The sequence below is a fragment of the Pedococcus badiiscoriae genome, from assembly GCF_013408925.1.
GTDB classification, from domain to species: Bacteria; Actinomycetota; Actinomycetes; order Actinomycetales; family Dermatophilaceae; genus Pedococcus; species Pedococcus badiiscoriae.
The window spans coordinates 3,015,274-3,386,878 of record NZ_JACCAB010000001.1 but is presented as its reverse complement, the minus strand read 5'-3'; the positions used below and the strand labels follow the sequence as shown (position 1 = coordinate 3,386,878).

Below are 371,605 nucleotides of genomic sequence, written 5' to 3'. Positions count from 1 at the left end.
CCCCTCGCCGCAGGGGAGCACGGACGGCACCAACGGCGGTGACAAGCCGGCCCCCGAGGGCAACGGTTCGGACCGTCCGTCGACGAAGGTCACGGTGAAGACCGCCGAGGGCGCGTCGTTCGAGATCGACCACGGCATCGTGTCGATCGCCTCGATCACGAGCTGTACCAACACGTCCAACCCCTCGGTCATGATGGCCGCCGCGATGCTGGCCAAGAACGCCGTGGACCGCGGCCTGACCGTGGCGCCGTGGGTCAAGACCTCGATGGCGCCGGGCTCCAAGGTCGTCTCGGACTACTACGAGAAGGCCGGCATGTGGCCCTACCTCGAGAAGCTCGGGTTCCACCTCGTCGGCTACGGCTGCACGACCTGCATCGGCAACTCGGGCCCGCTCTCCGACGAGATCTCCGCCGCCATCAACGAGAACGACCTGGCCGTCGTCTCGGTGCTCTCGGGCAACCGGAACTTCGAGGGCCGGATCAACCCCGACGTCAAGATGAACTACCTCGCGTCGCCGCCACTCGTCATCGCCTACGCGTTGGCCGGCACGATGGACTTCGACTTCGACTCCGAGCCGCTCGGCCAGGACACCGCCGGCAAGGACGTCTTCCTCAAGGACCTGTGGCCGACCCCCGACGACGTGGAGCGGACCATCGCCGAGAGCATCAACAAGGAGATGTTCACCAGCGACTACGCCGACGTGTTCGCGGGCGACGACCGCTGGCGGTCGCTCCCGACGCCGGAGGGCAAGACCTTCGACTGGGCCGAGGACTCGACCTACGTGCGCAAGCCCCCGTACTTCGACGGGATGTCGATGGAGACCACGCCCGTCGAGGACATCTCCGGCGCACGGGTGCTGGCGAAGCTGGGCGACTCGGTCACCACCGACCACATCAGCCCGGCCGGCTCGATCAAGGCCGACAGCCCCGCCGGCAAGTACCTCGCCGAGCACGGTGTGGACCGCAAGGACTTCAACTCCTACGGCTCACGCCGCGGCAACCACGAGGTCATGATCCGCGGCACGTTCGCCAACATCCGGCTCAAGAACCTCCTGCTCGACGGGGTCGAGGGTGGCTTCACCCGCCTGTTCTTGAAGAGTGATGGCCTCGCCGGTGGCGAGCAGACGACGATCTACGAGGCGTCCGCCGCCTACCAGGAGGCCGGCATTCCGCTGGTCATCCTGTCCGGCAAGGAGTACGGCTCGGGCTCGTCGCGAGACTGGGCAGCCAAGGGCACCCGCCTGCTGGGGGTCCGCGCGGTGATCGCCGAGTCCTACGAGCGGATCCACCGCTCGAATCTCATTGGTATGGGCGTGATTCCGCTGCAGTACCCGGCCGGGCAGTCGGCCGACTCGCTGGGCCTCGACGGCACGGAGACGATCTCGATCTCGGGCATCACCGCGCTCAACGAGGGCTCGACCCCCAAGACCGTCAAGGTCTCGGCGGTCCGTGACGGTGCCGACCCGGTCGAGTTCGACGCCGTGGTCCGCATCGACACCCCCGGAGAGGCGGACTACTACCGCAACGGCGGCATCCTGCAGTACGTCCTGCGGTCGCTCGTCAACAGCTGAACCCACCTGGCCCACGGGACGTCGCCCGGCCCGCTCGCATCGCGGGCCGCGCGACCTCCCGTGGGCCTCGTCGTGCCCGGGCCATGGCGCCGGGCACGCCTCTGGCCTGCGACTTTGCCGATTCTTGGGTTGCGGTCCACCAGCATCCGTGTTCAACTCGAAGCATCTGAAGGCACTGAACCTGAGCCGGGGAGTTCGGGGATCATCCAGTGACAGGGGTTGGCTGGCGACTGAGCATGCTGCGCATCGCGCTGTGTGCCGGTTTCCTGTGCGCCGCCTGGATCCTCCTGGGCGCCGGTCAGGCAAAGGCCGACGAGAGCCCCCGGCCGGCTCATCCGGGTGTGACTGTTCGCCTCGGCGAGGCGGCCCCGCTGGTCCGGGCAGCCGAACGGCGTCCTGCCGCAGCGGTGAGTGCCGGTGTGCGCCACATCGTCCGGCCCGTCCGGCCGGCGAAGGCGGCGGTCCGCGAAGCCAGCGAGGGAGCCCTGCCCACCGTGCGCACGGTGTTTCGCAGTGCCGCGGTCGCGAGGCCGGTCCGCCTGGTGAGTCGCGCGGTGGGCGAGGTGGCCCGTGTCCCTGCGGCGATCGCCCCCACTCTCCCCACGGTCCCGCGCCTCGGGCCGCTGCCCAGCGTTCGCGCGCTCGACCTGGCTCCCCGCCTGCAGCCTTCGGCCGGCCCCGGGCCTTCGTCCGCATCCCAGCCGCAGGCTGACGCCACGCTGACGTCGGCCACGTCGCGTCCCGTGGCGCCGCGCTCCAACGCGGGCGATCTCGCCGGCTTCACCCGCGCCCCGCGTGTGCGGCCGTTGGCGGTCGCGAGTCCTCGGTCGACCGTGCCCGGGCTGCCCACGGCACTGTTGCTCCTGGGATCCTCGACGGACCAAGCGGCTTCTGGAATCGCTTCTGGCACCACGGATTTCGCGGCGCTTGGAGGGTCTGGCCCCGTGCCGCAGCAGACCTCCGTCTCGTGCGTGCTCTCGGCAACCACCGCCGAGAGTGCGCCGACCGAACGACCCAACCACCGACCTGGTTGATGCCTGTCCCGGGCGCCGATCTGGCGTCATGAGCGACAGCCGCCGTGCAGGCGGAAATCCATGCATCACAGGAAGGAACAACCATGCACGCATACATGCGTAGGGGCCTCCAAGTGGCCCTCTTGGTCGGTGGCGGGGTCCTGTTCTATGCCGGACACGCCTCCGCGGCAGAAAACACGACGGGGACGCAGAGCGCCCTCGGCGGCAACCAGGCTGCGACGGTCGCCTCGGCGCCGGTCGCAGCGTCGGGAAACTCCGTCGCAGTCGGCGGCAGCTCCCAGAGCACGGGCTCGACCACGGGTTCGCCCAGTGCGGCACCTGCCGCGGCTCCGGCCGGCTCGTCGGGCTCCACGACGGGCGGCTCGTCCACCGGCGGTGGGAACCAGGTGTCAGCACCGGCAAACACTCCGGTGACGGCGGGTGGCAACTCCGTTGCGGTGCTGGGTAACTCGTCGAGCAGCGGTTCGTCCACCGGTTCGACTGGTTCGGCGGCACCTGCCGCGGCTCCGGCTGGCTCGTCTGGCTCCACGACGGGTGGCTCGTCGACCGGCGGTGGGAACCAGGTGTCAGCACCGGCAAACACTCCGGTGACGGCGGGTGGCAACTCCGTTGCGGTGCTGGGTAACTCGTCGAGCAGCGGTTCGTCCACCGGTTCGGCTGGCTCGGCGGCACCTGCCGCGGCTCCGGCCGGCTCGTCGGGCTCCACGACGGGTGGCTCGTCGACCGGCGGTGGGAACCAGGTGTCAGCACCGGCAGGCACGCCGGTGACGGCGGGTGGCAACTCCGTTGCGGTGCTGGGCAACTCCTCGACCAGTGGTTCGTCCACCGGATCGCCGGGTCCGGCTGGTTCGGCTGGTTCGGCTGGCTCGGCTGGCTCGACGACGGGCGGCTCGTCGACCGGCGGTGGGAACCAGGTGTCGGCCCCGGCAGGCACTCCGGTGTCCGCCAGCGGCAACAGCATTGCCGTCGTGGGTGACTCGAGCAGCTCGGGCTCACGGTCGACTGCTCCCGCATCTGGTGGCAGCGGCGCCGGTGGCACGACGTCCGGCCAGGGGTCGTCCGGTGGTGGCAACCAGGTGTCGGCCCCGGCAGGCACTCCGGTGTCCGCCAGCGGCAACAGCGTTGCTGTCCTGGGCAACTCGGGAAGCTCCGGTAGCTCGGGGTCGAGCACGACTGCTCCGGCACCGACCGGCGGCCCGAACCCGGGTACGGCGGGAGGCGGCGGCACCACGAGTGCTGGGGCCACCAGCGGGTCCGCCTCGGCTGATCCGCCTGCGGCCTCGGCGCTGCCCGCGGTGTTCGCAGGGGCCCAGGCTGCCTCCGCGCGGGCTGCCAGCGCCCTGGCTGCCTCGGCACTCGCTGCCTCCGCGCTGGCCATGACCGGTGCCAGCCCATGGCCGTTGCTGGGGCTTGCCATGCTGCTGCTCCTCGTCGGGGCTGCATCGGGGATCGCTGGTCGGCGGCTCATCGCCGTGACGTGATGCCAGGCGGAGAGGCGGACCGCGTGCCCTCGCGGTCCGCCCTTCCGCCTGCCCTGCGGCGGGGAGGCCGACAGCAGATGTTCCCTGCCACCCGTCCCCGTCCATGACCTATACTCGAACACATGTTCGAACAATGCGTGGCTGTGGATGCCTCCGTCGGCCCGCCGCGCTCCTGACCCGGGCAGCCGCCTGAGCCAGGGTCCGCCTGCCCCGAGGGCGCCCAGCGCGGCGGTGCCGCCGGGGTGGCCGCCACTCGTCCCACCGCCGGAGTCGCCGGGCTGGCAGGTGCCTGCCGTGTCATGGCTGCTGGACTTCTGCCCCTCGGAGTACCGCCTGTATGCCGGGTGGCGTCGTCAGCCTGTCGCCCTGGCCTGGGTGACGACCCGGCACATCGACGCCCAGCTCGTGGCGATGCGTCAGGCCTACCGGGAGGTGCGGGTCGAGCTCGGCGAGCACCTCACGACCGACGGGCTGGGGCAGGTGCTTGCCGACCTCGAGGCAGAAGGCGTCCGCCTGCTCGCGGCCCGGCGCAGCGCGGGGCTGGTCTACGACGCGCTGCAGGGCAAGCGCTACGTGCCACGGCTGTGAGGACGGGCTTCAGCCCTTCTCGCCGCCCTCGTTGGCGCCACGGACGAAGTAGCGCTGCAGGGAGAAGAACAGGATCGCCACGGGAATGGTGGTCAGCAGTGCGGCCGCCAGCTTCAGCGGGTACTGCGTCCCCGCCCCGAGCTGACCGCTCGTGAGGCTGGCCAGGCCCGTGACCAGGGTCTGGTGTTCCGGCGTCCCCTTGGTCACCACGAGGAAGTGCGAGAACTCGTTCCACGAGCCCTGGAAGGACAGGATCGTCAGGGTGATCAGGGCCGGACGCGCCATCGGGAGCACCACCGACCAGAACGTCCGGAAGATGCCCGCACCGTCCATCCGGGCTGCCTCCTCGATCGAGATGGACACCGAGTCGAAGAACTGCTTCATGATGAAGACCCCGGCCGCGTCCACGATGAGGGGCAGGATCATCGCGGTGTACGTGTCGTAGATGCCCAGGTAGTTCACCATGAGGAACTTGGGGATCAGCAGGGCCACTCCCGGCACCGCCATCACGGCCAACAGGGCGGCGAAGAGGAATCCGCGGCCACGGAACCGCAGCCGCGACAGGGCGTAGCCGGCGAGGCTGTCGAGGAACACCCGGGCGCAGGTCACCACGACCGTGACGAGGACCGAGTTCTTGATCCACGTGGGTGCCGGGACGTGCGCCGCGCCCTGGCCGAAGATGTCCTTCCAGGCGTGCACGTCGAACGGGTTGGGGATGAGCGACAACGGGTTCGCCGCGGCGTCGGGGTCCGTCTTGAACGAGGTCGCGATCTGGATGAAGAACGGGTAGATGAAGAACACCGCGAACAGCACGAGGGCGCCATAGAGGAGCACCTGCTTGACCGGGCTGGTGCGGGCGTTCATCGAGCGACCTGCTTCCTACGGCCGAACAGAGGTCGGCGTTCGTCCTTGTCGGTCAGCGCCCAGCGCTGCGCCCTGGTCAGGGCCAGGATGATGACGAAGACCACGAACGCCATCGCGGCCCCCGAGCCGTACTTGAAGTTCTTGAAGCTCTGCTGGTAGCTGAGGAAGGCCGGCGTCAGGGTCGTGCCGTTCGGTGCGCCCGCGCCCATGACGTAGATCTGGTCGAACACCTGCCAGGTGCCGATCAGGCCCAGGGTGAGCACGAGGAACAGGGCCGGCCTGATCATCGGGATCGTGACGTGCCGCAGCTTCTTCCAGCCGGTGGCCCCGTCGAGGGCCGCGGCCTCGTCGACCTCGACCGGCAGGTCCTGCAGGGCCGCGATGAACATCAGCATGAACGTCCCCGAGGTGGTCCACACGACCAGGATGATGATGACGGTGAGCGCCACCGACGGCCCCGACAGCCAGTCCCAGAGCGACCGGCCGAGGATGTCGTGCTGTGCCCAGCCGGGGTTGTCCACCCCGACCGCGTTGAACAGCAGGCGGATCAGCCCCCGGTCGTCGATGAACCAGTTCGGCTGACCGAGACCGAGTGCCTTGAGCAGGGCGTTGACGGCGCCCGTGCTGGAGAAGAGGAAGAGGAAGACCGTCGAGATCGCGATCGAGCTGGTGACCGACGGGAAGTAGAACGCGGTCCGGAAGAAGCCCTTCGCCTTGAGCAGCCGGTTGTTCACGAGCAGGGCCAGACCCAGCGCCAGCACCGTCTGCAGGGGAACCACGAACAGGACGTACCAGAAGGTGTTGCTGATCGACTGCATGAAGTTCGAGCGGGTCAGGCCGTCCTTGGCGAACAGGTCCGTGTAGTTCTTGCCGCCGACGAACTCAGCGCCCGGGCCCGTGTGGAACGGGTTCACCGAGCCGTTCCAGTTGGTGAGGCTGACCCACAGCGCCATCAGGATGGGGATGACGAGGAACAGCCCGAGGATGACGATCATCGGGCTGACGAACAGCCACCCGGCCATTCCCTCGCGTCCCCGCAGCCCTCCCCGGTCGCGGCGCGGGGGCTTGGCCGTCGCCGCAAGAGCCTCGCGGGTGATCCCCAGGTTGGCGGCTTCTCCGCCCGCGGCTGGGTTGAGTGACATCGGTCCTCCTCGTTGAGGGACAGGGCGCTACGGGGTCAGGAAGCGGACGGGTGGCGCGCGGCGCCTCGTGGAGCCGCGCGCCACCCGGGCTGGTGGGGCTCAGCCTCCGAGGGCTGCGGTGCCGTTCTTCTGGAGGTCGGCCAACCAGGCCTTCGGGTCACCGGTGGTGCCCGTCATGGTCCCGAGCTGGCTGTTGAACTTCGAGATGACGTCGTCCAGACCAGCCAGGTTGACCGGGCCCTGACCGTAGGCCGCGCCGTCGACGAAGGCCTTGCTGTCCGGGTACTTCGCGGCGAACTGCTGCAGGCCCTGCGTCGTGGACGGCATGACGCCGAACGCGTCCGCGAACTTCATCTGCTGCTCGGGGGTGATGAGGCTCTTGACCAGGTCGACCGCCGCGGTCTGGTTGGGCGACTTGGCGGCGATGCCCCAGCAGTTGGTGAACATCAGCGTGCCCTTGCCAGCGGGGCCGGCAGGCAGCTCGACGGTCTTGTACTTGATCTTCGGGAAGTCCTTCATGCCACCGGCGATCCAGTTGCCCTCCATCGTCATGGCGGCCAGGCCCTTGCCGAAGGCCTCACCACCCCAGCCGGCGGCGGGCTTGGTCTGGGTGTTGAACTTGAGGACGCCCTCCTTCATCAGCTTCTGGACCTCCTGGAGGCCCTGGAGGTTGCCGGGGGCGTCGGCGGTCATCTTGCCGTCCTTGACGACCCAGCCGCCGGCCTGCCTCATGAAGGCGCCGGAGCGGTTGATGTCGTTGCCGATGACCAGACCGGTGACGTTGCCCTTGGTGAGCTTCTTGGCCACCGACTCCAGGCCCGCCCAGTCCTTCGGGTAGTCGGCCTCGGTGAGTCCGGCCGCCTTCCACAGGTCCGTATTGATCTGCAGCCCGAGGGTCGAGGAGTCCTTCGGCGCGCAGTAGAACTTGCCGTCGTAGGTGAAGGACTGCACCAGGGAGTCGACGAAGCCGGCGTTCTTGACCTGGTCCCCGTAGGCGAAGAGGTTGCCGGCCTTGGCGTAGGTGCCGATCTTGGAGGCGTCGGTGTAGAAGAGGTCGGGCGGGCTCGAGCTGGCGAACGCCTGGCCGAGCTGCTGTCCGAGGTCGGACGCGGCGATGACCTCGACGGTGTTCCCCGTCTTGGATGCCCACGCCGCCGTGGCCGCCTTGACCGCGGAGGTCTCGGCGTCGCCGGAGCTGCCGATCATCACGGTCAGGTGCACCGGGCCCTTCTTGGTGTTCTGCGTGGCCGAGCCGCTGCTGAAGCCGCCGCCTCCGCTGCAGGCGCTCATCGCCAGCACGGTGGTGGCCGTCGCCGCGACGGCAAGGATGGGGATACGCCTCATTACTGCTCCTCAGGGATGGGTATGCCGTCCGGCCGGGTGGCGGACGGGGTAGGGGTGGGTGTGGTGGTGGGGTTCGGGGTGCCTCGGCCGGTGCTCGAGCGGACGGTGCTCGAACGGACGGTGAGCGTGGGGGCCAGCAGGGCCGTGAGGGACAGGTCGGTCCCCGGGGCCTGGACGATGCGCCACGCCTCGGCTGCCGCCTCCTGGAGCGGCTGGCGCAGGCTGGTGAGCTGGAGGGCCTCGGCCACGTCGCTGTCGTCGAAGCCGACGACCCCGATGTCCTCACCGGGTTCGAGACCGTGGTTGCGCACGGCTCGCAGGGCGCCGAGCGCCAGCAGGTCGGAGGCGCACAGGATCGCGCCGCCCGGAGCGAGGTGCTCGAGGAGTCGCTCGGCCGCGGCGGTCGCAGCGGTGAGGTCCTGCGCCGCCTCCTCGGCGAGGGGGGCTCGCGTGAGCCCCGCCCCGGCCAGCCCGGCCAGCCACCCGCGGCGGCGGTCGTCGCCGACCGGGGAGCCGTCCGGCCAGCCCAGGTAGGCGACGGAGGTGTAGCCCTGGGCGAGGAGGTGCTCGACGGCGAGCTCCATGCCGCTGCGGCCGTCGACGTCGACCCATCGACCCATCTGTGGGTCGTCCCAGATCCGGCCGAAGGTCACGAACGGCACGTTGTTGGCGAGCAGCCAGGCGGGTCGCGGGTCGCCGTGCCGGGTGTCACCCAGGACGAAGCCGTCGACGAGGCCGGTGGCCAGGATCTGGTCGTAGCCGTCGAGGAGGTTCGCCAGGTCCGGGGCGAAGGTGACCAGGTGGCAGCTGTGACCTGGCGCGGCGACGGTGAGCTCGACGAGGAAGCCGTCGAGGATGTGCCCCATCCTGCCGACGCCCGAGGGGTTGACCTCGAAGCCGTACGCGGACGCCTTGCGCCGCCGCAGCTGCTGAGCCGCGGCGTTGGGCGAGAACCCGAGGCGGTCGATCTCGCGGTGCACCCTCGTCAGCGTGTCCGCGGCGACCCGGTCGGGGTTGTTGAGGACGTTGCTGACGGTCTGGCGGGAGACGCCGGCGGCCGCGGCGACGTCGATGATCGTCGCGCGCTCGCGGGACTGCCGAGAACCGCCTGCCACCACGCCCCCTTGCGCCCGTGCTCGATCTGCGCCACATTGCCGTGATGTGGCCGCATTTGAACGTTCCAACTACCCTGAGAATGGCTCACGACGGGACCGCCGTCAAGAGGACCCGCGCGACAGGACCAAGGAGCATGGCGGCATGATCATGGCGACCCACGCACGGCTCGTCCGGATAGTGAGGACCGCTTGAACACCGAGCAGACACCACGCCAACCGTGGTTGCACGACCTGTCGATCATCGTCCACGGCAACGCGACAGCCCTGTCCGCGGCGGGCGGCGACATGAGCCCCCGCTCCGGCCACGGGCTGTTCGTCGACGACGTCCGGGTGCTCTCGCGCCTCGAGCTCACCGTGTCCGGGGAGGCCCCCAGCGGGGTCGCTTCCGAGGCCGGCGGAGCCCTTGCCGAGTTCTTCGGCGCCGCCCGTGGACTGGGCGACGTCGGCGCCGACCCGACGGTCGAGGTCCGTCGCTTGCGCAGTCTCGTCGACGACGTGATGCACGAGGACATCAGCGTCACCTCGCGAGCCGCTCAGACAGTCCGAGCAGCCCTGCGGCTGGAGCTCGGGGCCGACGGGATCCCCATCGCCCAGGTGAAGTACGGGGCGGTCGACGCCCCGGGCGTGAGCCCCGCCCCGGTCGCGGACGCGGGCAACGCAGCCCTCACCTTCGGCACCTCGCGTCACCTCACCAGGGTCGACTTCGACCCCGTGCCGGTGTCCCTCGAGCTCGCCACCGACCGCGCGGTCGTCGGCCACGAGCTCGTGGTGGAACCGGGGGAGACCCAGCGGTTCCGGGTGACGATCACCCCCACTCGCACGGCCGCGTCGGAGTTCGACGCCGACCCCGGCAGCGATGGTGTCCACTGGGACGCCATCCGGGTCGTCGCCGACGAGCCGCGGCTCGCCCCGCTGGTCGCCCAGTCGGTCGACGACCTGAGGCACCTGCTGCTGCGCGACCCGCTGGACCGGGCGGATGTCTTTCCCGCGGCTGGATCCCCTTGGTACCTCACGCTTTTCGGCCGCGACTCGATCTGGACCGCCCGGATGATGCTGCCGTTCGGCACCGAGCTCGCCGGCGGCACCCTGCGCGCCCTGGCCCGACGACAGGGGACCCGGCACGACGCGGACTCCGCGGAGCAGCCCGGCAAGATCCCGCACGAGGTGCGCCGCACGGCATACGTGGGATCCCCACGCAAGGGTGACCTGGCGCTCCCGCCGCTCTACTACGGCACCGTCGACGCCACCGCCCTGTGGGTCACCCTCCTCGTCGAGGCGTGGCGCTGGGGGCTGCCCGAGCCCGAGGTGAAGGCCCTGCTGCCACACCTGCGCGCCGCGCTCACCTGGCTGACCGGCGACGGCCAGCCCGATGACGACGGCTTCCTCAAGTACCTCGACACCACAGGTCACGGGCTCGCCAACCAGGGCTGGAAGGACTCCGGCGACTCGATGCGGATGCGGGACGGCCGTGTCGCCGACGCGCCGATCGCCCTCGTCGAGGCCCAGGCCTATGCCGTGGAGGCGCTGCTCGCCGCGGCCGACCTCCTCGACGCGCTTGGTGAGCCCGGCGCCGACCGGGCGCGGGCCGAGGCGGGCGCCCTGAGCGACCGGATCCGGGCGGCGTTCTGGGTGGACGGCGACGCGGGGCACTACCTCGCCATGGCACTGGACGGCTCGGGCAGGCCCGTCGACGGGCTCGGCTCCAACATGGGTCACGCCCTGGGCACGGGCGCCCTGGACCGGGGCGAGGCCGCCTCCGTCGGGTCCACCGTCACCGGTCCCGAGCTGCTGGACGCGTTCGGGGTGCGCACCCTGGGCAGCGGCAACGGCGGCTTCAACCCGATCGGATACCACACGGGTTCGGTGTGGACCCACGACTCGGCGATCGTCGCGCTCGGGCTGGCCCGCGAGGGGCTCACCGCGCAGGCCGCTGCGGTCGTGCACGCACTCGTGGCGTCGGGCGAGGCGTTCGACTACCGCTGGCCGGAGCTCTACTCCGGGTTGCCCATGCTCGGGCGTCCGTCGCCCTACCCGGCCTCCTGCCGTCCGCAGGCCTGGTCGGCGGCCTCGGCCGGCGCCCTGCTGACCGTGGCCCTGGGGCTGCGCGCCGACCTGCCTGCCGGTGTCCTGCACGTCGACCCGATCCGGCCGACGCCGTTCGGCGCGCTGCACGTGGAGGGTCTGCGGCTCGGCGACGCCACGTTCGCGGTCACGGTGACCCGCGACGGCGACGTCGAGGTCACGGGAGTGCCGCAGGGAGTCGAGATCAGGCGGGGCGCATAGACTCGGGCGGTTCCCCTGCAGTCAAAGGACCGGAAAGGACGGCGTGCGTGCGACTGCTCCAGACCATCAACGGCCCGGCCGACCTCAAGGCGCTGACGCCTGCCCAGCTCCCGGCCCTGGCCCAGGAGATCCGGGACTTCCTCGTCGAGTCCGTCTCCAAGACTGGCGGCCACCTCGGTCCCAACCTCGGCGTCGTCGAGCTGACGATCGCGCTGCACCGCGTGTTCGACAGCCCCCGGGACGTCATCGTCTTCGACACGGGGCACCAGTCCTACGTCCACAAGCTGCTCACCGGTCGGCACGACTTCAGCAAGCTCAAGAAGCAGGGCGGCCTGTCCGGCTACCCCAGCCGCGCCGAGTCCGAGCACGACGTGGTCGAGAACTCGCACGCCTCCACCGCCCTGTCGTGGGCTGACGGCATCGCCAAGGCCCGGCGTCTGCGTGGTGAGAAGGGCCGGCACACGGTCGCGGTGATCGGCGACGGGGCGCTCACCGGCGGCATGGCCTGGGAGGCGATCAACAACATCGCCGCCGACAAGGACCTGCCACTGACCATCGTGGTCAACGACAACCTGCGTTCCTACGCGCCGACCATCGGCGGTCTGGCCGACCACCTGGCCACGCTCCGCACGACCCGCGGCTACGAGCGGTTCCTGGACTGGGGCAAGAACACCCTCAGCCGCACCCCGGTCGTCGGGGGAGCGATGTACGAGACGCTGCACGGGGTGAAGAAGGGGATCAAGGACATCGTCGCCCCCCAGGGGATGTTCGAGGATCTCGGCCTCAAGTACCTCGGCCCCGTCGACGGGCACGACGAGCAGGCCGTCGAGTCGGCGCTGCGCCGGGCGCGGGCCTTCGGCGGCCCCGTGCTGGTCCACGTCATCACCGAGAAGGGGCGCGGTTACGACCCGGCCCGGCGGCACGAGGGCGACCAGTGGCACGCCATCGGCAAGTTCAACCCCGAGACGGGTCTGCCGTTCGAGGTGAGCGGCCGGATCTGGACCGACGAGTTCAACGACGAGATGGTGGCCATCGGTGCAGAGCGCGAGGATGTCGTCGCCCTCACCGCCGCGATGCTCATCCCCGTCGGCCTCGACGGCTTCGCCGCCGCCTATCCCGACCGGGTCTTCGACGTCGGCATCGCCGAGCAGCACGCCGTCACCATGGCCAGCGGCCTCGCGTATGCCGGCCTGCACCCGGTCGTGGCCGTCTACGCCACCTTCCTCAACCGGGCCTTCGACCAGCTGCTGATGGACTGCGCGCTGCACCGGGCCGGCGTCACCTTCGTCCTCGACCGCGCCGGGATCACCGGCAGTGACGGCGCCTCCCACAACGGCATGTGGGACATGACCCTCGCCTCGGTGGTCCCGGGCCTGCGGTTGGCGGCGCCGCGTGACGGTGACCAGGTCAAGCGGCAGCTCCGGGAGGCGATCGACGTCACCGACGGTCCGACGGTCATCCGGTTCCCCAAGGGCGACGTCGGTCCGGCGGTCGCGGCCGTGCGTCAGGAGGGGGTCGTGGACGTGCTCCACGAGACCTCTGCCCAGACCTGCGACCTGCTGCTCGTCGGGGTCGGCGCATTCGCCGCGATGGCCGTCGAGATCGCGGGAAAGCTTGAGGCGCAAGGACATTCGGTCACCGCCGTGGACCCTCGCTGGGTGCTGCCGGTCAGCGACGACCTCGTGGCGATGGCTCGCCGGGCCGGGGCCGTCGCAGTCGTCGAGGACAACCTCGTCAGCGGCGGAGTCGGAGCGGCCGTGACCCTGGCGCTGCGCGACGCCGACGTCGACGTGCCGGTGCACGTGCACGGCATACCCAAGCGCTTTCTCGAGCATGCCTCGCGGGGTCAGGTCCTCGACGAGATCGGGCTCACCGCAGACGCGGTGGCCACGTCCTTGGCGTCACGACTGCACTGACTGCCCGCCGACCCGGGTCTCCGGCAGCCACGGGTATGCCGCGTGGCCCGGCGCCGGGTCTGCCCGCATGTCCGCGGTGTCCATCACCAGGGCAGCCCGCGCCAGCCGTGCTCGAGTCGGGCTCACTGGCCGGGCGAGGAACGCCATGGCCCGCAGCGCGGCGCGCGGTACGTGGGCGGGCGGCTGGATTGCCTGCCCCAGGCGCCGGGACAGCTCGAGCAGGCTGAGGTTCTCCGGACCGGCCACCTCGACGACGTGACCACGAAGCGTCGGGTCGACCGCGGCGCGGACGACGGCGGACGCGACATCGGCCACGCACACGAAGTTGACCGGGTTCTGACCTCGGCCGAGGACGCGGTCGCGGCCGCTGTGGCCACCCACCTCGGCGAGGACGTCCCGCCAGGTCTCGGCGAAGGCGGTGGCGCGCACGATCGTCCACGGCACGCCGCTGGCCAGGAGGTTCTGTTCGGCCGCCCACTTGGCCCGGAAGAGCTCCATCGGATGGTCGGCACGGACCCCCACGATCGAGACGAGGACGACCGTCGCGCCGCTGTTCCGCGCCGCCTCGACGAGGTTGGCGTTGCCGTCGCGGTCGACCGAGCCGGGGGAGGACCCGTCGGTGCCAGCCATCCCCGTGACGGCCGAGACGACGGTGCGGACACCGTCGAAGGCGCGCTGGAGACTCTGGGGGTCGCGCACGTCGCCGATCACGGTGTCGGTGCCGGTGCCGGTGCCGGAGCCGGTGCCGTGGCGGGACAGGACGCGGACGGGGTGGCCCGATCCGGACAGCTGGGAGCGCACCAGCGAACCGAGCCGGCCAGTACCGCCGGCGACGAGGATCATGACCGGCTCGGGGGAGCCTGGAGGGTCGCAGTCGCAGTCGCGCCGACTGCGGCAGCGACCGCGCCGTCCGCATCGGGCCCACCGGCCTCGACCGGCTGGAGGAAGAGCCGCCCGGTGGTGATGACGTCGGCATCGACCTCGAAGATCATGACGCCGTGCATGGCGTGGGCGACGCCATCGCGCCGGGTCCCGGACATGGCCAGCTCCGACCAGATGGTGGCGCCGGACACCGCGTGGGCGACGAGGTCCAGCCGAAGGTCCGGAACCGCCTGGAGGATCGCAGCCCAGTTGCGACGGACCTGCTCGTTGCCGGTGAAGCTGCGCGCGGGATGGACCGGGTCGGTGAGGCGGTAGGCGGGGGCGAAGCACGCCACGATCCCCTCGAGGTCGTGCTGGTTGGTCGCGTCGACCAGTCGGGCGAGGGTGCTCTGAGGGGTCATCGTCCAGCTCCCGGTGAAATTAGATACAGTGATGTGTATCTGATAAGGAGCGTGCGCCCTGAAGGATCATCCTGTCAAGAGACGGCCGTACGACGCGTCGGCCCGGCGGCTGGCCGCGCGGCTCCGTCGCGAGGCGGTCCTCACGGCTGCCGGCGAGCAGTTCGCCGCGCGAGGCTATGCGGGGGCGACGATCGCCGCGATCGCGCAGCAGGCTGGCGTCTCGGTCGAGACGGTCTACAAGGCGTTCGGGGGCAAGCCGGGCATCGTGCGGGCGCTCTGGGACCGAGCGCTGGCCGGCGAGGGGGACGAGCCTGCCGAGCAGCGCTCCGATGCGGTCGCAGTGGCGCTGGCGGCCACGGAGCCGCGCGAGGTGGTGGCCCACTGGGCCCGGCTCACCGCCGAAGTCGGCCCGCGCGCGGCCCCGTTGCTCGCACTGGTGCGCACGGCGGCACAGCTGGACCCCGAAGCGGCGGCACTGTGGGCGGAGATCAACCGCGGCCGCGCCCAGCGCATGACTCACAACGCCGCCATCCTCGAAGCCGGCGGCCACCTGCGGCCGGGGGTCAGCGTCGCGCAGGCGCGCGATGTCCTGCTGCTCTACTCCACCCTCTACGAGCCCCTGGTCATGGAGGCGGGCTGGTCACTGGAGCAGCTCGTCGACTTCACCGAGCGAGGGCTGGTGGCGCACCTGCTGGTCGCGACCGACCCCCGGACATAGACGTGGCCGGCATACCGTCCGTCGGTATGCCGGCCACGCCCCTGGCAGGTGCTGTCAGGGGTTGTCCGGTGGTCAGGCTGGGACGCTGGCCGCGCCCGGGGGCAGGAACCGCTGGCCGGTGACCTTCTCGCTGACACCTTCGCGGTCGAGCAGGGGAGTGAGGCCACCGTTCCAGAACTGGAAGCCGGCACCGGTGATCATCGCCAGGTCGAGGTCCATCGGGGCCGCGACGACCCCCTCGTCGAGCATCCGGCGCGCCTCGTCGGCCAGCACGCCGAGAACCCGCTCGCGGACCTCCTCGGTGGACAGCACGACCGGGTCGGCCGGCTTGTCGAACAGCGCCTCGACCTCGGGGTCGACGATCGGCTTGCCCTCGGGCCAGACGTAGACGGCCGGCTTCTTGGCCTCGACGACCTTGCGCAGGTTCTCGGAGACGTAGAAACGGTCCGGGAAGGCCTTGGCGAGGGTCTCGTTGTTGTGCAGCGCGATCGCCGGCCCGACCAGGCCGAGCAGGATGAACGGCGGCATGGGGGCGAGCCCGGCGAAGGCGCGGTCGGCGACCTCGATCGGGGTGCCCTCGTCGACGACCCTGGCGACCTCGCCCATGAACCGGCCGAGGAGGCGGTTCACGATGAAGGACGGGCTGTCCTTGACGAGGATGGTCGTCTTCTTCAGGGTCTTGCCGGTGGCGAACGCCGTCGCCAGGGCGGCGTCGTCGGTCCGCTCGCCCTTGATGATCTCGAGCAGCGGCATGACGGCGACCGGGTTGAAGAAGTGGAACCCGACGACCCGCTCGGGGTGCTGGAGCTCGGCGGCCATCTCGGTGATGGACAGCGAGGACGTGTTGGTCGCGAGGACGCACTCGGGGCTGACGATCGCCTCGACCTCGGCCCAGACCGTCTTCTTGACCGACATCTCCTCGAAGACCGCCTCGATGACGAAGTCGGCGTCGGCGAACCCGTCCTTCGAGGTCGCCCCGGTGACCAGGGCCTTGAGCCGGTTGGCCTGGTCGGGGCCGACCCGGCGCTTGCCGAGCAGCTTGTCGACCTCGGCGTGGACGTAGCCCACACCCTTGGCCACCCGCTCCTCGTCGAGGTCGGTCATGACGACAGGGACCTGCAGGCGCTGGGCGAACAGCAGCGCGAGCTGGCTGGCCATGAGACCTGCCCCGACGATGCCGACCTTGGTCACCTTGCGGGCCAGCGCCTTGTCGGGTGCGCCGGCGGGGCGCTTGGCCCGGCGCTGGACCAGGTCGAAGGAGTAGAGACCCGCGCGCAGCTCGTCGCCCATGACCAGATCGGCCAGCGCCTCGTCCTCGGCGGCGAAGGCCTCGTCGCGAGTGGAGGTGCGCGCCGCCTCGACGAGCGCAAGCGCCCGGTAGGGAGCCGGTGACTTGCCACCGGTCTTGAGGTCGACCAGGCCCTTGGCGGCCTTGAGGGCAGCTGCCCACTCGGCCTCGTCGCGGGAGACCTCCGGTCGCTCGACCGTCGTCTCACCGGTGAGCACGCGTGCCGCCCACAGCAGCGACTCCTCGAGGAAGTCCGCCGGCTCGAACATCGCGTCGGCGATGCCGAGCTCGAACGCCTGGGGACCCTTGAGCATGCGGTTCATGTTCATCGGGTTCTCGATGATGACCTTGAGCGCGTTCGCCGGGCCGATGAGGTTCGGCAGCAGGTAGCAGCCACCCCACCCGGGCACCAGCCCGAGGAAGGTCTCCGGGAGCGCCAGCGCGGGGACACCGGCCGAGATCGTCCGGTAGTCGGCGGACAGCGCGATCTCGACGCCACCACCCATGGCGGCACCGTTGACGAACGCGAAGGTCGGGACGGGCAGGTCCATGATCGCGCCGAAGGCGTCGTGGCCTGCGCGGGCGACCTCGAGGGCCTGCTCGCGGTCGCCGGCCTGCGACACGGCCTTGAGGTCGGCGCCGACGGCGAAGATGAACGGCTTGCCGGTGATGCCGACCGCCTGGATCTCACCGGCGTCGGCCCGAGTGCGCAGGGCGTCGATGGTGGCCTTCAGCCCGGCGATGGTCTGCGGGCCGAAGGTGTTGGGCTTGGTGTGGTCGAAGCCGTTGTCCAGGGTGACCAGCGCCAGGGTGCCCCCGTTGCCCGGGAGGGCGACGTCGCGCACCGGGGTGTGGGTCACGACCTCTTCGAAAGTCTGCTCGCTCATGCCGCGGCCTCCGTGCCGTAGTCAGCGTGGTGGGGGTTCTCCCAGATCACCGAGGCGCCCATGCCGATGCCGATGCACATGGCGGTCAGGCCGTAGCGCACCTCCGGGTGCTCCTCGAACTGCCGGGCCAGCTGGGTCATGAGCCGCACGCCGGACGAGGCGAGCGGGTGACCGACGGCGATGGCGCCGCCGTACTGGTTGACCCGCGGGTCGTCGTCCGCGATGCCGAAGTGCTCGAGGAACGCCAGCACCTGCACGGCGAAGGCCTCGTTGAGCTCGAACAGGCCGATGTCCTCGATGGACAGGCCGGCCTTGGCCAGCGCCTTCTCGGTGGCGGGAACCGGTCCGATCCCCATCACCTCGGGTTCGACGCCCACGAACGCGAAGTCCACGAGGCGCATCCGCACGGGCAGGCCGAGCTCTGCCGCGGCCTCGGCAGAGGCGAGGATGCACGCGGTGGCCCCGTCGTTGAGGCCGGCCGAGTTGCCGGCGCTGACGCTGCCGTGCGGGCGGAACGGGGTCTTGAGGGACGCGAGGTCCTCGACCGTCGTGCCCGGACGCGGCGGCTCGTCCTGGGTGGCGAGGCCGTATCCGAGCTCCTGGTGGCGCGTGGCGACCGGGACGAGGTCGGGCTGGATCTTGTCGTTCGCATACGCCTTGGCCAGCTTCTCCTGCGAGCCCACGGCATACGCGTCGCTGCGCTCCTTGGTCAGGGACGGGAACCGGTCGTGCAGGTTCTCCGCGGTCGAGCCCATGACCAGGGCCGAGGGGTCGACGAGCTTCTCGGCGACGATCCGCGGGTTGGGGTCGACGCCCTCACCCATGGGGTGGTGGCCCATGTGCTCGACGCCGCCGGCGATCGCGATGTCGATGGAGCCGAACGCGATCGAGCTCGCGGTCGTGGTCACCGCCGTCATCGCGCCCGCGCACATGCGGTCGATGGAGTACCCGGGAGTGGTCTTGGGCAGGCCGGAGAGCAGGGCAGCCATGCGCCCGAGGGTCAGGCCCTGGTCGCCGATCTGCGTGGTGGCGGCGATGGCGACCTCCTCCACTCGCTCCGGGGGGAGCTCGGGGTGGCGACGCATCAGCTCGCGGATGCAGCGGATGACGAGGTCGTCGGCGCGCGTCTGGGCATACATGCCCTTGTCGCCGGCCTTGCCGAACGGCGTGCGAACACCGTCGACGAACACGACCTCATGAAGGGTGCGGGGCACGGGTGGCCTCCCTTGATCGGGACTGGGGGTGTGGGTTCACCGGTATGCCGGTGGGTACGGCACCGATGCTACTTCTCGGTAACAACGAGGTCACCAGGACGGCCGCGTGAGAGCCGTCACCCGGTCAGGCGTCGGGGTTGGCCTCGAACGCAGCCTCGATCATCGGGGCGACCACCTCGGCCTGCCAGGGCCTCGCGCCGAGGGCGCGCAGGGCCTCGGCGAAACCCGCTGCCGTCTGGTCTGCCGGCGGCGTCCAGATGACCCGGCGCAGGGGCTCGGGAGACAGGACGTTCTCGATCGGGATCACGTGCTCGGCGGCGAAGGCGGTGAGCGCCTCGCGCGTGGCCGTCAGCCTGGCCGCCGCGACCGGGTTGCGCTCGGCCCAGGAGCGCTGCGGCGGCGGACCGTCCGAGCGCAGGGTCATCGGGGGCAGGTCTGCCTCGGGGATCGCGTTGGCCCGCGCGATCGCGTCGAGCCACTGGCGCTGGTAGCGCCGGATCGAGCGGTGTCCGCCGGTCAGCGTGCCGGGGTTTGTCGGCGACTCCATCGCCATCTCGACCAGCACGGCGTCGGGCAGGACCCGCCCGGGGGCGACGTCGCGGTCCTGGGCGATCTGGTCGCGCGTCTCCCACAGCTCCCGCACCACGGCCGCGATCCTGCGGTGGCGGACCCGGTGCATGCCGCTGGTGCGCCGCCAGGGGTCGACCCGCTGCGCCGGCCCGACGAAGTCGAGCAGCGCCTCGAACTCCTCGCGCGCCCAGCTGGCCTTGCCCTGCTTGGCGAGGTCCACCCCCATCAGGTTGCGGACATCGACCAGCACCTCGACGTCGAGGGCGGCGTAGCGCAGCCACGGTTCGGGCAGGGGCCGGGTGGACCAGTCGACGGCGGAGTGCTCCTTGGCCAGCGACAGGCCCAGGTAGTGCTCGACGACGGCAGCGAGGCCGACCCGGGGGAGGCCGAGCAACCGGCCGGCGAGCTCGGTGTCGAACAGCTGCTGCGGTCGCAGTCCCACCTCCGCGAGGCAGGCGAGGTCCTGGGTGGCCGCGTGCAGGATCCACTCGGCGCTGCCGATGGCGTCGTTCACGGGCGACAGGTCCGGGCACGCGATGGGGTCGATCAGCCAGGTGCCGGAACCCTCGCGTCGGATCTGCACCAGATAGGCGCGCTGGCCGTAGCGGTAGCCGCTGGCCCGCTCGGCGTCGAGCGCGACAGGTCCCTCGCCGGCGGCGATCGCGCGGGCGGCCTCCATCAGGGCCCGTTCGGACTCGACGACCGGAGGCACCCCGTCGACGGGCATTTCGAGCGGGGTCAGCTCGACGGCTGGCGCCGGCTCCGCCACCTGCTCGGCCGGCTGCGCCACCGCCTGCTCGGCCTGCGTCTGCGCAGCCTCGGTGTCGGTCACCGGATCAACCTACCCGGCCCGTGCCCCTGACCACGCGCGAAGACGTCAGCGACGCGGACCCGGAAGCGCGATGACGCCCTCGGGCAGCGGCGGGAGTCCCGCGATGGTGCACAGCAGGTCGGACCAGGCGATCAGGTGGGCGCCGACGTTGCCGGCCACCGGGGTCCATGAGGCACGGACCTCCATCTCGACGCTGGCGGGGCGGTCGGACAGACCCGCGAAGCTCTCCGAGACCACCCTCGTGACGGTGCCTGCCTCGGCGGTGAAGCCCAGGTTGTGGTTGGCGAGGGCGTCGGTCAGCCACGACCAGCCGACCGCGCCGAGCATCGGGTCGTTGGCCAGCTCGGGCTCGAGCTCGGCCCGCGCGAACGTCACCGCACGCCAGGCCCCGTCCCAGGGGTCGGGGATCGAGGGATCGTGCAGCAGCACGAAACGGCCTGAGGCCAGCTCGTCCTGATCGGGTGCGGCGCCCACCACCTCGGCGGTGAGGGCCACGGCATACGGCGCGATGCGCTGGGGAGCGGGCACCTCGGTGAGGCGCACCTCGGGGCGCAGACGCGCACCGCGCAGGTCGCTGAGCGCCTGCGTGAACTCGGGGGATTGGTCGCCAGGGACCGTTCGGCTGCCCACTCTCAGAGGGTATGCCGAGCCGTCGGATATCACAGGGAGGCTGCCGTCCGCGTCGTGTCGCGGTGACCGGTAGCGTGCGCGCATGCTCTCCCTGCTCGCGCTCGCGTCCAGTGCCAGCTGGGGGACCGCGGACTTCTTCGCCGGGCTGTTCTCCCGGCGACGTCCGGCCGTCGCCGTCGTGGGCTGGACGCAGTCCCTGGCGTTCCTCGTGCTGTGCGTCGCCGTCGCCACCCAGTGGGACCACCTCACCTGGACGGGATGGCCGCTGTGGTCGGTCGGGGCCGCCGTCTCCGGGGTCACCGGCCTGCTCTGCTTCTACACCGCCCTCGCCGGCGGCACGATCGGCGTCGTCGCGCCGATCGCGGCGCTGGGGGTGGCCGTCCCGGTGCTGCTCGGGGTGGTCACCGGTGACGAGCCCTCCTCGCTGACCTGGGTGGGGATCGTGGTCGCCGTCGTCGGGGTGACCCTGGCGTCGGGACCGGAGCTGAGCGGCGGAGTGTCCCCGCGGCCCGTGGTGCTGGCGGGTGTGGCGGCCGTGGGGTTCGGCATGGCGCTGTTCTGCATCGACCGTGGCGCCCGCTCGTCCACGCTGATGACGCTGTGGGGGATGCGGGGGGTCTCGTTCGTCGTGTTCCTCACGCTGGCGGCGGTGGCGCGGTCCTGGGGAGGGGTTCAGGCGCGCGAGGTGCCGGCGCTGTTCGCCATCGGCTGTGGTGACATGGGTGCCAACCTCCTGTTCGCCATCGCCTCCTCCCGCGGCCAGGTCAGTGTCGCGAGCGTGCTCGGCTCGCTCTACCCGGTGGTCACCATCGTGCTGGCGCGGGTCCTCCTGCGCGAGCGGCTGCGCAGGATCCAGCAGGTGGGCGCCGTGCTGTCGCTGGCAGGGGCGGCGATCATCGCTCTCTGAGCAACCTAGGATTGTGCGGTGACCTCCCCCCACGACTCCGCCCTGGTCCGTGCTGCCCGCCGCCAGCCGGTGAGCCACACCCCGGTCTGGTTCATGCGCCAGGCGGGCCGGTCCCTGCCGGAGTACCGCGCGGCCCGTGAGGGCGTCGGCATGCTCGAGTCGTGCAGGCGTCCCGAGCTGGTCACCGAGATCACCCTCCAGCCGGTGCGCCGCCACGGGGTCGACGCGGCGATCTTCTTCTCCGACATCGTCGTGCCCCTGGCCGCCGTCGGCGTGGACCTCGACATCGTCCCGGGCGTCGGCCCGGTGGTGGCCAAGCCGATCCGCACGCGCGGCGACCTCGACCGGCTGCCCGAGCTCACGCCGGAGCACGTCGGCTACATCACCGAAGCCGTCCAGCTCCTGACCGCCGAGCTCGGCGCGACCCCGCTGATCGGCTTCGCCGGTGCACCCTTCACCCTCGCGAGCTACCTCGTCGAGGGCGGCCCGAGCAAGAACCACGAGCACACCAAGGCCCTGATGTACGGGGACCCGGAGCTGTGGCACGACCTGTGTGCCCGGCTGGCCCAGATCTCCGGCACCTTCCTCGACGTGCAGGCCGCGGCCGGTGCCTCGGCGGTGCAGCTGTTCGACTCGTGGGTGGGCGCCCTGCCTCGCGCCGACTACGAACGGTTCGTGGCCCCGCACTCGACCGCAGCGCTGGCCGCGGTGGCGGCCCGCGGCATACCCACGATCCACTTCGGGGTCGGCACCGGCGAGCTGCTGCCCGCCATGGGCGCGGTGGGAGCCGACGTGGTCGGCGTCGACTACCGGGTGTCGCTCACCGACGCCCTCGCCCGGCTCGACGGCTCGTATGCCGTGCAGGGCAACCTCGACCCCGCCCTCCTCTTCGCGCCGTGGGAGGCGCTGGAGGCCAAGGTCCGCTCGATCGTCGAGGAGGGAAAGGCCGCGCCCGGCCACATCTTCAACCTGGGCCACGGCGTGCTGCCCGACACCGACCCCGATGTCCTGACCCGCGTCGTGGAGCTCGTGCACGAGGTCGGCCAGCGCTGAGTCGCTGACCGACCTCGCCCCGCCGGGCGTGGGGCTACTGCGGCAGGACCGCAGGCGGCGGAGTCGCCACCCGACGGCGGCGCAGGTACCACCACACCGGCAGCCCGATGAGGGCGACCACCACGAGGAACGGGACCACGGCGCCGACGATCGTCAGCAGCACGGTGGCCGAACCGGTGAAGGCGTCCCAGCCGCTCTTGAGTCCCGCGAGGAAGCCCGCCTCGTGCGGCTTCACGACGATCACGTTCGGCTCGGTGGTGAGGCTGATCTGGACGGGGGAGCGGGCGACGCTGCCCTTGAGCGAGGCGAGCTGGGCCTCCAGCGCCTCCAGGTCGGACTGGCGCCTGGTCAGCTCGGCCTCGAGGGTGACGATCTGGGTGAGGTCCTTGGCGGACTGCAGGAAGGCGCGGACGCGTTCGACGCTGGCCCGCATCGTGTCGAGCCGCGAGGCCGTGTCGACGATCTGGGCGCCGACGTCCTCGCTCGAGCTCGTCGATCGGATCACCGTGCCCACGGACCCGAGGTCGGACAGCACCCCGTCGAGCTCGGACGACGGCACCGAGATGGTGATCTCGGCATAGGTCGTGGCGGTCACCGTCGACGACTCGACGAGCGGGACGTCGCTGTTGGTCGTCCCGACGTTCTCGGACAGGACGATGCCCTGGGCGGCCGCCGTGGTGGCGCGCACCTTGGCCACGGCCTGGCCGATGTTTGTGACCTGGAGGGCGATGGTGGCGCGCCGGGCGAGGGAGTCCTGGGTCGCCGCGAGGTTCGCCGCGAGGTTGGCCCGCGTGACCCCGGTGCCGGCGCCCGCAGCGGGTTTGGCCGAGTCACCCCCGGCGGGAGCGCCCACCGCAGACGGGACGGAGGCGCCCCGGCCGACGGACTCGTTGGCGCCGTTCATGACCGAGGCCGCACTGTGGGCGCTGGACGTGCTGGAGCCCCCGCCGCCGCAGGCAGCCAGGGCGAGGGTTGCGAGGAGTGCCGCGCCGATGGCGGCGGTGCTGCGATGCGGGCTAACAGGGAACATGGCGACCCCCTGGTCGTGTCGAGCTGTCGGATCGGGATGGGCGAGCTACCGGTGCGACTCTCGTGGTGGCCCCGGCGTTCCCACCCGGTGGTGTCGAAACCGTCACGATGTTGAAAGGGTGTGGGCATGGCCGGGTCACGGATCGTCATCGTCGGGGGAGGCATCGCCGGACTGGCCTGCGCCTGGGACCTGTCGCACGCGGTTCCCGACGCGACGATCACCGTCCTCGACGCGTCCGACCGCCCCGGCGGCAAGCTCAGGCGTGAGCCGGTGGCGGGGGTCGCCCTGGACGTGGGGGCCGAGTCGATGCTGGCCAGGCGGCCCGAGGCGCTCGACCTGCTCTCCGAGCTCGGCGCGGACGACGAGGTCGTCCACCCCGACACGACGTCGGCGTCCATCTGGTCACGCGGCGACCTGCACCCGCTGCCCAAGGGCACGCTCATGGGGATCCCGTCGCCGCCAGCCTCGGCCCTCGGCATCCTGTCGGCCGACGAGGTGGCGCGAGCGGAACACGAGACGCCCTGGGGCAGTGACGACTTCGAGGACGTGTCGGTCGGGGAGTACGTCGCCGCCCGCCTGGGCGACGCTGTGGTCGACCGCCTCGTCGAGCCCCTCCTCGGTGGGGTGTATGCCGGGCAGGCCCGGGCGTTGTCGTTGCGCGCCTGCCTGCCGTCGGTGTTCGCGGCGGCGAAGCGCGGCCAGTCCCTGGCTGAGACCGCGGCCGCCTCCGCCGCCTCAGCCGCGGCCGCCTCGGCCGCCACGAGTGAAACCGCAGGCGTCCCGGTGGCTGGTGCGCCCGCACCCGTCTTCGCCGGCCTCGTCGGCGGCGTGGGCCGTCTCGCCGAGCTGCTGACCGAGTCCCTCCGGGCCCGCGGCGTGACGATCCGCAGCGGCGCCATCGTCCGCGAGCTCCACCGTCACCCCGACGGTGAGCACGGCCACCTCGAGCCCACCGCGCCCGGCGGCGGCTGGTCGGTCGTGGTCGGACCCCGTCCTCGGCCCGAGCGGTTTGTCGCCGATGCCGTCGTCATCGCGGTTCCGGCCGCCCCCGCCAGCCGCCTGCTCGCCGCGCACCTTCCCGACGCGGCACGGGCACTGCGCGAGATCGAGTACGCGTCGATGGCAATCATCACCCTCGCCGTCGGGGCGCCGGGGCCGACCACGGTGCCGCTGCCGGGCTCGGGGTTCCTCGTGCCGGCCGTCGAGGGCCGGACCATCAAGGCCAGCACGTTCTCCTCGACGAAGTGGCGCTGGACCGCGGAGGCAGCCGACGACCTGTCCTTCCTGCGCGCCTCGGTGGGCCGGTACGGCGAGACCAGCGACCTGCAGCGGCCCGACGACGAGCTCGTCGCGATCGCCGTCGCAGAGGTGAGCGAGGCGCTCGGCCACCAGCTGCCTCGCGTCGTGGACACCCATGTCCAGCGCTGGGGAGGTGCCCTCCCGCAGTACACCGTCGGGCACCTCGACCGCGTCGCCCGCATCCGGACCGCCGCCGCGGGGGCGCCCGGGCTGGAGCTGGCAGGCGCGGCATACGAGGGCGTGGGCATCCCGGCGTGCATCGCCAGTGGGCGTGCGGCGGCGGTGGCCGTGGCCACCCACCTGCGGACGCGTGCGACCGGCGCGGGAAGATAGGCCCATGAGCGAGCCACACCCGTCCAACCCCAACGCAGCCCGGATCCGGGAGATCAACGACTCGATCCGGTATGCCATGTGGTCGGTCTTCTCCGTCACCGCGCCGCTGGGCGACAGCCGGGACGTGATGGCCAAGGAGGTCGAGGACCTCTTCGCCCGGCTCGAGTCAGAAGGCGTCGTGACCCGCGGCATCTATGACATCGGCGGCCTGCGCGCGGACGCCGACTTCATGGTCTGGTGGCACGCCGAGCGCATCGAGGACGTCCAGCGCGCCTACCGCTCGCTGCTGCGCACCGAGCTCGGCCACCTGCTCGAACCCACGTGGTCGGCCGCCGCGCTGCACCGGCCGGCCGAGTTCAACAAGAGCCACATCCCGGCGTTCCTCGGCGACGAGCCGCCCAAGGACTTCATCTGCGTCTATCCGTTCGTGCGGTCCTACGAGTGGTACCTGCTGCCCGACGCCGAGCGTCGCGACATGCTGCGAGAGCACGGCCAGCAGGCTCGCGACTTCCCCGACGTGCGGGCCAACACGATCGCCTCGTTCGCGCTGAACGACTACGAGTGGGTGCTGGCCTTCGAGGCCGACGAGCTGCACCGCATCGTCGACCTGATGCGTGAGCTGCGCGCCTCGCGGGCGCGGATGCACGTCCGCGAGGAGCTGCCGTTCCACACGGGCCGGCGGGTGCCGGTCGACGAGCTGCTCGCGTCCTTGCGCTGAGGTCGCAGTCATGACCGTCTTCACCCTCAGCGACATCGTCACCCGCTGGGTGGTGTCCCCGTTCGGGACCTTGGTGGCCCTGCTGCTGAGCGTGGCGTACGCAGCAGGACTGGTCGCGCTGCGCCGATCGGGGGAGCACGTGCCCGTGCTCCGACCGCTCGTCTTCTACGTCGTCGGGATCGGTTCGCTGGTGCTGGCGACCGACGGGGGTCTCGCGGCCGCGCGGAGCACGTCGTTCGTGGCCGCCGCAGCCCAGTCGGCGGTCCTCGCGGCGATCACGCCCATCGGTATCGCCCTGGGGGATCCGCTGGGACTGGCGCGGCGTGCACTGGGCCCGGGGGCGACGCGTGGCCTGGACCGGGTGGTGGGCAGCCGCGTGGCCCGAGTCGTGTTCTTCCCCCTGGTCGGCTCGGTGGTCGCCACGGCGTTGCACCTGCTGGTGTTCACCACGGGATGGCTCGCGGCGTCGGTCGCTTCGGCCTGGGTCCGCGAGCTGACGTATGCAGTGCTGTTGGTCAGCGGGTTGGTGTTCGTCCTGCCACTCCTGGGCGAGGCGCTGGTGCCGACCTGGTGCACCGCGGGAGTGCGGGTGTTGATCGCCTTCGGCGACGGCCTGCTCGACGCGGTGCCCGGGGTCGTGGTGATGGCCTCCCCGTCGCTGCTCGGAGCGCCGGTGGCGGCCTACCTGGCCGCACCGGATCCGCTGTGGCAGCAGCGGCTCGGGGGCGGGGCGATGTTCGGGATCGCCGAGGTCGTGGGCCTTCCCCTGCTGGCGGCCACGGTTGCGGTCTGGGTCCGGTCGGACGCGCGCGAGGCAGCGCTCGTCGACGCCCGCCTCGACCTCGAGGAGGAGTCTGATCGTCCGTGGTGGGAGACGGACCCACGGTTCACCCGTCGGGCTCCGTAGATCCGCCGCCTGCCACGGCCTCGCTCGCGATCAGCCTGCGTCGGCCTGGGGGCGCAGGGTCATCGAGATCGAGTTGATGCAGAACCGCTGGTCTGTGGGGGTGCCATAGCCCTCACCCTCGAAGACGTGCCCGAGGTGGCTGCCGCAGGTGGCGCAGCGCACCTCGACCCGCTTCATCCCCATCGAGACGTCCTCGATGTACTCGACCGAGTCGCCCGCCAGCGGCGAGTAGAACGACGGCCACCCGCAGTGGCTGTCGAACTTCGTCTCGGAGGTGAACAGCTCGGCGCCGCACGCCCGGCAGGCATAGACACCTTCGGTCTTGGTGTCGGTGTACTCGCCGACGTAGGGGCGCTCGGTGCCGGCCTGGCGCAGCACCTGGTACTCGGCCGGGCTGAGCTCGGCGCGCCATTCCTCGTCGGTCTTCGACACGGCATACGTGCGGTCGGTCTGGTCCATGCTCACGCTGCGACTCCTTCGGGGGACGGTGACTGGGCTTCGTCGAAACAGCTTCACGACCATCTCAACGCAATCGAGGTCGATTCTGGTCCCCGGGGTGGTCGCGGCCATCCTTACGGCCCGGTGACGAGGGCCCGACTAGGCTCGCGCCATGGTGGCAAAGGCAACCGAGCTGGAGGTCCCGGGGGGACCTGACGGATCGCGACTGGTGCGGATCTCGAGCCCCGACCGGCTGATCTGGCCCGATGACGGCATCTCCAAGCTCGACCTGGCGCGCTACGCCGTCGACGTCTCGGACGGCTTCATGGGGGCCCTGCGCAACCGTCCCGTCACGCTCCAGCGGTTCCCCGAGGGCATCACGGGCGAGGAGTTCTGGACCAAGAACCCGCCCAAGGGCATGCCTGACTTCATCCACCCGGTGATGTGCACGTATCCCTCCGGGCGCAGGCACCTGCAGGTCGTGGTGGAGGAGCCCGCCGCCGTGGTGTGGGCGATCCAGATGAACACGGTGACGTTCCACCCGTGGCCGGTCCGCACCTCCGACGTCGACAAGCCCGACGAGCTGCGCATCGACCTCGACCCGCAGCCGGGACGCGACTTCAAGGACGCGGTCGAGGCGGCCCTCGTGCTGCGCGAGCTACTCACCGAGGTCGGCCTGACCGGCTGGGCCAAGACGTCCGGCAACCGCGGCGTGCACGTGTTCGTCCGGATCGCGCCCACCCACGAGTTCCTCGACGTGCGGCACGGGGTCATCGGCATCGCCCGTGAGCTCGAACGTCGCCTGCCCGACCTCGTGACCACCTCGTGGTGGAAGGAGCAACGCGGTGAGCGGGTCTTCGTCGACTTCAACCAGGCGTGCCGCGACCGCACCATCGCGTCGGCCTACAGCCCCCGCCCACTGCCCGGGGCGCCGGTGAGTATGCCGGTCACCTGGGACGCGCTTTCGAGTGTCAGCCCCAGCGACTTCACCGTGCTCACCGTGCCGGGGATCGTCGCTGCCCAGGGGGATGCGTGGGCGGACATGGACAAGGCGGTCGGTGACGTGACTGCGGCAATCGCCTTGTGGGACAAGGACATCGAGGAGAGGGGCCTGGGCGAGCTGAACTTCCCGCCGGACTACCCGAAGATGCCGGGGGAGCCGCCGCGGGTGCAGCCGAGCAAGCGCCGTCAGGACAAGTCCGACGAGGACTACATGCCGCCGAAGGCCGAGCGGGATGCCGACCTGCGCTCCGTGTGGGGTCCGGTGGTGCCCCCGGTGGCGCCGATGCTCGCCAAGCCCGTGAAGGGCATCCCTACCGGTGACTACCTGTTCGAGCCGAAGTGGGACGGGTTCCGCTCGATCATCTTCCGCTCGGGCGACCAGGTCGAGATCGGCAGCCGCAACGAGAAGCCGATGACGCGCTACTTCCCCGAGGTCGTCGAGGCGGTGCTGGCGAACTTCCCCGACAAGTGCGTCGTGGACGGCGAGATCGTGCTCATCGGGGCGACCGGCGACCGCCTCGACTTCGACGCGTTGCAGCAGCGGATCCACCCCGCTGCCAGCCGGGTGAAGAGGCTGGCGTCGGAGACGCCCGCGAGCTTCGTGGCCTTCGACCTGCTGGCTCTCGGCGAGGACGACCTGACGCAGCGCCCCTTCGGCGAACGGCGCGCCCTGCTCGAGCAGGCGCTGGCGCAGGCCAAGGCACCGATCCACCTGACGAGGGCCACCGACGACCCGGCCGTCGCGAAGGACTGGTTCGAGCAGTTCGAAGGGGCCGGCCTCGACGGCGTCATCGCGAAGCCGCTGGACATCGCCTACGTCCCTGACAAGCGGCTGATGCTCAAGATCAAGCACGAGCGCACCGCCGACTGCGTCGTGGCGGGCTACCGCACCCACAAGGCCGGCGACGACCTCATCGGCTCGCTGCTCCTCGGCCTGTACACCGACGAAGGTTCCCTGATGAGCGTCGGCGTGATCGGGGCGTTCCCGATGGCTCGGCGCAAGGAGCTGTTCGACGAGCTGCAGCCCCTGGTCACCGACTTCGACGACCACCCGTGGGCCTGGGCGAAGGAGGAGATGGGCAGTCGCACCCCGACCAGCGGGGCGACGTCGCGCTGGAACGCGGGCAAGGACCTGTCCTTCACCCCGCTGCGGCCCGAGCGGGTCGTCGAGGTGAGGTACGACCACATGGAGGGTGCGCGGTTCCGTCACACCGCCCAGTTCGTCCGCTGGCGCCCCGACCGTGAGCCGCGGTCGTGCACCTACGACCAGCTCGAGGAGCCGGTCAGCTTCGACCTCGCCGACGTGCTGGGGGAGCGCTAGTGGCCGGCGGGTCGAACCCTCCGTCACCGGGCCGCAAGGCGGCCATCGCCGGCGCGGTGACGACCGGGGCCGCCCTGGCGGCCGGCGCCCTGACGTCAGTGGGGGCCGCGACGTACTTCGCCCGCCGCGTCCTCACCCCCGACCGCCAGCGTCCCGACGACACCCAGATCCTGGCCGTCGCCGACGACTCGGTGACCCTGGGGGTGAACCCTGAGACGGTCTCGCCGGGGCGGTACGGGCTGTGGCTCGACGGGGAGCGCGGTCACGCCAGGCTGGGCGAGGTCCTGGAGCTCGACCAGGGATCGGGCCGTGTCCGGCGAGAGCTGCTCGGGGTCGACTTCGGACACCTCGCCGGAGGGTTCGGCCGCTGGAACCAGTACTACTTCTGCAGCCCTCCGGACCGGTCGCTGGGGCTGCGCACCGAGTACGTCGACGTCCTCACCGAGCTCGGGACCATGCCGGCCTGGGTGGTCCCCGCGGCAACCCCGTCGCACCGCTGGGCGATCCTCGTGCACGGCCGCGGCGCGAGACGCCACGAGGGACTGCGCGCCGTGAAGCCGTTGCACGACAGCGGGATCAACGTGATCATCCCCAGCTACCGCAACGACCTCGGGGCGCGAAGCGGACCGGACGGGCGCTACAACCTCGGTCTGTCCGAGTGGCGCGACATCGAGGACGCCGGCCTGCACGCCGTCCAGCGCGGGGCGCGCGAGCTGCTCCTGGTGGGCTGGTCGATGGGTGGGGCGATCGTCCTGCAGACCCTCAGCCGCTCCTGGCTGGCCGACCACGTCACCCACGTGGTGCTCGATGCGCCGGTCATCGACTGGGGTGACGTGCTGGCGCACCACGCGCGGGCCAACGGCATCCCGGCTCCCATCGGCGGCCTCGGCCGTGCGCTGATGGGCCGCCGATCGGCCCGACGCCTCGTGGGCGTGCACGACCCCGTGGACGTCGCCAAGACGAACTGGGTGGCGCGGGCCGGCGAGCTGTCGCACCCGATCCTGCTGATCCACTCGGTCGACGACGAGTTCGTGCCCGTGGGTCCCTCGCTGGCCCTGGCGGCCGCCCGGTCCGACCTGGTGACGATGGAGCGGTGGGACAGGGCTCGGCACACCAAGGAGTGGAACGTCGACCCTGGTCGCTGGGAGAGGTCGGTCGCGGAGTTCGTGGCGACCTGAGTCGTTGCCGCCGGATGCGGTGTCAGCGGACGAAGTCAGTGGTGGACGACGTCAGCGGTTGACGAACCAGCGTCCGAGGATGCTGCCGCCCTCCTCCAGGAGCACGGCAGGCGAGGCGGGCAGGTTGACCTCCGGTCCGTTCACGATGGCCGGGTGCTCGCCGCCCACGATGAGCGGCGACCAGGTGAGGTCGAGCTCGTCGACGACCCCCGCGCGCAGGAGGCTCCCGAGCAGGGTCGGACCGCCCTCGCACAGGATCTGTCGAAAGCCCTTGTCCTCCAGCATGTTTCGCATCCGCACCAGGTCGACCTCGTCCGCGCCCGACGTCAGCACGAACTCCTCGCCGATCAGGTCGCGGGAGGCGTCCAGCGCGCGCGCGTCGGCGCCGCTGCGGGTCACGAGCAGGACCGATCCGGGGGGTCCCTCGGCGACGCTCACCGGCAGCTGTCCGGAGTGGCTGACCACCACGAGGGGCGGTGCCTGGGGGTCCTCGGCCTGGAGGGACGGGTAGCCCTCGGCCCGGACGGTGCCCGCCCCGACGACCACCACGTCGGTCATCCGGCGCAGCAGGTCGAAGACGACGTGGTCCGCCTCGGTGTTGATGCTCCCCGAACGCTGGTCAGTGCCGTTCGCGGCGCCGTCCAGGGTGGCCACGAAGTTGGCCCGCAGCCAGCGACGGGCCGGCGCGGCGTAGAGGTCCGGCAGGGCAGCGGCGTCGATCTGTGCACCGGGGGCGTGGGTGCCGGACGAGTCGAGCAGCAGGCGCATGGGCACAGTGTTGCATTTCTCCCGATCTGTCTTCACTAGGCTCCACGTCGTGCCCGGCTCCCTTCTCGACCGATCCCCGCAGCTGGACCGCGGGCGGCTGGTGCGCGACTTGGTGCCTCCTCCCAGGTTCGATGCCGAGCGCTTCACGACCTATTGGCCGGATCCGTCCGAGCCCTCCCAGGCGGCGGCGATCGAGCGTCTCGAGGCGTATGCCGCGTCGCTGGGGCAGCCCTCCCGTGGCCAGTGGTTCCGCCGCCGGAAGGCGTCGGAAGGGTCCGGTCGCGGGATCTACCTCGACGGGGGCTTCGGGGTCGGCAAGACCCACCTGCTGGCGTCCTTGTGGCACGAAGCCCAGGGCCCCAAGGCCTTCGGGACCTTCGTGGAGTACACCAACCTCGTCGGCGCCCTCGGCTTCCAGCCCACCGTCGAGGCGCTCAGCGGCCACCAGCTGGTGTGCATCGACGAGTTCGAGCTCGACGATCCCGGCGACACGGTGCTGATGGCGACCCTGCTCGGACGGCTGGCCGGCGCGGGGGTGTCGCTGGCCGCGACGTCCAACACGCTGCCCGACGCGCTGGGGGCGGGACGCTTTGCCGCCGAGGACTTCCTCCGCGAGATCCAGGCCCTGTCCGCGCGTTTCGAGGTCCTGACCGTCGACGGCCCCGACTACCGGCACCGCGACAGCGTGGACAGCCCGCCGCCGTCGTCCGAGGACGAGGTGCGCGCGGGCGTGGACATCGAGGGTGGGCTGCTCGACCACTTCGTCGACGTGACGCGTCACCTCGCGACGGTCCACCCCAGTCGGTACCGCTCGATGCTCGACGGGGTCACCGCTGTCGGGTGGACCCACGTCCGTCCGGTGGTGGACCAGGCCGTCGCACTGCGGCTGGTCGTGCTCGCGGACCGGCTCTACGACGCCGACATCCCCGTGTTCGCCAGTGGCGTGCCGCTCGGCGAGGTGTTCTCCGCGGAGATGCTCGCGGGCGGCTACCGCAAGAAGTACTTCCGGGCGATCTCGAGGCTGACCTCGCTCGCGCGCCACGACGTGCGGCCCTGACCGCGGCGCTGACCACGTCGCATCCCTCGCGCGCCGCGACCTGCGATGACAGGATGCGTCAATGGGCAAGGGGAAGCAGGACACGAAGGCCAGCGCCGGCAAGCAGTCCAAGGGCGGCAAGAAGGCGATGGGCGAGCCGAAGTCGAAGGTCGCGGGCTTGGACGCCACGGCGGCGTCCGACAAGGGCGTCCCGGCGCCCACCGTGTTCGCTGACGCGTTGAGGGTCGGTGACGGGTTCATCCTGGCGGACTGCGACCCGCACTCGACTCCGGGTTTCGACGGGGACAAGAAGCACGGGGAGGAGGCCCTCGCCGCCCGCGCGGGCGAGATCAGCCAGTTCCAGGAGCGGCTGTATGCCGAGTCCAGGGGCGCCGTGAAGCGCTCCCTGTTGTTGGTGGTGCAGGGAATGGACACCTCCGGCAAGGGCGGCATCATGCGCCACGTGGTCGGCCAGATGGACCCGCAGGGCGTCAAGTACACCGCCTTCAAGGCCCCCACGGCCGAGGAGCGCAAGCACCCCTTCCTGTGGCGCATCCGCAACGCCATGCCCAGCCCGGGTCAGGTCGGCGTCTTCGACCGCTCCCACTACGAGGACGTCCTCATCGTCCGGGTCCACGAGCTCGTGCCGCGCGCGACCTGGTCGCGGCGCTACGCCCAGATCAACGACTTCGAGGCCAAGGCCGTCGCTGACGGGACGACGGTGGTCAAGGTGATGCTCCACATTTCGTCGGACGAGCAGAAGGCACGGCTCACCGAACGGCTCGAGCGCGAGGACAAGCACTGGAAGTACAACCCCGGCGACGTCGACGAGCGCCTGCGCTGGCCCCAGTACCAGGAGGCCTACCAGGCCGTTCTCGAGAAGACCTCGACGGAGGCGGCCCCGTGGTACGTCGTTCCGGCCGACCGCAGGTGGTACGCCCGGCTCGCCGTCCAGAACCTGGTCCTGGAGCACCTCGAGACCATGAACCCGCAGTGGCCGCCGGCCGCGTTCGACGTCGAGGCCGAGAAGCAGAGGCTGGCGAAGTCCTGATGGTCGGCCACGCACACTCACCGATAAGGGACTCCAAGGCGTTCAGCGGATTCTCCGTGCCCGACATCGAGGCCGCCCACGCGTTCTACGCCGACACTCTCGGGCTGGAGGTGACGCAGGACCACGGCATCCTCAGCATCCAGCTCGGAGGTGGCCACCGCGCCATCGCGTACCCGAAGCCGGACCACCAGCCCGCCGGCTTCACGATCCTCAACTTCCCGGTGGCGGACATCGAGGCGACCGTCGACGAGCTGACGTCCAGAGGGGTGGTCTTCGAGAGGTACGAAGGCACGCAGATGGAGACCGACGCCAAGGGGATCTTCCGCAAGGGTGGTCCACTCATCGCCTGGTTCACCGACCCCGCGGGCAACGTGATGTCGGTGATCGAGCAGTAGCAGCCCCGCTGGGGTCAGGCGCTGAACGCCCGGTCGACGATCGTGCGGGCGTGCCTGGCCGAGAGTCCCGCGTCGAGGGTGCCGAAGGTCGCTCCGTGCTGTCCCGCGAGGCGGGTGGCGATGAACGCGTCGGCCACCTCGGTGGGCGCGTAGCGGGCCAGCAGCGACGCCTGCAGGGTCACCGCGAGCTGTTCCACGACGCGGCGTGCCCCGGCTTGGGCGTCCGGCTGCGCGGCATACGCGATCACGTCGTCGACGCGGGTGATGGCCTCGTCGAGGACGGTGCTGTGGCCGTGGGCGAGGGCGAGCTCCTTGCGGAAGGCCTCGACGGACAGGGGCTCTCGCGTGATGGCCCGCAGGACGTCGAGGGCGTTGACGTTGCCCGAGCCTTCCCAGATCGAGTTGAGCGGGGCCTCGCGGTAGAGCCGGGCCAGGCCGTTCTCCTCGACGTAGCCGTTGCCGCCCAGGCACTCGAGGGCCTCGGCGACCATGGGGGAGGTGCGCTTGCACACCCAGTACTTGCCGACGGCGACCCCGAGCCGGGAGAGAGCGGTGTCGCCCTCGTCGACGGCATGGGCGAGGCGCAGTGCCAAGGTGGTGGCGGCCTCGACCTCCAGAGCGAGGTCGGCCAGGACGTTCTGCATGAGCGGCTGGTCGACGAGCAGGGCCCCGAAGGCCGAGCGGTGCCGAGCGTGGTGGATCGCCCGCACGAGGGCCGCCCGCATCGTCGACGCGGAGCCCAGGATGCAGTCGAGCCTGGTTGCCGCCACCATGTCGAGGATGGTGCGGATCCCGCGACCGTCGTCCCCGACGCGCACGCCCCAGGTGCCGTCGAGCTCGACCTCCGAGGAGGCATTGGAGCGGTTGCCCAGCTTGTCCTTGAGGCGTTGCAGCGCAAAGGGATTGCGGGTGCCGTCGTCGAGGGCGCGAGGCACGAGGAAGCAGCCCACGCCGGCCTCGGTCTGCGCCAGCACGAGGAACCCGTCGCTCATCGGTGCCGAGCAGAACCACTTGTGTCCGGTGAGCCGGTAGGTCTCCCCGCCCTCGATCGGGCCGCCCGGCGTCGCGACGGCCAGGGTGGTGTTGGCGCGGACGTCCGAGCCGCCCTGCTTCTCGGTCATGCCCATCCCGACCAGCACGCCACGCTTCTCGGCGAGGGGCCGCAGCCCGAAGTCGTAGCTGCGCGAGGCGAGCTGGGGCAGCCAGCGCGCCGCGAGCGGCGGGTTCGCAGCGAGGGCCGGTGCCGCGGCATACGTCATGGAGATCGGGCACAGGTGGCCCTGCTCGTTCTCCGACCAGGCGACGAACCCCGCGGCCCGTCGCACGTGCGCGCCGCTACCGGCCGGCGTGGTCCATGGTTCGGCGGTGAGTCCGGCACCGACCGCGACGTCCATCAGCGAGTGCCACGCCGGGTGGAACGCGACCTCGTCGAGGCGTTCACCGGTGGGGGAGTGGGTGCGCAGGACCGGCTCGTTCTCGTTGGCCTGCACGGCCCACTCGCGCGCCCGCCCACTGCCCGCCCGGGCTCCCAGCGCAATGACCTCGTCGTATGCCGCGGGATCGGCCCAGCGCCGCAGGCCCTCGTCCAGGGCGGGCTGGGTCGCGACCGTGTTGTAGTCGGGCAGTGGGGGCACCTGGTTGGTGACGGCGTGGGTAGGCACGAGGGCACAGTATGCCGGGATACCGTGGCGGGGTGACTCCTAAGGCCCGGGTACGTCGTGCGCTGCTGCGCGTGCCCGGCGCCCTGCCCGCGGCGAAGCTGACCGTCGAGACGATCCGGGTGTGCCTGCGGTACCGGGTGACGGGTCTCGCGTCGGAGGCGGGGTTCTTCATGCTGCTGTCGCTGCCGCCTCTCGTGCTGGGGCTGTTCGGCGGTGTGGGCTACATCAGCGGGTGGTTCGGCAACGACATCGTCACGGACCTGATCCAGGGCATCCGGAGCTTCTCGTCGGAGTTCCTCGTCGCGAACGTCGTCGACCAGATCATCCTGCCGACGGCGAAGGACGTGCTGAAGAACGGCCGCGGCGACCTGATCTCGCTCGGCTTCCTGCTATCGGTCTGGTCGGGGTCGCGGGCGCTCAACGTGTTCGTGGACACCATCTCGATCATGTACGGGCAGTCCGGCGTCCGCGGGATCGTGCGCACCCGGGCGCTGTCGCTGACGCTGTACTTCCTGTCTCTGATCGTCGGGATCGTCGTCATTCCCCTCGTGGTGATCGGCCCGTCATGGCTCGGAGACCTCCTGCCTCGAGAGATGCACTTCCTCACCTACCTGTACTGGCCCGTGGTCAGCATCGTGGCCGTGGCGAGCGTCGCCACGTTGTTCCACATCTCCACCCCGCGCCGCTCCCCGTGGCTGCGGGACGTGCCCGGCGCGGTGCTGACCATCGTGATCTGGGTGCTCGCGTCGTTCGTGCTGCGTGGCACCCTGACGGCTTCGGTGAGTGGCGGGACGTCGATCTACGGGCCGCTGTCGACGCCGATCGTGCTCCTGATCTTCCTGTACGCCCTGGCCATCGCCGTCCTCATCGGGGCCGCCCTCAACGCCGCCATCCGCGTCATGTGGCCGCTGGCGGACCGCCTCTCCATGCGGGCGCAGCTGGTGCAGTGGTTCAAGGCCCGGCGGTCGGCGCGCAGGACCACCGTGCCGGCCCTCGACGCCCCCTCGGCCACCGGTCCGCAGCGGTCGGACGACCCCGAGGAGGACCTGGTGTCCTCGGTCCAGGGGCTGCGGGCGGAGGCGCGAAAGCCGCTGACCCCGATGCCCCGTGGGTCGCAAAACGCCCCGGACGACAGCCAATTTGGAGACGACGCCGATGATCGGATAATGTCTGCACGCACGCGCAGCGGGTGAAAACGCCCGTTCAACACCAATAGCGCGTGTATGCGGATGTAGCTCAGTTGGTAGAGCGCAACCTTGCCAAGGTTGAGGTCGCCGGTTCGAGCCCGGTCATCCGCTCGGAGGGTTTGACCGCCTTCACGGTGGAGTGGCCGAGAGGCGAGGCAGCGGCCTGCAAAGCCGCGTACACGGGTTCAAATCCCGTCTCCACCTCAGAGACTCGAACCCTGAGTCGAACCCCAGCAGCACCCAGCACGACCCCGGGCGATTGGCGCAGTGGTAGCGCGCTTCCTTGACACGGAAGAGGTCACTGGTTCAAACCCAGTATCGCCCACCAGCACGAAAACGGCCCCTGACCTGCGGAAATGCAGACCAGGGGCTGTTTCGTTGCTCTTGGAAGGGGTCAGATCTGACCTCGTCCGGGGGGTGAGTGACTAACGGAGTGACTAAGTCCCTGACGCTCACTCGTCGCGACGGTCCATCGGAGTATTTGGGGGCGTGGCGTGCCCGACCCAGCCGAGATCGATGACCGGATCGACCGCGCAACCGCGCGACCGTTCGGGCGGCGGTTCCACCTGCGCGGGCGCGAGCGGGCCACGGCTGAGCTCCGCGGTCAGCAGACGATGCGGGCTCACGCCGCGGAGATCATCGCGGAGCGGCTGGCACCGGCCGAGCCGCGCAACGACGGCCGGCAGACCCCCTACCGCAACCACCCGGTTTTCGTGGCCCAGCACGCCACCGCGACCTGCTGCCGCAACTGCCTGGAGACGTGGCACGGCATCGCGAAGGGGCACCGGCTCGACCGCGGCGAGCGGGCCTACGTCGTCGAGGTGATCGGGCGCTGGATCGACCGCGGGCTGGAGACCTCCACGGCAGGTCGCACTAGGGGAGCTCCACCTCGCGCCGGTCGTGAGGGGGGACCAGAAGGGGGCGGGTGATCGCCCGATCCGCGGCAGATGAGGGCGTTAAACTCATGCCGTTGCGTCCCGTTTGGGTCAGGTGCCTGCGAAGTGGTCGATCACGGTCCGCAGCGCGCCTCTCATCGACGGACTGCCCGTGTGGCCGGAGTCCTCAACCACGACCAGTTCCGCGCCCGGCCAGGCGCGGGACAGCTCCCAGGCCGTCAGTAGCGGGCCTCCGAGGTCGAAGCGCCCATGGATGAGAACCGCCGGGATCCCCGCCAGCTTCCCCGCGTTGCGAAGCAGTTGCCCCTCCTCGAGGAACGCGCCGTTGGAGAAGTAGTGCGCGCAGATGCGGACGAAGGCGAGCTTGGCATCGTCCGGCCGGTCACTGTAGGCGTTGTGTTTCCCCTGAGGATCCATTGAGATGACGGTGTCCTCCCACCTCAGCCACTCGTTCGCCGCGAGCTCGCGCACTGTCGGGTCGGGGTGGCCCAGGAGACGCCCGTAGGCGGCGAGCAGGTCGAACACGTCGTCCCCGCGTTCCTCGGCCGCCACGAAGTCGTGGAAGCGTTGCCACTGCTCGGGGAAGAACCGGCCGACCCCCTGGTAGAGCCAGGCGATCTCCGATCGCCGGGTGGTCGTGACCGCCGCGATCACGGCCTCGGTCACGCGCTCTGGATGGCGTTGGGCGTAGGCGAGGATGAGCGTGGAGCCCCACGAGCCCCCGTAGAGCATCCATCTGTCGATGCCGAGGTGCTCGCGCAGTTGTTCCATGTCGGCGATCAAGTTGTCGGTGGTGTTGGTAGCTAGGTCCACCGTGGGGTCGCTCGCGTGCGGGGTACTACGGCCGCAGTTTCGCTGGTCGAACAAGATCGAGCGGTACGTTTCCGGGTTGAACCTCCGGCGGCCGTCGACGCTGCAGCCGGAACCTGGACCGCCATGCACCGTCAGGACGGGTTTGCCTTCGGGGTTGCCACACTGTTCCCAGTACATGTGGTTGCCCGCACCGATGTCGAGCAGACCCCTGTCGTAGGGTTCGATAACGGGGTCGAGGGGGGCCATCGTCGCAGCCTAGGGCCGTTTCACGCTCGCGCCCTCAGTACGGCCGACATGCAGCCCGGATCGCGGCAAATCCGGACGTTCAATGCCCTTCGCTTAGGCGCTGGCGCTGGCCGCCCAGATCTGTTCGCGCAGGATGTCCGCGTGGCCGCAGTGCTGCGCGATTTCGCGCAGCACTGCGAAGTTTGACCCATTGCATGGAAGGGCGCCGCGCCGATTGCCATGGGCGACGTCGTCGATACCCAGCGTGGCCGCCGCCACCCGAGATCTCGCCCAGGTGTCATTTCAGATGCCATGCACCGATTCGGTGGTGTCGTGGCGTTCCAGGTTGAAAGACGCGTCAGGGTCAACGCGACAGCCGATTTCGTCTCGTTTGTACCCATTCGTTGTCTTGCCGTTCATCTCCTGCCACCAGTCTCGGCGTATACCAGTGGCCTCGCACGGGGCCGACGTAGCAGAAAAGGATGACCACGTGAGGAACAAGCAGGGCACGGCCGCGTTGATGGGCGTCATCGCAGTAAGCGTGCTGGCTGGGGGTGGGGTTGCCTTCGGCGTCGCGGGGACCTTCGACCATCCCGGCCCGCGCCCGGACGGGACCGCTTTGACGCCTGTGGGATGGCAGGTGACGCCCGCGGGCAGCACGCACCCGGCCGGGTCCTTTCCCGCGAACGCGGTGCTCTCACCCGACGACAAGGCGGTGCTGGTGCCGGGTGTCATCCGCAACGCGCACTCCCGGCAGACCGTGGACGTCCTGGACAGCCGGACGGGCGCGCTGCTGCAGGAGGTCGAGCTCAACCCCGACGACGCCGCCAAGCGTGAGGGTGTCGCGCCGGGGCTGGTCTTCAGCCACGACGGCCGACGCGTGTACTTGGCCACCGCGAACAAGAACTCGGTGCTGGGCTTCAACTGGGACTCCGCCGCGCACCGGCTGACCCTGGCCAAGACCCTCGCGCTGCCCGACGGTTCCTACCCCCAGACCGTGACGGTCTCCCCGGACGACAAAAAGGTGTACGCCGTCGGCCAGTACGCGCGCAAGCTCTTCGCAGTCGATGTCGCGACCGGCGCCACGACGTCCGCCCCGACCGGGGCCTACCCCTTCGGGGTGGCGCTCAGCGGAGACGGACGCACGGCGTATGTGTCCAACCAGGCGGACAAGACCGTTTCAGTCTTCGGTGTCGCGGCGGGCTCGCTGGTGCCCAAGACGCCCATCGCGGTGGGAACCCACCCCAACCACCTGCTCAGCGACCCGGCGCGCCACCGGGTGTTCGTCAGCAACGGGGACAGCGACCAGATCTCGGTGATCGACACTCGCACGAACACGGTCCGTCACACGATCGCCTTGAGCCCATACCGCGGCGCCGGCGCCGGCACCTCCCCGCTCGGCATGGCGCTGACCCGGGACGGGAACACCCTGTACGTGGCCAACGCCGGCAACAATGACGTCGCGGTGGTGAACACCAGCTCGCGCGGGCAGTTCGGACAGGTCAGGGGCCTCATCCCCACCGCGTGGTACCCCACCGGGGTGCAGGTGACCAAGGACGGGTCCCGGCTGCTGATCGCCGACGGCAAGGGCCTGGGCACCGGCTCCAACAAGGGCTCCGCATCCATGACGGACCCGACGAACCACCCGTGGATCGAGGACCTGGTCAAGGGCATGCTCCAGGTGGTGGCCACACCCAACCAGGGCCAGCTGCGCAGGTACACCCACCAGGTTCAGCTCAACAACGACACGGCCAGCTCGGGCACCGTCCGCGGCTACGGCCGCGGAGCGCCTGCGACGATCATTCCCCGACACCCGGGCCAGGGTTCCCCGATCAAGCACGTGATCTACGTGGTCAAGGAGAACCGGACCTACGACCAGATCCTCGGTGACCTGGGCAAGGGCAACGGCGACCCTTCGCTGGCCATCTTCGGCAAGAGCGTGACGCCGAACCAGCACGCGCTGGCCAGCAAGTTCGCCACCCTGGACAACTTCTACGTCAACGGTGAGGTCAGCCAAGACGGCTGGGACTGGGCCACTCAGGGCAACTCCAACCCCTACAACCAACTCGCCACCCACCAGGGCTACGACGGCAACGGGTCGGAGTACGACTCCTCCGGTTACCTCGACTCCCATGTGACGGCCGGCAACGCCGACTCGAGCAAGGCGTTCCTGTGGGACCGCGCGGCTGCGGCCGGCCAGAGTTTCCGGCACTACGGGATGCACTCGCTGCCCTCTGACTGGTTCGGGCCGAAGAACCGGGTCAAGTGCGCGGCCGGCACGTACTGCGCGTACGAGCCGCTGCTGAACCGGAACACTGACCACGCCTACCCGTGGTTCGACATGAACATCACGGACCAGAGCAGGTTCACGGAGTGGAAGAAGGAGTTCGACCAGTACGTCGCCAAGGACAACCTGCCTTCCTGGCAGTTCGTCGACCTGCCGCGTGACCACACCAACGGCTGGTATGCCGGCGGCTCCACCGCCAAGGCGATGGTCGCCGACAACGACTACGCCCTGGGGCAGCTCGTGTCCACGGTCTCGCACTCGAAGTACTGGAAGGACACGGCCATCTTCGTCGTCGAGGATGACGGCCAGGACGGACCGGACCACGTGGACGCGCACCGCTCGCCGGCCCTGGTGATCAGCCCGTACACCCAGCGCGGGATCGTCGACTCGCACTTCTACAACCAGACGTCGGCCCTTCGCACCATGGAGCTGCTGATGGGCCTTGGCCCGCTGACGCAGTACGACGCGGCCGCGGTCCCGATGATCTGGACCTTCGGAGACCGCGCGAACCTGACCCCCTACGAGGCTCTCGCGCCCCAGCAGTCCCTGGCGGCGAAGAACCCGGCAAACGCCACCTCGGCCATGACCCCGCAGGCCATGATGGGACGACCCGACCAGGTCGACGCCCACGTACTGAACGAGGAGATCTGGCGCTCGGTACGCGGCCCGCACGCGAACATGCCACCCGCGCAGCACCACGTGTTCCCGGCCCAGCCGTAGAAGACGAAACCCTAGGCAACCCACGCCTCGCAGAAGCCCCGGACCGCACCACGGTCCGGGGCTTCTGCCCACCTCGCTGGCGGCCGCACCCGGTCCACCGGCTCACGTAGCCACGTAGCCCCCGCGGGTTGGCTGCGTATGCCAGGTCTGGCTGGCGCTGCGGGGACCTCAGGGGTACTCGGTGGTGCTGGACCACAGGAGGCCGCCGGATCGTTTGTGTCTCGGTGGTCTGGCCGCCGAATGCGCCCAGGCGCGGTGGGCAGGGGACGCGCGCCGAGAGTGTTGGGGGAGACTTCACGTTCGGTTCGCCCACCGGCCACGGCGTGAACGGCCGCGACACCCATGGTGTCCACCGTCATTGCTTTACGGCCAACTTCAGGAGCAGGAATGGTTAAAACCCCTCGGTCCCGCCGGTGGATGCGCACGGGCGGCATCGCGCTGGCCGCCGCATCACTGAGTGTCGCGGTAGTCAGCGCGCAGGCAACCGCGTCGCCCCCCACAAGCGCCCACCAGGGAAGGGACGCGGAGAGCGCGAAGGACGCCGCGCCGCAGCACGTGTTCGTGATCATGATGGAGAACCACGGCACCTCGCAGATCATCGGCAACACCGCAGACGCGCCGTACATCACCTCACTCGCCCGGCGAAACAACGTGGCCACGAACTACCACGGCGTGACCCACCCGAGCCTGCCGAACTACCTGTCGACGATCTCGGGCAGCTTCCAGGGAATATGGGACGACTGCAAGGCCGGCGCGACCGTCAAGTGTGCGCCCGAGGAGTTCGTTCCGGGCTCCGGTGACGCCACCGCTGGCGCTTCGCTGACTCCGGAGCAGCAGGCCAGTGCCTCCTCGACCCCACATCTGTTCACGGGCAGGAACATCGTGGACCAGCTCGAGGCCAAGCACCGCAGCTGGAAGGCATACATGCAGTCCATGCCAACTGCAGGCTTCCAGGGCGAGTACGCGCCCGTCGTCAACGGGACCACAGTCAAGCTGTATGCGCAGAAGCACAACCCGTTCATGTACTTCTCCGACATCAACTCCCCAGGCAACCCGCGACTGTCCAAGATCGTCCCGTTCGAGCACAACTTCAACGCAGACCTGGCTTCAGGTCACGTCCCCAACTTCGTCTGGGTCAGCCCAGACCAGTGCCACGACATGCACGGCATCTCCCCCTCGTCGGCAGCCCTGGTCGGCATGCCGAAGTGTGGTTACCCCAAGAACGGTCTGGACCATGGGGCCATCCAGCTCGGTGACCAGTTCGTCAAGCGCACCGTCACCCAAATCATGAGCTCGAAGACCTGGAAGACCACGCGGTCGAGCATCGTGTTGGTATGGGACGAGAACGACTACTCCGGCTACTCGGGTGGTCCCGGGAGCCCGGTGGGCGCTAAAGGCGTTGTCCTGGGTGGCGGCGACGCTCCGATGATGGTCCTCAACTCCACCGGTGGTCACCGCAAGACCACGAACAAGCTCGCGGATCACTACACCTTGCTGTCGACCATCGAGCATCTGTGGCACCTGGGCTGCGTCGCCAACACCTGCTCCCAGGCCACGTCGGGCAGCTTCGAGGAGCTCTTCGCCTCCTGACCACCCACGCCCAGCCAGCGCGGTCGTCGCCCCGTCCCAACTGCGGGGCCGGGGCGACGACCGCGTCACGGTGCAGTCTTCGGGGGCGCTGCGCGGACCCTATCCTCCTGGCGTGCAGCCGACATCTATCGGTGCGCGAACACTGGGATGTCGTCGGTACAGCGGAACCCTGGTCTCGGTCATCGAGGACTCAGGCGCCACCAACAACCGGCCAGTGACTATGTCGACCGCACTCAACCTCGACGCAAGAACGGCCGCCCGGACAGCTGCCGGGTGTCTGCTCAACATCGACGATGGTCGGGGAACATCGGGACCAAGCCGGAACTCAAAGGGCAACTGCTGCTCCCGAGCACGATCAGCCGCGCGATACGCGGCAGATCCCGACGTTGCGACCTCGCGCCCATCCGGCCAGAGCGGAAGCGACTGTGTCGATCACACGATGGGGATACGGTGGCTGGTGACAGCGGCTTTCGAGGAGCGATGAGGGGGCGTGGAGCGCAATCAGTCGGCTGAGGCCAGCAGTGCTCGACCACTCGCGGCGCGTGTGGGCGCTGCCATCTGTGCCGGTTTGGCCCTGTTGCTCACCGTGGCGACGGGGGTCGTCACCTTCGGGCTCTCCGAGAGTTATGGCTTCGGGCCGGTCTGGGACTGGTCGGCCTTGATGATGACGGGCGCTGCCGCGGCATTGGTTGGTACGGCGCTGTTGGTCGCTATCCGTCTTGCGCGACTGCGGTGGCCAGCGGTGTCCTTGACGGCGGGAGTGGTCGCGTTCGTGTTCGCGGTGGGTTACATAGCCGGAGTAGCCGGCGACAGTCTCAAGCACTAGGGCCCGGCTCGGTTTCGGCGGCAATCGCGGGTTCGTGGCTCGTGTCCGAATCGCGCCTACCCGGGTCGACCAGCACAAGCCGGCAGGAACCACACCGCCGAGCCAGCATCTGCAGGTCTGCACTCAAGCCTGATTGGGTTTACCGGAATTCGGCATGGGCGGACGTTCGTGCGTCCGGTTCGCGGCGGTAAGACACAGCCCTCGTCAAGAACCCCGCGATCGGCGTGCGTGCGCCTGTCAGGGGAGCTGAACCTCCTCAACGCGCTGCCGGAGACGTTCGAGGCCAGAACGGATGTGAGCTCCGTATCCGTCGATCGACAGCGTGCTCTGGGCCTGCATGCCGGCATCGAGTTGCGCCCTCGCATCGTCGAGACGGCCTTGGCGCAGGTAGCCGTCACCAAGGTTCAGATGCAGGCTAGGCGCCAAAGCGGCGGCCGAGGTGACACCGATCGGCACGAGATCCTCGTCGACCACATAGGCATGCTCGGACATGGCCACTTCGTCCCAGGCCACCTCCTCGTCGAGCGCCGATCGCTGGTCGGCCAGGTAGTGCGCCAAGACGCACCGTTGGGCATGGTCGCCCTGTGCAGTGGCCTCCCAACACGCCAACAGAGCCTCGCGCCCCCGCTGCCGTTCACCACTCAATGCGAGCGCGATCGCGTTCGTGATGGAAGTCCAGTCCCTCATGGTGTTTGACGCTAGGACCAAGGTCCGACATTGGAGCGGTCTGCCACGAGCGATTCCGCCCTTGGGTGGCCCCAGCCCCGCTGCCTCGGTTTGGACGAGGTCCAGGTGCGTCGTTGATTGCGTCAGGGAGCAGCGTGGCTGGCAAGGGTGACGGGGTGTGAGGCGTGAGGTGAGGTGTAGTCGACGAGGGCAGCAAGCCGCTCGCGCGCCGCGTGCTCGACGAGGATTGGCACGAAGTCGCGGATCGGCCCGGTCAGCTGCGAGTGTGCGAGTCTGACGGCGGCTTCGACAACCTCGTCACCCAGGGAGGGGAACCGGGCATTCAGCCGGCCTTGAACTTCCCGTAACGCCCTGTTCTCCGAAGCGCCATCCATCTGCGAATGGTGAACGTTGAACGGTCAACGCGCAAGAGTCGCACTCGCTGGTTTCAGCGGGCACTCAGGTCGCGCTCGCGGCCTGGTTCATGACTACCGTGTGTGAATGCGCTACCAGGTGACAGAGCGCGACACCGCGAGGGCGGTGGGCAGCGGCGACGTGAGCGTGCTGGCGACCCCCCGGTTGATCGCGTGGATGGAAGCCGAGACGGTGCTGGCTGCGGCGTCCTTGATCGGTCCGGAACAGACAACGGTGGGTACCGCGGTGAGAATCGACCACGTCAAGGCGACTGCCGTGGGGGATGCCGTGAATGTCACCGCTCGCCTGACGGGTGATGCCCAGAGCCGGCGACTGACCTTTGCGGTCACTGCCTTGGATGAGGGCGGGCAGCGGGTTGGCGGCGGCGAGATCGACCGCGTCGTGGTGGACCGAGCACGATTCCTGGGATCGCTGCAGTCGGGATCGACTGCCCAGTAGGAGCCGTCAGATAACGCCTGGGTCGGCGGCGTTGACGCAGATCGGTCACCAGTTGGCGAAGGCCAAAGGGCGCCCGGGGCTGGCCATTGAGACCAAGTTCGCAGGTGCCGGACGGCAGTTGGCGACGGATCGTTCTCGGTAAGTGGCGTTGGATGCTGCCCGTTCGAGCGCGAGGTCCGTCGCGCCCCACCGTTCTTCTCGAGGCGTCAGGACCCTGCGGGGGGAAGCGAAGCCTGATGCAAAGGCGGCGCTAAGACGCACGTCAGACAGAAGCATCTGACCAGGGTTGGGGTGGCAGCTGGCCGACCCCGCCCAATGTGGATCGAAGGGGCACGGTTGGCGGCGATCGTTCATTGATAGGCAAGCAGCGCCGAGCCCGACGCTCGGTGTGCTTGGCCTAGGCACGATGACGAACGGGCAGCGTCGCGACCGCGCCGCGAGGGTGGTCCGTTTGCCGTGGAGCGCCTCAGCAGCTGGCGCAGTGACAGCCGCCCCTGATCGCGTCCTGAGGAGCTGCTGAATGACTCTGTCCCCCAAGGCAATCACGAGGCCGACCCACGCATGCAGGTGGCGACAGGGCTGCACACCTCAGGGGCGGGGCTGGTCGGTCGCGGGCTGCCGGGGCTATCAAGGAGCACCCTTCGGGAGCAGTTGAGCGCGCGGACACGACGTCGTGGGTGTACACAGTGGAAGCCGTCGCTCGACTCCGGGCGACGCGTCCATGGGCCGTGACCCGGCCCGTCCTGTGGGAGGAAGCCTTGAAAGCTCGGCGCTCGCTAGCGAAAGTCGTTCCCGTCCTGGTCTGTGGACCGCTGCTGCTGACGTCAGTAGCAGCCACCGCAGTGGCCAGTACCGCGAACGGCCATGGGAACAAGCACGGTCACAAGCTCGGGTTCGACGGAGGCCCGGCCAGGGCGTCGGGTGACGATGACGGCGCGATCGCCGACCGGGCCGAGCAGTACGCCTCGATGCGGAGCGCCCCAGGCACCTCCGTCTCGGCGGCAGCGCTCGTGGCAGCCCGCACCCAAGCTGCCGCGATGCGCACGAGGGGCGCCCAGTGGGCCGAGCAGACCACAGGCCCGGACAACAGTGAACCCGCGGGCTACACCGACCCGGTCTGGTCCAACGCCGGCGCTGGCTTCAGCATCACCGGTGGGCGGGTCACCGCGTTGGCGGTCGATGGGACGGAGACCTACGCAGCGACCGCCGGTGGTGGCGTGTGGAGCCGGCATGGCAACGGCGGCGATTGGGCGCCCCTGTCCGACGACCAGCCCTCCTTGTCGACCGGCGCACTCGCGACCAACCCCGCTGACCACTCGGTCTGGATCGGCACCGGCGAGGCCAACACCAACGCCGACTCCTACCTCGGCACCGGGGTGTACCGGCTGGCAACCAACGGCCACGGCGGCCCCAAGGGCAAGCTGGTCCAGGTCGGTGGGTCGGCACTGGTGGACCACCAGGTCTACCGCCTCCTCGTCGACGGTCCGGTGGTCTTTGCGGCGACGAGCCAAGGCCTCTATCGAACCTCCTCCGACGGCCACGGCGCGTGGACGCGAGTGCTGGCCCCGACCGAGGTCCAGTCGCCCTACGTCAACCACATCAGCGACGTCGCCGTGAAGCCGGGGACCAACGGTCAGTCGCTCGTGGCCGTCAACGGCTACCGCGGAGGCAGCGCCGACAACGGCATCTTCTCCAGCACCGACGGCGGGACGAGCTGGACCAAGGCGGCGCCCACCGGAGACGTCGACCCCAGCGACATCGGCCGCACCACCCTCGCGTATGCCGCCGATGGTCGGCTCTATGCGCTGATCGAGTCACCGGCATACCTGGTCTCAGGGCAGGACCCGACCGGTTCGGCGACCAACCTCAAGGGCTTCTACGTCTCGAGGAGCGGCTCGGCGGCCGGACCGTGGACGCTGCTGGCCGACTCGACCAAGCTGCAGAACTCTGGTTCGGCGATCACCAAGACCACCTCGCCGGGCTACAACGTCGGCGTGCAGTCCTGGTACAACCAAGCCCTCGCCGTGGACCCGGCAGACCCCAACACCGTCTTCGTCTCCCTCGAGGAAGTCTTCAAGACCACGGACGGGGGCGCCACCTTCACGACGCCGAGCCCTTACTGGGACTACGGACTGGCCTGCGGCACCACCTGCCCGAAGACGACCCACCCCGACCAGCACGCCGTGGTGGTCTCGAACGGCAGGGTCGTCATCGGTAACGACGGAGGCGTCTACTCCCGCCCCGCGGCGGACAACGGCTACGGCAACTGGACCAGCCTCAACGCCACGCTGCACAACCTGCAGTTCTACGACGCGAGCGCTGGGCTGGCGGGCCACAAGCTTGCCTTCTGGGGCGGCTTGCAGGACAACGGAACTGTCGTCGTGCCGGCCAATGGCCACTCCTACGCCCCCGCTGGCGGCGACGGCTTCAACGTGATCGTCGACCCGGCCAACGCCCAGCGCGCCGTCGGCGAGTACACCAACGGGACGGCCTACAAGACGACCGATGGTGGACACAGCTTCGAGACGATCAGCCCGACCTGCGTCGGTCAGGACGTCGGGTACGGGAAGAGGCGGCCCGACTGCGACCCGAACGCCCGCTTCCAGACGCCGCTCGCAGCCGACACCCAGGACACCAACCACTGGGTGGAGGCAGGTCAGTTCGTCTGGGACACCACCAAGGGCTGGCTCACCGTATGCAACCCGTCGGCCTGCGACTGGTCACCCGTCTTCGACCTCGGCGCGGGCCACGCGGCGACCGCCGTCAACAGTGCGAAGGGCGTGACCTACGCCGCGTGGGTCGGAGGCAGCGGCAACCCCAGCGCCGCCTTCACCCGGGGCATCGCGACCAACTACGGCGGGACGTGGCACCAGCTCGACGTCTCCACCCTGCCGAACCGCTTCATCGCCGGCGTCAGCGTCGACCCCCGCAACGGGGCACACGCCTATGCGGCGATCAACGGCTACTCTCGCCGATGGATCGACGGAGCAGGCGACGGCGTGATCTTCGAGACGACCGATGGCGGCGCCACGTGGCATGACCTCAGCGGCAACCTGCCGGACGCTCCCGGCGACGCTGTCGTCGTCGCGGCCGGCAAGATCATCCTGGCGACGGATGTCGGCGTCTTCGCTGCCGACCTCTCGGCCCCGACGATCTGGTCGAGGCTCGGCACGAGCCTGCCCAACGCCCCGGTCAACAACCTCACCATCGCCTCCAATGGCGACGTGGTTGCTGCTACCCACGGCCGCGGGATCTGGACCCTCAGCTCTCGCTGACCATGCTGAGGTTGTGCTGGTTCGGAACCGGGTGAGCTGACGGGGCCAGCCAACGAATGCCAAGGCGGGGTATGGCGTGTGGTCACCACACGGCATACCCCGCCTTGGCGAGTGACCGAATCGGGATGCATGTGAGTACGTAGGGCCGCCTGACTCGCGGCTACTAGAGGATTTCCCTAGGGCCGGTGGCTGGCCAGACTCGGTCCAGGTGATCGGCGGGCGGCTCTCTTTGCGGCTGCCCACCGGCTGAGCTGGTGTGGCTCACTATCGGTCTGCGGCCCGCCGGTCACCGTGACGAGGCGTGGCTCAAGAAGGGACTGCCCTGCTCGTAGTAGCACTGCCCACCTCGCCGTCCACATAGGAACGAGCACAGGCGGGAGCAGCACATGGAGCGCGTCGTCATCGGGGTCGATCCCCACAAGCTGTCGGCGACCATCGAGGTCGTCGATGACCGCGAGCGGAAGCTCGGCTCGGGCCGGTTCACCACGGACCGGGCCGGGTCCGGTCACCGAGCCCCTCGTGACCAGACCGGCCGTCAGAGAACTAGCTGTCCGGGGCGCGCCGAGCGGGCTGGTACACGTCAACGGTTTTCGGAGGTTGCGATGGTGACAGCTCGCGTGACAGTGAGTGGGGTTCGGCAGCCGTGGCCAACGTGGCTCCTGCCCGGATCAGGCCTGCTGCTGGTGCTGTCTGGGGGCATCTTCTGGGCATGGGACGCTGATCCCGGATGGGGTCAGGCGCTGATCCTGCTGGGTCTGGTCGTTGTCGTCGGCGGCGTGCTGATCCGCAAGCGGCGGTCAAGCCGGCCGGGCTGGCTGGCCCTCGGCCTCGGAGTCCTCGTCACGGCGTTTGGTTGCTATGAAATCTGGCACGCGATCGTGACGATCCTGTCTCAGACCGCTGCGCACACGGCTTGATGGCGCCCGAACGAAGCGAGGCCGTCTCCCTGCAACCGGGATTCCGCATCACCGCTGGCTGGGAGGGGCGGCACAGTCACGCGCTGAGTTCCGAGTTAGCCCCTGATTCGTCGGCGCTGCCGCGGTCAAGGGGTCTGCACACGACGCCCCCTGGCGGCGGATGAACGCACCCTGCGACTAAAGATCCCAGGGTGCCTGCCCCCTTGGCTCGACAGGGGCCGGTCCGGTCACCGAGCCCCCTCGTGACCAGACCGGCCGTCAGAGAACTAGCGACCCCCGCCGCCCTCCTTGCCCTGCCGCGAACTGAACATTATTGGGATAGTCAGCGCAAAGTCATGAAACAGTAAAAATGTGGTACCAGAGGGATCAGACGCGATCAATGCCCCGATTCGGCGAGGACCCCTTCTCGCACTCTGAGACGGCTGACCGCCTCCGCCAACCCTGACACGACTGCCCCGCGATCGACGCGAGTTCGCGACGCCCGAGGCCCGTCCGAATTGCTCATCGAAAGCCAGACAGACAAATCCGGTCGCCGGGAGGAGCATGAGACTTCCCGAGGCCTCCCCGGTGCGCCTCGCGAGTCAGGAGGCCGTCATGTCGAGACTGCGGAAGATGACGATGCTCGGCTGGGTCGAAGTGACCATGGCCGCGTTTGCGCTGACCTTCACCGTCCTGGCGATCTGGGACCGTCAATGGGTTGAGGGCGTCCTTGGGGCCGAGCCCGATGGTGGCGACGGATCGCTGGAGTGGCTCCTGGTGGTGGTCCCGGCGGTCATCGCGTGCGTCTGCGCCTACGCAGCTCGTCGCACCTGGGTCGCTCTCGCTCCTGCCGCCGAAGGCTGAGTGCCGTGAGTGGCCTGCTGGCGCTGCTCAAGGCCCTGCTCGGGATCCCCGGAGCGATCATCGCGCTTCTGCGTGTCCTGGGGCGCCTTCTCGAGTCGCTGTTCCACCGGGTCCCGGAGCGAGGGGGACGGCTCGACAAGGCCGCCAAGACCCGTTGCGTTCCCATCGAGGATCCGGCAATGGTCACCCCCGACCCCCTCATCTACTCCCAGTACGACCTGATGGCTCACGGCTTGGCCGTCACCTGGGACAACCCTGACTTCGGCATCTTCAAGGACGGACTGAAGGTCGACTCCCACGACCTGGTCAAGGACACGATCTACGACGTCGTCGTCAGGGTGTGGAACGCCTCGACTGACTGCCCCGTGGTCCTGATGCCCGTGCACTTGTCATACCTCGAGTTCGGCATCGGGACGACGTCCCATCCCGTCGCCACGAAGCATGTGGACGTCGGCGTCAAGGGCGGGGTGAACAACCCGGCATACGTCGAGTTCTCCTGGCAGACACCGCCGGTCGACGGTCACTACTGCCTGCAGGCGCTGCTGGCACCGGTCAGCGATCTCAACTACGGCAACAACCTGGGCCAACACAACACCGACGTCGTCGAGGCCCACTCGCCGGCGACGTTCTCCTTCCCCCTTCGCAACGCGACGGACAGGGAGCACCGATACCAGTTCGAGGTGGACGGCTTCGAGGTGCAGGCGCGACCTTGCCGGGACGGCGAAACCGGTCAGGGCAAGCCCGTCCCCGTGAGTCGAAACCCGGGGCTGCCAGCGGGCTGGACGGTCGACCTGGCTCCGCCCGTCGTGGGGCTGGCACCGGGGATGAGCGCCGCGATCACGGCGACGATCACGCCCCCGCCCAGCTTCGTCGGCGAGCAGGTCGTCAACATCCACGCCTTCTATGCCGAGAACCACACCGACGCCCTTGCCGGCGGCGTCTCAGTCACCGTGACGAAGAAGCCATAGGGGGCTGACATGGCTGACAACTACAAGCAGTTCACCTCCTGCTGCCAGGCCAAGAACTGGGTCTCGCTGTCCACCTACCTCGGCTTCGCCGCGGCGGGGCTGGCCGTGATCTGGATCCCGATCATTGCGCTCGCCGGTTGGTGCGCGCTCTTCTACCTCGTCGTCGCCGCGGCGGCCGCTGGAGTTGCAGCGTGCACCTGGTGGCTCGAGGTTCGCCTGGTCTGTCTGGGCGGGGACCACTCGGCGATCGGGATGCTCGTCTCGAGCGAACCCCCTGCGGACAAGAGCTGGCCAGGCTCTGTGGACAGCGACTTCAGCATGAACCTCCTTCCGTATCCGGCGTTGCCGGGCATCACGCAAGCCGATCTCGAGCTCACCAGCCCGTATGGGTTCCTGGTCGCCGAGCAGGCGGCCACCAAACAGCATGTCGGGTTCTTCACCGGGGAGAAGGCAACGGAGAAGAACGGCGTGGAGAGTGCGATCTTGCATGCCGAGTTCGAGGGTGCCGGCGTGCGTGACGTCCTCATTGCCTCCACAGTGGCGCTCGGCCTGGCGATCGCCGCGCTCATCGCCTGTGTCGCGATTCCCCCTCCGTGGGGGCTCATCGTCGCGGGGATCCTGGCCCTCCTGGCGTTGCTTGCAGCGCTGTTCGGCACGCTCTTCGGATCCGGCGACCACGGGAGCCCCGGCGACGTGACCGGCGCTCCGACCGAGGTCCACGACAACGACCCCGTGACCGGGCTCGGCGCCGACCTGCTCTACGTCTATGGCACCTGGGTGTTCGACTCGCTGCACAGCGGCTGGAACGAGATCCATCCCATCAAGAAGTGCACCCTTGTGGGGAAGTGGGACGGGGCCTGGCCTACCGACGTCGTCGATGTCCAACACCGCCTCGACGCCGGATTCGCCGACGCCCGAGACCCCGCTACCGTCGGCCGACAGTCGGAGGACAAGTTCACCTGGACCATCCACCCGCTGGTGGATGGCTGCGGTGAGCCTCGTGACGTCCCGGCGCCAGCAGGTCCCGGCCTTCACTGAGTGCCTTCACCGAGTACCTTCACTGAGTGAGGGCTCGCGGTCGCCACGTCGCGGGTCTAGACGGGCGTCTCCAGTGCCTGGCGGATTGCGGCGACCATGTCGTCAGCCTCCAGCAGGTCACGACCCACCCCGACGGCGGTCGCGCCGGCAGCCAACCACTGGGACACGTCCGCGAGCGGGATTCCCCCCGTGGGGACTATCCGGCTGTGGGGCGCGATGGCAAGCAGGGAGCGTAGATACGTGACCCCGCCGACGTGAGCCGGGAACAGCTTCGCCACGCCGTGCTTCGCGGCGGCCAGGATCTCGCCGACGGTCAGCCCTCCCTCGATCAGCGGGATCTGTCCCTCGAGCGCGCCCCTCACAGCGGGCACGGGGCAGGGGGAGACCACGAAGTCCGCCCCCGCATCGACAGCCCGAAGAGCATCCGCCGGGTCCAGCACGGTGCCGATGCCCACCAGGCGATCCGGGTGGTCCTTGCGCACCTGCTGGAGCGCCAGTGGCCAGTCGGTCGTCGTGGCTGTCAGCTCCACCAGGGTGAGTCCCGCGTCGAAGGAACGGCCGGCCGCCTTGACCGCTTCGTGGGCGCTCTGGGTCCGCAGCACCGGGATGATCCGCGCCCGCGAGACCTGATCGACGAAGGCCGGGAGGTCAGGCGCCATGGTTCACCGCCACGTCACGGGCCTGTCCCTCCAGCGTGGTTCGGTCCATGGCCACCCCGTGGTCCCCGAGCACCTGCAGGACCGCAGCAGCGAGCGTATGTCCCCACCGCAGAGCGACTTCCGGGTCGTGCCCGTAGTGGCGAGCGGCCAGGTACGCCGCGGCAAAGGCGTCGCCGGCGCCCACCGGCTCCACGACCTCGATGGCTGGTGCTGGCGCCCTCACCACCCGTGAGCCCACGAATGCGACTGCCTCACGAGGGCCGTCCTTCACGATGAGCTCGGATGGCTGGGGGAGGAGTCGACGGACATCGTCGAACGTGCGACAGCCCCAGACATCGCCGGCCTCGTCGAGCCCCACGAACACGGTGTCCGCCTGCTCGGCCAGAGACCGGAGTATGCCGGCCGCCTCAGTCACGCCCCACAGGGCGCTGCGGTAGTTGACGTCGAACGAGGTCGTCACGTCAGGAAGCGCGAGCAGGTCCTCGACGAGGCGCCGACAGTCCTGCGACAGGGCCGGTGTGATGCCCGTGACGTGAATATGGTCCACGTCGTCGAGGGCCTCGTCCGGCACATGGCGGTAGGTCGTGGCAGCGGATGCGTTGCGGTAGTAGCGCATCGTCGTCCCCGAACCGTTGGCGTCCTTCACGTACAGCCCTGTCGGGCGCTCTACGTCGAACTCCAGGAAGTGGGTGTCGACGCCCAGCTCGGTCAGCGTCTGCCGCAGGCGAGCACCGAAAGGGTCATCGCCGACCCTGCCGGCGAAGCGCGTCGGCACGTCGAGTCGGGCGAGGTGGGCGGCGACGTTGACCTCTGCGCCACCGGTGCTGATGAGCAGGTCGGTGGCCTCCTGCAGAGGGGTCCCGACGGGAGGAGTGAGCGAGATGAGCGCCTCACCGACGCAGAGGATCGTGCTCATCGCCGGGCCTCGGAACTGTGACGGGGGGTGAGCGTGGCTGGGGTGTCCTGACGCGCTGCGAGGGCAGCCGCGACCGCGTGCAGTGCCAGACCCTGACCCCAGAGCTGGGGCCGGTCGTCGCGGATCACGCTGTACCCGAACGGAACCAGCTGGAGCACGGTGCCGGCGCTGACCCGGGTGAGCGTCCCGTCTTCGACATACGCCAGTGCGCCCGCGACCGCTCGCCAGCCAGCCGCGACCACGGCATCCGGGAGCCCGGGGATCACCCGGCTTGCTCGTAGCATTGCCGCCCCGAGACCGGCCGCCGCCGACGTCTCCAGGATTCCCGCGTTCTCGGGCTGGTCATCGACCAGGACGCTCCACACGCCGTGGTCCGGCTGGCACGCCGCCAGCGCCTCGAGCTGACGCGCCAGACGGGTGCGCACGTCCTCGACCGCATGCTGGTCGACGAGGTCGGGGCGGCGTTCGGCGAGCTCGAGGAACTCCACTGCCCCCAACGCCATCCACGCGTTGGCGCGGCCCCAGAAGCACCGGATGGGCCTTCCCGCATGGGATCCATGCACGAACAGTCGTGTGCCTTCGTCTTGCAGGATCTCGGCATGCGCGAGCCACTGGCGTCCCAGCTCCCTGACGAGGCTCGCGTCACCTCGGGCCTCGCCGAGGTGGCCGACGAACAGCCCTCCCATGAAGACGCTGTCGGCCCAGACTCCATCCGGCCAGTGCTCGATGGCGCCGTTCGCGGCATACGTCACCTCGGACGAGGTCTGCAGCCACGCCAGCAACCGTTCCGCGAGGGCCGAGGACGACGGCGTGCCGTCGAGCACCGCGGCGGTCCCGGCAGCGAGGTGGTTCACGTGATCGATCACGAGGTCGCCGCGTGCGCGCTCGTCGAGCCACTCGCGGACTCGAGGGGGAAAGGGATCGTGCGTGGCCTCGGCGAACCGGATCATCCCGAGCAGGCAGACGCCCTCGCCCCAGAAGAAGTCCGGCAGACCGTCACGCCAGGTCTTGTCCTCGATCTGCCTCCCCAGTGTCCGCAGGGCGTCATCGTTCAGAGCCTCTCCCGTCAGGGGCGGCAACGGAGGGGCAGCGAAGCGGCTCGAGGTGAGGTCCCTACCGGCCATCGCGCTGACCTCCGGCTTCGCGCAGAGAGGCGGCCACGCCGCTGGCAGGCTCGAGCCGGCGCCCCTGCTGGTAGTCGATCAGCAGCTTCTCGCCTTCCCACTCGACCTCGAGACTGGCTGCCCCGAACTCCTGCCGGCACGCCGGGTTCGCGAGGTGTGGGGGAGTCTCGAGGCGGCCGTCCGGGCCGAGTGCCGACGGCCGGCCATCGACCGTGAACGGTTGGGACCAGGCCACGTGCAGGACGCGCCCGTCCCTGGCGGTCCAGCCCACCGCGGGCTCGTCCCGCGAGCCGTCGAAAGTCGGCTCGGACAAGGCGGCGACGAAGTCGGCGAACGGGCCGTCCACCGCGCGGCGCCCGACAGTCGCCACATAGCTGCGGCCGTCCCCGTTCGGCCACCAGGACTGCCAGGACTCGTCATCGGTCAGCTGTGGCCTGAGGCCGCCAGCGGTCGCGATGGCCACGTAGCCGTCGCCGACGCGTCCCGCGAGCCAGGAGCCGACCTGCTGCCATTCGTCGAACAGCTCTGCGGGGAACCAGACGTGCGTGGTGCCGATCCAGTCGTGGTCCGGTATGCGGTGCAGGACGAGCACCGTGTCGCGGTCCTGGTGCGCCCGGGGGAGCACCAGCTGACCGGCCCAGCTGTTGGGTCGGGCCGAGGCGCTGATCGTGTCGGCAGCGGGATGCGTGGCGAAGACCTGGATCTCGGAGTCGAGGGTGGCGCCCCAGATGTGCTCCTGGAGTCCGGGCAACCCGGAGCGGTAGTCCTGGACGCTGGACAGCATGGCGTCCGGGGTGCGCCACACGCGCAGATCGGAGCCGTAGGGACGCTCCAGGAGGTCGTGGTGGAGCCGGTACTCGCCGCGGTACACCTGCCTGCCGTCCCACTCCTCGGGTGGCTGCTGGGCAAGGGAGCGAATCACCGGGGGCAGCGAGTAGTGCTCCGCGGTCGCGAGCGACGTCGCAGGCAGGGTCGCGTCGTTCAGGGCGCCGACTCCCCACAGGAGCCACATGATCGGCGCCGTCTCCTCGAACCGACCCGACCGGAGGGTATGCGTGTACGACCGGCCGTGGGCCGCTCCGTGCACCCCCTTCCACGAGTTCGTGGCGAGCGTCAGCAGGCACTTGTCGAGCAGCGCCTCGGCCAGGTGCCGCAGCTCCTGGGACTCGGCGAACTCAACCAGCGACACGAGCGCGAAGCAGTCGATGGCGAGGTATGCGTTGGAGTCGAACTCGCTGAAGCCGCCCGCGAGCTTGCGCCGGATCCATTCCTGCGCAAGGGGATACGCGTGCTCGGCGTGCTGACGACCGGTCCAGCCGGTGCCGCTGAAGGTCTCGTCCGCGAACATCTCACCGACGAGGAGCTCAGCGGTGTGCCAGACGAACTGGTGGTTCTCGGTGAAGTAGCACATCGCGTCCAGGCCCGGCTGGTCGATCCAGTACTTGAAGGTGGTGAGCGCGTCCCGGACCCGAGCTCGGGAGTCGTCGGTCCAGCACTCATCGGGGAGACGTCGCCACAGGTGCACGAGCCCGACAGCTTCGAAGTCCGCGCAGTCGTACCGGGAGCCGATCATCCTCAACGGCGTCTCGAGGTCTGCCGGGTCGAGAGGCTGGCCGGGTTTGAGGGCCTCCCGGGCCAGTGCCCGGGCCGTCCCCGGGACCCCGCCTGCACTGTGTTCGAGGAACTCTCGACGCCACACCTGTGGGTCGTCGCTCTCGGGCCGGTCGCGCCGCCTCGGCGGCAGCGTCGCGATCCGCGCGGTGCGGAAGATCGGCACGTCGTCACGGTCGACGCGAAGGGTCAGCTCGCTCTCGCCGGTGCTGAGCATCGACGCGGCCCCTTCGGAGTCCGGGTCGTGGTGCACCCGGGTCAGGTCCAGGATCGCGCGGCCGCCCTCGAGGACGAGCGACTGTGTCGGGCCGTCGCCGAGGGAGACGAGGAGCCTGGCGCCACGAGGACCGGTGACCGTCGTGGTGCCCTCCGCGGCGGCCCACGGACCGACGCCCACGGAGTCGAGCAGCTGCTCGGCGTACCGCGAGTGGTGCTCGTCCGAGCCGGGGGAGGGGATGACCACGCGTACCGGCAACCCCTCCACCCGCACGGCCAGGACCTGCCGGACCTCCCGGAAGGCGACCTGCCAGGACGCCACGACCACCGAGGTGGTCCCGGACTCCAACCGCACCCGGAGGCGGTGCGTGATCGGGTCCATGTAGCCGAAGTCGTCGGTCGCCAGGAGCAGCTCTCCGGCGACGAACACGGCCACCGGACCGGTGCTGGACACCTCCAGGACGCGGTACTCCGCCTGGTCCACCTCGAGAGTGGTGGCCGCGACGGCGTGGCGGTACTCGGGGGTGAAGCAGAACTGGCTCCAGTCGACGAGCCCGTCCCTGCCTGTGTGCACCCGCTGCCACCCCCCGGTCGAAGGGGTGTCCCCGGCGGAACGGGTCCAGCTGAGCTCGCCGTGCTCGACCACCTCGGGCAACGGCTGGTCGGTCAGCAGCGCGTGCCGCTGGTACAGAACCCGTTTCAGGGGCGCGACGTCCGGCCCGTTGGTGAGGACCCAGCGCCCCTGGGGTCCCCAGGGGCTCCCGTCGGAGGCCAGCACCTCGTCGAGGTCGTCGCACGGCGAGCTCCACGCGGGGCTGACCAGCCAGTCCCGGATGAACCCACGCGCGTCGAGGGTGTGCGCGGTCCGGCCGCTGGTGCTGGCCGGGGGTGTTGCATCGATCACTTGATGGCCCCCTGGGCGAGTCCGGCGATGATCTGGCGTTGCAGGATGAGGAAGATGATCACGACCGGGATGATGGTCACGACGGACACCGCCAGGATCTGGTTGAAGGGAATGGCCTGCTGGCTGGCGAACCGCGCGATGGCGACCGGCAGGGTCTGCTTCGACTCGTCCTGGGCGACGATGAGCGGCCAGAGGAAGTCGTTCCAGCGCCAGATGACCGAGAAGATGGCCACGACCGCCAGCGCGGGGCGGCTCAGCGGCAGGATGATCCGCCAGAAGATGCCCCATTCGCCGGCGCCGTCGATGCGCGCCGCCTCGATCATCTCGTCGGGCAGCGTGAGCATGTACTGCCGCAGGAGGAACACGCCCGTCGGTGTTGCCGCGGGCGGGATGATGAGCCCCAGCAGGGAGTTCGTCATGCCCAGGCTGGAGACGATCTGGTAGACGGGCAGGAGGATCACCTGCAGCGGGATCATGATGGTGGACAACGTGATGAGGAACAGCACGGTCCGTCCACGGAAGTTGTACTTGGACAAGCCGTACGCAGCCATCGAGTTGATCACCAGGGTGAGGGCGGTCGCGGAGACGGTCACGATGAGGCTGTTGGTCAGGTAGTGCGTGAAGTCGAAGGCCTTGAGCCCGGTCGTGTAGTTGTCGAGGGTGGGCTGGTGCGGCCAGAGGGTGGGTGGCGTCTGCGCCAGCTCCGACTGGGTCTTGAACGACGCCAGGGCGGCCCACACCACGGGGGCGACGACCGCGAGCGCGCCAGCGATGAGCACGGTGGTGCGTACGACCGCGCCGGTGGACGGCGGGCGACCTGTGGTGGAGGACCAGGTGCGACTCGCGGGGCTCGCGGGGCCCGACGAGGGGGACACCGAGCGACTCTGGGTGGACGGCTGGGCGCTCATATTGCCTCACTCCTTCGACCGATCACGTAGTTGACGAAGGTCACGACGAACACGACCACGAAGAGAATCACTGCGGCCGCACTGGCCAGGCCGTACGCGATCGGGTAGCTGAACCCGTTCTCGTAGATGTACTGCACCATGAGCGTCGTCGCCCGGACCGGGCCACCGCCGGTCAGGGTGTAGATGAAGTCGAACGCCTGGAACCCGGCAATGGTGGCCAGGATGATGACGACCATCATGGTGGGTCGCAGGAGCGGGAGGGTGATCAGGCGGATGGACTGCCACGGCGTGGAGCCGTCGATCTTGGCCGCCTCGTACAGCGAGGTGTCGATGGACTGGAGTCCGGACAGCAGGATCATCGCGTAGAAGCCGAGGTGGATCCAGGTGCCCACCAGGATGATGGCCACGATGGCCAGGCTGGGCTCGACGAGCCAGCCCGGCTGGCCCAGGCCGACGGCGGAGAGGACCTGGTTCACCAGACCCGTCTGACGGTCGAGGGCCGCGCGCCAGACGATGCCGACGACCACGGGGGAGATCAGCACAGGCAGGAAGTAGGCCGCGCTGAGCGCACCCCGCCCGCGACGCTGCGCATGGAGCATCAGGGCGAGGGCGGTCGCCACGGCGGTCGAGAGGGCGACGAAGCCGATGGTGAAGGCCGCCGTGTGGCGCACCACCGCCCAGAACTCCGCGTCGCTGAGGATCGAGGTGTAGTTCTCGGTCCCGACCGGGCGGAAGGTGCGCCCGTTGCTGCTGTCGTAGAAGCTCAGGTTCAAGCCGTTGATGGCCGGCCAGATCGTGAACACGGCGAAGATCAGCATGTTCGGGAAGACGAACAGGTATGGCGCAAGGGTCCGGCTGGTCGGGCGCCGGCGCGAACGCTGGCGCCCGACCTGCGGGGCGAGGGTGGTCACGACGCGCCCTTGATCGCCTTGTCGACCGCGTTCGACAGGTTGTCCACGGCGGTCTTGACGTCCTGCTGTCCGGCCACGACCTTGTCGGTCTCGGCGATCAGGGCCTTGGCCGCGTTGGTGAAGGCAGGACTGGCCTCCCCGGCCCAGGTGTCGGTAGGCGTCTCGGAGATCTGGGAGACGAAGACCGACATGTCGCTGTTGCGGCTCGGGTACTGGATGCCCGACTTGGTCAGGTCTGCACGGGTCGGCAGCCAGAAGGCGGTCTTGTCGATCTCGGCCTGGTTCTGGGAGCGGTTCATCCACTCCACGAAGGCCGCTCCGAGCTCGGGCTGCTTGCTGTTCTTGAAGGCGGTCATGTACTTGCCGCCGGGGAAGCCGCCGCACCGCTCGGCGCAGGGGTTGGGGACCGCTGCCCAGGTGAACTTGGCGTTCTTGGCGAAGGCGCCCACCTGCCAGGGGCCCGAGAGGTACACCGGGACCTGCTTGGCGAGGAAGATCTCGTTGGCGCCGGTGTACTTGCTGCCCGACCCCAGCCAGAAGTCCTTGGGGGCGACGTCGCTCTTGACCAGGTCGGTGAAGAAGGTGAGGGCCTTGGTGGCCTTGGCCTTGTCCAGGACGTTCTTGTTGCCCGGCCCGATCATGGAGGTGCCGTACTGGCTGAGGACGGTGCTCAGCCGGTTGCCGGACTTGTCGATGGCGACGGCGTACTTCATGTTGTTCGCCGCGGCCACCTTCTTGGCGTCGGCCACCAGCTCGTCCCACGTCCACTTGGTGGGGACCGCGACGCCGGCCTTCTTGAACGCGTCGACGTTGATCATCGGGCCATTGATGGTGATGTCACTCGGCACCGCGTACATGTGGCCGCTGCCGTCCTGCACGGTGCTGGCGGCGCCCGGCGTGAACTGGGACGCGTAGTCCTTGCCGAAGTACTGCTTGAAGTCGACCGCCTCGTCCTTGAAGAGGTGCCAGTCGGCGACGCGGGCGGCCTCGGGTGCGTTGCCGGCCGACAGGCGCGCCTGCAGAGAGGTGTTGATGTCTGCGAACGGCAGGATCTGGAGGTTGACCTTGGCGCCGGTCTCGGACTCGAACTTGGAGATCGCGGTCCTGGTGGCCTGCTCGTCGGGGCCGTCCGTGAAGTAGACGTAGGTGAGCGTCTTGCCCTTGAAGCTCTTGACGTCGATCGTCTTCGGGCTGGACGAGTCCGAGGTCGACGAGGACGAGCCGGGCGCGCACGCCGCGGTGAAGGTCAACGCCGCCAGTGCAGCGCCAGCGGCGCTGATCGTGGTTCGGGTTCGCATGGTGGTCCACCTCTCTGTGGATGTCATCGGATGCCGTGGGGCCGGGCCGGCTGCTCTGGCGTAATCCGTTGCTCACGTGCATACTGGTGCTCATTCCGCCAGAAGGGAAGGCTTTCCCGTCAGACGGGAAGCAATCGATCGCCACCCAACACGAAGGCACCCGCGATGACCGACGTCAGACTGGCCACCCATCCGACCGAGTTCGACGCGCTGCCGTCAGCGGCACTGCGCGAGCGATTCCTCGTGGAGGACCTCTTCGCCCCCGGTGAGCTGCGCTTCTGCCTGAGCCAGGGGGACCGTGTCCTGATCGGCGGCGCCATGCCCGGCGACCAGCCGCTCGAGCTCGTCGCTCCGGACGAGGTGCGCGCTGAGGCGCTGTGCGACCGCCGCGAGCTGGGCATCGTGTGCCTGTCCGGCCAGGGGACCGTCACCGCCGATGGGACGGGCTACGCGATGGAGGCCGAAGACATCCTCTACGTCGGCGCGGGGACGGGCACGGTCACCGTGGCCGGAGACGCCGCCTACTACCTGGTCTCCGTGCCGGCCCACCGCCAGCTGCCCACGACGCTCATCCCGCGCGACGAGGCCGACGTCGTCGAGGTCGGCGACGACGCTGCCGCCAGCAAGCGGACCATCCGCAAGTACGTCCACGGCGACCGTGTCGCCTCGTGCGAGCTGGCCATCGGCATCACGACGCTGGCTCCCGGGAGTGTCTGGAACACCATGCCCTGCCACACCCACGACCGCCGGACCGAGACCTACCTCTACTTCGACCTGCCCGAGAACGAGCGCGTCGTCCACCTGTGCGGACAGCCGTCGAGCACCCGCAGCATCATCGTGGCCGACCGCCAGGCCGTGATCAGCCCCCCGTGGTCCGTCCACTTCGGGGCCGGCACCGCGTCCTACAAGTTCGTCTGGGCCACCGGTGGAGAGAACCTGGCCTACAACGACATGGACCCGGTCGACACCGCGAGCCTGGCATGACGGACCGCTTCGGACTCGGCGGCCAGACCGCGCTGGTCACCGGCGCGGCCCGGGGGATCGGGGCAGCCATGGCCACGGCGCTCGCCGAGGCCGGTGCCGACATCATCCTCTGGGGGCGCAGCGAGCAGAGCCTGAGCGAGACGGCAGCGGCGTGCGCGGCGCTGGGTCGCCAGGTCAGCACGGTGGTCGGTGACCTGTCCGAACCCGAGGCGGCCGGGCGCACGGCACGCGAGCTGGTGGCGGAGCGCCAGGTCGACATCCTGGTCAACAACGCCGGGATGATCTCCCGCGCCCCGGCTCTCGAGGTCGACTTCTCCGACTGGCGTCGCGTCCTGTCGACCAACCTCGACTCCGCGTTCGTGCTGTCCCAAGCGGTCGGTGCCCCGATGGTCCGGCGACGCGAAGGCTCGATCATCAACACCGCCTCGCTGCTCTCCTTCCAGGGCGGCATCAACGTCGCCTCCTACACCGCGAGCAAACACGCCCTGGCCGGGATGACCAAGGCGCTCGCCAACGAGTGGGCGCCGCACCAGGTCACGGTGAACGCCATCGCCCCGGGCTACATCGCGACCGAGAACACCAGCGCCCTGCGTGCCGACGAGGAGCGCGAGGCCGCCATCCGGGCCCGGATCCCGGCGGGCCGCTGGGGCACCCCCGAGGACCTGACCGGCGCCGTGGTCTTCCTCGCCGGGCCGTCCGCCCGGTACGTGACCGGCCACACCCTCGTCGTCGACGGCGGGTGGATGGCGCGATGAGCGTGAACCTGGAAGGGCCGGCCAACGGCGGGTCAGCGGACCGCGCCACCGCGGTGGCCAAGGTGGTCCGCGTCGTCGAGGCGCTCACCGAGCACTCGGGGGTGAGTGAGATCAGCCGGACCACCGGGCTGCCCACCTCCACGGTGCACCGCATCATCCAGGAGCTCGTGAGCCTGGGCTGGGTCCGCGGTGACGGTGACCACGGCTACCTACCCGGGGCCGGCCTGCTGACCCTCTCGGTCCAGGCCTCCTCCGATGCCGCCCTCGGCATCGTCACCCCGATCCTGGAGCAGCTGCGGGACGCGACGACCCACACCGTCCACTTCGCGCTCCGGCAGGGCGACCAGGCCGTGTACGTGGCGAAGATCGAGGGCCGGCGCGCCTACGAGATGCGGTCGCGGGTCGGACTGGGCATCCAGATGCACTGCACGGGTATCGGCAAGGCGGTCATGGCCGCACTGCCGGAGGAGGAGGTGCGGGGGATCCTGCAGCGCTCCGGAATGCCGCCGATGACCTCGCGGACCATCACCGATCCCGAGGCCATGCTGGAGCACCTGCGCCTCATCGCGCGCCGCGGCTACGCGACGGACGACGAGGAGAACGAGCTGCACACCCGGTGCGTGGCGGCCGTCGTCCGCGACCACCGGGGCGTCGCCACGGGCGGGATCAGCATGTCTGCCATGGCTTTCGAGATCGACGAGGACCGGGTCCGTCAGGTGGCGCCGCTCGTGGTGTCGGCAGCCCGCGAGGTGTCGCAGGCGCTGGGATACCGGCCGACGCCACCCCCGGCCGGGTCCCATGGCTGAGTTCGTCGGGGCCATCGACCAGGGGACCACCAGCACCCGCTTCATGATCTTCGACCACGGCGGAGCGGTGGTCGCCACGCACCAGCTCGAACACGAGCAGATCCTCCCGCGGGCCGGCTGGATCGAGCACGACCCCCTGGAGATCTGGCGACGCACCGAGAACGTCATCGAGGTGGCCCTGGACAAGGCGCGCCTGACAGCCGACGACCTTGTCGCGGTGGGGATCACCAACCAGAGGGAGACCACCGTCGTGTGGGACCCCGTGACCGGACGGCCCTTCCACAACGCCATCGTCTGGCAGGACACCCGTACCGACCGGATCGCGGCCGCCCTCGAGCGCGACGGACGCGGGGACGTCATCCGCGAGCGTGCCGGGCTGCCCCCCGCCGCCTACTTCTCCGGCGGCAAGCTGCAGTGGCTCCTCGAGCACGTGGACGGCCTTCGGGAGGCTGCCGAGGCCGGGCGCGCTCTGTTCGGCACCACGGACACGTGGCTGCTGTGGAACCTCACCGGCGGCCGTTCCGGCGGCGTCCACGTCACGGACCCGACCAACGCGAGTCGCACGATGCTGATGGATCTGCGCACCCTGGACTGGGATGACGAGCTGCTGGGCTTCTTCGGCGTACCGCGTCGCATGCTGCCCCGGATACGGCCCTCCTCGGACCCTGAGCACTACGGCGCCACGCTGGCCGCCGGGCCGTTCCGTGGCGCGGTCCCGCTCGCCGGTGACCTCGGGGACCAGCAGGCGGCAAGCGTCGGCCAGCTCTGCTTCGAAGCCGGGCAGGCCAAGAACACCTACGGCACCGGCAACTTCCTCCTGCTGAACACCGGGCACGAGATCGTCCACTCGACCCGCGGGCTCATCACCACGGTCGCCTACCAGTTCGGCGGCTCGGCACCCACGTACGCGCTGGAGGGCTCCATCGCCGTCACGGGATCGGCCATCCAGTGGCTGCGGGACCAGCTCGGCATCATCGGCGACGCCGCAGAGAGCGAGGCGCTGGCGCGCAGCGTCCCGGACACCGGTGGCATGTACTTCGTCCCGGCATTCTCCGGCCTCTTCGCGCCGCACTGGCGGCAGGACGCACGCGGAGCCATCGTCGGCCTGTCCAGGTTCCACACCCGGGCGCATCTCGCACGGGCTGCCCTGGAGTCGATCTGCTACCAGTCCAAGGACGTCGTGGCCGCGATGCAGCAGGACAGCGGTGTCAGCTTGCAGGTGCTGCGAGTCGACGGGGGAGTGACCGCCAACGACTTCGCGATGCAGGTGCAGGCAGACATCCTCGGCATACCCGTCAGCCGTCCCGTGGTCTCCGAGACCACCGCTCTGGGGGCAGCGTATGCCGCCGGGTTGGCCACCGGGTTCTGGTCCGGAGTCGACGAGCTGTCGTCCAACTGGGCCGAGTCGAAGCAGTGGACGCCGTCCTGGACTGCGGATCAACGCGCGGACGGCCACCGGCAGTGGCTCAAGGCCGTCGAGCGAACGCTCGACTGGGTCGAGATCTCATGAACGCCCACCCCCGACGACACAGGAGGAACTGATGAGCAACCTGCACGGTGCACTGGGTCCACAACAGCGCGCGGACGCCCTCGCCCAGCTTGCTGCCCGGGAGTTCGACGTCGTCGTCCTGGGGGCCGGCGTGGTGGGTGCCGGCGCCGCCCTCGACGCGGCGACGCGGGGCCTGTCGGTGGCCCTCGTCGAAGCCCGCGACTACGCCTCGGGGACGTCGAGCCGCTCCAGCAAGCTGGTCCACGGCGGACTGCGCTACCTCGAGCAGCTGGAGTTCGGGCTGGTCAGGGAGGCGCTGCGCGAACGCTCTCTGATCCTCAACACGCTGGCCCCGCACCTGGCCCGCCCCGTCCCGTTCCTCTATCCCCTCCAGCACCGAGGCTGGGAGCGGCTGTACGTGGGGGCTGGTGTCGCCCTGTATGACGTCCTCGGCGGCCGACACGGCGTCCCCACGCACAAACACCTCAGCCGCGGTGCGGCGCGGCGGCTCTTCCCGGCGCTGCGCAAGGACTCCCTGGTCGGCGCGATCCGTTACTACGACGGGCAGCTCGACGACGCACGCCACACCATGATGCTCGCCCGCACGGCACGTCACTACGGCGCCGTCTGCGCGCCCAGCACCCGCGTGACGGGCTTCCGGCGCGAGGGAGACCGCGTGACGGGGGTCGTGGTCACCGACCTCGAGGGCGGCGCCGAGAGCCAGGTCCGCGCCAAGCAGACGATCAACGCGACAGGCGTCTGGACCGACGAGCTCCAGCAGCTGGTCGGTGGGCGCGGACAGCTCAGCGTGCGCGCGTCGAAGGGCATCCACCTCGTGGTCCCACGGGACAGGATCAACGCCACGGTCGGGCTGATCAGCCGGACCGAGAAGAGCGTGCTGTTCGTCATTCCCTGGGTGGATCACTGGATCATCGGCACGACCGACTCCGACTGGAACCTCGACCTGGCGCATCCCGCGGCCAGCCGCTCCGACATCGACTACCTGCTGGACCAGGCGAACCGGCTCTTGACCACTCCGCTCACCCACCAGGACATCCAGGGCGTCTACGCAGGATTGCGGCCACTGCTCCAGGGCGAGTCCGACACCACCAGCAAGCTCTCCCGCGAGCACGCCGTGGTCACCCCGGTCGCGGGGCTGACCATGATCGCGGGAGGGAAGTACACGACGTACCGCGTCATGGCGAAGGACGCGGTCGACGCTGCACTCCACTCCGTCGGGCCTGCGGCGCCATCCTCTGTGTCACACCGCATTCCGCTCGTGGGGGCCGAGGGTTACCCGGCTCTGTGGAACGCCCGTCAGCGACTCGCGGACGAGTCCGGCATCCACGTCGCCCGCGTCGAGCACCTGCTGCACCGGTACGGATCGCTGGTCCACGAGCTGCTCCGACTCGTGGTCGAGGACCCGGAGCTGGGAAAGCCACTGGCCGGGGCCCCTGACTACCTGCGCGTCGAGCTGCGCTACGGCGCGAGCCACGAGGGTGCCCTGCACCTGGACGACCTGCTCGCGCGCAGGACCCGGATCAGCATCGAGACCTTCGACCGGGGGCTCAGCGCCGCCCCCGAGGTGGCCCGCATCGTCGCTCCGGTCCTCGGCTGGACGGAGGCCGACATCGCCAGGGAGGTCGAGCACTACGCCGCCCGCGTCGAGGCCGAGCGGGAGTCACAGCAGCAGCCCGATGACCACACCGCCGACGCGGCGCGCCTCGGCGCACCAGACGTGAGGACAGGGAGCCTCCTCCGTCACGGCTAGCTCGCTCCGACGTGCCGACGCTCCGACTGGGCGGCCGTCCTCCTCGAGCCGATGCGAGGGGGACTTGTGGTGTTCATCTGAGGTTTCCCGGAGGACGCCCTCGTCTCGCTATACCAGTGGTGACCGCGGCCATGGTGGGCGCGTCGAGGAAGGAATCATGAATCGTCGTTCCGTCGCCCTGGCCGTCGCAGCGGGCATCGGCCTGGTCGGGGCAGGCGCCGCGCTGCCCAGCTCCGCCACGGCAGGGGCAAAGCCCAAGGCCCAGCACGTCCTGCTCCTCTCGGTGGACGGACTGCACCAGTCCGACCTCGCGTACTACGTTGCGCAACACCCACATTCGGCACTCGCGGCCCTGGTCTCGCACGGCATCGAGTACACGCACGCGAAGACCACCTTCCCCTCGGACTCCTTCCCCGGCATGGTCGCGCAGCTGACCGGGGGAGGCCCCGGCACGACGAACGTGTACTACGACGACACGTACAACCACGCCCTGCTGCCGCCGGCCACCCTGGACTGCTCCACCGCCGCGCCGGGCACCGAGGTGCCGTGGACGGAGGGCATCGACAAGTCCCAGAACCCGATCACGCTCGACGCGGGCCAGAAGATCAATGATCCCTCGCTCGTGAAGCTGCCGTCCAACACCAAGGCGCAGACGCTCGCCGACTCGGCCGCCATCACCAAGGCCATCCTGAAGATGACGCCCACCCCACAGGCGCTCCTCGACCCCGCGGCGCTGCCCATCGCCCGCAAGACGTGCACGCCGGTCTACCCGCACAACGACCTGAGGGTGAACACGGTCTTCGAGGTCGCCCGGGCGCACGGCCTCCGCACGGCGTGGTCCGACAAGCACCCGGCCTACGAGATCCTCAACGGACCGTCGGGGACGGGCGTGCAGGACCTGTTCACGCCCGAGATCAACGGCGCCGCTGACTCGGCGGGCGACGACTGGACCACGGACAACGCCCTGACGCAGGAGTACGACAGCACCAAGGTGGCGGCCGTCCTCAACGAGATCGACGGCAAGGACCACTCGGGCGTGCGCAGCGTCGGCACGCCTGCCGCCTTCGGCATGAACTTCCAGACGGTGTCCACCGCGGAGAAGCTGCCCACCTCCGACGGCCTTGCCGGCGGCTACAACCCGGACGGGACCCCCGGGCCCCTGCTCGCACGCGCGATGGACTACGTCAACACCGAGGTCGGCAGGCTGCGCGACGAGATCCACCACCGCGGTCTCGACTCCAGCACGACGATCATCCTGTCGGCCAAGCACGGCCAGTCGCCGACCGACCGCGCCGCCCTGCGCCGCGTCGACGACGGCGCCATCATCGACGGCATCAACGCCGGCTGGGCCTCGACCCACGCCGGTGCCGCGCCGCTCGTGGCCTTCGCCGTCAATGACGACGCCATGCTCATGTGGCTCGCCGACCGTTCGCCGGCCGCGCTCTCCTTCGTCAAGGGCTACCTGCTCTCCCACTCCGCCCCGGCGAACAAGGACGGCGACCCGAAGGGCACGTACTCCACCACGGTCCCCGCCTCCGGCCTGACCAAGGTCTACACGGGGACGGCTGTCGACACGCTCTTCGGCGCGCCCCAGGGCGACGCGCACGCCCCGGACCTCGTGGGGATCGTCCGCTACGGCGTCGTCTACACCGGCAACGTGAAGAAGATCGCCGAGCACGGCGGTGACGTCCCCGCGGACCGCGACGTCCCGCTCGTCGTCTCCGGCGCCGGCGCGCCCCACGGCGTCGTGAACGGTGCAGCGGTGCTGACGACCCAGATCGCCCCCAGCATCCTGCACCTGATCGGCCTCGACCCGCACTCCCTCGAGGCTGTGCGCAAGGAGCACACGGCGGTGCTGCCCAAGCTCTGACAGCCTCTGGACACAGGGTGAGGTTGCCCAGGACCGGAAACGGGCGTCTGATGGGTGGACATCAGGGCGACCACACCCTGTGTCGTCGCGGGCGAGGAGAGGTGGTCCGATGACCGGGCCCGTCGCAGGACACCAGGTGATCGTGTTCCTGCAGGAGAACAAGACGACCGATTTCTACTTCCCGACGATGGCGGCGTGGGGCGCGGCAGTGGCCAACCACGGTGGGCTGCTGAGCGCGCCGCCCAACTTCGACCAACCCCACGACCGCAACGCCTGGGTGCACTACGCCATGGGCGACTACCCGGCACTGAGTGTGCAGATCGACAACGAGACGGTCATCCCGTACTACAGCTGGCTGGCCAAGCAGTTCACCTTCTGTGACCACCACTTCGCGCTGGGCTCCAACTCCACGTCGGGCCACATGCTCGCTGTCGGCGGTCAGACCCCCACCCTCAAGAACCCGCCGTTCGTCGGCCCCGCCCCGACCTGGGACCTGCCCTCCATCTTCAGCGTGGCGCAGGGGGCCGGAGTCTCCTGGGGCGCCTTCCCGGACGGGTCGGGATACCCCACCAAGTTCTACGCCTCCCTGGGCACGCCCGCGGCGGCCGCGAACATCCACCCACCATCGCAGTTCGTGCCGATGGCCAAGGCAGGGACGCTGCCCCGGATCTGCTACGTCTGGAGCCCCTCCGGCTACGACGAGCACCCGCCCGCGGTCAACAACCCCGGCTATGTCACGCACGGCCACGACCTGGTCTGGCAGCGCGTGCAAGCCGTCATCGACGGGGGCGGCTGGGCCAACACCACGTTCATCCTGACCTGGGACGACTGGGGCGGCTACGCCGACTCGGTCCCGACCCCGGACATCGAGACCGCGCCGGATGCACTGCACCCCGCGGGGTTCGCCGCCATCGGCGGATCCCGGATCCCGCTGGTCATGTTCGGCGGGATGGTGACCCAGGGCATCGACGCGACCTGGCACTCGCACGCCTCGATCCCCAAGACGATCATCGACCTGCTGGGCCTGCCGGCCATGGGGGTCCCGCGGGTCGACGGCGCACCCACCCTCGCGGGCCGGGTCGACACCGCCCTGCACCGCCCGGTCCCGCCGGCCTACGGCACGACCATCACCCAGCCCACACCCCCGACTCCGACCCCGGCCCCCGTCCCGCCGCCGCCGTGGGGTGGCCCTCTGGGCCAGCCGCTGCCCGCGCTGGTGACCCTGAGCGGGCCGCCGGTCCCGGCACCCAGCGACGGTGTGGTGCACGCCAACCCACCCAAACCCCCGAAGGCGCCGCCTCCCGGTCCGCCGCCACCCCCGCCGCCACCCCCGCCGCCACCCCCGCCGCTACCTCCGCCGGGCCGCCTCGCCGCACTGGTCAAGAAGGCGTATGCCGGCAAGACTGCCGCCGAGCTCGCTGGCAGTCCGGTGTCGGCGCTCAAGGGAGTCAGCCCGGCCGACGCCACGGCTCTGGCCACGGCGCTCGGCATCCACACCGTTCGCGACCTCGCCACCAACGCCCAGGTCCAGGCTGCTCTGACCATCAACCAGGCCGCCACGACCTGAATGACGTAACTTCCTGACAGTTGATGTCGAAGAACTCGTCCGCTGATCGACGTACGGGCGAGAGAGCAGTTCCCCACCAACTGGAAGGACCGAGTGAGATGCCGCGTTTCATGGGATTCGTGAAGATGGAGGAAGGCATCGGCGCACCGCCGCAGGCACTGATGGACGCGATGGACGGCTACATCGGTGAGCAGGCCGCCAACGGGGCCTTCCTCGACGGGGGCGGCCTGTACGGCACCGAGGACGCCGTGAACTTCGTGGTCCGCAAGGGCGAGACCTCACGCGTCGACGGCCCCTACGCCGAGGCCAAGGAGGTCGTCGGAGGCTGGGCGCTCCTGCAGTACGACACCCTCGAGGAGGCCATCGCCGGCCAGGCGGAGTTCGCCGAGCTGCACGCGAAGTACTGGCCCGAGTGCTCCATGGTCGCCACCCTGCGCCAGATCTCCGAGGCGCCGCCGGAGGCGGCCGACGCCTGATCGGGCCCGACCACGGGTATGACGCGGCCCGGACACCGTTCGGGCCGCGTCCCATCCCCTACGCTTCGAGCGTGTCAGCCCAGACCCCGACAGCTGAGGCCATCACCAGCGCGTGGCGGGCGGAGTCGGCCCGGCTCGTCGGGGCCCTCACCCGGATGACCCGCGAGGTCGAGCTCGCGGAGGACCTCGCGCAGGACGCCCTCGTGGCCGCGCTCGAGCAGTGGCCGACGACCGGCGTGCCGGCCAACCCCGCGGCCTGGCTGATGACCACGGCCAAGCGCCGGGGGATCGACCACTTCCGGCGCGCCGACAACCTTCGACGCAAGACCGAGGAGCTCGGCCATGCCCGGACCGGGGGAGAGGAGCAGCAGGTGCCCGATCTCGACGCCCAGGTCGACCACATCGAAGACGACGTGCTGCGCCTCATCTTCCTGTCCTGCCACCCGTCCCTGACGCCCGAGTCCAGGGCGGCACTCACCCTCCGCCTGGTCGGCGGCCTGACCACCGGTGAGATCGCGCGCGGCTTCCTGGCCACCGAATCCGCTATGGGACAACGGATCTCACGAGCCAAGAAGACCCTGTCCGAAGCCCGCGCGGAGTTCGAGCTGCCGACCGGACCCGACCGGGACAAGCGCCTCGACGACGTCATGGCCGTGATCTACCTGATCTTCAACGAGGGGTACTCAGCCGCTGCCGGCGAGGACTGGATGCGGCCCGACCTGGCGAACGAGGGGATCCGGCTGGCCCGGATGCTGGCGGACCTCACCCCCCACGAGCCGGAGGTCCACGGACTCCAGGCCCTGCTGGAGATCCAGGGCTCGCGCATGGCCGCGCGACTGGACGAGAACGGAGCGCCGGTCCTGCTCGAGGCCCAGGACCGGACCCGGTGGGACCAGCTGCTGGTCCGGCGCGGGCTGGCCGCACTGCAGCGGGCCCAGGCCCTCGCAGCACGTGGGAAGCCCGTCGGGAAGTACTTCCTCCAGGCCTCGATCGCGGCCCAGCACGCCCGCGCCCGGCGGGCCGATGAGACCGACTGGCGGCAGATCGCGAGGCTCTACGACATCCTCGCCGAGGCAGCGCCGGGACCCGTCGTCGAGGTCAACCGCGCAGTGGCTCACGGCCGCGCGTTCGACCCCGGCGCCGGGCTCGCCGTGCTCGAGGAGGTGGACGCGGAGCAGCTCGGTGACTCACCGCTCGTGCCCAGCGTCCGCGGCGACCTGCTCGAGCGGGCCGGCCTGCACCCCGACGCAGCAGCCGCCTTCGCGCAGGCGGCTGCCCGCACCCGGAACGAGGCCGAGCGGGCCGTCCTGCGGCGGCGCGCCGAGGAGAACCTGGCGCACGTGTCGAAATCGGGCTGAGCTGTTCGACGTCTGGTCAGAGCCCCTGACAGAGAGTCCCTGACCCAGGAGAGATCATGACCGTGACCACCACGTCCCCCACTCGTTTCGCCACCTCCGCCGACGGCACCGTCATCGCCTACGACGTCACCGGGACCGGCCCGGCCGTCGTCGTGGTCGAGGGTGCCCTCTGCCAACGCACGATGGGCACCGCCAAGGAGCTGGTTCCGCTGCTGTCGGAGCACCACACCGTCTTCGCCTACGACCGACGTGGCAGGGGCGAGAGTGGTCCCGGCTCGTCGTCCTACGCCGTCGAGCGCGAGGTCGAGGACCTGCTGGCCGTGCTCGAGGTGGCCGGCCCGGATGCCTTCGTCGTCGGGGCGTCCTCGGGAGCGGTGTTGGTGCTCGAGGCGCTGCGGGCAGGAGCCCGGGTGCGGCGGGCGGCGCTCTACGAGGCTCCCTTGATCGTCGACGACACGCACGTCCCCAACGACCCCGACCTGGGCCGGCGGACTCAACAGCTGGTCAGCGCCGGTCGCCGCGGTGAGGCGGTGAAGCTGTTCCTGCGCACGGTCGGTGTGCCGGCGGCCGGGCTGGTGGTCATGCGGATGATGCCGGTGTGGAAGAAGCTGTGCGGACTCGCACACACCCTGCCCCACGACTACGCCATCGTGCTCCCGCACCAACAGGGCCAGCCCCTGCCTGCGGGCCATCTGTCCGGCATCACGGTGCCTGTGCTGGTGATCGTGGGCGGCAAGAGCCCGACCTACCTGAAGAACGCGCAGGCTGCGGTCGCCGCGGCTCTCCCGAACGGAACCCTTCGGGAGCTGCCCGGACAGACGCACATGGTGCGTGGCAGGGCCACAGTCCCAGCGCTGCGCGACTTCTGGGCCGGCTGAGGACCTATTCGGCGGACAGCGCAGGGGCGGGTTCGCGTTCCTGCGTGCGGACAGCCGCAGCCTGGCGCACAGCGCTACCCACCAGGGCCACGATCAGGATGATGGCCACCAGCGTGACGGGGCCGTCGCCGAGACCGAGACCGTCGCCGCGGCTCGGCGGCTTGCCCAACCAGTCGGCGACGGAGGCACCGAGCGGCCGGGTGAGGACGTACGCCGTCCAGAAGGCGGCAATGGCATTGAGGCCGAAGCGCCAGGCCACCAACGGCACGGCGATCATCGCGGCGAACACCAGCGCGGAGTCGAGGTACCCGAGGTGCATCGTGTAGGCGGTGAGGTCGCCGGCAGCGGTGCCCAGGGCGAAGGTGGCCAGCACGGTGAGCCAGTAGAAGATCTCCCGACGGCGGGTGGCGATGGTGTGGATGGAGAGGGTTCCTTCCACGCGGTGCCAGGCGAAGAACAGCGCGGCAACGGCGACGAGGAAGAACGGCGTCGACACGGCATACGACACTCCGAGACCGACATGCAGGCCATCGGCCGCCATCGTGCCGAACACGGCGACCATCGCCACCGCGAACCAGTACGTGGCCGCGTGGTAGGCCTCACGCCGCAGCTGGAGCCACAGTCCGACCGCGATCCCGGTCAGACCCACCAAGCCGGCCAGCACGAGGTTGATGCCGGCCAGGTAGTCCGAGGCCGACTCACCCATGCCCGTCGTGAGGACCTTGATGAGCCAGAAGGTGACACCCACTTCGGGGACCTTGACGGCGGCGTACCGGTGGGACTGGCCCCAGCGGGCGCCGAGCGACGTCATGCGTACACCCTCACCCGTGGCAACTGAGAACTTCCTGAACACCCGCGAGATCGTGCGCGGCAACCGCTGGAGGGAGGGTGGGCACGACCGGCACCCACCAACCCCGGCGCGGTCTCCAGCGTCTCAGAGGGTGGCGGGGCACCGCCCGCCGGAACCGACAAAGGGGGTCACTCCCATGACCAAGAAATCGATCCTCAGCGTGACGTGCGCCGGTGCACTGGCGGTCGCCGCGCTCGGCGCGGTACCGGCGTCGGCACAGGCCGCCGTGCCGCATTGCGGCAGCTCCGCCCTGGCCGCAAGCCTCGTCAACCTCCAGGGCGCCGCAGGCAGCCGGATCGGCGACGTGCGGCTGACGAACGTCAGCCGCGGCTCCTGCTGGACGCGGGGCTATCCGGGCGTCTCCTACGTCGGCTTCGGCAACGGCACCCAGATCGGGCGTGCCGCCACGTGGGACGCCGGCACGGTCACGACGATCACCCTCGCGCCCAGGCAGCACGCCGATGCGCCGATCCGCATGGTCAACGTGCAGAACTACCCTGCCTCCGTGTGCCATCCCACCGCGGTGGACGGGCTGCGCGTCTACGTGCCGGGCTCCACCCTCGCGAAGTTCATCCCGTTCCGCACGACGGGTTGCCGGAACACGAGCGTCACGACGATCTCGGTCAAGCCGCTGGCCCGCTGAGGGCCATCGACCCGCTCACGGTATGCCGCGGGGTGACCTAGGCACCCCTGCGGGCTGAGGAAGGTTCCTCGGCGAGGGCGGTCAGCGCCTGTCGCATGCCCAGCCGGGCGCGGCGAGCCAGCTGGCGCGTGCCAGCCACGCTGAGCCCCAGCTGGGCAGCGACCTCGGCGTAGGGCTGGTTCTCGACGTAGACGAGGACCAGCACCGACTGCCATCGCTGGGGAAGCGTGGCCAGGGCTCGCTTCATGTGCTCGTTGAACAGCCTCTCGAGGACCAGGTGCTCTGGCGTCTGCTCGATGATCCGGGCGGTCAGGTCAGGGTCGGCCAGTGCTGCGCCCTCGACATCGGGCACCCAGATGAGTGACCGCTGGAGGCGCAGGTGGTCCAGGTGCAGCCGGAGCACCACCGCGCGCAGGTAGCCCATGAACGCCAGGTCCGGACCTCGGCCTGCGCAGAGCTGCTCCCAGGTGCGCGCGAAGGCCTCTGCGACCAGGTCCTCGGCCGCGTACTCGTGGCTGGCCAGCCGGCGGGCGTAGCGCCGCAGCGGCATCACGTGGCGTTCGTAGAGGACCGAGAAGGCCTGCCGGTCGCCTGATCGGCACTGTGCGATGAGCTGGACCGTCGAGGGTTCGTCCTCGACCCAGCGCGAAGTGGCTCCTTCAGGCATCTCAGCTCCCCCCACGCCCCACCCTCCCGGAGGCGAAGCAGGCAAGTATGCCTCAGGAAGTCCGAGACCCGTCGGGGACGCGGTTGGACCGGGTCCAGACGCCGCGGCGGTCGCGCGCCGAGGCTGCGGCGGTGATGCTGCGGGCAAACCGTGCAGCCTGGGTCTCCTGGGCCGAGCCGTAGCCGTGCACAGCCAGATACCTCGTGCGCCCGCTGCTGGTCGGGGTGGCGGTCGTGGCGCCGATCGGGGGGCGGCTGACCGGGTCGATCCCGTGACCCATCAACAGGTGCGCGAGCTGATGGCAGATGGCCAGGTCGCGCTCGTGGGGGTCGGCCCCCGCGGCATACAGGATGTAGTCCTGTCCGTGACCCTGGACCAAGAAGGCCGCGCTGGACCGCGGTCCGAGGTGGGCGGGAAGGAGGTCGATCGGTCGGCCCCGGTGCGTCGCCACTGCCTCCACCAGGCCGGTGATGGACCCGTCGGCGGGCAGGAGGTGGCGGGCGGTGGCGAGAGCGGCTCGTGACGCGCGGTGTCGGGCGCTGCTGATCATGGGGGAGGTGTCGAACCTTTGCGGAGAGTGCGCGAGTCGCGCTGAGACGGGGCAGACCGGGGCTCCCTCTGAGACGCCTCGAGCACGAAATGGTGACGCTGGCCACTGAGTCAGCTCTTCTCCGTCACGTTTCGAGGAGTCAGCCGTCCATAGGGGTGTGACCGGAGACTGCGGAGCCGACGAGCGGGCCGATCAAGGGAGGGTGGGAGAGCTCCGTCGCGACCCTGCCGCGCTGGCCCGCGTGGCGAACGAGCTGCCACACGTCGTCTTCTCACGCGATGCGGGGGGCGCCGTGGGGTCGTGCTCGGGACCGTATGCCACCGCGATCGACGCGTGCGTTGCTGCCCTGGTCGAGCGGCAGATCGACCTGGCGACGACCGGGCCGTCGACCCTGACCTTCCATGTGGCGCCGTTGTACCCGAGCGTGCGCACCTCGTTCGCCCAGGACACCTGACGTGCACCTGGCTGATCCGGGAGTGGTCGCCCTCGGGCGGGACAGCGGCGTGCCCTCGACCGCGGCCCTGGGACGGGTCGACAATGGGGGATGTCGCCTCATCGACCAGGGCGCGTCCGGACTCTGCGTGCGAGACACCGTGTGCCGCACGGGCGCGGCGCGGCCATCGTTGTGACGGCGCCCATCGACCTGTCCCAAGCCGACGACATCCAGCTCACCGAGTGGGCTCGCGAGGGTGAGGATCGCGCCGTCGTCGAGCTGTGGACGAGACACTTTCCCGCGGCGCTGGCCACTGCCCGCGGCCTGGCCAGACAGCCCCGCGACGCCGAGGAGCTGGCCTCAGATGCCTTCTCGGGGATGCTCGCGGCGCTGCGCTCCGGGGGCGGTCCGACCGGGTCTGTTCGCTCCTACCTGCTGACCTCCGTCCGCAACCGTGCGGTCAGCCGCTCCAGACTGGGATCCGCGGGCGAGGTCCTCACCGGCGAGACCGTCTACCTCGAGAACGCTGCCGACGTCGCGAGGGACCCGGTCGCGGCCGCCGGCGAGCTCAGCCTGATGCGCGAGGCGTTTGCGACCCTGTCGCCGCGGTGGCAGCACGTGCTCTGGCGCACGGCCGTCGAGCACGAGACCAACATCGTCGTGGCCAAGGAGATGGGGCTGACCCCTAACGGTGTCGCCGCGCTGTCACGCCGTGCCCGTCTGGCCCTGCGGGCGGCCTTTGTGCAGGTGCATGTCTCGCGTGGGGACGTGGATGCTGCCTGCCTGCCATTCATCGACGGTCTCGCCGCGCTGGTCGCGAACCCCGAGGCGGACACCGAGACGGCGGAGCACGTGAGGGGTTGCGCACGCTGCACCGAACGTCTGGCTGAGCTGCGCCGGGTCGACAAGAACCTGTCGGGCATCCTCGGGCCCGCACTGTTCGCGCTGATCCCCGGGGGCGCCGGAGGGGCTGTTGCTCTTGGTGGCTCAGCCGTGGGTGCCTCAGCCGCCGGCGGCTCGGCAGCGAGCTCTGCGACAGCGGAGTCGGCGGGCGCCTCCTGGGGGTCGAGCTGGGCTGCTGCCGCCGCCGGCGCGGCTGCCGTCGGGATCGGCATCCTGGCCTGGGTCCTCTGGCCCAGCACTGAGGTGACGCCCCGGCCCGTGGCGGCCACAGCGTCGACCACGACCTCGGCCGCGCCGGCACCCACGTCCACGTCGGTTGCTGCCACCACCACCCAGGCCCCGACTCCCACGCCCACCTCGTCCACGGCGCCCCGGCCGAGCCCGACTCGGGCCACATCGTCGACGTCGCGTCCTGTCCCGGTCCCTGCGCCACCACGTCCCACCACCTCGGCCCCGTCCACGACGCCGGCCCCCGTCGGGCACCTGTCCATGGGGATCGCGATGGGCGGCCCCGCTGCCACTCCGTTCATCCAGCTCTCAGCCTCGGGGCAACAGCTGGCCGGCGGGTTGGGTCTCACCCTGACCGTGCCCTCTGGTGTGACCCTGACCGGATCGACCGGTGCCTGGCAACAGTGCACGCAGAGTGGCGTCACGATCCGGTGCGTCGGCGCGGCCACGTCGACCCAGTCGTGGTCGGGCACGATCTCGACCAGCTGGGCCCCCAAGGCACGCGGGGCCGTCACGGCGACGGTCAAGGGCACCTACCGATCTGGCGTCCCCGCCGCCGCCACCGCCGCGACGACCTGGCCACCTGAGGGAACGCCACCTGCGTGACGCGGCTCCGGCCGGGCAGTCGGCGTCATGATCCTGCCTGTGGTGCGTCTCTAGAGGTGACCGGGCACTGCAGGGGGGTCCGGCAGGCTGGGCGGTGCTCCCCGACGCCCCCGGGGAGCGCGGGGCACCGCCCGGCATCCCCCACCTAGCGCAGCCGCGCGTGGAGTGCCTGCTCGGTCAGGGTCAGGGCGGTCTGGGTTCGTTCGATACCGGGGCTCCAGTCCGCGGAGGGTGGCTCCGCGGCCACGCCCTCCAGCAGCACCCTGGCCGCGGCGACCGAGTCCTCGAGCTGAGCCTGTGAGAGGGCCGTAGGTGGAAACCTCAGGTGCGTCAGGCCCAGCCCCGCGACGGCTCGTTGCGCGTCGAGGAGGGCTCTGAGGGCCTCTTCGATCAGGGCAGGGTCGCAGGCCCGGCGTCCACGGATGGTCGTGGGCATCCGGCGCCAGAGGCCCTCGTCGAGCTGCACCAGGAGGCTCCACAGCTGGTCGAGCTGAGGTGCGGTCTCGTCACTTGGCATGTCCTTGGTGCTCCTTCGGTGGCGGCCTTCTTCTCCATGACCGCATCCGCGACGAGGGAGCGGCGAGGGAGCGGCGAGGGGAGCCCTGTGCAGGGCCTCCCCAAGAGACGTCTCCGGCGCAGATCCGTGACGGCAGGGGAAGGCGTTTCTGCGGCGGCGTCACATTCCTCGCGTCCAGGCGTCTTGACAGATGCAGGGCGGGTGTTTGGCCGGGCTGCGCGCGGCGGCCCGGGCACGAACGCCCGCCCTGCTTCCAGGATCGAGGAGACGAGGAGCCACGAGTGGACCCGCTGGACAACCTGGGCAAGACCGCCGAGGACGTGACCGAGTTCCTGGTCGCCCTGACCATCAGCGAGGCGGACCTGCCGCACATCGTGATCTGCCGCTCTGCCGACACCGACGTGCTGACCTTCTCCGGGCCCTATTCCAACGGCCTCCTGGCGGTGCTGGCAGCCGACCGCGAGCAGCGCCTCGAAGGCGCCCCAGCCGGCGACCCGAGCATGACCTTCACCGTCGCGCCGCTCTACCCAGCGCTCGACATCCGCGCATGAGCTGACGCTGGGACACAGGACGACGTACGTGAGGAACCCCGTGACTGACCTGCAGCCGTTGGTGCTCGTGGCAGACGACGACCCGGATGTCGTCGAGCTCGTCGACTACAAGCTCACGAGGGCCGGCTACCGCACCATCACCGTCTCCCACGGGCTGGGCGCCTGGGAAGCCTTCATCAGCGAACAGCCCGACCTGCTGATCCTCGACATCCAGATGCCCGGCTTGTCCGGGACCCAGATCCTGCGCAGGGCCCGCATGGAGCGCCCGGACGTTCCGGTCATCCTTCTCAGTGCGCTGAGCCGAGACGACGACATCGCCACGGGTTTCGCCATGGGAGCCGATGACTACATCGTCAAGCCGTTCAGCCCGCGCGAGCTGATCAGCCGCGTCAAGCGCCTCATGAGGCAAACCCATCGATCGTGGGAAGGTGCCGACGGGTCATCCGCGCGAGCGTGACCGATGTGAAACTCTGGGGCATGACCGGGCGACGCCGCGACAGGACCAGCCGATGACCCTTGCCTTCGTGGCTGCGCTGGTCGGGACCTTCGGCTATGGGATCGCCTCAGTCCTGCAGGCCGTGGGCACCGCCCGAGCGAACGGACTCGCGGTGCTGCGCCAGCCAACCTATGTCCTGGGGCTCGGGTGTGACGCGGTCGCTTGGGTGGCGTCGCTGCTCGCGCTGCGCCAGCTCCCACTCTTCGCGGTGCAGGCGCTCCTGGCGGGTTCTCTGGCGGTGACCGTGGTCCTGGCCCGGGTGGTCCTGGGTACGAGGATGCGGCCCCGGGACGCAGTGGCGGCGGGGGTCGTCACCGGGACGCTGGTCGTCCTCGCTGCCAGTGCCGGGCCGCCGTCAACGCTGCGGACGCCGGGGTCCTTCGTCCCCATCATGCTGGTGGTGCTCGCCCTCATCGCGGTGGCGACGGCAGCAGCCTGGGCGCGACCCCGCTCCGGCGCGCTCGCCGTGATCGCGGGGGTGGCCTTCTCGGGTGCCGCCTTGAGCGCCCGGGCCGTCCAAGGGGCCCCGGCGACGGAGGGGGTCGGGTCCACGCATGGCGCTGTGGACTGGGTTGCCCTCCTCCACGAACCACTGGCCTGGGCCGTGATCGGGTACGGCGCCCTCGGCATGCTCTGCTACACGCTGGCTCTCGAGCACGGCCCCGTCGGCCCGGCGACGGCGATCCTGTGGGTCGTCGAGGTGGCCCTGCCCGCGGTGGTCGGGGTGGTGGTCCTCGGGGACGGTGTCCGTGCCGGCTGGGCGTTGCCGGCCGTGGTGTCCCTGGTGCTTGCCCTTGCTGCCTGCGTGGTGCTGGCGACCGGTCCCGGCCAGGAGCCCGGTCAGACGCCCGCAAAGGGCGCTGAGGACACGATTCGGGCGTAATCTCGGGGGAGACGTCGTGCACGCGTGTTCACCGCGTTCAGCGGTGGGCCTTCCGAAAGGAGCGGCTACGTCACCGCAGGCACCGAACCGGGTCCAAGACCCAGTCGACAGCCCAGTCGACGGCCCAGTCGACACGCCCGTCGGCACCCCCGCCGACAGAGTGCGTCTCACCCATGACGGATACCGGCACGAGGCCTTCTTCTGGTCGGGTGACGACCAGTTCCTTGCGGGCACGGTCCCCTTCGTCACCCAGGCCCTGGACGCGGGCCAGCCGGTGATGGTCGCGGTCGTCCCCAGTCACCTCGAGCTGCTGCGTGTCGCCCTCGGCGACCAGGCGGACGAGGTGGAGTTCGTCGACATGGTTCGCCTCGGCGCCAACCCGGCCCGCATCATCCCGGCCTGGCAGCGCTTCACCGACGCCCATGCGGGCCAGCCGGTGCGGGGCATCGGTGAGCCGATCTGGCACGGCCGACGACTCGCCGAGCTGGCCGAGTGCCAGATGCACGAGGCGCTTCTCAACATGGCTGTCGCGACGGACGTGCCCCTGTGGCTGATGTGCCCGTACGACCTGGGAACGCTTCCAGCGGACGTGGTCGCCGAAGCCCATCGCTCGCACCCCGTGGTCGTCGACATCGAGCGGCATCGCGGGAGCACGACCTACGGCGGAGCCGACTACGTCACGACGATGTTCGAGACCGAGCTGCCGGACGTCGAAGTCGTCGTCTCCCACCGGGAGTTCGGGGACGGCGACCTCGCGGTGGTGCGCGCAGACATCAGGGCCTGCGCATCGTCCGTGGGCCTGACGCAGGAGCGCACCGACGACCTGACTCTGGCCGTCCACGAGGTCGCACTCAACAGCGCGGTCTACGGCCGGGGGAGCAGCGAGCTGCGCGTCTGGGAGGAGGACGGGGCACTGGTCTGCGAGGTCCGGGGCCATGGCCAGATCACCGATCCGATGATCGGACGCCGTCAGCCGCCGTGGGCCGAGCAGCACGGGCGCGGGCTGTGGATGGCCAACCAGCTGTGCGACCTGGTCCAGGTCCGGTCCGGCGAGGGCGGCACGACGGTCCGCATCCACACCTGGCTGTAGGGACTGCCGGCGCGGGGTTGGCCGTCCGCCGCCGAGCTGTCGCCCCGGTCAGCGCATGTTGCCGGTGTGGCCCAGGCTGAACTGGCCGGGCTGGGGCCACACGCACAGGCCGTGCGGTCCTGCGTCGACCGGGATCCGGTGCAGCAGCTTGCCTGTGGTGGTGTCGAAGACGTACACCTCCCGGTCGTAGCGACCGGCGAGCCACAGCTCTGAGCCGTCGGCCGTCACGCCTCCCATGTCCGGCGAGCCGCCGTGCGGGATCTTCCACACGGCCGCTGCCCTGAGAGTGGCGGCGTCGAGCACCGTGATCGTCCCCGCGTCGCGGTTGGACACGTAGACCTTGGAGGCGTCGCGCGAGGGGTACAACCCGTGCGCCCCGAGTCCGGTGGGAATGAAACGGGCGACCTTCAGGGTGCGCGCGTCGATGACCCACACGCCGTTTCGGAGCATGTCGGCCACGAGGAACTTCCGGCCATCAGGGGAGAGCCGGACGTCCTGGGGCATCGAGCTGGCACCGGGACGCAAGCCGTTCTTGGGGCTTCCCGGCATCGCCATCGCCTCACCTGGCGAGGTGGCGCCGGGCGTGGTGATGGCGTTGAGGTCGATGACCCGTCGGACCTTGGTCGCTTCGCTGTCGATCACCATGAGCTTGCCGCTGAACTCGCAGCTCGCCACGAAGTAGGACAGGTCGGCCGAGAAGTCGGCGTGGTTGATGCCGGCGCAGGGCACCGACAGCGACCGCTGGAGCTTCATCGTCTGGGCGTCGCGGACGTCGATGCGGCGCATCCGCTCCGCCATGACGAGGGCGTGCTTCCCGTCCGGGGTGAAGTAGAGGTTGTAGGGGTCCTCGACCGGCACTGAGCGTCCCGGCTTCCCGGTCACTGGGTCGACCGGGGTCAGGCTGTTGCCCTGGTCGGCATTGACCCACAACGTCTTCAGGTCCCAGGAGGGCACGACGTGCTGGGGCTCTCGCGGGGTGTGGAACCGTCCGACGACCTTGTAGGTGCGGGGGTCGATGAGCTGCACCGTGTTGCTCAGGGTGTTGGGCACGTAGACCATGTGCCGCGCGGTGCGGGCGACCGGGCTGAGCGCGTTGGCGCCGGCCGCGGCGTACACCGTGAGCGGGGAGTCCGCGGCACCACCGGAGCTCGCGCCCCCCTTGGTGCCGCTCGCGCCGCCCTGCGACGTGGGCGTGGCGTCCACCGCCGCGGTATGCCGCGGCGCCTGCTGGGCCAGGCAGCCCGCCACGCCGGTGCTCACGACCACGGCCAGAGTCAGCAGGCTGGTCGCGAGCGTCACGCGCTGCGCCACCGTCCGGGAGCTCCGATGCCGCGTCGGTTGCACTTGCACTGGGCGCATCAGACGTCCCGCAGCAAGGTCGACAGGGTGACGGCGCGCAGACCCTTGCTGTGCAGGCCGGCAAGGATGGCCGGCAAGGCCTCCACGGTGCCGCGATGGCCGAAGTGCAGGCTCACGATGGAGCCCGGCTGGACCGCTGCGAGGGTGCGGTCGCGGACCGCCGTCGCACCGGGGTCGCGGAAGTCCTCGGGGTCGACGTCGTAGGAGACGCACCGGTGGTAGCCGGCCGCGGCAGCCGCCTGACGGATGGTGCTGGTGCTGTGCTGGGTGCCCGACGGACGGAACCACCAGCCGGCGGTGCCCACAGCCGTCTCCAGTGCGCGGGCGCCGCGGACCGCCTCGTTGATGGCCTGGGCGCGCGTCAGCTGCTTCATCTGCTGGTGGCTCCAGGTGTGGTTGCCCAGCTCGTGCCCGGCGGCGACGATCTGGCGGCCGATGTGCGGGTTCTGCTCCAACCAGGTGCCGACCGCGAACACCGTGATGGCGGCTTGGGCGCTGGCGCACGCGCCCAGGATCTCGTGGGCCATCGCCAGGGGACCCTGGCCGTGGAAGGTGAGGGCGACCTGCTGGGCCGTGGTGGGTCCGTGGGTGATGTCCGGGCCGGACGTGAGGGCCACCCGCGGTGCCACCCCGGGGTCAGCCGCACCGCTGGCGCTGGCGGAGGGCGTGCTGGAGGCGCCGGCCGCCGACTGGCTCGACGTGGGGTTCGGGGTCGCGCTGTGGGTGGCCTTACCCGCCCCCGCCGCGTCCTCGCCCGGGCTGCTGCAGCCCACCAGCGCGGCGCCGGGGATGCCGGTCAGGCCGGCGGCCAGGACGGCCCGTCGGGTGACGCCAGACGGGCCCTCACGCGTCGGTTCGGGCTCTGTGCGTCGTTCCACAGGCCACCACCTTACGTCTTCGCCCTTAGAGGTTCCTGAAGAAGGCACAGCACTCTCTCAGCAGTTGTGTCCGACACTCGCCGGGTGATCGACCCGCGACTGAACTCGACCGGAAGCCTACGCCTCGCGCGCCTCCGGTCATGGATGAACACTCCGTGGGTCGGGCCCATCACCCTGGTGCTGTGGTCGGTCGGGTGGTACGTCGTCCACGCGACGCACGGTGGGGGATCGTGGCACTTCTTCGCCTTCGGGGCCAGGGTCTTCTCCGACCTCGACGACGGGACGCAGGCCGGCCTGCACGTCTATGCGGAGCACCCGGTGCTGCAGATCGGACCCTTCGCCCTGGGCGTGGCGTGGGCTCTGGGGGAGGTGTCCGGAGGCCACGGCCTGGTGGCGGCGCAGCTGGTGGGCGCCGCCCTCGGCGCCGGGGTGGTGCTCCTGGTGCGTCGGATCGCCCATCAGCTGAGGGCGGCCCGCGGCGACGCGCCGGATCCCCGGTTCGACACCCCACTGCTGGTGGGCAGCGCCTGCTTCGTGCCGGTCTGGCTTTATGCCGCCGTCGACTCGACCCACCTCGACGACGTGCTCGCGCTGGCGTTCGGCGTGGCGGCCCTGACGCTGGCGCTGTCACGACGACCGGTGTGGGCGGGGCTCGCCCTGGCTGTGGCGGTCGACTCCAAGCCGTGGGCCCTGCCCTTCGTGGTGGTTCTCCTGGTCCTTCCGAGCGTGCGCACCCGCGCGCTGGCAGTGAGCGTCGCGGCGCTGGGGGTGGCGGCTGCCTGGCTGCCGTTCTTCATTGCCGACCCGCACACGTCCCGGGCGCTGCACTACACCATCGCCAACGGCCCGCTGTCCGGGCTGCGCCTGCTCGACGTGGTGTCGGCCCGCACCCCGCCGTGGGACCGACCGCTCCAGACCTTGGTCGGGATCGCGCTGGGTGGTGCGGCGATCTGGCGGGGTCGCGCCAGCGGGGTGCTCCTGGTCGTGATGGCCAGCCGGCTGGCCCTCGACCCCAGCGCCAACCGCTACTACACCGCGGGGCTGGCAGCCGGGGCCCTCCTGTGGGACGTCACCGGCTCCCGCCGACGCTGGCCCTGGTGGAGCCTCACCGTGCTCCTCGCCCTGCACGCCGCCCGGTGGGTGCCTGCGCTCGACCCGTTCCACGCGTTCGCGCTTGTCGCGTTCGCCGTCGCGGCGGCGATCTCCGTGTTGCGGGGGAGCTGGGGCGGATGGGACAGGTGGGGCGGATGGGACAGGTGGGTTGGATCCCGCCAACTGCGACCAAAGTCACGTTCAGGGTTCGCTCAGGGGACCTCTGCCACGCTTTCCACCATGACGACGCTTGCAACTAACCAACGCCGCCTGATGCTCAACAAGGTCCCAGAAGTCACGGTGTACTTCTGGGTGATCAAGATCCTGTGCACCACGGTCGGGGAGAGCTTCGCCGACTACATCAACTCGACACTGGGCTTCGGCCTGGGCAAGACGACGATCGTGTTCTCGGCCGCCTTGGTCGCCGTGCTCGTGGTCCAGTTCCGGCTGCGACAGTACGTCCCGTCGGTCTACTGGCTGGCTGTCGTGCTGATCAGCGTCGTAGGCACGCTGATCACCGACATCCTCACCGACGGGGTCGGGGTGCCGCTCTGGGTGAGCACCGCCGTCTTCGCTGCCGCGCTCGCCGGGGTCTTCGCCATCTGGTACGCCAAGGAGCGCACCCTGTCGATCCACTCCATCGTGACGACCCCGCGTGAGGCCTTCTACTGGCTCACCGTCTTGGTGACCTTCGCCCTCGGCACCGCCGCTGGCGACTGGACCCTGGACCTGACCGGCTGGTCGGCGGGTGCCTCGGTGCTGCTGCCGCTGGGTCTGATCGCGGCCGTCTTTGCCGCCTGGAAGCTCGGAGCCGGGCCGGTCCTCTGCTTCTGGCTGGCCTACATCCTCACCCGTCCGCTGGGCGCCAACATCGGTGACTTCCTGGCTTCTCCGGGAGACGAGGGTGGCGCCGGCCTGGGCACCCTGGGCACCAGTGTCCTGTTCCTCGGCACCATCCTCGCCGTGGTGGTCTACCTCAGCGTCACCCACAAGGACCGCATCGAGCGGAACGCGGTCCGGGACGAGCGGGTGGCCGAGCCGGTGGGCGACCGCCAGGCATGAGCCGACGAGCATGAGCCGACGAGCATGACCGTGGAGCAGCGGCGAGTGAGGGTGTTGGTGGTCACCGACAGTGCCAACCCCTCGCCGTCGCTGCTTCACGCTGTCGCGTCCCGGGCGGCCGACGGGGATGTCCAGTTCCGTCTCGTGGTGCTCAACCCCGCGCGGGCCGAGGTCCATCTCCTGCACCCTGAGCGTCACGACAAGGCATTCGAGGCCGAGTGCATCCTCCTCGAGACCCTGCCCGTGCTCGAGGCCGCGGCGGGCAGTCGGGTCATCGGCTCGGTGTCGGTCCGGCACGACCCGGTCGACGCCATCGAGGAGACCATCCTCAGCGAACCCGTCGACGAGATCGTGCTCGCCCTGCCCCCGACGGTGTCCCCGTCGTGGCGGCACCACGACCTGCCCCACCGCCTACGCCGCTTCGGGCTGCCGGTGACGGAACTGCCCTGACCTGCCGCGGCCGTTAGGCACCCGGATCTCTCACCGAAGGCCAACCGGCAGCCACGTTCGTGCGTCAATGGGGTATGCGACGCGCGCTACCGACCGGGGCCGTCTCAGTGCTGGGCGGCGCGCTGGCGATCGCGCTGGTGGCCGGCGTGACGACCACTGTGACGACGACGGCTGCCGCCGGCGCTGCCGCGACACCCGACAGCCTCGCCCGAGCGGCGTTCACCCGGATGACCGAGGTGCAGCGGATCGGGCAGCTCTTCATGGTGGGCACGCCGGCGACCGGGCTGACCGCGGGCGCGGCCTCGGCGATCACCTCGCGGCACGTGGGCAACCTCATCCTCACCGGGCGCACGTATGCCGGTGCGGCGCCGGTGCGGTACCTCGCGGCCAGCGCCGACCGTCTCACGACCGCCGGGGCGACGGCAGGGGTCCCGCTGTACGTCGCCGCGGACCAGGAGGGCGGCCAGGTCCAGGTGCTCCAGGGGCCGGGCTTCAGTCGCATGCCGACTGCCCTGACCCAGGGCAGCTGGACCGACACCACGCTGACGGCGGACGCCCGGATCTGGGGACGGCAGCTCACTCGAGCGGGAGTCGACCTCAACCTGGCCCCGGTGGTGGACACCGTCCCCGCGAGCCTGGGCACCCGGAACATCCCGATCGGCCACTACTTCCGCGAATACGGGTACACCCCCGCGGTGGTCGCCGCCAAGGGCAGTGATGTCGTCCGGGGGGAGCGGAGCGTCGGACTGGCGGTCACGGCCAAGCACTTCCCGGGCCTGGGCCACGTCACCGCGAACACCGACACGACGGGCGGCGTGACCGACAGCGTGACGACCCGGACCTCCGGCGACCTTGCTCCGTTCCGATCCGCGATCGCCGCCGGCGCGCGGGTCGTCATGGTGTCGCTCGCCGCGTACTCCAAGATCGACCCGGCCAGGCCGGCCGCCTTCTCGCCCACCGTCGTCACCGGGATGCTCCGCACCGACCTCGGCTTCACGGGTGTGGTCATGAGTGACGACCTCGGCAACGCCAGGCAGGTCGCGGCATGGTCGCCCGGCGCCCGTGCCACCAGCTTCATCGCGGTCGGCGGCGACATCGTGCTCACCGTCAACTCGTCGGTCCTGCCGGCCATGGTCGACGCCGTGAGCGCCAGGGCGGCCAGCGATCCGGCGTTCCGGGCCAAGGTCGACGCGGCGGCATACCGGGTCCTGCTCGCCAAGGCTGCCGACGGGATGCTTGCGCCGCGGGTGGTCACTGACGGCGTGTTGCGGACGGCGACGGTCTCGGCGCTGCAGCGATGGCTCGGGGTCACGGTCACCGGGACCTTCGGCGCCACGACCGTCCGGGCCCTCCAGGCCCGCGTCGGCACCCCGGCGGACGGCCAGTGGGGTCCGCAGTCGTTGGCGGCGATGCAGGCCTACCTCGGGATCGGACGCGACGTCGCCCGGACCTGGAACACGCGGACCGTGAGCGCCCTGCAGGCCTACCTCACCACGCAGCTCTGAGCGCTCCGGCCCGTGGCCGGATGCCCACCGCCGCTACCCTCGGCACATGCGCAGTCGCCTCGCCAGCCTGGTGCTCCGTGCCTCCGGTTGGACGGCGGTCGGACAGGTCCCGCGGACCGGGGTGCTGGTCGGCGCTCCGCACACGTCCAACTGGGACTTCGTCATGATGCTGCTCGTCATGTGGCGCGGCGGGGTGACCCCGAGGGTGCTCATCAAGAAGGAGCTGTTCCGCGGACCTCTGGGATGGCTGCTGCACCGACTCGGTGGCCTACCGCTCGACCGCAAGAACCCTGGGTCGGTGGTGCGGGAGCTGGTGCGCGAGGCCCGCGGCGGGGAGCCGTTCCTGCTGATCATCGCGGCCGAGGGGACCCGTCAGAAGGGGGAGTACTGGAAGTCCGGGTTCTGGCGCCTCGCCCGGATGGCCAAGCTGCCCATCGCCCTCGCCTTCATCGACGGCCCTACTCGCACAGCGGGATTCGGCCCGACCATCTCGGCGACTGCGGATGTGGTCGCAGACATGGACAAGGTCCGGGAGTTCTACCGCGACAAGCACGGCATCCATCCCGAGCTGCGCACCGAGCCGCGCCTCCCCGAGGAGGACCGGGCGGCCGCCCGCGAGTCGGGCTGAGCACGACGGCGCACGACGAGCTGGTCAGCGCTGCTTGAGCTTCCGCCAGCCACCGGCACGGTTGTTGGCGATGATCTGGCGCAGGAACTCCAGCAGGGCGGGCTCGTCGACAGGGTCGCCCTCCCAGAAGCCGATGGTGCGGGCCGTGGCGTTGTCGTGCCCGGCCGTCACCAGCCCGTGGGGGTCGTCCACGATGGCGCCGTCGTAGACGAACAGGTTGACGTGGTCCTTCGTGGCGAGCAGCGCGCAGACATTGCCCTCGAGCACGAAGTACGGCTGCACCCGACGCTTGACCGTCTCCTGCACCTCGGGGTCGGCGGCGTGCACGAGCTCGCGCAGTCGCTGGCACAGGGCACGTTGCCAGGCGGGCAGCGCTTCGATGTAGGCGTCCACCCGGGGGTCGACCTCATATGGCGTGGGGCGCACAGTCCGGCTCAGCTCTTGTCTGCCCCGACGGGAGCCAACGGCAGGAGGACGGTGAACGCCGTGCCCTCGCCCACGGTGGACGTGACTGCCACGCTGCCGTCGTGGCCATCCACGATGGCGCGCACGATGGACAGCCCGAGGCCCGTGCCCTGGACCGCCCGCTCGGTGGCCTGGGAGGAGCGGAAGAAACGGCGGAAGACCTGGTGCTGGTCGTGCTCGGCGATGCCGTAGCCGGTGTCGCTCACCACCAGGCGGGCGCTGCCGGCGCCGTCCTCGTCGTGCGTGGTGTCGAGGCGCAGCCGCACGCTGCCACCGTCCGGGGTGAACTTCACCGCGTTCGACAGCAGGTTCGTGACGACGCGCTCCAGGGCGGCGGGGTCGCCGTCCAGCGACACAGGGCCGTCGACGACGTCGCGGCGTACCTGGAGGTCGCGTCGCTGGGTGAGGGCCCCGAGGGACTCCCAGGCGTGGTCGACGACGTCCACGAGGTCACACGGACGCCGGGCGAGGTGGAGCTGCCCCGACTCGATGCGTGAGTTCAGCAACAGGTCCTCGATCAGGGCGAGGAGTCGGCGTCCGTTGCGGTCGATGCGTGCCACGAGGTCGAGCTGTTTCGGAGCGAGCGGGCCCACGGCGCCGTCCTCGAGCATCTCGGTGTAGCCCAGCACGCTGGCCAGCGGCGTCCGCAGCTCGTGGCTGACCGAGGACAGGAAGTCGGTCTTCGTGCGGTCCAGGGCGGTGAGCTGCTCGACCGCCCGGCGTTCGCGCAGGAGCGCTGCCTGCACCGCGTCGGCAGCAGCCCGGCGCTCGGTGACGTCCTCGGCGACGCCGAGGTAGCCGGTGGCGTTCCCCGCCTGGTCGACGATCGCACTGGTGGTCAGGTCGACGACGATGCGGCGACCGTCGCGGGTGAGCCAGGTCCAGTCGCGGGTCTCTGTGCGGTCCGTGCCCCGGAGCAGGTGCACAAGGACGTCGGGACCGGGGGACAGGCCGAGCTCGGCAGCCCGGGAGGCCACCTCCGTCGGGTCGTGCAGCTCGACCCAGTTGAGCGAGCCCACGACCTCGTCAGGCGGGTAGCCGAGGAGGTTGGTGGCACCGCGGTTGAACAAGGTGATGACGCCCGCGGAGTCGGTGCCGATGATGGCCGTCGCGGCGGCAGAGTTGAGCACGGTCTGGGTGAACGTCGCCTCGCTGTGCAGGTCCGCCAGGGCGTCACGGCGCGCGGTCGACGCCACGGCCAGCACGAGGCCGGTGATGGCGGCGGTGATCAGGAACGCCTGGGTCAGGGCCCCGACAGTCTCCGGATCGGCCGCCCCCGACCGTGCTGCGGAAGCGAACGGTCCGCCGCCCACACTGGTGAGGTAGACGACCAGCACCCCCAGGGCGACCAGCTGGGCGGCGAGGCTGCGCAGGTGCAGCCTCGTGGCACCCCAGACGAGCACCGGGAGGGGCAGGAAGGCCAGGGGGAGCCCGTTCTCGGGGCCGAACACCCACCAGGCGACGCCCAGCAGGGTCACCGCCTGGAGCAGGTCCTCGAGGCGGCGCGGCTGGGACCTGGTGCTCGACACGGCCACGCCCAGGGGGGCGATGATGAGGACCGCCGCGGCATGCGACGCCGCCACGGTGTATGCCGTGTTGAGGAAGGGGCCGCCCAGGGTGACTGCCACGGTGAGACCAGCCATGACGCCGAAGACGATGGCCCCCACGAGCGTGGCCACCAGGAGTCGTCCCAGGTCCTCGAGCGAGGCAAGGCGAGGGCGACGACCGCCCCTGGTCATCACCCACCAGACCACCGCTGCCTCGGTCGCGTTGGACACGCCGAAGCAGGCCGCCGTGAGCGGTGGCCGGCCGCCGTACAGGTTGGCCAGGCCGCTCGTCACCACCGTGCCGACGACCACGATGGCTGCGCGCCGGGGGTCCGGGCCGCTGGCGAGCATGAACGCCACGCCGAGTCCTGCGGCGGGCCACCACACGGCCACCGAGGACCCCGGTGGGGCGAAGTGGACGGCGGTCGCCGCGAGGAAGAAGACGCCGAGCAGCACCAGGGCCGCCGCGAGCGGCCACCGGCGCAGGAACGAGGACGGAGGAATCACCTGGTCCCGCCGAGTCCTGCTGCAGCGCACGACAGCACCCTGACGTGCGTGGGGCGCCGGTCGTCCGGCCGAGAGGACATGGCACATTCTTACCCAAACGGCATCCGGCGCGTGCGGAACTGCACGCAGCCCGCGCAAGTCGGGCACCGGAAATCGGACAGAGGCCCGAGACTGACATCCTCCGGTCAGTGGACCTCGGCCCTGCGCAGGACCGACTGGAACTGCTTGCCGAGGGCGCGTGGCCCGGCGATCGGGATCAGCGCCGCGATGAGCCTGCCCGTGAACGACTTCGGCAGCCGGGTGAGCGAGACCCGCAGGTCGGCGCCCCCTGGAGCGGGCATGATCTCGTAGCGCCAACCGCTGCCGGGTCCCCACAGGTTCGAGTCGAGCGTCTCGATCGTGACGATCCCCGAGGCTGTGTCCCACGAGTACCGCTCGCGCTCCCAGCCCATCCCGGTGCCTTCGGTCACCTCCGCCCAGTCCGGACCCTGGTCGTGGACCGTGAAGTGAGCCTCGTCGACGTTGGGCCACCAGGTCGAGCGCTGCGGACCGAAGTCGGTGATCACGGCCATGACCGCGCTGGGCGACAGCGTCGTGTTGACGGTGAACGTCGTGGTCGCCATGCCAGTGGCCTCTTCCGTCGGGGGGAGTGTCGACTGTCCGGGGACCATCATCGCCCACGACGACCCGAACGGCCCGGGGTCCCGTCGGGAGACTGCGTCAGCAGACCCGCGTCGTCAAGGACGGTCGATCTCCGCGAAGACGGGTCGGCCCAGAGCCGGATCCTTGAGCAGACGGCCGAAGTCGGTGGTGTTGCGTGAGATCGAGATGAGCAGCTTGCCGTCGGACAGGGCGATTCCCGGGTGGGCCAGTGGCGCGTACGTGAGCTGTCCCGAGGGGCTCTGGAACTGCGCCCTCGTCCCACGGCGCGGGGTCCAGGGACCGACGGGCGAGTCGGAGGACCAGGCGTAGACCGTGTCGCCCAGGTCGCCGTCGCGCTTGGAGACGATGTCGAAATGGCCGTCGACGGCATCGACGGACAGGGTCTGCGACACCCCACCCTGCGCGGGGAGGATCACCGCAGCGAGGTTCGGTTCCGACACCCACCCGCCGCCGTCCCAGAACTGCCACGTGGAGCGGTCGCGCGCGTTCGACACCGGTGCCCGCGCGGCATACAGGGCTCGTCCGAACGAGCCGCGAGCCGGCAGCCGGGTGCCGTAGACGTAGAGCCAGTCGCCGCTCACGGTCATCGCCGAGCCCCAGTTGACCTGGTCGGGCGCCGGGTCGTCGGGGGTGATGTCGAGCTGGTGCAGCAGGTACGGGGCGCCACCTGCCGGCACCCCGAAGACCGTTGCGCTGCTGCCCAAGTAGGTGAAGTCGAAGGGCTTCGCCGAACCGCGCCGGATCCGGGCGGTGACCACGACGAGGAAGCTGCCGTCCGCGCGCGACACGGAGACGACCGACATGGGCCAGTGGACGATCCCGTCGGCGCGGTCCGGGATCACCGGCCCGCGCGCGGCCATCTCGACCTGGGCGGTGCACAGGCCGCTGGTGACGAGCATGGAGTTAGCCACGATGCGCGGGGAGATGCCTTCGCGGCGCACCGTGTCGCCGAAGACCCAGACGATCCGGCCGTCGGGCAGCCGGGCGCTGGCGCCGATGTCACCGGCCTGCCACAGGGGCAGGTCGAGGCCGGCGACGATCCGGTTCAGCTGTGCCACGGTCACCGTGACCGGCGTGCGGTGGGGCGGCGCCTGCGGGCAGGCAGGTGTCAGCCGCGGGTATGCCGTGGCGCCTGCGGCCGCGGCGCCCGCCTCGCCGCGAGGGGCGGTGCACCCCACCAGGGCCAGCACGACAAGCACCGCGCCTGCCACGAAGGGGGTGGCGCGCCGCATGGAGGCAATCCTAGGGATGCGACACGCGGACCCAACATGTGGTGCTGGACTTTGCACCCACCTCCCGCATATGGTGTCTCTTGCTGGTCCGGAGGCCGCGCAATCGGTCTTCGGGGCAAGAGGGAACCCGGTGAGATTCCGGGACTGCCCCGCAGCGGTAAGCGGAAACGACCGCCGTCATCAAGCACTGCTCGCGCCCGCGAGTGGGAAGCGACGGCCAGTAGGAACCGAGTCGGCGACCGACCACGGCCAGTCACCGGCACGACACGTCCGCGAGTCCGAAGACCTGCCAGCGACCGCGCACACCGTGTGCGGTGAGTCGTGGCCTCGAGGGCGGGTCACACGGCATACGCAGCACTCCGTCGCACGCCTTGTCGGCAGCGATGCGTGGCTGCGTCGTCGTCTCCTCCTCGCGACCGCGGCACCGATTCGCTCGCGAGGAGAGAGCCGTGACCGACACCAGCCCCGAAACCACCGAGGTCGTGGCGACAACGACCTCCCGGCGCACGACGATGGCCGTGCGCAAACGCAACGGCGACGCCGAACCCGTCGACGTGATGAAGATCGTCCGGGCCGTCGAGCGGTGGTGCGACGACCTGACCGAGGTCGACCCCTTGGCCATCGCCACGCGCACCATCAGCGGTCTCTACGACGGTGCCACCACGGCCGAGCTCGACCGGCTGTCGATCCAGACTGCGGCCGAGATGACCGGCGCGGAGCCGGAGTACTCCCGGCTCGCCGCCCGGTTGCTGTCGAACTACATCGACAAGGAGGTCCGGGGCCAGCAGATCGCCTCGTTCAGCCAGGCGATCCGGCTCGGGCACCTCGAAGGCCTGATCGGCGACGCGACCGCAGCCTTCGTCGAGGCGAACGCCCGCAAGCTCGACCACGCCGTCGACGTCTCCCACGACCGCCGGTTCGAGTACTTCGGGCTGCGCACCGTCTACGACCGGTACCTGCTTCGGCACCCGGAGACCCGGATGGTCATCGAGACGCCGCAGTACTTCCTGCTCCGCGTTGCCTGCGGCCTGTCGCACACCCCGCAGGAGGCGATCGCCTTCTACCAGCTGATGGCCTCGTTGGCCTACCTGCCGAGCTCGCCGACCTTGTTCAACTCCGGGACGAGGCACACCCAGATGTCGTCGTGCTACCTCGTCGACTCACCCCAGGACCAGCTCGAGTCGATCTACGACCGCTACACCCAGGTCGCCAAGCTGTCGAAGTTCGCTGGGGGCATTGGGATCTCGTGGTCCCGAGTGCGTTCCCGCGGTGCGCTGATCCGGGGCACCAACGGCCATTCGAACGGCATCGTCCCGTGGCTGCGCACCCTCGACTCATCGGTGTCCGCCGTCAACCAGGGCGGCCGGCGCAAGGGTGCCGCGTGCGTCTACCTCGAGCCGTGGCACCCCGACATCGAGGAGTTCCTCGAGCTGCGCGACAACACCGGCGAGGACGCCCGGCGGACCCACAACCTCAACCTCGCCAACTGGGTCCCGGACGAGTTCATGCGTCGCGTCGAGGCCGACGAGCAGTGGAGCCTGATCGACCCGAACGAGGTGCCCGAGCTCCCCGACCTCTGGGGCCCCGCCTTCGAGCAGGCGTATGCCGCCGCGGAGCGTGACGGTCGCGTCGTCCGTCAGGTCAGCGCCCGCGACCTCTACGGCAAGATGATGCGCACCCTGGCGCAGACCGGGAACGGCTGGATGACGTTCAAGGACGCCAGCAACCGCACCTGCAACCAGACCAGCGACGAGCAGGAGCCGGGTGCGCCGGTCGTGCACCTGTCCAACTTGTGCACCGAGATCATCGAGGTCTCGAGCAACGACGAGACGGCCGTGTGCAACCTCGGCTCGGTCAACCTGGCCCAGCACCTGACCCTCGCTCGTGACGGCGTGGACTGGGACAAGCTCCGGGCGACCGTGCGGACGGCCGTGACCTACCTCGACCGGGTCATCGACATCAACTACTACCCGTCGGCCGAGTCCGCTGCGTCCAACCCCAGGTGGCGACCGGTCGGCCTCGGCGTCATGGGCCTGCAGGACGTGATGTTCGCCCTGCGGCTGCCGTTCGACTCTGCGCAGGCCCAGGAGCTGTCCACCCGGATCGCCGAGGAGGTCTACCTCTCGGCCCTGGAGCAGTCCGCCCAGCTGGCCGCCGAGCACGGGCCGCACCCGGCATACGAGCAGACGCGCGCAGCGCGGGGTGACCTGCAACCAGACCTGTGGGGCGTCACGCCGACCCAGGCGGGTCGCTGGGAGGCGGTGCGGAACGCCATCAAGGCGAATGGACTTCGCAACTCGCTGCTCATCGCGGTCGCACCCACGGCGACCATCGCCTCGATCGCCGGCGCGTACGAGTGCATCGAGCCGCAGGTGTCCAACCTGTTCAAGCGCGAGACGCTGTCGGGGGAGTTCCTCCAGGTCAACACCGCCCTCGTCCGAGAGCTCAAGGCGCGCGGGCTGTGGACCCCCGAGGTCCGGGAGGCGATCAAGCGCAGCGACGGTTCGGTGCAGGGCATCGCGAGCATCCCGGAGGACGTGCGGGTCCTCTTCCGCACCGCCTGGGAGCTGCCGCAGAAGTCCCTCATCGACCTCGCGGCGGCACGGCAGCCCTACATCGACCAGAGCCAGTCGCTCAACCTGTTCCTCGCGTCGCCGACCATCGGGAAGCTCAGCTCGATGTACCTCTACGCGTGGAAAGCCGGACTGAAGACCACGTACTACCTGCGGTCCCGCCCGGCGACCCGCATCCAGCAGGCGACCACCTCCGTCGCCGCGCCCATCCCGACCGTCATCGACGAGCCCGTGTCCGACCAAGACGCCATCGCGTGCTCCCTCGAGAACCCCGAGAGCTGCGAGGCCTGCCAGTGACCATCGACCAGACCACCACGACCGTCGCGACCGACCACACCGAGACCCGGATGCTGCTCGACCCGGGGATGAACCTGACCCTGCGGCCGATGCGCTACCCGCACTTCTACGAGCGCTACCGCGACGCCATCAAGAACACCTGGACCGTCGAGGAGGTCGACCTGCACACCGACCTCAAGGACCTCCAGCGGCTGACCGACGCCGAGCGGCACCTCGTCGGGCGGCTGGTTGCGTTCTTCGCCACCGGCGACACCATCGTGGCCAACAACCTGGTGCTGAACCTCTACCAGCACATCAACTCGCCCGAGGGACGGCTCTACCTCAGCCGGCAGCTGTTCGAGGAAGCCGTGCACGTGCAGTTCTACCTCACGCTGCTCGACACCTACGTGCCCGACGAAGAGCAACGGCGCGAGGCGTTCGCCGCGGTCGACAACATCGCCTCGATCAAGGACAAGGCCGACTTCTGCTTCCGCTGGATCGACTCGGTGTTCGACCTCGACAAGCTGGAGACCCGAGACCACCGAAGGGCGTTCCTGCTCAACGTGATCTGCTTCGCGGCGTGCATCGAGGGGCTGTTCTTCTACGGCGCCTTCGCCTACGTGTACTTCCTGCGGTCACGCGGACTGCTCAACGGGCTGGCGAGCGGCACCAACTGGGTCTTCCGCGACGAGTCCATGCACATGGCGTTCGCGTTCGACGTCGTGGAGACGGTGCGGCGTGAGGAGCCCGACCTGTTCGACGACGAGCTCGCCGCCCAGGTGCGGGCCATGATGCGCGACGCGGTCGACGCCGAGGCACAGTTCGCGCAGGACCTGCTCGGGGGAGGCGTGGCCGGCCTCTCCGTCGCCGACATGCGGACCTACCTGGAGTCGGTCGCCGATCGTCGGCTCGAGCAGCTCGGGCTCGAGCCCGAGTACGGGTCCACGAACCCACTCGCGTTCATGGAGCTGCAGGACGTCCAGGAGCTGTCGAACTTCTTCGAGCGTCGCGTCTCGGCCTACCAGGTCGGGGTGTCCGGCTCGGTCGCCTTCAACGAGGAGTTCTAGCGCGCAACACAGGTGTGCCGGGTGGTCGCCACGAGGGCGGCCACCCGGCAGTGGCACATCAGCCCTTGAAGCTCGTCTCGAGCGTGATCGGGACGCTGAGTGCCTGGCTCACCGGGCACTTGACCTTGGCGTCCTGCGCGGCCTCCTCGAACTGCTCCGCGGTGATGCCCGGCACGGTGCCGACGACGGAGAGCGCGCTCCCCGTGATGCCGGTGCCCGGCTGGAACGTCACCGTGGCGGTGGTGTCCAACGAGGTCGGCGGGTTGCCCGCCTTGGCGAGCACGTTGGACAGGGCCATCGAGTAGCAGGTCGAGTGCGCGGCGGCGATGAGCTCCTCGGGGCTGGTCTTGCCGTTGGCCTCCTCGGCGCGCGAGGGCCACGACACGGCATACGTCCCGATCCCGGACGACTGGAGCTCGACCTGGCCCGAGCCCTCCATGAGCGAGCCCTCCCAGTGGGCGGATGCGGTGCGGGTGGTGGCCATGGGCACTCCTTGGTGAGGGGGACTGGTGAGGGGAGCCGCTGAACGGCGTGGGACTTGCACCCAATCTAGGCGCTGGCGCACGACACGCAACGGCTGGTCCACGGGGGGACATCCCCGGGCGTCGAAGGACGCGACCTAGTCCGCGGGGACAGCGTGCAGATGGGTGCGCGGCCACAGGTCGCGATCGGGTGGGATCTCGATGTCGGCCCAGCGAGCGCGCTCACCGGTGGGTGGTTGGTATGCCGCCGCGTCACCTGGCGGCCCAGCATCCGGTGATGGGGCCAGCTCGGCGGGGGACGGTGTCCGCACGGGGAAGCCGTAGCGGTTGGTCACGACGAGGCCGTCGGGTCGGGTGGGGTCGCCGCTGATCGTGAAGTCGCCGCGGTCGATGGCGTCGTGGTGGAACGGACACAGGCTGACCTGGTTGTCGTCGTCGGTCGCGCCGCCGGCCGCCCACGCCCGGAGGTGGTGGATCTCCACGAACCGGGTGGCCGTGCATCCGGGGAAGCGACAGCCGCGGTCTCGGTCCTCGATGAGCCTGCGGGACCGAGACGGCAGGATCCGCATGGCTCGGCCGACGCTGACCGGGCGGCCGTCGGTCTCCCAGACCGGCTGGACCACGCCGTCGGAGAGGAATCGCCCGAGCAGTCGCTGCGGAATCGCTCCGCCGTGGGTGACCCACGCCCCGTCGGTCGACAGGTGCAGGTAGACCCGGTAGTGGCTGGAGCGACTGGTCGACGTCACGCTGGACAACGCCCGGTGTGCGATCTCCTCGAGGGCGTCGCCGTAGGTGGGCGAGGCTGTCTCACCGGACTGCGCGATGAAGAGCGCGTCCTTGGCCTCCTTGAGGGCCTGCTCGACGAGCGCTCCGATCGGGGCCGGTGCGCTGTAGCGCAGCTGGAACCGGCCGTCGCGGTCGTAGTGCATGGACAGCTCGGGCTTGGCGCAGGCGCGGCGCTCCGACTCGCCCGAGCGCTCCGAGCCGTCGTCCTCGCCGCGGACCGCGAACGCGTGCTTGGCCACGGCGTGCCGCAGCTGTGGCACCGTCATGTGCAGCGCGAGCTCGCCGACCGAGCGCTGGTGCGACGCAGGGACGTGGTGGGCGACGACGGCGGCCTGGTCCAGCGACAGCGCGCCCGCAGCGACGGAGCGGGCCACCGATGGGAGCTCGGCTCGCCGCCGTGCGACAGCGACGACGTCTCGGGAGTGTGCCGGTGACAACCCCGCCCGGACGACGAAGTAGTGCTCGGGGGACCGGAACCCACCGTCGCCCCAGTGGTCGCCATCCATGAGCTCGGCGGCGAGGTCGACGAGCTCCGCGTGCGCCCGGTTCAGCCTGCCGGCCACCGCCGCGGTACGCGCCCAGAGGTCGCGCTGGACCCCGTCACGCTGCACGGCCACCGGACTGATCGACATACCACCATCGTACACCTGTTCGAATGCCGTGGCAAGAGCCTGCGCAGCGAATTGCGTTGCAGGGCAATGGATTACCTCGACGGAGTGCCGTCACCAAAGAGCAGGTGGGTGGCCGAGAGCGCCTGGCCGACACCTGCCGACCTCACCGGGCGAGGAGCTCCTCGAAGGGAACCGGGTCGGCGAGCTCGTCGACCCCGGCAGCCCCAGATGCCGAGGAGGCCGAGGACGGCGAAGATGCCCGCCCTGCCCTGGCGGCGACGAGCTCGGCAAGCTCGGTCGCGGCGACGGTGACCCGACTCGACAGGCCGGCATCCACGGCGCCGTTGCCCCAGTCCTCTGAGGCGGCGAAGACCCCGGTCGGCACGGTGACCGCCTTGAGGTAGGCGAACAGCGGACGCATCGCGTGCTCGAGGACGAGGGAGTGACGTGCCGTGCCGGCGGTCGCCCCCAGGAGCACGGGAGTGCCGCGCAGCGCTGAGTCGTCGAGGACGTCGATGAACGTCTTGAACAGTCCGCTGTAGGACGCCTGGAACACCGGCGTCACCGCGATGACGGCGTCTGCCTCACGGACGGCGTCGAGGGCACGACGCAACCCGCCGGTCGCGAAGCCGGTCAGCAGCGCGTTGGCCAGGTCGTGGGCGTGCTCCCGCAGGTCGACGAAGGTCACGTGCGACTCCTCGCCCAGCTCGAGCAGGGCGTCCTGGGTCGCCGTCGCGAGCCGCTCGGCGAGCAGCCTCGTACTGCTGGGCTGCCCCAGGCCCGCCTGCACCACGACGAGGCGACGAGCGGTGGTCGTCATCGGGTCACCTCCACTTTCGATGCGGCCAGACGGCTGGCGTGAGTGGGTGCGTCAGGCACGTGGGCCGGCTTGCGAGCCGCGGCGATCTTGCGCAGCTCGGGCACGACCTCGGTGCCGAGGATCTCGACCTGCTCCATCACGGTGCGGTGGGGGAGTCCTGCGTGGTCGAGGAGGAACAGCTGGCGCTGGTAGTCGCCGACGGAGTCGGCCATCGCGGCATACCGCTCGATGACCTGCTGTGGCGAGCCCACGGTGAGCGGTGTCTCGCGGGTGAACTCCTCGAGGGAGGGGCCGTGTCCGTAGACGGGCGCGTTGTCGAAGTAGGGGCGGAACTCGCGCACCGCGTCCTGGCTGTTGGCTCGCATGAACACCTGTCCGCCGAGCCCGACGATGGCCTGGTCCGCGGAGCCGTGACCGTAGTGCTCGAAGCGACGACGGTAGAGCGCCACCATCTGCTTGGTGTGCGACATCGGCCAGAAGATGTTGTTGTGGAAGAAGCCGTCGCCGTAGTAGGCGGCCTGCTCGGCGATCTCCGTGCTCCGGATGGAACCGTGCCAGACGAACGGGGGTATGCCGTCCAGCGGGCGCGGCGTCGCCGTGAACGACTGGAGGGGCGTGCGGTACTTGCCCTCCCAGGTGACGACGTCCTCGGTCCACAGGCGGCGCAGCAAGGCATAGTTCTCGATCGCGAGCGGGATGCCGTCGCGGATGTCCTTGCCGAACCACGGGTAGACCGGGCCGGTGTTGCCGCGGCCCATCATCAGGTCGACGCGGCCGTCAGCGAGGTGCTGCAACGTGGCGTAGTCCTCGGCGATCTTCACCGGGTCGTTGGTGGTGATCAGCGTCGTCGACGTCGACAGCAGGAGCCGGTCGGTCTGCGCCGCGATGAAGCCGAGCGTGGTGGTGGGGGAGGAGGGCACGAACGGCGGGTTGTGGTGCTCACCGGTGGCGAACACGTCGAGCCCCACCTGCTCGGCGTGGCGCGCGAGCTCGACGGTGTTCTTGATCCGTTCGTGCTCGCTGATGGTCGTGCCGGTGGTCGGGTCCATGGTCACGTCACCGACGGTGAAGATTCCGAACTGCATCGGGCTCGCGCTCCTCGGGAGGCTGGTAGGAAGTCGTTGCGAATTCAACTACATGAACCCGCGGAGGGCCACTTTCATTCCGATCGTGACCCCCGACCGCGACGCTCCGGGCGTTCGTCGCGGGTGACCGGAGGTCGCCCTAGGATCGCCCTCGTGGAGGCGGCGAACGGGCACGCACGGTTCGGCGGCCGGTACGCCACCCGCCCGGTGGAGGTGCGTCACGACCTGGCGTCCCTGGACGAGGGCTTCTGGGCCGTGGTGGCCGACTTCGAGGGGTCGGTCACTGCGGTGCGCTTCTCCCACGTGGACCGGGATGCAGCCCAGCGCGTGCCGCCCGTGCCCGCGGTGCCCTGGAGGCCACTACGCGGTGAGTGGTCCACGAGCCTGGACCAGGCGGCATACCTCGCTGGGGTGGGGGAGGTCCGCGACCGGATCGCGGCGGGCACGGTCTACCAGGTCAACCTCTGTCGGGTGCTGTCGCACGAGCTCCCCGAGGAGGCTGACCTCGAGGGGCTGGCGCAGCTCCTCGCGCGGGGGAACCCGGCACCGCACGCGGGGCGGATCTGGGTGCCGTCGGCGGGGCTCGACGTCGTGTCCGCGAGCCCCGAGGCGTTCCTGCTGCGCGACGGCGACCGGCTGGAGTCCCGACCGATCAAGGGCACCGCGACGAGCCTCGAGGCGATGCTGCCGAAGGACTACGCCGAGAACGTCATGATCGTCGACCTGGTGCGCAACGACCTCTCCCACGTCTGCAGGGAGGGCACGGTGCAGGTCGACCACCTCTGCCGCCCCGAGGAGCACCCGGGAATGGTCCACCTCGTGTCCGCGGTGTCGGGTGAGCTGCGCCCCGGGGTGCGCTGGCCCGAGGTGATGGCGGCGACGTTCCCCCCGGGCTCGGTGTCCGGGGCGCCGAAACACACCGCGCTGCAGGCCATCTCGGACCTGGAGACGGTGCCTCGGGGCCCGTACTGCGGCGCCATCGGCTGGATCGACGCAGACCACGGCACCGCGGAACTCGCCGTGGGCATCCGCTCGTTCTGGGCGGAACGGGACGAGGGCGGTCGTCGCCGGCTGCGGTTCGGCACCGGCGCCGGCATCACGTGGGGTTCGGATCCCGCGGGTGAGTGGGAGGAGACACGGGTGAAAGCAGCGCGACTCATCGGCCTGGCATCTGGGAGGGTGGAGGCATGAGCGAGGTCAGGGTGTGGGTCAACGGTCGGCTGACCGGACCGGACGAGCCGTCCATCTCGGCTCTCGACCACGGGGTGACGGTGGGCGACGGAGCCTTCGAGACCGCCAAGGTCGACCGCGGACGCGTGTTCGCGGCCACCCGGCACGCCCGTCGGCTGGACCGGACCCTCGCCGGCCTGGGTCTGCCGCCGGCCGACCACGACTACATCGCCGAGGGAGCCAAGGCCGTCCTGGCGGCCGGTGCCGAGATCGAGTTCGGCAGGTTGCGCTACTCCGTGACAGGGGGAGCCGGACCGCTGGGCTCGGACCGTGACGACAGCCCGCTCACCTACATCGTGACGGCCGGTTCGCAGCCGCGACCGCCCGCCAGTGCCTCGGTGGCGGTGGCGCCCTGGACCCGCAACGAGCGGTCCGCGGTGGCCGGTCTCAAGACGACCTCGTATGCCGAGAACGTGGTCGCCCTCGCCTACGCCAAGGAGCGTGGCGCGATCGAGGCCGTCTTCGCCAACACCCGGGGCGAGCTGTGTGAGTGCACCGGTTCGAACGTCTTCGTCGTCGTGGACGGGGCGATCCTCACCCCGCCGCTCGACTCGGGCTGTCTCGCAGGAATCACCCGCGAGGTCACCATCGAGTGGTGCCGCGAGGACGGCATGGACGTGCGGGAGCAGGCTCTGCCGCTCGACGTGCTGCGCGAGGCCGACGAGGTCTTCATCACGAGTAGCACCAAGGACGTGCTGGCCATCCACGGGGTCGACGACCGCTCGCTGGAGCCCGGCCCGGTCACGGCCAGGGCCGCTGCCGTCTTCGCCCGCCTGGGGGCCGAACGGCTGGACCCGTGACCGAGGAGAAGACCGAGCAGGAGTCCGACTGGGCCTGGCGGCGCCGGATCCGGTCCAACACGCACACCCACCGGATCTACAGGTGGGTCGTCGGGATCATCGGCGTGGCCGTCACGATCGGCGGCCTCATCCTCGTGCCCGCGCCCGGACCCGGCTGGGTCATCGTCTTCGTCGGTGTGGCGATCCTGGCGTCCGAGTTCGTGTGGGCCCAGGTCCTGCTGGCGTGGGGCAAGGCGCGCCTCGGGGACTGGAACGACTGGCTGGCCCCGAAGGCGCTGTGGTTCAAGGGCCTGGTCGGGCTCGCCACCCTCGCCGTCGTCCTGGCGGTCTTCTACGGGACGTTCCTGGTCTCCGGCGTCCCAGGGTTCATCCCCGACGTCGCGGAGAACCGGATCAGGGACCTGCCGGGGCTGTGACCCCGGCGCCGAGCCCCGGGCCGAGCCCGCGGACATACCCGGATTTCACCTGACCGACCCGATCCCGCTATTCTTCGGCAGGCCCGGACGTCACCAGTGACTCGGGCGCTGGACGTGTAGCTCAGTTGGTTAGAGCGTTCGCTTCACACGCGAGAGGCCAGGGGTTCGAGTCCCTTCACGTCCACCACGTACGACCTCCCTCCGAGCTCCCTGCGACCTTCAGGCATAGCATCGCGAGGTGAGCGACTCCCTCCATGCAACGACCGTCTCCCTGACCGGCGCCGACGGCGCCCAGGTCGAGGCCTACCTCGCCCGCCCGGACGAGCAGACCACCCGGGGCGGGGTCGTGGTGATCCACCACGTGCCGGGCTACGACCGGGCCACCAAGGAGATGGTGCGCCGTTTCGCCGAGCTCGGGTTCGACGCGATCTGTCCCAACCTGTACTCCCGCGAGGCACCGGGCGCCGACCCGTCCGACGCCGCGGCCACCGTGAGGGCGCAGGGTGGGGTGCCCGACGAACGGCTGGTCGCCGACGTCGGTGTCGCCGCGGCACACCTGCGCGAGCTGCCGAGCAGCAATGGCCGGGTGGGCGTCATCGGGCACTGCTCGGGGGGCCGACAGGCGGTCCTCGCGGCCTGCCGCCTCGACCTCGACGCAGCCGTCGACTGCTATGGCGCGTTCGTCACCGGGGAACCCCCGGCGGGCTACCCCCTCAAGGTCACGAACCTCGTCGACCTGTTGCCGTCCCTGGGGGCACCCCTGCTGGGACTCTTCGGTGTCGAGGACAAGACCCCGAGCCCGGACCACGTTGCGGAGCTGGACCAGCGCCTGACCGACCTGGACAAGCCGCACGAGTTCCACTCCTACGACGATGCGGGGCACGCGTTCTTCGCCGTGGACCGGCCCAGCTACCGGGTCGCCGCCGCCAATGACGGGTGGGACCGGGTCGCACGGTTCTTCGGGACCCACCTGGGCGAGCGGAAGGGCTGACATGTGCACCTATGCCACGGTGTCCGAGCAGGTCGACGGAAGCGCCAAGGGGCCGGGGGGTGAGTGGTTCCACGTCACGGATGCGACGGTCTACTACGACCACCCCGTGCATGCGCTGGCCGAGCACACCCTCAACATCGACCTGGCCGACCTGTCGCGGGGTCCCGGCGCGCGCGTCGCCGTCGAGCTGACCCGCGACTCCGCGACGCAGCTGGTCCGCGCGATCCAGACAGCCCTGGCCTCGGCACCCGAGGGCGTGTGACGAATGTCCGCCCAGGTCAACGAGATCCACATCTTCCCGGTCCAGGGAGCGCCGGGACGTGAGCTGCCCGCCTCGCTCGTGGAGGACGACGGGCTGGAGGGCGACCGTCGCAAGAAGGCCGCCGTGCAGGTGGTCGCCGCGCAGGACGTCCGGGCCGACACCCGCGCCAACCTCGTGGTGTCGCTCGGCTCTGACGAGCTCGCCGCGAGCATCGGGAAGGTGCTGCGCGTGGGTGCGGTCGAGCTGGACGTCACGGGCACGGCACGCAACTGCCCCGGGGTGTATGCCGCGGTGCGCCGGCCGGGAACGGTGCGGGTCGGCGACGACGTGGAGGTCGTCTCCTGACCAGGCCACGGCTGGACCCTTCCTGCGCCCGGCCGGATGTCCGCTGGGCGGTTATCGCGTGACGTCCGGCGTCTTCGCGGCATAGGGTCGAATCGTGCTGGGGCAGCTGGAGACGGGGACACACGAGCACGCCGTTCGACGGCTTGCGGAGAGCTATCGCGCCATCCCCGCCGACGCGCCCGTCAGGTTGGCCAAGAAGACGTCCAACCTCTTCCGCGCGCGAGCAGCCTCGCAGGCCCCAGGCCTCGACGTGTCGGGACTCGGCGGCGTGATCGAGGTCGACGTGCAGGCGCGCACCGCGGACGTCCAGGGCATGTGCACCTACGAGCACCTCGTCGACGCGACCCTGCCGCACGGTCTCGCGCCCCTGGTGGTGCCGCAGCTCAAGACGATCACGCTCGGCGGCGCCGTCACCGGGCTGGGCATCGAGTCGACCTCCTTCCGCAACGGGCTGCCCCACGAGTCGGTGCTCGAGATGGACATCCTCACCGGCTCGGGCGAGATCGTGACGGCGCGGCCGGAGGGCGAGCACGCAGATCTGTTCCACGGTTTCCCGAACTCCTACGGCACGCTCGGCTACGCGACCCGCCTGCGGATCGCCCTGGAGCCCGTCGAGCCGTTCGTGGCCCTGCGGCACCTGCGCTTCCACGACGTGGACTCGCTCGTCGAGGCCCTCGGTGCGATCAGCGAGACGGGCGAGCACGCCGGGGTGGCGGTCGACTACCTCGACGGGGTGGTCTTCTCGGCCACCGAGTGCTACCTCACCCTCGGCACCAAGACCGCGGAGCCCGGCCCGGTCAGCGACTACACCGGCCAGCAGATCTACTACCGCTCCATCCAGCACGACTCACCGCTGCCGAAGGTCGACCGCCTCACCATCCACGACTACCTCTGGCGGTGGGACACGGACTGGTTCTGGTGCAGCCGCGCATTCGGGGCCCAGGACCCTCGCCTGCGCCGACTCTGGCCGCGCCGCTACCGCCGCAGCTCGTTCTACTGGAAGCTCATCGCGCTCGACCACCGCTACTCGATCGCCGACCGGATCGAGGCCCGCAAGGGTCAGCCACCCCGCGAGCGGGTGGTCCAGGACATCGAGGTGCCCCTGGCGCGGACGGCCGAGTTCGTCCACTGGTTCCTGCGGGAGATCCCGATCGAACCGATCTGGCTGTGCCCGGTGCGCAGCGAGGGCTCCTGGCCGCTCTACCCGCTGCGCGCGGGCGAGACCTACGTCAACGTCGGCTTCTGGTCCAGCGTCCCGCGGGCTCCGGACGCGCCCGACGGTGCGGCCAACCGCCTCATCGAGGAGAAGGTGACCTCGCTCGACGGCCACAAGTCCCTGTACTCCGACGCCTACTACGACCAGGCCCAGTTCTGGAGGCTCTATGGCGGCGACACGTATGCCGAGCTGAAACGACGGTACGACCCCGACTCACGACTGCTCGATCTCTATTCCAAGGCGGTGCAACGCAAGTGACGATCCTCAGGACGAACCGGCCCGACTCCCAGCACGGTCCGCAGACCCCTGCACGACTCTCGATGGCCGAGATCTTCGAGGCGGTGTCTCCCGACGAGCTGGCGTTGCGCTTCACTGCCTTCGACGGGTCGGCCACGGGGCCGGAAGACGCGCCGTACGGCCTCAACCTCAAGACGCCCCGGGGGGCGAGCTACCTCGCGACGGCCCCGGGCGACCTCGGCATGGCCCGTGCCTACGTCTCGGGAGACCTGGACCTCGTGGGGGTCCACCCCGGAGATCCTTACGAGCTGCTCACCGCGATGGGTGACCTGCACTTCAAGATGCCCGCGCCCAGGACTGCTGCCGCCATTGCGCGTTCGCTCGGCATCGACCTGCTCAAGCCGCCGCCGCCCCCGCCGCAGGAGGCGCTGCCCCGGTGGCGTCGCGTCGCGGAAGGGCTGCGGCACAGCAAGGTCCGCGATGCGGAGGCGATCCACCACCACTACGACGTGTCCAACGCGTTCTACGAGTACGTCCTCGGCCCGTCGATGACCTACACGTGCGCCTGCTACCCGCACGACGGCGCGACCCTCGAGGAGGCCCAGGAGAACAAGTACCGCCTCGTCTTCGAGAAGCTGCGGCTCAAGGAGGGCGACCGGCTCCTCGACATCGGGTGTGGCTGGGCGGGCATGGTCCGGTATGCCGCTCGGCGCGGGGTCCGGGTCATCGGGGCGACCCTCTCGGCCGAGCAGGCGGCCTGGGGGCAGGAGGCGATCCGTCGTGAGGGTCTGCAGGACCTGGCGGAGGTGCGCCACAGCGACTACCGCGACGTCGTCGAGACCGGCTTCGACGCGGTGTCGTCGATCGGGCTGACCGAGCACATCGGGGTGCGCAACTACCCCGCCTACTTCGGCTTCATCAAGGACCGGCTGCGCACCGGGGGACTGCTCCTCAACCACAGCATCACGCGGCCGGTGAACCGCCGGATGCCGACGGGCGCGTTCATCGACCGCTACGTCTTCCCCGACGGGGAGCTCACCGGTTCGGGGACGATCATCACGGCGGCCCAGAACGCGGGGCTGGAGGTCCGTCACGAGGAGAACCTCCGCGAGCACTACGTCCGCACCCTGGCCGGCTGGTGCGCCAACCTGCGGGACAACTGGGACGCCTGCGTCGACGAGGTCGGAGAGGCCACCGCGCGGGTCTGGGGCCTGTACATGGCCGGCTCGCGGATCGGCTTCGAGCGCAACAGCATCGAGCTCCACCAGGTCCTCGCGGTCAAGCTCGACGAGCGCGGGGGAGCGGGGCTCCCGCTGCGTCCCTGGTGGAACGGCTAGTGCAGCAACGGGTCTCGCTGGTCACGCTCGGGGTCGCGGACCTCGAGCGGGCCGAGCGCTTCTACACCGCGCTCGGCTGGGAGCGGGGCAACGACGAGCCCGAGGTGGTGTTCTTCCAGTGCGGCGGCCTCGTCGTGGCCCTCTGGGACCGCGGCTCGCTGGCCGCGGACTCGGCGGTCGAGGACACCGGTGGCTGGGGCGGGGTGACGCTCGCGCTCAACGTCCGCAGTGCCGACGAGGTCGACGAGGTGCTCGCCGAGGCGGCGGCAGCCGGGGCCGTCATCGGACGTCCGGGCGCGGAGACCTTCTGGGGCGGCTACTCGGGGATCTTCGTGGACCCGGACGGCCATCCGTGGGAGGTCGCGCACAACCCGTTCTGGACGGTGACGGACGACGGCCGCACCCTGCTGCGCGGCTGACTCACTCGATCGGCGCCAGCAGCTCGGTGCCCAGCCACCGCCGCGGGATGCCGAACGCGTCGACTAGGTCCTGGGCGTGCGGTCGCAGGGTCGCGCAGAGCTCGTTGACCGCTGCCGTGACCTGCTTGCTGCGCGCCGGCGTGATGCGGCCGTGCTCCAGGAACCAGCCCTTGCCGGCCTCGATGTTGCTGAGTGCGTAGAGGTCGCAGACCTGGTGGAGCATCTGCGCGGCGGACTCGTCCTCGCAGGCGTCGATGGCTGCGACGAACGACTCGAGGATGGTCCGGTCGACATGGGCGCGGGCCGCCGCGATGACGTGGTCCTGGGCTTCGTTGAAGACCGTGAAGGCGTCCGCGCCCGCGGCACCGGCCTTGCGCAGCCGCAGGGCGAGGGTCTCGAGCAGGTGCTTCTCGCGGTCCTCGAAGAGCTCGAGCTGCCAGCCGCGGTCGGTCGGGCCCGTCTCGCTGTCGCGGCCCGGTGCGGTCGCGATGAGGCGCTGGATGAGCCCGCGCGCCGCGGTGCGCTCGATGACCGCCCCGGCGAACTGTCGAGCGCCGAACTTGACCATGCCCAGCGTGTCGAGGTCGCCGAAGGCGTCGCGGTAGTCGGTGAGCAGTCCCTTGGCGACCAGCTGGAGCAGCACCGTGTTGTCGCCCTCGAAGGTCGTGAACACGTCGGTGTCGGCCTTGAGGGCCGGGAGGCGGTTGACGGCGAGGTAGCCGGCGCCGCCACACGCCTCGCGACAGGTCTGGATCGTCGCTGTCGCGTGCGCCGTGGCGACGGCCTTGATGCCGGCCGCCCGGGACTCGAGCTCGCGCTGCTGGTGCTCGTCTGCCTCGTCCTGCGCGGTCAGGACCTCGTGCATGAGCTCCACCAGCTGGTTCTGCGCGAACTGCAGGGCGTAGGACGTGGCCAGCGCGGGGAGCAGCTTGCGCTGGTGCACCCGGTAGTCGAGCAGGATCACCTCGTCGTCGCTGCCGGGAGCCGCGAACTGACGGCGGTGACGGGCATACGTGACGGCCAGCGTGAGCGCGCTGCGCGTGGCAGCGCCGGCGCCCCCCGCCACGCTGATCCGGCCGCGGACCAGGGTGCCGAGCATCGTGAAGAACCGCCGGGTCGGGTTCTCGATGGGCGAGGTGTACGTGCCGTGCTCGTCGATGTCGCCGTACCGGTTCAGCAGGTTGGTCCGCGGCACGCGCACGTGGTCGAACGTGAGCCTGCCGTTGTCGACCCCGGGCAGCCCGGCCTTGGCACCGCAGTCGCCGATCGTCACGCCGGGCATCGCCGCGCCGGACTCGTCACGGATGGGCACGAGGACGCAGTGGACGCCGTGGCTCTCGCCGCCGGTGACCAGCTGCGCGAAGACCGCCGCCATCCGCCCGTCCCGGGCGGCGCCGCCGATGTAGTCCTTGCGGGACCGCCGGTCCGGGGTGTGGACGACGAGCTCGTCGGTCTCGGGGTCGTAGGTCGCGGTGGTGCCCAGCGACTGCACGTCGGAGCCATGGCCCGTCTCCGTCATCGCGAAGCAGCCGGGCAGGCTCGCGTCGATGATCGACGGCAGGTATGCCGTGTGGTGCCGTTCGGTACCCAGGTTCGCGACCGCACCGCCGAACAGACCCCAGTGCACCCCCGCCTTGACCATCAGGGACAGGTCGGCATGTCCCAGCAGCTCGAACGCGGTCACCGAGCCGCCGAGGTCGCCGGTGCCGCCCATCGAGATCGGGAAACCCCGCTTGGCGTGGCCCGTCGCAGCGAGGGACTGGACCTGGTCGGCGATCCTGGCGCGGTAGGACTCGAGGTCCAGGGGCTCGCTGGGCGGTGCGAACCGGTCGGGGTCGAGGTCGGTGCGCGCCTCGTCGCGGATCGCGGCCCAGCGACCGTCGAGGCTCTTCTGGAGCGCGGTGGCGAGGGTGGTCATGAGTCCTCCTGCGGGGTGGTCACGGTGTCGTCCGGCCAGGCGGCGGACAAGCCGCCCCAGGCCAGGTCGGTGAGGTGTTCGGTGAGCTCCTGGCGGCTCATCGCCGAGTCGGTGAGCCAGCGGTCCGCGGCGGCCCGCACCATGCCGACCAGGCCGGCACCCCAGACGGGAGCGGGGGCCGTGCTGCGACCGGTGCGGCGCAGCGCCTCGGTGAGGACTGCCGTCATCTCGGCGGCGATGTGGTCCGTCACCGTCGCGGCGGGGTCGCCGGCGGTCTGGTCCAGCAAGGGTGCCGTCACGACGAACCGGTACACCTCGGGGTCCTTCTCGACCAGCGTCAGGTAGGCGTCGATCGCACCCGCGATCAGCGCCCGCGGTGTGGACTGCGCCGCGGTCAGGTCGCCACCGGCGTGGCCGGTGGCGAGGGCGAGGTTGCGCAGGATCAGGGCGTCGACGCTCGCGCAGACCTCGGCATACAGGCCCTGCCGGTCGCTGAAGTGGCGGTACACCACTGTCTTCGAGGTGCCGGCGACGGCGGCGATGTCGTCCATGCCGACCCCGGCCCCGTGCTGGCGGATCGCCCGCAGCGTGGCGTCGACGAGCTCCCGGCGACGGGTCGCCCGGTGCTGCTCCCAGCGGGTGCTGCGGCCGTCAGGGCTCGGGGCAGGGGGCTTCGCGGTCGCCCTCCTGCGCGCCTTCGCGGGCGGCTTTGCCGTCGCCTTCGTGGTCGTGGTCACAGGTCGGACAGTAGCAGGTACTCGGTGTACCTGCTACTGTCCGTACTAGTTACCTGTCGCACAGTCCGACCGATCCCAGGAGTACTCGTGGCCACCTCGTCCCAGCCCGCCCGCTCGTCCGGACAGCCGCGTCGCGCCGCCGTCCTCGGCGGCAACCGCATCCCGTTCGCGCGGCAGAACGCCGCCTATGCCAAGGCCACCAACCAGGACATGCTGACCGCGGCGATCGAGGGCCTGGTGGCCCGGCACGGCCTCGCGGGGGAGCAGGTCGGCGAGGTCGCCGCCGGTGCCGTGCTCAAGCACTCGCGTGACTTCAACCTCACCCGCGAGTCCGTCCTCGGTTCGAGCCTGGCGCCCACCACCCCTGCCTACGACGTCCAGCAAGCCTGCGGCACCGGCCTCGAAGCTGCCATCCTCGTGGCCAACAAGATCGCCCTCGGCCAGATCGACTCGGGGATCGCCGGTGGCACCGACACCGCGTCCGACGCGCCCATCGCGGTGAACGAGGGGCTGCGTGAGACGCTGCTCAGCCTCAACCGGGCCCGGACCCCGGGCCAGCGGGCCAAGGCCCTGGCCGGGCTGCGCCCCGCCCAGCTGGTCCCTGAGATCCCGCGCAACGTCGAACCCCGCACCGGCCTGTCGATGGGCGAGCACATGGCCCAGACGGCCAAGCAGTGGGGCATCACCCGAGAGGCCCAGGACGAGATCGCCGCCGCATCGCACCACAACCTGGCCGCTGCCTACGAGCGTGGCTTCTTCGACGACCTGATGACGCCGTTCCTGGGGCAGACCCGCGACCAGAACCTGCGCGCCGACTCCACCGTCGAGAAGCTGGCCACCCTCAAGCCGGTGTTCGGCAGGGGAGAGGGCGCGACCATGACGGCGGGCAACTCCACACCCCTCACCGACGGCGCCTCCGCGGTGCTGCTCGGGTCCGACGAGTGGGCCGCCGAGCACGGGCTCCCCGTCCTGGCCCACCTCGTGGACGCCCAGACCGCGGCGGTCGACTACGTCACCGGCAACGAAGGGCTCCTGATGGCCCCGGCCTACGCACTGCCGCACCTGCTCGAGCGCCAGGGCATGAAGCTCCAGGACTTCGACCTCGTCGAGATCCACGAGGCGTTCGCGGCGACGGTGCTCACGACGCTCGCCGCCTGGGAGAGCGAGGAGTTCTGCCGCGACCGGCTGGGGCTGGATGCACCGATCGGCGCCCTGGACCGCACCAAGCTCAACGTCAACGGCTCCTCCCTGGCCGCCGGACACCCCTTCGCCGCGACGGGGGGCCGCATCGTCGCCTCCCTCGCGAAGATGTTGCACGAGAAGGGATCTGGCGCACGCGGCCTCATCTCGATCTGTGCCGCGGGCGGCCAGGGCGTCATGGCGATCCTCGAGGCAGCCTGATGGCCGGCACCTACGCGGGCCTCGTCAACAGCGCGGTGGGCAAGAAGCTGGCGACCCAGCTCGGCCTGCCCCGTCCCACCAGGCTGCGCCGGTATGCCGCGGACGAGCCCCTGATCGACGGCGCAGTCCTCGTCGGAGGGCTGGGCGCCGCCCCGGTGGCGACGCGGGTGCGTGCCCTGCTGGCCGGCGAGGGGATCGACATCGTCGACGAGCTGGTGGAGGGGGAGCGGGTGGCGGCGGTCGTCGCCGACCTGACCGAGGCGTCCGAGCCGACCGACCTCGACACCCTGCGCACCCTGGTTGCTCCGGCCCTGAAGGCCCTGCGCCCCAGCGGTCGGGTCGTCGTCATCGGCCGGGACCCGGGCAGCGCCAACGGTTTCGCGCAGGCCGCGACGCGGCGAGCGCTCGAAGGGATCACCCGCTCGATCGGCAAGGAGCTCCGGGCCGGAGCCACCGCCAACCTCGTCCTCGTCAGGGACGGCGGCGAGGCCAACGTCGACGCGACGCTGCGCTTCCTGCTGTCGGGCCGCTCGGCCTACGTCGACGGACAGGTGGTCCGCGTGGGTGCGGGCTCACCGACCGAACCGGCTGACTGGTCGAAGCCCCTGGCGGGCAAGGTGGCCGTGGTCACCGGTGCGGCCCGCGGGATCGGTGCGTCCATCGCCGAGGTGCTGGGCCGGGACGGCGCCACGGTCGTGTGCGTCGACATCCCCGGGGGCGGCGACTCCCTGGCGCGGACCGCCAACCGGGTCGGCGGCACGGCCCTCCAGCTGGACGTGACCGCCGAGGACGCGGGCCGGCGCATCCTCGACCACGCCACGAGCCGCCACGGTGGGCTCGACATCGTCGTGCACAACGCCGGGATCACTCGCGACAAGCTGCTCGCCAACATGGACCCGCAGCGCTGGGCCTCGGTCCTCGATGTCAACCTCGGGTCGATCCTGCGCATGAACGAGGTCCTGCTGGCCGACGGGGGTGTCCGCGACGGCGGCCACGTGGTCCTCGTCTCCTCGATCGCGGGCATCGCCGGCAACCGCGGACAGACCAACTACGGCGCCTCCAAGGCGGGGGTGATCGGGCTCGTGGACGCGATGTCGGCCGACCCGGCCCTGCGGTCGCGGGGCATCACCGTCAACGCCGTGGCGCCCGGGTTCATCGAGACCGAGATGACCGCCAAGGTGCCGTTCGCCACGCGTGAGGTGGGCCGGCTGCTGAACTCCCTCAGCCAGGGCGGTCTGCCGGTCGACGTCGCCGAAACGATCGCCTGGTTCAGCCAGGACGCCAACGCCGGGGTCACCGGCAACGTCGTCCGGGTCTGTGGCCAGAGCCTGCTGGGTGCCTGACATGACGGTGCGGACGCTGACCGAATCCCCTTCGCTGGCAGCGCTCTTCGCCCGGGCCGCGCTCACCCAACGCGGCCGCCGCGGCGACCTGCCAGACGTCGTCCTGCGCCGGGAGCAGGTGGTCGTGGACCGCGACCACCTGCTGGCCTACGACAGGGTCTGTGGGTTCACCGGCGGCGACGTCCTGCCGCACACCTACCCGCACGTCCTCGGGTTCCCACTCCAGGTCGCGCTGATGGCTGACCGGTCGTTCCCTCTCCCGTTGCCCGGTCTGGTGCACCTGGAGAACCAGATCACCGTCCACCGGCGCCTGACCGCCGACGACCGGCTCACGATCTCGGTGCACGCGCAGGACCTGCGACCGCACCCCAAGGGCCGGCTCGTGGACCTGGTGACCGAGGTGGAGGTCGACGGCGCGCGGGTCTGGGACGGACGGAGCACCTACCTGCGGCGAGGGCATGGCTCACCCGACGCCCCCGCGGCCCCCGCGGCGCCGACCCTGCCATCCGGCGAGCCCGCCGGAATCATCCGCGTCCCGGAAGGGCAGGGCCGGGCGTATGCCGCCGTGTCCGGCGACATGAACCCGATCCACCTGCACGCGCTGAGTGCCAGGGCCATGGGCTTTCCTCGCGCCATCGCCCACGGCATGTGGACCGCCGCGCGCACGCTGGCCGCCCTCGAGCCTCGAGGCAACGACGCGTCGACCTCGCACGTGTGGTTCGCCAAGCCGGTCTTCCTGCCGAGCACGGTGGAGCTCGTGGTGGACGACCGGGAGCGGGTGGTCGTGGCCGGGCTTCGCTCGACGAAGGCCCCGGCCACACCGCACCTGACGTTGACCCTCGCGCCCCGCTGAGCCTCGGAGGGCGTCTTGGTGCAGGCCTGACGGGGCACCTAGTGTCGTCGGGATGGAACCCACTCCCGAGCGCTCGTCATCGGTGTCGTGGCTGCAGTCGGGCCGCCTTGCGGGGCTCAGCTGGGTCCGAGCGGTGCGCGAGGCAGTCCGGCACAACGGGCCCGAGCGTGATGCAGCCCTCCTGATGGGCAAGGCGGCCCTGGCGACGGTGCTCGCCTGGCAGTTCGCGGTGCACGTGATGCACAGCCCGTCACCCTTCTACGCACCGATGGCCGCGTTGCTCGTGGTCGACCGCACGATGGTCCGGTCGCTGGGCGCCAGCGTGCAGCGAGTGCTGGCGGTCGTGGTCGGGATGAGTGTCGCGTGGCTCGTGGGCTCCTGGCTCGGCGTCCACTGGTGGAGCATGCTTCCGGTCATCTACCTGGCGCTGATCATGGCCCGGTGGAGACGCCTGGGTGACCACGGGATCCAGGTCCCGTCCATGGCTCTGCTGTCCCTGTTGACCGTCGGCGGGACGAATGTCGATTTCACCTACCTCACCATCGTGGAGACGCTGGTCGGTGGCGTCATCGGTGTGCTCACCAACGCCATCGTCCTGGCCCCGTTGCACATCCAGCAGCCGCGCGAACAGATCAGGGCCTTGACGAGGAAGGTGTGCCTGCTGCTGAACGACATGGCCGCAGGGCTGCGCGAGGGCTGGGACAGCGACATGGCCCACCAGTGGTACGACACCAGCACCGAGATCATCCAGCTGGCGCCGGCGATCCAGACCGCGATCGAGACCGGGCGGGAGAGCACCAAGTTCAACCCGCGGGACAACCTTCGGCGGCTCGAGGTCGACTGGGCCGGCTACGCCCACACGGTCGAGGCGGTCAGGCGCAGCCAGTGGCAGGTCTCCGGGATCGCCCGCACGCTCGTCGACGCTGCGGACGAGAACGAGGCCCAGCCCGCACCGACACAGCGGTTCCTCGAGAGCTACGCGCAGGTCCTGGACGAGGTCGCCGGGGCCATCGGCCACTTCGGGCTGCCGGACGACGCCGAGCGGGAGGTCGTGGCCACCTACCTGCGGACGGCGAACGAGATCATCGACCGGCTGGGCAACGAGGTCCGCGCCGCCGACCTCGAGGACCCACAGGCCTGGCCGGCGTACGGCGCGATGCTCCTCGACGCTCAGCGACTGATCCGTGAGCTCGAGGTGCACAGCCACAGGGCGGTCATGCCCACCGACAGTGGCCCCATCCGCAAACCTGCGCGCCGCATCGTCGGACGCGCCTGACCGACCGACCTGACCGACCGTCAGGACGATGCCTGGGGCGCTGGGGTCAGCCGCTTGGCGAAGTACCGGGCGAGGTCCGAGCTGGCGTAGTGCCCGAACCGCACCGTCGGCTCGTAGCCGCTGGCCTCGTAGAGGGCGATGGCGTCGGGCTGCATCAGGCCGGTCTCGAGGACGAGCACCTCGGCGCCTGCCTCGCGGGCGGTGTCCTCCAGGAAGGTGAGGATCCGGCGGGCATGGCCCTGGCGCCTTCCGGGCGGCGCGACATACATCCGCTTGATCTCGGCCACGAGCGCCCCGCCGAACAGCTCGGTCAGGTCGGGCCGATGGCGCCAGCCGCCCATGGCGACGTCCTGGCCGTCGATGGTGCCGAGGGCGAACAGGCCGCGGGGTGGCTCGAACTCGGTGGGGTCCACGGGCGACCTGTCGGGGCCGCCGTAGATGACGACGTAGTGGGCCTGCACCTCGTCGACGAGCCGCTGGACCCGCGGATCTGCGAACGGGACTGTCGAGACCGCCAACCGACCAGGCCCCGGTGGCTTCAGCGGTGACATGCCTCCATCGAACCCCATCACCTGCTCGAGCCGAGAGGGGGCCACACAGCACGGGGGCGGAAGCACGGGCGCAGAAGCACAGACGCGAGGGGACCCGCTTCGTACGATGGCCGCATGACGACGCGCCCGCTGACCGCCGAGTTCCTCCTGCTCGCCCTGGACGACGAGTCCGGCAGGCCTCTTGTCGACAGCACCAAGCTCAAGGCGGCCGTGGCCGGCGCCGCGATCGTCGACCTGACCTTCGACGGGGTGCTGCGGCTGACCGAACCGGGTGACCCGGAGTACAAGCCCGGTCGGCTGGTCCGCGCAACCAAGACCGTGGCCGTGGCAGACCCCCGCCTCGCCGAGGTGGCCGAGCTGGCCCACAACCGCAAGCCCAAGGACGCGGTCGGCCGGATCGGGGGCATGAGCGCCTGGAAGGACAGGGCCGGAGGTCTCAAGGACGCTGTCCTCGGCGACCTGGCTGCCGAGGGGGTCCTCACCCACCGGCAGGGCAAGGTCCTCGGCGTGTTTCCCACCCACGCGTGGCTGCTCGCACGGCCCGAGGTCGAGCGCGAGATCCGCGACAGGGTGTATGCCGCCGTGGTGACCGGCACGAAGCCCGACGCGCGGACCTCTGCCCTGGTCGCCCTGCTGCACGCCGTCGACCTGCTGCCCAAGCTCTTCCCGGACCAGCCCAGGCGCGAGCTGCGTGCCCGGGGCAAGGCGGTCGCCGACGCGGAGTGGGGCGCCGAGGCCGTGCGCAAGGCCGTCCAGGACGTCCAAGCGGCCGTCACGGCGGCGATCGTGGCGTCCACCGTGGCCGCCACCACCGGGACCGGCTGAGCAGGACCGGATGGGCGGCGACCACGGCGCGTCGTCGTCAGCCCCGGTGGACGTCGAACCGGTCGAGGTCCATGACCTTGGTCCAGGCCGCCACGAAGTCCTCGACGAAGCTCTCCTTCGCGTCGTCGCTGGCGTAGACCTCGGCCAGGGCACGCAGCTCGGAGTTGGAGCCGAACACGAGGTCCGCGCGGGTGCCGGTCCAGCGGACCTGTCCCGAGGCGTCGCGTCCCTCGAAGGTGGACGCGTCCGGGGAGGTGGAGCTCCACTGGGTCCCGAGGTCGAGCAGGTTGACGAAGAAGTCGTTCGTCAAGGTGCCGGGGGCCTCGGTCAGGACGCCGAGCTGCGAGCCGTCGTAGTTCGCCCCGAGGACGCGCAGGCCGCCGACCAGGACCGTCATCTCCGGTGCGCTGAGGGTGAGCAGGTTGGCGCGGTCGACCAGCTGGTACTCGGCGCCCAGCCGCGAACCCTTGCCGGCGTAGTTGCGGAAGCCGTCGGAGCGCGGCTCGAGGTAGCCGAAGGACTCCACGTCCGTCTGCTCCTGGGATGCGTCGACCCGACCCGGCGTGAACGGCACCTCGACTGCGTGGCCGGCTGCCCGGGCGGCCTGCTCGACGCCGACGCCTCCGGCGAGGACGATCAGGTCGGCCAGCGACACCTGGCGTCCGCCGCGCGAGTTGAACGCGTCCTGGACGCCCTCGAGGGTGCGCAGCACGGTCGCCAGCTGGGCCGGGTTGTTGACCTCCCAGCCGTTCTGGGGTGCGAGACGGATCCGGGCTCCGTTGGCGCCGCCGCGCTTGTCGCTGCCGCGGAACGACGACGCGGCCGCCCACGCGGTGGACACCAGCTGCGCGACCGTGAGGCCTGCCCCGGCGATGAGGGCCTTGAGCTCGGTCACGTCGTCGGCCGTCACGACCTCACCGGTGCGCGCGGGGAGCGGGTCCTGCCAGAGCAGCTCCTCCGTGGGCACCTCCGGACCGAGGTAGCGCGCGAGCGGGCCCATGTCGCGGTGCGTCAGCTTGAACCAGGCCCGGGCGAACGCGTCGGCGAACTCCTGGGGGTTCTCGAGGAAGCGGCGCGAGATCTTCTCGTAGACCGGGTCCACGCGCAGCGCGAGGTCGGTGGTGAGCATGGTGGGCGCGATGCGCTTCGACGGGTCGTGCGCCATCGGCGTGGTGCCCTCGCCGGCCCCGTCCTTGGGCTTCCACTGGTTGGCGCCCGCGGGGCTCTTGGTCAGCTCCCACTCGAAGCCGAACAGGTTCTCGAAGAAGTTGTTGTCCCACTGCGTCGGGGTCATCGTCCAGGTGACCTCGATGCCGCTGGTGATCGTGTCGGGGCCGGCGCCGGTGCCGAAGCTGTTCTTCCAGCCCAAGCCCATCTGCTCGAGTCCCGCGCCCTCCGGCTCGTCGGAGACGTACTTCTCGGGGTCGGCCGCGCCGTGGGTCTTGCCGAAGGTGTGGCCCCCCGCGATGAGCGCGACCGTCTCCTCGTCGTTCATCGCCATGCGCTTGAACGTCTCGCGGATGTCACGGGCGGAGGCGAGCGGGTCGGGGTCTGCGTTGGGGCCCTCGGGGTTGACGTAGATCAGGCCCATCTGGACGGCGGCCAGGGGGCTCTCGAGCTCGCGGTCACCGGTGTAGCGCTCGTCGCCGAGCCACTCGGTCTCCGGACCCCAGTAGACGTCCTCGTCGGGCTCCCACACATCCGCGCGGCCGCCGGCGAAGCCGAAGGGCGTGAAGCCCATGGACTCCAGGCTGACGTTGCCGGTGAGGACCATGAGGTCGGCCCAGGAGAGGCTGCGGCCGTACTTCTTCTTGATGGGCCACAGCAGCCGGCGGGCCTTGTCGAGGTTGGCGTTGTCCGGCCAGCTGTTGAGCGGGGCGAACCGCTGCTGCCCGGCGCCCGCACCGCCACGTCCGTCCTGCACGCGGTAGGTGCCCGCGCTGTGCCAGGCCATCCGGATCATCAGCGGCCCGTAGTGACCGAAGTCGGCCGGCCACCAGTCCTGCGAGGTGGTGAGGAGCTGGGCGATGTCGCGCTTGACCTCCGCCAGGTCGAGCGAGCTGAACGCCTCGGCGTAGTCGAAGTCCTCGCCGTAGGGGTTCGCGACGGCAGGGTTCTTGGCCAGGATCTTGAGGTTGAGGCGATCGGGCCACCAGCCGCGGGTGCTGCCACCCTGGACCGGTTCGGGGGCCCGCCCGTGCGCGACGGGGCACTTCTGCGTGCTCTCGTTCATCTCGGCGAGCTCGGTCTCGTGGTCCCCGCTGTGGGGTGCGTGGTCGGACATGACTTCCTTCCGGACGTGCTGGCTGTGGCTGTGTGGGATGTGGCTGTGTGGGATGTGGCTGTGGGATCGGGCGGGTGGGATCGGGTGGGTCGGGTGGTTCGTTCGGTCAGGTGGTTCGGTCGGGCTGGCTTGAGCAGGTGGGGCACAGGCCCCGGTAGACGACCTCGGCCTCGTCGATGGCGAAGCCATGGGTGTCGGAGGGATCGAGGCACGGAGCCGCGCCGACCGCGCAGTCGACGTCGGCGATCGCCCCGCAGGACCGGCAGACCACGTGGTGGTGGTTGTCCCCGACCCGGGACTCATACCTCGCCACCGAGCCGGGCGGCTGGATGCGACGCACCAGACCGGAGCGGGTCAGTGCCTGGAGGCAGTCATAGACGGCCTGGTGGGAGACCTCCGGCACGTCCCGTCGCGTCGCGGCGATGAGCGAGTCGGTGTCCGAGTGGGGGTGCGCGTGCACGGCCCGCAGGACCGCCACCCGGGGTCGGGTCACCCGAAGGCCCACGCCCCGCAGCTGCTGCGGCAGGTCGTCTGCGTGGACGACGGGCGGGGAGGTCACGTTCCGCAGTCTGGTCTCGTTTCTGGAACGAGTCAAGATTTCTGAGAGGGCTTTCCGCGGTCCGGAACAACTCGCGCGCGGGTGCGCACACCCGGCCGATAGCATCGGTATGCCGCCTGCGCGCCTGTGCACGCGGCATACCCAGTCGTCCCATCACCAGGAGTGAGCACCGTGTCTGCCCAGATCACCGTCACCGTCGCCGGAAGCGAGCGATCGGTGCCGGAGCAGACGACCGCTGCCGACCTGTTCGAGGGGGACCGGGCGGTCCTCGTGGCCCGCGTCAACGGTGAGCTGCGCGACCTCGCGCACGTGCTGGCCGACGGCGACGCCGTCGAGCCGGTGACCGCGCAGGAGCAGGACGGGCTGGACGTGCTGCGGCACAGCGCCGCCCACGTCCTGGCGCAGGCAGTCCAGGAGGTGAACCCCAAGGCGAAGCTGGGCATCGGTCCGCCGGTGCGCGACGGGTTCTACTACGACTTCGACGTCGCCGAGCCGTTCACCCCCGAGGACCTCAAGGCCCTCGAGAAGGTCATGCAGCGCATCGTCAACGAGGGCCAGACCTTCGCGCGCCGCGAGGTCACCGACGCGCAGGCCGCCGTCGAGCTGGCCGACGAGCCCTACAAGATCGAGCTGATCGGGCTCAAGGGCGGAGCAGCCGGCGATGCCGCCGAAGGAGCCGACGTCGAGGTCGGCGGGGCCCAGCTCACCATCTACGACAACCTCAAGCGCGACGGGTCACGGGCCTGGGGCGACCTCTGCCGAGGTCCCCACGTGCCGTCGACCAAGGTGCTCGGCAACGCGTTCAAGCTGATGCGCAGCGGCGGCGCCTACTGGCGGGGCAGTGAGAAGAACCCGCAGCTCCAGCGCGTCTACGGCACCGCCTGGCCGACCAAGGACGAGCTCAAGGCCTACCTCGACCGGCTCGCCGAGGCCGAGAAGCGCGACCACCGCAAGCTGGGCGCCGAGCTCGACCTCTTCAGCTTCCCCGACGAGCTCGGGTCGGGCCTGGCCGTGTTCCACCCCAAGGGCGGGATCATCAAGCGCGAGATGGAGGACTACGTCCGTCGCCGCCACATCGAGGAGGGCTTCGAGTACGTCGGGACCCCGCACATCAGCAAGGACGGCCTGTTCCACACCTCGGGCCACCTGCCGTACTACGCGGACACCATGTTCCCGCCGATGGAGTTCGAGGGCACCGAGTACCGCCTCAAGGCGATGAACTGCCCGATGCACAACCTCATCTTCCGCTCGCGCGGTCGGTCCTACCGCGAGTTGCCGTTGCGGCTGTTCGAGTTCGGCTCGGTCTACCGGTTCGAGAAGTCCGGCGTGGTGCACGGCCTCACCCGGGTGCGCGGCATGACCCAGGACGACTCGCACTCCTACGTCACCGCCGAGCAGGCGCCCGGCGAGGTCAAGCACCTGCTCGACTTCTGCCTCGGCCTGTTCCGCGACTTCGGGCTCGACGACTTCTACCTCGAGCTGTCGACCCGTGACACCGAGGGCGACAAGAAGGACAAGTTCATCGGCTCCGACGAGCAGTGGGAGGTGGCCACCTCCGTCCTCGAGCAGGTCGCCGCCGAGTCCGGGCTCGAGCTCGTGCCCGACCCGGGTGGAGCCGCCTACTACGGGCCCAAGATCTCGGTGCAGGCGCGCGACGCCATCGGGCGAACCTGGCAGATGTCGACCATCCAGTACGACTTCAACCAGCCCGAGCGGTTCGGCCTCGAGTACCAGGCCTCCGACGGCTCGAGGAAGCAGCCGGTGATGATCCACTCGGCGAAGTTCGGCTCGATCGAGCGGTTCATCGGCGTGCTCGTCGAGCACTACGCGGGGGCGTTCCCCGTGTGGCTGTCCCCGGTGCAGGTGCTGGGGATCCCGGTGGCCGACGAGTTCAACGACTACCTCTGGGACGTGCTCTCGCAGATGAAGGCCAAGGGGATCCGGGTCGAGCTCGACGAGAGCGACGACCGGTTCCCGAAGAAGATCCGCAACGCGAGCAAGTCCAAGGTACCGTTCACCCTCATCGCCGGCGAGGAGGACCGCAGCGCAGGCGCGGTGTCGTTCCGCTACCGCAACGGCGAGCAGAAGAACGGGGTGCCGATCGCGGACGCGATCGCGGAGGTCGTCGAGGCCGTCGCCTCACGTCGTCAGGTCTGAGCATGGGTCTGAGCAGGGGCGACGCGATGGAGCCCGACACGGACTTCGCGGGGACGCGTGACGGCTTCGAGCGGCTGTGGACCCCGCACCGGATGGCGTACGTGACGGGGGAGCGTCCCAGCGAGGACGCGGGAGACGGCTGCCCGTTCTGCGCGGCGCCGGCCAAGGACGACCAGGCCGGGCTCATCGTGCACCGCGGCACCACCTGCTTCGTCGTGATGAACCTGTTCCCCTACAACCCCGGTCACGTCCTGGTCTGCCCCTACCGCCACGCCTCGCTCTACGTCGACCTGACGGACGAGGAGACGACCGAGTTCACCCTGCTCACCAAGCAGGTCATCGCCGCGATCGACGCGGCGTCGGCCCCGCACGGCTACAACATCGGGATGAACCAGGGCGCCGTGGCCGGCGCGGGCGTCCAGGCCCACCTTCACCAGCACATCGTGCCGCGGTGGGGCGGCGACATGAACTTCCTGCCGGTCATCGGGCAGACCAAGGCCCTGCCGATGCTGCTCGAGGACGTCCGCTCGCGCCTGGTCGCCGCATGGCCCGGGGTCGGTGGGTGACAGAGTGGGGGACATGGACGCGGTGACGAGGACAGGCTCGGGACGGGCGCGGGGGCTGCTCATCTTCGACGGCGACTGCGGGTTCTGCACGACCAGTGCCCGGTTCGCCACGCGGTGGGTGGACCGCCGGAGCCGGTACGACATCCAGCCGTGGCAGCAGGTCGACCTCGGTCGGTTCGGGCTCACCGAGCAGGACTGCATCGAGGCCGCGCAGTTCGTCCGCCCGGACGGGAGCGTCGCGTCCGCCCACCTGGCCATCGCCGAGGGTCTCAAGCACGGCGCCCCGCTGTGGCGGCCGCTGGGCCACCTCGTCACGCTGCCGGGGATCAGCTGGGTCGCCGGGCGGGTCTACACGTGGGTGGCGGACCACCGGTACGCCCTTCCCGGCGGCACCCCGGCATGCGCTCCCACGAAACCGTCCGACAGCGGGGTTGCAGGGTCGGCGGCCCGGCCTCAGTAGGCTGACCCCACCATGCTCAACAAGTACGCACGCGCCCTCTTCACGAGGATCTTCACGCCGGTCGCCCGGTTGTTCCTCGCGCTGGGGATCAGCCCTGACATCGTGACGATCGTCGGGACGATCGGCGTGTGCGTCGGCGCCCTGGCCTTCTACCCCCGGCACGAGTTCTTCTGGGGCACCCTGGTCATCACCCTCTTCGTCTTCTCCGACACCGTCGACGGCGTGATGGCGCGGATGTCCGGCCGCTCCGGCAAGTGGGGGGCGTACCTCGACTCCACGCTGGACCGCGTCGGCGACTCCGCCATCTTCGGAGGCCTCGTGCTCTGGTATGCCGGCAGCGGCGCCAACTTCCTGATGGCCGTGCTCGCGCTCGCCTGCCTCATCCTGGGCAGCGTGGTGTCCTACGCCAAGGCCCGCGCAGAGGGTCTGGGGTTCACCGCGAACGTGGGGATCGCGGAGCGTGCCGACCGGCTCGTCGCCGTGCTTGCCGTGACCGGGCTGGTGGGTCTGGGCCTGCCCGAGGTCGTGCTCACGGTCGTGCTTGCCCTGCTCGCCGTCGCCAGCCTCGTCACGGTGTTCCAGCGCATGCTGCTCGTGCGTCGGCAAGCCCTGGTCGAAGCCTCCTGAGCGGCCGCCCGAGATGACCGGCCTCGGCGACCTCCTCGCCGTCAGCGGCTACCGCCTTGGGTGGCGCACCGTGCGGATGCTGCCCGAGCGCACGGCATACACGGTGTTCGAGCAGATCGCGGACCTGACCGTCGCCCGGGGTGGCAAGGGCGTGCAGCGCCTGCGGAGCAACTACGCGACGGTGCGGCCCGAGCTCGACGACGCCGGGCTCGATGCCCTGGTGCGCGCGGGCATGCGCTCCTACCTGCGTTACTACTGCGAGGCGTTCCGGCTTCCCGACCGCACTGCTGAGCAGGTCGCCGCCATGGTGCGGGTGGAGGGCGACGGGCCGGTGCGGGCCGAGCTCGCGGCGGGACGACCGGTCGTGTGCTTCCTCGGTCACCTCGGCAACTGGGACCTGGCCGGCGCGTGGGGTACCAAGGAGCTCGCGCCCGTCGTCACCGTCGCCGAACGCCTCGAGCCCGAGGAGGTGTATGCCGAGTTCCTCGCCTTCCGGGAGTCGCTCGGGATGACGATCCTGCCGCTGACCGGTGGCGGGGACGTGTTCGCGCAGCTGCGGGGCCACCTCGCCGCACCGGTGCTGATGCCGCTGCTGGCGGACCGCGACCTGACCGACCGCGGCATCGAGGTCGACCTGTGTGGCCACCGGTCGAAGATGGCCGCTGGACCGGCGGCGCTGGCGCTGGGCTCCGGCGCGGCGCTGCACCCCGTGTCGATCCACTACGAGCGGCTCGACACCTCGACCTGGCGGCACCGCATCGTCATCACCTTCCACGACCGGGTCGAGGTGCCCTCGACCGGCACGACCCGGGCCAAGGCGGTCGCGATGACGCAGGCCTGCGCCGACGTGCTCGGCACGGCAATCGTGGAGCACACCGCCGACTGGCACATGCTCCAGCGGGTGTTCGTATGAGGATCGGCATCGTCTGCCCCTACTCCTTCGACGTGCCCGGGGGAGTGCAGTACCACGTCCGCGACCTCGCGGAGCACTTCCTCGGCCAGGGACACCACGCCTCGGTCCTCGCACCGGCCGACGAGGACACCCCCCTGCCCGACTACGTCGAGTCCGTCGGCCGCGCCGTTCCGGTGCGGTACAACGGCTCCGTCGCCCGGCTGAACTTCGGGCCGCTGACCGCCGCGCGGGTCGGCCGCTGGCTGGAGGCGGGCGACTTCGACGTGCTGCACATCCACGAGCCCGTGACGCCCAGCATCGCGCTGCTGGCCCTGTGGTCGGCCGAGGGCCCCGTGGTGGCCACCTTCCACACGTCGAACCTGCGGTCCCGCGCGATGCAGGCGGCCTACCCGCTGCTGCGCCCGAGCCTGGAGAAGATCAACGGCCGGATCGCCGTCTCGGAGGATGCCCGGCGGACCGTCACCACCCACCTGGGAGGGGATGCGGTCGTCATCCCCAACGGGGTCAACGTCTCCCGGTTCGCCGATGCCCTGCCTGCCGCCGAGTGGACGGGCACCGAGTCCGCCCCCACCATCGCGTTCCTCGGGCGGATCGACGAGCCGCGCAAGGGCCTTCCGGTGCTGGCCGCGGCCCTGCCGGCCGTCCTGGCCAGGTATCCCGGGACTCGGGTGCTGGTGGCCGGGCCCGGTGACGTGCAGGCCGCTCGAGAGCGCCTCGACCCGGCCGTGGCCGCTGCCACCCACTTCCTCGGCACGGTCAGCGACGACGACAAGGCCGTGCTGCTGTCATCGGTCGACCTCTACGTCGCGCCGCACACCGGGGGAGAGAGCTTCGGCATCGTGCTGGTCGAGGCGATGAGCGCCGGAGCGCCGGTCGTGGCGAGCAACCTGCCGGCGTTCGTCCGGGTCCTCGACGGCGGACAGGCCGGGGCGACGTTCACCAGCGAGGACGGGGCCGACCTGGCTCGGCAGCTGTTGCGCCTGCTGGGCGACCCTGCGGAGCGCGCACGGCTCGGCGAGGCCGGACACCGCCGGGCGTGGGTGTTCGACTGGTCGGTCGTCGCCGAGGACGTCATGGCGGTCTACGACACGGTCACGCACGGTTCGGAGGACTCCCGCGCCGACCCGGTCGCCGACACGAGATGGACGCGGCTGCTGCGCGGTCGCAGGGGAGGAGAGGGCTGATGGACTGGCTGACGTGGGGCGTCGTGGTCGTGGCCGTGCTGATCGGTGTCGCCTGGTACCTGTCCTACAACGCGGCCCGCCTCGACCGGCTGCACACCCGGGCCGAGGGCGCGCTGTCCGCGCTGGACGCCCAGCTCGTGCGCCGCGCCGAGGCGACCCTCGAGCTGGCCAACTCGGGCCTGCTCGACCCCGCCAGCGCCTTCATGCTCGCGGGAGCCGCATCCGGGTCCCTCGAGGCCCACAACGAGCGCGCTCTCGAGGACGACCTCCTCGACGGCCAGCGGTTCGGCGGGAGGGAGGAGCTGGAGAACGACCTGACGGCCGCCCTCCAGGCGGCGCTCACGGCGGACGTCGTGGGCACCCTGCGCGGCGCGGAGGCCGGGGCGCTCGGGGTCAGTGGCCTCCAGCGGGTGGAGGCGGCCGGCATCCGGGTGCAGCTGGCCAGGCGCTTCCTGAACGACGCGGTCACCGACGTGCAGCGGGTCCGGCGCAAGGGGGTCGTCCGCTGGTTCCGCCTCGCCGGCCACGCCGACCTGCCCCGCACGGTCGAGTTCGACGACGAGCTGCCGCCGGCCGTGCGGGAGTGATCCGCGCGCTGGCCGCGGTCGGCAGGCCGTCCCGCACCAACTAACATTGGGCCTGAAGCGCGTTCCCTGCGCTGCGCCCTGAACAGATCTGGAGTAGGTCCGCCATGTCCGCCGAGAGCACCACCCCCGCCACGCAGCCCACCACCGGCACGTCACGCGTCAAGCGCGGCATGGCCGAGATGCTCAAGGGCGGCGTCATCATGGACGTCGTCAACGCCGAGCAGGCCAAGATCGCCGAGGACGCCGGCGCCGTCGCCGTCATGGCCCTCGAGCGGGTCCCCGCCGACATCCGCGCCCAGGGTGGCGTGTCCCGGATGTCCGACCCGGACATGATCGACGGCATCATCGAGGCCGTCTCGATCCCGGTCATGGCCAAGGCCCGCATCGGTCACTTCGTCGAGGCCCAGGTGCTGCAGTCCCTCGGCGTCGACTACATCGACGAGTCCGAGGTGCTGACCCCGGCCGACTACGCCAACCACATCGACAAGTGGGCCTTCACGGTGCCCTTCGTCTGTGGTGCGACCAACCTCGGTGAGGCCCTGCGCCGCATCACCGAGGGGGCGGCGATGATCCGCTCCAAGGGTGAGGCCGGCACCGGGGACGTCTCCAACGCCACCACCCACATGCGCCAGATCCGCCAGCAGATCCGCAAGCTCCAGAACCTCCCCGAGGACGAGCTGTTCGTCGCGGCGAAGGAGCTGCAGGCCCCGTACGAGCTCGTCAAGGAGGTCGCCGAGGCCGGCAAGCTCCCCGTCGTGCTCTTCACGGCCGGTGGCATCGCGACCCCGGCCGACGCGGCGATGATGATGCAGCTCGGTGCCGAGGGTGTCTTCGTCGGCTCCGGCATCTTCAAGTCCGGCAACCCGGCCCAGCGCGCCGAGGCGATCGTCAAGGCCACCACGTTCTTCGACGACCCCGATGTGATCGCCAAGGTCTCGCGCGGCCTGGGCGAGGCCATGGTCGGCCTCAACGTCGACGAGATCCCCGAGCCGCACCGGCTCTCCGAGCGCGGCTGGTAGCAGCGATCCCGCCTCGCAGCGCCGTCAGGTGACGGTGCTGCGGGCGCGGAACTCGTCGCGCTCGTACTCCCGCCCCTCGAGCACCGCGGCGAGGTGCTCGGCGGCGGCGACGACGTCGGCGTGCGAGAGGTAGAGCGGGCTGAAGCCGAGCCGGACGATGTCCGCCTCCCGGAAGTCCCCGATGACGCCACGGGCGATGAGCGCCTGCACCACGGCATACGCCTCGGGGTGGCGCAGGCTCACCTGCGAGCCGCGCCGCGCGTCCTCGCGCGGCGTGGCCAGGGGAAGGTCAACGCCCAGGGCGTCGAGCGCCTCGATGAACAGCCCGGTCAGCGACAGCGACCGGGCCCGCACCTCCTCGATCGACAGCCCGTCGTAGGCCGTGAGCGCAGCTTCCAGCGTGAGCAGGCTGAGCAGGGGAGCGGTGCCGACCCGGGCCCGGGTGATCGTCGCCGCGGGGTCGTAGTCGGTGGACATCCCGAACGGGTCGGCGTGCCCCTGCCATCCGGCGAGGGGGTTGTCGAAGGCCGCGAGGTGCTCGCGTCGGACGTAGATGAAGGACGGCGCGCCCGGACCGCCACTGAGGTACTTGTAGCCGCAGCCCACCGCGAGGTCGGCCCCACCCTCGTCGAGCCCGACCGGCATCGCCCCGGCCGAGTGGCACAGGTCCCAGCAGACCAGCGCACCCACGTCATGCGCGGCCCGCGTCAGGGCCGGCAGGTCCCACTGCTCACCGGTCCGGTAGTCGACCTGGGAGTAGGCCGCCAGTGCCAGGGACTCACCCAGCTCCGCGATCCGCGCCGGCGCCTCGGGGGTCGGCACCAGCTCGAGGGTCAGGCCGAGCAGCTCGCAGGCCGACCGCGCGATGTAGACGTCCGTGGGGAAGGAGTCGGGGTCGGTGAGGACCGTGCTCCGGCCGGGACGCATGCGGGACGCCGCGACGATGGCCTTGAAGAGGTTGACCGACGTCGAGTCCGTCACGACGACCTGGCCCGGGCCGGCCCCCACGAGTGACCCGATCCGGTCGCCGACGCGTTCGGGAGCGCCCCACCAGTCCGACTCGTTCCACGCCCGGATGAGCTGCTCGCCCCACTGCCGGGAGACCACGTCGGCGGCCGTCTCGGCGGCGGCGACCGAGAGCGCACCGAGGGAGTTGCCGTCGAGGTAGATGACCCCGTCGGGGATGCGGAAGGCGCTGCGCCGGTCGGTGGAGGAGTGCTCGGCGTCGAGGGCTGCGGCGCGGCTGGCGAGGTCGGTCATGTCCGCAACCTACCGGCGCGCGCGACGCTCTGGTCAGGGCCCGCCACGGTGCCGTGCCGGTCAGTCGTGGTGCCGGTCAGTCGGGCAGCGCCATGAACAGCACCGGCAGGTGGTCGTCGGGCAGCCACCACGGGCGGCCCTCACCGACCACCCGCCAGCCGCTGCGCCGGTAGAGCTCGACAGCCGACGCGGTCTCCTGCACGACGTCCAGCACGGGGACGCGGCGCGAGGCGCGGATCGCCGACACGGCCGTAGCCAGGAGCGCCTTGCCCACCCCGCGACCGCCGACCTCGGGGTCGACGAAGAGGACGGCCACCGCGGCGAGCTCTGTCCGGGGCCGCCCCGTCCCAGCGGTCCACAGGTCGGCCTCGAGCCCGGGCTCGACCCGTGAGACGGCGACGTGGCCGACGACCCGGCCGTCGAGCTCGGCGACCCAGGCCGCGTCCTCGTCAGCCCGGGCGATGAACGACTCGACGGGGAACGGCAGCGGCCAGTTCTGCGGGTAACCGGAGACCGGCTGCTGCGCGGCCAGCACCTCCGCCAGGACGGGGATGTCCTGCGTGGTGCGCTCGCGCACCACCACCTCGAGCACCTGCTCCCGCATGCGGCCACTGTAGGTCGCGGCCGGGGTGGGGCAGGGCGGCGGTCCAGCCGGACGTAGCATTCCGGGCGTGAGCGCCCAGCCGACCATCGGAGTCCTCGCCGTCCAGGGAGATGTGCGGGAGCACCTGCATGCCGTGGAGCAGGCGGGTGCCCGCGGGGCCACTGTGCGTCGGACCTCCGAGCTGGACGCGGTGGATGCCCTCATCATCCCGGGGGGCGAGTCGACCACCATGGACAAGCTGGTCCGGGCGTTCGACCTGCGCGACCCCCTGCGCGCGCGCCTGGCAGCCGGTATGCCGGCCTACGGCTCGTGCGCGGGGATGATCATGCTCGCCGATCGCATCGCCGACGCGCGCGCCGACCAGCAGACCCTGGGAGGGCTGGACATCACGGTGCGGCGCAACGCGTTCGGCCGCCAGGTGGACTCGTTCGAGGAGGACCTGCACATCCGGGCGATCGGCGGTGCGCCGATGCGGGCCGTGTTCATCCGGGCGCCGTGGGTCGAGGAAGTGGGCGAGGGGGTCGAGGTGCTGGCCCGCGTGGAGGACGGTCCCGCCGCAGGTAGGATCGTCGCCGTTCGTCAGGGGTCGTTGATGGCCACCTCCTTCCACCCGGAAGTGACCGGTGACCACCGGTTCCACCAGTTGTTCGTCGAGATCGTGAGAGGCAACGCATGAGCGGCCACAGCAAATGGGCAACCACCAAGCACAAGAAGGCTGCCATCGACGCGAAGCGCGGCAAGCTCTTCGCGAAGCTCATCAAGAACATCGAGGTCGCGGCCCGCACCGGCGGCGGTGACCCGACCGGCAACCCCACGCTCTACGACGCCATCCAGAAGGCCAAGAAGACGTCGGTGCCCAACACCAACATCGACAACGCGGTCAAGCGCGGGTCCGGTGCGACGGCAGGCGGCGCCGACTGGGAGACCATCACCTACGAGGGCTACGCCCCGGGCGGGGTCGCCGTGCTCATCGAGTGCCTGACCGACAACCGCAACCGCGCGGCTGCCGAGGTCCGCACCGCCCTGACGCGCAACGGCGGCCAGCTCGCCGACCCGGGCTCGGTCTCCTACGTCTTCGACCGCAAGGGCGTCGTCGTCGTCCCCAAGGGCGACAAGACCGAGGACGACATCCTCGAGATCGTCCTCGAGGCCGGGGCCGACGAGGTCAACGACCTCGGGGACGCGTTCGAGATCATCTCCGAGGCCACCGACTTCGTCGCCGTCCGCAAGGCCGTCCAGGACGCCGGGATCGACTACGACTCGGCCGAGGCGTCGTGGGTGCCGAACCTCAAGGTGCCGCTGGACGCCGACGGCGCGCGCAAGATGATCCGGGTCATCGAGGCCCTCGAGGACTCCGACGACGTGCAGGACGTCTTCGCCAACGGCGACATCAGCGACGAAGTGCTCGCCGAGATCGAGGACGACGACGAGTAGGCGCGTGTTGCTGCGCTCGTCGGTGCGGACCGGTGTGTAGCGTTCGAACCGAACACTTGTTCGGAAACGCCAGGTCGGAGATGAGGGAGCAGCAGTCGTGCGCGTACTCGGGGTCGATCCCGGCCTGACCCGGTGTGGCATCGGGGTGGTCGAAGGCGGTCGTGGCCGACAGGTCCGGCTCGTCGCGGTCGGCGTCGTGCGGTCCCCGGCGACCGAGCCCACGGCCCGGCGGCTGCTCCACCTCCAGACCGAGCTCGAGACCTGGCTCGACCGGTTCCAGCCCGACGCGGTCGCGGTCGAGCAGGTCTTCGCGGACGTCAACGTCGCCAGCGTCATGCAGACCATGCAGGCCTCTGCGATCCCGCTGCTGGCCGCCGCGCGCAGGGGTCTGCCCGTCGAGCTGCACACCCCGACCTCGGTCAAGGCCGCGGTGACGGGCTCGGGCCGGGCAGACAAGGCCCAGGTGACCACCATGGTCACCCGGATCCTGCGGATGGAGTCGGCCCCCAAGCCCGCCGACGCCGCGGATGCCCTCGCCATCGCGATCTGCCACCTGTGGCAGGGCGCGGCCAGCAGCCGGCTGCAGGAGGCCGCCCGCGCGGAGCAGGCCCGACTGCGCGTGGGCCGAGCGGCGGTGGCCCGGTGATCGCCTCGGTCCGCGGATCGGTGCGGCACATCGGTCTCGACCGCGTCGTCGTCGAGGTCGGGGGAGTCGGCATGCTGCTGCACACGACCCCGGCCACCGCGTCGGCCCTGCACCTCGGTCAGGAGACCCTGCTCGCCACGACCCTCGTGGTCCGCGAGGACTCCCTGACCCTCTACGCCTTCACGTCCGACGACGAGCGTGACATCTTCGAGCAGGTGCAGACCGTCTCCGGCGTCGGACCGCGCATCGCCCTGGCCATGCTCTCGGTGCTGGCTCCCGACCGCCTGCGGGCGGCCGTCACCAGCGCCGACCTCACCACGCTGACGAAGGTGCCCGGCATCGGTCGCAAGGGCGCGGAGCGGATCGTCCTCGAGCTCCGCGACAAGCTCGGGATGCCGTCCGCGGGGGCCGGTGCCACGACTGCCGTGCCGGCGGTGGGCGCCGCGTGGCGTGACCAGGTGGCCGAGGCGCTCGTGGGTCTCGGATACTCCGCGAAGCAGGCTGACGACGCCGTGTCGAGGGCCGCGGACGCCGTGCCCTCAGGAGCCGACGTCTCCGCGATGCTGCGCGCGGCCCTGCGCGAGCTGGGGCGCTAGGCCATGGCCGACGGGTTCTCCTCCGAGATGTTCGAGGACTCCTCGCTCGACGCCACCGCGCGGGTGGTCGACTCCGACGGCGATGCCGACGAACGCACCGTCGAGGCGGCACTCCGCCCTCGCCGGCTGAGCGAGTTCACCGGCCAGACCCGGGTGCGCGACCAGCTGTCGCTCGTGCTCGAGGCGGCCAGGCGACGCGGCACTCCGCCCGACCACGTGCTGCTCTCCGGTCCGCCCGGCCTGGGCAAGACCACCCTCGCCATGCTCATCGGCACCGAGCTCGAGCGTCCCATCCGGATCACCAGCGGACCCGCGATCCAGCACGCCGGCGACCTGGCGGCGGTGCTCTCCTCGCTCATGGAGGGCGAGGTGCTGTTCCTCGACGAGATCCACCGGATGTCGCGGTCGGCCGAGGAGATGCTCTACCTCGCCATGGAGGACTTCCGGGTCGACGTCATCGTCGGCAAGGGCCCCGGCGCAACGGCCATCCCGCTCGAGCTGCCGGCGTTCACCGTCGTCGGTGCCACCACCCGGGCAGGGCTGCTGCCCGCGCCGCTGCGTGACCGGTTCGGCTTCACCGGGCACCTGGACTTCTACGCCGCGCAGGACCTCGTCACGATCCTCGAGCGGTCGGCGCGACTGCTCGACGTGTCTGCCGACACCGACGGCATCACCGAGATCGCGCGCCGCTCCCGGGGCACCCCGCGCATCGCGAACCGCCTGCTGCGACGGGTGCGCGACTGGGCGCAGGTGCACGGACGCGATGTCGTCGACGCCGAGGCGGCGCATGCCGCCCTGGCGCTGTTCGACGTCGACGACCGCGGCCTGGACCGGCTCGACCGTGCCGTCCTCGACTCCCTCTGCAGGCGGTTCGGCGGGGGACCGGTCGGGCTGTCGACGCTGGCCGTCGCCGTGGGGGAGGAGGCCGACACCGTCGAGACGGTCGCCGAGCCGTTCCTCGTCCGGGAGGGCTTCATCACCCGCACCCCGCGTGGCCGGGCCGCGACCGCCCTGGCGTGGGAGCACCTCGGTCTGACCCCTCCGCACGGCTACCAGGCCCAGCCCAGCCTGCCGCTCGACACCGGCGAGGGTCGGTTCGGCGGGTAGGTCGCGGCCGGCATCGCCCAGTCGTCCACGGCACCCCTGCGTGCGTGCACGGCTGCCGCGCCAAAGGTCACAATTGGAACGCAGCCACGGTGGGGCACGTTGGTCGGTATGCCGCGCGTCACCTACACTCGGGCGGTCCCCCGGCTGGAGCCGGGGACTCGCGCGTGCCCGAGTCCGTGGCGCCGCACCCCGCCTGCCCCAACCCGAAGGGACTGCTCCATGACGTTAGGCATGCCGGCCACGCTGGCGGCGGTCGCGGCGTCCGGCGGTGGTTCGCCCGTCGCCAGCCTGCTGATCTTCGCCCTGCCGGTGCTGCTCATCCTGTTCATGGTGTTCAGCCAGCGTCGGCGCCAGCGCGAGGTCCAGTCGCTGCAGGCGGCCCTGGTGGTCGGCGACGAGGTCTGCACGACCTCGGGGCTCTACGGCACCATCGCGTCCCTCGACGACAGCACCGCCACCCTGGAGATCAGCCCCGGGGTCACCGTCCGCTTCGACCGGCGCGCCATCGGCACCAAGACGGTGCCCACCGGCCCGGTCGCGCCCGGCACCACCGAGTAGAGGTCCCAGCACGTGGCAATCAACCCGCACAACCGCAAGCCGCTGAAGGTCCTGTCGGCGCTGGCCGCCCTCACCATCGGCCTCTACGCCCTCCTCTTCGCCGTCACCACCTGGGGTGACGCCCAGTGGCAGCCCAAGCTGGGCCTCGACCTGGACGGGGGCACCCAGCTCGTGCTGAAGCCCGTGCTGGTCGGCAACGCCAAGGTCACCAGCGACCAGCTGACCCAGGCGCGCGACATCATCGTCCAGCGCGTCGACGCCAACGGCGTCGCGGGCGCCGAGGTGACCACACGCAACAACGAGGACATCGTCGTGAGCGTCCCGGGCACCAGCCTGGACAAGACGACCGAGGACGCCATCCGCAAGTCCTCGCAGATGCGCTTCCGCCCGGTCCTCGCGACTGCCCCGGGGGTGAACCAGCCGACCCCGACGAGCACCGGCACCGCGACCGGCGCCCCCACCGGTGCGGCCACGGGCACCGCCACGCCCGGCACCGTGGTGCCCAAGCCCTCCGCCACCGCGACCGGCTCGGCCACCACAGCCAAGTCCGGCCTGCCCGAAGCGTTCATCAAGGCCACGACTCCGCCCACCCCGACGGGCGCCGCGACCGCGACGACCGGCGCCGCGACCGCGACGACCGGCGCGACGACGGGGACCCCGACCGGCTCGACCGCCACGCCGAAGGACGCCAGCGACCCCGCCTGGATCACCCCGGACGTCTCCAAGGCCTTCCAGGCGCTGGACTGCTCCAACGCCGCCGCGGTCGACAAGATCGTCGACGACCCCGCCAAGCCGCTCGTGACCTGCAGCGCCGACGGTTCCGAGAAGTACATCCTCGGCCCGGTCGTGGTGAACGGTGACCAGATCAACGACGCGGCCGCGGGCTACCGGCCCCTGGCGAACGGTCAGCCGTCCAGCACCGTCGAGATCACGCTGAGCTTCAAGTCCGAGGGCACCAAGGCCTACGGCGAGGCGAGCAAGCGAATGGTCACCCTCCCGTCGCCGCGCAACCAGATGGCCGCCACCCTGGACTCCCGCGTCATCGTGGCGCCGTACTTCCAGGCCGCGATCCTCGACGGCCAGGCCAGCATCTCCGGGAACTTCACGATCGAGTCGGCCCGCAACCTGGCCAACCAGCTCAAGTTCGGCGCCCTGCCGCTGTCGTTCACCCTGCAGACGCGTGACCAGATCAGCCCGACCCTCGGCAGCGAGCAGCTCCGGATGGGTCTGATCGCCGGCATCATCGGCTTCGCGCTCGTCTTCCTGTACTCCCTGGCCCAGTATCGCGCGCTCGGCCTGGTCACGGTGCTGTCGATCGTCATCGCGGCCCTGCTGACCTATGTCGCGATCGCGCTGCTCGGCTGGTCACACAACTTCAGGTTGGACATGGCGGGGGTGACAGGGCTGATCGTGGCCATCGGTGTCACCGCGGACTCGTTCATCGTGTACTTCGAACGCATCCGGGACGAGGTGCGCGAGGGCCGACCGCTGCGGGCCGCCGTCGACACCGGCTGGCGCCGGGCCCGGCGCACGATCCTCGCCGCCGACGGCGTGAACTTCCTCGCCGCCGTCGTCCTCTACGTGCTCGCGTCCTCCAACGTGCGCGGGTTCGCCTTCACCCTGGGACTCACCACCCTGATCGACCTGCTCATCGTGGTGATGTTCACCCACCCGCTCGTGGCGATCCTCGCCGGGACGAAGTTCTTCGGTGGTGGCCACAGGTGGTCCGGGCTCGACCCGGAGCGGCTGGGAGCCAAGGCACACAAGCCCAGGTATGCCGGGCGCGGACGGGTCGCGATGCCGACCACCGCCTCGGTCGCGAGCGACGGGAGCGCGCTGTGATCAACTTCGCCGCACTGGGCAACGACCTCTACACCGGCAAGCGGTCGATCGACTTCGTCGGTCGCTACAAGCGGTGGTACGCCCTGTCAGGGGTGTTCTTCCTGCTCGCCATCATCGGCCTGGTCTGGCACGGGCTGAACCTCAGCCTCGAGTTCCGCGGAGGCTCGGAGTTCCGGGTGTCCTCCGTCACGAGCTCGGCGAACTACGAGGCCCGGGCGAAGGCCGCTGTCAGCCGCATCCCGAACGCCGGCGCAGCCGAGGTGACCAAGGTCGGCACCGGCACCATCAGGGTGCAGACCGAGCAGCTCAAAGAGTCCGAGATCCGCGACGTGCAGTCGGCGCTGGCCACCGAGTTCAAGACCGACGTCAACAACGTCTCCGCGTCGTTCGTCGGCCCCTCATGGGGTGCCTCGGTCAGCCAGCAGGCGCTCAAGGCCCTGGCCGTGTTCCTCGCCCTCGTCTCGATCGTGATGGCGATCTACTTCCGCACCTGGAAGATGGCCGTCGCCGGCCTGGTGGCCCTGCTGCACGACCTCTTCATCACCGTGGGCATCTACGCGCTGGCCGGTTTCGAGGTCTCCCCGGCCACGATGATCGGCTTCCTCACGATCCTCGGATACTCGCTCTACGACACGGTCGTCGTCTTCGACAAGGTGCGCGAGAACACCAGCGAAGCGCTCGGCAACGGCCGCATGACGTACGCCCAGGCCGCGAACCTCGCGGTCAACCAGACCTTGGTGCGCTCGATCAACACCACGATCGTCGCGCTGCTGCCGATCGGGTCGATCCTGGCCATCGGCTTCGTCTTCCTCGGTCCCGGCACCCTGCTGGACCTGGCACTGGCTCTGTTCGTCGGTATCGCCGTCGGCGCCTACTCCTCGATCTTCATCGCCACCCCGCTGCTGGTGCACCTGCGCCTGAAGGAGCCGGCGGTCGTGGACCTCGGGAAGAAGGCCCTGCGCTACCAGGCCCGTCACGGTGGCGTCGTCTCCTCGTCGGATGCGGCACCCGTCCCCCACGAGCCGGACGCGGAGGAGCTCGCCGCTGCGGGCGCCGCCCGTGACTCGGTCCCAGCGGTGGGCCGTCAGGCGGGTGTCGTCCGGGAGACGCACAAGTACGCCACGAGCGGCCCGCGCAACCAGCCGAAGCGCCCCCCGAAGTCGCGACGGTGAACCAGCCCACGTGCGCTGGGGTCGCAGCGTGAGCCAGACGCTCGCCGAGCGCGTCACCGCGCGGCTGCGCGACATCCCCGACTTCCCCAGCCCGGCGATCCTGTTCAAGGACGTCACCCCCGTGCTCGCCGACCCCGAGGTCTTCGGCGCCGTCATCCGCGACATGGCGGACCGGCGCCGGGGCAGCATCGACGTCGTCGTCGGGATCGAGGCGCGTGGCTTCATCTTCGGCGCAGCCCTGGCCCACGAGCTGGGGGTGGGTTTCGTGCCGGTGCGCAAGTCGGGCAAGCTGCCCGGCGACACCGTCGGACTGACCTACGACCTCGAGTACGGGACGGCCACCATCGAGATCCACAGCGACGCCTTCGTGGGCGGCGAGCGGGTCCTGCTGGTCGACGACGTGCTCGCCACCGGAGGCACGGCCGAGGCGGCGTGCCGACTGCTCGACCAGGTGGGGGCCACCGTCGTGGCCTTCGAGACGCTCGTCGAGCTCGCGTTCCTGCCCGGACGGCAGCGGCTCGCAGGACGTGAGATCCACGCCACCGTGGTGGTCCCGTAGGCTTCCAGCATGACCGAGGACGTCGTCACCGGACCGGTACCCACCGGTGCGTCCTCGGCGAGCCGCGTCCGCGCCCGACTGGCCCGCTTCGGTAGTCGCGGAGGTCCGCTCAACCCGGTCCTCGAGCCACTGCTCCAGACGGTGCGAGCCACCCACCCGAAGGCTGACCTGACCGTCATCGAGCGCGCCTACGTCGTCGCCGAGGAGGCGCACCGGGGCCAGACGCGGAAGTCCGGCGACGCCTACATCACCCACCCGCTGGCCGTGACCACCATCCTGGCCGAGCTCGGCATGACGCCGGCCACCCTGGCCGCGGCGCTGCTGCACGACACGGTGGAGGACACGGCATACAGCCTCACGCAGCTGGAGAAGGACTTCGGCCGCGAGGTCGCGATGCTCGTCGACGGTGTCACCAAGCTGGACAAGGTGACCTACGGCGACGCGGCCCAGGCCGAGACCGTCCGCAAGATGGTCGTCGCGATGGCCCGAGACATCCGGGTGCTCGTGATCAAGCTGGCCGACCGGCTGCACAACGCCCGGACCTGGCGGTACGTGTCGGTGGAGTCCGCCCAGCGCAAGGCCCGCGAGACGCTGGAGATCTACGCCCCGCTGGCGCACCGGCTCGGCATGAACACCATCAAGTGGGAGCTCGAGGACCTGTCGTTCGCGACGCTCTACCCCAAGGTGTACGACGAGATCGTGCGGCTGGTGGCCGAGCGCGCGCCGGCGCGCGAGGAGTTCCTCTCAGGGGTCCGCGACCAGGTCAGCGAGGACCTCAGGGGCGCGAAGATCAAGGCGACGGTGACGGGCCGACCCAAGCACTACTACTCCGTCTACCAGAAGATGATCGTCCGGGGCCGCGACTTCGAGGACATCTACGACCTCGTGGCGGTGCGGGTCCTGGTCGACTCGGTGCGCGACTGCTACGCCGCGCTCGGGGCGCTGCACGCGCGGTGGAACCCCCTGCCGGGGCGGTTCAAGGACTACATCGCGATGCCGAAGTTCAACATGTACCAGTCCTTGCACACCACCGTCATCGGCCCCGAGGGCAAGGCCGTCGAGATCCAGATCCGCACCCACACCATGCACCGCCGGGCCGAGTACGGCGTCGCGGCGCACTGGAAGTACAAGGAGGACGGCACGGCGCCGGCCGCCGGGGCCAAGGACGGCGAGACGGGCCCGATCAACGACATGGCCTGGCTGCGCCAGCTGCTCGACTGGCAGAAGGAGACCGCCGACCCGGGGGAGTTCCTCGACTCACTGCGGTTCGAGATCAACGCCCGCGAGGTCTATGTCTTCACGCCGAAGGGCGAGGTCGTGGCGCTGCCGGCCGGCGCGACCCCGGTGGACTTCGCCTACGCGGTGCACACCGAGGTGGGCCACCACTGCATCGGCGGCCGCGTCAACGGCCGGCTCGTCCCGCTCGAGTCGACCCTCGAGAACGGCGACGTCGTCGAGGTGCTCACCTCCAAGGCTGATGGAGCCGGCCCCTCCCGCGACTGGCTCACGTTCGTCAAGTCGCCGCGGGCCCGCAACAAGATCAAGCAGTGGTTCTCCAAGGAGCGCCGTGAGGAGGCGATCGAGACCGGCAAGGACGCGATCGCCCGTGCCATGCGCAAGGAGGGCCTGCCGCTCCAGCGGCTGCTCACCGTCGAGACGCTGACCGGCCTCGCCTCCGAGCTGCGCTACCAGGACATCGACGCCCTGTATGCCGCGGTGGGCGAGGGGCACGTGTCCGCCCAGCACGTGGTGGGCCGGCTCGTGGTCTCCCTCGGGGGCGAGGAGGGCGCGTCCGAGGACCTCGCCGAGGCGACCACGCCGACGCGGTCGATGCGGCGGCGCACCGGCGACCCGGGTGTCGTCGTGGTCGGCACGGCCGACGTGTGGGTCAAGCTGGCCCGGTGCTGCACGCCCGTGCCGGGTGACCCGATCATGGGGTTCATCACCCGGGGCAACGGGGTGTCCGTGCACCGCACCGACTGCACCAACGCCGAATCCCTTCTCTCGCAACCGGATCGGATGATCGAGGTCGAGTGGGCGCCGTCGTCGGCGTCGGTCTTCCTCGTGCAGCTCCAGGTCGAGGCGCTGGACCGCAACCGCCTGCTGTCCGATGTGACGAGGGTGCTGTCGGACCAGCACGTCAACATCCTGTCCGCCTCCGTGCAGACTTCGCGCGACCGGGTCGCGATCAGCAAGTTCACCTTCGAGATGGGTGACCCGAGCCACCTCGAGCACGTGATGAAGGCCGTCCGGAAGATCGACGGGGTGTTCGACGTCTACCGGATCACGGGGACCAAGGCCACCGCCGCAAAGGCGTAGCTCCGCGCCGTCCCGGCCCGAACGCGCCTAGGAACCGAACTCGTCGACGTTGCCGCGGGCCTGGGCCAGCCACTGCTCCTGGGCCTCGAGCTTGGCCTGGGCGTCCTTGACCTTCTTCTCGTTGCCCGAGGCCTGGGCCTTGGCGAGGTCGTCGCGCAGTGCCGAGACCGAGGCCTCGAGCTGGTCGACCATGCTCTGGGCGCGGGCAGCGACCTCGGGGTTGGACTGCTTCCAGCGCTGGTCCTCGGCGTCACGGACGGCCTGCTCGATGCGGCGCATCCCCTTCTCCATCCGCTCCACGTCGCCGCGGGGCACCTTGCCGGCTGCATCCCACTTGTCCTGCAACGTGCGCAGCGCGGCCTTGGCGGCTTCGAGGTCCTTGACGGGGAGGATCGACTGGCCCTCCTTGAGCAGCTCCTCCTTGACGGCCAGGTTGCCGCGGAACTCGTCGTCATCCTTGGCCGCGATCTCGTCCTTCGCCGAGAAGAACGCGTCCTGGGCGGCCTTGAAGCGCTCCCACAGGGCGTCGTCGTCCGACCGCGACGCCCGTCCGGCCTGACGCCAGCGGTCCATCAGTCGCTTGAAGGCGCCGGCCGTCTGGCCCCAGTCGGTGCTGGTCGAGAGGGCCTCGGCCTCCTTGACGAGCTCCTGCTTGGCCGCCTTGGCCTCGGCCTGGGTGCCTTCGAGCTGGGCGAAGTGGACGCGTCGGGCCTTGTCGAACGAGTTGCGGGCCTGGCTGAACCGCTGCCAGAGGGCGCCTTCGGTCTCCCGGTCGAGGCGAGCCCCCTCACGCTGGTGCTTCTTCCAGGTGTCGAGCAGCTCGCGCATCCGGGCGCCACTGGTCTTCCACTGGATCTTGGCTTCGGGCTGCCCGGCGATCTTCTCGGCCTCGGCCACGATCGCCTCGCGCTCGACCGCCGCCGCGGCCCGCGCCGCGCTGCGCTCGGCGGACTCGGTGGCCTTGCGCGCCGCCACCAGGGCTGCGATCTCCTCGACCTTGGCGTCGAGGGCGGCGAGGTCGCCGACGACGTTGGCCCCCGTGCAGTGCTCGCGCAGCTTGGCCAGGCCCTCGGCCGCGTCCTTGGCCGACAGGTCCGTCGTGGTCAGCCGCTGGTGGAGCAGCTCCGCCGAGGCGTAGAGCTCGTCGTACTTGCGGGCGAAGTAGTGCAGGGCCTCGTCGGGGGTGGCTCCGGGGTAGGCACCCACCTCGCGCTCCCCGTCGGCGGTGCGGACGAAGACCGTGCCGTCCTCGCCGACGCGTCCGAAGGTCTCCGAGGGCGGCCCGGGCGGCGCGGCGACCGTCAGGGCGGCAGGCTGGGGGTGGGCGACCTTGCGGACCGCCGCCGGTGTCGGCACGGGGCCCGGCTTCGGGATCGGCCGCGGGACCGGCTTCGGCGCGGGTGCAGCGGCCTCGGGGGCAGCGTCGGGTTCCGGCGCCGCTGCGGCCTCGGGGGCGGCCTCGGGGGCGGGAGTCGGGGTGGAGTCGGGCTCGGTGTCGGGCTCGGGCGTCTGCTCGGTCACGGGTCAGGCCTTCTTCTCGGTCACAGCAACCTTGAGGATGCTGATGGGCGCGGCCGGGGCACCATCGGTGGCGCCCCCGCTCACGCCTGCTGCGGCGATCTTGTCGACAATATCCATACCGCCGGTCACCGTGCCGAAGATGGAGTAGCCCGCAGGCACACTGCTCAGGTCGGTGTCCCGGTAGACGATGAAGAACTGGTCGGCGTTGGAGTTCGGGTCGGTCGTGCGTGCCATGGCCAGGCTGCCGCGCGGGTACTTGCCGTCCTTGGGTGCGTTCTCGATGCCGTAGCTGTAGCCGGGGCCGGTCCCGGCGCCACCCATCGGGTCTCCGCACTGGAGGACGAACAGGGGGACCGGCTGCGCAACCTTCGTGATGCGGTGGCAGGGCGAGTCGGCGAAGTAGCCGGCCTTGGCCAGCCCGACGAACGAGGCGACCGTCTGGGGTGCCTTGGCGCCGTCGAGCCGGAGCGTGATGTCACCGCAGTTCGTGGTCACGACCGCCGTGAAGGTCTTGCCCGCCGCAGTGGCCTTGTTCGGCTTGGCGACCTTGGTGATCTTCGTGGGAACGGGGGGCGCCGGGGTGCAGCCCGCTACCGCCGCGGTCGTGGCCGAGGGGGCCGAGGTCGCGGAGGCCGAGGATCCCTTCGGCGCCGCGGCGGGGGTGGTGTCGTTCTTGAGCTGGGTGCTGAGGAAGACGAACCCGGCCACCACGACGAGCGTGGCGACCACGACCCCGAGGGCCTGGCGGTTGCGCGCGGCCTCCCGTTGCTGCTGGGCGCGCTTGGCATCGACCTTCATGGCACGGCGGCGCGCAGCGGCGCGCTCCTGTTCCCTCGTCACGCGCGCCAGTCTAGGCAGGAGGTCGGGTGACTAGGCTGCGGGCCGTGCTCACAGTCGCATTTCCCGCCGCCGCCTTCGACACCAACTGCTACGTCCTGGCCCCCGCCGCGGGGGAGGAGTGCGTGATCGTCGACCCCGGCATCGGGGTGGAGGAGACGCTGCGCGCAGTGCTCACCGAGCACCGGCTGCGCCCGGCCGCGGTGCTGCTGACCCACGGGCACATCGACCACGTGTACTCGGTGACGCCGGTCTGCGGAGCCGACACCGCGGCATACATCCACGGCGACGACCGCTATCGGCTGGTGGACCTGCTGGCGAACGTCAATCCCGGCCTGCTCGGCATGCTCGAGCAGCAGTTCGGCAGCAAGGCGACCTGGACCGAGCCCAGCAAGGTCGTCGAGATCCGGGACCGGGCCGCCCTGGAGCTGGCCGGCCTGACTTTCGAGGTGCTGCACGCACCGGGACACACGGAGGGGTCTGTCATGTATGCCGTGGACGCGGTGCCCGACGGCATCGCCGACCAGGTGGACGTCGACCGCACGGTGCTCAGCGGGGACGTGCTGTTCGCGGGCTCGATCGGGCGCACCGACCTTCCCGGCGGGGACCCCGCGGCGATGAACCGGTCGCTGCGCGACGTCGTGCTGCCACTGCCCGACACCACGCTCGTGCTCCCCGGTCACTACCAGGCCACCACCATGGACCGCGAACGGGCGACCAACCCCTATTTGCAAGGATTGGCCCCGTGAAGATCACCCCGATCAGCGGTTTCCCCGAGCACCTCCCGGCCGAGCGGATCATCGAGCAGCAGTTCCTCGACGTCATCCGCGAGACGTTCGAGCTGCACGGGTTCGCGTCGATCGAGACCCGCGCCGTCGAGCCGGTGGAGCGGCTGCTGGGCAAGGGCGGGGACGCCGACAAGGAGATCTACGCCGTCACGCGGCTGGCGGAGGCGTCCGAGGGACGCGCCGACTCCGATGCCGAGCTGGGCCTGCACTTCGACCTCACGGTGCCGTTCGCGCGGTACGTCCTGGAGAACGCGGGCCACCTGTCGTTCCCGTTCCGCCGGTACCAGATCCAGAAGGTCTGGCGTGGCGAGCGGCCCCAGGAGGGCCGGTACCGCGAGTTCACCCAGGCCGACATCGACGTGGTCGACGTCGGCGAGCTCGCCCCGCACTTCGAGGCGGAGATGCCGCTCGTCATCGCCGAGGTCTTCCGCAAGCTGCCCGTCGGCCGGATGGTCATCCAGGTCAGCAACCGCCAGATCCCCGAGGGGTTCTACCTCGGCATCGGTGTCGAGGACGTGGTCGGCACCCTGCGCATCGTCGACAAGCTCGACAAGCTCGGCCGGGCCAAGGTCAGGGAACTCCTCGTGGAGGCGGGCCGGACCCCCGAACAGGCTGACCAGTGCCTGGCGCTGGCGGCGATCCGCACCGAGGACCTCTCGTTCGTCGATCAGGTGCGCGCGCTCGGCGTCGAGCACCCGACCCTCGACGCGGGGCTCGACGCCTTGGCCGCCGTCATCCGGACCGGTCTCGATAACGCCCCGGGTGCCCTGGTCGCGGACCTCAAGATCGCGCGGGGGCTCGACTACTACACGGGCACCGTCTACGAGACCCAGCTGGTCGGCTACGAGTCGTGGGGCTCGTTCTGCTCCGGTGGCCGCTACGACTCGCTGGCCTCGGACGGGAGGACGACCTATCCCGGCGTCGGGATCTCGATCGGCGTCTCGCGGCTGCTCGGCCTGCTCATCGGCAAGGGCCTGCTCGTCGCCAGCCGCTCGACCCCGGCGTGCGTCCTGGTCGCGGTCAACGACGAGGAGAGCCGGGCGGTGTCCACCGGGGTCGCCACCGAGCTGCGGGCACGCGGCATACCGTGCGAGGTCGCGCCCAAGCCCGCCAAGTTCGGCAAGCAGATCAGGTATGCCGAGCGGCGGGGGATCCCGTACGTCTGGTTCCCCGGCGCAGCCGGCGACGGCGACGGCGAACGGGGCGACCAGGTCAAGGACATCCGCTCCGGCGACCAGGTCGACGCCGACGCCACCTCGTGGGAACCTCCGACCCAGGACCTGCGCCCGCAGGTCGTCCGCGCGCAGAGCTGAGCACCCATGGACGCGACCCGACCGTTCACCGAGACCCGCGCCAGCGGCGTGCAGCTGCACATCACCTCACTGCCGGGTGGCCGCCTCGGGCAGCCGGCCCGCGACTTCGTGGACTGGCTCGTCGAGGCCGGCCAGTCGGTGTGGCAGGTGCTGCCGGTGTCGATCCCCGACAAGCACCGCTCGCCCTACAAGTCCCCGTCGGCGTTTGCCGCGTCACCGGCCCTGCTCGAGCACCCGCAGGCTCCGGTGAGCGAGCAGGAGCTGCAGGACTTCGCCGCGCGTGAGGCCTACTGGGTCGACTCGTGGACGTCCTTCGGTGGTGACCTCGCCGACCAGGTGCGCTTCGACCGCGAGTGGTCGGCCCTGCGGGACTACGCCCACGAGCGCGGGATCCGCATCCTCGGAGACGTCCCCATCTACGTCGCGCCCGATGCCGCCGACGAGCGCGCCTGGCCGCAGTTCTTCCGCAACGACGCCGTGGCGGGCTGCCCACCCGACGCGTATGCCGCGACCGGCCAGCTGTGGGGCAACCCGCTGTACCGCTGGGACGTCCTGCGCGAGGACGGCTACACGTGGTGGGTCGAGCGGCTGCGGCGGACCTTCGCCCTGTTCGACCTCGTGCGCGTGGACCACTTCCGCGGGTTCGCGGCCTACTGGGCGATCCCGGCCGGCGACGACACGGCCCTCAACGGCCGGTGGGAGCCGGGCCCGGGGCGCGAGGTGTTCGACGCGGCAATCGCAGCCCTCGGACCGCTTCCCGTCCTCGCGGAGGACCTCGGTGACATCGACCAGCCGGTCATCGACCTGCGCAAGGCCCTGGGGTTCCCCGGCATGGCTGTCCTGCAGTTCGCCTTCGAGCCGGCCTACCAGTACAACGCCCACGACCCCGAGAACCACGAGCCCAACCAGGTCGTCTACACCGGCACCCACGACAACGACACGGTCTGCGGCTGGTGGTGGGACCTGCCGGACCACCGTCGGCAGCTGGCCCGCGAGGCCTGCCGACGAGCGGGGGTCGGAGCCGACGTCGACGCGGAGCCGTCCTGGGGGTTCATCGAGCTGGCCCTGCGCGGGCCGTGCGGGCTGTCGATGATGCAGGCCCAGGACGTGCTCGCCCTGGGCTCGTCGGCGCGGATGAACGCTCCCGGCATCGAGGGCGGCTGGTCGTGGCAGATGGAGCCGGGAGCACTCACCTCCGCGCACGCCGCCCGGCTCCGGGCCCTCACCGAGGCGACCGGCCGACTCGCGACCCCTCGTTCGAGGTAGACCCGCCGGGATATCCCGGCGGGTCTACATCGAACCGGTGGAGGGGAGGGGCGGGCGCAGTCCGGTGTCCCGCAGCTCGAGCAGGGCCAGCGCCCGGATCGTGGCCTCGTCACCACGGCGCCAGGCACCCGTGGGATCCGAGGAGATGGCGGCGAGCTTGCGCATCGGCTGACCCGCCATGGCGCGCAGGGCGAACAGGTCGAGGTCGGCCGCGTCGTCGATGAACCGCTGCGCAGCGCTGGCCCGGCGGACGAAGCGCCCCCGCTGGACCACCCAGACCAGCCCGACGATGAGGATCGGGACGAGGGCGGTGACCCATCCCAGGATGGTGGCCAGCCTCGTGACCGCATCGACGAGGTCGCTGCCAGCGTGCTCGATCGTCGTCCCCGCCGCGCTGGCCTGCCGGAACGGCGCGGCGATCCTGTCGCCCACCAGCGGCAGCCCGCGCACCGAGTCGCCCGCGCTGGTCATCTCGTGACGGAACCCCGACCCGGCCGTCTGCAGCTGGTGACCCGGGGTGGCGAGCTGCATGGTGGTGTCGTGGACGAGGCGGCCCACCCACGCCCACAGGCATACCCAGGCGAGCATCCCCACGTCGGCGAGGATCTGGACAGTGCGGCGGCCCGGCAGGTCGGCATAGAGCTTCATGCGACCTAGACTCCCATCCGTGCCACCCTCGAGCGCGATGGAGCGCGCCGTCCGCGGTTGGCTGAACCACCTGGACGTCGAGCGAGGCGTCGCCGCCAACACCCTCACGTCGTACCGGCGCGACCTGGCGCGCTACACGGCATACCTCGCCTCCCGGGGCGTTCAGGACCCGGCGGCGGTCACCGAGGCGCACGTGAGCGACTTCCTCGCGACGTTGCGCGAAGGGACCCCCGACCACCCACCGCTCGCGGCGTCGTCGGCCGCCCGGACCCTGGTCGCGGTCCGCGGCTTCCACCGGTTCCTCGTGCTCGAGGGGGACCTGCCGACCGACCCCGCCTCGGCCGTCAGCCCGCCGCAGCCGCCCGCGCGGCTGCCCAAGGCGATCAGCATCGAGGACGTGGAACGACTGCTGGCAGCCGCCAGCGTGGGGGACACCCCGGGCTCGCTGCGTGACCGCGCCCTGCTCGAGATCCTCTACGGCACCGGGGCGCGCATCTCCGAGGCGGTCGGCCTCGACGTCGACGACATCGACACGCAGGACGGGGTGGTCCGGCTGTTCGGAAAGGGCAGCAAGGAGCGCATCGTGCCCCTCGGCTCGTATGCCGCGCAGGCCCTGGGCGCGTACCTCGTCCGGGGCCGCCCCACCTTCGCGGTCAAGGGCAAGGGGACGCCTGCGGTCTTCCTCAACCAGCGGGGCAGCAGGCTGTCGCGCCAGTCGGCCTGGGCCGTGCTGCGCGCGGCGGCCGAACGCGCCGACCTCGGTGGACACCTGTCGCCGCACACCCTGCGCCACTCGTTCGCCACCCATCTGCTCGACGGTGGCGCCGACGTCCGCGTGGTCCAGGAGCTGCTGGGGCACGCGTCGGTGACCACGACCCAGATCTACACCCTGGTGACAGTTCAGCGACTGCGTGAGGTCTATGCCCAGAGTCACCCCCGTGCCCGCTGATAGGGTCGTGCCGATCAGCGCGAGGCTGACCGACGAACGCCAACTCACCGGGAGTGAAACGCCTGTGGAATCTGAGGTGACCACGCAGGAGCAGTCGCCGCCCAGCCGTTCGGGCGCCACCTCCGAGTCGGCCCCCAACGGTGCTGATCGTGACTACGTGCACCTGCCCGGGACCGAGACCGCCGGCGCCGGCCAGATCGGCCCAACAGGACGCCCGATGCCGGTCTTCCCCGACCCGCAGCCCCTCGCCGCCCACGGCCCGGCCCGCATCATCGCCATGTGCAACCAGAAGGGTGGCGTCGGCAAGACGACGACGACCATCAACCTCGGTGCCGCCCTGGCCGAGGTCGGCCGTCGCGTGCTCCTGGTCGACTTCGACCCGCAGGGTGCCCTGTCGGTGGGGCTCGGCGTCCGCGCCAACGAGCTCGACGTCACGATCTACAACCTGCTCGTCGAGCGGGGCCACGACGTGCGCGACGTCATCCAGGCCACCGCGACCGAGAACCTCGACGTCATCCCGGCCAACATCGACCTGTCCGCCGCCGAGGTGCAGCTCGTCGGCGAGGTCGCCCGCGAGCAGATCCTCGCGAGGGTGCTGCGACCGGTCATGGACGACTACGACGTCATCATGATCGACTGCCAGCCCTCCCTGGGACTGCTGACGGTCAACGCGCTGACCGCGGCCCACGGGGTCGTGATCCCTCTCGAGTGCGAGTTCTTCGCCATGCGTGGGGTCGCCCTGCTGGTCGAGACGATCGAGAAGATCACCGACCGCCTCAACCCCCGCCTCCAGGTGGACGGCATCCTCGCGACGATGTACGACTCGCGCACGCTGCACAGCAAGGAGGTCGTGCGCAGCGTCGTCGACCACTTCGGCGACCAGGTGTTCCACACCGTCATCAGCCGCACGGTCAAGTTCCCGGATGCCACCCTCGCGGCCGAGCCGATCACGACCTACGCCTCGACGCACGCCTCCGCCGCGTCATACCGGCAACTCGCCCGAGAGCTGATCGCCCGTGGTGGGGCGGCCTGACGAGGTGAGCCAGGAGGCCCTCGCCACTGCGCCGGGAGGCGCGGTGGAGCCCAGCGACGTCCAGTCCGGTCTGACGCCCGGTGGCGTGATCACCCGACGCGGCGGGTCCACACCGTTCCAGGTCCACCTGGACAACTTCTCGGGGCCCTTCGACCTGCTCCTCGGGCTGATCAGCAAGCACAAGCTCGACATCACCGAGATCGCCCTCGCGAAGGTCACCGACGAGTTCATCGCCCACATCAAGGCGGCGCAGTCGTCGGACAGCGAGTGGGACCTCGGTCAGGCCTCGGAGTTCCTGCTCATCGCCGCCACCCTGCTGGACCTCAAGTCCGCGCGGCTGCTCCCGCAGACCGGCCCGCAGGACGAGGAGGACCTCGCCCTCATCGAGGCGCGCGACCTGCTCTTCGCCCGGTTGCTCCAGTACCGCGCGTTCAAGGACATCGCCTTCACCTTCGGCGAGCGGATGGCCACGGCGGGGCGGATGACACCCCGCCAGGCGGGCCTCGAACCCCAGTTCGCCCGCCTCCTGCCCGAGCTGGTCATGGGCATCACGCCCGAGCAGCTGGCCATGATCGCAGCGAGGGCCATGGTCCCCAAGGTCGCGCCGAGCGTCGGCCTCGACCACCTCCACGCGCCCCAGGTCAGCGTCCGGGAACAGGCCGGCATCCTCGGTGTGAGGCTCCGCGCCGAACGCGTCTGCTCGTTCCGCGCGCTGGTGGCGGATGCCGACTCGACGCTGGTGATCGTGGCGCGCTTCCTGGCCCTCCTGGAGCTGTTCCGAGAGGCGGCGATCGCCTTCGAACAGGCCGAGGCGCTCGGCGAGCTGACGGTCCGCTGGACCGGGGGCGACGAGCGCGAGATCGAGGTCAGCGACGAGTTCGACGTCACCGACCAGACAGCCGAGACCGATCAGACAGCCGAGACCGACGTGACCGATGAGCAAGCAACCGAGGGGAAGGTCGACGATGAGTGACCTGGAGGTCGTGTCCGACCACGACGACGACCACGAGCCCGACCACGAGCCAGAGCCGGACGAGGCTGCCGACGAGCAGTTCGCCTTCGACGTCAACGACTTCCCCGGGGGCGCCCGCAGCGCCATCGAGGCCGTGCTCATGGTGGTGGACGAGCCGATCACGGAGATGTCGCTCGCCTCGGCGCTCGAGCTGCCCGTGGACGACGTCCGCGGCCACCTCACCGAGCTCGAGGCGGAGTATGCCGCGGACCAGCGTGGTTTCACCCTCCGCTCCGTGGCGGGCGGGTGGCGGATCTACAGCCGGTCCGACTACGCCCCCGTGGTCGAGAAGTTCCTCCTCGACGGCCAGCAGGCCAAGCTGACCCAGGCGTCGCTGGAGACCCTGGCGGTGATCGCCTACCGCCAGCCCATCTCGCGGTCGCGGGTCAGCGCCGTCCGGGGCGTCAACGTCGACGGGGTGGTCCGCACCCTGCTCAACCGCGGGCTCATCGAGGAGCTCGGGTCCGACGGCGACGGCGGCGCCTTCCTCTACGGCACCACCGACTACTTCCTCCAGCGCCTCGGTCTCGGCAGCCTCGACGAGCTGCCCGCCCTGGCGCCCTACCTCCCCGAAGTCGACCTGCTCGACGAGATCGCAGAACAAGGACGCAGATGACACCCCCACGCAGCAGAGGAAGTGCCGGCCAGGGCGGCGGGAACGCAGGCGGCGGGCGCGCCGGAGGCGGCCGGTCCGGCGGACCGCGGTCCGCCGGACCGCGTGGCGGTGGCCCGCGGGCGTCCGAGGGTGGCCGTCCCGAGCGTCCCCAGCGCGGCAGCTCGGGCACGACCAAGAAGAGCCAGCCCACCCGCGTGCCCCACGAGCGAGCCGCTCCCGAGGTCGACGTGCACGACCCCGACGGCATCCGGCTGCAGAAGCTCCTCGCCGCCGCCGGCGTCGGCTCGCGGCGGGTCTGCGAGAACCTCATCAGCGCAGGCCGGGTGGAGGTGGACGGCATCATCGTGACCGAGCTCGGCGTGCGGATCCGCCCCGACCAGACCGTCCACGTCGACGGGGTCAAGGTCCAGCTCGACGAGACCCGTGTCTACTTCGCCTTCAACAAGCCCCTGGGCGTGGTCACCACCATGAACGACGAGCTCGGGCGGATCAGCATCGGCGACTACGTCGGCAACCGCCACGAGCGGCTGTTCCACGTCGGACGGCTCGACGCCGACACCGAGGGCCTGCTCATCCTCACCAACGACGGCGAGCTCGCGCACCGCCTCCAGCACCCCCAGTACGGCGTGCTCAAGACCTACCTGGCCCAGATCCGCGGACCGGTGCCACGCGACATCGGCAAGCAGCTGCGCGAGGGCGTCCAGCTCGAGGACGGCCCCGCGTCGGTCGACTCGTTCAAGGTGGTCGACTCCCAGCCGGGCAAGGCCCTGGTCGAGGTGATCCTCCACGAAGGGCGCAAGCACATCGTGCGCCGCCTGCTGGATGCCGTGGGCCACCCGGTGATCAGCCTGGTGCGGGTCCAGGTCGGGCCGATCTACCTCGGCGACACCAAGCCGGGCAAGATGCGCAAGCTCAACAAGGCGGAGGTCGGCCAGCTCTACACCGCGGCTGGAATGTGAGCGCACGGCTCCGCGGCCGTCGGTAGCCTTCCCGTCGTGACCACCAGCGTCCGCATCGTCGGCACCGGCCTCATCGGCACCAGCCTGGGCATCGCCCTGACCCGTGCCGGGTGTGCCGTGGTCCTCGTCGACCCGTCGCCGACGGCGGTGGCCCTCGCCCGCGACCTCGGCGCCGGGCGAGTGGCCGACACGGACGACTCGCCGCCTGACGTCGTCGTCGTCGCCGCGCCACCGGACGTGGCGGGCTCGGTCGTCGCCGACGAGCTCGAGGCGTGGCCCGATGCGGTGGTGACCGACGTGGCGTCGGTCAAGGTCGCAGTGCTCGAGGACGTGCGCCGACGGGGCGCGGACCTGTCCCGGTATGCCGGATCGCACCCGATGGCGGGTCGCGAGAGGTCCGGCGCCGTGGCCGCCCGGGGTGACCTCTTCGACGGCCGCGCCTGGGTAGTGGTGCCGAACGACCTCTCGTCGGACCGGGCGATCTCGGCGGTCAGGGAGCTGGCCACCGCGGCCGGTGGCACCGTCTCGACGATGAGCCCGCAGGAGCACGACGCCGCGGTGGCGGTGGTGTCCCACGTGCCCCAGCTCGCCTCGTCCCTGGTCGCGGGGCGGCTGCGGGAGCTCACGGATCGCGCGGTGGCGCTGTCGGGACAGGGCATCCGGGACGTCACGAGGGTGGCCGCCAGTGACCCGCAGCTCTGGACCCAGATCCTGGCCGGCAACGCCACGGCCGTCCGGGAGGTCCTCGCCCACGTCCACGCCGAGCTCACCGAGGTCATCGGCGCCCTGGACGTGCTCGCGGACGGCGACGGGGTGGGCGCGCGCGAGGTGCTGGCCCGGATCGTCGCGCAGGGCAACGCCGGCCACGCCCGCATCCCCGGCAAGCACGGCGCCGCTCCCACGGCATACAGCGTGGTCGTGGTGCTGGTGCCCGACCGGCCGGGCGAGCTCGCGCGGCTGCTGCACGACGTCGGGGACGCCGGCGTCAACCTCGAGGACCTGCACCTCGAGCACGGGATGGGGCAGCCCTTCGGCCTGGCCGAGATCTCCGTGCTGCCCGCCGTCGCCGAGCGGCTCGGCGACGAGCTGACGGCGCGGGGCTGGCGGCTGCACGGCTGAGCCGCCCTCACCTTCGCGGGAGACGGGGGCTGGCCCATAGGCTTGCCTGTCATGAACAGCACGCACCTCGTCGTCGCGGTCGACGGACCGTCGGGCTCGGGCAAGTCGAGCGTGTCCCGCGCCGCGGCCACGGCCCTCGGGGTCGGGTACCTCGACACCGGTGCCATGTACCGCGCCGTCACCTGGTGGTGCCTCGCGGAGGGCGTCGACCTGCTCGACCAGCAGGCAGTCGCGCAGGCCACCCGCGAGATCCCGCTCGAGATGGGCACCGACCCGGCCCGTCCCAGTGTCGTGGTGAGCGGTCGCGAGATCGAGGACGACATCCGCACGACCCGGGTCAGCGAGGCCGTGTCCAAGGTCGCGACCAACACCTTGGTCCGCCCGATCCTGCAGCAGCTCCAGCGTGAGCTCATCGACGAGATCGCCACCCGCACCGGGGGAGTCGTCGCCGAGGGCCGCGACATCACCACGGTCGTCGCCCCCGACGCGGACGTGCGCATCCTGCTGACGGCCAGCGTCGAGGCGCGGCTGCGGCGACGGTCCAAGGAGCTGCACGGCCACGCCGCCGAGCACGCGGTCGAGGCGACCCGCGACCAGATCGTGCGCCGCGACGCCGACGACTCCACGGTGTCGGACTTCATGGAGGCCGCCGAGGGCGTGACCCTGGTCGACACCTCCGACCTCGACTTCGACCAGAGCGTCCAGGCCCTGCTCGACGTCGTGCGCAGCGAGGCCCCGGACAAGGTCCCTGCGTGACCGCTCTCGGACGGGCTGGTCGGCTGCTGTCCTGACCGGCCGCCAAAGTGCGCGACAATGGTCTGCGGCCACGCGGCACACCTGCCCGCGGTCCGGCCCCCACGAGCAACGCAAGGAACCCCCGAAGTGAGCGAGAACCTGACCGACGACTCCACCGTCGAGCGCGCCCTGCGCGTCGGACTGGACGAGTTCGACCTCAGTGAGGAGGACCGCTCACTCATCGACGGCGAGTACGACGAGGACGGGTATGCCGTCGTCGACGGTCCGCTGCCCGTGGTCGCCGTCGTGGGTCGCCCCAACGTCGGCAAGTCCACCCTGGTCAACCGCATCCTCGGACGACGCGAGGCCGTCGTCGAGGACGTCCCGGGCGTGACCCGCGACCGGGTGGCGTACGACGGCGAGTGGACCGGGCGCCGTTTCACGCTGGTCGACACCGGCGGCTGGGAGATCGACGCCACGGGGATCCATCTGCGCGTCGCCGAGCAGGCCGAGGTCGCGGTGGACCTGGCCGACGTCGTGATGTTCGTCGTGGACGCCACCGTCGGTGCCACCGACGACGACGAGGCCGTGGTCAAGCTGCTGCGGCGGTCGGGCAAGCCGGTCGTCCTCGTGGCCAACAAGGTCGACGACCAGCGCACCGAGGCCGACGCCGCCGCCCTCTGGAACCTCGGGCTCGGCCAGCCCTGGCCCGTCTCGGCCCTGCACGGCCGGGGCAGCGGCGACGTCCTCGACGCCGTCCTCGACGTGCTGCCGAGCATCTCCGCCAACGCCGACGCCTACCAGCGCGGCGGCCCGCGACGCGTCGCCCTGGTCGGGCGACCCAACGTCGGCAAGTCCTCGCTGCTCAACAAGCTGGCCGGCGAGGACCGCGTCGTGGTCGACAACGTGGCGGGCACGACGCGTGACCCGGTGGACGAGTTCATCGAGCTGGGTGGCAAGACCTGGCGCTTCGTCGACACCGCCGGCATCCGTCGCCGCGTGCACCAGTCCCGCGGCGCCGACTTCTACGCCTCGCTGCGCACCCAGACCGCCCTGGAGAAGGCCGAGGTCGCGGTCGTCCTCATCGACGCCGAGCAGTCCATCGCCGAGCAGGACGTCCGCGTCGTGCAGCACGTGATCGACGCCGGTCGCGCCCTGGTCGTGGCCTACAACAAGTGGGACCTGCTCGACGAGGAGCGTCGCCACTACCTCGAGCGCGAGATCGAGCGCGAGCTGGTCCAGGTGCCGTGGGCGCCGCGCGTCAACATCTCGGCCAAGACCGGGCGTTCGGTCGAGAAGCTCGTGCCGGCCCTGGAGCGTGCCCTGGAGTCGTGGGACTACCGCGTGCCGACCGGTCGGCTCAATGCCTTCTTCGGCGAGATCGTGGCTGCCCACCCGCACCCGGTGCGTGGTGGCAAGCAGCCGCGCATCCTGTTCGCCACGCAGGCCTCGACCCGTCCGCCGCGGTTCGTGATCTTTGCGTCCGGCTTCATCGAGGCGGGGTACCGCCGCTTCCTCGAGCGGCGGCTGCGTGAGGAGTTCGGCTTCGAGGGCACCCCCATCGAGGTGTCCGTCCGGGTCCGCGAGAAGCGCAAGCGCAGGTAGCCGTGGGCACGGCATACCGATTTCAAGCGGAGGTATGCCGTGCGCTAGGGTTTCGTTCGCTCCCGCGGTCCTGCTTCGGCTGGATCCGGCGTGGGCAAGCCACGGGCTGTGGCGCAGCTTGGTAGCGCACTTGACTGGGGGTCAAGGGGTCGCAGGTTCAAATCCTGTCAGCCCGACCAGCCGAGGCCTGACCTGTCACCGCAGGTCAGGCCTCGTTCTCTTGGTCGACGACGGTGGCGACGACGCACCAGGCGGACGCATCCACGGTGAACCCGCCCTCCGGGACCCTGCGTCGGCACTCCTGGCGGAGGGCGTCACGGCGGGCCTCGTCGAGCCCGGCCACGTACTGTCCCGCCGGGCCGACGCCGAGGGTGTAGGGCTCCCACCACTGCTCGAAGGACTCGAACGGGACTGAGACCGTCAGGACCGTCTCGTCGAGCCGGTCGATGCCCGCGGCACGGAACAGGCTGGCCAGGTCGCCTTCCCTGACCCCGGCGTAGTCCTCCTCGCCCTCCGCCTGGGGATCGACCGACCGCACGGCCTCCCAGAACAGCGACAGCGGGCCGGCGCTGGTCGCGTGGTTCCACACGGTGGCCGCGACCACGCCGCCCGGCCTCGTCACCCGCGCCATCTCGCGAAGTCCGGCGACCGGGTCGCTCATGAAGTGCACGACGAGCGAGGCGAGGGCCGCGTCGAAGGCGGCGTCCGGGAAGGGCAGTGACTCCGCCCGCCCCTGCTGGATGTCCACCCCGGGGAAGCGCTCCCGCGCCGCGGCGACGAAGGGTTCGGAAGGGTCGACAGCACTCACGCCGTCGTCGCCCAGCAGGGCGACCAGCCGGGCCGTGAGCGCCCCCGGGCCGCACCCGACGTCCAGGGCCCGTCGAGCTCGACCCAGCCGTGCGACCTCGACGAACTGGTCGGCCAGCGGCTCGGAGAACCGCCCCATGAAGCGACCGTAGGCCTGCGCCGGCACCTGGAAGCTCATCGCGTCACCCCGCGGGGCTGCTCCATGGGCACGTGGGCGACGACCCACTCCGTCAGCGGGCGGATCGCCTCCCACGACGACCGGATGTGGTCCAGGGCAGCAGGTGTCGCCAGCCAGTCCGGCGAGCCCACCCGCTGGAGCGCCATGATCTCCTTGCGCCGCAACAGCTCCAGCCGAGGGTGGTCGGCGTCGTAGCCCTTGGGACGGGTCTTGAGGATGTCGCCCTCCAGCCCGAAGCCCGCCCGGGCGAGCTCGGTCACGATGCCCTCGAGCTCGACGCCGGAGCCCTCAGCCGCGATCGCCCTGCGGAACGACTCCGTCTGGGCGGGGGAGTGGGTGCGGAATCCGCCCCCGACCGCCAGTCCGTCACCGCTGAGCTGCACGTAGTACCCCACCCCCGCGTCATGACCAACGATCGCACCCTGGTGGGTCTTGTAGGGCGACTTGTCGGCGCTGAACCGGATGTCGCGGTTCGGCCGGAACAGCTTCGCCGGGCCGAACTCGTCCGCGAGCGCGTCAACGAGCGTCAGCATCGGCTCGCGCACGTCTCGCTCCCACTGCGCCTTGTTGGCCGCCCAGAACTCCTTGGTGTTGTTGTCCTCCAGCTCCTGGTAGAAGCGCACACCCCAGTCCGGGAAGCCCTCGAAGCCCGCACCTGCAGCCATGGCGCCCACTCTGCCACGCGGCATACCCTCGCGGTCATGAAGTTCACGGCGCAGGTCCAGCAGGCAGGCAGGACGGCGACGGGCATCGAGGTGCCACCGGAGGTGGTCGACGCCCTCGGGGGAGGTCGCCGTCCCAAGGTGAGCGTCACGATCAACGGCGCGACGTATCGCAGCAGCATCGCCGTGATGAACGGGACCTACATGGTCGGCGTCAGCGCGCAGAACCGTGCCCTCACCGGAGTCAGTGGCGGGGACGTCGTCGAGGTGGGCCTCGAGCTCGACACAGCGCCGCGCGAGGTCGAGGTGCCCGAGGACCTCGCCGCAGCGTTGGAGGTGGTCCCCGAGGCACGGGCGGCCTTCGCCCGACAGTCGTACAGCCACCAGCGGGCGCACGTCGACGCCATCAACGACGCCAGGACTCCCGAGACGCGCCGCCGACGCATTGCCAAGGCCGTCGAGATGGTGCAGACCAAGGCCCGAACGGAAGCGGGTTAGAGACAGCGGTCAGACGACGGCGGAGATCCGACGGATGGCCTCGCGCAGGATGTCGGGGGAGGTGCCGAAGTTCAGCCGCGCGTGACCGGCACCCCCCGCGCCGAACCCGGGACCGGGGTGCAGGGCCACCCTGGCGCGTTCGCGCAGCACGGTTGCCGGATCGTCGCCGAGCCCCAGCGCGCTGAAGTCCAGCCAGGCCAGGAAGGTGCCCTGTGGCACGCGGTAGCCGACTTCGGGCAGGTGCTCCGAGAGCAGGGCGGCGACCAAGCGGCGGTTCTCGTCGAGCCCCCTCAGCAGGGCATCCAGCCACGGCCCACCCTCCAGGTAGGCGGCGCGGTGCGCGATCACCCCGAGGTGGCTGGCCCCGTGCGACACCTCCTCGGGCATCCGGGTCAGGTCGTCGGTGGCGTCCGGTCCCGGCACTGCCACCGCAGCCTTGAGCCCGGCCAGGTTGAACGCCTTCGAGGCGGACATGAGCGCGATCGACCTGGACCCGGCCGCCAGCGAGGCCACTGACGTGAAGATCGCCCCCTCGGGCACCACTGGCGCGTGGATCTCGTCGGCCACGACGCGCACGTCGAAGGACTCCGCCAGCTCGAGGGCGGCCGTGAGCTCCTCGGGGGTGTGCACCGCTCCGGTCGGGTTCTGCGGGTTGCACAGCAGGTATGCCGCGCGGCCACCACCGCGGGTGCCCTCCGCGAGTGCCTGCTCCAGCGACGCGAGGTCGATCCGGCCCGCCGGGTCGAGGGGCGCCTCCACCACGCGACGGCCCAGGTGGCTGACGAAGTCGAAGAACGGCGGGTACACCGGGGAGTTGACCACCACCGCGTCCCCCGGGCCGGTCAGGAGCTTGAGCACCTCGACCACCCCGAGCATCACGTCGGGGACGAGGTGCATCGTCGTCGGGTCAGGCTTCCACGCCCACCTCTGCGAGGCGAAGGACGACAGCGCTTCCGCGTAGTCGGCGGCCCACGGGTAGCCGGTGTCGCCGCGCTGCATGGCGTCCGCGACCGCCCGCTGGATCGGCTCGGCGGGGACGACGTCCATCTCGGCGACCCACAGGGGCAGCACGTCAGGGTCGTACAGCCGCCACTTCACGCTGCGTCGCTCACGAAGGCGATCGAGGCCGGGACCGAGGAGGGGGTTGTCGACCATCGGGTTGCCCATGCCTGCGAACTCTACGACGGGGCGGCCGTTAGGCTGCCTGCGTGCCAGCACGCGACGACCGGGGGAGCCGCGACGGCGGGAGCCTCGTGAGCGAGCCCGTGGTCTCGGACAGGGTGCTTACCCTGCCCAACGTGCTCTCCGTGCTGCGGCTCGTGGGCGTGCCGATCTTCCTGTGGGCCATCCTGGCCGAGCACGACATCATCGCGCTCGTCACCCTCATGCTGTCCGGCGTCAGCGACTACCTCGACGGCAAGATCGCGCGTCGCTTCGGGCTGGAGTCCCGCCTCGGCCAGCTCCTGGACCCGTTCGCGGACCGGCTCTACATCGCCACCACCCTGCTCGGGCTGGCCCTGCGCCACATCATTCCGTGGTGGCTGGTGGGCGTCCTGGTCAGCCGGGAGGTGCTGCTCGCAGCGGTCCTGTGGTGGATCCGGCGCTACGGCCAGACCGGCCTGCCGGTGCACTTCGTCGGCAAGGCAGCGACGTTCAACCTGCTCTACGCCTTCCCCCTGCTCCTGCTCGGCGAGGGGACGAGCACCTTCGCCCACTGGGCCCTGCCGATCGGCTGGGCGTTCGCGTGGTGGGGCACCGTCCTCTACTGGGTCGCCGGGGTCATGTACATCGTGCAGGCCCGGCAGGTGGTCGCCGCTCACCCGGTGCCGGCGCGATGAGCACCAGGCCCACGTCGCACCGCGACGAACCACCACCGGTCACCCCCGCGGGACGTCGCCTCGACGAGTCCATGACCCTGCTCATCTCGATGATGGAACGGCCCCTGGACCCCGGGTATGCCGCCGCCGCGGCCGAGCGCGAGGCCGCCGGCCTGCCACCGAGCACCGGCACGCAGACCCCGGTCGTCGTGGTGGCCTCCGTGGTGGCAGGGCTGCTGTTCGCCCTGGGTGCCGTCGCGCTGCGTACCCCCTCGTCGTCCGCCATCACTGCCAAGGCCAACCTGGTCAGCCAGATCCAGACGCGCCGCGCCGCGGTCGAGAAGCAGGGGGTGGCCCTGCGCGCACTGCAGTCCCAGCTGGACAAGCTCCAGGCGCAGGCCCTCGGGCAGGACGGGTCGTCGCTGAAGAGCCGGCTGGCCACGCTGACGCTGGCAGCGGGCGCCGAGCCCGTCACGGGCAAGGGGATCAAGGTCGTGCTCGACAACGCCCCGGGCAGCGGCGGCACGAGTGCCGACGGGAACCCACGCACGAGCGCGAAGAAGGACGACGGCAAGGTCTTCTCCAAGGACCTGCAGATCGTCGTCAACGGCCTCTGGGAAGCCGGAGCGGAGGCGATCTCGGTCAACGGCCAGAGGCTGACCTCCACGTCGGCCATCCGCTTCGCGGGCGAGGCGATCCTGGTCAACTTCCGTCCACTCGCCAGGCCCTACACGATCAGCGTGATCGGGGACCCCGCGAGCCTGCAGGTCGAGTTCGCGGGCAACGACGGCGGGGCGTACGCGCGCGCCCTCAAGGACAACTACGGGATCCGTGTTTCCATTGACGCCGCGGACAAGCTCACCCTGCCGGCCGCCACGTCCTTCACCGTGCGTGCGGCGAGGGTCCCCAAGCCGCAGAGCAGCGCCCCGGCCCCGACCGGCTCCAGCTCACCCAGCTCACACAGTCCGTCCACTACGCCCAGTCCGTCCACTACGCCCACGTCTGCGAGTTCACCGTGATACCCCTGCTCGGCCTCATCGGCGGCGTGCTGGTGGGACTCCTCTGGGGTCCCGACGTGCCGATCGCCCTCCAGCCCTACCTGCCCATCGCCGTCATCGCGGCGCTCGACGCGGTCTTCGGAGCGGTCCGGGCGGTTCTCGACGGCATCTTCAACGACAAGGTGTTCGTCGTGTCCTTCCTGGCGAACGTCGTGGTCGCGGCGTTCATCGTCTTCCTCGGTGACCAGCTGGGCGTGGGCTCGCAGCTCAGCACCGGCGTCGTCGTCGTGCTCGGGGTGCGGATCTTCTCCAACGTCGCCTCGATCCGCCGGCACCTGTTCAAGGCATGACCGCCGACCGGCCAGGCCTCCCGGGCTCGGGCACCCCGGGCACCCCGCAGCCCGTGGACTCGTCGTGGCGGACGCTCTTCCGGATGGCGCGCCCGAGGGCGACCCGGGCCAACGCCTTCGCCGCCCTCCTGGCGATCGTGCTCGGCTTCGCCATCGCGACCCAGGTGCAGCAGACCAACCAGAGCGGGCTGGAGCAGCTGCGCGAGGACGAGCTGGTGCGCATCCTCGACGACGTCAGCCAGGAGCAGAGCCGGCTGGCGGCGGACACCCGCGCGCTCGAGGTGAGCCGCGACAAGCTGGTCTCGGGGGTCGACTCCAGCGCCGAGGCGCTGAAGTCCGCCCAGCAGCGGCTCGACACCCTGGGGATCCTCACCGGCACGGCGCCGGCCACCGGCCCGGGTGTCGTCATCACCATCAGCGACGCCGACCACAAGATCACCGCGGCCCGGCTGCTCGACGCCCTCCAGGAGCTGCGCGACGCCGGAGCCGAGGCCGTCCAGATCGGGGACGTGCGCGTCGTGGCCGAGACCTGGTTCGCCGACGCAGACGGCGCGATCGAGATCGGGGGGGAGCGCGTCACCCAGCCCTATGTGATCAAGGCCATCGGCGACAGCGCGACGATGGCCTCGGCGATGGACATCCCCGGTGGCGTGAGCGAGTCCGTCCGCGGAGACGGTGCGGTCATCACGGTCGTGCAGTCCAACGACGTCGCGATCACCGCGTTGCACAGTCTGAGCGAGCCTCGTTACGCTCGGCCCGTCCCGGCGCCGTCTCCCTGAGCTCTTCACCCGCAGTACCTGGTGCCGCAGCCCCGCACTCCCGCAGTCCCGCCCTGTGACCCGCCGGCACGGCAGTCGCCGACAGGTCCGTCCCCACCACCACCCACCGAGGAGCATCATGAGCGAGCTGGACTACCCCCAGGACCTGCGTTACACGGCGGAGCACGAGTGGGTGCGGTCGGGCGACGACGGCACGGTGCGGATCGGCATCACCTCGTTCGCCCAGGACTCCCTGGGTGACGTGGTCTACGTCAGCCTGCCGGCGGTGGGCGACACCGTCGCTGCCGGCGACGCGTGTGGCGAGGTCGAGTCGACCAAGTCGGTCAGCGACCTGTACGCACCGCTCGCCGGTGAGGTGACGGCGGTCAACGACTCCCTCGACTCCACCCCCGAGCTCGTCAACAGCGACCCCTACGGCGAGGGCTGGATGTACGAGCTGCGCCCGGCGGACGCCGCGGCCGTCGACGCCCTGCTCGACCCGGCGGCATACCAGGCCCTTCTCGGCTGACCCGCCGGGACGCGTCGTTCGCAGATTTCGCTGCGGACGACCCCGGCGTCCCCTAGGGTGTGTGCTTTGCTAGAGGGGGCGGACAGAACCATCACGAGGAGTGCGGACCTGATGAGCGGCACCGAGAACGACGACCAGACATCGCGGTCCCACGAGCCGACGACCATGCGGTTGCCCGGCATCCACGACCTCGAGCAGGTCGACACCAGCGCCGAGGTCGAGATCGCCCTGAGCAAGGCCGACCAGGCCACCGTGGACGCCCTGCGGCCGGGCACCGCGCTGCTGGTCGTCCTGCGGGGCCCCAACACCGGCGCCCGGTTCCTCCTCGACGACGACGAGGTCAACTCGGGGCGACACCCTGACAGCGACATCTTCCTCGACGACGTCACGGTCTCACGCAAGCACGCCAACTTCCGCCGCGAGGGCAACACGTTCGTGGTGCGCGACGTGGGCTCGCTCAACGGCACCTACGTCAACCGCGAGCGGATCGACCAGGCCACGCTGCAGACGGGTGACGAGGTCCAGATCGGCAAGTTCCGCCTCGTGTTCTACGCCGGCAAGGCCTGAAGCACCTGGTGAGTGCCCGTACGGCGCGACAGTCCATGACGATCGGCGCGGTCCTGGCTGCCCTCAAGCAGGACTTCCCCGACGTCACGATCTCCAAGATCCGCTTCCTCGAGGCCGAGGGGCTGGTCACGCCGGCCCGCACGGCTTCGGGCTACCGCACGTACGCGGCGCACGACGTCGAGCGCCTGCGCTACATCCTCACCGCGCAGCGCGACCACTTCTGGCCGCTCAAGGTGATCGCCTCCGCGCTGGACGCCATGGACCGGGGCCTGACCCCCGAACGTACCGACGCAGGGATGCCGCGCCCGACCGTGCCGACCCCGGTCCCCGATCCCGACGTCCCCAGCGCCGCCGCGCTGACGGCGGGGGGATCCCTGCGGCTCACCAGGACAGAGCTGGCCACCTCGTCCGGGCTCGACGCCGACACCGTAGACGCCCTGGAGAACTACGGCCTGGTCCATCCCGACGCGACCGGGCACTTCGGTGACGCGGCGCTCACGGTCGCGCACACGGTCGCCGCGCTGGCGGCATACGGGCTCGAACCGCGGCACCTGCGGCCCTTCCGCACCGCCGCCGACCGTGAGATCGGCCTGGTCCAGCAGGTGGTGACGCCGCACCGCTCGACCACCGCGAAGTCGGCCCGCGGGGGACCGCGGACCGATCCGACGGGTGAGGTCCTCCGGTTGTGCATCGCCCTGCACGCCGCTCTCGTGAGGGACGGGCTCCAGCGCGGCTGAAGCGGGTTAAGGTGGAACGGTGAAGGTCCTCGAGGTCCTCGGAGTCCGGGTGGAGATGCCCACCAACCACCCCATCGTGCTGCTGCGGGAGCGCGACGGTGACCGCTACCTGCCGATCTGGATCGGCGCGGCCGAGGCGACGGCCATCGCCTACGCCCAGCAGGGCATCGAGCCGCCGCGACCCCTCACCCACGACCTGATGAAGAACGTCATCGAGGGGCTGGGGCACCGGCTGACCGAGGTGCGCATCGTCGAGCTCCGGGACGGGGTCTTCCACGCCGCGCTCATCCTCGACGGGACGACGGAGATCTCGTCACGGTCCTCCGACGCCATCGCCCTGGCCCTGCGCACCGGCACCACGATCGTCGCGGGGGAGGCGTTGCTCGAGGAGGCCGGCGTGGCGATGTCCGGCGAGGAGGACAAGGACGACGAGGTCGAGCGGTTCCGCGAGTTCCTGGACCACGTCTCGGCGGAGGACTTCGAGACCAAACCGGACGAAACCGGGACAACTGGCTGACCGCGATCCGCGGTTTCGTGCTCCCAACCGTCACTCTCAACTGAACATCGAGAGTATGCCGTCCGGCCGCGACACGCCGAAGGGCGAAGGTCGAGTGGTTGTTGACCTTTGGTTCCGTGCGGCCTTACCTTCGGCACAGACCCGTAATGCGATGGGTGTAACTACACCGCGTCGGCATTGCCCACCGCGTAACCAGCAGAACGTTCCAGGAGGTGAGTGCTGTGAACACGAGCAACGAGGCTCAGCATGGCCACACAAGCGTGCCCGCGTCGGCACAGGGGCTGTTGTTCACGGACGACCTTCCCGAGCTGAGCGACGACATCGGCTACCGCGGTCCGACCGCGTGCAAGGCCGCCGGCATCACCTACCGTCAGCTCGACTACTGGGCGCGCACCGGTCTGGTCGAGCCGTCGGTGCGCGGGGCTACCGGCTCCGGCACCCAGCGGCTCTACGGCTTCCGCGACATCCTCGTGCTCAAGGTCGTCAAGCGACTGCTCGACACCGGGGTCTCCCTCCAGCAGATCCGCGTGGCGATCACCCACCTGCGTGAGCGTGGCGTGGAGGACCTGGCCCAGATCACGTTGATGAGCGACGGCGCCTCGGTCTACGAGTGCACGTCCGCCGACGAGGTCATCGACCTCGTCCAGGGTGGTCAGGGAGTCTTCGGCATCGCCGTCGGCCGGGTCTGGCGCGAGGTGGAGGGCGAGCTCGCCGCACTGCCCAGCGAGCGCACCGACGACGAGGCCCCGGCGGAGCACCCCGGCGACGAGCTGCGCGAGCGCCGCGCCGCCCGGCTGGCCTGAGAGCGTCGGCCGAGTCCGGCCGTTCGACCCCGACGCGAAGCGTCCACCACTGCCGCCATTCCTTCGGGAACGGCGGCAGTGTTGTAGATTGGCCATGCTGAACATCCCGCGCGGGAGAGTCCCCGCGTGCACCTTCGGGTCGCACGGCGGGGCGCCGAAGGGGCAAACTCCCCGGAACCTCTCAGGCGCCAGGACCGCGTGGGACAGGCACCTCTGGAGCGGCTCGGCGTCGTGACAGATGGGGAGGCGATCCGAGCACACCGAGCTTCAGGAGCCTCATGTCCGCCCAGTTCAACCCCGACCTGCCCGAGTTCGCCGGTCGCCACATCGGTCCGTCAGCTGCCGATGTCGACGCCATGCTCGCGGTCGTCCGGCACAGCTCGCTCGATGCCCTGGTCGACCATGCCCTGCCGGGTGCGATCCGCACCGACGGCCCGCTGCGGGTGGAGCCCGCGGCGTCCGAGGCTGCCGTGGTCGAGGAGCTGCGCGCCCTGGCCCGCCGCAACCAGGTGATGACCTCGATGATCGGGCTCGGCTACTACGGCACGCTCACCCCGGCGGTCATCCAGCGCAACGTCCTGGAGAACCCCGCCTGGTACACCGCCTACACGCCCTACCAGCCCGAGATCTCGCAGGGTCGGCTCGAGGCCCTGCTCAACTTCCAGACCGTGGTCAGTGACCTCACCGGACTCACCACGTCCGGCGCCTCGCTGCTCGACGAGGGCACCGCCGCCGCCGAGGCGATGACGTTGATGCGGCGCTCCAGCAAGGCCGCGGCCGACGCCGTGCTCGTCGTCGACCGCCACGTGTTCCCCCAGACGCTCGCCGTGATGCAGACCCGGGCCAAGCCACTGGGCCTGGCAGTCGTCGTGGCCGACCTCGACGGCGTGGACTCCGCCGAGGCCCTGCGCGCCGCGGCCGGGGACCTCCCCGTGTTCGGCGTCCTCGTGCAGTACCCGGGTGCCGACGGCGAGCTGCGCGACTGGCGCGCCCTGGCCAGCGCCGCCCACGAGGCCGGCGCGCTGGTGACGGCCGCGGCGGACCTGCTCGCCCTGACCCTGGCGGTCGCGCCGGGGGAGTGGGGTGCGGATGTGGCCGTCGGCACCAGCCAGCGTTTCGGTGTGCCCATGGGCTTCGGCGGTCCCCATGCGGGCTACATGAGCGTGCGCGCGGGCCTCGAGCGGTCGCTGCCGGGCCGGCTCGTCGGGGTGAGCGTCGACACCGAGGGAGCGCCGGCATACCGGCTCGCCCTCCAGACGCGCGAGCAGCACATCCGCCGCGAGAAGGCGACCTCCAACATCTGCACGGCGCAGGTGCTCCTCGCCGTGATGGCATCCATGTATGCCGTCTACCACGGCCCCGCGGGCCTGGCCGCGATCGCGCGGCGGGTCCACGGCCACGCCGAGACCCTGGCCGCCGGGCTGACCGCTGCGGGGATCGAGGTCACCACCACGAACGTGTTCGACACCATCACCGTGTCGGTGCCGGGCCGCGCCGACGAGGTGCTCAGCGAGGCGGCGCAACGTGGCGTCAACATCTGGCGGGTGGACGCCGACCACGTGTCGATCAGCGTCGACGAGACCACGGACCTGCGCGACCTCGAGGCCGTCTGGAGCGCGTTCGGCGTCGCCGGGCCGACCGAGGTGACGGTCGCCGAGCTGACCTGGCCGGAGCACCTGGTCCGTACCAGTGACTACCTGACCCACCCGGTGTTCAGCAGCCACCACAGCGAGACCTCGATGCTGCGGTACCTGCGTCGGCTGTCCGACCGCGACTTCGCCCTCGACCGCGGCATGATCCCGCTGGGGTCCTGCACCATGAAGCTCAACGCCACCACCGAGATGGTCGCGGTCACCTGGCCCGAGTTCGCCCACCTGCACCCCTTCGCCCCGGCGCACCAGACCGAGGGGATCCGCGGCCTGATCGGCGAGCTGTCCGACTGGCTCTGCGAGATCACGGGCTACGACGCGGTGTCGCTGCAGCCGAACGCCGGTTCGCAGGGCGAGTTCGCGGGGCTCCTGGCCATCCACGCCTTCCATGAGGCGAACGGCCAGTCGCAGCGAAACATCTGCCTGATCCCGGCCAGCGCCCACGGCACGAACGCCGCCAGCGCGGTGATGGCCGGCATGAAGGTCGTCGTCGTCAAGACCGCTGCCGGTGGTGACATCGACATGGACGACCTGAGGGCCCAGGTCGACCAGCACCGCGACGACCTCGCGGCCATCATGGTCACCTACCCGTCGACGCACGGCGTCTTCGAGGACACCATCACCGAGCTGTGCGCCCTCGTCCACGACGCGGGTGGCCAGGTCTACGTGGACGGGGCCAACCTCAACGCCCTCGTCGGACTCGCCCGTCCGGGCAAGTTCGGGGCCGACGTCTCGCACCTCAACCTGCACAAGACCTTCTGCATCCCGCACGGTGGCGGCGGCCCGGGGGTCGGTCCGGTGGCGGTCCGGGCGCACCTCGCGCCGCACCTGCCCAACCACCCGTTGGCCGCCGAGGCGGGACCGGAGACGGGGGTCGGCCCGATCTCGGCGGCGCCCTACGGCTCGGCGAGCATCCTGCCGATCTCGTGGGCGTACGTGCGGCTGATGGGCGGTGCCGGCCTGACCCGCGCCACGCAGGTGGCCGTGCTCAACGCCAACTACATCGCGGCGCGGCTGCGCGAGCACTACCCGGTGCTCTACTCCGGCCACGACGGCGTCGTCGCGCACGAGTGCATCCTCGACCTGCGCGAGCTCACCCGGCGCAGCGGAGTCAGCGTCGACGATGTGGCCAAGCGGCTCATCGACTACGGGTTCCACGCGCCGACGATGTCCTTCCCGGTGGCGGGGACCCTCATGGTCGAGCCGACCGAGAGCGAGGACCGCTACGAGATCGACCGGTTCTGTGACGCGATGATCGCGATCCGCCACGAGATCGCCGAGGTCGAGTCCGGTGAGGTGGCCGTCGTCGACAGCATGCTGCGCAACGCGCCCCACACGGCGAAGGCCCTGGCCGGAAAGTGGGAGTACCCGTACGAGAGGTCCGCAGCGGCGTTCCCGGTGGGGGTCGAGGCGGCCGACAAGTACTGGCCCCCGGTGGCCCGGATCGACGGCGCCTACGGCGACCGCAACCTGGTCTGCAGCTGCCCGCCCCCCGAGGCGTTCGAGAGCTGAGCAGTCCGACCAGCCGCCTGACCGGCCGCCAGAGCGCGACGGTCAGGCGGCTGGCGCGGCCTCGTCGGTGCTGGTCACCTGCACCGACGAGCCGCGCTCGGTCTTGCGGACCACGACCTGGCTGGTGATCCGGGTGCGGAGCTCGGCGACGTGGCTGACCACCCCGACGGCCCTGCCCCCCTCGCGCAGGTCGTCGAGCACGGCCATCACCTGTTCGAGGCTCTCGTCGTCGAGGGTGCCGAACCCCTCGTCGACGAAGAGTGTCTGGAGGTCGAACCCACCTGCCTCCTCGCGGACGGCGTCGGCCAGCCCCAGGGCGAGGGCGAGCGAGGCCATGAACGACTCACCACCGGACAGTGAGGTGGTCGCTCGCGCCTGACCTGTCCACAAGTCGAGCACCTCCAGGCCGAGGCCACTGCGGGCGCCACGGGCCGCGAGCCCGTCGGTGTGACGAAGCTGGTAGCGGCCCTCACCCATGTGCGCGAGCCGCTCGTTCGCCAGCGTCGCGACCTTCTCCAAGCGAGCCGCCAGGACGAACGCGGACAGGCGCATCCGCAGCTCGTTGCTCGCGCTGGTGCCAGCCACGGTGTCGGCGAGCTCGCGGATCACCTGGTGGTGTGCCTCGGCCTTCACGATCCGCCCGCACAGGTCGCTGATGCTGCCGCGCACGCGGTCGAGCCCGGCGATCGTCCGGCGCACCAACGTGTCGGCGGCGACGGCGGCCGTGTGGGCGCTGTGCGCGGCCTCCCGCGCCACGGCCAGGGCGGCGATGTCGACCTCGGCGGACTCGAGGGCCTTGCCCACCTCGGGGTCGGCCAGCGTGGTGCGGGCCACCAGGGCGGCTTCGTCGTAGGCGGCCACGGCCTCGCGCAGCCGCACAACCTCCACCTCCGGGAGCCGTCCGGCGCGCGCCTCGTCGGCGCTGGAGAACCCGGCAGCACGGAACGACTCGTCGGTCGCCGACGCGACGCCGTCGGCATCGCGCTCGGCCCGGTGCAGCTCCTCGACGGCGGCTGCGTGCGTGGTGGCCGCCGTGACGGCCCTCGCGTGATGGGTGCCAGTGGCGGTCAGCGCCTCGGGATCCAGCAGGGCTGACGTGTCCGACGAGTGTCGGTCCCCGGCCTCGGCGCACGGGCAGTGTGCGGCGTGCTCGTCCAGTGCCTCGGTGAGGGCCGCCCGCACCGCCTCCAGCTCGGCGGTCGCGTCTGCGATCCGCGAGGTGAGGGTCGAGCACCTCTGGCGATCGTCCGAGAGCGTGGTGGCTATGGCGTCGACGGACTCCGCGAGGGTCGCCACCCGGGTGCGGGCTCCCTCGACGGACTGGGCCAGTGCCGACGCGTCGTCGAGCTCCTGTCGGGCCAGCGCGACGGCCGCCTCGAGGTGCGCCTGGTCGCCGGACTCGTCCGCGAGCTGCTCGCGGAGCTGGACCACGGTCGCCGCGATCGCTGCCTCGGTGCGTTCGGTCTGCGCCACCTGGGCCGCGGCGCGCTGCCACTGGTCTTCCGCCTCGGAGACCTGGTCGGCCGTCACGAGATCGGTGGACGATGCGAGGTGGGGATGTTCACTGGCCCCACAGACCGGGCAGGGCTGGCCCCGCTCGAGGCGGCTGGCCAGCTCGCCGGCCATGGCGTCGAGGCGCGCCTGCCGGCGGTCCTGGTAGACGTCCCGCAGGTCCTGCGCCGTCGAGCGGTGCTCGGCCAGCTGGGCCTGACAGGTCCGGTGCCGCGCGAGGGCCTCGTCGAGGCTGAGGCGCGCCAAGAGCAACGCCCGGGCGCGCTCGAGCCGCGCCGTGGCGCCCTCGAGTCGTGCCGCACCCTGCTCGGCGGCGGCCAGGGTGGAGGTCGCCTCGACCAGCTCGGCTCGTGCCGCGGCCTCCGCCCGGGTGGACTGCTCGACCCGCTCCGTCGTGGTGGTGAGGTCGCGCTCGAGCCCGGTGAGGGCCCGTGCGCGTTCGTGCAGGGCCAGCTGCGCCCGCTGTGCGGTCGACAGGACAAGCGTTCCGGCCTCCAGGCGCTCGACGACCTGCTGGACCGCCTCGGCGCCCCTGCCCTCGAGCGCCCACCGGGCCACATCCGGGCGAGTCGCCTCGACGCCTCGTCGGGCCGACTCCAGCGCGCTGGTCACCCGGTCGAGGGCCTTGAGGTCGCCGGCAACCGTCGCGGCCCGCTCGGCGAGCTGGATCCTGGCAGTGTGGGCGTCCCGCAGCTCGGCCTCCGCCGCGAGGGCAGCCAAGGTGGCCCGCGCCGCAAGCCCGCGAGAACGACGGGCAACGGTCTCCGAGGCCACGGCGTGAGCGGTGGCGGCCGTCTCGTCCGCCAAGCGGGTGGCGTCGACCGCGGCCAGCCTGGCGGTCGACGCCTCGTCGAGTGCCTGCCGAGCTGCCTCGAGGGCGGCCGGGAGCTGGTCCACCGGCAGCTCGGACCAGTGCTGCGCGCCCGCCTCGATCGCCGGTGCGTCGGCCAGGACGTCCGCCAGCACGGCGAGGTCGGCGTTCAGCGCGGCCCGGTGCTCGGCGACCGCGGCCGCGGAGTCCTTGCGCTGCACGGCGAACCAGTCCTCGATCCCGGCGAAGGACGAGACGTCGAAGAGGCGCTCGAGCAACGATCGGCGTTCCTCCGGCGTGGCTCGCAGGAACGCGGCGAAGTCTCCCTGGGGAAGCAGCACGACCTTGCTGAACTGCTCGAGCCCCATGCCGAGGACGTCCTTGACGACGTCCGCGATCTCGTCGTGACGCGTGCTGAGCGCAACCCAGTCGGTGCCGCGGCGTTCCCACAGCACAGCCTTGGCCTGCACCGTGGTCTCTCCCTTCCCCCGGGACTTGGGACGCCGGAACTCCGGCGAACGCTCGATCTTGAGGCGCCGCCCCCCGGCGGTGAACTCGAGCGTCACGCTGGGCACGACCCCGCGGTCCGCGTGGTCGCTGTGCAGCTGCTTCTTCGAGCGGGCGCCGGGGACGTCGGCATACAGGGCGAACGCGACAGCGTCGAGCAGGCTGGTCTTGCCCGCCCCCGTCGCGCCCCTGATCAGGAAGAGGCCCCCGGCCGACACGGCGTCGAGGTCGACCTCCACCTTCGTGGCGAAGGGCCCGAAGGCGGTCGCCTGGAGTCGATGGAGCCTCATGCCACGCCTCGCTGCGGCCTGCTCACGGAGAGCGGGAGCTGGCCCTCGTCATCGTCGCCGGCACGTTGGATGCGGACGGCCTCGACGGCGGCCGCCAGCACCGACTGCTCTTCCTCGGACGGTCCGTGGCCGCTGCGCACGTGGCCGAGGAACGAGCAGCACACGTCGAGGTCGGACTCCGCTGTGGTGCGCTGCGCGTAGCTGCGCACGGGCACCGGCGCCCCCTGGGGGTCGAACTGAAGCACCAGCGTGTGGGGGAAACGCCGCCTGAGCTGCTCCATCGCCCCGAGGGGACGGATGGGGTCGGTCAGCGTCACCTGGCACCAGGCACGTTCGGCGGGGGTCAGGGCAGGGTCGGTGAGCAGCAGGTCGATGTCGCCGCGCAGGACGGCCAGTGGGCGTGCGACCGGCGCGTCGACTGCCTCGACCCGCACCACGGTGTCACCGTCCCCGGACGCCTCGATGTCCACCAGCCAGGAACCCTTGGTGTGTCCGGCCTCGCTGAAGGAGAGCGGGACCGGGGACCCGCTGTAGCGCGCGCCCTCGCTGACCCGCTGACGCCCGTGCAGGTGACCGAGTGCCACGTAGTCGGCGCCGCCGAAGACCTCCGGGTGGACGGCGCAAACCCCACCGACCGAGATGTCGCGCTCGGAGTCGCTGGTGGCCCCGCCGGTGACGAACGCGTGAGCCATCACCACCGACGGTGCACCCCGCGCCGCCCTGTCCGCGTCGACCCTGGCCATCGCCGCACGCAGCACCCCGGCGTGCGACCGCTCCGTGGCGCCCAGCGGGTCGGCGGCCACGGCAGGCTCGAGGTAGGGCAGGGGATAGACGGCCACGCCGTCGACGACGACCGGCAGCCCGATCGAGTCGACGGAGGTGCGGATGTGCAGCCCGGCGCGGGACAGCAGCTCACTGGCGAACCCGAGCCGGATGGCCGAGTCGTGGTTGCCGCTCGAGAGGATCACCGCGGCCCCCGCATCGATGAGCCGCGTGACGGCGGTCGACAGGAGCTCGACGGTGTCGGGGGAGGGAAGCGCGCGGTCGTAGACGTCACCGGACACCAGGACGGCGTCGACCCCCTCTGAACGCACCGTCTCGACGAGGTGGTCGACGAAACGCGCCTGGGCGTCGAGCAGCCCCACCTGGTGGAACGAACGCCCCAGGTGCCAGTCGGAGGAGTGGAGGAACCGCACACCTGAAGGCTAGGAGCGCACACCGACAGCCGTTGGCAGGCGCGCCCTGCGCATGGTTAGGTCATCACAGCTCCACGAACGACGCAGCCCCACCCATGACGCAGCCCCACCCATGACGCAGCCGCCAGACCGAGGAGGTCCCGTGGGCGAAGAGGTCAACGCGCAGAGCTACACGCGCGAGCAGCGCCAGCGCTACCGCGAGAAGGTGCGGCAGAACCTCGACGTCTTCGAGCGCATGCTCGCGCAGAGCCAGTTCGAGTTCGAACGGCCGATGACCGGGATGGAGATCGAGCTCAACCTCGTCGACGACGGCTACCAGCCGAAGTTCGCCAATGCTGAGGTCCTGGAGGCGATCGCCGATCCCGGGTACCAGACCGAGCTCGCGCAGTACAACATCGAGCTCAACGTCCCGCCCAGGCCGTTGCCCGGCGACTCGGCCATCGAGCTCGAGGACGAGATGCGCGCCTCCCTCAATGCGGCCAGTGCTGCCGCGGAGAAGCGGGGCGCCCACATCGTCGCCGTGGGGATCCTGCCCACGATCATGCCCGAGCACTTCGAGGGCGAGTGGATCAGCGCGAACAACCGCTACACCGCCCTCAACGACTCGATCTTCTACGCCCGGGGCGAGGACATCTACCTCGACATCGAGGGGCCGACGGGAGAGCGCGTCGCGACCTACTGCGACTCGATCGCCCCCGAGTCCGCGTGCACGAGCGTGCAGCTGCACCTCCAGGTCGCGCCCCAGGACTTCGCCGCCCACTGGAACGCTGCCCAGGCCCTGGTGGCACCGCAGATCGCCCTCGCCGCCAACTCGCCCTACTTCTTCGGCAAGCGGCTGCACGCCGAGACCCGGATCGAGCTGTTCAGCCAGGCCACCGACACGCGCAGCATCGAGCTCAAGAACCAGGGTGTGCGGCCACGTGTCTTCTTCGGGGAGCGCTGGATCACCTCGATCTTCGACCTCTTCGAGGAGAACGTCCGGTACTTCCCGGCCCTGCTCGCCGAGGTCAGCGACGAGGACCCGGTCGCGCTGCTCGACGCGGGCCAGGCTCCGTCGCTGCCCGAGCTGCGGCTGCACAACGGCACGGTCTACCGCTGGAACCGCCCCATCTACGACATCGTCGACGGCACGCCCCACCTGCGCGTGGAGAACCGCGTCCTGCCGGCCGGACCGACCCTGGTCGACGTCCTGGCCAACGCCGCCTTCTACTACGGCGTCATCCGCAAGCTCGCGTCCGACGACCGCCCGCTCTGGACCAAGATGAGCTTCGCCGCCGCCGAGCAGAACTTCCACAACGCCGCCCGTGACGGGATCGAGTCGAAGCTGTACTGGCCGGGGTTCGGCGAGGTCAGGGCGGAGGAGCTGGTGCTGCGCCACCTGCTGCCGATGGCCCACGAGGGGCTGGCCGACTGGGGGGTCTCCGAGGCCGTCCGCGACCGCTACCTGTCCGTCATCGAGGGCCGCTGCAAGACCAGCACCAACGGCGCCACCTGGCAGAGCGGCACGGTCGACCGGCTCGAGGCGGCCGGCATGGACCGGCAGACGGCACTCGCCGAGATGCTGCGGCTCTACGCCAAGCACATGCACAGCAACGAACCGGTGCACACCTGGCCGCTGCCCTGACCCCGGGCGTTGTCCGACCCAGGCGCTACGGTGTTCTCAGACCTTGACACCCTTGACGCATCGCGAGGCAGCGGATGACCCCACGGACCCGCACCACGACGGCGGTGGACGCGCTGACCGAGGCGGTCCGCCTCAGGATCGAGCAGCGTGCCGCCGAGCTCGCGACGCAGGGGCGTCGCCTGGAGCTCGGTGACGTGGAGGACCTGGCCGACCGGATGCTCGCCGCCCTGCCCACGGTGCACCCGCTCGACCAGCCGCTCGGCCCGTTCTACGACACGGCCGGGCTGGTGGCGTGGCTCGGCATCTCACGCCAGGCCCTGTTCGACCGGGTCCGGCGTGGCACCGTGCTCGCCTGCCGGACGGCCGACGGTCACCTCGTCTACCCGTCCCTGCAGTTCGGGCGCAACGGTGCCGTCCGCCCCGGGGTGCAGGATGCCGTCGGGGCATTCAGCCGCAGGGGAGTGGACGGCTGGTCGATCGGGGCCTGGCTGACGACCCCGTCCGAGGTCTTCGACGGGCACAGCGCGGTCGACTACCTCGTCGTCCACCGCTCGTCACCGACGGCTGTGTCCCGGGTGGCCTCCGCCGCGGTCGCCGACGCGGCCCAGTGGGCGGCGTGACCTCGCGCGAGCGCGCCGCACTGGGACCGCCACCCGCCTCGCTGGCCGGCTTCCCGGCATACCTCGTGGACGAGCAGGCGGACCTGTTCCGCGCGCACCGGTCCGACCGCGGGCCGTGGTGGTTCGGCAACGACGGGAGCGGCCGGTTCGACCTCCCGGCGCCGCGCGGCACCTGTTACGTGGCGCTGGACCCGCTCAGCGCGCTGCGCGAACGCCTCGGACCCGTCCTCGGCGGCTCGCAGGCGGTGCCCGAGAGCCTGCTGGAGACCTCGGTGATGTCCCGGCTGCGCCTCGTCGCGTCCCGCGAGCTCGCCGACGTGCAGGACACCCGTGCGGCCGACTTCGGCGTCACCCGTGAGCTCGAGTCGATGGTCCCGTATGCCGTGCCCCAGGCGTGGGCGCGCGCCTTCGACGAGGCGGGGAGCGGTGGAGTGAGGTACGGCCCGCGCTTCACGACGGGGGACCACAGCGCCGTGGCGCTCTTCGACGCCGCAGGGGCGCCGGACTGGCCGACCGACCCCGATCCCGTTCCGGCGGCACGGGTTCCGGGTGCTCCGGTGTCGCTGCCGACCCCACGCAGGGCGGACCTCACGGTGGTGCGGCCCCCTCGGACCCGCACCACGAGCACTAGTGGCCGGTGACGGCCGGACCGTGGTTCCACACCCGGATGGCCGGCTGCTCGCGCTCGAACTGCAGCACGCTGACCGATCCGGCGTCGAGGAGCAGCTGCGCACCCAGTCGCGGTTCCTGGCGCAGGAAGACGCTGGTCAGCACCCGCAGGCAGTGCCCGTGCCCGACCAGGGCCACGTCCCCGTCGGCCATCGCGGCGACGGCGCGCTTGACCACGCGTGACGCCCGGGCAGCGACCTCCTCCACCGTCTCGCCGGGGGTCGCTCCAGCTGGGACGCCGTCGCGGAACACCGTCCAGTCGTAGCCCAGCTGCTCGCGGATCTGGGCGGTCGTCAGGCCCTCGTAGCCGCCGTAGTCCCACTCCAGCAGGTCGTCGTCCACCTCGGGCGACAGCCCGGCGAGCTCGGCGGTCCGGCGGGCCCGCTGCAACGAGGAGCTGAGGGTGAGCACGAAGTCGTAGCCCGCCACGAGTCGGCCCGACTGCCGGGCCAGCTCCTCACCGTGCGGCGTCAGCGGGATGTCGGTCCGCCCGGTGTGCCGACCGGACTTCGACCACTCGGTCTCGCCGTGGCGCAGCAGGACGAGACGGCCGGTCGGCGGCGATGGCGGCGAGGTCACCGAGCCAGCATGACAGAGTGGGCGCATGCGCCTGAGGTACCGGTTGCTCAACGTCTTCGCCCTCGCCGCCGACCCGTTCTCGGGCAACCCGCTGTGCGTCTTCGAGGACGGGTCGCGCCTGTCGGACGACCAGCTCCAGGGCCTGGCCCGACAGTTCAACCTCTCCGAGACGACCTTCCTCGTGGGGCCGCGGGACGGCGCGGACGCCGGGGTGCGGATCTTCACGACGACCTTCGAGATGCCCTTCGCCGGACACCCGACCCTGGGGGCCGCCCACGTGGCGCGCGGGCTCCATGGACTGGGCGACCGGTTCGGGTTGTCGATGCCGGCCGGGGCGATCCCGGTCGACGCCGAGGGCGACCACTGGACGCTCACCGCGAACGCCGGACGGATCGAGGCCGAGCTGGACCTCGAGGACCTGGCGCAGGCCATCGGGCTCGCCCCGGACGACCTCGTCGGGCCCGCCCAGCAGGTGAGCGTGGGGACCTCACAGGTCATCGCGCAGGCAGCCTCGGTCGAGGCAGTCCGCCGAGCCCGGGTCAGGCCGGAGCTGCTCTCGCGGTATGCCGCGATGGGCGCCCAGGGCGGCGAGACGCTCGTCTACGTGTGGTCGGCCGCCGGGGAGGGGCGGATCGAGGCGAGGGCGCTGGTCAGCGACGGCAGTGCCGTCTCGGAGGATCCCGCCACGGGCTCGGCCTGCTCCAATCTCGGTGCGTGGTTCGTGGCCCAGGGCCGGTCGGGTCACTGGTCCGTGAGCCAGGGCGCCCTCGTCGGGCGCCCCTCGCTGCTCGACCTCAGCGTCGCGCAGGATGGCACGGTCCGGGTCGGTGGGCTGGTGCACCCGGTTGGCGCCGGCGAGGTCGAGCTCTGATGCCGGGATACGTCGTCTTCCTGCGGGCGGTGAACGTCGGCAAGCGACAGCTCAGGATGGCCGATGCGCGAACGGTATTGTCCGGCAACGGTTTCCGCGACGTCGAGACTCACATCCAGACCGGCAACGTCTTTCTCACGACCCCGGTGCGCAGCGTCGCGAAGGTCGAGGAGCAGGTGGGTCGGCTGCTCGGCGAGCACGCGGGCTTCGACATCGTCGCGATCGCCCGGAAGCCCGCGGAGCTGCCGGCGCTCGTGCAGGCGATCGACGGCATACCGGAGCACCTGCCGCACGAGGTGAGTCGTTATGTCAGCTTCTGCGCCAGCGCGCCGACCGCGGCGGCCACCGAGGAGCTGCATGCGTGGGAGGTCGAGGGGGAGCGTGCCACCGTGATCGGCAAGGATGTCCTCATGGAGTTCTCGGTGCCGTTCAACGAGGTCAAGCTGACCGGGGCACGCATCGAGAAGATCCTCGGGATCCCGGGGACCGCCCGGAACCTGACCGTCGTCCGCGCACTGGCGCAGAAATGGGGAGCCTGATGGCCGAAGAGACGGGTGGCACCGGACTGGGTCACCGCTCGATCAGCATGGAGCGGGTCTCCAAGGGCGTCTTCGAGGTGACCAACGTCCGTGGCGGGACCATGCGCATCGGGGGAGGGGACGACAACAGCTTCACGCCGGTCGAGCTGCTGCTGACGGCCATCGCCGGGTGCAGTGCCGTCGACGTCGACTTCATCACCGTCAAGCGCGCCGAGCCGCAGAGCTTCACCGTCACGGCCGAGGGCGAGAAGCTGCGGGACGAGAACGGCAACCACCTCGGCGACCTCAAGGTCCGCTTCTCGGTGACCTTTCCCGAGGGTGAGGCGGGCGACGCGGCGCGCGACATGCTGCCCAAGGCGATCGCCATGTCGCACGACCGGCTGTGCACGGTGAGCCGCACCGTGGTGATCGGCACCCCGATCGACAGCGGGCTCGCCGAAGGCTAGGCGCCACCGACGACCTGGTAGCGCAGGAACACGACGCCGTCACCGAACGTGTGCTGCTCGACCAGGTCGAGGTCGACCCGCAGGCCCAGGGGCAGTGCGGGGGTCCCACCACCGACCGAGATCGGGTGCAGGTACAGGGACACCTCGTCGACGAGGCCCGCCCGCAGCGCCTCGGCTGCCAGCGTCGGGCCACCGATCGCGAGGTCAGCCGCCGCGGTGTCCTTGCGGTGCCGGAGGTCGTCGGGGTCGAGCTCGCGGACCAGCTCGGTGCGCGGGGTGTCGACCTCCGCGAGCGACCTCGAGAACACGACCTTGTCGGCGGCCTGCCAGATCCGCCGGTAGTCCGCCGAGATCGCGCTGGAGTCGTCGGCGCCGTCCTGCGCCCAGTACCTCATCACCTCGTACATCCGCCGGCCGTAGAGGTAGGTCCCGAGGGGCCGCTCGCGCTCGTTCACGAAGGCGTGCACCTCCTCGCTGGGCGCGGCCCACCGGAAGCTGCCGCTCGCGTCGACGACGTAGCCGTCGAGCGAGGCGATGGCCGAGTACAGGAGTCTGGCCATGGCCGGCTCAGACCACCTGGGCGCGCGCCGCCACGAAGGCGTCGACGCAGGCCCGGACGTCGTCCTCGGAGTGCCCGGCGGACAGCTGCACGCGGATGCGGGCCTTGCCCTGGGGCACCACCGGATAGGAGAAGGCGATGACGTAGACGCCCTCCTCGAGCATCGCGTCGGCGACCTGGGCGGCCATCCTGGCCCCGTCCTCACCGGGGAACATGACCGGGGTGATCGGGTGCTCGCCCGGCAGCAGGGTGAACTCCGCCTCGGTCATCAGACGGCGGAACAGGGCGGTGTTCGACCGCAGGCGGGTGCGAGCCTCCTGCGAAGCGGCCGCGATCTCCAGCGCCTTGAGGGACCCAGCGGCGACGCTCGGCGCCACGGCGTTGGAGAACAGGTACGGCCGTGACCGCTGGCGCAGCAGGTCGACGATCTCCTGGTGCGCGCTCACGTAGCCGCCCGAGGCGCCTCCGAGCGCCTTGCCGAGCGTGCCGGTGACGATGTCGACCCGATCCATCACGCCGAACCGCTCGGGTGTTCCCCGGCCGCCGTCGCCGACGAACCCGACTGCGTGGCTGTCGTCGACCAGGACCATCGCCCCGAACTCGTCGGCGAGGTCGCAGATCTGGTCGAGCGGGGCCAGGAACCCGTCCATCGAGAACACGCCGTCGGTGACGACGACCTTGCGCTGCGCGCCGGCCGCCACGGCGGCCTCGAGCTGCGTGCGCAGGTCGGCCATGTCCGCGTTCTTGTAGCGGAACCGCTTCGCCTTGGAGAGGCGGATGCCGTCGATGATCGAGGCGTGGTTCAGCTCGTCGGAGATGATCGCGTCATCGGCTCCGAAGAGCACCTCGAACACGCCCCCGTTGGCGTCGAAGCAGGACGAGTAGAGGATCGTGTCCTCCATCTGGAGGAACTGCGAGATCGCCCCCTCCAGCTGCTTGTGGAGCTCCTGCGTGCCGCAGATGAAGCGCACGCTGGCCATGCCGAAACCCCAGTCCTGCAACGCCTTCGCGGCGGCTGCCTCGACGTCCGGGTGGTCGGCCAGGCCCAGGTAGTTGTTGGCGCAGAAGTTGAGTGCTTCCGACCGCAGCCCATCGGCCCGAGCGGTCGTGATGTGGGCGGACTGCGGCGAGCTCAGCTCGCGCTCGTGCTTGTAGAGCCCCGCATCCGCGATCTCGCGCAGCGTCGTGGCCAGCTCGTCCTTCACGGTGCCGTACATCGGTCAGCTCCAATCCATGATGACCTTGCCGCACTGACCCGAACGGGCCGCGGCGAAGGCGTCCTGCCACTGGTCGGCAGGGAGGCGGTGGGTGATGACGGAGGCGATCCGGTCGCGGAGCACCGGGGAGTTGCCGAGCATCGAGCTCATCGCGTACCAGGTGTCGTACATCTCGCGCCCGTAGATCCCCTTGATGGTGATCATGTGGGTGATGACCCGGCCCCAGTCGATGGGGAACGGGTCCTTGGGCAGGCCGAGCATGGCCACCCGACCGCCGTGGTTCATGTGCGCCAGCATGTCCTCGACGGCGCTCGGCACTCCCGACATCTCCAGGCCGATGTCGAAGCCCTCCTTCATGCCCAGGGACCGCATCGCCTCGCCCAGGTCGGAGGTCCGGACGTTGACCACCAGGTCCGCTCCGGCGTTCTTGGCCAGCTCCAGCCGGTAGTCGCTGAGGTCCGTGACCACGACGTGCCGGGCGCCGACGTGACGGGCCAGTGCGGCGGCCATCACCCCGATCGGTCCGGCCCCGGTGATCACCACGTCCTCACCTGCCATCGGGAACGACAGCGCGGTGTGGGTGGCGTTGCCCAGCGGGTCGAAGACGGCGCCGAGGTCGGGGTCGAGGTCGTCGGGCTGGATCCACACGTTCGAGGCCGGGATGACGACGTAGTCGGCGAACGCCCCGTCGCGGTTGACCCCGATTCCCTTGGTGTGGATGCACATGTGGCGTCGCCCGGCGCGGCAGTTGCGGCAGGTCCCGCAGACAATGTGCCCCTCGCCGGAGGCCCGCTGGCCGACCTTCACCGAGTCGACGTCCTCACCGACCTCGACCACCTCGCCGTAGAACTCGTGGCCGATGGTCATCGGGGCCTTCACCGTGGAGGCCGCCCAGTCGTCCCACTGCTCGAGGTGCAGGTCGGTGCCGCACAGTCCCGCCCGCAGGACCCGGATCTTCACGTCATTCGGTCCGGGTTGTGGTTCCGGGACCTCCTTCAGCTCGAGTCCGGGGCCGGCATGGGTCTTCACGAGTGCGCGCACGCCGAACAACATAGTCGGCTGCGGGAGCGGCACGTATGCCGCGTGGCGCCGGTGCGTACGCGCGGGCTGCGCCCACGCGGCATACAGTCACGTCATGGCCCGGTATCTCGACGTCCACCCCGTTGACCCCCAGCCGCGGGCGATCGGACAGGCGGTCGCGCTCATCCGGGACGGGGGGCTGGTGGCCTATCCGACGGACTCGGGCTATGCGCTCGGGTGCGCGCTGGGCAACCAGGACGGCAAGGAGCGGATCGTGCGGATCCGGCACCTGGACGACAAGCACCACTTCACGCTGGTGTGCGCCGACTTCGCGCAGCTGGGCCAGCTCGTGCACATCGACAACCGGGTGTTCCGCGCGGTCAAGGCCGCGACCCCAGGGCCCTACACGTTCATCCTCCCGGCCACCAAGGAAGTGCCTCGTCGGTTGCTCCACCCGAAGAAGAAGACGGTGGGCGTGCGGATTCCGGACAACCGGGTCGTCCAGGCGCTACTGGCCGAGCTCGGCGAGCCCATCCTGTCGAGCACGCTGATCCTGCCCGGCGAGCAGGCCCCGATGACCGAGGGATGGCTGGTCAAGGAGGAGCTCGACCTGCAGGTCGATGCGGTGATCGACGCGGGAGAGTGCGGCACCGAGCCGACGACGGTCATCGACTACTCCGACGGCGCGCCCGTGGTGGCGCGCGTGGGCGCCGGGGACCCGACGCCCTTCGAGTAGCTACATCTCCTCGTGGGTGTCCGGGTCGCCGCCGAACAGTCGGCCGTCCGGACGTCCGAGCGCCGTGATGGCAGCCATCTCGGCCTCGGTGAGCTCGAACCCGAACACGTCGAGGTTGTCGCGCTGGCGTTGCGGGGTGGCGGACTTGGGCAGGGGGAGCGAGCCGAGCTGGACGTGCCAGCGCAGGATCACCTGGCCCGGGGTGACCCCGTGCGCGGCGGCGGCGTCGGCCACCGGGGGCTCGTCGAACGGTGCCTCCCGCTTGCCCATCGGACTCCACGCCTGGGTGCGGATCCCCAGCTCCTCGTGGACGGCCCGCATCTGCTCCTGCGGGAAGTAGGGGTGCAGCTCGATCTGGTTCACCGCCGGCGTCACGCCGCTCTCGTCGATGATGCGGCGCAGGTGGGCCCCGGTGAAGTTGCTGACGCCGATGGTGCGGACCAGGCCGTCGCGCTGCGCCTCGACGAGGGCCTGCCACGCCTGGGCGTACAGGTCCTGGCTGGGGTTGGGCCAGTGGATGAGGGCGACGTCGAGCCGGTCCACGCCGAACCGCTTCGCAGAGTCGCGAAGGGACTGCAGCGCAAGGTCTTTGGCGTGGAAGCGGCCAGGGATCTTGGTGGTGAGGGCGACCTCGTCGCGGGGGACTCCTGAGCGCCGCACCGCCTCGCCGACCTCGGTCTCGTTGCCGTAGTTCACCGCCGAGTCGAGGAGCCGGTAGCCAGCCTCGAGCGCGCTGACCATCGCCTGGATGCCGTCCTCGCCGGTCAGCGGGTACGTGCCGAAGCCGATCGCCGGCAGCGTGGTGCCGTCGTTGAGCTCGTATGCCGTGGTGTCAGCCATGCGCCCACCGTAACCACGGCGTCCAGCGCGGGGTTCCAGGGCGCGGTGTTGAGAGGCTCGCGTCAGTGCGACGCGGCTGCGGCCGTCGCCGTGGCGCCGAAACGCAACCCGTCGTAGACGAGGTCGACCAGGGCCAGCGTCGAGGACTGTGGGGTGCTCTTGGGGTCACTGGTCAGGCAGATGCCGCCAAGGGCCCGGATGAGCTCCGGCGCGGCCACGTCCTTCCTGATCACCCCGGCCTCCGTCGCCGGGGCGAGGATGCGCTCGGCAGCCTCCCGCAGGGTGGCGCGGGTCTGGTCGAACTGCCCGGCGCGACTGCCGTTCATCATGGTGCGCAGCAGCGTCACCATGCCCTGCTTGACGGCATAGAAGTCGACGAACCCGCGCATCCACTCGCGCAGCGCCTCCCCGGGGTCGTCGCTGGTGGACAGCTCGCGAGAGCGCTGGTCGAGGGCGTCGACCTGCGCGCCGTACACGCCCAGCACCAGGTCCTCCCGGGTGGGGAAGTGGCGGTACAACGTGCCGATGCCGACCTCGGCGGCCTTGGCGATGTCGTCGAGCGAGGTGTCAACCCCGCGCTCGGCGAAGGCGGTGGTGGCGGCATCGAGCAACCTCGACCGGTTGCGTGCGGCGTCCGCACGCAGCGCCTTGCCCTCGTCAGGGGACATCCTGGCCACCACCTTGCATAAACGGAGGGATCCTCCGTATAGTCTCCAGAAGCGGAGTCGATCTCCGCTTCATCCTTCGCAACGACGCGGAGGGATCCTCCGCTTCAGAGCCATCATAGCTCGCCATGCCGGGAAGGACCTCCATCCATGAGCTCCACCGTGTTGCCAGCCTCGTCCACCCGGACCCGGCTCACCCTCGCCGTCGTCCTCACGACCCAGCTGATGATCGTGCTCGACGCGGCCATCGTGAACATCGCCTTGCCGGACATGCAGCAAGCGCTGCACATCGCACCGGCCAACCTCTCGTGGGTCGTCAACGCCTACACCCTCGCGTTCGGGGGACTGCTCCTGCTCGGCGCGCGGGCCGGTGACCTCTTCGGGCGCCGTGCCGTCTTCGCCGTCGGCATGGTGCTGTTCACCGTCGCCTCGCTGCTCGGCGGGTTCGCCGACGCGGGCGCTCACCTGTTCCTGGCCCGGGCCGCCCAGGGCGTGGGGGCCGCCCTCGTGGCGCCGTCCGCCCTCGCGATCCTGATGGGCCTGTACCCGAAGCCCGAGGACCGCACCCGTGCCATCGGCTACTACACGATCGTGTCGGCCAGCGGCGCGGCCATCGGCCTCATCGCCGGCGGCCTGCTGACCAACTACGCCTCGTGGCGCTGGGTCATGTTCGTCAACGTGCCCATCGGCCTGGTGATGCTCGCGCTGTCGCGGACGGCCCTGCCGAACAGCCGCGCCCAGCACGGCCGGATCGACTATGCCGGCAGCCTGCTGTCCACCGCCGGCATGACCGCCCTCGTCTACGGGTTCATCCGTGCGGCCGCAGACGGCTGGGGGAGTGGGGGCGCCCTGGCCTCGTTCGCGATCGCCGTGGTCCTGCTGGCCGCCTTCATCGCCGTCGAGCGAGCGGTGGCGCACCCGATCACGCCCTTGCACCTCTTTGCCGACCGCGAGCGAGCCAGTGCCTACGTCGCCCGCATGTTGCTGGTGGCCGGGAGCATGGGCGCGTTCTTCTTCCTGAGCCAGTACTTCCAGCTCGTGCTGGGGTGGTCGCCGGTGCGCACCGGCCTGGCGTTCGTCCCGTTCCCGGTGTCGGTGTTCGTGAGCTCCCAGCTCGCCACCCGCATCTTCGTCCCGCGGTTCGGGGGACGGGCCGTCATCCTCGTGGGGATGGTCCTGTCAGCGGCCGGACTCGTCATGCTCACCAGGCTCGGCGTCGACACGACGTACTCCCAGCTGATCAGCTCCATGGTGGTGTTCGCCGTCGGCAACGGCACGGCGTTCGTGCCGCTGACCGCCGCGGGCATGGCCCGGGTGGCGCCCCAGGAGGCCGGGGTGGCCTCGGGGCTGGTCAACGTGACGCAGCAGGTCGGGGGATCCGTGGGCCTGGCTGTCCTGGTCACGGTGTTCGCCACGGCAGGCCCTGGTGCGGCCTCGTCGCCCTCGGCGACCGGCCACGCCAAGGGCCTGTTCGTCCTGGGTGCTGACCGCGGGTTCGGCGTCGCGGCGGCGCTGATCGGCGCGGCTGTCGTCCTGCTGCTGGCGTTCAGGCGGCCCAGGCGCACCCCGGTGACGGTGCCCATCGAAGAGCTCGTCCTCGAGCCTGCGGGGTAGGAGGAACTGACATAATGTCGATTATCGGCGTTCTACCGAGGACCGTGGAGCTGGGCTGACATAGGCAGCGAGGTGCTCACCCGTCAGGGTGGAACGGTCGGCGACGAGCTGGGCGGGTGTGCCCTCGAAGACCACCCGTCCGCCGTCGTGACCGGCACCCGGGCCGAGGTCGATGATCCAGTCGGCGTGCGCCATGACAGCCTGGTGGTGCTCGATGACGACGACCGACTTGCCGGACTCCACGAGCCTGTCGAGCAGCCCGAGCAGGTTCGCCACGTCAGCCAGGTGCAGGCCGGTGGTCGGCTCGTCGAGGACGTAGACATCACCCTTCTCGGCCATCTGGGTCGCCAGCTTGACGCGTTGGCGCTCTCCGCCGGACAGCGTGGTCAGCGGCTGGCCCAGGGTGAGGTAGCCGAGCCCGACGTCCACGAGCCGGTCGAGCACCTTGTGCGCGGCAGGGGTCTTGGCCTCACCGCCGCCGAAGAACGCCTCGGCCTCGGTCACCGACATCGCCAGCACCTCGGCGATGTTCCGCCCACCGAGCGTGTACTCCAGGACGGACGCCTGGAACCTGCGGCCCTCGCACTCCTCACAGGTGGACTCGACGGTGGCCATCACCCCCAGCTCGGTGAAGATCACCCCGGCGCCGTTGCAGGTCGGGCAGGCACCCTCGGAGTTCGAGCTGAAGAGGGCCGGCTTGACGCCGTTGGCCTTCGCGAACGCCTTGCGGATCGGCTCGAGCAGTCCGGTGTAGGTCGCCGGGTTGCTGCGACGTGAGCCCCTGATCGCACCCTGGTCGACCACCACGACTCCGTCACGGCCCGCCACCGAGCCGTGGATCAGCGAGCTCTTGCCCGAGCCTGCGACGCCGGTGACGACGCACAGGACGCCGAGCGGCACGTCGACGTCCACGTCGCGGAGGTTGTGCGTCGACGCACCGCGGACCTCGAGCGTCCCCGAGGGTGCGCGGACCGACGACTTGAGCGCGGCGCGGTCGTCGAGGTGGCGGCCGGTGATGGTGTCACTCCCCCGCAGGCCGTCCACGCTGCCCTCGAAGCAGACGCTGCCGCCCTCGGTGCCGGCGCCCGGGCCGAGGTCGACGACGTGGTCGGCGATGGCGATGGTCTCCGGCTTGTGCTCGACGACCAGGACGGTGTTGCCCTTGTCGCGCAGCTGCAGGAGCAGGTCGTTCATCCGCTCGATGTCGTGGGGGTGCAGCCCGATCGTCGGCTCGTCGAAGACGTAGGTGACATCGGTGAGCGAGGACCCGAGGTGGCGGATCATCTTGGTGCGCTGGGCCTCTCCCCCGGACAGGGTGCCCGCGGGACGGTCGAGCGAGAGGTACCCGAGCCCGATCTCGGCGAAGGAGTCCAGGAGGTGCTGGAGTCCGGTGAGCAGAGGTCCCACCGAGGGCTCGTCGAGAGCCCGGACCCACTCGGCCAGGTCACTGATCTGCATCTCGCAGAGCTCGGCGATGTTCTTGCCTGCGACCTTGGAGGACCTGGCCTCGGGCGTCAGCCGGGTCCCGTCGCACTCCGGGCAGGTCTGGAAGGTGATCGCGCGCTCGACGAACGCCCGCACGTGCGGCTGCATGGCGTCGACGTCCTTGGAGAGCATCGACTTCTGGATCTTCGGGATCAGCCCCTCGTACGTCAGGTTGATGCCCTCGACCTTGATCTTGGTCGGCTCCTTGTAGAGCAGGTCGTTGAGCTCCTTGGTGGTGAACTTGGCGATCGGCTTGTCCATGTCGAAGCCGGCGCCGCTGAAGATCCGCCCGTACCAGCCGTCCATGCTGTACCCGGGGATGGTCAGCGCGCCCTCGCTCAGCGACTTGCTGTCGTCGTACAGCGCCGTCAGGTCGAAGTCGGAGACCGAGCCCATGCCTTCGCAGCGCGGGCACATGCCTCCCAGGTAGACCACGTCCCGGACGATGTTCTTCTCGACCCGCCCGGAAGCCTTCTCGGTGCTCATCACCCCGCTGGCCTTGCGGGTCGGGACGTTGAACGAGAACGCCGTCGGGGGCCCGATGCGGGGCTTGCCGAGCCGGCTGAACAGGATCCGGAGCATCGCGTTGGCGTCCGTGGCCGTGCCGACCGTGGAGCGTGGGTTCGCACCCATCCGTTCCTGGTCCACGATGATGGCCGTCGTCAGTCCCTCGAGCAGGTCGACCTCGGGACGGGCCAGCGACGGCATGAAGCCCTGGACGAAGGCGCTGTAGGTCTCGTTGATCAGCCGCTGGGACTCAGCGGCGATGGTCGCGAACACCAACGAGCTCTTGCCCGAGCCGGACACGCCCGTGAACACGGTGAGCCGGCGCTTGGGGAGCTCGACGTTGACGTCCTTGAGGTTGTTCTCTCGCGCTCCCAGCACGCTGATCGTGTCGTGCGAGTCGGCGGCGTGGACGTGCGCCGACTCGGTGTCCCTGCGGGTGCTCATGCCGCTCAGCCCTGCTGGATCCGCAGCAGGTTGCCGGCAGGGTCGCGGACCGCGCAGTCGCGCACCCCGTAGGGCTGGTCGGTCGGCTCCTGGACGATGTCGGCGCCGCTGGCCTCCACCCGCTCGAACGTGGCGGCGAGGTCGGCGGTGGACAGGAGCATCGTGGCGTACGTGCCCTTGGCCATCATCTCGACAATGGTGCGCCGCTCCTCGTCGGTGATGCCCGGGTCGACGGCCGGTGGATGCAGCACGATCGAGGTGCCGGGCTGGCCGACGGGACCGACCGTGATCCACCGCAGCCCGTTGTAGCCGACGTCACCGCGGACCTCGAAGCCGAGCGTGTCGCGGTAGAAGGACAGAGCGGCCTCCGGGTCGTTCTGCGGCAGGAAGCTCGCGTGAATGGTGATGTCCATGGGGCTCAGGCTAGTTGCGCCTCGGCGGCCTGCGCTTCTCGATTCCTGACCGGTCTGGTCACCTGTTTCGAGACGCAGGACGGCATCTCCTGGGCGGCCGGAGCCATCTGTCGCCGGTAGGTGCTCGGGGGGACGCCGACCAGCTCGGTGAACCGGGTGCTGAAGGTCCCCAGCGACGAGCACCCCACTGCGAAACAGACGTCGGTGACGCTGAGCTCCCCGGTGCGCAGCAGAGCCATGGCGCGCTCGATGCGGCGGGTCATCACGTAGCTGTACGGCGACTCCCCGTAGGCCTGCTTGAACTCCCGGCTGAGATGGCCCGCCGACATGTGGGCTCCGCGGGCCAGCGCCTCGACGTCGAGGGGCAACGCGTACTCCCGGTCGATCCGGTCGCGGACGCGGCGCAGCCTGGCGAGGTCGCGCAGGCGTTGCTCTGCCGCCGGGTTGCTGGTCACCACGAAATCGTGCCACGGCGCCCGCGACCGTGCCTAGCGGTGTAGCCAGCGTCGAGCCGCAGGCTCAGCCCCACCAGAACGAGGTGGCGATCACGGCATACACCGCGATGAGGGCGGCGCCCTCGATCCAGGTGGACTCCCCGTCGAAGGTGATGAAGGCCGTGAGGATCACGGCGATCACCACGGACACCACGAGCAGGGGCGGGAACACCAGGGTGAGCGTCGCGAACCCGAACACCGCCGACAGGACCACGAGCAGCGGAGCCAGCACGAGGGCGATCTGGATCGGCGAGTTGATGACGATCGAGAACGCGTACTCGGAGCGGTTCCGCGCGGCCAGCTGGACCCCGACGACGTTCTCGATGGCATTGCCGGCAATTGCCACGATGACCAGGCCCGCGAAGGCGTCGGAGATGCTCAGCGCCTTCATGGCGGGCTCGAGCGCCACCACGAACCAGTCGGACACGAAGGCCGAGAGCACGGCGGCGACGGTCAGCAGGCCGACGGCGAGCCAGACCGGCCAGCGCGGGGTCTCGTGGTCCATCCCGGCACCTGCGTCGGCCGTCTCGCCGCGGCGCAGCGACGCCGGCAGGGTCAGGGCGAAGAGCACCAGCAGGATGACCGACACGATGAGGGACAGCGTCTTCTCGTGAGCCGCTGCCGGGGTGTGCACGTAGTGGGCCAGCGACGGGACCACCATGGCAGCGACCGACAGGACCATCAGCACGATGATGCTGCGGGCCCGGTCGGAGTCGAGCTTTTGCGTGCCGTGCTTGAGCCCACCCACGAGGAACGCCAGCCCGAGCACGAGCAGCAGGTTGGCCAGGATCGACCCGATCAGGGCGGCCTGGACCACCCCGACGAGTCCGGCCCGCAGGGCGAACAGTGCGATGAACAGCTCCGGCAGGTTGCCCAGGGCCGACTGCAGGACCCCCGTCGCTCCGGCTCCGAACCGGTCACCCAGCTGTTCCACGCTGCGTCCCACCAGTGAGGCCAGCAGGGTGACCGCCACCGCGGAGCACAGGAAGGGCAGCACGGCTCCGGCCCCGACGAAGCGGGTCACGGCGGCCAGGGCGACCGCGATCCCACCGCCGGCGAGGATCAGGCGGTCGGACCGCACGAAGGTGGGCGCGGTGGAGGGCGACGTGTTCGTGGCGGTGGTCATGCGGGCCATCCTTGCGTCGCCGCGGGCCCGGGGCACGCCGAAGCGCCGGGGCGGAAGCCACGGGCACGGGGTGCCAGACTGGCCCCATGGAGGCTCCCGGAGTGCTGCGTCCGATGGTCGACGACGACGTCCCCGACGTGCTCAGCCTCAATGCCGACCATGTCGAGCTGCTCGCCCCGCTCGACGGCCCGCGCCTCGGTGAGCTGCGTCGATGGGCGTCCCGCGCGGACGTCATCGTGTGCGACGGCCAGACTGCGGGGTTCGTGCTCGTCTTCGGGCCCGGGACGGACTACGACTCGGTGAACTACCGGTGGTTCAGCGCACGCTACGGGGTGGACTTCGACTACCTCGACCGGATCGTCGTCGATGACCGCTTCCGGCGCCGGGGCCTCGCCTCGGCGGTGTACGACGCGGTCGAGGAATCGGCCCGCGCCCGGGGGCGGCTGACCCTCGAGGTGAACATCGATCCGCCCAACGTCCCGTCGCTGGAGTTCCACCGACGGCGTGGGTATCGCGAGGTCGCGCAGCTGGGTGACCCGGGTCATCGGGTCAGCCTGATGACCCAGGTCATCTCCCACTAACGGACGAGAGTCATCGCGAGCGGCCGCGGATAGCCTGCTGGAGGAGTTTCGCCGTCGTGGAGCTCAGAGCTGCCGTGGTGGCAGGAAAGGGAGTCGGCTTGTCATGCTTGGGCTCGCAGGAAGGGCAGTCGTCGCCACTGGCGCCCTGACCGCTGTGCTCGCAGGCTGGGCACCGGCCTACGGCGCCACCACGCCGCCGCCCACGCCCACCTCCGCTGCGTCGACAAAGTCCCCCGTATCGACCCAGTCCCCCGCGTCGACCCAGTCCCCCGCGGCCCTCTCCCCCACCCCGGCCCTGGCCACCGGCGGCGGCACGGTCACCGCGGGGGCGACCGCCACTCCCGGCGCCGGGGGCGAGGCAACGCTCAGCGCCGCCGCGCTGGCCGCCCAGATCGCGCAGGCGGATGCGCTGACTCACGACCTCGCGACGTCGAACGCCGACATCGCGGCGGCGGCCACCAAGCTCGACCGGCTGGCCCTGCAGGCCAACACCCTCCTGCAGGAGTATGCCGCGGCGCGCACCGCGGAGCGGGCCGCCCGTGAGGAGGCTGACCGTGACGTGCAGCTCTACGGGCAGCTGAGCACCCGCCTCGGCCGGGACCGCCGGGCGCTCGGGCAGTGGGCCTACCTCGCGTACGCCGGTTCCGGCGGGAGCCTCACCGACATGGGCACCCTCCTGGACACCCTGGCGAAGTCCGCGAGCGAGGCGGGTGACACCGCCGCCCAGCTCTCGTACCTCAGCGACCAGCGCGCCTGGCAGATCGAGCGGGTCCAGAACCGGACCGAGCTCCAGCGCGCCATCGCGCTCAGCGCCGTCGAAGCCAGCACGCGGGCCACGGAGGCCGCGACCAGGGCCGCTGACGCCAAGAAGCAGCTCGACGTGGTCGTCCAGCAGCAGAAGGCGCAGCTCGACGCGACCAGGCAGCTCCACGCCGCCCAGGTCGCCAAGGTCGGGCCCATCGCGGGGCTGCTGCTCGGCAGCGGCAACGCGGTCGCGGTGCAGGCCACCAAGCGGCTGCGTGCCGCCATCGTCGTGCCCGGCGTCCGGCCGGACGGGTCGGTCAAGGCGTGCAGCACCGACGAGGCCGACTACCCCAACGGCAAGATCCCGGTCTCGGGCCTGTGCCCGCTGGTCGGTGCAGCCGGGCAGAGCCTTCGTCCCGGCGCTGCCGTCGCCTTCAACGCGATGAGCCTGGCCTACCAGAAGGACACCGGGTCCCTCCTGTGCGTCACGGACTCCTACCGCTCGCTCGCCGAGCAGGTCGCCGTGAAGCTGGACAGAGGCATCTTTGCCGCCACCCCGGGTCGCAGTGAGCACGGCCTGGGTCATGCCGTGGACCTCTGCGGCGGCATCGAGAGCTTCGGCAGTCCAGCGCACCTGTGGATGAAGCAGAACGCGCCGCTCTACGGGTGGTTCCACCCGGACTGGGCCGAACCGACCGGTGCCTTGCCCGAGCCGTGGCACTGGGAGTACGCCGGGTAGTGGCCGCCTCTGGGTGGGAATACCCATCTGGTCGCGTGCTCGTTGTGCCACCCTTCACGCATGACAACACGGGAGGCCCCGGCACCGTCGACGTGGGCTGAGCAGGAGCGCTACCACCGGCCCTGGTACTGGTACGACTGGGCGAACTCGGCCTTCGTCACCACCGTGGGCACCGTGCTCTTCGCGCCCTACCTCACGACGGTGGCCAAGAAGGCAGCCTGCCCCACGCTCGCCAGTGACGCGACCTGTCACGTCGACCTGCACGTGGTGCCCGCCGCGGCCCGCCTGCCGAGCGGGGTCTGGCAGGTCGCCCTGGCGCTCACCCTCGTCGGACTGGTCGCGCTGGTCGTCACCGTCGTCCAGATGATCCGCAACAAGCCCGCTCTGCTGCCGACCGCGGTCCCGCTGGCGGTCGCCGGCGCGGGAGTCCTGGTGCTCGTGCTCACGGCCCCGCTCGACCCGGGCTCCGTCGCGTCGTACACCGTGACCCTGTCGACGATCATCTCGGCGATCCTGCTGGTGTTCGTGGGCGCCATCGCCGACCGCACGCCTCGTCCTGCCCGGCTGCTCGGGGCCTTCGCCTGGGCGGGCGCCGTGCCGGCGTCCCTGCTGTTCTTCCTGCACGGGTCGAACTGGCGGTTCGGTGCGCTGATGATGATCCTGGCCACCATCGCGCTCGGATCCTCCCTGGTCGTGTACGACGCCATCCTCTGTCGGATCGCCTCCCCCGACGACCGCGACACCGTGTCCTCGCGCGGCTGGGCGCTGGGCTACCTCGGCGGAGGGCTGCTGCTCGCGCTCAACCTGGTCATCGTCTCCAAGCCGGACCTCATCGGCGTCGACAAGTCGATGGCCGTGCGGATCAGCATGTTGTCGGCGGGCCTGTGGTGGGGCGTGTTCACCCTGATCCCGGTGCGGGGGCTGTGGGACCTTCGGGGCGGCGAGATCGCCAGGGTCGACCAGCCGTCGGCCGGGATCGTCCGCGGCAGCTACGCGCAGCTCGGGCACACCTTCCGCGACCTGCGCACCTACCCGCAGACCCTGATGTTCCTGCTGGCCTATCTGTTCTTCAACGACGGCATCCAGACCGTCATCTCCTCGAGCAGCCTCTACGGGGCCGAACAGCTCAAGTTCGCCCAGGAGCAGCTGATCGCCCTCATCCTGCTCGTCCAGTTCGTGGCGTTCGGTGGGGCGCTCCTCTTCGGCCGCCTCGCGCGCAGCTATGGCGCGTGGCGGACGATCCTCGGGTCCCTGGTGGCCTGGTCAGCCATCGTGGTCGCCGCGTTCTTCGTCCCCGAGAAGGCGTTCATCCCCTTCATCGCCCTCGGCGTGCTCATCGGCATCGTCCTGGGCGGCAGCCAGGCGCTGAGCCGGTCGCTGTTCAGCCAGCTCGTGCCCAAGAGCCGCGAGGCCGAGTTCTTCGCCTTCTACCAGGCCATGGAGCGCGGCACGTCGTGGTTCGGCACGCTGCTGTTCGGCCTGGTCCACCAGCTCACGCACTCCTACCGGCCGGCGATCGTGGCGTTGATCATCTTCTTCGTGCTGGGTTTCGTGCTGCTGCGCAGGGTCGACGTGCGTCAGGGGATCCTCGACGCAGGCAACCAGGTGCCCGCGATCGTCTAACTGTGATTTGCGTCACAGATGCCAACGAATCGGACGTCCCATACGTCGGAACATTGCACGGGTCCACGGCGTTATGCCGTGTGAATCCCCGAGCCCCCACCCGAATGGGCAGGGTACCAAGCACGTTGGGAGAACCCCGTCATGGCAGAGCGCACCCTCCGGGGCAGCCGAATGGTTTCGCACAGTCTCGAGACAGACGACCACGTCGTCCCGAGCGAGCGACAGATCACGTCCTACGTGTGCCCCCTGGGCCACCGGACCGAGCTGCCCTTCTCCATCGAGGCCGAGATCCCGTCTACCTGGGAGTGCCGTTGCGGCGAGGAGGCCCGTCTCGTCGACGGCCCCGAGCCCGAGGTCAAGCAGGTGAAGCACGTGCGTACGCACTGGGACATGTTGCTCGAGCGTCGATCCATCCCTGAGCTCGAGGAGCTCCTCGAGGAGCGCCTGGTCCTGCTGCGCGAGTCACGTGGCGAGAAGCCCCGCCGCAAGCGCACCGCCTGAGGCATCCGAACCGCAGGACAACGACGAGGTCACGCCCGCCAGGGCGTGGCCTTCGTCGTGCCGAGGTCCTAGAGGATCTCTCCCTCGATGACGTCCGGCCCCGCCGGCGGCGGCTGGCCGCCGGGTCCCCCACGCCCGCCGCCGAAGACGCCGCCCAGCAGCCGCTTGGCCACCGCGGCTTCGAGCAGGGTCCTGGCGATCGGCCGGGTGAACGGCAGGATGAAGAAGAACCCCACGATGTCGGTGAGGAAGCCCGGGGCGAGCAGGAGGGTCCCGCCGACCAGGACGAGGGCCGCGTCGGCGAGCTGGTGACTCGGCATCTGCCCCGTGGTGAGGGCCGTCCGCAGCGCCTTCCAGGCCCGGGCGCCCTCCCGTCGGACGAGCCAGGCGCCCAGCGCCGACTCGACGAGGAGCAGCACGAGGGTCTGCCAGCCGCCGATGACCTTGCCGACCGCGATGATGGTCGCGATCTCCAGGATCGGGACGACCAGCAGCAGCACGAACACGACGGCCAGCCAGCGCGGCCGACGTCGTCTCGCGAAGGGGGTGCGTCCTACAGCCGGTGCCACGTGGGTTCCCTACTGCCGAGTCGCCGCACCTGGTCGGCCCGGTGCGCCAGCCCCCAGGAGGTGATCCGGTGCAGCGACTCGCGCATGATGTCGCCGCTCATCTTGGAGTCACCGATCTCGCGCTCGACGAACGTGATCGGCACCTCGACGACCCTCAGGCCGAGCCGGACGGCCCGCTGCGTGAGGTCCACCTGGAAGCAGTAGCCCTGGGAGGCGACGTGGTCCAGACCGATCGTCTCCAGCGCGCTCGCGCGGTAGACCCGGTAGCCCGCGGTGGCGTCGTGGACCGGCATACCGAGCAGGGCGCGGGTGTAGAGGTTGGCACCGACGCTGAGCGCCTTGCGGTGCAGCGGCCAGTTCACCACGGTGCCGCCCCGGACCCAGCGGGCGCCGATCACGAGGTCCGCGTCGGTCAGGGCGGCGAGCAGGGAGGGCAGCTGCTCGGGCTGGTGGGAGCCGTCGGCGTCCATCTCCACGATGGCCCCGTAGCCCTGCTCCATCGCCCAGCCGAAGCCCGCGAGATAGGCGTTGCCGAGCCCCTGCTTGCCGGGACGGTGCAGCACGTGGACCTGGGGGTCCGCGGCGACCAGCTCGTCGGCCACCTGGCCGGTGCCGTCGGGAGAGTTGTCGTCGAGCACCAGGATGTCGGCGGACGGCACCGCGGTGCGGACGCGCTCGACGATGCGCGGCAGGTTCTCACGCTCGTTGTAGGTCGGGATGCACACGAGCACCCGGTCGATCTGGTCGGACAGCACGAACTCGTCAGACAACGACAGGATCCCTTCGTGGTTGAGCCGGTGCGGGGGGTCCGTCGGCGGCGCGACCGACCTTAGCGGTCCGTCGTCCCAGGCACAGACCGAGTGCCAGGAGCGCGACGAACGCCAGCCCCGCGGCATACTCGGGCGTGGGTCCCAGGCGGTCGGACACGGTCACCTCGGTGCGGACGACGGGCGACCCGTACCGAGCCGCTGCGGTGAACAACGTCGTCTTGTCGACGTACGTTCCGTCGGGGTTGATGAACCCGCTCACACCCACCGTGGAGACGTGCACGACCGAGCGGCCGTGCTCGATGGCGCGGATCCGGCTGATCGCGAACTGCTGGTCGGACTCGGCGGTGTAGCCGAACGTCGCGTTGTTGGTCTGCACCGCGAGGATGCTCGCGTCCCGGCCGGGCTGGAGGGTGGAGTCGCGCATCAGCCCGTCGTAGGCCACCTCGAAGCAGATGGTCGGGATGATCCAGTAGGGCCGCTCCCCCGCCACCGGCACCTCGAACCCGCCGGCCCTGTCCCCCTTCGTGAAGTCGCGCGTGACCAGGTCGACCTTGCTGGAGAAGTTGCGGAAGAAGTCGCGGTACGGGATGTACTCGGCGAACGGCACCGGGTGCTGCTTGATGTAGCGCTGCGGGGTCGGGTCGCCCGGACGGTAGAACAGGCTCGCGTTCGACACGTAGGGGTCGGGGCCGTTGAGGACCGCGCCGACGAGGACGGGCGCCTTGGCGGTCTCCACGGCGAGCCGGATGTCGGCCGCCGCGTCGGGGTTCTGGAACGGGTCGATGTCCGAGGAGTTCTCCGGCCAGACGACCAGGCTCGGGGCAGGGTGCCCGGTCGCCACCGCTGCCAGGGTGCCCTGCACGTGGTTGTCCAGCACCTTGCGGCGCTGGGCGTTGAAGTCCAGGCCGGCCTTCGGCACGTTGCCCTGCACGAAGAGGACCGACACCTTCCGGCCATCCGTGGGCGGTGCCGTGGCTACGGCAAGCCCCAGCGGTGCGAGCGCCAGGAGTGTGAGGCCCACCGCGAGAGGCCGGTATGCCGCCGCCTGGGTCCGGCGTGGCCTGCCGACGTGGTGGGTGAGCTCGCGGGCGACCAGGTGCAGGAGGACGCCGAGCGTGGCCACGGCGAAGGTGAGGCCGGGGGCGCCGCCGAACCGGGCGAACGGCGCCAGCGGACTGTCGGCCTGGCTGAAGGCGAGGCGCGCCCACGGGAAACCGCCGAACGGGGTCGTCCCCCGCGCCCATTCCTGGAGCACCCAGGCCAGCGGGACGGCGGCATACGCGAGCGGCCGCAGCCGGGAGGTGAGGAAGGCCTGCTGGACCACAGATGTGAGGGCGCACATGACGGCGAGGTAGAGGGCCTCGAGGGTGGCCAGGGCCACCCAGGGCAGGTTGCCGACGTAGACCCCCGTCCACGACAACGTCGGGAGGAAGAAGGCCAGGCCGTGGGCCAGCCCCAGGAGCAGGGCGAGGCGCCACCGGGCGCCGAAGACCGCCGCGGACAGCAGCCCTACGCCGACCGGGGCGAGCCACCAGATGTCCTGTCCGGGGAAGGCGCTGGAGACCAGGAGGCCGGACCCGATGGCGGCCAGGAGTCGTACTCCTGCGCGCAGGGTGGTGGTGGTCGGCACGGGACCACGGTAGGACACGGAACGGCCCGCACTGCCGTTGGGACCAGCAGGGGGTCGACTGGTTGCCGACATCCTGCTGTTGTCTACTAAGCGCACGGGCCGAGCCGCCGTCCACCACCGCCGAAAGGCGGAGAACCAGTTCGGGTCGTACGTCACTGCTGGCCTGCGGTGGCTGCGCGCGCTAGCCACCGCGCAATGCGTACGTTCCGGCCTGGTTCCCCCCTGGACGACGGTCTTTCGGTGATAACAACCGTGGGCAAACATACCCCCGGGACGAGGGCTGTCAACCCCGTGTTCGCGGACGCGCAGGCGGGCTGGGGGTGGTCACGTGCTCAGGCCAAATCCGTTGTGCTGCAAGGAAACCTCGGTGAATCGACGAACGGTCGGCGTGTCGCGCGCGACACGCCGACCGCGACTCTCAGCTCGCGGGCGCCGCCGGCGCGGGGACCACCACGACCCCGCGGGCCGTCGTGGCCACCACGGGCGGGTCCAGGATCTCAGCCGCGGACTCCCCGCGCTCGGGCGTCCCTCGCCCGACGACCCGCACCTCGAACTCCAGCTCACGGCTGCGGGTGCCGGCCCGGACCAGCCGCGCCTCGATCTCGATGACGTCGCCGGCCCGCACCGGTGCCTTGAACTGGACGTCGGAGTAGGACGCGAAAAGCCCCTCGTCGCCGTCCGTCCTGATGCACATCTCGGTGGCCACGTCGCCGAAGGCAGCCAGCGAGTAGGCGCCGTCGACAAGGTTCCCCGCGTAGTGCGCGTGGCTGTACGGGACGTAGCGGCGATGCGTCACGGTCAGTCCGACGGTTGCAGCGGTGGGGGCGGTCATGACGTCTCCTTCGGGCGGGCGGGTGCCGGGGTGAGGGCGTGGACGAGGTAGCTCGCGACCTCGCCCGGGGTGGTGCCGCGGCCGAAGATGCGGTCCACCCCGAGCTTGGGGGCCGACCCCTCCTCGAAGCGCGGACCGCCGACGACGAGCAACGGCACCTGGCCGGCAGGGTATGCCTCCCGGAACGCCGCACTCATGGTCGTCGTGTTGTGGATGTGCGCGTCACGCTGGGTGACGACCTGGCTGACCATGACCGCGTCGGCCTTCTCGGCCCGGGCCCGGGCGACCAGCTCGGGGACGAGGACCTGGGCGCCGAGGTTCACGACCTTGATCTCCCGGTAGTACTCCAGCCCCTTCTCCCCCGCGAACCCCTTGATGTTGAGGATGGCGTCGATCCCGACCGTGTGGGCGTCCGTGCCGATGCACGCGCCGACGACGACGAGCTTGCGTCGCAGCCGTGACTTGACGGCCTTGTTCACCTCGGCCGGGCTGAGCAGCGGGAACTCGCGCTCGACGACGACCACGTCGCGCAGGTCGACGAGGTGGGTGGCGCTGCCGTAGACGACGAAGAAGGTGAAGTCGGGACCCATCGCCTTGGCGTGCACGAGCAGGGCTGGTTCCAGGCCCATCTTCCTGGCCAGCTGGAGCGCGGCACCCTCGGCCCGCTTGTCGTGCGGGATCGGCAGGGTGAACGAGACCTGCACCATCCCGTCGCCGGTGGTGTCGCCGTAGGGCCGCACGATGTCGGCAGCCGGAGAAGTCGCAGCCGGAGAAGTCGCAGTCGGGGAAGTCATCGGAGAAGTCATCGGTCGGAACCCTCCTCGAGCATGGTCGTGGCCGGGTTGTCGTAGCTCTCGGCCTTGACCACCACCCCGTCGAGACCCTTGCCGCGGTCGGCCGGTCGCTTCATCAGCCCGAAGGTGCCGTCAGCGATCGCCTCGAGCAGGGGCGCCCGGCCGGGCTCATCGGTGATCTGCGTGAGCAGGTCGATCGCCTCGCCCAGCACGCCGCGGGCGCGGGTCTGGATGAAGCCGTCGCGCGGCGGGTGGAAGTCCTCGGTGAGCCCTCCGGCGGCGTTGAGCACGTAGCGGACGTTCTGCAGGGCCAGGTCCCGGTCGGACAGGAACGGCGTCACGACGGCCTCGGTCATCATGCCCACGAGAAGGATCCCCTGCCCCGTCATCGCTCCGACGAGGTTGAAGAACCCGTCGAGCAGGTACCCGCGGAACACGTCACCGGTCATGTGCTTGGTGGGAGGCATCCACTTCAGCGGCGCCTTCGGGAAGAGCTGGCGCGCGAGCAGGGCATGCGCGAGCTCCATCCGGAACGAGTCGGGCAGCTCGGGGTTGATCTCGAACGCGTGGCCCAGGCCGAGCTGCCAGTCCTCGAGCCCGGCCTCCTTGGCGAAGTACTCGTTGAGCAGCTGGCTCACCGTGACCGTGTGCGCGGCCTCGACCGCGTCGGCGGTGGTGAGGTAGTTGTCCTCGCCGGTGTTGATGATGATCCCGGCGCGAGCGTGGATCTGGCGGCTGAACCGCTGGTCGACGAAGGTGCGGATCGGGTTGATGTCGCGGAAGAGGATCCCGTACATCGAGTCGTTGAGCATCATGTCGAGCCGCTCGAGCCCGGCCAGGGTGGCGATCTCGGGCATGCAGAGCCCGGACGCGTAGTTGGTCAGCCGGATGTAGCGGCCCAGCTCCTTGGACGTCTCGTCCAGGGCCGCCCGCATGAGGCGGAAGTTCTCCTGGGTGGCGTAGGTGCCGGCATACCCCTCGCGGGTGGCGCCCTCGGGCACGTAGTCGAGCAGGGACTGTCCGGTGGAGCGGATCACCGCGATGATGTCGGCGCCCTCGCGCGCGGCGGCCTGGGCCTGCGGGATGTCCTCGTAGATGTCGCCGGTGGCGACGATGAGGTAGATCCACGGACGCTGCTGCGGGTCGCCATGGCGCCTGATGAGCCGGTCCCGGGTGGCGCGCTGCTTGTCGATGGCGCGCAGGCCCCGGCTCACCTCGCGGCGGGCGTCCTTGGCTGCCGCGGTGGCGGCCCTGCCCTCGGGGAGCCGGAACTGGACCGAGCCGCTCGCGGCCTTCTGGGCGAGGGTCAGCAGGTCCGGCGCCTCCCCCCGCCGCAGGGCGTCGAAGACCGGGCTGGTGATGCCGTGCTCGAGCCCGACCTCGCCGCGCACCGCGTCCACGAGGTGGTTGACCCACGGGACCCGCTCGTGGTCGGCGCCGGAGAGCCCCGCGAGACGCAGGGTGGCGCGCTCGACACTGACGGTGGTGTGGCTCTGGGCCAGCTTGACGACGGGTCGGCCGGCCTTGCGGGCCAGGGTGCGGGCCCGGCGGACGTCGGCCGGGTCGAGATCGAGGAGAGGTTTCACACGCGAAGACACGCGGCAAATCTAGCAGCGAGGGAGAGAATTTCCGGCGGGGTAGTTCTCAGGCCGTAAATCCTTCCCTGTCGAAGACGATCCGCCCGCGGACGACCGTGCGCAGGCAGGTCGGTGCGGCCTGGCCCGGCGACAGGTCCGGCAGTCCCGGCGTCCCGGACCGGGGGTCGGTCGACCACGTCTGGATGCGGTCGTCGGGGGCCTGGACGACCAGGTCGCCCACCTCCCACACGGCGAAGCTGGCGGGCAGACCCAGGTCGAGGTAACCGCGGTCGGCGAACCCCGCAGCGCGCCAGCCGCCCCGGGTGTGGGCCAGGAAGGCCGATCGGGCCGACACCCGCTGGCTCTCGTCGTGGTGGAACGCGGCGGCGCGGACGGCTTCCCAGGGGGCGAACGGCGTGACCGGCGAGTCGGACCCGAACGCGACCGTCATCCCGGCCGCCATCATGGCCGCGATGGGGTTCATCGGGGCGCTGTCGCCCCCCGCGCGGCCGTGCACGCGGTCGGCACCCAGCCGCTCGGCATACATCCCCTGGTCGCCGCCCCAGAAGGCGTCGAAGGCAGGCTGGACGCTGGCACTGACCCCGAGCCTGACCAGCCGCTCGATGCCCGCAGGCGAGACCATCTCGAGGTGTTCGAGCCGGTGTCGGGACCGCGTGACGACGGGCGCGCCGACCAGAGCGGCGGCAGCCTCGAAGCCCGCGATGGCGGTGTCCACCCCGGCATCGCCGATGACGTGGAAGCCGGCCTGCAGGCCGGCGAGCGAGCAGGCAGCGACGTGGTCGCGCACCTGCTCGACGGTGAGGTAGGCGTTGCCGGTGTGGCCGGGGGCGTCGGTGTAGTCGGCGCGCAGGTGGGCGGTGCGTGAGCCGATGGACCCGTCGATGTTGAGGTCGCCGGCGAGGCCGCGGGCGCCACGCAGCGTGGCGACGTCGCGGGCTTCCGCCTCGTCCGCCACGAGCTGCGCCCAGTAGCCGATCGTCTGCGGCCCGTCGCCCCGCCCCCCCGCCGCCAGGACGTCGGCGAAGTCGTCGGTGCCCGACAGGGTGCGGCCGCCGTTCTCCTGGACCAGGGCGATCCCGGCCGCTGCCGCGGCCCGGAGTGCGAGGTCGATGTCCTCGCGTCGCTGTGCCGGGGTGACCGCGCCGTTGAACGCCTCCCGAGCCGCGTGGTGGGCGTCCCGGGTGACGAGGCCGTCACCTTCCCAACCCGGAAGGTCGCGGGCACCCGAGGCAGCCGCGAGGGCCGAGGAGATGACCGCGGAGTGACCGTCGACGCGGGGCGAGTAGACCACGCCGCCATAGGTCGCCCGGTCCAGCTCGGCGCCCGTGTGGGGGCGGCGCTCCGCCCAGGTCGCCTGGTCCCAGTTCGGCGCGTAGACCGGCCGGCCCTGGTTGGCCCGGGCCGCGTCCTCGATCCGGCTCAGGGCCTGGACCACCGACAGCGTCGTGCCCAGGTCGACCCCCCGCAGGCCCGCACCGGTCTGGGAGGTGTGGGCATGGGCATCGACGAACGCCGGCGCCACGAGGGCTCCGTCGAGCTCCACCACCTCGTCGACCGCGTCGACGTGCACCGTCGCGGCGTCGTCTCCACCGATCCAGGCGATGGTGCCCGTCGCGTCGTCCACCACCATCGCATTCGCGAAGGGGTCGATCGGGGTGTAGACGAAGCCGCCGCGGTAGAGAGTGCTCACGGTGCCAGTCTGCCCACCGCTGTGCCTACTCCTCGAGCCGACCCTCGAACAGACCACGGACCGCGGCGCTGCCCCGGACCAGGTCCAGCGCGTAGGCCGCGTGGCCCGGGACGTAGCCGTTGCCCACGAGCATCCGCACGTCCGCCGCGACGCCCTCCGCGCCCAGGGCCGCGGCGGCGAAGTTCGTCGCCATCGAGAAGAAGATGATGGTGCCGCCCTGCGCCGTCGACAGGATGGCGGGCTGCTCGCAGCCCGGGACGTCGACGCAGACGACGGTGACGTCGGCGGGTCCACCTGCCGCCGCGACGGCCTCCGACAGCCCGAGCGGGCTGCGTGCGTCCGCGATGACCACCTCGTCTGCCAAGCCGGTCCCGGACAGCAGGTCGGCCTCGCGCTGGAACGGGACCACCGCGATCCGGCGCCCGGCACCGGCGTCCGCAGCGGCGGCGAGGGACAGCGAGCCCGATTTGCCGGCCCCGCCGAGCACGCAGACGGTGGGGCTGGCTCCGCGCGCGGAATACTCCCCCACCACACGTGCCACCAGCGCCGGGGCGCCACACACGTCCATCACCATGAGGGCGAGGTCGGGGCTGAGGTCCTCGGGCAGCCGCGCGGCGATCGACCGCCCGAACAAGATCGCATGCCCCTGCGCAGGCACGCGCTCGGAGCGACCGTCCCAGCGGGCGAGCCCGTCAGTGATGACGAGCGGGGTGAGCGACAGGGACACCAGGGTGGCGACCCGGTCGCCCACGGACAGGCCCAGGGGGGACTGCGGTCCGACCTCCTCTACCGTGCCGATGAGCATGCCGCCGGAGCCGGTCACGGGGTTCTGCATCTTGCCGCGCGTCGCGACGATGTCGAGGACCTCGGCGCGGACCGCGTCGCCGTCGCCGTCGTGCTTCTCGGACAGCTGGCGGTAGGACGCCGCGTCGAGGTTGAGCGTCTCGATGCTGATGCGGACCTCGTCCGGCCACAGCTGTGGCGAGGCGTCGAGCCGTCGGGCTGCCTGGGGCAGCGTGGCTCCCACCGGCTCGAGGACGCGGTGCAGACCCACCGGCGAGGAGGGGGTGCGAGACACAGAATCTCCCATCAATTGCGACACGGGGCGCAAATCTTGCGGTCGTATGTCGATTTCATCGGAACCTGTCCCGTATCCTGCCACGTATGAGCACCGCGATCGAGCAGCCCTATGTCTACCGCCACCGCGAGCTGGTGGAGCCCGACTGGACCCGTTTCGCGGGATGGCGGGACGTCACCGCGCAGGACTGGGCGAGCGCCCAGTGGCAGCGGGCGCACTGCGTCAAGAACATCAAGCAGCTGCGCGAGCTGATGGGCGACCTGCTCACCGAGGCGTTCTACGCCGACCTCCAGCGCGACCAGGCCGAGCGCGCCACGATGTCGATGCTCGTCCCCCCGCAGATGATGAACACCATGGTCAGCGAGCTGACCTGGGCCGACGGCCGGATGCCGGCCGCGGGTGCCGAGTTCACCCGGGCGTTCTACGCGGACCCGGTCCGCCGCTACATGCTCCCGGTGTTCTCCGACCGCCGGACGGACTGGCCCAGCCACCCGCACGCGACGCGCGACAGCCTGCACGAGCACGACATGTGGGTGGCCGAGGGCCTCACCCACCGCTACCCCACCAAGGTGCTCGCCGAGCTGCTCCCGACCTGCCCCCAGTACTGCGGCCACTGCACCCGCATGGACCTCGTCGGCAACTCGACTGCCGTCGTCGACAAGCTCAAGCTCACCGGCAAGCCGGTGGACCGGTATGCCGCGATGCTCGCCTACCTGCAACAGACGCCCCAGGTGCGCGACGTCGTGGTCTCCGGCGGCGACGTGGCGAACATGCCGTGGAAGAACCTCGAGGGCTTCATCGACAAGCTGCTCGACGTGGACAACATCCGCGACATCCGCCTGGCGACCAAGGCCCTGATGGGCCTTCCCCAGCACTGGCTGCAGCCCGATGTCGTCGAGGGGGTCGCGCGGGTGTCCGCGAAGGCCCGGTCCCGCGGCGTCTCGCTCGCCATCCACACCCACGTCAACAACGCCCAGTCCGTGACGCCGCTGGTGGCCGACGCGTCCAAGGCGATGCTCGAGGCGGGGGTGCGCGACGTCCGCAACCAGGGCGTGCTCATGCGCGGCGTCAACGACTCGGTGGAGCAGCTGCTCGACCTGTGCTTCGCCCTGCAGGACGACGCGATGATCACGCCGTACTACTTCTACATGTGCGACATGATCCCGTTCTCGGAGCACTGGCGCCTGTCGCTCGCGGAGGCGCAGCACCTCCAGCACTCGATGATGGGCTACCTGCCGGGGTTCGCCACGCCGCGCATCGTGTGCGACGTGCCGTTCGTCGGCAAGCGCTGGGTGCACCAGGTCGACAGCTACGACACCGAGCGCGGGATGTCGTTCTGGCGCAAGAACTACCGGACCTCCATCGAGAGCGCCGACACGGACGCGCTCTCGCGCGACTACGTCTACTACGACCCGATCTACACCCTCCCCGAAGCGGGCCAGCGGTGGTGGCGCGAGCAGGGCGACCACGAGGCAGCCCACGCGGTCGCCGTCGAGCGCGCCGCGGCGAGCCGCGAGGCATCCCTGGTCTGACGGGTGGTCGCGAGTGTGACGTGTCTCGCGCGGGGGTCGGTCCTGAGGCCCGGCTGAGCTTCGCTAGGTTGCTCCCGTGACTGCTATCGCCCTGCCCCGCAAGCGCGTCCTCGCCGACTACGTCCCCGCCGTCGTGGGCGTGCCTGCCTGGGTCGGTGCGCGCGTCCGTGACCTCCTGCTCATCGCCGCTGGTGCCGGCTTCATCGGGCTGCTGTCCCAGTGGAGTGTGCCGCTGCCCGGGACCCCTGTCCCGCTGTCCCTCGGCACGTTCGCGGTGTTGCTGACAGGAGCCTCCCTGGGTGGCCTGCGTGCCCTGCTGAGCGTCGGTACCTACCTCGTGGCTGGTGGCCTCGGCGTCAACTGGTTCGCCGGGCACAAGGACGGCTGGGGCGGTCCCACCTTCGGCTACGTCATCGGCTTCGTCATCGCGGCCACGGTCGTCGGCTGGCTGGCCCAGCGGGGCGGTGACCGCACCGTGGTCAGGACCGCCGTCACCATGGTGCTCGGCAACCTGGTCATCTACGCCGTGGGCGTGTCCTGGCTGATGAACGCGACCGGGATGGACCTGCAGGCCGGCCTCACAGCCGGCATGACCCCGTTCCTCATCGGCGATGCCATCAAGATCGCGGCGGCAGCCGGTCTCCTCCCGGCGGCCTGGTCGCTCGTGAACCGCGTCGAGAAGCGCTGAGGTTGGCCTCGGGCACCCCCGCCACGACAGCCCTGACCCGGCTCGGGCTGGCCTTCGAGCTGCACTCCTACGACCACGACCCCGCGGCGGCCTCCTACGGACTGGAGGCCGCCGCGGCGCTGTCCGTGCCACCTGGGCAGGTCTTCAAGACCCTCCTCGTCGTCGGGGACTCCGGGCTCGCGGTGGGCGTCGTGCCGGTCGACCGCCAGCTCGACCTCAAGGCCGTCGCCTCGGCTCTGGGTCTGAAGAAAGTGGCCATGGCCCAACCTGGCGACGCGGAGCGGTCCACCGGGTACGTCGTCGGCGGGATCTCCCCCATCGGTCAGAAGCGGGCCCTGCCGACGGTCGTCGACTCGTCGGCGCTGGAGCTCGAGCGGGTCTACGTCTCCGGCGGCCGACGGGGCCTGGACATCTCCCTCGCGCCGACCGACCTGGTCGCGGTGACCCGCGCCACGGTGGCCTCGATCGCCCGCTGAGGCGAGGTCGAGCGGGGGTCACTCCCAGGGGGTGGAGAGGACCACGGTGGTGCGCGTCGCGACGTTGGCGGCAGACCGGATCCGGGCCAGCAGGGTCTCGAGGTCGCCGGGGGTGCGCACCCGGGCCTTGAGGATGTAGTTCTCCTCCCCCGCCACGGAGTGGCAGGCCTCGAGCTCGGTGATGTCGCGAAGCCGGTCCGGGATGTCGTCGGGCGCAGCGGGGTCCAGGGGCGAGATCGAGATGAAGGCGGTCAGCGGAAGGTCGAGGGCTGCGTGGTCGACGATCGCGGTGTACCCCTTGAGGACCCCCCGCTCCTCGAGCCGACGCACGCGTTGGTGCACGGCGGAGGTGGACAGGCCCATGGCCTTGCCCAGGTCGGTGTAGCTCATCCGACCATCGGCGCGCAGCAGGTCGACGATGCGTCGATCGAGGTCTTCCACGCCCACACCCTACTGAGGAGCGGCGTCGCGGGTGGCAACATGTCCGCCATGACCTCGCCCGACAGCTCCGGCCGTCTCATGCTGCTCGACAGCGCCTCGTTGTACTTCCGCGCGTTCTTCGGGGTGCCCGACCAGCGCAGTGACCCGTCGCAGCCGCCCACCAACGCGATTCGCGGGTTCCTCGACATGATCGCGTCCTTGGTCAGCACCCACCAGCCGACCCACCTCGTGGCCTGTTGGGACAACGACTGGCGACCGCAGTGGCGGGTCGACCTCCTCCCGAGCTACAAGGCCCACCGGGTGACCCAGGAGTCGCCGGCCCCCGCGCCGGGCGCCGCGCCTGACCAGGCCCACCCCGCCTCGGATGACACCGTCCCTGAGGAGGTCCCCGACGACCTGGCCCCGCAGGTACCAGTCATCGTCGACGCGCTGAAGGCGCTGGGAATCGCTCGGCTCGGCGCTGACGGCTTCGAGGCAGACGACGTGATCGGCACGCTGGCCACCAGGTGGGGTGGCCGGATGGACGTCGACATCGTGACGGGAGATCGAGATCTCCTCCAGCTCGTCGACGACGCCCGCGGAGTGCGCGTTCTCTACACGGGCAAGGGCGGGGTGCGTGATCCCGACCTCGCGACCCAGAACTACCTGCGCTCCCGGTATGCCGTGGACACCGGTGACGCCTATCTGGACATGTCAGTCCTGCGCGGCGACACCAGTGACGGGCTTCCCGGGGTCAAGGGCATCGGCGACAAGACCGCGGCCCAGCTCATCGCCGAGCACGGCTCGCTGACCGGTCTCCGGGCGGCGGTGGACTCCGGGTCCCCGGCCATCAAGGGAGCCCGGCGGGCCAACCTCGAGGCGGCGACGGCCTACCTCGACGTGGCCCCCACCGTGGTGCGAGTGACCCGTGATGTACCGGTCGCCTCCGTCGACATGACACTGCCGCGCGAGGTCGCCGACCCCGTCCTGATGAGCCGGATCGCCAGCGAGTTCGGGGTGACCAGCTCCTTCAACCGGGTGCTGTCGGCCCTGCGCATCGAGTAGGACTGATTAAGGCTGGCTGGCGACCGTCACGGCGACCCGTCACGCAGCGGCCAACCTGAGCTCGAGCGCCCGCTCCGCCCAGCTGAAGTCGGGGCGCGAACCATCGGCCGCCCGATCACCACCGCCGCCATCGAACAGTGGTGGCGCGGTGGAGTCGTAGAGGTGACCGGTAGGGGTCCGGAGTCGAACCCGGTGTCGCTGCGTCAGGCCCTGGCTGGTCTGCCCGGGACTGACCACCTGTGCGCTCCAGCCCCGGGCCTCCTTGGCCTGGTTGCACGCTGCACACAGGCCCTGGCCGTTGGCCGCGCTGGTGGGTCCGTCACGACCGGCGGCGACGACGTGGTCGGCATGGCGGACCGGGGCATCGCACCACGGAGTCCGGCAGACCTTGTCGCGCAGGACGAGAAACCGCCGCAGTCCCTCGGGGAACAACCGCCGTCTGCTCTCCAGGCCGACGAGCTGGCATTCTCCAGCGGCAAAGAGCCGACGGAACCAGATCGGTGCGCCACTGGCGGCCGCCGCGCTCAGCAGGGTCCGAGCCGCCCCAGCGCCGATCGGCCCGTGACCCACGAGCTCCGCTGTGGAGTCCTCGGTGCCCAGCAGCGCGTCCACGGGCAGCACGAGGTTGACCTCGATCGGGACGGCCTCGGCGGTGGCTTGTCCGGTGACCCGCTCGACCAACGTGTCGGCCATGATCTGACCCCGTCCGCGCTCGTCACCTCCCGCGATCAGCTCCCTCGCGCGGCGGTCCAACGCGGCATACGTGGCGACGCCCGCGGCCACGGGAAGCAGGCCACTGAGGTAGGTCATCGTGTCCGGCGCTGGGCGCAGTGAGACGCACCGCTCCGCGGCCGCCTTGCTGGCCCTGCGGGCCACGGACTCGGGGTCCAGCTGCGCAGCCAGCCCTCGCGCCGCACGGGCAACCTGCGCGTCCCCCATCGAGGGAAGGTCGCCAGCCAGCCGGCGGTCCACCTCGCGGCGGTCGTCCACCGTCAGCACTGCGGTCTCGCGGCACAGGATGGTCGCCCGCCACTCGCTGACGCGGCCCGCGGTGAGGTGGGCCAGCGTGTGCGGCATCTCGCGCACCATCGCCCGGGCGAAACCCAGGTGCCGGGACCCCCGGTGGGGTGAGTCACGCCGGGCCAAGGCGATCTGGGCGGCCACTCCCCTACCTCGCTCGCGGGCCGGCACCCCGGCTGCGGCCTGTGCGGCCTCCTGCGACTCGGCGAACGCCACCGACAACCTCGCCTGGGCGGCCGACACCGCGGCCTTGAGGACCTCGAGCTCAGTGATCAGGTCGATGCGTTCGCCGTCGCAGCCGCCCTCGAGGGTGCGCAGTGAAGCCACGACCGTGCTGAGTCCCTCCACGGCCTGCGACCCATGCCCCGATTCGAACATGTGTCCACTCTAGAGGTGAGGTCTGACATCCCTGTCGAAGCCACCTTCCTCAACCATGCGATCGGCTCTTCGACTCTGGCTCGGGGTCCGCCCCGTGAACAGCACTTGCTCATGAAGGACCTAGGTACGCGACGTGGAGTGGCTGTGGCACACGATGCGGACCTCCCTGGTGGTGTGCCCGGCGCGCGTCGACGACGTCGCTGAAGTTCACGTGGAGGATGTAGTGCTGCTGTCCGGCCCACCGGCCTCACGTACGCCCGAGGCGACTGCCCTCCTCAACGCTCGAGTGGTGACAGCCGCTCTCCCGCTCGCGATGCTCGTCGCCGCCCCGGGGGAACGAGACGTCGGCGTCGCCGCCGAACTGAACCGCACGCGGACGAACGCCGCGACTCTTGCCTTCCGCGGGCAATGCCAAGGACTCCTCAGTCGAGGCGGTCGGCGGCGACCACGCCGCGCATGACGGCGTCGATGGCCTTGCGCGAGGTCGCACGCAACGTCGGTTCCGGGGCGGCATCGCCGATCTGCCCGAGCAGGTCGACGACCTGCTTGCACCGGCGAACGAAGTCGCCGGCAGCCATGTCCGAGCCGCGCAGCACCTCCTCCAGCTGACGACCGCTCGCCCACCGGTGCATCATCCACACCATCCCCGCGTCCGGGTCCCCCGTCAACGGAAGCCCCAGCTCGCGTTCGCGGTCCTCGAGCACCGACCACAGGCGGTTCATCTCGCGGACCGCCTCCGCCACGTCCTCGTTGGGCATCCGTGGCGACGGGTCCGTCTCGTCCCGCCGCGGCTCGTGGATCAGGGCCGACACGATCGACGCCAGGCCGGCGGGGTCCAGACGCTTCCACACCCCGAGCCGCAGGCACTCAGCCGCGAGCAGGTCCTTCTCGGTGTAGAGCCGCCTCAGGTTCTCCCCCTGCGGCGTCACGAGGTCACCGCCGTCCGACAGGTAACCCATCTCCCCGAGCAGGGTGCAGATGCGGTCGAAGGTCCTGGCCACCGAGTTGGTGCGACCCTCCACCTTGCGCTGGAGCCCGACCGTCTCGCGCTTGAGCCGCCACCACCGCTCCGCCCAGCGGGCGTGGTCCTCGCGGTCGGGGCACTGGTGACACGGGTGGGCCTTGAGCTGACGACGCAGCTCGGAGATGCGCTCGTCCTCGGCACTGCCCGCGTAGCCGGCGTGGTCGCGTGAGCGCCGCGGCGCAGGGTCGTGGGGAACGGCGATGCGCAGCGAGGTCGCGAGGTCGCGTCGGGCCTTGGGGCTCTTGGAGTTGAAGTGCGGCGGCACCTTGACGTGGGCCACCGGTTCGACCGGCGTCGGCACGTCGGTCAGGGACAGCTTGAGGAGCTGCTTGTCCTCGGTCACGACGGTCGGTGCCGGCACCTCGCCGCGGTACGACTTGGAGGGGTGCACCACGACGGCGTAGCCGGCGCGGCGGCCCGACGGGATCTTGATGACGTCGCCGATCTTCAACGCCTCCAGCGACACCGCAGCCTGCGCCCTGTTGCTCGCGGACCGGGCCTTCGCGCCCTCCTTCTCGAGCCGGGCGATCTCGTGCCGGAGCGCGGCATACTCGCTGAAGTCGCCGAGGTGACATGCCATCCCCTCGGCGTATCCCTCGAGGCCCTCCTCGTTCTTGCGCACGGCTCGGGCCATCCCCACGACGGCGCGGTCGGCCTGGAACTGGGCGAAGGACGTCTCGAGGATCTCGCGGGCCGTCTCGCGCCCGACCTGGGCGACGAGGTTGACTGCCATGTTGTAGGTCGGGCGGAACGACGAGCGCAGCGGGTAGGTGCGCGTCGAGGCGAGCCCGGCCACGGCCATCGGGTCCATCCCCCGGTTCCACTGGACCAGGGCGTGTCCCTCGACGTCGATGCCCCGACGCCCGGCCCGTCCGGTCAGCTGCGTGTACTCCGCGGGGGTGATGTCGGCATGGGTCTCGCCGTTGAACTTCACGAGCTTCTCGATGACGACGGTGCGCGCGGGCATGTTGATGCCGAGCGCGAGGGTCTCGGTGGCGAAGACGGCCCGGATGCGTCCCGCCGTGAACAGCTCCTCGACGATCTCGCGGAAGGTCGGCAGCATGCCGGCGTGGTGTGCCGCGAACCCTCGCGTGAGGCCGTCGACGAAGTCCCAGTACCCGAGCACGCCGAGGTCCTCGTCGGCCAGTGCGGACACCCGCTCCTCGACGGTGCGCCGGATCCGGTCGCCGTCCGCCTCGGAGATCAGCCGGATCCCGTCGCGGAGCAGCTGCCCCACGGCAGCCTCGCAGCCGACCCGGCTGAAGATGAACGTGATCGCGGGCAGCAGCCCCTCGCGCTCGAGTCGCTGGATGACCTCGGACCGGGTCGCGCCACCACCGGGACGGCCGCCCGAGCCGCGCGCCATGCCCCGGCCGCCGTGACCCCCGCCAGGCCCGCGGGGACCCGCGCCGCGCCCTCCGCGGCTGTGGCGGTCGGAGTGCGAGCCATGCCGGGCGCCCTCGTCCCACCGACCGCGCTGCTCGAGCTGGCGGATCGCCTGCAGCAGCTCGGGGTTCACCCGGGTCGCGTCCGCCCCCGTCACCGGCGCGGACGCCTCGTCGACGAAGAGGTCGTACATCGACTGGGCCACCATCATGTGCTGCCACAGTGGCACCGGGCGGTGCTCGGAGACGATGATGTCGACGCCGCTGCGGACCTCCGACAGCCAGGCACCGAACTCCTCGGCGTTGCTGACGGTGGCGGACAGGGACACCACCTGGACGTCCTGTGGGAGGTGGATGATCACCTCCTCCCACACCGCCCCGCGGAACCGGTCGGCGAGGTAGTGGACCTCGTCCATGACCACGAAGCCGAGCCCGTGCAGGGTGGAGGACCCGGCATACATCATGTTGCGCAGGACCTCGGTCGTCATGACGACGACGGGAGCCTCCCCGTTGATCGACGAGTCCCCGGTGAGGAGCCCGACGTTCGCAGCTCCGTGGCGACGGACCAGGTCGTTGTACTTCTGGTTGGACAGCGCCTTGATCGGGGTGGTGTAGAACGCCTTGCGCCCGGTGGCCAGCGCCAGGAACACCGCGAACTCCCCGACGATGGTCTTGCCCGCGCCGGTCGGGGCGGCCACGAGGACACCACGGCCGGCTTCGACCGCCTCGCACGCCTGCACCTGGAAGTCGTCGAGGGGGAAGTCCACCGTCGCCACGAACGCGGCCAACCGAGACTTCTCGTATGCCGCGCGGCTGGCGCTTGCGGCGAATCGCTCAGCGGGCGTCGACATGCTCCCGAGCCTACGTGGCGGCAGGCGCCAGCACCGTCACCGCGCCGGGGACCACGTCGAGGGTGATCGGCAGCGGCGCGAACCGCTCCCCGTCCGCGTACGCCATGATCCCCTCCGCCTCGAGGGTCACCGAGCGCCCCTGGATGATCTCCACGGCCGGATGAGTGACGTGGGCGCCCTTGAACACCTTGGGGAAGACCTTGAGGAACTCCAGCGTGCTGATCTCGTGGAGGAGCAGCACGTCCAGCAGCCCGTCGTCGAACCTGGCGGCGGGAAGCACCTGCATGCCGCCGCCGTAGCTCGGACCGTTGCCCACGGCCACGAGCATGGCGCGGGTCTCGTGTCGCACGCCGTCCACCGTCACGACGTACGGAATGGCCTTGAAGAGCGGGAGCTCGCGCAGGATCGCCAGGTTGTAGCGCATGTTGCCCTTGGGCCACGGCCAGGTGTTGGCGCGCTCGTTGACCACGGAGTCGAAGCCGGCGCCGAGCACGCCCGCGAACCAGTGCCGGCCGCCGTGGGCGTCGACGTGGCAGATCGCGTCGATGGTGCGCGGGGTGCCGGTGGTGACCAGGTCGGCGGCCCGGACGGGGTCGTGCACGGGCAGCCCCAGCCCGCGGGCGACGTCGTTGCCGGTCCCGGCGGCGATGATGGCCAGGGTGGTCTTGGTCTCGGCGGCGAGGTCGACCCCGAGGTGGACCATGCCGTCACCGCCCACCACGGCCAGCACGTCCACGCCCTGCGCGATGGCGCCCAGGGCACGGTCGCGGGCCGCGGCGAACGACTCGTCGGAGAGGTCCAGGACCTCATGGCCGGCGGCTCGCAGCCGCTGGGCCACCTCGATCCCCAGGGCCATCCCGCGGTTCTTGCCGGAGGTGGGGTTGACCACCAGGCCGACGCGCTTCCTGACGGGCAAGGGATTCGGACTCACGCGCGGAGGCTACAGGGCCGATGCCTCGTCGTCGGGCACGTCGGTCCACTTGGGCCGGTTCCTGGTCCGCCCGCGCTCGATGAGCTTGCTGACTCCGATCGCGCCGAAGTACAGGATGCAGAGCGGGATCGCCAGCAGGAACATCGTGAAGGCGTCAGGGGTCGGCGTCGCGACCGCCGAGAGGACGAAGATCCCGAAGACGGCTGGGCGCCAGGCCTTGACCATCGCCGACGACGGCAGGATGCCGATCGCGTTCAGGGCGACCAGGAACACCGGCAGCAGGAAGGCACACCCGAAGACGAGGATGAACCGCGTGACGAAGGAGAAGTACTCGCTGACCTGCTGGATGTTCGACGCCCCGGGCGGGGTGAAGCCGTACAGGACCGCGAGCACCTTCGGCAGGACGTAGTAGGCCATCGCGCACCCGGCCAGGAAGAGCGGGACGGTGGCACCGATGAAGGCCAGCGAGATCCGTCGCTCCCTCCTGCTCAGCCCGGGCACGATGAACGCCCACAGCTGGTACAGCCACACCGGGCTGGACACGATGATCCCGACGAAGATCGACAGGCTCACCTGCTGGGAGAAGGCGGCGGTGGCCGTGCCGAAGTTGAGGTTGATGATGCTCCCCGGGTGGGCCGCCTTGTAGTCGTTGAACGGCGCGGCGAGCCGGCCGTACACCTGGGGGTAGCTGATCCAGCCGAGCACGCCACCGAGCAGGACCGCCACCGCGGAGATCAGGAAGCGTCGTCGGAGCTCACGCAGGTGGTCACCGAGGGACATGCGCCCGTCGGGGTTGCGGGCACGCCGGAACGCCATGGTCGGGGTGACTGGTGAGTGCGGGTGGGACTAGGAGGCGCCGGAGGAGTTGTCCGTCCGGGGACGGTCCTCACGGATGGGGCTGGTCGGCTCGGGGGTGACCGGCCGCTCCGGGTCCTTGATGGCCTCGCCCTTGACCGTGTCGCTGCTGGCCGCGGACTTGCCGTCGGTCTTCATCTCCTGGACCTCGGACTTGAAGATGCGCATCGATCGCCCGATCGAGCGCGCAGCGTCGGGGAGCCGCTTGAAGCCAAACAGCAGGACGAGGAGGACGAGCAGGACGATGATGTGCCAGCCCTCAAACAATCCGCGACCCATGTGACTCATTCCTCTCGACCACGTGGTGGCCTCTGTGACGATGCTGCCCCGCCGGTGCCGGGCTGGTGGCCTCAGTCTAGGTGTCTGGCCCAGCTGGGACGCCGCGCGGCCTGACGGGCGCGCCGCTGCTGCTTCAACGAGGCTCGGGTGACTTCGCGTTCCCTGCGCAGCTGACGGGGGTCCCCGAACACGTCCGGCTGGGGCGCCGGCCGGCGATCGCCGAGCCGGTTCGTCTGTGCCTGCAGGGCGGCGACGGTGTCGGAGGAACGACGCACCTCGGCCGTCAGCTCCTTGAACTGGCCCCAGACACCCCAGGCCCGGCTCGCCAAGTAGGCCGCCGCGATGACCACGAGCAGCACCCAGATGACGACCCACCACCACACGACGTCGACCCTACCCGCCCGTGGAGGCTGTGGTGTCCGCTGCGTATGCCGCGAGGGCCGCCTGCGCGCCCTCGCTCACCGCCTGCGCGACCTCGGGCGGGGACACGACGGTGCCGTGGCCCCCCAGCCGCCAGAGCAGCCGTCGCAGCCAGAGCGTGTCGGCGGTGCGCAGCGTGACGATCTGTGAGCCGTCCTGCTGCGTCTGCACGGACTCGGTCGGGTAGTAGTCGCTGACCCACGTCGCGCCCGGCGTGAGCCGCAGCGTCACGAGCGTGTCGTCGGGTCGCGGGGTGAAGGCCCCCGCATCGAGGTCCCGCAGCTGGGCGTCGGCCGGTGGGGTGCCGTCGACGTCGAGGACGTCCAGGCGCGCGATGCGGTCCATCCGGAAGGTGCGCGTGTCCTGGGCCAGGTGGCACCAGCCCTCGAGGTACCACCGCGAGTCCAGGTTGACCACGCGCATGGGGTCGACGTCACGCTCGGTGGCCTCGTCCCGGCTGGGCACGAGGTAGCGCAGGTGCACCCGGCGGTGGCCCTCGACGGCGCGGCGCGCGTCGGCCAGCAGGTCGGCCTCGACCCCTTCGCTGATCGCCACCTCGACCCGGGCGGCGGCCTCGGCGCTGGCGCCGGTGGCCTGCTCGAGCTTGGCCATCGCCCGCTCGATCGCGTCGCGCTCCCCCAGCCCCGGCACCGAAGCCAGGGCCCGCAGCCCCACCATCAGGGTGAGGGCCTCGTCCCGTCCGAGCCGCAGCGGGCGGGCGATGGTGTCGGCGTTGGTCACGAACACCCGGCCGCCCTCCCACTGGGCGTCGATCAGCTCGTCGGGCATCTGGCCGTAGCCGCAGAGGTAGAGCAGTCGCAGGTCGGTCTCGAGCTGCTCGACGGTGATGCCCAGCTCCTCCGCGGCCAGGGCGAGGTCGATCCCCTGGCGGGCGACCAGCCAGGGCACCATGGTGAGCAGTCGCGCGAGCCGGTCGGTCGCCGACTCGGGCACGGTCCGTGACCTCCGGGCCGGCGGGGTCATGCGGCCCCTCCGGCGTGAGCAGCCAGCGCCCCCCGGAGCCGTTCCACCACGAGCTCGCGCACCTCGTCCGGTGACACGACCACGACGTCCGCGCCATAGCCGCTCACCTCGTCGGCCAGGAGGTCGTCGTCGGTGAAGGGCACCTCGAGCTCGGTCCACCCCCCTGCCTCGGTCGTCCCGGTCGCCCGGCGACGCAGCGAGTTCCCCCGGTCGGCCCTGACCCTCACGACGGCGGTGCGGGTCGGCTGGTCACCCACGGTGGTGCGGATCATCTCCTGGGCACGGTGGTCGGCGGGCACGGCATACGGCGGGGCCTTCTTGACCTCGGTGACGTCCCCGTCGATCCGCGACAGCCGGAAGACCCGGGGCGCTTCGCGGTCGAGGTCGAAGCCGGTGAGGTACCACCGACCGTGCCACGAGGCGAGTCCCCACGGCTGGACGGTGCGGGCGTTGACCTCCCCCTGACCGCCGGTGCGGTAGCCGAAGGTGATGGTGCGCTGGCCGACGACGGCGTTCTTGACGGGCTCGAAGGCAGGTTCGCTCGTGCCCAGCCGCGGTTCGATCCCGATGAGGGAGTCGCCGTCGCGCTCGATGTCGGCAGCCTTGAGCTTGCGCAGTGCCTGGGCCGCGGGACCGGCTAGGGAGGCGTGCGCCCAGGTGCGGCTGGCCAGGCCCAGCACCGCGAGCTCGTCGGGCTCGAAGGTGATGTCAGGCAGGGCGTACTCGCGCTGGTCGATCCGGTAGCCGACCTCGTCGTCCCAGGCGCCACCGATGTCCTGGGTGACCAGCGGGATCCCCAGCTCGCGCAGCTCGTCCTTGTCGCGCTCGAACATCCGGTCGAAGGCCTCGTCGCTGACCGCGTCCCCGTACTGCGGGACGACGGCCCGGATCCGCGACTTGGGCAGCGGGCGACGGGTGTAGAGCAGGCACAGCACGAGGTTGAGCAGGCGCTCGGTCTTGGCCGCGGGACCGGTGGGGGAACTCACCCGCACGACGCTACCCGAGTGGGCGGCACGTCCCGTGGCTAGTCTGCGTGTCGTGATGCAGTGGCGCGAGGGAACGGTCGAGCAGGTGGTCGGCCGGTGGCCGGGCGCGGTGGAGTATGCCGTGCGGCTGGCCGACGATGCCCCCGACGACACCTCGGTGCGGGCGCTGGCCTACACCGCGCTGGTGGGCGAGCCAGAGGTCGGCGACCGCGTGCTGCTCAACGCCTCCGCCCTGCTGCGCGGGCTCGGGACCGGCGGGCTGGCCTTCATCGTCGCTGCGCCCGACCGGTTGCCCGGCGATCCCACCACCCCGCGGGGGCACATCGTCAAGGCCCGCTACACCCCTCAGCAGCAGATGTTCATGGCCGTCGACGAGCAGGACAGCCCGCACCACGAGGTGATGACCGGCCCGCTGGCCGCGGCCGGCGACCTGCTCGGCATGCCGGTGGTCGTCGCCGACCTCCACTCGGCCCTGCCCGCCATCCTGGCGGGGATCAGGCTCGACCGCCCGGAAGCGCGCGTCGTCTACCTCATGACCGACGGCGGAGCCCTGCCGATCGCGTTCTCCCGCAACGTCGCGACCCTCACGGGTGCCGGCTGGCTGGCAGGCACCGTGACCGTCGGCCAGGCCTACGGGGGCGACCACGAAGCCGTCACGCTGCACTCCGGCCTGCTCGCCGCCAAGCACGTGCTGGAGGCAGACATCGCCGTCGTCATCCAGGGGCCCGGCAACGTCGGCACCGGTACCCCGTGGGGCTACACGGGGGTGGCGGCGGGCGAGGCCCTCAACGCCGTCGGCACCCTCGGAGGTCGCGGCGTCGCCGCCCTGCGCGTCTCGGACGCCGACACCCGGGAGCGCCACCACGGGATCTCGCACCACAGCGCCACGGCATACGGGCGCATCTGCCTGGTGGCCGCGGACGTCCCGGTCCCCACGACGGCGGACGAGTTCGACGCGCTGGTCGCCGACCAGGCTCATGCCCTGGCGCGGACTGCCCAGGGAGCCCTCACGGTCCGCCGGGTGGACCCGGAGGGTCTGGACGAGGCCCTGCGGGCCGTTCCGGTCACGCTCTCGACGATGGGCCGCGGCCTCGACGAGGACCACGCAGCGTTCCTGTACAGCGCAGCAGCCGGGCGACATGCCGCCCGGCTGCTGGAGAGCTGAATGTTGGAGGGGTCGCGCCTCAGCGGACGTCCACCAGGTCGACGACGAAGATCAGGGTCTCGCCCGGCTTGATCGCGCCGCCCGCACCGCGGTCGCCGTAGGCCAGGTGCGCGGGGATGACGAGCTTGCGACGGCCGCCGACCTTCATGCCGACGATGCCTTCGTCCCAGCCACGGATGACCTGGCCGACCCCCAGTCGGAAGTCCAGGGGCGCGCCGCGGTTCCACGAGGCGTCGAACTCCTCACCGGTGGAGTGGGCGACGCCGACGTAGTGCGCCGAGATGGTGTCACCGGCGCCGGCCTCCTGGCCGTCACCTTCGGTGATGTCCTCGATGACCAGCTCAGTGGGAGCTGCGTCGCCGGGGAAGTCGATCTCGGGCTTGGTGGTGTTGGGGTCGAAACCCATGGGACTGCTCCTTCGCAGGTCGGGAAGTGGGGGGTACGGCGGTCGTGCGTGACTCCGCGTGACTCAGAAGGCCGCGAGGATGTCGACGACGAACACGAGGGTGTCCTTGCCGCTGATCTTGGGCGGGCTGCCGGCCGCGCCGTAGCCGTCGGCCGGCGGGACGATCATGAGCACCCGGCTGCCGACGGTCCTGCCGACGAGCTGGGCGTCCCAGGCCTTGATGACCTGCTGCTTGCCGATCACCGTCTCGAAGTACTTGTTCGCCGTCTTGGCGGAGGAGTCGAAGACCGACCCGTCCTTCCAGAGCGCACCGGTGTAGGTCACCCGGATGGTCTGGCCCGCCTCGACCTTCGCGCCGGAGCCCTGGATGAGCAGCTGGGCGACGGTCTTGGTCGGGGGCTGGGCGCCCTTGGGGATGGTGATCGTGGCGGGCCCGTCCTGCGGGACCGTGACGGTGGGCAGCCCGGCGGCGGGCTTGACGGCCGTGCCCTCGGCGGAGGCCAGCGGCTTGGTGGCCGAGAGCACGTCCATGAGGAAGACGACCGTGTCGGTGCCGCCGACCTTGATGTTGGCGTTGCCCTGGGTCCCGAAGGCGTCCTTGGGCGGCATCGCGACCAGGACGCGCGACCCGATCTTCTGGTTCAGCAGCCCCTTGCGCAGGCCGGGCAGCAGGTCGGGGGCAGCCAGGTTCAGGCCGAGGTTCTGCTTGCCGAAGTTCGTGTCGAGCACCGAGGAGTCCTTGCCGTTGAGCAGGACGTACTTGAGGCTGACGATCTCGTCGCCCTTGACGACGGGGCCGGTGCCGGCCTTGACCACCTTGGTGGTGGTCTCGGTCACCGACAGGGGCTTGGGGTTCACGGTGACGGTGGGGGCCGTGGTGTCGCTGCCGCCCGTCACCGTGACCTTGTCGAGCGCGGAGCCCTTGGCGTCCTTGGAGCCACCACAACCGGTGAGGGCCAGGGCAGCGGCCAGGGCGACAGCCGTGAGGGCGGGAAAACGACGCAGATGCACGATGGAGAACTTTCGCTGGGGGCGGGGGGAACCAGCGCCCACCATAACCGGGGCGGCTGGCAAACCCCGATTCGCCTGTCGTGGGTGGCCGTCGTCAGCCGCGCATGCCCTCGATGAGCCGGTCCACGCGGGCGTCGACGGCCGCGAACGGGTCCTTGCACAGGACGGTGCGCTGGGCCTGGTCGTTGAGCTTGAGGTGCACCCAGTCGACGGTGAAGTCCCGACGGTGCTCCTGGGCGGCCTTGATGAAGTCGCCGCGCAGCTTGGCGCGGGTGGTCTGCGGGGGCACGGTCTTGGCCTCGAACACCTCGGGGTCGGTCGTGATGCGCGCCGCGCGACCGTGCTTCTGGAGGACGTAGAAGACCCCCCGCTCCCGGTTGACGTCGTGGTAGGCGAGGTCGAGCTGGGCGATGCGGGGGTGCTCCATCGGCAGCCCGTGCTTTGCCATGTAGCCCGAGATCAGCTTGTGCTTGATGACCCAGTCGATCTCGGTGTCGACCAGGCCGAGGTTGCCGGTGTCCACAGCGCGGATGGTCCGCTCCCACAGGTCGAGGACCTGCTTGTGGATCGGGTCCTCGAGCCCCTCGCGGTCGGCGAACGCCTGGGCCCGCTCGAGGTACTCGGTCTGGATCTGCAGGGCGGACAGCTCACGCCCGTTCGACAGCCGCACCGTCTTGCGCCCGGTCATGTCGTGGCTCATCTCACGGATCGCCCGGATCGGGTTCTCCAGCGTGAGGTCCCGCACGACCATGCCGGCCTCGATCATCCGCAGCACGAGGTCGGCGGACCCGACCTTGAGCATGGTGGTGGTCTCGCTCATGTTGGAGTCGCCGACGATCACGTGCAGCCGGCGGTACCGCTCGGCGTCGGCGTGTGGCTCGTCCCGCGTGTTGATGATGGGGCGGCTGCGGGTGGTCGCCGAGGACACGCCCTCCCAGATGTGGTCGGCCCGCTGGCTGACGCAGTAGGTCGCGCCCTTCGACGTGGTGACGACCTTGCCGGCCCCGCAGGTGATCTGACGGCTGACGAGGAACGGGATGAGCACGTCGGAGAGCTGTTGGAACTCGCCGGACCGGCCGACGAGGAAGTTCTCGTGGCAGCCGTAGGAGTTGCCCGCCGAGTCGGTGTTGTTCTTGAAGACGTAGATCTCGCCCTCGATGCCTTCCTCGGCCAGCCGGTCCTGGGCATCGGCGACCAGTCCCTCGATGATCCGCTCCCCCGCCTTGTCGTGGACCACGAGCTGACGGACGTGGTCGCACTCGGGCGTCGCGTACTCCGGGTGCGAGCCGACGTCGAGGTAGAGCCGGCTGCCGTTGGAGAGGAAGACGTTGGACGAGCGTCCCCACGAGACGACCTTGCGGAAGAGGTAGCGGGCGACCTCGTCGGGAGTGAGGCGCCGCTGACCTTCGAACGTGCACGTGATCCCGTACTCGTTCTCGATCCCGAAGATCCGCCGGTCCATGACCACACTCTAGGCTTCCGGGGTCTCAGGCTGCGGGTCACGCCACGCGTGGGAGTATGGGCACATGCCCGACGCCCACGCCACGGACGCGGGGACCCGTGTCGCCGGTACGTCCACCACCCAGGTGGGCGACCTGACGCGGCACACCCAGTCCATCCTGGAACGCGCCCAGGCTTATGCCGACGCCATGCGAGCCGAGACCGACCAGGTCCTGTCCGACGCCCGCGCCGAGGCCGCCCGGATCCGCGACGAGGTCCAGGTCCTGCTCGACGACGCCGAACGGCAGCACGCCGAGGCCGTCCGGGACCGCGAGCAGGCTGGTCGCGCGCTCGCCGAGGCGACCCGCGAGGCCGCGTCACTGGTCGAGGACGCGACCGAGCAGGCGTCGATGCTGACGCAGTCCGCCACGCGGACCAGTGACGAGGCGGTCAGCTCCGCACGGGCCGAGGCGCAGGCGATCCTCGACGAGGCCCACAGCCGGGCCGACTCGCTGCGGGCGAGCGCCCAGAGCGACTACGACGAAGCCATGCAGCGGTATGCCGCGCACGCGGCCGAGCGCGACGCCGCCTTCGCCGCGGGCGTGGAGAAGATGGATGCCCACTTCGCCGAGCGCGACCAGCAGGAGCAGGCCGCCCGCGCGGCCCTCCTCGAGGAGGCCACGGCCGCGGCCGCCAGGGTCCGGGAGGATGCGCAGGCCGAGGCAGAGCGCACCATGGGCGCCGCCGCGATCCACCAGGAGGAGACCGCGACCCAGGCCGCGGCGCTGGTGGAGCAGGCCCGCGCGGACGCCCAGGAGCGTCTGGACCGGGCCCACGCCGAGGCGGGCGAGATCATGGTGCAGGCCGAGGAACACCTCAAGTGGGGGCAGGACACGGTGCGGCGGATCCTCGACGAGGGCGAGGCCGAGGTCAGCCGGATGCGCAAGGAGACCCACCGCGAGCTCGCCGCGCGGATGCGTTCGCGCCGCCAGCTGATCCAGACGGCCCTGGCCCAGACTGCCCACCGCGCACGGTCCGAACGCGAGTCGGCCCGCCTGGAGTCGCAGAGCCTTCGCGCCCAGGCGGAGGCCGTCATGGCCGCCGCCCAGGCGCAGGCCGAACGCACCACCGCGGCCGCCGCCGCGGAGGCCGAGCGGGTGCGGGCGAGCGCGGCGGAGACCGAGCGTGCTGCGGACGAGCGGGCGGGCCGCCGCCTCGACGAGGCGGAGAAGGCGGCTCGCCTCGTCCGCGAGCGCACCGCGCAGGAGATCGAGCGGCTCCAGCGGGAGACGCACGAGTCACACCGCCAGGCCCGCGAGGAGCTGGTGACCACCACTGCCGCGGCACGCGCTGATGCCGACCGGGTGCGCGAGGAGGCCAGGGCGATGCTCGAACGCGCCCGAGCCGAGGTCGCGGCCCTGGCCTCGCGTCGACAGGACATCACCACCCAGCTCGGCCACCTCTCGGGGGTGATCGACGCCCTCGCCGTCCCGGAGCGGGCGTCCTCCACCTCGGACACCCCCGACAGCCCCGCCAACGACACCCCTGACACGACCGACCCCTCTGCCAACGATGACCACTCCCCCCACCAAGAACGGACCGACCATGAGTGACTCCAGTTCCTTCCGTAGCGTCCTGCGCGGCTACGACCCGGCCCAGGTCGACCAGTGGCGCGCCGAGCACGCCAGTGCCCTCGACCAGGCTCGGCAGGAGGCTGCCGAGCGCACCGTCGAGGTCAGCGAGCTGCGCGCCGCTCTGGCCCGCGTCCAGGAGGAGCAGGCCGGAACCGCCAAGACCCTGGCGGACCTCCAGGAGCAGCACAGCAAGGCGGCTGCCCCCACCTACGCGAACCTCGGCGAGCGGATCGGCACGATTCTCGGCCTCGCCGACGAGGAGGCAGCCGAGATCCGCAGCTCCGCCAAGGCGGACGCCGACACGCTGAAGGGGACCACGACGCTCGAGGCCGATCGGGTCCGCGCCGAGGCAGACCGCTACGCCGAGGACGTCCGGACGAAGGCAGAGGCCCAGGCCACCCAGGTCGTGGAGAAGGCGAGGCAGCAGGCCGACGCCATCCTCGACGACGCCGACCGCGAGGCATCCGCCCGGCGCGAGGAGGCCGAGGCGTTCTACGAGCACCAGCGGGCCCGCGCCGCCTCCGCCGCCGCGGACTTCGAGGCCACCCTCGGCCAGCGCCGCGACAAGGCAGCCGCCGAGTTCTCGGCCCAGATGGCCGCGCACGAGACCGCGCTCACCCAGGCCCAGGAGCGGGCGCAGAGCCTTGCCGCGGAGAGCGAGCGTGCGCACGCGGACTCCCTCGCCGAGAGCCAGCGCGCCCTGGACGCGGCCAAGGCCGAGGCCGAGCACCTCGTCAGTGCTGCCCGCGAGCAGGCCGAGCGCATCCGTCGCGACTCCGAGCGCGAGCTCTCGGCGGCAACCGCCCGCCGCGACAGCATCACGGCGCAGCTCAGCAACGTCCGGCAGATGCTGGCGACCCTGGGCGGTGGCGCCATCGCGGAGGCTTTCGGCGACCACGAAGCCCCGGCGGCTCAGCCTGCCGACGCGACGGACGAGGTCGACGAGTCCGCCGCTGCCGAGCCCACTGAGCACGTCGAGCCCAGTGAGCACGCCGAAGCCGACGCTGCCGAGCCTCACGCAGAGCATGACGAGCACGACGCCGACGACGCCGACGACGCTGACGGCGCCGCGCAGCCTGCGGGAGCCAAGCGGGGCCAGCGGGCCGGCACCCGCGCCTGAGCCCGTCGCCCATGTCGCTGCTCGTCCTCGGGGGGACCGCGTGGCTCGGTCGCGAGGTCGTGGCGGCTGCCCGGGCCCTGGGCCAGGACGTCACTGTCCTGGCCCGCGGGGTCTCGGGCGCTCCGCCGGACGGTGTCGAGGTCGTCCGCGCCGACCGGGGTGACGCCACGGCATACGACGAGGTGGCGGGTCGTGAGTGGGACGTCGTCGTGGACGTCTCCCGCCAGCCCAGCCACGTCGCCGGTGCCCTGGACGCGCTGGCCTCGCGCGCCGCGTCGTGGGTGTTCGTGTCATCGGCCTCGGTGTACGCCACCCATGACGTCGCCGGAGCGGACGAGACCGCGGAGCTGCTGCCCGCCCACCCCGGTGATGACGACGGCTGGGAGACCTACGGCGGACGCAAGGTCGCCTGTGAGCGCAGCGTCCTCGACCACGTCGGTGACCGGGCGCTGGTCGCACGGTCGGGGCTGATTGCCGGACCAGGTGACCACACCGACCGCACCGGCTACTGGCCGTTGCGGTTCGCGCACCCGGCCAGCCCGGACGGTGCCGTCCTGGTGCCCGACCGCGGGGCGTCCACCCAGGTCCTCGACGTCCGCGACCTCGCCGCCTGGCTCGTCCGGGCCGGTCTCGAGCGGGCCGCCGGTGTAGTCAACGCGAGCGGCCCGGTCATGCCGCTGGACGACCACCTCGCAGTCGCGCGGGACGTCGCCGGTCACCGTGGCGAGACCGTGCGGGTGGGCCAGGAATGGCTGGCGGACCACGAGGTGCAGCCCTGGTCCGGCGACCGGAGCCTGCCGCTGTGGCTATCCGTGCCGGAGTATGCCGGCTTCATGGCACGCAGCACCGCCGCGGCGCAGGCCCTGGGACTGACCAGCCGGTCCCTGGCCGAGACGCTCGCCGACACCCTCGCCTGGGAGGTGGCGTCCGGGCCCGGTCGGGTGCGGAAGGCCGGGCTGACGGTCACCGACGAGCTCGCTCTGCTCGCCTCCGCCCGCAGCGGGCCGCACCCGGGGTGACCGCCCGACGTGCACCACGACGTACCAACATCCGGACAAGCCATCCACTCTTCGGTCAAGTAACGGCATGTTTGGTCACGACAAACATCGCGTTACCGTTGAGAGGACCGTCATGGCCACGCTGCGACTGGGCGACGACGCCCCCGACTTCACCGCTGAGACCACCGAGGGCGAGCTGACCTTCCACGACTGGAAGGGCGACGGCTGGGCCGTGCTGTTCAGCCACCCCGCCGACTTCACCCCGGTCTGCACCACCGAGCTCGGGCGGGTCGCCCAGCTCAAGGACGAGTGGGCCGCGCGCAACACCAAGGTGCTGGCGGTGTCGGTGGACGCGCTCGAGGACCACAACGCCTGGAAGGCGGACATCGAGGAGGTCTCCGGTGCCTCGGTCGACTACCCGATCGTCGCCGACAAGGACCGCCAGGTGGCCGAGCTGTACGACATGATCCACCCCGGCGCCGGAGACACCTCCCCGGTCCGCTCGGTCTTCCTCATCGACCCGGCGGGCAAGGTGCGGCTCTCCCTGACCTACCCCAAGAGCGCCGGCCGGAACTTCGACGAGATCCTGCGCGCCCTGGACGCCTTGCAGGTCAACGACTCGGGGCCCTTCTCCACCCCGGCGGACTGGAAGGCCGGCGAGCGGATCATCGTGGCCCCCACCGTCAGCACCGAGGACGCGCAGACCCGGTTCAAGGGCGTCGAGGTCGTCAAGCCCTACCTGCGCTACGCCGAGGCGCCCAGCAGCTGACCGTTGCCGCGCTGGGATTACTCCGGCGGGCGCTGCGTCACTCCTGAGGGCGCTGTGTTACTCCTGAAGACGCTGGGTCTGCGGGTTGCTCGACTCGTCGCGCGGTGAGCCCTCACCCGTCAGCGTGTCGTGGCGCCCCGGCGTCGGGTCGTCCTCGGCAGGGGCATCGCTGGTGGGGTCCTCGGTGCTGAGCAGGGCCTCGAGCAGTCCCCCGCCGATGCGGCGGAACGTGCGACGGGGACGTTCGCGGTCGAGCACCGCCACCTCGAGCTGAGCCGCGGTGAGCGTCCGCGCGGGGGCACCCGGCGCGCCGCCGGGGTCCTGGCCGAGCAGCTCGACGGCCAGGCTGAGTGCGTCCGCGAGCGACAGTCCGGGGGTCCAGCGGTCCTTGAGCGCGGACTCGATCGGCTCGGCCGCGCCACCCATGGCGACGAAGCCCTGCTCGTCCGCGACCGAACCGTCGTAGGTCAGCCGGTAGATCTGGTCGTCCTGCGCGGTGGCGCCCACCTGGGCGACGACGATCTCCACCTCGTACGGCTTGGACTCCTGGGTGAACACGGTCCCCAGGGTCTGCGCGTAGGCGTTGGCCAGACCGCGAGCCGTCACGTCGGTGCGGTCGTAGGAGTAGCCCCGCAGATCGGCATACCGGACGCCGGCGACGCGCAGGTTCTCGAACTCGTTGTACTTGCCGACGGCCGCGAAGGCGATGCGGTCGTAGATCTCGGACACCTTGTGCAGGGCTCTCGACGGGTTCTCGGCGACGAAGGCGATGCCCTTGTCGTAGCCGAGCACGACGACGGACCGGCCCCGGGCAATTCCCTTGCGGGCATAGTCGGCCCGGTCCTTCATGAGCTGCTCGGGCGAGACGTAGAACGGCATGCTGCTCATCGGGCACCTCCCGGGTTGCCCTGGCGGGCGGCGATGACGGCTTCGACGACGGCGCGCAGGTCGTCGTCCCCGACGAACCGCACCCCCTCGGGTCCCACGACCGCGACGGTGGGCCAGATCCGCCTGCCCACGTCGGGTCCACCGGTGGCGGAGTCGTCGTCGGCGGCGTCGTAGAGGGCCTCGACGACCACGCTCACGACCTCCTCGGCGGACAGCCCCGGTCGCCAGACCTTCTTGAGCGCCCCCCGGGCGAACAGCGAGCCCGACCCGACGCTGTGGTGGTCGTGCTCCTCGTAGCAGCCCCCGGTGACGTCGTAGGAGAAGATCCGGCCGAGCTGGCGGTCGAGGTCGTAGCCCGCGAACAGCGGGACGACCGACAGGCCCTGCATGGCCATGCCGAGGTTGGACCGGATCATCGAGGCGAGCCGGTTGGCCTTGCCCTCGAGGGAGAGCAGGGTGCCCTCGATCTTCTCGTAGTGCTCGAGCTCGACCTGGAACAGCTTCACCAGCTCGATCGCGATCCCGGCGGTGCCGGCGATCCCCACCGCGGAGTACTCGTCGCCGGCGAAGACCTTCTCCATGTCGCGGTTGGCGATGATGTTGCCCATCGTCGCCCGGCGGTCACCGGCCATCACCACCCCGCCGTCGAACGTCGCGGTCACGATGGTGGTGCCGTGCGGGGCCTCGAGGGTGCTGCCCGGGGGCAGCACGCGACGCGACGGCAGCAGCTGGGGCGCGTGGGCGCCGACGAACTCGGTGAACGAGGACGACCCCGCCGACAGGTATGCCGCGGGGAGCCTGCCAGCGTCGGCGCCAGTGGTCACTGGCCACCCTTCTGGACGAAGCCCCGGACGAACTCCTCCGCGTTGGACTCCAGCACGCCGTCGATCTCGTCGAGCACGCTGTCGATGTCGGAGTCGAGGTTCTCCTTGCGGGCACTGGCCTCCGGCGCCGCGGGCGTGGGCTCCGGGGCCTCGTCGGGAGCGTCGTCGCGTCGCTGTGGTCGGCTCTGCTCTTGGCTGGGCATTGGCATGACCTCTCACTCGTGATTCTCGGAGCTCGTGGGCGAGCCGTCGAACGAACCGCTGAACATGAACCTAGTCCGAACCTATCCCGATGCGGAGGCCAACTCACGCAAGAGGGTGGCCGCGTCCGGACTGCGGTCGAGGAGCGGACCGACGGTGGCCTTGGTCCCCCGCAACGGTTCCAGCATCGGGACCCGCTGCAGCGACGTCTGGCCGGGGATGTCGAAGATGACCGAGTCCCAGGACGCGGCGGCGATCTGGTCGGGGTACTTCGCCAGGCACTTCCCTCTGAAGTACGCCCTGGTATCGGCCGGCGGCTCGTGCACGGCCTCGAGGACGGCCTCCTCGGTCACCAGCTGCTCGAACCGGCCGGCTGCCCGGAGCTTGTGGAAGATGCCCTTGTCGGGACGCACGTCGGACCACTGGATGTCGATGGCCCGCAGCCGCGGGTCGGACCAGTCGAGCCCGTCCCGGTCGATGTAGCCCTGCAGCACCTGCTGCTTGGCCACCCAGTCCAGCTCCCGTGAGGCCTCGCGCGGGTCTCGCTCGAGCCGGTCCAGGATGGTCGCCCACCAGCGCATGACCTCAGCCGTGTCGTCGTCGAGCTCACCGGCATACCGCGCCCGCAGGTAGCGCTCCGCGAGCCCGTGGTAGCGCCAGAGGAGCTGGACGGCCGTGAGCTTCGTGCCGTCGCGCAGCTCGACCAGCGCGGTGCACGTCGGGTCGTGGCTGACCGCCTGCAGGGTCGCGACGGGCCGGGCCACCGTGAGGTCGACGTCGATGGCACGGTCCTCGATCATCGCGAGGACCAGCGAGGTCGTGCCGAGCTTGAGCAGGTTGGCGACGTCGCAGTGGTTGGCGTCCCCGATGATGACGTGCAGGCGCCGGTAGAGGTCCGCCACGGCGTGCGGCTCGTCCCGGGTGTTGATGATCGGGCGCTTGAGGGTCGTCTCCAACCCCACCTCGACCTCGAAGAAGTCACTGCGCTGGCTGAGCTGGTAGCCCGCCGTGCGGGAGTCCTGGCCGATGCCCACCCTGCCGGACCCGGTGATGACCTGCCGGGCCACGAAGAACGGCACGAGGTGGCGGACGATGTCGGTGAACGGCGTCTCGCGGCGCATGAGGTAGTTCTCGTGGGTCCCGTAGGACTGGCCCTTGCCGTCGGTGTTGTTCTTGTAGAGGTTCACCCCGGGCGGCACCTGGGAGAGGCGGCGCACCGACTCGGCCATGATCGCCTCACCGGCCCGGTCGAAGGCCACCGCGGCCCGGGGCGAGGTCACCTCGGGTGAGGAGTACTCCGGGTGCGCGTGGTCGACGTAGAGCCGGGCCCCGTTGGTCAGCACCACGTTGGCGAGGGTCGGGTCCTCCTCGTCGGTGAGCTGGCTCGGGTCGGCGACCCCGCGTCCCATCTCGAACCCCCGCGCGTCACGCAGCGGGGCCTCGTCCGCGTAGTCCCACGAGGCGTGCGCGGCCCTGATCCCCTGGGCCGAGGCGTACGCGTTGACCACCTGCCCCGACAGGATCATCGGGTTGGCGGCCGGGTCGCCGGGCACCGAGATGCCGTACTCGGTCTCGATCCCCATCACCCTGCGGACCGTCATGCGTGGCTCACGCTCATGGACTCACCCTAGGTGAGAGGCGTCAGACCGTGTCCGCAGCCGTCCGCACGCGCATCCGGATGCCGACTGGCCGCGCCACGGCGGGGGCAGGCGGGTTACGCTCGGTGCAGACCTGATTGCCGGACACCCATCCCCCAGGAGTGCGATTGCGCGACATCGTGGTCTTCAGCGGTAGCGCCCACCGCGGCTTGGCCGAGCGCATCTGCGACGCCCTCGGGGTGGACCTGTCACCGGCCGAGATCAAGCGGTTCAGCAACGACTGCCTCCAGGCCCAGCTGCTCGCGAACTGCCGTCAGCGCGACGTCTACATCGTGCAGCCGCTCGTGCCTCCCACCCAGGAGCACCTGATGGAGCTGCTGCTGATGGTCGACGCCGCCCGGGGAGCATCAGCCGCCCAGATCACCGCGGTCATCCCGCACTACGCCTACGCCCGCTCCGACAAGAAGGACGCGTCCCGGATCTCCCTCGGAGGTCGCCTGGTGGCCGACATGCTGGTCGCGGCCGGGGTCGACCGGGTGCTCACGATGACCCTGCACGCGCCCCAGGTGCACGGGTTCTTCTCGGTCCCGGTGGATCACCTGACCGCCATCGGCGTGCTGGCCGACCACTTCCGCGGAGCCGACCTGGAGAACTCCGTGGTGGTCTCCCCCGACCTCGGCAACGCCAAGACGGCCACCCAGTTCGCGCGGCTGCTCGGGCTGCCCGTGGCGGCCGGCTCGAAGCAGCGCCTCGCGGACGACAGGGTCATCATCGACTCGATCGTCGGTGACGTGACGGGCAAGCGCGCGATCATCCTCGACGACGAGATCGCCACCGGCGGCTCGATCCTCGAGCTGCTGGACCGGCTCGCCGACCTGGGCTGCCCGCGGGCCGACGTCGCCTGCACCCACGGTCTCTTCGCCGGCAAAGCCGTCGAACGCCTGCGGGACCACCCGATGATCGGTGAGGTCATCACCACCGACACGGTGCCCGCGCCCGGTCGCTGGCCCGAGCTGCGGGTCCGCTCGGTGGCGCAGCTGTTCGCCGAGGCGATCAAGCGCATCCACGCCGGCGAGTCGGTCAGCAGCCTCTTCGACGGTGTCGACCCGACCCACGCGCCGCCCCAGGCCTCCCTGTTCGACCGGGTCAATGCGTGAGGTCTGAGCTGGCTGTCGGAGCTGCGTTCGTCGTCGACCTGGCGTTCGTCCTCCTCTTCGCCACCGTCGGACGGATCAGCCACGTGGAGGGCGTCACCGTCGCCGGCGTGCTGGGCGTCGCGTGGCCGTTCGTCGTCGCGCTGGTCGTCGGGTGGGCGCTCGCCCGGCGTCGTTCGGGGTGGCCGGTCCGGATGCCCGGGTCCAGCACGGTCTGGCTGGTCACGGCTGTCCTGGGCCTGGTGCTGCGGGTGGCCACCGGCGGAGGCTTCGCCTGGACCTTCGGCGTGGTCACCCTCGTGGCCCTGGGGTTGTTCCTCGTGGGCTGGCGCTGCGCCGTGGAGGTGTTCCGGTTCACCGTGCAGGGCCTGGGCCGCTGGGCGGACCGGACAGCCGCGCGACGCTGACCGACGAGCCGCACTTGAGTTTGGTAAGGCTTACCTAATACGATCCCCGCGTGTCCGCCGGTCTGCTCACCTCCCCCCAGCGCCACCGCGTGGACTTCGTGGCCACGCTGGCCGACCGGGGCGACGCGACCGCTGTGGTGCTCTCCCGCGACACGACCCTGACGTATGCCGCCCTGGCCGCCCTCGTCGCCGCGGCCGGGGCCCGGTTGGGCTCCCGTGGCGGACGGCGGCTGGTCCTCATCGCCGCGGAGAACTCGGTCGACGCCCTGGTCACCTACCTGGGCGCGCTGCACGCGGGCCATGTCCCACTGCTGGCTCCCGGCGACCGCCTGCAGCACCTCGACCGGCTGATCGAGGCCTACGACCCCGATGTCGTCGCGGGCCGGGGCGACGCCGGGTGGCAGGTGGCCGCTCGTCGCCCAGCCGCGGCGCACGACATGCACGCCGACCTGGCCCTGCTCCTCACCACGAGCGGGTCGACCGGCTCCCCCAAGCTGGTCCGGCTCTCGCACGAGAACCTCGACAGCAACGCGGCCGCGATCAGCGAGGCGCTGGGCGTGCGCCCGAGCGACCGCGCCGTCACCAGCCTCCCCCTGCACTACTGCTACGGCCTGTCCGTCGTGCACAGCCACCTGGCTGCCGGAGCCGCCGTCGTGCTGACCGACCTCTCGGTCGTCGACCCCTGCTTCTGGAGCCTGTTCGACGAGGTCGGGGCCACGACGTTGGCGGGGGTCCCGCACAGCTTCGACCTGCTGGACCGCAGTGGGTTCGCGGACCGCGTCCACCCCTCGCTGCGGATGGTCACGCAGGCCGGCGGACGGCTCGCCCCCGAGACGGTCCAGCGGTATGCCGCGCTCGGACGGGAGGGCGGCTGGGACCTGTTCGTCATGTACGGGCAGACCGAGGCGACCGCCCGGATGGCGGTGCTGCCCCCCGACCTGCTGGAGGCCCGCCCCGAGACGGTCGGGCTGCCCGTGCCCGGCGGATCGTTCCGGCTCGACCCGCTGAGCGAGCTCGACTGCGGGCTGGGCGAGCTCGTCTACTCCGGGCCCAACGTCATGCTGGGCTATGCCGAGTCGCTGCTCGACCTGTCGCGAGGGCGGGAGGTGGACGAGCTGCGCACCGGGGACCTCGCCCGCCTGGGACCCGACGGCCTCGTGGAGATCGTCGGGCGCCTGAGCCGGTTCGCCAAGGTCGTGGGGCTGCGCATCGACCTGGACCAGGTCGAGCGCGACCTCGCCTCCGTCGGCCTCGACACCCACTGCGTCGACCTCGGCGACGCGCTCGGCGTCCTCGTCGGGTCGCCCGGCCGGGGCGACGAGGTGACCGAGACGGTGACCCGGCGGCACGGCATACCGGCGTCGGGGGTGGTCGTGCTGGACGGGCCGGAAGCGCCGCGGCTGCCCACCGGCAAACCCGACTACCGGGGCATGGCCGAGCTGATCGGCGCGCACCGGAGGACGGCCCGTCGAGCGGACGACACGACCGCGGCATCGGCGGCGGGCGACCGGACCGAGGCCGTCGTGGCGCTCTACCGCTCGCTGCTGTCGGCGCCGACAGCCGACGACACGACGAGCTTCGTCGACCTCGGTGGGGACTCGCTGTCCTATGTCGAGGTGTCGGTGCGGCTCGAGGCCCTCCTGCACACGCTCCCCCACGGCTGGCACCTGCTGGCGCCCAAGGACCTGGTCAACGCCACCGAAGCTCCGGGTCGACGCCGGCTGCACACCGTCGACAGCACGGTCCTGGTGCGCGCCATCGCCATCCTGCTCATCCTGGCCAACCACACCCAGCTGTCGGTCGTCCCCGGCGGTGCACACACCCTGCTGGCCCTGGTCGGCTACAACGTCGCCCGCTTCCAGCTGACCGCCCGCCCCCGCGGCGAACGGGTCCGCGGGATCCTGCGCGGCCTCGCCCGGGTCGTGCTCCCGAGCGTGGCCTGGATCGGCGCGCTGGCCGTCCTGGTCGGTCCCTACGACTGGCGCAACGTGCTGATGCTCAACCAGGTGCTGGGGGACTGGGCGCGGTGGTCGTACCACTGGCACTACTGGTTCATCGAGGCGGTGACGTCGCTGCTGCTCGGGACCGCCCTGCTGATGGCGATCCCGGCCGTGGACCGCTGGGAGCGGCGGTGGCCCTTCGCCTTCCCCGTCACGCTCGTGGGCCTCGGCCTGCTCACGAGGTATGCCGTGGTCGTCCCCGACGCCGGGCCCTACCGGGGCGCCAACGCCTACGTGCTCATCTGGCTGTTCGCGACGGGCTGGGCCGCAGCCCGCGCCGGCACGACCCGGCAGCGGTTGCTCGTGTCCGCGATCCCGGTGATCACGGTGCCCGGCTTCTGGCCGACCATGCCCGGCCGCGAGGCCACGGTCATCGCCGGGATCCTCGTCCTGGTCTGGTTCCCCACCGCCCGGGTCCCGGCCTTCGTGGGCCGAGCCGCCTCGCAGGTCGCGAGGGCCTCACTGTTCATCTACCTGACCCACTTCCTGGTCTACCCGCCCATCAGGGCCACCAGCCCCGTGCTGGCGATGGCCTGCTGCCTCGTCGTCGGGATCGCCTACTGCACGCTGTGGACGTGGGCGGAGGCGAGGGCCCTGGCGGCGTTCCGCGCATGGCGGGGACTCAGGACCGAGCGGGGACTCAGGACCGGGGCGACCATCCCGGCGGCGCGAACAGGTAGCCCAGCCGGTCACGCCAGCGGCTCGCCCCGCGCACCTCGCGGAACATGAGGGCGAGCTCGCCGTACTGGAGCCGGAACGGGTTGAAGGTCGTCACCGGGTGGGTCAGCCCGTAGGTCGGGCGCTGCTGCTCCTCGCGGAAGGTCCCGAACAGCCGGTCCCAGACGATGAGGATGCCGCCGTAGTTGCGGTCGAGGTAGTCGGCGTCGCTCGCGTGGTGCACACGGTGGTGCGAGGGCGTGTTGAAGACGAGCTCGACCGGTCGCCACAGCTTGGGGACCGTCTCGGTGTGCACCCAGAACTGGTAGACCAGGTTCAGCGAGAAGACGAAGAAGATCATCCACGGGGGCAGCCCGAGCAGCGGGAGGGGCACCCAGAACAGCAGCTCGCCCCACGGGTTCCACTTCTGCCGCAGGGCGGTCGTGTAGTTGAAGTGGATGCTGCTGTGGTGCGCCTGGTGCATCGCCCAGAGCACCCTGACCCGGTGGCTGCTGCGGTGGTAGGAGTACCAGAGCAGGTCCACCAGGAGCAGGGCGACGACCCAGGTCCACCAGTGGTGCGGGTCGAGTCGCAAGGGGGTCAGCGCATACAGGCCGGTGTAGCCGAGCAGCGCCAGCGCGCGGGCCCCGACGTTGACCACGACCGACCCCAGCCCCATCGACAGGCTCGCCGTCGAGTCGCGGCGGGCGTACCCGGCGCGCGGTGTCTGCTCGCCGTCGTCGAGGACCTTGAGGGCGACCAGCTCGAGCGCGATGAACAGGACGAAGAACGGGACGGCCAGCAACGTGGGCTCGCGGAGCAGGTGGTCCATGACCACATGTTACCAAGAGTAAGTTAGCGGAACAGGCTCTTAGAGGTACTGGCCCGTGTTGGCCACGTTGTCGATGGAGCGACCCGGCTCGGTGCCGCTCTTGCCGGTGACGAGAGTGCGGATGTAGACGATCCGCTCCCCCTTCTTGCCGGAGATCCGCGCCCAGTCGTCGGGGTTGGTCGTGTTGGGCAGGTCCTCGTTCTCCTTGAACTCGTCGACACAGCTGGCCAGCAGGTGGTCGACCCGGATGCCCTTGGCCCCGACGGTGAGGAAGTCCTTGATCGCCATCTTCTTGGCACGGTCGACGATGTTCTGGATCATCGCGCCGGAGTTGAAGTCCTTGAAGTAGAGGACCTCCTTGTCGCCGTTGGCGTAGGTCACCTCGAGGAAGCGGTTCTCCTCGATCTCGGAGTACATCCGCTCGACCGTCGCGGTGATCATCGCGTCGACCGTCGCCTGCGGAGAGCCGCCGTGCTCGGCCAGGTCGTGCTCGTGCAGCGGCAGGTCCGCGATGAGGTACTTGCTGAAGATGTCGCGGGCGCTCTCCGCGTCCGGGCGCTCGATCTTGATCTTCACGTCGAGGCGGCCCGGGCGCAGGATGGCCGGGTCGATCATGTCCTCGCGGTTGGACGCCCCGATGACGATGACGTTCTCCAGCCGCTCGACCCCGTCGATCTCGGACAGCAGCTGCGGCACGATCGTCGTCTCGACGTCGGAGGAGACACCGGAGCCGCGGGTGCGGAACAGGCTGTCCATCTCGTCGAAGAACACGACCACCGGGGTGCCGTCGGAGGCCTTCTCGCGGGCCCGCTGGAAGATGAGCCGGATGTGGCGCTCGGTCTCCCCCACGTACTTGTTGAGCAGCTCGGGGCCCTTGATGTTGAGGAAGAACGACTTCCCGACCGGCTTGCCCTCCTTCTCCGCGACCTTCCTGGCCAGCGACGCGGCGACCGCCTTGGCGATCAGCGTCTTGCCGCACCCGGGAGGGCCGTAGAGGAGCACCCCCTTCGGCGGCTTGAGCTTGTGCTCGGTGAACAGGTCGGGGTGCAGGTAGGGCAGCTCCACCGCGTCGCGGATCGCCTCGATCTGGCCGGCCAGCCCGCCGATGTCCTCGTAGGCGATGTCCGGGACCTCTTCGAGGACCAGCTCGGAGACCTCGGCCTTGGGGATCCGCTCGTACACGAAGCCCGAGCGCGGCTCGAGCATCAGGGCGTCGCCGACCCGGATCGGCTCGCCCTCGAGGGAGTCGGCCATCCGGCAGACCCGCTCCTCGTCGGCGTGCGCCACCACGAGCACCCGGCCCTCACCGAGCAGCTCCTTGATCATGACGACCTCGCCGATGCGTTCGTAGCCGCAGGTGGCGACCACGTTCATCGCCTCGTTGAGCCGGACCTCGCGACCGCTGGACAGCTCGGCCGGGTCGACCGCCGGGCTCACCGCGACGTGCATCTTGCGACCGCCGGTGAGGATGTCCACCGTGGCGTCGTCATAGGACTCGAGGATCACCCCGTATGCCGCGGGCGGCTGGGCCAGCCGGTCCACCTCGGACTTCAGCGTGACGATCTGCTCCCGGGCCTCCTTGAGCGTGCGCACGAGACGCTCGTTCTGGGATGACACCGTGGCGAGGTTGGACTGCAGCTGCAGGACCTTGGTCTCGAGCTCGCGGGACCGCACGGGGGCGTCGGAGAGGCGCTGGCGCAGGGCGGCGACCTCCTCGGCGAGCAGCTCCGCCTGGCGGCGCTCCTCGGAGTGGTCTGCGGGGGTGCTGTGATCGGTCATGGCGGCTCCCTCAGGACAAGGCAGTGGCGAGCGGTACCGACCGTGCCCTGCCTGCGCCTGACGCGGCCGATGACCCAAACCTAACCCTGAACTACTCGGGTGTCGGGGAGGTTTGAGTCACAGAACGGCGAAGGCGCCGGATCTTCTTGTCTGATGGGATGCGCTCGCCCACGTCCTCCGCGGTGAAGTCGCTCTCGGCTCCGAACGCGAGGCCGCTCTCGATCGCCCCCTCCTCGTCCGTGGAGCCCTTCGCCGGACGGCGCTTGCGCAGCGGTGGCGTGACGCCGGGGGCCAGCCGGCGGCTGGTGATGAGGAACCCGGTGTGGCCGTGCATCCGGTGCTGCGGTCGCACGGCGAGCCCCTCGAGGTGCCAGCCGCGCACCAGCGACTCCCACGCCTCCGGCTCGGTGTACCCGCCATGGTCGCGCAGCGCCTCGGCGACCCGCGACAGCTGGGTGGCGGTCGCGACGTAGCAGATGAGCACCCCGCCGGGCGCGAGGGCCTGGGCGACGACCTCGAGGCACTCCCACGGGGCGAGCATGTCGAGGACCACGCGGTCGACGGACCCTGGCTCCTCGACCGTCGGAAGCATCTCCACGAGGTCTCCGACGGTGACCTGCCACGCCGGGTGGTCGACCCCGAAGAAGGCCCGGGCGTTGCCCTTGGCGATGTCGGCGAAGTCCGCTCGCCGCTCGAACGAGTGCACGTGTCCGAGCTCGCCGACGGCCCGCAGCAGCGACATCGACAGGGCGCCGGAGCCGACTCCGGCCTCCACGACCCGCGCCCCCGGGAAGATGTCGGCCATCGTCACGATCTGGCCGGCGTCCTTGGGGTAGACGACGGCAGCGCCGCGCGGCATGGACATCACGTAGTCGGACAGCATGGGTCGCAGCGCGAGGTACTCGACGCCCGCCGTGTTGCGCACGACCGACCCGTCGGGGGCGCCGATGAGGTCGTCGTGGGCCAGCCGCCCGCGGTGCGTGTGGAACTCGCGTCCGGCCTCGAGGGTGATCGTGTGCAGCCGCCCCTTCGGGTCCGTCAGCTGGACCCGCTCCCCTTCGCTGAAGGGGCCGCGGCGCAGCGCGGCGCCGACCGGCGAGGCCGGTGCGGGGCTGGTCGGCTCGGGGGCTGTGCTCATGGGCGCGAAGTCTAGTTGCGGGACAGCGCCGCGTTGACCAGGCGGGCGTGGGCCACCCCGTACGGCTGTCCACCGCTGGTGAGGACGACGGCCGGGACGCCGGTGGCCTGGATGGCCCCGAGCACCCGCTCGATGCCGGCCTCGGGGCGGGTCTCCACCACGTTCTCGTCGGGGACGCGGGTGACCGCCGAGCTCAACGGCGCTGAGGGGTCGATGTCGACGGGGGTCTGCCCGGTGGCCGAGAGCAACACGAGGCAGGGAACGCCCCGCTCGTCGGTGGTGACCACCGCATCGGGATGGGAGATGGCGGCGCCGACCGGGGTGTCCGGTGGGAGGAACACGGCGGGCTCCATGATGTCGGCGACCGTGACCCCGCCGAGAGAGGCCAGGGCCTGGCCGCGCCGGATGGACTCGCTGGCGCCGGTCCACAGGATCGAGCCGATCACCAGGGCCCAGATGCTGTCCGGTCCCAGGCCCACACCCTCCCCGCGCAGCAACGGCCTGCCGATGAACCAGAGGACCACGAGCACGGCCACGCCGCGGCCGGTCCAGCCCGCCGCGACCGAGCCCTTGTTGCGGTCACCGGTGAGCTTCCAGACCAGGGACTCCAGGACCTGGCCGCCGTCCAGGGGCATGCCGGGCAGGATGTTGAGCACCGCCAGGGAGCCGTTGATGATGAGCAGTCCGGTGAAGACGCGGCCGGACACCTCACCCGAGGTGGCCTGCAGGGCAGCGAAGGACACCAGGGCCAGGGCGGCGTTCGCCAGGGGTCCGGCCGCCGCAACCGCCGCCATCGGCCCCGGCGTGCCTCGCGGCGCCTGGAAGGAGGTGTGCCCACCCCACACGTTCGCCACGATCCGCAGCACGTGCATGCCATACGCGCGGGCTGCCAGGGCGTGCGCACCCTCGTGCACGAGCACCGACACCAACAGCAGCAGCGCCTGGGTCAGCCCCACGGCCAGACCGAACAACGGTCGGGTCTGCAGGACGGGCCAGGCCACGATCGCGACGATCACGACGGCGATCACGAACCAGCTGGGGGCGAGGTAGACGGGCACCCCGCCGATCCTGGCGATCCGCACCCCGTGACCGGACTCCTCTGGTTCCATCGCGGGAGCCCGGGTCGTCATGGGCTGACCCTACGGGACCTCTCCGACGCCGCCTCCCGCGCTGGGCCATACTTGTGCGGTGTCCGACTCCTCCACCCTGCGACCTGACGCGACCGACCAGCTGACGACCGCGCTCACCGAGCGCATCCTCGTCATGGACGGGGCCATGGGGACGATGATCCAGCGCGAGGAGCTGGGAGAGGCCGACTACCGCGGCGAGCGATTCGCCGACTGGGACAGCGACCTCAAGGGCAACAACGACCTGCTGAGCCTGACCCAGCCGGACATCATCCGTGGCATCCACACGGCATACCTCGAAGCGGGCGCGGACCTCATCGAGACCAACACCTTCAACGCCCAGCGCATCTCCCTGGCCGACTACGGCATGGAGGACCTGGCCTACGAGATGAACCTCGAGGCCGCGCGGCTCGCGCGCGGGGCCTGCGACGAGGCGACGGCCAAGACGCCCGACCGGCCGCGCTGGGTCCTCGGTGCGCTCGGCCCGACGAACCGCACCGCGTCCATCTCCCCCGACGTGAACGACCCCGGCAAGCGCAACGTCACCTTCGACGAGCTGGTCGAGGCCTACCTCGAGCAGGCCCGTGGCCTCGTCGACGGCGGGTCGGACGTGCTGATCGTCGAGACGATCTTCGACACGCTCAACGCCAAGGCGGCGATCTTCGCCCTCGAGACGCTGTTCGAGGAGCACGACCGCCGGTGGCCGGTCATCATCTCCGGCACGATCACCGACGCCTCCGGCCGCACCCTCTCGGGGCAGGTCACCGAGGCCTTCTGGAACTCGGTCCGGCACGCCCGCCCGCTGGCGGTGGGGCTCAACTGCGCCCTCGGCGCCGCGGAGATGCGTCCGTATGCCGCGGAGCTGGCGCGTGTCGCCGACACCTTCGTCTCGTGCTACCCCAACGCCGGGCTTCCCAACGCCTTCGGCGAGTACGACGAGACCGCCGAGGACATGGCCGCGGTCGTCGGGGAGTTCGCGCAGGCCGGACTGGTCAACCTGCTCGGTGGCTGCTGCGGCACCACGCCCGACCACATCGCGGCCATCGCCAAGGCGGCCAGCGACCAGTCCCCGCGAGTGCCCGCCGAGGTCCCTGCGGCCCTGCGGCTGTCCGGCCTCGAGCCGCTGACCGTCGTCGACGAGTCGCTCTTCGTCAACGTGGGTGAGCGCACCAACATCACCGGCTCGGCGCGGTTCCGCAAGCTCATCCAGGCCGAGGACTACGGCACGGCCCTCAACGTCGCGCGACAGCAGGTGGAGTCGGGCGCCCAGGTCATCGACATCAACATGGACGAGGGGATGATCGACGGCGTCGCCGCGATGGACCGCTTCGTCAAGCTGGTCGCGACGGAGCCCGACATCTCGCGGGTGCCGCTGATGATCGACTCCTCCAAGTGGGACGTCATCGAGGCGGGGCTCAAGTGCGTCCAGGGCAAGTCGATCGTCAACTCGATCTCCATGAAGGAGGGGGTCGAGCCCTTCATCCACCATGCCCGCCTCTGCCGCAAGTACGGCGCGGCCATCGTGGTCATGGCCTTCGACGAGGACGGCCAGGCGGACTCGCTCCAGCGCCGCAAGGAGATCTGCCAGCGGGCCTACGACATCCTCACCCAGGAGGTCGGCTTCCCGGCCGAGGACATCATCTTCGACCCCAACATCTTCGCGGTGGCGACGGGCATCGAGGAGCACGCGGCCTACGGCACGGACTTCATCGACGCCACCCGCTGGATCAAGGAGAACCTCCCCGGGGCGCTGGTCTCCGGTGGCGTCTCCAACGTGTCCTTCTCGTTCCGCGGCAACAACGCCGTGCGCGAGGCGATCCATGCCGTGTTCCTCTACCACGCCATCCAGGCGGGCATGGACATGGGAATCGTCAACGCGGGAGCCCTCGTCGTCTACGACCAGGTCGACCCCGAGCTGCGCGAGCGGATCGAGGACGTGGTCCTCAACCGACGCCCCGACTCCACCGAGCGCCTCCTGGAGATCGCCGACAGGTTCAACACCGGCGACACCAAGCAGGAGGCCATCGCCGAGGAGTGGCGGTCCCTGCCCGTCGCCGAACGCATCACCTATGCCCTGGTGAAAGGCCTCGACGAGTATGCCGAGACCGACACCGAGGAGCTGCGGCTGGAGATCTCGGCGCGCGGCGGACGCCCCATCGAGGTCATCGAGGGACCGCTCATGGACGGCATGAACGTCGTGGGCGACCTGTTCGGCGCGGGCAAGATGTTCCTGCCCCAGGTGGTGAAGTCGGCCCGGGTCATGAAGAAGGCCGTCGCCTACCTCATCCCGTTCATCGAGGCCGAGAAGACCGAGGCCGAGGTGGCCGAGAACAGGGCCAAGGGCAAGGTCGTCATGGCCACCGTCAAGGGCGACGTCCACGACATCGGCAAGAACATCGTCGGGGTGGTGCTGCAGTGCAACAACTACGACGTCGTCGACCTCGGCGTGATGGTGCCGGCCCAGAAGATCCTCGACGCGGCCAAGGCCGAGAAGGCCGACGTCATCGGGCTGTCCGGGCTGATCACCCCGAGCCTCGACGAGATGGTCAACTTCGCCACCGAGATGGAGCGGCAGGGCTTCGACCTGCCGCTGCTCATCGGCGGGGCCACCACGTCACGCGCGCACACGGCCGTCAAGGTCGACCAGAAGTACCACGGGCCGGTCGTCTGGGTGAAGGACGCCTCGCGCTCGGTGCCGGTCGTCGCCCAGCTGTTGTCCGACGAGCTGCGTCCCAAGCTGATGGCGGAGGTCAAGGCCGACTTCGACTCGCTGCGAGCCCGCCACGCGGCCAAGACGACCGAGCGGCCGCTGGTGTCGATCGAGCAGGCGCGGGCGCAGGCCACCCCGATCGACTGGAGCAGCTACCGGCCGCCGATGCCGCACCTCGTCGCCGCGCAGGAGAAGGAGCTGCTGCGCCTGCAGTCCGGCACCCGCAGCCGCACCGTCACCCAGTTCGTGCGCACCTTCCCGGACTACTCCATCGCGGAGCTGCGCGACTACATCGACTGGCAGCCGTTCTTCCTCGCCTGGGAGATGAAGGGCCGCTTCCCCGACATCCTCAACAACCCCTCGACCGGTGAGGCCGCGACCAAGCTCTACCAGGACGCGCAGCGGATGCTCGACCAGATCGTCGACCAGAAGTGGCTGACCGCCAGTGGGGTGATCGGCCTGTTCCCGGCCAACTCGGTGGGTGACGACATCGAGGTCTACACCGACGAGTCCCGGGAGACGGTCGCCACGACGCTGCACACCCTGCGCCAGCAGGGACAGCACCGCGAGGGCATCCCCAACCGCGCGATGTCCGACTTCGTGGCGCCGCGGGACACCGGCAGGTCCGACCACATCGGGGCGTTCGCCGTCACGGCCGGACTCGGGTCGCAGGCCAAGGTCGCCGAGTTCAAGGCCGCGATGGACGACTACAACGCGATCCTGCTGGAGGCCCTGGCCGACCGGCTCGCCGAGGCCTTCGCCGAGCGGATGCACGAGCGCGTGCGGCACGACTTCTGGGGCTACGCACCCGACGAGCACCTCAAGAACACCGATCTCATCGCCGAGAAGTACGTGGGGATCCGGCCCGCTCCGGGCTACCCGGCCTGCCCGGACCACACCGAGAAGGCGCTGCTCTGGGACCTGCTGCGGGTCGAGGAGAACACCGGGATGGAGCTCACCGAGTCGATGGCCATGTGGCCGGGGGCCTCGGTGTCCGGGTGGTACTTCTCGCACCCCCAGTCGCAGTACTTCGTGGTGGGGCGCCTCGGGCGTGACCAGGTCGAGGACTACGCCAAGCGCAAGGGCTGGACCCTCGCGGAGGCCGAGCGGTGGCTCTCCCCCAACCTGGGCTACCTTCCCGAGGACTGACGGCACGCCTCGGCGGCACTGTCGGCGGCGCGGCATACCGTGTGGTCCATGGTTCCAGCCCTGTCACCGAGCCGAGCGTCGGACTTCAAGCAGTGCCCCCTGCTCTACCGGTTCCGGACGATCGACAAGCTCCCGTCCCCGCCGAGCCCGGCCGCGGCGCGCGGCACGCTCGTGCACGCCGTCCTCGAGCGGTTGTTCGACCTCCCGGCCGAGGAGCGCACCCCCGCCGCCGCCCAGGCGCTGCTGGGCCCCCAGTGGCAGGCCCTGGTCGAGCAGGAGCCCGAGCTGGCGGAGATGATCCTCGCCGACGACAAGCTCACCGAGGCGGGCTGGTTCGGTGATGCCCAGGCCCTGATCGAGACGTGGTTCACCCTCGAGGACCCCACCCGGCTCGAGCCCGCCGAGCGCGAGCTCTACGTCGAGACGGACGTCGACGGCCTGGTGCTGCGGGGATACGTCGACCGCCTCGACGTGGCCCCGGACGGCGCCATGCGGGTGGTCGACTACAAGACGGGCCGGTCGCCGAGCGAGCTCTTCGAGGGCAAGGCCCTGTTCCAGATGAAGTTCTACGCCCTGGTGCTGTGGCGGCTGCGCGGCGAGATCCCCCGGCTGCTCCAGCTCGTGTACCTGGGCAACGGGGAGGTCGTCCGGTACGCCCCGGACGAGCACGACCTGCTCAGCCTCGAGCGCAACCTCAAGGCCGTGTGGACGGCCATCGAGCACGCCGCCACGACTGGTGACTGGCGGCCCAAGACCTCCCGGCTGTGCGACTGGTGCGACTACCGGGAGTTCTGCCCCGCGTGGGGTGGCACTCCCCCGCCGCTGCCCGAGAACGCCGCTCAGATCGCTCTCAACCCAGCCGTCTCGGGCCAGGTGACCCCGGTCGACGAGTAGCGCCGTCGAAGAGGGCTCGCAGGTCGCGAGGCTCCAGCCCGCGCAGGCTGGGCACCTGCACGGCACCGGCCATGGACGGCACGGGCACGACGTGGGGCACCGCGAGGGTGGGCACCCCCGCCGAGACCGCGGACCGCACCCCGGTGGGCGAGTCCTCGATGGCGATGCAGTCACCGACGGTCACCCCGAGCGCTCGGGCCGCGGCGAGGTAGGGCTCAGGGTGGGGCTTGCCGTGCTCCACCTCGTCGCCGGTGACCACTGCGGCAAACGTCTCCTCGGGCAGCGCGGTGACCACGGCGTCGGCCAGCGAACGCCACGACATCGTCACGAGGGCGTTCGGCACCCCGGACTCCCGCAGGGCGGTGAGCAGCTCGACAGCGCCGGGACGCCAGGGCACATGGTCGCTGACCTGCGCGATCACGCGCCTGAGCAGCTCGTCGATGATCTCCAGCGGTTCCAGGGCGACCGGGCTGTTGTCCCTGATGAACTCGGCGGAGACCATGAGGTCGTTGCCCACGAGCTGGTGGGCGTACTCGTCGCTCCAGACCCCGCCGGCCTCCTCGACGATCGCGTGCTCGGCGTTGATCCAGTACGGCTCGGTGTCCACCAGGGTGCCGTCCATGTCCCAGAAGACGGCCGCCGGGAGGGTGCCCGTGACTGGTTCGGCGTCCTCGCGGGGACCTGACTCGGAAAGCGGCATTGCGTCTGGCCTTCGTGGTGCGGGGATGGCGGCGCGCCCGACTATACGCAGCCGTGCGGGAGGCTCCGCACCACGGACCGTAGGCTGTGGCTGAACCGTGCACAGGACCACGTGCCGGTAGCACAGGAAGGAGCGGTGGTGATCGAACTCGAAGACGTCCCCGAGCTCAACAACCCCGTCGTGATTGCCGCCTTCGAGGGCTGGAACGACGCGGGAGAGGCGGCGACCGCAGCCGTCGACCACCTCGTCGACGTCTGGGACGCCGATGCCATCGCCGCGCTCGACCCGGAGGAGTACTACGACTTCCAGGTCAACCGTCCGCGCGTCGTGCTCGAGGACGGGCGCCGTCGGATCCACTGGCGCACGACCCGGATCCTCGTCGCCCGCTCGGCCGGCCTGGACCGGGACGTGATCCTGATCCAGGGCATCGAGCCCTCCTTCCGCTGGCGCGCCTTCACCATCGAGCTCATGGAGTTCGCCCAGGAGGTGGGCGCGAGCACCGTGTTCACACTGGGTGCGCTCATGGCCGACGTGGCGCACACCAGGCCGATCCCCGTGACCGCCACCTCGGACGACGACGACGTGATCCACCGCTTCGACCTCGAGCCGAGCCGCTACGAGGGGCCGACGGGCATCGTCGGGGTGCTGGCGGACGCCGCCACCCAGTCGGGCATGCAGTCGCTGTCGTGCTGGGCCGCGGTCCCGCACTATGCAGGGCACTCCCCCTCGCCCAAGGCCACCCTCGCGCTGATCTCGCGACTCGAGGAGCTGCTCGACGCGACCATCCCGCACGGCGACCTGGCCGACGGTGCCAAGGCGTGGGAACGCGGCATCAACGAGCTCGCCGACACCGACGAGGAGGTGGCCGAGTACGTCCAGTCACTCGAGGAGGCGCAGGACACCGCCGACCTGCCCGAGGCGAGTGGCGATGCCATCGCCCGCGAGTTCGAGCGCTACCTGCGACGCCGGGGGCAGGAGGGTCCGGGCTAGGACCGCCCGATGCCCCGAGTGTCTGGCTAGACCCGCACGCCGAGAATGGCGTCGAGAGCTCGGGCCAGCACGCCGGGCGCTGCGCGGTCCGACCCGCCCCGGGTGAGTGTGTGCTTGGCCCAGGCGTCCACCGCCGCGAGGGCTCCGGGGGTGTCGAGGTCCTCGGCCACGCGGGTGCGGATCGCCTCCACGGCATCAGTGGAGTCGGGCGCGCTGTTGACGGACAGCGCGGCCCGCCACGTCTCGAGCCGAGCCTGGGCCTGCTCGAGGAGCTCGTCGGTCCAGGACCACTCGGTGCGGTAGTGCTGGGCGAGCAGCACCAGACGGATCGCCATCGGGTCGACGCCGTCGGCGCGGAGCTTGGAGACCAGGACGAGGTTGCCCTTGGACTTGCTCATCTTCTCGCCGTCCAGGCCGACCATGGCCTGGTGTGCGTACGTCCGCGCGAACGGCCGCTCCTTGGTCAGGACGACTGCCTGCGTGGCACTCATCTCGTGGTGCGGAAAGATCAGGTCCGTCCCGCCACCCTGGACGTCGAAGGCCATGCCCAGGTGGTCCAGCGCGATCGCCGTGCACTCGATGTGCCAGCCGGGCCGGCCTTCGGGCAGCCCCTCGACCGTCCAGGACGGCTCCCCGTCGCGAGCGGCTCGCCACAACAGCGGGTCGAGCTCGTCGCGCTTGCCCGCGCGGCCGGGGTCCCCGCCCCGGTCGGCGAAGACCGCGAGCATCTGCTCGCGCGTCCAGCTGGACACCGCGCCGAAGCCGGCGTCCGTGGAGATGTCGAGGTAGAGGTCGTCGCCGTCGGCCTCGGGGGTGTCCACCGGGTAGGCCGCGCCTCGGTCGAGCAGTGCGCGCACGGCAGCACCGACCGGCTCGATGCTCTCGACGACGCCGACGTAGTGGTCCGGGGGGATGACCGCCAGCGCGGTCATGTCCTCCCGGAAGAGCGAGATCTCCTGTGCGGCAAGGTCCTCCCACCCGATCCCGTCGCGAGTCGCCCGCTCGAGCAACGGGTCGTCCACGTCCGTGATGTTCTGGACGTACTCCACGTCGTGCCCCGCGTCACGCAGTGCGCGCCCCAGGATGTCGAAGGTGACGTAGGTGGCGGCGTGCCCCATGTGCGTGGCGTCGTACGGCGTGATCCCGCAGACATACATCCGGGCGGTCGGGCCCGGGGTGATCGCCCGGACCGACCCGGTCGCCGAGTCGAACACCTGCACGGGGTGGCCGGTGCCGGGCACCGCGGGGATGAAGGGGGTGGGCCAGGAGATCACACCGGAAGCCTACGGGTGCCCCTCACAGCGGCGGCCACGGGATCGCCGGCCACTCACCCGAGGGCAGCGGGTAGGCCGCCCGGTCGAGCAACGCGGCGCAGCGAGCCTCCAGCGCGGTGACCTCGGCCGGGGTGAGCAGCGTCGCAAGGCTGCTGTGCAGGGCAGAGGTCGCGTCCCGCAATGCCTCTCGTACCAGGGCGATCCGCGACAGGTCCGAAGAGGGGAGCGGCTGACCCGCGAACCCCCACAACACGGTGCGCAGCTTGTCGTCCTGGTGCAGGCTCACCCCGTGGTCGAACCCCCGCAGGAGCCGGCCCTCACGGACGAGGTGCGAACCCTTGCGGTCGGAGTTGTTGATCACGGCGTCGAAGGCCGCGACTCCCCTGACCTGCGCACTGTCCTCGTGGACGACCACGACCGGCCGCCCGCGTTCGTCCTCACCGCGCAGCACGGGCAGCCAACCGTCCGGGACGGCGTCAGGCGCCACGACGTCGACGACGTACTCGGGCTGGGTCTGCGGGTCCCCGACCCAGCGCTGCACCGACCCCGGGCCACGCGGCCCGTCACGAAGGACCGTCTCGGGCACCACGTCCCACCCACCCGCAGCGCTGATGAGGTGGGCAGCCACCTCCCGGGCCGCCAGGGACCCGTCGGGAAAGTCCCACAGCGGACGTTCCCCCGCGACCGGCTTGTAGATGGCGAGCGGACCCTCGTCCCCGAGCCGCACGAGCAGGGCCAGGTTGGAGGCGTCGGCCAGTGCCCCGAGCACCACCAGGTCTGCGCGCGCCAGGAGATCGAGGGTGGCCGACGAGCCGCCTGCTGGCTGGGTCAGCGCTTGTAGCCGTTCGCACGGGGGCAGATGTGCCCCTCCGGCTCGAGCGGACCACCACAGAAGGGGCACGGCGGGCGACCGGCTGACACGACCGACTGGGCCCTGCGCGCGAACGCCCGCGCCCTCGACGGCGAGAGCACCACGCGCACCTGCCGAGGTTCCTCGGTCAGGACCTGCGGGTCCACGGCGGCTTCGGGATCCTCCGGGTCACGGTCGAGGCACTCGATGACCACGACGCGCCGGGTGTCGTCCCAGGCCAGGCTCAGCGCCGTGACCCGGAACTCGTCCTCGATGGGGGTGTCCAGCGGCGCGTTGTCGACCGCCTCGGTCGCGGCGTGGTCACCGCCCTCGCCTGCGGCATAGCTGTCGAGCAGGTCGTTGATGCGGTCGGCCAGGACGGACACCTGCTGCTTCTCCAGTGACACGCTGGTCAGCCGGCGCCCCTCGCTGGCCTGCAGGAAGAAGGTGCGCTGCCCCGGCGGGCCGACGGTGCCGGCGACGAACCGGTCCGGTGGGTCAAACTCGACGAGCGCCATGGCAAAACTCTAACCGGCTCCCCCGCCGACGGCGGCGTCGACCGCCTCCGGGGCGTCGGGGCGCGGCTGGAACCGAGTCAGGTCGGGGGTCACGTCGTTGGCCGTCAGCAGGAAGGTGTGCCGGCCGCCGTACCGCACCGCCGAGACCGACGCGGGGTCGGCGGTGTAGCTCTGGAACCGGGCCAGGCCCGCTCCGGTCGCATCGGCCAGGACGGCCTTGAGCAGGTCGCCGTGCGTCACGGCCACCCACAGCCCGGAGTCGCCGGCGCCTTCGGCCACCTGCGCGTCGTGGCGACGGACGGACGCCACGACCCGGTCACTCATGGCACGAAGGCTCTCGGCGGCATACCGCTCGTCGCTGGGGAACTGGGCCGACTCGGGTGAGTCCTGCACCGTCGCCCACAACGGCTCCTTTGCGAGCTCGGCGAGCGGGCGCCCCGTCCAGGCCCCGTAGGCGCACTCCTGGAGGTCGTCGTCCACGGTGACCTCGACCCCGACCGCCGCGGCGAGGGGTGCCGCGGTCTCGAGGCAGCGCTCCAGAGGACTGCTCACCACCCGTGCGACCGGCAGCCCCCGGAACCGTTCCGCGAGCAGGTCGGCCTGCTCCCGGCCCCGGTCGGTGAGGTGTATGCCGGGCAGCCTCCCGGCGAGGATGCCCTCGCCGTTGGCGCTGGAATGGCCGTGGCGGACCAGCAGGACGGTGGGCACGTGCGCACTCTACGGCGTGCTGCTCGCCCGAGTGCCTGCGACGTGGTGGAGTAGGGCCGTGATCGTCGACCAAGCCATCTACCGCCAGGGGAAGCGCCTGCCGTGCGGGGACCTCAGTGACGCCCTCCTCGAGCTGCGCGGCGGCGACGACCCGAACGCCTTCCTCTGGATCGGGCTCAAGAACCCCACCGACGCGGAGTTCGACCTCGTCAACGACGAGCTGAGGCTGCACCCGCTCGCGGTCGAGGACGCCGTCAAGGGCAACCAGCGACCGAAGGTGGAGCTCTACGACAACACGATCTTCGTGGTGATGAAGACGCTTCGCTACATCGAGGAGACCTCCGACATCGAGACCGGCGAGGTGATGCTCTTCGTCGGCGACAAGTTCGTGGTCACCGTGCGGCGGGGCGAGGCCAACCCGCTCGCGGGGGTGCGCCACGGGCTCGAGGCCAACACCGACATGCTGCGCCACGGTGCCATCGCGGTGGTCCATGCGGTGATGGACAGCATCATCGACAACTACGTGTCGATCGACGTCGAGCTGCAGAAGGACCTCGACGACATCGAGGCGGCCGTCTTCTCCGGCTCCTCGTCGGCGAGCTCGACGGCGATCTACCAGCTCAAGCGCGAGGTGCTGGAGTTCCGGCGGGCTGCGGTCCCGCTCGCCGCACCGTTGCGGATGCTGCACGACGGTTCGCGGTCACCGTTGCCGCAGAAGGAGGTCAGGCTGTTGTTCCGCGACGTCGCCGACCACCTGCTGCGCGTGATCGACCACGTCGAGTCCTACGACCGGCTGCTCACGGACATCCTCAGCGCCCACCTCGCGCAGATCAGCGTGCAGCAGAACAGCGACATGCGGAAGATCTCGGCCTGGGTCGCCATCGCGGCCGTGCCCACGATGATCGCGGGCATCTACGGCATGAACTTCGACAACATGCCCGAGCTGAGCTGGCACTACGGCTACTTCATCGTGCTGGCCGTGATGGCCTCCGCCTGCCTGGGCCTGTACCGGGCGTTCCGCCGATCCGGCTGGCTCTGAGGGACGTCGCCCCCAGCAGCCAGCCGGATCGGGTGCACTCAGGTCGCGGACATCCAGCCCGCGCCGAGGACGACGAGCAGGACGATGCCGAGGGTGACGCGGTACCAGACGAACGCGGTGATCTTGTTGCTGCTGACGAACCTCAGCAGCCAGGCGATCGAGGCGAACGCGACGACGAAGGACACGACGACGCCCACGATGAGCGGGCCCACACCGAGCAGCTTGAGGTGGTGGGCCTGGCTGAGGAGCTCGTAGAGGCCGGCTGCGGTCAGGGCCGGGATGGCCATGAAGAAGGACAGGCGGGTGGCCGTCAGGCGGTCGAGCCCGCGGAACAGTCCGGCGGAGATCGTCGCGCCCGACCGGGAGACGCCCGGGATGAGGGCCATGCACTGGACGAGGCCGATGACCACGCCGTCCAGGAGGGTGACCTGTCCCTCGCCCCGCTCCAGTCCCTGGCGGGTGAGCATCGAGTGGCGGCGCTCGGCCAACCACATCACGCCGCTCCAGGCGATGAGCGCGACGGCCACGACCCACAGGCTGCGCAGGCCACCGCTGATCAGGTCCTTGGCGGCGAAGCCGACGATGCCCACCGGGATCGACCCCACGATGACGGCCCAGGCCAGCTGGTAGTCGTGGTTGGCGCGCGCCGGAGCGCTGAACAGGCCCGACGCCCAGGCCACGAGGAGCCGGATGATGTCCTTGCCGAAGTACAGCAGCGTGGCGAAGATCGCCCCGAGCTGGATCACCGCCGTGTATGCCGTGACACCCGGGTCGTCGACGGTCAGTCCGAGAAGCTTCTCGGTGATCGTCAGGTGTCCTGTGGAGGAGACCGGGAGGAACTCGGTGAGTCCCTCCACGATGCCGAGGATGAGGCTGTCGAGATAGCTCAGAGTCAATGGTCCGCTTTCAGGTTGGGGAGACGCTCGTGCGTCGGGAGGCGGTGCGGCGCCGGGGTCAGAGGTTAGTCTCCCCCATCAGCTCGGCCATCGTCCTCACGACATGCAGCCGATCCTCCAGGCCCCCGGCGAAGGGGGCGATCGACATCGTGCCCACCCCGGCATCGGCATAGCGGGCCAGGCGGTCGCGGATCCGGTCACGGGGGCCGATCAGGGCGGTGGCGTCGATGAACTCGAAGGGCACCGCCGCCGCCGCATCGCGGTGCTGCCTGGCGAGGAACAGGTCCTGCACGGTCGCGGCCGCCTCCTCGAACCCCATCCGCACCGCGAGCTGGTTGTAGAAGTTCTGCTCCCGCGAACCCATGCCACCGATGTAGAGGGCAGCGTAGGGACGGATCGCGTCAGCGGCGGCCTCGACGTCGTCGGAGATCACCACCGGCACCGACGGAGCGATGTCGAAACCGTCGAGGGGGTCGTCGTCGGTCCCCCGCGCGGCTCGCCGGCGCCCCGTGACCACGGACTGCACCAGGTCTCCAGAGTGCTCAGGGCTGAAGAAGATCGCGTGCCAGCCGTCGGCGACCTCCCCCGCGAGCTCGAGGTTCTTCGGTCCCACCGCGGCGAGGTAGATGGGCAGGTCGGGACGCGGGGGGTGGATCGTCAGCTTGAGGGCCTTGCCCGGACCGTCGGCGACCGGCAGCGTGAAGTGGGTCCCGGCGTACGCCAGGCTCTCGCGGCGCAGTGCCATCCGCACGATCTCGACGTACTCCCGGGTCCGCCCGAGCGGTGCCGCGAACGGGACACCGTGCCACCCCTCGCTCACCTGCGGGCCGCTCACCCCCAGGCCCAGCCGGAAACGGCCCTGCGACAACGTGTCGAGGGTGGCTGCCGTCATCGCCGTCATCGCCGGGGTCCGGGCCGGGATCTGCATCACCGCGGCACCGAGGCCGATGCGCTCGGTCAGCGCCCCGATCCACGCCAGCACCGTCGGGACGTCCGAGCCGTACGCCTCGGCGGCCCACGCCACGGCATACCCGAGCCGGTCGGCCTCCTGCGCAACTGCCACGTTGTCGTGGTCGACGCCCATGCCGAAGTAGCCGAGGTTCACACCGAGTTCCATGGGAGCGAGGTTAGCGGCGAGTGCGGCGGGCCCGCGGCGTAGCGGCCGACTACCGTGGGTGACCATGCGCCAGCGAAGAATGGGCACCTCCGGGCTCTCGGTGTCCCGCCTTGCCCTCGGGACCATGACCTGGGGCCGGACCACCGACGAGGAAGCTGCCCGTGAGCAGCTACGGACCTTCCTCGATGCAGGGGGCAACCTCGTCGACACGGCACACGGGTACTCCGACGGCGCCTCCGAGGAGATCATCGGCCGCCTCATCGACGACGACGTCCAGCGCGAGGACCTGGTCATCTGCACCAAGTCCGGCATCTCCCGCCGCTCCGGCAACCGCGTCGTCGACACCTCACGCCACAGCCTGCTCAACCAGCTCGACACCTCCCTCGAACGGCTCGGGACCGACCACGTCGACCTCTGGCTGGTCCACACCTGGTCCGACGAGGCGCCGCTGACCGAGACGCTGTCGGCGCTGGAATGGGCGGTGAGCACCGGGCGGGCCCGCTACGTCGGGGTGTCGAACTTCAGTGGGTGGCAGGTGGCGCGGGCCATGTCGCTGCTCGAGCAGGCACGAGTTCCGTTGGTGGCCAACGAGGTCGAGTACTCGCTGACCAACCGCAGTGCCGAGCCCGACCTGCTGGCGGCTGCCCAGGCGCTGGGGTTCGGGCTGCTCCCCTGGTCCCCGCTGGGCCGTGGAGTGCTGACCGGCAAGTACCGCAACGGCGTGCCCGCGGACTCCCGGGCGGCCTCGCGGGACTTCCCCCGGTTCACGGCGCGCTACCTCGACGACCGCAGCACGGGCATCGTCGAAGCCCTCGCGATCGCCGCCAAGGGGCTGGAGGTCAGCCTGACCGAGGTGGCCCTCGCCTGGGTGCGCGACCGCCCGGGGGTGGTCAGCCCGGTCGTCGGCGCGCGGACCACCGCCCAGCTCCGCACGTCGCTGGCCAGCGAGTCCCTCGAGCTGCCCGACGAGCTGGTCGCCGCGCTGGACGAGATCTCAGCCTGAGCGGTCAGGAAACTCGTCGTAGTCCGCGTCGTCCAGACCTGAGTAGACGCTGCCGTCACCATCCTCGTCGGGGTGGTCGTCGAGCTCGTCGTCCTCGTCGTCATCACCGTCGTAGATGTCGAGGGGCGTCATCTCGCCGTAGGCCTGCAGGAGCGCGTCGTCATACGACGCGAAGGCGTCCGCGAGGTCGTCGTAGGCCGCGATGACCGTCGGGTCTTCCTCCCCCCGCTTGGAGGCCGATGCCTCGAGGTGCCGCTCGAAAGCGGTCATGAGGTTGGCCAGCGCGCCACGCGGGTCTGCGGTCATGGCTCGACGGTATCGGGTTCTACGGCAAAATGGCGGACGATGGTTGAGTACGAGTACCGCGTGGTGAGCTTCACGCGAACAGATTCGCGATCCGACATTCGACGGACGCTGACCGAGCATGCCGAGTACGGCCACTGGGAGCTGCACCGGACCCGGATCTACCTCGGCGGTCAGCAGCGGACCTGGTTGCGCCGCAAGATCATCCGGGCCCCTCGGCCCCACTGACGCTACCTGGCGTCAGGCGTTCTCGGGCTCGGTCGCCCTTGCTGGGACCAGGGTGCGCGCCCTGCGCAGGAAGGCCATCCCGAGGGCGACCAGCCCGCCGGCCAGCAACAGGGTCGCCGCCAGCTCGGCGCCGGTGAAGGCCAGGGGGCCGCCCGCGCCGGACGTCTGCGGGTCGCCTGACCCGTTCGCCGACGTGTCGGCCCCACTCGTCGCACCGCTGCCCGTGCCTGCCGAGGAGCCGGACGTGCCGGGGGTGCCGACGGGCGCCCCGGTCGCGCAGGACACCAGCAGCTTGTCGATCGGCAGCCCGACAGCCCTGAGCTGGTCGATCAGGTTCCGGTCGAGCACGACGACGGTCGCCCGAGCCGGCACCCCTGACCGCGTGAGGCGTACGCACGCCCCGAGCAGGTTGCGAATGCTGACGTCAGCCCCGACCACGGTGCCCGGATCCGCGGGGGCGGTGCCAGCTTGCGCCACGTGGTTCGAGGGCGGGTTTGCAGAGGTGGTCGAAGCGCTCCTCGAGGACCGGCTCGAGGAGGGGCTCAGGGCGCGGCCCAGCGAGGTGCTCACGGCGCGGCCCAGCGAGGGGCTCGAGGGGAGGGTCAACGACGGGCCCGAGGGGAGGTTCACGGAGGGGCTCGCGGAGCGGCTCACCAAGGGGCTCGTGGGACGGCTCACCGGGGTGCTCGCGGGGCGGCTCACCGAGGGGGCCGCCGGAGGCTGGCTGTGTGTCGCGGTGCCCGCCACCCCTGCCACGGTGCCGGCCACGGTGCCCACGACGGCCTTCACCGGCGTCGGCAGGACGGAGGCGGCGGCCGCTGGTGCAGATGGAGGCGGCGGCGGGGGTGGCAGGAGGTTCGTCGCGGTGCCCGCCGCCGGTCCCAGGGGCGCCGGGAGCCCCTGGGTGGCTGCCATGACCCCGCTCTGGCCGACCGCCCCCAGGCCTGCTGCCAGGACGAGGACAGTCCCGAACCTGGCCATCCCACTGATCTGCAGACGTTGACGAGTCCCCATCTCCGGCCACCCTTCGCGTGTGTGTCCCTCGGACTGCACAACGACGTGGTGACCTGCGGGGATACGGCCCAGCGGTCAGCAGGTCGCGATGAATCGGTGGAGCACCCTCGTGCCGAACTCCAACGCCGAAACCGGCACCCTCTCGTCGATGCCGTGGAACATCGGCGCGAAGTCGAGGTCGGCCGGCAGCCGCAGCGGCGCGAAGCCGTAGCCGGTGATGCCGAGCGTGCTCAGGGCCTTGTTGTCAGTGCCCCCCGACAGGCAGTAGGGCAACACCTCGGCCCCCGGGTCCTCGGCGAGCAGGGCAGCCTTCATCGCGTCGACGAGCGGCCCCTCGAACGGGGCGTCCAACGCGATGTCGCGGTGCACGATGTCGACCGTGACGTGCTCGCCCGCGAGCTCCCTGATGGTGTCGAGGAGCTCGTCGTCGTGGCCCGGCAGGAACCTGCAGTCGAGCGAGGCGCAGGCACTCTGGGGGATGACGTTGTGCTTGTACCCGGCCTGCGCCATGGTGAAGTTGGCGGTGTCCTGCAACGTCCCCCGGACGAACCCCTGCGCACCCCCGAGGTGGTCGAGCAGCTCGTCCAGGTCCTCGTCCGAGTAGGACGTGCCGGTGAGGGCCGACAGGCCGTCGAGCAGCTCGCGCACCGACGCGATGTACTCGCGCGGCCACTTGTGCTCGGTGATCCGGGTGATGGCCTCGGCCAGGCGCACCAGGGCGTTCTCGTCGGTGGGGACCGAGCCGTGACCTGCCCTGCCGTGCGCGGTCAGCCGCAGCCACAGGATGCCCTTCTCCGCGGTCTGCACGAGGTACGCACGGGTGTCCCCGTCGCCGGTCGGCACCGTGACGCTGTACCCACCGACCTCCGAGACAGCCTCGGTGACGCCGTCGAACAGGTCCGCGTGGTGGTCGACGACGTAGTGACTTCCCTTGACCCCGCCGGCCTCCTCGTCCGCGAAGAAGGCGAACACGATGTCGCGTGGCGGCTTGGCGCCGCGGCGGGCCAGGTCGCGGATGTTGGCCAGGATCATGGCGTCCATGTCCTTCATGTCGACTGCGCCGCGGCCCCAGATGCAGCCGTCCTTGAGCTCCGCCCCGAGCGGGTCGACCTGCCAGTCCGCGGCATTGGCCGGGACGACGTCGAGGTGCCCGTGGATGCACAGCGCGGGCCGCTCGCGGTCCTCCCCCTCGATGCGCACGACCACGCTGGTGCGCCCGGGGTCGCTCTCGATGACGGTGGGTTCGAGGCCGACCTCACGCAGCTGGGCGACGACGTACTCCGCCGCCTCGCGCTCCCCCGGTCCGCTGCCGTCGCCGTAGTTGGTGCTGTCGATCCGGATCAGGTCGCGGCACAGCCGGACGACCTCGTCGACGGGGCTGGCGGGGGCGGACTCGGTGGCGTCGCTCATGCTGTCCAGACTAGGCGCCTGCGGTGTGCCGTGCGGCTGACAGCTGGCGGGTTCCGTTGTGGGCTGGGCCGTTTGGGAGAAGGGGCACGCTGCGTGCTATCGTTCCGGGTCGCAGCAGGCGCTCCCCAAGGGGCCTGCTCAGCACCTTGTCCGGGTGGCGGAATGGCAGACGCGCTAGCTTGAGGTGCTAGTGCCCTTTATCGGGCGTGGGGGTTCAAGTCCCCCTCCGGACACCACACAGCAAAGGACCCGACACGCTTTTCGTCGGGTCCTTTGCTGTGTAATGAACCGAGCGGACTGTGCGCCGGGTTCGTAGGCCAGGTCAGGGGACGCTGGACGGGACGGGCGCAGGTCCGGTGCCCCGGGACATCGCGCACCCGCCTGCCCCCGAGTTCGCCTCGTTGCTCCACATCGGCTGGACCGCGAAGTAGTAGGCCCCGAGCGTGATGTTGGCCGGGTGGAAGTAGGCGCACTTGTCGCCGTTCTCCGAGGTGGTCGCGTCGTTCCAGCCGTCCTGGGTCGGCCAGGCGTCAGGGTCGGTGACGGCCTCGGCATACTCGTGGCCGCCCGCAAGCGAGTAGCTGTCGAAGTAGCCGTGCCCGAAGGCGTCGTTCGTGTGGTTCACGCTGTTGCCGCCGCAGCCGGCACCCTGCTCAGGGGTGTACGGCATGAACGAGTACCGGATCCCGTGCCCGCCGATGTTGGTCACCTCGGAGTGGTAGGCGCAGTACACCGACCCGTATGCCGTGGCCGTGTGCCCGGGAGGCGTGAAGACGAAGTAGGTCGCGTCGGGCTGGTAGCCGAAGTGCTGCGAAGCCTTGACCGCCTCCGCCGCGATCGGGTCGTTGGTGAGGTTCTCGGCCAGCCCGGTGGTGACGATGGTCGCCGGCGCCGGGGTGCTGTCGACCCAGGTGCCGCCGAGGACCTTGGCGGGGTTGGTGATGTACCGCGCGAGCGGGCTCCCGGAGCAGGTCGTGCTCCCCGGGGCGATGTTGTCGCAGTACTGGGTCTGGGTGCCGTTCCACCGGCTACCGCCCACGTGGGCGAAGAAGGCGTTGACGTAGTTCATGGCCGAGGAGTTGCTGTACGCGTTCTTCGGCCCGGCGTGGAAGCCTGCCTTCCACTCCGTCCCCCAGTAGGTGACGAACACCTTGGGCGTGTGCTCCACCACCCCTCCGTGGAAGATGAGGTTGTTGGCCAGCGCCGTGGGCGACGGCGTGCTCGGTGCCGCCGGCGCGCCTGCGGTCGACCACAGGATCGACTTGGCGGCCGACATCGAGACCGCGGTGTCAGCCGTGGCCGACGGGCTGCTCACCGCGGCCGCAGCCAGGGCGCAGGTGCCGATCGTGGCCACGGTGAAAGGGGTTCGGAGCTTCATGGGTACTCCCATCGAGGACGAGCACAGCCAAGCGAGGTCAGCTGGCTAACGAGGTCGCAGCCGAGGGAGTTACGGAGCGCCTCAGCCGGGGCTCAGGAAAGTCGCCACCTGAGCGCTACGCTTCCCCACCGACGGACGACAAAGGACATCCGGAATGCCGAAGAACGACAAGGTCCCCACTCCCCCGGCGACCGTCCCGGCTCAGCTGCCGCTGTTGCCCACGACGAACCCGCACGTGGCGTCCGAGCTCCTCGTGGCACGGTCGTGACCTTCGCCCAGCTCGCCCTCGTCTGCGCGGTCGCGCTCCTGGGCCCACTCCTTGCGGTGCAACGGCTGGCCCGCCTGCCTGTCGTCGTCGGGGAGCTGGCTGTCGGGATCGCCCTCGGCGCCACGGGGTTCCGGGTCCTCGACAGCACCAACAGCACCTTCGCCTTCCTGGCCCAGGTCGGCTTCGCGCTGGTCATGCTCGTCGCGGGCTCGCACGTCCCGCTGCGAGACCCCGCGCTGCGCGCAGGTGCTCTCCGGGGCGTGGCCCGCGCCGTCGGCATCGGCGCCCTCTCGGTTCCCGTCGCGCTCGTCCTCGCGCACCTCTTCGGCACCGGCCACACCGCCCTGTATGCCGTGCTGCTCACCTCGTCCTCGGCGTCCCTGATCATGCCGGCCCTGGCGGGAGCTCCGTTGTCCAGCCGGGCCATGGTCGAGATGGTTCCCCAGATCGCCCTCGCGGATGCGGTCTCCATCGTGCTCCTGCCGCTGGTCATCGACCCCAGGCACGTGGCACGGGCAGCGGTCGGGGCAGTCCTGGTCATCGCGGGCGGCCTCGTCGTGTTCGCGCTGCTGAGGACCCTTGAGCGGCGTGGGCTCCGCCAGCGGGTTCACGGCGTCTCAGAGGAGAACGGCCTCGCGGTCGAGCTGCGGTCGACACTCGCCCTGCTGTTCGCCCTGTCCGCCATCGCCACCGTCATGCACGTCTCGATCATGCTGGCCGGCTTCGCGATGGGCCTGGCCCTCGCCGGCCTCGGAGAACCCCGCCGGCTGAGCAAGCAGGTCTTCGCCCTGACCGAGGGGTTCTTCGCACCGATCTTCTTCGTCTGGCTGGGCAGCTCGCTCAACCTCCGCGAGCTGGCGCAGCACCCCGACGCCATCGGTCTGGGCGTGGCCCTCGGGCTGTCCGCGGCACTCGTGCATGGGATGATGGGCTTCACCGGTCAGCCGTGGCCGGTGGCGCTGGTGACCTCAGCCCAGCTGGGCGTGCCGGTCGCAGCGGCCACCCTCGGCACCACGCTCGGCGTGCTGCACCCCGCGGAGAACACCGCGATCCTCCTGGGGGCGCTCGTCACGGTCGCCCTCACTGCCGCCCTGTCCGGGAGGGTCGTCACGGTCGCCAGGCACGGCGCGCCGCCCCAACGGGTCACGCCGGCGACCGGCTGAAGCCGATACTTGCTGACATGGCCGAAGACCGACCGACAGTGGACCCCTCCGACCAGAGCAGGCATGCCCGTCTCGCCCACCTCCTCGGCGAGATCGAGCACGGGCAGGTGCACACTCCGGCGTGGCTGCGAGCCACGAGTCCGGAGAACCGTCTGCCCGTGGCGCTGGCGATCCTCGCTGCGATCGCGTTGCAGCTACGGCTCCCCGACCGCTACGGCCTCCAGCCGAGATAGCTCATCCCGGCCCTCGAGCTGCTCCTGCTGGTGATCCTCTCCGTGATCAACCCCGTCAGGCTGAACCGCTCGACCCGGCTCGGGCGGCTGGCCAGCGTGGGGGTCGTCGCCGCGATCACGGTCGACAACGCCATCGCCGCGGCGTCCCTGGACATCCACATCGTGCGCGGAACGACGGGTCAGGATGCCGTCGGACTCTTGGCGACCGGAGCGGCGATCTATGCGACCAACGTCATCGCCTTCGGGATCTGGTACTGGGAGCTGGACCGCGGGGGCCCTTTCAACCGCGCCAACGGCATCCGTCCGCATCCCGACTTCCTGTTCCCGCAGATGACCGAACCCCACCTGGCGGCCCCGGACTGGGAACCGCTCTTCGTCGACTACCTGTACGTCAGTCTGACGAACGTGTTCGCGTTCTCGCCCACCGACACCATGCCGCTGAGCCGCTGGGCCAAGTCGCTGATGGCGAGCCAGTCGGTGATCGCCCTGTCCACCACGGCGCTTGTCGTCGCCCGCGCGGTGAACATCCTCAAGTAGGCGACATACTCAAGCAGGCCACAGGCCGGTCCGGGCAGGGCCCTGCGTGCCCGGACCGGACGCCCCTCAGCCTCCGCCGTGGACGCCGACGCAGAAGGTGATCTGGCTGGACGTCCCCTGGTTGTCGATCAGCCCGGTGGTCAGGGCCGCTCGCGTGGACATGCTGACCAGGTAGGAGCAGGGCTTCCAGCTCGTCGTGACCTCGCTGACCGTCCCGAACTGTCCCCGCGGGACAGTTCCGCTGGCGACACTGCCCGGCGCCGACGACGAGAAGCTGGTGATGGACAGGTCCCAGGCCGCCATCAGCTCGTGGTCTGCCGTGTAGTCGACGTCGAGTGCACTGTCGATCGGCGTGCACCCGAGGGTGACCGGGTTGGCGAACTGCTGGATCGACAGCTCGTTGACCTCGCCCCAGTTGTTGACGTGGAGCTTGGTCAGGCTGTTGGTGTAGTCGGGTGGGCTGGCCATCGGGTTCGAGACACGGGTCGCCTCGAACACGATCCCGAGATCCTGGCCGGACCGCGGGTTGAGGACAGCCTGGCCCGCGTCGGAGCCGGGCAGCGGCGCGCCGCCGGGAGCATCGACCGTGCTCTCCAGCCCCATGAGGGTGGTGAACGCCGACGCGCCCGGGTCGACGACGACCCATCCATCGCCATCGGGGACGATGGTGTGGATGCCCGGGCCGGTCCAGGGGTCGCCGACGTTCGGCGGCGTGGCGTCGACCTGGGGCGACCCGGCGATCACCAGGGACTGAGGAATCGAGTCGGTCCCGGCGATCGTGGTGCCGGAGCCATCCTGCTTCGGCCAGTTGACCATGCGGGACCCCACGTCCACCTGCCCGACGCGGCCGCCGGTGACCGGCGTGTTGGAACCCGCCAGGAGGAAGCGGTACTTCATCGCGGTGCCGTCGATGGGCGAGTCCGCAGGGCAGTATCCGCGCAGCTCGAGGAGTCCCTGGAAGGCGAACCCCGGGCCACCGCCGTAGTAGAGCCCGGCGAAGGCGAGACCCTTGTTCGTCAGACCCGTCGAGGAGCTGATGTCCGACGTGATGTTGAAGTGCCCGACCTGCGTGAAGAACGGTGCTCGCACCGGATGGCAGACGCAGCGGCAGAGCAGGCGGCAGTGCCACGAGCAGACCCAGTGGCACAGCTGGATGCAGAACCGTTGCAGCTCTAGCTTCGTCACGATCTCGGCAAACTTCGCGGCGTCGGCCTGCTCCACAGCGTCGACCAGGGCGGTCAGCACCTCCGGGTGCTTGACGAGCCGCGCGGTGGCCTGCGCGAACGCATACGCCTCCGAGAGCGAGGTGTCCGCCTTCTCGAGGGGGAACTGTCGGCAGAGCTCGATGCAGACCCGGATACAGCGCCAGGTGCAGAACAGCTCGCAGACCCATTGGCACCGCGAGTCCAGCTTGGCCCGGGTGAGCACGCCGCGCATCAGCTCGCAGTCGCCCGCCAGGGCGGCCTTGGTGGCCTCGGCGAAGGCACCCTTGTCGGCCAGGAGGTCCCTGATGGCCCCACCCGCCGCGGTCAGCTCGTCGACGAGATGGCGGACCGACAGGGTCGCTCTCGTGTCGAGACGGTCACAGCGCAACCGGCAGTGCACGGTGCAGACCCAGTGGCACAGCAGATGACAGAGACGTTCGGCCTTCAGCTCGGCGACCAGGGCCTGCCAGGCCTTCGCGTCGGGCTCGACGACCGAGCCGGCGAGGCGCTCGACGAGCTCCTCGTCCTGCGTGACCTTGACGATCAGGTCAGCGAGCTCCCGGACATCGGGGACGACCTCGTCCCGGGGAGGCCCGCACAGCTCCAGACATCGAAGCACGCAGTCCTTGCTGCACAGCCATCCGCACACCAGCTCGGCCCGGTCGGAGACCTTGGCCTCCTCGAGCAGGCGCAGGTAGGAGTCCGCATCGGTAGCACGGAAGGCATCGAACAACGCCCGGAACCGGTCCTCGTCTGTGGACAGCGCCTTGATGGCGTTGGCCGCTGCGGTGAGGTCGGATACGACAGATTCACTAGCCACGGTCCTTCATCTCCCCGGAAAACCCTCGAATGTGTTGAATGGCCCAGCGTCAGGCGCCGCTCGATGGATGTCCGGCCTCGTAGGCACGTCGCAAGCAAGCCCCGTGGGGTGAGGGGAGCCGCCGTGACCTCGAACGACTCACGCGCCGTCTGCTCGCTGTTACGGGCGAACGGTGCTTGAACCCAACATCCTCACGTTAGGACCCTCAACCGCTCGTGGACTCCGGCATCCGCCGTAGTTCAGCCCGAACGGGCCCCTGCGACAAATGAACTCCCCCTCCGCACACCACACACCACACACGGAAGGACCCTCCACGCTGCGTGGAGGGTCCTTCTTGCTTTGCTCCGGCGGGGTACCCGGCCGTCCGTCAGCTGGCCTCGCTCACCAGCGCCTGTTGCATGAGGGCGAGGTGGGTCAGCCGACGCTGCTGCGCATCAGCGTTGTTCCGACCGCGCACGAGCCGGCGGCGCAGCTCGTTGAGCAGCTCCTGGTTCGTGACGAAACGCAGGACGAACGTGGGCTCGCCCTCCTGGTTCTTCGGGAGCCCACACGCCACGCCGGCTGCGACCACGAGCTGCCGGTAGGGCAGATCCAGTGACTTCGCGAGCCGCACGAGCGTCGACTCGTCCGGCATGCAAGGGAGCTGCTCGGGACCGAGGAGACCGGCCACGACGTCCGCACTCACGCCGCTCTCGACGGTGAAACGCGCGACTGACCACCCCTTCTCAGACAGTCGTCCCTCGATGACGGTCGCCAGCTCGTTTGTCATGGTCTCTCCCCGCATGGAGTGGTTCGGAAGGGTTCTTCCGTCTCGGTGGGACGATCAAAGCATGGTGGTTTCCCCTACGTTCGGTAAACAGCAGAACAACTCGTTAAAGGTTTGGTAAAGCCGTTTGCGTTGGCTTGATGGCGCGGAAGGCTTGGTGTCGGCGCCCCATCTCGGGTCGGCACTCCTGCGTCGGGCCACTGCGGCCCTGCGGGCAACAGGCATCCACCGTGGGAGTCAGCATGCAGATCCGGACCATGGCCGCCACCGTCCTCGCCACCACGATCGCCACCACGATCGCTGCCGCATCCATCGGCATGGTGGCCGCCGCGGCGAGCCCCAGCCAGGGGGCCAGGGCCGTCAAGGCCACCACCGTCCCCTCGCACACGACGACCGTGGTGGGTAAGGACCCCTTTGCCACCGCCCAGCCCACTGCCGCCGGCCACCTCATCCGCGACCTCGGCATGGCCAACGGGAAGCTGTACGTCGCCTACGGCGACTATGACGCGAACACCGGACCACAGCAGGTGCACACCTTCGACCCCGCCACGGGGGCGTTCTCGGGGAGCCTGCTCGAGGTGCCGACCGAGGAGATCAGCGCCTACCGCAGGATCAACGGCGCGATGTATGCGCCGATGACGGACCCGCGCGTGCCGTGGACCGCCGACGCGGGGTACGCCACCAACGCCACCGGATCGTGGACCAACCAGATGAAGGCCCCCGAGAACCACATCTTCGACGTCGCCACCCTCACCGGGAGCGACCTGTGGATGGTCGGCTCGGTCGGTCAGTACGACCCGGCCGTGGCAGGCGGAGGCGCTGCGGCCTACCGGTCCACCGACGGAGGCCAGACCTGGCAGCTGGTCGCCAGGGACACCTCGGCCGTCGAGACCGGTTACGAGCGGTACTACTGGGCTGCCGCGATCAACGGCACGATGTACCTGCAGGCGAGCGGTGTGTCCGGGGGTGCCCCACTGCGGGCCTTCAACGGCACGACCTGGTCGACGGTGACCCTCGCGTCCGCCGACCAGCCGTGCGGCACGGTGGCCGCCAACAGGGTCGAGGTCTTCAAGAACCTGATCGTGTGCGCGGGGGGTTCCGCCTACGGCGTCACCACCTTCGACGGTGTGACCGCGAAGACGGCCGCCATCGGCGGACTGTCGGACCTGGCGGTGCCGGGTGACGGCTCCATCTACGCCCTGACGACCACCGGCGTGTACCGCAGCATCGACGGCACTTCCTGGACGCCGCTGAGCACGGCGCCCGCCGGCGCGCAGTCCGTGGCGGTCGTCAACGGCACGGTCTACCTGGGGATGAACGACTCCACCATCGTGAAGATCAACAAGCTCACGGTCTCCCCGGCCCCGAGCGCGCCCAGCCGGGCAGCACGACGCCCGGGGTCCCTCGCGCCTCGTCCGTTCGGCCCTTCTCGGGGTGAACTCGGCTGATCCCGCGCGCGTCCGCGCACGACATACCGCGCTCACTCCTACCGTCGAAGACGTGAGCACGCACATCATCCACCGCCCCACCACCCACCACCCGCGCGTCCTGCGTGGAGCGCGGGGCTGGATCTGGGTGTGCGCCTGCGGTGGCGCGTCGTGCCGGACCCCGGCGCAGGCCCCGCTGGCCTGGCGCTCGGCCCTCATCGCGGCGCTGCTGCACTCCTCCAGCGTCCTGCCCTAGAGCCAGGTGTGCACCCGGACAGTGGTCCCGGTGTCCCCGGAGCGCAGCTGGACGAGGTCGCACAGCTGGTTGACCATCCAGAGACCTCGCCCGTCGGGCTCGTCGATGCCGGGCGCGAGCCTGCCCGTCAGCGGGTCCGCCACGACGCCGTCGTCGGTGACCTCGCAGACCAAGGCGTCGGGCGTGCGCCACAGTCGCAGGGTCCCACCATGGCCGTGGACGACAGAGTTGACGGCGAGCTCGTGCAGCGCCAGCCCCAGGTCCTCCGCCCGTTCCTCGGAGACCCCACAGACCCGGGCCACGTGGGACGCCAGGTCACGCACGGAACGCAGAGTCTCCGTGGTGATGGACCTGACGATGCGCGAGGCCGGGGGCTCGGGCAGCGCCATCGCGAACCCCATCGCGCCCTGCTCGCCACCGCCGTAGGACGCGTTGGCCGTCGTCGTGCCGTCCTCGGCGGCGATCCACGGGTGCGAATGCAGCGCACCGTCGACCACGTCGGCACGCAGCGCGCCCACCTCGTAGGGGCAACGCAGCCACAACGGCGCCGTCGTGGGAATGGCGTCGTTGAGGAGTGCCTCGTGCAGCTCGCACTCGCTGACCTCGACATTCGTGCGGCCCGCCCACAGGGGCTCCCCCACACCCCGGGAGGGCCGATCGCCGGACTCGGTCACGAACTGCACCCACGCCGCGATGATGCGGGCGGGGTTCGAACCCAGCAGTTCCATGTCCGCGAAGTCCACGTGGCGCGCGGCTTCGCCGAGGGCCGAGCGCACCGCCCGGAGCCGAGGCGCGGGGAGGGCGACAAGCACGCGTTCGCGGGCTGTCAGCCCTGTCCGCACGAAGTCCACCGTGGCGCGAACGAACGCATCCGGACGCGACCAGAACATCACGTCATGGACGTACCCCCGGTCCGCGCGCGCCTGACCCACTGGCAGGTGCGAAGTCGAGATGCCCACGAGAGCTCCCTGCGCGCGGTAGACCAGGACAGATGACCCGGACTCACGCTCAGGCTACGCCTTGCGGCCCGTCGGGGCTGCGAGTCCGGCAAACGCCGTCACGGGCGAAACCGCGCCCTCGCCAGCCCCCATCTGGGAGGGTGGACGGTGGCAGGCTGACGTGCGCGTCCTGACGGAGGACCACTGCGAACCAGGAGGACCAGATGAAGATCGGCATTCCGCGCGAGGTCAAGAACAACGAGTACCGCGTGGCCATCACCCCCTCGGGTGTGCACGAGCTCGTCGTCAACGGGCACGAGGTCTTCATCGAGAAGGAGGCGGGGGTCGGTTCCTCGATCCTCGACGAGGACTACACGGCGGCGGGTGCGACGATCCTCGACACCGCCGACGACGTGTGGGGCACGGGAGACCTGATCCTCAAGGTCAAGGAGCCGATCGAGTCCGAGTACCACCGGATGCGTGAAGGCCAGACCCTCTTCACCTACCTGCACCTCGCAGCCGACAAGGCCCTCACCGAGGAGCTCGTCAAGCGCAAGGTGACCGGCATCGCCTATGAGACCGTCGAGCTGCCCGACCGGTCGCTGCCACTGCTCGCGCCGATGTCCGAGGTCGCCGGCCGGCTCGCTCCCCAGGTCGGCGCACACACGCTCATGCGTGCCCAGGGCGGACGGGGCATCCTCATGGGTGGCGTCAGCGGGGTGTACGCCGCGAAGGTGGTCGTCATCGGCGCCGGGGTCTCCGGCATGAACGCCGCCGCGATCGCCCTCGGCATGCAGGCCGAGGTGCTCCTGCTCGACCGCGACATCGCCAAGCTGAGGCACGCCGACGCCATCTACCAGGGGCACTGCCAGACCGTGGCGTCCAACGCCTACGAGGTGGAGCGCGCCATCATCGACGCGGACCTGGTCATCGGCGCCGTGCTGGTGCCCGGGGCCAAGGCGCCCAAGCTGGTGACCAACGAGCAGGTCTCCCGGATGAAGCCGGGTTCCGTGCTCGTCGACATCTCCATCGACCAGGGCGGCTGCTTCGAGGACTCCCGGCCCACCACGCACGCCGACCCCACCTACGAGGTCCACAACTCGGTCTTCTACTGCGTGGCGAACATGCCGGGCGCCGTGCCGCACACCAGCACCTACGCCCTGACCAACGTCACGCTCCCGTATGCCGTGCAGCTCGCCAACCGTGGCTGGCGCGAGGCGCTCAGCGCCAACCCGCCGCTCGCCCTGGGCCTCAACACCCACGACGGAGCCGTCACCTATGCGCCCGTCGCCGAGGCCCACGGCATCGAGCCCGTCCACCTGCAGACCATCCTCGGGAAGGCCTGAGCCGCACGCGCTCTCGGTGGCCGACAACTCGCCGGGAGACACCGGCGAGTTGTCGGCGGTCACGGTTAGCGTTGGCCCCGTGCTCCTCGCCGACGTCGTCGCCGCCTCGCAGGCTGCCACCGCCACGCGGTCCCGGCTGGCCAAGACGGCTGCCGTGGCCGATGCTCTGCGCGCGGCCGGCCCCCAGGACGCGGCGACGGTCGCGGCATACTTGTCGGGGGTGCTGCCGCAACGGCGCGTGGGGGTGAGCTGGCGCGGGCTGTCCACGCTGCCCGAGCCGGCGCTGTCGGCCACGGTGACGGTCGCCGAGGTCGACGCCGCCCTCACTGCGATCGGCGTCATCTCGGGCTCGGGGTCGGGGGCAGCCCGCGCGGCAGCGGTCGTCGCCCTGTTCGCCCGGCTGACCGCCCCCGAACAGGAGTACCTGCGTGCGCTCGTGACCGGGCAGGTCAGGCAGGGCGCCCTCGACGGCGTGATGCTCGCGGCGATCGCCTCGGCCGCCGGTCTCCCCGAGGCCGAGGTCAGGCGCGCGGTGATGCTCGCCGGGCATGCCGGCCCGGTGGCCGAGGCCGCCCTGGCGGGAGGCAGCGACGCCCTCGCCGCGATCCGCCTCGAGGTCGGCCGACCGATGCGGCCCATGCTCGCCGCGTCCGCTCCCGACGTCGACGCGGCGTGGGAGCAGGTGGGCGACACCACGGCCGGGGTCGTCGTCGACGGCAAGCTCGACGGGATCCGGCTCCAGGCCCACCGCGACGGCGACGAGGTGCGCCTGTTCACGCGGTCTCTCGACGACATCACGGAGCGGCTGCCCGAGGTCGTCGAGGCAGTCCTCGCGCTGCCGGTCGAGACCGTCGTCATCGATGGCGAGGCCATCGCGCTCGATGGAGCTGGGCGTCCCCGTCCGTTCCAGGAGACCGCCTCTCGCACGATGAGCAGCACCGGGGTCGCCGAGCTGCGGGCCCGGGTTCCCGTCACCCCGTACTTCTTCGACCTGCTCCACGTCGACGGTCATGACCTGCTCGAGCTGCCTGCCGCCGCCCGGTTCGCCCGGCTCGCCGAGCTGGTCCCAGCCCCGTCGCTCGTGCCCCGCATCACCGCTGCCACCCCTGGCGAGGCCACGGCGTTCTTCGAGCAGCTGGTGCGCGACGGGCACGAGGGTGTCGTGGTGAAGTCGCCCTCCGCGCCCTATGCCGCGGGGCGTCGCGGTGCCGGCTGGGTCAAGGTGAAGCCGAGGCACACGCTCGACCTGGTCGTGCTCGCCGTCGAGTGGGGCAGCGGTCGGCGCCAGGGGTGGCTGTCCAACATCCACCTCGGCGCACGCGATCCGGACACCGGCGGTTTCGTGATGCTGGGCAAGACGTTCAAGGGCATGACCGACGAGATGCTCGCGTGGCAGACCGAGCGGTTCACCGAGCTGGCGGTGGGCGGGACCGAGGGTTACGTCGTGCGGGTGCGTCCCGAGCAGGTGGTCGAGATCGCGTTCGACGGCATCCAGACCTCGTCGCGGTACCCCGGTGGCATGGCGCTGCGGTTCGCGCGGGTCCTGCGCTACCGCGACGACAAGAGCGCCGACGAAGCCGACACGCTGGAGACGGTGCGAGCACTGCGCTGACCCGCCACCGCGGTGGCAGCGCCCACGGCGGTCCGCGACGTATCCCCAAGGCCGGGACGTATCACCAAAGCCGGCCAGCCCTCTTGGAAGACAGGACCTGCCACGGGGCGGCGGGTCCGAGGGGGGCAGTCACCATGCAGACGCGACACCACATCCGGCCGGACACGGCCCACCACCACCCTCACGTGCACCGAGTCGGTGCCGGCACGTGGCGCTGGCAGTGCGACTGCGGCGGGGCGTCCTGCCGCACTGCGGCCTCTGGCCTGAGCTGGCGTCAGGCGGTCATCGCCGCCCTCAACCACGCCACCTGCCTGGCGCCGTGACCACCTGCCCGCGGGGATCCGCAGAAGAAGTCTGGATTGCATTACATAGGTTCCCTATGTAATCTGGTCTGGTGACGTCGGCCGACGAACTGGGGAACAGCGTCCTGCGGTCAGCCGCCCGCCTGACGCGGTGGGCCTCGCGCAACGCCTCCTTCGACATTCCCATGGGCCAGGCTCGACTGCTGGCCCTCGTCGAGGAGCTCAGCCCGACACGCGTGAGCGCGCTCGCCGCAGCGGACCACTGCAGCCAGCCCACCATGAGTGCCCAGCTCCAGCGCCTGGAGAGCGAGGGCTGGGCCGAGCGCGTCGTCGACCCGGCGGACGCCAGAGCCCATCTCGTCTCGCTCACAGCGGCCGGCCGCGACGCCCTCGACCGGGCGCGACAGGCCCGGATCAAGGCACTCTCCCCCGCGTTCGACCAGCTCGACGGTCCGGCCCTGGAGCGGCTCGCGGTGGCCGTGGCAGCACTCGACGACCTGCTCGAGCGGGCCGCCGCCCCATCCCCCTCCCCTGCCTCCACGCCTGAACCCCGACAGAAAGAAGCCTGAGACCCCACCATGTGGCGCCAACCCAAAACCGTCTGGTCCGTCGCCTTCGCCTGCGTCATCGCGTTCATGGGCATCGGGCTGGTCGACCCCATCCTCAAGCCCATCGCCGACGACCTCGGGGCCAGCGCATCCCAGGTCTCCCTGCTGTTCACGAGCTACATGGCCGTGATGGGCGTCGCGATGCTCCTGACGGGCTGGGTGTCCAGCCGTGCAGGGGCCAAGCGGACCCTGCTCCTCGGGCTGCTGGTCATCATCGTCGGGGCGGGTCTCGCGGGCGCCCAGGACTCGATCGGCGGCATCGTCGCCTTCCGCGCCGTCTGGGGGCTGGGCAACGCCCTGTTCATCGCCACCGCCCTGGCCACGATCGTCAGTGCCGCTCGCGGTTCCGTCGGCCAGGCGATCGTCCTCTACGAGGCGGCACTGGGAGTCGGCATCGCCACCGGCCCGCTGCTCGGCGGCTGGCTGGGTGGGCACTCCTGGCGCTGGCCGTTCTGGGGAGTGTCGGCACTCATGGCGGTGGCCCTCGTCGCGATCCTGACGACCCTGCCGGCCACCCCGCCGTCCGGCCGACGCAGCAGCATCACCGCACCGCTACGGGCCTTGTCGCACCGCGGGCTGCTCACCGTCGGCCTCACCGCCCTGCTCTACAACTTCGGCTTCTTCACGCTGCTCGCCTTCACGCCGTTCCCGCTCGGGATGGGCGCGCACGCGGTGGGCCTGATCTTCTTCGGCTGGGGCCTCCTGCTGGCCTTCACCTCGGTGGTCGTGGCTCCCCGGCTGCAGCGCAGGTTCGGGACCCTGCCCGGCGTGGTGGGCGCCCTGCTCGGCTTCGCCGTCATCCTCGCGGTCATGGCCGTCGGCACCGACCACAAGCCGGTCCTCGTGGTCGGCGTCATCCTCGCCGGCGCCTTCCTGGGGATCAACAACACCCTCATCACCGAGACCGTCATGAAGGTCTCCCCGGTCGAACGGGGCGTGGCCTCGGCCGCCTACAGCTTCGTGCGGTTCGGGGGCGGCGCCGTCGCCCCCTGGCTCGCCGGCAAGCTCGGCGAACGCTCGATCCACGCACCGTTCTGGGTCGGGTCCGGCGCGGTCGTCCTCGCCGTCCTGGTCCTGCTCACGGCCCGACGCCAGATCACGGCGGTGGACCGCGAGCACGCCACGCACACGGTGGACGAGGAACGTCCTCTCGAGGCGGCCGCCCTCACCGTCGGCGACTCCTGAGCGCCACCTGACCCAGGCGGTGCTCGCCGCGCCCTAGGCTGGGCGACGTGCTCGACCAGGTCACCGCCACGCGGTATGTCACCCCCCTGCGAGAAGGGGGGTCGCTGCCCGGCATCGTCGAGGCGGACGACTTCGGCACCTACGTGGTGAAGTTCCGCGGTGCGGGGCAGGGCCTCAAGGTCCTGGTCGCCGAGGTGCTCGTCGGGGAGCTCGCGCGGGCTCTGGGCCTCAACGTGCCCCGGATGACCGTCGTGGACCTCCAGGCGCCCATCGCCAAGTACGAGGCGGACGAGGAAGTGCAGGACCTGCTCACGGCCAGCCTCGGCCTCAACCTCGGGATCGACTTCCTGCCGGGTTCGTTCGGGTATGACGGGTCGCGTCCGCCCGCCCCCGACACCGCAGCAGACATCGTGTGGCTCGACGCCTTCACGGCCAATGTCGACCGCACCTGGAGCAACCCCAACCTCCTTGTCTGGCACCGGAACCCGTGGCTCATCGACCACGGTGCGGCGTTGTACTTCCACCACGGGTGGCCGAGCCGGGGTGCCGATCCCCAGCGGTTCGCCGTCCAGCCCTTCGACGCCACCACCCACGTCCTGCGTGACGTCGCCTCCAGTCCCGGCGCCGCCCACGAACGGCTCTCCCCCGGCATCACGAGCGATCTCCTGCGTCGTGTCGTCGACGCCGTGCCCGACGGCTGGCTCGAGCAGGCACCCGGGCTCGAAAACCCCGAGGCCGTGCGCGCGGCATACGTCGACCACCTCCTTGCCCGCCTCGCGAACCCGTCGGCATGGCTCCCGAAGGACCGCTCATGACCGTCCACGGCTACCAGTACGTCGTGCTCCGCTGCGTCCCGCGCGTGGAGCGGGAGGAGTTCCTCAACGTCGGCCTCGTCCTGTACAGCCAGGGCGCTGACTTCCTCGAAGCGGCCTACCGGGTCGACCCTGCGCGGCTGCGGGCCTTCGCACCCCAGCTCGACCTCGACGACGTCGACGGCGCGCTGGAGACGATCTGCCAGGTATGCCGTGGGGTCACCGGGGGCGGACTGCCGAGCCTGGGTGCCCTCGGGCGGCGGTTCGGGTGGCTCAGCGCCCCCCGCAGCACGGTGGTCCAGCCGGGCCCGGTGCACGGTGGCCTGACCGCCGACCCGGCGAGCGAGCTGCGGGACCTGCTGGAGCGCCTCGTCAGCTGACAGGACGCCGTGTCAGGTCAGGCCGCAAACCACCAGCCCGGGACGACGCCGCCCAGCGCCGGCTGCGCGGCGGCGACCACGAGGAACGCGGCGACCGAAGCGCCGACGGACAGCCCGACCCAGGTCCGACGCCTCCCACGGCCGAGGACGACGGCGGCCAGCACCGCGAGGGACGACAGGCTGACGAGGACCGCGACGACGACGTACTGCGGCATCCCGTAGCCGGGGGTGCACCAGGCCTGGTGCACCCGGTCGCACGTCTGCCCGTGCCGGGCGCCCGCCCAGAACCACCCGACGAAGAACACCGCAACGCACCAGCCGGGCACGCTGGCGACGGCGAGCAGCACCGTGACCACCCGAACGACCCTCCCGCGCACCCGGTCCATGCTTGGACCATAGGGCTCGGCTCGGGCCGCTGGCTGGCGAAGTCGCGGCTTCGTCTCCCTACCGTGCCTCGTTCGTGACGCGGCGGGCCCGTGCGCTTGCGCTGCCCCACCTCGTCGACCAGTGGGCCGCTACGGCCTGGGACGCAGCGCCCACGCGGCCACCGCGCCGGCCGCCGCCACGTTGAGGGAGTCCACGCCGCCCGCCATCGGGATGGTCACGGTGAGGTCGGCCGCGTCGAGTGTGTGGTGGGACAACCCGTCGCCCTCGGTGCCGAGCACGAGGGCAAGCCGCTCGGGCGGGGCGGCGGCGAGCTCGTCGAGACTCACTGCGTCGTCGGCCAGGGCCAGCGTGGCCACCGTGAAGCCGGCGGCCTTCAGGTCGGCGATTCCGCCCGGCCAGGGGTCGATACGGGTCCACGGCACCTGGAACACCGTGCCCATCGAGACGCGGATCGACCTGCGGTACAACGGATCCGCGCACCGGGGAGTCACCAGCACGGCATCCACCCCGAGCGCGGCAGCCGAGCGGAAGACGGCCCCGACGTTGGTGTGGTCCACGATGTCCTCGAGCACGAGCACCCGCCGCGCGCCCGCAACGAGACCGGCCACCGTCGGCAGCTCGGGCCGGTGCATCGAGGCCAGTGCGCCGCGATGCAGGTGGAACCCCGTGAGCCGCTCGATGACGTCGTGCTCGCCGACGTAGACCGGGATGCCGTCCGACTCGGCCGCGTCGACCAGGTCGGCGAGGTCGGTCAGCCAGCGCTGTGCCATGAGGTAGCTGCGTGGACGGTGCCCGGCCCCCAGCGCCCGCCGGATGACCTTCTCCGACTCCGCGATGTAGAGCCCCCGTGCGGGTTCGGTCCGGCGCCGCAGCGCGACGTCGGTGAGCGAGACGTAGTCGGTCAGGCGGTCGTCGTCGGCGCTGGTGATGGCGATGGGCACGCCGAGCAGGCTAGATCACTCAGGACACGAGGGCGCGCACGATCACGCTGACGCTGGCGAGCACACAGAACGCGAGCACCGCCCGGCGCAGCCGGTCATGGTCCAGCCGGGCACGCGCCGGTGCCGCGGCGGCATACCCGAGGGCCATGAACGGGATCCAGGCGATGCCGGCCACGAGCTGGTCCGTGGTGAACTTGCCCGCCACGCTCAGTCCCGCGACCGCCATGGCGGCGCCCACCAGGAAGAAGACCGACAGGGTGGCCCGCAGCCGAGTGGGACGCTCGTGCTGCAGGACGAGCGCGAAGAAGGGACCGCCGATCGACGCGGCGGTCCCCGAGAAGCCCGCGATCGCCCCTGCCACGGCGGAGCTCACCGGCGTGGTGCGGACGCCCAGGGCCGAGACCGACGCAGCCACGGTGAGCAGGATCAGCACCCCGGTGACCACCGAGATCGCGCGAACCGACAGCAGGGCCACGGCCGCGACCCCCAGCGGCATGACCAGCAGCCGAGCCGCGAGGGCCCACGAGAGCGACCGCCACTCGACATCGCGAGGCCCGTGCAGGAGCTGGACCACCGGCAGGCTGAAGCTGGTCACCAGGAGGGCTCCCGGCATCAGGGCGGGGGCGAACAGCACGAGGAAGGGCGCTGCCACCACCGCCATGCCGAACCCGATGGACGACTGCACGAAGGCACCGGCGAACAGGGCAAGGCCCAGGAGCAGGACCGGGGTCCAGTGCATCAGCCGAACCAGACGATCTTGATGATCCCCACGAGGCCGACCACGATGATGACCGCGCGCAGCGCCAGCGGCGGAAGCCGTCGTCCCACCTTGGCCCCGACGATGCCGCCGGCGAAGGCGCCCAGCCCGATGAGCACCGCCACCAGCCAGTCGATGCGGCCCCAGGCCACCAGCATGAAGGTGATGGCGGCGACCGCGTTGACGATGGTGGCCAGGACGTTCTTGAACCCGTTGAGCCGCTGGAGGGGCTCCGTGGACAGGGCGCTCAGCAGGCCCATCAGGATCACGCCCTGGGCGGCACCGAAGTAGCCGCCGTAGACACCGGCGACCAGGACTCCTCCGACGAGCGCCGCGGCGTGCCAGGGCGCGGGCGCGATCCCGGCCTCGTGGCGCGCGGCCGCCCGGGCCTGCAACCGGGGGCCGAGGACGACGAGCACCAGTCCCAGACCGATGAGGACCGGCACGATCGCCTGGAACGCCTTCGCGGGCAGCACCAGCAGCAGCACGGCACCGATGACCCCGCCGAGCAGGGAGGCGGGCGCGAGCCGTCGCAGCATCCTGCCCGCGCCGGCGAGCTCGGCCCGGTAGCCGTGCACGGCCGTCACTCCCCCGGCCACCAGGCCGACCGTGTTGGACACGTTGGCCACGACCGGCGGGTACCCGAAGAAGAGCAGGGTGGGGAACGTGATGAGGGTGCCCGACCCGACCACCGTGTTGATCGTCCCCGCCGCAAGCCCGGCGACGAAGATCCCCAGGGCTTCGAGAACGGACACGACGTCACCCTAGCGACGCCATCGCCGCCGCCCGGACACAGGTATGCCGCCCGCTCACCCTTGAACCCAAGAGGTGAGAGGGCGGCATACCGCGGGTGCGCTCGGGTCAGGCCGGCGGCCGGTTCGGGTCCTCGGACTCCATCGGCGGAATGGGTTCGGTGGCGGGGGGTGTCGGCGCCGTCGGTGGCTCGAACTCGGGCACGGCGTCAGCCGGCCGAGGCATCGGCGGCTGGACCCGCTTCACCGGTGCGGCGTGCTCAGTGGCCTCCTGGCTGGCCTTCCCTGCCATGCCCCGCGCCTCGGCGAGGGCCTGCATGGGGTCCTCGAGCTGGGTCTCGTCGAAGGCGTCCTTCAGCGGCCCGGGATCGACCCAGCCACCGTCCTCGTCCCCGCCGCTGAACGGGCCGCCACCCTCGCCGCGGCCGAGCATGCCACCGATGCCCTTGAGCGCGTCGGTGAGCTCGCTCGGGATGATCCACATCTTGTTGGCGTCGCCGCGAGCGATCTGCGGCAGGACCTGGAGGTACTGGTAGGCAAGCAGCTTCTGGGTCGGCTTGCCACGGTGGATCGCGTCGAAGACCTGCTGGATGGCGCGGGCCTGGCCCTGTGCCTCGAGGATGCGGGCCTGGGCCGAGCCCTCGGCGCGCAGGATCTGGCTCTGCTTCTCACCCTCGGCGGTGAGGATCGCGGACTGCTTGGTGCCCTCCGCATAGAGGATCTGGGCACGCCGCTCGCGCTCGGCCTTCATCTGCTTCTCCATCGACTCCTGCACGGAGTGCGGCGGGTCGATGGCCTTGAGCTCGACGCGGTTGACGCGGATGCCCCACTTGCCGGTCGCCTCGTCGAGGACCCCGCGCAGCTGGGCGTTGATCTGGTCACGGCTGGTCAGCGTCTGCTCGAGGTCGAGCGAGCCGATGACGTTGCGCAAGGTGGTGACCGTGAGCTGCTCGATGCCCTGGATGAAGTTGGCGATCTCGTACACGGCCGACTTCGCGTCGATGACCGAGTAGTAGATGACCGTGTCGATGTTGACGACCAGGTTGTCCGAGGTGATCACCGGCTGCGGCGGGAACGACACGACCTGCTCGCGCAGGTCGACGTTGGCCCGCACCTTGTCGACGAACGGCACCAGGAAGTGGATGCCCCCCTCGAGCGTGCGCGAGTAGCGGCCGAGCCGCTCGATGATCAGGGCAGTCTGCTGGGGCACGATGCGCACCGTGCGGAAGAGCACGATCAGCGCAAAGGCAACCAGGACCAGCAGGACGATGAAGCCCGCTCCAATGCCGTCCACGTCTACTCCGTTTTCTGACCCGCCGTGACGCCTGTGACGATCACGGTGGCCCCCTCGATTGCGACAACCCGGACCTCTTGGCCGGGCTGGCATGTGTCGCCGCCCTGCGGCGTGCGTGCGGACCAGGTCTCCCCGCCCACCTTGACGCGACCGTCGGTCGCGGTGACAGCCTGCAGCACCCGTCCGCTGCGGCCGACGAGACCGGGCGCGCCGATCCCGTGACTGGCCTCGGCCACCATGAACCTGCGGGTGATGACGGGTCGCACGACCAGCAGGAGCAGCCCCGCGACGATGACGGCGACGACGACCTGCCCCGCGAAGGGCACCCCCAGGGCCGAGGCGGCCGCTGCGGCGACCGCGCCCCCGGCCAGCATGAGGAACACGAAGCTCACGGTGGCGGCCTCGATGGCAGCCAGGACCAGGGCCAACCCCAGCCACGCGAGCCACGGGTTCTCCGCGAACCAGTCCATGACGCCCCTCCCTCTCAGTGGTCAGGTAACTCTAGGACGAAGGGAGCGGTCCCGGCGTTCCCTCGTCGATGCGCAGTCGCGCCGTCCACCGATCCCCTCGCCGCTCGAGCTCCAGCGGCATCCCGAAGGTGGCCGAGAGGTTGGCCTCCGTCAGCGTGATCTCGACCGGGCCCTGCGCGACGATGCGCCCTTCGCGCAGCAGCAGGACGTCGGTGAAGTTGGGCGGGATCTCCTCCACGTGGTGCGTCACGAGGATGAGCGCCGGCGCCTCGAGGTCGCCGGCCAGGACCCCCAGCCGGCGGACGAGGTCCTCACGTCCGCCGAGGTCGAGCCCGGCGGCTGGTTCGTCGAGCAGCATCAGCTCTGGGTCGGTCATCAGGGCCCGCGCGATCTGGACCCGCTTGCGCTCCCCCTCGGACAGGGTGCCGTAGGTGCGGTCGGCCAGGTGGTCGGCGCCGAGCGCGACCAGCAGGTCCGCTGCGCGGGCGTGGTCGAACGTCTCGTAGCTCTCGCGCCACCGACCCACGACCCCGTAGGACGCCGTCACGACCACGTTGTGCACGATCTCGTCGCCCGGGATCCGCTCGGCCAGGGCCGCGGAGGCCAGCCCGATGCGCGGTCGCAGCTCGAACACGTCGACCGCCCCGAGCACCTCTCCCAGCACCCCGGCGACGCCTCGCGTGGGATGCATCCGTGCTGCGGCGAGCTGGAGCAGCGTCGTCTTGCCGGCGCCGTTCGGGCCGAGGATGACCCAGCGCTGCCCTTCCTCGACCTCCCAGGAGACGTCGTCGAGCAGGGTCGCCTGACCCCGGACGACGCTCACTCCGGCGAACTCAAGGACGTCACTCATGGGTACGGACCCTATCGGCTTAGGCTGGCGGGATGCCCGAACTCCCTGCGTCCGTGCGGCTTTCGCTGTGGACGACGCATGCGTGGGCGACGGGCTCCCCGCTGGAGAGCTCGATCGCCCAGGCCTTGCCCGACATCGACCACGTCGCCGGCGACCTGGACCGCCTCGGCCTGTGGCACGACCTCGGCGAGCAGGCGCTGCTCGTCGCCCTGCCCGCCCCCGGTGACCTGGTGGGTATGCCGGGCGCCTCCCCTGACGCGCAGGGCGCCGCGGCCGCGAGCGGTGAGTGCGTCTTCGTGCCCGCACTGGGGGGCGTCCTCGTGCCCACGATCTCGACGTACGGGGCAGACAGTGCGGCGGGGCGTGAGCCTGGCAGGGGGTCGGGGCCCGACGTCGGCACCCGGGTGGACTGGACGGCATACGACGCGGACCCCGTGCCGCGACATCGCGTGGAGGCGCTCGAGGCCTCCCAGCTCGAGCGGCACCTGCGCGAGGAGATCCGTGCCGCCACGGAGGCCGTCGACGCGATCGGCGGCCAGCCGTTCGGGGCGGGTGCCGCCCGGGAGCTCGCTGACGCCGCGCTGGGCGGTCGGTGGGGGCTGCCTCCGGGGCTGCCCGGCCGCCCGGCGCGGGTCATCGCCCTTGCCGGGACCATCGTCTCGGTGGTCGACGTCGCCCTGGCGGCCGGCGACGGGGCCCTCACCGCCACCGAGTCGGGGTCGAGGCAGCGCGTCCTGCAGCGACTGCAGCGGGCTTCGGAACGCGCCCTCGCCGACGCGACCAACGCCGCGTGCGCCGTCCTGGCGGGCTGGCGACCGGCCTGACTGCTCGATGTCCTGGGCCGAGGCCCTAGGCCGAGGTGAGCGCCCGCTGCCGCAGCACCTCGAGGTAGACCTGGTTGGTCCGCTCCCCGATGGTCGCCCAGGAGAACGCGTCGACGGCCCGTTTGCGCCCGGCCAGCCCCATCGCGTCCGCCCGCGCGGGGTCACTGACAGCCTCCGTCAGTGCGGCGGCCAGGTCCGCGACGAACCTGTCCGGGTCCAGGGGTATGCCGCTGCCGTCCTGCTTCTGGTCGATCGGCACCAACCAGCCGGTCTCGCCGTCGACGACGACCTCCGGAATGCCGCCCGTCGCGGTGGCAACCACGGGGAGCTCACACGCCATCGCCTCGAGGTTGACGATGCCCAGTGGCTCGTAGATCGACGGGCAGGCGAAAACCGTTGCCGCAGAGAGGAGTGCGATGACTTCCCCGCGGGGCAGCATCTCGGGGATCCAGACGACACCCTCGCGCGTCGCCTTGAGCTCGTCCATGAGGCTGGTGACCTCGGCCATGATCTCGGGCGTGTCCGGCGCCCCCGCGCAGAGCACCAGCTGCACGTCGGGCGGCAGCTTGGCGGCCGCCTTCAGCAGGTAGGGCAGCCCCTTCTGCCGAGTGATGCGGCCGACGAAGATGACCGACTTGGCTTCCGGGTCGACGCCGTGGCGGCGCACCGTGTCGTCGTCGCGGTGGCGCTGCCACAGCTGGGAGTCGATGCCGTTGTGGACCACCTTGACCCGGTCCGGGTCGATCGAGGGATAGCTGCGCAGCACGTCCTGACGCATTCCCTCGCTCACGGCGATCACGGCATCGGCGGCCTCGTAGGCGGTGCGTTCCATGAACGACGACACGCGGTACCCGCCACCGAGCTGCTCAGCCTTCCACGGACGCATCGGCTCGAGGCTGTGGGCGCTCACGACGTGGGGCATCCCGCCGAGCAGGGACGCGACGTGGCCGCCGAAGTTCGCGTACCAGGTGTGCGAGTGCACCAGGTCCGCCCCGACGCAGTCACCGGCCATGGCCAGGTCGACGCCCATCGTCCGGACGGCCGCGTTCGCGGCGGCCAGTTCGGGCAGCTCGGCATACCCCGTCGTGCCCTCCTCGGACACGGGCTCGCCGAACGCGCGGACCCGCGCATCGATGTCGCCACGGTCGCGCAGCGCGCGCACCAGCTCGGCCACGTGGACCCCCGCGCCGCCGTAGATGTTGGGCGGGTACTCCTTGGTCAGGATGTCGACTCTCACCTTGGCGAGCGTAGCCGCGTGGGCTCGTTTGCGGACAGGGGTCGCCGCGAGGGGCCCGATTCCCTAGGGTCGGCACATGGCGTATCGATCAGGTGGACCCAAAGTGCTGGCCATCGTCCTCGCCGGCGGTGAGGGAAAGCGGCTCATGCCGCTGACCGCCGACCGAGCAAAACCCGCCGTCCCGTTCGGGGGCATCTACCGGCTCATCGACTTCGCGCTGAGCAACGTGGTCAACAGCGGGTACCTCCAGGTCGTCGTGCTGACGCAGTACAAGTCCCACAGCCTCGATCGGCACGTCACCAAGACCTGGCGGATGTCCAACATGCTGGGCAACTACGTCACGCCGGTGCCTGCGCAGCAGCGCATCGACAAGAACTGGTACCTCGGTTCGGCGAATGCGATCTTCCAGAGTCTCAACCTCGTCCACGACGAGAAGCCCGACATCGTCGTGGTCGTCGGCGCCGACCACGTCTACCGCATGGACTTCTCCCAGATGGTCGCCCAGCACATCGAGACCGGCGCCGGGGTCACGGTGGCTGCGATCCGCCAGCCCATCACGCTGGCCGACCAGTTCGGTGTGATCGAGGTCGACGAGACCGACCACCGCAAGATCGGCGCCTTCAAGGAGAAGCCCAAGGACGCCAAGGGGCTGCCCGACTCCCCCGGGGAGGTCCTCGCCTCCATGGGCAACTACGTCTTCGACGCCGACGTCCTCGTCGAGGCCGTGACCCGGGACGACACCCGGGAGGGCAGCAAGCACGACATGGGCGGCGACATCGTCCCGGCCTTCGTCGACGAGGGTCGCGGATACGTCTACGACTTCAAGGACAACGTCATCCCTGGCTCCACGGAGCGTGACCAGGCCTACTGGCGCGATGTCGGGACGATGGACTCCTACTGGGAGGCCCACATGGACCTCGTCTCGATCCACCCCGTCTTCAACCTCTACAACTACGACTGGCCGATCTACACCGACTACGGGCCGTTCCCGCCGGCCAAGCTCGTGCACGGCGCCGCCGGCAAGTTCGGCGAGGCCCACAACTCGGCGGTCTCTCCCGGCGTGGTCATCTCGGGAGCGACGGTCACCAACTCGGTGCTGTCGCCACGCTGCCACATCCACAGCGGCACGACGATCGACGACAGCGTGCTGCTCGACGGTGTCGAGGTCGGGCGCGGCTGTGTCATCAAGCGCGCCATCATCGACAAGGGCGTCATCGTGCCCGAGGACACCACGATCGGCGTCGACCTCGACCATGACAGGGAACGTGGGTTCATGGTCACCGAGTCCGGGCTCACGGTCATCGCCAAGTTCCAGGAGGTCAAGGCATGACGGCCGCCGACCGCCCGATCCGGATCGGGGTCCAGCTGCAGCCGCAGCACGCGGAGTACGCCTCGATCCGCCGGGCTGCTGCGGAGGCCGAGGAGATCGGCGTCGACGTCGTCTTCAACTGGGATCACTTCTACCCGCTCTACGGCGAGCGGGACGGGGCGCACTTCGAGTGCTGGACGATGCTCGGGGCCTGGGCCGAGGCCACCGAGCGCGTCGAGATCGGGGCCCTCGTCACCTGCAACAGCTACCGCAACCCCCAGCTGCTCGCCGACATGGCGCGCACCGTCGACCACATCAGCGGTGGGCGGCTGATCCTCGGCATCGGCTCGGGGTGGTTCGAGAAGGACTACGACGAGTACGGCTACGAGTTCGGGACGGCCGGTGGCCGGCTGGACAACCTCGCCCGCGACCTGCCGTTGATCAAGTCCCGCTGGGCGAAGCTCAATCCCCCACCGACGCGGGACATCCCCGTCCTCATCGGCGGCGGGGGCGAACGCAAGACCCTCAAGATCGTCGCGGAGCACGCCAACATCTGGCACGGCTTCGGCGGCGCCGACACGATCGCCCACAAGCACGCGGTCCTCGACGACTGGTGCGCCAAGCTGGGCCGCGACCCGTCCGAGATCGAACGGTCGTCCGGGGTCTCCCCCAAGCCGGGTCGCCTCCCCGAGGACGTCAGCGACTACGCCGCCGGCGCCGAGTCCCTTTATGCCGTGGGCACGCGCCTGTTCACGGTCGGCATCGGAGGTCCGAAGTACGACCTCGGCCCGATCCGTGACCTCGTCGCCTGGCGCGACGCCCACCACGGCGGCTGACCACTCCGACCGCTCGTCGCGTTGGCTGGTTGACGCACCGGATCGGTGTCAGGTCATACCCGGGGTGTGGTCAGCCGAGTGATCCGCTGCTGCCGGCTCCACTACCGCCCACCGGTGCAAGAAACAGCGCGACGGCGAGGAGGGGAATGGCCACAGCCACGAACAGCTTCCAACGGGACCGCAGGACCACGGCACCCAGCAGCGCCAGCGCCACGCCTCCGTAGGGGTAGACAGCGGTCGCGGCGACCGCCGCGACGAGCCAGGCCACCGTGAGGAGCATGCCTTGCCCCCTCCGTGGAGTCGGCGGAGTCGGCGGAGTCATGGTCTCTCCCAGGGATGCTCTGGGTTGTGGCGGCGCCACAACGCGGAGATGGGGAGCGACAGCCCGCGCACGACGATCCAACCCACGGCAAACACGAGCACCGCCGAGTCGGTCACAGCCTCACCACCCATGAGCACCGGGCCGTCGACCATCACGGTCAGCAGCGTCAGCAAGACGAAGAGCTCGGTCGAGAGCCGCTTTCGCGTCAGCATGTTGCTCCCTCGGACCGGCAGGTGGGCGGAGTAAGAGTCAGCGACTCAGGATGCGATGTGTGGCGACGAAGCAACCCAGCAGTGATAGCGCTGCGAGCGGGTAGCCCACTGGTGCAGGGAACCCACCATCGATCGTCTGCGCGTAGACCCACATCGGTAGGTACAGGCCCCCGAGGCTCATGGCCAGCGTGGCCCGCCACCCGCGGGGCTGAAGTACTGCCACCAGAACAGCCCCCGACAGCCACACGGCTGGCAGCACGAAGGGCATCAGGATCACGAGGACCAGCGGGACGATGGACGGCACCCGATTCCGCGCAGGCGCCTCAACCACCTGAGAAGGGTCGGGCCGCCGTCCCCGACTGCGCTGCCTCGCCCAGCCGTGAAGGCCGCCAGCCCGAGTCATGGGTCTCCCTGTCTCCGTCGGCCAGCTCGACCACGGAGCCACCCACCCCCGAGGTGTGACATGGCGCCCACGGACAGTCCGAGGATCAGTCCTGAGCTCCGATGCTCGGCCAAGGCAACCCCGGCGGCCGCAGCCGTGACGGTGCGCTTCATGGATCCCCCTTCGGTTCGACCCCACCCCGCGGGCACCACCATAGGAAATCTTGACTGTAAGCGCCTGTGACTAGATGTGACTACCAATATTCATACGGCTCTTTACATTTCGCCTCCAGGGTCACACCTGGGAATGCTCGGGTCCGCTGGGCCGGATGGCGAGACTCTCGCCGATGCCCTCGACGACCGTCGATAGGGTGACGAGGTGCCCGAGATGACCACGCAGACGCTCCTCGTGACCATCTCCGGGGAGGACCGACCGGGCGTCACGAGCACGTTCTTCGACGCGATCGCCGACGTCGGCGCCGAGGTGATGGACCTCGAGCAGGTCGTCGTGCGCGGCCACCTGACCCTGGCGATGCTGCTCTCTGCCGGGGACGCCGAGGACCGCCTGGGCTCGGTCCTGAACTCCGTGGGCCGCGACCTCGACCTGACGGTCAAGATCAACGTCGGCACCGGCGACAGCATCCGCCGTCGCACCGGCCGGGCTGCCGTGGTCGTCCTCGGCTCGCCGCTGCGCGCCAGTGGGGTCGCTGCCATCACCGCGCGAATCGCCTCTCACGGGGCCAACATCGACCGCATCCGACGACTCTCCCGCTACCCCGTCACGACCGTCGAGTTCGAGGTCTCGGGCGCCGACGTCGACCGGCTCCGGCGCGAGCTCGCCCTCGAGTCCAGCGTGCACAGCCTCGACATCGCGGTCGCTGCGGGCGGCCTGGCTCGTCGCGGCCGCCGGCTGGTGGTCATGGACGTCGACTCGACGCTGATCCAGGACGAGGTCATCGAGCTGCTCGCCAGCCACGCGGGTCGCGAGGCGGAGGTGGCTGCCGTCACGGCCGCCGCCATGCGCGGCGAGCTCGACTTCGCCGAGAGCCTGCGCGAGCGGGTCGCCGCCCTCGAGGGGCTGCCCGTCACGGTGCTCGAAGAGGTCCGCGCCGCCATCCAGTTCACCCCCGGCGCCCGCACCCTCGTCCGAACCCTGAAGCGGCTGGGCTTCACCGTGGCCATCGTCTCCGGCGGCTTCATCGAGATCGTGGAGGACCTCGCCCGCGAGCTCGACATCGACCACGCCCACGCCAACCGGCTCGAGGTGCGTGACGGCATACTCACCGGCCGGCTGGTCGGGGACATCGTGGACCGAGCCGGAAAGGCAGCAGCACTGCGGCGATTCGCCGCTGAGGCGGGGCTGCCGCTGTCCCGGACGGTCGCCATCGGCGACGGTGCCAACGACCTCGACATGCTGGAGGCCGCGGGGCTGGGAGTGGCCTTCAACGCCAAGCCCGTCGTGCGCGAACATGCCGACACCGCGGTCAACGTGCCCTACCTCGACGCAGTGCTCTACCTGCTCGGGATCACCCGTGAGGAGATCGAGGAGGCGGACGAGGCTGACGGCACGCCGACCCCCGCTCCGCCGATCCCCACCCCCTGACTCCTAGGCTGACGCAATGGCAAGCGCGCAGGCCCGCAAGGGCCGCAAGGTCCCCACCCTGTTCATCATCGGCGGAGCGGAGGACCGGGTCGGCAAGGCGACGGTGCTGCGCCGGTTCGTCCGGCTCGCCGGCGGTCGGCACGCGCGGATCGTCCTGATCCCCACCGCGTCGTCGTTCGAGAACGAGGTCGTCGCGTCCTACCGCGAGGTGTTCACGCGCCTGGGGGCGCCGGACATCCAGGTCGTGAACCCGCCCAGCCGCGCGTCCGCCCACGACGAGGAGCTGGTCGCCCTGCTCGACCAGGCGACCGGGATCTTCATGAGCGGTGGCAGCCAGCTCAAGCTCAGCCAGCGCTTCCCCGGCACCCCACTCGGAGACGCCCTCGCCCGGGCCCACGACCGCGGCACCGTCATCGGCGGGACCTCTGCGGGAGCCTCGATCATGAGCCAGTTCATGATCTCGATGGGCGAGGAGGGCGTCACGCCGCGGCAGCGGTACGGGCAGCTGACCGCCGGCCTGGGACTGATCGACGGCGTCATCATCGACCAGCACTTCGCGCAGCGGTCGAGGTACGGCCGGCTCATGTCCATGGTCGCGGCGTCGCCCCACCTCATCGGCGTGGGCATCGACGAGGACACGGCGATCGAGGTGCGCGACCGCCGCGTCTTCACCGTCCACGGCAGCGGGGTGGCGTTCGTCCTCGACTGTCGCGCGGCCGAGTCCGATGCCCCGGACGCCCGGCGCGGTGCGCCTCTGATGGTCTCCGGGGCTGTGGTGCATTCACTCCCCGCAGGCGCTACGTTCGACCTCTCCGAGGTTCGCCTCGTCGACTTCGTCGAGAAGCACCCCGATGTCGCGGTGGCCCTCGTGACGGCCAAGGCCTGACCCACCGCCTCGCACTGCCCGACCCGCAAGGAGATCCCATGGCAGATCGCCCCACGCCCACCGGTCCCGCTGCACCCGAGCTCTCGATCATCGAGTCCCGGGTCTACCGCGGTGGGAACGTCTGGTCCTACAGCCCGGCGATCCACCTCATCGTCGACCTGGGGGTGCTCGAGGCCTACCCGACGGACACGCTGGACGGGTTCACCGACCGACTCGTGGAGCTCCTGCCCAACCTCGAGAACCACACCTGCTCCCGCGGTGTGAAGGGCGGCTTCATCGAGCGCATGCGGGAGGGCACCTGGCTCGGGCACGTCGCCGAGCACATCTCGCTGCAGCTCCAGCAGGAGGCCGGCCACGACCTGCGCCGTGGCAAGACCCGAGCGGTCAAGGGGCGGCCCGGGGTCTACAACGTCATCTACGACTACGCGGACGAGGCGGTCGGACTGGCGGCGGGTGCGCTCGCGGTGCGGCTGGTGAACCACCTGGTTCAGCAGGAGGAGGGCTTCGACTTCGGTGAGGAGCTGGACCAGTTCCTGCGACGGGCCCAGCGGACGGCGTTCGGCCCGTCCACCGCGGCGATCATCGAAGAGGCCGTCTCGCGCGACATCCCCTACATCCGGCTCAACGCGGCCTCGCTCGTGCAGCTCGGCCAGGGCGTCCACGCCCAGCGCATCCGCGCCACGATGACCTCCAAGACGGGTGCGCTGGCGGTGGACATCGCCAGCGACAAGGACATGACCACCCGGCTGCTCGGCTCCGCGGGACTCCCGGTGCCCAAGCAGGAGACCGTGCGCACGGCCGACGGTGCGGTGGCCGCGGCCAAGCGGATCGGCTACCCCGTGGTCGTCAAGCCCCTGGACGGCAACCACGGTCGCGGCGTGTGCCTCGACCTGAGGACCGAGGAGCAGGTCCGCGCGAGCTTCGACATCGCCGAGGGTGAGTCCCGGCGCGGCTCGGTCATCGTCGAGTCCCACGTCACGGGCCGCGACTACCGCTGCCTCATCGTGGGCGGACGCATGCAGGCGATCGCGGAGCGCGTGCCGGCCCACGTCATCGGGGACGGCAGCCACACGGTGGCCGAGCTCGTGGAGATCACCAACGCCGACCCACGCCGCGGTGTGGGCCACGAGAAGGTGCTCACCCGGATCAAGGTCGACGACGCGGCGATCGGGCTGGTGCGTGACCAGGGCTTCGAGCTCGACGACGTGCCGCCGAAGGACCAGATGGTCAAGCTCGCCCTCACCGGCAACATGTCCACCGGCGGGATCTCCGTCGACCGGACCTTCGACGCCCACCCCGACAACGTGGAGATCGCCGAGGAGGCGGCCCGGATGATCGGGCTCGACGTGGCCGGCATCGACTTCATCTGCCCCGACATCGCCTCCCCGGTCCGTGAGACCGGCGGCGCCATCTGCGAGGTCAACGCGGCGCCGGGTTTCCGGATGCACACCCACCCCACCGTGGGCGAGCCGCAGTTCATCGCCAAGCCCGTGGTCGACCTGCTGTTCCCGCCCGGCTCGCCGTCCCGCGTGCCGATCGTGGCCGTCACCGGGACCAACGGCAAGACGACGACGTCGCGGATGATCGCCCACATCTTCAAGGGAATCGGGCACAAGGTCGGCATGACCTCGACCGACGGCATCGTCATCGACGAACGCCTGGTCTACAAGGCCGACGCCTCCGGCCCCCGGTCGGCGCGGATGGTCCTGCAGAACCCGCGAGTCGACTTCGCGGTCATGGAGGTCGCCCGTGGCGGCATCCTGCGCGAGGGGCTCGGCTACGACCGCAACGACGTCGCCGTCGTGACCAACGTGGCTCCGGACCACCTGGGTATGAAGGGCATCGACACCCTGGCGCAGCTCGCCGACGTCAAGGCCGTCGTCGTGGAAGCCGTGCCCCGCAACGGTTTCGCCGTGTTGAACGCTGACGACGAGCTCGTCCGCAAGATGCGTCGCAAGTGCTCCGGCGGCATCGTCTGGTTCTCGCTGCAGCCACCCGGCAGCAAGGTCCGCGAGTTCATCGAGGACTACTGCCGTCGTGGCGGTCGTGCAGTCGTCCTCGACCACACCGATCGCGGCGACATGATCGTCATCAAGCACGGCCGTCGCTCGATGCAGCTGGCGTGGACGCACCTGCTGCCGTCGACGTTCGGCGGCACGGCGAAGTTCAACGTCGCCAACGCGATGGCGGCCGCCGGCGCGGCGTTCGCCGCCGGGGCGGGGCTGCACGAGATCCGCCAGGGCCTGCGCACCTTCACCACGAGCTACTACCTCTCCCCCGGCCGGATGAACCTCGTCAACGTGCACAACGTGGACGTGTTCGTCGACTACTGCCACAACGCCCCCGGTATGCGCGTGCTCGGCGAGTTCGTGGACGGCTACGCCGCCCAGAAGGCCGGTCAGTCCGACCTCGGCAAGGTGTCGCGCATCGGCATGGTGTCCACGGCCGGTGACCGACGTGACGACGACATGCGCGAGCTGGGCGCCATCGCGGCGCGGCACTTCGACGTCGTCGTGGTCCGTGAGGACGAGCGCAAGCGTGGCCGCCCCACGGGCGAGACGGCCGGCCTCATCGCCGAAGGAGCCAAGGCGGAGATCGGCAAGGAGGGCGTGCGCTGCCGCCAGGTGGAGATCGTCCTCAACGAGGTCGAGGCAGTGCGGCACTGCATGGCGCGCGCCAACCCGGGTGACGTCGTGGTGCTCTGCGTCGACCAGCACGCCGAGGTGCTCGGGGAGCTCGAGCAGATGACCAAGCACGCCCAGGCCGGCGCCCACAACAAGGAGGGCATCGGCGATCCCGACCTCGACACGGACGAGATGCAGTCCGAGGCGCAGCTCGCCGGCGACGAGGCTGCTGCCGCCGAGGCCTCCGAGGTCGAGCCGGCCACCAGCTGAGCCGGCCACCAGCTGAGCCGGCCACACCTGGGGCGGCCACCCGCGGAGCCGCGCGGGCGGACTCAGCGCCCGCGCAGCTCCGCGGCATACGCGGACAGGGCCCGCTGGTAGGCGAGGGTGTCCTCGTCACCGGCGTGGTGCAGCAGCACCTCGATCAGGTCGGCGACCGCTGACTCGGCGTGCCCGCTGTCGACACCGGCCAGCGCCCGGAAGGCCTCGACCGCCACACTGCCCGGCCGCTCGGCGCTGAGCTCGGTGAGCAACGAGTAGGCCAGCTCCGGCTGTCCTGCGACCCGCAGGCTCGATGCCAGCTGGATGCGTGCCCGGTGGCGCTGCGGCTCCCTCAGGCCGGAGGCCAGGGCCTCCCGGTACAGCGGAATGGCGTCCTGTTCCTTGCCGGCAGCGTCGAGTGCGCTCGCGTGCTCGAACACCAGCCGCGGGTCGGACGGTCGCCGGCTGCGCAGCAGCGCGACGGCGTCGATCCGCGCCTGGTCGTCGTCGAGCTCCCACAACGCGGCGATCTGGCTCTCGAACTCGTGCTCCCCCCGCGCCGCGACCACCTTGGCGCGGATGTCCTCGGCCGTGTCCGCAGTGGCTCCCTGCTGGGCCAGCCAGGAGGCCACCTGAGCGCGTTCGGCGTGGCACATGAGGGCTACGACGTCGCCGTCGGCGGCGCCCGGCACCAGGGCCTGGAGGCCGCCGAGCTCGGTCTCGTAGGACTCGATGTCGGAGACCCCGGCCCTCGCCAGGCCGGTGCGCAGGTGCGCCTCGAGGTCCTCCATCGTCCGCCCGCGCAGATAGTGCGCCTTGTGCGCCGCGACGACCCTGTCGGCCCGCAGCCCTGCCACCTCACCGATCGACTCGAGCAGCTCGTCGGTGCGGTCCCCGGCCAGCCCGAGGCCCAGGTGCACCTGACCACCGGGGACCTTGAGGCCGTGGGCGACATCCATGAGGGCCTCAAGCCCAGCCTCGTTGTGCGCGAGGTCGACGATGACCGTGATGGCCGACCCGTCGTCGCGACGCAGCGTGTAGGTGTTCATCCGACCCGGGTTGAGCTTGTCGTCCGGCGCGAAGGTGCGCAGTCCGGTGACGACGGCCTCGCGGGGAAGGCCCAGGCCGAGAGCAGCAGCCGCGCCGGCGAGGGCGTTGGCGATGTTGTGCTCCGAGAGCCCGGACAGGGTGGCCGGGACGTCGAGGATGCTGACCAGCCGGTCGGGGTCCTGGCCGTTCTCCAGGACCGTGACCGACCCGTCGAGCACGGTGATCGCACGGCCACCGCTGTCGAGGGACTCCCGGATCGCCGGCGCGTCGGAACGCAGGGTGAACACCCACGGCCGGGCCTTGATGCCGTTGCGCATCGCCCAGACGCGGGGGTCCTCGCCGTTGAGCACCACCCAGCCACGGGGTCGGGTGGCCTTGGTGACGATCGCCTTGACCTCGGCCAGCTGGTCGACCGTGTCGATCCCCTGGAGGCCGAGGTGGTCGGCGGAGACGTTCGTGACGACGCTGACGTCGTTGGAGCTGACGCCCATCCCCTTGAGCAGCATGCCGCCCCGAGCGGTCTCGAGGATGCCCAGCTCAACACCGGGGGCCGACAGCACGGCCCGAGCACCGGCGGGGCCGGAGTAGTCGCCTGCCTCGACCATCTCGCCCTGCACGACGACGCCATCAGTGGATGACCATGCCGTGCGAAGGCCTGCGGTCATCCCGATGTGGCCCAGCAGCCGCGTCGTGGTGGTCTTGCCATTGGTGCCGGTGATCGACGCCACTGGTATCCGCGGCCGCAGGATCGAGGGACGCTCGCCCGGTTCGGTCTGCCCGATGGCCACACCCTCGCGCTCGATCACGTCGCCACCCTGGAGCCAGGCCTCGAGCACCGGACCCACCCCGAGGCCGAGCGCGCGCGCCCGGGTGCGGCGGCGCCATACGAAGGCCATCACGACACTGGACGGGGTGCTGCCCGGCCGGACACGCACCCCCAGGCGGGTCGTCCCGCTCGCGGTGGCCAGCAACCGCACCCCGCGCTCGACCAGACGCATCACGAAGCGCTGGCGCTGTTCGGTGCCGGGAGCGCCGGGACGGGCGCTGCGCAGCCCGATGCGGGCTGCGAGAGCCGACAGGAGCTCTGCGTCGGCGGCGAGGTAGCCGGGCAGCTCGAGGCTGACCTTGATCGCGGGCTTGGCGAAGTAGAGGTTGGGACCTTCGAGGACGCGCACCTCCGTCACGACGACGCCGGGTGCCGAGACGGGCTTCGCAACGGGCTCCGAACCGGGCTGGGAGGCGGGTTCGGCAGCGGGCTCGAACGTCATGCCAGCGAGCCTAGTAGCGGTGGGTCGAGCCGCCTGCGCCGGTCACTGCCCCATCGCGTGCACGCCACCGTCGACGTGGACGATCTCGCCCGTCGTCGCCGGGAACCAGTCCGACAGCAGCGCAGCGCAGGCCTTGGCGGCCGGGAGGGCGTCGTTGACGTCCCAACCCAGCGGGGCCCGCTCGTTCCAGGTGTCCTCGAACGTCTGGAACCCGGGGATCGACTTGGCCGCCGTCGTCCGGATGGGTCCGGCCGCGACGAGGTTGCAGCGGATGCCCTTGGGGCCGAGGTCGCGGGCGAGGTAGCGGTTGGTCGACTCGAACGCGGCCTTGGCCACGCCCATCCAGTCGTAGACCGGCCAGGCGAACTTCGCGTCGAAGGTCAGGCCCACGATGCTGCCGCCCTGGCCCATGAGCGGCAGTGCTGCCACCCCCAGGGACTTCAGGGAGTAGGCCGAGGCGTGCATCGCCGTCGACACGTCCTCGAACGTCCCCTCCAGGAAGTTGAAGGCACCCTGCGGCGCGAACCCGATGGAGTGCAGCACGCCGTCGAGGTGGTCGACGTGCTCGCCCAGCCGCTCCGCGAGCGAGTCCAGGTGGTCGGAGTCGGTGACGTCCAGCTCGACGACCGGCGGGGTGGTGGGCAACCGCTTGGCGATCGTCTGGGTGATCCGCATGGTGCGGCCGAACGAGGTGAGCACCACCTCGGCGCCTTGCTCCTGCGCGATCTTGGCGACGTGGAAGGCGATCGAGGAGTCCATGAGGACGCCGGTGATCAGGAGCTTCTTGCCCTCAAGCAGCATGTCGGGGTCTCTTTCGGTCGTGGTGTGAGTGGTCGGAGGCGGGGCTCAGTGGCCCATGCCGAGGCCGCCGTCGACGGGGATCACCGCGCCGGTGATGTATGCCGCGTCGTCGCCGGCGAGGAAGCGCACCGCTGCGGCGACCTCCTCCGGCTGGGCGAACCGGCCGGCCGGGATGGTGGCCTGGTAGGCCTTCTTGCGGTCCTCGGGCAGCTCGGCCGTCATGTCGGTCTCGATGAAGCCGGGGGCCACCACGTTGGCCGTGATCCCGCGGCCACCGAGCTCCCGGGAGATCGAGCGGGCCAGGCCGACCAGGCCCGCCTTGCTCGCCGAGTAGTTGGTCTGGCCGGGTGAGCCGTAGAGCCCGACGACGCTGGAGATGAAGATGATCCGTCCCCTGCGGGCCTTGATCATGCCCTTCACCGCACGCCGTGCGCAGCGGAAGGCGCCGGCCAGGTTGGTGTCGATGACGGAGTCGAAGTCCTCGTCACTCATGCGCATGAGCAGGCCGTCCCGGGTGACACCGGCGTTGGCGACCAGCACCTCGACGGGGCCGCCCCAGATCTCCTCCGCCTCCGTGAACGCCTGGTCGACCGAGGCGGAGTCCGTCACCTCGCACCGAACCCCGCGCAGCCCCTCGGGCGGCTCGCCGGAGCGGTGCGTGATCACGACGTTGTCGCCCGCCTCAGCCAGGGCCGTGGCGATGGACAGGCCGATCCCCCGGTTGCCCCCGGTGACCAGCACGTTGCGGCCTGCCATGGATGTCCTCCGTGTGTCTCGACGGTGCGTCCAGCGGGCGCGCACCCGCGCTGCGCCTCGGTCGCGACCTTATCGACTACCCATGGGTACACCGCATCCTGCGACGCCTATCGTGGACATGTGCCGCGCCCCCACCGCCACCACCACGACGAGCCCGTCGTGCAGTCGGTGACGACCGTCCCGGAGTCGCTGGCGCAGGAGCAGGCGGGCCGGATCCGGCGCTACCTCGTGACCATGGGCATCCGCACCGCGTGCTTCATCCTGGCCGTGCTGACCGCGACGCGGGGGGCCCCGTGGTGGCTGTGGGGCAGCCTCGCGGTCGCCGCCATCCTGCTCCCGTACGTGGCCGTCGTGCTGGCCAACGCCGTCCGCCCACGTGCGCCGGGCTCGTCGGCACCGGTGACGCCGCGCGGCGACGGCCCCGAGCAGATCACCCGCTGATGGGCGCCCTCGTCTGCAGCGCCAAGGCGTGTCGCAACCCCGCCACCTGGGCGCACCTGTGGAACAACCCCACGCTGCACACCGCCGACCGTCGCAAGGTCTGGCTGGCCTGCGACGAGCACCGGACCTCGCTCGGGGAGTTCCTCTCGATCCGCGGCTTCCTCGTCGAGACCGTCCCCGCCGACGCGATCCCCGAGACAGCCGGCTGAACGAGCTGCGGCTGAACGAGCTCCGACCTGGCGCGGCTAGCCTCCGATGGCGGACATCGGACGGTCCGGCTGGACGAAGTCGGCGGTGCCGATGCCGTGCCCCGGCGCCTTGCGCCACATCTCGCCCTGGATGAGTGCTGCGAGCTCCTCGTCCGTGGCGCCCGCACGCAGCGGCCCCAGCAGGTCGGTCTCCCGCTGGGAGAAGAGGCAGTTGCGCACCTGGCCGTCGGCCGTGAGCCGCGTGCGGTCGCAGGCGGCACAGAACGGTGCGCTGACGCTGGCGATGATGCCCACCGTGAAGGGTCCGCCATCGACGAGGAACCGCTCGGCAGGGGCACTGCCACGGTCGGCGGCGGGCAGCGGTGTGAGCTCGAACCGCTCCCCCAGCCGCTCCCTGATCTCCTCCGCGCTGATCATCGTGGAGGCGTCCCAGCCGTGCTGGGCGTCGAGCGGCATCTGCTCGATGAACCGCAGCTCGTACCCGCGGTCCAGGCACCACTGGAGCAGGTCGCCGACGGAGTGGTCGTTGATGCCACGCATCGCGACGGCGTTGACCTTGACCGGTGCCAGCCCAGCGGCTGCGGCGGCCTTGAGGCCCAGCTCGACGTCGTGCAGCCGGTCGCGTCGGGTCAGGTCCGCGAACTCCTGCGGGTCGATGGTGTCGAGGCTGACGTTGACCCGGTCCAGGCCGGCGTCGGCCAGCGGCTGGGCCAGGCGGTCGAGGCCGATGCCGTTGGTGGTCATGGCGATCCGTGGCCGCGGCTCTAGCGCGGCCACCCGTCGCACGACGTCGACGAGGGAGCGGCGCAACAACGGCTCCCCACCGGTCAGCCGGATCTGCGTGATCCCCAGGCCGACGAACACCCCGATCACCCGGACGAGCTCGTCGTCGGTGAGCATCTCGGGCTTGGCCAGCCACGGCAGCCCCTCGGCCGGCATGCAGTACCGACAGCGAAGGTTGCACCGGTCGGTCACCGACACGCGCAGGTCGCGGGCCACCCTGCCCAGCTGGTCAGGCAGCCCGACGGTCCCCTCAGGAGCACGGCTCTCACCGCGCACGCTGGGAAAGGGAAGGCCCGTCATGGTCCCTAGCCTAAGCCGGGTACCGTGAAGCAGTGGTCAAGGTGCTCACATCGCGTCGGTGGCTGGGTGCCTTCGGGGTCGCCCTGGCCTTCGCGGTGGCCGCGTACTTCCTCGGCCAGTGGCAATGGCACCGCTACGAGGCCAAGGCGGCCCGAGCCGACCGCATCCATGCCCACTACGACGCCAAGCCTCGCCCCGTCACCGACGTGCTGGGCCCGGCCCCCATGCCGCTCGCCGAGGAGTGGACCCGGGTCACGATGCACGGCAGGTATGCCGCGGACAAGACCTTGCTCGTGCGCAACCGTCCCTACCAGGGCACCTACGGCTACGAGGTGCTGGTCCCGTTCGTCGACGACTCCGGTGCGACCGTGCTCGTCGACCGTGGCTGGGTGATGAACGCCCAGACCGCGCAGACCCTCCCCCGGGTCGTGCCCCCGCCGACCGCGTCGCTCACGGTGACCGGCTGGTTGCGCCGATGGGAGCCGTCGCTGGGCAAGTCGATGCCCGCGGGCCAGGTCGCGAGCATCAACCAGGCGGAGGTCAGCTCGCGGGTCGGCACGCAGCTGCTCGGCGCGTACGTCGTGCTCGACGTCGAGCGTCTCCCCGACGGCTCCGCCCCGAGTCGCCCCACCCCTCTGGAGGCACCCGACACCGACCTAGGGCCGCACCAGGCCTATGCCTTCCAGTGGTGGCTCGGGATGGTCGCAGGCTTCGTCCTGGTCTGGTTCGGGGCCCGCCGCGAGTACCTCGAGGGTGCCACGACACCGCAGCAGGCCGGTCCGGCCAGCCCCAAGAAGGTCCGCATCTGGGACGAGGAAGACGCCTGACGACGTCGGCCCTCGAGCGCGCTCAGGCGGGGACGTCGCTGCTGCGGGGCTCCTGGTCGGCGAACTGCGTGGTGTAGAGGTCGTTGTAGAGCCCGCCACGCTCGATGAGCTCGCGATGCGTGCCTCGCTCGACGATGCGGCCCTGGTCGACGACGAGGATCTGGTCGGCACCGCGCACCGTGGACAGCCGGTGCGCGATCACGATCGCCGTACGGCCTTCCAGGGCCGTATCGAGTGCTCGCTGGACGGCGGCCTCGGACTCGCTGTCGAGGTGGGCGGTCGCCTCGTCGAGGACGATGAGGCCGGGTCCCTTCAGCAGCAGGCGAGCCAGGGCCAGGCGCTGCTTCTCCCCGCCGGACAACCGGTGGCCGCGGTCGCCCACCACGGTGTCCAGCCCCTCCGGGAGGGAGCCCACGAGCGACCACACCTGGGCCGCCTTGAGGGCAGCGACGAGCTGGTCGTCGGTGGCACCGGGAGCGGCGTAGGTGAGGTTGGCCCGGATCGTGTCGTGGAACAGGTGCGCCTCCTGGGTGACCATCCCGACGGTCTGGGCCACCGAGCCGAGGGTGGCCTCGCGAAGGTCGACGCCGTTGATGCGCACGGCTCCGGTCGAGGGGTCGTAGAGCCGCGCGATGAGGGCCGTGATCGTCGACTTGCCGGCACCGCTGGGCCCGACCAGGGCGACCAGCTGTCCCGGCTGTGCCTCGAAGCTGATGTCCCGCAGGACGACCCCGCTCCCCTTGCGGTCCCCGGCCGCGACGCTTTCGAGCGAGGCGAGCGACACCTCGTCGGCCGACGGGTAGCGGAACGCCACACCCTCGACCTCGACCCGGACGGGACCGGACGGCAGCGCTCGGGCATCCGCACGCTCGGTCACCAACGGCTGCAGGTCGAGCACCTCGAAGACCCGCTCGAACGACACCAGGGCCGTCATGACGTCGACGCGGACGTTCGACAGGGAGGTGAGGGGACCGTAGAGGCGGGCCAGCAGGGCGGTCAGCGCCAGCAGGGTGCCGATCGACAGCTCGCCACTGACGGCCATCAGTCCGCCGAAGCCATAGACCATCGCCGTTGCCAGCGAGGCCACCAGGGTCAGGGCGACGAAGAAGATGCTGCGGTTGATCGAGATCCGCACGCCCATGTCGCGCACGCCAGCCGCCTGCGCGGCATACTCGCGGTCCTCACGCCGCGGGTCACCGAAGAGCTTGACCAGCAGCGCGCCGGCGACGTTGAACCGCTCGGTCATCCGCGACCCGAGATCGGCGTTGAGACCCATCTGCGCATGGGCGAGGCCGGCCAGGCGCTTGCCCATCAACCGCGCGGGCAGCAGGAAGAACGGCACGAGGGCCAGCGACGCGACGGTGAGCTGCCAGGACAGCGTGGCCATCGTCGCGATGATCAGGACCAGGGAGACGACGTTGCTCACGACACTCGAGAGCACCGACGTGAAGGCCTGCTGGGCACCGATGACGTCGCTGTTGAGGCGGCTCACCAGGGCGCCGGTCTGGGCCCGGGTGAAGAACGCGATCGGCTGGCGCAGGACGTGCGAGAACACCTCGACGCGCAGCGAGTAGATCAGCCCCTCGCCGATCCGGCTGGAGTACCAGCGCTCCACGAGGGTCAGGGCCCCGCTGACCACGGCAAGGGCCGCGACCACCAGGGCGAGCGCGATGACGACACCCCGGTCACGAGGGGTGATGCCCTTGTCGATCAGCTCCTTGAGCAGCAGCGGCGTGGCCACGACGAGGGCCGAGTCGATGATGACCAGGACCAGGAAGAGCCCGATCTCGCGTCGGAACGGTCGCGCGTAGGACCCGACCCGCTTGGCAGTGCCGGGTGCCAGCTTGCGGTCCTTGACCGAGTCGTCGCGGGTCAGCGAACGCATGGCCATCCAGCCCGAGTGGCTCACGGGACGTCTCCTCTGCTCACGCCGGTGAAACGCCGTCCCGATGACGGCGCATTCCCCATCATGCGGCAGGCCACTGACATTGCGCCGAGCGCGGAACGGCAGGGAGTCAGCGGGGCAGCAACCCGGCGAGGCCGTGCAGCAGCCGGCCCTGGGCCTCGCGTTCGAGGCGCAGCTGGGTCTCGCGGTCGGCGGAGGCCGCGCTGCGCAGCAACGGCTTGAGCTCACGCAACGCCGCTTCGGGGGCGGCGAGCAGGGCAGCCACCAGGTCGGCCGTCGTGGCCTCGAGGGCGTCCACCGACACCGCGACGTTGGCCAGGCCGATGGCCACGGCCTCGGACGCGCCCACGAAGCGGCCCGTCGCGCAGATCTCCAGCGCCCGGGCCACGCCGACCAGCGAGACCAGCGGCGTCGTGCCGGCCAGGTCGGGCACGAGCCCGAGGGAGGTCTCCCTCATCGTGAACTGCACGTCATCGGCCACGACCCGCAGGTCCGCGGCGAGGGCCAGCTGGAAACCGGCCCCGATGGCGTGCCCCTGCACGGCGGCCACGACCACCGCGGGAACGGTCGCCCACGCCGAGAACCCGCGCTGGAAGTCCTCGATGACCTCAGCAGCCGCCTCGGCACTGTCCGCCGCCATGGCGACCATGTCGACCTCTCCGGGCACCCCGCCGGGAGCGAGCATGCCGCGATCGAGCCCCGCCGAGAACGACGGACCCTCGCCCCGCAGGACCACCACCCGCACATCCGGGTCGAGGCCCGTCGCTGCGGCGGCCAGGGCGGCCCACAGGCTGGGGGTCTGGGCATTGCGCCGGGCCGCATTGTCCAGGCTGACGGTGAGGACGGCGCCGTCGCGGGTGACGGTCAGGTGCGGGTGGGGCTTGGCTGCATCGCTCACGCGGGCAGGCTATCCGCCTTCGCCAGGACGCTGTGCGCCCGTTCCAGGACGAGGTGCGCCACTGCCGACGTCTGGGCCAGAGCGCCGGCGACCATCGACACACCCGCCCGGCCGCAGTGCTGCGCCATCCGGTCCCTCAGGATCCCCTCGGCCACCATGAACGACACCACCACGGTCCGCTCCACCTCGTCGGGGAGCCGTCGCAGCAGCTGGTCGATCGTCGACCCGCCCTCGAGCGCGGCCACGCTCCACGGCCCCCACCCCACGCGGGGGTGTTCGGCGAGGGTGCGTCCCACCGTGGCGACGGCGTCGCTGCCACTGGACCCCGCGGCATACAGGAGCACCGCCGTGGTGGGGTCAGGATGGATTCCCTGCGCCGCAAGGAGCTCCTCCGCCGCGTCGAGCAGCAGCTCGTGCGGGCCGAGGGGGTCGGCGACCGCGACGTGCGCACCGGACACCCGGGTCAGCTCGTCGACGGCGGTGGGCACGTCGACCCTGGCGTGGAAGGCCGGGGTGAGCAGCACGGGCACGACGATCGCGTGCGGCCCCAGGGCCATCCCCGTGTCCCGCGGGCTGGGCGGGTGGTGGTCGAGGTATGCCGTGTGCACCGGCCGGTGCGGGGCCAGCGCGCGGACGCGCGCGGCCAGGGCCTCGACGCCCTGCGCGTGGCGTGGGTCCGGCGACCCGTGCGCCAGCAGGACGATGTCGGATTCGGTGGTCACCCGCGAGACGCTACTCCCCCGAGAGGTCGCCGAGGCGTTCACGCAGGCTGACAACCTGACCCACCACCACCACCGCAGGGGCCCGCACGCCCGCCGCCACGGCGTCGCGCGCGGCGTGGGCCAAGGTGGTCGTCGTGGTGCGCTGCTCGGGGGTCCAGCCGCGTTCGACCAGCGCCACCGGGGTGTCGGCGGGGCGGCCCGCGGCGACCAGGGCCGCGGCGGTCTCGGCCAGCCGGGTGATGCCCATGAGCAGCACGAGGGTGGCATCCGGGGCCGCGTCGGCCGCGGCGGCGAGCACGTGCTCGGCGCCCTCGTGCGCCGAAGCCACGACGAAGGAGGCGGCGATCCCCCGGTGCGTCACCGGGATGCCGGCAGCCGCCGGGACCGACACCGCGGAGGTCACCCCGGGCACGACCTCGACGGGGACGCCGTGCTCGACGCAGTGCAGCGCCTCCTCGCCGCCCCGACCGAGGACGAACGGGTCACCGCCCTTGAGCCGCACCACCCGCTTGCCGAGGCGGGCGTGCTGGACGAGCAGCTCGTTGATGCGGGTCTGGCTCACGGGGTGGTTGCCCGGGGTCTTGCCGACGTCGATGACCTCGACGTCGGCGCCGACGGTGCTCAGCAGGCCACGCGGTCCGAGCCGGTCGGTCACGATCACGTCGGCCGCCGCCAGGAGGGCACGCCCGCGGACGGTGATGAGGTCGTCCGCGCCCGGCCCGCCGCCGACGAGGGCCACGTGGCCGACGGGACGCGTCGCGTCCTGGTCCGGAGCACCCTGGTCCGAAGCGTCCCGTTCGAGAGCGCCGCGGCGCACCCGGCGCACCCGGCGCACGGGGAGGGTGCCGCCGTCGAGGGCAGCGAGCACGGCGTCGCGGACCGCAGTCGCACGGCGCGGGTCGCCCCCGGCGCTGACCGCGACGGTGAGCCCCTCGCTGGCAGTGCCCGCGGCGCCCCTGGCCACCGCCGGCGTCCACGCCGAGGAGTCCTGCGCGGCGTCCGCGCGGACGCACCAGATCCGGGCCGCCTCGGCCTCACTCGCGACCTGGGCGTCGACCAAGGGGTCGCCCGTCGCCGTGTGCACCAGCCAGGCCGGCTCGAACACTCCTTCGGCGCGCGACTGCGCAGGATCGTCGGCCCCAGAGGCCCCACGGTCCTTCAACGTCAGGTCACCGGTGAGGAACTCGCGCTCGACCCAGGTCACCCTGCCGGCGGACAGCAGCTCCGCGAGGTCCTCGCAGATGAACGGCGCGACGAGGTCCACCTCGGCGCCGGCCTCGACCAGGCCGGCGGTGCGGCGGGCTGCCACGGGCCCACCGCCGACGACCACGACCCGGCGCCCGGCCAGGTCGAGTGTCAGGGGATAGTCCGGCGACGACATCAGATGCCCTCTCCTGCGTTGCGGTCGGGGGCGTCGGCCATGCCTGCCGCGAGGGTCGAACCGTCCGCCTCGTCGATGAGCAGGAAGGCGCCGGTGCGGCGCAGCGCGCGGTAGTCGTCGATGGCGACGTCGTCGGCGAGGCGCAGGCGGACCCGCCCGATGGCGTTCAGCGCCAGGCCGTCCGGGGCCGCCCGGTGCTCCATCGTGGCGATGTCGAGCTGGTCCACGATGTCGTCGACGAGGGCACGGACGGTGCGCGTGCCGACGCGAAGGAGCACGCGGTCACGCTGCCGCAGGGGGCGTTCGGACAGCACGGCCACGGTGCCCGCGACGCTGCGGGTGCTCAGGCTGGGCTCGTCGGCCGAGGCGATCAGGTCGCCCCGTGACACGTCGATGTCGTCGCTCAGCCGCAGCACCACCGACTGGGGGGCGAAGGCCACCTCGAGCGCTTCCAGCGAGCCGTCGGCCCGGGCCCGGTCGATGCCGGCCACCGTGGTGCGACCCCCACCGGGCAGGACGGTGACCACGTCGCCGGGGCGAACGACACCGGACGCCAGCCGACCGGCATACCCGCGGTAGTCAGGGTGATCGGCGCTCTGGGGCCGGATGACGTACTGGACCGGCATCCGCAGTGGCTGGGCCGAGGGATCGGTGCCGACCGGCACCGACTCGAGGTGCTCGAGCAGGGTGGGACCGGTGTACCAGCCGGCCCGGTCCGAACGGTCGACGACGTTGTCACCGAAGAGGGCCGAGACGGGCACCGCTGCGACGTCCTCGATGCCGAATCGCGTTGCGTGGCGCGCGAACTCGGCCACGATCTCGTCGAAGCGCTGCTGCGACCAGTCGACCAGGTCCATCTTGTTGACGGCGACGGCCACGTGACGGACACCGAGCAGGCCGGTGACCGCGAGGTGTCGCCGGGTCTGCTCGACGACGCCGTGCCGCGCGTCGATGAGGATGAGCGCGAGCTCGGCCGTCGAGGCGCCGGTGACCATGTTGCGGGTGTACTGGACGTGGCCCGGGGTGTCGGCCAGGACGTAGGACCGGGTCGCCGTGGAGAAGTAGCGGTACGCCACGTCGATCGTGATGCCCTGCTCACGCTCGGCCCTCAGTCCGTCCGTCAGCAGGGCCAGGTCGGCGGCGTCCAGGCCGCGCTCGCGACTGACCCGCTCGACCGCGTCGAGCTGGTCGGCGAGCACCGACTTGGTGTCGTAGAGCAGGCGGCCCACCAAGGTGGACTTGCCGTCGTCCACCGAGCCCGCGGTGGCGAGCCGCAGCAGGTCGTGGCGTCGGGTCGGCACCGGGGAGTCCTGGACAGCAGAGGTCACGGGCGTCTGCGCTTCCTGGGTCGTGGCTTCCTGGGTCGTGGCGGTCGTGGCGGTCGTGGCCATCAGAAGTACCCCTGCTTCTTGCGGTCCTCCATGGCTGCCTCGGACATCCGGTCGTCGGCGCGGGTCGCACCGCGCTCGGTGAGCCGGGACGCGGCCAGCTCGAGGATCACCCCGGCCACGTCGGTGGCCTCGGAGTCGACGGCGCCGGTGCAGCTCATGTCGCCGACGGTGCGGTAGCGCACCTGACGCGTCTCGACGGTCTCGGTCTCCTTGGGGCCACCCCACTCCCCCGCCGACAGCCACATCCCGTCGCGCGCGAACACCTCTCGCTCGTGGGCGTAGTAGAGGTCGGGCAGCGCGATGCCCTCTCGCTCGATGTAGCGCCAGACGTCCAGCTCGGTCCAGTTGGACAGCGGGAAGACGCGCACGTGCTCGCCGGGAGCGTGCTTGCCGTTGTAGAGGTCCCAGAGCTCGGGACGCTGCCGGCGCGGGTCCCAGGCGCCGAAGGAGTCGCGCAGGCTGAAGACGCGCTCCTTGGCCCGCGCCTTCTCCTCGTCGCGACGGCCACCACCGAAGACGGCGTCGAACTTGCCGGCCTCGATGGCGTCGAGCAGGGGCACGGTCTGCAACGGGTTGCGCGTGCCGTCGGGGCGCTCGCGGAGCCGGCCGTCGTCGATGTAGTCCTGGACGTGGGCCACCACGAGCCGCACGCCCAGCCGCTCGACGGTGGCGTCCCGGTAGTCGAGCACCTCGGGGAAGTTGTGGCCCGTGTCGACGTGCAGGAGGGCGAAGGGCAGCGCCGCCGGGGCGAACGCCTTGAGCGCCAGGTGCACCATGACCACGGAGTCCTTGCCGCCCGAGAACAGGATCACCGGGCGCTCGAACTCCCCCGCGACCTCGCGGAAGATGTGGATCGCCTCGGACTCGAGGTGGTCGAGGTGGTCGAGGGTGTACTGGGCCGGAAGCGCGTCAGGCGCGTGGGTCGTCGTCATGTGTGCAGCCCGCATTCGGTCTTGTCCTTGCCGGCCCAGCGGCCGGCCCTGGCGTCCTCGCCCTCGGCGACGGGTCGGGTGCAGGGGGCGCACCCGATCGAGGCGTAGCCCTCCTGGCGCAACGGGTTGAGGAACACCTGCTGCTCGTCGACGTACCTGTCCACGTCGTCGTCGGTCCACGCGGCGATCGGGTTGAGCTTGACCATCTCGCGCCGCTCGTCCCAGCCGACCAGGCCGATGTCGGTGCGCGTCGGGGCGTCGGCGCGGCGCATGCCCGTCACCCATGCCTGGTGCGTCGAGAGCGCCCGGTTGAGCGGCTCGACCTTGCGCATGGCGCAGCAGGAGTCCGGGTCGCGGTCGTGCAGCTTAGGGCCGTACTCGGCGTCCTGCTGGGGCACCGTGAGCAGGGGCAGGATCGTGCGGATCTTCAGCGGCAGCATGGCCTGGTAGGCGTCCCGGGTGCCCAGGGTCTCGGCGAAGTGGTACCCGGTGTCGAGGAAGAACACGTCCGCGCCCGGGATGCTGGTGCCCACGAGGTGCACGAGGACCTCGTCGCCCATGGACGACGCCACGGTCAGGTGCTCACCGAAGGTCTCGGCGGCCCAGACCAGGGCCTGCCGGGCCAGCTCGACCCGCCCCTCGTATGCCGCGTTCGCGGGGTCCGCCTCCAGCGCGGCGAAGCGCGCGGCGCCGTCGTCGGCGAGCGCGCGCAGCTCCTGCACGGAGCGGGTGTCGGTCACGGTGGTCATGACGTGGACTCCTTCTCGAGCTCGGCCCGCTGGAGCTCGGCTTCCTCACGCAGGCGGCCGGGGATGTGGGTGGCGTCGACGGCCTTCAGGGAGACGGTGAAGACGCGCGCACAGGCGTTGCACCGCCAGGCCCCCTGGGGCTCCTCCACGGGGCGGAGGTCCTCCTCGGCGCAGAAGGGGCAGTAGTAGATGACGCTCGACCGGATCGACTCGCTCATCGCAGGTCGTCCTCTTCGGCGCGGTGGGCCCAGTGGGCGAAAGACTCCTCGCCCTCGCGCTGCTCGAGGAAGCGACCGGCCAGCCGCTCGACGTACTCCGGCAGGTCCTGCGCCCGGACCTTGAGCGCCCGGGTCTTGCGGGCCAGCTGGGGCTCGGTGCCGAGGCCGCCGCCGAGGTGGACCTGGAAGATCTCGACGAGGTTGCCGTCGTCGTCGGTCTGGACCATGCCCTTGAGCCCGACGTCCGCGACCTGGGTGCGGGCGCACGAGTTGGGGCAGCCGTTGATGTGGATCGAGAACGGGACGTCGAAGTCGGGCAGCCGCCGCTCCATCTCGGCGATGACGGTGTGGGCCCGCGCCTTGGTCTCGACGAGGGCCAGCTTGCAGAACTCGATGCCGGTGCAGGCCATCAGGCCCCGGCGCCACTCGCTCGGCGAGGTCGGCAGGCCGATCGCCTCGAGCCCGGCGGTCAGGGCGGCGACCTCCTGCTCGGGTACGTCGAGGACCAGGAGCTTCTGGTGGGCGGTGAGCCGCACGCGCCCGGAACCGTGGCGCGCCGCCAGCTCGGACACGGCATACAGGGTGGTGCCGCTGACGCGGCCGGCGATGGGGGCGACGCCGACCCAGAAGAGGCCGTCCTGCTGGGCGTGCACGCCGACGTGGTCGCGGCGGTGCGCGGAGGGAGCTGACGGGGCAGGACCGTCGAGCAGCGGGCGTCCGAGGTACTCGGTCTCGAGGACCTCGCGGAACTTCTCGGGACCCCAGTCGGCCATGAGGAACTTCAGCCGCGCCCGGTTGCGCAGGCGGCGGTAGCCGTAGTCGCGGAAGATCGAGACGACGCCCTTCCAGACGTCGGGAACCTCGGCCAGCGGCACCCATGCGCCCAGGCGCTGGGCGAACATCGGGTTGGTGGACAGGCCGCCACCCACCCACACGTCGAACCCGGGACCGTGCTCGGGGTGGTCGACCCCGACGAACGAGATGTCGTTGACCTCGTGGGCGACGTCGAGGCTCGGGCTGCCGGAGATCGCCGTCTTGAACTTGCGCGGCAGGTTGGAGAACTCGGCGCTGCCGATGTAGCGCTCGAGGATCTCGCGGACGGCCGGGCTGCCGTCGAGGACCTCGTCGGCGGCGATCCCGGCCACCGGGGAGCCCAGGATGACGCGGGGGGTGTCTCCACAGGCCTCGGCGGTGGTCAGGCCGACGGACTCAAGCCGGCGCCAGATCTCGGGGACGTCCTCGACCCGGATCCAGTGCAGCTGGATGTTCTGCCGGTCGGTGATGTCAGCGGTGTCCCGGGCGAACTCCGTGCTGATCTCGGCGATCGTGCGGAGCTGGTCGCCGTCGAGCGCACCACCGTCGGAGCGGACGCGGAGCATGAAGAACTCGGCATCCAGCTCGCTGGGGTCCAGGGTGGCGGTCTTGCCTCCGTCGATCCCGGGGCGGCGCTGGGTGTAGAGCCCCCACCAGCGCATCCGGCCACGCAGGTCCTCGCCTGAGATGGAGGCGAACCCCTCCTTGGAGTAGACGTCCTCGATCCGCGCCCGGACGTTGAGCCCGTCGTCGGCCTGCTTGAACTCCTCGTTGGCGTTCAGCGGCGTGCGGTCGCCGTCGGCCCAGGCGCCCGTGGCCTTGCCTGCCTGCCGCTGGGGTCGCGTCGGGGTCTGCGTCACCCGTCTATTGTGCCCACCTTGTTATGGATTGCATAACCGTCCATTATTCGACCGCAATCCCCACCAAACCTGTGGGTATGCCGGTCCCGCCGGGGCCGCCGCGCCGGCTTCAGGGCCGGCCTCAGGCGAGGGAGATGAGGTCGAGGTAGTCCTGGCCCCAGTGGTCCTCGACACCATCGGGCAGCAGCAGGATCCGCTCGGGTTCCAGCGCCTCCACCGCTCCCTCGTCGTGCGTGACCAGGACGACGGCGCCCTTGTAGGTCCGCAGCGCCCCGAGGATCTCCTCGCGCGACGCGGGGTCGAGGTTGTTGGTGGGCTCGTCGAGCAGCAGCACGTTCGCGGAGGAGACGACCAGCATCGCCAGCGACAGCCGGGTCTTCTCCCCGCCGGACAGCACCCCGGCCGGCTTGTCGACGTCGTCGCCGCTGAACAGGAACGACCCGAGCACCTTGCGCACCTCGGTCTCCCCGAACGAGTCCGGAGCGGCAGACTTCATGTTGGCCAGCACGGACCGGGTGACGTCGAGGTTCTCGTGCTCCTGGGCGTAGTAGCCGAGCTTGAGCCCGTGACCCGGCTCGACCTCACCGGTGTCGGGAGTGTCGACCCCCGCGAGCATCCGCAGCAGGGTGGTCTTGCCGGCGCCGTTGAGCCCGAGCACGACCACGCGCGAGCCGCGGTCGACGGCGAGGTCCACATCGGTGAAGATCTCGAGGCTGCCGTAGGACCGCGACAACCCACTGGCCCGCAGCGGGGTGCGGCCGCACGGAGCCGGGTCGGGGAAGCGAAGCTTGGCCACCTTGTCGGTGGTGCGGGCGCCCTCCAGACCGGCGACCATGCGCTCCGCGCGCTTGATCATGTTCTGCGCCGCCACGGCCTTGGTGGCCTTGGCTCGCATCTTCTCGGCCTGCTCCATGAGGGCCGCGGCCTTCTTCGTCGCGTTGGCGTACTCGCGCTTGCGGGCCCGCTCGTCGGTCTCGCGCTGCTGGAGGTAGGGCTTCCAGCCGACGTTGTAGATGTCGAGCTCGCCCCGGTTCGCGTCGAGGTGGAACACCCGGGTGACCACGGCGTCGAGCAGCTGGACGTCGTGGCTGATCACCACGAGGCCGCCCTGGTAGCCCTTGAGGTAGTCGCGCAGCCAGGCGATCGAGTCGGCGTCGAGGTGGTTGGTCGGCTCGTCGAGCAGCAGCGTCTGGGCACCGGAGAACAGGATGCGCGAGAGCTCGACGCGTCGCCGCTGACCACCGGAGAGCGTCGCGAGCGGCTGGCCCAGGATGCGCTCGTCCAATGCCAGCGCGCTGGCGATCGTCGCTGCCTCGGACTCCGCGGCATACCCGCCCTGGGCCGTGAACTCGCCCTCGAGCCGGGAGTAGCGCCTCATCGCCTTGTCACGCGTGTCGTCGTCGGTGCTCGCCATGGCACTCTCGGCCTCGCGCATCTGGGTGATGATGCGGTCCAGTCCGCGGGCCGACAGGATGCGGTCGCGGGCGAGCACGTGGAGGTCGCCGGTGCGCGGGTCCTGCGGGAGGTAGCCGACCTCGCCCGTGGAGGTCACCGAGCCGGCTGCCGGCTGACCCTGCCCGGCGAGCACCTTGGTCAGGGTGGTCTTGCCCGCGCCGTTGCGCCCCACGAGCCCGACCCGGTCACCGGCGGCGATCCGGAAGGTGGCGCCGTCGAGCAGGAGCCTGGACCCAGCACGCAGCTCGATCCCGCTGGCGGCAATCACGACGGAACTCCAGACATCACAGGTGGGGGTGGGGCGCTCCGATCGTGCGGATGCGCCGCTCAGGGGCTGAGGTCACTAGTCTAACCGGCAGAGTTGACCGACCCGTACAGCTGCACGGGGCCCGCACGCCCTCACGACCGCGGAGGCCAGATGAGCTTCAACGACGACGTCAAGATCGACACCTCGCAGGTCGGGTCCAGCGGCGGCGGCGGGGGCGCGCCCGGCGGCGTGGTGGTCGGCGGCGGCATCGGCGGGATCATCCTGCTGATCATCGGCCTCATCTTCGGCATCAACCCCGGCAACCTGCCCACCAACCCCGGTGGTGGGACGGCGGACCAGGGCCAGGTCCAGCCGGGGGGCACCGAGGACGGGTCCAGCTTCAGCCAGTGCAAGACCGGGGCGGATGCCAACCGGAACGACACCTGCCGGGTCATCGCCACCGTCAACTCGGTCAACGCCTTCTGGGCCCAGGAGCTGCCCGGGTACCGGCGCCAGTACACCCCTGCCAAGACGATCCTCTACAACGGCTCGACCCAGTCGGCCTGCGGCACGGCGAGCAACCAGGTCGGCCCGTTCTACTGCCCGCTCGACAAGCAGGTCTACATCGACGTGAGCTTCTTCCAGATCCTGACGTCCCAGTTCGGGTCGAGCAGCGGGGCGCTCGCCCAGGAGTACGTCGTGGCCCACGAGTACGGTCACCACATCCAGGACATCCTGGGCCTGCTCGACCAGGCCCAGCAGAACCCCCAGGGCAAGAACAGCGGCAGCGTCCGGATCGAGCTGATGGCGGACTGCCTCGGCGGCGTGTGGGCCAACCACGCGACGCAGACCAAGGGTCAGAGCACCAACGGCGGTGAGGTGGCCTTCCTCAAGCCGCTGACGGACAAGGACATCAAGGACGCCCTCTCCGCGGCCTCGTCGGTCGGCGACGACCGCATCCAGCAGAAGACCCAGGGCCGGGTGAGCCCCGAGACCTGGACGCACGGGTCGGCAGCGGCCCGTCAGCGGTGGTTCACCACCGGGTACAAGACCGGTGACCTCAACCAGTGCGACACCCTCAGCCCGGCCACCGTCGAGTGACCTGACCGCTCGCAGGCCAGCTCACAGACCGGGGGCGTCCTCGATGGTGACCCGGACGGCCCGACCGCGGTACAGCGCGTCCTCGAGGACGGCACGGCGCGGATCGGGCAGGTCGTAGAGCTCGCGTCGCGGCAGCGCGACGAGGTGGGCCAGGCGCGGATCGTCCAGGACCGCCCGGACCAGGGCCTTGTCACCGCCGACCACCAGACCACTGGGGACGCCGCGCGGCAGGATCCGCAGGGTGTGCTCGACGACTGCGCGCACCAGCTCGTCGGCCTGGTTGCCCCGCCGTCGCGCGAACCGCTGCTGGGACCAGCCACCGGCGGCGGTCCGCGACTGCACGTGTCGGGTGCCCACCTTGGACTCGGTGAAGGTCGCGCCGCGACCCAGACCCACGGCATACCCGCCGCGACGGATCAGCAGGACGCCCAGCGGATCGTGCGCGAACTCCTCCCGCCCGACGATGCGTTGGGGCGTCTCGGAGTCGGCGTTGTTGGCGGCAAAGCGCTCCAGCCAGCCGTCGATCCGTTCGGGCGCTACGTCGACGACCCTCGACCTCGGGGCACTCGGCCCGGCAGGACTCAGAGGTTGAACCCCAGCGCGCGCAGCTGCTCGCGGCCGTCGTCGGTGATCTTGTCCGGGCCCCACGGCGGCATCCAGACCCAGTTCACGCGGTACGACGCGACGAGGCCCTCGAGCGCCTGGGCGGTCTGGTCCTCGATGACGTCGGTCAACGGGCAGGCCGCCGACGTCAGGGTCATGTCGAGGACGGCGTGCTTCTGCGCGTCGACGGTGATGCCGTAGACCAGTCCGAGGTCGACGACGTTGATGCCGAGCTCGGGGTCGACCACATCGCGCATCGCCTCTTCGACGTCCGCGACGTTGGGGGTGGCGGTGGTGGTGTCGCTCATGACTCGTCCTTGCTGTTCGGGGTGCTCGTGGTGCTGCGGTCGGTGTCGTGTCCTGCTTGGTGCAACGCGTCGGTGAAGGCCATCCATCCCAGCAGAGCACACTTGACCCGCGCTGGGTACTTGCTGACGCCGGCGAAGGCCACCCCGTCGCCGATGACCTCCTCGTCGCCGGGGTCCGCACCCTTGGACGTCAGCATCGCCCGCATCGCCTCGTGGGTGGTCATGGCCTCGGCGATGGTGTGCCCGATGACCTCCTCGGCCAGCACGCTCGTGGACGCCGTCGAGATGGAGCAGCCCAGCGCGTCGTAGGAAATGTCCTTGACCACGGCGTCCGAGCCGCTGCCCTCGACGTGGACACGCAGGGTCACCTCGTCGCCACAGGTCGGGTTGACGTGGTGGACCTGCGCCTCGAAGGGCTCGCGCAGCCCGGCGTGCAAGGGGCGCTTGGAGTGCTCGAGGATGAGCTCCTGGTAGAGGTCCATCAGCTCGCCACCCCGAAGATCGCGGGGACGCGGTCGAGGGCGTCGAGCATCGTGTCGACCTCGGCCGGGGTGTTGTAGGCCGCGAGCGTGGCCCGCGTCGTCGCGGTCACGCCCATCCGGCGGTGCAGTGGCCACGCGCAGTGGTGCCCGACCCGGACGGCGACGCCCTGGTCGTCGAGCACCTGGCCGACGTCGTGGGCATGCACCCCCCGCACATCGAAGGCGACCGCCCCGACCCGGTCGACCGCCTCGGCCGGACCCACGACCCGCACCCACGGGCGCGCGGCCAGACCTGCCAGCAGACGCTCGGTCAGGGCGTGCTCGTGTGCCGCGATGCGGTCGAGGCCGAGCTCACCCAGGTAGTCGATCGCGGCACCGAGCCCGACCGCCTGCGCCGAGTTCGGCGAACCCGCCTCGAAACGCTGCGGCGGCGGGGCGTACGTGGTCGCCTCCATCCGGACGGTCTCGATCATCGAGCCGCCGGTGATGAACGGGGGCATGGCGTGCAGCAGCTCGCTGCGACCCCAGAGGACGCCGACACCCGTGGGGCCGAACATCTTGTGCCCGGAGAAGGCCGCGAAGTCGACACCGAGGTCCGCGACGTCGAGCGCGAGGTGCGGCGCGGACTGGCAGGCGTCCAGGACCGTGAGGGCACCGACGGCCCGGGCGGCCGCGGTCAGCTCGCGGACCGGGTTGATGGTGCCGAGCACGTTGGAGACATGCGTGAACGCGAAGACCTTGGTGCGCTCGGTGAGCAGCTCGCCGAGGGCGGGACCGTGCCGCCCGTCGAGGTCGAGCCGCCCCTCGTCGGTGACCCCGACCCAGCGCAGCGTCGCGCCGGTGCGCCGGGCGAGCTCCTGCCAGGGCACCAGGTTGGCGTGGTGCTCCATCTCGGTGACGAGGATCTCGTCGCCCTCACGGAGGTCCAGCCGAGGGTCCTTGGCCTGTCCCGCAACGGAGTTCGAGAAGCCATAGGCCACCAGGTTGAGCGACTCGGTGGCGTTCTTGGTGAACACCACCTCGTCGTCCGCTCCCCCGACGAACCGTGCGGCCTTCGCCCGGGCGCCCTCGTAGGCGTCCGTGGCCTCCTCGCTGAGCTGGTGCGCCCCGCGGTGCACGGCACTGTTGACCTGCTCGCTGAACGCGCGCTCGACGTCGAGCGCACCGGCATACCGCTGCGAGGTGGCCCCGGAGTCGAGGTAGACCAGCGGCTTCCCGTCACGCACTGTGCGCGCCAGGATCGGGAACCCGGCCCGGATCCGGGCCAGCTCCCTGTCGCTGAAGGTCGTTGCACTCATGGCGTATGCCGCGTGGCTGGGTGCCGTGCTCAGGCCTGGGTGGCGAGGTAGCGGTCGTAGCCCTCGGCCTCGAGGCGGTCGGCCAGCTCGGGGCCACCCTCCTCGACGATCCGGCCGTCGACGAAGACGTGCACGAAGTCGGGCTTGATGTAGCGCAGGATGCGCGTGTAGTGCGTGATCAGCAGCACGCCGACGTCGCTGTTCTCCTTGGCGCGGTTGACGCCCTCGGAGACGATGCGCAGGGCGTCGACGTCCAGTCCGGAGTCGGTCTCGTCGAGGATCGCGATCGACGGCTTGAGCAGCTCCATCTGGAGGATCTCGTGGCGCTTCTTCTCGCCGCCGGAGAACCCCTCGTTGACGTTGCGCTCGGCGAAGGCCGGGTCCATCCGCAGCGCGTCCATGGCGCCCTTGACGTCCTTGACCCAGGTGCGCAGCTTGGGGGCCTCGCCGTCGATGGCGGTCTTGGCGGTGCGCAGGAAGTTGCTGACCGTCACGCCGGGGACCTCGACGGGGTACTGCATCGCGAGGAAGAGCCCCGCGCGGGCGCGCTCGTCGACCTTCATCGCCAGGACGTCCTCACCGTCGAGCGTGACGGTGCCGCCGGTGATCGTGTACTTGGGGTGACCGGCGATCGAGTACGCCAGCGTCGACTTGCCCGAGCCGTTGGGGCCCATGATGGCGTGCGTCTCGCCGGACTTCACCGTGAGGTCGACCCCGCGCAGGATCTCCTTGGTGCCGTCCTCGACGTTGACGGTGACGGTCAGGCCACGAATCTCAAGTGTTGCCATGGGGTTCTCGTTTTCCTTCTTCTTGTCAGGCGTTCAAGGGGGTCGGGCTGACGAAGACCTCGTCGTTCTCGACGCGCACCGGGTAGACGTTGATCGGCACCATCGCCGGCGGGCCGGACGGCTCGCCGGTGCGGATGTCGAACCGCGAGCCGTGCAGCCAGCACTCGAGCGTGCACCCGTCCAGCTCACCCTCGGAGAGGGAGACGTTGGCGTGGCTGCAGGTGTCGTCGACCGCGTGGATCTCTCCACTCGCGGTGCGGACGATGGCCATGATGGTGCCGTTGATGTCGGCGGCGGCAGCGCCCTTCTCGGGGAGCTCGTCGACGCGGCAGACCCGCACGAACTCGGCCTCGTCGGGCACCAGCTCGGGGACGGCGCTCACGCGACGTCCTCGATCGCGGCGATGCCGGGCACCGCGCCGAGCTCGGCGTCGATGACCTCCATGAGGTGCTCCGAGACCTCGGGCACCCCGATGCGGGCGACGATGCTGGCGAAGAAGCCGCGGACCACCAGCCGGCGCGCGACGTCCTCGGGGATGCCGCGGGCCATCAGGTAGAACAGCTGCTCGTCGTCGAAGCGACCGGTCGCCGAGGCGTGTCCGGCACCGACGATCTCGCCGGTCTCGATCTCCAGGTTCGGGATCGAGTCCGCGCGGCCACCCTCGGTGAGGACGAGGTTGCGGTTCAGCTCGTACGTGTCGGTGCCCTCGGCGCTGGCACGGATGAGCACGTCGCCGACCCACACCGTGTGCGCGGTGTCGCCCTGGAGGGCGCCCTTGTACTCGACGTTGGAGTGGCAGTGCGGCGCCTCGTGGTCGACGAACAGGCGGTGCTCCTGGTGCTGACCGGCGTCGGCGAAGTAGACGCCGAGGCCCTCGAAGGAGCCACCTGGGCCGGAGTAGCGCGCGTTGGTCGAGACGCGCACGACCTTGCCGCCCAGGGTGACCGCGATGTGGCGAAGGCGCGCGTCCCGGCCGATCAGGGCGTCGTTCTGGGTCAGGTGCAGCGACTCGTCGTCCCATTCCTGCACGGTCACGAAGGTGAGGTCGGCTCCGTCGCCGACCTTGAGCTCCACGTTGGCCCCGCACTCGGCGGAGCCGCGATGGGTCAGCACGACGGTGGCGCGTGAGTGGTGACCGGCGTCGATCACCAGGTGGCCGTTGACCCGGGCCAGGTCGCGGGCCGTGATGGTGATCCGCACCGGCTCGGTGAGCTCGGCCTCGGCCGGGATGCTCACCTGGGTCGCCTGGGGCTCACCGGCCCACGCCACGGCGGACGCCCGGTCGGCGGGCACCAGCACGCCGGCGGACTTCGGGTCGACCTGCGACGTCGTCACGCCCTCGGGTGCCTGCACCTCGACGGAGACCTTGTCGGTCTCGCTCGCAGCGACCTGGAACAGGGCCGAGAGGCGGTCGACAGGGGTGAACCGCCACTCCTCCTCACGGCCACCGGGCACGGCGAAGTCGTCGACGGCATACGAGGTCTTGCGCTCGGCGCGTGACTGGTCGGGGACGAACGCGGCGGCGGAGTCCTCGTGGGACCCCACCGGCGCGTCGGGGTTCTTCTGGGCCAGAAGGCTCATCAGCCGACGGCTCCTTCCATCTGCAGCTCGATCAGGCGGTTCAGCTCGAGGGCGTACTCCATGGGCAGCTCGCGCGCGATGGGCTCGACGAACCCGCGCACGATCATGGCCATGGCCTCCTCCTCGGTCATCCCGCGGGACATGAGGTAGAACATCTGGTCCTCGGACACCTTGGAGACGGTTGCCTCGTGGCCCATGGTCACGTCGTCCTCGCGGATGTCGACGTACGGGTAGGTGTCGGAGCGGCTGATCGTGTCGACCAGCAGCGCGTCGCACACCACGCTCGACCTGGAGCCGTGCGCCCCTTCGAGGATCTGCACAAGGCCGCGGTAGGACGTGCGGCCACCGCCACGGGCCACCGACTTCGACACGATGGTCGAGCTCGTGTTCGGCGCCGCGTGGACCATCTTGGCGCCGGCGTCCTGGTGCTGGCCCTCGCCCGCGAAGGCGATCGACAGGGTCTCGCCCTTGGCGTGCTCGCCGAGCAGGAAGACGGCCGGGTACTTCATGGTGACCTTGGAGCCGATGTTGCCGTCGATCCACTCCATCGTCGCGCCCTCGGCCGCGGTCGCCCGCTTGGTGACGAGGTTGTAGACGTTGTTGGACCAGTTCTGGATCGTCGTGTAGCGCACGCGGGCGTTCTTCTTGACGACGATCTCGACGACGGCGGAGTGCAGCGAGTCCGACTTGTAGATCGGCGCGGTGCAGCCCTCGACGTAGTGCACGTAGGAGCCCTCGTCGGCGATGATCAGCGTGCGCTCGAACTGGCCCATGTTCTCGGTGTTGATCCGGAAGTAGGCCTGCAGCGGGATGTCCACGTGGACGCCGGGCGGCACGTAGATGAACGAGCCACCCGACCAGACGGCGGTGTTCAGCGCGGCGAACTTGTTGTCGCCGGCCGGGATGACGGACGCGAAGTACTCGCGGAACAGGTCCTCGTGCTCGCGCAGGCCCGTGTCGGTGTCGACGAAGATGACGCCCTTCTCCTCCAGGTCCTCGCGGATCTGGTGGTAGACGACCTCGGACTCGTACTGGGCCGCGACACCGGAGACGAGGCGCTGCTTCTCGGCCTCGGGGATGCCCAGCCGGTCATAGGTGTTCTTGATGTCCTCGGGCAGCTCGTCCCAGCTGGCGGCCTGCTTCTCGGTGGACTTCACGAAGTACTTGATGTTCTGGAAGTCGATGCCCGTGAGGTCGCTGCCCCAGGTCGGCATCGGCTTCTTGCCGAACAGGCGCAGGGACTTCAGCCGCAGGTCGAGCATCCACTGGGGCTCGCCCTTGCGGCCCGAGATGTCGCGCACGACGTCCTCGTTGAGGCCACGCTTGGCCGTGGCCCCGGCGGTGTCGCTGTCGGCCCAGCCGTACTCGTAGCGACCCAGGTCCTTCAGACCCGGGTTCCGCTCCTCGATGTTGGTGCTCATCGCGTGGACGACCCTTCTTTTGATCGGGCAGGTGTTGATCGGGCAGGTGTTGATGTCGCGGGTGCTGGTGTCGCAGCGGGGGTGCTCAGTGGCTTGCTGGTCGGGACGAACGTGGTGCACACGTGGTCCCCGTGCGCGAGCGTTGCCAGGCGCTGCACGTGCACGCCCAGCAGCCGCGAGAACGCATCAGTCTCAGCGTCACAGAACTGTGGAAATTCCCGAGCCGCGTGCTGGACGGGGCAGTGCCCCTGACACAGCTGTATGCCGGTGAACGGGCTCGCGGAGTCCGGCTCGCCCACCGGGCGGGCCGAGGCGGCGAAACCGTCGCGGGTCAGGGCGCCCACCAGGGCGTCCACCCGCGCGGCGGTCGACGTGCCCGCGGCAGCCAGGTCCGCGGCATACCGTCCCTCGAGCTCGGCCACGCGGGACTCGGCGAACCGGCGCACGGCGTCCTCGCCCGACTCGCGGGCCAGGAAGCGCAGCGCCTCGGTGGCCAGGTGGTCGTAGTCCGACTCGAGGCCCTGGTGGCCGGCGTCGCTGAGCACGAAGGAGCGCGCCGGGCGGCCCCGGCCCCTGACCCCGTGCGCTGCTTCACGCTCGGCGATGAGGCCGGCCTCCTCGAGGTTCTCGAGGTGACGGCGCACGGCCGGCGCGGTGAGCCCCAGGTCGGCGGCCAGCGTCGCGGCCGTGATGGGACCGCGTTCGCTGATCACCTGGAGGATCCGGTCGCGGGTGCGCGACTCAAGGGCCGCAGGGGCCACCTGGGTCGTCGCCGCATGAACCGGGATATTCACAACGTCGATGTTACGTAAATACCCTCGGCCCTGGAAAGCAAGGGGAGCCTAACCCGCCGCTCAGTCGAGCAGCCCCCGCTCGCGGGCCACCGCCACAGCCTCGCCCCGCCCGGTGACGCCGAGCTTGGCGATGATGTTGGACACGTGGACGCTGGCGGTCTTCGCACTGATGAACAGCTGGGTGCCGATCTGCCGGTTGCTGCGCCCGAGGGCGACCAGCGCGAGGATCTCGGCCTCCCGCGTCGTCAGTGCCTCGCCCTGACGGGAGGAGTGCCTGGGAGTGGAGCGCACTCCCCCGCCGAGCCGGATCTCGGCTCGCAGCGGTTCGGCCCCCAGCCGCTGCGCGACCTCGAGCGCGGCCTTGAGCTCGTCCGAGCCGCGAGGGTCGCCGGTGGACTTGAGGAAGATCCCGAGCCTGGCCCGGGACCGGGCGCTCTCGTAGGGGTGTCCGTAGACGTCGAAGGCGTCGACCGCCGCCCTCCAGGCCTCCACCATCCGCACCGGGTCGACCTCCTCGCCCCCGAGCCAGCGCAACCGCAGGGCCTCGGCCGCGGCCCTGGCCAGCCAGGCCGTCGACTCGGGGCCGTCGTTGCCCGGCCGGGTGATCGCCTCGTCCCACACCTGCGTGGCGGAGTCGGCGAGCTCGGCACCGCGAGCCAGCAGCGCCGGCCGCTCGGAGCTCGGGACCCGCTGGATGTGGCTGCCGAGCTGGCCCAGCAGCAGCGCGTCGAGCCGTAGCTGACCCTGGAAGAGCGGGTACCAGACGCGGTTCAGCACCTCGACCACCTCGTCGTGCACGCGCATGGCGGACGCGAGGTCGTCGGCGTGCCCGTAGAGGTCGATGGCGGCGCTGCCGGCGAGCAGCGAGACCAGTCCCTCCTGCTCCCACCAGGGCCTGGAGACATCGAGGCCCGCCACGGCGGAGAAGTCGCCCCGGGCCGCCGCCACGTACATCCGGGCTCCGGTCAGCAGGGACCGGGCCGGCTCCGGCGGGACCTCGCGGGAGACGTCGAGGATGTCGAGGGCTTCGGACCACCGGCCCCGCTCGTAGGCGGCGATCCCTGCCAGCAGCCGGCCGTCGAAGGCATAGGGGGCCCAGGGCCGCCCGGCGCCCCGAGCGCGCTCGACCCCCTTTCGGTAGACCTCGACGGCCTCGTCGAGCCGTCCCGCCCGGTGGTGCAGCCAGCCGAGGTGGTGGTACGCCCGGACCTCGGCCGGGTCCCCGGGGGTGCGCGAGGTCGCGATGATCCGCTCGAGGGTCGCCCGCGAGGTCTCGGGGTCTCCGGCCCGCTCGAGGATGCGGGCCTCGACGACCCGCACCTCGTCGGCGAGGTCGCGGAGTCCGGCGGCCTCGGCCGCGGCGACGGACTCCTGCACCGCGGCGATCGCCTCGCCGTCCCTTCCCCGGTCGGCCAGGGCCTGCACCCTCGCCGCGAGCAGCCGGGCCCGCGTCTGGAGGTGGTCCTCCTCCACCTCGTCCAGCAGGCCGAGACCCTCCTTGGTCGCCGCCAGCGTGTCGAGCGTGCTCTCCGTGATCCGGGCCGTCGTGGCCAGGGCCGCGAGCAGCTCGGCGCGACCGGCCGGGTCCGCGTCGACCGGACGCCGGGCCAGTCGCTCCTCGAGCAGCTCGAGGGCCTTGAGGGCGTGGCCCACCGCAGTGGCAGCGGTGGCGGCCCGCAGGGTCACCGCATCAGACTCGGGGTCGGTCTCGGGCATCAGGGACAGCGCGTTCTGGAAGTGGCGGAAGGCCTCCTCCGGCCCTGCCATGCGCATGGCGGAGTCGCCGGCCCGCACGCTCGCCTCGCGCGCCTGCTCGCGCCGGCCCGCCGCCGAGGCGTGCCGAGCCAGCTCCGCCCAGGTCCCCAGCGACCGGTCCTGCCCGAGCGCCGCGGCATACCTCTCGTGGGCCCGCACCCGCTCGCCCGGCAGGAGGTCGTCATAGACCGTCTCGCCCAGCAGGGCGTGCCGGAAGGCGTAGCCACCACTGTCCGTGGGGACCAGGACGTGGTGCTCGACCGCGTCGCGCAGACCCGCGTCGAGCTCGGCCTCGCCGAGACCGGCGACCTCCGCCAGCAGGCGGTGGGACACGTGCCGCCCGGCGGCCGAGGCCACCCGCACCACGTGCTGCCCCGCGGTGTCGAGCTGGTCGAAGCGCACGAGGAGCAGCCGCGACAGGTCCTCGGCCAGACCCGACCCGCCGAGCGACGTCGCGGCCACCAGCTCCTCGGCGAAGAAGGCGTTGCCCTCTGCGCGCTCGACCACCTGGCGCACCTGGGCCTCGGCCAGGGGCCGGGCCTGCAGCCCCCGGACCAGCTGGCGGACGGCGTCGTCGGGCAGCGGCGCGAGGTCGAGCCGCTCCACCTCGGCCAGCCGCGACCAGTGCGCGAGGGTGTTCCGCAGGGGGTGGCGCCGGTGCAGGTCGTCACTGCGGTAGGACGCCACGATGCTCACCCGCCGGGAGAACCCCCGGGTGAACAGCAGGGTCAGCAGGTCGCGGGAGGACTGGTCGGCCCAGTGCACGTCCTCGACCACGAGCAGGATCGGCCCGTCGGAGGCCAGGTCGTCGAGCGCGCCGTGGACGGCCTCGACGAGGTCGCCGCGGTCGACCGCCGCGTCGGCGGGGTCGTCGGGGTGGGGTTCGGCGCGACGCGACGGGACCAGCCGGGCAAGCCCCGGGTGAGCCGTCACGACCCGGTCGAGCAGCTCGGGCGACGTGCTCTCCAGGCGTCCGAGGACCTCGATGAACGGCAGGTAGGGCAGCGACTGGCCGGCCTCGCCCAGGCAGTGCCCGACCAGCACGCTCCAGCCCTGGGCGCGGGCCCGCGCCGCGACCTCGGCGAGGATGCGGGTCTTGCCGATGCCTGCGTCACCGGACAACAGGACCATCCCGGTCCCCGACCGCGCGTCGAGTCCCGCGTCGAGTCCCAGGAGGGCGGCGAGCCTGGTCGCCTCGGCGTCACGTCCGACGAACAAGCCCGCTGACGAACGCTCGAAACCCACGGCACCGATTATGTCGGAGCGGTCCGACACGGCGTCGTGGGATTCGGGGTGCAGCGCGGTCACCATCGGCGCTGTCACCATCGGCGCTGTCACCATCGGCGCTGTCACCATCGGGGCGGTCACCATCGGGGCGTCGCGGTCAGGCGATGCGAGCAGGGCCGGTGCGGGCGGCGCCCCGAGGGTGACGGTGGACGTGGATGACCCGACCGAGGGCGGTCCGGACGGCGTGGCCGTGGTGCCGCGCCGGGACCGCCCCTGCCAGCCCGTCCGACAGGTTCCGGGTGCGGTACTGGACCTCTGCGGCGACGAACAGCGGGTCTGCGTAGATGCTCATGCTGTGCTCCTTGCTGGTGGTGGGATGGCGGTGCTGGTGGTGGGGTGGTGCCGGTGGTGGCGTGTCTCCACGGTGTTCCTCTGAGGCGGGCGGGCACATGGGGCGACTGCCCTATCTGTGCCGCAGCGCCGTCCCGGGGGCCTCAGACCGGGCGCGGGGTGGTGCGCACGGCGGGTCCCAGCGGGCGGGGCAGGCGCCAGTCGCGGGCCCTGCGCGGCCATCGCGGCCACCGCAGCGTGCGCGGGCTGCGCGGCGTGCGGGGCGTGCGGGGCCGGTGCGCCCGCCTCGGGGCGAGGTTGGCGCCGGACAGGCTCTCCTGCTTCCACAGCTGCTCGGCGACGACGATGTAGGGATGTGCGGTGATGCTCATGACCGTGCTCCTTGGTGCGGTGGAGGTCGTGTCGACCCGATGTCCTCACCGTCCGCCGCTGAGGTACCCCTCGACATGGGGAAGCCGCCCACACCTCGCCCACACCTCGCCCCCGGCGAGTCCTCTGAGGTCCTCGGGCCGCCTCCGGCACCGACCGCGCGGCTGCCTAGACTCGAGGCGTGCCACCCGCCGTCCTCGTCTCAGATCTCGCCAAGCGCTACGGCGGCGTGGCGGCGCTCGACGGCGCGTCCTGGCAGGCCGAGCCCGGCGCGGTGACCGCGGTGCTCGGACCCAACGGCGCCGGCAAGACGACGATGGTCGAGTGCTGCGAGGGGTTGCGTCGCCCTGACGGCGGGCAGGTGCGCGTCCTGGGCACCGACCCGTGGAAGGCCGGCCCCGCCCACCGGGCCCGGGTCGGCGTCATGCTCCAGGACGGCGGTCTGCCGGCCTCGGCCCGGCCGCTGCGCCTGCTGCGTCACCTCTCGTCGATGTATGCGGACCCCGCACCTCTCGAGCCCCTCGTCCGACGCCTCGGGATCCACGAGTTCGCCGGCACCTCGGTGCGCAGGCTCTCCGGCGGCCAGCGCCAGCGGGTGGCACTCGCGGCGGCCCTCGTGGGCCGTCCTGAGGTCGCCTTCCTCGACGAGCCCAGCGCCGGACTCGACCCGCATGCCCGGCTCGACGTGTGGGAGCTCGTGCGGTCCCTCGCCGACGAGGGCGCCGCGGTGGTCCTCACCACCCACTCGTTCGAGGAGGCGGAGCGGCTGGCCGACCACATCGTCGTCGTCGCGTCCGGTGCCGTGGTCGCGCAGGGCTCGCTCGCCGAGGTCACCGGCGGCGGCCGGCTCGAGGATCGGTACTTCGCCCTCACCCGCAGGTCCGTGGCATGACCGCCGAGTCCACGCCAGCCACGCCGGCCACGCCAGCCACCCCGGCCGCACCGGTCGCAGGGGTCGGCTCTGCCTTCCCGGCCGGACCGGCCGGACCGGCCGCCCGGGTCCTGGCGCAGGCGCGGTTCGAGGCGGTCACGCTGCTGCGCAACGGCGAGCAGCTGCTGGTGGCCGTGCTGCTGCCTGCCGCCGTTCTCATCGCCCTCGTCCACGCCCGGTCCATCTCGCTCGGTGGCGGTCGCCGGGTCGACCTCGCCGTCCCGGGAGTGCTCGCGCTGTGCGTCATCTCCTCGGCCTTCACCGGTCAGGCGATCTCGACCGGCTTCGACCGTCGCTACGGCGTGCTGCGGCTCCTCGGCGTGACCCCGCTTGGCCGCACCGGACTGGTCCTGGCCAAGGCGCTGGCGGTGCTCAGTGTCATCGGCGTGCAGGTGGTCGTCATCGGAGGGCTCGGACTGGCGCTGGGCTGGGAGCCCACGCTGCGCGGCATACCCGCGGCGGTGCTCTCCCTCGCGCTGGGGACCTGGGCCTTCGTCGCCCTGGCGCTGCTGCTCGGGGGCACCCTTCGTGCCGAGGGGGTGCTGGCCGTCGCCAACCTGTTGTGGGTGGCGCTGCTCGCCCTCGGCGGTGTCGTCATCGCCGGCACCGAGCTCCCAGCGCGGTTCGCCGGAATCGTCGCGCTGCTGCCGTCGGCGGCCCTCGGCGACAGCCTGCGGGCGGCGTTCGTCGAGGGACGGGCCCTCCCCGGGGCTTGGCTCGTCCTGACTGTCTGGGCCCTGGTCGCCACGGCGCTGGCGCGCCGGTTCTTCCGTTGGAGCGACTGACCGCCAGCGCCAGCGGGACTCCCCCGACGGCTTCGGTGCCGACCCTGAGCCGTACCCTCGTGGCGTGACCGCAGCACCCGCCTCGCCCTCCACCGTCGCTGCCCCGACGGCCTCTGCCGGACGGGTGTGGCTGCCCACGATCCTGCTCGCCAACCTGGTTGCCGAGGTGCTGATCGTCGTCACCGGCGGTCTCGTCCGCCTGACCGGCAGCGGGCTCGGCTGCCCCACCTGGCCGCAGTGCGTGCCCGGGTCCTACACCCCGGTGGCCCACCAGGCCGAGGGCTGGCACCGCTACGTCGAGTTCGGCAACCGCACCCTGACCAGTGTCGTGAGCATCGCCGCGATCGCGACCCTGTATGCCGTGTGGCGGTGGTGCAGGCCCCGTCGTGACCTGCGCGTGGCGGCATTCGTGGTCCTCGGCGGCGTCGGCGTCCAGGCGGTTCTGGGCGGGATCACGGTGCGTACCGGCCTGAGCCCAGCCACGGTCTCCGCCCACTTCCTCGTGTCGATGTGCCTGGTGACCGCTGCGGCATACCTCGTGTTCCGCGCCCCGGAGGGCGGGGGTGCGCGGGCCCTCGCGGTCCACCCGCTCGTCGAGAGGCTCGGGTGGCTCACCTGCGCGGTCGCCGCCGTGGTGCTGCTGCTGGGCACCGTGGTGACCGGCTCCGGACCCCACTCGGGCGACGCCACCCAGCCGGCACGGTTCGGGTTCGACCCGCGGACCGTCTCGTGGCTGCACGCCGACGCGGTCACGCTCTTCGTCGGACTGGTCGTCGCCGTCTGGGTCGCCAGCCGGCTGACGGGGTCGTCCTCGGCCCCCGGGCGGGCCTGGGCGGTGGTCTTCGCCGTGACCATGGCGCAGGGGGCGGTGGGCTACACGCAGTACTTCACCGGCCTGCCCTGGGTGGTGGTGCTCGTGCACATGCTCCTTGCAACGCTTCTCGTGGTCGCGCTCACCCGCGCCATGGTCAGGCTGCGGTCCACGACGCGCTGAAAAATCGGCCGAACGGTCCTCCCGCTGCGGCGCCGACGCAGGCACACTCCTGACATGGAAACGCCCCGCATCCACCTCATGCGCCAGCTCTTCGTGCTGGCCCTGGTCGTTGCCGGCGCGGTGCTCGTCTTCTGGCCGCGCTATGTCCCGGACTGCTCGAAGTCCGGCGGTGACGGTGGCGTGCGCCTCAGCATGCCCCGGTCGGTGGCCCAGCTGGGCCTCGTCGTCACCTGCAACAGGTAGCGGAGTCCGACGGGCGCTCCGACGGGAGACGCGTCAGCGCGGGACGACCGGCAGGTAGAGCAGCGGGTCCACGGCCACGCCGAGGAACAGGATGCCGACGTACGTGATGGAGAAGTGGAACAGGCGCATCGGCTTGAGCACCCGGGGGTCGGCACCGGTCTTGGCGACCCGCAGCAGGCGGTGGGCCTCGAGCAGGAAGAGCACCCCGGTGACGATCGCGGTGCCGAGGTAGATCCAGCCCATCGGGTTGACCCACACCAACGCCAGCGACGCCGCGACCATCGCCCAGGAGTAGGCCACGATCTGGCGGGCGACCACGACGAACTTCTCGACGACCGGGAGCATCGGCACGTGCGCCGCCGCGTAGTCGTCCTTGAACTTCATCGACAGCGGCCAGTAGTGCGGCGGGGTCCAGAAGAAGATCACCAGGAACAGGACCACGGCCGACCACGACACCGAGTTCGCCACCGCCGACCAGCCGATGAGGACGGGCATGCAGCCCGCCGCGCCACCCCAGACGATGTTCTGCGCGGTGCGCCTCTTGAGGATCATCGTGTAGCCCACGGCATACATGACGATGGCGCCGAGCGAGAGGGCCGCTGAGAGCCAGTTGACGACCAGGGCGAACCAGACGGTCGAGACGACGGTGAGGACCACTCCGAAGACGAGGCCCGCGCGCGGGCTGATCTCCCCGGTCACCATCGGACGGTTGCTGGTGCGGTGCATCTCCGCGTCGATGTCGCGGTCGTACACACAGTTGAAGGTGTTGGCCGCGCCGGCGCTGAGCGCCCCGCCGACCAGCGTGGCGACGATGAGCCACAGCGACGGAATCCCCTTGTGCGCCAGGAACATCACCGGCACCGTCGTGACGAGCAGCAGCTCGATGATGCGGGGCTTGGTGAGCGCGAGGTATGCCGCTGCCTTGCTTCTGCGTCCCGGGGCCGGGGCCGGGGACGCAGAGATCCGGGCTGTCGGATCGAGTGCGGTCACGGCGTCCTTCGGGTGGTACTGGTGCTTCCGGGCCCCGTCAGTCTATCCCGGCTGGGGAGGCGCCCACGGGCGGGACTGGATGCGACGCAGGTCACCCACGGGACTAGTCTCGGATCGTTGTCATGCGCCGCCTGTGCAGCTCAGTGTGAGGAGAACCGATCCGTGCCCACCACCACCCGATCCGCGAAGTCCCAGCCCCTGAGGAAGCGCAGCAGTGCATTGCCCCGACCGGTGGCCAGGAAGGCCGGCTGGAGCGACCTCGACGTCCGCGCCGTGGACACCGTCCGCATTCTCGCCGCCGACGCCGTCCAGAAGGTGGGCAACGGTCACCCGGGCACCGCGATGAGCCTCGCGCCCGCCGCCTACCTGCTCTTCCAGAACGTCATGACCCACGACCCGGGCGACGCGTCATGGCTCGGTCGTGACCGGTTCGTCCTCTCCGCGGGGCACTCGAGCCTCACCCAGTACATCCAGCTCTACCTGTCCGGCTACGGCCTCGAGCTCAAGGACCTCCAGGCCCTGCGCACGTGGGGCTCGCTCACCCCCGGCCACCCCGAGGTCCACCACACGCGGGGCGTCGAGATCACCACCGGCCCGCTCGGCTCGGGCCTCGCCTCCGCGGTCGGCATGGCCATGGCACAGCGGCGCCAGCGCGGCCTGCTCGACCCCGACGCGGCCGCCGGCGAGAGCCCCTTCGACCACCACATCTGGGTCATCGCCTCCGACGGCGACCTCATGGAGGGCGTGTCCGCCGAGGCCAGCTCGCTGGCCGGCCACCAGGAGCTCGGCAACCTCACGGTCATCTACGACGCCAACCAGATCTCCATCGAGGACCAGACCAACATCTCGTTCTCCGAGGACGTGGCCGCTCGCTACGCCGCCTACGGGTGGGACGTCGTCGACGTCGACTGGCGCGGCAACGGTGACGGCGCGACCTATGTCGAGAACGTCGACGCCCTCTTCACGGCCCTCCAGAAGTCCAAGAAGGCCAAGCGTCCCACCCTCGTCCGCCTCCACACGATCATCGCGTGGCCCGCCCCCACCAAGCAGGACACCGGCAAGTCCCACGGTTCGGCGCTCGGCGATGCCGAGATCGCGGCCACCAAGGAGCTGCTCGGCTTCGACCCCACGAAGACGTTCGAGGTCGACCGGGCCGTGCTCGCCCACGCCCGCCAGGTCGTGGCCCGGGGCAAGGCCGCCCACAAGGCCTGGGACAAGACGTATGCCGCGTGGCGCAAGGCCAATGCCGACCGTGCCGCCCTGCTCGACCGGCTCGTCGACGGCAAGCTCCCCGAGGGGCTCGACGACGCCCTGCCGGTCTTCCCCGCGGACATGGACAAGGGGATGGCCACCCGCGCCGCCTCGGGCAAGGTCCTCACCGCACTGGCAGGCGTCATGCCCGAGCTCTGGGGTGGCTCCGCCGACTTGGCCGAGTCGAACAACACGACGATGGAGGGCGAGCCGTCCTTCATCCCCAAGGCCAAGCAGACCCGCGACTGGAAGGGCGGCCCCTATGGGCGCACCCTCCACTTCGGCATCCGCGAGAACGGCATGGGGATGATCCTCAACGGCATCGCGCTCGAGGGGCTGACCCGGCCGTACGGCGGCACGTTCCTCGTGTTCTCCGACTACATGCGCCCCGCCGTGCGTCTCGCGGCGATCCAGCAGCTGCCGGTCACCTACGTCTGGACGCACGACTCCATCGGCCTCGGCGAGGACGGCCCGACCCACCAGCCGATCGAGCACCTCGCGGCCCTCCGCGCGATCCCGGGTCTGGACGTCGTCCGCCCGGCCGACGCCAACGAGACCGCCGCGGCCTGGGCCCAGGTCCTGCGCAACGGCCGTCCCGCCGGGCTGGCCCTCACCCGCCAGAACCTCCCAGTGCTCGACCGGAAGAAGTACGCGAAGACCACCGGAGTCGCCAAGGGCGCCTATGTCCTCATCGACGGCGGCGCCGACGGCAAGGGCAAGCCCGATGTCATCCTCATCGCCACGGGCTCCGAGGTGTCGATCGCGCTGGAGGCCAGGGAGACCCTGGAGCGCCAGGGGATCCCCACCCGCGTCGTGTCGATGCCGTGCCGCGAGTGGTTCGAGGACGCCGGCAAGGCCTACCAGAACCGCGTGCTGCCGCCCGAGGTCCGCGCTCGCGTCAGCGTCGAGGCCGCCGTCTCGCTCGGCTGGCACGACCTGGTCGGCGACGCCGGCCGCAGCGTCAGCATCGAGCACTTCGGCGCCTCGGCCGACTACAAGACGCTCTACCGCGAGTTCGGCTTCACCCCGGAGGCCGTGGTGAAGGCCGCCAAGGACTCCCTCAAGGACGCCAAGGCGACCGCCCGCAACAGTGCCGCGGCGACCGTCACCCAGACCCGCCCGCGCGCCGAGGTCTCCCCGACCAAGGCCACCGACACCACCACCAAGAACAGCGCTGCGACCAAGAGCGCAGCCAGCAAAGGGAAGTGACCCACGTGACTGAGAACGCAGCACTCAAGGCTCTCGCCGACAACGGCGTCTCCGTCTGGCTCGACGACCTCTCCCGCGAGCGGATCGAGACGGGCAACCTGCAGGAGCTCATCGATGACAAGGGCGTCGTCGGCGTGACCACCAACCCCTCGATCTTCCAGGCCGCCCTGGCCAAGGGAGATCGCTATGACGCCGACCTGCGCAAGTTTGCGGCAGAAGGCAAGACGGTCGACGAGACCGTGTTCGCGCTGACCACCTCGGACGTCCAGAGGGCCTGCGACATCCTTCGCCCGCTGTACGACTCGACCAACGGCGTCGACGGCCGGGTGTCGATCGAGGTCGACCCCCGGCTGGCCCACGAGACGGCCAAGACCGTCGAGCAGGCCAAGGAGCTGTATGCCGCCGTCGACCGTCCCAACGTGCTCATCAAGATCCCGGCCACCGTCGAGGGACTGCCCGCCATCTCGCAGACGCTCGCCGAGGGCATCAGCGTCAACGTCACCCTGATCTTCTCCCTCGACCGCTACCGCGGGGTCATGAACGCCTTCCTCACCGGGCTGGAGCAGGCCCGCGAGAAGGGCAAGGACCTCTCGCAGATCCACTCCGTCGCGTCCTTCTTCGTGTCCCGCGTGGACACCGAGGTGGACAAGCGGCTCGACGCCATCGGCACCGACGAGGCCAAGGCGCTTAAGGGCAAGGCCGCGGTGGCCAACGCCCGCCTGGCCTACCAGGCCTTCGAGGAGGTGTTCGCGACCCCGCGCTGGAAGAACCTGGCCGACGACGGCGCCAACGCCCAGCGCCCGCTGTGGGCCTCGACGGGCGTCAAGGACCCCGCCTACCCCGACACGCTCTACGTCACCGAGCTGGTCGCGCCCCACACGGTCAACACCATGCCCGAGAAGACCCTCGACGCGGTGGCCGACCACGGCGAGATCACCGGCGACACGGTCACCGGCAGGTACCAGGACGCCGGCGGGGTGCTGGACGCCCTCGAAAGCCTCGGCATCTCGTACGCCGACGTGACCGCCCAGCTCGAGCGCGAGGGCGTCGAGAAGTTCGAGGTGTCGTGGGGCGAGCTGCTCGACGAGGCCCAGTCCGACCTCGACCTCGCCCGTGCCGACGTTGAGCAGTCGGGCAAGCAGGCCGACCAGTGAGCTCTCTCGGCGTGGTGGCATCGGGCGCGGCGGCCGATGCCATCGCCACGAAGGTGGCCGACCTCGTCGAGGCCAAGTTCGCGAGCAGGCTCTTCGCCCAGGACGCCACCCTGTGGGGTCCCGAGGCGGAGTCGGAGTCGGCGATCCGGCTGTCCTGGGTCAACCTCCCCCGGTCCTCCCGACCCCTGCTGGGTGAGATCGCCGCGCTGCGCGAACAGCTGCGCGGTGAAGGCGTCGACCGGGTCGTCCTGTGCGGCATGGGTGGTTCCTCACTGGCCCCCGAGGTCATCTGCGCGACGGCAGGGGTGGACCTCGTCGTCCTCGACTCCTCCCAGCCCGACATGGTTCGCGCGGCGATCACCGACCTCGAGCGGACCGTCGTGGTCGTCTCCAGCAAGTCGGGCTCGACCGTGGAGACGGACTCGCAGCGGCGCGCCTTCCAGGCGGCGTTCACCGAGCTCGGCATCGACCCCACGGCTCGCATCGTGGTCGTCACCGACCCCGGCAGCCCCCTCGACGAGGAGTCGCGGGCCGGTGGCTACCGAGTCGTCAACGCCGACCCCAACGTCGGTGGCCGCTACTCGGCCCTGACCGCCTTCGGCCTGGTCCCCTCCGGGCTGGCCGGCGCCGACCTCGAGGCACTGCTGGACGACGCCGAGGCCGTCGCGGACGTGCTGAGCGCGGACGACGACGCCAACCCCGGCCTGCGCCTCGCCGCGGCGATGGCGGGCACCGACCCCCTGCGCGACAAGCTCGTCATCGTCGACGAGGGGTCCGGCATCGTCGGGTTCGCCGACTGGGCCGAGCAGCTGATCGCCGAGAGCACCGGCAAGCAGGGCACCGGCATCCTGCCGGTCGTCGTGGCGGGCGACTCCGACCGCGAGGTGGCCCGGCCGGCGGCGGACGTCACCGTCGCCCGGCTCGTCAGCGACTCCGACGACGACCTCGTCCTCGGCGCAGACCCCGACGGTGGCGCGGACGCCAGCCGCTCCGAGGTCGCCGTCAGCGGACCGCTCGGTGCGCAGCTCCTGCTGTGGGAGGTCGCCACGGCCGCCGCCGGCCGCCTGCTCGGGATCAACCCGTTCGACCAGCCCGACGTCGAGAGCGCCAAGAAGGCGGCGCGCGCGTTGCTGGACAAGGGAGTCGGCGACTCCGGGGCGCCTGCGGCCACCGACGGCGCCGTGGAGATCCGTGCACTGGGCGGCGACTGGCTCGGCGGGGCAGGCACGGTCGCCGAGGCCGTCACCGCCCTGTTCGCCCAGCTCGACCCGGAGCACGGCTACGTCGCCGTGATGGCCTACCTGGACCGGCTCACGGACGCGGCCCTCGCGGACGTGCGGCCCGGGCTCGCGCGGCATACCGGACGTCCCACGACCTTCGGCTGGGGACCTCGGTTCCTGCACTCGACCGGTCAGTTCCACAAGGGCGGGCCGGCCACGGGCGTCTACCTGCAGATCACGACGGCCCCGCACCAGGACCTGGCGATCCCGGGGCGCGAGTTCACCTTCGGTGACTTCATCGCCTCCCAGGCCGCTGGCGACGCCCAGGTGCTCGCCGAGCACGGTCGTCCCGTCCTGCAGCTGCACCTCACCGACCACGACGCGGGTCTGGCGCAGGTCACCAAGGCGCTGGCAGACCTGTCCCCCACGGAAGGCGACGCATGAGTCCGACGCGGGTGACGCAGGACCACAACCCCCTGCGCGATCCACGCGACAAGCGGCTCCCCCGGATCGCCGGCCCCTGCGGCCTGGTGCTCTTCGGGGTGACCGGCGACCTGGCCCGCAAGAAGCTCATGCCGGCCATCTACGACCTGGCCAACCGCGGGCTGCTCCCACCGGGCTTCTCGCTGGTGGGATTCGCCCGTCGCGACTGGGCCGACCAGGACTTCGGCAAGATCGTCTACGACGCGGTCAAGCAGTACGCCCGCACGCCCTTTCGCGAGAGTGTGTGGCGCAACCTGGCCGAGGGATTCCGTTTCGTGCCAGGCACGTTCGACGACCCGACCTCGTTCGACCTGCTCGCCGAGACGGTCAAGAGCCTCGAGCAGGAGCGCGGCACCGGCGGCAACATCGCGTTCTACCTCTCGATCCCGCCGTCCTCGTTCTCCGTCGTCTGCGAGCAGCTCGAACGGTCGGGGCTGAGCAAGCCCGAGGCGAACGCGTGGCGTCGCGTCGTCATCGAGAAGCCCTTCGGCCACGACCTGAAGAGCGCCCGCGAGCTCAACGACATCGTCGAGGGCGTCTTCCCGCCGGACGCGGTCTTCCGCATCGACCACTACCTGGGCAAGGAGACGGTCCAGAACCTGCTGGCACTGCGTTTCGCCAACCAGATGTTCGAGCCGGTCTGGAACGCCAACTACGTCGACCACGTGCAGATCACCATGGCCGAGGACATCGGTATCGGTGGCCGGGCCGGGTACTACGACGGCATCGGCGCGGCCCGCGACGTGATCCAGAACCACCTCCTGCAGCTCCTCGCGCTGACCGCGATGGAGGAGCCGGTCTCCTTCGCCGCGGAGCACCTGCGCGCCGAGAAGGAGAAGGTCCTGTCCGCCGTGCGGCACCCCAAGGACCTCGGCAAGTCCACCGCCCGCGGCCAGTACGCCGCCGGCTGGCAGGGCGGCGAGCAAGTGATCGGCTACCTCGAGGAGGACGGCGTCGCCAAGGACTCGCGCACCGAGACGTATGCCGCGATGAAGCTCGAGATCGACTCGCGCCGGTGGGCGGGCGTCCCGTTCTACCTGCGGACGGGCAAGCGGCTCGGCAAGCGGGTGACCGAGATCGCCGTCGTCTTCAAGAAGGCGCCCCACCTGCCGTTCAACGACACCGCGACCGAGGAGCTCGGCCAGAACGCCATCGTCATCCGGGTCCAGCCCGACGAGGGCATCACCATGCGCTTCGGCGCCAAGGTGCCAGGCGCGCAGATGGAGGTGCGCGACGTGACGATGGACTTCGGCTACGGCCGCGCCTTCACCGAGTCCAGCCCCGAGGCCTACGAGCGCCTCATCCTGGACGTGCTGCTCGGGGACCCGCCGCTCTTCCCCCGGCACGAGGAGGTCGAGCTCTCCTGGGAGATCCTCGACCCGGTCGAGGCCTACTGGGCCAAGCAGCGGACCAAGGTCGAGCCCTACGTGGCCGGCGGATGGGGCCCGGCCGCCGCCGACGAGATGATGCACCGCGATGGCCGCGTCTGGAGGATGCCTTGATCGTCGACCTGCCCAGCACGACCACCGTGGCGATCAGCAAGAAGCTGGTCGCGCTGCGCCAGGACACCGGGGCGATGGCGCTGGGACGCGTCCTCACCCTGCTCATCGTCGTCGACGAGCAGGATGCCGAGGAGGCGATCCAGGCCGCCAACGACGCCAGCCGTCAGCACCCCTGCCGGATCATCGCCGTGGTCATCGGCAACAAGCGTGGTCAGTCACGCATCGACGCCCAGATCCGCGTCGGTGGGGACGCCGGGGCCAGTGAGGTCGTGGTGCTCCGGCTCTACGGCGCCCTCACCGAACACGGCCGCAGCGTGGTGATCCCGTTGCTCCTGCCCGACTCCCCCGTGGTTGCGTGGTGGCCGACCGATGCCCCCACCCACCTGGCCCAGGACCCGATCGGCTCGATGGCACAGCGTCGCATCACCGACGCCGCCGAGTCGAAGCATCCCCGAGCCGAGCTCCAGGGACGAGCAGGCACCTACACGCGGGGAGACACCGACCTCGCCTGGACCCGCATCACCCTGTGGCGGGGGCTGCTCGCGGCCGCCATGGACCAGCCACCCTTCGAGCCGGTCACGGAGGCCACGGTCACCGGCGGCTCGGACTCCCCGTCGACCGACCTGTTGGCCGCCTGGCTCGCCCAGGCGCTCCGCTGCCCGGTGCGGCGGGCTCGTTCGCGATCCGGGACCGGCATGGTCAGTGTCCGGCTGGAGCGGCGCAGTGGCGCGATCGACCTGGTGCGACCCGACGGAGCCATCGCCACGCTCAGCCAGCCCGGCCAACCGGTCCGGCGGATCTCGCTGGCTCGCCGGGCGACCGCCGAGTGCCTGGCCGACGAGCTGCGCCGACTCGACCCCGACGAGATCTACGAGGAGGCGATCCGCAGCGGGCTCGCGCGGATCGGCACCAAGACGGTGACCGCCAGCGAGGCTGTGCGCGAGGGCGACGCGCCCTCGGTCAAGGAGTCCGAGCGCCAGGCGCGCAGGCTCGCCCGGGCCAGTGCGAAGACGGCCAGCTCGGAGATGGTCCAGGCGCCGGCTCCCCCTGCCGCGGCGGCCACCGCCGACGTCAAGAAGGCCGCCGCTCGCAAGCTCGCCAAGGCCACGTCGACCGGCACCGCCGCCCAGCGCAAGGCAGCGAAGGCATGACCGCCCCCCTGGTGGTCGTCCACCCCGACAAGCAGTCGGTCGCCGACTCCGGGGCCGCTCGCCTCGTCACCACGCTGCTCGACCTGCAGGCGGCCGGGCGGGAGCCTCACGTGTCGCTGACCGGAGGCTCGCTCGGCTCCGCGATCATCGCCTCGATCCTCGAGGCGCCGGCACACTCGGCGGTGGACTGGTCGAGGGTCTCGGTGTGGTGGGGAGACGAGCGCTACCTGCCTGCCGGGGACGCCGACCGCAACGACACCCAGAATGACGCGGCCGGCCTCGACCGGCTGGGTCTCGACGCGGCCAGGGTGCACCGGGTCGCCGGACCCGACGCCAGTGACTCCGCGGAGGACAGCGCGCAGCAGTATGCCGCGGCGGTCCGTGGCAGCGGCGGGGACGCGTTCGACGTGATGATCCTGGGCGTCGGCCCCGACGGCCACGTCGCCTCGCTCTTCCCCGGCCATCCCGCGCAGCTCACCACCGACGCGATCGCCGTGGCGGTGCACGACTCGCCCAAGCCCCCGCCGGACCGGGTCTCGCTGACCTTCGAGTGCCTCAGCCGTTCCGACCGGGTCTGGTTCCTCGTCGCCGGAGCGGACAAGGCGCAAGCGGTGCGCGACGGCGTCGAGGGGGCCGGCCCCGAGCGTTCCAGTGCGGCGCAGGTGCACGGCCTCCGCGAGACGGTCTGGCTCGTCGACGCCGAGTCAGCCGCCGACCTGGCTACTGGATGAGCTTGCGCTCCCGCAGCGTGGCCAGGGCCTCGTCGAGGATGGCCTTGCCGTCGGCGTCGGAGCGACGCTCCTTCACGTAGGCGAGGTGGGTCTTGTAGGGCTCGACCTTCGGCGGGGCCGGCGGGTTCGCCTCGTCCTGGCCCGCGGGGAACCCGCAGCGCGGGCAGTCCCAGGTCTCGGGGACGGCCAGGCCGGGCTCCTCCGCGAAGCTCGGACGCGTCTGGTGGCCGTTGGCGCACCAGTACGACACGAAGACACGCGGCGCGGCATCACCGCGTTCGGCCTCGCCCATCGGGCCGGCGCCGACTCGGCTGCCTCGGATTGCGTTGCCACCTGCCATGTGCGGAAGGTCCTTGTCTGGTGAGGAGGAGTCTGGTCAGGGAGGGTGAGTCAGGAACGGGCTGTCAGTGTGCCGTCAGGCGGTCGTGCGGTGACTCAGGCGGAGAACCGGTCGATGAGACCGATGCCCACGATGCAGGCGAACCACACGATGCCGACGGCCACGGTGAAGCGGTCGAGGTTGCGCTCGGCCACTGAGGAGGAACCCAGCGACGTGGACATGCCGCCACCGAACATGTCCGACAGTCCACCACCCTTGCCCTTGTGGAGCAGGATCAGCAGCGTCAGGAACAGACCACCGACGACCAGCAGGACCTGCAGGCCAATGCGTACGGCTTCCACGGAGCACCCATCTCGAGTCGACGTCAGTTTGTCGCTGCCCGTTCAGGCAGCAAGAGTCAGGATACCTGCTGGCCGCTCAGGCGGTGGCCAGGTGGTGCCGGTAGCGGCAGATCGAGGCGAACTCGGCGGGGTCGATCGACGCGCCGCCCACGAGTGCGCCGTCGACGTCCTCCTGCGCCATGATGGCCGCGACGTTGCCGGCCTTGACCGATCCGCCGTACAGCACCCGGACCGCGTCGGCCAGGTCGCCCGAGTAGAGCTCGGCCAGCTTGGTGCGGATCGCCGAGCAGACCTCCTGGGCATCCTGCGGCGTGGCCACCTCGCCGGTGCCGATGGCCCAGACGGGTTCGTAGGCGATGACGATCGCCTTGGCCTGCTCGGCCGTGACGTCGGCGAGGCCCGCCTCGAGCTGCGTGAGGACGTGCTCGACGTAGGTGCCCTCCTGGCGCACCTCGAGGGGCTCGCCGACGCAGAAGATCGGTGTCAGGCCGTGCCGGTAGGCCGCCTTGACCTTCGCGTTGACGTCGTCGTCGGACTCCTGGTGGTACTCCCGCCGCTCGCTGTGTCCGGCCAGCACGTAGGTGCAGCCAAGCTTGGCCAGGAAGGCACCGGAGACCTCGCCGGTGTACGCCCCCGCATCGTGTTTCGAGAGGTCCTGCGCGCCGAACACGAGCTCGAGCCGGTCCCCGTCGATGAGGGTCTGCACGGACCGCAGGTCGGTGAACGGCGGCAGCACCGCCACCTCGACCGCGCCGAAGTCGTGCCGGCCGTCGCGCAGGGTCCAGTCGAGCTTCTGGACCAGGTGGGTGGCCTGCAGGTGGTCGAGGTTCATCTTCCAGTTGCCCGCCATGAGGGGCGTGCGTCCGGGGGTCTTCGGTGCCATCAGCGGGTGGTCTCCTCGTCGAGCACGGTCAGGCCGGGCAGCTCCTTGCCCTCGAGATACTCCAGGCTCGCTCCGCCACCGGTGGAGATGTGGCCGAACTGGTCGTCCTCGAAACCGAGCTGGCGCACCGCCGCGGCGGAGTCGCCGCCACCGATGACGGTGAATGCGCCGTCCTCGGTGAGCTCGACGATGGCCTTCGCGACGGCTGCCGTGCCCGCGGCATACGGCTCCATCTCGAACGCACCCATCGGGCCGTTCCAGAACACCGTCCTGCAGTCCTTGAGCTTCTCGGCGAACAGCACGCCGGACTCGGGCCCGATGTCGAGCCCCATCCGGTCGGCGGGGATGGCCCCGGCGGGGACCACCTCGCGCTCGGCGTCCGCGGAGAACTCCGAGGCGGCCACGATGTCGACGGGCAGGACGATCTCGACGCCCCGCTCCTTGGCCTGCTCCAGGTAGCCCTTGACCTGCTCGAGCTGGTCGGCCTCGAGGAGGCTCTTGCCGACCTCGTAGTCCTGCGCCGCCAGGAACGTGAAGACCATGCCGCCACCGATGAGCAGGCGGTCGGCCGTCCGGAGCAGGTTGTCGATGACGCCGAGCTTGTCCGAGACCTTCGCACCGCCCAGCACCACGGCATAGGGGCGCTCCGGGTCCTCGGTCAGGCGCCGCAGGACGCCGACCTCGGTCTCGACGAGCCCGCCGACGGCGGACGGCAGCAGGCGCGCCACGTCGTAGACGCTGGCCTGCTTGCGGTGCACGACCCCGAACCCGTCGGAGACGAACACGTCGGCCAACGCCGCGAGCTGGCGGGCGAACTCGGCACGCTCCTCGTCGGACTTGGCGGTCTCCCCCGGGTTGAACCGGAGGTTCTCCAGCAGCACGACGTCGCCGTCCTGGGCGGCCTCGACCGCGGCCCTGGCGCTCTCCCCCACCGTGTCGGTGGCGAAGGTGACGTCCCGGCCGAGCAGCTCGCCGAGCCGGGTGGCGACCGGGGCCAGGGAGTACTTCGCCTCCGGCGCACCCTTGGGCCGGCCGAGGTGGGCGCACACGACGACGCGGGCACCCGCGTCGGACAGTGCCTTGATCGTGGGCACGGACGCACGGATGCGGCCGTCGTCGGTGATCGTCCTGCGGCCTGCGTCGTCATAGTCCAGCGGCACGTTGAGGTCTGACCGGACGAGGACGCGCTTGCCGCGCAGGTCGCCCAGCTCGGAGATCGAGTGCACGGAGGTCAGAGCGTCTGGCCGACGAGGACGACCAGGTCGGCGAGGCGGTTGGAGTAGCCCCACTCGTTGTCGTACCAGCCGACGACCTTGACCTGGTTGCCGATGACCTTGGTCAGGCCCGCGTCGAAGATGCAGGAGGCCGGGTCGGTCTCGATGTCCTTGGACACGATGGGGTCCTCGGTGTAGACGAGGACGCCCTTGAGTGGACCCTCGGCAGCGGCCTTGACCGCGGCGTTGACCTCGTCGGCCGTCGTCTCGCGGCCGGCTTCGAAGGTGAGGTCGGTGGCCGAGCCGGTCGGGACGGGGACGCGCAGCGCGTAGCCGTCGAGCTTGCCCTTGAGCTCGGGGAGCACGAGGCCGATCGCCTTGGCCGCGCCCGTCGAGGTGGGCACGATGTTGAGGGCGGCGGCGCGAGCGCGGCGCAGGTCCTTGTGCGGCGCGTCCTGCAGGTTCTGGTCCTGGGTGTAGGCGTGGATCGTCGTCATCAGGCCCTTGACGATGCCGAACTCGTCGTTCATCACCTTGGCCATCGGGCCGAGGCAGTTCGTCGTGCAGGACGCGTTGGAGATGATGGTGTGCTTGGCCGCGTCGTACTGGTCGTCGTTGACGCCCATGACGATGGTGATGTCCTCGTTGGACGCGGGCGCGGAGATGATGACCTTCTTCGCGCCGCCGTCGATGTGCGCCTTGGCCTTGGTCGCGTCCGTGAAGAAGCCGGTGGACTCCACCACGATGTCGGCGCCCACGGAAGCCCAGTCGATCTTGGCCGGGTCGCGCTCCTCGAACACCCGGAAGGTCTTGCCGCCGGCGGTGATCGACGTGTCGTCGTAGGTCACCTCACCGGGGAAGCGGCCGAGGATCGAGTCGTACTTGAGCAGGTGGGCCAGCGTCTTGTTGTCCATCAGGTCGTTGGTGGCCACGACCTCGATGTCGGCTCCCGACGCCTCGATGGCGCGGAAGAAGTTGCGGCCGATGCGGCCGAAGCCGTTGATACCTACGCGAACAGTCACGATGCCAAGTCCTTCTCAGAGGGGGACGGTATGCCGCGTGGCGCGGCACGGATTTGCTCGGCCCCGAGCCTATCGAGCAGGTCCAGCGGGAGCCACGGCGGTCCGGCGTACGGGCCGGTAACCTCGCGCGCCCGAGCCGGGCACGGCGGCATACCGGAGTCGGTCAGAAGTCTCCGCCGAACAGGTCGCGCGTGTAGACCTTGTCGGCCACGGGTTCCAGCTCGGCCACCATCCGGTTGGCCACGATCACGTCGGACAGCTCGGTGAACTCGGCGAGGTCACGGATGACCCGTGAGCCGAAGAAGTGGTCATCGGCCAGCGCGGGCTCGTAGACCACGATCTCCACGCCCTTGGCCTTGATGCGCTTCATGATCCCCTGCACGCTGCTCGACCGGAAGTTGTCGGAGCCCGACTTCATGATCAGCCGGTGGATGCCGACGATGCGGGGGTTGCGACGCAGGATGTCGGTCGCCACGAAGTCCTTGCGGGTCGTGTTCGCCGTGACGATCGCCTCGATGAGCGACTGCGGCACGTTCTGGTAGTTGGCCAGCAGCTGCTTGGTGTCCTTGGGCAGGCAGTACCCGCCGTAGCCGAACGACGGGTTGTTGTAGCCGGGACCGATCCGGGGGTCGAGGCCGACGCCCTCGATGATCTGGCGCGGGTCGAGGCCGTGGGTCACGGCGAAGGTGTCGAGCTCGTTGAAGAACGCGACACGCATCGCGAGGTAGGTGTTGGCGAACAGCTTGACGGCCTCGGCCTCGGTGCTGTCGGTCAGGAGCACGGGGACGTCGGGTTCCTCGGAGCCCTCGCGCAGCAGGTCGGCGAACGCCTGCCCGCGGTCGCTGCGCTCCCCGACGACGATCCGGGACGGGTGCAGGCTGTCCCAGAGGGCCTTGCCCTCCCGGAGGAACTCCGGGCTGAACAGCAGGTTGTCGGTGCCGAGTCGCTCGGACAGCCCCTTGGTGAAGCCGACAGGGACCGTGGACTTCACCACCATCACCGCGGTCGGGTTGGCGGCCACCACGTCGGCGGCGACCTTCTCCACCGTGGAGGTGTCGAAGTAGTTGGTCACCGGGTCGTAGTCGGTCGGCGTCGCGATGATGACGAACTCCGCACCCGCGTAGGCCGTCGCGGGGTCCGTCGTGAAGGTCAGCGTCAGCGCGTGGTGGGCCAGGAAGGTCTCGATCTCGGCGTCCGCGATGGGGCTGCGCCCCGAGCTCAGCAGGTCGACGCGGGCCGCGTCGATGTCGAGGGCGACGACCTCGTGTCGCTGGCCGAGCAGGACTGCCATGGAGAGTCCGACGTAGCCCGTGCCGACCACGGCGATCCGTGTCATGCGCTCAGGCGTCCAGCATGTCGGGCGTGAGGTTGGCCTCGGTCCCGGGGATCCCGAGGTCCTGGGCCCGCTTGTCGGCCATCGCGAGCAGGCGCCGGATGCGCCCCGCCACGGCGTCCTTGGTCATCGGGGGCTGGGCGAGCTGGCCGAGCTCCTCCAGGGACGCCTGCTTGTGCTCCAGGCGAAGCGCGCCGGCCTCCTTGAGGTGGTCCGGGATCTCGTCGCCGAGGATCTCCATGGCGCGGTGCACCCTGGCACCCGCCGCGACGGCGGCCCGCGCCGAGCGCCGCAGGTTGGCGTCGTCGAAGTTGGCCAGCCGGTTGGCCGTGGCCCGGACCTCACGGCGCATCCGGCGCTCCTCCCACGCCATGACCGCGTCGTGGGCACCGAGCCGGGTCAGCATCGCCCCGATGGCATCGCCGTCGCGGATGACGACCCGGTCGACCCCACGCACCTCACGCGCCTTTGCCTGGATGCCGAGGCGGCGGGCCGCTCCGACGAGGGCCAGGGCGGCCTCGGGTCCGGGGCAGGTGACCTCGAGGGCCGAGGAACGTCCGGGCTCCGTGAGTGAGCCGTGCGCGATGAAGGCGCCGCGCCAGGCCGCCTCGGCATCGCAGGCCGAGGCGCTGACCACCTTGGGCGGAAGCCCGCGGACGGGGCGTCCCCGGGCGTCGATCAGACCGGTCTGGCGGGCCAGGGCCTCGCCGTCCTGGACCACCCGGACGACGTAGCGGCTGCCCTTGCGCAGACCGCCGGCCGCCAGGACCAGGACCTCGGACGGGTGACCGTAGAGGTCGCTGATGTTCTTGCGCAGGCGCCGGGCGGCGTTGGCCGTGTCGAGCTCGGCCTCGACGACGATCCGCCCACCCACGATGTGCAGACCGCCGGCGAAACGCAGCGTGGCGGCCACCTCCGACTTGCGGCAACAGGGTTTCGTGACGTCGAGCCTGCTGAGCTCGTCCTTGACCCGCGCCGTCATAGCCATTGGTTCATCCTGCCATCTCGCGATCCTGAACTGTGGGCTCCGGTCCCATGCTCTGCTGCCTCCCCCGCCGCGCCGGGGCCCCCAGGGCACCGGCGTGGTCTCGCCTCCGACTCAACCATGGTCGCTGCGCGCCATGTCCGTTCTCAGCCGAAAAGGTCACGGTATGCCGCGGCCAGCCGGAGCGAGTCATGGTGCCCCGGTGCGCCGCGTTGCGCCACTGGGGCGAGGACGAGCTCCGCCCCGAGCCGTGCGGCCACCGTGCGCAATCCTGCCTCATCGTCGACGGCGCTGGGGTCGGCCAGGACCGCGTCCAGCCTCATCCGGGGCGCGTGGTCCACCAGGGACTCCAGCTGGCGGGCCGCCGTGAAGCCGGCCGTCTCGCCGGAGTGCTCGAGGTTGAGCGTCAGCAGCCGCTTGGCCGTCGTGTCGTGCAGCGCGTCCCGCAGGGCCGGCACCATGAGGTGGGGCATCACGGAGGTGAACCACGACCCGGGCCCGAGGATCACCCAGTCGGCCTCACGCACTGCCGCCACCGTCGCCGGGGCCGCCGGTGGGTCGGCCGGCTCGAGGGCGATGCTGAGCACGGTCCCCTTGGTCGTGGCGATCGCCACCTGCCCCCGCAGCGTCGACAGCGCGTCCGCGTCCAGGGGGTCCAGGCCACGCACCCGTGCGGTGATCTCCAGGGGCACGGCGGCCATGGGCAGGACGCGTCCCCGCGCGTTGAGCAGGCGGCCGACCAGGTCCAGGCCGGTGACCGGGTCGTGGTGCAGGTCCCACAGGGCGGTGATGAGGAGGTTGCCGAGGGCGTGACCACCCAGCTGGCCGTCGCCGCGGAACCGGTGCTGCAGGACGTCACGCCACGTGTGGCCCCACTCGGTGTCGTCACACAGCGCGGTGAGGGCCATCCGCAGGTCGCCCGGCGGCAGCACGTCGAACTCGTCGCGGAGCCGGCCGGAGGACCCGCCGTTGTCGGCGACCGTGACGACGGCCGTGATGTCGTCGCAGACCAGCTTGAGCGCCTCCAGCGATGCGGCGAGACCGTGTCCACCACCGAGGGCGACGACCGCGGGCCCGGTCACCGGGCGCTCACTCCTGCCCCAGGTCGCGGTGGACGACGAACGTCGCCACGTCGTCGGTGGTCAGGCGGGACCGCAGGGCCTCGGCCACGGCCACGGAGCGGTGCTTGCCACCGGTGCAGCCCACCGCCAGCGTGACGTAGCGCCGTCCCTCGCGGATGTAGCCCTGGGTCACCGGGTCCATCAGCGCGACCACCCGGTCGACGAACTCGGGCGCCCCCTGCTGGGCCATCACGAACTCGGCCACTGGCGCGTCCTGGCCGGTGAAGTTGCGCAGCTCCGGGATCCAGAAGGGGTTCGGCAGGAACCGCATGTCGAACACGAAGTCGGCGTCGAGGGGCACCCCGTACTTGAAGCCGAACGACATCACGGCGATGCGCACCTTGGGGCCACTGTCGCCGGAGAAGACCGGGTGGACCTTCTTGGCGAGCTGGTGGACGTTCAGGCCGGAGGTGTCGATGACGACGTCGGCGTGGGCCCGCAGGTCCGCCAGCATGGCGCGCTCCCGGGCGATGCCGTCGAGCAGCCTCCCGTCGCCCTGGAGGGGGTGCGGTCGCCGCACGGACTCGAACCGGCGCACGATCGCCTCGTCCGTGGCGTCCAGGAAGACGAGGTTGGGCCGCCAGCCGCGCTCGCGGAGCTCGTCGAGGGCCGTCTGGAGGTGGTCGAAGAACCCGCGGGCGCGCACGTCCACGACAGCGGCCAGTCGCGGCAGACCGGCCCGCCGCGGCGCCTCGTTGGCGAGGTCGGCCAACGAGACCAGCAGGTGCGGCGGGAGGTTGTCGACGACGTACCAGCCGGAGTCCTCGAGCACGTTGGCGGTCGTCGAACGCCCGGCCCCGCTCATGCCGGTCACGATCACCAGCTCGGCAGGGTCGAGCCCCTCGCCACCGTCGGCGTCCTGGTCGGTCATCCCTGCCCCGTCTCCTCGCTCATCGCGCTCAGTCACCGTCGAGGACCTCTCCGGTCATCAGGTTGACGGCGGGTGCGGCGGTGTCTGCAGTGGCCAACTCTGCCGCAATCGTGGCCGCCAGCGCAGGTCCGATGCCGGAAACCTCCTGCAGCTCCTCCGCAGTGGCGGCGCGGATCCTCTTGACCGAGCCGAAATGTCGCAGCAGGGCCTTGCGCCGCGTCTCCCCCAGACCGGGGACGCCGTCGAGGACGCTGGTGGTCATCGCCTTGGACCGGCGCTGCCGGTGGAAGGTGATCGCAAAGCGGTGCGCCTCGTCGCGGACCCGCTGCAGGAGGTAGAGGCCCTCGCTGGTCCGCGGCAGGATCACCGGGTGGTCCTGGCCGGGCACCCAGACCTCCTCGAGCCGCTTGGCGAGCCCGACGACGGCGACGTCGTCGATGCCCAGCGCGGTCAGGGCGGCCTGCGCGGCGTTGACCTGCGGCAGGCCACCGTCGACCACCACGAGCTGCGGCGGGTAGGCGAACTTCTTGGGCCTGCCGGTGTCGGGGTCGATCCGGTCGGGACCGGTCTCGGGATCCAGGCCGAGCTCGACATCGGTGGCCTGGTCGCGCTCCTCGAGGTAGCGCTGGAACCGCCGGGTGAGCACCTCGTTCATCGCCGCCGTGTCGTCCACCTGCTCGCCACGGATCACGAACCGGCGGTACTCGGACTTGCGGGCGAGCCCGTCCTCGAAGACGACCATCGACCCGACGACCTGGGAGCCCTGGATGTGGCTGATGTCGTAGCACTCGACGCGCAGCGGCGCATCGGCCAGGTCGAGGGTCGACTGCAGCTCCTGCAGGGCCTGGCTGCGCGCCGTGAGGTCTCCTGCGCGGGCGAGCTTGTGCCTGGCCAGCGACTGCATGGCGTTGCGGTGCACCGTCTCGAGCAGGGTGCGCTTGTCGCCGCGTTGCGGCACCCGCAGGTCCACCCCCGAGCCGCGCAGTGACCCCAGCCAGGTCGAGACGGCCTCCGGGTCCTCCGGCAGCACCGGCACCAGCACCTCACGGGGCACGCTGTCCCCCGACTCGCCTCCGTAGACCTGCTGGAGGAGGTGGCCGACGATCTCGGGGACGGTCTCGTCGTCCATCTCGGCGACCCAGCCACGCTGCCCGCGCACCCGCCCGCCACGGACGTGGAACACCTGGACGGCGACCTCGAGCCCGTCGTGCTCGAGCGCGAAGACGTCGGCGTCGGTGCCGTCGCCCAGGACGATGGCGGACTTCTCCAGTGCCTTGCCCAGCGCCACCAGGTCGTCGCGCATGCGGGCCGCCTGCTCGAACTCCAGGGACTTCGACGCCGCCGCCATGTCGCGCTCGAGCCGCTTGACGAACCGCGTCGTGTTGCCGGCCATGAAGTCGCAGAAGTCCTCCGCGATGGCGCGGTGCTCCTGCGCACTCACCCTGCCCACACACGGCGCCGAGCACTTGTCGATGTACCCCAGCAGGCACGGACGGCCCACCTGGCCGGCCCGCTTGAACACCCCCGAGGAACAGGTGCGCACCGGGAAGACCCGCAGCAGCAGGTCCAGCGTCTCGCGGATGGCCCAGGCGTGGGCGTAGGGCCCGAAGTAGCGGGTGCCCTTGCGCTTGGCCCCGCGCATCACCTGCGCCCGCGGGAACTCCTCCCCGAGGGTCACCGCGAGGTAGGGGTAGGACTTGTCGTCGCGGTACTTGACGTTGAACCGCGGGTCGAACTCCTTGATCCAGGAGTACTCCAGCTGCAGCGCCTCGACCTCCGTCGAGACCACCGTCCACTCGACGCTCGCAGCGGTCGTGACCATCGTGGCGGTGCGCGGGTGCAGCGCGGCAATGTCCTGGAAGTACGAGGACAGGCGCGGCCGCAAGGACTTGGCCTTGCCGACGTAGATCACGCGCCGGGCGGCGTCCCGGAACCGGTACACGCCCGGGTCGACGGGGATCTCCCCCGGCGCCGGACGGTAGGTCGACGGGTCAGCCACGACTCCACTCTATGGAGGGCGGCTGACGGTGCGCCGCGCGGGAGTCGAGGTATGCCGCGTGGCGCCCACGCGGCATACCTCACCCGGGGTCGCGCCCCGGTCGCTCGCCGTCGTGAGGAGCCTCAGGCGATCGAGATCCCGTCGCCGTTGACCGTGACGGTCTTCTCGGGGAGCGGCATGGTGGCAGGCCCCTGCCTGACCGCGCCGGTGGTGATGTCGAACTGGCTTCCGTGGCAGGCACAGTTGATGGTGCCGTTGGCGACCTCGGCCACGATGCACGACTGGTGGGTGCACACGGCACTGAAGGCCTTGAAGTCGCCCGACGTGGGCTGGGTGACCACGACCTTCTGGTCGGCGAAGATCTTGCCGCCGCCCACAGGGATGGTTGCCTTGGAGATCGCGGCCTTGACGGCGCTCGTCGCAGCGTCCTTCGCCGAGCTGGCTGCGCTGCTCGCGGCGTTGCCGGCGGCGGTGCAGCCGGCCAGGACCGTGGCACCGACACCGGCGAGGCCGACGGAGGTCAGCACGGTGCGGCGGGAGGGTCCGGTCGTGGGGTGGCCTTCGGTGGAGCGTTGTTGGGGGGTGGTCATGCGCGCGCCTTTCGGTGGAGGTGCCTTGGCCAGGGACTGCCCGGTGGCCCCAGGATGCCTGCCGGACCTGGGTATGACGTGTAACGCTGACATGACGTTCACGCGTTCCGCGTGGGACGCCGGTAACGACATAGACACAGGCTTGCCGCAGGTGCCTGTTTTCGAGGGCGGAACGGTCTACTGTGCGAATGCTCGCGGCAAACGCGGGCCATCGGGCCCCCAGCTCGTAGAACATTGTCTCAGGAGGAAACGTGCCTCAGCGTTCCGTGGTAGCCGCTGGCGCCTCGCTGCTCGTGGCTTCGCTCGCACTGTCGGGTTGTGGGACCCGTGGTGGGAGTGGCAGCACCAGCAGCGGCGGCGGCGGCAAGGTCGCCAAGATCGGCGTCATCGCCCCCCTCTCGGGTGACCTGTCCGCCCTCGGCAAGGGTATTCAGCACTCGGTCGAGCTTGCGGTCAAGCAGGCCAACGACAGCAACGCCATCCCCGGGTGGAAGCTCCAGGTGGAGCCCGTTGACGACGAGGCCAAGGCCGACGTCGGCAAGAACGCCGCCACCAAGCTGGCGGCAGACGACCAGGTCGTCGGCGTGGTCGGCAACCTCAACTCGAGCGTGAGCCAGCAGACCCAGCCGGTCTTCGCGGCCGCGAACATCACGCAGGTCTCGCCGGCGAACACCAACCCCACGCTCACCCGTGGTGCCGACCTCAAGGCGCGTCCGTACAAGACGTACTTCCGTACCTGCACCAACGACATCGTCCAGGGTGGCTTCGCAGCGAAGTTCCTGCTCGACAACCACATCACCAAGGTTGCGACCATCCACGACAAGAAGACCTACGGGCAGGGCCTGGTGAACTACTTCACCGACGCCTTCAAGAAGGGCGGCGGCACCATCGTCGCGGCCGAGACGATCAACCCCGACGAGTCGAACTACGCGCCGGTCGTCTCCAAGGTCGCTCCCTCCAAGCCGCAGGCGGTCTTCTACGGTGGCGAGTACCCCCAGGCAGGCCCCCTGTCCAAGCAGATGAAGGCCGGTGGCCTCGCGGTTCCGCTCATGGGTGGTGACGGCATCTTCGACCCGAAGTACATCGAGCTCGCGGGTGGCGCCTCGGCCAACGGTGACCTCGCGACCTCGGTCGGCGCACCGACCGACAGCACCGAGGCGGGCAAGACCTTCCTCGCCGCGTACGACAAGGAGAAGTACGCCGAGCCGTCTGCCGCCTACGGTGGTTACTCCTACGACGCCGCCAACGCCATCATCGACGCCCTGAAGATCTCCCTCAAGGGCGCCACGGACGCGAAGAGCGCCCGTCAGGCGACGGTGGATGCCATGTCGAAGGTCTCCTTCACGGGCGTCACCGGCACGGTGAAGTTCGATGAGTTCGGCGACACCCTCGCCAAGGTCATCACCGGCTACAAGGTCGACAGTGGCAAGTGGGTCGCCGTCAAGACGGAGACCCTCAGCTGACGCTGGACTGATCCAAGAAATCAGCATCAAGCAGGGGCGGGCGGATGCCCGTCCCTGCTTGAATGTGGCAGCAGCTTTCGACACGGAGAGGTGGCCGGAAAGAGCGATGACTGAGTTCCTGCAACAGATCGTGAACGGCCTGACGCTGGGGTCGTTGTACGCCCTCATTGCCGTCGGGTACACCGTGGTCTACGGCATCGTCCAGCTGATCAACTTCGCCCATGGCGAGGTCTTCATGATCGGTGCGTTCGGTGCCCTGGCCACGTGGACGGTGCTCTTCAAGGGCAGCTCCTCCTTGTGGGTCCTGCCGCTGATGGTCATCGGCGCCATGGTTGCCTCCGTGCTCACGGCGGTCCTCATGGAGCGGATCGCCTACCGGCCCCTGCGCAATGCGCCACGCCTCGCACCGCTCATCACGGCCATCGGCATCTCGGTCTTCCTCCAGGAGGCGATCCGGCTGTTCTACCCCGGCGCCAAGAGCAAGCTCCCCTTCCCCGAGATCGACGTCGTCACCGGCTCGGCTCTCAACATCGGGGGCCTGACCATCCAGCGCGCCGCGGTCTTCACCGTCGGGGCGCTTCTCATGTGTGCGGCCTTGCTCTGGTACTTCGTCAACCGCACGAAGTTCGGGCAGGGCATGCAGGCGGTCTCCCAGGACCCCGACACGGCCCAGCTGATGGGCATCAACGTCAACCTCATCATCGTGATCGCGTTCGCCGTGGGTGCAGCGCTGGCCGCGATCGCCGGGGTGGCCCAGGGGCTGCTGAACTCGAACATCGACTTCCGGATGGGCTTCCTCGCCGGACTCAAGGCCTTCACCGCGGCCGTCCTCGGCGGCATCGGGAACATCCAGGGCGCCGTCGTCGGGGGCCTGGCGCTCGGGATCGTCGAGTCCATGGCGACCCAGTTCATCCCCGGCCAGTTCGGCGGTTCGGCCTGGAAGGACGTGTGGGCGTTCGCGCTCCTCATCGCCGTCCTGGTCTTCCGCCCACAAGGCCTCCTCGGCGCCAGGGTGGTGGACCGGGCATGAGCACCGAGACGCCGGTCGTCGTCGACCAGGAGCAGCCGAAGACCCCACTCCTCGAACGGTTCCCGGGGCGCGGGAGCGCAGTCGCGTGGCCGCTCACCCTGGCCGGGATCGTCGTGACCGTGGCTGGGTGCTTCCTGTCCTGGAGCTACTCGAGCGACGTGCTCGGGGACCTCTCCATCAACTTCTACCCGGGCGGCGTGCAGAACTGCATGATTCTCCTGGCGCTCGTGACGCTCGTGTTCCTGCTCGCCCACCGGGGCCCGCTGACCAGGCTCGGGAGCTGGGTCGACACGGCCGCGGCCGTGCGTGTGCTCGGCCTCGGAGCCCTGGGCTACATGACCCTCGCACTGGTCCTCATCGCCGTCCAGGCCGGAGGGTTGATCAACATCAACCCCGGCGGGTGGGTCTCGTGGCTGGGCAGCCTGGCCATGGCCGCGGGCGGCCTCATGCTCGTGTCCGAGCCACACAAGGACCCGCTCTTCGCCAAGACGTCGTCCTGGGTCGAGATCAGCACGATCATCGTGATGATGGCGCTGGTCCTGTTCGGGGCCGCGTACGCCCTGGGCATCGCCGACGGCGGCAGCTTCGTGCTCTTCCTGGTCCTGCTCGCGGCGGTCGCGTTCGCCCTCGCGAAGTCCGGGGTGTTCACCTGGATCGGGATCATCGCGCAGAAGAACCGCCAGGTGCTCATGCTCGGTGCGTTCGTCGTGGCGTTCCTGTTCCCCTTCACCCAGGGTGGCTCCGACGAGAACATGTCGATCGCCACGCAGGTGCTGATCTTCGCCGCCACCGCGCTGGGCCTCAACATCGTCGTGGGCCTGGCCGGCCTGCTCGACCTCGGGTACATCGCCTTCCTCGGCGCCGGCGCCTACGTGGGTGCCTCGTTGTCGACCTCCACGTTCGCCCAGATCGGGTGGAAGCCGCCGTTCATCGTCGTCGTGGTGGTCGGTGCCCTGTTCTCGGCGACGCTCGGCCTCATCATCGGCTCGCCGACCCTGCGCGTCTCGGGCGACTACCTGGCCATCGTGACGCTGGCCTTCGGTGAGATCTTCCGCCTCACCATGGGCAACCTGGACGGCAACAACGGTCCGGACCTCACCAACGGGCCCAACGGCATCCCCGCGATCCCCGACCTCAAGCTCGGCTCGTTCGACTTCGGGCAGCCACACGTCGTCCTGGGCATCACCCTCGGTCGGTTCGCGAACTACTACTTCCTGCTGCTCGTGCTCGCCGCCGTCATCATCACCATCTTCTCGCGCCTCAACAACAGCCGCATCGGCCGTGGCTGGGTCGCCATCCGTGAGGACGAGAAGGCGGCCGAGGCGATGGGCGTCAACGTGTTCGGCCTCAAGCTGTTCGCCTTCGCCGGTGGGGCGTTCCTCGCCGGCATGGCCGGGACCGTCAAGGCGCACCACGACGTGTCGGTCAGCCCTGACCAGTACGTCTTCCTGGAGTCGGCCTTCCTGCTCGCCGCCATCGTGCTCGGCGGCATGGGCACCGTCGCCGGTGTCCTCGTCGGTGCCACGATCCTCAAGCTGCTCCCCGAGAAGCTGCGGTTCGTCGCCGACTACCGACTGCTTATCTTCGGCCTCCTGCTGGTCCTGATGATGCGCTTCCGTCCCGAGGGCCTGGTCGCGAGCCAACGGCGCAAGCTGGAGTTCCACGAAGAGGACGAGGGGCTGGCTGAACGCATCGAGGAAGTCCATCTCGAGGAGCAGGGAGCCACGGCATGACCGTCACCGACACCACCACACCCGTCGCCGCGGCATCGCACGGAGCCCCCATCCTGCAGGCCCGGGGCGTCACGATGCGCTTCGGCGGCCTCACCGCGGTCAAGGACGTCGACATGACCGTCAACGAGGGCGAGATCGTCGGTCTGATCGGCCCCAACGGCGCCGGCAAGACGACCTTCTTCAACTGCCTGACGGGCCTCTACAAGCCGACCGAGGGCGAGGTGACGTTGATGGGATCGGTGATCCCGCCGCGTCCCCGCGCCGTCGTCATCGCGGGTATGGCGCGCACGTTCCAGAACATCCGCCTGTTCGCCAACATGACTGCGCTCGAGAACGTCATGGTGGGCCGGTACTGCCGCACGAGCTCGATGGCCCTCACCTCGATCCTGCGCGGACCCAAGTTCCGCAGGGAGGAGGCCGAGACCCGGGCACGGGCCCAGGAGCTGCTGGACTTCGTGGGTCTCGGCAAGTCCGCCGAGCACCTCGCGCGCAACATGCCGTACGGCGACCAGCGTCGGCTCGAGATCGCCCGCGCCCTGGCCACGGACCCCAAGCTCATCCTGCTCGACGAGCCGACAGCCGGGATGAACCCGCAGGAGACCCGGCAGGCCAGCGACCTGATCTTCAAGATCAGGGACAGTGGCCTGGCGGTCGTCGTCATCGAGCACGACATGCGGTTCATCTTCAACCTCTGCGACCGCGTGCTGTGCCTGGTGCGCGGCGAGGTGCTCGTCGAGGGCACCCCCGCCGAGGTCCAGTCGGACCCTCGGGTCATCGAGGCCTACATCGGGGGCGGAGACGACGACGAGAGTGACGAGAGTGACGAGTCGTCCGATCTGGGCCCCGCCACGACCACGGAGGTGTCCGAGTGAGCGCCATGCTGGAGGTCAAGGACCTCGTCGTCTCGTACGGCAAGATCAAGGCCGTCAAGGGCATCACCTTCTCGGTCCAGGAGGGCGAGGTGGTCACCCTGATCGGCACGAACGGCGCCGGCAAGACGACCACGCTGCGGACCATCTCGGGTCTGCTGCGCCCGACGAGCGGCTCGATCCGCTTCCAGGGCAAGCGGATCGACGACATGGCGGCACACTCGATCGTCTCGCTCGGGCTCGCCCACTCCCCCGAAGGACGCCGGATCTTCCCGCGCCTGACGGTCGAGCAGAACCTCATGCTGGGGGCCTTCTCGCGGCGCGACGGCGACGTCAAGAAGGACCTCAAGGCCGCCTACGACCTGTTCCCTATCCTGGGCGAGCGCAGCAACCAGCCGGCTGGCACCTTCTCCGGTGGTGAGCAGCAGATGCTCGCGATGGGCCGGGCCATGATGAGCCGCCCCAAGCTGCTCATGCTCGACGAGCCGTCCATGGGCCTGTCCCCCATCATGATGAAGCGCATCATGACCACGGTGACCACGCTCAAGCAGCAGGGCACCACCATCCTGCTCGTGGAGCAGAACGCCCAGGCCGCGCTCAACCGGGCCAACCAGGGGTACGTCCTCGAGGTGGGAAAGATCGTCCTCTCCGGGACCGGCAAGGAGCTGCTCGCCAGCGACGACGTCCGCAAGGCCTATCTCGGCGAGGACTGACCCACGGAGTGCTCCATGACGCGTGTCGCGTGAGCACCGACTGCGAAGGGCCCCGGAGCTGATCCGGGGCCCTTCGCAGCTCACGGGGTGCGCTTGGTGGCCTTCTTCGCGGTCACCGCGGTGGCCTTCGTCGCCGGCACCGTGGCGGCCTTCCGAGCGGTCACCTTGGTCGCCGTCTTCTTCCTGGTGGCCGCCGCGGCAGCGGTGCGCTTGGCGCCGGTGGCACGCTGCGGCGTGCGAGCACTGCGGGCCAGGATCGGCGCGAGGAACTGGCCCGTGTAGCTGTCCTCGACCTGCGCGACCTGCTCGGGGGTCCCCTCGGCGACCACCCGACCACCGCCGTTGCCGCCCTCTGGACCCATGTCGACGATCCAGTCGGCGTTCTTGATGACGTCGAGGTTGTGCTCGATGACGATCACCGTGTTGCCCTTGTCGACCAGGCCCTGGAGGACCATCAGGAGCTTGCGGATGTCCTCGAAGTGCAGCCCGGTCGTGGGCTCGTCGAGGACGTAGATGGTGCGTCCGGTCGACCGCTTCTGCAGCTCGGCGGCGAGCTTGACGCGTTGCGCCTCGCCACCCGAGAGGGTGGGTGCGGGCTGACCGAGCCGGACGTAGCCGAGGCCGACCTCGTTGAGCGTCTTCATGTGCCGGGCGATCCCCGGGACCGCCGCGAAGAAGTCGGCGGCCTCCTCGATCGGCATGTCGAGGACGTCGGCGATGGTCTTGCCCTTGAAGTGGACTTCGAGCGTCTCGCGGTTGTAGCGGGCCCCGTGGCACACCTCGCAGGGCACGTAGACGTCGGGGAGGAAGTTCATCTCGATCTTGATCGTGCCGTCACCCGAGCAGGCGTCGCAGCGCCCGCCCTTGACGTTGAACGAGAACCTACCGGGCTGGTAACCGCGGATCTTGGCCTCGGTCGTGGTCGCGAACAGCTTGCGGATGGCGTCGAAAACCCCTGTGTAGGTGGCGGGGTTGGAGCGCGGGGTGCGACCGATGGGGCTCTGGTCGACGTGGACGACCTTGTCGAGGTTGTCGAGCCCCTTGACGGTCTTGTGACGCCCCGGCACGTGGCGCGCGCCGTTGAGCTTGTTGGCCAGGACGTTGTAGAGGATGTCGTTGACCAAGGTGGACTTGCCCGACCCGGAGACTCCCGTGACCGCGACGAGGTTGCCGAGCGGGAACGACACGTCCACCCCGTGCAGGTTGTGCTCGCGGGCACCGACGACCGTGACCTGGCGGCCCTTCTCCTGGGGCCGGCGCAGCGTCGGGGTCGGGATCTCGAGGCGTCCGGAGAGGTACTTGCCGGTGATCGAGTCGGGGTGCTCCAGCAGGCCCTGCACCGGTCCGGAGTGCACCACGACACCGCCGTGCTCCCCCGCGCCCGGGCCGATGTCGACGACCCAGTCGGCCGTGGCGATGGTGTCCTCGTCGTGCTCGACGACGATGAGCGTGTTGCCGAGGTCGCGCAGCCGGGTCAGCGTCTCGATGAGCCGGTGGTTGTCACGCTGGTGCAGTCCGATGCTCGGCTCGTCGAGGACGTACAGCACGCCGACCAGGCCGGAGCCGATCTGCGTCGCGAGCCGGATGCGCTGGGCCTCGCCGCCGGACAGGGTGCCGGCCGGCCGGTCGAGCGAGAGGTAGTCGAGCCCGACGTCGAGCAGGAACCCCAGCCGCGCGTCGATCTCCTTGATCACCCGCTCGGCGATCTGGCGCTCGCGCGCGGTGAAGTCGACCTCCTTGAGGAACTTGGCGCAGTCCGCGATGGCGAGGGCGCAGATGGCGGAGATGCTCCGTCCGCCGATGTGCACCGCGAGCGACTCGGGCTTCAGCCGGGCCCCGCCGCACGCCGGGCAGGGCACCTCCCGCATGAACCCCTCGTAGCGCTCCCGGCTCCAGTCCGAGTCGGTCTCCGAGTGCCGGCGCTTGACGAACGGGACGACGCCCTCGAAGCCGGTGGTGTAGGAGCGCTCGCGGCCGTAGCGGTTCTTGTAGCGGACGTGGACCTTGTAGTTCTGGCCGTGGAGCAGCGCCTCCTTGGCACGCTCGGGCAGCGCCTTCCACGGGGTGTCCATGGTGAACTTGAGGTCCTGGCCCAGGGCGGTCATGACCCGCTGGAAGTACTCGGCCGAGCCGCTCGTCGAGGCCCAGGGCGCAATCGCCCCCTCGGCCAGGGTGAGGTCCTCGTCGGGGACCAGCAGCTCGGGGTCGACCTCGAGCTCTGTCCCGAGACCGGTGCACTTGGGACAGGCGCCGAACGGGCTGTTGAAGGAGAACGAGCGAGGCTCGATCTCGTCCATCGACAACGGGTGGTCGTTGGGGCAGGCCATCCGCTCCGAGAACCGGCGCTCGCGCTCCGGGTCCTGGGGGTCCTTGTCGACGAACTCGACGACGAGCACGCCACCAGCCAGACCCAGGGCGGTCTCGACCGAGTCCGTCAGGCGGCGCTTGGCGCCCGTGTCGTCGCCCTTGGCGACCAGGCGGTCCACCACGACGTCGATGGTGTGCTTGACCTGCTTCTCGAGCTTGGGCGGCTCGGTGAGGCTCACCACCTCGCCGTCGACCCGCGCCCGCGAGAACCCCTTGCTCTGCAGCTCGGCGAACAGGTCGACGTACTCGCCCTTGCGCGCCCGCACGACGGGGGCCAGCACCTGGAACCGCGTCTTCTCCGGCAGCTCGAGCAGCCGGTCGACGATCTGCTGCGGGCTCTGCCTGGTGATCGGCTCCCCGCACACGGGGCAGTGCGGGCGCCCGGCACGGGCGAAGAGCAGCCGGAGGTAGTCGTAGACCTCGGTGATCGTGCCCACCGTCGACCGCGGGTTGCGGTTGGTGGACTTCTGGTCGATCGAGACCGCCGGTGAGAGCCCCTCGATGAAGTCGACGTCGGGCTTGTCCATCTGGCCGAGGAACTGGCGCGCGTAGGCGGACAGGGACTCGACGTAGCGGCGCTGGCCCTCCGCGAAGATGGTGTCGAAGGCCAGCGACGACTTGCCGGAGCCCGACAGACCGGTGAAGACGATCATGGAGTCACGGGGCAGCTCGACGGAGACGTCCTTGAGGTTGTGCTCACGGGCTCCGCGGACGATGAGCTGGTCGTGCTGGTGGCGGCGGGTCGGCACGGCTGAAGTCACGGGCTCCATGGTAGGTGTCCGCACCGACAACCCCCGCCCCACCCACGGGCCGCGGCAGCTACCGTGACGACTGTGGCCGAGCCAAGGGGACACACAGGGCGCGTCGTGGGACCCGTCCGAGCCGTCGTGCTGGCCATGCTGCTGACCCTGGCGGTCAGCACCGGCTGCACCTCCCCGGCGAAGCCCGCCAGCACGGGCGGGGCGCTCGCGGCGGCTCCGCTGGCCTGGGAGCGCCTCAGCCTCCCGGACGGCCTCAGCGCCGTGACCCTCGCCACGCAGGGAGACCAGGTCCTGGTCGGGGCCTACGCCACGGGCCGCCCTCACCCGCGGCTGCTGCGGGGCAGGGACCCTGCGAGCCTGCGCCCGGTCCCGCTGTCGCCACGGTCTCCGTACGCGTTCGAGGCCAGGTGGTTCTCCCTGGCAGTCCACGGCAGCGTCGTGGAGGCCGTGGGAGGAGCCCGGGGAGGGGCCCACGGCAACTACCGCTGGTCCACGTGGTCGGGCACGAGCAGTGGGCTGGCCGAGCAGGAGCAGCCCTTCGGGGTGTTCGGCAGCTGGGGAGCCGGCGACCTCGTCGGCATCGCCTTCGCCGGCTCCGAACCCGTCGTGCTCGGTGCGTGGCAGAGCGACCGCACCGGCCTCGACATCGCCACCTGGCTGCGCACCGGCGCCCGGTGGAGGCGACAGTCCTCCACCGGCACGGCACTGGGCAGCACGTCGCACGAGCTCGTCTCCGCCGGAGCCATCGCCGGTGACGGGTCCGGGCTGATCCTGTCCGGCTCGGTGACCCGGCTCCAGCCCGGCGCCATCCGGGTCGACCCCGCCGTCTGGACCACGACGGCCGCGGGCGCCCCGTGGTCGCGGGTCGACCTGCCCCGGCAGCCGGGCACCGCCCCCAGCGAGGCCCACGCGGCCACCTGCAGCCCGGCCCGGTGCCTCGTCGTGGGAGCCGTCGGGGGCCGCCTGTGCGCGTGGGAGCTGCACGGCACCAGCGCGCGCCGGCTGGCCGGCATACCGACTCCCACCCTCCCGGACAACGGGCGCGCCCTCGCCCCCCTTGCCTTGGGCGACCGTGACCTCGTCATGGTGCCCGTGCAGGGCGGAAGCCAGCTGCTCACCCGGCGTGGGGAGACCTGGTCGACGCGAGCAGGCCCGCCGACCGGCGAGCCGGTCTCGTGGGTGGCCCACGGACAGGAGGTCTGGCTCGTGACGCGCGACAGCGCGGGCGTCGGCACCCTCTGGCGGACGCGCCCCTGAACCCTGCCCCTGAACCCGGCCCTGAACCCTGCCCCTGGGCCCCGGAACGAATACGCTCACGCCATGACGACGCCGATCGAGGAGTATGCCGTCCTCGGGGACACCGAGACCGCCGCCCTCGTGAGCCGTGCGGGGTCGATCGACTGGCTGTGCCTGCCGCGCTTCGACTCGTCCGCCTGCTTCGCCGCGCTGCTCGGCACGCCCGACCACGGCCGCTGGCTCCTGGGTCCTGTGGGGCAGACCACGAGCACCCGCAAGTACGTCGAGAACTCGTTCGTGCTGGAGACGATCCACGAGACCGACACCGGCGCGGTGAAGGTGCTCGACCTGATGCCGCTCGGCGACGGACGGGCCGACATCGTCCGCAGCGTGCAGGGCCTGCACGGAACGGTCACCATGCAGCACGAGTGGGTGGTCCGCTTCGACTACGGCAAGGTGCGACCGTGGGTCTCGCACAGCACGGGCCACCGCCTCGACGGCGACGTGATCACCGCTGTCGCGGGGCCGGACATGCTCGTGCTGCGCGGCAGCCGGCTCCCCCGCGCCCGCGGCGGGCGCCACGTCGACGAGTTCGAGGTCGAGGCCGGGCAGACCTACACCTTCTCGACGACCTGGTTCCCCTCCTACGAGCAGGTCCCACCGCCCCTGGACATCGACTCGAGGATCGCCGAGACCATCAGGGCCTCGAACGAGTGGGCGGCGCAGTGCGACTACGAGGGCCCCTACCGCGAGCTCGTCATGAGGTCGCTGCTGACCCTGCGCGCGATGACCCACTCGCGCTTCGGGGGGATCGTGGCGGCGCCGACGACGAGCCTGCCCGAGGACTTCGGCGGCGAGCGCAACTGGGACTACCGCTACTGCTGGCTGCGCGACGCCTCCCTCACCCTGGAGGCGCTGCTGGCGTCGGGCTACGTCGACGAGGCCAGGCTCTGGCGCAACTGGCTGCTGCGCGCCGTCGCCGGCGACCCCGAGGACCTGCAGATCATGTACACCATCAACGGGTCTCGTCGCCTTCCCGAGCGCACCCTCGACCACCTGCCCGGGTATGCCGGGTCGGCCCCCGTCCGGATCGGGAACGGTGCCGTCGACCAGCGGCAGTCCGACGTCCTCGGCGAGGTCATGATCGCGCTCGACGAAGCCCGCGCGAAGGGACTCGAGGTGTCGACCCAGTCGTGGTCGATGCAGCGCGCCCTGGTCCAGAACCTGGCCCGTCACTGGCAGGAGCCGGACAACGGGCTGTGGGAGATCCGCGGTCCGCTGCGCCACTTCACGCACTCACGCGTCATGGTGTGGGCGGCGTTCGACCGGGCGGTCCGAGGAGTCGAGAAGTGGGGCCTCGACGGTCCCGTCGAGCGGTGGCGGGACCTACGGGACCAGGTCCGCGACGAGATCCTCAGCAAGGGCTTCAATGCCGAGCGCAACACCTTCACCCAGCACTACGACACCACCGAGGTCGATGCCTCGCTGCTGCTCATCCCCCTCGTCGGGTTCCTCCCGCCCGATGACCCGCGGGTCATCGGCACGGTCGCGGCCATCGAGGCGGACCTGATGCGCGGCGGCTTCCTGCTGCGCTACCGCACCGAGACCGGCGTGGACGGACTCGCGGGCGACGAGCACCCGTTCCTGGCCTGCTCATGGTGGCTGGTGAGTGCGTATGCCGTCTGCGGCCAGGTCGAGAAGGCCCGGGAGCTGATGGACCGGTTGGTGCTGCTGTTCAACGACGTGGGCCTCATCTCCGAGGAGTACGACCCCCATGGCGGGCGGATGGTGGGAAACTTCCCGCAGGCGTTCTCCCACCTCACCTTCATCGGCGCGGCCCACGCGCTCGCCGAGGCCGAACGGAAAGGCGCCGCAACCCCCGGAGGAGAGCTGCCGTGACCGAGGACGCCGGCAAGGCCGGAGCTGGATCAGGCGGTGCCCCGAGACCGCGTCCCGGCCTCGATGCGGACCTCAGGGCGGTGGCACGGCATACCGAGCTGCTGGTGGACCACGCCACCCACCTGACCGACGTCCGGGCGCCGTCGCTGTGCGAGGGCTGGAGCCGCGCCCACGTCCTGAGCCACGTGGCCCGGAACGCGGACGCGATCCGGCGACTGGCCGAGTGGGCGCTCGACGGACAGCCCCGGGAGATGTACCCGGGTGGCACCGCGGCGCGCGACGCCGAGATCGAGGAGGGCGCCCTGCGGGCCGGGCCGGCCTCGGCCGGCGACCACCGACCCGCTGGCGTCTTCGCCGATGACCTGCGCAGTACCGCGGCCGCGCTCGCCCCGCCGCTGGCAGCCCTCGGCGGTCCGCTCGCCGTCGACGAGGTCGAGATGCGCGGGGGCATGAAGATCTCGCCGCGGGCACTGCCGTTCATGCGGCTTCGCGAGGTCGTCTACCACCACGTCGACCTCGACGACGGGTTCTCCTTCACCGATGTCGAGCCCGAGGTGCTGCACCGCTTCATCGACGACGCCGTGTCGAGACTGCGGACGGGCAGCCACCCGCCGGACCTCGACCTGCGGACCCAGGAGGGCGACCGGTGGGTGGTCGGCGAGCCGACGACCGAGGTCCGGGGCTCGCGTGCCGGCGTGCTGCTCTGGCTGGCCAGGCGGATCGACACCGGGGTCAGCGCGACGGGCGACCTGCCACAGCTCCCCCGCGGCGCCTAGGGCGACGTCGGCGCCTAAGGCGACGTTACCGACGCACCGGTGATCCCGGCTCGCCGTGCGATCGCGACGGCCGCGAGGGCCGAGTGGACCTTGAGCTTGTGCAGGATGCTCTGGACATGGGTGCGCACGGTGTTCGGCGACACGTGCAGCAGGGTCCCGATCTCGGTGCGGCTCATGCCCTCCACCAGGCAACCGAGCACCTCGAGCTCGCGCCCGGTCAGCTCGTGGATCCCCTGGGCGTGCTCCACGGCCGTGCGCTGACCGCGCGACAGGGCCACGAGCACCCCCGCCAGCAGACCTGCCGGGATCCGCGTCTCCCCCCGCGCGACACCGCGGATGGCGTCGACGAGCGACTCGGCAGTCTCGTTCTTGGTGACCCAGCCGCGCACCCCCAGCTGGACGGCCTCGACGATCTGGTCCCCTGCTGCCGCGCCGGTTGCGACGACGATACCCATGCTGGGCTTGGTGGCCAGCGCCTCCCTCGCGACGGCGAGGCCGTCCTCACCGGCGAGGTCGAGGTCGAGCACGAGGACGTCGCACTCGACCTCTTGGAGGCGCCGCAGGGCCTGGGAGACGGTGGTTGCCGTACCCTCCACGGCGATGTCCGGGTAGTCCCCCAGGCAGATGGCCAAGGCGTCCACGAAGACCTGGTGGTCATCCACGAGCACGACGCGCACGGGGGCTGGCATGGCCCCACGCTGGCGTACCGGCAGAGCGGACAAAACCGGCCCGTGCCGGAGATCGTCCTACGTCAAAAGGGTGACGGGACTAGGCCGTTCTGCCGGACGCTTGGCCGCACGGGCGCACGGCGCCTCAGCGCAGGTGGGCCGGCCAGGACTCCTGCGAGCCGTGCGCCGACATCAGCGCCGCCGCCTGGAGCCTGGAGTGCACTCCGAGCTTGGTCAGCAGGTTCTGGACGTGGGTGCGCGCGGTGCTGCGTTGCACTCCGAGCGAGGTCGCCATCTCCTCAGTGGTCTGACCGTCCATGATGCAGCGCATCACCTGCCACTCCCGGTCGGTCAGGAACTGCAGCGCCCACAACGGGTCGTCGGTCGACTTCTGCGGACGCAGGGCCCGCTGCAACAGGGACGGCTCCACCGCGAGCTGGCCACGGACGGCGCGGTCCAGCATCTCGACGATCTCGACGATCGGCTTCTCCTTGCCGACGTACCCCGACGCGCCCTCGGCGATCGCCCGGCCGACGATCGAGTGGTCGGCCTCGGCCGAGAGCATCACGACCTTGGTCTCGGGCGAGATCTCGCGGATGACGTGGATGGCCGACACCGAGGTGCCACCCGGGAAGTTGACGTCCAGCAGGCAGACGTCGGGTCGGTGCATCGCCACCGCGCTGACTCCCTCCTCGGGAGTGCCCGCCAGGGCGACCACCTCGTGTCCACGAGCCCCGAGCGCGAGACCGAGGGCCTCGAGCAGCAACAGGTGGTCGTCGCAGACGACGATCCTCATGACGCCACCAGCCCGAGCTCGACCTGGGCGAGGCAGATCTCACCGACGGTGCCACCGCCATGGGCCGGGTGCAGGGTGAACGAGCCGTGGCAGGCAGCCACCATGGCCCGGGTGGTGGTCAGGCCCAGCGACGTCCGCGCGGTGACCTTGCCCAGGCCCGGTCCGTCGTCGGTGACCAGGAGGTGGGCGCCCTTGTGGTCGGCATAGGCGTCGACGTGCACGTGTCCGCCGTCGCCGGCCGCACGGACGGCGTTGTCGAGCACGCACGCCAAGGCGCGGCTCAAGGCCACCGGTCGGGCCCAGGCATCCAGCGCCCCGACCGAGTCGATCGTGATCTCACAGTTCGCCGTGGCACGTGCGCGAGCCACCGCGCGGGTCGCCACTGCCACCACGTCCGTGGAGGTGACGTCGTCGGCCGCAGCCTCGCTGAGGCTCGACTCGACCAGTTCGGCGAGCCAACGCGCCTGTCCCGCGATACCGTCCATCTTGCGACCGACGTCACCGCCCTCGGTGCCGGCGAGCAGCAGGATCGCCGCCAGCGGCTGTCGCAGGTCGTGCAGCAGCGCTCGTACGGTGTCGATCTCGCCGCCAGCGACTGGGCGCTGGCGTTCTTCAAGAATTGCAGCCATGTGTATGTCCCTCACAACCCCGCAGACCGGAGACCAGCACCCCCTGTGAGGTCTCCTTGTGGTTCCGCGACTCGTCAACGGTATGAGTTCAAAAAGACGGGCAGCAATAGTCATTAGGGACTAGGTGACCTTCCCAATACATGTCGGTTGCGTGCTCTCGCCACGCGATGCGTCCCGTCCCCTGCGACCGCCGCGGCGCCAGAGGCGAGGATCGGCCCCGCCGGGGGGTCACTAGAGTCGCCAACCATGGTGGCGAAGCGAACTCCGGCACGACCGCTGCTCCTCGTGCTCACCGCCATCATCTCGGTGCAGTTCGGGGGCGCACTGGCCGCCACCCTGGTCCCCCAGATCGGCGCCGGAGGGTCCGTCACGCTCCGTCTCCTGTTCGCCACGGGCATCCTCTGGGCGATCGCTCGTCCTCGGGTGCGCGGGCACAGCCGCGCGGCTTGGCTGACCGTGCTCGCGTTCGGCTGCGCCCTCGGACTGATGAACCTCGCGTTCTACGCCTCGCTGGCACACCTGCACATCGGCGTCGCGGTGACCGTGGAGTTCCTCGGCCCGCTCACGCTGGCGACAGTCCTGTCCCGCCGGCCGCGAGACCTCGCGGCCGTGGGTGCGGCCGCTGTGGGGGTGCTGCTCATCTCCCAGGCTCTCAACACGCCGCTCGCCCACCTGGAGTGGACCGGGCTGGGGCTGGCCGCGCTCGCGGGAGCCTGCTGGGCGGCCTACATCCTCGCCAGTGGTCGAGCGGGCCGCGAGTTCCCCCAGCTCGAGGGACTTGCGCTCGCGATGGCCGTCGCCTTCGTCGTGACCCTGCCGTTCGGCGTCTCGAGCGCCCCCTCCTGGTCCACCGAGTCGGTGGCCAAGGGGCTGGGCATTGCCGTCCTGTCCTCCGTGCTCCCCTACTCGCTCGAGCTAGCCGCCCTGCGACACCTGAGCCCCGGAGTCTTCGGCATCCTGCTCAGCCTCGAGCCGGCGGCGGCTGCTCTGGCCGGCCTGGTCGTGCTCGGCCAACGCCTGACGCCCCTGCAGCTGACCGGGATGGGCCTCGTCGTGCTGGCCAGCACGCTGGTGATGGGCGCAGGCCAGCCCAAGGACCCTGCCGCGTCAGGAGGGTGAGAGCCGCTCGCGCTCGTCCCTGCGCGACTTGCGCAGGCTCGCGACCGTCGTGACGCCGAGGATGACGACGATCGCACCGAGCGAGACCGAGATCGGGATGTCGGGGGCGGCGGTCACGTGCTCGCCGCCGTTGATGAACGGCAGCTCGTTCTCGTGCAGCGCGTGCAGCACCAGCTTGACCCCGATGAAGGCGAGCAGGACAGCCAGACCCAGGCTGAGGTAGACGAGCTTCCTGAGCAGGCCGCCGATGAGGAAGTACAGCTGCCGCAGGCCCATCAGGGCGAACAGGTTGGCCGTGAGCACCAGGTAGGGCTCCTTGGTGAGGCCGTAGATCGCTGGGATCGAGTCGAGGGCGAACAGCAGGTCCGTGGTGCCCAGCGCCATGATCACGATGAACATGGGGGTCGCCAGCTTCCGGCCGTCGAGGCGGGTGAACAGCTTCGCGCCGGCGTACTGGTCGGTCGCCGGGAACCGACGCTCGACGAGCTTCATGAAGCGGTTCTCCTCGTAGTCGTCGTCGCTGCCCTCACCCTCCTTGGCGAGCTTGACGGCCGTGTAGATGAGGAAGGCGCCGAAGATGTAGAAGACCCAGGAGAACTGGTTGATCGCGGCGGCGCCGACGGCGATGAAGATGCCCCGCAGGACGATGGCGATGATGATCCCGATCAGCAGGGCCGACTGCTGGAGCTTCTCCGGGACGCCGAACCTGGCCATGATGAGCAGGAAGATGAACAGGTTGTCGACGGACAGTGAGTACTCGGTCAGCCACCCCGCGTAGTACTCGGTCATGAACTTCGCGCCGGCCTGGTCGTGGGTGAACCACCACACGCCGAGGCCGAACACCACCGCCGCGCCGATGTAGAAGGCCAGCGCGACGCTGACCTCCTTCGTCGACGGGACGTGCGGGCGTCGCGCGATGATGACGACGTCGAAGAGGAGGACCGCGGCCATGAGGCCGACGGTGAGGTACCAGACCCAGGTCGGGACCTGCATCTGGGTGGCGGTGGTGGCGACGAACGCGGTCATGGTGGAACCTTCCGGTCACGACGAGGTGGCCGGAGGTCTCTCCCGCCCCAGACAGGTGCGGACCGGCTCCCCGGGTCGGTATGCCGTGCGGCCGAGTGGGCCGTGCGACGAGCGACCGTGATGACGAGGACACCGCTTTGGGGATACTCCCCTCCGATGATCTGGGACCAGTCTCCCAGACTCGACCCGCAAGCCCAACTCGGGCCCGCGGAGCCCGTCAGGCCGGCGCCGGTCGCCGAGACTTCGGCAGCTTGGCGACGATCGTGTCGTAGGAGGCGTCGACCGCCTCGCGGAGCTCGTCGTCGGGGATCGCCCCATCCAGGCGCAGGGTGTTCCACCCGGACCTGCCGATGTAGGCCATGACGGACGCGTCGTCGGGGTACTGCAGGATCCACTCGTCGGCCTCGGCCCGGCTCGGGCCGCACTTGAGCCCGACCGACTCGCTGCCCATGAAGGCGAAGATCTTGTCGCCCACCTTGGCGACGAAGTCACCCTCCCATGGCTGGTCGGCCCAGGCTCCGGGCTTGGCCAGGCAGTGCCGCCGGAGCTCGTCACCCGTCACTTGGTCGCCTCGGACATCTGCCGGAGCTCCTTCTTCAGGTCGCCGATCTCGTCACGCAGCCTGGCGGCCAGCTCGAAGTGCAGGTCTGCCGCTGCCTGGTGCATCTGGGCGGACAGCTCCTGGATCAGGTTGGCCAGGTCGTTGGCCGGAAGGTTGCGCAGGCGGTCTGTGGCCACTCCGGCATCGGCCTGGACGGTCCCTCGGCCGCCGCGGCCACCGCCCTTGCCCCGCGACTGGCTGCGCCCCGAGCCGATCAGGGCCTCGGTGTCGGCGTCCTCGCGCTGGAGCAGGTCGGTGATGTCGGCGATCTTCTTGCGCAGCGGCTGGGGGTCGACCCCCGCTTCGCGGTTGTAGGCGATCTGGATCTCGCGGCGGCGCTGGGTCTCCTCGATGGCCTCCTGCATGGACGGAGTGATCTTGTCGGCGTACATGTGCACCTGACCCGACACGTTGCGCGCGGCGCGCCCGATGGTCTGGATGAGCGACCTGGCCGAGCGCAGGAAGCCTTCCTTGTCGGCGTCGAGGATGCTCACCAGCGAGACCTCCGGGAGGTCCAGGCCCTCGCGCAGCAGGTTGATCCCGACGAGGACGTCGTACTCGCCCATCCGCAGCTCTCGGAGCAGCTCCACGCGTCGAAGAGTGTCCACCTCGCTGTGCAGGTAGCGAACCCGCACGCCCTTGTCGAGGAGGTAGTCGGTGAGGTCCTCGGCCATCTTCTTGGTCAACGTCGTGACCAGGACGCGCTCGTTGACCTTGGTGCGCTCCCCGATCTCGTGGAGCAGGTCGTCGATCTGGCCCTTGGTGGGCTTGAGGATGACCTCGGGGTCGACGAGCCCGGTCGGCCGGATGATCTGCTGGACGACTCCCTCGCTCTGCGCCAGCTCGTAGGGACCCGGTGTGGCCGAGAGGTAGACGGTCTGGTCGATGCGGTCGAGGAACTCCTCCCAGCGCAGCGGGCGGTTGTCCATGGCCGAGGGGAGCCGGAAGCCGTGGTCGACCAGCTGCCGCTTGCGCGACATGTCGCCCTCGTACATGGCACCGATCTGGGGAACCGTGACGTGGGACTCGTCGATGACCAGCAGGAAGTCCTCGGGGAAGTAGTCCAGCAAGGTGTTCGGCGCGGTCCCGCGAGCCCGGCCGTCGATGTGCATGGAGTAGTTCTCGATGCCGGAGCACGAACCGACCTGGCGCATCATCTCGACGTCATAGGTGGTCCGCATCCGCAGCCGCTGGGCCTCGAGCAGCTTGCCCTGCTTCTCGAACGCCGCGAGCTGGTCGGCGAGCTCGAGCTCGATGCCGCGGATGGCCCGCTCCATCCGCTCCGGACCGGCGACGTAGTGCGTCGCCGGGAAGACGTACATCTCCTGCTCCTCGCGCATGATCTCGCCACTGACGGGGTGCAGGGTGTAGATCCGCTCGATCTCGTCGCCGAAGAACTCGATGCGGACCGCGAGTTCCTCGTAGACGGGGATGATCTCGACGGTGTCGCCGCGGACGCGGAACGTCCCCCGGGTGAACGCCAGGTCGTTGCGGGTGTACTGCATCTGGACGAAGCGGCGGAGCAGGTCGTCGCGGTTGACCTCCTGCCCCACCCGCAGGCGGGCCATCCGGTCGACGTACTCCTGTGGTGTGCCGAGACCGTAGATGCAGGACACGGACGCGACGACGATGACGTCGCGACGCGTCAGCAGCGAGTTGGTCGCGCTGTGGCGCAGACGCTCGACCTCGTCGTTGATCGAGGAGTCCTTCTCGATGTAGGTGTCCGTCTGCGGGATGTATGCCTCGGGCTGGTAGTAGTCGTAGTAGGAGACGAAGTACTCGACCGCGTTGTTGGGCAGCAGCTCGCGGAACTCGTTGGCCAGCTGGGCGGCCAGCGTCTTGTTCGGTGCCATCACCAGGGTCGGCCGCTGCACCTGCTCGATCAGCCAGGCCGTCGTCGCCGACTTGCCGGTGCCCGTGGCGCCGAGCAGCACGGTGTTCTTCTCCCCTGCCCTGATCCGGGTGGCGAGCTCGGCGATGGCCGCGGGCTGGTCCCCCGCGGGCGAGAACTCGGAGACGACCTGGAACGGAGCGACCGTGCGCTGCAGGTCTGTCGTGGGACGCATGCCTGCAACGGTAGACCGCGCCCCTGACAGCGCCACCGCCGGAGTGCGCCCCGCCAAGGCACAGAGTCGCAGGGTCACAGAGTCACAGAGTCGCAGGGTCACAGAGTCGCAGAGTCGCAGAGCAGGCTCAGATCCCTTTCAGGGACCCTGTGGTCCCATCACACCATGCCGCTCCACCGCCTTCGGGCCGTCTTGGCCATGACGGTCCTGCTCCCCCTGGCCGCTTGTACCCTCGGCTCAGGCGCGACCCTGCCCACCTCGGGCAGTGCCACCCTTGCGGCGCACCCGAGCAGCGTGGTCAACGAGCCACAGGCCACGGCAGCAGGAGCCCTCCCGCCGGAGCTGCCCGGGGTCGTGGCACCTCGATGTGTCAACGCCACGCCAGGGTGGTTCGAGCGCGAGCTCGCGAGCCCCGGCCAGCGGGTCCAGCTTCCGCGTGGGCGGAGCGCGGTGCAGGCCGATGAACCCGCCGTGCAGGGTTACCTCGACCGGACGTATGCCGCGTGTGGAGAACACCTCGGCGTGCACCTGGCGGCGACGACACCGACCCGCGTGGTCGTCGAGGCGATCCGGGTGGGCGACTACCACGGGTTCAGGGGACGACTCGTCTGGCGGTCAGCCCCCGTTGCCGTGGGGCGCCACCCACACCTGCCCATGCCTGCGCACGTGACGCAGGACAACGCCTGGCCGACGACCCTCGACGTCATGCCCACCGCGACGTGGTCGCCGGGGCTCTACGTGATCCGCTTCCACGACCTCGACAAGGGGGCGGCTGACACGTACCAGCCGCTGTACGTGCTCACCAGCGGGCAGCACGCGGCATACCTGGCCATCGGCTCGGACCTCACCCAGCTGGCCTACAACCAGGCCGGCGGACGGAGCCTCTACTTCGGCGATGGTTCCACGAAGGAAAGCCAGCGACTGCACCGCGCCTACGTGGCCTCGACGCACCGTGCCCTGCTGACGACGGGGGGCGGCGCGCTGTTCGCCATGGACGTGCCCCTGGCAGTCCTGCTCGCGCGCCACCACATCACCGCTGACTGGACCTCGGACATGTCCCTCGATGCCGACCCCACCCAGCTCAACGGCTACGCGACGGCCATCCTCCCGGGTCACAGCGAGTACTGGACCCGGCGCAACTACGACACCCTGAGCATCGCCGTGGGCCACGGAACCAACCTGGCGGTCCTCGGTGCGAACGAGATCTACTGGCAGCCGAGGCTGCAGAGAGACTCCCTGGGCAACGTCACGTCGATGACGGTCTACCGCCTGAAGGCCCTCGACCCGACCACCGTGCAGACCGACAAGACGACTGAGTGGCGGGATGCGCCGCTGAGTCGCGATCCCGCGTCACTTACCGGCCTCGGCATGTCCGGAGTCGGCATCCAGGGCGACGGCGTGGTCCAGTCCACTCCAGCCTGGTTGTTCAAGGGCACCGGCCTGAAGGTCGGCTCGGTGCTCCCGCGGCTCTACGGCAACGAGGGCGACGGCCCGCTGGATCCCCATGCCCCGCCCAACACCCAGATCCTCCTGCGTTCCAATGCGCAGCTGCCGAACCACAAGACCGTCGTCGTGGCGACCGCGTACTACTCCGCTCCGAGCGGGGCCGGCGTGTTCAACGCCGGCACGACCGAGTGGGTGTGCGGGATCACCGACCTCTGTACCGAGCCCCCGCGGTCGACACAGGTGCGACGTGCTGCCGACCAGATCACCGCCAACCTCCTCGCGGCGTTCGCGAGACCCCGTGCGGGACTGCGCTACCCGTCGAAGGCCGGCGCCTGACCTCGTCGAGGACCGGGCGGGAGCGTGGCACCGGCTGAGAGCGCCGTCCTCAGCGCAGCCAGAGGGTGAGCCCCAACGTCACTCCCCCCAGGCCGCCGAGCACGGTCACGAGGGCCACGCCGAGCATCGGCGGGTGGGGCGAGTAGCCACGGCTGTCATCGCCGAGCTGACCGAACCGGCGGTGCACCGAGACGACGAGGGCGACGCTCGCGACCATCGCACCCGCCCCCAGAGCGGTCAGGACAGGCTGCCGGAGCTTCAGGGTCACCAGCACCAAGGGGACCAGGACGACCATCGCGGTGATGGCCGTCCGCTGCCAGGCCAGCGCGGTGCGTTCCGGTTGCAGGGCGTCCCGCTGGGGTATCGGGCTCACTTGCTCACTTCCGGGCGATCTCCACGAAGGCCAGGACCAGGGTGAAGGCACCCAGGACGACCACCCCACCGGCGAGAGCCACCAGGGCCCGCGGTGCAGGGAGTGGTTGGCGCAGCCGCAGGGCGACCTCGACGCGCGCCCAGGCCGTCACGGCCCGGACGGCCAACACGGCACCGCCCAGGCACGCGGCGGCGCCGACCAGCGCGGCCCAGGAGGGCAGGGTCGAGAGGCTGGCCAGCGACACGATCGCCACACCGCCACCGACAAGTGCCAGGGCGGTGCGCATCCAGGCCAGGGCTGTCCGCTCGTTGGCGAGCGAGAAGCGGGGGTCCGGCTCTTCGCCGACGCCGTAGACGCCCGGCGGCTTCCGGTCGTCAGCCACCTGAGGGCTCCCACCCGGTCCGGAGGGCCCAGTCCTCGGCGCTGTCATGGATGCCGTCGAACCAGGGCTCCTTGGCGTCGGCGTACTCGCTCGAGGTCAGACCGGTGGCGGCGAGGCGGCCCTTCAGCCCGGCATACTCCTCGCTGGCCCCGGGCTCAGCCCGCAGCCAGTCACGGAACATGAGCGCCCACCGCCAGCCGGGGCTGGCCACCTCCCGGACGTGGAGGTTCGCCGGCCTGCCGGGGTCGGCGGTGCCGTGGAACCGCTTCGGCCACGCCGTCCCGTCCTTGCCGTTGTCGGCCCACTGCCCGCCCGGTCGGGGGAAGCCAGCTCTGGTCAGGCGCTCGACGAGGCCCGGGTCGTCCGCGTCCGCGAGTGACCGGACGCCGACCTGCAGGTCGATGACGTCCTTGGCGAGGAGTCCTGGGACCGCCGTGCTGCCGACGTGGTCGGCCGTCACGAGCGCATCGCCGAAGGCCAGCCGCAGTCGGGCCAGGAGCCGGTTCGCCTGCGCCGACCAGGTCGGGTCGTGCGGGACCAGCACGAGCTCCTCGGCCCTCGGCGCGCGTATGCCGCGACGGACGTTGTCCTCGAACGGCACGAGTCGCGCGTGCCACAGGTCGTCGACCGCGGCGAGCAGGTCGTCCTTGGCGCCGTCGTTCTGGAGCCACACGTCGGCGGCGGTCCGGCGCTGGGGGTCCGTGGCCTGGGCCGCGATCCGGCTGCGCGCGTCGCTCTCGGTCATCCCCCGGGTGCGCGTCAGCCGCTTGGTCCGAGTCTGCTCGTCAGCCCCCACGACCAGCACGAGGTGGTACCCGGGGCCGTAGTCCTTCTCCACGAGCAGTGGGACGTCGTGCACCACGATCGCGTCGTCCGGGGCGGCCGCCACGAGCTCGGCGGTGCGGCGCGCGATGAGCGGGTGGGTGATGCCCTCCAGGTCGCGACGCGCCTGTTCGTCCGCGAACACGACGGCCCCCAGGGCGGCCCGGTTGAGGGCTCCCGCGTCATCGAGGACACCCTCGCCGAACCTCGCCACGACTGCCTCGAGGCCCGGGCTCCCGGCTGCAACCACCTCACGGGCCAGTCGGTCGGCGTCGATGACCACCGCCCCGAGCTCCGAGAACCGTTGCGCGACAGTCGATTTCCCCGACCCGATGCCCCCCGTGAGGCCGACGCGCAACATGCAGACCACCCTAGTGGGCTGTCGCGGCACGAAGGAGAGAGTGGAGCCTCAGTCCGCGAGACGGGCGGGGAAGCCCCCGGTGGCGATCGGGGACCAGCGGGTGGGCGTCAGCCGCAGGATCGACTTGCCCTGGTCGAGCATCGCCTGGCGGTACTCGTCCCAGTCGGGGTGCTCCCCCGAGATGCAGCGGAAGTAGTCGACGAGGGGCTCGACCGAGTCAGGGGCGTCGATGACCTCGCAGTCCCCGTCGACCTGCACCCACGCCCCACCGAAGTCGTCGGACAGCACCAGGACGCTGACCTCGGGACGCTGGCGGGCGTTGCTGGTCTTGGCCCGCTCGGGGTAGGAGGAGATGACGATCCGGCCATCCTGGTCGACTCCCCCGGTCACCGGGGACGCCTGTGGCCGGCCGTCCGAGCGGGTGGTGATCACGACCATCTGGTGACGGGGCCGGACGAAGTCCAGCAGTCCCTCGAGGTCGACCGTGGTGTTCGTCGCGATGGTCCGTGCCATGGGCAGCACGTTACCTCCGCAGATGCCGAGAGGCCCGGCCCCCCGAAGGGGACCGGGCCTCTCGCAGCCAGCCACGTGGCATACCCGAGGGTGTGCCGCGAGGGGTGGACTCAGTTGCCGGTGAGCTTCTCGCGCAGTGCGGCGAGGGCCTCGTCCGAGGCCAGCGTGCCCTCGGACTCCGGGGCGGCCGGGCGGCTGCTGCTGCTGCCCGAGTCGCTGTCGGACGACGAGGACGAACCCGAGTCGGACGAGTAGGACGTCGCGGCACCAGCGTTGGCGGCTGCCTCGGCGTCGGCCTTGGTGGCCTCCTCGACCTGGGTCTTGTGGGCCTCCCAGCGGGTGTGGGCCTCGGCGTACTGCTTCTCCCACTTCTCACGCTGGGTGTCGAAGCCCTCGAGCCACTCGTTGGTCTCCGGGTCGAAGCCCTCCGGGTACTTGTAGTTGCCGGCCTCGTCGTACTCCGCGGCCATGCCGTAGAGCGTCGGGTCGAACTCGGCGACGGGCGCGCTGTCGTCGTTGGCCTGCTTGAGGCTCAGCGAGATCCGGCGACGCTCGAGGTCGATGTCGATGACCTTGACGAAGATGTCGGAACCGACCGTGACGACCTGCTCCGGCAGCTCCACGTGGCGCTCGGCCAGCTCGGAGATGTGGACCAGGCCCTCGATGCCGTCGTCCACGCGGACGAACGCACCGAACGGAACCAGCTTGGTGACCTTGCCCGGCACGACCTGACCGATCGCGTGGGTGCGGGCGAAGTGCTGCCACGGGTCTTCCTGCGTCGCCTTGAGCGACAGGGAGACACGCTCGCGGTCCATGTCGACGTCGAGAACCTCGACGGTGACCTCCTGGCCGACCTCGACAACCTCGGACGGGTGGTCGATGTGCTTCCAGGACAGCTCGGACACGTGGACGAGACCGTCGACGCCGCCGAGGTCCACGAAGGCACCGAAGTTGACGATGGAGGACACGACGCCGGAGCGGACCTGCCCCTTCTGGAGCTCCTTGAGGAACGTGGTGCGCACCTCGGACTGCGTCTGCTCGAGCCAGGCACGGCGCGACAGGACCACGTTGTTGCGGTTCTTGTCGAGCTCGATGATCTTGGCCTCGATCTCCTTGCCCACGTAGGGCTGGAGGTCGCGGACGCGACGCATCTCCACGAGCGATGCGGGGAGGAAGCCGCGCAGGCCGATGTCGAGGATGAGTCCACCCTTGACGACCTCGATGACGGTGCCGGTGACGACGCCATCCTCTTCCTTGATCTTCTCGATCGTGCCCCAGGCGCGCTCGTACTGCGCACGCTTCTTGGACAGGATCAGACGACCTTCCTTGTCCTCCTTCTGGAGGACCAGGGCCTCGACCTCGTCGCCGACCTTGACGACCTCAGAGGGGTCGACGTCGTGCTTGATCGAGAGCTCGCGGGAGGGGATGACACCCTCGGTCTTGTAGCCGATGTCGAGCAGGACCTCGTCCCGGTCGACCTTGACGATGACACCCTCGACGATGTCTCCGTCATTGAAATCCTTGATCGTCGCGTCGATCGCGGCGAGCAGGTCTTCCTCGGTGCCGATGTCGTTGATGGCAACCTGAGGGGCGGTCTTTTCGACCGTGCTGGCAGTCATGTAGTAGGAACTCCGATGGTGGACAGTGAATAGAAGGTGGTTGTTGTGCTCACGCTGCCCCAGCCGCCGGACGGCGGCACGACGAAGCGCGCACACGGAAGTGCGCCTCTACCCTACCGACGGTGTCCGTGCACGGTCAAAACGCGAGGGGTATGCCGGTGAGTGAGTATGCGCAGGTCAGCCGTCGGGAGGCGGGCGCCGAGGAGACTGCAGCCGCCAACCGGTCGTGGTGGGACGCGGAGGCGGGCGAGTACTACGCCGAGCACGGGAGGTTCCTCGGGGACGCCGACTTCGTCTGGGGGCCGGAGGGCTGGCGCGAGGACGAGCTCGGGCTGCTGGGCGATGTGACCCAGCGGCGGGTGCTCGAGATCGGGGCCGGCGCGGGCCAGTGCTCCCGCTGGGTGGCCGCTGCCGGGGGTCAGGTGGTCGCCACCGACCTGTCGGCCGGGATGGTGCGGCAGGGGCTCGACCTCAACCTGAGGGTCACTCCCCCGGCGCAACCGGTCCCGTTCGCCCAGTGCGACGCCGTGGCGCTGCCCTTCGGGGACGCCACCTTCGACATCGTGTTCACGGCCTACGGAGCAGTGCCCTTCGTCGCCGACACGGCCCGGCTCATGCGCGAGGTGGCACGGGTGCTGCGCCCGGGCGGCCGGTTCGTGTTCTCCACGACCCATCCGTTTCGGTGGGCCTTCCCCGACGACCCCGGGACGGCCGGCCTCACGATGGCCCAGTCCTACTTCGACCGGACCCCCTACGTGGAGGCGGACGACCAGGGCGAGGCGACCTATGTGGAGCACCACCGGACGGTGGGCGACCGCGTCCGGGAGCTGGTGGCAGCCGGCCTGGTCCTCGTCGACCTCGTCGAGCCGGAGTGGCCCGAGCGCAACGGGCAGACCTGGGGCGGGTGGTCACCCCTGCGCGGCAGCTACTTCCCCGGCACGGCGATCTTCGTCTGCACCCGGACGTGACCTTCAAAGTCGGCGTACCTGGCGACTCCCCCGAAGCTTGAAGAAATATCGTCAAGGCACGAAACCGAGGTATGGCCGCGGGCATGCTGATGGGCGGCCCCCATTCGGGGACCGCCCATCCAGTTGTGGGTCAGACGAAGCGTCGCCGCAGAACCGCTGCCGCCCCAGCGAGGCCGAAGACAGCCGCGGCACCGAACCCGCGCCCCAGGTTGCGACCACCCTCGCCGTCGGCTCCGGCCAGCTCGTACGAGTACGCAGTCTGCCCCGTGGCCCCCGGGGGCGCTCCGTACGCCATGCCCTCCGCCTGGGCGCGCTTGGCCCCGGCCTCGATGAGTGCGTACTTCTGCCCGTAGTCAGCAGCGGTGGACTTGCCGGCCTCGATCAGCTTTTTGGTGCCCTGGTCGGAGAGCTGCTGCGCACCGTCCTTGAGCTTGGGAGCGCCCTGAGCGGCCTGGCCCAAACCATCCGCGAGCTGCCCCGAGCCCGTCGCGGCATCAGTCAAGCCGCTGGACAGCTGGTTGGCTCCGTCCTTCAGCTGGCCGGCGCCACTGTCCACCTTGCCTGCGCCGGTGGCCAGATCACCCAAGCCGCCGTTCAGCTGCCCCGCACCGGTTGCAAGCTGTCCAGAACCGGTCGCGAGTGCTCCGGCGCCACTGGCCACCTGACTGGCACCACTGGCGACCCGACCAGCACCCGAGCTCAGCTGGGCAGCCCCACCGGATAGTGCTGCCGCCCCACCGCGCAGCGTCGTCGTCGGGTCGGTGCTGGGCGTGCCAAGGCTGTTTAGCAGGGTGGAGACGATCGTGTTGACGAGGGACTGGACCCCGGCGTTGATCGCTCCCATGCCATAGGCGAGGCCCCCTGGATCGGTCGCGCCAGCGGTGCCCGGGGTGTGGGTGTCCGTGCCGAAGAGGAGCGCGTTCAGTCCATACTCGAGGCCCCCGGAATCCGTGCTGCCATGGGCGCCCGGTGCGTGGTTGTCGACGCCCACCTTGAGCGCGTTCAGGCCGTACAGCACACCGCCTGGGTCATGGGACCCCGCGGTGCCCGGCGTGTGGGCGTCGAGCGAGAAGGAAGCCTGCTGAAGCTTCTGGGTCAAACCGCCATTCGGCAGCCCGGGCGTGCCGATGGGAGTATCCATGGCGACGACGAGCGTGCCCGCCTGGGTCAGCCCCGAGAGAAGGGTCGGACAGTTGCCTGTGGCGGCGTTCGGACCAGGCGTCCCGCCGACGGTGAGGCAGCCCTCCACGATTGCGACCTGGGCGAGGGCGCTCTTGGCGCCCGCAGCGAGGCCCTTCAGCTGGGGGAGATCGCTGGAGATAGCCGCCGCAATGCCGGCCTGGAGTTGGCCGACGCCAGCGATGAGGGCACTGATCCCCGGTTGCAGCTGGGTCGTGACGCCCGACTTCAGCGCCGTCAGCCCGCCTCGAAGGGTTGTCGGCCGGCTAGGGTCCCCGATGGCGGTCTGAATCGACGTGATGCCCTGCAGGAGCCGCTGGTAGTCGGGATTAGCCGGGATGGCCTGGATGCCATTGGCCAGCAGGGTGAGGCCGTCCTGGTACTGACCCAGCTTGGCGTCGAGGACGCTGGCCCCATCAGCCAGGGCGGACGAGCCGGCCGCGAGCGTGGCTGACCCCCCGGCGAGCTGGCGCGCACCACCGGCGAGCTGCGTGGCGCCGCCGGAAACCTGTGCTGCGCCGCTCTTGGCCTTGGTGGCCCCGGCGGCCAGCTGACCCGTCCCATCCTTGAGTAGGTCAGCACCGTCGGCGAGCTTCACAGCGCCCGGAGCTGCCTGCCCGGCCAAACCGTTGTGCAGCTGGTTCGCGCCGTCCTTGAGCTTGATGAGCCCTGCAAGCAGGTCTCCAGCGCCGTCGCGCAACTTGAGCAGGTTGGAGTCGATCTCGGTGGCGCCCGCCGTGAGCGTGGCTCCCGTCTCCGCGCCACCCTTGTAGCTTTCGGCGCCACCCTTGAACGTGGGACTGTCGAGGGGACTCACAGGGAGTGCCGAGATGGACGCCTTGGGAATGACGCCATCGGTGATCTTGGCTTCGTAGCCGAACGCCGCCTCAGGCTGTCCGATGGGCCCGAACAGGGTCATCGTGAAGGACATCTTGGTCCCACCGCGGCCGTCCCCGGCCATGTTGGCTTCGTCGGACCGCACGTCCGTGAAGTTGGAGGGCAGGACCGTCGACAGTGAGCCGATCATGGGGATGACGACATTCTCTGTGGCGGTCGCCTCTTTGCCAGTCCCGTCGTTGAACGTCACATTCTCCGGCTGGCCCGTGACGTTGCGGACCGTGTACTGGACCTTGAGGTTGCCGCTCTTGCCGACAACGTCCCCCGGGTCGACTGCCTTACCGTCGAGGGTGTACTTGACGTCGACCTCAAGAGGCAGCTTCTTCGTGTAGTCACTCACCGTGCGGAGGCGCCTCTCCCCGTCGACCGAGTAGGTGCCAACCATCTGACCACCCTTGACCTCAAAGCCACCGAAGCCATCGAGATTGCGGAGCCCCTTGGTCGAGACAGGGTTGACCAGATCGACAGATCCCTTGCCCTGCATGGCGATCTGCTCGTACACACGAGCGACATCGACCTTGCCCGATGCGTTGAGGTAGGCCTGGACAGTTTCGGTGTTGTTCACGATGACGTCGCCCGTGGAGGCCGCGAAGGCTGGGCCGCACGCGAGCATCAGCGCTGCCGGCACACCCAGCAAAGCCGCTCCACCAATTACTGCGGACTTCTTGCTCTTCACTTGGTGTCTCCTGCCACGAGGCCGTCGACACCCACGGTGTCGCTGTCGTTCTGGTCGATTGCACTGCGGTTGAACCAGTTCCAACCACCGTCGGACTCATGCGCTTCGCTGCGGAGGCTCTCACCGAGCAGCGACGTCGCAAGGAAGCCCAGCGCGACGGCGAAGAGGACAGTCGTGCCGGCAGTGGGCGACTCCTGCAGGAACTGGGAGGGCGCATTGGTGTAGGTCTCTTCGTAAGCACCCACGATCGCGGCCGCCCCGAGAAGTCCACTCCACAAGGGCAGCCGGCCAGCGCTCACGCTGCACGCGACAGCAATGGCCGCCACGACGATGAACGCCGCAACCGCCCGGCCGCTGGCGGTGTCGGGAAGGACCGCCGCCCGAAGAGCGAAGCCGATCCACGCGAGGACGAATCCCACGGCGAAGCCACCCAGCCTGCCCAAGGGAAGGGAGTGGGGAACGAGCCCCAGCACTCCTCCGAGCGCCGCCCCCATCAGAGCAACGTGTTCCAGATCCAGGCCAAGAAGTTGTCCGAGTCCGATGATCAAGGCCGCAAAAACGGCCAACACAAGCCCCGCGATCAGGCTTCTGCGCATGTACACCTCACAGGAAAAGCACCCGGCGTCCGTTGGCGGGTGCATGGTTACCGGAGAGTATGGGGCACGGAGGGCAAGCCGGACCATCAATTCTTCACAAAAGTTGCCATGATCCGTAACACATCACGGTTTGGATTCGTTATGGAAGCCAAATTTCCGTTTTAGACCCAAATGTCAGTGGGCGGCGTCGTGCCAGGAGCGGCCGACCCCGACGCTGACATCGAGCGGCACGTCCATCTCGATCGCGCCGCCCATCTGGGCACGCACGAGCTTTTCGACGTCGTCCCGCTCCCCCGGAGCGATCTCGAGGACGAGCTCGTCATGGACCTGGAGCAGCTGACGCGACCGGGCACCGGCCTCGCGCAGCGCGTCGTCGACCCGCAGCATGGCGACCTTGATGATGTCGGCTGCGGACCCCTGGATGGGCGCGTTGAGCGCCATCCGCTCGGCCATCTCACGGCGCTGGCGGTTGTCGGAGGTCAGGTCCGGAAGGTACCGGCGACGTCCCAGCATGGTCTGGGTGTATCCGGTCCCGCGCGCCTCGGCGACGACGGAGTCCAGGTAGTCCTTGACCCCACCGAACCGCGCGAAGTACTCGTCCATGAGCCCTTGGGCCTCACCGGTCGAGATGGTGAGCTGCTTGGACAGCCCGAACGCGGACAGCCCATAGGCCAGGCCGTAGGACATCGCCTTGACCTTGGACCGCATCGCCGGGGTGACGTCCTCGGGCTCGACGTGGAACACCCGCGAGCCGACGAACCGGTGCAGGTCCTCGCCGGTGCGGAATGCCTCGATCAGGCCCTCGTCACCGGACAGGTGGGCCATGATCCGCATCTCGATCTGGCTGTAGTCGGCTGACATCAGCGACTCGTAGCCCTCGCCGACGATGAACACCTCGCGGATCCGACGGCCCTCGTCGGTGCGGATCGGGATGTTCTGCAGGTTGGGGTCAGTGGACGACAGCCGACCGGTCGCCGCGATGGTCTGCTGGTAGGTCGTGTGGATGCGCCCGTCATCGGCCACCGACTTGAGCAGCCCCTCGACGGTCACCCGCAGGCGCGACGCGTCGCGGTGACGCAGCAGCGCCTCGAGGAACGGGTGCTCGGTCTTGGTGTACAGGTCGTTGAGGGCGTCCGCGTCCGTGGTGTAGCCGGTCTTGGTGCGGCGCGTCTTGGGCAGCCCGAGGGTCTCGAAGAGCACCACCTGGAGCTGCTTGGGCGACCCGAGGTTGATCTGGTCGCCGCCCACCGCGTCGTAGGCGTCCTGCTGGGCCTCGCGCACCTTGGCCGCGAAGTCCGCCTCCAGCCCCGTCATCACGTCCACGTCGGCGGCGATGCCGGTGCGCTCCATCCCCGCGAGCACCTGCTCGAGCGGCAGCTCGACGTCCTGCTGCAGCGAGGTGCCGCCGGTGGCCTCGAGCTGTTCGGCCAGCGAACCGGCCAGGTCGAGCACCGCGCGCGCCCGGACCATCGCGTCCTGCGCGCCCGCGTCTCCCTCGTCACCGAAGTCGAGCAGTCCCTGTCCGGAGGTGTCGGTCTCTGCGCGCAGCTCGCGCCCGAGGTGCCGCAGCACGAGGTCGGCCAGGTCGTAGGAGCGCTGGTCCGGTCGCACGAGGTAGGCCGCCAGGGCGGTATCGGTCGTGATCCCCGCGACCGGCCAGCCTCGTGCCGCGAGGGCCAACAACGGACCCTTCGCGTCGTGCAGCACCTTGGGACGCTGCGCGTCGGCCAGCCACGCGCCGACGGCCGCCTCCCCTGCCGGGTCCAGTGTGGTCAGGTCGACGTATGCCGCCGCGTCACCGTCGGTGGCCAGCGCCAGGGCCGTCACGTCCCCGGTGCCGCGGCCCCAGCGGCCGACGAGATGCACGCCCACGGTGGCGCCGGGCGCTGCATACTCCTGCAGCCACCCGGCCACCTCGTCGGGCGCGAGGAGTGTGCCGTCGAGGTCGAAGCCGTGGTCTGCCTCCTCCTGGGGCGCCTCGAGGTACTCGAAGAGCCGGTCGCGCAGGACGCGGAACTCGAGGCTGTCGAACACGTGGTGCACCTGCTCGCGGTCCCAGTTCTGGCGCTCGAGGTCGGCGATGCCGACCGACAGGTCGAGGTCGCGGACGAGCTGGTTGAGGCGTCGGTTGCGCAGCACGCCATCGAGGTGCTCGCGCAGCGACTCGCCCGCCTTGCCCTTGATCTCGTCGACGTGGGCCACGACACCGGTGAGGTCGCCGTACTGGGTGATCCACTTCGCCGCGGTTTTGGGACCCACTCCCGGAACGCCCGGGAGGTTGTCACTGCTCTCGCCCACGAGGGCGGCGAGGTCGCTGTAGCGGTCCGGCGGCACGAGGTACTTGGCCTCCACCGCGGACGGGGTCATCCGCCAAACCTCGGAGACTCCGCGGACCGGGTAGAGCAGGGTGACCGAGTCGGTCACGAGCTGGAAGGCGTCGCGGTCACCGCTGCAGATGACGACCTCCATGCCCTCGGCGGTGGCCATGGTGGTCAGGGTCGCGATGACGTCGTCGGCCTCGAAGCCGTCGACCTCGACCCACTGGATCTTGAGGGCGTCGAGCACCTCGCGCACGAGCGGGATCTGGCCGGAGAACTCACTGGGGGTGGCCGAGCGGGTGGCCTTGTAGTCGGCGTACTGCTCGCTGCGGAAGGTCTGTCGTGACACGTCGAATGCCACCGCCACGTGGGTCGGCTGCTCGTCACGCAGCACGTTGATAAGCATCGACGTGAAGCCGTACACGGCGTTGGTGTGCTGTCCCGTGCTGGTCGAGAAGTTCTCGGCCGGCAGCGCGAAGAAGGCGCGGTAGGCGAGGGAATGACCGTCGAGGAGCAGGAGGCGACTCACGCATGGCAGCCTATTGGTTATGAGTGACAGCCCCGCGACCGCCAGTGACTTCTCCGCCGCCCTCGACGCGATGATGTCGATGAACCCGAACTCCCTGCTGCACCGCATGCAGATCGAGGTGCTCGAGGCCTCGCCGGAGCGCCTCGTGGCCAGGATGCCCGTCGAGGGCAACACCCAGCCCTACGGACTCCTTCACGGAGGGGCGTCCGTGGTGCTCGCGGAGACCCTCGGGTCGATCGGCTCAGCTCTGCACGCCGGCCCGGAACGGATCGCCGTGGGTCTCGACATCAACGCGACCCACCACCGTGCCGCCCGCTCGGGCTTCGTCACCGGCACGGCGACCGCGCTGTCGTTGGGCAACACCCTCGCGTCCTACGAGATCGTCATCACGGACGACCAGGACCGGCGCACCTGCACCTGCCGGATCACCTGCCTGCTGCGCGACGCCGCCCCCGGAGCCTGAGCGCGCAGTCCCCCGGGACAGCGCACCGAGTACCGGGGGCCGCGGTGTGCCCATCCCGCGGCTTACCGGGGCAGGGGTTGGACGTCAGCCGGCGAGGCGGCTGCCGGCGCTGGCGCGGTCGCGAGCGCGCAGCGAGCGCCGACGGTGCAGCAGTGCCTCGAGCGAGCTGTGCCCCGACTCGTCCTGACCGAGCCGACGACGCAGCGCGGCCACACTGGTGACCCTGCGCACCACTTGGGACGAGAAGCCCAGCCGGGCGAAGAAGCGGTTGGCCTCGCGGTGCTGAGCCGGGACGTTGCAGCCGATCTGGTCGCATCCGCGGGAGTCGGCATACAGGGTCACGGCCGTCATCAGCTGGCGGGCCACTCCGTGCTTGCGCGCCTCGGGGACGACGTAGAGCTGGTCGATCGTCACGCAGGGGTTGTCGGTGAGCGACGAGAACGGGCTGGTGGCGGCGACGGCGAAGCCGACCGGGCGACCCTCGGTGGTGGCGATGTACGCCCGGACGTCCTCGCGGCGCAGCGCGGTCGCCACCCGACCCTCGGACGCAGCCCGGGCAGCCACCTCGGCGCTGATGCCGGCCTCGACCCTGGACGAGAGCCACAGCTCGGTGAAGGAGCGCTCCTCGTCGGCGGAGACACGCTTGACGCTGATCGCGGGACGGCTCACCGGGGTACCTCCATCGTCGCTATGGAACTGCTCCTCACCACTGCACACGGCTCCCCCGGCGGCCGTGGCGCCCCGAAAGGCGACCGACTCAGGACTCTAGGCCCATTCGCGGGCCTTCGTGAAGACTTCAACAACTTTCCTCGGCTCACAGGGCACGCTCGAACACGTAGTCGTGCTCATAGCGGTCCCCGACGAGGAAGCGCTTGGTCCCGACCCTGGCAAAGCCACTCTTGAGGTAGAACCTCTGGGCCCTCTCGTTCTGCTGGTTGACCCCGAGCCAGACACCGACCGCACCCCGATCCCGAGCGGCCTCGAGCGCGGCCCCCATCAGCTGCCGGCTGGTGCCTGCGCCATGGTGGTCGGGCAGGACGTAGATCTTGCTGAGCTCTGCCGTCGGCCGCAGGGTGATGGCGGTCTGCACGTCGGCATCGGTCGGCTCGCCGTGCACCACCATCGCGTACCCCGTCACCGTGTCGGGCGTCCCGCCCGTGCCGCCCGCGCCATCCTCCACGGAGAGGAACAGGTCCCGCTGCGGATCCGCGAGATAGGCGTCGAAGCACGCCTGCGAGAGCACCTCCGCGATGAACGTGTCGATGGCTCGCTGGGTGATGTGCGGCGGGCAGGCCAGGGCGAACGTCGCCGCGGCCACCTCCGCCAGGACCTCGGAGTCCGCCGACGCCGCCCTGCGCACCACCACACCCACGGTCAGGCCTTGTCCATCCCCGCGACGACAGCGTCGGCGACCTCGCGCATACCGAGCCGCCGGTCCATCGCCGTCTTCTGGATCCAGCGGAACGCCTCGGCCTCGCTGATCTTGAGCTTCTTCATGAGCACGCCCTTGGCGCGGTCGACCGACTTGCGGGTCTCCAGCCGCTCCCCCAGGTCGCTGATCTCCTGCTCGAGCGCCTTGACCTCGGTCCAGCGGTGCCGGGCGATGTCGATGGCGGGGCTGAGGTCGGAGGCCGTGAACGGCTTGACGATGTAGGCCATCACCCCCGCGTCACGGGCCCGCTCGACGAGCTCGGTCTGGCTGAAGGCCGTGAGCATGACGACGGGACAGATCCGAGCCGCACCGATCTGCTCGGCCGCCGTGATGCCGTCCATGACCGGCATCTTGACGTCCATGATGACGAGGTCCGGGACGAGCTCGGTGGCCATCTCGACGGCCTGCTCGCCGTTGCTCGCCTGGCCGACCACGTCGTAGCCCGCCTCGACGAGCATCTCCGCGAGGTCGAGCCGGATGAGGGCTTCGTCCTCGGCCACGAGGATGCGGGTGCGTGCAGACGGCGGGGGCGTCGGGTTCTCGGTCTCGCTCACGGCGGAAGCCTAGGCGACTCGCGTTAACGGCAGGTTGCCGGAGGCTGGTTGGGGACCGCGAGAGCGACGATGATGGTGGCTGTCCCCCCTGCGGGTCCGGGCGTCCCGCCCGAGATCCCGCGGATCGAGGGCATTGGCAGTGGGAGGACAAGGTGGCTGAGTCAGCCCCTCCCCGTCGCCGGCCGACCTCAGCGGCGATGCGGGTCGTGTGGGTGATTGTGG

The 371,605-nt window shown here is 70.5% G+C and carries 350 protein-coding genes, 6 tRNA genes, 2 pseudogenes and 2 riboswitches (1 of these 360 cut by a window edge); of the genes and pseudogenes, 185 read left to right on the top strand and 173 right to left on the bottom strand.

Annotated features, from left to right (window positions below; translation table 11 throughout):
- The coding region (gene acnA / locus BJ986_RS15990; protein ID WP_179423318.1) for an aconitate hydratase AcnA at positions 1-1,570 on the top strand (1,570 nt) is incomplete at its 5' end.
- A 1,179-nt stretch (positions 1,571-2,749) separates the two neighbouring features.
- Here acnA and BJ986_RS15985 read toward each other — a convergent pair.
- The gene (locus BJ986_RS15985; RefSeq protein ID WP_179423316.1) at positions 2,750-4,021 is read right to left on the bottom strand and encodes a hypothetical protein; all 1,272 of its coding nucleotides are present in this window, start codon (positions 4,019-4,021) and stop codon (positions 2,750-2,752) included.
- Positions 4,022-4,370: 349 nt separating this feature from the next.
- Here BJ986_RS15985 and BJ986_RS15980 point away from each other — a divergent pair, with 349 nt between their 5' ends.
- Positions 4,371-4,673 (top strand): hypothetical protein, encoded by a 303-nt coding sequence (locus tag BJ986_RS15980; RefSeq protein ID WP_179423314.1) that lies wholly within the window; start codon positions 4,371-4,373, stop codon positions 4,671-4,673.
- Positions 4,674-4,682: 9 nt separating this feature from the next.
- Here the strand turns inward: BJ986_RS15980 and BJ986_RS15975 are convergent, their stop codons facing one another.
- The 4 genes from BJ986_RS15975 to BJ986_RS15960 form a co-directional block, all read right to left on the bottom strand.
- The gene (locus BJ986_RS15975) at positions 4,683-5,537 is read right to left on the bottom strand and encodes a carbohydrate ABC transporter permease (RefSeq protein ID WP_179423312.1); all 855 of its coding nucleotides are present in this window, start codon (positions 5,535-5,537) and stop codon (positions 4,683-4,685) included.
- The gene (locus BJ986_RS15970; RefSeq protein WP_238338115.1) at positions 5,534-6,679 is read right to left on the bottom strand and encodes a carbohydrate ABC transporter permease; all 1,146 of its coding nucleotides are present in this window, start codon (positions 6,677-6,679) and stop codon (positions 5,534-5,536) included. The genes BJ986_RS15975 and BJ986_RS15970 overlap by 4 nt, the downstream gene beginning before the upstream one ends.
- 99 nt (positions 6,680-6,778) lie before the next feature.
- Entirely contained in the window at positions 6,779-8,023 is a 1,245-nt protein-coding gene (locus BJ986_RS15965; protein ID WP_179423310.1) for a sugar ABC transporter substrate-binding protein, read from the bottom strand.
- Complete coding sequence (locus tag BJ986_RS15960; RefSeq protein ID WP_179423308.1) at positions 8,023-9,138, bottom strand: substrate-binding domain-containing protein; 1,116 nt, start codon at positions 9,136-9,138, stop codon at positions 8,023-8,025. Before BJ986_RS15960 ends, BJ986_RS15965 begins: the two co-directional genes overlap by 1 nt.
- A 189-nt stretch (positions 9,139-9,327) precedes the next feature.
- Here BJ986_RS15960 and BJ986_RS15955 point away from each other — a divergent pair, with 189 nt between their 5' ends.
- Both BJ986_RS15955 and dxs read left to right on the top strand, forming a co-directional pair.
- Positions 9,328-11,421 (top strand): amylo-alpha-1,6-glucosidase, encoded by a 2,094-nt coding sequence (locus BJ986_RS15955; protein ID WP_179423306.1) that lies wholly within the window; start codon positions 9,328-9,330, stop codon positions 11,419-11,421.
- 47 nt (positions 11,422-11,468) lie between these two features.
- Positions 11,469-13,337: a 1-deoxy-D-xylulose-5-phosphate synthase gene (gene dxs / locus BJ986_RS15950; RefSeq protein WP_179423304.1), complete on the top strand. Its 1,869-nt coding sequence runs from the start codon at positions 11,469-11,471 to the stop codon at positions 13,335-13,337.
- Here the strand turns inward: dxs and BJ986_RS15945 are convergent.
- Both BJ986_RS15945 and BJ986_RS15940 read right to left on the bottom strand, forming a co-directional pair.
- Positions 13,323-14,180, bottom strand: coding sequence for an SDR family oxidoreductase (locus BJ986_RS15945; RefSeq protein ID WP_179423302.1), 858 nt, complete (start codon positions 14,178-14,180; stop codon positions 13,323-13,325). The genes dxs and BJ986_RS15945 overlap by 15 nt on opposite strands.
- Positions 14,177-14,620, bottom strand: a complete 444-nt coding sequence (locus BJ986_RS15940; protein ID WP_179423300.1) for a nuclear transport factor 2 family protein — start codon at positions 14,618-14,620, stop codon at positions 14,177-14,179. Before BJ986_RS15940 ends, BJ986_RS15945 begins: the two co-directional genes overlap by 4 nt.
- Positions 14,621-14,678: 58 nt before the next feature.
- Between BJ986_RS15940 and BJ986_RS16905 the strand changes: the two are divergent.
- Positions 14,679-14,885: pseudogene (locus BJ986_RS16905) on the top strand (TetR family transcriptional regulator); the annotation flags it as partial.
- The gene (locus BJ986_RS15935; protein WP_238338113.1) at positions 14,886-15,338 is read left to right on the top strand and encodes a hypothetical protein; all 453 of its coding nucleotides are present in this window, start codon (positions 14,886-14,888) and stop codon (positions 15,336-15,338) included.
- A 72-nt stretch (positions 15,339-15,410) separates the two neighbouring features.
- Here the strand turns inward: BJ986_RS15935 and BJ986_RS15930 are convergent, their stop codons facing one another.
- The 4 genes from BJ986_RS15930 to BJ986_RS15915 all read right to left on the bottom strand — a co-directional run bounded on the left by BJ986_RS15930 (position 15,411) and on the right by BJ986_RS15915 (position 20,759).
- Positions 15,411-17,513: a 3-hydroxyacyl-CoA dehydrogenase NAD-binding domain-containing protein gene (locus BJ986_RS15930; protein WP_179423298.1), complete on the bottom strand. Its 2,103-nt coding sequence runs from the start codon at positions 17,511-17,513 to the stop codon at positions 15,411-15,413.
- Complete coding sequence (locus BJ986_RS15925; protein WP_179423296.1) at positions 17,510-18,727, bottom strand: acetyl-CoA C-acyltransferase; 1,218 nt, start codon at positions 18,725-18,727, stop codon at positions 17,510-17,512. The genes BJ986_RS15930 and BJ986_RS15925 overlap by 4 nt, the downstream gene beginning before the upstream one ends.
- Positions 18,728-18,851: 124 nt before the next feature.
- Positions 18,852-20,129: an HRDC domain-containing protein gene (locus tag BJ986_RS15920; protein WP_420372051.1), complete on the bottom strand. Its 1,278-nt coding sequence runs from the start codon at positions 20,127-20,129 to the stop codon at positions 18,852-18,854.
- Positions 20,130-20,174: 45 nt separating this feature from the next.
- The gene (locus tag BJ986_RS15915; RefSeq protein WP_337795445.1) at positions 20,175-20,759 is read right to left on the bottom strand and encodes a DUF3000 domain-containing protein; all 585 of its coding nucleotides are present in this window, start codon (positions 20,757-20,759) and stop codon (positions 20,175-20,177) included.
- 82 nt (positions 20,760-20,841) lie between these two features.
- Here BJ986_RS15915 and BJ986_RS15910 point away from each other — a divergent pair, with 82 nt between their 5' ends.
- Positions 20,842-21,666: a DMT family transporter gene (locus tag BJ986_RS15910; protein WP_179423292.1), complete on the top strand. Its 825-nt coding sequence runs from the start codon at positions 20,842-20,844 to the stop codon at positions 21,664-21,666.
- An 18-nt stretch (positions 21,667-21,684) separates the two neighbouring features.
- Positions 21,685-22,719: a uroporphyrinogen decarboxylase gene (hemE, locus tag BJ986_RS15905; protein WP_179423290.1), complete on the top strand. Its 1,035-nt coding sequence runs from the start codon at positions 21,685-21,687 to the stop codon at positions 22,717-22,719.
- 34 nt (positions 22,720-22,753) lie between these two features.
- On the opposite strand, the gene BJ986_RS15900 is transcribed toward hemE, so the two are convergent.
- Positions 22,754-23,749: a DUF4349 domain-containing protein gene (locus tag BJ986_RS15900; RefSeq protein WP_179423288.1), complete on the bottom strand. Its 996-nt coding sequence runs from the start codon at positions 23,747-23,749 to the stop codon at positions 22,754-22,756.
- A 126-nt stretch (positions 23,750-23,875) separates the two neighbouring features.
- Here BJ986_RS15900 and hemG point away from each other — a divergent pair, with 126 nt between their 5' ends.
- The 3 genes from hemG to BJ986_RS15885 are packed head-to-tail and all read left to right on the top strand — an operon-like array spanning position 23,876 to position 27,006.
- The gene (gene hemG, locus BJ986_RS15895) at positions 23,876-25,381 is read left to right on the top strand and encodes a protoporphyrinogen oxidase (protein WP_179423286.1); all 1,506 of its coding nucleotides are present in this window, start codon (positions 23,876-23,878) and stop codon (positions 25,379-25,381) included.
- Positions 25,382-25,385: 4 nt separating this feature from the next.
- Complete coding sequence (gene hemQ, locus BJ986_RS15890) at positions 25,386-26,099, top strand: hydrogen peroxide-dependent heme synthase (protein WP_179423284.1); 714 nt, start codon at positions 25,386-25,388, stop codon at positions 26,097-26,099.
- A gap of 10 nt (positions 26,100-26,109) precedes the next feature.
- Positions 26,110-27,006 carry a cytochrome c oxidase assembly protein gene (locus BJ986_RS15885; RefSeq protein ID WP_179423282.1) on the top strand — a complete coding sequence of 299 codons (897 nt, stop codon included), beginning with the start codon at positions 26,110-26,112 and terminating at the stop codon, positions 27,004-27,006.
- 30 nt (positions 27,007-27,036) lie between these two features.
- Here BJ986_RS15885 and msrB read toward each other — a convergent pair whose 3' ends face one another.
- Entirely contained in the window at positions 27,037-27,465 is a 429-nt protein-coding gene (msrB, locus tag BJ986_RS15880; RefSeq protein WP_179423984.1) for a peptide-methionine (R)-S-oxide reductase MsrB, read from the bottom strand.
- A 151-nt stretch (positions 27,466-27,616) separates the two neighbouring features.
- Between msrB and BJ986_RS15875 the strand changes: the two genes are divergently transcribed.
- On the top strand, positions 27,617-29,767 hold the full coding sequence (locus tag BJ986_RS15875; protein WP_179423280.1) for an ATP-dependent DNA ligase: 2,151 nt from the start codon (positions 27,617-27,619) through the stop codon (positions 29,765-29,767).
- Positions 29,767-30,945: an alpha/beta hydrolase gene (locus BJ986_RS15870; protein ID WP_179423278.1), complete on the top strand. Its 1,179-nt coding sequence runs from the start codon at positions 29,767-29,769 to the stop codon at positions 30,943-30,945. Before BJ986_RS15875 ends, BJ986_RS15870 begins: the two co-directional genes overlap by 1 nt.
- Positions 30,946-30,996: 51 nt before the next feature.
- Here BJ986_RS15870 and BJ986_RS15865 read toward each other — a convergent pair whose 3' ends face one another.
- A complete protein-coding gene (locus BJ986_RS15865) occupies positions 30,997-31,713 on the bottom strand; it encodes a dihydrofolate reductase family protein (RefSeq protein ID WP_179423276.1) in 717 nt (238 codons plus the stop codon).
- A gap of 49 nt (positions 31,714-31,762) precedes the next feature.
- On the opposite strand from BJ986_RS15865, the gene zapE reads away from it, so the two are divergent.
- From zapE to BJ986_RS15850, 3 genes are all read left to right on the top strand, one after another.
- On the top strand, positions 31,763-32,770 hold the full coding sequence (zapE, locus tag BJ986_RS15860; RefSeq protein WP_337795444.1) for a cell division protein ZapE: 1,008 nt from the start codon (positions 31,763-31,765) through the stop codon (positions 32,768-32,770).
- Positions 32,771-32,831: 61 nt separating this feature from the next.
- Positions 32,832-33,800, top strand: a complete 969-nt coding sequence (locus BJ986_RS15855) for a polyphosphate kinase 2 family protein (protein ID WP_179423272.1) — start codon at positions 32,832-32,834, stop codon at positions 33,798-33,800.
- A gap of 56 nt (positions 33,801-33,856) precedes the next feature.
- Positions 33,857-34,195 carry a VOC family protein gene (locus BJ986_RS15850; protein WP_337795443.1) on the top strand — a complete coding sequence of 113 codons (339 nt, stop codon included), beginning with the start codon at positions 33,857-33,859 and terminating at the stop codon, positions 34,193-34,195.
- A gap of 14 nt (positions 34,196-34,209) precedes the next feature.
- On the opposite strand, the gene BJ986_RS15845 is transcribed toward BJ986_RS15850, so the two are convergent.
- Positions 34,210-35,856, bottom strand: a complete 1,647-nt coding sequence (locus BJ986_RS15845; protein ID WP_179423268.1) for an acyl-CoA dehydrogenase family protein — start codon at positions 35,854-35,856, stop codon at positions 34,210-34,212.
- A gap of 32 nt (positions 35,857-35,888) precedes the next feature.
- On the opposite strand from BJ986_RS15845, the gene BJ986_RS15840 reads away from it, so the two are divergent.
- The 5 genes from BJ986_RS15840 (at position 35,889) to BJ986_RS15820 (ending at position 37,972) form a co-directional block, all read left to right on the top strand.
- Positions 35,889-37,049 (top strand): YihY/virulence factor BrkB family protein, encoded by a 1,161-nt coding sequence (locus BJ986_RS15840; protein WP_337795442.1) that lies wholly within the window; start codon positions 35,889-35,891, stop codon positions 37,047-37,049.
- Positions 37,050-37,081: 32 nt separating this feature from the next.
- A tRNA-Gly gene (locus BJ986_RS15835) sits at positions 37,082-37,154 on the top strand.
- A 22-nt stretch (positions 37,155-37,176) separates the two neighbouring features.
- A tRNA-Cys gene (locus tag BJ986_RS15830) sits at positions 37,177-37,247 on the top strand.
- A gap of 49 nt (positions 37,248-37,296) precedes the next feature.
- Positions 37,297-37,371, top strand: a tRNA-Val gene (locus BJ986_RS15825).
- 166 nt (positions 37,372-37,537) lie between these two features.
- Entirely contained in the window at positions 37,538-37,972 is a 435-nt protein-coding gene (locus BJ986_RS15820; RefSeq protein WP_337795441.1) for a DUF4186 domain-containing protein, read from the top strand.
- Between the two features lie 57 nt (positions 37,973-38,029).
- Here the strand turns inward: BJ986_RS15820 and pip are convergent, their stop codons facing one another.
- On the bottom strand, positions 38,030-38,998 hold the full coding sequence (pip, locus tag BJ986_RS15815) for a prolyl aminopeptidase (protein ID WP_179423264.1): 969 nt from the start codon (positions 38,996-38,998) through the stop codon (positions 38,030-38,032).
- A 93-nt stretch (positions 38,999-39,091) separates the two neighbouring features.
- Positions 39,092-39,262 (bottom strand): annotated as a pseudogene (locus BJ986_RS15810) (mycothiol transferase); the annotation flags it as partial.
- A 205-nt stretch (positions 39,263-39,467) separates the two neighbouring features.
- On the opposite strand from BJ986_RS15810, the gene BJ986_RS15805 reads away from it, so the two are divergent.
- From BJ986_RS15805 to BJ986_RS15795, 3 genes are all read left to right on the top strand, one after another.
- Positions 39,468-41,984 (top strand): beta-propeller fold lactonase family protein, encoded by a 2,517-nt coding sequence (locus BJ986_RS15805; protein ID WP_179423260.1) that lies wholly within the window; start codon positions 39,468-39,470, stop codon positions 41,982-41,984.
- A gap of 387 nt (positions 41,985-42,371) precedes the next feature.
- Positions 42,372-43,574 (top strand): alkaline phosphatase family protein, encoded by a 1,203-nt coding sequence (locus BJ986_RS15800; protein ID WP_179423258.1) that lies wholly within the window; start codon positions 42,372-42,374, stop codon positions 43,572-43,574.
- Positions 43,575-44,064: 490 nt separating this feature from the next.
- Positions 44,065-44,400: a hypothetical protein gene (locus BJ986_RS15795; RefSeq protein ID WP_179423256.1), complete on the top strand. Its 336-nt coding sequence runs from the start codon at positions 44,065-44,067 to the stop codon at positions 44,398-44,400.
- 237 nt (positions 44,401-44,637) lie between these two features.
- On the opposite strand, the gene BJ986_RS15790 is transcribed toward BJ986_RS15795, so the two are convergent.
- Together BJ986_RS15790 and BJ986_RS16900 are read right to left on the bottom strand one after the other, a co-directional pair.
- On the bottom strand, positions 44,638-45,087 hold the full coding sequence (locus tag BJ986_RS15790) for a hypothetical protein (protein ID WP_179423254.1): 450 nt from the start codon (positions 45,085-45,087) through the stop codon (positions 44,638-44,640).
- Between the two features lie 122 nt (positions 45,088-45,209).
- Positions 45,210-45,461: a three-helix bundle dimerization domain-containing protein gene (locus tag BJ986_RS16900; RefSeq protein WP_179423252.1), complete on the bottom strand. Its 252-nt coding sequence runs from the start codon at positions 45,459-45,461 to the stop codon at positions 45,210-45,212.
- Between the two features lie 106 nt (positions 45,462-45,567).
- On the opposite strand from BJ986_RS16900, the gene BJ986_RS15780 reads away from it, so the two are divergent.
- The 6 genes from BJ986_RS15780 to BJ986_RS15755 all read left to right on the top strand — a co-directional run bounded on the left by BJ986_RS15780 (position 45,568) and on the right by BJ986_RS15755 (position 52,980).
- Positions 45,568-45,939: a thioesterase family protein gene (locus BJ986_RS15780; protein WP_179423250.1), complete on the top strand. Its 372-nt coding sequence runs from the start codon at positions 45,568-45,570 to the stop codon at positions 45,937-45,939.
- 842 nt (positions 45,940-46,781) lie between these two features.
- Positions 46,782-49,214 carry a beta propeller repeat protein gene (locus tag BJ986_RS15775; RefSeq protein WP_179423248.1) on the top strand — a complete coding sequence of 811 codons (2,433 nt, stop codon included), beginning with the start codon at positions 46,782-46,784 and terminating at the stop codon, positions 49,212-49,214.
- 386 nt (positions 49,215-49,600) lie between these two features.
- Positions 49,601-50,131 carry a hypothetical protein gene (locus BJ986_RS16115; RefSeq protein WP_202881771.1) on the top strand — a complete coding sequence of 177 codons (531 nt, stop codon included), beginning with the start codon at positions 49,601-49,603 and terminating at the stop codon, positions 50,129-50,131.
- Positions 50,132-50,725: 594 nt separating this feature from the next.
- Positions 50,726-50,974 carry an ABC transporter permease gene (locus BJ986_RS15765; protein ID WP_179423246.1) on the top strand — a complete coding sequence of 83 codons (249 nt, stop codon included), beginning with the start codon at positions 50,726-50,728 and terminating at the stop codon, positions 50,972-50,974.
- Between the two features lie 5 nt (positions 50,975-50,979).
- Positions 50,980-51,942 (top strand): hypothetical protein, encoded by a 963-nt coding sequence (locus BJ986_RS15760; RefSeq protein WP_179423244.1) that lies wholly within the window; start codon positions 50,980-50,982, stop codon positions 51,940-51,942.
- A gap of 9 nt (positions 51,943-51,951) precedes the next feature.
- Positions 51,952-52,980 carry a hypothetical protein gene (locus tag BJ986_RS15755; protein WP_179423242.1) on the top strand — a complete coding sequence of 343 codons (1,029 nt, stop codon included), beginning with the start codon at positions 51,952-51,954 and terminating at the stop codon, positions 52,978-52,980.
- Positions 52,981-53,036: 56 nt separating this feature from the next.
- Here BJ986_RS15755 and BJ986_RS15750 read toward each other — a convergent pair whose 3' ends face one another.
- The 7 genes from BJ986_RS15750 to BJ986_RS15720 are packed head-to-tail and all read right to left on the bottom strand — an operon-like array spanning position 53,037 to position 61,527.
- Positions 53,037-53,639: a bifunctional 4-hydroxy-2-oxoglutarate aldolase/2-dehydro-3-deoxy-phosphogluconate aldolase gene (locus tag BJ986_RS15750; RefSeq protein WP_179423240.1), complete on the bottom strand. Its 603-nt coding sequence runs from the start codon at positions 53,637-53,639 to the stop codon at positions 53,037-53,039.
- Positions 53,629-54,555: a sugar kinase gene (locus BJ986_RS15745; RefSeq protein WP_179423238.1), complete on the bottom strand. Its 927-nt coding sequence runs from the start codon at positions 54,553-54,555 to the stop codon at positions 53,629-53,631. The genes BJ986_RS15750 and BJ986_RS15745 overlap by 11 nt, the downstream gene beginning before the upstream one ends.
- Positions 54,552-55,679 (bottom strand): glycoside hydrolase family 88 protein, encoded by a 1,128-nt coding sequence (locus tag BJ986_RS15740; protein WP_179423236.1) that lies wholly within the window; start codon positions 55,677-55,679, stop codon positions 54,552-54,554. The genes BJ986_RS15745 and BJ986_RS15740 overlap by 4 nt, the downstream gene beginning before the upstream one ends.
- The gene (locus tag BJ986_RS15735; protein WP_202881269.1) at positions 55,669-58,410 is read right to left on the bottom strand and encodes a hypothetical protein; all 2,742 of its coding nucleotides are present in this window, start codon (positions 58,408-58,410) and stop codon (positions 55,669-55,671) included. Before BJ986_RS15735 ends, BJ986_RS15740 begins: the two co-directional genes overlap by 11 nt.
- Positions 58,407-59,318 (bottom strand): carbohydrate ABC transporter permease, encoded by a 912-nt coding sequence (locus BJ986_RS15730; protein ID WP_179423234.1) that lies wholly within the window; start codon positions 59,316-59,318, stop codon positions 58,407-58,409. The genes BJ986_RS15735 and BJ986_RS15730 overlap by 4 nt, the downstream gene beginning before the upstream one ends.
- Positions 59,315-60,229 (bottom strand): carbohydrate ABC transporter permease, encoded by a 915-nt coding sequence (locus BJ986_RS15725; RefSeq protein ID WP_337795440.1) that lies wholly within the window; start codon positions 60,227-60,229, stop codon positions 59,315-59,317. The genes BJ986_RS15730 and BJ986_RS15725 overlap by 4 nt, the downstream gene beginning before the upstream one ends.
- Positions 60,226-61,527, bottom strand: coding sequence for an ABC transporter substrate-binding protein (locus BJ986_RS15720; protein ID WP_179423232.1), 1,302 nt, complete (start codon positions 61,525-61,527; stop codon positions 60,226-60,228). Before BJ986_RS15720 ends, BJ986_RS15725 begins: the two co-directional genes overlap by 4 nt.
- Positions 61,528-61,692: 165 nt before the next feature.
- Here BJ986_RS15720 and kduI point away from each other — a divergent pair, with 165 nt between their 5' ends.
- The 10 genes from kduI (at position 61,693) to BJ986_RS15670 (ending at position 73,481) form a co-directional block, all read left to right on the top strand.
- Entirely contained in the window at positions 61,693-62,511 is an 819-nt protein-coding gene (kduI, locus tag BJ986_RS15715; protein ID WP_179423230.1) for a 5-dehydro-4-deoxy-D-glucuronate isomerase, read from the top strand.
- On the top strand, positions 62,508-63,266 hold the full coding sequence (locus BJ986_RS15710; protein WP_179423228.1) for an SDR family oxidoreductase: 759 nt from the start codon (positions 62,508-62,510) through the stop codon (positions 63,264-63,266). Before kduI ends, BJ986_RS15710 begins: the two co-directional genes overlap by 4 nt.
- Positions 63,263-64,072, top strand: coding sequence for an IclR family transcriptional regulator (locus BJ986_RS15705; protein ID WP_179423226.1), 810 nt, complete (start codon positions 63,263-63,265; stop codon positions 64,070-64,072). Before BJ986_RS15710 ends, BJ986_RS15705 begins: the two co-directional genes overlap by 4 nt.
- Positions 64,065-65,582 carry a glycerol kinase GlpK gene (glpK, locus tag BJ986_RS15700; RefSeq protein ID WP_179423224.1) on the top strand — a complete coding sequence of 506 codons (1,518 nt, stop codon included), beginning with the start codon at positions 64,065-64,067 and terminating at the stop codon, positions 65,580-65,582. The genes BJ986_RS15705 and glpK overlap by 8 nt, the downstream gene beginning before the upstream one ends.
- 31 nt (positions 65,583-65,613) lie before the next feature.
- Entirely contained in the window at positions 65,614-67,332 is a 1,719-nt protein-coding gene (locus tag BJ986_RS15695) for a glycerol-3-phosphate dehydrogenase/oxidase (protein ID WP_179423222.1), read from the top strand.
- Positions 67,333-67,489: 157 nt separating this feature from the next.
- Positions 67,490-69,202: an alkaline phosphatase family protein gene (locus tag BJ986_RS15690; RefSeq protein ID WP_179423220.1), complete on the top strand. Its 1,713-nt coding sequence runs from the start codon at positions 67,490-67,492 to the stop codon at positions 69,200-69,202.
- A 109-nt stretch (positions 69,203-69,311) separates the two neighbouring features.
- On the top strand, positions 69,312-70,769 hold the full coding sequence (locus BJ986_RS16700; RefSeq protein WP_179423218.1) for an alkaline phosphatase family protein: 1,458 nt from the start codon (positions 69,312-69,314) through the stop codon (positions 70,767-70,769).
- Positions 70,770-70,867: 98 nt separating this feature from the next.
- The gene (locus tag BJ986_RS15680; RefSeq protein WP_179423216.1) at positions 70,868-71,245 is read left to right on the top strand and encodes a YciI family protein; all 378 of its coding nucleotides are present in this window, start codon (positions 70,868-70,870) and stop codon (positions 71,243-71,245) included.
- A 71-nt stretch (positions 71,246-71,316) separates the two neighbouring features.
- Positions 71,317-72,603 carry a sigma-70 family RNA polymerase sigma factor gene (locus tag BJ986_RS15675; protein ID WP_179423213.1) on the top strand — a complete coding sequence of 429 codons (1,287 nt, stop codon included), beginning with the start codon at positions 71,317-71,319 and terminating at the stop codon, positions 72,601-72,603.
- Positions 72,604-72,659: 56 nt separating this feature from the next.
- Positions 72,660-73,481, top strand: a complete 822-nt coding sequence (locus BJ986_RS15670; RefSeq protein ID WP_179423211.1) for an alpha/beta fold hydrolase — start codon at positions 72,660-72,662, stop codon at positions 73,479-73,481.
- Positions 73,482-73,485: 4 nt separating this feature from the next.
- On the opposite strand, the gene BJ986_RS15665 is transcribed toward BJ986_RS15670, so the two are convergent.
- Positions 73,486-74,292 (bottom strand): COG4705 family protein, encoded by an 807-nt coding sequence (locus BJ986_RS15665; protein ID WP_179423209.1) that lies wholly within the window; start codon positions 74,290-74,292, stop codon positions 73,486-73,488.
- A 175-nt stretch (positions 74,293-74,467) separates the two neighbouring features.
- On the opposite strand from BJ986_RS15665, the gene BJ986_RS15660 reads away from it, so the two are divergent.
- On the top strand, positions 74,468-74,974 hold the full coding sequence (locus BJ986_RS15660; protein WP_179423207.1) for a DUF4232 domain-containing protein: 507 nt from the start codon (positions 74,468-74,470) through the stop codon (positions 74,972-74,974).
- Between the two features lie 37 nt (positions 74,975-75,011).
- Here the strand turns inward: BJ986_RS15660 and BJ986_RS15655 are convergent, their stop codons facing one another.
- Positions 75,012-75,641 carry an RNA polymerase sigma factor gene (locus tag BJ986_RS15655; protein WP_179423205.1) on the bottom strand — a complete coding sequence of 210 codons (630 nt, stop codon included), beginning with the start codon at positions 75,639-75,641 and terminating at the stop codon, positions 75,012-75,014.
- 52 nt (positions 75,642-75,693) lie between these two features.
- Entirely contained in the window at positions 75,694-76,191 is a 498-nt protein-coding gene (locus BJ986_RS15650; RefSeq protein ID WP_179423203.1) for a hypothetical protein, read from the bottom strand.
- 202 nt (positions 76,192-76,393) lie between these two features.
- Here BJ986_RS15650 and BJ986_RS15645 point away from each other — a divergent pair, with 202 nt between their 5' ends.
- Both BJ986_RS15645 and BJ986_RS15640 read left to right on the top strand, forming a co-directional pair.
- On the top strand, positions 76,394-76,645 hold the full coding sequence (locus BJ986_RS15645; RefSeq protein WP_179423201.1) for a hypothetical protein: 252 nt from the start codon (positions 76,394-76,396) through the stop codon (positions 76,643-76,645).
- 171 nt (positions 76,646-76,816) lie between these two features.
- Positions 76,817-78,361 carry a sigma-70 family RNA polymerase sigma factor gene (locus BJ986_RS15640; RefSeq protein WP_179423199.1) on the top strand — a complete coding sequence of 515 codons (1,545 nt, stop codon included), beginning with the start codon at positions 76,817-76,819 and terminating at the stop codon, positions 78,359-78,361.
- Positions 78,362-78,506: 145 nt separating this feature from the next.
- On the opposite strand, the gene BJ986_RS15635 is transcribed toward BJ986_RS15640, so the two are convergent.
- Positions 78,507-78,878 carry a hypothetical protein gene (locus BJ986_RS15635; RefSeq protein WP_179423197.1) on the bottom strand — a complete coding sequence of 124 codons (372 nt, stop codon included), beginning with the start codon at positions 78,876-78,878 and terminating at the stop codon, positions 78,507-78,509.
- A 281-nt stretch (positions 78,879-79,159) separates the two neighbouring features.
- On the opposite strand from BJ986_RS15635, the gene BJ986_RS15630 reads away from it, so the two are divergent.
- From BJ986_RS15630 to BJ986_RS15615, 4 genes are all read left to right on the top strand, one after another.
- Positions 79,160-79,429: a hypothetical protein gene (locus BJ986_RS15630; RefSeq protein ID WP_179423195.1), complete on the top strand. Its 270-nt coding sequence runs from the start codon at positions 79,160-79,162 to the stop codon at positions 79,427-79,429.
- A gap of 40 nt (positions 79,430-79,469) precedes the next feature.
- Positions 79,470-79,886, top strand: coding sequence for a response regulator transcription factor (locus BJ986_RS15625; protein WP_337795439.1), 417 nt, complete (start codon positions 79,470-79,472; stop codon positions 79,884-79,886).
- A 52-nt stretch (positions 79,887-79,938) separates the two neighbouring features.
- On the top strand, positions 79,939-80,808 hold the full coding sequence (locus BJ986_RS15620; RefSeq protein WP_179423191.1) for a hypothetical protein: 870 nt from the start codon (positions 79,939-79,941) through the stop codon (positions 80,806-80,808).
- A 160-nt stretch (positions 80,809-80,968) separates the two neighbouring features.
- Positions 80,969-81,898: an anti-sigma factor RsbA family regulatory protein gene (locus BJ986_RS15615; RefSeq protein ID WP_179423189.1), complete on the top strand. Its 930-nt coding sequence runs from the start codon at positions 80,969-80,971 to the stop codon at positions 81,896-81,898.
- Between the two features lie 48 nt (positions 81,899-81,946).
- On the opposite strand, the gene BJ986_RS15610 is transcribed toward BJ986_RS15615, so the two are convergent.
- Positions 81,947-83,197 (bottom strand): YncE family protein, encoded by a 1,251-nt coding sequence (locus BJ986_RS15610; RefSeq protein ID WP_202881268.1) that lies wholly within the window; start codon positions 83,195-83,197, stop codon positions 81,947-81,949.
- A gap of 59 nt (positions 83,198-83,256) precedes the next feature.
- The gene (locus BJ986_RS15605) at positions 83,257-84,135 is read right to left on the bottom strand and encodes a polysaccharide deacetylase family protein (protein ID WP_337795438.1); all 879 of its coding nucleotides are present in this window, start codon (positions 84,133-84,135) and stop codon (positions 83,257-83,259) included.
- Positions 84,136-84,279: 144 nt separating this feature from the next.
- Between BJ986_RS15605 and BJ986_RS16495 the strand changes: the two genes are divergently transcribed.
- The 4 genes from BJ986_RS16495 (at position 84,280) to BJ986_RS15585 (ending at position 88,872) form a co-directional block, all read left to right on the top strand.
- A complete protein-coding gene (locus BJ986_RS16495) occupies positions 84,280-86,289 on the top strand; it encodes a COG4705 family protein (RefSeq protein WP_238338111.1) in 2,010 nt (669 codons plus the stop codon).
- Positions 86,290-86,313: 24 nt separating this feature from the next.
- Complete coding sequence (locus BJ986_RS15595; protein WP_179423185.1) at positions 86,314-86,739, top strand: hypothetical protein; 426 nt, start codon at positions 86,314-86,316, stop codon at positions 86,737-86,739.
- A 74-nt stretch (positions 86,740-86,813) separates the two neighbouring features.
- Positions 86,814-88,244 carry a glycoside hydrolase family 3 N-terminal domain-containing protein gene (locus BJ986_RS15590; protein WP_179423183.1) on the top strand — a complete coding sequence of 477 codons (1,431 nt, stop codon included), beginning with the start codon at positions 86,814-86,816 and terminating at the stop codon, positions 88,242-88,244.
- Positions 88,245-88,290: 46 nt separating this feature from the next.
- A complete protein-coding gene (locus BJ986_RS15585; RefSeq protein ID WP_179423181.1) occupies positions 88,291-88,872 on the top strand; it encodes a 1-acyl-sn-glycerol-3-phosphate acyltransferase in 582 nt (193 codons plus the stop codon).
- A gap of 24 nt (positions 88,873-88,896) precedes the next feature.
- Here BJ986_RS15585 and BJ986_RS15580 read toward each other — a convergent pair whose 3' ends face one another.
- From BJ986_RS15580 to BJ986_RS15565, 4 genes are all read right to left on the bottom strand, one after another.
- A complete protein-coding gene (locus BJ986_RS15580; RefSeq protein WP_337795437.1) occupies positions 88,897-89,265 on the bottom strand; it encodes a DUF1801 domain-containing protein in 369 nt (122 codons plus the stop codon).
- A gap of 41 nt (positions 89,266-89,306) precedes the next feature.
- Entirely contained in the window at positions 89,307-91,391 is a 2,085-nt protein-coding gene (locus tag BJ986_RS15575) for an ATP-binding protein (RefSeq protein WP_179423177.1), read from the bottom strand.
- A 185-nt stretch (positions 91,392-91,576) separates the two neighbouring features.
- Entirely contained in the window at positions 91,577-92,014 is a 438-nt protein-coding gene (locus BJ986_RS15570; RefSeq protein ID WP_179423175.1) for a hypothetical protein, read from the bottom strand.
- 114 nt (positions 92,015-92,128) lie between these two features.
- A complete protein-coding gene (locus tag BJ986_RS15565) occupies positions 92,129-93,286 on the bottom strand; it encodes a DUF4185 domain-containing protein (protein ID WP_179423173.1) in 1,158 nt (385 codons plus the stop codon).
- A 67-nt stretch (positions 93,287-93,353) separates the two neighbouring features.
- Positions 93,354-93,594, top strand: a riboswitch (cobalamin riboswitch).
- Between the two features lie 141 nt (positions 93,595-93,735).
- Between BJ986_RS15565 and BJ986_RS15560 the strand changes: the two genes are divergently transcribed.
- Both BJ986_RS15560 and BJ986_RS15555 read left to right on the top strand, forming a co-directional pair.
- Positions 93,736-96,156 (top strand): ribonucleoside-diphosphate reductase subunit alpha, encoded by a 2,421-nt coding sequence (locus tag BJ986_RS15560; protein WP_337795436.1) that lies wholly within the window; start codon positions 93,736-93,738, stop codon positions 96,154-96,156.
- Positions 96,153-97,202 (top strand): ribonucleotide-diphosphate reductase subunit beta, encoded by a 1,050-nt coding sequence (locus tag BJ986_RS15555; protein WP_337795435.1) that lies wholly within the window; start codon positions 96,153-96,155, stop codon positions 97,200-97,202. Before BJ986_RS15560 ends, BJ986_RS15555 begins: the two co-directional genes overlap by 4 nt.
- A 58-nt stretch (positions 97,203-97,260) precedes the next feature.
- On the opposite strand, the gene BJ986_RS15550 is transcribed toward BJ986_RS15555, so the two are convergent.
- The 4 genes from BJ986_RS15550 to BJ986_RS15535 form a co-directional block, all read right to left on the bottom strand.
- Complete coding sequence (locus BJ986_RS15550) at positions 97,261-97,686, bottom strand: OsmC family protein (protein WP_179423171.1); 426 nt, start codon at positions 97,684-97,686, stop codon at positions 97,261-97,263.
- Between the two features lie 135 nt (positions 97,687-97,821).
- Positions 97,822-99,102 carry an HNH endonuclease signature motif containing protein gene (locus BJ986_RS15545; protein WP_179423169.1) on the bottom strand — a complete coding sequence of 427 codons (1,281 nt, stop codon included), beginning with the start codon at positions 99,100-99,102 and terminating at the stop codon, positions 97,822-97,824.
- A gap of 142 nt (positions 99,103-99,244) precedes the next feature.
- Entirely contained in the window at positions 99,245-99,901 is a 657-nt protein-coding gene (locus BJ986_RS15540; protein ID WP_179423167.1) for an FMN reductase, read from the bottom strand.
- Positions 99,898-100,986, bottom strand: coding sequence for an LLM class flavin-dependent oxidoreductase (locus BJ986_RS15535; protein WP_179423165.1), 1,089 nt, complete (start codon positions 100,984-100,986; stop codon positions 99,898-99,900). Before BJ986_RS15535 ends, BJ986_RS15540 begins: the two co-directional genes overlap by 4 nt.
- A gap of 153 nt (positions 100,987-101,139) precedes the next feature.
- Here BJ986_RS15535 and BJ986_RS15530 point away from each other — a divergent pair, with 153 nt between their 5' ends.
- From BJ986_RS15530 to BJ986_RS15485, 10 genes are all read left to right on the top strand, one after another.
- Positions 101,140-102,177 (top strand): chorismate-binding protein, encoded by a 1,038-nt coding sequence (locus BJ986_RS15530; RefSeq protein WP_179423163.1) that lies wholly within the window; start codon positions 101,140-101,142, stop codon positions 102,175-102,177.
- Positions 102,174-103,016: an aminotransferase class IV gene (locus BJ986_RS15525; RefSeq protein WP_179423161.1), complete on the top strand. Its 843-nt coding sequence runs from the start codon at positions 102,174-102,176 to the stop codon at positions 103,014-103,016. The genes BJ986_RS15530 and BJ986_RS15525 overlap by 4 nt, the downstream gene beginning before the upstream one ends.
- Complete coding sequence (locus BJ986_RS15520; RefSeq protein WP_179423159.1) at positions 103,013-103,432, top strand: TIGR02611 family protein; 420 nt, start codon at positions 103,013-103,015, stop codon at positions 103,430-103,432. Before BJ986_RS15525 ends, BJ986_RS15520 begins: the two co-directional genes overlap by 4 nt.
- A 110-nt stretch (positions 103,433-103,542) precedes the next feature.
- Positions 103,543-103,619: transfer RNA gene (locus BJ986_RS15515), tRNA-Val, on the top strand.
- 51 nt (positions 103,620-103,670) lie between these two features.
- Positions 103,671-104,423 carry a dienelactone hydrolase family protein gene (locus tag BJ986_RS15510; protein ID WP_179423157.1) on the top strand — a complete coding sequence of 251 codons (753 nt, stop codon included), beginning with the start codon at positions 103,671-103,673 and terminating at the stop codon, positions 104,421-104,423.
- A gap of 1 nt (position 104,424) precedes the next feature.
- Positions 104,425-104,685, top strand: coding sequence for a DUF6295 family protein (locus tag BJ986_RS15505; RefSeq protein ID WP_179423155.1), 261 nt, complete (start codon positions 104,425-104,427; stop codon positions 104,683-104,685).
- Between the two features lie 3 nt (positions 104,686-104,688).
- The gene (locus BJ986_RS15500) at positions 104,689-105,030 is read left to right on the top strand and encodes an MOSC domain-containing protein (protein WP_179423153.1); all 342 of its coding nucleotides are present in this window, start codon (positions 104,689-104,691) and stop codon (positions 105,028-105,030) included.
- A gap of 94 nt (positions 105,031-105,124) precedes the next feature.
- Positions 105,125-106,504: an FAD-binding protein gene (locus BJ986_RS15495; protein ID WP_179423151.1), complete on the top strand. Its 1,380-nt coding sequence runs from the start codon at positions 105,125-105,127 to the stop codon at positions 106,502-106,504.
- Positions 106,501-107,820: a class I SAM-dependent methyltransferase gene (locus BJ986_RS15490; RefSeq protein ID WP_337795430.1), complete on the top strand. Its 1,320-nt coding sequence runs from the start codon at positions 106,501-106,503 to the stop codon at positions 107,818-107,820. The genes BJ986_RS15495 and BJ986_RS15490 overlap by 4 nt, the downstream gene beginning before the upstream one ends.
- Complete coding sequence (locus BJ986_RS15485; RefSeq protein ID WP_179423149.1) at positions 107,820-108,239, top strand: VOC family protein; 420 nt, start codon at positions 107,820-107,822, stop codon at positions 108,237-108,239. Before BJ986_RS15490 ends, BJ986_RS15485 begins: the two co-directional genes overlap by 1 nt.
- A gap of 1 nt (position 108,240) precedes the next feature.
- Here the strand turns inward: BJ986_RS15485 and BJ986_RS15480 are convergent, their stop codons facing one another.
- Both BJ986_RS15480 and BJ986_RS16835 read right to left on the bottom strand, forming a co-directional pair.
- Positions 108,241-110,157, bottom strand: a complete 1,917-nt coding sequence (locus BJ986_RS15480) for an acyl-CoA dehydrogenase family protein (protein ID WP_179423147.1) — start codon at positions 110,155-110,157, stop codon at positions 108,241-108,243.
- A complete protein-coding gene (locus tag BJ986_RS16835) occupies positions 110,154-110,894 on the bottom strand; it encodes a TetR family transcriptional regulator (RefSeq protein WP_179423145.1) in 741 nt (246 codons plus the stop codon). Before BJ986_RS16835 ends, BJ986_RS15480 begins: the two co-directional genes overlap by 4 nt.
- An 87-nt stretch (positions 110,895-110,981) precedes the next feature.
- On the opposite strand from BJ986_RS16835, the gene BJ986_RS15470 reads away from it, so the two are divergent.
- From BJ986_RS15470 to BJ986_RS15455, 4 genes are read left to right on the top strand one after another with little or no spacing between them, the layout of a single operon-like run.
- Positions 110,982-112,295 (top strand): acetyl-CoA C-acetyltransferase, encoded by a 1,314-nt coding sequence (locus BJ986_RS15470; RefSeq protein ID WP_179423143.1) that lies wholly within the window; start codon positions 110,982-110,984, stop codon positions 112,293-112,295.
- Entirely contained in the window at positions 112,295-113,638 is a 1,344-nt protein-coding gene (locus tag BJ986_RS15465) for a 3-oxoacyl-ACP reductase (RefSeq protein WP_179423141.1), read from the top strand. Before BJ986_RS15470 ends, BJ986_RS15465 begins: the two co-directional genes overlap by 1 nt.
- A gap of 1 nt (position 113,639) precedes the next feature.
- The gene (locus BJ986_RS15460) at positions 113,640-114,491 is read left to right on the top strand and encodes a MaoC family dehydratase (RefSeq protein WP_179423968.1); all 852 of its coding nucleotides are present in this window, start codon (positions 113,640-113,642) and stop codon (positions 114,489-114,491) included.
- A 52-nt stretch (positions 114,492-114,543) separates the two neighbouring features.
- The gene (locus BJ986_RS15455) at positions 114,544-115,767 is read left to right on the top strand and encodes an FUSC family protein (protein ID WP_179423139.1); all 1,224 of its coding nucleotides are present in this window, start codon (positions 114,544-114,546) and stop codon (positions 115,765-115,767) included.
- A gap of 20 nt (positions 115,768-115,787) precedes the next feature.
- Here the strand turns inward: BJ986_RS15455 and BJ986_RS15450 are convergent, their stop codons facing one another.
- Positions 115,788-116,318: a GNAT family N-acetyltransferase gene (locus BJ986_RS15450; RefSeq protein WP_179423137.1), complete on the bottom strand. Its 531-nt coding sequence runs from the start codon at positions 116,316-116,318 to the stop codon at positions 115,788-115,790.
- A 114-nt stretch (positions 116,319-116,432) separates the two neighbouring features.
- Between BJ986_RS15450 and BJ986_RS15445 the strand changes: the two genes are divergently transcribed.
- Complete coding sequence (locus BJ986_RS15445) at positions 116,433-117,143, top strand: GOLPH3/VPS74 family protein (protein WP_179423135.1); 711 nt, start codon at positions 116,433-116,435, stop codon at positions 117,141-117,143.
- A gap of 37 nt (positions 117,144-117,180) precedes the next feature.
- Here BJ986_RS15445 and katG read toward each other — a convergent pair whose 3' ends face one another.
- Positions 117,181-119,427 (bottom strand): catalase/peroxidase HPI, encoded by a 2,247-nt coding sequence (katG, locus tag BJ986_RS15440; protein ID WP_420372050.1) that lies wholly within the window; start codon positions 119,425-119,427, stop codon positions 117,181-117,183.
- A 106-nt stretch (positions 119,428-119,533) separates the two neighbouring features.
- Positions 119,534-119,986, bottom strand: a complete 453-nt coding sequence (locus BJ986_RS15435) for a Fur family transcriptional regulator (protein WP_337795424.1) — start codon at positions 119,984-119,986, stop codon at positions 119,534-119,536.
- Positions 119,987-120,157: 171 nt separating this feature from the next.
- Between BJ986_RS15435 and thrS the strand changes: the two genes are divergently transcribed.
- From thrS to pdxS, 8 genes are all read left to right on the top strand, one after another.
- The gene (gene thrS, locus BJ986_RS15430; RefSeq protein ID WP_179423133.1) at positions 120,158-122,143 is read left to right on the top strand and encodes a threonine--tRNA ligase; all 1,986 of its coding nucleotides are present in this window, start codon (positions 120,158-120,160) and stop codon (positions 122,141-122,143) included.
- A gap of 2 nt (positions 122,144-122,145) precedes the next feature.
- Positions 122,146-122,709, top strand: a complete 564-nt coding sequence (locus tag BJ986_RS15425; protein ID WP_179423131.1) for an HIT family protein — start codon at positions 122,146-122,148, stop codon at positions 122,707-122,709.
- Between the two features lie 13 nt (positions 122,710-122,722).
- Positions 122,723-123,169, top strand: a complete 447-nt coding sequence (locus BJ986_RS15420) for a thiol-disulfide oxidoreductase DCC family protein (protein WP_179423129.1) — start codon at positions 122,723-122,725, stop codon at positions 123,167-123,169.
- Positions 123,170-123,181: 12 nt separating this feature from the next.
- Positions 123,182-123,796 (top strand): phosphatidylinositol phosphate synthase, encoded by a 615-nt coding sequence (gene pgsA / locus BJ986_RS15415; RefSeq protein ID WP_179423127.1) that lies wholly within the window; start codon positions 123,182-123,184, stop codon positions 123,794-123,796.
- A gap of 13 nt (positions 123,797-123,809) precedes the next feature.
- Positions 123,810-124,709 carry a phosphatidylinositol mannoside acyltransferase gene (locus tag BJ986_RS15410; RefSeq protein ID WP_179423125.1) on the top strand — a complete coding sequence of 300 codons (900 nt, stop codon included), beginning with the start codon at positions 123,810-123,812 and terminating at the stop codon, positions 124,707-124,709.
- The gene (locus tag BJ986_RS15405) at positions 124,706-125,893 is read left to right on the top strand and encodes a glycosyltransferase family 4 protein (RefSeq protein WP_179423123.1); all 1,188 of its coding nucleotides are present in this window, start codon (positions 124,706-124,708) and stop codon (positions 125,891-125,893) included. The genes BJ986_RS15410 and BJ986_RS15405 overlap by 4 nt, the downstream gene beginning before the upstream one ends.
- Entirely contained in the window at positions 125,893-126,480 is a 588-nt protein-coding gene (locus BJ986_RS15400) for a hypothetical protein (RefSeq protein WP_179423121.1), read from the top strand. The genes BJ986_RS15405 and BJ986_RS15400 overlap by 1 nt, the downstream gene beginning before the upstream one ends.
- Before the next feature lie 104 nt (positions 126,481-126,584).
- A complete protein-coding gene (pdxS, locus tag BJ986_RS15395) occupies positions 126,585-127,499 on the top strand; it encodes a pyridoxal 5'-phosphate synthase lyase subunit PdxS (protein WP_179423119.1) in 915 nt (304 codons plus the stop codon).
- A 24-nt stretch (positions 127,500-127,523) separates the two neighbouring features.
- Here the strand turns inward: pdxS and kynU are convergent, their stop codons facing one another.
- Positions 127,524-128,759, bottom strand: coding sequence for a kynureninase (kynU, locus tag BJ986_RS15390; protein WP_179423117.1), 1,236 nt, complete (start codon positions 128,757-128,759; stop codon positions 127,524-127,526).
- Between the two features lie 76 nt (positions 128,760-128,835).
- Positions 128,836-129,363 carry a GNAT family N-acetyltransferase gene (locus BJ986_RS15385; protein WP_179423115.1) on the bottom strand — a complete coding sequence of 176 codons (528 nt, stop codon included), beginning with the start codon at positions 129,361-129,363 and terminating at the stop codon, positions 128,836-128,838.
- A gap of 67 nt (positions 129,364-129,430) precedes the next feature.
- Here BJ986_RS15385 and pdxT point away from each other — a divergent pair, with 67 nt between their 5' ends.
- The 10 genes from pdxT to BJ986_RS15335 all read left to right on the top strand — a co-directional run bounded on the left by pdxT (position 129,431) and on the right by BJ986_RS15335 (position 139,596).
- Positions 129,431-130,039: a pyridoxal 5'-phosphate synthase glutaminase subunit PdxT gene (gene pdxT / locus BJ986_RS15380; protein WP_179423113.1), complete on the top strand. Its 609-nt coding sequence runs from the start codon at positions 129,431-129,433 to the stop codon at positions 130,037-130,039.
- Positions 130,036-130,797, top strand: a complete 762-nt coding sequence (locus tag BJ986_RS15375) for a YebC/PmpR family DNA-binding transcriptional regulator (RefSeq protein ID WP_179423111.1) — start codon at positions 130,036-130,038, stop codon at positions 130,795-130,797. Before pdxT ends, BJ986_RS15375 begins: the two co-directional genes overlap by 4 nt.
- Before the next feature lie 97 nt (positions 130,798-130,894).
- Positions 130,895-131,443 carry a crossover junction endodeoxyribonuclease RuvC gene (gene ruvC, locus BJ986_RS15370; protein ID WP_179423109.1) on the top strand — a complete coding sequence of 183 codons (549 nt, stop codon included), beginning with the start codon at positions 130,895-130,897 and terminating at the stop codon, positions 131,441-131,443.
- Entirely contained in the window at positions 131,440-132,039 is a 600-nt protein-coding gene (ruvA, locus tag BJ986_RS15365; RefSeq protein WP_179423107.1) for a Holliday junction branch migration protein RuvA, read from the top strand. The genes ruvC and ruvA overlap by 4 nt, the downstream gene beginning before the upstream one ends.
- Positions 132,040-132,042: 3 nt before the next feature.
- Entirely contained in the window at positions 132,043-133,146 is a 1,104-nt protein-coding gene (gene ruvB, locus BJ986_RS15360) for a Holliday junction branch migration DNA helicase RuvB (protein WP_179423105.1), read from the top strand.
- A gap of 219 nt (positions 133,147-133,365) precedes the next feature.
- The gene (gene yajC, locus BJ986_RS15355; protein WP_238338109.1) at positions 133,366-133,704 is read left to right on the top strand and encodes a preprotein translocase subunit YajC; all 339 of its coding nucleotides are present in this window, start codon (positions 133,366-133,368) and stop codon (positions 133,702-133,704) included.
- Between the two features lie 12 nt (positions 133,705-133,716).
- A complete protein-coding gene (gene secD, locus BJ986_RS15350; RefSeq protein WP_337795416.1) occupies positions 133,717-135,546 on the top strand; it encodes a protein translocase subunit SecD in 1,830 nt (609 codons plus the stop codon).
- On the top strand, positions 135,543-136,718 hold the full coding sequence (gene secF / locus BJ986_RS15345; RefSeq protein WP_179423103.1) for a protein translocase subunit SecF: 1,176 nt from the start codon (positions 135,543-135,545) through the stop codon (positions 136,716-136,718). The genes secD and secF overlap by 4 nt, the downstream gene beginning before the upstream one ends.
- 28 nt (positions 136,719-136,746) lie before the next feature.
- Entirely contained in the window at positions 136,747-137,277 is a 531-nt protein-coding gene (locus BJ986_RS15340) for an adenine phosphoribosyltransferase (protein ID WP_179423101.1), read from the top strand.
- Between the two features lie 9 nt (positions 137,278-137,286).
- Positions 137,287-139,596, top strand: a complete 2,310-nt coding sequence (locus tag BJ986_RS15335) for a RelA/SpoT family protein (RefSeq protein WP_179423099.1) — start codon at positions 137,287-137,289, stop codon at positions 139,594-139,596.
- A gap of 27 nt (positions 139,597-139,623) precedes the next feature.
- Here the strand turns inward: BJ986_RS15335 and BJ986_RS15330 are convergent, their stop codons facing one another.
- A complete protein-coding gene (locus tag BJ986_RS15330) occupies positions 139,624-141,117 on the bottom strand; it encodes a DUF349 domain-containing protein (protein ID WP_179423097.1) in 1,494 nt (497 codons plus the stop codon).
- Positions 141,118-141,120: 3 nt separating this feature from the next.
- Positions 141,121-141,957 (bottom strand): peptidylprolyl isomerase, encoded by an 837-nt coding sequence (locus BJ986_RS15325; protein WP_337795415.1) that lies wholly within the window; start codon positions 141,955-141,957, stop codon positions 141,121-141,123.
- Between the two features lie 44 nt (positions 141,958-142,001).
- Here BJ986_RS15325 and BJ986_RS15320 point away from each other — a divergent pair, with 44 nt between their 5' ends.
- From BJ986_RS15320 to BJ986_RS15310, 3 genes are read left to right on the top strand one after another with little or no spacing between them, the layout of a single operon-like run.
- Positions 142,002-142,703, top strand: coding sequence for an MBL fold metallo-hydrolase (locus BJ986_RS15320; RefSeq protein WP_179423095.1), 702 nt, complete (start codon positions 142,002-142,004; stop codon positions 142,701-142,703).
- Entirely contained in the window at positions 142,700-144,055 is a 1,356-nt protein-coding gene (hisS, locus tag BJ986_RS15315; protein ID WP_179423093.1) for a histidine--tRNA ligase, read from the top strand. The genes BJ986_RS15320 and hisS overlap by 4 nt, the downstream gene beginning before the upstream one ends.
- 6 nt (positions 144,056-144,061) lie before the next feature.
- Complete coding sequence (locus tag BJ986_RS15310) at positions 144,062-145,321, top strand: 4-alpha-glucanotransferase (protein WP_179423091.1); 1,260 nt, start codon at positions 144,062-144,064, stop codon at positions 145,319-145,321.
- 24 nt (positions 145,322-145,345) lie between these two features.
- Here BJ986_RS15310 and BJ986_RS15305 read toward each other — a convergent pair whose 3' ends face one another.
- Positions 145,346-145,969, bottom strand: coding sequence for a hypothetical protein (locus BJ986_RS15305; protein WP_179423089.1), 624 nt, complete (start codon positions 145,967-145,969; stop codon positions 145,346-145,348).
- Here BJ986_RS15305 and xerD point away from each other — a divergent pair.
- The 9 genes from xerD to BJ986_RS15260 all read left to right on the top strand — a co-directional run bounded on the left by xerD (position 145,968) and on the right by BJ986_RS15260 (position 154,176).
- Positions 145,968-146,918 carry a site-specific tyrosine recombinase XerD gene (xerD, locus tag BJ986_RS15300; protein WP_179423087.1) on the top strand — a complete coding sequence of 317 codons (951 nt, stop codon included), beginning with the start codon at positions 145,968-145,970 and terminating at the stop codon, positions 146,916-146,918. The genes BJ986_RS15305 and xerD overlap by 2 nt on opposite strands.
- Positions 146,919-147,135: 217 nt before the next feature.
- Positions 147,136-147,951, top strand: coding sequence for a ParA family protein (locus BJ986_RS15295; protein WP_179423956.1), 816 nt, complete (start codon positions 147,136-147,138; stop codon positions 147,949-147,951).
- Positions 147,952-147,994: 43 nt separating this feature from the next.
- Positions 147,995-148,924 (top strand): segregation and condensation protein A, encoded by a 930-nt coding sequence (locus tag BJ986_RS15290; protein WP_420372060.1) that lies wholly within the window; start codon positions 147,995-147,997, stop codon positions 148,922-148,924.
- Positions 148,917-149,579 carry an SMC-Scp complex subunit ScpB gene (scpB, locus tag BJ986_RS15285; protein ID WP_179423085.1) on the top strand — a complete coding sequence of 221 codons (663 nt, stop codon included), beginning with the start codon at positions 148,917-148,919 and terminating at the stop codon, positions 149,577-149,579. The genes BJ986_RS15290 and scpB overlap by 8 nt, the downstream gene beginning before the upstream one ends.
- On the top strand, positions 149,576-150,538 hold the full coding sequence (locus tag BJ986_RS15280) for a pseudouridine synthase (RefSeq protein ID WP_179423083.1): 963 nt from the start codon (positions 149,576-149,578) through the stop codon (positions 150,536-150,538). Before scpB ends, BJ986_RS15280 begins: the two co-directional genes overlap by 4 nt.
- Positions 150,539-150,574: 36 nt before the next feature.
- On the top strand, positions 150,575-151,657 hold the full coding sequence (locus BJ986_RS15275) for a prephenate dehydrogenase (RefSeq protein ID WP_179423081.1): 1,083 nt from the start codon (positions 150,575-150,577) through the stop codon (positions 151,655-151,657).
- A gap of 51 nt (positions 151,658-151,708) precedes the next feature.
- On the top strand, positions 151,709-152,413 hold the full coding sequence (gene cmk, locus BJ986_RS16490; RefSeq protein WP_179423079.1) for a (d)CMP kinase: 705 nt from the start codon (positions 151,709-151,711) through the stop codon (positions 152,411-152,413).
- Between the two features lie 57 nt (positions 152,414-152,470).
- The gene (gene der / locus BJ986_RS15265) at positions 152,471-153,997 is read left to right on the top strand and encodes a ribosome biogenesis GTPase Der (protein WP_179423077.1); all 1,527 of its coding nucleotides are present in this window, start codon (positions 152,471-152,473) and stop codon (positions 153,995-153,997) included.
- A 102-nt stretch (positions 153,998-154,099) separates the two neighbouring features.
- Positions 154,100-154,176, top strand: a tRNA-Pro gene (locus BJ986_RS15260).
- Positions 154,177-154,202: 26 nt separating this feature from the next.
- Here BJ986_RS15260 and BJ986_RS15255 read toward each other — a convergent pair.
- Both BJ986_RS15255 and BJ986_RS15250 read right to left on the bottom strand, forming a co-directional pair.
- Complete coding sequence (locus tag BJ986_RS15255; protein ID WP_179423075.1) at positions 154,203-154,982, bottom strand: class I SAM-dependent methyltransferase; 780 nt, start codon at positions 154,980-154,982, stop codon at positions 154,203-154,205.
- Complete coding sequence (locus BJ986_RS15250) at positions 154,979-155,647, bottom strand: DUF2461 domain-containing protein (RefSeq protein ID WP_179423073.1); 669 nt, start codon at positions 155,645-155,647, stop codon at positions 154,979-154,981. The genes BJ986_RS15255 and BJ986_RS15250 overlap by 4 nt, the downstream gene beginning before the upstream one ends.
- A 36-nt stretch (positions 155,648-155,683) precedes the next feature.
- On the opposite strand from BJ986_RS15250, the gene BJ986_RS15245 reads away from it, so the two are divergent.
- Positions 155,684-156,142, top strand: a complete 459-nt coding sequence (locus BJ986_RS15245) for a YdeI/OmpD-associated family protein (RefSeq protein ID WP_179423071.1) — start codon at positions 155,684-155,686, stop codon at positions 156,140-156,142.
- Positions 156,143-156,151: 9 nt separating this feature from the next.
- Here BJ986_RS15245 and BJ986_RS15240 read toward each other — a convergent pair whose 3' ends face one another.
- The gene (locus BJ986_RS15240) at positions 156,152-157,309 is read right to left on the bottom strand and encodes a MalY/PatB family protein (RefSeq protein ID WP_179423069.1); all 1,158 of its coding nucleotides are present in this window, start codon (positions 157,307-157,309) and stop codon (positions 156,152-156,154) included.
- Positions 157,310-157,350: 41 nt separating this feature from the next.
- Here BJ986_RS15240 and clsA point away from each other — a divergent pair, with 41 nt between their 5' ends.
- The 10 genes from clsA (at position 157,351) to gcvP (ending at position 166,379) form a co-directional block, all read left to right on the top strand.
- On the top strand, positions 157,351-157,980 hold the full coding sequence (gene clsA / locus BJ986_RS15235; RefSeq protein WP_337795408.1) for a cardiolipin synthase ClsA: 630 nt from the start codon (positions 157,351-157,353) through the stop codon (positions 157,978-157,980).
- Positions 157,977-158,978 (top strand): DUF881 domain-containing protein, encoded by a 1,002-nt coding sequence (locus BJ986_RS15230; RefSeq protein ID WP_179423067.1) that lies wholly within the window; start codon positions 157,977-157,979, stop codon positions 158,976-158,978. The genes clsA and BJ986_RS15230 overlap by 4 nt, the downstream gene beginning before the upstream one ends.
- The gene (locus BJ986_RS15225; protein WP_179423065.1) at positions 158,975-159,307 is read left to right on the top strand and encodes a DUF1290 domain-containing protein; all 333 of its coding nucleotides are present in this window, start codon (positions 158,975-158,977) and stop codon (positions 159,305-159,307) included. The genes BJ986_RS15230 and BJ986_RS15225 overlap by 4 nt, the downstream gene beginning before the upstream one ends.
- Positions 159,304-160,086 (top strand): DUF881 domain-containing protein, encoded by a 783-nt coding sequence (locus BJ986_RS15220; RefSeq protein ID WP_179423063.1) that lies wholly within the window; start codon positions 159,304-159,306, stop codon positions 160,084-160,086. Before BJ986_RS15225 ends, BJ986_RS15220 begins: the two co-directional genes overlap by 4 nt.
- A gap of 118 nt (positions 160,087-160,204) precedes the next feature.
- A complete protein-coding gene (gcvH, locus tag BJ986_RS15215; protein ID WP_179423061.1) occupies positions 160,205-160,594 on the top strand; it encodes a glycine cleavage system protein GcvH in 390 nt (129 codons plus the stop codon).
- 111 nt (positions 160,595-160,705) lie between these two features.
- Positions 160,706-161,161: an FHA domain-containing protein gene (locus BJ986_RS15210; protein WP_179423059.1), complete on the top strand. Its 456-nt coding sequence runs from the start codon at positions 160,706-160,708 to the stop codon at positions 161,159-161,161.
- Positions 161,162-161,169: 8 nt separating this feature from the next.
- Positions 161,170-161,898, top strand: coding sequence for a transcriptional regulator FtsR (ftsR, locus tag BJ986_RS15205; protein ID WP_337795406.1), 729 nt, complete (start codon positions 161,170-161,172; stop codon positions 161,896-161,898).
- A 19-nt stretch (positions 161,899-161,917) separates the two neighbouring features.
- A complete protein-coding gene (locus BJ986_RS15200; RefSeq protein WP_179423057.1) occupies positions 161,918-162,415 on the top strand; it encodes a bifunctional nuclease domain-containing protein in 498 nt (165 codons plus the stop codon).
- 212 nt (positions 162,416-162,627) lie between these two features.
- Complete coding sequence (locus BJ986_RS15195) at positions 162,628-163,218, top strand: MerR family transcriptional regulator (protein ID WP_179423056.1); 591 nt, start codon at positions 162,628-162,630, stop codon at positions 163,216-163,218.
- 101 nt (positions 163,219-163,319) lie between these two features.
- Positions 163,320-163,425: riboswitch (glycine riboswitch) on the top strand.
- A 71-nt stretch (positions 163,426-163,496) separates the two neighbouring features.
- Complete coding sequence (gcvP, locus tag BJ986_RS15190) at positions 163,497-166,379, top strand: aminomethyl-transferring glycine dehydrogenase (RefSeq protein ID WP_179423053.1); 2,883 nt, start codon at positions 163,497-163,499, stop codon at positions 166,377-166,379.
- Between the two features lie 42 nt (positions 166,380-166,421).
- Here the strand turns inward: gcvP and BJ986_RS15185 are convergent, their stop codons facing one another.
- Complete coding sequence (locus BJ986_RS15185; protein ID WP_179423051.1) at positions 166,422-169,499, bottom strand: AAA family ATPase; 3,078 nt, start codon at positions 169,497-169,499, stop codon at positions 166,422-166,424.
- Positions 169,496-170,695, bottom strand: a complete 1,200-nt coding sequence (locus BJ986_RS15180; protein ID WP_179423049.1) for an exonuclease SbcCD subunit D C-terminal domain-containing protein — start codon at positions 170,693-170,695, stop codon at positions 169,496-169,498. Before BJ986_RS15180 ends, BJ986_RS15185 begins: the two co-directional genes overlap by 4 nt.
- A gap of 142 nt (positions 170,696-170,837) precedes the next feature.
- On the opposite strand from BJ986_RS15180, the gene BJ986_RS15175 reads away from it, so the two are divergent.
- The 3 genes from BJ986_RS15175 (at position 170,838) to BJ986_RS15165 (ending at position 173,580) form a co-directional block, all read left to right on the top strand.
- Positions 170,838-172,319, top strand: coding sequence for a glutamate-cysteine ligase family protein (locus tag BJ986_RS15175; protein WP_179423047.1), 1,482 nt, complete (start codon positions 170,838-170,840; stop codon positions 172,317-172,319).
- Between the two features lie 74 nt (positions 172,320-172,393).
- Positions 172,394-172,939, top strand: coding sequence for a hypothetical protein (locus BJ986_RS15170; protein WP_179423045.1), 546 nt, complete (start codon positions 172,394-172,396; stop codon positions 172,937-172,939).
- Positions 172,936-173,580 (top strand): RES domain-containing protein, encoded by a 645-nt coding sequence (locus BJ986_RS15165; RefSeq protein ID WP_179423043.1) that lies wholly within the window; start codon positions 172,936-172,938, stop codon positions 173,578-173,580. Before BJ986_RS15170 ends, BJ986_RS15165 begins: the two co-directional genes overlap by 4 nt.
- Here the strand turns inward: BJ986_RS15165 and BJ986_RS15160 are convergent.
- Positions 173,567-174,187: a histidine phosphatase family protein gene (locus BJ986_RS15160; protein ID WP_337795402.1), complete on the bottom strand. Its 621-nt coding sequence runs from the start codon at positions 174,185-174,187 to the stop codon at positions 173,567-173,569. The genes BJ986_RS15165 and BJ986_RS15160 overlap by 14 nt on opposite strands.
- A 25-nt stretch (positions 174,188-174,212) precedes the next feature.
- Here BJ986_RS15160 and BJ986_RS15155 point away from each other — a divergent pair, with 25 nt between their 5' ends.
- Genes BJ986_RS15155 through BJ986_RS15145 form a run of 3 tightly spaced genes read left to right on the top strand, consistent with a single transcriptional unit; the run spans position 174,213 to position 176,043 of the window.
- A complete protein-coding gene (locus BJ986_RS15155; RefSeq protein WP_179423039.1) occupies positions 174,213-175,058 on the top strand; it encodes a PhzF family phenazine biosynthesis protein in 846 nt (281 codons plus the stop codon).
- The gene (locus BJ986_RS15150) at positions 175,058-175,597 is read left to right on the top strand and encodes a DUF1697 domain-containing protein (protein WP_179423037.1); all 540 of its coding nucleotides are present in this window, start codon (positions 175,058-175,060) and stop codon (positions 175,595-175,597) included. Before BJ986_RS15155 ends, BJ986_RS15150 begins: the two co-directional genes overlap by 1 nt.
- Positions 175,597-176,043 carry an OsmC family protein gene (locus tag BJ986_RS15145; RefSeq protein ID WP_179423035.1) on the top strand — a complete coding sequence of 149 codons (447 nt, stop codon included), beginning with the start codon at positions 175,597-175,599 and terminating at the stop codon, positions 176,041-176,043. Before BJ986_RS15150 ends, BJ986_RS15145 begins: the two co-directional genes overlap by 1 nt.
- On the opposite strand, the gene BJ986_RS15140 is transcribed toward BJ986_RS15145, so the two are convergent.
- The 3 genes from BJ986_RS15140 to tdh are packed head-to-tail and all read right to left on the bottom strand — an operon-like array spanning position 176,040 to position 178,860.
- Complete coding sequence (locus tag BJ986_RS15140; protein ID WP_179423033.1) at positions 176,040-176,603, bottom strand: dihydrofolate reductase family protein; 564 nt, start codon at positions 176,601-176,603, stop codon at positions 176,040-176,042. The two genes, BJ986_RS15145 and BJ986_RS15140, sit on opposite strands and share 4 nt — an antisense overlap.
- Positions 176,604-176,610: 7 nt before the next feature.
- Positions 176,611-177,819, bottom strand: coding sequence for a glycine C-acetyltransferase (locus BJ986_RS15135; RefSeq protein ID WP_179423031.1), 1,209 nt, complete (start codon positions 177,817-177,819; stop codon positions 176,611-176,613).
- Between the two features lie 3 nt (positions 177,820-177,822).
- Positions 177,823-178,860, bottom strand: a complete 1,038-nt coding sequence (gene tdh / locus BJ986_RS15130) for an L-threonine 3-dehydrogenase (RefSeq protein ID WP_179423029.1) — start codon at positions 178,858-178,860, stop codon at positions 177,823-177,825.
- A gap of 94 nt (positions 178,861-178,954) precedes the next feature.
- On the opposite strand from tdh, the gene BJ986_RS15125 reads away from it, so the two are divergent.
- Positions 178,955-179,575: an L-threonylcarbamoyladenylate synthase gene (locus BJ986_RS15125; RefSeq protein WP_179423027.1), complete on the top strand. Its 621-nt coding sequence runs from the start codon at positions 178,955-178,957 to the stop codon at positions 179,573-179,575.
- On the opposite strand, the gene BJ986_RS15120 is transcribed toward BJ986_RS15125, so the two are convergent.
- Together BJ986_RS15120 and BJ986_RS15115 are read right to left on the bottom strand one after the other, a co-directional pair.
- On the bottom strand, positions 179,576-180,415 hold the full coding sequence (locus BJ986_RS15120) for an aldo/keto reductase (RefSeq protein WP_179423025.1): 840 nt from the start codon (positions 180,413-180,415) through the stop codon (positions 179,576-179,578).
- A gap of 62 nt (positions 180,416-180,477) precedes the next feature.
- Positions 180,478-181,083, bottom strand: a complete 606-nt coding sequence (locus BJ986_RS15115) for a TetR/AcrR family transcriptional regulator (protein ID WP_179423023.1) — start codon at positions 181,081-181,083, stop codon at positions 180,478-180,480.
- Positions 181,084-181,230: 147 nt separating this feature from the next.
- On the opposite strand from BJ986_RS15115, the gene BJ986_RS15110 reads away from it, so the two are divergent.
- Entirely contained in the window at positions 181,231-182,694 is a 1,464-nt protein-coding gene (locus BJ986_RS15110; protein ID WP_179423021.1) for an MFS transporter, read from the top strand.
- 21 nt (positions 182,695-182,715) lie between these two features.
- Here BJ986_RS15110 and BJ986_RS15105 read toward each other — a convergent pair whose 3' ends face one another.
- From BJ986_RS15105 to cax, 4 genes are all read right to left on the bottom strand, one after another.
- The gene (locus BJ986_RS15105; RefSeq protein WP_179423019.1) at positions 182,716-185,130 is read right to left on the bottom strand and encodes an ATP-binding cassette domain-containing protein; all 2,415 of its coding nucleotides are present in this window, start codon (positions 185,128-185,130) and stop codon (positions 182,716-182,718) included.
- A 5-nt stretch (positions 185,131-185,135) separates the two neighbouring features.
- A complete protein-coding gene (locus BJ986_RS15100; RefSeq protein WP_179423017.1) occupies positions 185,136-185,543 on the bottom strand; it encodes a VOC family protein in 408 nt (135 codons plus the stop codon).
- Between the two features lie 5 nt (positions 185,544-185,548).
- The gene (locus BJ986_RS15095; protein ID WP_179423015.1) at positions 185,549-185,998 is read right to left on the bottom strand and encodes a helix-turn-helix domain-containing protein; all 450 of its coding nucleotides are present in this window, start codon (positions 185,996-185,998) and stop codon (positions 185,549-185,551) included.
- A gap of 64 nt (positions 185,999-186,062) precedes the next feature.
- Complete coding sequence (gene cax, locus BJ986_RS15090) at positions 186,063-187,163, bottom strand: calcium/proton exchanger (protein WP_179423013.1); 1,101 nt, start codon at positions 187,161-187,163, stop codon at positions 186,063-186,065.
- An 86-nt stretch (positions 187,164-187,249) separates the two neighbouring features.
- Between cax and BJ986_RS15085 the strand changes: the two genes are divergently transcribed.
- From BJ986_RS15085 to BJ986_RS15070, 4 genes are all read left to right on the top strand, one after another.
- On the top strand, positions 187,250-187,744 hold the full coding sequence (locus tag BJ986_RS15085) for a GNAT family N-acetyltransferase (protein WP_179423011.1): 495 nt from the start codon (positions 187,250-187,252) through the stop codon (positions 187,742-187,744).
- Positions 187,745-187,847: 103 nt separating this feature from the next.
- The gene (locus BJ986_RS15080) at positions 187,848-189,227 is read left to right on the top strand and encodes a M15 family metallopeptidase (protein WP_179423009.1); all 1,380 of its coding nucleotides are present in this window, start codon (positions 187,848-187,850) and stop codon (positions 189,225-189,227) included.
- A 60-nt stretch (positions 189,228-189,287) separates the two neighbouring features.
- Positions 189,288-190,850 (top strand): MFS transporter, encoded by a 1,563-nt coding sequence (locus BJ986_RS15075; RefSeq protein ID WP_179423007.1) that lies wholly within the window; start codon positions 189,288-189,290, stop codon positions 190,848-190,850.
- A gap of 141 nt (positions 190,851-190,991) precedes the next feature.
- The gene (locus tag BJ986_RS15070; RefSeq protein WP_179423005.1) at positions 190,992-191,351 is read left to right on the top strand and encodes an RNA polymerase-binding protein RbpA; all 360 of its coding nucleotides are present in this window, start codon (positions 190,992-190,994) and stop codon (positions 191,349-191,351) included.
- A gap of 68 nt (positions 191,352-191,419) precedes the next feature.
- Here the strand turns inward: BJ986_RS15070 and BJ986_RS15065 are convergent, their stop codons facing one another.
- The 8 genes from BJ986_RS15065 to kdd form a co-directional block, all read right to left on the bottom strand.
- Complete coding sequence (locus BJ986_RS15065; RefSeq protein ID WP_179423003.1) at positions 191,420-191,920, bottom strand: FxsA family protein; 501 nt, start codon at positions 191,918-191,920, stop codon at positions 191,420-191,422.
- Positions 191,905-192,690, bottom strand: a complete 786-nt coding sequence (locus BJ986_RS15060) for a polyprenol monophosphomannose synthase (protein ID WP_179420122.1) — start codon at positions 192,688-192,690, stop codon at positions 191,905-191,907. Before BJ986_RS15060 ends, BJ986_RS15065 begins: the two co-directional genes overlap by 16 nt.
- On the bottom strand, positions 192,683-194,320 hold the full coding sequence (lnt, locus tag BJ986_RS15055; RefSeq protein ID WP_337795390.1) for an apolipoprotein N-acyltransferase: 1,638 nt from the start codon (positions 194,318-194,320) through the stop codon (positions 192,683-192,685). The genes BJ986_RS15060 and lnt overlap by 8 nt, the downstream gene beginning before the upstream one ends.
- Before the next feature lie 418 nt (positions 194,321-194,738).
- A complete protein-coding gene (gene kal / locus BJ986_RS15050) occupies positions 194,739-195,152 on the bottom strand; it encodes a 3-aminobutyryl-CoA ammonia lyase (RefSeq protein ID WP_179422999.1) in 414 nt (137 codons plus the stop codon).
- Complete coding sequence (gene kamE / locus BJ986_RS15045; protein ID WP_179422997.1) at positions 195,149-195,946, bottom strand: lysine 5,6-aminomutase subunit beta; 798 nt, start codon at positions 195,944-195,946, stop codon at positions 195,149-195,151. The genes kal and kamE overlap by 4 nt, the downstream gene beginning before the upstream one ends.
- Before the next feature lie 8 nt (positions 195,947-195,954).
- Complete coding sequence (gene kamD, locus BJ986_RS15040; RefSeq protein WP_337795389.1) at positions 195,955-197,544, bottom strand: lysine 5,6-aminomutase subunit alpha; 1,590 nt, start codon at positions 197,542-197,544, stop codon at positions 195,955-195,957.
- 46 nt (positions 197,545-197,590) lie between these two features.
- A complete protein-coding gene (locus tag BJ986_RS15035) occupies positions 197,591-199,234 on the bottom strand; it encodes an amidohydrolase (RefSeq protein WP_337795388.1) in 1,644 nt (547 codons plus the stop codon).
- 25 nt (positions 199,235-199,259) lie between these two features.
- Complete coding sequence (kdd, locus tag BJ986_RS15030; RefSeq protein WP_337795386.1) at positions 199,260-200,312, bottom strand: L-erythro-3,5-diaminohexanoate dehydrogenase; 1,053 nt, start codon at positions 200,310-200,312, stop codon at positions 199,260-199,262.
- Between the two features lie 86 nt (positions 200,313-200,398).
- Between kdd and BJ986_RS15025 the strand changes: the two genes are divergently transcribed.
- The 3 genes from BJ986_RS15025 to ybaK all read left to right on the top strand — a co-directional run bounded on the left by BJ986_RS15025 (position 200,399) and on the right by ybaK (position 203,008).
- Positions 200,399-201,844, top strand: a complete 1,446-nt coding sequence (locus tag BJ986_RS15025) for a KamA family radical SAM protein (RefSeq protein ID WP_179422995.1) — start codon at positions 200,399-200,401, stop codon at positions 201,842-201,844.
- A 76-nt stretch (positions 201,845-201,920) separates the two neighbouring features.
- Complete coding sequence (locus BJ986_RS15020) at positions 201,921-202,532, top strand: biotin transporter BioY (RefSeq protein WP_179422993.1); 612 nt, start codon at positions 201,921-201,923, stop codon at positions 202,530-202,532.
- A 2-nt stretch (positions 202,533-202,534) separates the two neighbouring features.
- A complete protein-coding gene (gene ybaK / locus BJ986_RS15015) occupies positions 202,535-203,008 on the top strand; it encodes a Cys-tRNA(Pro) deacylase (protein ID WP_238338108.1) in 474 nt (157 codons plus the stop codon).
- Positions 203,009-203,026: 18 nt separating this feature from the next.
- On the opposite strand, the gene BJ986_RS15010 is transcribed toward ybaK, so the two are convergent.
- Positions 203,027-203,449 carry an AsnC family transcriptional regulator gene (locus BJ986_RS15010; protein WP_179422991.1) on the bottom strand — a complete coding sequence of 141 codons (423 nt, stop codon included), beginning with the start codon at positions 203,447-203,449 and terminating at the stop codon, positions 203,027-203,029.
- A gap of 48 nt (positions 203,450-203,497) precedes the next feature.
- Here BJ986_RS15010 and BJ986_RS15005 point away from each other — a divergent pair, with 48 nt between their 5' ends.
- The gene (locus BJ986_RS15005) at positions 203,498-204,493 is read left to right on the top strand and encodes a 5'-3' exonuclease (protein ID WP_179422989.1); all 996 of its coding nucleotides are present in this window, start codon (positions 203,498-203,500) and stop codon (positions 204,491-204,493) included.
- A 39-nt stretch (positions 204,494-204,532) separates the two neighbouring features.
- Here the strand turns inward: BJ986_RS15005 and BJ986_RS15000 are convergent, their stop codons facing one another.
- From BJ986_RS15000 to BJ986_RS14965, 8 genes are all read right to left on the bottom strand, one after another.
- The gene (locus tag BJ986_RS15000) at positions 204,533-205,891 is read right to left on the bottom strand and encodes an HNH endonuclease (RefSeq protein ID WP_179422986.1); all 1,359 of its coding nucleotides are present in this window, start codon (positions 205,889-205,891) and stop codon (positions 204,533-204,535) included.
- Between the two features lie 422 nt (positions 205,892-206,313).
- Complete coding sequence (locus BJ986_RS14995) at positions 206,314-209,151, bottom strand: DEAD/DEAH box helicase (protein WP_179422984.1); 2,838 nt, start codon at positions 209,149-209,151, stop codon at positions 206,314-206,316.
- A gap of 10 nt (positions 209,152-209,161) precedes the next feature.
- Positions 209,162-210,082: a YegS/Rv2252/BmrU family lipid kinase gene (locus tag BJ986_RS14990; RefSeq protein WP_337795383.1), complete on the bottom strand. Its 921-nt coding sequence runs from the start codon at positions 210,080-210,082 to the stop codon at positions 209,162-209,164.
- A gap of 9 nt (positions 210,083-210,091) precedes the next feature.
- Positions 210,092-210,898 (bottom strand): twin-arginine translocase subunit TatC, encoded by an 807-nt coding sequence (gene tatC / locus BJ986_RS14985; protein WP_238338107.1) that lies wholly within the window; start codon positions 210,896-210,898, stop codon positions 210,092-210,094.
- Between the two features lie 30 nt (positions 210,899-210,928).
- Positions 210,929-211,216: a Sec-independent protein translocase subunit TatA gene (gene tatA / locus BJ986_RS14980; protein ID WP_179422982.1), complete on the bottom strand. Its 288-nt coding sequence runs from the start codon at positions 211,214-211,216 to the stop codon at positions 210,929-210,931.
- A 71-nt stretch (positions 211,217-211,287) separates the two neighbouring features.
- Positions 211,288-211,599 carry a hypothetical protein gene (locus BJ986_RS14975; RefSeq protein WP_179422980.1) on the bottom strand — a complete coding sequence of 104 codons (312 nt, stop codon included), beginning with the start codon at positions 211,597-211,599 and terminating at the stop codon, positions 211,288-211,290.
- Positions 211,600-211,609: 10 nt separating this feature from the next.
- Entirely contained in the window at positions 211,610-212,590 is a 981-nt protein-coding gene (locus tag BJ986_RS14970) for a helix-turn-helix transcriptional regulator (protein ID WP_337795382.1), read from the bottom strand.
- Between the two features lie 26 nt (positions 212,591-212,616).
- Positions 212,617-213,606, bottom strand: a complete 990-nt coding sequence (locus tag BJ986_RS14965) for a WYL domain-containing protein (protein ID WP_179422976.1) — start codon at positions 213,604-213,606, stop codon at positions 212,617-212,619.
- 52 nt (positions 213,607-213,658) lie between these two features.
- Between BJ986_RS14965 and BJ986_RS14960 the strand changes: the two genes are divergently transcribed.
- Positions 213,659-214,771 (top strand): DUF3866 family protein, encoded by a 1,113-nt coding sequence (locus BJ986_RS14960; RefSeq protein WP_179422974.1) that lies wholly within the window; start codon positions 213,659-213,661, stop codon positions 214,769-214,771.
- Positions 214,772-214,790: 19 nt separating this feature from the next.
- Here BJ986_RS14960 and BJ986_RS14955 read toward each other — a convergent pair whose 3' ends face one another.
- The 3 genes from BJ986_RS14955 to pafA all read right to left on the bottom strand — a co-directional run bounded on the left by BJ986_RS14955 (position 214,791) and on the right by pafA (position 217,650).
- On the bottom strand, positions 214,791-215,177 hold the full coding sequence (locus BJ986_RS14955; protein WP_179422972.1) for an FKBP-type peptidyl-prolyl cis-trans isomerase: 387 nt from the start codon (positions 215,175-215,177) through the stop codon (positions 214,791-214,793).
- Positions 215,178-215,240: 63 nt separating this feature from the next.
- On the bottom strand, positions 215,241-216,188 hold the full coding sequence (locus BJ986_RS14950; RefSeq protein WP_179422970.1) for an FKBP-type peptidyl-prolyl cis-trans isomerase: 948 nt from the start codon (positions 216,186-216,188) through the stop codon (positions 215,241-215,243).
- Between the two features lie 94 nt (positions 216,189-216,282).
- Entirely contained in the window at positions 216,283-217,650 is a 1,368-nt protein-coding gene (gene pafA / locus BJ986_RS14945) for a Pup--protein ligase (protein WP_179422968.1), read from the bottom strand.
- Between the two features lie 64 nt (positions 217,651-217,714).
- On the opposite strand from pafA, the gene BJ986_RS14940 reads away from it, so the two are divergent.
- The 4 genes from BJ986_RS14940 (at position 217,715) to BJ986_RS14925 (ending at position 222,149) form a co-directional block, all read left to right on the top strand.
- The gene (locus BJ986_RS14940; protein WP_179422965.1) at positions 217,715-219,241 is read left to right on the top strand and encodes a coiled-coil domain-containing protein; all 1,527 of its coding nucleotides are present in this window, start codon (positions 217,715-217,717) and stop codon (positions 219,239-219,241) included.
- Positions 219,234-220,382 carry a coiled-coil domain-containing protein gene (locus BJ986_RS14935; RefSeq protein WP_179422964.1) on the top strand — a complete coding sequence of 383 codons (1,149 nt, stop codon included), beginning with the start codon at positions 219,234-219,236 and terminating at the stop codon, positions 220,380-220,382. Before BJ986_RS14940 ends, BJ986_RS14935 begins: the two co-directional genes overlap by 8 nt.
- A gap of 11 nt (positions 220,383-220,393) precedes the next feature.
- Positions 220,394-221,401 (top strand): NAD-dependent epimerase/dehydratase family protein, encoded by a 1,008-nt coding sequence (locus BJ986_RS14930; protein ID WP_179422962.1) that lies wholly within the window; start codon positions 220,394-220,396, stop codon positions 221,399-221,401.
- A 112-nt stretch (positions 221,402-221,513) separates the two neighbouring features.
- Positions 221,514-222,149, top strand: coding sequence for a peroxiredoxin (locus BJ986_RS14925; protein ID WP_179422960.1), 636 nt, complete (start codon positions 221,514-221,516; stop codon positions 222,147-222,149).
- Between the two features lie 57 nt (positions 222,150-222,206).
- On the opposite strand, the gene prcA is transcribed toward BJ986_RS14925, so the two are convergent.
- From prcA to dop, 4 genes are all read right to left on the bottom strand, one after another.
- Positions 222,207-223,037: a proteasome subunit alpha gene (gene prcA, locus BJ986_RS14920; protein ID WP_179422958.1), complete on the bottom strand. Its 831-nt coding sequence runs from the start codon at positions 223,035-223,037 to the stop codon at positions 222,207-222,209.
- The gene (prcB, locus tag BJ986_RS14915) at positions 223,034-223,861 is read right to left on the bottom strand and encodes a proteasome subunit beta (protein WP_179422956.1); all 828 of its coding nucleotides are present in this window, start codon (positions 223,859-223,861) and stop codon (positions 223,034-223,036) included. The genes prcA and prcB overlap by 4 nt, the downstream gene beginning before the upstream one ends.
- Complete coding sequence (locus BJ986_RS14910; RefSeq protein ID WP_179422954.1) at positions 223,858-224,064, bottom strand: ubiquitin-like protein Pup; 207 nt, start codon at positions 224,062-224,064, stop codon at positions 223,858-223,860. Before BJ986_RS14910 ends, prcB begins: the two co-directional genes overlap by 4 nt.
- Before the next feature lie 81 nt (positions 224,065-224,145).
- Entirely contained in the window at positions 224,146-225,663 is a 1,518-nt protein-coding gene (gene dop, locus BJ986_RS14905) for a depupylase/deamidase Dop (RefSeq protein ID WP_179422952.1), read from the bottom strand.
- A gap of 164 nt (positions 225,664-225,827) precedes the next feature.
- On the opposite strand from dop, the gene BJ986_RS14900 reads away from it, so the two are divergent.
- Genes BJ986_RS14900 through BJ986_RS14890 form a run of 3 tightly spaced genes read left to right on the top strand, consistent with a single transcriptional unit; the run spans position 225,828 to position 229,950 of the window.
- Positions 225,828-226,817, top strand: coding sequence for a ribose-phosphate diphosphokinase (locus BJ986_RS14900; protein ID WP_179422950.1), 990 nt, complete (start codon positions 225,828-225,830; stop codon positions 226,815-226,817).
- Complete coding sequence (locus tag BJ986_RS14895; RefSeq protein ID WP_179422948.1) at positions 226,814-227,221, top strand: DUF3054 family protein; 408 nt, start codon at positions 226,814-226,816, stop codon at positions 227,219-227,221. Before BJ986_RS14900 ends, BJ986_RS14895 begins: the two co-directional genes overlap by 4 nt.
- A 50-nt stretch (positions 227,222-227,271) precedes the next feature.
- Entirely contained in the window at positions 227,272-229,950 is a 2,679-nt protein-coding gene (locus BJ986_RS14890; RefSeq protein ID WP_179422946.1) for an AMP-binding protein, read from the top strand.
- Here BJ986_RS14890 and BJ986_RS14885 read toward each other — a convergent pair.
- The 4 genes from BJ986_RS14885 to BJ986_RS14870 form a co-directional block, all read right to left on the bottom strand.
- The gene (locus BJ986_RS14885) at positions 229,862-230,710 is read right to left on the bottom strand and encodes a sterol desaturase family protein (RefSeq protein WP_179422944.1); all 849 of its coding nucleotides are present in this window, start codon (positions 230,708-230,710) and stop codon (positions 229,862-229,864) included. The genes BJ986_RS14890 and BJ986_RS14885 overlap by 89 nt on opposite strands.
- A gap of 39 nt (positions 230,711-230,749) precedes the next feature.
- A complete protein-coding gene (arc, locus tag BJ986_RS14880) occupies positions 230,750-232,489 on the bottom strand; it encodes a proteasome ATPase (protein ID WP_179422942.1) in 1,740 nt (579 codons plus the stop codon).
- 91 nt (positions 232,490-232,580) lie between these two features.
- Positions 232,581-233,627, bottom strand: a complete 1,047-nt coding sequence (locus tag BJ986_RS14875) for a tRNA (adenine-N1)-methyltransferase (RefSeq protein ID WP_179422940.1) — start codon at positions 233,625-233,627, stop codon at positions 232,581-232,583.
- 11 nt (positions 233,628-233,638) lie between these two features.
- Positions 233,639-234,757, bottom strand: coding sequence for a site-2 protease family protein (locus tag BJ986_RS14870; RefSeq protein ID WP_179422938.1), 1,119 nt, complete (start codon positions 234,755-234,757; stop codon positions 233,639-233,641).
- A gap of 58 nt (positions 234,758-234,815) precedes the next feature.
- Between BJ986_RS14870 and metH the strand changes: the two genes are divergently transcribed.
- Positions 234,816-238,613: a methionine synthase gene (gene metH / locus BJ986_RS14865; protein ID WP_179422936.1), complete on the top strand. Its 3,798-nt coding sequence runs from the start codon at positions 234,816-234,818 to the stop codon at positions 238,611-238,613.
- Between the two features lie 48 nt (positions 238,614-238,661).
- Positions 238,662-239,507 (top strand): RecB family exonuclease, encoded by an 846-nt coding sequence (locus tag BJ986_RS14860; RefSeq protein WP_179422934.1) that lies wholly within the window; start codon positions 238,662-238,664, stop codon positions 239,505-239,507.
- On the opposite strand, the gene BJ986_RS14855 is transcribed toward BJ986_RS14860, so the two are convergent.
- The gene (locus BJ986_RS14855; RefSeq protein WP_179422932.1) at positions 239,464-240,207 is read right to left on the bottom strand and encodes an HAD family hydrolase; all 744 of its coding nucleotides are present in this window, start codon (positions 240,205-240,207) and stop codon (positions 239,464-239,466) included. The genes BJ986_RS14860 and BJ986_RS14855 overlap by 44 nt on opposite strands.
- Before the next feature lie 138 nt (positions 240,208-240,345).
- Between BJ986_RS14855 and BJ986_RS14850 the strand changes: the two genes are divergently transcribed.
- The gene (locus BJ986_RS14850) at positions 240,346-241,197 is read left to right on the top strand and encodes a PAC2 family protein (protein WP_179422930.1); all 852 of its coding nucleotides are present in this window, start codon (positions 240,346-240,348) and stop codon (positions 241,195-241,197) included.
- A 26-nt stretch (positions 241,198-241,223) separates the two neighbouring features.
- Here BJ986_RS14850 and mshC read toward each other — a convergent pair whose 3' ends face one another.
- Genes mshC through BJ986_RS14830 form a run of 4 tightly spaced genes read right to left on the bottom strand, consistent with a single transcriptional unit; the run spans position 241,224 to position 244,547 of the window.
- Positions 241,224-242,471 (bottom strand): cysteine--1-D-myo-inosityl 2-amino-2-deoxy-alpha-D-glucopyranoside ligase, encoded by a 1,248-nt coding sequence (gene mshC / locus BJ986_RS14845; protein ID WP_179422928.1) that lies wholly within the window; start codon positions 242,469-242,471, stop codon positions 241,224-241,226.
- 22 nt (positions 242,472-242,493) lie between these two features.
- Positions 242,494-243,261 carry an SCO1664 family protein gene (locus tag BJ986_RS14840; protein ID WP_272955514.1) on the bottom strand — a complete coding sequence of 256 codons (768 nt, stop codon included), beginning with the start codon at positions 243,259-243,261 and terminating at the stop codon, positions 242,494-242,496.
- A 38-nt stretch (positions 243,262-243,299) separates the two neighbouring features.
- Complete coding sequence (locus tag BJ986_RS14835; protein ID WP_179422926.1) at positions 243,300-243,839, bottom strand: DUF3090 family protein; 540 nt, start codon at positions 243,837-243,839, stop codon at positions 243,300-243,302.
- 9 nt (positions 243,840-243,848) lie between these two features.
- The gene (locus BJ986_RS14830; protein ID WP_179422924.1) at positions 243,849-244,547 is read right to left on the bottom strand and encodes an MSMEG_4193 family putative phosphomutase; all 699 of its coding nucleotides are present in this window, start codon (positions 244,545-244,547) and stop codon (positions 243,849-243,851) included.
- Positions 244,548-244,605: 58 nt separating this feature from the next.
- On the opposite strand from BJ986_RS14830, the gene corA reads away from it, so the two are divergent.
- Positions 244,606-245,586 carry a magnesium/cobalt transporter CorA gene (corA, locus tag BJ986_RS14825; protein ID WP_179422922.1) on the top strand — a complete coding sequence of 327 codons (981 nt, stop codon included), beginning with the start codon at positions 244,606-244,608 and terminating at the stop codon, positions 245,584-245,586.
- A 38-nt stretch (positions 245,587-245,624) separates the two neighbouring features.
- Here corA and BJ986_RS14820 read toward each other — a convergent pair whose 3' ends face one another.
- Together BJ986_RS14820 and BJ986_RS14815 are read right to left on the bottom strand one after the other, a co-directional pair.
- Positions 245,625-246,482 carry an undecaprenyl-diphosphate phosphatase gene (locus BJ986_RS14820; RefSeq protein WP_179422920.1) on the bottom strand — a complete coding sequence of 286 codons (858 nt, stop codon included), beginning with the start codon at positions 246,480-246,482 and terminating at the stop codon, positions 245,625-245,627.
- Between the two features lie 58 nt (positions 246,483-246,540).
- Positions 246,541-247,599, bottom strand: coding sequence for an LLM class F420-dependent oxidoreductase (locus BJ986_RS14815; RefSeq protein WP_179422918.1), 1,059 nt, complete (start codon positions 247,597-247,599; stop codon positions 246,541-246,543).
- A 64-nt stretch (positions 247,600-247,663) separates the two neighbouring features.
- On the opposite strand from BJ986_RS14815, the gene BJ986_RS14810 reads away from it, so the two are divergent.
- The gene (locus BJ986_RS14810; RefSeq protein ID WP_179422916.1) at positions 247,664-248,602 is read left to right on the top strand and encodes an aldo/keto reductase; all 939 of its coding nucleotides are present in this window, start codon (positions 247,664-247,666) and stop codon (positions 248,600-248,602) included.
- Here BJ986_RS14810 and BJ986_RS14805 read toward each other — a convergent pair.
- On the bottom strand, positions 248,594-248,908 hold the full coding sequence (locus BJ986_RS14805) for a primosomal protein (RefSeq protein ID WP_179422914.1): 315 nt from the start codon (positions 248,906-248,908) through the stop codon (positions 248,594-248,596). The genes BJ986_RS14810 and BJ986_RS14805 overlap by 9 nt on opposite strands.
- A gap of 39 nt (positions 248,909-248,947) precedes the next feature.
- On the opposite strand from BJ986_RS14805, the gene BJ986_RS14800 reads away from it, so the two are divergent.
- Complete coding sequence (locus tag BJ986_RS14800; RefSeq protein ID WP_057377450.1) at positions 248,948-249,133, top strand: DUF5703 family protein; 186 nt, start codon at positions 248,948-248,950, stop codon at positions 249,131-249,133.
- A gap of 12 nt (positions 249,134-249,145) precedes the next feature.
- Here the strand turns inward: BJ986_RS14800 and BJ986_RS14795 are convergent, their stop codons facing one another.
- Entirely contained in the window at positions 249,146-249,610 is a 465-nt protein-coding gene (locus BJ986_RS14795; protein WP_179422912.1) for a hypothetical protein, read from the bottom strand.
- Positions 249,611-249,635: 25 nt separating this feature from the next.
- Here BJ986_RS14795 and BJ986_RS14790 point away from each other — a divergent pair, with 25 nt between their 5' ends.
- Positions 249,636-250,136: a hypothetical protein gene (locus tag BJ986_RS14790; RefSeq protein WP_179422910.1), complete on the top strand. Its 501-nt coding sequence runs from the start codon at positions 249,636-249,638 to the stop codon at positions 250,134-250,136.
- Between the two features lie 86 nt (positions 250,137-250,222).
- Here the strand turns inward: BJ986_RS14790 and BJ986_RS14785 are convergent, their stop codons facing one another.
- Complete coding sequence (locus tag BJ986_RS14785) at positions 250,223-251,557, bottom strand: M20/M25/M40 family metallo-hydrolase (protein ID WP_179422908.1); 1,335 nt, start codon at positions 251,555-251,557, stop codon at positions 250,223-250,225.
- Between the two features lie 148 nt (positions 251,558-251,705).
- On the opposite strand from BJ986_RS14785, the gene BJ986_RS14780 reads away from it, so the two are divergent.
- Positions 251,706-251,793: transfer RNA gene (locus BJ986_RS14780), tRNA-Leu, on the top strand.
- A gap of 86 nt (positions 251,794-251,879) precedes the next feature.
- Here the strand turns inward: BJ986_RS14780 and BJ986_RS14775 are convergent.
- Positions 251,880-252,935 carry a hypothetical protein gene (locus BJ986_RS14775; protein WP_179422906.1) on the bottom strand — a complete coding sequence of 352 codons (1,056 nt, stop codon included), beginning with the start codon at positions 252,933-252,935 and terminating at the stop codon, positions 251,880-251,882.
- A gap of 264 nt (positions 252,936-253,199) precedes the next feature.
- On the opposite strand from BJ986_RS14775, the gene BJ986_RS14770 reads away from it, so the two are divergent.
- From BJ986_RS14770 to BJ986_RS14765, 3 genes are read left to right on the top strand one after another with little or no spacing between them, the layout of a single operon-like run.
- Positions 253,200-254,366 carry a cation:proton antiporter domain-containing protein gene (locus BJ986_RS14770; protein WP_179422904.1) on the top strand — a complete coding sequence of 389 codons (1,167 nt, stop codon included), beginning with the start codon at positions 253,200-253,202 and terminating at the stop codon, positions 254,364-254,366.
- A 17-nt stretch (positions 254,367-254,383) separates the two neighbouring features.
- Entirely contained in the window at positions 254,384-254,599 is a 216-nt protein-coding gene (locus BJ986_RS16110; RefSeq protein WP_202881263.1) for a hypothetical protein, read from the top strand.
- Positions 254,600-254,629: 30 nt separating this feature from the next.
- On the top strand, positions 254,630-255,136 hold the full coding sequence (locus BJ986_RS14765; protein ID WP_202881262.1) for a hypothetical protein: 507 nt from the start codon (positions 254,630-254,632) through the stop codon (positions 255,134-255,136).
- A 66-nt stretch (positions 255,137-255,202) separates the two neighbouring features.
- Here BJ986_RS14765 and BJ986_RS14760 read toward each other — a convergent pair whose 3' ends face one another.
- A complete protein-coding gene (locus BJ986_RS14760) occupies positions 255,203-257,161 on the bottom strand; it encodes a hypothetical protein (protein ID WP_179422902.1) in 1,959 nt (652 codons plus the stop codon).
- A 367-nt stretch (positions 257,162-257,528) separates the two neighbouring features.
- Positions 257,529-257,930, bottom strand: coding sequence for a hypothetical protein (locus tag BJ986_RS14755; RefSeq protein ID WP_179422900.1), 402 nt, complete (start codon positions 257,928-257,930; stop codon positions 257,529-257,531).
- 239 nt (positions 257,931-258,169) lie between these two features.
- On the opposite strand from BJ986_RS14755, the gene BJ986_RS14750 reads away from it, so the two are divergent.
- Together BJ986_RS14750 and BJ986_RS14745 are read left to right on the top strand one after the other, a co-directional pair.
- Entirely contained in the window at positions 258,170-259,375 is a 1,206-nt protein-coding gene (locus tag BJ986_RS14750) for a WD40/YVTN/BNR-like repeat-containing protein (protein WP_179422897.1), read from the top strand.
- 52 nt (positions 259,376-259,427) lie between these two features.
- The gene (locus BJ986_RS14745; RefSeq protein ID WP_179422895.1) at positions 259,428-259,610 is read left to right on the top strand and encodes a hypothetical protein; all 183 of its coding nucleotides are present in this window, start codon (positions 259,428-259,430) and stop codon (positions 259,608-259,610) included.
- On the opposite strand, the gene BJ986_RS14740 is transcribed toward BJ986_RS14745, so the two are convergent.
- Positions 259,607-260,569 carry an anti-sigma factor RsbA family regulatory protein gene (locus tag BJ986_RS14740; protein WP_179422893.1) on the bottom strand — a complete coding sequence of 321 codons (963 nt, stop codon included), beginning with the start codon at positions 260,567-260,569 and terminating at the stop codon, positions 259,607-259,609. The two genes, BJ986_RS14745 and BJ986_RS14740, sit on opposite strands and share 4 nt — an antisense overlap.
- A gap of 203 nt (positions 260,570-260,772) precedes the next feature.
- On the opposite strand from BJ986_RS14740, the gene ald reads away from it, so the two are divergent.
- From ald to BJ986_RS14710, 6 genes are all read left to right on the top strand, one after another.
- Positions 260,773-261,894, top strand: coding sequence for an alanine dehydrogenase (gene ald / locus BJ986_RS14735; protein ID WP_179422891.1), 1,122 nt, complete (start codon positions 260,773-260,775; stop codon positions 261,892-261,894).
- Positions 261,895-261,973: 79 nt separating this feature from the next.
- A complete protein-coding gene (locus BJ986_RS14730) occupies positions 261,974-263,506 on the top strand; it encodes an ATP-dependent DNA ligase (protein WP_337795372.1) in 1,533 nt (510 codons plus the stop codon).
- Positions 263,507-263,900: 394 nt separating this feature from the next.
- On the top strand, positions 263,901-264,377 hold the full coding sequence (locus tag BJ986_RS14725) for a MarR family winged helix-turn-helix transcriptional regulator (RefSeq protein ID WP_337795371.1): 477 nt from the start codon (positions 263,901-263,903) through the stop codon (positions 264,375-264,377).
- 9 nt (positions 264,378-264,386) lie between these two features.
- On the top strand, positions 264,387-265,601 hold the full coding sequence (locus BJ986_RS14720) for an MFS transporter (RefSeq protein WP_179422887.1): 1,215 nt from the start codon (positions 264,387-264,389) through the stop codon (positions 265,599-265,601).
- 47 nt (positions 265,602-265,648) lie between these two features.
- Entirely contained in the window at positions 265,649-266,416 is a 768-nt protein-coding gene (locus BJ986_RS14715; RefSeq protein ID WP_179422885.1) for a HipA family kinase, read from the top strand.
- Complete coding sequence (locus BJ986_RS14710) at positions 266,413-266,793, top strand: DUF3037 domain-containing protein (RefSeq protein WP_179422883.1); 381 nt, start codon at positions 266,413-266,415, stop codon at positions 266,791-266,793. The genes BJ986_RS14715 and BJ986_RS14710 overlap by 4 nt, the downstream gene beginning before the upstream one ends.
- Before the next feature lie 17 nt (positions 266,794-266,810).
- On the opposite strand, the gene BJ986_RS14705 is transcribed toward BJ986_RS14710, so the two are convergent.
- The 7 genes from BJ986_RS14705 to BJ986_RS14675 form a co-directional block, all read right to left on the bottom strand.
- Positions 266,811-267,179, bottom strand: coding sequence for a hypothetical protein (locus tag BJ986_RS14705; RefSeq protein WP_179422881.1), 369 nt, complete (start codon positions 267,177-267,179; stop codon positions 266,811-266,813).
- Between the two features lie 129 nt (positions 267,180-267,308).
- On the bottom strand, positions 267,309-268,121 hold the full coding sequence (locus BJ986_RS14700; RefSeq protein WP_179422879.1) for a TrmH family RNA methyltransferase: 813 nt from the start codon (positions 268,119-268,121) through the stop codon (positions 267,309-267,311).
- A 19-nt stretch (positions 268,122-268,140) separates the two neighbouring features.
- The gene (locus tag BJ986_RS14695) at positions 268,141-268,860 is read right to left on the bottom strand and encodes a sulfite exporter TauE/SafE family protein (RefSeq protein ID WP_179422877.1); all 720 of its coding nucleotides are present in this window, start codon (positions 268,858-268,860) and stop codon (positions 268,141-268,143) included.
- Positions 268,860-269,633, bottom strand: coding sequence for a TSUP family transporter (locus BJ986_RS14690; RefSeq protein ID WP_179422875.1), 774 nt, complete (start codon positions 269,631-269,633; stop codon positions 268,860-268,862). The genes BJ986_RS14695 and BJ986_RS14690 overlap by 1 nt, the downstream gene beginning before the upstream one ends.
- A 106-nt stretch (positions 269,634-269,739) precedes the next feature.
- Entirely contained in the window at positions 269,740-270,915 is a 1,176-nt protein-coding gene (locus tag BJ986_RS14685; RefSeq protein ID WP_337795458.1) for an SPFH domain-containing protein, read from the bottom strand.
- Between the two features lie 11 nt (positions 270,916-270,926).
- Positions 270,927-271,394, bottom strand: a complete 468-nt coding sequence (locus BJ986_RS14680; protein WP_179422871.1) for an NfeD family protein — start codon at positions 271,392-271,394, stop codon at positions 270,927-270,929.
- 31 nt (positions 271,395-271,425) lie between these two features.
- Positions 271,426-272,244 (bottom strand): ABC transporter ATP-binding protein, encoded by an 819-nt coding sequence (locus BJ986_RS14675; protein WP_179422869.1) that lies wholly within the window; start codon positions 272,242-272,244, stop codon positions 271,426-271,428.
- Between the two features lie 32 nt (positions 272,245-272,276).
- On the opposite strand from BJ986_RS14675, the gene BJ986_RS14670 reads away from it, so the two are divergent.
- Positions 272,277-273,068 carry a hypothetical protein gene (locus tag BJ986_RS14670; protein WP_179422867.1) on the top strand — a complete coding sequence of 264 codons (792 nt, stop codon included), beginning with the start codon at positions 272,277-272,279 and terminating at the stop codon, positions 273,066-273,068.
- 25 nt (positions 273,069-273,093) lie between these two features.
- On the opposite strand, the gene glgA is transcribed toward BJ986_RS14670, so the two are convergent.
- The gene (gene glgA / locus BJ986_RS14665; protein WP_179422865.1) at positions 273,094-274,305 is read right to left on the bottom strand and encodes a glycogen synthase; all 1,212 of its coding nucleotides are present in this window, start codon (positions 274,303-274,305) and stop codon (positions 273,094-273,096) included.
- A gap of 76 nt (positions 274,306-274,381) precedes the next feature.
- Here glgA and glgC point away from each other — a divergent pair, with 76 nt between their 5' ends.
- The gene (gene glgC / locus BJ986_RS14660) at positions 274,382-275,635 is read left to right on the top strand and encodes a glucose-1-phosphate adenylyltransferase (protein ID WP_179422863.1); all 1,254 of its coding nucleotides are present in this window, start codon (positions 274,382-274,384) and stop codon (positions 275,633-275,635) included.
- Positions 275,632-276,450 carry an LLM class F420-dependent oxidoreductase gene (locus BJ986_RS14655; protein WP_179422861.1) on the top strand — a complete coding sequence of 273 codons (819 nt, stop codon included), beginning with the start codon at positions 275,632-275,634 and terminating at the stop codon, positions 276,448-276,450. The genes glgC and BJ986_RS14655 overlap by 4 nt, the downstream gene beginning before the upstream one ends.
- A 70-nt stretch (positions 276,451-276,520) precedes the next feature.
- Here BJ986_RS14655 and BJ986_RS14650 read toward each other — a convergent pair whose 3' ends face one another.
- A complete protein-coding gene (locus tag BJ986_RS14650; protein ID WP_179422859.1) occupies positions 276,521-276,730 on the bottom strand; it encodes a hypothetical protein in 210 nt (69 codons plus the stop codon).
- Between the two features lie 38 nt (positions 276,731-276,768).
- A complete protein-coding gene (locus BJ986_RS14645; RefSeq protein ID WP_179422857.1) occupies positions 276,769-276,984 on the bottom strand; it encodes a hypothetical protein in 216 nt (71 codons plus the stop codon).
- A gap of 769 nt (positions 276,985-277,753) precedes the next feature.
- Here BJ986_RS14645 and serB point away from each other — a divergent pair.
- The 3 genes from serB to cphA are packed head-to-tail and all read left to right on the top strand — an operon-like array spanning position 277,754 to position 282,748.
- Positions 277,754-278,968 carry a phosphoserine phosphatase SerB gene (gene serB, locus BJ986_RS14640; RefSeq protein ID WP_179422855.1) on the top strand — a complete coding sequence of 405 codons (1,215 nt, stop codon included), beginning with the start codon at positions 277,754-277,756 and terminating at the stop codon, positions 278,966-278,968.
- Positions 278,969-278,984: 16 nt separating this feature from the next.
- Complete coding sequence (locus BJ986_RS14635; protein WP_179422853.1) at positions 278,985-279,854, top strand: cyanophycinase; 870 nt, start codon at positions 278,985-278,987, stop codon at positions 279,852-279,854.
- A gap of 38 nt (positions 279,855-279,892) precedes the next feature.
- Entirely contained in the window at positions 279,893-282,748 is a 2,856-nt protein-coding gene (gene cphA, locus BJ986_RS14630) for a cyanophycin synthetase (RefSeq protein WP_179422851.1), read from the top strand.
- A gap of 62 nt (positions 282,749-282,810) precedes the next feature.
- Here cphA and BJ986_RS14625 read toward each other — a convergent pair whose 3' ends face one another.
- The 3 genes from BJ986_RS14625 to fabG are packed head-to-tail and all read right to left on the bottom strand — an operon-like array spanning position 282,811 to position 286,614.
- On the bottom strand, positions 282,811-285,057 hold the full coding sequence (locus BJ986_RS14625) for a tetratricopeptide repeat protein (RefSeq protein ID WP_179422849.1): 2,247 nt from the start codon (positions 285,055-285,057) through the stop codon (positions 282,811-282,813).
- Between the two features lie 42 nt (positions 285,058-285,099).
- A complete protein-coding gene (fabI, locus tag BJ986_RS14620; protein ID WP_179422847.1) occupies positions 285,100-285,858 on the bottom strand; it encodes an enoyl-ACP reductase FabI in 759 nt (252 codons plus the stop codon).
- Positions 285,859-285,903: 45 nt separating this feature from the next.
- The gene (gene fabG / locus BJ986_RS14615; protein WP_179422845.1) at positions 285,904-286,614 is read right to left on the bottom strand and encodes a 3-oxoacyl-[acyl-carrier-protein] reductase; all 711 of its coding nucleotides are present in this window, start codon (positions 286,612-286,614) and stop codon (positions 285,904-285,906) included.
- A gap of 120 nt (positions 286,615-286,734) precedes the next feature.
- On the opposite strand from fabG, the gene BJ986_RS14610 reads away from it, so the two are divergent.
- Together BJ986_RS14610 and BJ986_RS14605 are read left to right on the top strand one after the other, a co-directional pair.
- Complete coding sequence (locus BJ986_RS14610; protein WP_179422843.1) at positions 286,735-287,055, top strand: DUF3099 domain-containing protein; 321 nt, start codon at positions 286,735-286,737, stop codon at positions 287,053-287,055.
- Positions 287,055-287,264 (top strand): hypothetical protein, encoded by a 210-nt coding sequence (locus tag BJ986_RS14605; RefSeq protein ID WP_179422841.1) that lies wholly within the window; start codon positions 287,055-287,057, stop codon positions 287,262-287,264. Before BJ986_RS14610 ends, BJ986_RS14605 begins: the two co-directional genes overlap by 1 nt.
- Before the next feature lie 36 nt (positions 287,265-287,300).
- Here the strand turns inward: BJ986_RS14605 and moaA are convergent, their stop codons facing one another.
- Positions 287,301-288,347, bottom strand: a complete 1,047-nt coding sequence (gene moaA, locus BJ986_RS14600) for a GTP 3',8-cyclase MoaA (RefSeq protein WP_179422839.1) — start codon at positions 288,345-288,347, stop codon at positions 287,301-287,303.
- A gap of 32 nt (positions 288,348-288,379) precedes the next feature.
- Here moaA and BJ986_RS14595 point away from each other — a divergent pair, with 32 nt between their 5' ends.
- Positions 288,380-289,174, top strand: coding sequence for an SURF1 family cytochrome oxidase biogenesis protein (locus BJ986_RS14595; RefSeq protein ID WP_337795364.1), 795 nt, complete (start codon positions 288,380-288,382; stop codon positions 289,172-289,174).
- 22 nt (positions 289,175-289,196) lie between these two features.
- Here BJ986_RS14595 and BJ986_RS14590 read toward each other — a convergent pair whose 3' ends face one another.
- The 10 genes from BJ986_RS14590 to BJ986_RS14545 form a co-directional block, all read right to left on the bottom strand.
- Positions 289,197-291,065, bottom strand: a complete 1,869-nt coding sequence (locus tag BJ986_RS14590; RefSeq protein WP_179423928.1) for an ABC transporter ATP-binding protein — start codon at positions 291,063-291,065, stop codon at positions 289,197-289,199.
- Positions 291,066-291,189: 124 nt separating this feature from the next.
- On the bottom strand, positions 291,190-291,978 hold the full coding sequence (locus BJ986_RS14585) for an enoyl-CoA hydratase-related protein (RefSeq protein ID WP_179422837.1): 789 nt from the start codon (positions 291,976-291,978) through the stop codon (positions 291,190-291,192).
- Positions 291,975-292,700: a CbiX/SirB N-terminal domain-containing protein gene (locus BJ986_RS14580; protein ID WP_179422835.1), complete on the bottom strand. Its 726-nt coding sequence runs from the start codon at positions 292,698-292,700 to the stop codon at positions 291,975-291,977. The genes BJ986_RS14585 and BJ986_RS14580 overlap by 4 nt, the downstream gene beginning before the upstream one ends.
- Before the next feature lie 10 nt (positions 292,701-292,710).
- Positions 292,711-294,081, bottom strand: coding sequence for a uroporphyrinogen-III C-methyltransferase (cobA, locus tag BJ986_RS14575; RefSeq protein ID WP_179422833.1), 1,371 nt, complete (start codon positions 294,079-294,081; stop codon positions 292,711-292,713).
- Positions 294,081-295,472, bottom strand: coding sequence for a sulfate adenylyltransferase subunit 1 (locus BJ986_RS14570; protein WP_179422831.1), 1,392 nt, complete (start codon positions 295,470-295,472; stop codon positions 294,081-294,083). Before BJ986_RS14570 ends, cobA begins: the two co-directional genes overlap by 1 nt.
- Complete coding sequence (gene cysD, locus BJ986_RS14565) at positions 295,472-296,404, bottom strand: sulfate adenylyltransferase subunit CysD (RefSeq protein ID WP_179422829.1); 933 nt, start codon at positions 296,402-296,404, stop codon at positions 295,472-295,474. The genes BJ986_RS14570 and cysD overlap by 1 nt, the downstream gene beginning before the upstream one ends.
- A complete protein-coding gene (locus tag BJ986_RS14560) occupies positions 296,401-297,153 on the bottom strand; it encodes a phosphoadenylyl-sulfate reductase (RefSeq protein ID WP_179422827.1) in 753 nt (250 codons plus the stop codon). The genes cysD and BJ986_RS14560 overlap by 4 nt, the downstream gene beginning before the upstream one ends.
- Positions 297,150-297,371 (bottom strand): hypothetical protein, encoded by a 222-nt coding sequence (locus tag BJ986_RS14555; RefSeq protein ID WP_179420121.1) that lies wholly within the window; start codon positions 297,369-297,371, stop codon positions 297,150-297,152. Before BJ986_RS14555 ends, BJ986_RS14560 begins: the two co-directional genes overlap by 4 nt.
- Positions 297,368-299,044, bottom strand: a complete 1,677-nt coding sequence (locus BJ986_RS14550) for a nitrite/sulfite reductase (protein ID WP_179422825.1) — start codon at positions 299,042-299,044, stop codon at positions 297,368-297,370. The genes BJ986_RS14555 and BJ986_RS14550 overlap by 4 nt, the downstream gene beginning before the upstream one ends.
- Positions 299,045-299,165: 121 nt before the next feature.
- Positions 299,166-300,767, bottom strand: coding sequence for an ATP-binding cassette domain-containing protein (locus tag BJ986_RS14545; RefSeq protein WP_179422823.1), 1,602 nt, complete (start codon positions 300,765-300,767; stop codon positions 299,166-299,168).
- A 150-nt stretch (positions 300,768-300,917) separates the two neighbouring features.
- Here BJ986_RS14545 and ypfJ point away from each other — a divergent pair, with 150 nt between their 5' ends.
- Entirely contained in the window at positions 300,918-301,847 is a 930-nt protein-coding gene (gene ypfJ / locus BJ986_RS14540) for a KPN_02809 family neutral zinc metallopeptidase (protein ID WP_179422821.1), read from the top strand.
- A 21-nt stretch (positions 301,848-301,868) separates the two neighbouring features.
- On the opposite strand, the gene BJ986_RS14535 is transcribed toward ypfJ, so the two are convergent.
- The 12 genes from BJ986_RS14535 to BJ986_RS14480 all read right to left on the bottom strand — a co-directional run bounded on the left by BJ986_RS14535 (position 301,869) and on the right by BJ986_RS14480 (position 312,826).
- Entirely contained in the window at positions 301,869-302,495 is a 627-nt protein-coding gene (locus tag BJ986_RS14535; RefSeq protein ID WP_337795358.1) for an acVLRF1 family peptidyl-tRNA hydrolase, read from the bottom strand.
- The gene (locus BJ986_RS14530; RefSeq protein WP_056885213.1) at positions 302,429-302,758 is read right to left on the bottom strand and encodes a metal-sulfur cluster assembly factor; all 330 of its coding nucleotides are present in this window, start codon (positions 302,756-302,758) and stop codon (positions 302,429-302,431) included. The genes BJ986_RS14535 and BJ986_RS14530 overlap by 67 nt, the downstream gene beginning before the upstream one ends.
- Positions 302,755-303,240: a Fe-S cluster assembly sulfur transfer protein SufU gene (gene sufU, locus BJ986_RS14525; RefSeq protein ID WP_179422819.1), complete on the bottom strand. Its 486-nt coding sequence runs from the start codon at positions 303,238-303,240 to the stop codon at positions 302,755-302,757. Before sufU ends, BJ986_RS14530 begins: the two co-directional genes overlap by 4 nt.
- Positions 303,240-304,538 (bottom strand): SufS family cysteine desulfurase, encoded by a 1,299-nt coding sequence (locus BJ986_RS14520; protein WP_179422817.1) that lies wholly within the window; start codon positions 304,536-304,538, stop codon positions 303,240-303,242. Before BJ986_RS14520 ends, sufU begins: the two co-directional genes overlap by 1 nt.
- 29 nt (positions 304,539-304,567) lie before the next feature.
- On the bottom strand, positions 304,568-305,326 hold the full coding sequence (gene sufC, locus BJ986_RS14515) for a Fe-S cluster assembly ATPase SufC (RefSeq protein WP_179422815.1): 759 nt from the start codon (positions 305,324-305,326) through the stop codon (positions 304,568-304,570).
- 25 nt (positions 305,327-305,351) lie between these two features.
- Positions 305,352-305,708, bottom strand: coding sequence for a non-heme iron oxygenase ferredoxin subunit (locus BJ986_RS14510; RefSeq protein ID WP_337795356.1), 357 nt, complete (start codon positions 305,706-305,708; stop codon positions 305,352-305,354).
- A complete protein-coding gene (gene sufD / locus BJ986_RS14505) occupies positions 305,705-306,907 on the bottom strand; it encodes a Fe-S cluster assembly protein SufD (RefSeq protein ID WP_179422813.1) in 1,203 nt (400 codons plus the stop codon). Before sufD ends, BJ986_RS14510 begins: the two co-directional genes overlap by 4 nt.
- A complete protein-coding gene (sufB, locus tag BJ986_RS14500; RefSeq protein ID WP_179422811.1) occupies positions 306,907-308,328 on the bottom strand; it encodes a Fe-S cluster assembly protein SufB in 1,422 nt (473 codons plus the stop codon). The genes sufD and sufB overlap by 1 nt, the downstream gene beginning before the upstream one ends.
- On the bottom strand, positions 308,325-309,122 hold the full coding sequence (locus tag BJ986_RS14495) for a helix-turn-helix transcriptional regulator (protein WP_337795354.1): 798 nt from the start codon (positions 309,120-309,122) through the stop codon (positions 308,325-308,327). The genes sufB and BJ986_RS14495 overlap by 4 nt, the downstream gene beginning before the upstream one ends.
- Before the next feature lie 60 nt (positions 309,123-309,182).
- Positions 309,183-312,122 (bottom strand): AAA family ATPase, encoded by a 2,940-nt coding sequence (locus BJ986_RS14490; protein WP_179422809.1) that lies wholly within the window; start codon positions 312,120-312,122, stop codon positions 309,183-309,185.
- A 139-nt stretch (positions 312,123-312,261) separates the two neighbouring features.
- On the bottom strand, positions 312,262-312,456 hold the full coding sequence (locus BJ986_RS14485) for a hypothetical protein (protein WP_179422807.1): 195 nt from the start codon (positions 312,454-312,456) through the stop codon (positions 312,262-312,264).
- Between the two features lie 142 nt (positions 312,457-312,598).
- Positions 312,599-312,826, bottom strand: coding sequence for a hypothetical protein (locus BJ986_RS14480; RefSeq protein WP_179422805.1), 228 nt, complete (start codon positions 312,824-312,826; stop codon positions 312,599-312,601).
- Between the two features lie 179 nt (positions 312,827-313,005).
- Here BJ986_RS14480 and BJ986_RS14475 point away from each other — a divergent pair, with 179 nt between their 5' ends.
- The 4 genes from BJ986_RS14475 to BJ986_RS14460 all read left to right on the top strand — a co-directional run bounded on the left by BJ986_RS14475 (position 313,006) and on the right by BJ986_RS14460 (position 315,777).
- The gene (locus BJ986_RS14475; RefSeq protein ID WP_179422803.1) at positions 313,006-313,716 is read left to right on the top strand and encodes an ATP-binding cassette domain-containing protein; all 711 of its coding nucleotides are present in this window, start codon (positions 313,006-313,008) and stop codon (positions 313,714-313,716) included.
- A complete protein-coding gene (locus BJ986_RS14470; RefSeq protein ID WP_179422801.1) occupies positions 313,713-314,540 on the top strand; it encodes an ABC transporter permease in 828 nt (275 codons plus the stop codon). The genes BJ986_RS14475 and BJ986_RS14470 overlap by 4 nt, the downstream gene beginning before the upstream one ends.
- A gap of 64 nt (positions 314,541-314,604) precedes the next feature.
- Positions 314,605-315,534: a COX15/CtaA family protein gene (locus BJ986_RS14465; protein WP_337795352.1), complete on the top strand. Its 930-nt coding sequence runs from the start codon at positions 314,605-314,607 to the stop codon at positions 315,532-315,534.
- A gap of 54 nt (positions 315,535-315,588) precedes the next feature.
- Entirely contained in the window at positions 315,589-315,777 is a 189-nt protein-coding gene (locus tag BJ986_RS14460; protein WP_179422799.1) for a hypothetical protein, read from the top strand.
- A 33-nt stretch (positions 315,778-315,810) separates the two neighbouring features.
- Here BJ986_RS14460 and BJ986_RS14455 read toward each other — a convergent pair whose 3' ends face one another.
- Complete coding sequence (locus BJ986_RS14455) at positions 315,811-316,767, bottom strand: heme o synthase (RefSeq protein ID WP_179422797.1); 957 nt, start codon at positions 316,765-316,767, stop codon at positions 315,811-315,813.
- Positions 316,768-316,929: 162 nt separating this feature from the next.
- On the opposite strand from BJ986_RS14455, the gene tkt reads away from it, so the two are divergent.
- Genes tkt through pgl form a run of 6 tightly spaced genes read left to right on the top strand, consistent with a single transcriptional unit; the run spans position 316,930 to position 325,468 of the window.
- On the top strand, positions 316,930-319,227 hold the full coding sequence (gene tkt, locus BJ986_RS14450; RefSeq protein WP_179422795.1) for a transketolase: 2,298 nt from the start codon (positions 316,930-316,932) through the stop codon (positions 319,225-319,227).
- Between the two features lie 5 nt (positions 319,228-319,232).
- Positions 319,233-320,381 (top strand): transaldolase, encoded by a 1,149-nt coding sequence (gene tal / locus BJ986_RS14445; RefSeq protein ID WP_179422793.1) that lies wholly within the window; start codon positions 319,233-319,235, stop codon positions 320,379-320,381.
- Positions 320,378-322,045 carry a glucose-6-phosphate isomerase gene (locus BJ986_RS14440; RefSeq protein ID WP_179422791.1) on the top strand — a complete coding sequence of 556 codons (1,668 nt, stop codon included), beginning with the start codon at positions 320,378-320,380 and terminating at the stop codon, positions 322,043-322,045. Before tal ends, BJ986_RS14440 begins: the two co-directional genes overlap by 4 nt.
- Positions 322,042-323,586, top strand: coding sequence for a glucose-6-phosphate dehydrogenase (zwf, locus tag BJ986_RS14435; RefSeq protein ID WP_179422789.1), 1,545 nt, complete (start codon positions 322,042-322,044; stop codon positions 323,584-323,586). The genes BJ986_RS14440 and zwf overlap by 4 nt, the downstream gene beginning before the upstream one ends.
- Positions 323,583-324,737, top strand: coding sequence for a glucose-6-phosphate dehydrogenase assembly protein OpcA (opcA, locus tag BJ986_RS14430; RefSeq protein ID WP_179422787.1), 1,155 nt, complete (start codon positions 323,583-323,585; stop codon positions 324,735-324,737). Before zwf ends, opcA begins: the two co-directional genes overlap by 4 nt.
- Positions 324,734-325,468, top strand: a complete 735-nt coding sequence (gene pgl / locus BJ986_RS14425; RefSeq protein ID WP_179422785.1) for a 6-phosphogluconolactonase — start codon at positions 324,734-324,736, stop codon at positions 325,466-325,468. The genes opcA and pgl overlap by 4 nt, the downstream gene beginning before the upstream one ends.
- Here pgl and BJ986_RS14420 read toward each other — a convergent pair.
- From BJ986_RS14420 to BJ986_RS14370, 11 genes are all read right to left on the bottom strand, one after another.
- Positions 325,458-325,808: an RNA polymerase-binding protein RbpA gene (locus BJ986_RS14420; protein WP_179422783.1), complete on the bottom strand. Its 351-nt coding sequence runs from the start codon at positions 325,806-325,808 to the stop codon at positions 325,458-325,460. The two genes, pgl and BJ986_RS14420, sit on opposite strands and share 11 nt — an antisense overlap.
- A gap of 95 nt (positions 325,809-325,903) precedes the next feature.
- Complete coding sequence (gene secG / locus BJ986_RS14415; RefSeq protein WP_179422781.1) at positions 325,904-326,149, bottom strand: preprotein translocase subunit SecG; 246 nt, start codon at positions 326,147-326,149, stop codon at positions 325,904-325,906.
- Between the two features lie 76 nt (positions 326,150-326,225).
- Positions 326,226-327,032 carry a triose-phosphate isomerase gene (gene tpiA, locus BJ986_RS14410; RefSeq protein ID WP_179422779.1) on the bottom strand — a complete coding sequence of 269 codons (807 nt, stop codon included), beginning with the start codon at positions 327,030-327,032 and terminating at the stop codon, positions 326,226-326,228.
- Entirely contained in the window at positions 327,032-328,258 is a 1,227-nt protein-coding gene (locus BJ986_RS14405; protein WP_179422777.1) for a phosphoglycerate kinase, read from the bottom strand. Before BJ986_RS14405 ends, tpiA begins: the two co-directional genes overlap by 1 nt.
- A 5-nt stretch (positions 328,259-328,263) precedes the next feature.
- Entirely contained in the window at positions 328,264-329,268 is a 1,005-nt protein-coding gene (gene gap, locus BJ986_RS14400) for a type I glyceraldehyde-3-phosphate dehydrogenase (RefSeq protein ID WP_179422775.1), read from the bottom strand.
- A gap of 163 nt (positions 329,269-329,431) precedes the next feature.
- A complete protein-coding gene (locus BJ986_RS14395) occupies positions 329,432-330,604 on the bottom strand; it encodes a nucleotide sugar dehydrogenase (RefSeq protein WP_179422772.1) in 1,173 nt (390 codons plus the stop codon).
- Positions 330,605-330,608: 4 nt separating this feature from the next.
- Positions 330,609-331,589, bottom strand: coding sequence for a DNA-binding protein WhiA (gene whiA, locus BJ986_RS14390; protein ID WP_179422770.1), 981 nt, complete (start codon positions 331,587-331,589; stop codon positions 330,609-330,611).
- Between the two features lie 143 nt (positions 331,590-331,732).
- The gene (locus BJ986_RS14385; RefSeq protein ID WP_179422768.1) at positions 331,733-332,668 is read right to left on the bottom strand and encodes a uridine diphosphate-N-acetylglucosamine-binding protein YvcK; all 936 of its coding nucleotides are present in this window, start codon (positions 332,666-332,668) and stop codon (positions 331,733-331,735) included.
- 7 nt (positions 332,669-332,675) lie between these two features.
- Positions 332,676-333,578, bottom strand: coding sequence for an RNase adapter RapZ (rapZ, locus tag BJ986_RS14380; protein WP_179422766.1), 903 nt, complete (start codon positions 333,576-333,578; stop codon positions 332,676-332,678).
- Positions 333,579-333,606: 28 nt separating this feature from the next.
- Positions 333,607-335,577, bottom strand: coding sequence for an excinuclease ABC subunit UvrC (uvrC, locus tag BJ986_RS14375; RefSeq protein ID WP_179422764.1), 1,971 nt, complete (start codon positions 335,575-335,577; stop codon positions 333,607-333,609).
- A 122-nt stretch (positions 335,578-335,699) separates the two neighbouring features.
- A complete protein-coding gene (locus tag BJ986_RS14370) occupies positions 335,700-336,167 on the bottom strand; it encodes a Rieske (2Fe-2S) protein (protein ID WP_179422762.1) in 468 nt (155 codons plus the stop codon).
- 251 nt (positions 336,168-336,418) lie between these two features.
- Here BJ986_RS14370 and BJ986_RS14365 point away from each other — a divergent pair, with 251 nt between their 5' ends.
- From BJ986_RS14365 to BJ986_RS14345, 5 genes are all read left to right on the top strand, one after another.
- Positions 336,419-337,630 carry an ABC transporter substrate-binding protein gene (locus BJ986_RS14365; protein ID WP_179422760.1) on the top strand — a complete coding sequence of 404 codons (1,212 nt, stop codon included), beginning with the start codon at positions 336,419-336,421 and terminating at the stop codon, positions 337,628-337,630.
- A gap of 106 nt (positions 337,631-337,736) precedes the next feature.
- Positions 337,737-338,660 (top strand): branched-chain amino acid ABC transporter permease, encoded by a 924-nt coding sequence (locus tag BJ986_RS14360; RefSeq protein WP_179422758.1) that lies wholly within the window; start codon positions 337,737-337,739, stop codon positions 338,658-338,660.
- Positions 338,657-340,393, top strand: coding sequence for a branched-chain amino acid ABC transporter permease (locus BJ986_RS14355; RefSeq protein ID WP_179422756.1), 1,737 nt, complete (start codon positions 338,657-338,659; stop codon positions 340,391-340,393). The genes BJ986_RS14360 and BJ986_RS14355 overlap by 4 nt, the downstream gene beginning before the upstream one ends.
- Positions 340,390-341,265: an ABC transporter ATP-binding protein gene (locus BJ986_RS14350; protein WP_179422754.1), complete on the top strand. Its 876-nt coding sequence runs from the start codon at positions 340,390-340,392 to the stop codon at positions 341,263-341,265. Before BJ986_RS14355 ends, BJ986_RS14350 begins: the two co-directional genes overlap by 4 nt.
- A 5-nt stretch (positions 341,266-341,270) precedes the next feature.
- Positions 341,271-341,975: an ABC transporter ATP-binding protein gene (locus BJ986_RS14345; RefSeq protein WP_202881711.1), complete on the top strand. Its 705-nt coding sequence runs from the start codon at positions 341,271-341,273 to the stop codon at positions 341,973-341,975.
- 80 nt (positions 341,976-342,055) lie between these two features.
- On the opposite strand, the gene uvrA is transcribed toward BJ986_RS14345, so the two are convergent.
- Positions 342,056-345,112: an excinuclease ABC subunit UvrA gene (gene uvrA, locus BJ986_RS14340; RefSeq protein ID WP_179422750.1), complete on the bottom strand. Its 3,057-nt coding sequence runs from the start codon at positions 345,110-345,112 to the stop codon at positions 342,056-342,058.
- 96 nt (positions 345,113-345,208) lie between these two features.
- Between uvrA and BJ986_RS14335 the strand changes: the two genes are divergently transcribed.
- The 3 genes from BJ986_RS14335 to BJ986_RS14325 all read left to right on the top strand — a co-directional run bounded on the left by BJ986_RS14335 (position 345,209) and on the right by BJ986_RS14325 (position 349,014).
- On the top strand, positions 345,209-346,360 hold the full coding sequence (locus BJ986_RS14335) for a hypothetical protein (RefSeq protein WP_179422748.1): 1,152 nt from the start codon (positions 345,209-345,211) through the stop codon (positions 346,358-346,360).
- 63 nt (positions 346,361-346,423) lie between these two features.
- Positions 346,424-348,238, top strand: a complete 1,815-nt coding sequence (locus BJ986_RS14330) for a glycoside hydrolase family 15 protein (RefSeq protein ID WP_179422746.1) — start codon at positions 346,424-346,426, stop codon at positions 348,236-348,238.
- On the top strand, positions 348,235-349,014 hold the full coding sequence (locus BJ986_RS14325) for a maleylpyruvate isomerase family mycothiol-dependent enzyme (protein ID WP_179422744.1): 780 nt from the start codon (positions 348,235-348,237) through the stop codon (positions 349,012-349,014). The genes BJ986_RS14330 and BJ986_RS14325 overlap by 4 nt, the downstream gene beginning before the upstream one ends.
- Positions 349,015-349,028: 14 nt before the next feature.
- Here the strand turns inward: BJ986_RS14325 and BJ986_RS14320 are convergent, their stop codons facing one another.
- The 3 genes from BJ986_RS14320 to BJ986_RS14310 all read right to left on the bottom strand — a co-directional run bounded on the left by BJ986_RS14320 (position 349,029) and on the right by BJ986_RS14310 (position 351,107).
- Positions 349,029-349,703 carry a response regulator gene (locus tag BJ986_RS14320; RefSeq protein ID WP_179422742.1) on the bottom strand — a complete coding sequence of 225 codons (675 nt, stop codon included), beginning with the start codon at positions 349,701-349,703 and terminating at the stop codon, positions 349,029-349,031.
- Between the two features lie 124 nt (positions 349,704-349,827).
- Positions 349,828-350,478, bottom strand: coding sequence for a response regulator (locus BJ986_RS14315; protein ID WP_179422740.1), 651 nt, complete (start codon positions 350,476-350,478; stop codon positions 349,828-349,830).
- Positions 350,475-351,107, bottom strand: coding sequence for a sensor histidine kinase (locus tag BJ986_RS14310; protein WP_179422738.1), 633 nt, complete (start codon positions 351,105-351,107; stop codon positions 350,475-350,477). The genes BJ986_RS14315 and BJ986_RS14310 overlap by 4 nt, the downstream gene beginning before the upstream one ends.
- Before the next feature lie 246 nt (positions 351,108-351,353).
- On the opposite strand from BJ986_RS14310, the gene BJ986_RS14305 reads away from it, so the two are divergent.
- A complete protein-coding gene (locus tag BJ986_RS14305) occupies positions 351,354-352,226 on the top strand; it encodes an EamA family transporter (RefSeq protein WP_179422736.1) in 873 nt (290 codons plus the stop codon).
- Here the strand turns inward: BJ986_RS14305 and BJ986_RS14300 are convergent.
- The 3 genes from BJ986_RS14300 to uvrB all read right to left on the bottom strand — a co-directional run bounded on the left by BJ986_RS14300 (position 352,215) and on the right by uvrB (position 355,919).
- Positions 352,215-353,219 (bottom strand): TerC family protein, encoded by a 1,005-nt coding sequence (locus BJ986_RS14300; protein ID WP_179423917.1) that lies wholly within the window; start codon positions 353,217-353,219, stop codon positions 352,215-352,217. The genes BJ986_RS14305 and BJ986_RS14300 overlap by 12 nt on opposite strands.
- Before the next feature lie 250 nt (positions 353,220-353,469).
- Complete coding sequence (locus BJ986_RS14295; RefSeq protein WP_179422734.1) at positions 353,470-353,814, bottom strand: MmcQ/YjbR family DNA-binding protein; 345 nt, start codon at positions 353,812-353,814, stop codon at positions 353,470-353,472.
- On the bottom strand, positions 353,811-355,919 hold the full coding sequence (gene uvrB, locus BJ986_RS14290; protein ID WP_179422732.1) for an excinuclease ABC subunit UvrB: 2,109 nt from the start codon (positions 355,917-355,919) through the stop codon (positions 353,811-353,813). The genes BJ986_RS14295 and uvrB overlap by 4 nt, the downstream gene beginning before the upstream one ends.
- Before the next feature lie 165 nt (positions 355,920-356,084).
- On the opposite strand from uvrB, the gene BJ986_RS14285 reads away from it, so the two are divergent.
- Positions 356,085-357,701: a N,N-dimethylformamidase beta subunit family domain-containing protein gene (locus tag BJ986_RS14285; protein WP_179422730.1), complete on the top strand. Its 1,617-nt coding sequence runs from the start codon at positions 356,085-356,087 to the stop codon at positions 357,699-357,701.
- Between the two features lie 49 nt (positions 357,702-357,750).
- On the opposite strand, the gene BJ986_RS14280 is transcribed toward BJ986_RS14285, so the two are convergent.
- The 5 genes from BJ986_RS14280 to rpsA form a co-directional block, all read right to left on the bottom strand.
- Positions 357,751-358,074, bottom strand: a complete 324-nt coding sequence (locus BJ986_RS14280) for a DUF202 domain-containing protein (protein ID WP_179422728.1) — start codon at positions 358,072-358,074, stop codon at positions 357,751-357,753.
- Positions 358,075-358,078: 4 nt separating this feature from the next.
- Positions 358,079-358,456, bottom strand: coding sequence for a YidH family protein (locus tag BJ986_RS14275; RefSeq protein ID WP_337795345.1), 378 nt, complete (start codon positions 358,454-358,456; stop codon positions 358,079-358,081).
- Positions 358,449-359,639 carry a dephospho-CoA kinase gene (gene coaE, locus BJ986_RS14270; protein WP_179422724.1) on the bottom strand — a complete coding sequence of 397 codons (1,191 nt, stop codon included), beginning with the start codon at positions 359,637-359,639 and terminating at the stop codon, positions 358,449-358,451. The genes BJ986_RS14275 and coaE overlap by 8 nt, the downstream gene beginning before the upstream one ends.
- 48 nt (positions 359,640-359,687) lie before the next feature.
- A complete protein-coding gene (locus BJ986_RS14265) occupies positions 359,688-360,152 on the bottom strand; it encodes a PPOX class F420-dependent oxidoreductase (RefSeq protein ID WP_179422722.1) in 465 nt (154 codons plus the stop codon).
- Positions 360,153-360,262: 110 nt separating this feature from the next.
- Positions 360,263-361,771 carry a 30S ribosomal protein S1 gene (gene rpsA, locus BJ986_RS14260; protein WP_179422720.1) on the bottom strand — a complete coding sequence of 503 codons (1,509 nt, stop codon included), beginning with the start codon at positions 361,769-361,771 and terminating at the stop codon, positions 360,263-360,265.
- Positions 361,772-361,923: 152 nt separating this feature from the next.
- On the opposite strand from rpsA, the gene BJ986_RS14255 reads away from it, so the two are divergent.
- Positions 361,924-362,739, top strand: a complete 816-nt coding sequence (locus BJ986_RS14255; RefSeq protein ID WP_179422718.1) for a class I SAM-dependent methyltransferase — start codon at positions 361,924-361,926, stop codon at positions 362,737-362,739.
- A gap of 130 nt (positions 362,740-362,869) precedes the next feature.
- On the opposite strand, the gene BJ986_RS16830 is transcribed toward BJ986_RS14255, so the two are convergent.
- From BJ986_RS16830 to polA, 3 genes are all read right to left on the bottom strand, one after another.
- Positions 362,870-365,491, bottom strand: coding sequence for a hypothetical protein (locus tag BJ986_RS16830; RefSeq protein ID WP_179422716.1), 2,622 nt, complete (start codon positions 365,489-365,491; stop codon positions 362,870-362,872).
- Entirely contained in the window at positions 365,488-366,087 is a 600-nt protein-coding gene (locus tag BJ986_RS14245) for a hypothetical protein (protein WP_179422714.1), read from the bottom strand. Before BJ986_RS14245 ends, BJ986_RS16830 begins: the two co-directional genes overlap by 4 nt.
- Positions 366,088-366,261: 174 nt before the next feature.
- Positions 366,262-368,934, bottom strand: coding sequence for a DNA polymerase I (gene polA / locus BJ986_RS14240; protein ID WP_179422712.1), 2,673 nt, complete (start codon positions 368,932-368,934; stop codon positions 366,262-366,264).
- 19 nt (positions 368,935-368,953) lie between these two features.
- Here polA and BJ986_RS14235 point away from each other — a divergent pair, with 19 nt between their 5' ends.
- Entirely contained in the window at positions 368,954-369,397 is a 444-nt protein-coding gene (locus BJ986_RS14235; RefSeq protein WP_179422710.1) for a PaaI family thioesterase, read from the top strand.
- A gap of 84 nt (positions 369,398-369,481) precedes the next feature.
- On the opposite strand, the gene BJ986_RS14230 is transcribed toward BJ986_RS14235, so the two are convergent.
- The 3 genes from BJ986_RS14230 to BJ986_RS14220 form a co-directional block, all read right to left on the bottom strand.
- Positions 369,482-370,066 carry a GNAT family N-acetyltransferase gene (locus BJ986_RS14230; protein ID WP_179422708.1) on the bottom strand — a complete coding sequence of 195 codons (585 nt, stop codon included), beginning with the start codon at positions 370,064-370,066 and terminating at the stop codon, positions 369,482-369,484.
- Positions 370,067-370,211: 145 nt separating this feature from the next.
- Complete coding sequence (locus BJ986_RS14225; RefSeq protein WP_179422706.1) at positions 370,212-370,769, bottom strand: GNAT family N-acetyltransferase; 558 nt, start codon at positions 370,767-370,769, stop codon at positions 370,212-370,214.
- A gap of 2 nt (positions 370,770-370,771) precedes the next feature.
- Entirely contained in the window at positions 370,772-371,383 is a 612-nt protein-coding gene (locus BJ986_RS14220) for a response regulator (RefSeq protein ID WP_179422704.1), read from the bottom strand.
- A 152-nt stretch (positions 371,384-371,535) separates the two neighbouring features.
- Here BJ986_RS14220 and BJ986_RS14215 point away from each other — a divergent pair, with 152 nt between their 5' ends.
- A protein-coding gene (locus BJ986_RS14215) for a hypothetical protein (RefSeq protein ID WP_179422702.1) crosses the window boundary here: on the top strand, positions 371,536-371,605 show its 5' portion. The gene runs 812 nt beyond the window's last position; the window shows 70 of its 882 coding nt (coding positions 1-70); its start codon is at positions 371,536-371,538; its stop codon lies beyond the right edge, outside the window.

Bases quoted from the DNA above. Each gene is read 5' to 3' on its own strand.
- BJ986_RS15985 (WP_179423316.1), bottom strand. From the start codon at position 4,021: ATGGCAAGCCCCAGCAACGGCCATGGGCTGGCACCGGTCATGGCCAGC.
- BJ986_RS15975 (WP_179423312.1), bottom strand. From the start codon at position 5,537: ATGAACGCCCGCACCAGCCCGGTCAAGCAGGTGCTCCTCTATGGCGCC.
- BJ986_RS15970 (WP_238338115.1), bottom strand. From the start codon at position 6,679: ATGTCACTCAACCCAGCCGCGGGCGGAGAAGCCGCCAACCTGGGGATC.
- BJ986_RS15965 (WP_179423310.1), bottom strand. From the start codon at position 8,023: ATGAGGCGTATCCCCATCCTTGCCGTCGCGGCGACGGCCACCACCGTG.
- BJ986_RS15945 (WP_179423302.1), bottom strand. From the start codon at position 14,180: ATGATCCTCGTCGCCGGCGGTACTGGCCGGCTCGGTTCGCTGGTGCGC.
- BJ986_RS15940 (WP_179423300.1), bottom strand. From the start codon at position 14,620: ATGACCCCTCAGAGCACCCTCGCCCGACTGGTCGACGCGACCAACCAG.
- BJ986_RS15930 (WP_179423298.1), bottom strand. From the start codon at position 17,513: ATGAGCGAGCAGACTTTCGAAGAGGTCGTGACCCACACCCCGGTGCGC.
- BJ986_RS15910 (WP_179423292.1), top strand. From the start codon at position 20,842: ATGCTCTCCCTGCTCGCGCTCGCGTCCAGTGCCAGCTGGGGGACCGCG.
- BJ986_RS15900 (WP_179423288.1), bottom strand. From the start codon at position 23,749: ATGTTCCCTGTTAGCCCGCATCGCAGCACCGCCGCCATCGGCGCGGCA.
- hemG (WP_179423286.1), top strand. From the start codon at position 23,876: ATGGCCGGGTCACGGATCGTCATCGTCGGGGGAGGCATCGCCGGACTG.
- hemQ (WP_179423284.1), top strand. From the start codon at position 25,386: ATGAGCGAGCCACACCCGTCCAACCCCAACGCAGCCCGGATCCGGGAG.
- BJ986_RS15885 (WP_179423282.1), top strand. From the start codon at position 26,110: ATGACCGTCTTCACCCTCAGCGACATCGTCACCCGCTGGGTGGTGTCC.
- msrB (WP_179423984.1), bottom strand. From the start codon at position 27,465: ATGGACCAGACCGACCGCACGTATGCCGTGTCGAAGACCGACGAGGAA.
- BJ986_RS15875 (WP_179423280.1), top strand. From the start codon at position 27,617: ATGGTGGCAAAGGCAACCGAGCTGGAGGTCCCGGGGGGACCTGACGGA.
- BJ986_RS15865 (WP_179423276.1), bottom strand. From the start codon at position 31,713: ATGCGCCTGCTGCTCGACTCGTCCGGCACCCACGCCCCCGGTGCACAG.
- BJ986_RS15855 (WP_179423272.1), top strand. From the start codon at position 32,832: ATGGGCAAGGGGAAGCAGGACACGAAGGCCAGCGCCGGCAAGCAGTCC.
- pip (WP_179423264.1), bottom strand. From the start codon at position 38,998: ATGGCCCCCCTCGACCCCGTTATCGAACCCTACGACAGGGGTCTGCTC.
- BJ986_RS15800 (WP_179423258.1), top strand. From the start codon at position 42,372: ATGGTTAAAACCCCTCGGTCCCGCCGGTGGATGCGCACGGGCGGCATC.
- BJ986_RS15790 (WP_179423254.1), bottom strand. From the start codon at position 45,087: ATGAGGGACTGGACTTCCATCACGAACGCGATCGCGCTCGCATTGAGT.
- BJ986_RS16900 (WP_179423252.1), bottom strand. From the start codon at position 45,461: ATGGATGGCGCTTCGGAGAACAGGGCGTTACGGGAAGTTCAAGGCCGG.
- BJ986_RS15780 (WP_179423250.1), top strand. From the start codon at position 45,568: ATGCGCTACCAGGTGACAGAGCGCGACACCGCGAGGGCGGTGGGCAGC.
- BJ986_RS16115 (WP_202881771.1), top strand. From the start codon at position 49,601: ATGGAGCGCGTCGTCATCGGGGTCGATCCCCACAAGCTGTCGGCGACC.
- BJ986_RS15765 (WP_179423246.1), top strand. From the start codon at position 50,726: ATGTCGAGACTGCGGAAGATGACGATGCTCGGCTGGGTCGAAGTGACC.
- BJ986_RS15755 (WP_179423242.1), top strand. From the start codon at position 51,952: ATGGCTGACAACTACAAGCAGTTCACCTCCTGCTGCCAGGCCAAGAAC.
- BJ986_RS15750 (WP_179423240.1), bottom strand. From the start codon at position 53,639: ATGGCGCCTGACCTCCCGGCCTTCGTCGATCAGGTCTCGCGGGCGCGG.
- BJ986_RS15745 (WP_179423238.1), bottom strand. From the start codon at position 54,555: ATGAGCACGATCCTCTGCGTCGGTGAGGCGCTCATCTCGCTCACTCCT.
- BJ986_RS15740 (WP_179423236.1), bottom strand. From the start codon at position 55,679: ATGGCCGGTAGGGACCTCACCTCGAGCCGCTTCGCTGCCCCTCCGTTG.
- BJ986_RS15730 (WP_179423234.1), bottom strand. From the start codon at position 59,318: ATGAGCGCCCAGCCGTCCACCCAGAGTCGCTCGGTGTCCCCCTCGTCG.
- BJ986_RS15720 (WP_179423232.1), bottom strand. From the start codon at position 61,527: ATGCGAACCCGAACCACGATCAGCGCCGCTGGCGCTGCACTGGCGGCG.
- kduI (WP_179423230.1), top strand. From the start codon at position 61,693: ATGACCGACGTCAGACTGGCCACCCATCCGACCGAGTTCGACGCGCTG.
- BJ986_RS15710 (WP_179423228.1), top strand. From the start codon at position 62,508: ATGACGGACCGCTTCGGACTCGGCGGCCAGACCGCGCTGGTCACCGGC.
- BJ986_RS15705 (WP_179423226.1), top strand. From the start codon at position 63,263: ATGAGCGTGAACCTGGAAGGGCCGGCCAACGGCGGGTCAGCGGACCGC.
- glpK (WP_179423224.1), top strand. From the start codon at position 64,065: ATGGCTGAGTTCGTCGGGGCCATCGACCAGGGGACCACCAGCACCCGC.
- BJ986_RS15695 (WP_179423222.1), top strand. From the start codon at position 65,614: ATGAGCAACCTGCACGGTGCACTGGGTCCACAACAGCGCGCGGACGCC.
- BJ986_RS15690 (WP_179423220.1), top strand. From the start codon at position 67,490: ATGAATCGTCGTTCCGTCGCCCTGGCCGTCGCAGCGGGCATCGGCCTG.
- BJ986_RS16700 (WP_179423218.1), top strand. From the start codon at position 69,312: ATGACCGGGCCCGTCGCAGGACACCAGGTGATCGTGTTCCTGCAGGAG.
- BJ986_RS15680 (WP_179423216.1), top strand. From the start codon at position 70,868: ATGCCGCGTTTCATGGGATTCGTGAAGATGGAGGAAGGCATCGGCGCA.
- BJ986_RS15670 (WP_179423211.1), top strand. From the start codon at position 72,660: ATGACCGTGACCACCACGTCCCCCACTCGTTTCGCCACCTCCGCCGAC.
- BJ986_RS15665 (WP_179423209.1), bottom strand. From the start codon at position 74,292: ATGACGTCGCTCGGCGCCCGCTGGGGCCAGTCCCACCGGTACGCCGCC.
- BJ986_RS15660 (WP_179423207.1), top strand. From the start codon at position 74,468: ATGACCAAGAAATCGATCCTCAGCGTGACGTGCGCCGGTGCACTGGCG.
- BJ986_RS15655 (WP_179423205.1), bottom strand. From the start codon at position 75,641: ATGCCTGAAGGAGCCACTTCGCGCTGGGTCGAGGACGAACCCTCGACG.
- BJ986_RS15650 (WP_179423203.1), bottom strand. From the start codon at position 76,191: ATGATCAGCAGCGCCCGACACCGCGCGTCACGAGCCGCTCTCGCCACC.
- BJ986_RS15635 (WP_179423197.1), bottom strand. From the start codon at position 78,878: ATGCCAAGTGACGAGACCGCACCTCAGCTCGACCAGCTGTGGAGCCTC.
- BJ986_RS15620 (WP_179423191.1), top strand. From the start codon at position 79,939: ATGACCCTTGCCTTCGTGGCTGCGCTGGTCGGGACCTTCGGCTATGGG.
- BJ986_RS16495 (WP_238338111.1), top strand. From the start codon at position 84,280: ATGAACACTCCGTGGGTCGGGCCCATCACCCTGGTGCTGTGGTCGGTC.
- BJ986_RS15595 (WP_179423185.1), top strand. From the start codon at position 86,314: ATGACCGTGGAGCAGCGGCGAGTGAGGGTGTTGGTGGTCACCGACAGT.
- BJ986_RS15590 (WP_179423183.1), top strand. From the start codon at position 86,814: ATGCGACGCGCGCTACCGACCGGGGCCGTCTCAGTGCTGGGCGGCGCG.
- BJ986_RS15585 (WP_179423181.1), top strand. From the start codon at position 88,291: ATGCGCAGTCGCCTCGCCAGCCTGGTGCTCCGTGCCTCCGGTTGGACG.
- BJ986_RS15570 (WP_179423175.1), bottom strand. From the start codon at position 92,014: ATGGCGACCACGACGTTCACCGTCAACACGACGCTGTCGCCCAGCGCG.
- BJ986_RS15565 (WP_179423173.1), bottom strand. From the start codon at position 93,286: ATGCGGCGCGCCACCCCCTTCGTGGCAGGCGCGGTGCTTGTCGTGCTG.
- BJ986_RS15550 (WP_179423171.1), bottom strand. From the start codon at position 97,686: ATGGCCACCACCCGCACCGCATCCGCCCACTGGGAGGGCTCGCTCATG.
- BJ986_RS15545 (WP_179423169.1), bottom strand. From the start codon at position 99,102: ATGTCGATCAGTCCGGTGGCCGTGCAGCGTGACGGGGTCCAGCGCGAC.
- BJ986_RS15540 (WP_179423167.1), bottom strand. From the start codon at position 99,901: ATGACGACCACCGCTCGTCGCCTCGTCGTGGTGCAGGCGGGCCTGGGG.
- BJ986_RS15535 (WP_179423165.1), bottom strand. From the start codon at position 100,986: ATGCAGTTCGGAATCTTCACCGTCGGTGACGTGACCATGGACCCGACC.
- BJ986_RS15525 (WP_179423161.1), top strand. From the start codon at position 102,174: ATGAGCGAGGTCAGGGTGTGGGTCAACGGTCGGCTGACCGGACCGGAC.
- BJ986_RS15505 (WP_179423155.1), top strand. From the start codon at position 104,425: ATGTGCACCTATGCCACGGTGTCCGAGCAGGTCGACGGAAGCGCCAAG.
- BJ986_RS15500 (WP_179423153.1), top strand. From the start codon at position 104,689: ATGTCCGCCCAGGTCAACGAGATCCACATCTTCCCGGTCCAGGGAGCG.
- BJ986_RS15480 (WP_179423147.1), bottom strand. From the start codon at position 110,157: ATGACCACCCTCGCCACCGCGCTCCAGAAGAGCCTCGACGGTCGCTGG.
- BJ986_RS15465 (WP_179423141.1), top strand. From the start codon at position 112,295: ATGGCCGGCACCTACGCGGGCCTCGTCAACAGCGCGGTGGGCAAGAAG.
- BJ986_RS15460 (WP_179423968.1), top strand. From the start codon at position 113,640: ATGACGGTGCGGACGCTGACCGAATCCCCTTCGCTGGCAGCGCTCTTC.
- BJ986_RS15455 (WP_179423139.1), top strand. From the start codon at position 114,544: ATGGAACCCACTCCCGAGCGCTCGTCATCGGTGTCGTGGCTGCAGTCG.
- BJ986_RS15450 (WP_179423137.1), bottom strand. From the start codon at position 116,318: ATGTCACCGCTGAAGCCACCGGGGCCTGGTCGGTTGGCGGTCTCGACA.
- BJ986_RS15445 (WP_179423135.1), top strand. From the start codon at position 116,433: ATGACGACGCGCCCGCTGACCGCCGAGTTCCTCCTGCTCGCCCTGGAC.
- katG (WP_420372050.1), bottom strand. From the start codon at position 119,427: ATGTCCGACCACGCACCCCACAGCGGGGACCACGAGACCGAGCTCGCC.
- BJ986_RS15425 (WP_179423131.1), top strand. From the start codon at position 122,146: ATGGGTCTGAGCAGGGGCGACGCGATGGAGCCCGACACGGACTTCGCG.
- BJ986_RS15420 (WP_179423129.1), top strand. From the start codon at position 122,723: ATGGACGCGGTGACGAGGACAGGCTCGGGACGGGCGCGGGGGCTGCTC.
- pgsA (WP_179423127.1), top strand. From the start codon at position 123,182: ATGCTCAACAAGTACGCACGCGCCCTCTTCACGAGGATCTTCACGCCG.
- BJ986_RS15410 (WP_179423125.1), top strand. From the start codon at position 123,810: ATGACCGGCCTCGGCGACCTCCTCGCCGTCAGCGGCTACCGCCTTGGG.
- BJ986_RS15405 (WP_179423123.1), top strand. From the start codon at position 124,706: ATGAGGATCGGCATCGTCTGCCCCTACTCCTTCGACGTGCCCGGGGGA.
- BJ986_RS15400 (WP_179423121.1), top strand. From the start codon at position 125,893: ATGGACTGGCTGACGTGGGGCGTCGTGGTCGTGGCCGTGCTGATCGGT.
- pdxS (WP_179423119.1), top strand. From the start codon at position 126,585: ATGTCCGCCGAGAGCACCACCCCCGCCACGCAGCCCACCACCGGCACG.
- kynU (WP_179423117.1), bottom strand. From the start codon at position 128,759: ATGACCGACCTCGCCAGCCGCGCCGCAGCCCTCGACGCCGAGCACTCC.
- BJ986_RS15385 (WP_179423115.1), bottom strand. From the start codon at position 129,363: ATGCGGGAGCAGGTGCTCGAGGTGGTGGTGCGCGAGCGCACCACGCAG.
- BJ986_RS15375 (WP_179423111.1), top strand. From the start codon at position 130,036: ATGAGCGGCCACAGCAAATGGGCAACCACCAAGCACAAGAAGGCTGCC.
- ruvB (WP_179423105.1), top strand. From the start codon at position 132,043: ATGGCCGACGGGTTCTCCTCCGAGATGTTCGAGGACTCCTCGCTCGAC.
- yajC (WP_238338109.1), top strand. From the start codon at position 133,366: ATGACGTTAGGCATGCCGGCCACGCTGGCGGCGGTCGCGGCGTCCGGC.
- BJ986_RS15335 (WP_179423099.1), top strand. From the start codon at position 137,287: ATGACCGAGGACGTCGTCACCGGACCGGTACCCACCGGTGCGTCCTCG.
- BJ986_RS15310 (WP_179423091.1), top strand. From the start codon at position 144,062: ATGGACGCGACCCGACCGTTCACCGAGACCCGCGCCAGCGGCGTGCAG.
- xerD (WP_179423087.1), top strand. From the start codon at position 145,968: ATGCGACCTAGACTCCCATCCGTGCCACCCTCGAGCGCGATGGAGCGC.
- BJ986_RS15305 (WP_179423089.1), bottom strand. From the start codon at position 145,969: ATGAAGCTCTATGCCGACCTGCCGGGCCGCCGCACTGTCCAGATCCTC.
- BJ986_RS15295 (WP_179423956.1), top strand. From the start codon at position 147,136: ATGCCGGTCTTCCCCGACCCGCAGCCCCTCGCCGCCCACGGCCCGGCC.
- scpB (WP_179423085.1), top strand. From the start codon at position 148,917: ATGAGTGACCTGGAGGTCGTGTCCGACCACGACGACGACCACGAGCCC.
- BJ986_RS15280 (WP_179423083.1), top strand. From the start codon at position 149,576: ATGACACCCCCACGCAGCAGAGGAAGTGCCGGCCAGGGCGGCGGGAAC.
- cmk (WP_179423079.1), top strand. From the start codon at position 151,709: ATGAACAGCACGCACCTCGTCGTCGCGGTCGACGGACCGTCGGGCTCG.
- der (WP_179423077.1), top strand. From the start codon at position 152,471: ATGGTCTGCGGCCACGCGGCACACCTGCCCGCGGTCCGGCCCCCACGA.
- BJ986_RS15255 (WP_179423075.1), bottom strand. From the start codon at position 154,982: ATGAGCTTCCAGGTGCCGGCGCAGGCCTACGGTCGCTTCATGGGGCGG.
- BJ986_RS15250 (WP_179423073.1), bottom strand. From the start codon at position 155,647: ATGGCTGCAGGTGCGGGCTTCGAGGGCTTCCCGGACTGGGGTGTGCGC.
- BJ986_RS15245 (WP_179423071.1), top strand. From the start codon at position 155,684: ATGAAGTTCACGGCGCAGGTCCAGCAGGCAGGCAGGACGGCGACGGGC.
- BJ986_RS15240 (WP_179423069.1), bottom strand. From the start codon at position 157,309: ATGGGCAACCCGATGGTCGACAACCCCCTCCTCGGTCCCGGCCTCGAT.
- BJ986_RS15230 (WP_179423067.1), top strand. From the start codon at position 157,977: ATGAGCACCAGGCCCACGTCGCACCGCGACGAACCACCACCGGTCACC.
- BJ986_RS15220 (WP_179423063.1), top strand. From the start codon at position 159,304: ATGACCGCCGACCGGCCAGGCCTCCCGGGCTCGGGCACCCCGGGCACC.
- gcvH (WP_179423061.1), top strand. From the start codon at position 160,205: ATGAGCGAGCTGGACTACCCCCAGGACCTGCGTTACACGGCGGAGCAC.
- BJ986_RS15210 (WP_179423059.1), top strand. From the start codon at position 160,706: ATGAGCGGCACCGAGAACGACGACCAGACATCGCGGTCCCACGAGCCG.
- gcvP (WP_179423053.1), top strand. From the start codon at position 163,497: ATGTCCGCCCAGTTCAACCCCGACCTGCCCGAGTTCGCCGGTCGCCAC.
- BJ986_RS15185 (WP_179423051.1), bottom strand. From the start codon at position 169,499: ATGAGGCTCCATCGACTCCAGGCGACCGCCTTCGGGCCCTTCGCCACG.
- BJ986_RS15170 (WP_179423045.1), top strand. From the start codon at position 172,394: ATGACCCCACGGACCCGCACCACGACGGCGGTGGACGCGCTGACCGAG.
- BJ986_RS15155 (WP_179423039.1), top strand. From the start codon at position 174,213: ATGCGCCTGAGGTACCGGTTGCTCAACGTCTTCGCCCTCGCCGCCGAC.
- BJ986_RS15150 (WP_179423037.1), top strand. From the start codon at position 175,058: ATGCCGGGATACGTCGTCTTCCTGCGGGCGGTGAACGTCGGCAAGCGA.
- BJ986_RS15145 (WP_179423035.1), top strand. From the start codon at position 175,597: ATGGCCGAAGAGACGGGTGGCACCGGACTGGGTCACCGCTCGATCAGC.
- BJ986_RS15140 (WP_179423033.1), bottom strand. From the start codon at position 176,603: ATGGCCAGACTCCTGTACTCGGCCATCGCCTCGCTCGACGGCTACGTC.
- BJ986_RS15135 (WP_179423031.1), bottom strand. From the start codon at position 177,819: ATGTACGGCACCGTGAAGGACGAGCTGGCCACGACGCTGCGCGAGATC.
- BJ986_RS15125 (WP_179423027.1), top strand. From the start codon at position 178,955: ATGGCCCGGTATCTCGACGTCCACCCCGTTGACCCCCAGCCGCGGGCG.
- BJ986_RS15120 (WP_179423025.1), bottom strand. From the start codon at position 180,415: ATGGCTGACACCACGGCATACGAGCTCAACGACGGCACCACGCTGCCG.
- BJ986_RS15115 (WP_179423023.1), bottom strand. From the start codon at position 181,083: ATGTCCCCTGACGAGGGCAAGGCGCTGCGTGCGGACGCCGCACGCAAC.
- BJ986_RS15110 (WP_179423021.1), top strand. From the start codon at position 181,231: ATGAGCTCCACCGTGTTGCCAGCCTCGTCCACCCGGACCCGGCTCACC.
- BJ986_RS15105 (WP_179423019.1), bottom strand. From the start codon at position 185,130: ATGAGCACCCGCAGGGACACCGAGTCGGCGCACGTCCACGCCGCCGAC.
- BJ986_RS15100 (WP_179423017.1), bottom strand. From the start codon at position 185,543: ATGGACATCACCATTCACGCGAGCTTCCTGCCGCAGAACGACCCGGAG.
- cax (WP_179423013.1), bottom strand. From the start codon at position 187,163: ATGACCACCGCCACGAACACGTCGCCCTCCACCGCGCCCACCTTCGTG.
- BJ986_RS15085 (WP_179423011.1), top strand. From the start codon at position 187,250: ATGGAGGCTCCCGGAGTGCTGCGTCCGATGGTCGACGACGACGTCCCC.
- BJ986_RS15080 (WP_179423009.1), top strand. From the start codon at position 187,848: ATGCTTGGGCTCGCAGGAAGGGCAGTCGTCGCCACTGGCGCCCTGACC.
- BJ986_RS15075 (WP_179423007.1), top strand. From the start codon at position 189,288: ATGACAACACGGGAGGCCCCGGCACCGTCGACGTGGGCTGAGCAGGAG.
- BJ986_RS15070 (WP_179423005.1), top strand. From the start codon at position 190,992: ATGGCAGAGCGCACCCTCCGGGGCAGCCGAATGGTTTCGCACAGTCTC.
- kal (WP_179422999.1), bottom strand. From the start codon at position 195,152: ATGACCGCCCCCACCGCTGCAACCGTCGGACTGACCGTGACGCATCGC.
- kamE (WP_179422997.1), bottom strand. From the start codon at position 195,946: ATGACTTCCCCGACTGCGACTTCTCCGGCTGCGACTTCTCCGGCTGCC.
- BJ986_RS15025 (WP_179422995.1), top strand. From the start codon at position 200,399: ATGAGCACCGCGATCGAGCAGCCCTATGTCTACCGCCACCGCGAGCTG.
- BJ986_RS15005 (WP_179422989.1), top strand. From the start codon at position 203,498: ATGACCTCGCCCGACAGCTCCGGCCGTCTCATGCTGCTCGACAGCGCC.
- BJ986_RS15000 (WP_179422986.1), bottom strand. From the start codon at position 205,891: ATGTTCGAATCGGGGCATGGGTCGCAGGCCGTGGAGGGACTCAGCACG.
- BJ986_RS14995 (WP_179422984.1), bottom strand. From the start codon at position 209,151: ATGTCGACGCCCGCTGAGCGATTCGCCGCAAGCGCCAGCCGCGCGGCA.
- tatC (WP_238338107.1), bottom strand. From the start codon at position 210,898: ATGGCGTTCCGGCGTGCCCGCAACCCCGACGGGCGCATGTCCCTCGGT.
- tatA (WP_179422982.1), bottom strand. From the start codon at position 211,216: ATGGGTCGCGGATTGTTTGAGGGCTGGCACATCATCGTCCTGCTCGTC.
- BJ986_RS14955 (WP_179422972.1), bottom strand. From the start codon at position 215,177: ATGGGTTTCGACCCCAACACCACCAAGCCCGAGATCGACTTCCCCGGC.
- pafA (WP_179422968.1), bottom strand. From the start codon at position 217,650: ATGGACCGGCGGATCTTCGGGATCGAGAACGAGTACGGGATCACGTGC.
- BJ986_RS14940 (WP_179422965.1), top strand. From the start codon at position 217,715: ATGCCCGACGCCCACGCCACGGACGCGGGGACCCGTGTCGCCGGTACG.
- BJ986_RS14935 (WP_179422964.1), top strand. From the start codon at position 219,234: ATGAGTGACTCCAGTTCCTTCCGTAGCGTCCTGCGCGGCTACGACCCG.
- BJ986_RS14930 (WP_179422962.1), top strand. From the start codon at position 220,394: ATGTCGCTGCTCGTCCTCGGGGGGACCGCGTGGCTCGGTCGCGAGGTC.
- BJ986_RS14925 (WP_179422960.1), top strand. From the start codon at position 221,514: ATGGCCACGCTGCGACTGGGCGACGACGCCCCCGACTTCACCGCTGAG.
- prcA (WP_179422958.1), bottom strand. From the start codon at position 223,037: ATGAGCAGCATGCCGTTCTACGTCTCGCCCGAGCAGCTCATGAAGGAC.
- BJ986_RS14910 (WP_179422954.1), bottom strand. From the start codon at position 224,064: ATGCCCAGCCAAGAGCAGAGCCGACCACAGCGACGCGACGACGCTCCC.
- dop (WP_179422952.1), bottom strand. From the start codon at position 225,663: ATGACGGTCCGCAGGGTGATGGGGATCGAGACCGAGTACGGCATCTCG.
- BJ986_RS14885 (WP_179422944.1), bottom strand. From the start codon at position 230,710: ATGGACCACCTGCTCCGCGAGCCCACGTTGCTGGCCGTCCCGTTCTTC.
- arc (WP_179422942.1), bottom strand. From the start codon at position 232,489: ATGACCGATCACAGCACCCCCGCAGACCACTCCGAGGAGCGCCGCCAG.
- BJ986_RS14875 (WP_179422940.1), bottom strand. From the start codon at position 233,627: ATGAGCACAGCCCCCGAGCCGACCAGCCCCGCACCGGCCTCGCCGGTC.
- BJ986_RS14870 (WP_179422938.1), bottom strand. From the start codon at position 234,757: ATGACGACCCGGGCTCCCGCGATGGAACCAGAGGAGTCCGGTCACGGG.
- BJ986_RS14860 (WP_179422934.1), top strand. From the start codon at position 238,662: ATGGTTCCAGCCCTGTCACCGAGCCGAGCGTCGGACTTCAAGCAGTGC.
- BJ986_RS14855 (WP_179422932.1), bottom strand. From the start codon at position 240,207: ATGCCGCTTTCCGAGTCAGGTCCCCGCGAGGACGCCGAACCAGTCACG.
- BJ986_RS14835 (WP_179422926.1), bottom strand. From the start codon at position 243,839: ATGGCGCTCGTCGAGTTTGACCCACCGGACCGGTTCGTCGCCGGCACC.
- BJ986_RS14815 (WP_179422918.1), bottom strand. From the start codon at position 247,599: ATGGAACTCGGTGTGAACCTCGGCTACTTCGGCATGGGCGTCGACCAC.
- BJ986_RS14810 (WP_179422916.1), top strand. From the start codon at position 247,664: ATGCGCCAGCGAAGAATGGGCACCTCCGGGCTCTCGGTGTCCCGCCTT.
- BJ986_RS14805 (WP_179422914.1), bottom strand. From the start codon at position 248,908: ATGACCGCAGACCCGCGTGGCGCGCTGGCCAACCTCATGACCGCTTTC.
- BJ986_RS14800 (WP_057377450.1), top strand. From the start codon at position 248,948: ATGGTTGAGTACGAGTACCGCGTGGTGAGCTTCACGCGAACAGATTCG.
- BJ986_RS14785 (WP_179422908.1), bottom strand. From the start codon at position 251,557: ATGAGCGACGCCACCGAGTCCGCCCCCGCCAGCCCCGTCGACGAGGTC.
- BJ986_RS14775 (WP_179422906.1), bottom strand. From the start codon at position 252,935: ATGAAGCTCCGAACCCCTTTCACCGTGGCCACGATCGGCACCTGCGCC.
- BJ986_RS16110 (WP_202881263.1), top strand. From the start codon at position 254,384: ATGGCCGAAGACCGACCGACAGTGGACCCCTCCGACCAGAGCAGGCAT.
- BJ986_RS14755 (WP_179422900.1), bottom strand. From the start codon at position 257,930: ATGACAAACGAGCTGGCGACCGTCATCGAGGGACGACTGTCTGAGAAG.
- BJ986_RS14750 (WP_179422897.1), top strand. From the start codon at position 258,170: ATGCAGATCCGGACCATGGCCGCCACCGTCCTCGCCACCACGATCGCC.
- ald (WP_179422891.1), top strand. From the start codon at position 260,773: ATGAAGATCGGCATTCCGCGCGAGGTCAAGAACAACGAGTACCGCGTG.
- BJ986_RS14720 (WP_179422887.1), top strand. From the start codon at position 264,387: ATGTGGCGCCAACCCAAAACCGTCTGGTCCGTCGCCTTCGCCTGCGTC.
- BJ986_RS14710 (WP_179422883.1), top strand. From the start codon at position 266,413: ATGACCGTCCACGGCTACCAGTACGTCGTGCTCCGCTGCGTCCCGCGC.
- BJ986_RS14705 (WP_179422881.1), bottom strand. From the start codon at position 267,179: ATGGACCGGGTGCGCGGGAGGGTCGTTCGGGTGGTCACGGTGCTGCTC.
- BJ986_RS14695 (WP_179422877.1), bottom strand. From the start codon at position 268,860: ATGCACTGGACCCCGGTCCTGCTCCTGGGCCTTGCCCTGTTCGCCGGT.
- BJ986_RS14680 (WP_179422871.1), bottom strand. From the start codon at position 271,394: ATGGACTGGTTCGCGGAGAACCCGTGGCTCGCGTGGCTGGGGTTGGCC.
- BJ986_RS14675 (WP_179422869.1), bottom strand. From the start codon at position 272,244: ATGAGTGACGTCCTTGAGTTCGCCGGAGTGAGCGTCGTCCGGGGTCAG.
- BJ986_RS14670 (WP_179422867.1), top strand. From the start codon at position 272,277: ATGCCCGAACTCCCTGCGTCCGTGCGGCTTTCGCTGTGGACGACGCAT.
- glgC (WP_179422863.1), top strand. From the start codon at position 274,382: ATGGCGTATCGATCAGGTGGACCCAAAGTGCTGGCCATCGTCCTCGCC.
- BJ986_RS14655 (WP_179422861.1), top strand. From the start codon at position 275,632: ATGACGGCCGCCGACCGCCCGATCCGGATCGGGGTCCAGCTGCAGCCG.
- BJ986_RS14650 (WP_179422859.1), bottom strand. From the start codon at position 276,730: ATGCTCCTCACGGTGGCCTGGCTCGTCGCGGCGGTCGCCGCGACCGCT.
- BJ986_RS14645 (WP_179422857.1), bottom strand. From the start codon at position 276,984: ATGCTGACGCGAAAGCGGCTCTCGACCGAGCTCTTCGTCTTGCTGACG.
- serB (WP_179422855.1), top strand. From the start codon at position 277,754: ATGACCACGCAGACGCTCCTCGTGACCATCTCCGGGGAGGACCGACCG.
- BJ986_RS14635 (WP_179422853.1), top strand. From the start codon at position 278,985: ATGGCAAGCGCGCAGGCCCGCAAGGGCCGCAAGGTCCCCACCCTGTTC.
- cphA (WP_179422851.1), top strand. From the start codon at position 279,893: ATGGCAGATCGCCCCACGCCCACCGGTCCCGCTGCACCCGAGCTCTCG.
- BJ986_RS14625 (WP_179422849.1), bottom strand. From the start codon at position 285,057: ATGACGTTCGAGCCCGCTGCCGAACCCGCCTCCCAGCCCGGTTCGGAG.
- fabI (WP_179422847.1), bottom strand. From the start codon at position 285,858: ATGCTGCTTGAGGGCAAGAAGCTCCTGATCACCGGCGTCCTCATGGAC.
- fabG (WP_179422845.1), bottom strand. From the start codon at position 286,614: ATGGCAGGCCGCAACGTGCTGGTCACCGGGGGCAACCGGGGGATCGGC.
- BJ986_RS14605 (WP_179422841.1), top strand. From the start codon at position 287,055: ATGGGCGCCCTCGTCTGCAGCGCCAAGGCGTGTCGCAACCCCGCCACC.
- moaA (WP_179422839.1), bottom strand. From the start codon at position 288,347: ATGACGGGCCTTCCCTTTCCCAGCGTGCGCGGTGAGAGCCGTGCTCCT.
- BJ986_RS14590 (WP_179423928.1), bottom strand. From the start codon at position 291,065: ATGGCCATGCGTTCGCTGACCCGCGACGACTCGGTCAAGGACCGCAAG.
- cobA (WP_179422833.1), bottom strand. From the start codon at position 294,081: ATGTCGTCGCCGGACTATCCCCTGACACTCGACCTGGCCGGGCGCCGG.
- BJ986_RS14570 (WP_179422831.1), bottom strand. From the start codon at position 295,472: ATGGCCACGACCGCCACGACCGCCACGACCCAGGAAGCCACGACCCAG.
- cysD (WP_179422829.1), bottom strand. From the start codon at position 296,404: ATGACGACGACCCACGCGCCTGACGCGCTTCCGGCCCAGTACACCCTC.
- BJ986_RS14560 (WP_179422827.1), bottom strand. From the start codon at position 297,153: ATGACCACCGTGACCGACACCCGCTCCGTGCAGGAGCTGCGCGCGCTC.
- BJ986_RS14555 (WP_179420121.1), bottom strand. From the start codon at position 297,371: ATGAGCGAGTCGATCCGGTCGAGCGTCATCTACTACTGCCCCTTCTGC.
- ypfJ (WP_179422821.1), top strand. From the start codon at position 300,918: ATGAGCTTCAACGACGACGTCAAGATCGACACCTCGCAGGTCGGGTCC.
- BJ986_RS14530 (WP_056885213.1), bottom strand. From the start codon at position 302,758: ATGAGCGACACCACCACCGCCACCCCCAACGTCGCGGACGTCGAAGAG.
- sufU (WP_179422819.1), bottom strand. From the start codon at position 303,240: ATGGACCTCTACCAGGAGCTCATCCTCGAGCACTCCAAGCGCCCCTTG.
- BJ986_RS14520 (WP_179422817.1), bottom strand. From the start codon at position 304,538: ATGAGTGCAACGACCTTCAGCGACAGGGAGCTGGCCCGGATCCGGGCC.
- sufC (WP_179422815.1), bottom strand. From the start codon at position 305,326: ATGGCAACACTTGAGATTCGTGGCCTGACCGTCACCGTCAACGTCGAG.
- sufD (WP_179422813.1), bottom strand. From the start codon at position 306,907: ATGAGCCTTCTGGCCCAGAAGAACCCCGACGCGCCGGTGGGGTCCCAC.
- sufB (WP_179422811.1), bottom strand. From the start codon at position 308,328: ATGAGCACCAACATCGAGGAGCGGAACCCGGGTCTGAAGGACCTGGGT.
- BJ986_RS14485 (WP_179422807.1), bottom strand. From the start codon at position 312,456: ATGAGCATCTACGCAGACCCGCTGTTCGTCGCCGCAGAGGTCCAGTAC.
- BJ986_RS14480 (WP_179422805.1), bottom strand. From the start codon at position 312,826: ATGAGCATCACCGCACATCCCTACATCGTCGTCGCCGAGCAGCTGTGG.
- BJ986_RS14470 (WP_179422801.1), top strand. From the start codon at position 313,713: ATGACCGCCGAGTCCACGCCAGCCACGCCGGCCACGCCAGCCACCCCG.
- BJ986_RS14460 (WP_179422799.1), top strand. From the start codon at position 315,589: ATGGAAACGCCCCGCATCCACCTCATGCGCCAGCTCTTCGTGCTGGCC.
- zwf (WP_179422789.1), top strand. From the start codon at position 322,042: ATGAGTCCGACGCGGGTGACGCAGGACCACAACCCCCTGCGCGATCCA.
- pgl (WP_179422785.1), top strand. From the start codon at position 324,734: ATGACCGCCCCCCTGGTGGTCGTCCACCCCGACAAGCAGTCGGTCGCC.
- BJ986_RS14420 (WP_179422783.1), bottom strand. From the start codon at position 325,808: ATGGCAGGTGGCAACGCAATCCGAGGCAGCCGAGTCGGCGCCGGCCCG.
- tpiA (WP_179422779.1), bottom strand. From the start codon at position 327,032: ATGGCACCGAAGACCCCCGGACGCACGCCCCTCATGGCGGGCAACTGG.
- BJ986_RS14395 (WP_179422772.1), bottom strand. From the start codon at position 330,604: ATGACACGGATCGCCGTGGTCGGCACGGGCTACGTCGGACTCTCCATG.
- whiA (WP_179422770.1), bottom strand. From the start codon at position 331,589: ATGGCTATGACGGCGCGGGTCAAGGACGAGCTCAGCAGGCTCGACGTC.
- rapZ (WP_179422766.1), bottom strand. From the start codon at position 333,578: ATGACCGACCAGGACGCCGACGGTGGCGAGGGGCTCGACCCTGCCGAG.
- BJ986_RS14370 (WP_179422762.1), bottom strand. From the start codon at position 336,167: ATGACCACCCCCCAACAACGCTCCACCGAAGGCCACCCCACGACCGGA.
- BJ986_RS14360 (WP_179422758.1), top strand. From the start codon at position 337,737: ATGACTGAGTTCCTGCAACAGATCGTGAACGGCCTGACGCTGGGGTCG.
- BJ986_RS14355 (WP_179422756.1), top strand. From the start codon at position 338,657: ATGAGCACCGAGACGCCGGTCGTCGTCGACCAGGAGCAGCCGAAGACC.
- BJ986_RS14350 (WP_179422754.1), top strand. From the start codon at position 340,390: ATGACCGTCACCGACACCACCACACCCGTCGCCGCGGCATCGCACGGA.
- BJ986_RS14345 (WP_202881711.1), top strand. From the start codon at position 341,271: ATGCTGGAGGTCAAGGACCTCGTCGTCTCGTACGGCAAGATCAAGGCC.
- uvrA (WP_179422750.1), bottom strand. From the start codon at position 345,112: ATGGAGCCCGTGACTTCAGCCGTGCCGACCCGCCGCCACCAGCACGAC.
- BJ986_RS14330 (WP_179422746.1), top strand. From the start codon at position 346,424: ATGACGACGCCGATCGAGGAGTATGCCGTCCTCGGGGACACCGAGACC.
- BJ986_RS14320 (WP_179422742.1), bottom strand. From the start codon at position 349,703: ATGCCAGCCCCCGTGCGCGTCGTGCTCGTGGATGACCACCAGGTCTTC.
- BJ986_RS14315 (WP_179422740.1), bottom strand. From the start codon at position 350,478: ATGAGGATCGTCGTCTGCGACGACCACCTGTTGCTGCTCGAGGCCCTC.
- BJ986_RS14310 (WP_179422738.1), bottom strand. From the start codon at position 351,107: ATGGCTGCAATTCTTGAAGAACGCCAGCGCCCAGTCGCTGGCGGCGAG.
- BJ986_RS14305 (WP_179422736.1), top strand. From the start codon at position 351,354: ATGGTGGCGAAGCGAACTCCGGCACGACCGCTGCTCCTCGTGCTCACC.
- BJ986_RS14300 (WP_179423917.1), bottom strand. From the start codon at position 353,219: ATGCAGGTCCCGACCTGGGTCTGGTACCTCACCGTCGGCCTCATGGCC.
- uvrB (WP_179422732.1), bottom strand. From the start codon at position 355,919: ATGCGTCCCACGACAGACCTGCAGCGCACGGTCGCTCCGTTCCAGGTC.
- BJ986_RS14285 (WP_179422730.1), top strand. From the start codon at position 356,085: ATGCCGCTCCACCGCCTTCGGGCCGTCTTGGCCATGACGGTCCTGCTC.
- coaE (WP_179422724.1), bottom strand. From the start codon at position 359,639: ATGTTGCGCGTCGGCCTCACGGGGGGCATCGGGTCGGGGAAATCGACT.
- BJ986_RS14265 (WP_179422722.1), bottom strand. From the start codon at position 360,152: ATGGCACGGACCATCGCGACGAACACCACGGTCGACCTCGAGGGACTG.
- rpsA (WP_179422720.1), bottom strand. From the start codon at position 361,771: ATGACTGCCAGCACGGTCGAAAAGACCGCCCCTCAGGTTGCCATCAAC.
- BJ986_RS14255 (WP_179422718.1), top strand. From the start codon at position 361,924: ATGCCGGTGAGTGAGTATGCGCAGGTCAGCCGTCGGGAGGCGGGCGCC.
- BJ986_RS14245 (WP_179422714.1), bottom strand. From the start codon at position 366,087: ATGCGCAGAAGCCTGATCGCGGGGCTTGTGTTGGCCGTTTTTGCGGCC.
- BJ986_RS14235 (WP_179422710.1), top strand. From the start codon at position 368,954: ATGAGTGACAGCCCCGCGACCGCCAGTGACTTCTCCGCCGCCCTCGAC.